Source organism: Kribbella sp. WER1, from assembly GCF_054189145.1.
Genome location: NZ_CM135186.1, coordinates 7,852,616 through 8,306,688 on the forward strand (window position 1 = coordinate 7,852,616; position 454,073 = coordinate 8,306,688).

At 69.9% G+C, this 454,073-nt stretch carries 415 protein-coding genes (2 of these 415 running past the window's edge); 252 read left to right on the forward strand and 163 right to left on the reverse strand.

Features of this window, described 5'->3' with window-relative positions; translation table 11 throughout:
• From shc to ACXJJ3_RS38365, 5 genes are all read left to right on the forward strand, one after another.
• Positions 1-1,637, forward strand: partial view of a squalene--hopene cyclase gene (gene shc, locus ACXJJ3_RS38345; protein ID WP_458166863.1) — the 3' portion only. It extends 262 nt beyond the left edge of the window; 1,637 of the gene's 1,899 nt are visible here — the last part of the coding sequence; the start codon falls outside the window, past its left edge; it ends in the stop codon at positions 1,635-1,637.
• On the forward strand, positions 1,634-3,079 hold the full coding sequence (gene ispH / locus ACXJJ3_RS38350) for a 4-hydroxy-3-methylbut-2-enyl diphosphate reductase (protein ID WP_458166864.1): 1,446 nt from the start codon (positions 1,634-1,636) through the stop codon (positions 3,077-3,079). The genes shc and ispH overlap by 4 nt, the downstream gene beginning before the upstream one ends.
• Positions 3,080-3,081: 2 nt before the next feature.
• Positions 3,082-4,077 (forward strand): adenosyl-hopene transferase HpnH, encoded by a 996-nt coding sequence (hpnH, locus tag ACXJJ3_RS38355; protein WP_458171993.1) that lies wholly within the window; start codon positions 3,082-3,084, stop codon positions 4,075-4,077.
• 97 nt (positions 4,078-4,174) lie between these two features.
• Positions 4,175-5,581, forward strand: a complete 1,407-nt coding sequence (locus tag ACXJJ3_RS38360; protein ID WP_458166865.1) for a protein kinase domain-containing protein — start codon at positions 4,175-4,177, stop codon at positions 5,579-5,581.
• A gap of 791 nt (positions 5,582-6,372) precedes the next feature.
• Positions 6,373-7,818, forward strand: a complete 1,446-nt coding sequence (locus ACXJJ3_RS38365) for an LCP family protein (RefSeq protein ID WP_458166866.1) — start codon at positions 6,373-6,375, stop codon at positions 7,816-7,818.
• Positions 7,819-7,922: 104 nt separating this feature from the next.
• On the opposite strand, the gene ACXJJ3_RS38370 is transcribed toward ACXJJ3_RS38365, so the two are convergent.
• The 3 genes from ACXJJ3_RS38370 to ACXJJ3_RS38380 are packed head-to-tail and all read right to left on the reverse strand — an operon-like array spanning position 7,923 to position 10,735.
• Entirely contained in the window at positions 7,923-8,969 is a 1,047-nt protein-coding gene (locus ACXJJ3_RS38370; protein ID WP_458166867.1) for an ABC transporter substrate-binding protein, read from the reverse strand.
• Between the two features lie 19 nt (positions 8,970-8,988).
• Positions 8,989-9,870: an ABC transporter permease gene (locus ACXJJ3_RS38375; RefSeq protein WP_458166868.1), complete on the reverse strand. Its 882-nt coding sequence runs from the start codon at positions 9,868-9,870 to the stop codon at positions 8,989-8,991.
• The gene (locus ACXJJ3_RS38380; RefSeq protein ID WP_458166869.1) at positions 9,860-10,735 is read right to left on the reverse strand and encodes an ABC transporter ATP-binding protein; all 876 of its coding nucleotides are present in this window, start codon (positions 10,733-10,735) and stop codon (positions 9,860-9,862) included. Before ACXJJ3_RS38380 ends, ACXJJ3_RS38375 begins: the two co-directional genes overlap by 11 nt.
• A gap of 113 nt (positions 10,736-10,848) precedes the next feature.
• On the opposite strand from ACXJJ3_RS38380, the gene ACXJJ3_RS38385 reads away from it, so the two are divergent.
• On the forward strand, positions 10,849-12,477 hold the full coding sequence (locus ACXJJ3_RS38385) for a sensor histidine kinase (protein ID WP_458166870.1): 1,629 nt from the start codon (positions 10,849-10,851) through the stop codon (positions 12,475-12,477).
• On the forward strand, positions 12,474-13,145 hold the full coding sequence (locus ACXJJ3_RS38390) for a response regulator (protein ID WP_458166871.1): 672 nt from the start codon (positions 12,474-12,476) through the stop codon (positions 13,143-13,145). Before ACXJJ3_RS38385 ends, ACXJJ3_RS38390 begins: the two co-directional genes overlap by 4 nt.
• Here the strand turns inward: ACXJJ3_RS38390 and ACXJJ3_RS38395 are convergent.
• The 8 genes from ACXJJ3_RS38395 to ACXJJ3_RS38430 form a co-directional block, all read right to left on the reverse strand.
• Entirely contained in the window at positions 13,142-15,358 is a 2,217-nt protein-coding gene (locus ACXJJ3_RS38395) for a hypothetical protein (protein ID WP_458166872.1), read from the reverse strand. The two genes, ACXJJ3_RS38390 and ACXJJ3_RS38395, sit on opposite strands and share 4 nt — an antisense overlap.
• A 69-nt stretch (positions 15,359-15,427) precedes the next feature.
• Positions 15,428-15,640 (reverse strand): hypothetical protein, encoded by a 213-nt coding sequence (locus ACXJJ3_RS38400; RefSeq protein ID WP_458166873.1) that lies wholly within the window; start codon positions 15,638-15,640, stop codon positions 15,428-15,430.
• A complete protein-coding gene (locus ACXJJ3_RS38405; protein ID WP_458166875.1) occupies positions 15,637-16,425 on the reverse strand; it encodes a COG4280 domain-containing protein in 789 nt (262 codons plus the stop codon). The genes ACXJJ3_RS38400 and ACXJJ3_RS38405 overlap by 4 nt, the downstream gene beginning before the upstream one ends.
• Positions 16,426-17,018: 593 nt before the next feature.
• Entirely contained in the window at positions 17,019-17,588 is a 570-nt protein-coding gene (locus ACXJJ3_RS38410) for a Chromate resistance protein ChrB (protein WP_458166876.1), read from the reverse strand.
• A gap of 22 nt (positions 17,589-17,610) precedes the next feature.
• Positions 17,611-18,330 carry a VIT1/CCC1 transporter family protein gene (locus tag ACXJJ3_RS38415; protein ID WP_458166877.1) on the reverse strand — a complete coding sequence of 240 codons (720 nt, stop codon included), beginning with the start codon at positions 18,328-18,330 and terminating at the stop codon, positions 17,611-17,613.
• 85 nt (positions 18,331-18,415) lie between these two features.
• Positions 18,416-19,897, reverse strand: a complete 1,482-nt coding sequence (locus ACXJJ3_RS38420; RefSeq protein ID WP_458166878.1) for an amidohydrolase — start codon at positions 19,895-19,897, stop codon at positions 18,416-18,418.
• The gene (locus ACXJJ3_RS38425) at positions 19,894-20,511 is read right to left on the reverse strand and encodes an FMN-binding negative transcriptional regulator (protein WP_458166879.1); all 618 of its coding nucleotides are present in this window, start codon (positions 20,509-20,511) and stop codon (positions 19,894-19,896) included. Before ACXJJ3_RS38425 ends, ACXJJ3_RS38420 begins: the two co-directional genes overlap by 4 nt.
• 83 nt (positions 20,512-20,594) lie before the next feature.
• Positions 20,595-22,268, reverse strand: a complete 1,674-nt coding sequence (locus tag ACXJJ3_RS38430) for a PucR family transcriptional regulator (protein WP_458166880.1) — start codon at positions 22,266-22,268, stop codon at positions 20,595-20,597.
• Between the two features lie 106 nt (positions 22,269-22,374).
• Here ACXJJ3_RS38430 and ACXJJ3_RS38435 point away from each other — a divergent pair, with 106 nt between their 5' ends.
• Together ACXJJ3_RS38435 and fes are read left to right on the forward strand one after the other, a co-directional pair.
• Positions 22,375-23,775: a M14 family zinc carboxypeptidase gene (locus ACXJJ3_RS38435; protein WP_458166881.1), complete on the forward strand. Its 1,401-nt coding sequence runs from the start codon at positions 22,375-22,377 to the stop codon at positions 23,773-23,775.
• Positions 23,765-24,973, forward strand: a complete 1,209-nt coding sequence (gene fes, locus ACXJJ3_RS38440) for an enterochelin esterase (protein WP_458166883.1) — start codon at positions 23,765-23,767, stop codon at positions 24,971-24,973. Before ACXJJ3_RS38435 ends, fes begins: the two co-directional genes overlap by 11 nt.
• Here fes and ACXJJ3_RS38445 read toward each other — a convergent pair.
• On the reverse strand, positions 24,970-26,145 hold the full coding sequence (locus tag ACXJJ3_RS38445; RefSeq protein WP_458166884.1) for an amidohydrolase: 1,176 nt from the start codon (positions 26,143-26,145) through the stop codon (positions 24,970-24,972). The two genes, fes and ACXJJ3_RS38445, sit on opposite strands and share 4 nt — an antisense overlap.
• Before the next feature lie 142 nt (positions 26,146-26,287).
• Between ACXJJ3_RS38445 and ACXJJ3_RS38450 the strand changes: the two genes are divergently transcribed.
• The 7 genes from ACXJJ3_RS38450 to ACXJJ3_RS38480 are packed head-to-tail and all read left to right on the forward strand — an operon-like array spanning position 26,288 to position 35,034.
• A complete protein-coding gene (locus ACXJJ3_RS38450; RefSeq protein ID WP_458166885.1) occupies positions 26,288-27,901 on the forward strand; it encodes a peptide ABC transporter substrate-binding protein in 1,614 nt (537 codons plus the stop codon).
• Positions 27,901-28,839 (forward strand): ABC transporter permease, encoded by a 939-nt coding sequence (locus ACXJJ3_RS38455; RefSeq protein ID WP_458166886.1) that lies wholly within the window; start codon positions 27,901-27,903, stop codon positions 28,837-28,839. The genes ACXJJ3_RS38450 and ACXJJ3_RS38455 overlap by 1 nt, the downstream gene beginning before the upstream one ends.
• Positions 28,823-29,680, forward strand: coding sequence for an ABC transporter permease (locus ACXJJ3_RS38460; RefSeq protein ID WP_458166887.1), 858 nt, complete (start codon positions 28,823-28,825; stop codon positions 29,678-29,680). Before ACXJJ3_RS38455 ends, ACXJJ3_RS38460 begins: the two co-directional genes overlap by 17 nt.
• On the forward strand, positions 29,677-30,648 hold the full coding sequence (locus ACXJJ3_RS38465; protein WP_458166888.1) for an ABC transporter ATP-binding protein: 972 nt from the start codon (positions 29,677-29,679) through the stop codon (positions 30,646-30,648). Before ACXJJ3_RS38460 ends, ACXJJ3_RS38465 begins: the two co-directional genes overlap by 4 nt.
• Positions 30,645-31,646 (forward strand): ABC transporter ATP-binding protein, encoded by a 1,002-nt coding sequence (locus tag ACXJJ3_RS38470; protein WP_458166890.1) that lies wholly within the window; start codon positions 30,645-30,647, stop codon positions 31,644-31,646. The genes ACXJJ3_RS38465 and ACXJJ3_RS38470 overlap by 4 nt, the downstream gene beginning before the upstream one ends.
• Positions 31,636-34,002: a M1 family aminopeptidase gene (locus tag ACXJJ3_RS38475; RefSeq protein ID WP_458166892.1), complete on the forward strand. Its 2,367-nt coding sequence runs from the start codon at positions 31,636-31,638 to the stop codon at positions 34,000-34,002. Before ACXJJ3_RS38470 ends, ACXJJ3_RS38475 begins: the two co-directional genes overlap by 11 nt.
• Positions 34,003-34,011: 9 nt before the next feature.
• The gene (locus ACXJJ3_RS38480) at positions 34,012-35,034 is read left to right on the forward strand and encodes a DUF2332 domain-containing protein (RefSeq protein WP_458166893.1); all 1,023 of its coding nucleotides are present in this window, start codon (positions 34,012-34,014) and stop codon (positions 35,032-35,034) included.
• Position 35,035: 1 nt separating this feature from the next.
• Here ACXJJ3_RS38480 and ACXJJ3_RS38485 read toward each other — a convergent pair whose 3' ends face one another.
• From ACXJJ3_RS38485 to ACXJJ3_RS38505, 5 genes are read right to left on the reverse strand one after another with little or no spacing between them, the layout of a single operon-like run.
• Positions 35,036-35,950 carry a tetratricopeptide repeat protein gene (locus tag ACXJJ3_RS38485; protein WP_458166894.1) on the reverse strand — a complete coding sequence of 305 codons (915 nt, stop codon included), beginning with the start codon at positions 35,948-35,950 and terminating at the stop codon, positions 35,036-35,038.
• On the reverse strand, positions 35,947-36,489 hold the full coding sequence (locus ACXJJ3_RS38490) for a hypothetical protein (protein WP_458166896.1): 543 nt from the start codon (positions 36,487-36,489) through the stop codon (positions 35,947-35,949). Before ACXJJ3_RS38490 ends, ACXJJ3_RS38485 begins: the two co-directional genes overlap by 4 nt.
• Before the next feature lie 37 nt (positions 36,490-36,526).
• Positions 36,527-36,865 carry a hypothetical protein gene (locus ACXJJ3_RS38495; RefSeq protein ID WP_458166897.1) on the reverse strand — a complete coding sequence of 113 codons (339 nt, stop codon included), beginning with the start codon at positions 36,863-36,865 and terminating at the stop codon, positions 36,527-36,529.
• On the reverse strand, positions 36,865-37,341 hold the full coding sequence (locus tag ACXJJ3_RS38500) for a MarR family winged helix-turn-helix transcriptional regulator (RefSeq protein WP_458166898.1): 477 nt from the start codon (positions 37,339-37,341) through the stop codon (positions 36,865-36,867). Before ACXJJ3_RS38500 ends, ACXJJ3_RS38495 begins: the two co-directional genes overlap by 1 nt.
• A gap of 42 nt (positions 37,342-37,383) precedes the next feature.
• Complete coding sequence (locus tag ACXJJ3_RS38505; protein ID WP_458166899.1) at positions 37,384-38,070, reverse strand: fasciclin domain-containing protein; 687 nt, start codon at positions 38,068-38,070, stop codon at positions 37,384-37,386.
• A 334-nt stretch (positions 38,071-38,404) separates the two neighbouring features.
• Between ACXJJ3_RS38505 and ACXJJ3_RS38510 the strand changes: the two genes are divergently transcribed.
• The gene (locus ACXJJ3_RS38510; protein ID WP_458166900.1) at positions 38,405-38,590 is read left to right on the forward strand and encodes a hypothetical protein; all 186 of its coding nucleotides are present in this window, start codon (positions 38,405-38,407) and stop codon (positions 38,588-38,590) included.
• Here ACXJJ3_RS38510 and ACXJJ3_RS38515 read toward each other — a convergent pair.
• Together ACXJJ3_RS38515 and ACXJJ3_RS38520 are read right to left on the reverse strand one after the other, a co-directional pair.
• Positions 38,577-39,353: a MerR family transcriptional regulator gene (locus ACXJJ3_RS38515; protein ID WP_458166901.1), complete on the reverse strand. Its 777-nt coding sequence runs from the start codon at positions 39,351-39,353 to the stop codon at positions 38,577-38,579. The two genes, ACXJJ3_RS38510 and ACXJJ3_RS38515, sit on opposite strands and share 14 nt — an antisense overlap.
• A 14-nt stretch (positions 39,354-39,367) precedes the next feature.
• A complete protein-coding gene (locus tag ACXJJ3_RS38520; RefSeq protein ID WP_458166902.1) occupies positions 39,368-40,126 on the reverse strand; it encodes an ABC transporter permease in 759 nt (252 codons plus the stop codon).
• 101 nt (positions 40,127-40,227) lie between these two features.
• Between ACXJJ3_RS38520 and ACXJJ3_RS38525 the strand changes: the two genes are divergently transcribed.
• On the forward strand, positions 40,228-41,424 hold the full coding sequence (locus ACXJJ3_RS38525; protein ID WP_458166903.1) for an RNA-guided endonuclease InsQ/TnpB family protein: 1,197 nt from the start codon (positions 40,228-40,230) through the stop codon (positions 41,422-41,424).
• A gap of 33 nt (positions 41,425-41,457) precedes the next feature.
• On the opposite strand, the gene ACXJJ3_RS38530 is transcribed toward ACXJJ3_RS38525, so the two are convergent.
• On the reverse strand, positions 41,458-42,216 hold the full coding sequence (locus tag ACXJJ3_RS38530) for an ABC transporter ATP-binding protein (protein ID WP_458166904.1): 759 nt from the start codon (positions 42,214-42,216) through the stop codon (positions 41,458-41,460).
• Positions 42,217-42,326: 110 nt separating this feature from the next.
• Here ACXJJ3_RS38530 and ACXJJ3_RS38535 point away from each other — a divergent pair, with 110 nt between their 5' ends.
• Positions 42,327-43,481, forward strand: a complete 1,155-nt coding sequence (locus ACXJJ3_RS38535; RefSeq protein ID WP_458166905.1) for an MFS transporter — start codon at positions 42,327-42,329, stop codon at positions 43,479-43,481.
• Here ACXJJ3_RS38535 and ACXJJ3_RS38540 read toward each other — a convergent pair.
• A complete protein-coding gene (locus ACXJJ3_RS38540) occupies positions 43,397-44,245 on the reverse strand; it encodes a helix-turn-helix transcriptional regulator (protein ID WP_458166906.1) in 849 nt (282 codons plus the stop codon). The genes ACXJJ3_RS38535 and ACXJJ3_RS38540 overlap by 85 nt on opposite strands.
• A gap of 128 nt (positions 44,246-44,373) precedes the next feature.
• On the opposite strand from ACXJJ3_RS38540, the gene ACXJJ3_RS38545 reads away from it, so the two are divergent.
• Both ACXJJ3_RS38545 and ACXJJ3_RS38550 read left to right on the forward strand, forming a co-directional pair.
• Positions 44,374-45,402, forward strand: coding sequence for a M23 family peptidase (locus tag ACXJJ3_RS38545; protein WP_458166907.1), 1,029 nt, complete (start codon positions 44,374-44,376; stop codon positions 45,400-45,402).
• A gap of 34 nt (positions 45,403-45,436) precedes the next feature.
• Positions 45,437-46,384 carry an ArsR/SmtB family transcription factor gene (locus ACXJJ3_RS38550; protein WP_458166908.1) on the forward strand — a complete coding sequence of 316 codons (948 nt, stop codon included), beginning with the start codon at positions 45,437-45,439 and terminating at the stop codon, positions 46,382-46,384.
• Here ACXJJ3_RS38550 and ACXJJ3_RS38555 read toward each other — a convergent pair.
• Genes ACXJJ3_RS38555 through ACXJJ3_RS38565 form a run of 3 tightly spaced genes read right to left on the reverse strand, consistent with a single transcriptional unit; the run spans position 46,376 to position 47,746 of the window.
• Entirely contained in the window at positions 46,376-46,549 is a 174-nt protein-coding gene (locus tag ACXJJ3_RS38555; RefSeq protein ID WP_458166909.1) for a hypothetical protein, read from the reverse strand. The two genes, ACXJJ3_RS38550 and ACXJJ3_RS38555, sit on opposite strands and share 9 nt — an antisense overlap.
• Positions 46,527-47,099: a rhodanese-like domain-containing protein gene (locus ACXJJ3_RS38560; RefSeq protein WP_458171995.1), complete on the reverse strand. Its 573-nt coding sequence runs from the start codon at positions 47,097-47,099 to the stop codon at positions 46,527-46,529. Before ACXJJ3_RS38560 ends, ACXJJ3_RS38555 begins: the two co-directional genes overlap by 23 nt.
• The gene (locus tag ACXJJ3_RS38565) at positions 47,006-47,746 is read right to left on the reverse strand and encodes an MBL fold metallo-hydrolase (RefSeq protein WP_458166910.1); all 741 of its coding nucleotides are present in this window, start codon (positions 47,744-47,746) and stop codon (positions 47,006-47,008) included. Before ACXJJ3_RS38565 ends, ACXJJ3_RS38560 begins: the two co-directional genes overlap by 94 nt.
• 59 nt (positions 47,747-47,805) lie before the next feature.
• Here ACXJJ3_RS38565 and ACXJJ3_RS38570 point away from each other — a divergent pair, with 59 nt between their 5' ends.
• Positions 47,806-47,982, forward strand: coding sequence for a metal-sensing transcriptional repressor (locus ACXJJ3_RS38570; protein ID WP_458166911.1), 177 nt, complete (start codon positions 47,806-47,808; stop codon positions 47,980-47,982).
• Here ACXJJ3_RS38570 and ACXJJ3_RS38575 read toward each other — a convergent pair.
• Positions 47,918-48,952 (reverse strand): SDR family oxidoreductase, encoded by a 1,035-nt coding sequence (locus tag ACXJJ3_RS38575; protein ID WP_458166912.1) that lies wholly within the window; start codon positions 48,950-48,952, stop codon positions 47,918-47,920. The genes ACXJJ3_RS38570 and ACXJJ3_RS38575 overlap by 65 nt on opposite strands.
• A gap of 135 nt (positions 48,953-49,087) precedes the next feature.
• Between ACXJJ3_RS38575 and ACXJJ3_RS38580 the strand changes: the two genes are divergently transcribed.
• From ACXJJ3_RS38580 to ACXJJ3_RS38595, 4 genes are all read left to right on the forward strand, one after another.
• On the forward strand, positions 49,088-51,919 hold the full coding sequence (locus ACXJJ3_RS38580) for an FAD-binding and (Fe-S)-binding domain-containing protein (RefSeq protein ID WP_458166914.1): 2,832 nt from the start codon (positions 49,088-49,090) through the stop codon (positions 51,917-51,919).
• Entirely contained in the window at positions 51,916-53,703 is a 1,788-nt protein-coding gene (locus tag ACXJJ3_RS38585) for a thiamine pyrophosphate-requiring protein (RefSeq protein WP_458166915.1), read from the forward strand. Before ACXJJ3_RS38580 ends, ACXJJ3_RS38585 begins: the two co-directional genes overlap by 4 nt.
• 10 nt (positions 53,704-53,713) lie before the next feature.
• Complete coding sequence (locus tag ACXJJ3_RS38590) at positions 53,714-54,793, forward strand: enolase C-terminal domain-like protein (protein WP_458166916.1); 1,080 nt, start codon at positions 53,714-53,716, stop codon at positions 54,791-54,793.
• A gap of 126 nt (positions 54,794-54,919) precedes the next feature.
• Positions 54,920-55,501 (forward strand): hypothetical protein, encoded by a 582-nt coding sequence (locus ACXJJ3_RS38595; RefSeq protein WP_458166917.1) that lies wholly within the window; start codon positions 54,920-54,922, stop codon positions 55,499-55,501.
• Positions 55,502-55,838: 337 nt separating this feature from the next.
• Here the strand turns inward: ACXJJ3_RS38595 and ACXJJ3_RS38600 are convergent, their stop codons facing one another.
• The 4 genes from ACXJJ3_RS38600 to ACXJJ3_RS38615 all read right to left on the reverse strand — a co-directional run bounded on the left by ACXJJ3_RS38600 (position 55,839) and on the right by ACXJJ3_RS38615 (position 58,235).
• Positions 55,839-56,618 carry a sigma-70 family RNA polymerase sigma factor gene (locus ACXJJ3_RS38600; protein WP_458166918.1) on the reverse strand — a complete coding sequence of 260 codons (780 nt, stop codon included), beginning with the start codon at positions 56,616-56,618 and terminating at the stop codon, positions 55,839-55,841.
• Between the two features lie 100 nt (positions 56,619-56,718).
• On the reverse strand, positions 56,719-57,195 hold the full coding sequence (locus ACXJJ3_RS38605; RefSeq protein WP_458166919.1) for a DUF6328 family protein: 477 nt from the start codon (positions 57,193-57,195) through the stop codon (positions 56,719-56,721).
• Between the two features lie 39 nt (positions 57,196-57,234).
• Positions 57,235-57,702: an SRPBCC domain-containing protein gene (locus tag ACXJJ3_RS38610; protein ID WP_458166920.1), complete on the reverse strand. Its 468-nt coding sequence runs from the start codon at positions 57,700-57,702 to the stop codon at positions 57,235-57,237.
• A 38-nt stretch (positions 57,703-57,740) separates the two neighbouring features.
• Positions 57,741-58,235, reverse strand: coding sequence for a hypothetical protein (locus ACXJJ3_RS38615; protein WP_458166921.1), 495 nt, complete (start codon positions 58,233-58,235; stop codon positions 57,741-57,743).
• A gap of 152 nt (positions 58,236-58,387) precedes the next feature.
• On the opposite strand from ACXJJ3_RS38615, the gene ACXJJ3_RS38620 reads away from it, so the two are divergent.
• On the forward strand, positions 58,388-61,939 hold the full coding sequence (locus tag ACXJJ3_RS38620; protein ID WP_458166922.1) for a beta-N-acetylglucosaminidase domain-containing protein: 3,552 nt from the start codon (positions 58,388-58,390) through the stop codon (positions 61,937-61,939).
• On the opposite strand, the gene ACXJJ3_RS38625 is transcribed toward ACXJJ3_RS38620, so the two are convergent.
• Positions 61,936-63,903, reverse strand: a complete 1,968-nt coding sequence (locus ACXJJ3_RS38625; protein ID WP_458166923.1) for an NPCBM/NEW2 domain-containing protein — start codon at positions 63,901-63,903, stop codon at positions 61,936-61,938. The two genes, ACXJJ3_RS38620 and ACXJJ3_RS38625, sit on opposite strands and share 4 nt — an antisense overlap.
• A gap of 142 nt (positions 63,904-64,045) precedes the next feature.
• Here ACXJJ3_RS38625 and ACXJJ3_RS38630 point away from each other — a divergent pair, with 142 nt between their 5' ends.
• Complete coding sequence (locus ACXJJ3_RS38630) at positions 64,046-66,100, forward strand: transglycosylase domain-containing protein (protein ID WP_458166924.1); 2,055 nt, start codon at positions 64,046-64,048, stop codon at positions 66,098-66,100.
• Here ACXJJ3_RS38630 and ACXJJ3_RS38635 read toward each other — a convergent pair whose 3' ends face one another.
• The gene (locus tag ACXJJ3_RS38635) at positions 66,101-66,523 is read right to left on the reverse strand and encodes a MarR family winged helix-turn-helix transcriptional regulator (RefSeq protein ID WP_458166925.1); all 423 of its coding nucleotides are present in this window, start codon (positions 66,521-66,523) and stop codon (positions 66,101-66,103) included.
• An 80-nt stretch (positions 66,524-66,603) separates the two neighbouring features.
• On the opposite strand from ACXJJ3_RS38635, the gene ACXJJ3_RS38640 reads away from it, so the two are divergent.
• The 3 genes from ACXJJ3_RS38640 (at position 66,604) to ACXJJ3_RS38650 (ending at position 69,565) form a co-directional block, all read left to right on the forward strand.
• Positions 66,604-67,383, forward strand: a complete 780-nt coding sequence (locus tag ACXJJ3_RS38640; protein ID WP_458166926.1) for an alpha/beta fold hydrolase — start codon at positions 66,604-66,606, stop codon at positions 67,381-67,383.
• The gene (locus ACXJJ3_RS38645) at positions 67,383-68,135 is read left to right on the forward strand and encodes an MBL fold metallo-hydrolase (protein WP_458166927.1); all 753 of its coding nucleotides are present in this window, start codon (positions 67,383-67,385) and stop codon (positions 68,133-68,135) included. Before ACXJJ3_RS38640 ends, ACXJJ3_RS38645 begins: the two co-directional genes overlap by 1 nt.
• Positions 68,136-68,224: 89 nt before the next feature.
• Positions 68,225-69,565, forward strand: coding sequence for an FAD-dependent oxidoreductase (locus ACXJJ3_RS38650; protein ID WP_458166929.1), 1,341 nt, complete (start codon positions 68,225-68,227; stop codon positions 69,563-69,565).
• Here the strand turns inward: ACXJJ3_RS38650 and ACXJJ3_RS38655 are convergent.
• On the reverse strand, positions 69,548-70,204 hold the full coding sequence (locus ACXJJ3_RS38655) for a FadR/GntR family transcriptional regulator (protein WP_458166930.1): 657 nt from the start codon (positions 70,202-70,204) through the stop codon (positions 69,548-69,550). The genes ACXJJ3_RS38650 and ACXJJ3_RS38655 overlap by 18 nt on opposite strands.
• Before the next feature lie 104 nt (positions 70,205-70,308).
• On the opposite strand from ACXJJ3_RS38655, the gene ACXJJ3_RS38660 reads away from it, so the two are divergent.
• The 9 genes from ACXJJ3_RS38660 (at position 70,309) to ACXJJ3_RS38700 (ending at position 81,186) form a co-directional block, all read left to right on the forward strand.
• Positions 70,309-71,769, forward strand: a complete 1,461-nt coding sequence (locus ACXJJ3_RS38660; protein ID WP_458166931.1) for an MFS transporter — start codon at positions 70,309-70,311, stop codon at positions 71,767-71,769.
• 3 nt (positions 71,770-71,772) lie between these two features.
• Positions 71,773-72,657, forward strand: coding sequence for an ABC transporter substrate-binding protein (locus ACXJJ3_RS38665; RefSeq protein ID WP_458166932.1), 885 nt, complete (start codon positions 71,773-71,775; stop codon positions 72,655-72,657).
• Positions 72,654-73,649, forward strand: coding sequence for an ornithine cyclodeaminase family protein (locus ACXJJ3_RS38670; protein WP_458166935.1), 996 nt, complete (start codon positions 72,654-72,656; stop codon positions 73,647-73,649). The genes ACXJJ3_RS38665 and ACXJJ3_RS38670 overlap by 4 nt, the downstream gene beginning before the upstream one ends.
• 68 nt (positions 73,650-73,717) lie before the next feature.
• The gene (locus ACXJJ3_RS38675; protein ID WP_458166936.1) at positions 73,718-75,103 is read left to right on the forward strand and encodes a malic enzyme-like NAD(P)-binding protein; all 1,386 of its coding nucleotides are present in this window, start codon (positions 73,718-73,720) and stop codon (positions 75,101-75,103) included.
• A complete protein-coding gene (gene aceB / locus ACXJJ3_RS38680) occupies positions 75,096-76,670 on the forward strand; it encodes a malate synthase A (RefSeq protein WP_458166937.1) in 1,575 nt (524 codons plus the stop codon). Before ACXJJ3_RS38675 ends, aceB begins: the two co-directional genes overlap by 8 nt.
• Positions 76,658-77,380 carry an aspartate/glutamate racemase family protein gene (locus ACXJJ3_RS38685; RefSeq protein ID WP_458166938.1) on the forward strand — a complete coding sequence of 241 codons (723 nt, stop codon included), beginning with the start codon at positions 76,658-76,660 and terminating at the stop codon, positions 77,378-77,380. The genes aceB and ACXJJ3_RS38685 overlap by 13 nt, the downstream gene beginning before the upstream one ends.
• Before the next feature lie 126 nt (positions 77,381-77,506).
• The gene (locus tag ACXJJ3_RS38690) at positions 77,507-78,865 is read left to right on the forward strand and encodes an MFS transporter (RefSeq protein WP_458166939.1); all 1,359 of its coding nucleotides are present in this window, start codon (positions 77,507-77,509) and stop codon (positions 78,863-78,865) included.
• Positions 78,866-78,880: 15 nt separating this feature from the next.
• Positions 78,881-80,302 carry a M24 family metallopeptidase gene (locus ACXJJ3_RS38695; RefSeq protein ID WP_458166941.1) on the forward strand — a complete coding sequence of 474 codons (1,422 nt, stop codon included), beginning with the start codon at positions 78,881-78,883 and terminating at the stop codon, positions 80,300-80,302.
• Complete coding sequence (locus tag ACXJJ3_RS38700; protein WP_458166942.1) at positions 80,299-81,186, forward strand: ABC transporter substrate-binding protein; 888 nt, start codon at positions 80,299-80,301, stop codon at positions 81,184-81,186. The genes ACXJJ3_RS38695 and ACXJJ3_RS38700 overlap by 4 nt, the downstream gene beginning before the upstream one ends.
• Before the next feature lie 55 nt (positions 81,187-81,241).
• On the opposite strand, the gene ACXJJ3_RS38705 is transcribed toward ACXJJ3_RS38700, so the two are convergent.
• Both ACXJJ3_RS38705 and ACXJJ3_RS38710 read right to left on the reverse strand, forming a co-directional pair.
• On the reverse strand, positions 81,242-82,513 hold the full coding sequence (locus ACXJJ3_RS38705; protein WP_458166943.1) for an ABC transporter ATP-binding protein: 1,272 nt from the start codon (positions 82,511-82,513) through the stop codon (positions 81,242-81,244).
• A 93-nt stretch (positions 82,514-82,606) separates the two neighbouring features.
• Complete coding sequence (locus tag ACXJJ3_RS38710) at positions 82,607-83,743, reverse strand: N-acetylglucosamine-6-phosphate deacetylase (RefSeq protein WP_458166944.1); 1,137 nt, start codon at positions 83,741-83,743, stop codon at positions 82,607-82,609.
• Between the two features lie 119 nt (positions 83,744-83,862).
• Here ACXJJ3_RS38710 and ACXJJ3_RS38715 point away from each other — a divergent pair, with 119 nt between their 5' ends.
• A complete protein-coding gene (locus ACXJJ3_RS38715; RefSeq protein ID WP_458166945.1) occupies positions 83,863-84,642 on the forward strand; it encodes a glucosamine-6-phosphate deaminase in 780 nt (259 codons plus the stop codon).
• Positions 84,643-84,777: 135 nt separating this feature from the next.
• Here the strand turns inward: ACXJJ3_RS38715 and ACXJJ3_RS38720 are convergent, their stop codons facing one another.
• Both ACXJJ3_RS38720 and ACXJJ3_RS38725 read right to left on the reverse strand, forming a co-directional pair.
• Entirely contained in the window at positions 84,778-86,079 is a 1,302-nt protein-coding gene (locus ACXJJ3_RS38720) for a Gfo/Idh/MocA family protein (protein ID WP_458166946.1), read from the reverse strand.
• Positions 86,080-86,089: 10 nt separating this feature from the next.
• Positions 86,090-86,743 (reverse strand): SGNH/GDSL hydrolase family protein, encoded by a 654-nt coding sequence (locus ACXJJ3_RS38725; protein ID WP_458166947.1) that lies wholly within the window; start codon positions 86,741-86,743, stop codon positions 86,090-86,092.
• A 93-nt stretch (positions 86,744-86,836) separates the two neighbouring features.
• On the opposite strand from ACXJJ3_RS38725, the gene ACXJJ3_RS38730 reads away from it, so the two are divergent.
• Positions 86,837-88,060, forward strand: coding sequence for a hypothetical protein (locus tag ACXJJ3_RS38730; protein ID WP_458166948.1), 1,224 nt, complete (start codon positions 86,837-86,839; stop codon positions 88,058-88,060).
• Between the two features lie 11 nt (positions 88,061-88,071).
• Entirely contained in the window at positions 88,072-89,352 is a 1,281-nt protein-coding gene (locus tag ACXJJ3_RS38735; protein ID WP_458166949.1) for a putative glycoside hydrolase, read from the forward strand.
• Between the two features lie 264 nt (positions 89,353-89,616).
• On the opposite strand, the gene ACXJJ3_RS38740 is transcribed toward ACXJJ3_RS38735, so the two are convergent.
• Positions 89,617-90,609: a LacI family DNA-binding transcriptional regulator gene (locus tag ACXJJ3_RS38740; protein ID WP_458166950.1), complete on the reverse strand. Its 993-nt coding sequence runs from the start codon at positions 90,607-90,609 to the stop codon at positions 89,617-89,619.
• A gap of 183 nt (positions 90,610-90,792) precedes the next feature.
• Between ACXJJ3_RS38740 and ACXJJ3_RS38745 the strand changes: the two genes are divergently transcribed.
• From ACXJJ3_RS38745 to ACXJJ3_RS38770, 6 genes are all read left to right on the forward strand, one after another.
• Entirely contained in the window at positions 90,793-92,406 is a 1,614-nt protein-coding gene (locus tag ACXJJ3_RS38745; RefSeq protein WP_458166952.1) for an ABC transporter substrate-binding protein, read from the forward strand.
• Positions 92,403-93,407, forward strand: coding sequence for an ABC transporter permease (locus tag ACXJJ3_RS38750; protein WP_458166953.1), 1,005 nt, complete (start codon positions 92,403-92,405; stop codon positions 93,405-93,407). Before ACXJJ3_RS38745 ends, ACXJJ3_RS38750 begins: the two co-directional genes overlap by 4 nt.
• Positions 93,407-94,288: an ABC transporter permease gene (locus tag ACXJJ3_RS38755; RefSeq protein WP_458166954.1), complete on the forward strand. Its 882-nt coding sequence runs from the start codon at positions 93,407-93,409 to the stop codon at positions 94,286-94,288. Before ACXJJ3_RS38750 ends, ACXJJ3_RS38755 begins: the two co-directional genes overlap by 1 nt.
• A complete protein-coding gene (locus ACXJJ3_RS38760) occupies positions 94,285-95,271 on the forward strand; it encodes an ABC transporter ATP-binding protein (RefSeq protein WP_458166955.1) in 987 nt (328 codons plus the stop codon). The genes ACXJJ3_RS38755 and ACXJJ3_RS38760 overlap by 4 nt, the downstream gene beginning before the upstream one ends.
• Positions 95,255-96,214, forward strand: coding sequence for an ABC transporter ATP-binding protein (locus tag ACXJJ3_RS38765; protein WP_458166956.1), 960 nt, complete (start codon positions 95,255-95,257; stop codon positions 96,212-96,214). Before ACXJJ3_RS38760 ends, ACXJJ3_RS38765 begins: the two co-directional genes overlap by 17 nt.
• A 104-nt stretch (positions 96,215-96,318) precedes the next feature.
• A complete protein-coding gene (locus tag ACXJJ3_RS38770) occupies positions 96,319-96,654 on the forward strand; it encodes a PASTA domain-containing protein (RefSeq protein ID WP_458166957.1) in 336 nt (111 codons plus the stop codon).
• Positions 96,655-96,658: 4 nt separating this feature from the next.
• Here ACXJJ3_RS38770 and ACXJJ3_RS38775 read toward each other — a convergent pair whose 3' ends face one another.
• Positions 96,659-98,128 carry an aminotransferase-like domain-containing protein gene (locus tag ACXJJ3_RS38775; RefSeq protein ID WP_458166958.1) on the reverse strand — a complete coding sequence of 490 codons (1,470 nt, stop codon included), beginning with the start codon at positions 98,126-98,128 and terminating at the stop codon, positions 96,659-96,661.
• Between the two features lie 100 nt (positions 98,129-98,228).
• Between ACXJJ3_RS38775 and ACXJJ3_RS38780 the strand changes: the two genes are divergently transcribed.
• From ACXJJ3_RS38780 to ACXJJ3_RS38860, 17 genes are all read left to right on the forward strand, one after another.
• Positions 98,229-99,497: an ABC transporter substrate-binding protein gene (locus ACXJJ3_RS38780; protein WP_458166959.1), complete on the forward strand. Its 1,269-nt coding sequence runs from the start codon at positions 98,229-98,231 to the stop codon at positions 99,495-99,497.
• Complete coding sequence (locus ACXJJ3_RS38785; protein WP_458166960.1) at positions 99,494-100,381, forward strand: carbohydrate ABC transporter permease; 888 nt, start codon at positions 99,494-99,496, stop codon at positions 100,379-100,381. The genes ACXJJ3_RS38780 and ACXJJ3_RS38785 overlap by 4 nt, the downstream gene beginning before the upstream one ends.
• A 4-nt stretch (positions 100,382-100,385) precedes the next feature.
• On the forward strand, positions 100,386-101,210 hold the full coding sequence (locus ACXJJ3_RS38790; protein WP_458166962.1) for a carbohydrate ABC transporter permease: 825 nt from the start codon (positions 100,386-100,388) through the stop codon (positions 101,208-101,210).
• Entirely contained in the window at positions 101,207-102,286 is a 1,080-nt protein-coding gene (locus ACXJJ3_RS38795) for a Gfo/Idh/MocA family protein (RefSeq protein ID WP_458166963.1), read from the forward strand. Before ACXJJ3_RS38790 ends, ACXJJ3_RS38795 begins: the two co-directional genes overlap by 4 nt.
• A gap of 2 nt (positions 102,287-102,288) precedes the next feature.
• Positions 102,289-102,651, forward strand: coding sequence for a cupin domain-containing protein (locus ACXJJ3_RS38800; protein WP_458166965.1), 363 nt, complete (start codon positions 102,289-102,291; stop codon positions 102,649-102,651).
• A gap of 1 nt (position 102,652) precedes the next feature.
• Positions 102,653-103,867, forward strand: coding sequence for a Tm-1-like ATP-binding domain-containing protein (locus ACXJJ3_RS38805; protein ID WP_458166966.1), 1,215 nt, complete (start codon positions 102,653-102,655; stop codon positions 103,865-103,867).
• Positions 103,864-104,694: a phosphoenolpyruvate hydrolase family protein gene (locus ACXJJ3_RS38810; RefSeq protein ID WP_458166967.1), complete on the forward strand. Its 831-nt coding sequence runs from the start codon at positions 103,864-103,866 to the stop codon at positions 104,692-104,694. The genes ACXJJ3_RS38805 and ACXJJ3_RS38810 overlap by 4 nt, the downstream gene beginning before the upstream one ends.
• 107 nt (positions 104,695-104,801) lie before the next feature.
• Entirely contained in the window at positions 104,802-106,292 is a 1,491-nt protein-coding gene (locus ACXJJ3_RS38815) for a sulfatase-like hydrolase/transferase (protein ID WP_458166968.1), read from the forward strand.
• A 2-nt stretch (positions 106,293-106,294) separates the two neighbouring features.
• Positions 106,295-107,608, forward strand: coding sequence for an ABC transporter substrate-binding protein (locus ACXJJ3_RS38820; RefSeq protein ID WP_458166970.1), 1,314 nt, complete (start codon positions 106,295-106,297; stop codon positions 107,606-107,608).
• 35 nt (positions 107,609-107,643) lie between these two features.
• Entirely contained in the window at positions 107,644-108,825 is a 1,182-nt protein-coding gene (locus ACXJJ3_RS38825; protein WP_458166971.1) for an ROK family protein, read from the forward strand.
• Entirely contained in the window at positions 108,822-109,853 is a 1,032-nt protein-coding gene (locus tag ACXJJ3_RS38830) for an enolase C-terminal domain-like protein (RefSeq protein ID WP_458166972.1), read from the forward strand. Before ACXJJ3_RS38825 ends, ACXJJ3_RS38830 begins: the two co-directional genes overlap by 4 nt.
• 3 nt (positions 109,854-109,856) lie before the next feature.
• Entirely contained in the window at positions 109,857-110,771 is a 915-nt protein-coding gene (locus ACXJJ3_RS38835; protein WP_458166973.1) for a carbohydrate ABC transporter permease, read from the forward strand.
• Complete coding sequence (locus ACXJJ3_RS38840; RefSeq protein ID WP_458166974.1) at positions 110,761-111,606, forward strand: carbohydrate ABC transporter permease; 846 nt, start codon at positions 110,761-110,763, stop codon at positions 111,604-111,606. The genes ACXJJ3_RS38835 and ACXJJ3_RS38840 overlap by 11 nt, the downstream gene beginning before the upstream one ends.
• The gene (locus ACXJJ3_RS38845) at positions 111,603-112,310 is read left to right on the forward strand and encodes an SDR family NAD(P)-dependent oxidoreductase (RefSeq protein ID WP_458166975.1); all 708 of its coding nucleotides are present in this window, start codon (positions 111,603-111,605) and stop codon (positions 112,308-112,310) included. Before ACXJJ3_RS38840 ends, ACXJJ3_RS38845 begins: the two co-directional genes overlap by 4 nt.
• Positions 112,311-112,335: 25 nt before the next feature.
• Complete coding sequence (locus tag ACXJJ3_RS38850) at positions 112,336-113,916, forward strand: arylsulfatase (RefSeq protein ID WP_458166977.1); 1,581 nt, start codon at positions 112,336-112,338, stop codon at positions 113,914-113,916.
• Between the two features lie 13 nt (positions 113,917-113,929).
• On the forward strand, positions 113,930-114,790 hold the full coding sequence (locus ACXJJ3_RS38855; protein ID WP_458166978.1) for a hypothetical protein: 861 nt from the start codon (positions 113,930-113,932) through the stop codon (positions 114,788-114,790).
• A complete protein-coding gene (locus ACXJJ3_RS38860) occupies positions 114,706-115,719 on the forward strand; it encodes a hypothetical protein (RefSeq protein ID WP_458166979.1) in 1,014 nt (337 codons plus the stop codon). The genes ACXJJ3_RS38855 and ACXJJ3_RS38860 overlap by 85 nt, the downstream gene beginning before the upstream one ends.
• On the opposite strand, the gene ACXJJ3_RS38865 is transcribed toward ACXJJ3_RS38860, so the two are convergent.
• Positions 115,716-116,912, reverse strand: coding sequence for an ROK family protein (locus ACXJJ3_RS38865; protein WP_458166981.1), 1,197 nt, complete (start codon positions 116,910-116,912; stop codon positions 115,716-115,718). The two genes, ACXJJ3_RS38860 and ACXJJ3_RS38865, sit on opposite strands and share 4 nt — an antisense overlap.
• A 102-nt stretch (positions 116,913-117,014) precedes the next feature.
• On the opposite strand from ACXJJ3_RS38865, the gene ACXJJ3_RS38870 reads away from it, so the two are divergent.
• Positions 117,015-118,502 carry an alpha-L-arabinofuranosidase C-terminal domain-containing protein gene (locus ACXJJ3_RS38870; RefSeq protein ID WP_458166982.1) on the forward strand — a complete coding sequence of 496 codons (1,488 nt, stop codon included), beginning with the start codon at positions 117,015-117,017 and terminating at the stop codon, positions 118,500-118,502.
• Between the two features lie 34 nt (positions 118,503-118,536).
• Here ACXJJ3_RS38870 and ACXJJ3_RS38875 read toward each other — a convergent pair whose 3' ends face one another.
• The 3 genes from ACXJJ3_RS38875 to ACXJJ3_RS38885 form a co-directional block, all read right to left on the reverse strand.
• Complete coding sequence (locus ACXJJ3_RS38875; protein ID WP_458166983.1) at positions 118,537-121,254, reverse strand: ATP-binding protein; 2,718 nt, start codon at positions 121,252-121,254, stop codon at positions 118,537-118,539.
• Entirely contained in the window at positions 121,200-121,580 is a 381-nt protein-coding gene (locus ACXJJ3_RS38880) for a hypothetical protein (protein WP_458166984.1), read from the reverse strand. Before ACXJJ3_RS38880 ends, ACXJJ3_RS38875 begins: the two co-directional genes overlap by 55 nt.
• 66 nt (positions 121,581-121,646) lie before the next feature.
• Positions 121,647-122,291, reverse strand: a complete 645-nt coding sequence (locus ACXJJ3_RS38885; RefSeq protein WP_458166985.1) for an HAD family hydrolase — start codon at positions 122,289-122,291, stop codon at positions 121,647-121,649.
• A gap of 36 nt (positions 122,292-122,327) precedes the next feature.
• On the opposite strand from ACXJJ3_RS38885, the gene ACXJJ3_RS38890 reads away from it, so the two are divergent.
• Both ACXJJ3_RS38890 and ACXJJ3_RS38895 read left to right on the forward strand, forming a co-directional pair.
• On the forward strand, positions 122,328-123,347 hold the full coding sequence (locus tag ACXJJ3_RS38890) for a DUF4037 domain-containing protein (protein ID WP_458166986.1): 1,020 nt from the start codon (positions 122,328-122,330) through the stop codon (positions 123,345-123,347).
• Positions 123,344-124,372: an enolase C-terminal domain-like protein gene (locus ACXJJ3_RS38895; protein ID WP_458166987.1), complete on the forward strand. Its 1,029-nt coding sequence runs from the start codon at positions 123,344-123,346 to the stop codon at positions 124,370-124,372. Before ACXJJ3_RS38890 ends, ACXJJ3_RS38895 begins: the two co-directional genes overlap by 4 nt.
• Before the next feature lie 150 nt (positions 124,373-124,522).
• Here ACXJJ3_RS38895 and ACXJJ3_RS38900 read toward each other — a convergent pair whose 3' ends face one another.
• Both ACXJJ3_RS38900 and ACXJJ3_RS38905 read right to left on the reverse strand, forming a co-directional pair.
• Positions 124,523-125,479, reverse strand: a complete 957-nt coding sequence (locus ACXJJ3_RS38900; RefSeq protein ID WP_458166988.1) for an aminoglycoside phosphotransferase family protein — start codon at positions 125,477-125,479, stop codon at positions 124,523-124,525.
• Complete coding sequence (locus ACXJJ3_RS38905) at positions 125,476-127,002, reverse strand: sulfatase family protein (RefSeq protein ID WP_458166989.1); 1,527 nt, start codon at positions 127,000-127,002, stop codon at positions 125,476-125,478. The genes ACXJJ3_RS38900 and ACXJJ3_RS38905 overlap by 4 nt, the downstream gene beginning before the upstream one ends.
• A gap of 84 nt (positions 127,003-127,086) precedes the next feature.
• Between ACXJJ3_RS38905 and ACXJJ3_RS38910 the strand changes: the two genes are divergently transcribed.
• From ACXJJ3_RS38910 to ACXJJ3_RS38920, 3 genes are all read left to right on the forward strand, one after another.
• A complete protein-coding gene (locus ACXJJ3_RS38910; protein WP_458166990.1) occupies positions 127,087-128,070 on the forward strand; it encodes an acetylxylan esterase in 984 nt (327 codons plus the stop codon).
• A 212-nt stretch (positions 128,071-128,282) separates the two neighbouring features.
• Positions 128,283-129,026: a beta-phosphoglucomutase family hydrolase gene (locus ACXJJ3_RS38915; protein WP_458166991.1), complete on the forward strand. Its 744-nt coding sequence runs from the start codon at positions 128,283-128,285 to the stop codon at positions 129,024-129,026.
• Complete coding sequence (locus tag ACXJJ3_RS38920) at positions 129,023-131,392, forward strand: glycoside hydrolase family 65 protein (protein WP_458166992.1); 2,370 nt, start codon at positions 129,023-129,025, stop codon at positions 131,390-131,392. Before ACXJJ3_RS38915 ends, ACXJJ3_RS38920 begins: the two co-directional genes overlap by 4 nt.
• Positions 131,393-131,411: 19 nt before the next feature.
• On the opposite strand, the gene ACXJJ3_RS38925 is transcribed toward ACXJJ3_RS38920, so the two are convergent.
• Both ACXJJ3_RS38925 and ACXJJ3_RS38930 read right to left on the reverse strand, forming a co-directional pair.
• On the reverse strand, positions 131,412-131,666 hold the full coding sequence (locus tag ACXJJ3_RS38925; RefSeq protein ID WP_458166993.1) for a GlsB/YeaQ/YmgE family stress response membrane protein: 255 nt from the start codon (positions 131,664-131,666) through the stop codon (positions 131,412-131,414).
• A gap of 124 nt (positions 131,667-131,790) precedes the next feature.
• Positions 131,791-132,624 (reverse strand): hypothetical protein, encoded by an 834-nt coding sequence (locus ACXJJ3_RS38930; protein ID WP_458166994.1) that lies wholly within the window; start codon positions 132,622-132,624, stop codon positions 131,791-131,793.
• Between the two features lie 89 nt (positions 132,625-132,713).
• On the opposite strand from ACXJJ3_RS38930, the gene ACXJJ3_RS38935 reads away from it, so the two are divergent.
• Positions 132,714-133,814: a DNA glycosylase AlkZ-like family protein gene (locus ACXJJ3_RS38935; RefSeq protein WP_458166995.1), complete on the forward strand. Its 1,101-nt coding sequence runs from the start codon at positions 132,714-132,716 to the stop codon at positions 133,812-133,814.
• Between the two features lies 1 nt (position 133,815).
• Here ACXJJ3_RS38935 and ACXJJ3_RS38940 read toward each other — a convergent pair whose 3' ends face one another.
• The 4 genes from ACXJJ3_RS38940 to ACXJJ3_RS38955 all read right to left on the reverse strand — a co-directional run bounded on the left by ACXJJ3_RS38940 (position 133,816) and on the right by ACXJJ3_RS38955 (position 137,008).
• The gene (locus ACXJJ3_RS38940; RefSeq protein WP_458166996.1) at positions 133,816-134,571 is read right to left on the reverse strand and encodes an SDR family oxidoreductase; all 756 of its coding nucleotides are present in this window, start codon (positions 134,569-134,571) and stop codon (positions 133,816-133,818) included.
• 52 nt (positions 134,572-134,623) lie between these two features.
• The gene (locus ACXJJ3_RS38945) at positions 134,624-134,824 is read right to left on the reverse strand and encodes a DUF1918 domain-containing protein (protein WP_458166997.1); all 201 of its coding nucleotides are present in this window, start codon (positions 134,822-134,824) and stop codon (positions 134,624-134,626) included.
• 58 nt (positions 134,825-134,882) lie between these two features.
• Positions 134,883-135,890 (reverse strand): sensor histidine kinase, encoded by a 1,008-nt coding sequence (locus ACXJJ3_RS38950; protein ID WP_458171996.1) that lies wholly within the window; start codon positions 135,888-135,890, stop codon positions 134,883-134,885.
• A 440-nt stretch (positions 135,891-136,330) separates the two neighbouring features.
• Positions 136,331-137,008, reverse strand: a complete 678-nt coding sequence (locus tag ACXJJ3_RS38955; RefSeq protein WP_344187609.1) for a response regulator transcription factor — start codon at positions 137,006-137,008, stop codon at positions 136,331-136,333.
• A gap of 121 nt (positions 137,009-137,129) precedes the next feature.
• Between ACXJJ3_RS38955 and yicI the strand changes: the two genes are divergently transcribed.
• A complete protein-coding gene (gene yicI, locus ACXJJ3_RS38960; protein WP_458166998.1) occupies positions 137,130-139,172 on the forward strand; it encodes an alpha-xylosidase in 2,043 nt (680 codons plus the stop codon).
• Here the strand turns inward: yicI and ACXJJ3_RS38965 are convergent.
• Together ACXJJ3_RS38965 and ACXJJ3_RS38970 are read right to left on the reverse strand one after the other, a co-directional pair.
• Positions 139,124-141,892, reverse strand: coding sequence for a glycoside hydrolase family 3 C-terminal domain-containing protein (locus ACXJJ3_RS38965; RefSeq protein ID WP_458166999.1), 2,769 nt, complete (start codon positions 141,890-141,892; stop codon positions 139,124-139,126). The two genes, yicI and ACXJJ3_RS38965, sit on opposite strands and share 49 nt — an antisense overlap.
• A gap of 140 nt (positions 141,893-142,032) precedes the next feature.
• Positions 142,033-143,223 (reverse strand): ROK family protein, encoded by a 1,191-nt coding sequence (locus ACXJJ3_RS38970; RefSeq protein WP_458167000.1) that lies wholly within the window; start codon positions 143,221-143,223, stop codon positions 142,033-142,035.
• A 110-nt stretch (positions 143,224-143,333) separates the two neighbouring features.
• Here ACXJJ3_RS38970 and ACXJJ3_RS38975 point away from each other — a divergent pair, with 110 nt between their 5' ends.
• The 4 genes from ACXJJ3_RS38975 (at position 143,334) to ACXJJ3_RS38990 (ending at position 147,465) form a co-directional block, all read left to right on the forward strand.
• The gene (locus ACXJJ3_RS38975) at positions 143,334-144,998 is read left to right on the forward strand and encodes an extracellular solute-binding protein (protein WP_458167002.1); all 1,665 of its coding nucleotides are present in this window, start codon (positions 143,334-143,336) and stop codon (positions 144,996-144,998) included.
• A 64-nt stretch (positions 144,999-145,062) separates the two neighbouring features.
• A complete protein-coding gene (locus ACXJJ3_RS38980; RefSeq protein WP_458167003.1) occupies positions 145,063-145,953 on the forward strand; it encodes an ABC transporter permease in 891 nt (296 codons plus the stop codon).
• A complete protein-coding gene (locus ACXJJ3_RS38985; RefSeq protein WP_458167004.1) occupies positions 145,950-146,855 on the forward strand; it encodes a carbohydrate ABC transporter permease in 906 nt (301 codons plus the stop codon). The genes ACXJJ3_RS38980 and ACXJJ3_RS38985 overlap by 4 nt, the downstream gene beginning before the upstream one ends.
• 4 nt (positions 146,856-146,859) lie before the next feature.
• Positions 146,860-147,465 carry a beta-galactosidase gene (locus ACXJJ3_RS38990; protein ID WP_458167005.1) on the forward strand — a complete coding sequence of 202 codons (606 nt, stop codon included), beginning with the start codon at positions 146,860-146,862 and terminating at the stop codon, positions 147,463-147,465.
• Here the strand turns inward: ACXJJ3_RS38990 and ACXJJ3_RS38995 are convergent.
• Together ACXJJ3_RS38995 and ACXJJ3_RS39000 are read right to left on the reverse strand one after the other, a co-directional pair.
• A complete protein-coding gene (locus ACXJJ3_RS38995; RefSeq protein WP_458167006.1) occupies positions 147,443-148,435 on the reverse strand; it encodes a LacI family DNA-binding transcriptional regulator in 993 nt (330 codons plus the stop codon). The two genes, ACXJJ3_RS38990 and ACXJJ3_RS38995, sit on opposite strands and share 23 nt — an antisense overlap.
• A complete protein-coding gene (locus ACXJJ3_RS39000) occupies positions 148,344-149,279 on the reverse strand; it encodes an EamA family transporter (RefSeq protein WP_458167007.1) in 936 nt (311 codons plus the stop codon). Before ACXJJ3_RS39000 ends, ACXJJ3_RS38995 begins: the two co-directional genes overlap by 92 nt.
• Before the next feature lie 40 nt (positions 149,280-149,319).
• Here ACXJJ3_RS39000 and ACXJJ3_RS39005 point away from each other — a divergent pair, with 40 nt between their 5' ends.
• From ACXJJ3_RS39005 to ACXJJ3_RS39020, 4 genes are all read left to right on the forward strand, one after another.
• Positions 149,320-149,811, forward strand: coding sequence for a MarR family winged helix-turn-helix transcriptional regulator (locus ACXJJ3_RS39005; RefSeq protein WP_458167008.1), 492 nt, complete (start codon positions 149,320-149,322; stop codon positions 149,809-149,811).
• A 109-nt stretch (positions 149,812-149,920) separates the two neighbouring features.
• Positions 149,921-151,828, forward strand: coding sequence for a glycosyltransferase family 4 protein (locus ACXJJ3_RS39010; protein ID WP_458167009.1), 1,908 nt, complete (start codon positions 149,921-149,923; stop codon positions 151,826-151,828).
• A gap of 44 nt (positions 151,829-151,872) precedes the next feature.
• Complete coding sequence (locus ACXJJ3_RS39015) at positions 151,873-153,309, forward strand: glycosyltransferase family 87 protein (RefSeq protein ID WP_458171997.1); 1,437 nt, start codon at positions 151,873-151,875, stop codon at positions 153,307-153,309.
• Positions 153,310-153,382: 73 nt separating this feature from the next.
• Complete coding sequence (locus ACXJJ3_RS39020) at positions 153,383-153,643, forward strand: WhiB family transcriptional regulator (RefSeq protein WP_458167010.1); 261 nt, start codon at positions 153,383-153,385, stop codon at positions 153,641-153,643.
• Here the strand turns inward: ACXJJ3_RS39020 and ACXJJ3_RS39025 are convergent.
• From ACXJJ3_RS39025 to ACXJJ3_RS39040, 4 genes are all read right to left on the reverse strand, one after another.
• Complete coding sequence (locus tag ACXJJ3_RS39025) at positions 153,640-154,488, reverse strand: ATP-grasp domain-containing protein (protein WP_458167011.1); 849 nt, start codon at positions 154,486-154,488, stop codon at positions 153,640-153,642. The genes ACXJJ3_RS39020 and ACXJJ3_RS39025 overlap by 4 nt on opposite strands.
• Positions 154,433-155,917 carry a hypothetical protein gene (locus ACXJJ3_RS39030; protein WP_458167012.1) on the reverse strand — a complete coding sequence of 495 codons (1,485 nt, stop codon included), beginning with the start codon at positions 155,915-155,917 and terminating at the stop codon, positions 154,433-154,435. The genes ACXJJ3_RS39025 and ACXJJ3_RS39030 overlap by 56 nt, the downstream gene beginning before the upstream one ends.
• Positions 155,918-156,129: 212 nt before the next feature.
• Complete coding sequence (locus ACXJJ3_RS39035) at positions 156,130-157,380, reverse strand: DUF2064 domain-containing protein (RefSeq protein WP_458167013.1); 1,251 nt, start codon at positions 157,378-157,380, stop codon at positions 156,130-156,132.
• Positions 157,377-158,027, reverse strand: coding sequence for a glycosyltransferase family 2 protein (locus ACXJJ3_RS39040; RefSeq protein ID WP_458167015.1), 651 nt, complete (start codon positions 158,025-158,027; stop codon positions 157,377-157,379). Before ACXJJ3_RS39040 ends, ACXJJ3_RS39035 begins: the two co-directional genes overlap by 4 nt.
• A 122-nt stretch (positions 158,028-158,149) precedes the next feature.
• Between ACXJJ3_RS39040 and ACXJJ3_RS39045 the strand changes: the two genes are divergently transcribed.
• Both ACXJJ3_RS39045 and ACXJJ3_RS39050 read left to right on the forward strand, forming a co-directional pair.
• Positions 158,150-158,848, forward strand: coding sequence for a response regulator transcription factor (locus tag ACXJJ3_RS39045; protein WP_458167016.1), 699 nt, complete (start codon positions 158,150-158,152; stop codon positions 158,846-158,848).
• A complete protein-coding gene (locus tag ACXJJ3_RS39050; protein WP_458167018.1) occupies positions 158,845-159,987 on the forward strand; it encodes a sensor histidine kinase in 1,143 nt (380 codons plus the stop codon). Before ACXJJ3_RS39045 ends, ACXJJ3_RS39050 begins: the two co-directional genes overlap by 4 nt.
• Here the strand turns inward: ACXJJ3_RS39050 and ACXJJ3_RS39055 are convergent.
• Positions 159,984-160,994: an NAD-dependent epimerase/dehydratase family protein gene (locus tag ACXJJ3_RS39055; protein ID WP_458167019.1), complete on the reverse strand. Its 1,011-nt coding sequence runs from the start codon at positions 160,992-160,994 to the stop codon at positions 159,984-159,986. The two genes, ACXJJ3_RS39050 and ACXJJ3_RS39055, sit on opposite strands and share 4 nt — an antisense overlap.
• Positions 160,991-161,761, reverse strand: a complete 771-nt coding sequence (locus tag ACXJJ3_RS39060; protein WP_458167020.1) for an S-methyl-5'-thioadenosine phosphorylase — start codon at positions 161,759-161,761, stop codon at positions 160,991-160,993. Before ACXJJ3_RS39060 ends, ACXJJ3_RS39055 begins: the two co-directional genes overlap by 4 nt.
• 86 nt (positions 161,762-161,847) lie before the next feature.
• Here ACXJJ3_RS39060 and ACXJJ3_RS39065 point away from each other — a divergent pair, with 86 nt between their 5' ends.
• Positions 161,848-162,336 carry a hypothetical protein gene (locus ACXJJ3_RS39065; protein ID WP_458167021.1) on the forward strand — a complete coding sequence of 163 codons (489 nt, stop codon included), beginning with the start codon at positions 161,848-161,850 and terminating at the stop codon, positions 162,334-162,336.
• 82 nt (positions 162,337-162,418) lie between these two features.
• Here ACXJJ3_RS39065 and ACXJJ3_RS39070 read toward each other — a convergent pair whose 3' ends face one another.
• Entirely contained in the window at positions 162,419-164,761 is a 2,343-nt protein-coding gene (locus ACXJJ3_RS39070; protein WP_458167023.1) for an HAD-IC family P-type ATPase, read from the reverse strand.
• 85 nt (positions 164,762-164,846) lie between these two features.
• Between ACXJJ3_RS39070 and ACXJJ3_RS39075 the strand changes: the two genes are divergently transcribed.
• A complete protein-coding gene (locus tag ACXJJ3_RS39075; protein ID WP_458167025.1) occupies positions 164,847-165,797 on the forward strand; it encodes an RNA polymerase subunit sigma-70 in 951 nt (316 codons plus the stop codon).
• An 11-nt stretch (positions 165,798-165,808) separates the two neighbouring features.
• Here ACXJJ3_RS39075 and ACXJJ3_RS39080 read toward each other — a convergent pair whose 3' ends face one another.
• Together ACXJJ3_RS39080 and ACXJJ3_RS39085 are read right to left on the reverse strand one after the other, a co-directional pair.
• Complete coding sequence (locus ACXJJ3_RS39080) at positions 165,809-165,949, reverse strand: hypothetical protein (RefSeq protein WP_458167027.1); 141 nt, start codon at positions 165,947-165,949, stop codon at positions 165,809-165,811.
• Between the two features lie 118 nt (positions 165,950-166,067).
• The gene (locus ACXJJ3_RS39085; protein WP_458167029.1) at positions 166,068-167,723 is read right to left on the reverse strand and encodes a bifunctional 3'-5' exonuclease/DNA polymerase; all 1,656 of its coding nucleotides are present in this window, start codon (positions 167,721-167,723) and stop codon (positions 166,068-166,070) included.
• 134 nt (positions 167,724-167,857) lie between these two features.
• Between ACXJJ3_RS39085 and ACXJJ3_RS39090 the strand changes: the two genes are divergently transcribed.
• From ACXJJ3_RS39090 to ACXJJ3_RS39125, 8 genes are all read left to right on the forward strand, one after another.
• Entirely contained in the window at positions 167,858-169,210 is a 1,353-nt protein-coding gene (locus ACXJJ3_RS39090; RefSeq protein ID WP_458167031.1) for an aminotransferase-like domain-containing protein, read from the forward strand.
• A 73-nt stretch (positions 169,211-169,283) separates the two neighbouring features.
• The gene (pdxS, locus tag ACXJJ3_RS39095; RefSeq protein ID WP_458167033.1) at positions 169,284-170,177 is read left to right on the forward strand and encodes a pyridoxal 5'-phosphate synthase lyase subunit PdxS; all 894 of its coding nucleotides are present in this window, start codon (positions 169,284-169,286) and stop codon (positions 170,175-170,177) included.
• 409 nt (positions 170,178-170,586) lie between these two features.
• Positions 170,587-172,002: an N-acetylglucosamine/diacetylchitobiose ABC transporter substrate-binding protein gene (ngcE, locus tag ACXJJ3_RS39100; protein ID WP_458167035.1), complete on the forward strand. Its 1,416-nt coding sequence runs from the start codon at positions 170,587-170,589 to the stop codon at positions 172,000-172,002.
• Positions 171,999-172,994, forward strand: coding sequence for a carbohydrate ABC transporter permease (locus ACXJJ3_RS39105; protein ID WP_458167036.1), 996 nt, complete (start codon positions 171,999-172,001; stop codon positions 172,992-172,994). The genes ngcE and ACXJJ3_RS39105 overlap by 4 nt, the downstream gene beginning before the upstream one ends.
• Entirely contained in the window at positions 172,991-173,872 is an 882-nt protein-coding gene (locus tag ACXJJ3_RS39110; RefSeq protein ID WP_458167038.1) for a carbohydrate ABC transporter permease, read from the forward strand. Before ACXJJ3_RS39105 ends, ACXJJ3_RS39110 begins: the two co-directional genes overlap by 4 nt.
• Positions 173,873-174,059: 187 nt before the next feature.
• Entirely contained in the window at positions 174,060-174,611 is a 552-nt protein-coding gene (locus tag ACXJJ3_RS39115) for a DUF6891 domain-containing protein (protein WP_458167039.1), read from the forward strand.
• 97 nt (positions 174,612-174,708) lie between these two features.
• Positions 174,709-175,302 (forward strand): pyridoxal 5'-phosphate synthase glutaminase subunit PdxT, encoded by a 594-nt coding sequence (gene pdxT / locus ACXJJ3_RS39120; RefSeq protein ID WP_458167041.1) that lies wholly within the window; start codon positions 174,709-174,711, stop codon positions 175,300-175,302.
• Positions 175,303-175,334: 32 nt separating this feature from the next.
• Complete coding sequence (locus tag ACXJJ3_RS39125; protein WP_458167042.1) at positions 175,335-176,096, forward strand: YebC/PmpR family DNA-binding transcriptional regulator; 762 nt, start codon at positions 175,335-175,337, stop codon at positions 176,094-176,096.
• Between the two features lie 78 nt (positions 176,097-176,174).
• On the opposite strand, the gene ACXJJ3_RS39130 is transcribed toward ACXJJ3_RS39125, so the two are convergent.
• The 8 genes from ACXJJ3_RS39130 to ACXJJ3_RS39165 all read right to left on the reverse strand — a co-directional run bounded on the left by ACXJJ3_RS39130 (position 176,175) and on the right by ACXJJ3_RS39165 (position 187,045).
• Positions 176,175-178,835, reverse strand: coding sequence for an exo-rhamnogalacturonan lyase family protein (locus ACXJJ3_RS39130; RefSeq protein ID WP_458167043.1), 2,661 nt, complete (start codon positions 178,833-178,835; stop codon positions 176,175-176,177).
• A 5-nt stretch (positions 178,836-178,840) separates the two neighbouring features.
• On the reverse strand, positions 178,841-181,357 hold the full coding sequence (locus ACXJJ3_RS39135; RefSeq protein WP_458167044.1) for an exo-rhamnogalacturonan lyase family protein: 2,517 nt from the start codon (positions 181,355-181,357) through the stop codon (positions 178,841-178,843).
• The gene (locus ACXJJ3_RS39140; RefSeq protein ID WP_458167045.1) at positions 181,354-182,241 is read right to left on the reverse strand and encodes a carbohydrate ABC transporter permease; all 888 of its coding nucleotides are present in this window, start codon (positions 182,239-182,241) and stop codon (positions 181,354-181,356) included. The genes ACXJJ3_RS39135 and ACXJJ3_RS39140 overlap by 4 nt, the downstream gene beginning before the upstream one ends.
• A 9-nt stretch (positions 182,242-182,250) precedes the next feature.
• Positions 182,251-183,147: an ABC transporter permease gene (locus tag ACXJJ3_RS39145; RefSeq protein ID WP_458167046.1), complete on the reverse strand. Its 897-nt coding sequence runs from the start codon at positions 183,145-183,147 to the stop codon at positions 182,251-182,253.
• Between the two features lie 3 nt (positions 183,148-183,150).
• Positions 183,151-184,695, reverse strand: coding sequence for an extracellular solute-binding protein (locus ACXJJ3_RS39150; RefSeq protein WP_458167047.1), 1,545 nt, complete (start codon positions 184,693-184,695; stop codon positions 183,151-183,153).
• 10 nt (positions 184,696-184,705) lie between these two features.
• Entirely contained in the window at positions 184,706-185,323 is a 618-nt protein-coding gene (locus ACXJJ3_RS39155) for a YesL family protein (protein WP_458167048.1), read from the reverse strand.
• Between the two features lie 85 nt (positions 185,324-185,408).
• Positions 185,409-186,029, reverse strand: coding sequence for a DUF1961 family protein (locus ACXJJ3_RS39160; RefSeq protein WP_458167049.1), 621 nt, complete (start codon positions 186,027-186,029; stop codon positions 185,409-185,411).
• Positions 186,026-187,045: a LacI family DNA-binding transcriptional regulator gene (locus tag ACXJJ3_RS39165; protein ID WP_458167051.1), complete on the reverse strand. Its 1,020-nt coding sequence runs from the start codon at positions 187,043-187,045 to the stop codon at positions 186,026-186,028. The genes ACXJJ3_RS39160 and ACXJJ3_RS39165 overlap by 4 nt, the downstream gene beginning before the upstream one ends.
• 87 nt (positions 187,046-187,132) lie before the next feature.
• Between ACXJJ3_RS39165 and ACXJJ3_RS39170 the strand changes: the two genes are divergently transcribed.
• Complete coding sequence (locus ACXJJ3_RS39170; RefSeq protein WP_458167052.1) at positions 187,133-188,911, forward strand: hypothetical protein; 1,779 nt, start codon at positions 187,133-187,135, stop codon at positions 188,909-188,911.
• 49 nt (positions 188,912-188,960) lie between these two features.
• Here ACXJJ3_RS39170 and ACXJJ3_RS39175 read toward each other — a convergent pair whose 3' ends face one another.
• Complete coding sequence (locus ACXJJ3_RS39175) at positions 188,961-192,722, reverse strand: S8 family serine peptidase (protein ID WP_458167053.1); 3,762 nt, start codon at positions 192,720-192,722, stop codon at positions 188,961-188,963.
• Between the two features lie 128 nt (positions 192,723-192,850).
• On the opposite strand from ACXJJ3_RS39175, the gene ACXJJ3_RS39180 reads away from it, so the two are divergent.
• From ACXJJ3_RS39180 to ACXJJ3_RS39240, 13 genes are all read left to right on the forward strand, one after another.
• Complete coding sequence (locus ACXJJ3_RS39180; RefSeq protein ID WP_458167054.1) at positions 192,851-193,852, forward strand: helix-turn-helix domain-containing protein; 1,002 nt, start codon at positions 192,851-192,853, stop codon at positions 193,850-193,852.
• Between the two features lie 87 nt (positions 193,853-193,939).
• Complete coding sequence (locus tag ACXJJ3_RS39185) at positions 193,940-194,515, forward strand: dihydrofolate reductase family protein (protein ID WP_458167055.1); 576 nt, start codon at positions 193,940-193,942, stop codon at positions 194,513-194,515.
• A gap of 13 nt (positions 194,516-194,528) precedes the next feature.
• Positions 194,529-194,990, forward strand: a complete 462-nt coding sequence (locus ACXJJ3_RS39190; protein ID WP_458167056.1) for a hotdog fold domain-containing protein — start codon at positions 194,529-194,531, stop codon at positions 194,988-194,990.
• A gap of 10 nt (positions 194,991-195,000) precedes the next feature.
• Positions 195,001-196,158, forward strand: coding sequence for a GNAT family N-acetyltransferase (locus ACXJJ3_RS39195; RefSeq protein WP_458167057.1), 1,158 nt, complete (start codon positions 195,001-195,003; stop codon positions 196,156-196,158).
• A gap of 72 nt (positions 196,159-196,230) precedes the next feature.
• Positions 196,231-196,827, forward strand: coding sequence for a crossover junction endodeoxyribonuclease RuvC (gene ruvC / locus ACXJJ3_RS39200; protein WP_458167058.1), 597 nt, complete (start codon positions 196,231-196,233; stop codon positions 196,825-196,827).
• A 22-nt stretch (positions 196,828-196,849) separates the two neighbouring features.
• Positions 196,850-197,452 carry a Holliday junction branch migration protein RuvA gene (gene ruvA / locus ACXJJ3_RS39205; protein ID WP_458167059.1) on the forward strand — a complete coding sequence of 201 codons (603 nt, stop codon included), beginning with the start codon at positions 196,850-196,852 and terminating at the stop codon, positions 197,450-197,452.
• Between the two features lie 3 nt (positions 197,453-197,455).
• Positions 197,456-198,517, forward strand: a complete 1,062-nt coding sequence (ruvB, locus tag ACXJJ3_RS39210) for a Holliday junction branch migration DNA helicase RuvB (protein ID WP_458167060.1) — start codon at positions 197,456-197,458, stop codon at positions 198,515-198,517.
• Between the two features lie 227 nt (positions 198,518-198,744).
• The gene (gene yajC / locus ACXJJ3_RS39215) at positions 198,745-199,200 is read left to right on the forward strand and encodes a preprotein translocase subunit YajC (protein WP_458167061.1); all 456 of its coding nucleotides are present in this window, start codon (positions 198,745-198,747) and stop codon (positions 199,198-199,200) included.
• Positions 199,201-199,294: 94 nt separating this feature from the next.
• On the forward strand, positions 199,295-201,046 hold the full coding sequence (gene secD / locus ACXJJ3_RS39220; protein ID WP_458167063.1) for a protein translocase subunit SecD: 1,752 nt from the start codon (positions 199,295-199,297) through the stop codon (positions 201,044-201,046).
• Positions 201,046-202,269: a protein translocase subunit SecF gene (gene secF, locus ACXJJ3_RS39225; protein WP_458167064.1), complete on the forward strand. Its 1,224-nt coding sequence runs from the start codon at positions 201,046-201,048 to the stop codon at positions 202,267-202,269. The genes secD and secF overlap by 1 nt, the downstream gene beginning before the upstream one ends.
• Entirely contained in the window at positions 202,269-202,808 is a 540-nt protein-coding gene (locus tag ACXJJ3_RS39230; protein WP_458171998.1) for an adenine phosphoribosyltransferase, read from the forward strand. The genes secF and ACXJJ3_RS39230 overlap by 1 nt, the downstream gene beginning before the upstream one ends.
• 132 nt (positions 202,809-202,940) lie before the next feature.
• The gene (locus ACXJJ3_RS39235; RefSeq protein ID WP_458167065.1) at positions 202,941-205,304 is read left to right on the forward strand and encodes a RelA/SpoT family protein; all 2,364 of its coding nucleotides are present in this window, start codon (positions 202,941-202,943) and stop codon (positions 205,302-205,304) included.
• Between the two features lie 254 nt (positions 205,305-205,558).
• Positions 205,559-206,275: a hypothetical protein gene (locus tag ACXJJ3_RS39240; RefSeq protein WP_458167066.1), complete on the forward strand. Its 717-nt coding sequence runs from the start codon at positions 205,559-205,561 to the stop codon at positions 206,273-206,275.
• A 271-nt stretch (positions 206,276-206,546) separates the two neighbouring features.
• Here ACXJJ3_RS39240 and ACXJJ3_RS39245 read toward each other — a convergent pair whose 3' ends face one another.
• Positions 206,547-207,449 (reverse strand): hypothetical protein, encoded by a 903-nt coding sequence (locus tag ACXJJ3_RS39245; protein WP_458167067.1) that lies wholly within the window; start codon positions 207,447-207,449, stop codon positions 206,547-206,549.
• A gap of 188 nt (positions 207,450-207,637) precedes the next feature.
• Between ACXJJ3_RS39245 and ACXJJ3_RS39250 the strand changes: the two genes are divergently transcribed.
• The 3 genes from ACXJJ3_RS39250 (at position 207,638) to ACXJJ3_RS39260 (ending at position 209,665) form a co-directional block, all read left to right on the forward strand.
• Positions 207,638-208,222, forward strand: coding sequence for a papain-like cysteine protease family protein (locus ACXJJ3_RS39250; protein ID WP_458167069.1), 585 nt, complete (start codon positions 207,638-207,640; stop codon positions 208,220-208,222).
• Between the two features lies 1 nt (position 208,223).
• Positions 208,224-208,985 (forward strand): hypothetical protein, encoded by a 762-nt coding sequence (locus tag ACXJJ3_RS39255; RefSeq protein WP_458167071.1) that lies wholly within the window; start codon positions 208,224-208,226, stop codon positions 208,983-208,985.
• A 65-nt stretch (positions 208,986-209,050) separates the two neighbouring features.
• The gene (locus ACXJJ3_RS39260) at positions 209,051-209,665 is read left to right on the forward strand and encodes a GrpB family protein (RefSeq protein WP_458167072.1); all 615 of its coding nucleotides are present in this window, start codon (positions 209,051-209,053) and stop codon (positions 209,663-209,665) included.
• Here ACXJJ3_RS39260 and ACXJJ3_RS39265 read toward each other — a convergent pair.
• Both ACXJJ3_RS39265 and ACXJJ3_RS39270 read right to left on the reverse strand, forming a co-directional pair.
• Positions 209,612-210,469 (reverse strand): hypothetical protein, encoded by an 858-nt coding sequence (locus ACXJJ3_RS39265; protein WP_458167073.1) that lies wholly within the window; start codon positions 210,467-210,469, stop codon positions 209,612-209,614. The two genes, ACXJJ3_RS39260 and ACXJJ3_RS39265, sit on opposite strands and share 54 nt — an antisense overlap.
• 52 nt (positions 210,470-210,521) lie before the next feature.
• Positions 210,522-211,748 carry a DUF349 domain-containing protein gene (locus ACXJJ3_RS39270; RefSeq protein WP_458167074.1) on the reverse strand — a complete coding sequence of 409 codons (1,227 nt, stop codon included), beginning with the start codon at positions 211,746-211,748 and terminating at the stop codon, positions 210,522-210,524.
• 237 nt (positions 211,749-211,985) lie between these two features.
• On the opposite strand from ACXJJ3_RS39270, the gene ACXJJ3_RS39275 reads away from it, so the two are divergent.
• The 4 genes from ACXJJ3_RS39275 (at position 211,986) to ACXJJ3_RS39290 (ending at position 216,804) form a co-directional block, all read left to right on the forward strand.
• The gene (locus ACXJJ3_RS39275; protein WP_458167075.1) at positions 211,986-212,675 is read left to right on the forward strand and encodes an MBL fold metallo-hydrolase; all 690 of its coding nucleotides are present in this window, start codon (positions 211,986-211,988) and stop codon (positions 212,673-212,675) included.
• Positions 212,672-214,003 (forward strand): histidine--tRNA ligase, encoded by a 1,332-nt coding sequence (gene hisS, locus ACXJJ3_RS39280; protein WP_458167076.1) that lies wholly within the window; start codon positions 212,672-212,674, stop codon positions 214,001-214,003. The genes ACXJJ3_RS39275 and hisS overlap by 4 nt, the downstream gene beginning before the upstream one ends.
• Positions 214,000-215,769 (forward strand): aspartate--tRNA ligase, encoded by a 1,770-nt coding sequence (gene aspS, locus ACXJJ3_RS39285; protein WP_458167077.1) that lies wholly within the window; start codon positions 214,000-214,002, stop codon positions 215,767-215,769. Before hisS ends, aspS begins: the two co-directional genes overlap by 4 nt.
• A gap of 93 nt (positions 215,770-215,862) precedes the next feature.
• Positions 215,863-216,804, forward strand: a complete 942-nt coding sequence (locus tag ACXJJ3_RS39290; protein WP_458167078.1) for a glycoside hydrolase family 19 protein — start codon at positions 215,863-215,865, stop codon at positions 216,802-216,804.
• A 36-nt stretch (positions 216,805-216,840) separates the two neighbouring features.
• Here ACXJJ3_RS39290 and ACXJJ3_RS39295 read toward each other — a convergent pair whose 3' ends face one another.
• Positions 216,841-217,227, reverse strand: coding sequence for a nuclear transport factor 2 family protein (locus tag ACXJJ3_RS39295; protein ID WP_458167079.1), 387 nt, complete (start codon positions 217,225-217,227; stop codon positions 216,841-216,843).
• Between the two features lie 38 nt (positions 217,228-217,265).
• Between ACXJJ3_RS39295 and ACXJJ3_RS39300 the strand changes: the two genes are divergently transcribed.
• On the forward strand, positions 217,266-217,832 hold the full coding sequence (locus tag ACXJJ3_RS39300; RefSeq protein WP_458167080.1) for a TetR/AcrR family transcriptional regulator: 567 nt from the start codon (positions 217,266-217,268) through the stop codon (positions 217,830-217,832).
• Here ACXJJ3_RS39300 and ACXJJ3_RS39305 read toward each other — a convergent pair.
• On the reverse strand, positions 217,825-218,490 hold the full coding sequence (locus ACXJJ3_RS39305) for a class I SAM-dependent methyltransferase (protein WP_458167081.1): 666 nt from the start codon (positions 218,488-218,490) through the stop codon (positions 217,825-217,827). The two genes, ACXJJ3_RS39300 and ACXJJ3_RS39305, sit on opposite strands and share 8 nt — an antisense overlap.
• A 74-nt stretch (positions 218,491-218,564) precedes the next feature.
• Between ACXJJ3_RS39305 and ACXJJ3_RS39310 the strand changes: the two genes are divergently transcribed.
• Genes ACXJJ3_RS39310 through ACXJJ3_RS39320 form a run of 3 tightly spaced genes read left to right on the forward strand, consistent with a single transcriptional unit; the run spans position 218,565 to position 219,815 of the window.
• On the forward strand, positions 218,565-218,993 hold the full coding sequence (locus ACXJJ3_RS39310; protein WP_458167082.1) for a helix-turn-helix transcriptional regulator: 429 nt from the start codon (positions 218,565-218,567) through the stop codon (positions 218,991-218,993).
• Positions 218,994-219,023: 30 nt separating this feature from the next.
• A complete protein-coding gene (locus ACXJJ3_RS39315; RefSeq protein ID WP_458167083.1) occupies positions 219,024-219,449 on the forward strand; it encodes a VOC family protein in 426 nt (141 codons plus the stop codon).
• Positions 219,450-219,461: 12 nt separating this feature from the next.
• On the forward strand, positions 219,462-219,815 hold the full coding sequence (locus tag ACXJJ3_RS39320; RefSeq protein ID WP_458167085.1) for a GntR family transcriptional regulator: 354 nt from the start codon (positions 219,462-219,464) through the stop codon (positions 219,813-219,815).
• On the opposite strand, the gene ACXJJ3_RS39325 is transcribed toward ACXJJ3_RS39320, so the two are convergent.
• Positions 219,800-220,795 (reverse strand): sensor histidine kinase, encoded by a 996-nt coding sequence (locus ACXJJ3_RS39325; RefSeq protein ID WP_458167086.1) that lies wholly within the window; start codon positions 220,793-220,795, stop codon positions 219,800-219,802. The genes ACXJJ3_RS39320 and ACXJJ3_RS39325 overlap by 16 nt on opposite strands.
• The gene (locus tag ACXJJ3_RS39330) at positions 220,792-221,454 is read right to left on the reverse strand and encodes a response regulator transcription factor (protein WP_458167087.1); all 663 of its coding nucleotides are present in this window, start codon (positions 221,452-221,454) and stop codon (positions 220,792-220,794) included. The genes ACXJJ3_RS39325 and ACXJJ3_RS39330 overlap by 4 nt, the downstream gene beginning before the upstream one ends.
• 106 nt (positions 221,455-221,560) lie before the next feature.
• Here ACXJJ3_RS39330 and ACXJJ3_RS39335 point away from each other — a divergent pair, with 106 nt between their 5' ends.
• Positions 221,561-222,460: an ATP-binding cassette domain-containing protein gene (locus ACXJJ3_RS39335; protein ID WP_458167088.1), complete on the forward strand. Its 900-nt coding sequence runs from the start codon at positions 221,561-221,563 to the stop codon at positions 222,458-222,460.
• On the forward strand, positions 222,457-223,791 hold the full coding sequence (locus ACXJJ3_RS39340) for an ABC transporter permease subunit (RefSeq protein ID WP_458167089.1): 1,335 nt from the start codon (positions 222,457-222,459) through the stop codon (positions 223,789-223,791). Before ACXJJ3_RS39335 ends, ACXJJ3_RS39340 begins: the two co-directional genes overlap by 4 nt.
• A gap of 337 nt (positions 223,792-224,128) precedes the next feature.
• Here the strand turns inward: ACXJJ3_RS39340 and ACXJJ3_RS39345 are convergent, their stop codons facing one another.
• Positions 224,129-224,881 (reverse strand): class I SAM-dependent methyltransferase, encoded by a 753-nt coding sequence (locus ACXJJ3_RS39345; RefSeq protein WP_458167090.1) that lies wholly within the window; start codon positions 224,879-224,881, stop codon positions 224,129-224,131.
• Positions 224,882-224,966: 85 nt separating this feature from the next.
• Here ACXJJ3_RS39345 and ACXJJ3_RS39350 point away from each other — a divergent pair, with 85 nt between their 5' ends.
• The 9 genes from ACXJJ3_RS39350 (at position 224,967) to ACXJJ3_RS39390 (ending at position 236,624) form a co-directional block, all read left to right on the forward strand.
• Positions 224,967-227,039, forward strand: a complete 2,073-nt coding sequence (locus ACXJJ3_RS39350; protein ID WP_458167091.1) for a M64 family metallopeptidase — start codon at positions 224,967-224,969, stop codon at positions 227,037-227,039.
• Between the two features lie 11 nt (positions 227,040-227,050).
• Positions 227,051-227,812 (forward strand): hypothetical protein, encoded by a 762-nt coding sequence (locus tag ACXJJ3_RS39355; RefSeq protein ID WP_458167092.1) that lies wholly within the window; start codon positions 227,051-227,053, stop codon positions 227,810-227,812.
• 165 nt (positions 227,813-227,977) lie between these two features.
• On the forward strand, positions 227,978-229,990 hold the full coding sequence (locus ACXJJ3_RS39360) for a GxGYxYP domain-containing protein (protein ID WP_458167093.1): 2,013 nt from the start codon (positions 227,978-227,980) through the stop codon (positions 229,988-229,990).
• A gap of 31 nt (positions 229,991-230,021) precedes the next feature.
• The gene (locus ACXJJ3_RS39365; protein WP_458167094.1) at positions 230,022-230,813 is read left to right on the forward strand and encodes a GNAT family N-acetyltransferase; all 792 of its coding nucleotides are present in this window, start codon (positions 230,022-230,024) and stop codon (positions 230,811-230,813) included.
• Between the two features lie 40 nt (positions 230,814-230,853).
• A complete protein-coding gene (locus tag ACXJJ3_RS39370; RefSeq protein WP_458167095.1) occupies positions 230,854-233,370 on the forward strand; it encodes a preprotein translocase subunit SecA in 2,517 nt (838 codons plus the stop codon).
• Positions 233,342-234,172 (forward strand): class I SAM-dependent methyltransferase, encoded by an 831-nt coding sequence (locus ACXJJ3_RS39375; RefSeq protein ID WP_458167096.1) that lies wholly within the window; start codon positions 233,342-233,344, stop codon positions 234,170-234,172. The genes ACXJJ3_RS39370 and ACXJJ3_RS39375 overlap by 29 nt, the downstream gene beginning before the upstream one ends.
• 74 nt (positions 234,173-234,246) lie before the next feature.
• The gene (locus ACXJJ3_RS39380) at positions 234,247-234,888 is read left to right on the forward strand and encodes a VC0807 family protein (RefSeq protein WP_458167097.1); all 642 of its coding nucleotides are present in this window, start codon (positions 234,247-234,249) and stop codon (positions 234,886-234,888) included.
• Between the two features lie 9 nt (positions 234,889-234,897).
• The gene (locus ACXJJ3_RS39385) at positions 234,898-236,319 is read left to right on the forward strand and encodes a replication-associated recombination protein A (protein WP_458167098.1); all 1,422 of its coding nucleotides are present in this window, start codon (positions 234,898-234,900) and stop codon (positions 236,317-236,319) included.
• Positions 236,316-236,624, forward strand: a complete 309-nt coding sequence (locus ACXJJ3_RS39390; protein ID WP_458167099.1) for a nuclear transport factor 2 family protein — start codon at positions 236,316-236,318, stop codon at positions 236,622-236,624. Before ACXJJ3_RS39385 ends, ACXJJ3_RS39390 begins: the two co-directional genes overlap by 4 nt.
• Here ACXJJ3_RS39390 and ACXJJ3_RS39395 read toward each other — a convergent pair.
• Positions 236,605-237,300: a hypothetical protein gene (locus tag ACXJJ3_RS39395; RefSeq protein ID WP_458167101.1), complete on the reverse strand. Its 696-nt coding sequence runs from the start codon at positions 237,298-237,300 to the stop codon at positions 236,605-236,607. The two genes, ACXJJ3_RS39390 and ACXJJ3_RS39395, sit on opposite strands and share 20 nt — an antisense overlap.
• Positions 237,301-237,486: 186 nt before the next feature.
• Here ACXJJ3_RS39395 and ACXJJ3_RS39400 point away from each other — a divergent pair, with 186 nt between their 5' ends.
• From ACXJJ3_RS39400 to ACXJJ3_RS39445, 10 genes are all read left to right on the forward strand, one after another.
• On the forward strand, positions 237,487-237,897 hold the full coding sequence (locus tag ACXJJ3_RS39400) for a DUF948 domain-containing protein (protein WP_184831693.1): 411 nt from the start codon (positions 237,487-237,489) through the stop codon (positions 237,895-237,897).
• The gene (locus ACXJJ3_RS39405) at positions 237,894-238,130 is read left to right on the forward strand and encodes a DUF6167 family protein (protein ID WP_209695005.1); all 237 of its coding nucleotides are present in this window, start codon (positions 237,894-237,896) and stop codon (positions 238,128-238,130) included. Before ACXJJ3_RS39400 ends, ACXJJ3_RS39405 begins: the two co-directional genes overlap by 4 nt.
• Positions 238,131-238,135: 5 nt before the next feature.
• Entirely contained in the window at positions 238,136-240,805 is a 2,670-nt protein-coding gene (gene alaS, locus ACXJJ3_RS39410) for an alanine--tRNA ligase (RefSeq protein WP_458167103.1), read from the forward strand.
• Between the two features lie 32 nt (positions 240,806-240,837).
• Positions 240,838-241,296 (forward strand): Holliday junction resolvase RuvX, encoded by a 459-nt coding sequence (ruvX, locus tag ACXJJ3_RS39415; protein WP_458167104.1) that lies wholly within the window; start codon positions 240,838-240,840, stop codon positions 241,294-241,296.
• The gene (mltG, locus tag ACXJJ3_RS39420; RefSeq protein WP_458167105.1) at positions 241,293-242,501 is read left to right on the forward strand and encodes an endolytic transglycosylase MltG; all 1,209 of its coding nucleotides are present in this window, start codon (positions 241,293-241,295) and stop codon (positions 242,499-242,501) included. Before ruvX ends, mltG begins: the two co-directional genes overlap by 4 nt.
• A gap of 1 nt (position 242,502) precedes the next feature.
• Positions 242,503-243,327, forward strand: coding sequence for a shikimate dehydrogenase (locus ACXJJ3_RS39425; RefSeq protein WP_458167106.1), 825 nt, complete (start codon positions 242,503-242,505; stop codon positions 243,325-243,327).
• Positions 243,314-244,882, forward strand: a complete 1,569-nt coding sequence (locus ACXJJ3_RS39430) for an FAD-binding oxidoreductase (RefSeq protein WP_458167107.1) — start codon at positions 243,314-243,316, stop codon at positions 244,880-244,882. The genes ACXJJ3_RS39425 and ACXJJ3_RS39430 overlap by 14 nt, the downstream gene beginning before the upstream one ends.
• A 14-nt stretch (positions 244,883-244,896) precedes the next feature.
• Positions 244,897-245,940, forward strand: a complete 1,044-nt coding sequence (locus tag ACXJJ3_RS39435; protein ID WP_458167108.1) for a DUF2330 domain-containing protein — start codon at positions 244,897-244,899, stop codon at positions 245,938-245,940.
• 11 nt (positions 245,941-245,951) lie between these two features.
• Entirely contained in the window at positions 245,952-246,659 is a 708-nt protein-coding gene (locus ACXJJ3_RS39440; RefSeq protein ID WP_458167109.1) for a prepilin peptidase, read from the forward strand.
• 87 nt (positions 246,660-246,746) lie between these two features.
• On the forward strand, positions 246,747-248,330 hold the full coding sequence (locus ACXJJ3_RS39445; RefSeq protein ID WP_458167110.1) for a BBE domain-containing protein: 1,584 nt from the start codon (positions 246,747-246,749) through the stop codon (positions 248,328-248,330).
• On the opposite strand, the gene ACXJJ3_RS39450 is transcribed toward ACXJJ3_RS39445, so the two are convergent.
• Positions 248,331-249,446, reverse strand: coding sequence for an ADP-ribosylglycohydrolase family protein (locus tag ACXJJ3_RS39450; RefSeq protein ID WP_458167111.1), 1,116 nt, complete (start codon positions 249,444-249,446; stop codon positions 248,331-248,333).
• Positions 249,447-249,569: 123 nt separating this feature from the next.
• On the opposite strand from ACXJJ3_RS39450, the gene ACXJJ3_RS39455 reads away from it, so the two are divergent.
• Genes ACXJJ3_RS39455 through ACXJJ3_RS39485 form a run of 7 tightly spaced genes read left to right on the forward strand, consistent with a single transcriptional unit; the run spans position 249,570 to position 254,434 of the window.
• Positions 249,570-249,770 (forward strand): hypothetical protein, encoded by a 201-nt coding sequence (locus tag ACXJJ3_RS39455; protein WP_458167112.1) that lies wholly within the window; start codon positions 249,570-249,572, stop codon positions 249,768-249,770.
• A gap of 37 nt (positions 249,771-249,807) precedes the next feature.
• Positions 249,808-250,080 carry a type II toxin-antitoxin system Phd/YefM family antitoxin gene (locus ACXJJ3_RS39460; protein WP_458167113.1) on the forward strand — a complete coding sequence of 91 codons (273 nt, stop codon included), beginning with the start codon at positions 249,808-249,810 and terminating at the stop codon, positions 250,078-250,080.
• Positions 250,077-250,484 carry a PIN domain-containing protein gene (locus ACXJJ3_RS39465; RefSeq protein WP_458167114.1) on the forward strand — a complete coding sequence of 136 codons (408 nt, stop codon included), beginning with the start codon at positions 250,077-250,079 and terminating at the stop codon, positions 250,482-250,484. The genes ACXJJ3_RS39460 and ACXJJ3_RS39465 overlap by 4 nt, the downstream gene beginning before the upstream one ends.
• A gap of 43 nt (positions 250,485-250,527) precedes the next feature.
• On the forward strand, positions 250,528-251,727 hold the full coding sequence (aroC, locus tag ACXJJ3_RS39470) for a chorismate synthase (protein ID WP_458167115.1): 1,200 nt from the start codon (positions 250,528-250,530) through the stop codon (positions 251,725-251,727).
• Positions 251,724-252,224, forward strand: coding sequence for a shikimate kinase (locus ACXJJ3_RS39475; protein WP_458167116.1), 501 nt, complete (start codon positions 251,724-251,726; stop codon positions 252,222-252,224). Before aroC ends, ACXJJ3_RS39475 begins: the two co-directional genes overlap by 4 nt.
• On the forward strand, positions 252,221-253,306 hold the full coding sequence (gene aroB, locus ACXJJ3_RS39480; protein ID WP_458167117.1) for a 3-dehydroquinate synthase: 1,086 nt from the start codon (positions 252,221-252,223) through the stop codon (positions 253,304-253,306). Before ACXJJ3_RS39475 ends, aroB begins: the two co-directional genes overlap by 4 nt.
• A 33-nt stretch (positions 253,307-253,339) precedes the next feature.
• The gene (locus ACXJJ3_RS39485) at positions 253,340-254,434 is read left to right on the forward strand and encodes a Gfo/Idh/MocA family protein (protein WP_458167118.1); all 1,095 of its coding nucleotides are present in this window, start codon (positions 253,340-253,342) and stop codon (positions 254,432-254,434) included.
• Between the two features lie 111 nt (positions 254,435-254,545).
• Here the strand turns inward: ACXJJ3_RS39485 and ACXJJ3_RS39490 are convergent, their stop codons facing one another.
• Positions 254,546-256,534, reverse strand: a complete 1,989-nt coding sequence (locus ACXJJ3_RS39490; protein ID WP_458167119.1) for a HelD family protein — start codon at positions 256,532-256,534, stop codon at positions 254,546-254,548.
• A 52-nt stretch (positions 256,535-256,586) separates the two neighbouring features.
• Here ACXJJ3_RS39490 and ACXJJ3_RS39495 point away from each other — a divergent pair, with 52 nt between their 5' ends.
• The 3 genes from ACXJJ3_RS39495 (at position 256,587) to ACXJJ3_RS39505 (ending at position 258,268) form a co-directional block, all read left to right on the forward strand.
• On the forward strand, positions 256,587-257,168 hold the full coding sequence (locus ACXJJ3_RS39495) for a TetR/AcrR family transcriptional regulator (RefSeq protein ID WP_458167120.1): 582 nt from the start codon (positions 256,587-256,589) through the stop codon (positions 257,166-257,168).
• A gap of 5 nt (positions 257,169-257,173) precedes the next feature.
• The gene (gene aroQ / locus ACXJJ3_RS39500) at positions 257,174-257,611 is read left to right on the forward strand and encodes a type II 3-dehydroquinate dehydratase (protein WP_458167122.1); all 438 of its coding nucleotides are present in this window, start codon (positions 257,174-257,176) and stop codon (positions 257,609-257,611) included.
• Positions 257,612-257,674: 63 nt separating this feature from the next.
• Positions 257,675-258,268: a helix-turn-helix domain-containing protein gene (locus ACXJJ3_RS39505; protein ID WP_458167123.1), complete on the forward strand. Its 594-nt coding sequence runs from the start codon at positions 257,675-257,677 to the stop codon at positions 258,266-258,268.
• Here ACXJJ3_RS39505 and ACXJJ3_RS39510 read toward each other — a convergent pair.
• Entirely contained in the window at positions 258,265-258,858 is a 594-nt protein-coding gene (locus tag ACXJJ3_RS39510; RefSeq protein WP_458167124.1) for an NAD(P)-dependent oxidoreductase, read from the reverse strand. The genes ACXJJ3_RS39505 and ACXJJ3_RS39510 overlap by 4 nt on opposite strands.
• Positions 258,855-259,745 carry an EamA family transporter gene (locus tag ACXJJ3_RS39515; protein ID WP_458167125.1) on the reverse strand — a complete coding sequence of 297 codons (891 nt, stop codon included), beginning with the start codon at positions 259,743-259,745 and terminating at the stop codon, positions 258,855-258,857. The genes ACXJJ3_RS39510 and ACXJJ3_RS39515 overlap by 4 nt, the downstream gene beginning before the upstream one ends.
• Positions 259,746-259,819: 74 nt before the next feature.
• On the opposite strand from ACXJJ3_RS39515, the gene ACXJJ3_RS39520 reads away from it, so the two are divergent.
• Positions 259,820-260,317 (forward strand): MarR family winged helix-turn-helix transcriptional regulator, encoded by a 498-nt coding sequence (locus tag ACXJJ3_RS39520; protein ID WP_458167126.1) that lies wholly within the window; start codon positions 259,820-259,822, stop codon positions 260,315-260,317.
• A 2-nt stretch (positions 260,318-260,319) separates the two neighbouring features.
• Entirely contained in the window at positions 260,320-261,435 is a 1,116-nt protein-coding gene (gene fxlM, locus ACXJJ3_RS39525; RefSeq protein WP_458167127.1) for a methyltransferase, FxLD system, read from the forward strand.
• Here the strand turns inward: fxlM and ACXJJ3_RS39530 are convergent.
• Positions 261,413-262,252: a hypothetical protein gene (locus ACXJJ3_RS39530; protein WP_458167128.1), complete on the reverse strand. Its 840-nt coding sequence runs from the start codon at positions 262,250-262,252 to the stop codon at positions 261,413-261,415. The genes fxlM and ACXJJ3_RS39530 overlap by 23 nt on opposite strands.
• Positions 262,253-262,553: 301 nt before the next feature.
• Here ACXJJ3_RS39530 and efp point away from each other — a divergent pair, with 301 nt between their 5' ends.
• Entirely contained in the window at positions 262,554-263,117 is a 564-nt protein-coding gene (gene efp, locus ACXJJ3_RS39535) for an elongation factor P (RefSeq protein ID WP_458167129.1), read from the forward strand.
• A gap of 23 nt (positions 263,118-263,140) precedes the next feature.
• Positions 263,141-263,551, forward strand: a complete 411-nt coding sequence (gene nusB, locus ACXJJ3_RS39540) for a transcription antitermination factor NusB (protein ID WP_458167130.1) — start codon at positions 263,141-263,143, stop codon at positions 263,549-263,551.
• A gap of 182 nt (positions 263,552-263,733) precedes the next feature.
• Here the strand turns inward: nusB and bldD are convergent, their stop codons facing one another.
• Positions 263,734-264,249 carry a transcriptional regulator BldD gene (gene bldD, locus ACXJJ3_RS39545; protein WP_141851350.1) on the reverse strand — a complete coding sequence of 172 codons (516 nt, stop codon included), beginning with the start codon at positions 264,247-264,249 and terminating at the stop codon, positions 263,734-263,736.
• 205 nt (positions 264,250-264,454) lie between these two features.
• On the opposite strand from bldD, the gene pyrR reads away from it, so the two are divergent.
• From pyrR to ACXJJ3_RS39590, 9 genes are all read left to right on the forward strand, one after another.
• On the forward strand, positions 264,455-265,048 hold the full coding sequence (gene pyrR / locus ACXJJ3_RS39550) for a bifunctional pyr operon transcriptional regulator/uracil phosphoribosyltransferase PyrR (RefSeq protein ID WP_380199166.1): 594 nt from the start codon (positions 264,455-264,457) through the stop codon (positions 265,046-265,048).
• Positions 265,045-265,980, forward strand: a complete 936-nt coding sequence (locus ACXJJ3_RS39555) for an aspartate carbamoyltransferase catalytic subunit (protein WP_458167131.1) — start codon at positions 265,045-265,047, stop codon at positions 265,978-265,980. Before pyrR ends, ACXJJ3_RS39555 begins: the two co-directional genes overlap by 4 nt.
• Complete coding sequence (locus ACXJJ3_RS39560; RefSeq protein ID WP_458167133.1) at positions 265,977-267,269, forward strand: dihydroorotase; 1,293 nt, start codon at positions 265,977-265,979, stop codon at positions 267,267-267,269. The genes ACXJJ3_RS39555 and ACXJJ3_RS39560 overlap by 4 nt, the downstream gene beginning before the upstream one ends.
• Positions 267,266-267,751, forward strand: coding sequence for a PH-like domain-containing protein (locus ACXJJ3_RS39565; protein WP_458167134.1), 486 nt, complete (start codon positions 267,266-267,268; stop codon positions 267,749-267,751). Before ACXJJ3_RS39560 ends, ACXJJ3_RS39565 begins: the two co-directional genes overlap by 4 nt.
• A complete protein-coding gene (gene carA, locus ACXJJ3_RS39570; RefSeq protein ID WP_458167135.1) occupies positions 267,748-268,869 on the forward strand; it encodes a glutamine-hydrolyzing carbamoyl-phosphate synthase small subunit in 1,122 nt (373 codons plus the stop codon). The genes ACXJJ3_RS39565 and carA overlap by 4 nt, the downstream gene beginning before the upstream one ends.
• The gene (gene carB / locus ACXJJ3_RS39575; protein ID WP_458167136.1) at positions 268,869-272,171 is read left to right on the forward strand and encodes a carbamoyl-phosphate synthase large subunit; all 3,303 of its coding nucleotides are present in this window, start codon (positions 268,869-268,871) and stop codon (positions 272,169-272,171) included. Before carA ends, carB begins: the two co-directional genes overlap by 1 nt.
• Positions 272,164-273,210, forward strand: coding sequence for a quinone-dependent dihydroorotate dehydrogenase (locus ACXJJ3_RS39580; RefSeq protein WP_458167137.1), 1,047 nt, complete (start codon positions 272,164-272,166; stop codon positions 273,208-273,210). Before carB ends, ACXJJ3_RS39580 begins: the two co-directional genes overlap by 8 nt.
• Complete coding sequence (pyrF, locus tag ACXJJ3_RS39585) at positions 273,207-274,046, forward strand: orotidine-5'-phosphate decarboxylase (protein WP_458167138.1); 840 nt, start codon at positions 273,207-273,209, stop codon at positions 274,044-274,046. Before ACXJJ3_RS39580 ends, pyrF begins: the two co-directional genes overlap by 4 nt.
• 83 nt (positions 274,047-274,129) lie before the next feature.
• Positions 274,130-275,083 (forward strand): DUF4037 domain-containing protein, encoded by a 954-nt coding sequence (locus ACXJJ3_RS39590; RefSeq protein WP_458167139.1) that lies wholly within the window; start codon positions 274,130-274,132, stop codon positions 275,081-275,083.
• Here the strand turns inward: ACXJJ3_RS39590 and ACXJJ3_RS39595 are convergent.
• Complete coding sequence (locus tag ACXJJ3_RS39595) at positions 275,062-275,916, reverse strand: LysR family transcriptional regulator (RefSeq protein WP_458167140.1); 855 nt, start codon at positions 275,914-275,916, stop codon at positions 275,062-275,064. The genes ACXJJ3_RS39590 and ACXJJ3_RS39595 overlap by 22 nt on opposite strands.
• Before the next feature lie 69 nt (positions 275,917-275,985).
• Between ACXJJ3_RS39595 and ACXJJ3_RS39600 the strand changes: the two genes are divergently transcribed.
• The 11 genes from ACXJJ3_RS39600 to ACXJJ3_RS39650 all read left to right on the forward strand — a co-directional run bounded on the left by ACXJJ3_RS39600 (position 275,986) and on the right by ACXJJ3_RS39650 (position 286,588).
• On the forward strand, positions 275,986-276,951 hold the full coding sequence (locus ACXJJ3_RS39600; protein ID WP_458167141.1) for an EamA family transporter: 966 nt from the start codon (positions 275,986-275,988) through the stop codon (positions 276,949-276,951).
• 9 nt (positions 276,952-276,960) lie between these two features.
• Entirely contained in the window at positions 276,961-277,341 is a 381-nt protein-coding gene (locus tag ACXJJ3_RS39605) for a hypothetical protein (protein WP_458167142.1), read from the forward strand.
• A 77-nt stretch (positions 277,342-277,418) separates the two neighbouring features.
• The gene (locus tag ACXJJ3_RS39610; RefSeq protein WP_458167143.1) at positions 277,419-277,790 is read left to right on the forward strand and encodes a hypothetical protein; all 372 of its coding nucleotides are present in this window, start codon (positions 277,419-277,421) and stop codon (positions 277,788-277,790) included.
• Positions 277,791-277,875: 85 nt separating this feature from the next.
• On the forward strand, positions 277,876-278,190 hold the full coding sequence (gene mihF / locus ACXJJ3_RS39615; RefSeq protein WP_141851332.1) for an integration host factor, actinobacterial type: 315 nt from the start codon (positions 277,876-277,878) through the stop codon (positions 278,188-278,190).
• A gap of 53 nt (positions 278,191-278,243) precedes the next feature.
• Positions 278,244-278,864, forward strand: coding sequence for a guanylate kinase (gene gmk / locus ACXJJ3_RS39620; RefSeq protein WP_458167144.1), 621 nt, complete (start codon positions 278,244-278,246; stop codon positions 278,862-278,864).
• Between the two features lie 2 nt (positions 278,865-278,866).
• Complete coding sequence (rpoZ, locus tag ACXJJ3_RS39625) at positions 278,867-279,172, forward strand: DNA-directed RNA polymerase subunit omega (RefSeq protein WP_209695034.1); 306 nt, start codon at positions 278,867-278,869, stop codon at positions 279,170-279,172.
• 38 nt (positions 279,173-279,210) lie between these two features.
• Positions 279,211-280,506, forward strand: coding sequence for a bifunctional phosphopantothenoylcysteine decarboxylase/phosphopantothenate--cysteine ligase CoaBC (gene coaBC / locus ACXJJ3_RS39630; RefSeq protein ID WP_458167146.1), 1,296 nt, complete (start codon positions 279,211-279,213; stop codon positions 280,504-280,506).
• A 232-nt stretch (positions 280,507-280,738) separates the two neighbouring features.
• Positions 280,739-281,686, forward strand: coding sequence for a type IV toxin-antitoxin system AbiEi family antitoxin domain-containing protein (locus ACXJJ3_RS39635; RefSeq protein WP_458167147.1), 948 nt, complete (start codon positions 280,739-280,741; stop codon positions 281,684-281,686).
• Positions 281,687-281,990: 304 nt separating this feature from the next.
• The gene (locus tag ACXJJ3_RS39640) at positions 281,991-283,121 is read left to right on the forward strand and encodes a winged helix DNA-binding domain-containing protein (RefSeq protein WP_458167148.1); all 1,131 of its coding nucleotides are present in this window, start codon (positions 281,991-281,993) and stop codon (positions 283,119-283,121) included.
• 189 nt (positions 283,122-283,310) lie between these two features.
• Positions 283,311-284,504, forward strand: a complete 1,194-nt coding sequence (gene metK / locus ACXJJ3_RS39645) for a methionine adenosyltransferase (RefSeq protein ID WP_458167149.1) — start codon at positions 283,311-283,313, stop codon at positions 284,502-284,504.
• A 65-nt stretch (positions 284,505-284,569) separates the two neighbouring features.
• The gene (locus ACXJJ3_RS39650; protein ID WP_458167150.1) at positions 284,570-286,588 is read left to right on the forward strand and encodes a primosomal protein N'; all 2,019 of its coding nucleotides are present in this window, start codon (positions 284,570-284,572) and stop codon (positions 286,586-286,588) included.
• 201 nt (positions 286,589-286,789) lie between these two features.
• On the opposite strand, the gene ACXJJ3_RS39655 is transcribed toward ACXJJ3_RS39650, so the two are convergent.
• Positions 286,790-287,779: a DUF5937 family protein gene (locus tag ACXJJ3_RS39655; RefSeq protein ID WP_458167151.1), complete on the reverse strand. Its 990-nt coding sequence runs from the start codon at positions 287,777-287,779 to the stop codon at positions 286,790-286,792.
• 64 nt (positions 287,780-287,843) lie between these two features.
• Here ACXJJ3_RS39655 and ACXJJ3_RS39660 point away from each other — a divergent pair, with 64 nt between their 5' ends.
• Positions 287,844-289,070 carry an MDR family MFS transporter gene (locus tag ACXJJ3_RS39660; protein ID WP_458167153.1) on the forward strand — a complete coding sequence of 409 codons (1,227 nt, stop codon included), beginning with the start codon at positions 287,844-287,846 and terminating at the stop codon, positions 289,068-289,070.
• Here ACXJJ3_RS39660 and ACXJJ3_RS39665 read toward each other — a convergent pair.
• Complete coding sequence (locus ACXJJ3_RS39665; RefSeq protein WP_458167155.1) at positions 289,003-290,331, reverse strand: MFS transporter; 1,329 nt, start codon at positions 290,329-290,331, stop codon at positions 289,003-289,005. The genes ACXJJ3_RS39660 and ACXJJ3_RS39665 overlap by 68 nt on opposite strands.
• An 85-nt stretch (positions 290,332-290,416) precedes the next feature.
• On the opposite strand from ACXJJ3_RS39665, the gene ACXJJ3_RS39670 reads away from it, so the two are divergent.
• From ACXJJ3_RS39670 to ACXJJ3_RS39680, 3 genes are read left to right on the forward strand one after another with little or no spacing between them, the layout of a single operon-like run.
• Positions 290,417-291,397, forward strand: a complete 981-nt coding sequence (locus ACXJJ3_RS39670) for an Lrp/AsnC family transcriptional regulator (RefSeq protein ID WP_458167156.1) — start codon at positions 290,417-290,419, stop codon at positions 291,395-291,397.
• Entirely contained in the window at positions 291,394-292,014 is a 621-nt protein-coding gene (locus ACXJJ3_RS39675) for an HAD family hydrolase (protein ID WP_458167157.1), read from the forward strand. The genes ACXJJ3_RS39670 and ACXJJ3_RS39675 overlap by 4 nt, the downstream gene beginning before the upstream one ends.
• Positions 292,015-292,018: 4 nt before the next feature.
• Positions 292,019-292,561 (forward strand): DUF1707 SHOCT-like domain-containing protein, encoded by a 543-nt coding sequence (locus tag ACXJJ3_RS39680; protein WP_458167158.1) that lies wholly within the window; start codon positions 292,019-292,021, stop codon positions 292,559-292,561.
• A gap of 24 nt (positions 292,562-292,585) precedes the next feature.
• Here the strand turns inward: ACXJJ3_RS39680 and ACXJJ3_RS39685 are convergent, their stop codons facing one another.
• Both ACXJJ3_RS39685 and ACXJJ3_RS39690 read right to left on the reverse strand, forming a co-directional pair.
• Entirely contained in the window at positions 292,586-293,707 is a 1,122-nt protein-coding gene (locus ACXJJ3_RS39685; protein WP_458167160.1) for a hypothetical protein, read from the reverse strand.
• Positions 293,708-294,790: a C39 family peptidase gene (locus ACXJJ3_RS39690; RefSeq protein ID WP_458167161.1), complete on the reverse strand. Its 1,083-nt coding sequence runs from the start codon at positions 294,788-294,790 to the stop codon at positions 293,708-293,710.
• 333 nt (positions 294,791-295,123) lie between these two features.
• Between ACXJJ3_RS39690 and def the strand changes: the two genes are divergently transcribed.
• The 4 genes from def to ACXJJ3_RS39710 are packed head-to-tail and all read left to right on the forward strand — an operon-like array spanning position 295,124 to position 299,036.
• A complete protein-coding gene (def, locus tag ACXJJ3_RS39695; protein ID WP_458167162.1) occupies positions 295,124-295,672 on the forward strand; it encodes a peptide deformylase in 549 nt (182 codons plus the stop codon).
• Positions 295,669-296,592, forward strand: coding sequence for a methionyl-tRNA formyltransferase (fmt, locus tag ACXJJ3_RS39700; protein WP_458167163.1), 924 nt, complete (start codon positions 295,669-295,671; stop codon positions 296,590-296,592). Before def ends, fmt begins: the two co-directional genes overlap by 4 nt.
• Complete coding sequence (locus ACXJJ3_RS39705) at positions 296,589-297,995, forward strand: RsmB/NOP family class I SAM-dependent RNA methyltransferase (RefSeq protein ID WP_458167164.1); 1,407 nt, start codon at positions 296,589-296,591, stop codon at positions 297,993-297,995. The genes fmt and ACXJJ3_RS39705 overlap by 4 nt, the downstream gene beginning before the upstream one ends.
• Positions 297,996-298,043: 48 nt before the next feature.
• The gene (locus ACXJJ3_RS39710; protein ID WP_458167165.1) at positions 298,044-299,036 is read left to right on the forward strand and encodes a DMT family transporter; all 993 of its coding nucleotides are present in this window, start codon (positions 298,044-298,046) and stop codon (positions 299,034-299,036) included.
• Positions 299,037-299,145: 109 nt separating this feature from the next.
• On the opposite strand, the gene ACXJJ3_RS39715 is transcribed toward ACXJJ3_RS39710, so the two are convergent.
• Positions 299,146-300,108 (reverse strand): DMT family transporter, encoded by a 963-nt coding sequence (locus tag ACXJJ3_RS39715; RefSeq protein ID WP_458167167.1) that lies wholly within the window; start codon positions 300,106-300,108, stop codon positions 299,146-299,148.
• A gap of 100 nt (positions 300,109-300,208) precedes the next feature.
• On the opposite strand from ACXJJ3_RS39715, the gene ACXJJ3_RS39720 reads away from it, so the two are divergent.
• From ACXJJ3_RS39720 to ACXJJ3_RS39735, 4 genes are all read left to right on the forward strand, one after another.
• Entirely contained in the window at positions 300,209-301,399 is a 1,191-nt protein-coding gene (locus ACXJJ3_RS39720; RefSeq protein WP_458167168.1) for a cysteine desulfurase-like protein, read from the forward strand.
• Positions 301,400-301,521: 122 nt separating this feature from the next.
• Entirely contained in the window at positions 301,522-303,075 is a 1,554-nt protein-coding gene (locus tag ACXJJ3_RS39725; protein ID WP_458167170.1) for a hypothetical protein, read from the forward strand.
• Positions 303,068-304,282 carry an ROK family transcriptional regulator gene (locus ACXJJ3_RS39730; protein WP_458167171.1) on the forward strand — a complete coding sequence of 405 codons (1,215 nt, stop codon included), beginning with the start codon at positions 303,068-303,070 and terminating at the stop codon, positions 304,280-304,282. The genes ACXJJ3_RS39725 and ACXJJ3_RS39730 overlap by 8 nt, the downstream gene beginning before the upstream one ends.
• A 93-nt stretch (positions 304,283-304,375) precedes the next feature.
• Positions 304,376-305,644: a glycoside hydrolase family 125 protein gene (locus ACXJJ3_RS39735; protein ID WP_458167172.1), complete on the forward strand. Its 1,269-nt coding sequence runs from the start codon at positions 304,376-304,378 to the stop codon at positions 305,642-305,644.
• Here ACXJJ3_RS39735 and ACXJJ3_RS39740 read toward each other — a convergent pair.
• The 6 genes from ACXJJ3_RS39740 to ACXJJ3_RS39765 all read right to left on the reverse strand — a co-directional run bounded on the left by ACXJJ3_RS39740 (position 305,637) and on the right by ACXJJ3_RS39765 (position 310,360).
• On the reverse strand, positions 305,637-306,482 hold the full coding sequence (locus ACXJJ3_RS39740; RefSeq protein WP_458167173.1) for an ABC transporter permease: 846 nt from the start codon (positions 306,480-306,482) through the stop codon (positions 305,637-305,639). The two genes, ACXJJ3_RS39735 and ACXJJ3_RS39740, sit on opposite strands and share 8 nt — an antisense overlap.
• Positions 306,472-307,368 carry an ABC transporter ATP-binding protein gene (locus ACXJJ3_RS39745; RefSeq protein WP_458167175.1) on the reverse strand — a complete coding sequence of 299 codons (897 nt, stop codon included), beginning with the start codon at positions 307,366-307,368 and terminating at the stop codon, positions 306,472-306,474. Before ACXJJ3_RS39745 ends, ACXJJ3_RS39740 begins: the two co-directional genes overlap by 11 nt.
• A 76-nt stretch (positions 307,369-307,444) precedes the next feature.
• Positions 307,445-307,867 (reverse strand): hypothetical protein, encoded by a 423-nt coding sequence (locus ACXJJ3_RS39750; RefSeq protein WP_458167176.1) that lies wholly within the window; start codon positions 307,865-307,867, stop codon positions 307,445-307,447.
• Between the two features lie 33 nt (positions 307,868-307,900).
• On the reverse strand, positions 307,901-308,566 hold the full coding sequence (locus tag ACXJJ3_RS39755; RefSeq protein WP_458167177.1) for a response regulator: 666 nt from the start codon (positions 308,564-308,566) through the stop codon (positions 307,901-307,903).
• A gap of 10 nt (positions 308,567-308,576) precedes the next feature.
• Positions 308,577-309,221, reverse strand: a complete 645-nt coding sequence (locus ACXJJ3_RS39760; protein ID WP_458167178.1) for a response regulator — start codon at positions 309,219-309,221, stop codon at positions 308,577-308,579.
• Complete coding sequence (locus ACXJJ3_RS39765; RefSeq protein WP_458167180.1) at positions 309,218-310,360, reverse strand: sensor histidine kinase; 1,143 nt, start codon at positions 310,358-310,360, stop codon at positions 309,218-309,220. The genes ACXJJ3_RS39760 and ACXJJ3_RS39765 overlap by 4 nt, the downstream gene beginning before the upstream one ends.
• Before the next feature lie 133 nt (positions 310,361-310,493).
• Between ACXJJ3_RS39765 and ACXJJ3_RS39770 the strand changes: the two genes are divergently transcribed.
• Complete coding sequence (locus tag ACXJJ3_RS39770) at positions 310,494-310,892, forward strand: DUF6069 family protein (protein WP_458167181.1); 399 nt, start codon at positions 310,494-310,496, stop codon at positions 310,890-310,892.
• Here ACXJJ3_RS39770 and ACXJJ3_RS39775 read toward each other — a convergent pair.
• Complete coding sequence (locus ACXJJ3_RS39775) at positions 310,824-311,576, reverse strand: FadR/GntR family transcriptional regulator (protein ID WP_458167182.1); 753 nt, start codon at positions 311,574-311,576, stop codon at positions 310,824-310,826. The genes ACXJJ3_RS39770 and ACXJJ3_RS39775 overlap by 69 nt on opposite strands.
• A 74-nt stretch (positions 311,577-311,650) precedes the next feature.
• On the opposite strand from ACXJJ3_RS39775, the gene ACXJJ3_RS39780 reads away from it, so the two are divergent.
• Positions 311,651-312,862 (forward strand): alpha-hydroxy acid oxidase, encoded by a 1,212-nt coding sequence (locus ACXJJ3_RS39780; RefSeq protein WP_458167183.1) that lies wholly within the window; start codon positions 311,651-311,653, stop codon positions 312,860-312,862.
• On the opposite strand, the gene ACXJJ3_RS39785 is transcribed toward ACXJJ3_RS39780, so the two are convergent.
• The 7 genes from ACXJJ3_RS39785 to ACXJJ3_RS39815 all read right to left on the reverse strand — a co-directional run bounded on the left by ACXJJ3_RS39785 (position 312,806) and on the right by ACXJJ3_RS39815 (position 320,212).
• Positions 312,806-314,284: a sensor histidine kinase gene (locus ACXJJ3_RS39785; protein WP_458167184.1), complete on the reverse strand. Its 1,479-nt coding sequence runs from the start codon at positions 314,282-314,284 to the stop codon at positions 312,806-312,808. The two genes, ACXJJ3_RS39780 and ACXJJ3_RS39785, sit on opposite strands and share 57 nt — an antisense overlap.
• On the reverse strand, positions 314,281-314,946 hold the full coding sequence (locus ACXJJ3_RS39790; RefSeq protein ID WP_458167185.1) for a response regulator transcription factor: 666 nt from the start codon (positions 314,944-314,946) through the stop codon (positions 314,281-314,283). Before ACXJJ3_RS39790 ends, ACXJJ3_RS39785 begins: the two co-directional genes overlap by 4 nt.
• A gap of 23 nt (positions 314,947-314,969) precedes the next feature.
• Positions 314,970-315,734: an ABC transporter permease gene (locus ACXJJ3_RS39795; RefSeq protein ID WP_458167186.1), complete on the reverse strand. Its 765-nt coding sequence runs from the start codon at positions 315,732-315,734 to the stop codon at positions 314,970-314,972.
• On the reverse strand, positions 315,731-316,645 hold the full coding sequence (locus ACXJJ3_RS39800) for an ABC transporter ATP-binding protein (RefSeq protein WP_458167188.1): 915 nt from the start codon (positions 316,643-316,645) through the stop codon (positions 315,731-315,733). Before ACXJJ3_RS39800 ends, ACXJJ3_RS39795 begins: the two co-directional genes overlap by 4 nt.
• A gap of 468 nt (positions 316,646-317,113) precedes the next feature.
• Positions 317,114-318,247: a sensor histidine kinase gene (locus ACXJJ3_RS39805; RefSeq protein WP_458167189.1), complete on the reverse strand. Its 1,134-nt coding sequence runs from the start codon at positions 318,245-318,247 to the stop codon at positions 317,114-317,116.
• A gap of 79 nt (positions 318,248-318,326) precedes the next feature.
• On the reverse strand, positions 318,327-318,965 hold the full coding sequence (locus ACXJJ3_RS39810; protein ID WP_458167190.1) for an MSMEG_1061 family FMN-dependent PPOX-type flavoprotein: 639 nt from the start codon (positions 318,963-318,965) through the stop codon (positions 318,327-318,329).
• On the reverse strand, positions 318,965-320,212 hold the full coding sequence (locus ACXJJ3_RS39815; protein ID WP_458167191.1) for an MFS transporter: 1,248 nt from the start codon (positions 320,210-320,212) through the stop codon (positions 318,965-318,967). The genes ACXJJ3_RS39810 and ACXJJ3_RS39815 overlap by 1 nt, the downstream gene beginning before the upstream one ends.
• 121 nt (positions 320,213-320,333) lie before the next feature.
• On the opposite strand from ACXJJ3_RS39815, the gene ACXJJ3_RS39820 reads away from it, so the two are divergent.
• Positions 320,334-320,762, forward strand: coding sequence for a hypothetical protein (locus ACXJJ3_RS39820; protein WP_458167192.1), 429 nt, complete (start codon positions 320,334-320,336; stop codon positions 320,760-320,762).
• Positions 320,763-320,798: 36 nt separating this feature from the next.
• Here the strand turns inward: ACXJJ3_RS39820 and ACXJJ3_RS39825 are convergent, their stop codons facing one another.
• The 4 genes from ACXJJ3_RS39825 to ACXJJ3_RS39840 form a co-directional block, all read right to left on the reverse strand.
• Positions 320,799-321,440 (reverse strand): alpha-ketoglutarate-dependent dioxygenase AlkB, encoded by a 642-nt coding sequence (locus ACXJJ3_RS39825; protein ID WP_458167193.1) that lies wholly within the window; start codon positions 321,438-321,440, stop codon positions 320,799-320,801.
• A gap of 297 nt (positions 321,441-321,737) precedes the next feature.
• Positions 321,738-322,409, reverse strand: coding sequence for a GNAT family N-acetyltransferase (locus ACXJJ3_RS39830; protein ID WP_458167195.1), 672 nt, complete (start codon positions 322,407-322,409; stop codon positions 321,738-321,740).
• A gap of 32 nt (positions 322,410-322,441) precedes the next feature.
• Positions 322,442-323,656 (reverse strand): MFS transporter, encoded by a 1,215-nt coding sequence (locus ACXJJ3_RS39835; protein ID WP_458167196.1) that lies wholly within the window; start codon positions 323,654-323,656, stop codon positions 322,442-322,444.
• Positions 323,646-324,221, reverse strand: coding sequence for a helix-turn-helix domain-containing protein (locus ACXJJ3_RS39840; RefSeq protein WP_458167197.1), 576 nt, complete (start codon positions 324,219-324,221; stop codon positions 323,646-323,648). Before ACXJJ3_RS39840 ends, ACXJJ3_RS39835 begins: the two co-directional genes overlap by 11 nt.
• A 135-nt stretch (positions 324,222-324,356) precedes the next feature.
• Between ACXJJ3_RS39840 and ACXJJ3_RS39845 the strand changes: the two genes are divergently transcribed.
• Together ACXJJ3_RS39845 and ACXJJ3_RS39850 are read left to right on the forward strand one after the other, a co-directional pair.
• Complete coding sequence (locus ACXJJ3_RS39845) at positions 324,357-325,178, forward strand: alpha/beta fold hydrolase (RefSeq protein WP_458167198.1); 822 nt, start codon at positions 324,357-324,359, stop codon at positions 325,176-325,178.
• 159 nt (positions 325,179-325,337) lie between these two features.
• A complete protein-coding gene (locus tag ACXJJ3_RS39850; RefSeq protein ID WP_458167200.1) occupies positions 325,338-326,135 on the forward strand; it encodes a MarR family winged helix-turn-helix transcriptional regulator in 798 nt (265 codons plus the stop codon).
• On the opposite strand, the gene ACXJJ3_RS39855 is transcribed toward ACXJJ3_RS39850, so the two are convergent.
• The gene (locus ACXJJ3_RS39855) at positions 326,129-326,680 is read right to left on the reverse strand and encodes a DinB family protein (protein WP_458167201.1); all 552 of its coding nucleotides are present in this window, start codon (positions 326,678-326,680) and stop codon (positions 326,129-326,131) included. The two genes, ACXJJ3_RS39850 and ACXJJ3_RS39855, sit on opposite strands and share 7 nt — an antisense overlap.
• Positions 326,681-326,775: 95 nt before the next feature.
• On the opposite strand from ACXJJ3_RS39855, the gene ACXJJ3_RS39860 reads away from it, so the two are divergent.
• The 6 genes from ACXJJ3_RS39860 to xylA all read left to right on the forward strand — a co-directional run bounded on the left by ACXJJ3_RS39860 (position 326,776) and on the right by xylA (position 333,567).
• Positions 326,776-328,092, forward strand: coding sequence for an amidohydrolase (locus tag ACXJJ3_RS39860; RefSeq protein ID WP_458167202.1), 1,317 nt, complete (start codon positions 326,776-326,778; stop codon positions 328,090-328,092).
• A 30-nt stretch (positions 328,093-328,122) separates the two neighbouring features.
• Complete coding sequence (locus tag ACXJJ3_RS39865; protein WP_458167203.1) at positions 328,123-328,920, forward strand: dienelactone hydrolase family protein; 798 nt, start codon at positions 328,123-328,125, stop codon at positions 328,918-328,920.
• A 262-nt stretch (positions 328,921-329,182) separates the two neighbouring features.
• Positions 329,183-329,863: a hypothetical protein gene (locus ACXJJ3_RS39870; protein WP_458167204.1), complete on the forward strand. Its 681-nt coding sequence runs from the start codon at positions 329,183-329,185 to the stop codon at positions 329,861-329,863.
• Positions 329,864-329,952: 89 nt separating this feature from the next.
• Positions 329,953-331,182 carry an ROK family protein gene (locus tag ACXJJ3_RS39875; protein WP_458167205.1) on the forward strand — a complete coding sequence of 410 codons (1,230 nt, stop codon included), beginning with the start codon at positions 329,953-329,955 and terminating at the stop codon, positions 331,180-331,182.
• 76 nt (positions 331,183-331,258) lie between these two features.
• Complete coding sequence (locus tag ACXJJ3_RS39880; protein WP_458167206.1) at positions 331,259-332,422, forward strand: Gfo/Idh/MocA family protein; 1,164 nt, start codon at positions 331,259-331,261, stop codon at positions 332,420-332,422.
• Positions 332,419-333,567, forward strand: coding sequence for a xylose isomerase (xylA, locus tag ACXJJ3_RS39885; protein ID WP_458167207.1), 1,149 nt, complete (start codon positions 332,419-332,421; stop codon positions 333,565-333,567). Before ACXJJ3_RS39880 ends, xylA begins: the two co-directional genes overlap by 4 nt.
• On the opposite strand, the gene ACXJJ3_RS39890 is transcribed toward xylA, so the two are convergent.
• The gene (locus tag ACXJJ3_RS39890; protein ID WP_458167208.1) at positions 333,568-334,623 is read right to left on the reverse strand and encodes an epoxide hydrolase family protein; all 1,056 of its coding nucleotides are present in this window, start codon (positions 334,621-334,623) and stop codon (positions 333,568-333,570) included.
• A 54-nt stretch (positions 334,624-334,677) separates the two neighbouring features.
• On the opposite strand from ACXJJ3_RS39890, the gene ACXJJ3_RS39895 reads away from it, so the two are divergent.
• Both ACXJJ3_RS39895 and ACXJJ3_RS39900 read left to right on the forward strand, forming a co-directional pair.
• The gene (locus tag ACXJJ3_RS39895) at positions 334,678-334,980 is read left to right on the forward strand and encodes a hypothetical protein (RefSeq protein WP_458167209.1); all 303 of its coding nucleotides are present in this window, start codon (positions 334,678-334,680) and stop codon (positions 334,978-334,980) included.
• Positions 334,977-335,702: a YqjF family protein gene (locus tag ACXJJ3_RS39900; protein WP_458167210.1), complete on the forward strand. Its 726-nt coding sequence runs from the start codon at positions 334,977-334,979 to the stop codon at positions 335,700-335,702. The genes ACXJJ3_RS39895 and ACXJJ3_RS39900 overlap by 4 nt, the downstream gene beginning before the upstream one ends.
• Here the strand turns inward: ACXJJ3_RS39900 and ACXJJ3_RS39905 are convergent.
• Positions 335,641-336,372: a hypothetical protein gene (locus tag ACXJJ3_RS39905; RefSeq protein ID WP_458167211.1), complete on the reverse strand. Its 732-nt coding sequence runs from the start codon at positions 336,370-336,372 to the stop codon at positions 335,641-335,643. The genes ACXJJ3_RS39900 and ACXJJ3_RS39905 overlap by 62 nt on opposite strands.
• Before the next feature lie 66 nt (positions 336,373-336,438).
• Here ACXJJ3_RS39905 and ACXJJ3_RS39910 point away from each other — a divergent pair, with 66 nt between their 5' ends.
• Together ACXJJ3_RS39910 and ACXJJ3_RS39915 are read left to right on the forward strand one after the other, a co-directional pair.
• Positions 336,439-336,933 (forward strand): MarR family winged helix-turn-helix transcriptional regulator, encoded by a 495-nt coding sequence (locus tag ACXJJ3_RS39910; RefSeq protein WP_458167212.1) that lies wholly within the window; start codon positions 336,439-336,441, stop codon positions 336,931-336,933.
• A gap of 117 nt (positions 336,934-337,050) precedes the next feature.
• Positions 337,051-337,221 carry a hypothetical protein gene (locus ACXJJ3_RS39915; protein ID WP_458167213.1) on the forward strand — a complete coding sequence of 57 codons (171 nt, stop codon included), beginning with the start codon at positions 337,051-337,053 and terminating at the stop codon, positions 337,219-337,221.
• Here the strand turns inward: ACXJJ3_RS39915 and ACXJJ3_RS39920 are convergent.
• The 3 genes from ACXJJ3_RS39920 to ACXJJ3_RS39930 are packed head-to-tail and all read right to left on the reverse strand — an operon-like array spanning position 337,211 to position 339,311.
• Entirely contained in the window at positions 337,211-337,915 is a 705-nt protein-coding gene (locus tag ACXJJ3_RS39920) for a GNAT family N-acetyltransferase (protein WP_458167214.1), read from the reverse strand. The genes ACXJJ3_RS39915 and ACXJJ3_RS39920 overlap by 11 nt on opposite strands.
• A 23-nt stretch (positions 337,916-337,938) precedes the next feature.
• Positions 337,939-338,520, reverse strand: coding sequence for a GNAT family N-acetyltransferase (locus tag ACXJJ3_RS39925; protein ID WP_458167215.1), 582 nt, complete (start codon positions 338,518-338,520; stop codon positions 337,939-337,941).
• Positions 338,517-339,311 (reverse strand): SGNH/GDSL hydrolase family protein, encoded by a 795-nt coding sequence (locus tag ACXJJ3_RS39930; RefSeq protein ID WP_458167216.1) that lies wholly within the window; start codon positions 339,309-339,311, stop codon positions 338,517-338,519. The genes ACXJJ3_RS39925 and ACXJJ3_RS39930 overlap by 4 nt, the downstream gene beginning before the upstream one ends.
• Before the next feature lie 43 nt (positions 339,312-339,354).
• Here ACXJJ3_RS39930 and ACXJJ3_RS39935 point away from each other — a divergent pair, with 43 nt between their 5' ends.
• From ACXJJ3_RS39935 to ACXJJ3_RS39960, 6 genes are all read left to right on the forward strand, one after another.
• A complete protein-coding gene (locus tag ACXJJ3_RS39935; RefSeq protein WP_458167217.1) occupies positions 339,355-342,300 on the forward strand; it encodes a sacsin N-terminal ATP-binding-like domain-containing protein in 2,946 nt (981 codons plus the stop codon).
• A gap of 240 nt (positions 342,301-342,540) precedes the next feature.
• Positions 342,541-344,385: an ABC transporter substrate-binding protein gene (locus tag ACXJJ3_RS39940; RefSeq protein ID WP_458167218.1), complete on the forward strand. Its 1,845-nt coding sequence runs from the start codon at positions 342,541-342,543 to the stop codon at positions 344,383-344,385.
• Positions 344,382-345,476 (forward strand): ABC transporter permease, encoded by a 1,095-nt coding sequence (locus tag ACXJJ3_RS39945; protein ID WP_458167219.1) that lies wholly within the window; start codon positions 344,382-344,384, stop codon positions 345,474-345,476. Before ACXJJ3_RS39940 ends, ACXJJ3_RS39945 begins: the two co-directional genes overlap by 4 nt.
• A gap of 5 nt (positions 345,477-345,481) precedes the next feature.
• Positions 345,482-346,357: an ABC transporter permease gene (locus ACXJJ3_RS39950; protein WP_458167220.1), complete on the forward strand. Its 876-nt coding sequence runs from the start codon at positions 345,482-345,484 to the stop codon at positions 346,355-346,357.
• Positions 346,350-347,159 (forward strand): ABC transporter ATP-binding protein, encoded by an 810-nt coding sequence (locus ACXJJ3_RS39955; protein WP_458167222.1) that lies wholly within the window; start codon positions 346,350-346,352, stop codon positions 347,157-347,159. The genes ACXJJ3_RS39950 and ACXJJ3_RS39955 overlap by 8 nt, the downstream gene beginning before the upstream one ends.
• Positions 347,156-348,040, forward strand: a complete 885-nt coding sequence (locus ACXJJ3_RS39960; protein WP_458167223.1) for an ABC transporter ATP-binding protein — start codon at positions 347,156-347,158, stop codon at positions 348,038-348,040. The genes ACXJJ3_RS39955 and ACXJJ3_RS39960 overlap by 4 nt, the downstream gene beginning before the upstream one ends.
• Here the strand turns inward: ACXJJ3_RS39960 and ACXJJ3_RS39965 are convergent.
• Positions 348,033-348,797: a class I SAM-dependent methyltransferase gene (locus ACXJJ3_RS39965; RefSeq protein ID WP_458167224.1), complete on the reverse strand. Its 765-nt coding sequence runs from the start codon at positions 348,795-348,797 to the stop codon at positions 348,033-348,035. The two genes, ACXJJ3_RS39960 and ACXJJ3_RS39965, sit on opposite strands and share 8 nt — an antisense overlap.
• A gap of 43 nt (positions 348,798-348,840) precedes the next feature.
• The gene (locus tag ACXJJ3_RS39970; protein ID WP_458167225.1) at positions 348,841-351,591 is read right to left on the reverse strand and encodes a BTAD domain-containing putative transcriptional regulator; all 2,751 of its coding nucleotides are present in this window, start codon (positions 351,589-351,591) and stop codon (positions 348,841-348,843) included.
• 126 nt (positions 351,592-351,717) lie between these two features.
• On the opposite strand from ACXJJ3_RS39970, the gene ACXJJ3_RS39975 reads away from it, so the two are divergent.
• Entirely contained in the window at positions 351,718-352,329 is a 612-nt protein-coding gene (locus tag ACXJJ3_RS39975; protein WP_458167226.1) for a LysE family translocator, read from the forward strand.
• Here ACXJJ3_RS39975 and ACXJJ3_RS39980 read toward each other — a convergent pair.
• Positions 352,326-354,359 carry a phosphocholine-specific phospholipase C gene (locus tag ACXJJ3_RS39980; RefSeq protein WP_458167228.1) on the reverse strand — a complete coding sequence of 678 codons (2,034 nt, stop codon included), beginning with the start codon at positions 354,357-354,359 and terminating at the stop codon, positions 352,326-352,328. The two genes, ACXJJ3_RS39975 and ACXJJ3_RS39980, sit on opposite strands and share 4 nt — an antisense overlap.
• A 79-nt stretch (positions 354,360-354,438) precedes the next feature.
• On the opposite strand from ACXJJ3_RS39980, the gene ACXJJ3_RS39985 reads away from it, so the two are divergent.
• Complete coding sequence (locus ACXJJ3_RS39985) at positions 354,439-355,074, forward strand: histone deacetylase (RefSeq protein ID WP_458167229.1); 636 nt, start codon at positions 354,439-354,441, stop codon at positions 355,072-355,074.
• Here ACXJJ3_RS39985 and ACXJJ3_RS39990 read toward each other — a convergent pair.
• Positions 355,039-357,069: a M6 family metalloprotease domain-containing protein gene (locus ACXJJ3_RS39990; RefSeq protein ID WP_458167230.1), complete on the reverse strand. Its 2,031-nt coding sequence runs from the start codon at positions 357,067-357,069 to the stop codon at positions 355,039-355,041. The genes ACXJJ3_RS39985 and ACXJJ3_RS39990 overlap by 36 nt on opposite strands.
• Before the next feature lie 129 nt (positions 357,070-357,198).
• Positions 357,199-358,239: a beta family protein gene (locus tag ACXJJ3_RS39995; RefSeq protein ID WP_458167231.1), complete on the reverse strand. Its 1,041-nt coding sequence runs from the start codon at positions 358,237-358,239 to the stop codon at positions 357,199-357,201.
• Between the two features lie 120 nt (positions 358,240-358,359).
• On the opposite strand from ACXJJ3_RS39995, the gene ACXJJ3_RS40000 reads away from it, so the two are divergent.
• The 3 genes from ACXJJ3_RS40000 to ACXJJ3_RS40010 all read left to right on the forward strand — a co-directional run bounded on the left by ACXJJ3_RS40000 (position 358,360) and on the right by ACXJJ3_RS40010 (position 362,346).
• The gene (locus tag ACXJJ3_RS40000; protein ID WP_458167233.1) at positions 358,360-359,724 is read left to right on the forward strand and encodes an NAD-dependent succinate-semialdehyde dehydrogenase; all 1,365 of its coding nucleotides are present in this window, start codon (positions 358,360-358,362) and stop codon (positions 359,722-359,724) included.
• A gap of 284 nt (positions 359,725-360,008) precedes the next feature.
• Positions 360,009-361,463: a hypothetical protein gene (locus tag ACXJJ3_RS40005; protein ID WP_458167235.1), complete on the forward strand. Its 1,455-nt coding sequence runs from the start codon at positions 360,009-360,011 to the stop codon at positions 361,461-361,463.
• 10 nt (positions 361,464-361,473) lie between these two features.
• Complete coding sequence (locus ACXJJ3_RS40010; protein ID WP_458167236.1) at positions 361,474-362,346, forward strand: hypothetical protein; 873 nt, start codon at positions 361,474-361,476, stop codon at positions 362,344-362,346.
• Here the strand turns inward: ACXJJ3_RS40010 and ACXJJ3_RS40015 are convergent.
• On the reverse strand, positions 362,301-362,951 hold the full coding sequence (locus ACXJJ3_RS40015) for an excalibur calcium-binding domain-containing protein (protein WP_458167237.1): 651 nt from the start codon (positions 362,949-362,951) through the stop codon (positions 362,301-362,303). The two genes, ACXJJ3_RS40010 and ACXJJ3_RS40015, sit on opposite strands and share 46 nt — an antisense overlap.
• Positions 362,952-363,069: 118 nt before the next feature.
• Here ACXJJ3_RS40015 and ACXJJ3_RS40020 point away from each other — a divergent pair, with 118 nt between their 5' ends.
• Positions 363,070-363,582 carry a PaaI family thioesterase gene (locus tag ACXJJ3_RS40020; protein WP_458167238.1) on the forward strand — a complete coding sequence of 171 codons (513 nt, stop codon included), beginning with the start codon at positions 363,070-363,072 and terminating at the stop codon, positions 363,580-363,582.
• On the opposite strand, the gene ACXJJ3_RS40025 is transcribed toward ACXJJ3_RS40020, so the two are convergent.
• The 4 genes from ACXJJ3_RS40025 to ACXJJ3_RS40040 form a co-directional block, all read right to left on the reverse strand.
• Positions 363,573-364,835 carry an aminotransferase class I/II-fold pyridoxal phosphate-dependent enzyme gene (locus ACXJJ3_RS40025; RefSeq protein WP_458167239.1) on the reverse strand — a complete coding sequence of 421 codons (1,263 nt, stop codon included), beginning with the start codon at positions 364,833-364,835 and terminating at the stop codon, positions 363,573-363,575. The genes ACXJJ3_RS40020 and ACXJJ3_RS40025 overlap by 10 nt on opposite strands.
• Positions 364,836-364,914: 79 nt before the next feature.
• Positions 364,915-367,341: a penicillin-binding protein gene (locus ACXJJ3_RS40030; RefSeq protein WP_458167240.1), complete on the reverse strand. Its 2,427-nt coding sequence runs from the start codon at positions 367,339-367,341 to the stop codon at positions 364,915-364,917.
• 124 nt (positions 367,342-367,465) lie between these two features.
• Positions 367,466-368,194 (reverse strand): hypothetical protein, encoded by a 729-nt coding sequence (locus ACXJJ3_RS40035; RefSeq protein ID WP_458167241.1) that lies wholly within the window; start codon positions 368,192-368,194, stop codon positions 367,466-367,468.
• A gap of 94 nt (positions 368,195-368,288) precedes the next feature.
• A complete protein-coding gene (locus ACXJJ3_RS40040; RefSeq protein ID WP_458167242.1) occupies positions 368,289-369,323 on the reverse strand; it encodes a zinc-binding dehydrogenase in 1,035 nt (344 codons plus the stop codon).
• A 100-nt stretch (positions 369,324-369,423) separates the two neighbouring features.
• On the opposite strand from ACXJJ3_RS40040, the gene ACXJJ3_RS40045 reads away from it, so the two are divergent.
• The gene (locus ACXJJ3_RS40045; protein WP_458167243.1) at positions 369,424-370,299 is read left to right on the forward strand and encodes a helix-turn-helix transcriptional regulator; all 876 of its coding nucleotides are present in this window, start codon (positions 369,424-369,426) and stop codon (positions 370,297-370,299) included.
• On the opposite strand, the gene ACXJJ3_RS40050 is transcribed toward ACXJJ3_RS40045, so the two are convergent.
• From ACXJJ3_RS40050 to ACXJJ3_RS40060, 3 genes are read right to left on the reverse strand one after another with little or no spacing between them, the layout of a single operon-like run.
• Positions 370,290-372,062, reverse strand: a complete 1,773-nt coding sequence (locus ACXJJ3_RS40050) for an ABC transporter ATP-binding protein (protein ID WP_458167245.1) — start codon at positions 372,060-372,062, stop codon at positions 370,290-370,292. The genes ACXJJ3_RS40045 and ACXJJ3_RS40050 overlap by 10 nt on opposite strands.
• Positions 372,059-373,846 (reverse strand): ATP-binding cassette domain-containing protein, encoded by a 1,788-nt coding sequence (locus ACXJJ3_RS40055; RefSeq protein WP_458167246.1) that lies wholly within the window; start codon positions 373,844-373,846, stop codon positions 372,059-372,061. Before ACXJJ3_RS40055 ends, ACXJJ3_RS40050 begins: the two co-directional genes overlap by 4 nt.
• Complete coding sequence (locus ACXJJ3_RS40060; protein ID WP_458167247.1) at positions 373,843-376,125, reverse strand: HelD family protein; 2,283 nt, start codon at positions 376,123-376,125, stop codon at positions 373,843-373,845. The genes ACXJJ3_RS40055 and ACXJJ3_RS40060 overlap by 4 nt, the downstream gene beginning before the upstream one ends.
• A gap of 158 nt (positions 376,126-376,283) precedes the next feature.
• On the opposite strand from ACXJJ3_RS40060, the gene ACXJJ3_RS40065 reads away from it, so the two are divergent.
• From ACXJJ3_RS40065 to ACXJJ3_RS40075, 3 genes are read left to right on the forward strand one after another with little or no spacing between them, the layout of a single operon-like run.
• Positions 376,284-377,651: a ferredoxin reductase family protein gene (locus ACXJJ3_RS40065; RefSeq protein ID WP_458167248.1), complete on the forward strand. Its 1,368-nt coding sequence runs from the start codon at positions 376,284-376,286 to the stop codon at positions 377,649-377,651.
• Positions 377,652-377,656: 5 nt separating this feature from the next.
• Complete coding sequence (locus tag ACXJJ3_RS40070; RefSeq protein ID WP_458167249.1) at positions 377,657-378,079, forward strand: FMN-binding protein; 423 nt, start codon at positions 377,657-377,659, stop codon at positions 378,077-378,079.
• A complete protein-coding gene (locus ACXJJ3_RS40075; RefSeq protein ID WP_458167250.1) occupies positions 378,076-378,870 on the forward strand; it encodes an FAD:protein FMN transferase in 795 nt (264 codons plus the stop codon). Before ACXJJ3_RS40070 ends, ACXJJ3_RS40075 begins: the two co-directional genes overlap by 4 nt.
• Here ACXJJ3_RS40075 and ACXJJ3_RS40080 read toward each other — a convergent pair.
• Positions 378,792-379,346: a TetR/AcrR family transcriptional regulator gene (locus tag ACXJJ3_RS40080; protein ID WP_458167251.1), complete on the reverse strand. Its 555-nt coding sequence runs from the start codon at positions 379,344-379,346 to the stop codon at positions 378,792-378,794. The two genes, ACXJJ3_RS40075 and ACXJJ3_RS40080, sit on opposite strands and share 79 nt — an antisense overlap.
• A 75-nt stretch (positions 379,347-379,421) precedes the next feature.
• On the opposite strand from ACXJJ3_RS40080, the gene ACXJJ3_RS40085 reads away from it, so the two are divergent.
• On the forward strand, positions 379,422-379,847 hold the full coding sequence (locus ACXJJ3_RS40085) for a DoxX family protein (RefSeq protein WP_458167252.1): 426 nt from the start codon (positions 379,422-379,424) through the stop codon (positions 379,845-379,847).
• Here the strand turns inward: ACXJJ3_RS40085 and ACXJJ3_RS40090 are convergent.
• The 3 genes from ACXJJ3_RS40090 to ACXJJ3_RS40100 form a co-directional block, all read right to left on the reverse strand.
• Positions 379,773-380,606 carry a carbohydrate ABC transporter permease gene (locus tag ACXJJ3_RS40090; RefSeq protein WP_458167253.1) on the reverse strand — a complete coding sequence of 278 codons (834 nt, stop codon included), beginning with the start codon at positions 380,604-380,606 and terminating at the stop codon, positions 379,773-379,775. The two genes, ACXJJ3_RS40085 and ACXJJ3_RS40090, sit on opposite strands and share 75 nt — an antisense overlap.
• Positions 380,607-380,609: 3 nt before the next feature.
• Complete coding sequence (locus tag ACXJJ3_RS40095) at positions 380,610-381,452, reverse strand: carbohydrate ABC transporter permease (protein WP_458171999.1); 843 nt, start codon at positions 381,450-381,452, stop codon at positions 380,610-380,612.
• Positions 381,453-381,535: 83 nt separating this feature from the next.
• On the reverse strand, positions 381,536-382,897 hold the full coding sequence (locus ACXJJ3_RS40100) for an extracellular solute-binding protein (protein ID WP_458167254.1): 1,362 nt from the start codon (positions 382,895-382,897) through the stop codon (positions 381,536-381,538).
• A 248-nt stretch (positions 382,898-383,145) separates the two neighbouring features.
• Between ACXJJ3_RS40100 and ACXJJ3_RS40105 the strand changes: the two genes are divergently transcribed.
• Positions 383,146-385,512 (forward strand): glycoside hydrolase family 3 N-terminal domain-containing protein, encoded by a 2,367-nt coding sequence (locus ACXJJ3_RS40105; RefSeq protein WP_458167255.1) that lies wholly within the window; start codon positions 383,146-383,148, stop codon positions 385,510-385,512.
• Positions 385,513-385,518: 6 nt separating this feature from the next.
• Positions 385,519-386,571 (forward strand): LacI family DNA-binding transcriptional regulator, encoded by a 1,053-nt coding sequence (locus ACXJJ3_RS40110; protein ID WP_458167256.1) that lies wholly within the window; start codon positions 385,519-385,521, stop codon positions 386,569-386,571.
• On the opposite strand, the gene ACXJJ3_RS40115 is transcribed toward ACXJJ3_RS40110, so the two are convergent.
• Genes ACXJJ3_RS40115 through ACXJJ3_RS40125 form a run of 3 tightly spaced genes read right to left on the reverse strand, consistent with a single transcriptional unit; the run spans position 386,572 to position 389,196 of the window.
• A complete protein-coding gene (locus ACXJJ3_RS40115; protein WP_458167257.1) occupies positions 386,572-387,225 on the reverse strand; it encodes a hypothetical protein in 654 nt (217 codons plus the stop codon). It abuts the gene before it with no gap.
• A complete protein-coding gene (locus tag ACXJJ3_RS40120; RefSeq protein WP_458167258.1) occupies positions 387,222-388,031 on the reverse strand; it encodes an ATP-binding cassette domain-containing protein in 810 nt (269 codons plus the stop codon). Before ACXJJ3_RS40120 ends, ACXJJ3_RS40115 begins: the two co-directional genes overlap by 4 nt.
• Entirely contained in the window at positions 387,943-389,196 is a 1,254-nt protein-coding gene (locus ACXJJ3_RS40125) for an MFS transporter (RefSeq protein WP_458167259.1), read from the reverse strand. Before ACXJJ3_RS40125 ends, ACXJJ3_RS40120 begins: the two co-directional genes overlap by 89 nt.
• A 59-nt stretch (positions 389,197-389,255) precedes the next feature.
• Between ACXJJ3_RS40125 and ACXJJ3_RS40130 the strand changes: the two genes are divergently transcribed.
• Positions 389,256-390,227 (forward strand): ArsR/SmtB family transcription factor, encoded by a 972-nt coding sequence (locus ACXJJ3_RS40130; protein ID WP_458167260.1) that lies wholly within the window; start codon positions 389,256-389,258, stop codon positions 390,225-390,227.
• An 18-nt stretch (positions 390,228-390,245) separates the two neighbouring features.
• Here ACXJJ3_RS40130 and ACXJJ3_RS40135 read toward each other — a convergent pair whose 3' ends face one another.
• Entirely contained in the window at positions 390,246-392,645 is a 2,400-nt protein-coding gene (locus tag ACXJJ3_RS40135) for a beta-glucosidase H (RefSeq protein WP_458167261.1), read from the reverse strand.
• A gap of 46 nt (positions 392,646-392,691) precedes the next feature.
• On the opposite strand from ACXJJ3_RS40135, the gene ACXJJ3_RS40140 reads away from it, so the two are divergent.
• The 4 genes from ACXJJ3_RS40140 (at position 392,692) to ACXJJ3_RS40155 (ending at position 395,180) form a co-directional block, all read left to right on the forward strand.
• On the forward strand, positions 392,692-393,273 hold the full coding sequence (locus ACXJJ3_RS40140) for a TetR/AcrR family transcriptional regulator (RefSeq protein ID WP_458167262.1): 582 nt from the start codon (positions 392,692-392,694) through the stop codon (positions 393,271-393,273).
• A 379-nt stretch (positions 393,274-393,652) separates the two neighbouring features.
• Entirely contained in the window at positions 393,653-394,207 is a 555-nt protein-coding gene (locus tag ACXJJ3_RS40145; protein ID WP_458167263.1) for a CPBP family intramembrane glutamic endopeptidase, read from the forward strand.
• A gap of 63 nt (positions 394,208-394,270) precedes the next feature.
• On the forward strand, positions 394,271-394,591 hold the full coding sequence (locus ACXJJ3_RS40150; protein WP_458167264.1) for a hypothetical protein: 321 nt from the start codon (positions 394,271-394,273) through the stop codon (positions 394,589-394,591).
• A 40-nt stretch (positions 394,592-394,631) separates the two neighbouring features.
• On the forward strand, positions 394,632-395,180 hold the full coding sequence (locus ACXJJ3_RS40155) for a GNAT family N-acetyltransferase (RefSeq protein ID WP_458167265.1): 549 nt from the start codon (positions 394,632-394,634) through the stop codon (positions 395,178-395,180).
• 18 nt (positions 395,181-395,198) lie between these two features.
• On the opposite strand, the gene ACXJJ3_RS40160 is transcribed toward ACXJJ3_RS40155, so the two are convergent.
• The 6 genes from ACXJJ3_RS40160 to ACXJJ3_RS40185 form a co-directional block, all read right to left on the reverse strand.
• Entirely contained in the window at positions 395,199-395,930 is a 732-nt protein-coding gene (locus ACXJJ3_RS40160; RefSeq protein ID WP_458167266.1) for an amidohydrolase family protein, read from the reverse strand.
• Positions 395,924-396,652: a hypothetical protein gene (locus ACXJJ3_RS40165; RefSeq protein ID WP_458167267.1), complete on the reverse strand. Its 729-nt coding sequence runs from the start codon at positions 396,650-396,652 to the stop codon at positions 395,924-395,926. Before ACXJJ3_RS40165 ends, ACXJJ3_RS40160 begins: the two co-directional genes overlap by 7 nt.
• Positions 396,649-397,869, reverse strand: a complete 1,221-nt coding sequence (locus tag ACXJJ3_RS40170) for a DegT/DnrJ/EryC1/StrS family aminotransferase (protein WP_458167268.1) — start codon at positions 397,867-397,869, stop codon at positions 396,649-396,651. The genes ACXJJ3_RS40165 and ACXJJ3_RS40170 overlap by 4 nt, the downstream gene beginning before the upstream one ends.
• 24 nt (positions 397,870-397,893) lie before the next feature.
• Positions 397,894-399,825 carry a hypothetical protein gene (locus ACXJJ3_RS40175; RefSeq protein WP_458167269.1) on the reverse strand — a complete coding sequence of 644 codons (1,932 nt, stop codon included), beginning with the start codon at positions 399,823-399,825 and terminating at the stop codon, positions 397,894-397,896.
• Positions 399,822-401,675 carry an outer membrane protein assembly factor BamB family protein gene (locus tag ACXJJ3_RS40180; protein WP_458167270.1) on the reverse strand — a complete coding sequence of 618 codons (1,854 nt, stop codon included), beginning with the start codon at positions 401,673-401,675 and terminating at the stop codon, positions 399,822-399,824. Before ACXJJ3_RS40180 ends, ACXJJ3_RS40175 begins: the two co-directional genes overlap by 4 nt.
• Before the next feature lie 160 nt (positions 401,676-401,835).
• Positions 401,836-403,050, reverse strand: a complete 1,215-nt coding sequence (locus tag ACXJJ3_RS40185) for a helix-turn-helix domain-containing protein (RefSeq protein WP_458167271.1) — start codon at positions 403,048-403,050, stop codon at positions 401,836-401,838.
• Positions 403,051-403,132: 82 nt separating this feature from the next.
• Between ACXJJ3_RS40185 and ACXJJ3_RS40190 the strand changes: the two genes are divergently transcribed.
• Positions 403,133-403,747 carry a maleylpyruvate isomerase family mycothiol-dependent enzyme gene (locus ACXJJ3_RS40190; RefSeq protein ID WP_458167272.1) on the forward strand — a complete coding sequence of 205 codons (615 nt, stop codon included), beginning with the start codon at positions 403,133-403,135 and terminating at the stop codon, positions 403,745-403,747.
• On the opposite strand, the gene ACXJJ3_RS40195 is transcribed toward ACXJJ3_RS40190, so the two are convergent.
• Genes ACXJJ3_RS40195 through ACXJJ3_RS40215 form a run of 5 tightly spaced genes read right to left on the reverse strand, consistent with a single transcriptional unit; the run spans position 403,744 to position 408,901 of the window.
• Positions 403,744-404,388 (reverse strand): DinB family protein, encoded by a 645-nt coding sequence (locus ACXJJ3_RS40195; RefSeq protein WP_458167273.1) that lies wholly within the window; start codon positions 404,386-404,388, stop codon positions 403,744-403,746. The genes ACXJJ3_RS40190 and ACXJJ3_RS40195 overlap by 4 nt on opposite strands.
• The gene (locus ACXJJ3_RS40200) at positions 404,348-404,938 is read right to left on the reverse strand and encodes a dihydrofolate reductase family protein (RefSeq protein ID WP_458167274.1); all 591 of its coding nucleotides are present in this window, start codon (positions 404,936-404,938) and stop codon (positions 404,348-404,350) included. The genes ACXJJ3_RS40195 and ACXJJ3_RS40200 overlap by 41 nt, the downstream gene beginning before the upstream one ends.
• Positions 404,935-406,119 (reverse strand): FAD-binding oxidoreductase, encoded by a 1,185-nt coding sequence (locus ACXJJ3_RS40205; protein WP_458167275.1) that lies wholly within the window; start codon positions 406,117-406,119, stop codon positions 404,935-404,937. Before ACXJJ3_RS40205 ends, ACXJJ3_RS40200 begins: the two co-directional genes overlap by 4 nt.
• A complete protein-coding gene (locus tag ACXJJ3_RS40210; protein WP_458167276.1) occupies positions 406,110-406,940 on the reverse strand; it encodes a DUF6597 domain-containing transcriptional factor in 831 nt (276 codons plus the stop codon). The genes ACXJJ3_RS40205 and ACXJJ3_RS40210 overlap by 10 nt, the downstream gene beginning before the upstream one ends.
• The gene (locus tag ACXJJ3_RS40215; RefSeq protein WP_458167277.1) at positions 406,940-408,901 is read right to left on the reverse strand and encodes a potassium transporter Kup; all 1,962 of its coding nucleotides are present in this window, start codon (positions 408,899-408,901) and stop codon (positions 406,940-406,942) included. The genes ACXJJ3_RS40210 and ACXJJ3_RS40215 overlap by 1 nt, the downstream gene beginning before the upstream one ends.
• 76 nt (positions 408,902-408,977) lie before the next feature.
• On the opposite strand from ACXJJ3_RS40215, the gene ACXJJ3_RS40220 reads away from it, so the two are divergent.
• From ACXJJ3_RS40220 to ACXJJ3_RS40230, 3 genes are all read left to right on the forward strand, one after another.
• Entirely contained in the window at positions 408,978-410,372 is a 1,395-nt protein-coding gene (locus tag ACXJJ3_RS40220) for an MFS transporter (RefSeq protein ID WP_458167278.1), read from the forward strand.
• Positions 410,369-410,896: a chloramphenicol phosphotransferase CPT gene (gene cpt, locus ACXJJ3_RS40225; protein WP_458167279.1), complete on the forward strand. Its 528-nt coding sequence runs from the start codon at positions 410,369-410,371 to the stop codon at positions 410,894-410,896. Before ACXJJ3_RS40220 ends, cpt begins: the two co-directional genes overlap by 4 nt.
• Positions 410,897-411,665: 769 nt before the next feature.
• Entirely contained in the window at positions 411,666-411,896 is a 231-nt protein-coding gene (locus tag ACXJJ3_RS40230) for a hypothetical protein (RefSeq protein ID WP_458167280.1), read from the forward strand.
• Positions 411,897-411,985: 89 nt separating this feature from the next.
• On the opposite strand, the gene ACXJJ3_RS40235 is transcribed toward ACXJJ3_RS40230, so the two are convergent.
• A complete protein-coding gene (locus ACXJJ3_RS40235; protein ID WP_458167281.1) occupies positions 411,986-412,609 on the reverse strand; it encodes a TetR/AcrR family transcriptional regulator in 624 nt (207 codons plus the stop codon).
• A 62-nt stretch (positions 412,610-412,671) separates the two neighbouring features.
• Between ACXJJ3_RS40235 and ACXJJ3_RS40240 the strand changes: the two genes are divergently transcribed.
• The 3 genes from ACXJJ3_RS40240 to ACXJJ3_RS40250 are packed head-to-tail and all read left to right on the forward strand — an operon-like array spanning position 412,672 to position 415,245.
• A complete protein-coding gene (locus tag ACXJJ3_RS40240) occupies positions 412,672-413,700 on the forward strand; it encodes a hypothetical protein (protein ID WP_458167282.1) in 1,029 nt (342 codons plus the stop codon).
• A complete protein-coding gene (locus ACXJJ3_RS40245) occupies positions 413,700-414,644 on the forward strand; it encodes an aldo/keto reductase (protein ID WP_458167284.1) in 945 nt (314 codons plus the stop codon). Before ACXJJ3_RS40240 ends, ACXJJ3_RS40245 begins: the two co-directional genes overlap by 1 nt.
• A gap of 16 nt (positions 414,645-414,660) precedes the next feature.
• Positions 414,661-415,245 (forward strand): TetR/AcrR family transcriptional regulator, encoded by a 585-nt coding sequence (locus tag ACXJJ3_RS40250; RefSeq protein ID WP_458167285.1) that lies wholly within the window; start codon positions 414,661-414,663, stop codon positions 415,243-415,245.
• On the opposite strand, the gene ACXJJ3_RS40255 is transcribed toward ACXJJ3_RS40250, so the two are convergent.
• Together ACXJJ3_RS40255 and ACXJJ3_RS40260 are read right to left on the reverse strand one after the other, a co-directional pair.
• Positions 415,232-416,329, reverse strand: a complete 1,098-nt coding sequence (locus ACXJJ3_RS40255) for an aldo/keto reductase (protein WP_458167286.1) — start codon at positions 416,327-416,329, stop codon at positions 415,232-415,234. The genes ACXJJ3_RS40250 and ACXJJ3_RS40255 overlap by 14 nt on opposite strands.
• Positions 416,330-416,374: 45 nt before the next feature.
• Positions 416,375-417,145, reverse strand: coding sequence for an SDR family NAD(P)-dependent oxidoreductase (locus tag ACXJJ3_RS40260; protein WP_458167288.1), 771 nt, complete (start codon positions 417,143-417,145; stop codon positions 416,375-416,377).
• A 33-nt stretch (positions 417,146-417,178) separates the two neighbouring features.
• On the opposite strand from ACXJJ3_RS40260, the gene ACXJJ3_RS40265 reads away from it, so the two are divergent.
• A complete protein-coding gene (locus ACXJJ3_RS40265; protein WP_458167289.1) occupies positions 417,179-419,104 on the forward strand; it encodes a GMC family oxidoreductase in 1,926 nt (641 codons plus the stop codon).
• Here ACXJJ3_RS40265 and ACXJJ3_RS40270 read toward each other — a convergent pair whose 3' ends face one another.
• Both ACXJJ3_RS40270 and ACXJJ3_RS40275 read right to left on the reverse strand, forming a co-directional pair.
• A complete protein-coding gene (locus tag ACXJJ3_RS40270) occupies positions 419,105-419,620 on the reverse strand; it encodes a VOC family protein (RefSeq protein ID WP_458167290.1) in 516 nt (171 codons plus the stop codon).
• A gap of 33 nt (positions 419,621-419,653) precedes the next feature.
• Entirely contained in the window at positions 419,654-420,316 is a 663-nt protein-coding gene (locus tag ACXJJ3_RS40275; protein ID WP_458167291.1) for a LysR substrate-binding domain-containing protein, read from the reverse strand.
• 66 nt (positions 420,317-420,382) lie between these two features.
• On the opposite strand from ACXJJ3_RS40275, the gene ACXJJ3_RS40280 reads away from it, so the two are divergent.
• Entirely contained in the window at positions 420,383-420,751 is a 369-nt protein-coding gene (locus tag ACXJJ3_RS40280; protein WP_458167292.1) for a DUF5997 family protein, read from the forward strand.
• On the opposite strand, the gene ACXJJ3_RS40285 is transcribed toward ACXJJ3_RS40280, so the two are convergent.
• Positions 420,748-421,050, reverse strand: coding sequence for a hypothetical protein (locus tag ACXJJ3_RS40285; RefSeq protein WP_458167293.1), 303 nt, complete (start codon positions 421,048-421,050; stop codon positions 420,748-420,750). The genes ACXJJ3_RS40280 and ACXJJ3_RS40285 overlap by 4 nt on opposite strands.
• Before the next feature lie 76 nt (positions 421,051-421,126).
• Here ACXJJ3_RS40285 and ACXJJ3_RS40290 point away from each other — a divergent pair, with 76 nt between their 5' ends.
• Positions 421,127-421,828: a hypothetical protein gene (locus ACXJJ3_RS40290; RefSeq protein WP_458167294.1), complete on the forward strand. Its 702-nt coding sequence runs from the start codon at positions 421,127-421,129 to the stop codon at positions 421,826-421,828.
• Here the strand turns inward: ACXJJ3_RS40290 and ACXJJ3_RS40295 are convergent.
• Positions 421,812-423,179: an FAD-binding oxidoreductase gene (locus tag ACXJJ3_RS40295; protein ID WP_458167295.1), complete on the reverse strand. Its 1,368-nt coding sequence runs from the start codon at positions 423,177-423,179 to the stop codon at positions 421,812-421,814. The genes ACXJJ3_RS40290 and ACXJJ3_RS40295 overlap by 17 nt on opposite strands.
• Before the next feature lie 169 nt (positions 423,180-423,348).
• Between ACXJJ3_RS40295 and ACXJJ3_RS40300 the strand changes: the two genes are divergently transcribed.
• Together ACXJJ3_RS40300 and ACXJJ3_RS40305 are read left to right on the forward strand one after the other, a co-directional pair.
• Complete coding sequence (locus ACXJJ3_RS40300) at positions 423,349-428,856, forward strand: ATP-binding protein (protein WP_458167296.1); 5,508 nt, start codon at positions 423,349-423,351, stop codon at positions 428,854-428,856.
• A 21-nt stretch (positions 428,857-428,877) separates the two neighbouring features.
• Positions 428,878-430,995, forward strand: a complete 2,118-nt coding sequence (locus tag ACXJJ3_RS40305; RefSeq protein WP_458167297.1) for a transglycosylase domain-containing protein — start codon at positions 428,878-428,880, stop codon at positions 430,993-430,995.
• A gap of 15 nt (positions 430,996-431,010) precedes the next feature.
• On the opposite strand, the gene ACXJJ3_RS40310 is transcribed toward ACXJJ3_RS40305, so the two are convergent.
• The 3 genes from ACXJJ3_RS40310 to ACXJJ3_RS40320 all read right to left on the reverse strand — a co-directional run bounded on the left by ACXJJ3_RS40310 (position 431,011) and on the right by ACXJJ3_RS40320 (position 432,404).
• Positions 431,011-431,346, reverse strand: coding sequence for a hypothetical protein (locus tag ACXJJ3_RS40310; RefSeq protein ID WP_458167298.1), 336 nt, complete (start codon positions 431,344-431,346; stop codon positions 431,011-431,013).
• A gap of 78 nt (positions 431,347-431,424) precedes the next feature.
• Positions 431,425-431,649, reverse strand: coding sequence for a translation initiation factor IF-1 (gene infA, locus ACXJJ3_RS40315; protein ID WP_458167299.1), 225 nt, complete (start codon positions 431,647-431,649; stop codon positions 431,425-431,427).
• Positions 431,650-431,651: 2 nt separating this feature from the next.
• A complete protein-coding gene (locus ACXJJ3_RS40320) occupies positions 431,652-432,404 on the reverse strand; it encodes a GNAT family N-acetyltransferase (protein WP_458167300.1) in 753 nt (250 codons plus the stop codon).
• Between the two features lie 231 nt (positions 432,405-432,635).
• Here ACXJJ3_RS40320 and ACXJJ3_RS40325 point away from each other — a divergent pair, with 231 nt between their 5' ends.
• The gene (locus tag ACXJJ3_RS40325) at positions 432,636-436,061 is read left to right on the forward strand and encodes an error-prone DNA polymerase (RefSeq protein ID WP_458167301.1); all 3,426 of its coding nucleotides are present in this window, start codon (positions 432,636-432,638) and stop codon (positions 436,059-436,061) included.
• Between the two features lie 4 nt (positions 436,062-436,065).
• On the opposite strand, the gene ACXJJ3_RS40330 is transcribed toward ACXJJ3_RS40325, so the two are convergent.
• Complete coding sequence (locus tag ACXJJ3_RS40330; protein WP_458167302.1) at positions 436,066-437,145, reverse strand: hypothetical protein; 1,080 nt, start codon at positions 437,143-437,145, stop codon at positions 436,066-436,068.
• A 138-nt stretch (positions 437,146-437,283) separates the two neighbouring features.
• Between ACXJJ3_RS40330 and ACXJJ3_RS40335 the strand changes: the two genes are divergently transcribed.
• The gene (locus ACXJJ3_RS40335; protein ID WP_458167303.1) at positions 437,284-438,315 is read left to right on the forward strand and encodes an L-idonate 5-dehydrogenase; all 1,032 of its coding nucleotides are present in this window, start codon (positions 437,284-437,286) and stop codon (positions 438,313-438,315) included.
• A 14-nt stretch (positions 438,316-438,329) separates the two neighbouring features.
• Here the strand turns inward: ACXJJ3_RS40335 and ACXJJ3_RS40340 are convergent, their stop codons facing one another.
• Positions 438,330-438,794 (reverse strand): MarR family winged helix-turn-helix transcriptional regulator, encoded by a 465-nt coding sequence (locus ACXJJ3_RS40340; protein WP_458167304.1) that lies wholly within the window; start codon positions 438,792-438,794, stop codon positions 438,330-438,332.
• Positions 438,795-438,873: 79 nt separating this feature from the next.
• Between ACXJJ3_RS40340 and ACXJJ3_RS40345 the strand changes: the two genes are divergently transcribed.
• Together ACXJJ3_RS40345 and ACXJJ3_RS40350 are read left to right on the forward strand one after the other, a co-directional pair.
• Complete coding sequence (locus tag ACXJJ3_RS40345; protein WP_458167305.1) at positions 438,874-439,458, forward strand: NADPH-dependent F420 reductase; 585 nt, start codon at positions 438,874-438,876, stop codon at positions 439,456-439,458.
• A gap of 90 nt (positions 439,459-439,548) precedes the next feature.
• Positions 439,549-440,823: a BNR-4 repeat-containing protein gene (locus ACXJJ3_RS40350; RefSeq protein WP_458167306.1), complete on the forward strand. Its 1,275-nt coding sequence runs from the start codon at positions 439,549-439,551 to the stop codon at positions 440,821-440,823.
• Here ACXJJ3_RS40350 and ACXJJ3_RS40355 read toward each other — a convergent pair.
• Positions 440,816-442,498 carry a sigma-54-dependent Fis family transcriptional regulator gene (locus ACXJJ3_RS40355; RefSeq protein ID WP_458167308.1) on the reverse strand — a complete coding sequence of 561 codons (1,683 nt, stop codon included), beginning with the start codon at positions 442,496-442,498 and terminating at the stop codon, positions 440,816-440,818. The two genes, ACXJJ3_RS40350 and ACXJJ3_RS40355, sit on opposite strands and share 8 nt — an antisense overlap.
• Positions 442,499-442,646: 148 nt before the next feature.
• Here ACXJJ3_RS40355 and ACXJJ3_RS40360 point away from each other — a divergent pair, with 148 nt between their 5' ends.
• From ACXJJ3_RS40360 to ACXJJ3_RS40405, 10 genes are read left to right on the forward strand one after another with little or no spacing between them, the layout of a single operon-like run.
• Entirely contained in the window at positions 442,647-444,263 is a 1,617-nt protein-coding gene (locus ACXJJ3_RS40360) for a hypothetical protein (RefSeq protein ID WP_458167309.1), read from the forward strand.
• Positions 444,264-444,273: 10 nt separating this feature from the next.
• Positions 444,274-445,290 (forward strand): FAD-binding oxidoreductase, encoded by a 1,017-nt coding sequence (locus ACXJJ3_RS40365; protein ID WP_458167310.1) that lies wholly within the window; start codon positions 444,274-444,276, stop codon positions 445,288-445,290.
• Between the two features lies 1 nt (position 445,291).
• The gene (locus ACXJJ3_RS40370; protein WP_458167311.1) at positions 445,292-446,389 is read left to right on the forward strand and encodes an aromatic/alkene monooxygenase hydroxylase subunit beta; all 1,098 of its coding nucleotides are present in this window, start codon (positions 445,292-445,294) and stop codon (positions 446,387-446,389) included.
• A 5-nt stretch (positions 446,390-446,394) separates the two neighbouring features.
• A complete protein-coding gene (gene mimD, locus ACXJJ3_RS40375; RefSeq protein WP_458172000.1) occupies positions 446,395-446,730 on the forward strand; it encodes a propane 2-monooxygenase effector subunit MimD in 336 nt (111 codons plus the stop codon).
• Between the two features lie 9 nt (positions 446,731-446,739).
• Complete coding sequence (locus tag ACXJJ3_RS40380; RefSeq protein WP_458167312.1) at positions 446,740-447,735, forward strand: amidohydrolase family protein; 996 nt, start codon at positions 446,740-446,742, stop codon at positions 447,733-447,735.
• The gene (locus tag ACXJJ3_RS40385) at positions 447,732-448,424 is read left to right on the forward strand and encodes an iron-sulfur cluster assembly protein (protein ID WP_458167313.1); all 693 of its coding nucleotides are present in this window, start codon (positions 447,732-447,734) and stop codon (positions 448,422-448,424) included. Before ACXJJ3_RS40380 ends, ACXJJ3_RS40385 begins: the two co-directional genes overlap by 4 nt.
• Entirely contained in the window at positions 448,421-449,440 is a 1,020-nt protein-coding gene (locus ACXJJ3_RS40390; protein ID WP_458167314.1) for an NAD(P)-dependent alcohol dehydrogenase, read from the forward strand. The genes ACXJJ3_RS40385 and ACXJJ3_RS40390 overlap by 4 nt, the downstream gene beginning before the upstream one ends.
• A gap of 13 nt (positions 449,441-449,453) precedes the next feature.
• On the forward strand, positions 449,454-451,103 hold the full coding sequence (groL, locus tag ACXJJ3_RS40395; protein ID WP_458167315.1) for a chaperonin GroEL: 1,650 nt from the start codon (positions 449,454-449,456) through the stop codon (positions 451,101-451,103).
• 1 nt (position 451,104) lies between these two features.
• On the forward strand, positions 451,105-451,434 hold the full coding sequence (locus ACXJJ3_RS40400; protein ID WP_458167317.1) for an ArsR/SmtB family transcription factor: 330 nt from the start codon (positions 451,105-451,107) through the stop codon (positions 451,432-451,434).
• 27 nt (positions 451,435-451,461) lie between these two features.
• Positions 451,462-452,574 (forward strand): MFS transporter, encoded by a 1,113-nt coding sequence (locus tag ACXJJ3_RS40405; protein WP_458167318.1) that lies wholly within the window; start codon positions 451,462-451,464, stop codon positions 452,572-452,574.
• On the opposite strand, the gene ACXJJ3_RS40410 is transcribed toward ACXJJ3_RS40405, so the two are convergent.
• On the reverse strand, positions 452,540-453,118 hold the full coding sequence (locus ACXJJ3_RS40410; RefSeq protein ID WP_458167319.1) for a TetR/AcrR family transcriptional regulator: 579 nt from the start codon (positions 453,116-453,118) through the stop codon (positions 452,540-452,542). The two genes, ACXJJ3_RS40405 and ACXJJ3_RS40410, sit on opposite strands and share 35 nt — an antisense overlap.
• A 71-nt stretch (positions 453,119-453,189) precedes the next feature.
• On the opposite strand from ACXJJ3_RS40410, the gene ACXJJ3_RS40415 reads away from it, so the two are divergent.
• A protein-coding gene (locus ACXJJ3_RS40415) for a serine hydrolase domain-containing protein (RefSeq protein WP_458167320.1) crosses the window boundary here: on the forward strand, positions 453,190-454,073 show its 5' portion. Its footprint extends 130 nt past the window's final position; the window shows 884 of its 1,014 coding nt (coding positions 1-884); the start codon lies at positions 453,190-453,192; its stop codon lies off the right edge, out of view.

Sequence of the window (454,073 nt, forward strand, 5' to 3'; positions counted from 1 at the left end):
CTGGTGATCTGTCGACGACAGTGGAGTCGTGGGTGGCGTTGCGGATGGCCGGCGACGATCCGGAGGCGGCTCATCTGGTGAAAGCGGCCTCGTTCATCCGGTCGCGCGGAGGCGTCGAGAAAGCGCGGGTGTTCACGCACATCTGGCTTGCGTTGTTCGGGTTGTGGTCGTGGGACGACTGCCCGGACCTGCCGCCGGAGCTGATCTTCCTGCCGAGCTGGGCGCCGTTGAACGTCTACAACTGGGCGTGCTGGGCGCGGCAGACGATCGTGCCGCTGACCATCGTGAGTGCGCACCGGCCGGTGCATCCGGTCGAGTTGACGGTTGACGAGTTGCGGGCCGGTACGCCGCCCGTCGTGCACGCGCCGGTGTGGCGGTTGGAGGGAGCCTTCCAGCGGCTGGACGTCGTACTGAATACGTATACACGCTGCGGACCGCGCGGACCGCTGAGCTGGCTCCGGCGGCTGGCGATGCGGCGTGCGACCGAGTGGATCGTGGCGCGGCAGGAAGCGGACGGCGGGTGGGGCGGGATCCAGCCGCCGTGGGTGTACTCGCTGATCGCGCTGCGGTTGATGGGGTACGCCAACGATCATCCGGTGATGGCGGCCGGGTTGCGCGGGCTGGACGGGTTCACGGTGCACGCGGAGACCGCCGACGGGCCGGTGCGGTGGCTCGAGGCGTGCCAGTCGCCGGTGTGGGACACCGGGCTGGCGGTCGGCGCGCTGCTCGACGCCGGCGTACCGGCCGACGACGAAACGGTGCTGAAGGCAACGGATTGGTTGCTCGCGGAGCAGATCGACGCGCCGGGGGACTGGCAGGTCCGGCGGCCCGGGCTGGTCGGCGGGGGCTGGGCGTTCGAGTTCGCGAACGACGGTTATCCGGACACCGACGACACCGCGGAAATCGTGCTCGCGCTGCGACGGGTGGTCCATCCGGAGCCCGGGCGGTTGCGGGCGGCGGTGGACGACGCGGTGGCCTGGACGACCGGGATGCAGTCCGCCGACGGGGGCTGGGGCGCGTTCGACGCGGACAACACCGACACGACCGCGCTGAAGTTGCCGTTCTGCGACTTCGGCGCGGTGATCGATCCGCCGTCGGCCGATGTCACCGCGCATGTGGTCGAGATGCTGGCCGCGGAAGGGAAGAGCGAGACCGACGAGTGCCGGCGCGGTGTCCGGTGGTTGCTCGCCGCGCAGGAGGACGACGGGTCGTGGTTCGGTCGTTGGGGGACGAACCACGTGTACGGCACGGGGGCCGTCGTCCCTGCGCTGATCGCGGTCGGCGTACGGCCGGAGGATCCCGTCGTACGGCGGGCCACGCGGTGGCTGGAGGAACACCAGAACGCCGACGGCGGGTGGGGCGAGGACCTGCGCTCGTACGTCGATCCGTCGTGGATCGGGCGTGGTGACTCGACGCCGTCGCAGACCGCGTGGGCGTTGCTCGCGCTGCTTGCCGTCGATCGAGGGACGGACGCTGTGCGGCGAGGGCTTGCGTACCTGGTCGACACGCAGCGCGCCGACGGTGGGTGGGACGAGCATCGCTACACCGGGACGGGGTTCCCCGGAGACTTCTCCATCGGTTATCACCTGTACCGCGTGATCTTCCCGATCTGGGCGCTCGGCCGGAGCCTCCGATGACGGGCGTGGTGTGTACCCCGCTGTACGCCGAGTGGCTCGCGCTCCGCTCCACCCGCCCTACCCACACGGGTCGATCCCGCGGTACGCCCCACGACGGTCCCGTCCTCGTCGCCGGAGTCGCCGGCGCCCTGGTCGACGGGATCGCCCCGGGTGATGTCGTCGTGGCAACCGAGCTCCAGAACCCACACGTCGAGTGTGCCGCGGCTCCGCTCGTCGTGGGGGAGTTGCGGCGGCGAGGGTTCACGGTTCACGCGGGACCGATCGTGACGGTTGATCGGGTGGTGGACTCGGCCGGGGAGCGGGCCGCGTTGGCGGCGCGCGGGGCCTTGGCCGTGGACACCGAGTCGGCGTTGCTGGCGAGTCCTGACGGACAGACCGTCGTCCTGCGGGTGATCGTGGATACGCCGAGCCAACCGTTGTGGCGGGTGGGGATGCCCCGGCGCGGAGTGCAGGCGTTGCGGGAGTTGCGGCGTACGGCGGACGTCGTCAACGCGTGGAGCGCCGCCGTCGGCGAGCGGGAAGTGCTGCTCGCGGCGCCGCGGTCGTTCTGTGCGGGAGTGGAGCGCGCGATCGAGACGGTCGAGCGCGCCCTCGAACGCTTCGGCGCGCCGGTGTACGTCCGCCGCCAGATCGTCCACAACCGCCACGTCGTCGCCGGCCTCGAACGCCGCGGTGCGATCTTCGTCGAGGAGGTCGACGAGGTGCCGGACGGCAGCCTGCTCGTCCTCGCCGCGCACGGCGTCGCACCCGCCGTCCGCGCCCAGGCCGCCGAACGCCACCTCCGCGTCATCGATGCCACCTGCCCGCTCGTCGCCAAGGTCCACCAGGAGGTCCGCCGGCACGCCGGGAACGGCAACACCGTCGTACTCATCGGGCACGCCGACCACGAGGAGATCGTCGGCACCACCGGCGAGGCCCCGGACCGCGTCCTCGTCGTCTCCACCCCCGCCGAGGCCGAGGCGATCGACGTACCCGACCCGGCCCGGGTCGCCTACGCGATGCAGACCACGCTCGCCGTCGAGGAGGCCGCCGAGACCGCCGCGGTCCTGCGCCGCCGGTTCCCCGCGCTGCACGGTCCCCGGACGGACGACATCTGCTACGCAACCAGCAACCGCCAGGCCGGCGTCCGCGCGATCGCCCGGCGGTCGGACCTGGTCGTCGTCCTCGGATCCCAGAACTCGTCCAACTCGCACCGGCTCGTCGAGGTCGCCGAGGCCGCGGGGACTCCCGCCGTACTCGTCGACGACGCCGGCGAGCTGCCCCTCGACCGCCTGGCCGGTGCCAGAACGATCGGAATCACCGCCGGTGCCTCCGCCCCGCCGGCGCTCGTCGACGACCTCGTCCGCTGCCTGTCCGGCCTCGGCCCGATCACGGTGACCGAGACCGGCGGGCAGGCCGAGGACGTCCGGTTCGTGCTACCGAAAGAGGTGACCCACCCGTGAGCATGCCGTTGCGGCAGTCCGTCCGCCTGGGCGGATATCTGATGAAGCAGAAGCTCCGGCACCGGGAGAAGTTCCCGATCCTGCTCGAGCTCGAGCCGCTGTACGCCTGCAACCTGAAGTGCGCGGGCTGCGGCAAGATCCAGCAGACCCACGACTGGCTGAAGAAGCGGATGTCCGTGGAACAGGCGGTCGCGGCGGTCGAGGAGTGCGGCGCGCCGATGGTGTCGATCGCGGGCGGCGAACCGCTGATGCACAAGGAGATCGACGAGATCGTCCGGCAGCTGCTGGCGCGGAAGAAGATCGTGTTCCTGTGCACGAACGCCGTACTGCTGCCGAAACATCTGCACAAGTTCACGCCGCACAAGAACTTCGCGTGGATGGTGCACATCGACGGGCTGCGCGAGCGGCACGACCAGTCGGTGTGCAAGGACGGCGTGTTCGACGAGGCCGTGGCCGCGATCAAGCAGGCGCAGGCGGCCGGCTTCCGGGTGATGACCAACACGACGTTCTTCGACACCGACAGCCCGCAGGACGTGATCGACGTACTCGATTACCTGAACGACGACCTGCAGGTGGACAACATGCAGATCTCGCCGGGATTCGCGTACGAGAAGGCGCCGGACCAGGAGCACTGGCTCGGGCCGGAGGAGACCCGGCAGCTGTTCCGGAAGGCGTTCGGCGACGGTCGGCGGAAGAAGTGGCGGCTGAACCACTCGCCGCTGTTCCTGGACTTCCTGGAGGGCAAGGTCGACTTCGACTGCACGGCGTGGGCGATCCCGCTGTACTCGCTGAAGGGCTGGCAACGCCCTTGCTATCTCATGGACGACGGCTACGTCGCGACGTACCAGCAGCTGCTCGACGAGACCGACTGGTCGAGCTACGGCCGCGGACGGGACCCACGGTGCGCGAACTGCATGGCCCACTGCGGCTACGAACCGACCGCGGTGGTCGCGACACTGGGCTCGCTCCGGGAGTCGCTCCGCGCGGCCGTCAGCTAGGGCGTGGTCGGTAACTGGGGGCGCCGGTCACGTCACGCCTTGTAGAGCGAGTAGCCTTGACCGTTGGACTGGCGGACGGCTGGGGTACAGGGGACGGATGTTGATCGGGGAGCGGTACCGGCTGGGCGCTTCGCTGGGGCGCGGCGGCATGGGCGAGGTGTTCCGGGCGACCGACGAGTTGCTCGGGCGTGAGGTCGCGGTGAAGCTGATGCTGCGGACCGACGACGACACGTCGGCCGCGGAGCGGTTCCAGCGCGAGGCTCGCGCCGCGGCGCGGCTGAGTGACGCGCACATCGTGGCCGTCTACGACTTCGGGCAGTACGACGACAACTTCTATCTGGTGATGGAACTCGTCGAAGGCCGCTCGGTGGCAGGCGAGATCGCCGAGGACGGCCCGGTGCCGTGGGACCGCGCGATCGCAATCGTCGAACAGGCCGCGGCCGGCCTGGCCGCGGCGCACGCGGAGAACGTCGTGCACCGCGACATCAAGCCGAGCAACCTGATGATCTCCGCGGACGGCATCGTGAAGGTCGCCGACTTCGGCATCGCCGCGCTGCCCGGCGCGGAGACCAACGAGCTGACGATGACCGGGCAGATCATCGGCAGCCCGCACTACCTCTCGCCCGAGCGCGCCCGCGGCGGGAAGGGCGGTCCGGAGTCGGACGTGTACGCGCTGGGCTGCGTGCTGTACCAGCTGCTCATCGGCCGGCCGCCGTTCACCGGCGATCACCCGACCGCGGTCCTCTACCAGCACGTCGACGCCGAGCCGGTACCGCCGAGTCAGATCCGCCCGGAGCTGGCCGGTCCGTACGAGGGCCTGCTGCTGCGGATGCTCGCCAAGGACCCGGCGGACCGCCCGACCGCCGCCGAACTCACCTCGATCCGCACGGCCGCCGACCGCTATCCCACCGTCGCCCAACCGACCCGGTCGACACCGCGGCTAGGCGTACCGGCCGTAGCCGCCTCCGCGACCACACCGACCTCGCCGGCCGCTGCGTCGACCTCGCCGACTGGCTCGACCTCTCCGGCCGCGTCTGCTCGCGAGCCCCGCAAACCCCTGCTGATCGCCGCCATCGCCGTACTGGCAATCTGCGGGGCCGTCGCCGCAGGCATCATCCTGCACAACACAGGCGGCAAGAACCCACCCACCGTCGACGTCGGCCCCCAGCCAAGCACCAGCACCGGCACGCCGACCATCACGCCGACCACCGACCCAACCCGGACGGACGGCGCAACCAACGCAACCCGCCGCACGACAAACACCCCGTCGTCCACCCCGTCAACACCCACCACCACCCCGTCGTCAACCCCGTCGACGCCGACCACCACCCCGACGACGACCCCTTCGTCAACCCCGACGAAGTCGACGCCGACCCCCACCCCCACGCCGACGCGGACCAGCACCTCCACCACCCCGTCCTCCACCCCAACCTCAACCCCACCCCCCTCGTCGACCCCACCCCCGTCCTCAACCCCACCCCCGTCGAACACCCCCACCCCGTAAGACCCTCACGCATGTAGCTGCCACGCGTCCGCCCCGTCCAACGGGCACGGCGTACGCCGCGCAACCCGCCCGATGTACGCCCCGCAACTCGTTCCCGGGGACGGCGTAGGTCGTGTGACCCGTTCGAGGGGAAGTCATACGCCGGGGGACTCGTCCACGGGGGACGCCGTACGCCGTGAGGTTCAGCCGACAGCCCGACGTACATCGCGCGACCCGTCCGACGGACACGACGTACGCCACGCCATCTGTCGGAGGGGAACGGCGTACGCCGTGCGGTTCCCCCGACGGGGACGGCGTACGTCGCGTGACCCAGCCGAGGGGAAGTCGCAGGCCGGGGGATCGGTCCGAGGGGGACGAGGCACGCCGTGAGGTTCACCCGATAGCACGACGTACGCCGTGCGATCCGTCCCACGTGCACGTCGTGCCATCGTCCGAGGGACTGGCGTACGCCGCAGCTCGTTCTGCGGGGACGGCGTGCGTCGTGTGAATCGTCCGACGGGCACCGACTTCGGGGTGCGATCCGGCCGGGGCGGGGCGGATCGCCGTGGGATCGGTTCGGTGGGAGGGCCTGCGCCGTGGGGTTCGTCCGGTGGGGGCGACCTGCGCCGCGGGACCTCCGGGGAAGTTGCGTGGTGAGGACAACCGGGGGTGGGGGGTGCGCGTCATCTCCCCGAGGTTTGGGTACTGGACAGGATCGGGAGTCGATGTCGCACAGCATGGCTACGGGGCACCGTCGGGGTCGATTCAGATCGCGGGGGAGGCGGGCGCGGACGGCGGCGCAGGCGGTCGGGTTGACGGTTGCGAGTGCGGTGGTTCCGGGGCTCGGGTTTGTGATCGGTGGGCGCCGGCGGTTGGGGGCGTTTGTGCTGGCGGTGAGCGCCGGGCTGCTGGCGCTCGGCGTGTACGTCGGTCTCGCGCAACGGGATTCGGTGATCGCGCTCGCGTTGTCGCCGAGTGGGTTGCTGGTGACGACGGCCGCGGTGGTCGTCCTCGGGGCGGGCTGGATCTGGGTCGTGGTCAGCTCGCACAAGCTGCTCCGGCCGATCAGCATGACGTACACCGGCCGGCTGACCGGGGCGCTGGTCGTCGGCCTGCTGTGCTTCGGGATCGCCGTACCGACGACCGTCACCGCGCAGACGGTGATGGCGCAGCGCGACCTGATCGGCAGCGTGTTCAAGTCGCAGGGCAGCTCCCGGAGCGCGACCCGGCCGACCGTGAACGCGAAGGACCCGTGGGCGCACATCCCGCGGCTGAACATCCTGCTGCTCGGCGGTGACGACGGCAACGGCCGCACCGGGACCCGCACCGATACGGTGATGGTGGCAAGCATCGACACCAAGACCGGCAACACCGCGCTCATCTCGCTCAGCCGGAACTGGATGCGGATGCCGTTCCCGCCGAGTTCCCCGCTGCACAAGGTGTACCCGGACGGGTTCTGGGATCCGAGCCAGGGCAACGTCGAGCAACCCGCGTACTACCTGGACGCGATGTACGACACGATCCCGAAGAAGTACCCGGGGATCCTCGGGCAGACCGACAACGAGGGCGCGGACGTGGTGAAGCTCGCCGCCAGCGCCGCGCTCGGGCTGGACGTCGAGTACTACATGCAGGTCAGCCTGCAGGGGTTTCAGCAGATCATCGACGCGCTCGGCGGGCTGACCGTGAACATCAACTACCGGGTCCCGATCGGCGGCGAGTACGGTCTCGGCCCGGGCGCGAACAAGGCGAAGAAGCCGTCCGGCTACCTCCAGCCGGGGCCGAACCAGAAGCTGAACGGGCACGACGCGCTGTGGTTCGCGCGCGGCCGGTACGGGCTGAGCGACCCGTCGCGGCAGGAACGGCAGCGCTGCACGATCCACGCGCTGGTGAACAGTGCGGATCCCGCGACGCTGGTGACGAAGTACCAGCAGATCGCTGCCGCAGGCAAGGAAATGCTCCGGACGGACATCCCGCAGGAGCTGCTGCCGGCGTTCGTGCAGCTCGGGCTCAAGGTGAAGAAGGCCGACGTCACCAACATCGACCTCAACAAGGACAAGAACTTCCCGACCGGCAAGAACCCGGACTACACGGCCATGCGCGCGATCATCACCAACGCGCTGAACCCGCACCCGGGGACCACCCCGACCACCCGCAAACCAACCACCCGGAAGCCGACGACGAAACCGACCACCACGAAACCGACCACGACGCAGAACCTCAACGACGCCTGCGCCTACCACCCCACGACCGGCAGCTGACAATGACCACGTCCACAACCCCCTAAACCTCACCGGTCTGAGACACGAGTCCGAACAGCAGTAGGCGCCCGCCGGGGGAAGCGGGCGCCTACTCGGGGGAGGGGTTACTTGGCGTCGGTGACGAAGTCCGTGGTGTAGGTCTTGCTCAGGTCGATCTTGTCCTTCTGGGACTTCACCGTGTCGCTGAACGTGCCGAGCACGTCGAGCACGGTCTCGGGCCCGCCCTTCGGCATCACGCCGTCGCTGGTGAACATCGGCGACGAGTCCTTGATCGACTTCACGTACAGGGCCTTGTCGGCGCCGGCGTAATCGGCCGGCATCTTGTCGGCGATCTCCGCGGGGGAGTGCGTCGAGATCCACTTCATGGTCTTCACGAACGCGTTCACGACCTTCTGTACGGCGTCCTTGTTCGCATCGACGTACGAGCAGTCCATGTAGAGCGACGCGGCCGGGTACAGCCCGCCGAGCGCGGCCTTCGTCCCCTCCTCGGTGCGCATGTCGATCACGACCTTGCCGAGGTTCTTCGAGGTGATGGTGGCGATCGTCGGGTCGGTCGTCATACCGGCGTCGATGCCGCCGTTGGTGAGCGCGGCGACGAACGTCGAGCCGGCGCCGGCCTTGACCGTCGTGTAGTCCTTCGTGGACACGCCGTTCTTGGTCGCCAGGTACTGTGTCAGGTAGTCGGTCGACGAGCCGGGCGAGGTCACGCCGAGCTTCTTGCCCTTGAAGTCCTTGGCCCCGGCCAGCGCCGCAGCCTGCTTGTTGGACACCACCTCGGCCTCACCAGGAACCTTGGCGAGCTGGACGACGCTCTTGATGCACTTGCCCTGCGCCTGCAGGGTGATCGTGTGGTCGTAGAACCCGACGACACCCTGCACCTGGCCGGCGACCAGGGTGTTCTCGGCGCTTGCGCCGGACGGCTCGTCGGACAGCTGGACGTCGACACCGGCGTCCTTGAAGTACCCGAGCTGCTGGGTCAGCATCGCGGGCAGGTAGATCACCTTGTTGATGCCGCCGACCATGATCTTGACCTGCGGGGTGCCGTCGGCGGACGTGCTGGCGGCGCTGCGGGAGTCGCGGCAGCCGGCCAGGGCGAGCGCGGCGACGGGCAGGAACGCGACCGCGGCGACGGTCAGACGATTGAGACGCATGCGAGTTTTCCTTTGCAAATCAGGCGGTTGCGGTCTGCGAGACGCTGGACGGACGCCACGCGGTCAGCCGGGCCTCGGCCTTGGAGATCAGCCATTCGGCGCCCAGCGCGATCACCGTGGTGACGATCATCCCGGCGTAGATGCCGGCCGCGTCGAAGTTGCCCTGGGCATGGTTGATCAGGATCCCGAGGCCCTTGTCGGCACCGGTGAACTCGCCGACGATCGCGCCGATCAGCGCGAACCCGAAGGCGACGTGCATCGAGGCGAGGATCCAGGACGTGGCACTCGGCAGGATGATCGAGCGCATCAGGTCCCAGCGCGAGGCGCCGAGGATGCGGGCGTTGTCCACCAGCACCTTGTCCACCTCGCGGGCGCCCTGGAAGGCGTTGAAGAACACCGCGAAGAACACCAGTACGAACGCGGTGGCGACCTTCGAGGACAGCCCGAGGCCGAACCAGATCACGAACAGCGACGCGAGCACGATCCGCGGGATCGCGTTCGCCGCCTTGATGAACGGCGCCAGTACGTCGGCCAGGAACCGGCTGCGGCCGAGCACCACGCCGAGCACGATGCCCGCGACGGTACCGAGGACGAACCCGGCGACTGCCTCCTCGATCGTGACCGCGATGTTCGACCAGATCGAGCCCTGCGCCGTACCGACGGTGAACCAGTCGACCAGCTTGGCCCAGATCTTGCTCGGCATCGAGTAGTAGAACGGGTCGATCACGGTGCGCGCGGCGAGTTCCCAGGAGCCGAGCCAGGCCGCCACCAGTGCGACCCGGACGACGTGCACCAGCCACTTGGGCTGTCCGGTCCGCCCGCGCAGGAACGCCCACGCGCCGGTCTTCTGCGGTACGGCGTCCTGCGTTGCCGCAGGCGTCGTACGGGTGTCAAGCGACATGCGAGGCTCCTCGGGCTCGGGTGATCTCGACCTCTTCGCGCAGGCTGTCCCAGACGCGCTTGTAGAGCTCGATGAACTCCGGCGTCAGCCGGATGTCCTCGACCTTCCGCGGGCGGGGCAGGTCGATCGCGACCTCGTCCTTCACGGTCGCCGGGCCGGCGGTCATCACGACCACCCGGTCGGCGAGCGCGATCGCCTCGGTCAGGTCGTGGGTCACGAACACCACGGCGGCACCGGATCCGGACCACAGCCGCAGCAGTTCGTCCTGCATCAGCTCCCGGGTCTGGACGTCGAGCGCGCCGAACGGCTCGTCCATCAGCAGCAGCGACGGCTCGGTGATCAGCGTCTGCGCCATCGCGACGCGTTTGCGCATGCCGCCGGACAGTTGGTGCGGGTACCGGTCCTCGAAACCGGTCAGGCCGACGCGGCCGATCCAGTCCTGGGCGCGGCGTTCGGCATCGGCCTTCGCAACCCCGCGGTACCGCAGGCCGAGCGCGACGTTGTCGAGGACGTTCTTCCAGGGCAGCGTCGCGTCGGTCTGGAACATGTAGCCGACGCCGTCCGGGATCCCGGAGACCGGCTTCCCGTGGACCAGGACCTCGCCGGCCGAGGCGGCTTCGAGGCCGGAAACAAGCGACAGCGTGGTGGACTTGCCGCAGCCGGTCGGGCCGACGACGGTGACGAACTCGCCGGCGCCGACCTCGAGGTCGACGTCGGTGATCGCCGTGAACGCGCCCCGGTCGCGGGTCGCGAAGCGCTTCGTGGCCTGCCGGAGCGCAATCGCCGGGGCAGTTGCCGAGGCAGTTGCCCGAGCGCTGGCCGGGGCGGCGGTGCCCGTGCTGGGCTTCGGTGTGACAGGGGTCATGGCGGAAGACCGTAGAAGCGCGCCGCCGACGCCGGAACCCTTGCGCTCGTTGTGGTGGCTAGCCGCACAACTCGCGTTCTGCGCATTGTGCTCACGGGCCGTATGGTGGACCGATGGCCACCGTAACCGCCGGCGCAACGCGGCTCGGTCCGCGTTCCTGGCGACTGCGGACCCAGGCGATCGTGTTCCAGGCAGCACTCCTGACGATCATCCTTCTGCTCTGTCTGGTCGTGTCCGGTTTGCTGCTGCGCAGTGACCTGGAGCGGCAGTACGAGCAGCGGGCGCTCGCCGTCGCCCGGTCCGTCGCGCAGCAGGCCGACCTGCCCGGGCTCGTCACCACGACGAAGCCGAGCCGGACCGGCCCGATCCAGGTCGCGGCCGAGCGGGTCCGGGTCGCCACCGGCGCGCTGTACGTCGTGGTCACCGACGACGCCGGCATCCGGTACAGCCACCCGACGCTGAGCGAGATCGGGCAGACGGTCAGCACCGATCCGACGGACGCGCTGTCCGGCCGCGAGGTGGTCGCCGTACAGGAGGGGACACTCGGCGACTCGGCCCGCGGGAAGGTGCCGCTGCGGACCGCGGACGGGCGTGTGGTGGGGGAGGTCAGCGTCGGGATCTCGATGGACGACCTGAACCTCCGGCTCCGGCAGTTGGTGCTGCTGCTCGCGTTGATCATGGTCCCGGTGCTAGCGATCGGCATGGTCGGCGTCGTCACGCTGGCCCGGCGACTTCGGCGTACGACGCTCGGCCTCGAGCCGGAGGAGATGGCCGACCTGTTGCGTGAACACGCGGCGGTCCTCGGCGGTGTCCGGGACGGGGTGCTCGCGATCGACGACCGGGACCGGGTCACGGTCGCGAACGACGAGGCGATCCGGTTGACCGGCGGCGACCCGATCGTGCGCGGCCGGCCGCTGGACGCGTCGGGTGCGCCGGAGGAGATCGTGGAGCTGTTCCGGCTCGAGCAGGCGCCGACCGGTGCGTTGCGGGTGATCGGCGACCGGGTCGTACTGGTCACCCGGCTTCCGGTCCGGCGCGACGGTAGGGATCTGGGGCAGGTGCTGATCCTCCGCGACCGGTCCGACCTCGACGAGCTGGGCCGTGAACTCGAGGCGACCCGCGCGTTGACGGACGCGTTGCGCGCGCAGGCCCACGAGTACACGAACCGGCTGCATTCGCTGGCCGGGATGCTGCACGTCGGGCATGTCGACCAGGCGCTCGACTACCTCGACGACCTCCGGGTGTCGGCGACCCGGCCCGACGGCGTCACCGATCCGTACCTCGTCGGCCTGCTGACCGCGAAGACCGCCGCCGCCTCGGAGGCCGGCGTCGACCTCCGCACCGGCGACTCCACCTGGGTCGACGGCCGGCTGCGACGCCCCCTCGACACCGTGACCGTGGTCGCGAACCTGGTCGACAACGCGATCCGCGCCGCCTCCGAAACCACGCCCGCGGACCGCCGGCCCGCGTGGGTCGAAGTCACGCTGGCGTCGTCCGGCGAGGAGCTGATCGTCCACGTCGTCGACAGCGGCGCCGGAGTCCAGTCCGACGCCGACATCTTCGGGTACGGCGTGACCTCGCGCGCGTCGGCCGACGGGCACGGGATCGGTCTGGTGCTGGCCCGGCAGACGGCCCGCTCGCACGGCGGCGACGTCGTACTGCTCGATGCCGGAAGCAACAAACACGGCGCCGTGTTCACCGCCCACCTACCCGGCGTAATCAGCGGCCGGGAGGCCTCATGACCGAGCTCGGTGTGTTGGTGGTTGACGACGACTTTCGGGTGGCTGGGGTGCATGCGTCGTACGTCGAGCGGGTGCCGGGGTTCAAGGTCGTAGGTACTGCCCACACCGCGGCGGACGCGATGCGGGTGGCCGAGGAGACTGAGCCGGATCTGGTGCTGCTCGACGAGTACCTGCCGGATGCGCCGGGGTCGGCGATCATTCGGACGCTCGGCGCGGCGGTGATCGTCATCAGTGCGGCCGACGACGCGGAGACTGTCCGCCGGGCAGTCGCGCTGGGTGCGATCAACTACCTGGTGAAGCCGTTCCCGCCGCAGGTGCTGGCCGATCGGCTGGCGGCGTTCGCGCGATTCCGGCAGCAGGTGGACGGCGACCGGCGGCTCGACCAGAGCGCGATCGACCGTGCGTTCGGCACGCTGCGCGAGGGCGACTCGTCGGCGGGTGCACTGCCGAAGGGACGCTCGACGGTCACCGCGGACGCGATCCGGGACGCCCTCCGCGGCGCCGCCGAACCACTCACCGCCGCCTCGATCGCGGATCTGACCGGCGTCTCCCGTGCCACCGCCCAGCGCTACCTGTCCGACCTGGTCCGCGCCGACCGCGTCGAACTAACCCTCCGCTACGGCACCACCGGCCGCCCCGAACACCGCTTCGCCTGGCGAGGCCGCTAAACGACCACCACACGCTGGATCCCCGGCGGATGGTGGATGACGATGCGGCTTGGGGGCTCGATCCACGTTGTGCTGTGCTGGACCTCGAGCGTGTCGCCGTAGCGCCGGAAGCGCAGCGTCATCGGGCCGAAGAGTGTCGGCATCCCCTCGAAGACGGTCTCCTCGTCCGCCGAGATCCACGCCTGCGGGCACAGGCGCAGCAGGTGTAGCTCGCCCGGTGCGATCGTGTCGTCGATGACCGCCTGCCTCGCCGCCCACACGATCAACGGCTGTACGCCGACCATCCCGTACATCCCGTGCCGGTGCTCGCCGGCGATGTACGTCTGGGGCGAGATCGCCCCGGTCATCAGGCCGTACATCCCCTCCAGGAAGTGCTCGCGGTCGCCGAGTTCCCAGCTGTGGAAGAGGTTCCAGCTGTAGCACGGCTCGCCGCTGCTCTGTTCGTGGTCGAGGACGACCCGGTCGAGCGCGGTGTGGTGCGCCGGGTCGAAGTTCGCGGTGTTCGGCCCGACCCGGAAGAACTCCACGAACGACCGCATCAACGGATCCTCGGCCGGCACCAACCCGGCCCACACCGACATCAGCGCCCCGCCGTCGAACAGCTCCAGCTCCGGCCACGCGCTCTCCGGCCCGTAGAACTTGCTCGGCAGCACCGGCCACGTCGTACCGTCCGGCGCTGTCCAGGTCGGCGCGTCCGCGGTCCGCAGCGCCTGCACGTACGCCTCCCGGAACCGCTCGCCGACCTCCGCGAACTCGCCCGTTCGCGGATGCCCGATCCGCCGCAGCAGCTGGACCGCGCTGATCAGGCCCCGGTACGTCCACGCCTGGATCGACACCGACTGTTGCTCGACGCCGGTGTCGTTCGCCTTGGCCGGCGGCATCAACCCGGGCACCGCCGGATGGTCGACGTACGCACACGACCGCGCGATGAAGTCGCACGCCTGCACGATCGGCTCCGTCCACCGCTCGACGAACACCTCGTCGCGACTGAGCAGCGCATGCCGCGCGAGCGCCTCGAGGATCGCCCCGTGATCGCTCAGCCAGTCGAACGACTGCAGGCTCAACGGCGTCGCGAAGAACCCCGCGTTCGAGATCCCGTCGTACGCCGTCCCCGGCGGCCGCCGCACGCCCTGCGACACGCGGTACAGCTCGAGGTGGGACGCGACCAGGTCGTGGTACCCGAGCAGGTCGAGGAACAGGTGGCTGACCATCGACGTCGGCGTACTCCACAGCACGTCGTACCCGAACGACCCGGTCAGGAACGTGTGCAGCCCGGTGTCGGGGCTCTTCTCCGCGATGATCTCGGCGAGCTGGACACTGCGCCGGAAGAAGGCGTCGACGTACTTCTCGGGCGTCCGGATCACCGCAGCGGTCCGGGGTTTCCAGTACGCCTCGGCCTCGGCCAGCGCGCCGTCGTACCCGAGCGCCAGCTCCTCGTCGACGGCGCCCGGCAGCATCGGCAGCAGTACGTCGACGGACGCCCCGACCCGCGCGTCGAGCACGATCTCCAGGTCGTAGACGCCGGGCGCCGTCAACTTCAAGGTGCCCGGAGCAACCAGCCGAACGTTGCCGTCAGCATCGACCACCCGGTCGCCGCGCTGCTCCAGGGGACCGTCGAGCGACGCGGCCGACGGCGTGACCTGCATCGTGATCCAGGCCTCCTGTTGCTCCGGCGGATCGACCACGTGCGTCAGGAACACCTTGCTCAACCGCAGCACGAACCGGAACTCGTCCGGTGGCCGGACGTCGTTCACCTGCTCGATCTCGAACCGCGTCCACGCGAAGATCGGCTCCAGCGCGGTCTCCACGTCCCGCCCGCCGGCCAGGTGCGCGAACGTCGACTGCCGCAGTACGACGCCCTCCTGCCGCCGGTGCTCGGTCCACAGCACCGGTGTCGCGGTGTCCTCCCGCCAGCCCTGGATTCCCACGCCGAAATCGGTGCGATGCAGGTACTGCGGGGTCGTGGGCATCGGCGGGATGCGACCGCGATCCGGCATCACGACGGTGACCTGGAAGTCCCGGCCGCGGTACGGGGCGAGGTACGGCTTGAGTGTGGGGGAGTCGCTGGGCGGGAGCGCGACGGCGGGCTGGCAGACCGTCGTGCCGTTGTAGAACACGTCGAAGCGGAACAGGTGCGACGGCCAGCCGACGGGTGTCCAGACCTGCCGCTGCGGCGCCCACCAGCTGAGTGCCTGTTCGGCATCGGGCTCCATGACACCATCTCCTTCCGGTATCCAGGAAAAGTCTTCGGGATACCGGAAGGAGATGCAAGGGGTGGCCGGCTACTTCTTCCGGACGTCGATCGCCAGGCTGATGCTGAACGCGGCGATCACCAGCACACCGCCGAGCAGCGTGAGTGCGGTGTCGCTCAGTGCGCCGGTGAGCATCACGACGACCAGGACGGCGAGCGTGCTGACGACCGCGACCGCGATCTTCCAGTCGTCGCCGATGATGAAGTCGTACCAGAACTGGCCGAAGGCCTTCAGATACTTCACTTCTGCACCTCCGCAGGTACGACGGGGGTCGCGACAACCGGCTTGCGCAGGATCGCGACGAAGACCCGGCTGAGGATCAGCCAGGCGGCGATCAGGACCAGGATCATCAGGTCGTGCCCGGGCCAGCCGAGGCTCTCCCGGCCGCTCCGGAAGATGCCGATGCCCTCGACCGCCCAGTACGTCCCGAAGGACGCGAGCAGCAGGCCGACGCCGTACTTGAGCAGGTTCTCGTTGATCATCGACAGCGGCCGCCGGAGTGCGACGGCGATCGCGAGTACGACGACCACGGCGGCCGCGGCGCCCGCGCTGGCGACCGGGATGTTGTTCGCGTTCAGGCCGAAGGTGAGGACGATGAAGACGACCTCCATGCCTTCGAGGAACACGCCCTTGAACGAGACCATGAAGCCGAACAGGTCGATCCCGCCCTTGGAGTCACCGGCCGCCTTGGCCGCCTCGACCTCTTCGCGGTAGATCGCGTCCTCGTCGTGAACCGCCTTGCGTCCGGACGATCTGAGGATCGCCTTGCGGAGCCATTGCAGGCCGAAGATCAGCAGCAGGCCGCCGATCGCGAGCTGCAGTGCCGACTCCGGCAGCCAGGTCGCCAGCGCGTAGCCGGCCGCCAGCGTGACCACGGCGAGTGCGGCCAGGGCCGCGAACGTTCCGGCCATCGCCGACCGCCAGCCGCGGGTGTATCCCATCGCCATGACGATCGTGGTGGCCTCCACCATTTCCACGAAACACGCGACGAACGTCGCGATGATCAATCCCCACGTTGCCGCGTCCATCTCTCACTTCCCTCGGTGCAGATGAAACATATGCTGCACGAAACGATAGTTACAGTGACATGGGGTGTCAATCAGAACACTGAGACCTGATCGAACATGTCGGCCGGGGTTTGGCGCGGGAGAGGTGGTCGGTGAGTCGAGCGAAGCCGAGGTAGCGGTGAGGGGGTGGTGGGGGTGTTTCTGCCTTGGGCGGAGGTCTGCGCCGCGCGCGGGAGGCGGTTCCCCGCCCACCCACCCCAGTGGGGTGTGGACGTAGTTGTGGGGCGGATAGCGACGTGGTGTTTTTCGGAAGGAAGTTTGCGCCTGGTGACGGAAAGGTTCCGCAATGCCTGCCGGGCGCGGAGCATGCGTGCGGGACGAGGGTTTAAGACCGCAACGGTTCCGACGCGACAGCAGGAACCACTGCGGCTCCTAACGACCACATCCGCTTCCCGCAGCGTCTGGGTGGGCGGGCAAACCACCTTCCGTACGCGCGTCTACCTTTCCCGCTCGTCATCTCGCCGGAGTGGGTGGGCGGGGAGACCACCTCCCGCACGCGCGCCCACCTTCCCCCTCGCCACCTCACCGGGGAGGGGAGAAGTGGTAGTGAGGGGTCAGGCTTCGCCTTGGGTGCGGTCGTAGACGTCGGCCTCGAACTCCTCGAGCAGGCGCTCGCAGTCGGCGACCTTGCTGCGGGCGAGGTCCCGGCCGTCGGCGCCCATCCAGTCGCGGCCCTCGACCTTGGCCAGCCAGCGGCGGAGCTTCTCGAGGTCCTGACGGATCTCCTCGGCCTCCTCGAACGTGTAGTTCTCCCGGAACCGCTCGAACTCGATCTCCTTGACGAACTTGGTGTCGCACTCCTCGACGATCTCGGCGTACTCCTTGGCCGACTGGTCGCGGAAGCCGTCGGCGAACTGCTCGCGGACGTCGTCCTCGACGTCGTTCAGCGTGAGGAACACGCTCGACCCGCCGAGCTCGGTCACTCGCGCGCGCACCTTCTCCATCCCGGCCCGCAGCTCCTCGCGGTCGGGGAGCACGCAGACCGCCTGCTGGACGTAGAACCCGCCGAGCCGCTTCAGCTCCCGCCAGACCGCGACCCGGGCCCGCGACGAGTCGCTGGGCACCTTGTAGATCAGCAGCAGCCAGCTCTCCGGCTTCTTCGGGTTCGTACGTCGGGTTGCCATAAGGACAGGCTATCCAACGGTGTCAGGACAGGCCGGTTCCAACTGCGAGGCCGATCGCGAACGTGACCGCCGCCGACAGCCCGCCGAGCAGCAGCTGGCGGCCGCCGCCGTACCAGAACGGGCGGGCGGTGATCTTGCCGACGATGCCGCCGGTGACCACCAGGCCGAGCGCGCTCAGCAGCAGCGCGGGCAGGATGCTGCCGGCACCGAACACGAACGGGATCAGCGGGATCACCGCGCCGATCGCGAACGCCGCGAACGACGATCCGGCCGCGACCCACGGCGACGGCAGGTCGTTGGGGTCGACGCCGAGCTCCTCGCGGACGTGGACGTCCAGCGCGACCTCCGGGTTCGAGGTCAGCTCGCGGGCGACCTCGGCGGCCAGCTCCGGCCGCAGGCCCTTGGCCTCGTACATCAGCGCGAGCTCGCGCTCCTCCTCGGCCGGGTGGATCTCGAGCTCGCGTTTCTCGACCGCGATCTCGGCCTGCATCAGCTCGGCCTGGGACGACACCGAGGTGAACTCGCCGGACGCCATCGAACAGGCGCCGGCCACCAGCCCGGCGAGGCCGGTCATCAGTACGACCTTGCCGGTCGCGCCGCCGCCGACGACACCGGCGACCAGTGCGAAGTTCGACACCAGGCCGTCCATCACGCCGAATGTCGCGGGCCGCAGCCAGCCGCCGGTGACGTCGCGGTGCGAGTGGTGGATCTCAGGGGACTGCTCCGCGAGTTCCGCGGTCATAAGAACATCCTTCCGCACTGAGGTGAGCCTTGCCGAACTGAGGTTTGCGTAACCTCAGTTAATCTGCATCACCTGTTACATCAGTCTATTCGTTACCGAAATCATCGGCAAGAAAGGTTGCCTGACCGGCCACGATCGTCGCCAGTACAGGCATTGCGCGCAGATCGGCGTTCGGCAACGTCGCCGGATCCTCGGGCACCAGGACCAGATCGGCGGGGTCGCCAACGCTGAGTTGCCGACGGCCACCAGCTGCCGCGTGCAGGGCCGCGGACAGTGGGATCGCCTGCTCGACGTGCCAGGGCGGCCGGTCGTCGTCGGTGCGGTGTACGGCGTCGGCGATCGCGTGCCACGGATCGGGTTCGGCCACCGGGGCGTCGGACCCGAGCTCGAGGGTGGCCCCGGCGCGGAGCAGCGAGCCGTACGGGAACGCCGTCCGGTCCGGCCAGTGCCGGTCGGCGACGTCGCGGTCGCTCATCGCGTGCTGCGGCTGGATCGACGTGACGAGTCCGGGCCGGGCGAACCGGGTCGCGTCGGCGGGCCGGATCAGCTGTGCGTGCTCGATCCGGCCGCGGCAGCCGACCCGCTCGAACGCGTTCAGCGCGATCGTGTTCGCGTGGTCGCCGATCGCGTGCACGGCCGGGTCCAGTCCGTTGCTGGAGGCAAGCGTCATCAGCGCGACGAGTTCGTCCTCGTCGATCAGCAACAGCCCGTGCCGCTCGCCGGCGCCCGCTTCTGGGTACGGGTCGTGGCAGTACGCCGTCCTGGTGTTCAGCGAGCCGTCCGCGACCAGCTTGAACGGGCCGACCTCGATCCGGCCGTGACCGCCCGGGAGGACGTGACCGGTCCGCAGGCCGAGTTCGATCGCCTCGTCCAGCCAGGGCCGCCAGATCGACGTCTTCACCCGGACCGGCACCGGGCCCTGCTGCGAACGGCGGACCCAGTCGGTGCGGTTGTCGGCGTACTCGAAGTCGATGATCGAGGTGATGCCGCGGCTCGCGGCGGCGCGGGTTGCCTCGAGCACCCATCGGTCGACCAGTTCGGGCGGGACGTCCCGGGACAGCTCGTAGTTCACCTGGATGCAGTCCTGCTCCCGCAGGACGCCGGTGTCGTCTTCGCGGCCGAGGTGCCGGAGCAGCGCGGGGCTGAGCCAGATCGCGTGCAGGTCCTGGCTGATCACCGCGACGCGGACGCCGGGGAACGCCGCCTCGAGCAGGTCCTTGTGCGGCGGCGCCGTCCACAGCCCGTCGCGGAACCCGTGCGCCATCACCACATCGCCGGCCGACAAGGGCGGACGGTCCCGCAGCGCCGCGGCGATGAGTTCGACGGCCTCGGTCGCCGAGCGGGCCGGTTGGACGTCGATCCGGCGGCGGCGCTCGGCCCACTGGGCGGTGTGTACGTGGCCGTCGATCAGCCCGGGCAGGAGCGTCGCGCCGCGGTGGGACAGCACCTCGTCACGGGTCTCCGGGACGACCTCGCCGATCGCCGCCAGTCGATTGTCAACAATCCGGACGTCGACAATCGGGCCGCCGCTGCCGAGCCGGACCTGCCGCAGCACGACCGGCTTCATCGGCCGACCCCGTAGGAGCGCATGGTCGCGGCGAGCTCCGGATTCCCGTGCACCCGATCCGCGTCGAGTCCGGCCAGTACGCCGGCCTGGTCGGCGGCGGGTTTGTCCTGGCTGAGCTTGGCCTTGGCCACCACGCGGGACGGCACCAGCCGGAAGCCGGTGGTGTGCGGTGCCAGCTTCTCGGCGTACTCCGTGACCTGGTCGAGGCGGAACGGCTTCGGGCGCGCCTGCTCGTAGTGGTCGACGGTCCGGCTCAGTACGTCGTACGTCTGGTCGGCGGTGAGCAGTTCGGGCCGGCCGTGCAGGTGGCAGACGACGAAGTTCCAGGTCGGGACGTACGGGCCGCCGGCGTACCAGTCCGGGGTGATGTAGCCGTCGGGTCCCTGGACGATGACGACGACGTCGTGCTGCCCGAGTTCGTGGCTGTCGGCGTCGGTGCGGGCGAGATGGCCCGTGATCGACACCGTCGAGTGGTCCGGTTCGGCGAGGATCGGGGCGTGCGAGACCACGAGCCCGGCCGGCAGGTGGCTGACCAGGGTCACCCAGGAGTGACGGGTGATGAGGTCCTGGATGCGGGCGGGGTCGGTCAGGGCGTAAGCGGGGTTCTCCAGCATGCGAGAACCGTAGGATTCCGGCCCCGGCCGCGGCTTTGTCGCGCGGCAACGATTGTCGGCAGGTGGTTGTCGGCGCCGACAGATCAGTCGATCAGGCGAAGCAGACGCAGTTGCAGCCAGGTGGCGAGGATCTGGTCGCCGTCCTCCAGCGACAGGTCGAACATCGTCTCGATCCGCCGGATCCGGTACCGCATCGTGTTCTCGTGGATGTTCAGCGCCTCGGCCGCCCGGACCGCGTCCCCGAACGAGCTCAGGTAGGTCAGCAGGCTCTCGGCGTACTCCGTCCCGTGCAGCTGGTCGTGTTCGCGGATCGCCCGCACCGGTCCGAGCAGTTGCCCCTCGACGGCGGCGCCCTGGTTCGCGACCATCCGCAGGACCACCTCGGTCCGCACCTGCTCGACGCTCGCCACCCGCGGCGTCGCTTCCCCACGGGACGCCCGCCCGGTCAGCACCGCCAGCACCCGGTCCGCCATCGCCCGCGACTCCGGTACGTCGGACAGCCCGGCCGCGCAGGACCCGATCCCGACCAGTACGTCGAGGTGCCCGGAGCGCTGGATCGTCGCCGCGAGATCGTCGGCCAGCTTGAGCAGTCGCGGCGACGGCTCGTCGGTCGTCCGGGTCGGGAGCAGCGCGTAGACGACGCCGGAATCCGTGACACACAAGGCGCTCGAGTGCCACGCCTCGCAGTACAGCGTGACCAGGTCGACGATCCGGGACGAGGCGAGGATCGGCTCGACGTCGTCGCCGACCGGCGCGATCACCAGGACGACGCTCGGGGTGTCCGGTTTGATGCCCAGCTGGGCGGCCGCGCTGCGCGGGGCGACCGCGCCGTCGAGCAGCAGCCGGAGGGCTTCGGTCCGCCGGGCCCGCTCGGGATCGCGTTGCCCGCGGGCGCGGAGCAGGTGCAGCGTGGTCGCCCGGGCGGCGTCGGCGAGGACGAGTTCGGCGCGCGCGACGACCGGCGGCCGGTCGGTCAGCACCCAGATCAGCCCGAGCGCCTCGGTACCGGCGCGGACCGCGATCGCCATCCGGCTGGCGTACTCGGGCGCCGGGCTCTCGAAGTACACCGGGCTCTCCGAGCGCAGCACCGCCTGGTACTCCTCGTAGTTCGTCGGGCGGTCCGGCGTCTGGCGGCCGAGGATGCCGAGCCGGCGGATCTCGTCGATCTCCTGGTGCGGAAGGTTCGAGTAGGCGATCACCCGGCCGGTCGGGTCCTCGATCGTGATCGCGCCGCCGACCGAGGTGGCGATCGCGTTCGCGAGCGCGAACAGGTCGCCGAGCCCGATCGCGGCGAACCGGTCGGTGGCGTCCGAGAACGCCGGAGCCTTGCTGGAGCTGATCAGCGCGTCGAGGTGCCGCCATGCCATCTCGTCCGGGGTGCTGAGCAGCGCGATCCCGGCCTCGTCGGCGGCCTGCGCGAGCCGGGCCAGGTCGTCGCCGAACGCCTTCACGACAACGGCTCGGTAGCCCGACGCCTCCGCGTCGTGGACGGTACGGACGGCCTGTGTCGACGGGCTTCCGGTGAGCAGCAGGATGCCCGCGTCGGCGGGCGGCAGCGGCTCGCCCGGTCCGTGCACGACGACCTCGCGGACCTGGTCCGCCAGCCGGCCGCCGGCGGTGATCACGTGCAGCGCGTGCGGGCCGAGGTTCTCCACGATCCGGTCCAGGGTCCGGTCCGGTGCGTCGGCGGGCGGTTCGACGGGCACGACAAAGGTCGCCGACGGGATCGACGACTCGGGGCTGGACCGACCGTGCATACAGCGAGAATAGACGTCCTGACGGAGATCGCTTTGTCGGATCCGACAAAGCGACCGATCATTCTGGTCGGCTCCGCCAAGGCCCCGAGCCGGTCGTCGCCGCACCATGAGAGGCCCCGTCCGGACGATCGAGGAGGCGACCCGGGTGCTGCCCGTGTGGCTGGAGACCGAGCTGCAATCCGTCCCGGAGATCGCGGTGTTCAGTACCGCCGACGAACTCGTCGCCGAGCTGACCGGCCTGCACGATCTCCACCCCGACCTGACCTCGCTGCGCCGGATCGGGACGTCCCGGCTCGGCGACCCGCTGTTCTGCCTGACGATCGGGTCCACCGGTCCGGACGCGCTGGTGTTCGGGCTGCCGCACCCGAACGAGCCGATCGGCGGCCTGACCGCGCTGCACCTGGCCCGCCGGCTCTGCGCGGACGACGTACTGCGGGAACGCCTCGGGCACCGCTGGCACATCGTCGCGTGCATCGACCCCGACGGGCTGCGGCTGAACGAGGGCTGGCTGAAGGGCCCGTTCACCCGCGAGCACTACGCGCGGAACTTCTACCGTCCGGCCGGCGACGAGCAGATCGAGTGGACGTTCCCGCTCGACTACAAGACGGCGTACTTCGACGCGGTGCTGCCGGAGACGGCCGCGTTGATGCGGCTGATCGACCAGCTCCGGCCGCGGCTGATGTGTTCGCTGCACAACACCGAGGTCGGCGGCGCGTACTACTACCTGTCGCGGCCGGAGCCGGAGTTGCACGGCGTACCGCAGGAGATCCCGGAGCGGCTCGGGCTGAGCCTGGACCGTGGTGAGCCGGAGTCGCCGTCGATCGAGCGGTTCGCCGACGGGATCTTCCGGATGCCGGACATCGAGTCGATGTACGAGTACTACGTCGAGCACGAGGATCCGTTGCCGGAGTCGTTCGGCGGCAACAGCAGCCACTCCTACGCCCGCCCGTACGGGACGTTGACGTTGCTGAGCGAGCTGCCGCACTGGGACGACGCGCGGGTGAGCGACGCGTCGCCGACCACGACGACGTACGCCGAGCTGCTGCGCGAGCAGGCGGCCGGGTTCCGCGAGCTGGTGGGATGCATGGAGGAGATCCTGGCCGCGACCGGGGACGAGCTGACCGCGGGATCGGCGTACGTCCGGGCCAGCCGGTACTACGCGCGGGTGCTGGGGCCGTCGCCGGACGGGATCGAGAAGCGCGCGGCGGAGCCCGAGGCGCAGCGTGCCGCGACGGTCGCCGAGGTCGCGTCGGTGCGGGACTCCGTGCACATGTTCCGCCTGCGGTACGCCGGGATGCTGCTCCGGGCCCTCGACGGAGAGGTTGCCATCGGCAACGCGACGCCGGCGATCCGGGCCGCGCAACGGCGGCTGGCCGCGCAGTACGACGGCTGGCTCGCGGAGGCGGCCGCCGCCGCGTCGATGGTCCAGATCCCGATCGGCTCGCTGGTCGCCTCGCAGTACGCCGCGCTGGCCGCGACCGCCGAACACCTGAGCCGTGCCCGTTAGCCCGCGGATCGAGCAGCTCCGCCGGGAGCTCGCCGACGGCCCGGTCGCCGGCGTACTCGCGCGGTTCTGGGCCGAGGTGGCGCTGACCGGGACGCCGCTGATCGAGCCGTACGACGACGAGCAGCGGCTGGTCACGTTCCTCTGGAAGGAGGACCGGCCGGTTGCGAACGTCACGGTGATCGGCGGACCCGCGTTGTGGTGGGAGATCCCGGACAACCAGCTGGAGCGCTTGGACGGGACGAACGTGTGGTTCCGGACGTACCTGGTCCGGGCCGATCACCGGGCGCGGTACGTCCTGTCGCCCGACGACTCGCTGGAGCCGCTGGCCGCCGCCGGTACGCCGGAAGCGGTCGCGCGGGCGGCGACGTTCGTACCGGACCCGTTGAACAGGTCGCCGTTCACGTTGCCCGGTGTCGTGGGCGATCCGGTGAGTCCGCCGCAGCACTTCTCCACCTTCGCGCTGGATCAGGCGACGCCGCGCGAGTGGTGTGCGCCGCGCGCCGGGGTACGGCGTGGAACGATCCGCGAGGAGACCGTCGCGTCGGACGTGCTGGGGAACGAGCGGACCGTGTGGCTGTGGGAGTCGGCCGTACGGGGTCCGGACCCGGCGCTGCTCGTGCTGCTGGACGGGCGGGACTGGAACGAGGCGTTGCCGATCTTCCCGACGCTGGACAACCTAGTCGACGCGGGGGAGCTGCCGCCGCTGGTCGCCGTACTGCCGGACAGTATCGACTTCACTACCAGAGCCCTCGAATTGCCTTGTAATGAACAGCATCTAGGCTTTCTGGCCGACGAGTTGTTGCCGTGGGCGCGTAAGTTGACCGGGGCGACGACCGATCCGCGACGGACCGTGATCGCCGGCAAGAGCTACGGCGGGCTGGCATCTGTGTACGCCGGTCTGCGGCGGCCGGACGTGTTCGGGACGGTGATCGCGCAGTCCGGGTCGTTCTGGTGGAGCCCGCCGGACGAGGAGCCCGAGTACCTGCTCCGGCAGGTCGACCACGCGCTGCCGGTCCGCTTCTGCCTGGACGTCGGCCTGCAGGAGGGCGACTGGATGATCCCGCAGACCCAACGCCTCGCCGGCGCCCTCGACCGGTACGCCGACGAGGTCCTCTACCGCGAGTACAACGGCGGCCACGACCTGAACTGCTGGCTGGCCGAACTACCAGCGGAACTCCGCTGGGCGTTCAAACCCTAGGCCCACCAGTCCCGACCGTCGATCGTGCCGACCCGGCGGTCGTGGTCCCAGCGGAAGATCTCGCGGCCCTGCTGGTACGCGAGTTCGACGCGCTGCATCGGGTCGAGCGGATCGCCGGACCAGACGCACAGGTCGGCGTCCTTGCCCGGGGCAAGCGATCCGACCCGGTCGGCGATCCCGAGTGCGCGGGCCGGGTTGAGCGTGACGGCGCGCAGCGCGACGTCCCGGTCCAGCCCCTCGCGGACGGCGTACGCGGCCTGCACGATCAGCAGGTTCGCCGGGATCACCGGGTGGTCGGTGACCAGCGACAGCTCGATCCCTGCCTCCGCGAGCAGCCGCGCGTTCCGGAACGCCCGGTTGCGGAGCTCCACCTTGCCGCGGCCGACGATCAGCGGACCGAGCAGTACCGGGATGTTGCGCTCGGCAAGGAAGTCCGCCACCAGGTGTGCCTCGGTCCCGTGGTCGATCACCAGGTCGTACCCGAACTCGTCGGCCAGCCGGACCGCCGTCCGGATGTCGTCCGCGCGATGGCAGTGCTGCCGCCACGGGATCTCCCGGCGCAGCACCCGGCCGAGCGCCTCCTTCCCCAGGTCCACCGGCGTACCGTCGTACTGGCGTGCTTCGGCGAGCGCCTGGCGGATCACCGCGGCGATGCCCATCCGGGTGGCCGGCAGCCGGCCGGCGTCGCCGTGGTACCGCTTCGGGTTCTCGCCGAGCGCGGACTTCATCCCGGCGGGGGAGCGGAGCACCATCGCGTCCACGGTCCGGCCGGTACAGCGGACCGCGACGGTCTCGCCGGCGATCGGGTTGCACGAGCCGGGGTTGATCCCGACCGCGAGTACGCCGCCACCGACCGCGTCCCGGAACCCCTCGTCGGCCGAGTTGATCGCGTCCAGCGCGCGCAGTTGTGCGGTCACCGGGGTGGTCGCCTCGTCGTGGTCGTCACCCGCCCAGCCCTCGCCCTCCTCGAGCGTGCCCATGTGGGTGTGCGCGTCGACCAGCCCGGGCAGCACCCACCGGCCGCGGGCGTCCACGACGGTGGCGCCGTCGGGTACGGCGACCGTCGCGCCGACGGCGACGATCCGCCCGTCGTCGATCAGCACCGTCCCGCCGGGGATCGGAGGTCCGTCGATCGGGACCACGGTGCCACCGTGGATTGCCAGCATCGTCATGGCCTGCATCCTGTCCGGATCGACCCGGCTTTGAGGCTGTCGATCTCGACAACATCGACGCGCCGAATCTGATCTGCCCGATAAGGCTGGCCCTTCACCGAGCGGCCCAGGATGGGGCGGACCGATCCCCTGGAGGCCCCTGATGACCGGAATTCCCGCCCGTTCCGCGGCCGGCGTACGACGGCGTGTGCGAGGCACCCTGGCCGTGCTCGCGGCTGTCTCGATGACGGTGCTCGCCGCCTGCGCCGGGAAGAGCTCGGCGAGCGACGGGGACCAGAGCTTCGCCGTCGGCGTACCGGCGTTCTTCGTGCAGAACCTGACGCCCGGCAGCTCTGGCAGCAGCTACGTCGACTACGCGATCTGGTCGCCGCTGACCCGGGTCGACGGGCAGAGCGGCAAGCTCGAGATGCTGGTCGCGGATTCGATCGAGTCGACGGACAACGTCAACTGGACGATCAAGCTCAAGCCGGGCTGGACCTTCCAGGACGGCAGCCCGGTCACCGCGCAGTCGTTCGCGGACTCCTGGAACGCGACCGCGCTCGGCGCGAACGCCCTGACCAACAACGCGTCGACAGCGATCTTCGCCGGGTACGCCGCGATGAACCCGCCGAAGGGCAAGCCGGCCGCGAAGACGTTGTCCGGCGTCCACGTCGTCGACAAGTCCACGCTCAAGGTCACGCTGGTCAAGCCGAACGCGCTGCTGCCGTACATCCTGTCCTCGACCGCGTTCGCACCGCTGCCGGCGAACGCGACCAAGGACCTGAAGGACTTCGGCACGCACCCGATCGGCAACGGCCCGTTCAAGACCAGCGGCTGGGACACCGGTGCCCAGGACATCAAGCTCGAACGGTACGACGGGTACGGCGGCGCCAAGGCCCTTGCCAGCGGCATCGACCTGCACGTGTACCAGCAGACCGGCGCGATCTACACCGACTTCCAGGCCGGCACCATCGACCTCGCGCTGCTCGACGGCGCCGACCTGTCCAAGGCCAAGAAGGACACCCCAAGCCAGGTCGTCGACGTCCAGTACCCGGCGGTCGTGTACCTGAGTTTCCCCTTGTACGACAGCCGGTTCGCGAACCCGCAGCTGCGCAAGGCGATCTCGATGGCGATCGACCGGGACGCGATCGTCAAGTCGCTGCTGGCCGGCAACGCGAAGGCCGCCACCGGGCTCGCTCCGCCGACGCTCACCGGCGGTGGTGACGCGAAGTGCGACGCCTGCAAGTACGACCCGGCCGGAGCCAAGGCTGCGCTGCAGGCGGCCGGCGGCTGGAACGGCCCGATGACGCTCTACACCTACCAGGACCCGACCAACGAGAAGGTCCTGCAGGCGATCGCGAACCAGCTCCGGACGAACCTCGGTCTCCAGAAGGTCAGCTTCGAGTCGCAGCCGATCGCGCAGCTGTACCAGGGCCTCGGCGGCAAGTCGATCAAGGGCCCGAGCCTGCTGTACTCCGGTTCGCCGTACCCGCACATCTACGCGCTCGCGGACCAGATGTTCTCGGCCGGCGCGCCGCTGAACGTGACCGGGTACGACTCGAAGGCGTTCGCCGGGCTGATCGCCCAGGCGGCGTCGAGCAAGGACGCGGACGCGACCACGAACTACGCCAAGCAGGCCGCCGAGCAGGCGCTCGCGGACCTTCCGGTGGCGCCGCTGTACTGGCCGGTCGGCGGGCTGGTGCATTCGGACCGGTTGAGTGGCATCGTCCCGGAGGTGCTCGGCGGCGCCCGGCTGTCGGTCGTCAAGGTCGGCTGATGGCCGGCTACGTGATCCGCCGGCTGGCCGGGATGGTCCCGGTCGTGCTCGGCACCACGCTGCTGATCTTCGCCGCGGTGTACGCGCTGCCGGGCGACCCGATCAAGGCGCTGGCCGGTCCGGGGCGGGTGCTGTCGCCTTCGGTCGAGGAGGCGCTGCGGTCGCGGTTCCACCTGGATCAGCCGTTGTGGGCGCAGTACGGGCACTATCTCGGCGGGCTGCTGCGGGGCGATCTCGGGATCGATCTGCAGGGGCACGAGGTGTCGGACCTGGTCGTCCGGGCGTGGCCGTACACGTTGGAGCTCGGGCTCACGGCGTGGGCGATCATGGCGGTGGCCGGGATCGCGCTCGGGACGTTCGCCGGGATGCGCCAGGGCGGGACGGTCGACTGGATCGTGTTGACCGCGACGACGGTGGTGGTCGGCGTCCCGTACTTCGTGGTCGCGTACGTCGCGCAGATCCTGCTCGGGGTGAACCTCGGCTGGTTCCCGACCTCCGGCGTACGGGAGGGCTGGCCGGCCAGCTACCTGCTGCCGGCCGCCGTCCTCGCGCTGTTCGGGATCCCCGAACTCGTCCGGCTGACCCGGGCCAGCATCATCGAGAACCGGTACGCCGACTACGTGGACACCGCGATCGCGAAGGGCCTGCCGCAACGGATGATCGTGGTCCGGCACATCCTGCGGAACTCGCTCGTCCCGGTGGTGTCGGTGCTCGGCCTCAGCCTCGGGTACATGGTCAGCGGCACGGTGCTGATCGAGGGCATCTTCAACATCCCCGGCCTCGGGTACGTCGTGTTCAACGGCATCTCGCAGCAGAACGGCCCCGTCGTGGTCGGGGTCTGCAGCCTGCTGGTCCTGGTGTACTTGGTCATCAATCTGATGGTCGACATCGTCTACGGCCTGCTCGACCCGAGGATCAGCCTTGCCGGCCGCAAGTGAGGTGCTGGCGGCACCCCGGTCCCGCCGGCGGGTGTTGCGGAAGCCGCGGATCGCGATCCCGCTCGGCGTGGTCGTACTGATCCTGATCGTGGCCGCCGTACCGGGACTGTTCGCGCCGACCGATCCGCGGGCGTGCGACCTCGGCAACAGCGGCAACGGTCCGGTCGCGGGGCATCCGTTCGGCTTCGACATCCAGGGCTGCGACCTGTACAGCAACGTGGTGTACGGGACGCGGTCGTCGGTGACGATCGGGTTCACGGTCACGGCCGGGTGCGTGCTGATCGCGTTGGTGCTCGGCTGTCTGGCGGCGTACTACCGCGGCGCCGTCGACGCCGTGATCAGCCGCACGATGGACATCTTCTTCGGCTTCCCGGCGCTGGTCGGGCAGGTCGTCATCCTGAACACGTTGCACCAGCGCAACGTCGTCGTGGTGTCGGCCGTCCTGATCCTGTTCGCGTGGCCGGCGATGACCCGGCTGATGCGGTCGGCCGCGCTCGCGACCGTCGACCTGGACTTCGTGAAGGCGGCCCGCGGGCTCGGCGCCGGACCGCTGCGGGTGATCGCGCGGCACGTGCTGCCGAACTCGTTCGCGCCGATCCTCGCGGTCGCCAGCCTCGGCGTCGGCGGGATGATCACCGCGGAGTCGGCGCTGACGTTCCTCGGTGTCGGGCTGCGGGCGCCGTCGATCTCGTGGGGCGTCCAGCTGAACCAGGCGCAGGACTCGTTCCGCGACCACCCGCATCTGCTGCTGTTCCCGTCCCTGTTCCTGTCCGTGACCGTGCTGTCGTTCGTGATGCTCGGCGACGCGTTGCGGGACGCCTTCGATCCGAGGTCGCGATGACAACACTTCTGGAGGTCTCGGACCTGACGGTGGAGTTCCGTACGGCGCGCGGCTGGAACGTGGCCGTCGACGGCGTCGACCTCTCGCTGACGCCGGGGCGGACGCTCGCGGTGCTGGGGGAGTCCGGGTCGGGCAAGAGCGCGACGGCGCGGGCGATCATGGGCGTGCTGCCGGCCGGGGTTGGCCGGGTCGGGCGTGGACGCGTGGTGCTGGACGGTCAGGATTTGTTGCAGTTGCCGGCGGAGCAGCGGCGTACCGTCCGGGGTGCTCGGGTGGGGATGGTGTTCCAGGACGCGCTGTCCGCGTTGAACCCGGTGCTGCCGGTCGGGTACCAGATCGGCGAGGGGTGTCGCGTGCATCTGGGGATGTCGCGGCGCGCGGCCCGGCGGCGGGCGCTGGAGCTGCTGGAACTGGTCGGGATCCCGGACGCGGGGCGGCGGATCGACGACTACCCGCACCAGTTCTCCGGCGGGATGCGGCAGCGGGTGATGATCGCGACCGCGCTGGCCGCCGACCCGGAGATCCTGATCGCGGACGAGCCGACGACCGCGCTGGACGTGACCGTGCAGGCGCAGATCCTGCAGCTGCTCGCGACCCTGCAGGCGGATCGGCAGATGAGCCTGATGCTGATCACCCACGACATGGGCGTGGTCGCCGGGATGGCGGACGACATCCTGGTGATGTACGCCGGACGCGTCGTCGAGCAAGGCCCCGCCGACGACGTCTTCGAGCAACCCGCCCATCCGTACACGCGCGCGCTGCTCGACTCGATCTGCACGGCGGACCGGAAGGGGCTGCCGCTGCGGGTGATCAGCGGGCAGCCGCCGGATCTCGGCAACCTGCCGTCCGGGTGCGCGTTCCGGACCCGGTGCGGGCAGGCCGCCGACGTTTGCCGAACAACCCCGCCCGTGGCGGCGGTGTCGCCGGTCCACCAGGCCGCATGCCATTTCGCCGGAGGTGCAGGATGACCGTGGTACTGCGGGCCGCCGGCGTACGGCGTTCCTTCCGGATCGGCGGGCTGCTCGCCGGGCGGCGGGGGACCGTGCACGCGGTGGACGGCGTCGACCTCGAACTACGGAGCGGGGAGACGCTCGGGATCGTCGGCGAATCGGGGTCCGGGAAGTCGACGCTCGCGCAGCTGCTGGTCGGGATGGAGCGGCCGAGCGCGGGCGAGATCGAGCTGCTCGGCGAACCGTTGCACACGATGCGCGGCCGGCGGCTCCGGCGGGCGCGGCGCGACATCCAGTTGGTGCACCAGGACCCGTACACGTCACTGGATCCGCGGATGACCGTCGGCGCGATCGTCCGCGAACCGCTGGAGATCCATCCGGACGTCGTACCGCGGGGTGATCGGGTCAAGGCGGTCGCCGAACTGCTGGAGATGGTCGGGCTGAACCCGGACCAGTCCGAGCGGCTGCCGCACCAGTTCTCCGGGGGCCAACGGCAACGGGTCGGGATCGCCCGGGCGCTGGCGCTGCGGCCGAAGGTGCTGGTCTGCGACGAGCCGGTGTCCGCGTTGGACGTGTCGGTGCAGGCGCAGATCGTCAACCTGCTCGAGCAGTTGCAGCGGGAACTGGGGATTGCGTACGTATTCATCGCGCACGACCTGGCGGTGGTGCAGCACATCGCGGACCGGGTCGCGGTGATGTACCTCGGGCGGTTCGTCGAGGAGGGCGACTCGGTGCAGGTGTACGACCGGCCACGGCACCCGTACACGAAGGCGCTGCTCGCGGCGGCGCCGGTACCGGACCGGTCGGCGCGGCACCGCCCGCCCGAGATCGTGCTCCGGGGCGAGCCGCCGAGCCCGTTGGATCCGCCGTCCGGGTGCCACTTCCGGACCCGATGCTGGCTGGCCGAGGATCGTTGTATTGTCGACAATCCGACGCTTCTGCGGATCGGGTCGAGCGCGGTCGCGTGTCACTTCCCGCTGGCGGATCCGTTGCCGGAGGCAACCCATGCCGGCTGACGGAGGCCTGACCGCGGCGGAGGCGGCGGCGCGCTCGGCGGTGGTGTCGGTGACGTCGTACGCCGTGACGCTCGACCTGACCGGGCTGGTGGACGGCGAGTCCTTCGTGTCGCGGAGCGTCGTCGAGTTCACGTACGACGGGACCGGCGGGCCGGGGATGACGTGGATCGACCTGGTCGCCGCCCGCGTGGAGCAGGTGGTGCTGGACGACGTCGTACTGGATCCGGACGAGGTGGTCCGGGGCGATCGGCTGCGCCTCGGTCCGCTCGGCGGCGGTCATCGGCTCGAAGTTCACGCACACCATCAGGCAGGCTCCGGCCGCGGCCTCTCCAAGACGGTCGATGACGGTGTGTATGCGTGGACGCAGTTCCAGCCGTTCGACGCGCGGCGGGCGTTCGCCTGTTTCGACCAGCCGGATCTCAAGGCCACGTTCGCGTTCGAGGTACGGGTGCCGCTCGACTGGCATTGCGTCAGCAACCGGCGGGAGTCGGAGGTCGTCGAGGACGGGGACGTCGCGGTGTGGCGGTTCCCGCCGACGCCGCGGCTGCCGACATACTCCACGGCTGTGTGCGCCGGACCGTTCCACGTCGTCAGGTCGGGCCGTCTCGCGCTCTACGCGCGGGGAACGCTGGCCGGTCCGTTGGAGCGGAACGCGGGCGAGATCTTCGATCTGAGCCGACGTGCTCTGGCCGTCTTCGAGGACGCGTTCGGGGTGGGGTTCGACGGCGACTCGTACGACCACGTGTTCCTCCCGGACCAACCCGGCGCGATGGAGAACCACGGCTGCGTGACCTGGAACGACCAGGTCCTGTACCGCTCCGAGCCGACCGCCGAACAACGCCGCCGGCGGGCGCTCGTCCTGCTGCACGAGATGTCGCACATGTGGTTCGGCAACCTGGTGACGCCGCAGTGGTGGGACGGCCTGTGGCTCAGCGAGTCGTTCGCCGACTGGGCCGCGCTCTGGGCCGCCGCCGAACTCGGCGTCCTGGACCGCCGCTGGTCGGTCGCGACCGCCCTCGAGAAGGAACGCGCCGCCGACGCCGACCTGCTCTCCTCGACCCACCCGGTCAGCCGCCCGATCCCTGACATCGCCACCGCCGAGGCGAACTTCGACGCGATCACCTACGCCAAAGGTGCCGCCGTACTGCGCCAACTCGTGGCGGTCGTCGGCGAGACCGCGTTCTTCGAAGGCCTCCGCAAGTACTTCGGCCAACACGCCGGCGCGAACGCCAACCTGCCCGCGCTGCTCGCCGCCGTCCAGCCGTTCACCCCGACGGACCTGACTGCCTGGTCGAGACTCTGGCTCGAATCGAGCGGCATCAACACCCTCGCACTCGCCGACGGCGTCCTCACCCAGCACGGCCCCCTCCGCCCCCACACGATCTCGATCGGCGCGTACGCCGGTACGCCGCTCACCGAGATCGCCCGCGTCGACCTGTCACTGACCGAGACCCACACCGACGTCCCGCTCCCTGCCGCCCCGCTCCTCCTCCTCGACGACCGCGACACGACGTACGCGCTCCTGCATCCCGACGACCGCTCGATCCGTTCCCTGGTCAGCTCCGGCGCCGAGCTGACCGATCCCGTGGCCCGCTACACGGTCCGCCGTACCCTCCGATCCCTGATGCACGACGGTCGCGTCTCGGCCCGCGACGTGGTCCAGTACGTCGCCGCATCCCTCCGCACCGAACAAGACCCGATCCACCGCGAAGCCCTCGCCGCCCTGGCCACCGAGGCCACTGGCCCCTACGCCGACCCTGCCGACCGCGAGTCCCTCGAACAAATCCTCGCCGCCATCATCACCCCCGCCCTGATCGATGCCATCGGCCACTTCTCCTGCAGCCCCGAACAGCTCCGGTCCTTCCTCGCCGACTCCGACCTGGCCCAACCGACCCGCTGGCGCCTCCTCACCCGCCTGGTCGCCCTCGGTGCCGCCGGCAACGACCAGATCACCATGGAGCAAACCCGCGAGCCGGACTCCCGGTGGCAAGCAGCCGCGGCTCGGGCAGCCACCCCAACCTCAACCGCGAAGACCGCCGCGCTCGACCTCCTACTGACAGCCCCCGGCGTTCCGCCCGCCGTACTCCGCACCTTCGGCGCAGCGCTCTGGCACCCCCGTCACCCCGCCGACCACGCCACGCAGTTCGTCGACCGCCTCGTCCCCTTCGCCCACGCCACCGACTGGCCGGCCGCCGCCCGCGTAGCCCGCTACGCCTTTCCGACCACCGCCGACCTCCCGGTCCTCGACCAGGTCCGCGAGTTGGCGACCCGCGTCCCACCCGTCCTGGCCCAAGCCCTCCAGGACCAAGAACAAACTGCCCGCCGCGCCGCAACCGCGAGAAACGCCTGGAGATAGCGTGCCGTTGTGGATCAACTACGCGCGCTCTTCGAGTTGTTCGGTACGACGCAGGCCGCCGGGCGGTCGCGGGTGTACGAGGTGCTGAGCGCGGAGATCGTCGGCGACGAGGAGATCCTCGGGCTGATGCTCGGTACTGCTCCGGTCCAGCGGAAGCCGAGCTTGTTGTTCGCGTGTGTGAACGCGTTGCTGGCCGAGCACCCGGATGAGTCGTTGGCGGCGTACTACCCGACGCACGGTGGGCGACGGGAGGTAGACGACGGGTTGATGCCGGCGTTTCGCGAGTTCTGCCGGACGTACCGGGATCCGCTGGCGGCGTTGCTGCAGTCCCGTTCGACGCAGACGAACGAGCCGCGGCGGGCGATTGCGTTGAAGTTGGCGGTGAGTCATCTCGTCCGTGAATGGGACTGTCCGGTGGCGGTCGCGGAGGTCGGCGCCAGCGCGGGGCTGAACTTGTCGTTCGATCGGTATTCGTTCAGCACCCGCTTCCTCGGCGGCGAGCCGGAAGCCCCGCCGAACCTCCGAGTCACCAACAGACTGGGGATCGACGCGCAGCCTGTCGATCTGCGGGATCCGGTGGCTCGGGCGTGGCTGGCGGCGTTCGTCTGGCCCGAGCAGGTGGACGACCTGGAAATGTTGCGCCAGGCAACGGAGGTGACGCTGGCCGGAGACGTCAGCGTGGTCGCGGGCGACGCCGCGCGGGACGTCGAGCGGTTGTTGTCGGCCGTGCCCGGCGACGAGCCGTTGGTCGTGTTCACCGCCTCGCTGCTCAGCTACCTGACCCCGGGCGACCGCGCTGCCTACCTCGAGCAGTTGGACGCCGTTGGTCAGCACCGGACGGTCGCCTGGGTGTTCGCCGAGGCGCCCGGACTGCTGGCGCGGGCCGGCCTCGACGTCCCGCCCGACCTGGCCCGGCGCAACTCCACCTACCTCGTCGGGACCGGCGGCGACCTGCTCGCGCTCGCGGATCCGTACGTCCGCTGGCTGGCGCCGCGCCGTACGCCGGACGACGACTTCGCCTGGGTGCCCTGACCTACTGGCCGGAGAGGGACCGGGCCTCGGCGAGCAAGCGGTCGGCCATCTCGCTGAGGTGGGGGACAGGGGAGGCAGCGGCGAGGGCGAGCCAGCGGATGGCGTCCGGCCATTCGTGGCGTTCGCGGTGCAGGGCGGCGACGTTGATGGCGGCCATCGCGGCGGTTTCCGGGTCGTCCTCGGCGGCCAGGTCCGTCAGCAGGATGCGGGCGCGGTCGTGGTCCCCGAGCGAGATCAGCAGTACGCCGAGGCGCATCCGGGCCTCGCGGTACTCCGACGGCGCGGTCGAGTCGGCGGCGGACTCGTAGTACGTGCGGGCGTCGTACGGCAGGCCGGCGCGTTCCTTGAGTTTGCCGAGGTCGAGGGCGGCCGACCGGACGGACGGCGCGTGGCCCGAGTCGTACGCGAGCAGCAGGTACAGCTCCGCCTCGGTGTCGTTGCCGTGGTCGGCGGTCATCCGGCCGAGAGCGATCGCCGCCTTGGCCATCCGGCGGGTGCTCGGGTTGTCGATCGCCCGGTGCAGTTGCTCGACGGCCTCGGGCTCGCGATCGAGGTGCAGGAGCAGTTGAGCGCGGCGCAGCGCGATGTCCGGTTCGGCGTCCGGACCGGCCAGTTCGAGGGCGCGATCGAGCGACGCGGCGGCGTCCTGGAGACGGTTCTGGGTCACCTCGAGCAGCGACATCATGATCTCGCCGGCACCACGGGTCCCGGCGTCCAGGCTGTGCCGGGCCTGCTCCGCGAAGTCGAACGCGTCACCGACCCGGTCCGCCTCGACCAGGTCGTCGAACCTGTTCAGCGCCCGGTCGTAGTCGAGGCCGAGCGTCGACACCTCTGCCTGCCGTACCGCGAGATTGTCCGCGACCCGCGCGTCCCGCCGTCGCCGGAACCACCCGCGCCGCTGACCCGCGTCGTTCATCGCCGCCCCACTTCCGCCTCGTCCACCCGGAACCCGATGCCCCGTACCGCCTCGATCCGCAGCGCGACCCGCTCCCGGAGCCGCGCGACGACCTCGTCGACGTCAGCGCCGCACGCACGTTCGAGCCGCGCCCGGGTCACCACGGCACCGGGCGTCCGCAGCAGCAACTCGAGTACGGCGTACTCCGAACCGTCGACGCCGTGGTCCGCCATCGCGGGAACGGCCACCGGTTCCCGGCAGATGCTGCGCACCCGATCGACTATCTCCGCCGAAGCCGCCGGCCAAACCAGGGAGTCGTCCACGCCGTACTGCACGAGCGCCGCCCCGTCCTCGCCCGCGGTCAGCATCAGCACCGGAACGCCCGGTCGCAGTGAGATCACGAGCGCAAGGTCGTCCGTCACCAGCCCGTGGTACGACGCTCCGTGCAGCGCCCGCTCCGCCGCCGCCCGATCGTCCACGACGTCGGCCGTGAACCCGCCGTCCCGCAGAGCCGCTCCGATCCCGGCCCCACCTTCACGATGCAGTACCAGAATGCGCACAACAGCGCATTCTATTCGAACGATCGAACCGTGCCGGCTACCGGAAGATGTAGAAGCCCGTCACCGCGGTGGGGAGGATGCCGAGGACCAGCCAGAGGGAGAGCAGGCTGCGGCGGTGCAGGGCGAGGATGCCGGCCGCGGTGAGGACGCCGATGACCGCGGACATGATCCACAGGCCGACGCCCTTGCCGAAGTCGTCGTGGGAGACGCCGATGCTGTAGACCGCGAGCGTGACCGCGGGGACGCTGCCGACGTGGAACAGGATGGCCGAGACGACCCAGCGCTGGACGGTCTCGATGTCCATCGGCCGCGGGGTGCGGCGCCGGATCGTGCGCCGGGGCCTCGGTTGCGGGTCGGCGTACGGTGCCTCGTCCATCAGTCCTCACTCACCGGTGCCGGGCCGGCGTTGCGCGCGGCGGCGATCACGCGGGTCAGCCGCTCGTGGAGCTCCATCAACTCGTCGACGTCCAGGCCGAGCCGGGCGACGACGGCCGGTGGCACCTTCAGCGCGTCGTCGCGCAGCGCCCGCCCCTTGTCGGTCAGCGCGACCGCGAGCGAGCGCTCGTCCCGGGTGTTCCGGTCGCGACGCAGCAGCCCGGCGCTCTCGAGCCGCTTGAGCAGCGGGGACAGTGTCGCGGGCTCGAGCTGCAGCATCCCGGCCAGGTCCTTGACCGAGACCGGCTCGAACTCCCAGAGCGCCAGCATCACCAGGTACTGCGGATGGGTGAGACCCATCGGCTCGAGCACCGGTCGATACAGCCCGATCACACTGCGGGCCGCGATCGCCAACGCGAAACACACCTGGTGCTCGAGCGCGAGCGGGTTGTCCGGCAAGGTCTGTCGTGCAGGCATACAGTTAGTGTAGCAATAATTAGTACACTAACAATTCACGGTCTACTTGGTCGGCGGCATCAGGACGCTGTCGATCAGGTAGACGGTCGCGTTCGCCGTCTTCACCCCGCCGCAGATCACGTTCGCGCCGTTCACCTTGAGCGCGGCGCCCGAGCCGGTGACCGTGACGTCCTGCTTCTCGACGGTCGGGTGCTTGCCGACCACCGCGGTCGGGTCCAGCTGCCCGGCGACCACGTGGTACGTGAGGATCTTGGTGAGCAGCGCGCTGTTGGTCTTCAGGGTGTTGACGGTCGCGGCCGGGATCTTCGCGAACGCGGTGTCGACCGGGGCGAAGACGGTGAACTCGCCGCCGTTCAGCGTCGAGACCAGGTTCACCTTCGGGTTCAGCTTGCCGGAGACCGCGGCGACCAGGGTCTTCAGCAGCGGGTTGCCGGAGGCTGCGGTGGCCAGCGGTGCGGCGGCCATGCCGTCGATGGAGCCGGCGCCGCTCGGGTTGGCCTTCGCGTACGCCGCGCAGCCCGGGCCGACCGGTCCGGAGGCCGCGTTGCTCGCCGACGGGGACTCGCTCATGCTCGGGCTGTCGCTGGGGGTCGTCGCGGGCGCGGAGGACGACGTACTCGTCGAGGGCGAGCTGCTGGAGTTGTTGTCGTTGCTGCCACAGGCCGCGGCCGTGAGGACCAGAGCCAGGGAAGTCGCGGTGAGGCCGGCGCGGACGAGGATGCGGGACATGGTGTTCTCACTCTCGATGGAGGGCCGCGTGCGGGCTGCCCGCGGCTGTCATCGAGGGTTCGGGGCCGTCGCCGTCCCGGATGGGCCGATTCGGCAACGAGTTCACGGACACATCCGTGGCGGGTGTTGTGGCGAAGGGCCGGCGTCTCGCCGTGCGTCCTGCCGATCATCTTCTTCGCCGGTACGACGGGATCCGCCGGGCCGGTCGCGCGGGACCGTCGGCCGCTCAAGATCATCGCCGGGGTCGTCGTCAGCTTCAGCCTGTTCACGCTGACCGGGTCGCTGATCCTCGACGGCCGGATCGCTGGCGCGGCTGAACTGCAACGTCGCGAAGGTGTACCACGGGCTCTCCGGCCACGGCACCGTCACGGTGTCGAACCCCGGCCGGCCGGATCGGGCCATCACCGTGAACGGTACGCCGAACGCCTATCGGATTGTTGACAATCCTACGGTGGAACGCGCGACGATGACGCTGACGTACTCACCGGGGGTTTCGGCGTACACGTTCAGTTTCGGGTGATCCGGTCCGGCACCTGCTCGATCCGGGTCCAGCCCTTCCAGCCGCGTTCTTCCATGATCCTGAGCAGCCGCACGGACTCGGGCGCGGACTCGATCATGACGGCGTCCAGGAGTTCGACGAGCTTGTCGTCGAACGGCTCGTCGCCGAGCTCGCCGGCCTCGGCCGCGCGGAGGTAGATGCGCTCCAGGAGGTCGGCGATCTCGTACAGCAGGGTCTCGTCGCCCTGGTTCTCGACCGCCTCGCTCACCAGGCTGTACAGCTTCTGCGCGTCCGGGTCCGCGAGCTGCTCGTGCTTCGCCGCGATGACGGCGTCGATCAGCTCCGGTACCTGGGCCGCGATCATGATCCAGGCGCCGCGTTCCATCTCGATGTAGCGCTCGCTGACGCCGTGCTCGCGCAGCCGGTCCAGGTAGCCGACCACGCTGTCCGGCAGCGCGAGGTGGTCGCCGGCCGCCAGCTTCGCGAGCCGCCGGCGGCTGTCCTGCAACCGCCGGATCTCCGCCCGCAGATCCTTGTCGATCCGGTGTACGCCGTCCTCGAACTCTTCCGGCGCCGCGTCGAGCAGCTCCTGGACCCGCGCCAGCGGTACGCCGGCCTCGGCCAGCGTGTGGATCCGGATCAGCCGGACGACGGCCGCCGAGCCGTACGTCCGGTACCCGGAGCTGTCCCGGCCGGGCTCCGGCAGCAGCCCGATCTTGTGGTAATGCCGTACGGCCCGCACCGTCACACCGGCGTACGCCGCCAGCTGGCTGATGGTCAGCATGGATCCAGCCTGCCTCAGGCGACCTTCCGCCGATAGGCCAGCATCGCCAGGACGTACGCGACGACGAGCACGCCGACGCACCACGCCAGCGCCGTCCAGATGGCATTGCCGACCGGTTGCTGGGCGAACAGCGCCCGGATCGTGTCGACGATCGACGTCACCGGCTGGTTCTCGGCGAACCACCGCACCGGCCCGGGCATGGTCTGCGTGGGCACGAACGCCGAGCTGACGAACGGCAGGAAGATCAACGGGTACGCGAACGCGCCCGCGCTCTCCACCGATCCCGCCGTCAGACCGGGGATCACGGCCAGCCAGGTCAGCGCCAGCGTCGACAGCAGCAGGATGCCGGTCACCGCGAGCCAGGCCGCCACCCCCGCACCCGTCCGGAAGCCCATCAGCAGCGCGACGCCGACAACGATCACCAGCGCGATCACGTTGGCGACCATCGACGTGACGACATGCGCCCAAAGCAGCCCGGACCGGGCGATCGGCATCGACTGGAACCGCTCGAGGATCCCGCTCTTCAGGTCCATGAACAGCCGGAACGCGGTGTACGAGATCCCGGACGCGATCGTGATCAGCAGGATGCCCGGCAGCATGAAGTTGATGTACTTCGACCCGGTCGAGATCGCGCCGCCGAACACGTACACGAACATCAGCATCAGCGCGACCGGCGTGAGGACGGTCGTGATGATCGTGTCCAGGCTGCGGGTGATGTGCCGCAGCGTCCGCGCGGTGAGGGCGACCGTATCGCTGACAAAGTATGTGCTCATTGGGCTTGTTGCGGGTAAGGCCCGTCCGTCTGGGCGGGGAGGAACCGCAACTGCCTCCCTTCAGATGAAGACTGTCGGTGCCGTCTGATTGGTTCGGTGTCATGGCGCGCTACCGTCTCGCACCAGCTCCGGCTCAGCTGTCTGGGTTGCTGGAGCACTGCAGGCATGCGCGGTACGTGTGGAACTTGGGGTTGGAGCAACGGTTGATGTGGCGTCCGGGCCGCCCCGCCACCCCTCGGTATGTGGCGCAGTCCGCGCAGTTGACCGAGGCACGCGCGGCGGAGCTGTGGCTGAAGGCTGGATCGCAAACCGTGCAGCAACAGGCGTTGCGTGACCTCGACCAGGCGTGGAAGAACTTCTACGCAGGGACCCGTGGCCGCCCGACATGGCGGCGCGAAGGTGTGCACGAGGGGTTCAGGATCGTCGGTCCTCAAGCGCAGCGGGTGGAGAAGCTGAACCGGAAGTGGGGCCGGGTACTGGTCCCGAAGATCGGCTGGATCAAGTTCCGGCTGTCCCGGAAGCTGCCGGACGCGAAGTCGTACCGCGTCATGCGGGACCGTGCCGGACGTTGGCACATTGCGTTCGCGGCCATCCCCGAACCCATCCGGTCGCCCGGAACCGGTGCCGTTGTGGGTGTGGATCGTGGAGTCACCGTCTCGGCGGCCCTGTCGACCGGGGAGCTCCTGTGCTGTCCCGGTCTGTCGGCGCGAGAGCAGCGGCGAATCAAGCGGCTGCAACGCAAGCTCGCCAGAGCCACGCCGGCCAGCAAGCGGCGTGCGGAGCCGCGGGCCGCGATCGCGCGGTTCAAGGCCCGGGAGAGCGACCGGCGGAAGGACTGGGTCGAGCAGACGACCACCGACCTCGCCCGCCGGTTCGACGTGATCGGTGTCGAAGACCTTGGGATCCGCAACATGACCAAGTCGGCGCGAGGCACCCGCGAAGCGCCGGGCCGCAATGTCCGGCAGAAGGCTGGGCTCAACCGGGCAGTCCTCGCCCAAGGCTGGGGTCGGCTCGTTCGGCGGCTGGAGCACAAAGCGCCGGGCCGGGTCGAGAAGGTCAATCCCGCGTACACGTCGCAGACCTGCAGTTCCTGTGGGCATTGTGCAGCGGAGAACCGTGAGAGCCAAGCGGCGTTCCGATGCGTCGCCTGCCGGTACGAGGCCAACGCCGACGTGAACGCGGCAGTCAACATCGCTTGCAGCACCGCGGCCGGACGGGCCGTGAACGCACGCGGAGAGACTGCGGTACTGGTCTCTGAGAAGCGCGAACCTCAACACGCACCTCCAACGGTCGCGTAGTTGGAATCTCTCGCCGCCCGGCGAGAGAGGACGTCAACGCTGGTCTCCAATGATTGCCAGGAAGATCTCCTCGAGCGTCGGCTGCTTCTCGACGTACTCGACCTTTGCGGGCGGCAGCAGCTGCTTGAGTTCGGCGAGGGTGCCGTTCGCGATGATCCGGCCCTGGTGCAGGATCGCGATCCGGTCGGCCAACTGCTCGGCCTCGTCGAGGTACTGCGTGGTGAGCAGCACCGTTGTACCGGAACCGGCCAGCTCCTTGACCAGCTGCCAGACCTCGATCCGCGCCTCCGGGTCGAGGCCGGCCGTCGGCTCGTCGAGGAAGATCACCGGCGAGTCCCCGATCAGGCTCATCGCGATGTCCAGCCGGCGCCGCATGCCACCCGAGTACGTCGCCACCCGGCGGCCGCCCGCCTCGGTCAGTGCGAACCGCGTGAGCAGCTCGTCGGCCACCGCGCCCGGGTTCGGGAGGTGCCGCAGTTTCGCGACCAGCACCAGGTTCTCCCGGCCGCTGAGGATCTCGTCGACGGCCGCGAACTGCCCGGTCAGGCTGATCGACTGCCGGACGTCGGCGGCCTGCCCGGCGACGTCGAAACCGTTGATCGTCGCGGTCCCGTCGTCGGCCCGCAGCAGCGTCGCGAGGATCTTGATCGTGGTCGTCTTCCCCGCGCCGTTGGAGCCGAGCAGCGCGAAGATGCTGCCGCGCGCCACCTCGAAGTCCACCCCGCGGAGGACGGACTGTTTCCCGTAGGACTTCCGCAATCCCTGTACCTGGATCGCCGTATCGGTACTCATGGCGTCAGCATGAAGGGTTGACCCTGCGTCAAGGTCAAGGCAGCGATTCCGATCAAGTGCTCGCGACAGCCGATCAAGCGCGGGACGAGCGCGGTCGGCAGGCTTGGAGCGTGTCTTCTACTACTACGTCCCGGACGGCCGCCCGCCGTTCCGGACTGTTGTCCTTGGTTGCTCTTGATCTCGGGATCTGCCTGCTGGTGGCGAGCGAGTTCCTGCCGGCGAGCGTGCTGCCGCGAATGGCCGCCGACCTCGGCGTGACCGAAGGTACGGCGGGACTCGCGGTCGCCGCGACCGCGATCGCCGGGGCGGTGACGGCGCCGTCCATCGCGGTCGTGCTGCCGCGGGTGGACCGGCGCCGCGTCCTGATCGCGCTGCTGGCGGCGGCGGCCGTCTCGGACCTGGCGGTGGCGCTCGCGCCCGCGTTCGCGGTGGTGTTGCTGAGCCGGCTGGTGCTCGGGGTCGCGATCGCCGGGTACTGGTCCTTCGCTTTCGGCGCCGGCGTCCAGGCGCTGCCCGGTCGCGAGCGAGTGGTGTCGACGAGTCTGTCGGTGGGGGTCAGCGTGGCGACGATCGTCGCGATCCCGCTGGCGTCGATCGGCGCCGACACCGCCGGGTGGCGGGTGGTGTTCGGGGTGGCGGCCGCGTTCACCGTGCTGAGTCTCGTGTTCTTGCTCGCGGTGTTCCCGGCGGTGCCGGCGCATCCGTCGGCGGGGCTGGTGATGATGCGGAGCGCGCTGCGCAATCCGTTGCTGATCGCGGGACTGGTGATGATCGTGCTCGCCGCGCTGGGGAACTTCGTCGCCTACCCGTACATCCGGTTGGCGATCATGCGGGTGACGCCGGGGGACTCGGCCTGGTTGCTGCTCGCGTGGGGGTTCGGCGGGCTGCTGGGCAACCTCGCGGCCGGTGCGTTGTCGACCCGGCTGCGGGTGGCGTCGGCGGTCGCCCCGTTGCTGCTGTCGGTGAGCCTCGCCGTCACCGGGTACGCCGTCGGCGTGCCGATGCTGGTCGTCGGCGTGGTGACCTGGGGGATCGCGTTCAGCATGATCCCGGTCGCGACACAGCTATGGGTGGCGCAGGCGGAGCGGGAGCACACCGAGTCCGCGATGAGCCTGCAGGTGACGGCGTTCCAGGTCGCGATCACGGCCGGGTCGGCGGTCGGCGGCACGGTCGTCGACGGTCACGGGGTGGCGGCGGCGCTCACGGTCGGCGCGGTCTGCGCAGTACTCAGCGGGATCGGTTTCGCCGTACTGCGGCCGTCGTGAAGGACGTCGGATCGCCAGGACTGCGGTGAGTAGCCGTGGTCGGCGGCGAAGGCGCGGCTGAACGCGGCGATCGAGCCGTAGCCGCAGCGGGCCGCGACCGCCTCGACCGGGAGCCGGGGATCGGACAGCAGCCGCCGCGCCTCACCCATCCGCACCTCGCGGAGCATCCGGACCGGGCTCCGGCCGAGCGCCTTCTGGAACCGCGCGCTGAGCGCGGACCGGGACAGGTGGACCAGACTCGCGAGCGACTCGACGCTCCACTTGTTCCCCGGGTCCGCGACCACGGCATCCAGCACGCGGGCGACGAGCGGATCCCCGGCCTCGTCCCCTCGGTCGTGCAGCCAGGAGTCCGTCATCGCCGCGCCGATCAGCGTGCCGTATCCGTCCGCGAAGACCGACGCGCGGCACACCCCGTCCAACGGGCAACCGCGAACGAGATCGGCGACCCCGGCATGTTGCGCGGCGAACCCGCGAACCAGCAGCGGGCTCGGCACCGGCTGCGTCGCGACGATCACCCGCAGATCGCCGACCGCGAGCTTAGCCCCGCCGTCCGACGCGACCGCGAACGCCGTCCGGGCGTCCACCCAGACCGCGTCGCCGACCACGAGCGCCGTACGACCGCTTGCCGTCTCGAGGTACGCCGCACCGTCGAGCAGCAGGAACCACGCCGGTCCCGGCACACTCAACGACCCGCCCGCTCCGATCACCTCGTGGGTGAGCCGGCCGAGGTCGAACCGGGCCGCCGTACGCCGAGAATCCACCATGAACGGGACAACAGCCCGGACCGGCCGGGCTATTCCACGGTTAAGGGTTCGGCTACAACTTCTCGTGGCGGGGGTGGCGCTCTGTCACACTCGCGGCACCCGTCAGCTCGATCAGAAGGGTCCCGCCCATGCCCTCGAAACTGTCCCTCAAAACAGCCGCCGCCCTCGCCCTCGGCGGCCTGCTCCTCGCCACGCCATCCATCTCCTCCGCGCAGGCATCCGCCCCGGCCGCCTCCGGTGTGACCGTGAAGTTGTCGGCGGGGGTTGCCGGCACGCTTGGTGCCGACAGCAAGTCCCTCGTCGACACCGTTGCCGCCGACATCCTTTCCCGCTCCCACGACGCCCAGGGCCTCGCGCCGGCGGTTGCCGTCAGCAAGCTCTCCGCCGAGGGCCGCAAGATCGTCGTCGACGTCCGAACCGCGACCAGCACCTGGGCCCGCGGCGTCGCGTACGTCGAAGCACCCCGCACCGCCGAGGGCAGCCCGGAAGGCTGGCTGTACATCGCCCGCAACGTCGACGGCCGCTGGGTCGCCGGTGTCGAAGGCGACCGGACGTTCGCCGGGTACGTCGCCACCTCACCCCTCGTCGGCCAGGCGGAACGGCAGACGATGACGGCGTACGCCGCGCACCAGGCCGCCGCCAACACCGGGGGCCTGCTGCTGCCGTGGATGCCCGACTACTACATGAACCTGACCGGCGGCCCGCACTCCAACGACGGGGCGACCGGCTACTGGAGCAGCCTCGACTTCTCCGGCGGCAACGCGAGCGGCCGGGTCCGCTCGTCCGGCAGCGGGACCGCGACGTCGATGTGCGGCGCCGGCGGCGGCTGGACGCGGGTGATCCACCCGAACGGCTTCTCGACGGACTACTACCACATGTGGAATGCAACGTACTACAACGCGACGGCGGTCGGCAGCAGCGCACTGCTCGGCAACATCGGCATGGACACCTGCGCGGGCGGCTCCGCGACCGGCGCCCACGTGCACTGGAGCCTCCGGACGTACGACGCCAACTACAACGGCACGTACACCTGGCTGAACGGCCGGACCATCGGCGGCTGGACCTGGTGGAACGGCTCCGGCCAGTACACCGGCTGCGCGACCCGCCTGGGCGTCACGGCCTGCCCGGGCAACGACATGTACAACCGCGTGAGTTGATGCCCACGGGGTCGGCGCGTGCCTAGAATCCACTGTGGCGCGCTATCAGCTGGAGCCGGGGGACTACGGACTGGTGCGGTTCGTGGTCTCCCCGCTCACTGAACTCGGCAACTCGCTGCGCGCCTTGCGTGCGCCGTCCTCCTACCCGCTGCAGGCACCCTGGTACGACGCCGTCTGCGGTGTCCGCGGCCAGCTCCCGCTCGACGTACTGCGCGGGTTGATCGGGCCGACGTTCAACACGCCGGACCTGTTCAACCCGCGGGTCGGCGTACCGCTGACGATCACCGCGCAGCTCGCGTACCTGCGCGACCAGGATCTGCGGACGCTCGGCGCCGACATCGAGTCCGCGGTCGGCGGCGTACCGCGGGGGCTCGGGGCGAGCGGGCGGTCGTTCGGCCACCGGCTCGCGGACGCGCTGGCGGCGTACTGGCGGCTGGCGTTCCAGCCGCACTGGTCGCGGATGCAGGCCGTCCTCGACGCGGATGTCGCGTTCCGGGCCCGGTCGCTCGCCGCCGAGGGCGTGATCGCCACGTTGAACGGCTGCGGTCCGGGCGTCCGCGCGGACCGGACGTCGATCACCGCGCACATCCTGGGCCGGGGCGACGACGACCCGGTGCTGTCCACCCGCGGCCGGCCGTTGTTCGCCGTACCGTCGCTGTTCACGCTGAGCAGCTCGACGCCGCTGACCGACTCCGACCCGATGGTGATGTACGGCGCGAGCAACCAGCGGTCGATGTGGTCCCACCGCGGCGACCGCGGCGGTACGGCGCTGCTGAGCCCGCACCGGCTGCGCTATTTACGGGCCCTGGGCACCGGTCGGACGACGACCGCATTGGCCGAGCAGTTCGGCGTCTCGCCGTCGGCGGCGAACCAGTCGCTGCGCGCGATGACCGCTCAAGGGCTCGTCCGGGCCCGTCGTGACGGCCGCACGGTCGTGTACGAGCGGACGTCGCTGGGGGACCAGCTCGCCGACCTACCCTGAGCGGCCGAGCAGCTTGCCGAGCCAGCTGCCGCCCGCGCGCTCGGCCTTCGGGTGGCCGGGGCACCACAGGTCCGCGGGGACGGACGCCTTGACCTGCGCGACGTGCTGGCCGCAGCCGGCCCAGGTGGTCTTCGAGCAGGTCTTACAGGTGACGGGTCGGCACATGTGCGCTCTCTTTCGTGGTCAGGCCGATCTGTACGGCATTCTCGAACTGGTCGTCAACGGCAACGATCTGGCGGCCGGCCGCATGCAGGAAGGACGCGGCGATCGACGCGCGGTACCCGGCGGCGCAGTGCACCCAGAGCTCCCCGGGCGGTACATCGGCGATCCGCCGTGGCAGGTCGTGCACCGGAACGTTGACCGCACCCACGATCGCCGACGCCTGGTGCTCCTCGGCCCGACGGACGTCCAGGACGACCACGTCCCGATGGTGCCGGACCTGCGCCAGATCGGCGAACGTCGCGGTCGGGAACGACACCGGCCGCTGCCCGCTCCACTGCTCCGGGCCGCCGGTGGCGTGCGCCGCGGGACGGTCGATGCCGATCCGGACCAGCTCGCGCTGGGCCTGCGCGACGTCCGCCACGGACTCGCCGAGCAGCGTGACCGGTGTACCCCAGGGGATCAGCCAGCCGAGGTACGTCGCGAACGCGCCGTCGAGGCCGAAGTTGACGGTGCCGGGCGCATGTCCCGCGGCGAAGGCGGTCCTCGTCCGCAGATCGACGACCCATTCGCCGGCGTGGATGCGCCGTGCGAGCTCGGCGCCGATCGTCGACGCGGTCGCCGAGGACTGAGTCGCGGAGCGCAGAACGAGCCGAATCCGTGGGTCGGGAAGACCTCGGTCTCGTCCGGAAGGGCATGCGCGAGTGCGTGCGCGGACCGGTGCTGGTGGTGCACGAGCGCCTCGGTGTGCTCCGGGCCGAGCAGGTCGGGCCGGCCGGTCGCGCCGTACAGCAGTGATCCACCGGTGAAGACCGCGACCGGCTGCTCGCCGTCGGTGAGCGCGTACGACAGGTGGGTGAACGTGTGGCCCGGCGTATGGATCGCGCGCACCCGCATCCGGTCGCCGATCCGCAGCACGTCGCCGTCGCGCACCGGCGTCCGCTCGAACGAGACCTCGTCGTCGGCGTTCACCAGGTAGGCGGCGCCGGTCCCGCGGGCCAGCGCCAGGCCGCCGGTGACGTAGTCGTTGTGGAGGTGCGTCTCGAACACGTGCGTGAGCCGGACGCCCTCGGCGCGGAGCAGTTCCAGGATCGGGTCGATGTCGCGCTGCGGATCGACCACGAACGCCACGTCGCCGTCGTGCACGAGGTAGCTGCGATCGCCGAGCGACGGCGTCTCGACGATCCGGATCGTCAGGCTCATCGAATGATCCTCACTGGACGGGATCCCGAGCCTACTGCCATCTGGCCAGCGTGATCCGGATGCTGGAGGAGGGCTGGGATTGCGAAGCCGCCCTCACTCAGCTGGCCGCCGTCAACAAGGCGCTGTCCCGGGCCGGCTTCGCGATCGTCAGTACCGGGCTCCAGCAGTGCCTCACCGACGAGACCAGCGACCTCGACCCGGCCAAGCTGGAGAAGCTCTTCCTGTCACTCGCCTGATCGCGCCGGCCACCAGGCAAGCGGCCGCGGCCGCCGTGAGCACGGTGCGGTGGCGCGCGGCCAGCACCTGGTAGCTGCGCGAGGTCGACCGGTCGTCGAAGACACCGTGCGCTCCGTAGTCGCGGCTGCGGCCATCGGCCGGTGACCAGAGGTTCGCGGCCTGCTCGTTCGGCAGGTCGGTCTGCTGTGAGTCGTACCCGGTCCGTGCCAGGTAGTGGTCGAGGAGACCGGCGACGAACTTGTTCGCCACGATCGTCAGCGCCGTCGAGCCACCGACCCAGTACTCGCGGCGGCGCGGATGCCCGGCCGCGTAGACGACCGCGTCGGCGGCCACCTCCGGCTGGAAGATCGGTGGCACCGGCTGGGGATGCTTCGGGAGCCGGGACAGCACCCACGAGAACTGCGGCGTGTTGACCGCGGGCAGCTGCACCATCGTCGTCCGGACGTGCGACTTGTCGTGCAGCAGCTCGCAGCGCAGCGAGTCGTGGAAGCCCTGGATCGCGTGCTTCGCCCCGCAGTACGCCGACTGCAGCGGGATCCCGCGGTACGCCAGCGCCGACCCGACCTGCACGATCGTGCCGTGGTCGCGCGGCTTCATCCGGGCCAGCGCGACCCGGGTCCCGTACACGTACCCGAGGTACGTCACCTCGGTGACCCGTTTGAACTCGCTCGGATCGATCTCGTCGAACGGCGCGAACACCGAACTGAAGGCCACGTTCACCCAGACGTCGATCGGCCCGAGCTCGTCCTCCACCTGATCCGCGGCCGCCTGCAGCTGTCCGTGGTCCGCCACGTCGACCGGGATCGCCAGCGCCCGCCCACCCGCGTCCGCGACCTCACGCGCCGCACCGTCCAGCCCTTCCCGTCCGCGGGCCAGCAGCGCGACCCGATCCCCGCGCCGGGCGAACGCGACCGCGGTCGCCCGCCCGACACCGCCACTGGCTCCCGTCACCACAACTACCCGTCCCACAAGCGCCTCCTCGGTGCGCGGCCCGGCGTTCACAGTCTCCGTCTGTTCCCCGGTGACCACTGGAGCCTTCACGAAACGCGTTTGCTGCGATCTGCCTCGGGTACCGAACGGCGCGATCGAGGTCCGGAGGTGCCTATGCAGCGCACGCACGAAGACCTGGCCGGTGCCTTGGCGGCGGCGGTCGACGGCGAGGTGCGGTTCGACGCTGGGTCGCTCGCGGCGTACTCGTGTGACTCGTCCAACTACCGTCAGATACCGCTCGGGGTGGTCGTCCCGCGGACGGTGGACGCAGCGGTGGCTGCGGTAGAGGTCTGCCGGCAGGCTGACGTCCCGGTGCTGTCGCGCGGCGGTGGCACCAGCCTGGCCGGGCAGTCCACGAACGCGGCCGTCGTGATCGACTGGACGAAGTACTGCAACCGGCTGCTGAGCGTCGACGCGGACGCTCGGACGTGTGTGGTCGAGCCGGGGATCGCGCTGGACGACCTGAACAGATCGCTGGACGGCCTGATGTTCGGGCCGAAACCGTCGACGCACCAGAGCTGCACGATCGGCGGGATGATCGGCAACAACTCCTGTGGTGCGAGCGCGCAGGCGTACGGCAAGACCGTCGACAACGTGCGCCGGCTCGAGGTGCTGACCTACGACGGTGTTCGGATGTGGGTCGGGCCAACGGAGGAGTTTGTCGGGGGCAACGATCGGCGCGCGGAGATCCACCGGGAGCTGCTCGCGTTGCGGGACCGGTACCTCGGCGAGCTGCGGACCGGCTATCCGCACATCCCGCGCCGGGTGTCCGGGTACAACCTCGACTCGTTGCTACCGGAGAACGGCTTCGACGTCGCGAAGGCACTGGTCGGCAGCGAGGGCACGCTGGTCACGGTGCTGCACGCGGAGCTCGACCTGGTCCCGGTGCCGAAGTACCAGGTGATGGTCGTGCTCGGGTACCCGAGCCTGGAGGACGCCGGGCGCGCGGTACGGCGGATCCTGCCGCATGAGCCGTGGCAGCTCGAAGGGCTCGACCAGGTGCTGGTCGACCTGGAGCACGAGGAACACACCGTCGACACCGCGATCGAACGGCTGCCGGAGGGCCGTGGCTGGCTGACCGTGCAGTTCGCCGGCGACACGTTCGACGAGGCGGACGGCGCCGCGCGCAGGCTGATGGACGACCTGAAGGACAGCGAGGCAAACGTCAGCTACCTCGACGATCCGGGCCGTGAGCAACAGTTGATCGAACTCCGGGAGGCCGGTCTCGGCGCGACCGCCCACCCAGCCGCGAAGCACGAGAACTGGGAGGGCTGGGAGGACTCCGCCGTCCATCCGGACGACCTCGGCGACTACCTGCGCGACCTGCGCGGGCTGCTGAACGACTTCGGGTACGACGAGACCGAGACGTCGCTGTACGGGCACTTCGGGCAGGGCTGCGTGCACACCCGGATCCCGTTCGAGCTGCGGACTGCGGCCGGTATCGCGCGGTACCGCGACTTCGTCGAACAGGCGGCGCGGATGGTGAAGCGGTACGACGGGTCGCTGTCCGGGGAGCACGGCGACGGGCAGTCCCGGGGCGAGCTGCTGACCACGATGTTCGGGCCGGACCTGGTCCGGGCGTTCGGCGAGTTCAAGGCGATCTTCGACCCGCGGAACCGGATGAACCCGGGCAAGGTCGTGGACCCGAACCCGCTGGACTCGCACCTGCGGCTCGGCACCGGGTACGCGCATCGGCCGTGGCCGAGCGAGTTCGCGTATCCGCGCGACGACGGGAAGTTCAGCAAGGCGACGCTGCGCTGCGTCGGGATCGGTAACTGCCGGCATTCGTCGTCGGCCGGGGGCGAGGTGATGTGTCCCTCGTACGAGGTCACCCGCGAGGAGGAGCACTCGCCGCGTGGGCGGTCCCGGTTGCTGTTCGAGATGGTGCGCGGCGAGGTGATCCCGGACGGCTGGCGGTCGACCGAGGTCCGGGATGCGCTGGATCTGTGTCTGGCCTGCAAGGGCTGCAAGGTGGACTGCCCGGTCGGCGTGGACGTGGCGACGTACAAGGCCGAGTTCTTGTCGCACCATTACCGGCACCGGCTGCGGCCGATGGCGCACTACTCGATGGGCTGGCTGCCGCTGGCGGCGCAGTTGGCGAGTCGCGTACCGAGGCTGGTGAACGGCGCGACCCAGACGCCTCGCGTTGCGAGGCTGCTGAAGCGCGCCGGCGGTATCGCCGACGAGCGAGACCTGCCGGCGTTCGCCGGGCAGTCGTTCACCAGTTGGTTCTCGGAGCGTCCGCCGGGGCGGGGCCGCCGGATCGTGCTCTGGCCGGACACCTTCACGAACTTCTTCCATCCGTCGGTCGGGCGCGCCGCGGTCCAGGTGCTCGAGGCGGCGGGGTACCAGGTGACCGTCCCGGAACGGCCGGTGTGCTGTGGTCTCACCTGGATTTCGACCGGTCAGCTCGGTACGGCGAAGCGGGTGCTGCGGCGGACGATCGACGTACTGCGCGACGAGATCCGCGACGGCGTACCGATCGTCGGGCTGGAACCGTCGTGCAGTGCGGTGTTCCGGTCGGACGGGCCGGAGCTGCTCGCCGACGACGAGGACATGCGACGGCTGTCGACGCAGTTCGTCACGTTCGCGGAGCTGCTGAAGGACTGGGATCCGCCGCGGCTCGACGTGCAGGCGATCGTGCAGACGCACTGTCATCAGCACGCGGTGCTGTCCCCGGACACCGAACTGATGCAGCGCGCGGGCATCGACCGCGAACAGCTGGACTCCGGGTGCTGCGGGCTGGCCGGGAACTTCGGGTTCGAGCGTGGGCACTACGACGTCTCGATGGCGGCGGCCGAACGGGTGCTGCTGCCGAAGGTCCGGGCCGCGGGCAACGACACCGTGATCGTTGCCGACGGCTTCAGTTGCCGGACGCAAATAGAGCAAGCTACCGACCGGCGAGCCGTACATCTCGCCGAACTCCTGGCAGGAGGGTTGTCATGAGCACGACAGTTGCCGATTTCGTACTCCAGCGCCTGCGCGAGTGGGACGTGGACCATGTCTTCGGGTACGCCGGGGACGGGATCAACGGGCTGTTGTCCGCCTGGCAGAAGGCGGGGAACGAGCCGCGGTTCGTCCAGGCCCGGCACGAGGAGATGGCCGCCTTCGAGGCGGTCGGGTACGCGAAGTTCACCGGCCGGGTCGGCGTCTGTACGGCGACCAGCGGGCCGGGCGCGATCCACTTGCTGAACGGGTTGTACGACGCGAAGCTCGACCACGTCCCGGTGGTGGCGATCGTCGGGCAGACGGCACGGAGCGCGATGGGTGGCAGCTACCAGCAGGAGGTCGACCTGCAGACACTCTACAAGGACGTCGCGTCGGACTACTGCGAGACCGTGATGGTCCCCGAGCAGCTGCCGAACGTGCTCGACCGGGCGATCCGGATCGCGGCGGCCCGGCGGACCGTGACCGCGTTGATCGTCCCGTCGGACCTGCAGGAGCTGGACTACACGGCGCCGTCGCACGCGTTCAAGATGGTGCCCTCGAGCACGGACCTGAGCTGGTCGGCGCCGGTGCCGGCGGCGGATCAGCTGTCCCGGGCGGCGGAGATCCTGAACGACGGGTCGCGGGTCGCGATCCTCGTCGGACAGGGTGCGCGCGGCGCGGTCGACGAGGTGACGGAGCTGGCCGAGCTGACCGGTGCCGGGGTCGCGAAGGCCCTGCTGGGCAAGGACGTTCTGCCCGATGCACTGCCCTGGGTGACCGGATCGATCGGGCTGCTCGGTACGCGGCCGTCGTACGAGCTGATGATGGACTGCGACACGTTGCTGATGGTCGGGTCGAACTTCCCGTACACGCAGTTCCTGCCGGAGTTCGGCAAGGCGCGGGCGATCCAGATCGACCTGGATCCGACGATGATCGGGATGCGGTACCCGTTCGAGGTGAACCTGGTCGGCGACGCCGCGCGGACCCTGCAGGCGCTGATCCCGCTGGTGCAGCGCAAACAGGACCGGTCGTGGCGCGGCGGGATCGAGAGCAACGTCCGGCGCTGGTGGGAGGTCATGGAGCGGCGGGCGCACACGTCCGCGGACCCGATCAACCCGGAGCTGGTCTTCCACGAGCTGTCGGACCGGCTGCCGGCGGACGCGATCCTCGCGTCGGACTCGGGTTCGGCGGCGAACTGGTACGCGCGGCACGTCAAGTTCCGCGGCGACATGCGCGGCTCGCTGTCCGGGACGCTCGCGACGATGGGGCCGGGCGTGCCGTACGTGATCGGCGCGAAGTTCGGGCTGCCCGACCGGCCGGCCTACGCGCTCGTCGGGGACGGCGCGATGCAGATGAACGGGATCAACGAGCTGATCACGATCGCGAAGTACTGGCAGGACTGGGCGGACCCGCGGCTGGTGGTCGCCGTCCTGCACAACAACGACCTGAACCAGGTGACGTGGGAGCTGCGCGCGATGGGCGGGTCGCCGCAGTTCCTGCCGTCCCAGGAACTACCGGACTTCCCGTACGCCGGGTACGCGAAGCTGCTCGGGTTGCACGGGGTGACCGCGGAGAAGCCGGAGGAGGTCGTGCCTGCCTGGGAGGAGGCGCTGGCGGCGGACCGGCCGTGCGTCGTGGAGTTCCGCACCGATCCCGCCGTACCGCCGATTCCGCCGCACGCGACCTGGGACCAGATCGAGAAGGCGCTGGAGTCGATCGTCCGCGGCGACAGCGACCGGGGCGCGATGATCAAGGAGGGCGTGAAGTCCAAGATGCAAGAGTTCCTGCCCGGCAAGTCGTGATTGGCATGTTGTGATCGGCACTGTCCGGGCGTCCGCGTACACGATCCCGACGGACGCGCCGGAGGGCGACGGGACGTTCACCTGGGAGAGCACGACGCTGGTCCTGGTGGAGGTCTCGGCCGACGGCGTCACCGGGACCGGGTGGACGTACGGTTCGCCGGCCTGCGCCACGGTCGTCACGCACGAGCTGGCACCGGTGGTGCAGGGCCGCGACCCGATGGACGTCGGCGGGTCCTGGAACGCGATGCGCGGCGCGCTGCGCAACATCGGGCGGCCCGGCGTGGCCGGGATGGCGTTGTCGGCGGTGGACTGCGCGCTGTGGGACCTGAAGGCTCGGCTGCTCGGGCTGCCGTTGCACCGGTTGCTCGGGGCGGTCCGCGAGAGCGTGCCGGTGTACGGCAGCGGCGGGTTCACGACGTACGACGACCGGCAACTCGCGGACCAGCTGACGGGGTGGGTCGAGCAGGGGATACCGCGGGTCAAGATCAAGATCGGGGAGAGCTGGGGGAGGTCCGAGGACCGGGACCTGGAGCGGGTCGCGCGGGCGCGGGACGTGATCGGCTCCGGTGCTGAGCTGTACGTGGACGCGAACGGCGGCTACACCGTCGGCCAGGCGTGCCGGGTGGCCTCCCGGCTGGCGTCGTACGGCGTGACGTGGTTCGAGGAGCCGGTGCCGTCGGACGACCTCGCCGGGCTCGGCCTCGTCCGTGACCACACCGGGATCGACGTGACGGCGGGGGAGTACGGGTACGACCTGGCGTACTTCGCGCGGATGTGTCCGATTGTCGATTGTCTGCAATCCGACGTCACGCGCTGCGGGGGCATCACCGAACTGCTCCGCATCGCCGCCGTCGCCGAGGCTCACGGGCTGCAGCTCTCCGGACACTGCGCTCCGGGGCTGCACCTCGCGCCGCTGTCCGCGATCCCCAACCTGCGCCACCTCGAGTGGTTCCACGACCACACCCGCATCGAGTCGACGCTCTTCGACGGCCTCCCGTCTGCGGTCGGTGGTGCGGCGACTCCGTCCGACGGACCAGGGCACGGCATGACGTGGCTTCCGCTCGCGGCAGCGACGCACCGGGTCGGCTGAGGTGGTGCATACGAGAGGAGGCCGTGGGCACCGGCGCAGTCCGATCTCGTGCTGGGAGGTAGCGATGGCGGCGTGGAACGTGTGGGGGAAGTGCGCGGCACAGGCGGACGCGGTTGAGGGTCTTGCGTGACGCGGATGCTCACGTATCGGTGGATCTGGCGCAGCGTCGCCGGCATGTTGCTGCTGTTGGGGCTTGCGCTCGCGGTACTCGTGCTCCCGGCCGCGGTCTGGCTGATCCTGGCGTCCCTCGCGGTGCCGTTCGGGCTGATGTTCGCGATCGGGACCAGGACACCGGCCGTCAAAGCTCGGGGAGCGTGTCGGCGCCAGGTCGTCATGCTGACCGTCGCGGGGTATCTCGTCGCGGTCGCGGCAGCGGTGCTGATCAAGGTTCTCGGCACGGGTGCCGTACTCCTGCTCGGCGTCGTCCTGGTGACGTCGCCGGCAGCGGTCGTCCGGTTGTTGCCGACCCGTCCGCGGAAGGTGCCGGAGGCAACTGCCAGTACGGATCAGCTGTGTCGGCAATGGAAGGACAGCTATGCGGCGCTGAGCCGGGCGCGGACGAGCGAGGCGCGCCTGCGGGTGGTGGTCGCTCGCCAGCACTGCCTCGACGAGCTCGAACGTCGCGACCCGGACGGCCTGCAGGCCTGGCTCGCGTCGTCCGCCGGCGCCGGCAGCGACCCGCAACCCTTCCTGACCGACCGCAGCTGATTCTGCGGGCGCGCTCCCTCAGGATCCCCATTGCCTGCCCGACCAGCTTCCGCGCGCCGACCGCGACCATCAGCTGTTCCTCGCGGCGGCACTCGCCAGGGCGACCGCGATGTCGTCCGCCCCGAACGCCTCCGGATACCGGCTGTACAGCCCCAGCACCCCGACCGGACGTCCTGCTCGACATCCGGTACGGCGACCGTCGCCCGCTCGGCCATGCACTGCACGAGCGGGCGGTGGCCGCCGGCCGCCTGGAACTCGCAGATCTCGACGACTGCCTGGACCGTCTCCTCCACCTGCCCGTCAGGCACCGCGACAGCGGCCGATCCCAGGCCACGGATCACGCGGTCAGCGCCAGCTGGAGGTCGTCGATGATGTGCCGGAGCCGCCGCGACACCTGCATCTGGCTGAGGCCGATTTCGGCGCCGATCTCCGCTTGGGTCCGGTGGTCGACGAATCGCAGGCGGAGGATCAGGCGGTCCCGGTCCGGGAGGTTGTCGACGACCGGGCGGAGTGAGTGGACCTGGTCGACGAGTTCGTAGGTGTTGCCCGGTTGGCGGACTTCGTACGGGGGTGCCGGGGCGCCGGAGGCGGTGGTCAGTTCGGCGTCGAGCGAGGTCGGCTGGAAGCAGCCGCGGGCCTGTTCGGCCTCGACGATCTCGGCGACGTCGACGCCGATCGCGGTCGCGAGCTCGGCCTGGTCCGGCCAGTGGCCGAGGGTGAGCGCGAGCGAGGTCTGGACCGCGTTCACCCGGGACTGGATCTCCTGCAGCCGGCGCGGCAGCCGGATCGCCCAGGCGTTGTCGCGGAAGTGGTGCCGGATGCCGCCGCGGATCGTCGGTACGGCGTACGACCGGAAGTCCGAGCCCGGGGTCGGCCGGTAGTTGCGGACGGCGCGGATCAGGTGTTCGACGGCGATCTGCTCCAGGTCCTCGGTGTCGACGCCGCGGCCGCGGTACCGGCGGGCGATCGTGCGGGCCAGCGGCATACCGCTGACGATCGCCTCGTCGCGGAGTTGCCCGCGGCGGGGGTCGCGACTGCGGTGTGCGGCCCGGAGGAGGTGCTCGGTCCGGGCGGACTCTTCGGCGTGCGTCGCCTGGACTGGACTACTCGGTGCCATGTGCGGGTTGTCCTGCCTGTGTCCGTCCCGGCCGTACGCGGCGCACGGTTTGGACCGCAACCGGGACCACACCCGGGTACCCGACGCCACACCTTGCGAATCATCGAGCCCTGCGCCGGACGTACGCCGGGAGCACCAGCCAGAACACGAGGACCCACAGCAGTACGCCGCCGACCACCGCGACGGCCGCGCCACGGGGGAGTACGACGTTCAGCGCGATCAGCAGGCCGCCGCAGATCGAGACGACGAGGAACGCCATCCCGCCGCGCGCCAGCCGGTCCGCGCTCGTGACGAGGCGGTCCCGCAGGCCCTGCTGGTAGAGGAACCGGTGGAACGCGACCGGCGCCAGGAACAGCACCACAGCGAGCGCCGCCGCGGTCAACGTGCAGGCGTAGACCGCGTGGGTGAAGCCGTCCGTGGTGTGGAACTGGTTCTGGAACGCGATCCCGAGCAGGAAGGCGAACAGGATCTGCGTACCGGTCTGCACCAGCCGCAGTTCCTGCAACAGCTCGTTCCAATGCCGATCGAGCCGCTCGCCCGACGTCTCGCCGTCACGGTCGTACCTCTGCGAGTCCATGCTGACCGTCCTCCACCTGTCAGCGTAGGCCGGTACGCATCAGGCTCCTCCGGCCGAGGTCGGGAGGTGGGTGACGGTTGCGAGGGGGCCGTGGCCGGCGGCTGCGTGGGACAGGCGTTCGAGGGCGTCCGACCAGAAGGTGTCGTAGTGGTGCAGGCGTCCGGCCGCGATGCCACCGTGGGTGAGGATCAGGTGGGACCCGGTGCGCGCCGGGACGACGTCCGCGAGGACCGTGCCGGGGGCGTGGGGCGGGTCGTTGAAGTCGGCCTGCAGGTAGTGCGGGGGTTCGCAGGTCGTGATGATGCCGGTCTGCTGCGTCTGTGGCCCGGTCGCGATCAGGAATCCGCCGTACTGCGTGTCGCTGAGCAGCGTCGCTCCGAGCCAGCTGCTGAGGAGATCCGGCCTGGTGATGAGGTTCCACAGGCGGTCCGCGTCACAGATCAGCGTCCTGACATACCTGAGCTGCGGCGCCCGGGCCGTCCGTTCTGCATGTGTAGTACGCGACATGTACACCCGGTGCCCAGGGTTCGCCGGGAGTAGTCGCGTTACAGGGCGTCGCGGGCGTAGATCACATACGCGACCGGCGTACCGATCAGCAGTGTGGCGGCCAGCACCAGGATCAGGATGTTGCGGAAGCGTTCGACGCCGAGGGACGTGGTGTAGAACGAGTCCGGGTTGCGCTGGTCGTACACGACGTCGACCTTGTCGCCGATGTTGCGGGCGCGGGTCCACAGTTGCAGGGTCTGCGTGCTGGTGTGGAAACTGCCGTCCGCGGAACGGAAGCCGATCGTCACCTCGGTGCCGCCGCCGGTGCCCTGCGGCTCGTGCGGGAGCTTGCGGGTGGCAACGATCTCGCCGCGGGCGCGGGCCTGGTGGACCGCGAGATCGCCGAGGTCGTCGACCCGGTGGATGCCCCAGATCAGCGTGAGCACGCCGACCGCGAACATGCCGACGGCCATCGCGGTGAACACGATCCAGGTGACGACGACGCCGAGTCGCTTCCGGCGGGTCAGCCGCCGCGCCGAATGCTGGGTGCTCACATCTCTCAAGAGAACCCCGCAGCCGTCTCCTGTCCACTCGAACCGGCGCGCCGCGCGCCGGGCTCGGATGCCTGAACCTGCCTGCGGCCAGCCCTTGACGAGCACTTCTGCGCAGTGGCTAACTATCGGCACCCGCCTGCCCGAGGAGACTCATGCGCCTGCTCCGGTCAACCCTCTGCATCCTCGCCCTGGCCGCCCCCTTCACCCTCACCCCACCGGCCAACGCCTCCACGCTCCCAGCCACCGGAGCCGCTGACCCCACCCAGCCCTCCGCCAACGCCACCGGCGCCGCGCAGCCCACAGCTCGCACCGCCGGCGCGACGCTGACGTCTGCTGGAGCTGCTGCGGCTCCTGTGGGGGTTTCGCCGGTGCCGCAGGAGGTTGTGCGGCGGGCGGACGGGTTTCCGATCACGCCGGTGGTTGGGCTTGTGCGGACCGGGCGTACCGACGCCGACGCCGAGCGCGTCGTACGGCAGGCGCTCGACCGGGCCGGCGTGAAGACGGTTCGCACCACGACGGGCACCGACCCCGGTACGCCGACCACGATCTGGCTCGGGCGTGACGCGAAGACGCTCGGCGCGTTGCGCGTGAAGGACAGCACCGGTCTCCCCGCCGAGGGGTACGTCCTCGCCGCCGGCCGTGACCGCGACGACCGCGCCCAGGTGGTCCTCGACGGCGTCGACGGCGACGGCACGTACTACGCGGCCCAATCCCTCGCCCAGCTCATCCAGGACCGCACCGGCCGCGACTGGCTACCGGGGATCGCGATCCGCGACTGGCCGACGATGCGGTACCGCGGCGCGATCGAGGGCTTCTACGGTACGCCGTGGTCGCAGGCCGACCGCCTCGACGAGTTGACGTACCTCGGCGAGCACCGCATGAACACCTACGAGTACGCACCGAAGGACGACCCGTACCACCGCGAGCAGTGGCGCGACCCGTACCCGGCCGACAAGCTCGCGCAGCTCGCCGAGCTGGTGACCCGCGCCCGGCAGAACAAGGTCGACTTCACGTTCGCGCTGTCGCCCGGGCTGTCGATCTGCTACACGTCCGAGGCCGACTTCCAGGCGCTGGTCGCGAAGTTCGAGGCGCTGTACGACGTCGGCGCCCGGTCGTTCAACGTGCCGCTCGACGACATCGACTACAACACCTGGCACTGCGAAGCGGACAAGGCGAAGTACGGCACCGGCGGAGGAGCGGCCGGCCGCGCGCAGAGCGATCTGCTGAACCGGGTGCAGCGCGAATGGGTCGCGTCCAAGCCGGACGTCGCCCCGCTGCAGATGGTGCCGACCGAGTACTACAACGTCAGCGAGACGCCGTACAAGAAGGCTCTGCGGGAGCAGCTCGACAGCCACGTGGTCGTGCACTGGACCGGGATCGGGGTGGTGCCGCGCACGATCACCGCCGCGCAGGCAGCCCAGGCGAAGGCGGTGTTCGGCCACGACATCCTGATCTGGGACAACTACCCGGTCAACGACTACGCGGCCGGCCGGTTGCTGCTCGCGCCGTACACGGGCCGCGAGCCGGCCATCGCGGACAGCGTCGCCGGCGTGATCTCGAACCCGATGAACCAGGCCGCGGTCAGCAAGGTCGCGCTGTACTCGTTCGCCGAGCTCGGCTGGAACCCGGCGACGTACGACCCGCAGGCCTCCTGGCGCCGGGCCCTCGCCGAGCGGGCGGGCGGCGACCCGGCGGCGACCGCCGCGCTGCAGGTGTTCGGCGACCTCAACACGTACGACGGCACGCTGCACCCGGAGAGTGCGCCGGTGTTCGCGGCCGCGGTCGACCGGTTCTGGCAGCTGTGGCGGTCCGGCCGGCGCGCCGAGGCGATCGGCGTACTGCGGCCCGCGGTGAACGCGATCGCCGCCGCCCCGGCGACGATCCGCGCGAAGGTGGTCGACCCGGCGTTCGCCGACCAGGCGGAGTCGTGGCTGAAGGCCACCGAACTGTGGGGCCGGGCGATGAACCGAGCCCTCGACCTGCTGGCCGCCCTGGACGCCGGTGACGGCGCGAGCGCCTGGGCCGCACGGCAGCAGGTGAACCAGCTGGTGACCGAGGCGAAGGCGATCCGCGACAGCCGGCTCCCGCACAGCGGTACGTATCCGCGGATCGGCGAGGGCGTTGTCGACGCACTGATCGCCGAGGCCGGCCGGGTCCACGACCGCTGGCTCGGCGTCCAGCCCGGACGGACGGCGACGACCAGCCTCGGCACGTACCAGGACAACGTGCCGGCGCGCATGATCGACGGCGACCCGAACACGTTCTACTGGAGCAACGGCTCGCCGAGCACCGGCTCCGAGGTCCGCGTCGATCTTGGTCAACTGTCGACAATCGGATTGATCACCCTGTTGATGGGGAAGACGTCCAGCCCGAACGACTACATCCACTCGGGCGTGCTCGAGTACTCCGCCGACGGCACCCGTTGGACCGAACTCAGCCGCGCGACCACCGCCGAGGTCCGCGCCACGGCCCCGGCGGGGACGACCGCCCGGTATGTCCGGTACCGCTCGTTGAGCGCGAGCGACTACTGGCTGGTCGTCCGCGAGTTCACGGTCGAGACGATCGGCGGACGGACCACCACGCTGACCGCGACCGGAACGCCGGCGCCTGCCGCGGGTTCGTCGTTCCAGCAGTCCGTGGACGGGAACCTCGACACCGCCTACATCCCGTCGACCGCGCCGGTCGCCGGCGATCTGTTGACAATCGGATTGTCGACACCCCGCGAACTGGCCGGCCTCACGATCCTCCAGCGAAGCCCCGGGTCGCCGACCCCCGACGGCGCCGGTGCGGGCGGTGCGGGCGGTGCGGGCGGTGGTGTGGGTGTTGGGTTGGCGGATGTGGAGGTGCAGGTTGGGGGAGTTTGGCAGCGGGTTGGGGCGGTGTCGTCGGCGTACGCCGAGTTGCCGGTGGCGGATCTGAAGGTGGAGGCGATCCGGCTGGTGTGGACGGGTGGTACGCCGGCTGTGGCGGAGGTTGTGCCGTTGTGGTCGGACACGCCGGTCGCCGCGCTGCGCGTCGACGAGAACCGGGCCGACGTGATCCGCGGTGAGGCCTCGACGTTCAGCGTGGATGTTGCGGCCGAACGCGGGACAGACGTGAGGGGGACCCTCGCGATCGGCGCGCCGGCGGGCTGGGGGGTTGAGGCTGCCAGCTCCGTCGCGGTCAAGCGCGGCTTCACCCAGTCGGTCCCGGTCAAGCTGACGCCACCCGCCGACGCGGCCCTCGGGGACGTCGACGTCCCCGTCAAGCTCACCGTCGGCCAGACCTCGTACGACGCCGTACTGAAGGTCGCCGTCCGCCCGCGGACCGGGACCACGAACGTCGCCCTGCACCGCCCGGTCGTCGCGTCGAGCGTCGAGCCCGGTACGTCGTTCACCGCCGACCTCGCCGTCGACGGCAACACCGGCACCCGCTGGGCCTCCGGGTACGACGACGCCTCGTGGCTACAGGTCGACCTCGGTACGTCGACCCGCCTGGGCAAGGTTGTCCTGCGCTGGGAGACGGCGTACGGCTCGGCGTACCGGATCCAGGTGTCGGACGACGGGACGACCTGGACGACCGCGACCGAGGTCACGAACGGTGACGGTGGTGCCGACACGCTCTGGCTCGACACCACCGCCCGCTACGTCCGCATGCAGGGCGTCCACCGCGCCACCCAGTACGGCTACTCCCTCTACGAACTGGAGGTCTACTCGGAGAGCTAACAGGCCACGACGGGGGCCGCCCAGTCGGTGTGGTCGGAGTTGGTGCCGTCGAGGTCGGTGGTGCGGAGGTCGAGCACGTTCACGCCGGCGACCGAGACGGACAGTGGGACCGCAGGGCCGCTGCCGCTGGCCTCGCTCGTGGCAAGGGTGGCGCCGTCGCCGTGGATCTCGAAGCCGGCGTGGCCCTTGTCGCCGACTTCGTCGTCGATGCCGGTGGTGACGGTGAGCGTCGAGCAGCGCCCGCCGAGGTAGTACTGCACGCTGCTCGGCGCGTGCGTCCCGAGGCCCTTCGGGTAGACCGTGCCCGCGATCGTCAACGGACGCCCGTCGCCGGCCGCGGTCTCGCCGTTGCTCTGATCCTTCTCGACCGGCCCCCAGCCGTTCTCCGTCGCCAACCACGGCAGATCCGACAACGCGGTCGTACCGGCCGGCGGCGCCGAGACCATGGTGAAGCGTGCCGTACTGCGACCGTCGTACACCTGGTTGCGCCACAGCCAGCTCGCCGCCGCGGACAGGTCGACCGGCCCGAGGTCCGGCCGGTCCGCGGTCAGCCGCCAGGTCGCGCTCCCGGAGCCGCCCGGCTTGATCACGCTCGTCTGGGCGCTCCCGACCAGCTTGGCGGTCCACCCGTCCGGAGCGGTCAAGCCGTACCGCGCCTTCGTGATCGGGGTGAGCCCATCGTTGTGCACGGCAACCTTCACGTCCACCGAATCGCCTTGCACATAAGGCGATGTCGGCGTCGCATCCACGAGGACGCTCGGCGGAAAGTCGTTCGCCGCACCCGCCGTCACGCGGTACATGACCGCGTCGTGCGCACCGACCTGGGCCCGGACGGCCCCGCCCGAGACGGTCGTTGCCTTCGACCACAGATCCTTGACGGTCAACTCGGTGCCGCTCGGCCCGGTCCCGCTCAGCCCGAGCTCGGCCGCGGTCGTGCCGATGGTGCGCGGTGTCGTACCGCGGTTCAGCAGGACGACGGCCTTCGACCCGTCGGACATCGGTTTCGCCCAGACCTCGGTGTCGCCGTCGTCGCGAATCCGGCTGCCCTGGCGGCCGCCCCAGTCCTGGTCGACCGCGATCACATCCGGATTGGTGAGGGCGCTCCGCGTCCAGGCGTTCATCGAGCGGATGTCGTTGCCGGCGATCAGCGGGGCGTTGAGCAGCGCCCACAGGCTCATGTGCGCCCGGCTCTCGCCCTGTGTGAGCCCGCCGTTGCCGACTTCGAGCATGTCGGGGTCGTTCCAGGCGTTCGGTCCGGAGTACTGCTCGAGGCCGACCTGCTGGTCGAGGATCGACATCACGCTCGGCCAGGAGGCGTTGATGTCGTCGGTGGTCCGCCACAGGTGTCCGCCGACCGAGGCGCCCCACAGCCACGGCTGGTTGGAGCCCCATTCGCACAGACTGTAGACAATCGGACGACCTGCCTTGGCCAGCGCGTCACCCATCGCCTTGTACCGCTGCTGGGCCGGGACGCCCTGGTTGTTGCAGTTGTCGTACTTCAGGTAGTCGACGCCCCACTCGGCGAACGTCTGCGCGTCGGTCTCCTCGTGCCCGAGGCTGCCCGGCATCGTCTGCGCGCAGGTCAGCGTGCCGGCGCTGGTGTAGATCCCGAGCTTCAGGCCCTTGCCGTGGACGTAGTCCGCGAGCGCCTTGATACCGCTCGGGAACCGGTCGTGGCTCGGGACGTACCGGCCGGTCGCCGGGTCGCGGTCCTTCTCGGCCCAGCAGTCGTCGATGTTCACGTACTGGTACCCGGCCGCGGCCATGCCCGACGCCACCAGGCTGTCGGCGGCATCGCGGATCAGCTGTTCGTTGATGTTGCAGTTGAACGTGTTCCACGAGTTCCAGCCCATCGGCGGGGTCGGCGCGAGGTTGCCAAGTGGGGGCGGATCCGAGGCGGCGGCCGGACTGAGACCGGTGCTGAGGAGGGCGAGCGCGGCGACGGCGGTCAGAAATGGTCGCATGAGAAGTCAGCTCCATCCGGGGGGCGGTTCCGAAGGGCGTTGCGCGTTCAATCCTCGCGTGCAGCGGGCGGTCCGGCCACTCGACATGAGAGGACGCTGAGAGGCGCGTGTGTGCGGCGGCCGGTCGGCCTACCGTGGAACGGTGGGCACGGGGCAGGGGGTCCGGCAGCTGACGCGTTTCCTGGGCGTCAGCGCACTCGCGGGTGCACTCGCCGCGGGGCTGGCGGTGCCGATCGCCGGGTTCGTCGGTGTCGGCAGCGAGGCGGTGGTGGACTCGCTGGCGACGCTGCCCAAACCACTCAGCAGCCGCCCGGCCGACGTCGGGTCGCGGATCCTGGCCGCGGACGGCAGCCTGATCGCGAACCTGTACGAGGAGAACCGGGTCCCGGTCGGGCTGGACAAGGTCGCGCCGGTGATGCGGCAGGCGATCATCGCGACCGAGGACTCGCGGTTCTACCAGCACGGCGCGATCGATCTGCAGGGCACGTTGCGGGCCTTGATCCGCAACCACGCCGAGGGCACCGAGCAGGGCGGTTCCAGCATCACCCAGCAGTACGTGAAGCTGACACTGCTCGAGAACGCCCGGACGCCGGCGGAGCAGCGCGCCGCGACGGCTCCGACGTACGAGCGGAAACTCGTCGAGCTGCGGTACGCGATCTCGGTCGAGCAGCAGCAGTCCAAGGACCAGATCCTCGACGGGTACCTCAACCTGGCGAACTTCGGCGACGGCGCGTACGGCGTCCAGTCGGCCGCCCAGCACTACTTCGGGGTGAACGCTACGGACCTGAACCTGCCGGAGGCGGCCATGCTGGCCGGGCTGGTGAAGAACCCGAGCGGGTACGACCCGGTCACCCACCCGGCGCAGGCGACCGACCGGCGGGCGACGGTGCTCCAGCGGATGCTCCAGCTCGGCATCATCTCGGTCGCGGACGCGAACTCGGCGCTCCGCTCGCCGGTGATCGACCTGTCCCAGATGCACCTGGTGCCGAACGGCTGCGGTAACTCGGCGTACCCGTTCTACTGCGAGTACGTCGTCTCGAAGCTGCTCGCCAACCCGGCGCTCGGCGCCACCGCCGCGGAGCGCGACCAGTACCTGAAGACCGGCGGGCTGACGATCCGGACGTCGCTCGACCCGCGGATCCAGCAGGCCGCACAGCAGTCGATCGACGACCACAGCAAGCCGAACGACGACACGGTCGCCGCGATCTCCGTGGTCCAGCCGGGCACCGGCCTGGTCAAGGCGATGGTGCAGAGCCGGCCGTACGGCGAGGGCCGCGACGAGACGGCGTACAACTACAACGTCGAGAAGTCCTACGCCGGCGGGTACGGCGGGTTCCAGAACGGCTCGACGATGAAGGCGTTCACGATCGCGGCGGCGATCCAGCAGGGCATCCCGATCGACTACAAGATCGACTCACCCCAGCAGATCGACCTGAGCATGGTCCCGTACCGGACCTGCAAGGGCTGGACCCGGGACCAGAACTACCAGCCGAAGAACTCGACCAAGAGCGGCAACTTCACGATGGTCGACGCCGCCCGCTACTCGGTGAACACGTACTTCCTGCAGCTGTCCCGCAAGACCGGGCTGTGCCCGATCGCGACGATCGCGGCCAAGCTCGGCATGTACAACGCGCAGACGCTCGGCCCGCTCGACCAGGTCGTCTCGATGACGCTCGGCGTCGGGTACGTGACCCCGCTGATGCTCTCGAACGCGTACGCGACGTTCGCGGCCCGCGGCGTCTACTGCGAGCCGCTGCTGATCACCTCGGTCAAGGACGGCACCGGCAAGTACCTGTCGACGCCGCCCGAGTCCTGCAAGCAGGTCCTCGAGCCGTGGGTGGCCGACGGCGTGAACCGGGTGCTGAGCGCGGTCATGCAGCCCGGCGGTACCGGTGGGAACCTGAAGTTCGGCAGCTGGGACCTGGCCGGCAAGACCGGCACCATCAACCAGAACCTGGCCGTCTGGTTCTCCGGCTACGCCCCGAACCTGGCCGCCGCCGCGGTCGTCGCGGACGCGACCCCGCCGTACACGAACCTGATGGGGCAGACCCTCGACGGGCAGACCATCGCCGACCCCACCGGCTCCGGAACCGCCGGGCCGCTCTGGGAGACCGCGATGCGCGGCGCTCTCCAAGGCCTGCCGCGCGACCACTTCATCACGCCGCCGTCCCGCGTCCTCGGCAGCCTAGGCCCGTAGCTAGGCGGTCGGATCCGCGCCGAGGGCGGTGTCGAGGAGCGTGCCCAGTTGGTCGAGCTGGGCCGGGGTGAGGGTGTCGAAGGACGTCGTGAAGACAGCGTCGACGGCGTCCTGGCCGTCAGCGCGGAGCTCTTCGCCCTTCGCCGTCAGGCGGTGTTTGACGGCGCGGCCGGGGCCGGGGATGCGCTCGATCAGGCCGCGGTCGGCCATCCGGGTGGCGAGTGAGCCGAACGACTGGTCGGTCTGGAACGTGAGGACGGCCAGGTCGTGCAGGGAGGCGTCCGGGGTGCGGTGCAGGTGCCGGAGCGTGTCCCACTGGACAAGGGACAGCCCGAGCGGGGCGAGCGCGCGGCTGAGGGCGCGGTGATGCCGGTACTGCAGGCGTTTGACGGCCAGGGCGACGTCCTCGGGCTGGTGTTTCATGCCGAGCACTGTATCAGGTTGCTTATATCAGGAAGCTGATCTAAGGTTCCTGATATAAGCAACCTTGTGAGGGAGTCACCATGAGCACACCGATCCCGGCCGGAAGCCTCCGGCCCACCCGCACCCTGACGACCGCTGCCGGCCTCACGGTCCAGGACCGCGACCGCACCCGGCCGTTCCTGCTGCTGCACGGTGGTGGTGGCGTCCTGACGATGGCCGGCTTCGCCGACCTGCTCGCCGAGCGCACGCACTCGCGGGTGCTGCTCCCGACCCACCCGGGCTTCGGCGGTACGCCGCGGAACCCCGAGCTCACGACCGTCCGGGACCTGGCGACGGCGTACGTCGCGATGCTCGACGAGCTCGACCTCGCCGACGTGACCGTGATCGGGAACTCGTTCGGCGGCTGGCTCGCGGCCGAGATCGCGCTGCGGCACAGCCCGCGGGTCAGCGGCGCGGTGATCGTCGACGGGATCGGCATCGAGGTCGAGGGGCAGCCGTTGACCGACGTCAGCGGGTTCTCCGCGACCGAGATCCAGAAGTTCTCCTGGCATGACCCGAGCAAGGCGCCGGTGCCGGCGAGCGCGGGCGGGACCGGGCCGAGCCCGGACGTCCAGGCGCTGATCGGGTACACCGGGCCGACGATGTCCGACCCGACGCTGGCCGAGCGGCTCGGCGGGATCGACATCCCGGTGCACGTGGTCTGGGGCGAGAGCGACCGGATCGCGGGGCCGGCGTACGGCAAGGCATTCGCCGACGCGATCCCGCCGGCGACGTACACGCTGCTGCCGCGGACGGGTCACCTGCCGCAGCTGGAGACGCCCGAGGAACTGCTCGGCGCGCTGCTCGGGCTGGGGGCGTGATGGAACCGCTGACCGTGAGCCGGATCGGGCATGCCTGCCAGCTGATCGAGATCGGCGACCGCCGGATCCTCACCGACCCGTGGTTCACGCAGACCGCGACGTACTACCAGGGGGAGCGGGTCGCGTCGACCGTCGCGGACCTCGGCTGGATCGACGCGGTCGTGGTCAGTCACGAGCACTACGACCACTGCGACCTCGACGCGCTCGTCGACGGTGGGTTCGACCTCGACGTGGCGCTGGTGGGGCCGGGGACGGTTGCCGCGATCGCGCGGGCCAAGGGGTTCCGGGACGTGCGCGCGATCGAGGCGTGGGAGGCGACCGACGTCGGCGACGTCCGGGTGACCGCGGCGCCCGGGAAGCACGGCGTCCACGAGATCACGTTCGTGATCCAGGGCGGCGGCCGCACGGTGTACTTCGGCGGCGACTCGCTCCGGGTGCCCGAACTCGACACGATCCCCGAGCGGTTCGGCCCGATCGACCTCGCGATCCTGCCGACGAACGGCCTGTGCATCCGGCCGGCGAACCTGCGGCAGGTCGTGATGGACGCCGCGGAGGCGGCCGAACTGACCGCGGTGCTCGCGCCGACGGTCGCGGTCGCGCAGCACTACGCGTTCCACAGCGGCCGCCTCGGCGACCAGCTGATCACCAAGGGGGACCAGGATCCCCGCCACTACGCCGACGCGGTCGCCCGGCTCGCGCCCCAGGTCGACGTACGCCTGGTGCTCCCTGGGGTGCCGGTGGCGGTCCGGTAGCTCCACGGGTGTTGTGAGGTCGGTCTCAGCGCCACGGATCGAGGCGCGTCATCGACTAAGTTAGGCTTGCCTAACCTATTGGAGTGATGATGAGGGATCTCCGCCTCGCCGTCGTCGGCGCGGGGCCGGCCGGTATCTACGCGGCCGACATACTGACCCAGGAACACCCCGGCGCGCACGTGGACCTGATCGAACGGCTGCCCGCGCCGTTCGGCCTGGTCCGGTACGGCGTGGCGCCGGACCATCCGCGGATCAAGGAGATCGTGAAGGCGCTCCGCCGGGTGCTAGGCAACGACCGGATCCGGTTCGTCGGCAACGTTGCGTACGGCATCGACCTGAAGCTCGACGACCTCCGCCGGTACTACGACGCGGTGCTGTTCGCGACCGGTGCGACGGCGGACCGCGAGCTGGACATTCCCGGCATCGACCTGCCCGGCAGCTACGGCGCGGCCGACTTCGTCAGCTGGTATGCCGGGCATCCCGACGTGCCGCGGGAGTGGCCGCTGGAGGCCCGCGAGGTGGCGGTGATCGGCGCCGGGAACGTTGCCCTCGACATCGCCCGGATGCTGGCGAAACCGGCCGACGAGCAGCTGACCACCGAGATCGCGGACAACGTGTACCAGGGCCTGAAGCTCAACCAGGCAACGGATATCCACGTCTTCGCGCGCCGTGGTCCGGCGCAGATCAAGTTCACCCCGATGGAGCTGCGCGAGCTGTCGCACTCGCCGTCGGTGGACGTGATCGTGCACCCCGAGGGCTTCGAGATCGACGCCGCCAGCCAGGCCGCGATCAACGGCAGCAAGAGCACCCGGCTGGTCGTCGACACGCTCCTCAAGTACGTCGAGGCCGAGCCGACCGGAGCGCCGCACCGGATCCACATCCACCTGTGCCACGCGCCCGTCGAGATTCTCGGCGACACCCGCGTCGAGGGTCTGCGTACCGAGATCACCGAGCTGCGGGGCGACGGCACCGCGAAGGGCACGGGGGAGTACGTCGACACTCCGGTGCAGGCGGTCTACCGCGCGGTCGGGTACCTGTCGTCACACCTGCCCGAGGTCCCGTTCGACCATCACGCGGGCGTGATCACCAACGATCGCGGCCGGGTCCTGGACCTGGACGGCGTACCGCTGCCCGGTCTGTATGTCACCGGCTGGATCAAGCGTGGCCCGGTCGGGCTGATCGGCCACACGAAGTCGGATGCGGCCGAGACCGTCGCGAGCCTGCTGGCGGATCTTGACAACCTCCCGCAGCCGGAAAACCGTGACCCGCAAGCGATCCTGGACCACTTGACCGCCCGCGGCGCGACGGTCGTCGACGTCGAGGGCTGGTCCCGCCTGGACGCGCACGAGATCGCCCTCGGCGCGGCGGTGAACCGGGAGCGGATCAAGGTCGTCCCGCGCGAGGACATGCTGTCAGCTGCTCTCGAGTAGGGACAGGGAGGCGGCCGCGGCCGTGGTCGCATCGCCGGCCTCGATCGCGGCCGCCAACGCCTCGTGCCAGGTGTCCTCGCCGGACGCGAACACCTGCAGGCACTGGTCGTCGCGGACGCTCTCGGTGAGCGCCCGCGCGAAGCTCGTGTAGAGCTCGATCAGCACCGGATTGTGCGACGCTCGCGCCACGCACAGGTGGAACTCCACGTCGTTGGTGACGAACGCGGCCTCGTCACCCGCCTCGCCGGCCGCGGCGCGACTCGCCAGCGCCTTGTTCAGCGCGCGGACATCGGCCCGGGTACGGCGGGACGCGGCGAGTCCCGCGGCGACGATGTCGAGACCGCGGCGGACCTCGACCACGTCGCCGTGGTCGGCCGCGCCGAGCCGGCGCCGGATCGCGACGTCGGTGGCGTCCCGGGCGGTGACGTAGGTGCCGTCGCCCTGCCGGGTGGCGAGCAGTCCGGCGTGCACCAGACCGCGCACCGCCTCGCGGACCGAGGCCCGGCTGACGCCGAGCTGACCGACCAGTTCGGTCTCGGACGGGATGCGTGCGCCGACCGCCCAGCGGCCCGCGGTGATCTCCTCGCGGAGCTGGGTTCCGACGGACTCGACCAGAGAGACCCGCTCGACTTTTTTCATCGCAGCCTCTTCCTCAAACATCAGATGACTGGTAATCCTATCACCAAGCAACTCCGAGATCCCGGCTCGGTTCCGACGAACATCCTCACGCGGAGGTCGGTCCGATGCACTCGACTGAATCACCGAACCACCTTGCCGCCGGGCAAGTCACCCCGGCCGCGGACGCCGTGTCCGTGGTCGGGCGGGTCCTGGACGCGATCCCGTTCAACCGTGCCCACCGGCTGATCCTGGTCATGGTCCTGCTCGGCGCGTTCTTCGACGTCATGGAGGAGAACTCGCTGGGCGCCGTCGGCCCGGCACTGAAGTCGGTGTGGAACATCTCCACGCCCGAGCTCGCCTTCCTGCAGACCGTCACGATCGGCGCGATGATCATCGGCAAGATCGTCACCGGCGCGCTCGGCGACCACAAGGGCCGCCGGTTCGCGCTTGCCTTCAACCTCGCGATCTACTGCCTCGGCGCGCTGGTCTGCGCGCTCGCCCCCGGGTACGCCGTACTCGCGATCGGCCGGTTCATCGTCGGCGTCGGCCTCGGCGGCGAGATCGCGGCCGGGATGACGATGCTCAGCGAACTCGTGTCGACGAAGTACCGCGGCGCGGTCGTCGCGTCGCTGAACGTCGGCGCCGGCGGCTTCGGCAACGTGGTGTCGTTCGGCTTCGCGGCCGTCGTACTGGGGCCGCTCGGCAACTTTTTCGGTGGTCCGGCCAACAGTTGGCGGTGGATGTTCGGCCTGCTGGTGCTGCCCGCGCTGCTGGTGCTCGTGTACCGGCGGTACCTCCCGGAGACGCCGCGCTACCTGGCGTCCCGCGGCCGGCTCGACGAGGCGAACGGGGTACTCACCCGGCTCGCCAACGGGCGGCTGAAGGACCGGAGCGGGCCGGTCACGCCGTACATCCAGCACACCGGGACCGCGCCGGTGGTGGAGAAGGTCCGGCTGTCCGAGGTGTTCCGCGGTGTGCTGCTGCGGCGGACGGCGGCGCTCGCGGTGATCTCGTGGATGACCTTCGGCGCGCAGGTGACCGTGCTGGTACTGATGCCGACGATCCTCGTCGAGCAGGGGTACACGATCACCAAGAGTCTCGCGTTCACGATGGTGATGAACCTGGGCAGCCTGTTCGGTGCCGCCGCGGCGACCTGGGCGGCGCTCCGGCTGCCGCGCCGCGTGGTGATCACCGGCGGTGCCGTCGCGGCCTGCGCGGCCGCGCTCGCCTTCGGCTTCCTGGCGAAGTCGCCGGCGCTGGTGCTGATCCTCGGCGCGCTCTTCCAGTTCTTCGTGCTGCTGCTGAACAGCACGATCTTCGCGTGGGCTCCGGAGCTGTACCCGACCCGGGTCCGCGCGTTCGGCACCGCGATGGTGGCGGTCCAGGGCAATGTCGCCGGGGCGTTCGTCCCGATCGGCGCCGGACTGCTGCTCGACCACGCCGGAGTGGTCGCGGTGTTCGTCCTGATCGCCGCCATGTACTGCGTGATGGCGGTCGCGAGCCGGTTCGCGCCGGAGACGCACGGCCGCTCGCTCGAGGACATCAACTCGAACACAACCTCTGATTCGACCTCCCAAGGAGTCTGACCGATGACCCGCTTGCACGTGTCCGCCACCTCGCACTGGCCGAACTACCTCCCGGAGTACGTCGCCCGCGACCTCGGGTACTACGAGGCCGAGGGCCTGCAGTTCTCCCGGTCCGCGCCCGACGACTGGACGCAGGTACTGCGTGACCTCGAGGGCGGCAGCGCGGACGTCGTCCTCGGCGGCCTCTGGGTGCCGGCGATGTACCACGGCCGCGGCCGTGAGTACCGCGCCTTCGCGCAGCTGAACGCCCGTAACCCGAAGGCGCTGGTGACCCGTGAGCCGGTCACGGACTTCGAATGGAAGGACCTCGAGGGCAAGGTCGTACTCGCCCCGGGCGCCGGCGGCACCGCGCCGTTCGTGCACACCGCCGGACTGATGCGCGCGGCCGGTGTCGACATGGCGAAGGTGCGCTGGGTCCGCGACCTGTCAGGGTCGATGCTGACCGAGCTGTTCCTCGGCGGCATGGGCGACGCGTTGGTCACGGACCTGGTGAACGCGTCGTTCATGGAGCACCGCAAGGAGGCGTTCGTTGCCGTCCGCCACGATCGGGCCGGCGGGCTGATGCCGAACAGCGTGTACTACACCACCGACGACGTCCTCGCCCGGGACGACGAGCTGATCCCGCGGTTCTACCGCGCGCTGCAGAACGCGTACGACTGGCTGAAGGCGCACGAGGCCGCCGAGCTCACCGACCTGCTCGCCCGCGAGTGGCCGTCGCTGGACACCGGCGTCCTGGTGTCGATTGTCGACGATCTGCGCGCGAGCGGGATCTGGGACGACCTGCGGGTCAGTGCGGACGGGTACGCCGAGTGGATGCGGATCCTGGTCGAGGACGGCCTGCTCGACACGGCCCCGGCGTACGACGACCTGATCGCGGTGCTGCCATGAGCGTCGGCCGGCCGATCCTCGCGCTCAGCCGGGAGGAGATCGCCAAGACCCTCGAGATGCCGGACGTCATCGACGCGGTCGAGAAGGCGCACGCCGCGCTGTCGACCGGCGAGGCCGTGCAGGCGGAGCGGTCGACGGTCGAGGTTCCCGGCTGTACGACGTTGCTCGTGCCGATGACCGCGGCGATCGCGGCGCAGTCCGCGGGGATCAAGCTGCTCACCGACACCCCGGCCAACCGGGCGCGGCAGCTGCCGGTGCAGCAGTCGACGATCCTGCTGGTGGACCCGGAGACCGGGACCTGCGAGGCGATCCTCGACGGGCCGGCGCTGACCCTCTTCCGGACGGCGGCGGCGTCGGCGGTCGCGACCAAGCAGCTGGCGCGGTCGGCCGCGCGGGCGGTCGGCTTCGTGGGTGCGGGGGCGCAGGCTCGGGCGCATCTGGAGGCGCTGGCCTGTGTGATGACGGTCGAGCGGGTCGTGGTGTGGAGCAGGACAAAGGAGCGGGTCGACGGGTTCGCTGAGTATGCCCAGGACCGTGGTTATGACGTGGTCGTTGCCGAAGGCCCCGAAGGTGTGGTGCGGGCTGTCGATGTGTTGTGTACGTTGACGCCTTCGCGGGAGCCGATCGTGCGCGGGGAGTGGTTCGCGCCGGGGCTGCACGTGAACGCGGTCGGCGCGCCGCCGCGGCCGGACCACCGGGAGATCGACAGCGCCGGTGTTGCCCGGAGCAAGGTCGTCGTGGACAGCTACGACGTCGTCCGGCGGGAGTCCGGTGACGTGCTGATACCGCTCGCCGAGGGGCTGATCACCGCGGAGCACTTCGCCACCGAACTCGGCGACGTGGTCGCCGGCGTCCGGCCGGGACGGCGCACCGACGACGAGATCACGCTGTTCGACTCGGTCGGCCTCGGCCTGCAGGACATGGCCGCCGCCCGCCTGGCCGTCGACGCCGCCCGCCGCACCGGCCTCGGCGTCGAGCTACGCCTCAACTAGACGTGTGACCCGCCGCTCGCCGGGATCGAGACGGCGGGTCACACCCCACATCAGCGACAAGGAGCGACATGCCCACACCGAGCCCCGGATACTCGATCACCGCGCGGGTCGAGGCGCCGGCCGCACCGCACATCACCACCGCGCTGACCACCGCGATCGGCGCTGCCGGTGGTGCGTTGACCGCCCTCGACGTGGTGGAGTCGCGGGCCGACCGGATCGTCGTCGACGTCACCTGCGACGCGGTCGACGCGAACCACGCGGCCGCGCTGGAGAAGGCGCTCGGCGCGGTCGACGGTGTCGTCGTACGGAAGGTCAGCGACCGGACGTTCCTGCTGCACCTCGGCGGCAAGCTGACCGTCGTACCGAAGGTGCCGCTGAAGCACCGCGACGACCTGTCCCGCGCGTACACGCCCGGCGTCGCCCGGGTCTGCCAGGCGATCGCGGAGAACCCGGCCGACGCGCGCCGGCTGACGATCAAGCGGAACACGGTCGCGGTCGTCACCGACGGCTCGGCGGTCCTCGGCCTCGGCAACATCGGCCCGGCCGCGGCGCTGCCGGTGATGGAGGGCAAGGCCGCGCTGTTCCAGCAGTTCGCCGGCGTGGACGCCTGGCCGGTCTGCCTGGACACCCAGGACACCGACGCGATCGTCGAGATCGTCCGCGCGATCGCCCCGGTGTACGGCGGCGTGAACCTGGAGGACATCGCGGCGCCGCGCTGCTTCGAGATCGAGAAGCGGCTGCGGGAGCTGCTCGACATCCCGGTGTTCCACGACGACCAGCACGGTACGGCGATCGTCGTCCTGGCCGCGCTGCAGAACGCGCTGCGGGTGGTCGGCAAGCGGATCGAGGACGTCCGGATCGTGGTGTCCGGGGTCGGCGCGGCCGGTCACGCGATCATCCGGCTGCTCGCCGCGCAGGGCGCCCGGGAGATCGTCGGCTGCGGGCGGACCGGCGCGGTGCACTCGGGGCAGACGGGGCTGGACGAGTACCGCGGCTGGATCGCGGCGAACACGAATCCGCGCGGCGAGACCGGCACGCTGACCGACGTACTGCCCGGGGCGGACATCTTCATCGGCGTCTCCGGACCCGGCCTGCTGACCGGCGACGACATCGCCACGATGGCCGCCGGCGCGATCGTGTTCGCGCTCGCGAATCCGGATCCGGAGGTCGACCCGGCCGCGGCCGGTGAGCACGCCGCCGTGGTCGCGACCGGGCGGTCCGACTACCCGAACCAGATCAACAACGTGCTCGCGTTCCCCGGGTTCTTCCGCGGCATGCTGGACGCCGGCGCGCACGAGATCACCGACGCGGTGATGCTGGCCGCCGCGGACGCGATCGCGCATTCGGTGGCACCCGAGGAGCTGAACGCGACGTACATCGTCCCGAGCGTGTTCGACGCGGCCGTGGCACCCGCGGTCGCCGCGGCGGTTCGCCAGGCGGTGTCCCATGACTGACATCCGTACGCCGGAGGCCGTCGGGTTCGTGACCGCCCTGCACCGCGAATTCGGTGCCCGGCGCAACGAACTGCTGCGGGCCCGGCAGCTCCGGCGGGCCGAGGTGGCGCGCACCGGGCGGCTCGACTTCCTCCCGGAGACCGCCGCGGTCCGAGCCGGTGACTGGACGGTCGCCCCGGCGCCGGAGGACCTCCGCGACCGCCGCGTCGAGATGACCGGCCCGACCGACCGGAAGATGACGATCAACGCGCTGAACTCCGGCGCCCGGGTCTGGCTCGCCGACCAGGAGGACGCGAGTACGCCGCACTGGCACAACGTGATCGACGGCCAGGCCAACCTGTACGACGCGATCCGCCGGACGATCACGTACACCTCCGAGGCCGGCAAGGAGTACACGCTGGCCGCCGACCGGCGGCTGGCCACGATCGTGATGCGCCCGCGCGGCTGGCACCTGGACGAGCGCCATCTGCTCGTCGACGGCGAACCGGTCGCCGGAGCGCTCGTCGACTTCGGGCTGTACTTCTTCCACAACGCCGCCGAGCTGATCGCGCGGGGGAGCGGACCGTACTTCTACCTGCCGAAGCTCGAGAGTCATCTCGAGGCGCGGCTCTGGAACGACATCTTCGTCTTCGCCCAGGACCGCCTCGGCATCCCGCAGGGCTCGGTGCGGGCGACCGTCCTGATCGAGACCATCCCGGCGGCCTTCGAGATGGACGAGATCCTGTACGAACTGCGCGAGCACGCCTCCGGGCTGAACGCCGGCCGCTGGGACTACCTGTTCAGCGTGATCAAGTACTTCCGCGACTCCGGCCCCGACTTCGTGCTCCCGGACCGGAACGCGGTGACGATGACCGCTCCGTTCCTGCGCGCGTACACCCGGTTGCTGGTCCAGACCTGTCACCGCCGCGGCGCGTTCGCGATGGGCGGGATGGCCGCATTCATCCCGAGCCGCAAGGACCCGGAGGTGAACGAGATCGCGTTCGCCAAGGTCCGCGCGGACAAGCAGCGCGAGGCCGGCGACGGGTTCGACGGCTCCTGGGTCGCGCACCCGGACCTGGTGCCGATCTGCCGCGAGGTGTTCGACGGCGTCCTCGGCGACCGCCCGAATCAGCTGGACAAGCCGGTCGAGGACGTCGTGATCGCCGCGGCCGACCTGATCGACCTGCGGTCGACACCCGGGCAGCCGACCGAGGCCGGGCTGCGCAACAACGTCCGCGTCGGCCTGCTGTACCTCGAATCCTGGCTGCGCGGAAACGGTGCCGTCGGCATCGACAACCTGATGGAGGACGCCGCCACCGCCGAGATCGCGCGCTCGCAGATCTGGCAATGGCTGCACAACCAGGTGAAGCTGGACACGGGCGAGCAGGTCACGGCCGAGCTCGTCGAGCAGATCGTCGGCGACGAACTGGAGGCGATCCTGGAGTCCGTCGGCTCGGACACGTTCCGGGCCGGCCGGTTCGGCACCGCGCGGCGGATCTTCACCGACGTCGCGCTCGCCGACAGCTACCCCGACTTCCTCACGCTCCCGGCGTACGACGCCGTCCTGGAGGCAGAATGCGCATCCTGATCGCGAACGTGAACACGACCCGGGCGATGACCGAGACGATCCGGGCGTCCGCGGCGGCGTACGCGTCCGAGGGCACCGAGATCGTCGGCCTCACCCCGGACGTCGGCCCCGAATCCGTCGAGGGCAACTTCGAGAGCTACCTGGCCGCGGTCGCGGTGATGGACGCGGTCGTGCGGTACGACGAGAAGTACGACGCCGTGATCCAGGCCGGGTACGGCGAGCACGGGCGGGAGGGGCTGCAGGAGCTCCTCGACGTACCGGTCGTCGACATCACCGAGGCCGCCGCGCAGGTCGCGATGCTGGTCGGGCGGAGCTACTCGGTGGTGACCACGCTGGACCGGGCCGTACCGCAGATCGAGGACCGGCTGCTGCTCGCGGGCCTGTCCGCGCGCTGCGCCTCGGTCCGCGCGAGCGGTCTCGCCGTACTGGAACTCGAGGCCGACCCCGACCGGGCGGTCGACGCGATCGTCGAGCAGTCGGTCGCGGCGGTCACCCAGGACCGTGCCGAGGTGATCTGCCTGGGTTGCGGAGGAATGGCCGGTCTGGACCGCAAGGTCGCCGCGGCCACCGGAGTGCCGGTGGTGGACGGGGTGGCCGCGGCGGTCCAACTGGCGGAGTCGCTGGTCCGCCTCGGCCTCTCGACCAGCAAGGTCCGCACGTACGCCACGCCCCGCCCCAAAGCCATCAGCGGATGGCCGTTGTACCAGTAGGCACCACCCCGAGATCCCGGCTCGGTCGACGACAAGTCCCCTGCCAGTAGGAGGTCGGCCATGCACCCCTCGGATTTCCAAAGCACTGAAACACCTCGAACAGCCAACGGACGCCTGTCGGAGGTGATGGACCGGATCGGCTGGACCCGCGCGCACTGGGTCGTGGCCGGCCTGGTGCTGGCCGGGATGTTCTTCGACGCGCTCGAACAGGACACCACCGGCGCCATCACCGAGGGGCTCAAGGCCTCCTTCGGGATGGGCACCGCGGACCTCGCCTTCCTGAACACCGTGATGATCATCGGTGGTCTCGTCGGCCGGCTCGGCACCGGCTACCTCGCGGACCGCAAGGGCCGCCGGTACGCGCTCTCGTTCAACCTGCTGCTCTACACGCTCGGCGGCATCCTCAGCGCGGTCGCGCCGAACCAGACGTTCCTCGAGGTGTCCCGGTTCATCGTCGGGATCGGCCTCGGCGGCGAGTTCACCGTCGGCCTCGCGCTGGTCACCGAGATGGTCGCCACCAGGTACCGCGGCACCGTTGCCGCGTCGCTGAACATCGGCTCCGGCGGCGTCGGGAACTTCGTTGCCTTCGGCCTCTTCCTGATCGTGCTCGGCCCGCTGAACGACGTGCTCGGCGGAACCTCCGCGAGCTGGCGGTGGTTGTACGTGCTGCTCGCCGTCCCCGCCCTGCTGATCGTGTTCATCCGCCGGTACATGCCCGAGTCGCCGCGGTTCCTGCTCTCCAAGGGCAGACTGCAGGAGGCGAACGAGACGCTCACCGCGCTCGCGTCCGGCAAGCTCACCCGCAAGGGCCGCGGCCAGGTCACCGAGTACCTGACCTCGGCGGACATCCCGGACGTGGTCGGGCAGTCGGTCCCGCTGAAGGCGCTGGTGTCGGCCGGGTCGCTGCGCCGTACGGCGGCCATCGGGGTCGCATCGTGGATGTCGTTCGGTGCGCAGATCACCTTGCTGGTGCTGATGCCGAGCATTCTCGTTGCCCAGGGCTACAGCATCAGCTCCAGCCTCGGGTTCACGATGGTGATGAACCTCGGCAGCCTGCTCGGCGCGTGCGCCGCGGCGCTGGTCGCGCGCCACGTCGGCCGCCGGATCACTGTCGTGAGCGCGGCGGTGCTCGGCTGCGGGGCGGCGGTCGCGTTCGCCACCTTCGCCCACGGTACGACGCTGATCCTGCTGCTCGGCGGTACGTTCCAGTTCTTCGCGCTGCTGCTCAACACCACGCTCGCCGCCTGGTCGCCGGAGGTCTATCCGACCGAGGTCCGGGCGCTCGGCTGCTCGATCGTCAACGGGATCGGCAACGTGTCCGGTGCCGTGATGCCGCTGATCGCGGTCCCGGTCTTCGCCGCCTGGGGGATGAGCGGCGTGTTCCTGATGCTCGCGCTGATGTACGTCGTGCTCGCGATCGCCGCCCGGTTCGCACCGGAGACGTATCGGCTGTCGCTCGAGCAGATCAACCAGGCCCAGGTCTGAGAGAGGAAGTTTCCTGTGAGGAAGTACAGCACCCCGATCGACTACCGGCGGATGGAGTCCCTGCTCCGCGACTTCGAGCCGAGCTTCGACTTCGAGCCGGCCGCCCAGATCACCGAGGCGGAGTACGCCGACCGGATCGAGCGGCTCCGCCGGGAGGCGACCGTCGCCGGACTCGACGCGCTGCTCGTGCACGCCAGCCTGGTCGGCTGGTACCACACGTCGAACCCGTTCCTGCGGTACCTGTGCGACTGGATGCGGGAAGGGGTGCTGATCCTTCCGACCGACGCCGATCTCGAGCCCGAACTGCTGTCGTTCTGGACCGAGTCCGCGGTCGTGCCCCCGGGCGGCGAGCCGGTGCTGGTCGGCGACATCTGGCAGATCTCGCCGTTCGGCCGGGAGAGCGTGAACCGCCCGGGATCCCCGCTGCGGAAGACGATCGACGGCTGCGTCGGCGTCCTGCGGCGGCTCGGGCTCGCGGGCGGATCGCTCGGGCTGATCGGCGACGAGACCGCCGCGACGTTCTTCGCCGGACTGCGCGAGGAGCTGCCGCGGACGGCGTACACGAATGCCACCGACATGATCCTGCGGATGCAGCGGGTGCGGTCGGCGGCGGAGATCGACATCATCCGGTCGGCGGGCGAGCTGATCGGTATCGGATGGGAGGCGTTGTGCCACGTCGTACGGCCCGGCGTCACGGACTACGAGGCGTATGCGGCGTTCTCGTACGCGCAGCTGGCGCGCGGCGGGGAGACGGGTGACGGGTACCAGATCGGCGCGAACCGGTACGGCACGCTGTGCGGGAAGCCGTACGGGCATGTGCTCACCGAGGGCGACCTGCTCAACCTGTACATCTCGAACGTCACGTACCTCGGGTACTGCGCGCAGGCCGCGCGGATGCTGGTGGTCGGTACCGCGACGGCGCAGCAGGACGAGGTCCTGGAGATGACGGTCGACGCCGTACGGCGGGCCGAGGCGCTGATCCGGCCGGGCGTGAAGTTCAGCGAACTGCACGACGCGGCGTTCGAGGCGTACGTAGAGCGCGGGTACCTCAAGTCGAAGGAGACCCGGACGATGCCGTTCAACTGGGAGGCGATGCCGGACGGGTCGCCGCGGCAGGTGAAACGGCAGTACGTCGAGGACGCGGACTGGGAGGCCCAGGGCCGGCGGCTGATGCACGTCTGGCCGGCCGCACCCGGGCCGCACAACCCGAACCTCGGGCATGCGATCGGGATGCCGAAACTCCCGCAGTACAACGTCGCCTCGCACAACACCGACCGGATGGAACCGGGCATGGTGTTCGTCCTGCACGCGCAGTGGGTCGACCCGCTCGTCGCCGGATCGAACCTCGGCGACCTGTACGTCGTGACCGAGGACGGCTACGAGAACCTCACCCGCCGGACATCCGTCGAGGCCTACCGAACGGAGATCACCGCATGACCACGCTCCGACTCAGCTCGATGGCGCACGGGCTCAACTACCTCCCGGAGTACGTCGCGCGCGGCAACGGGATCTTCGCCGCGCACGGGATCGAGGTGCCGTACACGCTGCACGACCCGTGGGACGGGATCATGCACTCGCTCGCCGACGGGACCGCCGACGTGGCGCTCGGCGGGGTGTGGGTGCCGGCGATGTACTCCGGGCGCGGGAAGGACTTCGTCGCGATCGCACAGCTGAACGACCGGTTCCCGATGTGCATCGTGACCCGGGAGCGGGTCGACGGGTTCGAGCTGTCCTGGCTGCGCGACCGCACGATCCTGGTCCCCGGCCAGGGCGGCACGGCACCGGCCGAGTTCACCCGCGGACTGATGCGCGAGGCGGGCCTCGACCCGTGGCAGACCCGCTTCGCCCACGACCTGTCGATGCCGATGCTGTACGACCTGTTCGTCGGCGGCCTCGGCGACGCCTTCCTCACCGACCTCGTCACCGCCCTGGAACTGCAGCGCGCCGGGCTTGCGTACATCGCGTACCTGCACGCCGAGCGCGGCGGCCGGATGCCGAACAGCGTGTACTACGTACTCCGCGAACGGCTCGACGAGCTCACGCCCGCGCTCGTCCCGTTCGTGCAGTCGATCGACCAGGCCATGCAGCAACTCCGCGACGGCACGGTCACCGACCTCACCGGGCTGTTCGCCGCCGAATGGCCGACCGCGGACCCGTCCACCCTCCTGGCCGCGACCGAGCTGCTGATCAAGCACGGAGTGTGGAACACCGCCCGGGTGGACCGAGCCGCCCTCGAACGCTGGACCGGCATCCTGCACACCGCCGGCCTCACCGTCGAGCACGTGAAGTACGACGACATCATCGACAGCCGGGCGATGTAGTACCCGGTGGGGTCGCGCGACAAGCAATAGCTTGTTCCGCGACCCCGCCACGTGTTCAGCGGGTGATGCGGTCGACGCGGTGGCCCGTGTGGTCGAAGAGGTGGATCTGGGTGGTGTCCAGGGCCAGGTGGACCCGGGCGCCGCGTTGGAGTTCGGTGTCGACCGGGAGTTCGACGACGAGGTCGGCGCGGCGGTGGGTCGGGCCGTGGTGCTCGGGCTCGGGGACGGGCGGGGCGCCGAGGCCGAGTCGGGCGCGGACGCGGGCGAGGAGCGACAGGCCCGGGTCCGCGGCCGGGACGGCGTGCGCTGGGGTGGGGCGGCCGATGCGGTCCGGGTCGGCGACCTCGATGCCGCACTGGACGAACGCGATCGACTGCTGCCCGTGGAACTCGAACGCCCGGATCGTCCCGGTCAGCTGGTTCGGGGCGTCCTCGGTGGTGATCAGGCTGAACGCGTTCGACCGGGCGCCGACGATCACCGGCGCGCCGTGGTGGTGCCGCAGGATCAGCGAACGGCGGTCGGTCGGGTCGAGGCCGATCGACTGGCCGCCGAGCTCGAGCCGGACCCGGTGGTGGGCGGTCACGTTCACGGTCGCGGCGAGCAGGTTGATCCGCGGCGTCCCGAGGAAGCCTGCCACGAACGCGGTCGCCGGGTCGTTGTAGACCTGGGTCGGCGTCCCGACGTCCTCGATCCGGCCGTCGCGCATCACCGCGATCCGGTCCGCGAGCGTCAGCGCCTCGACCTGGTCGTGGGTGACGTACAGCGTGGTGACGTTCAGGTCGCGGGTCATCGCGCCGATCTCCTGCCGGAGCTCGGTCCGCATGGTGGCGTCCAGGTTCGACAGCGGCTCGTCGAGCAGGAACACCTCCGGCCGCCGGACCAGCGCCCGCCCGATCGCGACCCGCTGCCGCTGGCCGCCGGACAGCGTCCGCGGCATCCGGTCCAGCACCGACTCGATGCTGAGGATCTGCGCCAGCCCGGCCGCGGTCGTGCCCGCCTCGGCGTCGCCCTGCCCGGCGATCTGCAGCGGGAACATGATGTTCTCCTGGACCGTCCGGTTCGGGTACAGCGCGCCGGTCTGGAACACCATCGCCACGCCGCGCTCCCGCGGCGCCAGCTGGGTACCGTTGGTCCGCCCGAACCAGACCTCACCCTCGGTCACCCGCTCCAGGCCCGCGATCATCCGCAGCAGCGTGGTCTTCCCGCACCCGGACGGCCCGAGCAGCACCATGAACTCGCCGTCGCCGATCTCCAACGAGAGCTCGTCGACGGCCACGTGTTCGTCCTCGAACACCTTGGACACCGCGTCGAGCCGGATCGCCGTCATGTACGCCTTATACGGGACGTACGGGGCCACCGGCAAGAACTACTGCATGTAGATGCAGCTTGTTGCTGAATGCTTGACTGTTGCTGCAGGCAATTAACTGGTGATGGTTGAGCCGTTGACGACCACCGTGCTCAGGGTGCCCAGCGGGCTCCCCGGGCTCGGCGCGAACACCAGGAGATCGGCGCGGGCCTCCGGCTCGAGGCGCCCCCGATCGTGCAGGCCCAGCAGCTCGGCAGGGGTACGGGTGGCCATCGTCACGGCGACCTCCAGCGGCAGGTGGTTCGTCGCCCACCGGAGGCAGTCGAGCAGCGAGGCGCCGCTGCCGGCCAGGTACGGCGTACCGGTCAGCCGGAGGCCGCCGTCGGGCGTGACGGTGACGGCGCCGCCGACCGCGGTCTGGTAGTCACCGGGAGCGCACCCGGCCAGCGCGGCCGCGTCGCTGGTGAGGACGCAGCGGCCGGCGCCCTTCGCGCGGACCAGGGCGGCGAACGTGTCCGCCGGCAGATGGTGGCCGTCGGCAATCAATCCGGCGGTCAGCCTGTCCTCGGTGAGCTGGGCCCAGATCGGGTTGTGATGCCGGTCGATCTGCGCCGGCAACCCGTTGCCGAGATGCGTCGACAACCGCCCGCCGGCGGCCGCGAACGCGTGCACCTCGGCGGCACTCGCCAGCGAATGACCGACCGACGGCACGATGTCCTGAGCGGCGAGGTGCCGGGTGAACTCGATCGCTCCGGTGCGTTCGGGTGCCACCGTCATGATCGCGATCGCCCCGTCGGCGGCCGCCTGCCAGCGGTCGAACTCGGCCGCGTCCGGGTCCCGGATGACGGCCGGGTCGTGGGCACCGCGCGCGCCTTCCACGGACGAGATGTACGGACCTTCCAGATGCAGTCCCGGTACGCCGTACCGCACGACCGGGTCGTTCGCCCGGGCGGCGGCGGCCGTCCGGACGAGGGTGGTCGTGGTGGCGTCGTCGGCGGAGATGATCGTCGGGTAGACCGTGGTCACGCCCTGCGCCCAGAGTGCCCGGACCAGCGCGGGCAGTGCGTCGGCCGCCGGGTCGTTGACGTCCAGTCCGGCGTACCCGTTGAGCTGGATGTCGACCAGGCCGGGGATCAGCAGCAGGTCCGGGGCCGCCGGGTGGTCGGCGACCTCCTCGATGCCGGCCGCGGAGTACCGCACCCGCACGCCGCGGCCCGCCGCCGTACGGCCTTCCAGCACCTCACTCGTCACAGTGCGCCTCCACAGGCTCGGGGTTCCGGACCAGATAACTACATCTTGGGACTGACGGCAAAACCTGCTAGTTTGCTGCAAACGTTTGTAGCCTACCCGCCCGTCCCGAGGAGCGCATAGTGCCTGTCACCCAGATCGAGGACCTCCGCCTCGAAGTCTTCGCCGCCACCGCGGACATGGCCGCCGCGGCCGCCGCCGGTACCGCCGAACTGCTCACCCGCGCGGTCGCCGAGCGCGGCGCCGCCCGGGTCGTGATCGCCACCGGCAACTCGCAGCTCGCCTTCGTCACCGCCCTGACCGGGTACGACGTGCCGTGGTCGAAGATCACCGTCTTCCACATGGACGAGTACGTCGGGATCGACGCGAACCACCCGGCCTCGTTCCGGCGCTGGATCCGGGAGCGGATCGCGGGGCCGTTCGGCCCGGCCCGGGTCGAGTACATCGACGGCGAGGCGGCCGACGTCGAGGCCGAGTGCGCGCGGTACGAGGCGCTGCTCCGAGCCGCGCCGATCGACCTGACCTGTATGGGGATCGGCGAGAACGGGCACCTCGCGTTCAACGAGCCCGGGCAGGCCGACTTCGCCGACCCGCGGTGGGTCAAGCAGATCACGCTGACCCCGGAGTCGCTCCAGCAGCAGGTCGGCGAGGGGCACTTCCCGGACGTCGACGCCGTACCGCCGACGGCGATCTCGCTGACGGTTCCGGCGTTGCTCAGCGCCCGGTCGGTGCAGGTCGTCGCGCCCGAGCAGCGCAAGGCGGCCGCCGTCCGCAACACGCTCACGCTGCCGATCGACGCCACCTGCCCGTCCACGATCCTGCGCCGTACCCCGCACGCCAAGCTCTACCTGGACGGCGCCTCCGCCGGCGACTCCCGCGACCTCCTCCCCGCCACCGCCTGACCCCACCATCCCCCGAACCCCCAGCTCAGCGGTCATCCCCTGAGCTGGGGGGTTGCCCCCTGAGAATGCGGAGGGGCAACCCTCCAGTTGGGTGGTTATCCACTGAGCTGGAGGGTTGTCCCTTGGGGTGGGGGGTTAAGTGAGGAGGGTGGGGAGGTTTATGGGGCGGTGGGTGGTGGCGGACTGGGTCAGGGCGTCGCCCATGGCGACGGCGTACGCCGCTTCCGTGCTGGTGGCGAGCAGGCCCAGTTCGACGGACTCCGGGCTCGGGCCGGCGAACAGGTCGTGGCGCATCAGCGGGTCCGCGCCGCCGTGGCCGCCCTGCTCGGCGACCACCTCGACGACGCGGGACGGGCCGAACAGCTCGGCGACCGTGATCCGGTCCGACTCGGGGAGCGCGGCGCCGTCGACCGTCCGGCCGTGCAGCAGGTCGATCGACCCGTGCGTCCCGGCGACGCTCAGCCGGAAGCCCTCCCAGGTGCTGGAGAAGTCGATCCCGTACGTCAGCATCGCCCCGCCGGGGTAGCGGGCGACGGCGCTGTACGTGTCCTCGATGTCGATCTCGTCGTCGTAGATGTACAGCGGCCGGTCCGCCGGGTACTGGCCCGGGTAGTGCAGGCCGAACAGCCCGGTCCGTACTTCGGAGTCGTCGGACGGGAAGACCCCGGATCCCTGCTGGGCAAGGAAGTACGGGTCCTCGGCGCGGGGTGCGCGATGCGGGCTCGACGGGCCGTAGTAGTTCTGTGCGCCGTACCCGAAGATCTCCGTCGGAGCCTCGCCGATCCACCAGTTCAGCAGGTCGAAGTGGTGCGACGACTTGTGCACCTGCAGGCCGCCGGACAGCGCGCGCCGGCGGTTCCAGCGCAGGAAGTAGCTGGCGCCGTGCCGCAGGTCGACGTGGTAGTCCATGACGACGCGGGTGACGCGTCCGATCGTGCCGGCCTGGATCAGCCGCTTCACCTCGCGGTGCGCGGCGGCGTACCGGAGGTTGTGGGTGACCTGCACGCTGCCGCCGGACGCGCGCTCGGCGGCGAGCACCTCGCGGGCGGCCGCGGCGGTGGTGACCATCGGCTTCTCGGTGATCACGTCGATGTCGTACGCGAGCGCGCCGCGGATGTACTGCTCGTGCGTGTGGTCCGGCGACGTCACGATCACGGCGTCCGGTACGACGTTCTTCAGCATCTCCTCGTACTGCGCGAAGTACGGGATCGCCGGGCGGTCGAGGCGTTCGAGCGACGCGTTGAACTCGGCGACCCGGTCCGCGTCGGTGTCGACGATCGCCACCACCTCGGCGTACCGCGACAGGTCGTCCTCGTCGACGCCGTACCCGAAACCGCCCTCGGCGGTGCGGTCGGTGAGGCCGAGGATCGGGAGGACGAAGCTGGCGAGGCCGCGGGCGGACAGACCGCACACGGCGTACCGGCGGATGGCGGGCATCGGGGCTCCTTCAGTCGAGCAGCCGACAGCAGGCGCTGTCGGCGGCGAACAGGCCAAGACTCTCGAACAGGGTGCGGGCGATCACCCGGTGGCCGCGGCCGCCCGGGTGCGTCGGGTCGGCCATCCACTCGGCCGGGGCCCAGCCGTCGCCGGCCGCGGTCCAGTGCGCGAAGTGGTCGACCAGCAGGACGTCGTGGTCGGCGGCGACGGTGCGGATGGCGTCGGCGTACGCCGGGAGGTGGTCGCCGAGGTTGTACCGGCAGGTGCGCAGGACGGCCGTGGGGGTCTGGGCGACGACGAGCGCGCCGGTGTCCAGGATCGTGGTCAGCAAGGTGCTGTAGCGCGCGGCGAACTCCGCGACGCCGTCGGCGCCGGCCTTCGCGTCGTTGGTACCGACACCGATCACGACCAGGTCGGGTGCGAGGTCGAGCGCGGCCGGGAGGCGGCCGAGGGTGTCCGCGGTGTTCGCGCCGGAGACCGCCCAGCGGACGAACGAGTCGCCGGACCGCGTGAGCTCGTAGCGGACGCGTTCCTCGAGCAGTTGGACGTAGTCGCGCTCGGCGCCGGTCCAGTGCGCGCCCTGGGCGATGCTGTCGCCGATCGTCGACCAGCGGATCGGTGCGTCCGACCGCAGCGCGGCCTCGAATTCGGTGCGGTTCGCCATGGCGACCACGATAGCAACATTCTCTGCTATTGCGACAAACGTTTGCAGTCCGTATCGTCCAGCGCACCCCCTCCGCCGTAGAGGAGTCCGCCCATGAACCACGTCCCCGCAATCACCCGTCGCAGTCTGCTGGCCGGTACGGCAGCGACCGCCTTCCTCGCCGCAGGTACGACGACGCGGGCCCGCGCCACGTCGTCCGCGCTCACCCTTCCGAACCCACCCGCCGACGGGATCGGCCGCGGGCAGGTCTTCGACAACTCGATCCCGGACCGCTCGGTGTACGCCGGGCTCGTGCAGTTCGTCTGGGGCGCCTCCAGCCTCACCCAACCGGCCGGCGCGGTGCCGTCGGCGTACATGCCGGCGTTCCGCGACTTCGACAAGACGCACACGATCGCGTGGTACCAGGCGAACCACCCGGACTGGGTCGCGTACACCGCCGACACCGCGGACCGGTCGGCCGTCGCCTGGGAGTTCGGCAACACGACGTACGTCCCGCTCGACTTCCAGAACCCGGACGTGCGGACCTTCTACTGGAACTCCTTCGTCCAGCCGAAGATCGACGCCGGGTACCCGATCATTGCCTTCGACAACATCGGCACCTTCAACGGCTACGGCAACGCCGGCCACTACCACGGGTCGCAATGGGTCCAGCAGTACGTCGGGCCCGGCCCCGAAGGGCGGGTCGATCCGGCCTGGTCGGCCGCGGTCCTCGACTGGATGTCGTACCTGTCCGGCCGGTTGCACGGGCTCGGGATCGGGATGGCCGCGAACATCACCTGGAACGGTTCCGTCCAGCTCCCCGACATGCTCGAGGCGGTGAGCCTGGTCGACGTGTACGTCGACGAGCAGGGCTTCACCGTGCACCGGCCCGGCAACTACAACGACGGGGCCTGGAAGAGCAAGTTCGACTTCACCCGGCAGATCGCGGCGCAGACGCAGCATTTCGCGATCAACCAGACCACCGAGGACACGCTCGCCACCGCCACCCAGGAGCAGATCGACTGGGCGGTCGCGAACTACCTGCTGTACCGCGAGCAGAAGAGCATGATGACGCTCTGCGGACTCGGCGAGTACCACGTGTGGGTGGACTGCCCGCAGCTGCACACGAACATCGGGCGGCCGTCGGGGTCGCCTGTCACGGACGCTTCGGGTGCCTACACCCGCGCGTACCAGCGTGGTCTGACGTTGGTGAACCCGTCGTCGACGGCCACCGCCGTGGTCACGCTTCCGTCCGGGACCTTCACCGATCTGCACGGTCACGCGGTCTCCGGTCAACTGTCGCTCCCGCCCAACTCGGGCAGCGTGTTAGCTCAGTGAAAGGAAAGTGCATGAGACTCCGCCGACTGTCCTCGGCCGCGGTGATCGTCGCCGTCGGCCTGGGAATGCTCACGACGACTGCCCAGGCGGCTCAGCCCGCCGGCGGTGGGTCGGCCACGCCGGATCAGGCGGGTGGTACCTGTCCGCCCGCGCCCTCCGGCGTACCGCTGCCGGTGACGCGGGACCACGGCGTACTGCAGGCGCAGGTGTTCGACCGGCAGGTGCCGGATCCTTCCGTGTACGCGGGGCGGGTCGGGTTCGTCTGGGGCGCGTTGAAGGCGGCGCAGCCCGAGGGCGTGCTGGCCAGCTCGTACGTGACGGCGTTCCGGAACGCGCCGGCGCGGCAGTACACGCCGGAGTGGTTCAAGGCGAACCACCCGGACTGGATCGAGTACACCGCGGACCGGACCACGCCGGCGTGGGAGTTCAACAACCAGGTCTACACGCCGATCGACATCAGCAACCCGGAGGTGCGCCAATGGTTCACCACGAACCTGATCGATCCCGCACTCGCCGCCGGGTTCAAGACGATTGCCGTTGACAACATCGGCGTACGGAACGACTTCAAGGTCAGCGGGCACTACGACAAGGACGGGAACTGGGTGCAGCAGTTCGGCACCGACCCGAAGGACCCGGCATGGGTCGCGGACGTGCTCGACTGGCTGCGGTACCTGCGGGACTACGCGCACGCGCACGGGGCGTCGGTGGCGTTCAATCTGACGTTCAACGGCAGCCTGCACGACGAGTTCCAGGACAAGTCGCCGGCGTACATGGCCGCGCTGGACGAGATGATCGACATCTCCGACATCTGGCTGAACGAACAGGGCTTCACCGTCCACCGCGTCGAGAACGTCGTCGACGACGAGTGGACCCTGATGTTCGACCTCCTCCGCCGGCACCGCTGCAAGCCGTCGGTCATCATGAACAAACTCCCCACCGACTACTGGTCCGAGGCCACCCCCGAACAGCGCCAGTGGGTCGTCGCCAACTACCTCCTGTACCGCGAGGCCCCCGCAATGCTGGAAAGCACCGGCCGCAAGGACTACGCCGGCTTCAACGAAATCCCCGAAATGTCAGCAGACCTGGGCCGCGCCATCACCCCACCGGTCCACCACGGCCCAACCCTGTGGACCCGCCTCTACCAAGACGGCCTGACGGTGGTCAACCCCACCTCCGCCACCCCCGCCAACCTAACCCTCCCCGCCGGCACCTGGACCGACCTCCACAACACCCAATACACCGGCACCATCACAGTCCCCCCCAACACCGGCCTCGTCCTCAAACGAAGCTGACCCGCTCGCCACGCACCGCCCCGCCCAGGGGCGGTGCGTGGCTGCAGACATGCGCCAGATCAATAGGGGTTGGGTTCAGCGTCATGTGCTCCAGGTCTCGGACGGCCGCCAGTCCTCCGTCGAGTCGTGGCAAACGGCCCGCACCCCCTGCGGCGAGTCGTGAGAAAAGGCGCCAGAAACCAGCGATAATCCACGACTCGACGAACAGGTGCCGCGCCGTTCGCCACGACTCGGCGAAGAGCGGGGTACTTCTTTTGCCTGTTCTTATCTGAGGTTTTCCGGGGGGATGCCGGTGGAGCCTCGGATTACTAGGCGGGTTTCTAGTTTTACTGTGGTGGTGGGGGTTTCTGCCTCGTGGAGTTGGTTCAGGAGGAGGTCTACGGCGGCGGAGCCGAGTTCGGCTGCGGGGACGTGGATGGATGTCAGCATGGGGTGGGTGACGGTGGAGAGGGGGCTGTCGTCGATGCCTATGACGCTGATTTCGCGGCCTACTTGCATTCCGCGTTCGGTGAGGCGGGACATGACGCCCAGGGCGATCAGGTCGTCGTAGGCGATTGCGGCCGCGACCTCGGAGGATTGCAGGAGGTCGGCGGCGCGCATGCCTGCTTGGATCTGCGGCTCGAACGGGCCCAGTTCGCGGAGTTCTACGTCGTTGGCGGCGCAGGCCTTGGCCAGGGCGTCGCGGCGTTGCTGGTTGGACCAGGAGCGGCGGGGGCCGGCCAGGTAGGTGATCCGGCGGTGGCCGAGGGAGACCAGGTGTTCGACCGCTTCCTGCATTCCTTCGTTCTCGTCGATGACGACGCTGCCGGCCCCTTCGACCTCGCGGTTCACGAAGACCACGGGGAGTTGCTGGGCGAGCCGGGTGAGCTCCGCGGGCGCGGTACGCGGTGACGCGAGGATCAGCCCGTCGACCTGCCGGCTGAGGCCGCGGGCGAGCTCGAGCTCGTCGGCGACGTGTTCGTCGGTGTCGGCGATCAGTACGGCGTACCGCTTGTCCCGGGCGCGTGCCTGGACCGACTTGATGATCGGCGGGAAGAACGGGTTCGCGATGTCCGGGACGACCAGCCCGACGGTGTCGGTGCGTCCGGACACCAGTGATCGGCCGGCCCGGCTCGGGGCGTAGCCCAGCTGCCGGGCGACCCGTTCGATCCGGGCCCGGGTCTCGGCGTTGACCTTCTCCGGGTCGGTCAGCGCCCGGGACACGGTCGACGTCGACACGTTGCAGGCTGCGGCCACCTCCGCCAGCGTGACAGCCAAGGCATGCTCCCCACGTCGCGTACGGATAGATCTTGGCATCGTAGCGCAAACGATTGCCGCTGCTCTGCACCCTGATTGTAACCACTTGGGCGAGTTTCCACTGCAAACCGTTGACTCTTGCTGCAAACGTTGGCAGTCTCATCACACCCCGGCCGATCCGGCCGTGGATCGAAGGGAGATCCCGTGCGCTCCAGAGTGAAACTGACAGCGGTCGTGGCCGGTCTGGCCCTGCTGTCCTCCGTGACGGCCTGTTCGGGAGGCGCCGGTGCTGCCGGCGGGGCCACGAAGACCCCGCCGCTGACGGTCGCCGCGTACTCGCAGCCGACCCTGCAGCCGAACTTCAACCCGTTCTCGGTGAACGCGTTGCGCGGCACCATCGGCCTGATCTACGAGCAGTTGTTCGACTTCAACACCGCGCACGAGAGCGAGTTCATGCCCAGCCTGGTGACGAAGTACACCTGGGCTCCGGGCGGCAAGGCGATCGACCTGGCCCTCGACAACCGGGCGAAGTGGTCCGACGGCAGCGCGCTGACCGCCGACGACGTGATCTTCACGTTCGACTACCTGAAGCAGCACGAGCTGCTGGCGCTGCCGGTCGACAAGGTGACCAAGACCGCCGACGGCGTGCACATCACGTTCACGAAGCCGGCGTACGCCGCGATCCAGGACCTCGGCCGGACCGTGATCGTGCCGAAGAAGGTGTGGACCGGCAAGGACCCGGACACCGACACCAACCTGAAGCCGATGGGCAGCGGCCCGTACGAACTCGGCCAGGTCACCGGCCAGCAGGCCACGTTCAAGGCGCGCGCCGACTACTGGAAGCAGAAGGTCCCGGTCCCGCAGATCACCTACGTGACCACGAGCAGCACCAACCTGCTCGCCCAGCAGCTGGTCCGCCACGAGGTCGACCTGGCGTACGCCGGGATCCCGGACGTGAAGAACCAGTTCGTCCAGAAGAACGCGGCGCAGAACCATCTCTGGCCGGTGTACGCGAGCATGAAGCCGCTGATGCTGAACCTGAAGCGCAAGCCGTTCGACAACGTGCACGTCCGCAAGGGCATCGCGCTGTCGATCGACCGGCAGGCGGTCACCGACGCGTACAACCCGGGCGTCTACCAGCCGGTCGGCCCGACCGGGCTGTACCAGGGCACGTTGTCGAAGTGGATCGACGCCAAGGACCGCGACCCGGTGAAGCCGGACAGGACGGCCGCGCTGGCCGAGTTCGCGCAGGCCGGGTACAAGGACCAGGGCGGCAAGCTGATCGGTGCCGACGGCAAGCAGCTCAAGCTCAGCATCCTCACCGTCAGCGCGTTCGCGGACGGCATGGCCTACACGCAGGAACTCGCGTCGCAGCTGTCCGCGGTCGGCATCGACGCGGCGGTGAACGGCGTACCGTCGGCGGCTTACACCGGTGACGAGGACAAGCGCGACTTCGACGCGATCTACGGCGACGCGTTCACCTTCGGGACGAACCCGTACACGTTCTACAACAAGATGCTGTCGAAGAAGTCGAAGACGAACGTGGTCGGCTGGGACGACCCGGCGACCGAGGCCGCGCTCGGCGCTCTCGCCCAGGCCGCGCCGGACGCGCAGCTCGCCGCGTCGAAGCCGCTGCAGCAGATCATGCTCACCCAGCTCCCGGTCGTCCCGGTGTCGGTGAAGGGTACGCCGTACATGTACAACACCGAGCACTGGACCGGCTGGCCGAGTGCGGACGACCCGTACACGACGCCGGATCCGGGCGCGATCAGCGGCGTGTTCGCGGCCACGATGTTCCTCGCGCTGAAGCCGGCATGACCCGGTTCCTCGGGACGCCGTTCGTACAGCGGATCGGGTTCTACCTGATCGCGGCCTGGTCCGCTGTCACGATCAACTTCGTCCTGCCGCGGTTGATGCCCGGCGATCCGGCGTCGGCGATCCTGTTCAAGATGTCCGAGCTCGGGCCGGTGTCCGAGCAGCAGGAGGAGCTGGTGCACCGGCTGTTCGGCGGCGCCCGCGGGCAGTCCTGGTGGCACGAGTACGTCAGCTACCTGAACGGGATCCTGCACCTGGACTTCGGCCGCTCGATCTCGTTCTACCCGGCGACCGTGTCGTCGGTGGTACGGTCCGGGTTCCTCTGGACGTTGCTGCTGGTCGGCAGCGCAACCGTGATCGCGTTCGTGCTCGGCACCGGCCTCGGCATCGCCGCGGGCTGGCGGCCGGGACGGGCGCTGGACTCGGTCGGCAGCCTGGTGTCGATCTTCCTGCACTCGATGCCGTACTTCTGGGTGGCACTGATCCTCGCGTACGTGTTCGCGTTCACGCTCGGCTGGTTCCCGCTGTCCGGCGGCGCCGACCTCGGCCTGGTGCCGGGGTTCGGTCCGGACTTCCTGGGCAGCGCGATCCGGCACGCGATGTTGCCGGCCGCAACGATCGTGCTGACCTCGGTGAGCGGCTGGATGATCCACATGCGCAACATGATGGCGTCGGTGGTGAACGAGGACTACGTGTTGCTCGCGCAGGCGAAGGGCCTGCCCGGGCATCGAGTGGTGTTCTCGTACGCCGCGCGGAACGCCGTACTGCCCAGCATCAGCGGGTTCGCGGTGTCGATCGGGATGGTGGTCGGCGGGTCGCTGCTGACCGAGATGGTGTTCAACTATCCCGGGCTCGGCAGCCTGCTCAACCAGGCGATCGTGAACGTGGACTACCCGCTGATGCAAGGCCTGTTCCTGATCATCTCGCTGACCGTGCTGGCGGCGAACTTCGTGGTCGACTCGCTCTACGTGCTGATCGACCCGCGGACCCGGGAGGCGTCGTGATGGGGCGATTGGTGGGTGGCGATCGCAAGGTGACGGTCGGACTGACGATCCTCGGCGTGATGCTGCTGGTCGCGATCTTCGGCCCGTTGGTCGTCAGCGGAGTACTCGGCCAGTCGGCCACCAAGCTGCACGCCGGCCCGCCGATGGCGCCGCCGTCGGGCGAGCACTGGCTCGGTACGACGACGTCCGGCGTGGACGTGTTCGCGCAGTTCATCACCGGCACGCGCGTCTCCGTGTTCGTCGGCCTGGTCGGCGGGACGATCTCGACGTTCCTCGCCGTACTGTTCGGCCTGGTCAGCGGGTACCACAAGGGCAAGACCGGCGCCGCGCTGACCGGGTTCGTGAACATCTTCCTGGTCATCCCGGGGCTGCCGCTGCTGCTCCTGATCGCCAGCTACACCAGGGGTCGCGGCGGGTGGCCGGCGGTCGCGCTGATCATCGGCCTGACCAGCTGGGCCGGCGGTGCGCGGGTGAAGCGGGCGCAGACGTTGTCGCTGCGGAACCGCGACTTCGTGGCGGCCGCGCGGTACTCCGGTGACAAGCAGTCGCGGGTGCTGTTCATGGAGGTGGTCCCGCATCTGGCGCCGGTGATCGCGTCGACGTTCCTGTTCGCGGTGGTCGGTTCGATCGCGGCCGAGGCCGGGCTGGACTTCATCGGCGCCGGCAACACGAACACGGTCAGCTGGGGCACGATGCTCTACTGGGCGCAGTCGCAGGGCGCGTTGCAGACCGGTGCCTGGTGGTGGTTCCTCCCGCCGGGTCTCGGCATCGCGCTGGTCGGTACGGCGGCAGGCCTGGTCAACTTCGGGATCGACGAGCTGTCCGACCCACGGCGCCGTACCCTCCGAGCCCGCCCGAAGCGGAAGGTCGTGACCGCATGACGTTGCTCGAAGTACGAGACCTCGTGGTGGAGTACAGCGAAGAGGTGCGGGCGGTCGACACGGTGTCGTTCGACGTCGGCCGCGGCGAGATCTTCGGCGTGCTGGGGGAGAGCGGCAGCGGGAAGACGACGCTGATGACCGCGATCACCCGGCTGCAGCGCCCGCCCGCGCGGATCGCCGGCGGCACGGTCACCTACCACCCGGCCGAGGGCAAGCCGGTCGAGTTGGTCGGCTGTACGCCGCGTGAGCTCCGGGAGCTGCGCTGGGAACGGCTGGCCGTCGTGTTCCAGAGCGCGATGAGTTCGCTGAACCCGGTGATGCGGATCGGTACGCAGTTCGCCGACGCGATCCGCGCGCACCGGTCGGTGAAGCGTGCCGAGGCGTGGGACCGGGCCGCGGAGCTGCTCGAACTGGTCGGCATCCCGCGCGACCGGGTCCGGAGCTACCCGCACGAGCTGTCCGGCGGGATGCGGCAGCGGGCCGCGATCGCGCTGTCGCTGGCGTGTCAGCCGGACCTGGTCGTGATGGACGAGCCGACGACCGCGGTCGACGTGGTGATGCAGCGGCAGATCCTCGACAACCTGAAGGAGCTGCAGGCAACCTTCGGGTTCTCGGTCCTGTTCGTTACGCACGACCTGTCGCTGCTGGTCGAGCTCGCCGACCGGATCATGGTGATGTACGCCGGTCGCGCCGTCGAGATCGCTTCCGCCGGGGACATCTACAAGGACCCGAAACACCCGTACACGCAGGGATTGCGGGACTCGTTCCCGTCGTTGCACGGCCCGCGCCGCGAGCTGCGCGGGATCGGCGGCGCGCCGCCGGACCTGCGCCGGCTGCCGGTCGGGTGCGCGTTCGAACCGCGCTGCCCGCACCGCGTCGACGACTGCTTGGAGACGCAGCCGCTGCTGATCGAACGCGACCGTACCCAGGCAGCCTGTCTGCTCCTCGACCGCCAGGAGGTGGGCCATGCTGGAGGCCATTGACGTCACCAAGCGGATGGCGTTGCACGGCAGGCGGCACGGCCAGTGGTTCACGGCCGTGGATTCGGCGTCGCTGAAGCTGGAGCCGGGCAAGGTGGTCGCGCTGGTCGGCGAGAGCGGCTCGGGCAAGAGCACGCTGGCGCGGATCCTGACGCTCGGGGACGAACCGTCGGAGGGCACGATCCGGCTGGCCGGCAAGGAGGTCAGCGGCCGGCGCCGTGCGGACCGGCAGGCGCACTTCGGCCAGGTGCAGCTGATCATGCAGGACCCGTTCGCCTCGCTGAACCAGCTGCACAAGGTCCGCTACATCCTCGGCCGCCCGCTGCGGAACTTCGGCAAGTCCGGCGATCTGACGCAGCGGATCGTCGAGCTGCTCGAGCGGGTGAACCTGACGCCGGGGGAGCAGTACATCGACAAGTACCCGCACGAGCTGTCCGGCGGGCAACGGCAGCGCGTCGCGATCGCCCGCGCGCTGGCCGCGGACCCGACGGTACTGATCGGCGACGAGCCGGTGTCGATGCTCGACGTGTCGATCCGGCTCGACGTACTGCGGCTGTTCGCGGACCTGTGTGCGCGCGACGGGCTCGCGATGCTGTACATCACGCACGACATCGCCAGCGCCAGGTACTTCGCGGACGAGATCAACGTGATCTACGCGGCCCGGATGGTCGAGGGCGGTCCGGCGGAGGAGGTGACGCAGCAGCCGCGGCACCCGTACACGCAGCTGTTGCTCGAGTCGTCGCCGGACCCGGACCGCGACGGGGAGCGCGGTAGATTGCCGATTGTTGACAATCCTACGGAGCCGGTGGATCGCGAGCAGGAGCTGGCCGGCTGTCCGTTCGCGGCGCGGTGTCCGCACGCGATGCCGGTCTGCACCGAGACGCCGCCGCCGGTCACCACGTTCACGAACGGTCACTGGTCACGGTGCTGGTTACACGAGGAGTAATGGGGTATCTCTAGAGAGTGATCCGGGGAGTGGTCGTTGTCGGTGTCGCGGTGGTCTCGCTGACCGCGTGCGGGGGCGCTAGCACGCCGGGAGGCGCGCCCGCCGTGACTGCCACCACCACCGCAACCACGACCGCAACCACGACCGCAACCACGACGGTCACCGCGACCGTGACAGTCACCGCCTCGCCGCCGAGCGGGAGCTCGGTGCCAGTGCAGGCCGGCGTGGTACCGAATGTGGTGGGGATGAACCACCAGTTGGCCCAGGACACGATGCAAGCGGCTGGGTTCTACTACCTGACCGAGGTGGACGCGACCGGCAAGGGACGGCTGCTGATCATCGACCGCAACTGGGTGGTCGTGTCGCAGGAGCCCGCCGGCGGTACGAAGGCGGGACCCGAGACCAAGATCGTGCTGCACTCCAAGAAGATCGGCGAGTAGCAGCTCAGGTGACGGCCGACGTGAGTGTCACGTCGACCGTGGTCCGGTTGATGTAGTCGGTCCACGCCTGGGCCAGCCGGTTGACGCCCTGTGTCAACGTTGCCGGGGGCAACGCATACGGCAGCCGGGTGTGGTGGTCCGTGCTCCCGTCCGCGGAGAAGACCGCGCCCGGCAGCAGCGCGACGCCGTACCGGAGGGCGATCTGGGCGAAGTGGGTCGCGTCGCCGTGCGGCAGGCGGACCCATAGCGACGCCCCGGCCCGCGGCTCCTGCCAGCTCCAGTCGGGCAGGTGCCGCCCGAGCAGGTCGGTCAACGTCCGCAGGCCGACGGGCAGCGCGGTGCGGCGTTCTGCCTCGGCGGCGGCGCGGTGGTCCAGCAGCCGCAGCGCGACCTCCTGCGCGACCAGCGAACTGCCGAGGTCGGTGATCCCGCGGACCTGCGCGAACCGCGAGACCACCTGCGGCACGGCGCGGATCCAGCCGAGCCGCAGCCCGCCCCAGAACAGCTTGCTCATCGACCCGATCGTGACCAGCCGCTCGTGCGTCCCCAACGCGGCCGGTGTCGCCCGGTCGTCGAACGCCGTACCGGCCAGCGACGTGTCGTCGACGAGCACCACCTCGTGCTGGTCGAGGAGCTTGGCGAGCCGCTGCCGCCGTTCGTCGGACAGGACGACCCCTGTCGGGTTGTGTGCGGCCGCCTGCACGTAGACGAGCCGCGGCGACTCGTTCGTCAGCAGGCGTTCCAGCGCCGTCACATCGAGCCCCTCGGAGTCCATCCGGACGGTCCGCAGCCGGCTCCCGGTCCGCGCGAACGCCTCCAGCGCCCCGCGGTACGTCGGCTGCTCGACGACCACGCCGTCACCCGGGTGGAGGCACCCGCGCGCGACCAGTTCGAGCGCCTGCTGGGCCCCGGACGTGATCAGGATGTCCTCGGGCGCGGTCGGCGTACCGGCGTCGCTGTACCAGCGGGCGATCCGCTCCCGCAGCGCCGGCAGACCGCGTAGGTGGTACCCATGGTGGGTGCTGGTCAGCCGCAGGTAGTCGTCCCGGGTCAGCCCCGCGGCCACGTCGGCGACCAGGTCGAGGCTCGGCAGCGCGGCGGTGGCGAAGTCGATCGTTGCCAACGGCCCGTTCAGGAACTGGCTCGCCGCGTGGTCGCCGGCCAGCCCCGACACGGTCTCCCGGCTCCGATCGAGCGCAACCCGCGTCCCGCTGCCCTGCCGCCGCTCGAGCTGCCCCTTCTCGCGGAGCGCCTGGTACGCCGCGACCACCGTCGTACGGCTCACCGTCAGCGCCGTCGACAGCGCCCGCTCGGGCGGCAGCGCGGCGCCCGGCGGCAGCTCGCCGCGCTCGATCAGCTCCGCGAGACTGTCGCTCAGCTGCCGGTACAGCGGCCCGGACCGGGCGCCGGTCCCGACCAGCATCCGCGCGAGCTCGTCCGCCGAGAATCGAAGGCCATTACCGTCCTGAATCACAAACAGAGTCCAATTTCGTCGCTGTGGCTATAGATGGCATTGGGTTTCGAGCGCCAATCTAGGGCGCCATCGAGCCTATTGGTCTGTGAGGTGGGGCGCAATGAGAGGGATCTGGATTGCCCTGCTGCTCGTCCTGTCCGGGTGTGCCACGGTCGCCGCGCCCGGCACCGGGGCGTTGAGCGCCGACGGTCCGCAGGACACGTCGCGGACGATCCGCATCATGGGAGCGGACTTCCCGTACACCGATGCGACCGTCGCGGCGTTCGAGCAGCAGCATCCCGACATCAAGGTCGAGTACGTGAAGGGAGCGATCTCGTTCGAGCAGGGCAGCGTGCAGACCCTGCTGCGGTCCGGCAGCGGACCGGACCTGTTGCTGGTGAACTCGGGTCCGGGCCGGGTCGGCATGCTCGCCAAGGCCGGGCTGATCTGGCCGCTGGACGAGGTGTTCGCGACCAACGGGCTGGCCGGCCGGTTCCAGCCCGAGGTGGTCAAGCAGACGAAGGCGAGCACCGGCAAGATCTACGAGATCGTCGAGGGCCTGGACGTGTTCCAGGTCTACTACAACAAGAAGATCTTCGCGGCGCACGGGATCGAGGTCCCGCGGGACTGGCAGGGCTTCCTCGAGACCTGCCAGCAGCTCAAGGCTGCCGGGGTGAAGCCGCTGCTGGCCGGTGCCCGGGACAACTTCGCCGGCGGATGGTTGCTCGGGGCACTCGTCCAGGCGTCGGCCGGGCGGCAGAAGATGAGCCAGATCGTCAACGGGTCCGGGTCGTTCGCGGATCCGGACGTCGTCCGCGGCGGGCAGATGCTGTCCGACCTGATCGCAAAGGGCTGCCTCGACGGCGGCCAGGCGGCCGCGCTGGACGGCGGCCAGGCGCAGGCCGCGTTCTGGAAGGGCGGCGGCGCGATGACCGTCGTACCGCAGGGGTCGATGGCGGATGCGCGGCACGACGGGGTCGACGTCTCGCAGTACGGCGCGTTCCCGATGCCGCCGGTGGACCCGAGCGCGGAGGCGTTGCCGACGGCGGGGCTGGCGTTGAGCTGGGTTGTCAACAAGAGTACGAAGTCGCGGTCGGCGGTGGTCGAGTGGCTGCGGTGGCTGGCGAGTCCGGAGTACCTGAAGCTGACCGCGGCGAAGGGTCGCACGCTGGTCCCGGCGCAGATCGTCCCGCCGGGGACGGCGCTCGACCCGGCTGTCCAGGACGGGTTGGAGAAGGTTGCCAAGGGCACCGGGTTCAACCCGAGCGTGTACCTGCCGGACGCGGCCAAGGAGGCGTGGTACCAGGCGGTGCAGGGCCTGCTGACCAGCCGTACGACACCCGAGCACGCGATGCAGGGCGTACAGGACAAGATGGGAGCCGGCCGATGAAGGGGACGCGTCGTACGGCGCTGATCGCGCTGATGCTGCTGCCGTCGCTGGCGCTGCTCGCGGTCTTCCTGTTCCTGCCGCTGCTGCGCGGGATCGAGCTGAGCTTCTACCGCTGGGACGGCGTCGCGCCGGTGATGCACCGGGCCTGGCTGGACAACTACATCCACGTCTGGTCGGACCCGTACTTCCTCCGGGCGCTCGGCCGGACGGTGATCTGGTGGGCGATGCACCTGTGTCTCGCGGTCGGTGGCGGGCTGGTGCTCGCGGCCCTGATCAGCGAGATCCGGTGGCGCCGCGCGCAGACGCTGTTCCGGAGCCTGGTGTTCGTCCCGCACATCATGTCGCTCGCGGTCGTCGGCGTGATCTGGAGCCAGCTCTACCACCCGACGATCGGGCTGCTGAACGGGTTCCTGAAGGCGATCGGGCTGGAGCGGCTGACCGAGCCGTGGCTGGGCAGTACGGCGTTCGCGCTGCCCGCGGTCGGGCTCGCGAGCGCGTGGCAGGCATACGGTTTCTACCTGGTGATCTTCCTCGCCGCGATCCAGGCGGTCGATCCCGCGCTGCACGAGGCGTCCGCGATCGACGGCGCCGGCGCGTGGCAGCGGTTCCTGAACATCACGGTGCCGTCGCTGCACAACGCGATCAGCCTGGTCGTCGTACTGGCGTTCATCAACGCGCTCAAGGGGTTCGGCACGGTCTGGTCGATGACCGAGGGCGGGCCGGACCGGTCCACCGAGCTGGTCGCGGTGTACGCGTACCGGCAGGCGTTCGGGCTCGGCGACATCGGCGCGGCCAGCGCGGCCGGGCTGAGCATCGCGGTGATCGCGGTCGTGATCACCGTCTCCTTCAACCGCTGGCGCGACCGCGCCGCCCTGGGGAGGTGACCGCATGCGTACCGTCACCCGCTGGCACCACGGTCTCGTGGTCATGGTCGCGCTGATCGCCGGCGCGACCATGGTCCCGGTGCTGTGGGCACTGCTCAGCGCCTTCAAGAACAACACCGAGATCTACGGCGACGCGCTCGGGCTGCCCGTGCACTGGCGGTGGGAGAACTTCCGCACGGTCTGGACCAGCGGCGCCTTCAGCACGTACTTCGTGAACAGCGCCGTGATCGCGGTCGCCGTCACCGCGCTGACCGTCCTCGTCACGTGCCCGGCCGGGTACGCGTTCGGCAAGCTGACGACCGGCCGGAGCAACGGCATCTTCTACGCGTACCTGCTGGTGATGACGCTGCCCGGCGAGGCGATCATGGTGCCGACGTTCTACCAGCTGCGGGAGATGTCGCTGGTCGACAGCCGGGTCGGGCTCGGGTTGATCCTGGTCGCCGGCGGGGTACCGCTCGGCGTGTTCATCGCCCGGAACTTCTTCCGCGACCTGCCGAACGAGCTGATCGAGTCGGCGCGTGTCGACGGCGCGGGCGACTGGCGGATCTTCCGGAGCGTGATGCTGCCGTTGGCGAAGCCCGCCGTACTCGCCGTCGGGGTGTTCAGTTTCCTCGGCGCATGGAACGAGTACCAGCTCGCGTTGTTGCTGCTGTTCAGCCAGGAGAAGCGGACGATCCCGCTCGCGCTGGTGCAGTTCCAGGGGCAGTACAGCTCCGATTCAGGTGCCTTGTTCGCCGGCATCGTGCTGGCGATGATTCCGTCCGCCCTGGTGTACGTCGTGTTGCAGCGGTCGTTCACCCGGGGCCTCGTGGCAGGAGCCTTGCGATGAGTGTGACCTATCAGTTCGAGTACTCGGAGCGGCTGCGCGTCGCGTTCATCGGCGCGGGCGGGCACTCGTACCGGAACGTGTATCCGGCGTTCCAGTACGCGCCGGTGGAGCTCGTGGCGGTGTGCGACGTACAGCTCGATCGGGCGCGGACGTATGCGCGGCAGTTCGGGGCGGGGGCGGCGTACGACGATCATCGGCAGATGCTGGCGGTGGAGCGGCCGGATGCCGTGTTCATCGTGACGTCGTACACCGACGACGGCGACGTACAGGCGACCGCGCTGGCCGAGGACTGTGTGCGGGCCGGGGCGCATGTGTGGATGGAGAAGCCGACCGCTGCCGGGCTGGCACAGCTGGATCGGCTGCAGGCGGCCGCGGACGAGACCGGCAGGACCGTGATGACCGGGTTGAAGAAGATCTTCACGCCCGCGATGGAGAAGGTGAAGGCGATCCTCGGGACGCCGGAGTTCGGGGCGGTGTCGTCGATCTCGGTCCGGTACCCGCAGGCGCTGCCGGCGCCGGAGGACCGGGCGGACGACGTGAAGATGATCGGGTTCCTGGACCACATCTTCCATCCGGCGGCGGTGCTCACGTACCTGATGGGGCCGGTGCGGCGGGTGAGCTACGAGTGGGAGCCGCGGACCGGGTCGAGTGTGTCCAGCCTGCTGTTCGAGAGCGGTGCGATCGGTGCGTTGCACCTCGCGTCCGGCGCGGCGAACGGGGCACCGCTGGAGCGGGTCGAGGTGGTCGGGGCCGGCGCGAACGTGGTGGTGGAGAACGGCGTACGGATCACGTACTACCGGGCCGGGGCGGAGCTCGGGTACGGGCGGTCGTCGTCGTTCGTGACCGACGACGCGGTGGCGCCGCTGCGGTGGGAGCCGGAGTTCTCGCTCGGGCAGCTCTACAACAAGAACCTGTTCTACCTCGGGTACGTGCCCGAGATCGTTCACTTCTGCGACAGCGTGCTGGCCGGGAAGCCGGTCGGGAAGGGGACGCTCGGCGACGTCCGGGAGATCCTCAAGCTGTACGAGTTGTACCGCCGGCTGCCTGCCGGTACGTCCGCGACGATGGGGAGTTGACCATGGGAGAGAAGAGCCGGGTGACGGCCGCCGACGCCGTCACGGTGGAGGAACAACCGTGGGGCCGGTTGGAGTGGATGGTGTCCGCGGCGCTCGGCAACTCCGGCAAGCTGACGGTCGGCCGGTGCTACATCCGCCCGGGCGAACAGAACCCACGGCACTACCACCCGAACTGCGACGAGGTGCTGCATGTGTTGCAGGGGACGATCGAGCACACGGTCGAGGACGACAAGGTGCGGATGGGGCCGGGCGACACGATCAGCATCCCGACAGGCGCACTCCACAACGCACGCAACGTAGGAGAAGACGAGGCAATCTTCGTCATCTGCTTCTCCACCCCGCACCGCGAAACGGTAGGTGAGTGAGATGCCGGCCGTGGTGTTGGTGGGGACTTTGGATACGAAGGGTGGGGAGTATGGGTTTGTGCGCGAGAGGTTGCTGGCGGCTGGGGTGAGTGTGGTGGTGGTTGATGTGGGGGTGTTGGGGGAGGCGGGGATCGGTGTCGATGTAGGGCGGGAGGTGGTGGCTGCTGCGGCGGGGGTTGATGTGGGGGAGTTGCGGGCGGCGGGGGATCGGGGGTCTGCGGTGGCGGCGATGGCGCGTGGGGCGGCGGTTGTGGTGCGGCGGTTGTACGACGAGGGGCGGTTGGACGGGGCGTTGGCGCTGGGTGGGACCGGGGGTACGTCGATTGCGTCCGCCGCCTTCCGGGAGTTGCCGTTGGGGGTTCCCAAGGTGATCGTGTCGACGGCGGCGTCGGGGGATACGTCGGCGTACGTGCGGGAGAGCGACCTCGTGTTGATGCCGAGTGTGGTGGATGTTGCCGGGGTCAACCGCTTGTCGGCGAAGATCCTGGCGAATGCGGCCGCCGCGGTGGCGGGAATGGTGTCGGCGGAGCCGGTGACGACGGTAACCGACGTACCGTTGCTGGCGGCAAGTATGTTCGGCGTGACGACGCCGGCTGTGGATGCGGCGCGCGAGCGGCTGACCGGGCTCGGGTACGAGGTGCTGGTCTTTCATATGACGGGAGTCGGCGGCCGGACGCTGGAGTCGCTCGCGGGGCAGCTGGCCGGGGTGCTCGACCTGACCACGACCGAGCTGGCGGACGAGCTGGTCGGCGGGGTGTTCTCGGCAGGACCGACCCGGCTGACCGCCGCCGGCCGGGCCGGGATCCCGCAGGTAGTGTCGGTCGGCGCCCTGGACATGGTGAACTTCGGGCCGCTGGAGACGGTGCCGGAGAAGTTCCGGGACCGCAAGTTGTTCGTCCACAACCCGTCGGTCACGCTGATGCGGACGACCCCCGAGGAGTGCGCGGAGCTCGGCCGCCGGCTCGCCGGCCGCCTCAACACCGCACAAGGACCGGTCGCCCTGCTCCTGCCCCTGCGCGGCGCGTCCGCGATCGCGGTCGAGGGTGGCGTCTTCCACGACCCGGCCGCCGACGCCGCGCTCTTCGACGCCGTCCGCGAAACCGTCGACCGATCGGTCGTCGAGCTGATCGAGATCGATGCCGCGATCAACGACCAGCAGTTCGCCGACGCGGCGGCGGACAAACTGAACGCCTACCTCACGAAGGAGAACCGATGAAGCGCGACGCGATCCTGGAGCGGCTGCGGGCCAAGCGGGCGGCCGGTGAGCTGATCGTCGGCGGCGGCGCCGGCACCGGCCTGTCCGCGAAGTGCGAGGAGGCCGGCGGCATCGACCTGATCGTGATCTACAACTCCGGCCGGTACCGGATGGCCGGCCGCGGCTCGCTCGCCGGGCTGCTTGCCTACGGCAACGCGAACGACATCGTCGTCGACATGGGCCGCGAAGTACTCCCGGTCGTCGAGCACACCCCGGTCCTGGCCGGCGTGAACGGCACCGACCCGTTCTACCAGCCCACGCAGTACCTCAAGCGCCTGATCGAGCTCGGCTTCTCCGGCGTCCAGAACTTCCCGACGGTCGGCCTGATCGACGGCACCTTCCGGGCGAACCTGGAGGAGACCGGCATGGGGTACGCCGAGGAGGTGGCGATGATCGCGGCCGCCCACGACCTCGACCTGCTGACCACGCCGTACGTGTTCTCCGCCGCGGACGCGGTCGCGATGACCGAGGCGGGCGCGGACGTGATCGTCTGCCACCTCGGGCTCACTACCGGGGGCTCGATCGGTGCCGGTACGGCGCGGTCGCTGGACGACTGCGCACCGCTGATCAACGAGTGGACGGCGGCCGCCCGCGCGCTCCGCCCGGACATCTTCGTGCTGTGCCACGGCGGCCCGATCGCGGAGCCGCCGGACGTCGAGCGGATCCTCGAGCTCTGCCCGGACATCGACGGCTTCTACGGTGCCTCGTCGATGGAACGGCTGCCCACCGAGCAGGCGATCACCGCGACCACCACCACGTTCGTGAACCTCCGCCGCAGCCCTCGGTAACGGTTTCCTTCTGGCTGAAGTTAATGCCCCGCGAGCGGTTGACACACTCGTCCCGCCCAATTAACTTCAGCTGGAAGTAAACCCGTCGAACCGACAAGGTAGGACGTGTGGAGAACCGTCTCAACGTGCTGGTCGTGATGGCCGACGAGCAGAGCTGGAACACCCTGGGCTGTACCGGAAACCCCGCCGCGCAGACGCCGAACCTGGACGCGCTCGCGGCTGAGTCGACCGTCTTCGACGCCTGCTACACGCCGTTCCCGTTGTGCTGCCCGTCGCGGACGAGCCTGTGGACCGGGCTGATGCCGCGGCATCACGGCGTACTCGGCAACTGGCGTCCGATCGAGCCGCAGCTCCGCGAGGCGGGCGTCGCGCGGGCCTTCGCCGCAGCCGGGTATCACACGCACTACAACGGCAAATGGCACGTCCCCGGCACGACGCCGGACCGGATGGGCTGGGCCGACAGCAGCGCGATCCCCGCCGTACTGCGAGGTCAGGATCGTGGCCGCTACATCGAGGACTACCGGGCGTGGGCGGGGGAGCGCGGGTACGCGTTCGACCCGAACCACATCGAGAACCTGACGACGGCCGACCTCGGGCACCTGCGGGAGAAGCCGTACGCGACGTCGAGCGTCCCGCTGGACTCGTTCCTCGAGACCTGGCAGTGCGACACGTTCCTCGACGGCCTCGACCGGCGCCCGGCCGACCAGCCGTGGCTCGCGGTCTGCTCGATGAACGCCCCGCACTTCCCGATGCTCGTCCCGAGCCCGTACGACACGCTGATCGACCGCGACAAGGTCCAGCTGCCGGAGAGCTGGAAGACGGGTACGGCGACCAAGCCCCGCGAGGTCCGGGAGTCGCACTTCGCCCGCGACTTCGAGAACCTCGACGAGCAGGACTGGATCGAGGTGACCAGCCACTACCTCGGGCTGTGCGCGCTCGTCGACGCGCAGTTCGGGCGGATCCGCCAGTACCTCGAGGACACCGGCGAGTGGGACCGGACGGTGGTCGTGTTCACCTCCGACCACGGCGACCTGATGGGCGCGCATCGCTTGATGGAGAAGGGCCACTGGCTGCACTACGAGGAGGACCTGCGGGTCCCGATGATCGTGCGGCACCCGGACGGCCGGCAGAGCCGGAACGCGAACTTCGTGTCGCTGGTCGATGTCGCGCCGACGCTCGCGGAGCTGGCCGGCGTACCGTGGCACGACCCGCACGACGGGCGGTCGTTCGCCACGATGGTCGGCGACAGCACGGCGGCGCCGATCCGCGAGTACGTGACCGCCGAGACGATGCTGCACGACGGCAGACCCGGCGGGAACGGCGATCCGTTCCACGCCGCGGACTGGCAGTACCCGCGGGACAGCCTGAACCTGTCCGTCCGGACCGCCGGTCACCGGTACGTCTTCCGCTCCCACGACGAGGCGGAGCTGTACGACCTCACGGCTGATCCCTGGGAGCAGCACAACCTGGCGGCCGGCGACCCGTCGACCGCCGCACACCTGGCGGAACTGCTCGCCGCCGAGGTCTCCGACGTCCTGCCGGAGGCCGCCGCCCTGGTCCGTCAGGGCATCCCCGCCACACAGGCACCGAAAGGCTGATCATGACCACTCAGTTCTCCCGGCGGCGGCTCCTGCAGTTCGGGGCCGCGGCGGCCGGAGTCACCGCGCTCTCCTCCTGCACCCGCGGACTCGGCGGGAGCAGCAACACCTCCGGCGGCGGCTCGAAAGGCACGCTGGACGTGATGTTCTGGGGCGAGGGCGATCAGAACAAGAAGCTGATCGCGGCGCTCGACCTCTACCAGAAGACGTCCGGCGCGGCGAAGGTGAACCCGCAGTACTCAGGCTTCTCCGGGTACTACGACAAGCTCGCCACCCGCGTTGCCGGAGGCAACCCGCCGGACGTGTTCCAGATCCACCTGCCGTACCTGATGGAGTACATCAAGCGCGGGGCGGTGGCGCCGCTGGACCAGTACAAGGACGACCTCGGCCTGGACAAGATGCCGGACTACGTCGCCACGACCACGAAGGCGGACGGCAAGTACTACTTCGCGCTACTCGGCGCCGCGACCCAGCCGGCGATCATCGTCGACACCACCAAGCTCAAGAGCCTCGGCCTGACCCCGCCGAGCCCGGACTGGACGATCGACCAGTACAAGTCCGCGATGGCCGACGTGTGGAACAAGAGCGGCCACAAGCTCGCCGGTACGGCGGACCTCGGCGGCAACGCGATCGCCCTGGAGTCGTTCATGCGCGGGCGGGGCAAGGCGCTGTTCGGTGACGGCAGTTCGCTCGGATTCGGCGAGGACGACATGGCTGCGTGGCTACAGCTCTGGCAGGACCTGCGCGGCAACGGGTCCGCCGTACCGATGCCGGTCACCGCGGCCGCGACCGGGTTCCAGAACGACCCGGTGACGGTCGGCAAGGCGGCGTACACGGGGACTGCGACGTCGCGGGGGTTGCCGTCGATGCAGAGCCTGACCAAGGACACGCTGAGCCTCGGGACGTTCCCGTCCGGTGGGGCCGGGTCCTCGCCGGGGACGAACATCATCCCGGCCGGGTGGTTCGCGATCTCGCCGAAGTCGAAGAACATCGAGGGTGCGGTCGCGATGCTGAAGTACCTGACCAGCGAGCCGGACGCCGCGAACGCGATGGGCCTGGCGCGCGGCGTACCGATCCCGGAGAACATCCGGACCGACGTGGCGAAGACGGCGACCGGGCTGAACAAGCTGGTGCTGGACAACTACGCGCTGATTGCCTCGAAGGGACCGGCGGCGCTGCAGATGTACCCGCCCGGCGCGAGCAAGCTGCTGCAGACCTCGCTGCCGAACGCCAACCAGGTGGTCGGTTTCGGCAAGAGCTCGGTGTCGCAGGCGGTGACCAAGTTCTTCGCCGACGCCAAGGCCGCGCTGCAGTGACGTTCCGAGAGCGAGGCCCGAAGCGGGCAGAGGGCGTGCGGGAGCAGAACTGCTCGGCGATCTTCCGCGCGGTCATGCGGCACGGCCCGATCGCGCGGTCGGAGCTGTCCGAGCTGACCGGCATGGCGACCGGGACGATGACCAGGTTGACCAGCCTGCTGTGCTCGGCGGGTCTGCTGCGCGAGCTGCCCGCGGAGCTGGTGCACGGGACGCTCGGCCGGCCGCGGACCCCGCTGGCGATCGATGAGCGCACGTTCCGCGTGGTCGGCGTGCACTTCGGGCTTCGCCGTACGACGCTGTGCCTGCTCGATCTGCACGGGACGCTGCTGGCCGAGGTACGGCTGCCGCACCGCGGGCGGCGGGCCTTCGGACCGTTGGTGGAGCAGGCGGTACAGGGCGTCCGGGAGTTGGTTGTCCAGCATCCCGGGACCGTCCTGGGCGTCGGTGCGAGTACCGGCGGCTGGGTCGATCGGGACGCCGGGGTGGTCCGCGACCATCGGATGCTCGGGTGGCACGACGTACCGCTGCGCGACGTGCTCGCGGGCGGGCTGGGGATGCCGGTCGAGGTGGATTCGAGCTTCCGGGCGCTGGCGATGGCGGAGCGGTGGTTCGGCGGGGCGCAGGGCGTCGACAACCTGGTCGGGCTGTTCGTCGGGAACGTCGTCGGTGCCGGGTTCGTGCTCGACGGCCGGGTGTTCCCGGGGTTCCGGGCGGCGGCCGGAGCGGTCGATCACCTGTCGGTCGGCGTACCGGTGGACGCGCTGTGTTCTTGCGGACGGCGGGACTGCCTGCATGTGGCGGCGAGCGACCTGGCCGTGCTCGCCGAGGCGAAGCGGGAAGGCTTGATCGGCGCGCGGGGGACCTTGGAGCAGTTGGTGCAGGCTGCGCGGATGGGTGATGCGCGGGCAGACCGGTTGCTGGTCGGGCGGGCCGAGCTCGTCGGTGTTGCCGCAGGGACGTTGATCGACATGCTCGATCCGGAGGTCGTGATCGTCAGCGGGGGCGTGGTGGATGCGCCGGAGTACCTGACGGCCGTCCGGCGCGGGGCGTGTTCCTACTTGGGGGACAAACGTCCGGTGGACGTGGAGTCGGTGGTACGGCTGAGCGCGTTCGGGACCGACGGGGTGGCGGTCTCGGCCGGAAGCGTGATCCTGGACCGGATCTACGCGGCGCCGACGGCCTTCGTCCCCGGCCTGCTCGAAGTGCGGTACGGATGATCGAGTCGGCGGTCGTGTGGTCGCACCGGGCGTCGGCCCGGAGCACCTGGGTGGTCGTCGAGCTGGTTGCCGACGGCATCCGCGGCGTCGGCGAGCTGTCCGACGGCGGGCCCCTCGCCACGCTGCTCGCGGCGGCGGAATCCGTCCGTCCGGCGGTGGTCGGACGGTCGTTGGCGCAGGCGCGGGCCGAGCTGGACCGGCCGGCGGAGAGCTTCCTGGCGTCGACGGTACGTGGCGGGTTCGCGGCGGCGCTGGCGGATCTGACGGCGCGCCGCGAGGGGCGATCGCTGGCGGAGTCGCTCGGACTGGGTACGCCGCGGCCGGTACGGATGTACGCGAACCTGAACCGGCGGTTCGGGGCGGACGGCGTGCAGACGATCGTCGCCGAAGCGGTACGGGCCGTGGGCAACGGGTTCACCGCGGTCAAGGTCGCGCCGTTCCTGGATCACCACGCGCGCGGGCTGACCGGGACCCGGCTGATCGACGCGGGCCTGGAGCTGGTGGAGAAGGTCCGCGCGGCGACTCCGGACGACGTGCGGCTGATGGTCGACTGCCATCACCAGGTGCCCGCGGCGGACGTCGTACGGGAGCTGGCCGCGCTGGATCTGTACTGGGTGGAGGATCTCGTGCCGCTCGGCGATCGCGCGGCCGTGGAGGCGGCGGCTGAGGCCGGGCTGGCATTGGCGGCGGGGGAACACGTGTGGAAGCCGGCGGTCGCGGCGGCGGCGTGCGCGGGGCTGACGTACTGGCTGGTGGATCCGAAGCACGCGGGCGGTGCGGCCGGTGTCGCGCGGATCGCGGAGGCGGTCGGCGACGTCCAGCTGACGTTCCACAACCCGAGCGGCCCGGTCGGTACGGCGTACGCCGCGCAGCTCGCGGGGTTGATGGGAGCGGACGGGTGGCTGGAGTACGCGTGGGGCGAGGTAGATCGGCGGACGGTCGTCGACCCCGCCGAGGTGGTTGCCGACGGCACCTTGCGGCCGTCGGGTCCGGGGATCGGTGTTGCACGGCGAGTCGGAGAGGAGTGAGTGGTGGCTGTTGCGTTTCCGGCACTGCGCGGCGGACGGCGGACCCGGTACCAGAACGGGTGGGCGTTGCTGTTCCTGGCGCCCTGGCTGATCGGGTTCCTGGCGTTCACCGCGGGGCCGATGCTGATGTCGCTGTACCTGGCGTTCACGAAGTACGACCTGCTGACCGCGCCGAAGTGGATCGGATGGGGCAACTTCGGCCGGATGTTCGGGTCGGACCCGTTGTTCCTGCAGTCGTTGAAGGTGACCGCGATCTACGTGTTCGTCGGTACGCCGTTGAGCCTGTGCTTCGCGCTCGCGGTGGCCGTCGTACTGAACCGCGGGCTGCGCGGGCTGGACTTCTACCGGTCGGCGATCTACCTGCCGTCGCTGTTCGGCGGCAGCGTCGCGATCGCGGTGCTGTGGCGGAAGGTGTTCAACGGCGACGGTCTGGTCAACCAGATCCTCGCGCTGGTCGGCATCCACGGGCCGTCGTGGATCTCCGAGCCGCACACTGCGCTCGGCACGCTGATCGTGCTCGAGGTGTGGCAGTTCGGGGCGCCGATGGTGATCTTCCTGGCCGGGTTGCGGCAGATCCCGCGCGAGTTCTACGAGGCCGCGCAGGTGGACGGGGCGAGTAAGTCACGGCAGTTCTGGAGCATCACGATGCCGTTGCTGAGCCCGATCCTGTTCTTCAACCTCACGCTGCAGCTGATCCGGTCGTTCCAGGCGTTCGCGCCGGCGTTCATCATCAGCGACGGCTCCGGCGGACCGGCCGACTCGACGCTGTTCTACTCGCTGTACCTCTACCAGGAGGGATTCGTGAACTTCGACATGGGCTACGCCGCCGCGATGGCGTGGATGCTGGTGCTGCTCGCCGGTGCCGTGGTCGCCGTCAACTTCATCTTCAGCAGGTACTGGGTGCACTATGAAAACTGAGTCGAGGGCTGGACGGAAGCGGTTGCTGGCGCACTTTGCGTTGATCGTGGTCACGCTGGTGATGTTGTATCCGCTCGTGTGGATGGTGGCCAGCTCGTTCAAGCCGACGTCGGAGATCTTCTCGCAGCCCGGCCTGATCCCGCGGCACTTCGAACCGTCGAACTATTCCGAGGGCTGGAAGGGCGTCTCGAACGCGTTCAGCATCTTCCTGGAGAACTCGCTGTTCATCTCGGTGCTGGCGATCATCGGCAACGTGTTCTCGTGCAGCCTGGCCGCGTTCGCGTTCGCCCGGCTGAACTTCTTCGGGCGGCGGATCGCGTACGTGACGATGCTCGTGACGTTGATGTTGCCGACGCACGTGACGCTGGTGCCGCAGTACATCCTGTTCAACAAGCTCGGGTGGGTGAACACGTTCTACCCGCTGTTCGTCCCGCACTTCTTCGCCGTCGACGCGTTCTTCGTGCTGCTGATGGTGCAGTTCATCCGCTCGCTGCCGCGCGAGCTGGACGAGGCGGCGCGGCTCGACGGGTGCTCACCGTGGAAGATCTACCGGCACATCGTGTTCCCGCTGCTGCGGCCGGCGCTGGTCACGACGGTGATCTTCACGTTCATCTGGACGTACAACGACTTCTTCAAGCAGCTCATCTACCTGAACGACAACCAGCTCTTCACGGTGCCGCTCGGCCTCCGGCAGTTCCTCGACTCGACCGGTGACTCGTCGTGGGGTCCGATGCTCGCGATGAGTACGGTCGCTCTGCTGCCGCCGCTGGTCCTGTTCGTCACCTTCCAGCGAAGGATCGTGGACGGTGTCGCGACCTCCGGGTTGAAGGGATGACGGCTGTCGCGCTGGTGACCGGGGCGGCCGGTGGGATCGGCTCGGCCGTGGTTGCGGCTCTGGTGCGGCGTGGGTGGCTGGTGGTCGGGGTTGATGTGGCGCCACCACCTGAAGGGGTTGTGGAGTGGGTCGAGGGGGATGTGCGGGACGAGGCGGTCAGACGGCGGGCTGTGGACGTCGCCGGTCGCGTGGGGGAGTTGCGGGGGTTCGTGACTGCGGTGCTGGCCGAGGGGAGAGGGCTGCTCGGCGAGCTGGATCGGCGGGCGCTGGGCGAGGTTCTGGAGGTGCAGGTTGCGGCGGCGTTGGAGTGGGGTTCGGCGGTTGCGAGTGCTGCGGACGGGGAGCTGTCGATCGTGCATGTGTCGAGCGTGCATGCGCAGCGGGCGAAACCCGGGATGGCGGCGTACGCGATGGGGAAGGCTGCGCTGGACGCGCTCGTGCGGGCGACCGCTGTCGAGTGGGGGCCGCGTGGGGTGCGGTGCAACGCGGTACTGCCCGGCTTCGTGCCGGTCGAGCGGAACCGCGAGCGCTGGTCCGCCGGCGCCGACGAACTTCTGGCCAACCATCCGCTGCGCCGCTTCGTCAGCGCCGACGACGTGGCGCAGGTCGTCTCCTTCCTGCTCGGTCCGGAGTCCCGTGCCGTGACCGGCGTGTCGCTGCCGGTCGACGGCGGCATGCTCGCACAACTCCCGCACTGGGCCTGATCACACTACGAAGAACGAGGTAGCTATGCGTCCGAACGTCCTGATCATCCTGGTCGACGACATGGGGTACTCCGACATCGGCTGCTACGGCGGCGAGATCGGGACCCCGAACATCGACCGGCTGGCCGCCCGCGGCGCCCGGCTGACGAACTTCTACAACACCGCCCGCTGCAGCCCGTCCCGCGCGTCGCTGCTGACCGGCCTGCACCCGCACCAGACCGGCGTCGCCGAACTGGTCAACAACGACGGCCCCGGCGGCTACCCGGGAAGCCTCAACAACCGCTGCGCGACCCTCGCCGAAACCTTCCGCGCCGCCGGCTACCACACCCACATGACCGGCAAGTGGCACCTGGCGAACGAGCGCGAGCAGCCGTCGGACACGTGGCCGACCCGCCGCGGCTTCGACCGCTTCTGGGGCACGATCAGTGGCGCCGGCAGCTACTTCCAGACCACCACGCTGCACGACGGCGAGAAGCCCGTACCGCTGTCCGAGCTCGGCGACGACTTCTACTACACCGACGAGATCGGCGCCCACGCGGCTGCCGCGATCCGCGAGGCCGACCAGCCGTTCTTCGGGTACGTCGCGTTCACCGCGCCGCACTGGCCGCTGCACGCGAAGGAGTCGGACCTGGCCGAGACCCACGGTGTGTTCGACGAGGGCTGGGACGTCCTGCGGACCCGTCGCCGGCAGCGTCAGCTCGACGCGGGCATCTGCGCCGCGGACGCCACCCTCGACCGGCGGGACCCCGACGTACCGGCGTGGGAGGACGAGCCCGAGCAGGCGTGGCAGCTGGAGCGGATGGAGGCGTACGCCGCGCAGGTCCGGGCGATGGACCGCGCCGTCGGCACGATCCTGACCGCGCTGGACGAGACCGGCCGGCGGGACAACACGATCGTCGTGTTCCTGTCCGACAACGGCGGCTGCGCCGAGGAGCTGCGCAGCGATCCCGAGGGCGCCGACCAGTTCCGGCAGCACCACCTGATCATCCCGCCGAGCGCCCCCGACGGTACGCCGATGAAGGTCGGCAACACCCCTGAGATCCGGCCGGGTACGGCGGACACGTACACGAGCTACGGGCTCGCGTGGGCGAACCTGTCCAACACGCCGTTCCGCCTGTACAAGCGCTGGGTCCACGAGGGCGGGATCGCGACGCCGCTGATCGTGTCCTGGCCGGCCGGAGGCCTGAGCGAGACCGTCCTGGATGCGCCGAACCAGTTGACCGACATCGCCCCGACGTTGCTCGAGGCAACCGGCGTACCGGCGCTGACCGAGCGCGACGGGGAAGACCTGCCGGCGCTTCCGGGGCGGAGCATGCTCGACCTGCTGAAGGGTGGCGCCGCGACCGAGCACGACCTGTTCTGGGAGCACATCGGCAATACGGCGATCCGCTCCGGCCGATGGAAGCTGGTCCGCGAGTACGAAGGCCCGTGGGAGCTGTACGACCTCGCGAACGACCGCAGCGAGAGCACCGACCTCGCCGCCGCGCAGCCCGACCGCGTCCAGGACCTCGCCGCACGCTGGCAGACCTGGGCGGACTCGGTGGGCGTGATCCCGTACGCCGACGTCCTCGCGGCCCGCGCCGCGATGCCGAACCAGCCCGCCTGAAGGAGGTGCGCCGATGAGGACGGCTGCAGGCGCGGTCGCGTTGGTGATGGTCGCGACCACGATGACTCAGACCGATGACCGGGTGCAGATCCGGATCGAGAACGCGCCGTTGGTGATGGCGGACGGGGTGCCCGCGCCGCCGATCACCGCGGAGATCTTCGGCGCGAACGCGCGCTACCCGGGTGGCACCGTGGCGAACTTCTTCGACTTCACGAAGGCGATCGGGCCGGTCGGGCAGCGCGGCTGTCAGACGTCCGGCGGGTTCGCGACGGTCCGGTTCGGCAACCTGGCCGGATCCCGGAACGGCTTCGGGCCGGACGAGGAGGAGGCGCTGGCGTCCACGATCGGCGCGCAGACGATGGTGATGGTCCCTTCGATCAACCGGACCGCGCAGGACGCCGCGGACTACGTCGAGTACATGAACTCGCCGAGCGACGGTACGGCGACCAACCCGAACGGCGGCGTCGACTGGGCCGAGGTCCGGGCGGCGAACGGGCATCCGGCGCCGTACGGGATCAGGACGTGGGAGTACGGGAACGAGCCGTTCCTCGACGGGCAGCGGTACTGGCGGGACGAGGACCAGCAGACCCGGGTCCACCAGTTCATCGAGGGCGGGTGGAGCCGGCAGAAGGCCGCGGATCCGACGTACCAGAACGACGACGGGTTGTTCAGCGGCTGCGACCTGGTGAACCGGAAGACGGGGACCGGGCTCGCGGGGCAGACGTACCGGACGCGGTACAACCCGATCGCGCTGCCCTCCGACGCGACGGCTGCCTCGGGGCCGATCAGGTGTACGCGATCGGGAAGGCCGACGGCACGGTCAGCTTCGGGGACGGCACGCATGGCGCGATCCCGGCGAAGGGGGCCGCCTTGAGCATCGAGTACACGACCGGCCGCCAGGACGGGTTCCTGGACTACGTCAAGGCGATGAAGGCGGTCGACCCGACGATCACGGTCTGCTCGGGCTGGGGCAAACCGGAGTTCGTCGATGCCATGGGCAACCGTCCGTACGACTGCATCGGCGTGCACTCCTACACCGACCAGTACGGCGGGGACGCGAACGGCGCCTTCAGCCCGACGCAGCTCTACCAGCAGCTGATGAACGCCGCCGACGGACCCGCGCAGGAGCTCGCCGAACTACGGCAGCACCTCGCCCGGAACTTCCCCGACCCACGCAAGCGCCCCGCGCTCACGGTGACGGAGTACGGCACGATCAGCCAGGACGGGCCGACCGGGGTCAGTACGCCGCCGAACTTCGCCGCCATGCAGATGCACAACGTGTACGAGACCACGATGCTGATCGGGCAGATCGACAACGGGGTCCGGCTGGCGATCAACTCGAACCTGAACGGCCCGCCGGTCGACGATCCGGCGAAACGGGACTGGGGCAACATTCTCGGATCCCTGCCGGGCTTCGGGATCACCGGTCGCTCGCTGTCGTTGACGTTGGCGGCACCAATGATCGGTGCGGCGCCGCGGAAGGTGACCATGACCGGTAACCCGACGGTGCCCGGGCAGCACTACGCCGCGGTGGTGGCGGCCGCGACCCGGACCCGCACCGGCGTCCAGCTGCTGGTCGTGAACCGGAGCCTCGATCAGGCGATGCCGATCACGGTCGACCCGGCCGGTGGGCCGGCGGTGAAGTCGGCGCGGCAGACCACGGTGACGAACGACGACATCACGGCGTACAACACCGACCAGGCGCAGCCGGTGCAGCGGACCACGAAGATGCTCGCGAAGGGTCAGAAGGTCCAGGCCGAGCTGCCACCGCACTCGGCGAACCTGATCGAGCTCACGTACTAGCTGAGGGCCGGGACGAGTGCCTCGGGGGAGCGGTAGACCGCGTCGAGCATGACCGCGGCCGCCGCGATGCCGAGGGCGTGCGGGCCGAAGGCGCTGGGGCGGATCCGTGCCCCGGCGTCGCCGCCGCGGTCGGTCGTGAGCTTGGCGACCGCGGCGTCGCGCAGTACCGACACGTGGTCGACCGGGGCGCTGATGCCGCCGCCGATCACGACCAGTTCGGGGTCGAGGAACTCGATCAGGATCGCGGTGGCGCTGCCGACCAGTGCGGCCCGGTCCTGCAGGAGGCGTCGCGCGCGGGCGTCGCCGCCGAGCGCCAGCGCGAACACGTCGTACACCTCCTGCTCGGCGGTGATCAGTCCGGCCGCGCGCGCCCGGCGGGCGACCTCCAGGTCCCCGGCGACGACCGCGAAGCAGGTCCGGCTGCCGCAGGTGCAGGGCTCGCCGGACCGTCCGGCGACCGGGAAGTGGTCGAGACCGCCGGCCGCCGAATGCTCCCCGCGGTACGGCGAACCGTTGAACACGAAGCCCGCCCCGGCGACGTTGCCGACGAACAGGTGGATGAAGTTGTCCACGCCGACGGCCGCGCCGAACCAGTGCTCGGCGAGCGCCAGCGCGCGGACCTGGGAATCGACGATCACCGGCAGTTCGACCAGCTCCTGCAACGCCGCGGCCAGCGGCGCGTCCTGCCAGCCGAGGACCGGCTGGCTGTGCACCAGCCCGGCGGCGCTGTCGACCCAGCCGCCGGTGCTCGCGCCGATCCCGAGAACTGTCACCGGATTGCTGTCGATCATCTTTCGCACCGAGCGCGCCGCGCTCCGGACCAGCCGGTCGAAGTTCGTCGTCCGCTCCGACGTGTGCGCCTCGGCGATCAGCTGTCCGCGGAGGTTGCTCAGGCAGATGTTGACCCGGTGCAGCCCGAAGTGCACGCCGATCACGCCGTACGTCGACTCGTCGATCGCGACCGGTACCTTCGGCCGGCCGGTGCCGCGCTGGGCGGGCTCGGGGGACTCGCGGACCAGCCCGGAGCGGACCAGCGCCCCGGTCAGCCGGGTGACCGAGCCGGTGGACATCCCGATCGCCGCCGCCAGGTCGGTGCGGGCGGTCGGGCCGGAGCGCATCAGCTCACGCATGATCGTCGAGTAGTTCTGCTGCCGGATGTCGCCGATCTGGGCAGAACGCGTGAACTCCTTCATGGGAACGGTTGTAGCACGCCGGGACCGGTGCGAGCCGTTGACACCCTCGACGTGCCGTCATTATCTTCAACTCAAAGAAAACTAGGGAAGGGATGCCGGCCAGTGCGCACAGAGGCGACGTTCACACTGCGGGGGACGGTCGACGGGACGATCCGGCCGGAGATCTACGGGCAGTTCCTGTCCCGCCGCCGCTGGGTCGCCGACGAGGCGCTGCACCATCCCGGCCACCCGGACGCGGGACCCGACGGGCTGCGCCGGAGCGTCGTCGACGCGATCGCCGAGCTCGGCGCGCCGGTCGTGCGCTGGCCGGGCGGCTGCACGGGGACGTCGTACGAATGGGAACGCGGCGTCGGCCCCGACCGTGAGCGGACCGTCGACTGGCACTTCGGGTACGACGTCGGCAACGGCTTCGGTACGGCGGAGTTCGTGGCGTACTGCCGGCGGATCGGGGCCGAGCCGCAGATCAACCTGACCACCGGCACCGGCTCGCTCCGGGAGGCGCTCGCCTGGGTCGAGTACTGCAACGGCACCGGCGACTCGGTCTACGCGAACCTGCGCCGCGCGCACGGGTACGACGAGCCCTTCGACGTCCGGTACTGGCAGATCGGCAACGAGGAGTGGGGCGACTGGGAGCTCGGCCAGGTGACGCCGCGGGAGAACGCGGTCCGGTGCCGCGAATGGGCGAAGGCGATCAAGCGGATCGACCCGACGCTGAAGGTGCTCGCGATCGGCTGCTTCGAACCCGGGCAGTCGATCGACTGGAACCTCGCGCTGCTGCGGGAGACGTGGGAGCACATCGACTACCTCACTCTGCACACGTACTGGCCGTTCGACCCGACCACCGAGGACGGCGACTACACCCGCGTCCTCACCGGGCCGTACCGCAGCGAGTCCGCCATCGTCGCGATCCAGGGGCTGATCGACCTGGTCGCGCGCGAGAAGCCCGGTACGGCGAAGCCCGAGCTGGCCTTCACCGAGTGGAACTGCGCGGACGCCACCCGGTTCGAGATGAGCCCGAAGTGGCGGCCGGGGGAGACCCGCTACCGGACGGTCGACGCGCTGGCGGTGGCGTCGTTCCTCAACGTCCTGCAACGGCAGTCGGCCAGCGTGACGCTGGCGAACTTCGCGCAGACGATCAACGTGGTCGGGGCGCTGGTCGTGACCGATTCTGACGTGGTCCGGGAGACCGTCTATTGGCCGCTGCGGCTTCAGCGGCACCACAGCGGGGAGCTTTCACTGCTGGGCGACACCCATTACGCGACGGAGCAGGGGGAGCTGCCCGCGCTCGACATCAGCGCGTCCACCAGCCCGGGCAGCTCCACCGTCTGGCTGTCGGTTGTCAACCGGGACCGGTCGCAAGCCGCGCGGCTGACGATTGAGCTCGGGCAGCCGTTGCAGAGCACTGTGGTCACGGTGCACCAGCTGCACACCGAGGATCCGCTCGACCGGAACACGGTCGCCGAGCCGGATCGCGTTCGGCCGCGAACCGACGAGGTCAAGCTGGACGACGAGCTGGCGTTGGTGCTGCCACCGAGTTCCTACTCGATCGTCGAGCTGACCACGGCCACACCGCTCGTTCGACGCCAGTAGTTCGGGTGCAGGGCGGACCGGCCGGCGCAGCTGTTCAGCGTGCGATCGCCGTACGGAGCTGGCGGCGGGACGTGATACCGAGCTTGGCGAAGGTCTTGCGGAGGTGCCATTCGACCGTACGTGGGCTGATGAACAGCTGGGCGGCGATCTCCGGGTTGGTCAGCCCGTCGCGGGCCAGGCCGGCGATCTGGGCCTCCTGGGCGGTCAGGTCGTTGGTGGTCTCCGGGGTGCGTTTGCGGACTGTTTCGCCGGTCGCGAGGAGCTCGTGGCGGGCGCGGTCGGCGAACGCTTCGGTGCCCATCGCGGACAGTTGCTCGTGGGCGGTGCGGAGGTGCTCGCGGGCGTCCTGACGGCGGCCTTCGCGGCGCAGCCATTCGCCGTACAGGAGCTCGGCGCGGGCCGTTTCGAGGCGTAGCGCCGTACGGCCGAGGTGGTCGATGGAGGCGCGGTACGCTGTCTCGTCGCCGGTGAGGAGGGCCTGGGCGCGGGCCTGCAGACCGCGGGACCAGTCGGTCGGTACGGCGGCGACGCGGTCGGTGAGCCAGGTGAGGGTGGTCTCGACGAGCTTGCGGTCCGCGGTACGGGACGCGGCCTCGGCGAGTTCGCCGACGACGAGGGCGCCGTACGCGACCGGGTCCTGCTCGAAGACCTGGAGGGCGGCGTCGCGGGCGGTCTCGTAGCGGCCGAGACCGTTGTTGAGGAGGGCGCTGGTGTACGTCGCGATCGCGGTCATCCGGCCCTGCTTCTGGGCGCGCGCCTCGCGGATCATCGCGTCGATCAGCGGCTGGGCGGCGGACTCGTCGCCACGAAGCGCTGCCAGCTGCATCGCGCCGATGCCGAGCACCCGATTCCCTGAAGCGGCGGCGAGCTGCCGTTCTTCCTCGACGTACGCCGTCGCCGCTGCCAGGTCGCCGGTCATCGAGACGACGTTCGCGCGGAAGTTGAGCGCCCACTGCAGCTGCACGAGCGCGCCGCTGTCGCGAGCCACCCGCTCATGCTGCGCGGCGAGCTCGAGCGCGGCGTCAAGATCCCAGAGGTCGATCGCGACGATGCCACTGGCCCGATTGCCCGCCAGCCACAACCAGCCGCGCTCATCACCCGCCTCACCAACCCGAGCCTGCTGAAGAGCCTCCACCAGGTACGGCGCAGCCACCCCAAACCCGCGCGTGAACCGCAATCCCAACCCCCGCAAAAGCAACCCACCCGCCGCACCGTCGTCTGCAGTCGTGTCGGGGCTTGCTGCGGCGGTTTCGGTGAGGATGCCGGGTGTTTCTGGGCCGCTGGCCCAGATGGCGGCTGACATTGCTTCGAGGTAGGTGACTCGGGCCTGGGTGTGGTCGTGGGGTTCCAGCTGTTCGGCTGCGGCGACCAGCGTGCGAGCGGCCTCGGCGGCGTGGCCGCGGTCGAAGGACAGTTGGCCGCGGAGGCGGGTGATCTCCGCCTCGCGGACAGGGTCCGGTGGGCCGGCGGCTGCTCCGGTGAGGAGGTCGAGGGCGGAGTCGAGCGCCCCGGCGCCGCGCTTCGCGGTCGCGGCGGCGAGTACACGATCCGCCCGCCGCGCCGGGTCGATCGTCAACGCCGCCGAACGCTCCAGGAAGACGCCGGCCGCGAAGAACCCACCCCGGGCACGAGCCCGCTGCGCCGACAGCTCCAACTCCGCCGCGACATCCTCGTCCGGCGTCACCGCCGCCTGCGCCCGGTGCCACGCCCGCCGATCCGGATCCGTCGCGGGATCCGTCACCGCCGCGAGGGCGCGATGCACCGCGAGCCGCTGCTGCGGAGTCGCCGTACGGTAAACCGCCGACCGCACCAACGGATGCCGAAACCGGACCTGCTGATCAAACGCGATCAGCCCTGACTCAACCGCCCCCTCCGCCCCGGCCGGGCTGAGCCCAAGGTGGTGGGCGGCCTGCCAGAGGAGGGTTGGGTCGCCCAGGGGTTCGGCGGCGGCGGTGAGGAGGAGCAGGCGGGTGTCGGTGGGGAGAGCTTCGAGGCGGTGGGCGAAGCTGTCCTCGATTCGGGTCGCGAGCGGGCCGGCGATCAAACCGTCGGCGAGTTCGGCGGCGGTCCAGGCGCGCGGGAGTTCGAGGAGCGCGAGCGGGTTGCCGCGGGTCTCGGCGACGATGCGGTCGCGGACTCGCGGGTCGACCGGACCGGGCAGTACCGAGTCGAGCAGCGCCCGCGCGTCGGCGTCGTCCAGCCCGCGGATCGGCAGCTCCGGCAACCCGTCGAACTCATGCGGGAGCCCGTCCCGCACCGCGAGCACCAGCACCACCGACTCCGCCGCCAGCCGTCGCGCGACGAACGCCAGGATCCGCGCCGACATCAGATCCAGCCACTGCGCGTCGTCCACCACGCACACCACCGGCTGCTCACCGGCCGCGAGCAGATTCAGTACCGCGAGCCCGATCAGAAACCGATCCGGCGTAGCCCCACTCCGCAGCCCGAACGCCGTACCGAGCGCGTCCCGCTGCGGCTCCGGCAGTCGCTCGAGGTTGTCCAGGAACGGCAGACACAGCTGCTGCAGACCGGCGTACGCGAGCTCCATCTCGGACTCGATCCCCGCCGTCCGGCCCACCCGGCAACCGTCGGCCCGGGCAACGAGCAGCTCCAGCAGCGCCGACTTGCCGACCCCGGCCTCGCCGGTGAGCAGTAGCACCTGACTGCGTCCGGCCTTCGCCTCGCCGATCAGACCGGTCAGTACTTCGGTCTCCCGCCGCCGGCCACGGAGCTCTCGATCGTCCTTCCCCACGGCGCCCAGCGTAAACGGTCACCCGACGTACCGGCCGACCCGTCCCGCGGTGCCCCGACGACCGCGAGGGCAGCCGTCGTACGGCGCTCCAACCGCCGGGCCAGGCTCCGCTCGAACCGGTGCCCCCGCCCAACGACCACCAACGCGCTCTCCCGCGCCTCGTGGACCAGGGCCGCAACAGCCCCGCCGGGAAACACCGTAGGCGTCACCCGCAGCCCCGGATACAGCCCCTGCACATACTCGACGGCCCTGGCCACGGCCGCCTCTGCAACCTCCAGGTCGCGCTTCTCGACCGACAGCTCACCCAGCAGATGCCCCCAACGCACCGTCTGGACAACCCGCAGCTCGGCCCCACGCGCCGCTGCCTCAGCCAGGGAGAACCACGGGCCGACTCACGTGTCCAGCAGCGCCAGGGCCTCCGTGATGGACCCGGTTACCGGCGCACCGGTCGTCAGCAACGCCTCCCGAGTCATTGCCCCCGTAGTCACCAGAACACACTGCGTACCGGCTGCCTGCGCCGCATTGGCGTCGTCCACGACATCACCGATCAGTACGACGGCTGCCGGGTCCAACTGCTGCTCCTGGAGGTGCCGGGCGAGGCTGTCCGCCTTGGAGCCACCACCGATCTCACCGGGCAGCCCGTCGACCCGGGTGAAGTACTGCGTGAGCCCGTACTGCTCCACGGTCGGTGTGAGCCGTGAGTGGAACCACATCGACAGCAACGACTGAGTCCGCCCGCTGGTCGTGCACGCTCGCAGTACGTCGTGTGCGCCGGTCGCGAGTTCACACGTGTGCAGGAGCGCGTCGTACCGGTCGTGGTAGAGCTTGTCGACCTGCGCCCACTCTTCCTCGTCGAGGGCGCGCTGCAGGACCTGCTCGTACGAGAGCCGCATTGGGCGCGCGTACGCGGCCTGCCACTCGCCCCAGCTCAGCTCGGACCGCCCGAACCCGGTACACACCTCGTTGACCGCCGCGAGTACCGCGTGGTTGTCGTTGAGGAGCGTGCCGTTCCAGTCCCACACCACATGCGAAATCACGAGCGCCAGCTTAAGCCGGATGACAGGATGTCCCCCATGCCCTTCGTCACTGCGCAAGAGCTGTCGGCCGGCTTCTACACCGACGTGATCGCGCCGGCGCTCGGGACGACGCGCCATGCGGCCGGGCTGCTGGGCTGGGGCTCCGATGTGCTCGGCTACGACACCACACGCTCCACTGACCACGACTGGGGACCGCGTGCCATCGTCCTGGTCGACCAGGGCGATGTAGACCCCGTACGGGAACGCATCGAAGCAGCATTGCCCGATGAGTACGGCGGCTACCCGGTGTGCTTCGGGTCGTCGGTGCACGCGGTCGAGCATCGGGTGACCGTGGCGACGCTGGGGGACTGGCTGACGGGACATCTCGGCTTCGACGCGTCGCAAGGCATCGGACTGGAGGACTGGCTGGTCACACCGCAGCAGATGTTCCTCGGAGTCGTGAAAGGACGTGTGTACGCCGACGACGGCCGGCTCGCGCCGGTTCGTGCAGCGTTGGGGTGGTATCCGGATGAGGTCTGGCGCTGGCAGCTCGCGTGTCAGTGGACCCGGATCTCCCAGGAGGAGACGTTCGTCCAGCGGACCCACGAGGTCGGCGACGAACTCGGGTCGCGGGTCGTCGCGGCCAGGCTCGTCCGCGACGTGATGCGGCTGGCGCTGCTGCAGACGCGGGAGTACGCGCCGTACACCAAGTGGCTCGGTACGGCGTTCGCCCGGCTCGGGCATCCGGACGGGCTGGACGCCGCGCTCGCGGAAGCGGTTGCCGCGGGCAACTTCCCGGATCGGGAGAAGGCCCTGGTCACGGCGTACGGGCTGGTCGCGCGGCGGCACAACGACCTCGGCATCACCGATGCGCTCGACCCGACGCCGCGGGGGTTCTTCGACCGGCCGGCGCAGATCCTCGACGCGGGCCGGTTCGCCGACGCGTGCCTGGCGACGGTGACGGATCCGCGGCTGACGGCGCTCGGGCGGATCGGGTCGGTTGACCAGTTCGTGGACAACACGGACGTCCTGAGCCGGCGGACCGCATACCGTCGACTCGTGGAGGTTTACCGATGACCTTGTCGAAGCACACGATCAGCTCGGTGACGACCGTGCAGCTCGGGTACGAGTACCTGCGCACCATCGGCCGGAACTCGTTCCTCGGCAGCCACGGCAGCGGCGGAAGCGTCACGGCGTACGTCGTGGAGACGGACCGCGGCGCGACCGGCTGGGGGCTGCCCTTGTCGGACGGCGATCCCGTGTCGTTGATCGGACGGCCGCTCGCGGACCTGATCGACCCGGAGCGCGGCGTGATCGACCCGGCGGCGGAGTTCCTCGACTACCCGCTGCACGACCTGGCGGCGCGGATCCTCGACGTCCCGGTGTACGCGATGCTCGGCGGCGCCGGCTCGCCGCGGGTGCGCTGCTACAGCGGCGGCATCTACTTCGACGACCTGGACGGCGGGCTGGACGCGATCCGCGCGAACCTGGTCCAGGACCACGCGTTCGGGTTCCGCGACTTCAAGCTGAAGATCGGCCGCGGCCACCGCTGGATGGACCCGCACGCCGGCCTGCAGCGCGACATCGAGGTCACCCGGCTGACCCGCGAGCTGTACCCGGACGCCGCGATCCTGGTCGACGGCAACGACGGCTTCACGCTCAACGGCCTCTTCGAGTACGTCGATGCCGTCGCCGACTGCAACCTGTACTGGATCGAGGAGCCGTTCCCCGAACGCCGCCCCGACCTGCAGGCCCTGCACGAACGCCTCCAGGCAGGCTCGACCCGCGTGGCCGACGGCGAGTACGACCCCAACGTCCCGCACATCCTCGACCTGGCCGCCGAAGGACTCGTCGACGTGGCGCTCATGGACGTCATCGGCCACGGCCTGACCGCCTGGCGCCACACCATGCCGCTCCTGAAGTCCGAAGCGTCCCCGCACGCCTGGGGCCTCCCGTTGAAGACCCTGTACGCGGCACACCTCTCGGCCGGCCTCGGCAACACCCCGATCATCGAAGGCGTCCCCGGCCACAACGCCTACACGCTCGACGAGGGGTACGTCCTGCTGTCCGAGGAGCCCGGCTTCGGCCTCAGATTAGGTTAGTGTCCCGTAAGCGATGTGGCTTGACGCTATCGGCGCCCAGGCACGCACCTCGCGGCACTTGCCCAGCGCCCACGATGCTCCGCATCGAGGCCACTGACCAAGCACCCCGATGCACGCACCTGGACACCGCTATCGTTCAAGCCACATCGCTTACGGGACACTAGAACGACTGTCCAGCGCGTCCAGCGCCGTCAGCGAAGCCCGGTACCACTTCACGCTCTGCTGGAACACGGACTGGAACAGGTTGCTGAACACCGAGAACCGGAAGTCCCAGCTGCACAGCTCCCAGCTGTAGTCCGGCACGTCCAGGGCCTTCCAGTAGTGCCGCAGCAGGTCTGTCGCGTCACGCTGCCGGGACGGGAGGGCACTGAGCGAGTAGGCGAGGTCGTGCGCCGCCAGGCCGGGCTTCAGCTCGGACCAGTCGATGACCTTGGGCCGTGGGTTCCCGGCGCCGAAGAAGACGTTGCCGAGGAAGTGGAAGTCGCCGTGGATCAGCGTGAGGTGCTGACGCCCGGCCACGCGGTCCTGGAACCGGGGTCCCCAGGCGGCGAGTACATCGTCGAGAACCGCGCGCTCCGACCGCGTCAGCTCGGTCGTCCCGGCGAAGAACTCGTCGGCCGCTCTGCGCACGGCCGCGGCGTGGCGCGTAATCGCTTCCGGCGGCCAGGCCTGCGCGGAGCTAGTCACCGAGGGCTCGAACGCAGGCGTCTCCGACCAGTTCCAGAAGTGCGCATGCACACCGGCGAGTACGTCGATCGCTCCGTAGAGCTGCTCGTTTGATACCGCCGTACCCACCACGCGGTACCCGGTCTGCTCCAGGTCCTCGGTGAGCAGCAGCACCGCGTCCCCGGTGTCGTAGCAACCCAGGTACTGCGGAGCAGGATGCGGCCAGCCCGGCGCGAGTTGCTCGAAGAAGTGCACCTCCCGGCGCGCTGCGGCCAGCCCGTCTCCGGTAGCGAGCTTGGCGATCACCGTGCGGTCAGAGCTGCCCGTACGCACCAGGACGCGGGCGACCTCAGCAGCCGAGGCTGCGAAGGTCTGCACCACGTCCACACCACGTACCGGCGTACCCAACGCGGCGCTGACGCTCGCGGCGGTGAGGCTCACGCTTGCCCGCGCTCGGGCAGGTTCTCGAGGTACTTCGCTACCTGGCTCAGCGCCTTCTGGTCGGCGTAGGACCACGAGGGCTCCGGCGTTGACGGGCCCTCGTACGGGAGGTCTGCGTAGTGGTCCTGTAGCTCGGCCAGCCGGGTGGTGAGCGCCTTACGCGCCTCGGCGTACGCAGGGTCGTCCGCTACGTTCACCAGCTCGGCCGGGTCCTTCTGGAGGTCGTACAGCTCCCACTCGGACTCGAACAGGCGGTCCGACGACCCCGGTACGCCGAGACCGGCGCCGTAGTAGTGGATGAGCTTGTAGTCCTTCGTCCGTACGCCGTAGTGCGCCGGGGCGTGGTGGATGGGGTCGTCGTGCTCCCAGTACCGGTAATAGACCGCGTCCGGCCAATCCGGGACCTCCTCGCCGCGCAATTGCGGCAGGAAGCTCCGGCCCTGCGACGTTGGGAGTGCGGAAGCTGCGTCAAGCCCGACCATGTCCAAGAAGGTCGCCGCGAAGTCCACGTTGGTCACCATGTCGTCGCAGGTGCTGCCCGCGGGAATCACCGACGGCCAGCGGATCATCATCGGCATCTGCAGCGACTCGTCGAACATCAGCCGCTTGTCGAACCACCCGTGGTCCCCGAGGAAGAATCCCTGGTCGGACGTGTAGACCACGACCGTGTTCTCCGCCAGACCCTCCTCGTCCAGTACGTCGAGCAGCCGGCCGACGTTGTCGTCGATCGACTGCACGCACTGCAGGTAGTCCCGCAGGTAGCGCTGGTACTTCCACCGCATCCGCGCCTCCCGGTTCTCCGGGCCGCGCAGCTCCTCCGGGAGCGTCTCGTTGAGCTCCTCCGCTGCCAGGTCGTCGGCCACGGACATATGGACGCCGCGGACCGCCTGGCTGCGAGTGCTGTGGTCGTCGAACAGCGTGCTCGGCTCCGGGATCGAGCCGACCGGGTAGAGGTGCTTGTGCTTCTCGTCCGGCACCCACGGCCGGTGCGGTGCCTTGTGGTGCACCAGCAGCAGGAACGGGCGCTCCGCGTCCCGCTGCCGGATCCAGTCGATGCTCTGGTCCGTGACGATGTCGGTCGCGTACCCGGGTACGGTCTCGGCGCCGTCCGGCCCGATCATCAGCGGGTCGACGTAGTCGCCCTGCCCGGGGAAGACCCGCCAGGCGTCGAAGTTCCGCGGCGCGGACTCCGGCTGCTCGCCCAGGTGCCACTTGCCGAACAGCGCGGTCTGGTACCCGGCGTCCTGCAGCACCTCCGCGATCGTCGGCACCCGGTAGTCGATCTCGGTCCAGATCGACGCGACCCCGTTCACGTGGCTGTACGTGCCGGTCAGGATCGAGGCCCGCGACGGCGAGCAGATCGAGTTCGTGCAGTACGTGGCGTCCATCCGCACGCCTTCCTGGGCCAGCCGGTCCAGGTACGGCGTGCTGTTGACCTTGCTCCTCGTGCTGCCACAGTACGCCGAGATGGCGTGCGCCGCGTGGTCGTCGGACATCACGAAGACGATGTTCGGAGTCGGCATCTCTGCACGATAGTTCACCCGGTACCGAATCTGGACACCGCTTTCCTGCGGATCCCTGCTGGCGTAGGTTTACCGCTCATGGCCATGTTCGATCTTTCCCTCGACAAGCTCCGCGAGTACCGGCCCGAGGTGGCCGCTCCCGCCGACCTGGTCGACTTCTGGCGCCGCTCGATCGAGAAGGCGCGCACCGACGACCTGTCCGCCACGTTCACCGCGATCGACAACAAGCTCGCGGTCGTCGACACCTACGACGTCACGTACGCCGGTTTCGGCGGTACTCCGGTGAAGGGTTGGCTGCACGTGCCGGCCGGCGCCGAGGGTCCGCTGCCGACGGTCGTGCAGTACCACGGCTACAGCGGCGGCCGCGGGCTGCCGCACTCGACCACCCTGTGGGCGCAGGCCGGGTACGCGCACTTCGTGATGGACACCCGCGGCCAGGGCTACAGCCAGGGCGGCTTCGACAGCACCCCGGACGACACGCCGTACGCCGGCATCAACCACACGCCGGGCTTCATGACGCTGGGCATCACCGACCCGGAGACCTACTACTACCGCCGGGTGTACATCGACGCGGTCCGGGCGCTCGAGGCCGCGCTGACGTCGCCGTTCGTCGACCCGGCCAAGGTGATCGTCAGCGGCGGCAGCCAGGGCGGCGGCATCTCGATCGCGGCGGCCGGCCTGGCTCCGCTGGCCGGGATCGACCTGGTCGGCTGCGCCCCCGACGTACCGTTCCTGTGTCACTTCCAGCGCGCGCTGAAGATCACCGACAAGGACCCGTACGGCGAGATCACCCGGTACCTGAAGGGTTTCCGGCAGGACGTCGACGCGGTGCACAACACGCTGAGCTACTTCGACGGCGTGAACCTCGGCCGGCTCGCGACGGCGCCCGCGCTGTTCTCGGTCGCGCTGATGGACGCGACCTGCCCGCCGTCGACGGTGTTCGCCGCGTTCAACCACTACGGGAACGAGCAGAAGCAGATCGAGGTGTACCAGTACAACGAGCACGAGGGCGGCCAGACGTACCAGCAGCTCGCGCAACTCGACTGGTTCGCACAGATCTTCGGCTGACCGCCTGCCGTTCACCGACCCGACCGCCCGACCCCAGGTGGGTCGGAGGTGCTGCAGATTGACGCTAGCGGCGCCCAGGCACGCACCTCGCGGCACTTGCCCAGCGCCCACGATGCTCCGCATCGAGGCCACTGACCAAGCACCCCGATGCACGCACCTGGACACCGCTATCGTTCAATCCGCAGCACCTCCGACCCACTAGTGTGGTCGGCATGCTCGGACTACCCACGGGAATCCAGGCCTGCTTGTTCGACCTGGACGGCGTCCTCACCGACACGGCTGCCGTCCACGCTGCGGCGTGGAAAGAGATGTTCGACGAGTTCCTCCGCGACTATTCGGCGCAGCACGGCATCGCGTTCGTGCCGTTCGACGCCCGCGCGGAGTACGACGCGTACGTGGACGGCAAGCCGCGGGCCAGCGGCGTCCGGGACTTCCTGGCCGCGCGGCGGATCACGCTGCCGGACGGGACCCCGGACGACCCGCCGTCGGCGATGACCGTGAACGGCCTCGGGAACCGGAAGAACGAGGCCGTCCAGCGGCGGATCCGGACCGAGGGCGTGCACGTCTTCGAAGGCTCCCGGCGGTACCTCCAGGCCGCCGTCGACGCGGGGCTGCGGCGGGCGGTGGTGTCGTCCAGCGCGAACACCCGTGAGGTTCTCGACGTCACCGGTCTGGCGCAGTACGTCGAGGAGATCGTCGACGGCATCACGATCCGCACCGAAGGTCTCAAGGGCAAGCCGGCGCCGGACACGTTCCTCGCGGCGGCCGAGCGGTTCGGCGTCGCGCCGTCCGCGGCCGCCGTCTTCGAGGACGCGCTCGCGGGTGTGGCGGCCGGCCGCGCCGGCAACTTCGGCCAGGTGGTCGGCGTCGACCGGGTCGGGCAGGCCGCGGACCTGACGTCGCACGGCGCGGACGTCGTCGTCCAGGACCTCGCCGAGTTGCTGGAGGAGAAATGATCGATCGCGGTCACCACCCGGTCGAGCCCTGGCGGCTCCGGGAGACCCGGCTGGCGATGGACAAGCTGGCCCAGTCCGAATCGCTGTTCGCGCTCTCGAACGGGCACATCGGCCTGCGCGGCAACCTCGACGAGGGCGAGCCGTACGCGATCCCCGGCACCTACCTGAACTCGTTCTACGAACAGCGCCCGCTGCCGTACGCCGAGGCCGGCTACGGGTACCCGGAGTCCGGGCAGACGCTCGTCGACGTCACCAACGGCAAGCTGATCCGGCTGCTCGTCGACGACTCGCCGTTCGACATCCGGTACGGGTACCTGACCAAGCACGAGCGGTCGCTCGACTTCCGCACCGGTCTCCTGGAGCGCGACGTCGACTGGACCTCGCCCGGCGGCAAGCGGATCAAGGTCCGCACCCGGCGGATGGTGTCGCTGACGCAACGCGCGGTCGCCGCGATCGAGTACGTCGTGGAGCCCGTCGACCAGCCCGCGCGGTTCGTGATCCAGTCCGAACTGGTCGCGAACGAGACGCAGCCGAAGCTGTCCGACGACCCGCGGGTGGCCGCCGTACTGGACAATCCGCTGCACCCGGTCAGCCACGACGGCGGCGAGCACGGGACCGTACTGATCCACCGCACGTCCCGCAGCCAGCAGCTGATGGCGGCCGCGATGGCGCACGAGGTCGACACCACGGTCCGGTACGCGATGGACCAGGACGTCCGGGAGGACTGGGCGCGGACCACCGTCATCTGCCAGCTGCAGCCGGGCGAGAGCCTGCGCGTGGTCAAGTACCTGGCGTACGGCTGGTCGAGCCTGCGGTCCGAGACCGCGATCCGGGACCAGGTCGCGGCCGCGCTCGCCAGCGCCCGGTTCTCCGGCTGGGACGGGCTGACCAAGCAGCAGGTCGAGTTCCTGGACGACTTCTGGGACGGCGCCGACGTCGAGGTCCAAGGGCATCCCGAGCTCCAGCAGGCGGCGCGGTTCGCGCTGTTCCACGTCCTGCAGGCAGGTGCGCGGGCCGAGCGCCGGGCGATCCCGTCGAAGGGGCTGACCGGTGCCGGGTACGACGGGCACACGTTCTGGGACACCGAGGGCTTCGTGCTGCCGGTGCTCACCTACACGATGCCGGACGCGGCCGGCGACGCCCTGCGCTGGCGGCATTCCACGCTCCGGATGGCCCGGCAGCGCGCCGAGGAGCTGGGCTTCAAGGGTGCGGCGTTCCCGTGGCGGACGATCCGCGGCCAGGAGTGCTCCGGGTACTGGCCGGCCGGGACGGCGGCGTTCCACATCAACGCCGACATCGCCGAGGCGGTGATGCGGTACCAGCGGGCCACCGGCGACGAGGACTTCCTCACCGAGGTCGGGCTCGAGCTGCTCGTCGAGACCGCCCGGCTGTGGATGTCGCTCGGGCACCACGACCGCGACGGCCGCTGGCACCTGCCCGGCGTGACCGGCCCGGACGAGTACAGCGCCGTTGCCGACGACAACGTTTTCACGAACCTGATGGCGGCCCGCAACCTGAAGTCCGCGGCCGAGATCGCCGCGCGGCTGCCGGCCCGGGCGCGGGAGCTCGGCGTCGACGCCGAGGAGGAGGCGTCCTGGCGGGACGCGTCGGCGGCCGTCTACGTGCCGTACGACAAGGAGCTCGGCGTCCACCCGCAGTCCGAGGGCTTCACCGGGTACGCCGTGTGGGACTTCGAGGGTTACAAGGACAAGTACCCGCTGCTGCTGCACGCGCCGTACTTCCAGCTGTACCGCACGCAGGTGGTGAAGCAGGCCGACCTGATGCTGGCGACGTACTGGTGCGGCGACGCCTTCACCGCCGAGGAGAAGGCGCGGAACTTCGACTACTACGAGCGGCTCACGGTCCGGGACTCGTCGCTGTCGGCGTGCGTGCAGGCCGTGATGGCGGCCGAGGTCGGGCACCTCGACCTCGCCTACGACTACGCGTACGAGGCCGCGCTGATCGACATGCGGAACCTGCACCACAACACCAAGGACGGCCTGCACATGGCGTCGCTCGGTGGTGCCTGGAGCGCGCTGGTGGCCGGGTTCGGCGGATTGCGCGACCAGGACGGGATGCTGTCGTTCGACCCGGCGTTGCCGATCGGGCTGGGCGGGCTGAGCTTCACGGTCCGCTGGCGCGGCGTACGGCTGAAGGTGGAGATCGATCCGGTCGCGGTCAAGTACACCGTGCACGACGGCGCGGACGCCTCGATGACCTTCAGGCACGCGGGCGAGGAGATCACCGTGACCGCGACACAGCCGGTCGTCCGGACACTGCGGAAGCGCCGCCCGCTGCTGCCCCGGCCGCCGCAGCCGCCGGGCCGTGAGCCACGGCCGGCGATGGCGGTCAACGAGGACGTCTGACGGACGGCGCTTCGGGCGATCAGTTCTTGTTCTTGGCGGCCAGCGACTCGGCGGTTCCGACCAGCAACACCGACGAGATCACCGCGACGACGAAGCCGAGCACGTTCAGCTCGAAGATGCCGCCGGTGCCGAGGATGCTCGCGATCGTGCCGCCGATCACCGAGCCGGCCAGGCCGAGCAGCAGCGTGGCGAGCAGTCCGAGCTTCTGCTTGCCGGGGGTGAACAGCCGGGCGAGTGCACCGATGATGAGACCGGCGATGATGAAGCCGAACATGGCTGGGATCCTCCGAGGTGTCGAACGGCCAGAAGACAATGTGCCCCAAGTCTCCCGGCCGGACCTCGCCCGCGGCAGGGGAGTTTGCCCTGACCGGACCCGGACCCGACCCTGGGCGGCACCGTCAGGGGCCGGCGGTGACGGTGTAGAGCGGGCTGTTCGGGATCAGCCGCGGCACGCTGCCCAGCCGGCTCAGTACGGCGGCGCCGAGCTGGCCGGCCGCCCGGTCGTCGCCGTGGAGCAGCGCCTGGTACCCGCCGCGGCAGGGCGATCCCGCGCCGAGGATCTCGGCGTACAGCTCGATGTCCGGCACGTCGGGGGACGCTTTGACCGTTGTCTGGGTACTGCGCGCGCAGCGGATCAGCGTCTGCCGGCTGCGCTGCGCGCTGACCTTGAGCAGCAGCTGGTCCGCGAGCGCCTTCGAGACGAAGTACTCCGCACTCGACGTCCGGTCCTGGAGGTAGCGGACGCTCGCGGTCTCTTGCAGGTTGTCGGTGAGCGCGCAGATCGCCCACTGCGGCGGCACCGTCACCACCTGGGACTTCGGCGCGTACGTCGGTACAGCGGGCAGCTCGCCGGCGCCGCTGGTGTTCACCGCGAGCAGCGCGTACCGGGACGCGGCGTCCTTCGGGTTCATGGCCGTCGGCGCTGCGATCAGACGGCTGCTGAAGTCCGCGTCGGGCAGGACGACGACCGTCATGCTGCCGGTGTTCTTGAGCAGCAGCGACGTACGGCTCGGGTCGGTGCTCGCGGTCAGCTGGACGCCGTCCGCCTCGGACGCGGCCGGCAACGGCTCGGTGGCCTCGGCGCAGTCGGTCGCGGGTTTCCGGACTGCCGAGGTCACCGGTACGACGATCGACGGCGACGCGGGCGCGGGCACGTCGGAGCCCTGCGCCGCCGAGCATCCGGCGACGACCAGTACCACCCAGGGCAGGATCGCCCGACCACGCACCACCACGAAGTACCCCCTGAATCCCGAGCCCAGGTCCCCACCCGCTCGGCTGTCTCTCCGAGAATACTGTCCTGACCAGGCTTTAGGCTCGGCCCGTGACCGTTCAGCAACTGTCGAAGCGTGACGCGCGGCGGCTGGCCGTCCGTGCGCAGCTGCTTACCCGCGAGCGCCCGGCGGACCTGTTCGAGGTGATCCGCGGCCTCAACGCGGTCCAGCTCGACCAGACGGCGTACGTCGCTCCGAACGCGGACCTGGTGGCGTGGAGCCGGCTCGGATCGTCGTACGACCCGGCCGAGCTGGCCGACGCGCTCGCCTCGCTGGAGCTGCTCGAGCTGCGCGGGTTCGTCCGGCTGCCGGAGACGCTGGCGCTGTACCGCGCGGAGATGGCCGCGTGGCCGGCGGACGGCGAGCCGCTCGACTGGCAGGAGTACCGCAGCGACTGGGTCCGGGCGAACGAGGGCTGCCGCGTCGACATCCTCGAACGACTCCGTCAGGACGGCCCGCTGCTGATGCGCGAGCTGCCCGACACCTGCGTGCGGCCGTGGAAGTCGTCCGGCTGGACCAACAACCGGAACGTGTCCCAGATGCTCGAGTTCATGATGCAGCGCGGCGAGGTGGCGATCACCGGCCGCAACGGCCGCGACCGACTGTGGGACCTGGCCTCCCGCGTGTACCCGGACGACCCACCGGTCCCGATCCCCGAGGCCGTCCGGACCCGCGACCGGCAACGCCTGACATCGATGGGCCTACTGCGCGCGAAAGGCCCCGCTTGCCCCGGCGAGCCACTGGACGCCGGCGAAGCAGGCGTGCCCGCGACCGTCGAAGGCGTCCGCGGCCAGTGGCGCATCGACCCCGAACTGCTCGACCAGCCGTTCACCGGCCGGACCGCGATCCTCTCGCCACTCGACCGCCTGGTGTACGACCGCAAACGACTGACCGAGATCTTCGACTTCGACTACCAGCTCGAGATGTACAAACCGGCCGCGAAACGGCGCTGGGGCTACTTCGCCCTCCCGATCCTCCACAACGACCGCCTGGTAGGAAAACTCGACGCAACGTCCGACCGCAAATCCGGCATCTTCCGCGTCGACGCCATCCACGAAGACGCCCCCTTCTCGAAGACCCTGACAGCGTCCGTCCACCGCGAACTCCGCGACCTCGCGACCTGGCTCCGCCTCGAGCTGGTCTACACCTGACCTATGCCGAGCCGCCGTTGCTCTTCAGGAGTTGGCCGTTGATCCATTGGCCGCGCGCGGAGAGCAGGAAGTCGACCAGGTCGGCGGTGTCCGCGGGGGTGCCGAGGCGACCGAGGGGAGTGGCTTCGGCGCAGGCGGTGCGGAGAGCGGGGGACATCCAGCCGGTGTCGATCGGGCCGGGGTTGATCACGTTCGCGGTCAGGCCGAGGTCGGACAGTTCGTGCGCGGCGGCGAGCGTGATGCGGTCCAGGGCGCCTTTGCTTGCGCCGTACGGAAGGTTGTGGACGGTGTGGTCACTCGTCAGCGCGACGATCCGGCCGCTGCCGTGCGGTACGGCGTACCGCCGGGCGTACTCGCGGATCAGCAGCCAGGTCGCCCGCGCGTTCACCGCGAGGTGCCGGTCGAAGCTCTCGACGGTGGTGTCGCGGATGCTGGAGTCGACGCTCTCGCAGTGACACATCACCAGCGCGGTCACCGGGCCGAGCCTGCCCTCGGCGGCGGCGAAGACCCGCTCCGGCGCGGCCGGGTCCACGAGATCCGCCTCGATCGGTACTGCGGTCGCGCCGAGCCCGGTCAGCTCGGCCGCGATCTCGGCCGTGGCGCCGTCCTGCACGCCCCACGTCATCCGCTCGTCGTACGCCGTCCAGTACGTGAACGCGAGGTCCCACCCGGACTCGGCGAGGCGACGGGCGATGCCTGCGCCGATCCCGATCGTTCGGCCGACTCCGGTGATCAGCGCGACAGGTCGTTCGAGCATGCCGGCGATCATCGTCGCTCGCGGGACGGACGGCAATTGAATTGACGGCCTGCTACTGCCGCTCGCCGTGGTGCACGATGTGTGCGTCCGGGCCGGGGAAGAACAGCGTGTCCGTGTCGGTGTCCGCCCAGTGCACGCGGTACGGCGGTGCGCCGTTCGGATCGGGCACCTCGACGATCTGTCCCTCCCGCCGGTGTGCTGCCAAGTGACTGCTCTCCACGACAACCTGGTCACCAGCTACGGCTTTCACCACACCCACCTCCTTCACCTCCAGCTTGATCCCGTGCGGCGCCCGGCACCAGCCCCGGTGGTCAGTTCGGGAGGGTGACGGTGGCGGTGGTGCCGCCGGTGGGGGCGGGGGTGAGGGTGATGGTGCCGTGGTGGGCGCGGGTGATCTCGCGGGCGATGGACAGGCCGAGACCGGAGCCGCCGCTGGCGCGGGAGCGGCTGGTGTCGAGGCGGACGAAGCGTTCGAAGACGCGCTGCCGGTCCTCCTCGGGGATGCCGTCGCCGTCGTCCTCGACGGTGATGATCGCGGCGCCGTCCTTCTCGGCGGTGGTCAGCCGGACCGTACTGTGCGCGGCGCGGGCGGCGTTGTCGACGAGGTTCCGCAGTACCTGGCTCAGCCGGGCCGGATCGCCGGTCACCCGGACCGGGTGGACGTCGCCCTTCACGGTCAGCTCGGGCTTGGAGCTGCGCAGCCGTTTGATCTCCGCCTCGACCAGGTCGTCGAGGTCGACGTCGGTCTGCCGCATCCGGATGCCGCGGTCGTCGGCCTTCGCGAGCAGCAGCAGGTCCTCGACGAGCTGCCGCATCCGGTCGGTCTCGGTCTCCATCACCTGCCGCAGTTCACGCCACGCCTTGCCGGTGGTGTCCGCCTCGATCACCTCGAGGGCGGCGGTGAGGGTGGCGAGCGGGGACCGCAGTTCGTGGCTGGCGTCCGCGACGAACGCCCGCTGGGTGGCCTGCCCGGTCTCGAGCCGGTCGAGCATCTCGTTCATCGTGACCGCCAGCCGGGCGATCTCGTCGCGCGTCTCCGGCACCGGAACCCGCTCGGTGAGGTCCCGGCTGCCGATGCCCTGCACCCGGGAGCGGATCCGCTCCACCGGCCGCAGCGCCTGCCCGATCATCAGCCACCCGGCCACCCCGACCACGAGCAGCAACACCGGGAACCCGATCAGCAGGTACTGCGACACCGTCGACACGGTCTGCCGCTGCGTCTCCACCGACGACGCGACCACCACCGTGTACGTCGTCCCGTGGTACGCCGCGCCCTGGGCGACGATCAGGAACGAGTGGTCGTCGTCGATCAGCGGCATCTCGCCGACCTCGGCCCGCAGCAGCGCACCGGCCGGCGGGCGCAGATCGGTGAGCGGCGAGTTGTCCACCCGTGACGACGAGGCAGCGACGATCTTCCCGCTCGGATCCAGCACCTGGATCAGCTGGCTGGCGCGGGTGGTGTTGGCCAGGTCCTCGCTGAGCCCCTTGGTGCCTTCGGTACTGACCTGCCGGGCGACGTCCGCGACCCGGCCCTCGGCGGCGTCGGAGACCTCGGTGATCAGCGCCCGCTGCAGGAGCAGCAGCAACGCGGCGGCGCCGATCAGCAGCGCGACCGCGACCACGATCACGGCAGCAGCGGTCGACCGGCTCCGTACGCTGGCCTGCCGCAGGCCGCCGGCGGTCCGGTACCACCCGTCAACGCGACGTCGCACTACCGTGCTCACCCCACCAGTTTCGCAGGTCGGTCCTCAGGTGGCTCTCAGCCGCCCTCGGGGTTCATCCGGTAGCCCATCCCGCGAATGGTCTCGATGGCGTGCCGTGCGAACGGCGTGTCGATCTTCTTGCGCAGGTACCGGACGTACACCTCGACCACGTTCGGGTCGCCGTCGAACGCCGGGTCCCAGACGTTCTGCAGGATCTCGGTCTTGCTGACGGTGTCGCCGCGGTGCCGCATCAGGAACTCCAGCAGCCCGTACTCGCGCGGCGTGAGGGTGATCTCGCGCCCGTTCCGCTCCACCCGCCGGCGGGCGACGTCCAGCGACAGGTCGCCGGCGGTGAGGACGACGGGACGCTCGGGGCCGCCGCGCCGGATCAGCGCGCGCAGCCGGGCGACCAGGACCAGGAAACTGAACGGCTTGGTCAGGTAGTCGTCGGCACCCAGGTCGAACGCGTCGGTCTGGTCGTACTCGCCGTCCTTCGCGGTCAGCATCAGCACCGGCGTCCAGATCCCGCGGGCCCGGAGCAGCTCCAGTACGCGGTACCCGTTCAGCTTCGGCAGCATGATGTCCAGCACGATCACGTCGTAGCTGTGCTCGGTGGCCGCCCAGACCGCGTTCTCGCCGTCGTGCACCAACTCGACCACGAACCCGGCGTCGGTCAGCCCGCGGTGGACCGTGTCGGCCAGCCGCAGTTCGTCCTCGACCATCAGCACTCGCATTCAGACAGTGTCACCGCCGGGCACTGAGAGTCCGCTGAGAGGGGTTCCCGATTGACGCCGGTGGTGCCCCCGCCTAGCGTTGTCGAAGCGCTTCGACAACCCTTTCTGGAGGCCGGTCACCATGAAGTTCAGCGACGGGTACTGGCAGCTACGGCCGGGGTTCAGCCGGCTCCGCCCGGCGGCGGTCGAGAGCGTCGAGGCGGGGGACCGCTCGTTGACCGTGTACGCCCCCGCGAAAAAGATCGAGCGGCGCGGCGACACGCTCAACCAGCCGCTGTTCACGATTACGTTCAGCTCCCCGGCCCGCGGCGTGATCGGGGTCCGGATCGCGCACCACCTCGGTGGGGTGCCCGCGCGACCGGCGTACCGGCTGAACACCGACGACGGGCATCCGGTGAAGGTCGAGGTCGGTGCCGCCGAGGCGCGGCTCACCGCCGGCGAGCTGAGCGTCGTCGTCGGGCTCGACGGGGCATGGGACGTCCGCTTCGAGCAGGACGGCCGGGCGCTGACGAACTCGGGGGAGCGGAGCGTCGGCCTGGTCACCGGCCCGGACGGCCGGCGGTACGTGCACGAGCAGCTCGCACTCGGCGTCGGCGAGACGGTCTACGGCCTCGGCGAGCGGTTCGGGCCGCTCGTGAAGAACGGCCAGGTCGTCGACAGCTGGAACGCGGACGGCGGGACGTCGAGCGAGCAGGCGTACAAGAACGTGCCGTTCTACCTGAGCAGCAAGGGGTACGGCGTGCTTGTCGACAATCCTACGATGGTGTCGTTCGAGGTCGGCTCGGAGGTCACGTCCCGCAACCAGTTCAGCGTCGAGGGCGAAGAACTGCAGTACTACGTGTTCGCGGGCCCGGCGCCGAAGGACGTCCTGCGCCGCTACACCGCCCTCACCGGCCGCCCGGCCCGCGTCCCGGAATGGTCGATGGGACTGTGGCTGTCGACCTCGTTCACCACGGACTACACCGAGGAGACGATCACGTCGTTCGTCGACGGGATGGCCGAGCGTGACCTGCCGCTGAGCGTCTTCCACTTCGACTGCTTCTGGATGCGCCAGTTCCACTGGTGCGACTTCCTCTGGGACCCGGTGGCGTTCCCGGACCCCGCGGGCATGCTGCGCCGGCTGAAGGACCGCGGGTTGCGGATCAGCGTCTGGATCAACCCGTACATCGCGCAGCGCTCGGTGCTGTTCGAAGAGGGCCGCCGGCTCGGGTACCTGCTGAAGCGCCCCGACGGCTCCGTCTGGCAGTGGGACCTGTGGCAGGCCGGGATGGCGATCGTCGACTTCACCAACCCGGACGCGACCGAGTGGTACCGGTCGAAGCTGCAGGCGCTGCTCGACATCGGCGTCGACTGCTTCAAGACCGACTTCGGCGAACGCATCCCGACCGAGGACGTCGCCTGGTACGACGGCTCGGACCCGCAGCGGATGCACAACTACTATGCGCACCTCTACAACGCGGCCGTCTTCGATCTCCTCGAACAGAACCGCGGCGCCGGCGAGGCCGTCCTGTTCGCGCGCTCCGCGACCGTCGGCGGCCAGCAGTACCCGGTGCACTGGGGCGGCGACTGCGAGTCGACGTTCGAGGCGATGGCCGAATCCCTCCGCGGCGGCCTGTCCCTCGCGGCGTCCGGCTTCGGCTACTGGAGTCACGACATCGGCGGCTTCGAAGGCACCCCCGACCCGGCGGTCTTCAAGCGCTGGGTCGCCTTCGGCCTGCTCTCGTCGCACTCCCGCCTGCACGGCTCCTCGTCGTACCGCGTCCCGTGGGCCTTCGACGACGAGGCGGTCGACGTCCTCCGCACGTTCACCAAGCTCAAGCTGTCGCTGATGCCGTACCTGACGGCAGCCGCCGAAGAGGCCCACACCGACGGCATCCCGATGATGCGCCCGATGATCCTGGAATTCCCCGACGACCCGGCCGCCGCGTACCTGGACCGCCAGTACATGCTCGGCCCCGACCTCCTCGTAGCCCCCGTGATGAGTGCCGACGGCAACGTCTCGTTCTACCTACCGGCCGGCCGCTGGACCTCCCTCCTCACCGGCGAATCCCACACCGGCCCCACCTGGCTGCACCAAACCCACCCCTTCGACACCCTCCCGCTCTTCGCCCGTGGTCAGCTGAAGCTTTCCAGGACGACGTCCGGGGTGGAGAACACCGCATAGAGGGTGTGGGTCCCGGGGCGTTCGGTGACGGAGACGGGGATTGGGACCAGCGTGTCAGTGGGTGGGATCTCCAGGGTGCCGAGGAGCTCGCCGTGGCGCGGGTCGTCGAGGCGGAGTTCGATGACGGCGGGGCGGCCGGTGGAGTTGGCTGCTCGGGCGTGGAAGGTAGTGGTAGGCACGAGTACGTCGTCGAACGCCAGCCAGGCCTGAGGTTCCAGGGAAATGACGGCGTCGCCGGACTCGTCCGGTGCCGCGGTCAGGGTGATCGCGCAGCAGTCGTCGAAGGCTGCGGCGGGCAACTTGGCGAGGGTGCGCGGTGGGATGCCTTCGCCGCGCACATCCAGTGTCGTGGTGAGGCGGAGGTCGGTGCTGGAGCGGCCGACCATGATCGTGTGGCGGGCGCTCTCGACGCAGGGGCGGTTGCGGGTGACGTCCCAGAAAGCGAGGTCGGCGAGGGTGAGGGGCAGGGTGACCTCGGCGGTTTCGCCGGGCTGTAGCCAGACTCGGTGGAAGCCGCGGAGTTGGCGGAGCGGTTGCTTGACCCGGGAGCGTTGCTGGTGGGTGTAGAGCTGGGCGAGCTCGGTGCCCGGACGGTCGCCGGTGTTGGTGACCGTGAACGTGACCTGGACCTCGGCGTCCGACGGTTCGCTCAGCCGCAGATCGCCGTACTCGAAGGTGGTGTAGCTGAGGCCGTGGCCGAACGGGTAGAGAGGGGTGCCGCGGAAGTACAGGTACGTCGCGTCGGTGGAGACGATGTCGTAGTCGAAGAGGCCGGGGAGGTCCGAGGCCGAGTGGTACCAGGTCTGCGTGAGGCGGCCGGACGGGTCGTGGTCGCCGAGCAGGACGTCGGCCAGTGCGTGACCGTACTCCTGCCCGCCGTGCGCGGACCACAGGATCGCGGGCAGGTGCTCCTGCGCCCAGCCGATCGCGAACGGGTAGCTGCTGCTCAGTACCAGCACGGTCCGCGGGTTCGCCGCGTGCACCGTCCGGATCAGCCGGTCCTGGGCGGCCGGGAGGTCCAGGCTGTCGCGGTCCTCGGTCTCCCGGCCGTTCACCAGCGGGTGGTTGCCCACGACAACGATTGCGACCTCGGCCCGGGCCGCGAGCCCGGCGGCCGCCGCGGCGCCGTCGACGACCACGTCCAGCCCGAAGGCGGTCCCGTCGGCGCCGAGCCCGACGGTGCCGTCGGGTCCGACCTCGAGGTACCGGCCGGTGTGCAGGTGGCGGATCAGCAGGCCGGCGGCCGTGCGGACCAGGCCGAAGGTCTGCTTCACCTCCCAGCCGTTGGGGCCGGGCTGATCGGCGACGAGCTCGCCGTCGTCGGTGACGCTCAGGTGCCGTCCGTTCCGCACAGACCGCAGCGCCGTCGCATCCCCGCCCCAGTCGAACAGGTCGAACTCACCCGCGGTCGTACTGGTCCGCAGTACGGCGTCCGCGTCGACCTCCAGGTACGTCGACGTGCCCGTGACTCGCAGCGTGATGCGGTCGACGCCTTCGCAGTACTCGAGGTGCTCCAGGCGTTCGGCGATGCCGTCCCTGGCGGTGACCTGGTACGGCAGCGTGCCGGCGTACCAGTCCTCGGAGAGGGTGCCCGCGAGCGGACCGACGACGGCGACGCGGGTGAACGGGGTGAGGGGGAGGAGTTGACCGTCGTGCTTCAGCAGGACCGTCGACTGACGGGCCGCGTCCTGGGCAAGGCGCCGGTGGGCGGGGCAGTTCACGAGGTCGGGGCCGAGGTCTCGGTACGGGTCGGAGTCGTCGAACTCGCCGAGGCGGAAGCGGATCGCGAGAGCTCGCCGTACGGCGGTGTCGACGTCGGCCATCGTGATCAGCCCGCGGTCCAGGGCGGCGGTCAGCCGGTCGACGGTGGGGCCGGTGTCGGCGCCGTCCTGGGTGAAGCTGTCCACCCCGGCCTTGAGCGCGGCGGCGTACGCGGCTGGTCCGTCGGGGAGGTACTGCTGGAGGCCGAAGAGGTTGCCTGGCGCGTAGGCGTCGCTGACGACCAGTACCGCGTCGGGTGTCCACGTCCGCAGGACGTCGTTGATCAGCGGGGTCACGTGGGCGGGGCGGCCGTTCACCAGGTTGTACGACGGCATCACCGCGACCGCGGCGCCCGCCTCGAGCGGGGCGCGGAAGGCGGGCAGCTCGTAGTCGTGCAGGACCCGGGGCGGCAGGTTGCTCGACGTCGTACAGCGGTCGGTCTCGTTGTTGTAGGCAAGGAAGTGCTTCAGGGTCGGCGCGGTCTTCAGGTACGCCGGGTCGTCGCCGGCCAGGCCCCGTCCGTACGCGGTCGCGATCACGCCGGTCAGCCAGGGATCCTCGGCGTACCCCTCTTCGTTGCGGCCCCACCGCGGGTCGCGCAGCGGGTTCACGACCGGCGCCCAAACGTTCAGGCCGACGCAGGCCGGGTCCTTGCGGTGGAAGACCCGGACCTCGTCGCCGACGGCGGAGCCGACCGCCCGGACGAGCTCCGGGCTCCAGCTGGTGGCCAGGCCGATCGCCTGCGGGAACACCGTCGCGGGACCGTGCCAGGCGACGCCGTGCAGCGCCTCGGTGCCGGTACGGAAGGCGTCCACTCCGAGCCGGGCGACGGGTGGCTGGTACTGGTGCAGCATCGCGATCTTCTCGTCCGGGGTGAGCCGGGCGAGCAGGTCGCCGATCCGGTCGTCGAGCGACCGCGACGGGTCGCGGAACGGGTGCTGCGGGGCTGGAGCGCTCATCGGCGATCGACTCCACGGGCTGTGCGCCGAAGCTCTCCACCCCGGTCGGACCGGACAATCGAAGCGCTTCGACAGATGGGCGTGCACAGAGGGTCGCATCCCACACTCACCCGGTCAAGACCTCACCCGGGTCCCAGCGCTCAGGGGGTGGGGAGGTGGCCGGTGGTCAGGGGGGTCATGGCCTGGGCGGCGGCGCCCAGGGGAGTGGCGGTGGTGGGGAAGGTGGAGGGGACGACGGCGCAGCCGCCGGCGTCGGGGGCGACGGTGGCCTCGTGAAGGGCCTTGTCGATCGCCGGGGTGAGGTGGGCGGCGAGCAACGCGTAGGCGCCGCCCAGGACGACTGCCTCGGGATTGAGCAGGTTCACGATCGCGGCGATGCCGTGGCCCAGGTGGGTGCCGGCGTCGGCCAGGGCGGTGGCGACGGCCGGGTCGGCGGCGTCGGCGCGGCGGACCAGCGTGTCGAGCTGGTGCTGCGGGTCGTCGTCGATCGTGCCGTCGACCCGGGTGAGGATCGCCGGCAGGCTCGCGAGCGCCTCGAGGCAGCCGCGTCGCCCGCACCCGCACAGCGGCCCGTCCGGTAGGACCCGCAGGTGGCCGATCTCCCCGACGTACCCGAGATGCCCGCGGAGCGGACGACCGTCGATGATGATGCCCGCGCCGACGCCGGTGTCACCGGTCAGCTGGACGAGGTTCGCGGCCCCCGCCAGCGGCCCGTACAGATGCTCGGCGAGCACCCCCAGCGACGCGTCGTTGTCGACCGTCACCGGAATGTCCGGCCGCCCGAGCGCCCCGGCCAGCTCCGCGCGCAGCGGTACGTCCCGCCACCCGAGCCCGGCCGCCAGGACGACGCTGCCCTCGCGATTCACCAGCCCCGGTACGCCGACCGTGATGCCGAGGATCCGCCGCCCCGAGGACTGCACCGCGGTGACCGCCCGCCGAGCCAGCGCCGCCAGCGCCGCGATCGTCTTCGCCGGTCCGGCGTCGACACCCGGCCCGGCCCGGTGCCAGCGCAGGACCTGCTCGCCCGCGGTGTCGCAGCCGAGCGCGGTCAGCCCACGCGCGCTCACCTCGAGCCCGATCGTCGCGTACGCCGACCCGTCGAGGACCAGGAGCGTCGCCGGGCGGCCGACGTGGTTCTGGGTCTGCTGGGTCTCGCGGACCAGCCGGCGCTCCAGCAGCTCACCCACGATGCTCGTCACCGTCGCCTTGTTCAGCCCGGTCCCGGCGGCGATCGCGGCCCGCGAGCAGGGCGCCGCACGGCGCAGGTGCCCGAGCACCGCGGCCAGGTTGGTGGCGCGAATGTCGGTGTGGTCCGCGGTCTGTGTGCTCAAGGTCCGTTCCCGTCGGGCGGCAGTTCTGGATCAGTTCTACACCTTGTCGCGCTCTCGGCTCTGCGTTAATTTGTTTGGCTACTAGCCAAACTAAGCCTAGGGGATGCGACGTGACCGGACCAGTGATCGGCGGAGCCAGCCGCCGGACCTTCATCTCCCTGCTCGGTGCCGGCGCGGCGGCGGCCGCGGGCGGGGTGACACTGACCAGCTGTTCCAAGGGCGGCAGCGGCTCGAGTACGTCGGGACGCGCCGAGACCGAGGACAAGCTGGCGGGGCTGCTGCCGAAGTACGTCCCGTACGAGCCGGTCAAGCCGGACCTGCCGGGCGCGAACGGCGCGTCGCCGGCCTTCGCGCACTACCCGAGCGAGCTGAAGCGCGGAGTTCCGGACACGATGGTGCCGAGCGGCAAGGAAGTGTCCGCGATGACGCCGCTGTGGAGCCCGATCCCGCCGCTGACCGGCAACTCGTACTTCGCGGCGAACAACGAACGGATCGGTGCGCCGGTCAAGTTCAACATCCTGAACGGCAACGACTACGGCGACAAGCTCGGCCCGATTCTTGCCGCCGGCAACGTCCCGGAGCTGCTCTGCGTCCCGGGCTGGAACATCTCCGGGCTGACCCGGTTCGGTCAGGCGGTGGACAAGCTGTTCGAGGACCTGACGCCGTTCCTGGCCGGCGACAAGGCGGCGGCGTACCCGATGCTGGCGAACCTGCCGACCCGCGCCTGGGCGTACGGCGTCTGGAACTCGCAGCTCAAGGCGGTCCCGTTCCCGTCCGACGGCTTCCCGTGGATGCTGATGTACCGCAAGGACCTGTTCGACCAGCTCGGCGCGCAGCCGCCGAAGAACTCGGACGACCTGCTGGCGCTGGGCAAGCAGCTGACCGACGCGAAGGCGGGCCGGTGGGCGTTCGGCAGCGTCGCGGACGAGGTGATCCGGTCGTTCGGGGCGCCCGGGAGTTGGCGCAAGGACTCCAGCGGCAAGCTCGTGAACAAGATCGAGACGCCGGAGTACGCGGAGGCGGTCGCGTTCCTGCGCAAGCTGTTCCAGTCGGGATATGTGCATCCGGAGGTGGTGGCGAACGCCGGTGCCGACGAGAACGCGCTGTTCGAGGGCGGGAAGCTGCTGATCCGGCAGAACGGGCTCGGCGGCTGGCACGAGTCGTTGCAGCGGCAGGCACCGATCAACCCGAAGTTCGACCCGCAGCCGGTGCTGCCGTTCGCGGCGGACGGCAGCACGCCGATCGTGTGGAGCGGTGAGCCGGCCGGGATCTTCACGTTCGTGAAGAAGGGGGTCGGGCCGGACCGGGTGAAGGAGTTGCTCGGGGTGCTGAACTACACGTCGGCGCCGTTCGGGACACAGGAGTACCAGCTCGCGACGTACGGGGTGGAGGGCAAGCACTACGTGAAGCAGGCGTCCGGTGCGCCGAAGCTGACCGCGCTCGGGCAGAAGGAGGTATCGCAGACGTACGTGTTCCTCGGCGGGCGGCCGACGGCCATCACCGAGAGCGAGTATCCGGGGTACGTCCAGTCGATGAGCGCCTGGCAGAACGCGGCGGCGAAGGTGCGGGAGAAGAACCTGTTCGACGGGATCCGGGTCGAACAGCCGGCCAAGATGGCGGCGCTGGCGCAGCCGTTCGACGATGCGTTGCAGGACATCCTGCGCGGGCGGCGGCCGGTCGGCGAGCTGAAGACCGCGGTGAAGCAGTGGCAGGACAACGGCGGCAACGAAGGCCGGGACTTCTACGCCAAGGTCCTCAGTGACAACGGTCGGTAGGGTCCGCCTGCGGACGGCGAGGGCACGAACCGCTCGCGCCGGCGGGATGGGGTTCAGGCATCGGGTGCGGCGCGACTGGCCGTTGCTGGTGATGGTGGCGCCGGTGGTGGTGCTGCTCGGGGTGTTCCACTACTTCCCGACGTTGGGGAACGTGATCGCCTTCCAGGACTACTCGCCGTACGCCGGGATCCGGGGCAGCGACTTCATCGGGTTCGGGAACTTCCAGCGGATGTTCGCCGAGCCGGCGTTCTGGCGAGCCGTGCTGAACACGCTCTCGATCACCGCCGTCCAGCTGATCTTCTTCTTCCCTGTCCCGATCGCGCTGGCCCTGCTGCTGAACAGCGTCTTGTCCGCGAAGATCCGGAACATCGTCCAGGGCGTCGTCTACCTGCCGCACTTTTTCTCCTGGGTCCTCGTCGTCTCACTGTTCCAGCAGATGATCGGCGGCGCCGGGCTGCTCGCCCAGACCTTGCGCGACCACGGGCACCAGGCCGTCGACCTGATGACGAAGCCGGACACGTTCATCCTGCTCGTCACCGCGCAGGCGGTCTGGAAGGACGCCGGCTGGGGCATGATCGTCTTCCTCGCCGCGCTGTCCACCATCAACCCCGCGCTCTACGAGGCCGCCGCGGCCGACGGTGCGAACCGCCGGCGCCGGCTCTGGCACATCACCCTGCCGGGCCTGCGCCCGGTGATCGTGCTACTGCTGATCCTGCGGCTGGGCGACGCGCTGACCGTCGGCTTCGAGCAGTTCATCCTGCAACGCAGCGCGGTCGGCGGCGGGGCCGCGGAAGTCCTCGACACGTACGTCTACTACCAGGGACTGCTCGTCGGCGACTTCGGCTACGGCGCCGCCGCCGGTCTGTTCAAGGGCGTCGTCGGTCTCGTCCTGGTCCTGGTGGCCAACCGTTTCGCCCACCTGGTGGGCGAGCAGGGGGTGTATTCGCGCTCATGAGCGAAAGAGCTGTCTGGGAAGAGGAACCGACCCTCGTCGACCGGCTCGGCCGGCCGTTGGTGCTGGTGCTGATCACGCTCGCCGTCGCGTTCCCGCTGTACGTCGTCGTGGTGACGAGCCTGTCGACGACCGAGGCGGTGACCCGCGCGGGCGGGCTGGTCGTCGTACCGCGTGAGCTCACGGTCGCGGCGTACGTGCAACTGCTCTCCGGGGGAGTGGTGACGAAGGCGCTGGTGATCAGCGTGGCGATCACCGCGATCGGTACGGCGTTCAGCCTCGGTATCACCGTGCTGGCGGCGTACGGGCTGTCCCGGCCGGGCTCGTTGTTCCACCGGCCGCTGCTGTTCGTGGTGCTGCTGACGTTCCTGTTCGGACCGGGCATCATCCCGAGCTACCTGGTGGTGAACTCGCTCGGCCTGATCGACCACTACGCGTCGCTGATCCTGCCGGCGGCGATCTCGGCGTTCAACCTGATCGTGATGCGGTCGTTCTTCATGGGCATCCCCGCGGAGCTGATCGACAGCGCCCGGATCGACGGCGCCGGGGAGTTGTCGATCCTGCGCCGGATCGTGCTGCCGCTGTCGAAGGCGGTGGTCGCGGTCGTCGGGCTGTTCTACGCGGTCGGGTACTGGAACGCCTTCTTCAACGCGCTGTTGTACATCAACGACAACACCAAGTGGCCGTTGCAGATGGTGCTGCGGACGTACATCGTGCAGCAGCAACCGCTGCCGACCGGTGCCGGCGGGGTGGCGTCCGGCGTCGGGATCGGACTGCAACCGGCGCCCGGGCTGGCGATCAAGATGGCGATCGTGGTGATCGCGATCGTGCCGGTGCTGCTGGTCTACCCGTTCATCCAGCGGCACTTCCAGAAGGGCGTCATCATCGGCGCCGTGAAAGGCTGAGTTCGTGAACCTTTGGTACGGCGGGGACTACAACCCCGAGCAGTGGGATCCGGCGGTCTGGAAAGAGGACGTCGACCTGATGCGTCGGGCCGGGGTGAATCTGGTGACGGTGGGGGTGTTCTCGTGGTCGAGCCTCGAGCCGCGGCCGGGGGAGTACACGTTCGGGTGGCTGGACGAGGTGCAGGAGTTCCATCCGCTTGGCGAGGGGGTCGCGCTGGCGTCCGGTGGGCGGGGGCGGCTGTGGGCCGAGGACGTGCAGGCGTTCGCGGCCGAGGTTGTCGATCGGTACGCCGGGGGAGTGCTCGACGGCAGGCCCGCGATCACTCGGCGGCAGGCCGGAGCTGGTACGGCGTGGTACGTGTCGACCGAGCTGGACGACGAGACAGCAGGCGCGCTCGTCGAGCAGCTGACGGGAGCTGACGGTGTTGCCGAGGTGGAGACGATCCAACGGCGGTCGGGTGACACGTCGTGGACGTTCCTGATCAACCACGGCGAGGACGTCGTCGTACCTGCGACGGGCGTCGAGCTGGTGAGTGGGACGACCGTCGACGGCGAGCTGCAGCTACCGGCCGGAGGCTACGCGGTCGTCAGGTGCTCGCGCGCGCAGTGAGCGCGGGCGGCACCAGCGTCAGCTCCGGCACCGTACCGCCGTCGAGCTTGGCGATCAGCGACTCGACCGCCTGAGCGCCGATCTGTTCCGCGGGGATCGTCACCGACGACAGCTGCGGGACCTGGCGCTCGGCGACGTCGTCCGCGCAGATCGCCACCAGTGCCATGTCCTCCGGTACCCGGCGGCCGAGCCGGCGCAGGACGTCGAGCAGCGGGCCGATGATCGGCTCGTTCTGGACGACGAGCCCGGTGAGGTCGGGATGTTCGTCCAGCAACTGCCCGACGGTCTGCAGGATCGCGTCGAACGTGTGCTCACACGGCGTCTCCACCCCGAGGACCCCACGCCGTACGGCGGCCTCCGCGAACCCGGCGAGCGTCCGCGCCGCGAAACCGGTCTGCCGTTCGTACACGGCCGACGGCGTACCGAGCAGGGCCAACGAGCGATGACCGAGGTCGGCCAGGTGGTCCACGCACCGCGCGCCCGCGGCGGTGAAGTCGAGGTCGACGCAGGTCAGCCCGTCGGCCTGCTCGGGGTACCCGATCAGCACCGACGGCATCGGCAGCTCGCGGAGCACCGGAACCCGCTCGTCGTGCAGCTCGACGTCCATCACGACCAGCGCGTCGACCAGCGAGCTCTGCGCGACCCGCTCCAGCCCGTCGGGCCCTTCGTCGGCGGTCAGCAGCAGTACGTCGTGGTCGTACCGGCGGGCTGTGGTCACGACGGCGGCCGCGAACTGCATCATCACCGGGACGTGCATCCCGGTCCGCAGCGGCATCACCAGCGCCAGCACGTTCGACCGCTGGCTGGCCAGGGCGCGGGCGCTCGCGTTCGGCCGGTACCCGAGGGCGCGGACGCTGCGCTGCACGCGCTCGCGGGTGTCAGGCGAGATCGTCCGTTTGCCGCTGAGTACATAGGACACCGTGCTGGTCGCCACCCCGGCGTGCCGCGCGACGTCCCCGATCGTGACCATGCCGCCATGATGGCACCTGACTCACCGCGATGCCGAGGAACACCAGCGCGAGTCCGCATGTCTGGCGCCCGGTCAGTACGTCGCCGGACCACAAGACGCCGAGCAGTACGCCGGTGACCGGGTTCAGCAGACCGATCAACCCGACGGTCGCGGCCGGCAGCCGGCGGAGGCCCGCGAACCACGCGGTGAACGCGAGCGCGGTGGCGATCAGGCCGACGTACGTGAAGCCGGCGACGGCGGGGAGGTCGAGGTGTGGCGGCGCGCCTTCGATCAGCAGCGCGAACGGGATCAGGACCAGACCGCCCGCGATCAACTGCCACGCGGTGGACGCGATCGACGCGCGGCCCCACTTCTTCGCCAGCACGTACCCGAACGACGACATCGTCAACGCCGCAGCCGAAGCGGCGACTCCGCGCAGGTCGACGGCGGCAGCGCCGGTGCCGAGCAGCAGGACGACGCCTGCGATACCGGAGGTGGCTCCGGTCAGCACGAGGACGGTCGGGCGCTCCGCGAGCAGTCCCCACGCGAACAGCGCCATCGTGAACGGCGCCGCGGACATGATCGTCGACGCGAGGCTGACCGGGAGCAGCTGTGACGCGAGGTAGATCAGCGCGAAGAACGCGCCCATGTTGCAGATCCCGAGGACGAGCGAACGCCACCACCAGACGCCGCGGGGGAGCTGCCGGGCGAGCGCGAGCAGCAGCAGTCCCGCGGGCAGTGCACGGAAGACCGCGCCGTACAAGGGATGTCCGGCCGGCAGGTACTCGTGGGTGACGAAGTAGTTGGTGCCCCACGCGATCGGTGCGATCGCGGTGACCAGTGTCCAGCGGAAGGTATCTTCCATGGAAAACACTATATCTTCCCGGGAAGATATAGTGGAAGGCGTGGATCATGTGGCACGTATCCAGGCGGAATGGCGGGCCGAGCGGCCGGACGTCGACACCGCGCCGCAGGGCGTGATCGGCCGGCTGCACCGGATCGCCAACCAGTTGACCGGCGAGCTCACATTGCTTTATGCGCAGTTCGGCCTGACGGAGGGCGAGTTCGACGTACTCGCGGCGCTGCGCCGGGCGGGAGCGCCGTACGAACGGGCGCCGGGGGAGATCGCGCTGCACACGATGGTGACCACCGGAGCAGTGACCAAGCGGGTCGACCGGTTGGAGACCGCCGGTCTGGTCCGGCGGCGGCGCAGCGACGCGGACGGCCGCGGCCGCGTGGTCCGGCTGACTCCCGCGGGACGGCGGCTGATCGACAAGGCGTTCACCGCGCACATGGCCAACGAGCAGCGGTTGCTCGGCAGTCTCGACGCCGCTGAGCGGGCGCAGTTGGAGACCTTGCTCACGACCTGGCTCGCCCAGCTCGAGCCGCCCGGCTGAAACAGCGGCAAGACACGGGCGGCGGAAGTGCGCGGGCTTGCGAACTAGTCGTATATTGCCTGCTCAGGGCCCCGTACAGCCGGTGTCCATTGAAGTTTCAGGAGTGTGAGTGGGCGGACCACATGTCGTCATGCTCGTTGCGAACGACATCACCAACGACACCCGGGTACTGAAGGAAGCCGTCGCTCTGGGGAAGGCGGGCTACCGGGTGACCCTGCTCGGCGTGACGACCGCCGGGCGTACGTTGGTGGACACCATCGACGGCGGGGTCGTGATGATCCGGCTGCCGGGGCGTTTCGTGCTGCGCGACGAACGGAACCGGCGGCGGTACGAGCGCCGCAGCCGGCGACTGCTCGGCGTACAGGCGGATCCGGCGCGCTCGGCGCGGATCGCGGCCCGGGTCGCGGACCTGCGGGCCGAGTCCGGACGGGCCCTGGCCGGTCGCCGGGACGGCTCGCTCGGGCGGGTCGGGTTCCAGGCCGGCCGGGTCGCGCGCGCCGTACGTCGTCGTCGCTGGCAGCTCGCGCAGACCGCGTTGTCCTCCGGGGCGTGGCTGACCGACTACGAGAGCCGCAAGGCCTCGGACCTGTGGCAGTGGTGGGACGGCTGGCTGCCGGCCCGGCGCGGGATGGTGAACTGGCGGTCGATCATCCCCGAGGCGGACGACTACGAGGCGATCTTCGCCGACATCCTCGACGACCTGGCGCCGGATGTCCTGCATGCGCACGACATGCACGTGATCGGTGTCGCGTCCCGCGCCGCCGGACGCGCCGCGCTGCGCCGTCGTACCGTCAAGGTCGTTTACGACGCCCACGAATACGTCGCGGGTTTGTCGGAGTACGGCGGCCGCACGCCGCGGACGATCGCGGCGTGGGCGCAGCACGAACGTGAGTACATCAAGACCGTCGACCGAGTGGTCACGGTCAGCCCGGAGATCGCCCGGACGCTGCAGACGCGCTACAAGCTGGACCGCGAGCCGACCGTGGTGATCAACAGCCCGCAGTTGTCCACGGACGCCACGTCCGGCACCGACATCCGGACGGCCGCCGGGCTGCCGGACGACGTACCGCTGCTGGTGTACAGCGGTGGAATCACCCGGGCACGTGGCGTCGAGACCGCGGTTGCGTCGCTGTCGTCGCTGCCCGGCGTACATCTGGCCGTGGTCTGCGTACCGCACGCGGGGACGCGGCCGGTGGCCGAGTTGCGGGACCAGGCCGTCGCGTTGGGTGTCGCCGACCGGGTGCACTTCCTGGATCCGGTGCCGACCAGCGAGGTCGTGCCGTTCCTGCGGACCGCCGACATCGGGCTGATCCCGATCCTGCGGTACCCGAGCCACGAGATGGCGCTGCCGAACAAGGTCTTCGAGTACACGTTCGCCGGGCTGCCGGTCGTCACCAGCGACATGCCGACGCTGGTCGAGTTCGTCGGCAAGACCGGGATCGGCGAGGTGTTCGCGGTCGAGGACCCGGACTCGCTCGCGGCCGCGGTGCAGCGGATCCAGCGCGACCCGGCGGCGTACCGCGAGCGGACGACGGATCCGGGACTGCGCAAGGAGATGTCCTGGGAGGCCCAGGCCGGACACCTGCGCGACCTGTACGCCGACCTCGTCGGCCCGCCGGTGCTCGACCAGGAGCCCACCAAGCTGGTGATCGGGCCGATGGGCGCCACCGCGGCCGAGCAGTGGGTCCGCGAGCTCGGCCCGGTCGCGAGCATCCGGGAGAAGCTCACGCTCCGCGACCTGGACGGCATCACGCACCTGCTGATCGAGGACTGGCAGTCGCTGCTGGAGAGCGAGCAACTGGGGACCGATCTGCCGATGCTCGCGGCGTCCCGGGTCAAACACGCGGTGGTGGTGTACGGGCGCGTCGATCGGGAACAGGTGCGCCGCAAGGCCAGGGCGTACGGCGGAACTGTCTTCGTCACCGATCGCGTCATCGCGGACGCCGTCGCCGGCACTCGGTGGTTGCCGGCGGGGCCCGAGGGGACCGAAGTGCTCCGGGCGTTCCTGGCCGAGTGACACGCCGGGACCCGGCCTGTCGCCAGGTGAGCCGATAGGGGATGATGCCGACCGTGACCGGACCACGACGCGAGCTCGCGCTGACGCCGGCGGAGGCCGATCCGGCCATCGCCGGCCTGACTGTCGGGCTCGGCGGTCCGTCCGGCCGGTTCGCCCGGCTGAGTTCGTCGTGGTGGACGCCGCTGCGGATCGCGCTCGCGGTCTGCACGATCACGTTCGGTCTCGGCGTACTGCAGAAGGCGCCCTGTATGGAGGCGGGCTGGGACCGGCAGAGCTGGCGGCCGTTCAAGGCGCTGTGCTACTCCGACATCGGGTTCCTCTACCAGGAACGCGGTTTCGCGGAGGGGAACCGGCCGTTCCTGGACACCGGCAACTACCCGGTCCTGGAGTACCCGGTGCTGACCGGCGGCTTCATGGAGGTCGCGGCGCAGATCACCTGGCTGATGACCGGCGACCCGAAGAAGGACATCACCGTCGAGCAGAAGCGCGACACGGCGGGCGTGTTCTTCCTGGTCAACACCGTGATGCTGTTCCTCTGCGCGTTGCTGATCGTCGGTCTCACGGTCGCCACCGCGCGCGGCGTCGCGACCCGTCCGGGCGCGGCCCGCGGACAGCCGCTGAACGCGCTGTACGTCGCCGCCGCGCCGGTGCTGGCGCTGACGTCGACGATCAACTGGGACCTGTTCGCGGTCGCGCTGACGGCCGGGGCGATGTATGCCTGGTCGCGCGGGAAACCCATCTGGTTCGGCATCCTGCTCGGGCTCGGGACGGCGGCGAAGTTCTACCCGTTCCTGCTGCTCGGCCCGTTGCTGATCGTGTGCCTGCGCGGCAAGAAGCTCGGGTCGTGGTTCCAGGCGGCGATCGCGGCGGCGGTCGCGTGGGGTCTGGTGAACGCGCCGATCTACCTGCTCGCGAAGAACGAGTGGCTGTCGTTCTGGCAATTCAACGACCAGCGGGAGAGCGACTACGGCTCGATCTGGTACGTGCTGAAGCTCGCGAAACACGAGGTCACCGACGTCAACCAGCTGAACATCGTGATCTTCGCCGGGCTCTGCCTGTCGATCGCGATCCTCGGGCTGATGGCCCCGAGGCCGCCTCGTTTCGCGCAGCTCGCGTTCCTGGTGGTGGCGGCGTTCCTGCTGATCAACAAGGTCTACTCACCGCAGTACGTGCTGTGGCTGCTGCCGCTGGTGGCGCTCGCGCGGCCGCGGCTGCGGGACTGGCTGATCTGGCAGGCCTGCGAATGCTTCTACTGGATGCTCGTCTGGATGCATCTGGCGCAGTTCCTGCAACCGGGTGATCCGAACGTTCCGGACCGGATCTACTGGTTGTCGGTGATCCTGCGAATGGCCGGCACGCTCTGGCTGATGGTGGTGGTCGCGCGCGACATCCTGCTGCCGGAGAAGGACCCGGTCCGGCAGGGCGATCTGATCGACGACCCGTCGGACGGCGTCCGGTCCCGCGCGCTCGCGACCGCCTGACGAATGTCTACTAACTAGATCATATTTCGAGACAAAGGCTGCGCGGGGTCCGCGGCGATCTACCGTCGGTGTCATGAGGCCGACGCTGACCGTGATCGTGGATCCCGCCGACCGCTGGATGAGCCGCGCCGCGTGTATCGGCCAGGCGCCGGCGTACGACGAGACCGCGTCGCGCTGGGAACAGGCCAAGGCGCGGGAGCTGTGCCTGCGGGCGTGCCCGGTGCTGGAGGAGTGCCGGGAGTGGGCACGGCGGACGAAGTACACCGGAACGGCCGCCGGCGAGACCCTGCTCTACGGACGCCGCCGCGGCCACCCGGAATCCGCCGCGAGCTAGAGCCTTCCGGCGACAGCCGCCGCGAGCGTGTCGACGGCGGCGGGGGACTGTGGGAAGAACAGGTACGGCTCGATGAGCTCGATCTCCATCAGCTGGAACCTGTCGTTGACCACGACGCCGTCGACCCGGGCGTAGACCGGTGTCGGGCCGGATGCGGTCAGCGCGGCCTGGGCGCTCTCCAGGACGGCCGCGGGCGGTTCCGCGAGGGTGGTCTGGCCGCCGTAGAACTCCTGCACGCGGTAGTCGCCGTCCGCGGGCCGCTTCACGACCGCGTGGCTGAACTCGCCGTCGAAGAACAGCAGCGACCACTCGCCCTCGGTCTGGATCTCCGGGACGAACGGCTGCACCAGGTACACCAGGTCCGGCAGTTCGGCGAGGGCCTGCTCGAGCTCGGGGGAGCCGGCCACGCCGCGGACCGTGTGCAGCGCGTTGCCACTCACGGTCGGCTTGATCACGATCTGCGTGCCGTTCAGCCCGGCGACCACCTCGCGCAGGCACGCGCCCGCGGCGACCTGTGACGGGACGATCGACACGCCGCGCTCGCGGAGCTCGAGCAGGTACTTCTTGTCGCTGTTCCAGCGGACCAGACCGGTGTCGTTGAGCACCGGTACGCCGGCCTTGTCGAGCTGGGCGAGCCACTCGGTGAATTCGGCGTACAGCAGGAAGTAATCCCAGACCGTACGCAGCAGGACCGCGTCGTACACGGACCAGTCGATCGACGGGTCGGTCCAGACCTCGACCACCGGCTCGAGACCGTGCGCACGGAGCGCGTCGAGGAGCGGGCGGTCGTCAGGGTGCAGCTCGGCGAGTTCGGCCGAGGTTGCCAGGGCGATGCGTTTTGTCACGCCCGCCAGTGTTCGTGGGCAGGGGCGGTGCGGTCAAACCTGATACGGCAACGAATCGGTGACGGATCGTGACGGCTGCTCCGACGACGACGGCCGCGGCGAGGTAGACGAGACCCTGGCGGGTGTCGTGGCCGTAGCTCGCGTAGGCCAGGTACGCGGCGAGCGGTACGGCGATCCACTCCGGGCGCCGGGCGAGTGCGGCGAGGGCGATCAGCGGCAGGCCGTACCAGGGGTACGTCGGCGTCGCGATCAGGAGCGCGGCGCCGTACAGCCAGCAGCAGGTGAGCGCGATCGGGTCGGTCTTCGTCCGGTGGAACGCGAGGGCGGCAAGCCCGAGCGCGAGAGCCGCCGCGACGAGCTGCCGGGCCTCAGGAGGCAGCAGGAGCGCGAGAATCGCCGATCGCGAGCTGCCGTCGTCGAAGCCTTCCTGGTTGAGATAGCCGGGGAGAAAGCCGAGCACGAGCGTGCCGACCGCGAGCAGGTGCGGGACGTAGCCGGCTGCGAAGGTGCCTAAGGCAACTATTGGTTTGCGGCGGCGGAAGGCGGGAAGCAGGAGCAGGGGGAGGAGCTTCACGCTGCCGGCCGCGCCGAGGAGGATCGCGGCGAGGCGGGGGCGGCGTGCGGTGGTGATCACGGCGGCGGTGATGAACAGGGCGGCGAGGACGTCGACGTGGGCCGCACTCCCGGCCTCGAGGGCGACGATCGGTGACCAACCCCACAGGGCGGCCCAGCGCGGGTTCTGTACGGCGAGTAGCCAGGTGAGCGCGATCGCGATCAACGCCGCCGCGATCTGCAGGCCCAGCGTGCCGGCGGACCACGGCGTCACCAGCGCGACCACCGCGAAGTACGCCTCCGCGACCGGCGGGTAGATCGTCGGCACCCCCGGCCGGTTGATCCGCGTCCGCGCATCGTCCACCGGCAACCGCGCCGGATCGTCAGGGATCCCGCTCACCCCCGACCGCTGCGCCGGCGACAACCCCGGGAACAGCACCGGATCCCTCAGCTTCGCGAGCGCGTCGTCCAACGGCACATACCGGTACGGCGAATGCCCCGCCAGCTGCACCCGCCCGTCCCACACGTACCGATAAGCGTCCGTACTGGTGATCGGCGCCTGCAAAACCCCCGGCACCTGACAGGCAGCCGCCACAACCACCACCGCTGCGATACTCAACCCTCGCCCGAACCGCCACACCACCCCGGCGACGATCACAGTCCCCACCACCAGCACGACATCCCCCCACCACCCGCGCGCGACGGCCCCCATCACCACAACCCCCACCCCAACCGCCACCAGGGCACCCGCCACCGCACCCACCGCCGCACCCGCACCCGCCGCACCCGCCACCACCGCACGCGCCGCCGCCAGGGCACCCGCCGCCGCGCGCGCCACCGCACCCGCCGCCACCGCCGCCGCGCGCGCCGCCACCACCCCGGCCGCCGCGCGCCGACCATCGCCCGGCGGCCGGGGCGTTTGAGGGGTTAACCCTTGACCTTGCCGGTTGCCACTCCGCATGCCGGGGGTAGAACCCTCCATTTCAGAGGTTGACCTCTGAAATGGACGGCGGCGGCGCTCGGCGGGGCGGCGGCGCTCGGCGGGGCGGGGGAGCTTGGCGGGGCGGGGGTGGTTGGGGGTGGGCGGCGTCATGCGGTGCGGCGGAGGGTTAGGAAGGCTCGGTGGGGGGTGCGCCAGTCTTCGGTGGGGTGTAGGGGGGTGGTGCGGGCGTGGCGGAGCAGGGTGTGGGCGCCTACTCTTGCCCAGGGCAACGGGGTGGAGCGGCGGCCGGTGGAGGTGTGCAGGACGATCGGGGTGCTGTCGTCGAGGTCGTCGTCGGGGTCGACCTCGACCAGGACGAGGCCGTCGGGGCGGACGAGTTCGGCGCAGCGGCGGAGCAGGTCGGCGGGGTCGCCGCCGATGCCGATGTTGCCGTCCATCAGGACGACGCTGCCCCAGCGCCCCTCGCCGGGCAGTGGTTCCTGGACCGGCCGGTGCAGCGCGGCCGCCCCGCGGGACGTGGTCAGCGACACCGCCCGCGGCGACACGTCCACCCCGAGCGCGGGAATCCCACGCTCGGCCAGCGCCGTCACGATCCGCCCCGGACCGCATCCGATGTCCAGCACCGGCCCCTCGCACCGGCTCAGCGCGAGCCGGTCCACCTCGTCCGCGGGCGCCGCCCACCGCTCCAGCTCGGACAGCGCCGGTACCGTCCGCCCGTCGATGCCCGTGGCAACGACCCGCGCCGTCCCGCCGAGCGCCTGCTCGAAGAGCAGCCCGGGATGGGCCGAGTGCAGCAGCCGCGCGTACAACCGCGACACCCGCAACTCCGGGAACTCGGCCGCGAGGTACGCCGCGTCCTTCGGCGTGTCCATGTCCCGCAGCGTCGGCAGCATCCCGACCCGCATCCCGAGCGCCCGCAGCCGCCGCAGCTGATCGCGTCCGGTGTGCTCGGTCGACATCGGTACGCCGGCCAGCGCCCGGCGGTCCGGCGTCCGCAACCCGAGGCACCAGTACCCGCCGTCCTCGGTCAGCCCGAGTACCGCGTCGTACCCGCCCCACTCGAACCCGAGCAGCTCCGGCGTCACCTGTGGCGTGTCCATCCCGACGAGCAGCATCGGCGACCCGTCGTCCGCGTCCTCGAACGCCGCCGCGATCCGCTCGCCGAGCCCGTGCCCGCGCTGCGCGACCACCTCGAACCCGCGCGGCAACCACGTCCCGGGCGTACCCTCCAACGAGATCACGCCCCGCGCCCCGGTCGCCCGTACGGCGCTCAACGTGTCGACGAGCGACGCCCGCGCCAACGCCGCCGCCTCCCGCGGCGTGAACTCGGTCTGCAGGCGCGTCTTCACCCGCCCGGGCACGGGCTCCTTCGCGATCACGATCACGGTGCCGTTCACCCGGCCAGCACCTTCGACATGTCCAGGACGGCGCGCGCCGCGCCCAACGGCGTACCGGTCACCTTGGACCGTCCGGAGCGCGGCAGGTAGTCGACGTCGACCTCGGCGATCCGCCAGCCCGCGTCGGCGGCCCGGACAACCGTCTCCAACGGATACCCAGAGCGTCGGTCCGTCAGCCCGAGCCCGAGCAGCGCCGTACGCCGCGCCGCCCGCATCGGCCCGAGATCGTGCAACGCGACGCCGGTACGCCGCCGGATCCGCCGCGACAGCTCGGCGTTCGCGAGCCGCAGGTGCCACGGCCAGGCCCCGCGCGACACCGGCCGACGCCGCCCGAGGATCAGGTCTGCCCGTCCGCTCTCGACCGGTGCCGTCACCCGGACCAGCTGCCGCGGATCGAGCGACGCGTCCGCGTCCATCACCGCGACCACGTCGGCCGTCGCCGCCTCCAGCCCGGCGTGGCACGCGGCGCCGTACCCCTTGAGTTCGCAGGCCACCACGCTCGCGCCGAGCCGTGCGGCGACGGCGGCCGAGTCGTCGGTGGAGCCGTTGTCGACGACGATCGCGCGGACGCCGTCCGGGAGCCGTTCGAGGATCCAGGGCAGGGCGGCCGCCTCGTTCAGGCACGGCAGGACGAGATCGACGGGCATTCTTCGACGGTAAGGACGACGGCCCGCGGACGGTGCCGGATTCCGGCTACGGGTCGCTTACGGCGTACTGCGTTCCGGTGCCGGTGCGGCTGCGGGCCGTGCGAAGGATCTACGCTCGGGGCGTGGCTACTCGTGTGCTCGTCGTCGACGACGACCCGACCGTGTCCAACGTCGTCTCGGCGTACCTGACCAAGGCCGGGTACGACGCCCGCGTGGTCGCGGACGGGCTGTCCGCGGTCGAGGTCTGGCAGCAGTGGAAGCCGTCCGTCGTGGTCCTCGACGTGATGCTCCCCGGCCTGTCCGGCCTCGAAGTACTGCGCCGCATGCGCGCGGCGGACGACGGCGCCGCGGTGATCATGCTGTCGGCGCGCGGCGAGGAGGAGGACCGGCTGGTCGGCCTCGAGGTCGGCGCGGACGACTACGTGGTCAAGCCGTTCAGCCCGCGCGAACTGACGCTGCGTGTGCAGGCGATGGTCCGCCGGGAGGAGCGGCTGGCCGGGCTCGACCTGACGCCGACGAAACTCAGCGCCGGACCGGTCACGGTCGACACCGCGGCCCGGCGCGCGTACCTCGGCGAGGAGGAGCTGTCGCTGACGCATCGGGAGTTCGACCTGCTCGCGTACCTGGTGTCGCACGCCGGCAAGGCGTACACGAAGGCCGAGTTGCTGCGCCGCGTCTGGGGCTGGGACTTCGGCGACTCGTCGACGGTCACGGTGCACGTACGGCGATTGCGGGAGAAGATCGAGGCGGATCCGTCGGACCCGAAGCTGGTGCTGACCGTGCCGCGGACCGGGTACCTGTTCGCGGGTGACGCCGGATGAAGGACATGGCCACGATCCTTGCCCTGACCACCTTGTGGACGTTGGTGGTCGCGGGGGTCGGAGCCGCGGTGTTGTGGCGGTTCCGCCGCCGGTCGTTGCGGATCACGATGATCGTCGCGGCGGTCGCGCCGATGGCGGCGGCGCTGGCGGCCGTACTGCAGAGTGTGCGGGCGATGTTCATCTCGCAGCACGACTCGTGGGTGGTGCTGTGGACGCTGGCGTTCGCGGCGCTGCTCGGGCTGGCGATGTCGGTCCTGCTCGGGCACTGGATCAGCACCGGTTCCCGGGACGTCGGGCGGCGGCTGCGGCATCTGGGGACGTCGTACGAGGCGCCCGAGATCGCCGGCGGCGCGGTGCCGGCGGAGCTGGCCGAGCTGACCGACGAGCTGGAGATGACCCGGAAGAAGCTCGCCGCGTCGCATGAGCGGGAGCTGGCGCTGGAGACGAGCCGGCGGGAGCTGGTCGCGTTCATGTCGCACGACCTGCGGACGCCGCTGGCCGGGCTGCGAGCGGTGTCGGAAGGGCTCGAGGACGGCGTGATCGACGACGTACCGGGGGCGCTGCGGCAGATGCGGACGACGGTGGACCGGATGACCGGGCTGGTCGACGACCTGTTCGAGCTGTCCCGGTTGTCGGCCGCGCCGCTGCCGCGCCGGCGGGCCGCGGTCAGTCTGCGGGAGCTGGCCGAGGACGTCGCGGGGGAGAACAACGAGCACGCCCGGGCCGAAGGCGTCCAGCTCGCGGTGTCGACGCCGGACGGGGACGATCGGCTCGCTGTCCAAGGCGATCCGGACGAACTGACCCGCGCCGTCACGAACCTGGTCGGCAACGCGATCCGGCATACGGCGCCGGGCGGAACGGTGACGCTCGCGGTGGACCGGGAGACCGACGGGCGGGTGCGGCTCGCCGTGACGGATGGGTGCGGCGGGATCCCGGCGGCCGACCTGGAGCGGGTGTTCGACGTCGGCTGGCGAGGCGACGAGCAGCGCACACCGGAGACCGCGTCGGCGAGCTCCGGGGGTGGGCTGGGGCTGGCGATCGCCCGCGGGGTGGTCGAGTCCCACGACGGAAAGATTGCCGTCAGCAACGTCGACGGCGGCTGCGCCTTCGAGATCGATCTCCCGCCGGTCCACAGCTAGGGGCGGATCACCAGCTCCGTCAGGCCTGTGGTCAGGTCGTATGCCGGTTTCCAGCTCAGGTCGGACTTGATGCGGTCGGACGACGCGGTGATGTGCCGGACGTCGCCGAGGCGGTACTCGCCGGTGACGATCGGCGGCGGGCCGGCGTACGCCGTGGAGAGCTCGGTGGCGACCTCGCCGATCGTGGTGACCGTCCCGCTGCCGACGTTGTACGCCGTGAACGCCGGCTGCTGGGGGAGTGCGTCAGCGGCCAGGACGACCGCGGCGGCGACGTCGCGGACGTGGACGAAGTCGCGGCGCTGGCGGCCGTCCTCGAACACGCGGGGTGCCTCACCACGTTCGAGCGCGGACCGGAAGATCGCGGCGACTCCGGCGTACGGGGTGTTGCGTGGCATGCCGGGCCCGTACACGTTGTGGAAGCGCAGCGCGGTGACCCGGCCGCCGGTCTCGCGGGCCCAGGTCGCGGCGAGGTGTTCGCCGTTGAGCTTGCTGGCCGCGTAGGCGTTCCGCGGGTCCGGTACGGCGTCCTCGGTGACGAGACCGGAGGCGAGAGACTTGCCGCAGTACGGGCACGGCGGTTCGAAGTTGCCGGCGTCGAGGTCCGCCGTACGGCGGGGTCCCGGGGCGACGGGTCCGTGGTCGGGGCAGTCGTAGCGGCCTTCGCCGTAGACGACCATCGAGCTGGCGTAGACGAGGTTGCGCACGTTCCCGAGCGACTTCAGCAGCACGGCGGTGCCGAGGCTGTTGGACGACACATAGTCGTCGATGTCGTCCAGCCGGACCCCGAGCCCGACCTTCGCCGCGAGGTGCACCACGGTGTCGAACCCGTCGTACACCCGCGGGTCGCGCACGTCTCCCACGATCACCCCGTCTCCCACCGCCCCCAGCTCCCCATGCACGTCCTCCCGAAATGAGTCGAGCACCACAACCTCGTGCCCGTCCTCCACCAACCCCCGCACCACATGCCGCCCGATAAACCCGGCCCCACCAGTCACGAGCACCCTCATCGCGCAACACCTGTGCCGTCGAGGGTGTGGTGGCAGGGGCAGTCGGTGGTGGTGTCGGGGAGCTGGGTGATGACTGTTCTGAGGAGCTCCTGCAGGCGTTGGATGCTGTGCTGAAACGCCTCGAACACCTCCGCTTGAGTGACTCCGGAGCCGGACGCGACACCAGCGTCGTGGTCCGTGACGACCGCGATCGACGTGTAGCAGAGCGCCAGCTCCCGAGCGATCGCAGCCTCCGGCGCCCCGGTCATCCCCACCACCGACCACCCCTGCGCGGCATGCCACCGCGACTCGGCCCGGGTGGAGAACCGCGGCCCGTTGATCACCACCATCGTCCCCTCCGGTACGACGTTGCCGGCAGCAATCACCGTCGCGCGGCCAGCGGGACAGTACGGATCGGCCGCGTCGACGTGCACGACCTCGTCGTACACGGTCTGCTCCCGCCCCCACGTCCGGTCGACGTACTGGTCCGGCACCACGAACGTCCCGGGCGTCAGCTCCGGCCGCAGCGAACCCACCGCACACGGCCCGAGCACCTGCCGTACGCCGAGTTCGCGCAGCGCCCACAGGTTCGCGCGGTAGTTGACGCGGTGCGGCGGGAACCGGTGGTCCGCGCCGTGCCGCGGGACGAACGCCACCGACCGGCCGCCGAGGTCCCCGACGACCGGGGGCTCGCTGGGTGCGCCGAACGGTGTGTCGATCTCGATCCGCTCCGCGCCGGACAGGAACGAGTAGAACCCGGATCCGCCGAGTACGCCGATATCAGCCATGCAGGCGACGCTAGTGCCGCCGGACGCGCCGGCTACCGGATCCGGCCGGACCGTCAGCGCTCCGTAAGGAGTGGTCGAATGGTCCTGTGGAGATCTCCTGGGTGCTGCTCGCGGTGGGTGCCGTGCTGCTGCTGTTCGGCGCCTACGCGAGCTGGACCGCGGGGCGCCTCGACCGGCTGCACCACCGCGTCGAGCTGGCGCGGGCCGCGCTGGAGACCGAGCTGGCCCGCCGGTCGGCGCTGGTCGCGGAGCTGGCCGGGAGCAACATCCTCGACCCGGCGTCCGCGTTGCTGCTGCTGGATGCCGCGCACCGGGCCCGGGCCGCCTCGCTCGCCCCGGTCGAGGTACACGAGCAGGCCGAGTCCGCGCTGACCCGGGCGATCCATGCCACCGGCACCGACGTGGAGCCGTGGGCGGGGGAGCTGAGCCTGGCGATGCGCCGCGTGCAGCTGGCCCGCCGGTTCCACAACGACGTCGTGGGGTCGGCCCGCGACCTGCGGCACCGACGGCTGGTGGTGTGGTTCCGGCTCGCGGGCCGCGCGTCGATGCCGACCACGATCGAGCTCGAGGACTAGGTGGTGTCTGGCAATTCCCCGCCTACTGCGGGGCACCCGGCACGGCACCTCCTCGCTACGGCGCGGAATTGCCAGACACCACCTATGCCGTCCTGGTGCGCCGGACCCGTGCCTCGACCGCGCGGACGATCTCGATCAGGACGATGCCCACGGCCCCCATCGCCAGCCCGCCGAGCACCCGCCGCGGGCTGACCTCGAGCAGGAAGATCCCGTGCCCGATCGCCGGTACCAGCACGGCGACCGCGGCCAGCAGCGCCATCGCGGCCAGCAGCCCGGCCTTCCAGAGCCGGAACGGCCGCGCCTGGATCGACAACGTCCACAACGAGACGACGAGGACGACGATCGTGGTGACGGTCCGGGCCTCCGCGACGGTCGCCGCGGAGTCGAACACCCGCACCAGCCGGTAGCCCGTGAACGCGCAGAGCGCCGTGATCACGCCGACGGGGACGGCGAAGCGCAGTACCCGCCCGAGGAATCCGGGGATGTAGCGCTGCTTGTTCGGCCCGATCGCGAGGAAGAACGCCGGGATGCCGATCGTCAGGTTCGAGATCAGCGTCAGCTGGATCGGGGCCAGCGGATAGGCGACCAGGAAGACCGCGGTGGTCATTGTCAGCAGCAACGAGTACACGTTCTTCACCAGGAACAGCGTCGCCGCCCGCTCGATGTTCGCGATCACCCGGCGGCCCTCGGCGACCACGTCCGGCAGGTGCCGGAACTGCCCGTCGAGCAGCACCAGCTGCGCGACCGCCCGGGTCGCCGCCGAACCGTTGCCCATCGCAACACCGATGTCGGCGTCCTTCAGCGCGAGCGCGTCGTTCACGCCGTCGCCGGTCATCGCGACGACGTGCCCGCGCCGCTGCAGTGCCGCGACCATCGCGCGCTTCTGCTGCGGGCTGACCCGCCCGAACGCGGACGACTCGTCCAGTACCGCGGCCAGCTCGTCGAGGTCGTCCGGCAACGTCCGCGCGTCGACGGCGTCGTCCGCACCGTTCACCCCCGGTACGCCGACCGCGGCGGCGACCGCGCCGACCGTCCGCGGGTTGTCGCCGGAGATCACCTTCAGCGCGACGCCCTGCTCGGTGAAGTACTGCATCGTCGGTGCGGCATCCTCGCGGATCCGCTCGGCGAGGACGACGAGTGTCACCGGGACGAGCTGTCCGGGCAGCTGGTCGTCGTCCTGCGCCGTACCGCGGGCGAGGACGAGGACGCGGCGGCCCTGCGCGGCGATCTCGTCGGCCTGCGCGCGGGCGTCCGCGGTCGCCGGATCGGTGGTGTCGAGCAGCACCATCTCCGGCGCGCCGAGCACCCAGGTATCGGTTGCCGTCGTCACCGATTGCCACTTCCGCGCGGACGAGAACGGCACCCGCGCGAGCGCGGTCAGCGACGAGTCGGCGTACGACGCGGTGATCGCGCGGCCGGTGGCGTTCGGGGTGTCGGAGACGGCGGCGAGCGCGAGCGCTTCCTCGGTGCGGTGGTCGGCGCTCAGCGCTACGAGGTGGTCGAGGACGATCTCGCCGCTCGTCAGCGTGCCGGTCTTGTCCAGGCAGACCACGTCGACCCGCGCCAGACCCTCGACCGCGGGCAGCTCCTGGACGAGCGTGCGGCGCCGGGCCAGCGTGATGATCGCGAGCATGAACGCCAGCGACGTCAGCAGCACCAGCCCTTCCGGGATCATCCCGACGAGGCCGGCGACCGTACCGGTGACGGCGTCCTGCCAGCTGTGGTTGTCCTTGCTGCGGAACTGCGCCCAGAGCAGCAGCGGGCCGACGACCAGCAGGATCAGCGAGATCCGGCGGAGCAACAGGTTCGTCCCGGCGACCAGCTCGGACTTCGTGACCTGGTAGCGGCGGGCCTCGGCCGCGAGCTTCGCGGCGTACGTCGCCGAGCCGACCGAGGTCGCGGTGAAGTCGCCCTCGCCGGCGACCACGATCGCCCCGGAGCGGACCTCGTCGCCCGGCCGCTTGTGCACCGGGTCGGACTCGCCGGTCAGCATCGACTCGTCCAGCTCGAGGCCCTCGGAGCGCAGCACCGGGCCGTCGGCCGGCACCTGGTCACCGCTGCCGATCCGGACCAGGTCGTCCTGGACGACGTCCTCGATCCCGACCTCGTGGACCTGGCCGTCGCGGACTACCCGGACGTGCGTGACGTTCAGCAGCGCGAGCCGGTCAAGGGTCCGCTTGGCGCGGAGCTCCTGGAAGATGCCGATCCCGGAGTTCGTCAGGATCACGAAGCCGAACAGGGCGTTCTGCCAGCTGCCGGTGGCGATCACCGCGACCAGCAGGGTACCGAGCAGGCCGTTGAAGAACGTGAACACGTTCGCGCGGACGATCTGCCAGAACGTCCGGCTGGTCCGGACCTGGACGGCGTTCGTCCGGCCGTCGGCGACGCGTTTGGCGACCTCTGCTGCGGTCAGCCCACTGCCCATCAGACGTCCTCCTCGGTAGTGGGGGCGGGCAACCTGGCGGCGCCGACCAGCGTACCGGGGTGGACGTCGGTTTGAATGGACCTCTATGACATCGGCGGACGGGTTCGCGGAAGCGGCGGAACGGTACCGGCACGAGCTGCGCGTGCACTGCTACCGGATGCTCGGGTCGTTCGACGACGCGGAGGACGTCGTCCAGGAGACGCTGCTCCGGGCGTGGCGTGGCCGGCAGAGCTTCGAGGGCCGTTCGTCGCTGCGCGCGTGGCTGTACCGGATCGCGACCAACGTGTGCATCGACGACGTACGCCGTCCGCAGCGGGTGCTGCCGTACCAGCTGGAGCCGGCCTCGTTCCCCGCGACGGCGCTCCCGGCGCGGGAGGACGTGCCGTGGCTGCAGCCGTTCCCCGACGTACTGCTGGATCGCGCCGAGGAGCCGGACGCCGCGGCGATCCGGCGGGAGACGATCGAGCTGGCGTTCCTGCTCGCGATCCAGCACCTACCGCCGCGGCAGCGCGCCGTACTGATCTTCCGCGACGTCCTCGGCTGGTCCGCCAGGGAAACGGCCGCGGCTGTCGGGTTGTCCGTGGCGGCGGTCAACTCGGCCCTCCAACGCGCCCGCCCGGTACTCCGCGACCACCTGCCGGCACACCGCTCCGACTGGTCGGCCAACGCGCCGTCCGACGACGAACGCAAACTCCTCCAGCGCTACGTGACCGCCTGGGACAACGCCGATCCGGCCGCCTTGGCGGCCCTGATGCACGAGGACGTCCGCATCACGATGCCGCCGTACCCGTTCTGGTTCGAGGGCCGCGTCGACGCGCTCCGCTCCCTGACCCCGAACTTCGACGGCCGCTGGCGCTTCCACCCAACCACCGTGAACCGCCAGCCGGCACTGGCCGCGTATCTGCGATCGCCGGGCGGAAATACCTACCGATTGTTCGCGCTGGACGTCTTCCGGCTGGAATCCGGCCGCATCGCCGAGATCACTGCCTTCGAAACCACCGATCACCAAATGTACGGACTGCCCGCAGTGGTGTGAAGGAATCGTTGCTATCGGCCAAGTCGCTTCTGCGACTGCGCGTACCGCTTGGCTTCCTTCCAGGAGACCTTGACCGCCTCGCCGGACTCGACCTTGTCCTTCGTCTTGGATTCCTTCTTGGTGACTTCGCCTCGTCCGAACTTGCGGGCCATGACAGCACTTCCTTTCACCAGGCCTGGATATTCGCCTTCCCGAACTCCAGGCGACACCGAACATACAAGTGTGAGAGGCCAGGACCAGCTATTCGGTTCCCATCGAAATCCGGGCCGCCTATTTGGCGTCGGCGTACACCTGGACGGTTGCCGTCGTGAAGGCGAAGTTGGTCGGGGTCGGGCCGAACGTGAGGGTGCCGGCGAGGTCTCCGGCCTGCTGGATCGCGGCGGCGACCTGGTCGGCCTCGTCCGCGGGGCAGTGCACGATCACCTCGTCGTGCTGGAAGAAGACCAGCTCTGCCTTGAGCGGGGTGAGGGCCTGGCGGAGGGCGGCCAGGAGCAGCAGCGCCCAGTCGGCGGCCGAGCCCTGGACGACGAAGTTGCGGGTGAAGCGGCCGCGGGCGCGGGCGTGCCGGGGATCGGTGGTGGGTACGTCGGCGGGCGGTCCTTCGAGCAGCGCGGCGTCGAGGGCGTGACCGGCGGGCGGGCAGGTGCGGCCCAGGTACGTGCGGACCAGGCGGCCTTCCTCGCCGAGCCGGGCGGCGTCGTCGACGTACGCGACCGCCTGCGGGAACCGTTTGCGCAGCATCGCCAGGTTCTTCAGGCCGTCGCCCGACGTCTGCCCGTAGATCGCGCCCAGTACGGCGATCTTCGCCTGCGCGCGGTCACCCGCGAACGCCTGGTCGGACACGGCCTTGTACAGGTCGCCGGGATCGCTCGCGACCGCCATCAGCGCGGGATCGCGGGAGATCGCGGCCAGGATCCGCGGCTCCAGCTGCGACGCGTCCGCGACCACCAGTCGCCACCCGGGATCCGCGACCACCGCCCGCCGGATCACCTTCGGGATCTGCAGCCCGCCGCCGCCGTTGGTCACCCACCGGCCCGACACCGTCCCGCCCGGCAGGAACCCGGGCCGGAACCGCCCGTCGTGGACCCAGTCGTTCAACCAGCTCCACCCGTTCGCCGTGTAGATCCGGTAGAGCTTCTTGTACTCCAGCAGCGGCGCCACCGCCGGATGGTCCAGGTGCTCGAGCTCCCACTTCCGCGTCGACTTCACCTGATACCCGGCCTGCTTGAACGCCTTCAGTACGTCGGCCGGCAGCTCCGGCCGCACCCGATGCCCGAACGCGGCCGAGATCTCGTCCGCGAGCTCGGTCAGCCGGCGCGGTTCACCGGACCCGGCGAAGCGCTCGCCGAGCAGCTCGCTCAGCACCGCCCGGTGCGCGTCGGCGCTCCACGGCAGCCCGGCCAGGTCCATCTCGGCGGCGATCAGCATCGCGGACGATTCCGATGCCGTGAGCAACCGCATCCGGTCCGGGTACTCGGTCAGGCCGTGCCGCCGGAGCTGGTCGGCGTACACCTTCAGCAGCGCGCCGAACGGGACCGGCTCGACCGCGATCTCGAACAGCGACGACTGCTCACCCGGCACGACGGCGCGCAGCGGCGGATCGGCCGGCACCGGGCCGCCGCTCAACCGGCCCCACGCGGCCGCCGCGGACCGGGGCTCGCCGAGCCGGCCCTCGTGTCCGAGCAGCAGGCCCTCGGTGTTCTCGAGGTCGTAGCACCGCTCCACCCGGACACCGGCCGCGAGCAGCCGCGGGTAGATCTCCGCCGACGACCGCCACACCCAACGCGCCACCTGCGGCCGCGACGCCACCGCCGCGACCAGGTCGGGCTCGTGCCGAATCTCCCCGGCAGGCTGCCCGTCCGGGTGCAACGCGACCAGCGTCGCGCCCCCACCCTCGGCCGGGGCGATCGCCCACCTCTCGTCCACCCCCAAATCCTCACACCTCCCGCCGACACTCTCGCACCCCGCACTTTGGGCACGTACCAACCATCTCCGGAGCGGAAAACTGGTTGATCGGTGCTCAAGGACGGGCGTAAGGCCAGTTGTGGGAAGCTGGACTTATGTGGCGGGTGGGGGACCTGGATACCGCGGACGGGACCAAGACCGAGCAGGTCGAGGGGCTGGTACTGCGGCGGATCGAACGCGGCGACCTGTCGATCGGGTCGCGGCTGCCGTCGGAGCGGGTACTGGCGGAGCGCCTCGGTGTCAGCCGGGTGACCGTCGTCCGGGCGCTGGAGAACCTGCGGCGGGACGGCGTACTGGAGACGAAGCGCGGGTCGGGGACCGTCGTACGACCACTCGACCGGCTGCTGGACCCGGTCGCGCCGGCGTCGACGGTGACCGCGGGGGACCGGCCGGTGCTGGACCTGCGCTTCGCGACCACGGCCGCGCCGCACGACGTAGCGGAGGCGGCGGCGCAGATCGTGCAGGACGGGCTACCGCAGGCGATGGGCGGGGACGGTCCGCCGCCGGGTGGTTCGCCGGAGCTGCGGGCCGCGCTGGCCGAACGCCTCACCAAGGAAGGCGTTCCGACCGAGCCGGAGCAGCTCACGCTGACCGTCGGGGCAGCGGCCGGGCTGAATGCGGCCCTGGCCGGATTGGACCTCGGCCCGGGCGTCGCGATCACCGAGACCCCGACGTACCCGGCGGCCTTCGATCTGTTGCGTAAGCATCGGCTGGATGTGGCGGGCTGGCCGGCGGGTGTGTGGGACACCGATCAGCTGGCGCACCTGTGCCGGCGGCATCGGCCGAAGGTGATCTACCTGCAGGCGGACAACCACAACCCGACCGGGTTGAGCCTGCCTGCCGATCGGCGGCAGACCGTGGTGGAGATCGCACGGCGTTATGGGGCGGCGCTGATCAGTGACGAGACCATGCGGCCGTTGTGGCTGGCGAGTGGTAAGCAGGCCGATCCGCTGAGTCGCTATCCCCGGACTGTCAGTGTGGGCTCGCTGTCCAAGACGGTGTGGGGTGGGTTGCGGGTCGGGTGGGTGCGCACCGGGAAGCAGTTGAGACGACGGATCAACACGGCTGCGCAGCTGAGTGTCGCATCGCCGAGCGCGTTGGACGATCTGCTGGCGCAGGCGATCGTTCCCAAGCTGGACAAGGTGATCGGACGACGACGAACGCGGCTGCGCGCCAACCTGAACGCGCTGGAGACCGGTCTGCGGTCGCTCGACGGTGTGGCGTGGGCCACCCCGACCGGCGGTATGACGCTCTGGCTGGAGTTGACCGAGACCCGCTCGCGGCGGGTCCTGGACGCGGCCCGCGAGCGGTCCCTCCTGCTCGGCGCCGGCGACCTGTTCACGCCGGACGCGACCGACCGCCGGCACATCCGGATCCCGTTCACCGCGCCGCCGGCGACGCTGCGGCTGGTGGTCGCCCGGCTCGCTGAGGCGCTTCAGTCCACTTGATCCGGAGTGGACTGAAGTTGGGTGCCTGTCACCTCCTAACCTGGGAAACGAGCCCCACGACCAGGAGGATGCAGTGAGCCAGCAGAACGAGACCGGTACCGCGAAGGTGAAGCGCGGCATGGCGGAGATGCTCAAGGGCGGCGTGATCATGGACGTCGTCACCGCCGAGCAGGCCAAGATCGCCGAGGACGCGGGCGCGGTCGCGGTGATGGCGCTCGAGCGGGTCCCGGCCGACATCCGCGCGCAGGGCGGCGTCTCCCGGATGAGCGACCCGGACATGATCGACAGCATCATCGGCGCGGTCTCGATCCCCGTGATGGCCAAGGCCCGGATCGGACACTTCGTCGAGGCCCAGGTGCTGCAGAGCCTCGGTGTGGACTACATCGACGAGTCCGAGGTGCTCACCCCGGCCGACTACGCGAACCACATCGACAAGTGGCAGTTCACGGTGCCGTTCGTCTGCGGCGCGACCAACCTCGGCGAGGCGCTGCGCCGGATCACCGAAGGTGCGGCGATGATCCGCTCCAAGGGCGAGGCCGGTACCGGTGACGTGTCCAACGCGACCACGCACATGCGCCAGATCCGCCAGGAGGTCCGCAAGCTGCAGAGCCTTCCCGAGGATGAGCTGTACGTCGCCGCGAAGGAGCTGCAGGCGCCGTACGAGCTGGTCAAGGAGGTCGCCGCGCTCGGCAAGCTGCCGGTCGTACTGTTCACCGCCGGCGGCATCGCGACCCCGGCCGACGCCGCGATGATGATGCAGCTCGGTGCCGAGGGCGTGTTCGTCGGCTCCGGCATCTTCAAGTCCGGCAACCCCGCGCAGCGCGCCGAGGCGATCGTGAAGGCAACGACCTTCCACGACGACCCCGACGTGATCGCGAAGGTGTCCCGCGGCCTCGGCGAGGCGATGGTCGGCATCAACGTCGACGAGATCCCGCAGCCGCACCGGCTCGCCGAGCGCGGCTGGTAAACGAACCTGAACCGACCGAACCCGGTCGCCGGATTCACACCGGCGGCCGGGTTTGCTTTGCTCTGAGGTCACGAAATGGGATCGGATTCGGCGCGTCGGTCGCGGTGGTGCGGTAGGACGGTAAGCGTGGGTTCGTGCGCTGCAGAAGTCGTTCGAGGCTGGTTGCCCGCCGGTCGCCGGGTCCGGGACTCGCCGTCGCAAGGCTTGACGGCGAACGACTTTGGTCAAGATACTGCGAAAATACCCGGGCGTGCAGTGGGTCCGAACGCGCACTGCTGTCAATCGTGGGGCTGGACCGTGAGCATCCAGCCGCACCGAGCGCTGGCCGCCAACGGAACGGGGGACGCTCACCACAAGGGGCAGGTGCCAACAGCACCGTCGGGAATCTAGCGAGAAGAGGCAGGACCACATGAGCGAGACCAGCAAGATCGGACGTCGAGGTTTCCTGCGGGGGAGCCTGGCGGCGGCCGCGGTGCTTCCCCTCAGCGGCGCGCTGGCCAGCTGCGCGAGCAGCGGCAACACCGGTAGCAACAGCTCCGGCTCGACCGGGACCAAGAGCGCCGACAACCCGTTCGGGATGGCGGCCAAGTCGACGGTCGACGCGGTGATCTTCAACGGCGGTTACGGCTACGACTACGTGCAGTTCGCGGCCGACGTGGCGCAGAAGAAGCAGTCGGGCTCGACGTTCAAGGTGTCGCCGTCCACGCAGATCGCCCAGCAGTTGCAGCCGCGCTTCGTCGGCGGCAACCCGCCGGACCTGATCGACAACTCCGGCGCCGGCCAGATCGGCTTCAACACGATCCTGGACCAGCTGGAGACGCTGGACGACCTCTTCGAGGCCAACAACTACGAGGGCACGAAGATCGCCGACACCCTGTACCCGGGTGCGAAGAACCCGGGTACGTTCGACGGCAAGTTCGTCGCGATGAACTACGTCCTCACCCTGTACGGCATCTGGTACTCCGACAGCCTGTTCAAGGAGAACGGCTGGACCCCGCCGAAGACGTACCCCGAGCTTCTCGACCTCGGCGCCAAGGCCAAGGCGAAGGGCAAGTACCTGTTCGTCTGGGGCAAGGAAGCCGCGACCTACTACCACACGATGGCCGTCGACGGCGCGATCAAGGAGGGTGGCGACGAGGTCCGGCTGGCGCTGGAGAACCTGAAGCCGAACGCCTGGTCGATGCCGCAGTTCCAGGGCATCTTCAAGGCCCTGGAGACCATGGTCAAGAACGGGTACTTCGTCCCCGGTGGCGCCGGTACCCAGTTCACCGCCGCGCAGGCGAAGTGGAGCAACGACCAGCAGGCGATCCTCTACCCCTCGGGCTCGTGGATCGAGAACGAGATGAAGAAGGCCACCAAGGCGGGCTTCGACATGAAGGGCGTCCCGGAGCCGACGCTCACCGACAGCCCGAAGCTGCCGTACGCGTCGCTGCGCAGCGCGGCGGGTGAGCCGTACATCGTCCCGTCGAAGGGCAAGAACGTCGCCGGCGGCAAGGAACTGCTGCGGGCGATGCTGTCCAAGGACGCGGCGACCAACTTCGCCAAGACGCGGCTGGCACCGACCATCGTCAAGGGCCTCGTCCCCGCCGACGGCTTCGGTTCGACCGCGTTGCAGTCGCAGACCCAGATGCTGGACGCCGCCGGCACGAACGTCTTCGACTACCAGGTGTTCGGCCTGTACGGCATGAACACCGACCAGCTGGTGGTCTGGAACTCGTTCCTGTCCGGCCAGCTGGACGCGGCCGGCCTGACGAAGGGCCTGCAGCAGATCATGGACAAGGTCCGCAACGACCCCTCCGTCAAGAAGATTCCGGTCACGAAGTGACCGTGACGCAAGATGTGGTGCCGGGTGCCGGATCCAAGCGATCCGGCACCCGGCGGCGCCGGCCGCTGACCTTCGACCGGGTCAGCTTCATGGTCGTGTTCCTCGGCCTGCCGCTGGCGATCTTCATCGTCTTCGTGGTCTCCCCGTTCGTGCAGGCGCTGTACTACTCGCTGACCGACTGGTCCGGGTTCAGCTCGGGGATGAACTTCGTCGGCTTCGACAACTACGTGAAGCTGTTCCACGACGACATCTTCCTGAAGGCCGTCCGGAACAACGTCGAACTCGCGATCGTGGTGCCGATCGTCACGATCGTGCTGGCGCTGACACTGGCCACGCTGGTGACGACCGGCGGCTCGGGCACCGGGACGGTCCGTGGGCTGAAGAACTCCAGCTTCTACCGGATCGTCTCGTTCTTCCCGTACGTCATCCCGGCGATCGTGATCGGCCTGATCTGGGCGCAGGTGTTCACGCCGGGCTCCGGCATCCTGGACGCCGTGCTGTCGAAGATCGGCCTGCACCAGATGGCGAACTTCGCTTGGCTCGGCGACGCGCGGACCGCGATGCCGGTCTCGATGTTCGTGATGATCTGGGGCGGCGTCGGCTTCTACATGGTGCTGTTCATCGCGGCCATCCGCGGTATCGACCCGGAGGTCTTCGAGGCCGCCCGGATCGACGGCGCCGGCCGGTTCCGGACCGCGGTGGGCATCACGCTGCCGCTGATCCGGGACAACGTGCAGACGGCGTACATCTATCTGGGGATCGCCGCGCTGGACGCGTTCGTCTACATGCAGGCGCTGAACCCCGGCGGCGGCCCGCAGAACTCGACCCTGGTCATGCCCCAGCAACTGTTCACCACCGCCTTCACCAAGGGGCAGTTCGGCTACTCGACGGCGATGGGCGTGGTCCTCGCCGCCGTGACGCTGCTGTTCGCGTTCATCGTCTTCCTGGTGAACGCCCTGACCGGCGGACGTGAGCGAAAGGTACGCCGATGACTACGACCGCCGAACCGGTCACCGCCTCCCGCCCCCAGGTGCACGGGGCCCGCGAGGGCCGGGGCGTCGCCGCCACCGCCCACGTCGCGCTGATCATCTGGTCGCTGCTGGTGGTCCTGCCGCTGGTGTGGACGCTGATCTCCTCGTTCAAGTCGACCCAGGAGGTGCTCGGCAACCCGCTGGCGCTGCCGAGCAAGCTGCGGTTCAGCAACTACGCGAACGCCTGGACGACGGCCGGTATCGGCCGGTACTTCCTCAACACGGTGGTCGTCGTCGGGTGCGCGCTGGTGCTGGTGATGGTCCTCGGCGCCATGTGCGCGTACGTGCTGGCCAGGTTCACGTTCCCGGGCAACCGGCTGATCTACTACGCGATGCTGGCCGGCCTGACCTTCCCGGTCTTCCTGGCGATCGTGCCGCTGTTCTTCGTCCTCAAGAACCTCTCGCTGCTGAACACCCTGCCAGGGTTGATCATCACCTACGTCGCGTTCGCGCTGCCGTTCACCGTGTTCTTCCTGCACTCGTTCTTCAAGCAGCTGCCGGGCGAGGTGTACGAGGCGGCGCAGATCGACGGCGCGGGGGAGTGGCGCTCGTTCTTCTCGGTGATGCTGCCGATGGCGCGGCCGGGCATGGCCTCGGTTGCCATCTTCAACTTCCTCGGGTTGTGGAACCAGTTCCTGCTGCCGGTCGCGCTGAACACCGACTCGAACAACTACGTGCTCTCCCAGGGCATGGCGTCGTTCGCGTCGCAGGCCGGGTACGCGGTGGACTTCGGCGCGTTGTTCGCCGCCGTGGTGATCACCGTGGCGCCGGTGCTGGTCGTCTACATCATCTTCCAGCGGCAACTGCAGGCCTCCGCCACCGCCGGCGGTGTCAAGTAGGCGGTAGGGCAGGTCGCCCGCTCCCACGCCTACTGCGGGGCACTCGGCACGGCATCTCGCCGCACGGGTGCAAAGGCCACGATGCTCCGCATCGAGACCTTCGCCCCCGCGCGCCGAGCTACCGCACCGAGCACCTCCTCGCTACGGCGCGGGAGCGGGCGACCTGCCCTGGACTACGCTTGGGAGCATGCACGTCGACGAGCGGACCGCCCGGGAACTGCGCGGCCTGGCCCGCGTCCTGGTGCGGTCCGGGTATGCGGACCACGCGGCGATCACGGCGGCGCTGACCGAGGCGGTCCAGGAGGACGCGCCGTCGATGGACGCGTCCTCGCTGGTGCCGCTGCTGCTCGGCGAGGCCGTGATGGACCTCGAGCAGGAGACGGCCGGCTGGCCCGCGATCACCGATTCGGACCGGCTGGACGACGTACTGAGTGAGCTGGAGTCCCTGGGCGTCGTGGTGGTCCGGTACACGACCGACCACCACGTCGCCCGGCGGGTGCTGGAGGCCGCGGACGACCCGCAGGGGCTGGTGTTTTTCACCGACACCGACGTCTGGCACGCGGTCGACTTCGGGATGCTCGAGCTGAAGGTCTGGCACCCCGACACCGCCAATGTCGCCCCCGGCGAGCCGCTCCTCGAGGACGTGCTCGCGCTCCTGCACCAGCACGACCTCCCCGCGGTCTTCGACGAGGGCCGCATCGAAGTCACGCTGAACTGGCAACGGAGAGTGACGCTGTGACTGCACTGATGTCGCGACTCCGTCGCGACGGGTCACGGGGCTTTTGCTCCCGGTCTTCCCTCGTCGCTCCGCTCCTCAGTCCAGACCGGGAGGCCCCGTGACCGTGATCGGTGTCTTCGCACTGCAGGGCAACGTGCGCGAACACCTCGCGATGCTGACCGCGGTCGGCGTGGAGGCTCGTCCGGTACGGCGCCCCGCGGAGCTCGAGCAGGTCGACGCGATGGTGCTCCCGGGCGGCGAGTCGACCACGATGTACAAGCTGGCCCGGTCGTTCGAGCTGTTCGAGCCGCTGCAGAAGCGGATCGCGGACGGGATGCCGGTGTTCGGGACCTGCGCCGGGATGATCATGCTCGCCGACGACATCGCCGGCGGGATCAGCGGCCAGGAGACGCTCGGCGGGCTGGACGTCACGGTCCGGCGGAACGCGTTCGGCCGCCAGGTCGACTCGTTCGAGGCCGATCTCGAGTTCCCCGGCTTCGACACGCCGTACCATGCTGTGTTCATCCGCGCACCGTGGGTGGAGCGCGTCGGTCCGGGTGTCCAGGTACTCTCGACGGTGAGGTCGGGCCCTGCCGCAGGTAGGATCGTCGCGGTTCGCCACGATCGGCTGCTGGCCACGTCGTTCCATCCGGAGATGACCGGGGACGCCAGGCTGCACGGGTACTTCGCCGAGCTGGTCCGCGGCCTTTAGACGTTCGTTGCAGTGAGAAGGGTTGGTTCGCCATGTCAGGCCACTCCAAGTGGGCCACCACGAAGCACAAGAAGGCCGTCATCGACGCGAAGCGCGGCAAGCTCTTCGCGAAGCTGATCAAGAACATCGAGGTGGCCGCCCGGATGGGCGGTGGCGACCCTGGCGGGAACCCGACCCTGTACGACGCCATCCAGAAGGCGAAGAAGTCGTCGGTCCCGAACGACAACATCGACCGCGCCGTCAAGCGCGGCTCCGGTGCCGAGGCGGGCGGCGCGGAGTACCAGACGATCATGTACGAGGGCTACGGCCCGAACGGCGTGGCGATGCTGGTCGAGTGCCTCACCGACAACCGGAACCGGGCCGCCGCCGACGTCCGGACGGCGATGTCCCGCAACGGCGGCTCGCTCGCCGACCCGAACTCGGTCGCGTACCTGTTCAACCGCAAGGGCGTCATCGTCCTCAACAAGGACCAGGACGGTAAGTCGCTGTCCGAGGACGACGTGATGGAGGCCGTCCTGGAGGCCGGCGCCGACGAGGTGAACGACCTCGGCGAGTCCTGGGAGGTCGTCACCGAGGCCACCGACATGGTCGCGGCCCGCACCGCCCTGCAGGACGCCGGCATCGACTACGAGTCCGCCGACGTCCAGTTCGTCCCGTCCATGACGGTGGAACTGGACGCCGACGGCGCCGGCAAGATCTTCCGCCTGATCGACGCTCTCGAAGACAGCGACGACGTCCAGAACGTCTACGCCAACTTCGACGTGTCGGACGAAATCATGGCCGAGGTCGGCTGACCTCCGCCCCCTCCGGTTCCAGGGACCCGGGGAGGATCTCTTCCTGATCTGGACAGAGATCCTCCCCGGGTTCGTGTGTCACGGGTTGACGATCTGGTCGCCTACCAGAGCGAGGGTTTGGATGGCGGCGAGGCCGTAGAGGGCTGTGGTGTTGGTGGACACCCACTTGGCGGCCTTGGTCGGGTTCAGGGTGGACGTGACGTCGTCGGCCGACCAAGGGAGGGCCGGGGCGTAGCCGTCGCCGGTGTAGAACTCCTTCCAGGCGCGCGCGGCCAGGTCGTTGCGGTTCAGGCGGACGGCGGCGTACGCCGTGAGCCGGGCGTGGCCCTGGCGGAGGATGAGGTTGCCGAAGTACGCGCCACACTCGGCCGTCTGTTCCGCGCGGGTCGCGTTGAACAGGCGGCAGTACTGCAGCCAGGCGGCCTCGAACGCCGGTAGGTCGACCAGGTCGATCAGTTCGGCACAGATCTCCACCTCGCCGAACATCGCGCTCAGGTGCGACACGCTGACAGTCTTCGCGGTCACCGGCGCGAACCGGCCGGTGTCCAGGTCGTACAGCCCGCTCCCGGTGACGAACCCGTTCGGCATCGCGCCGATCGTCTCCATCGTCCCGAGCAGCTTCGCCTTCGCCACGGCCGCCTTCGGGCCCTGCCGTTCCCATTCGGTCAGCCAGGCGGCCGCGAGCCCGCTCCAGTCCGTCCCGAGGCCGATCGACAGCGCGTGCGGGTCGGGCGTGTACGGCTCGGTCCGGATCTTCCGCAGCGGGTCCAGCACCAGGAACGTCTGGTCCGAGTCGACCAGCTCCGACAGCAGGTCGCCCGTCCGCTCGTCGGCGGTCAGGTAGTAGTAGAACCGCCGGTACGCCGCCGTACTGATGCGCTGCTGTTTCGCGCTGTCCGCCCAGTGCTGTACGCCGTGCCGCGTCCCGAGGCCGGCCCATTTGCCGAGGTGGTACACGTCGACCTCGCCGGTGTGCCGGGTCATCGCCTCCGCGAACCGGAAGATGTCGGCGCGCCCGGACCGCAGGAACGCGTACCAGAGCCACAGGTCCGGGGAGAGCTCGGAGTTGTCCCACGCGTACCCGCCGACGTCGTACCGCCACACCAGCCGGTCCTCGTCGAACGTGTGCATGATGTCGCCGTAGTCCCAGAACCCGTACCAGTGCCGTGACTCGACCTGCCCGCGGTAGTAGTCGAACAGGAAGTCGAGGTGGTCCTCGATCGCCTTCTTGGCCGGCACCGACCGGTCCACCGGCGTGAACAGCCCGCCGAACACCCGTGTACTCACCAGCTGGTCCACGGGATTCACCAGCTGCGGCGGAGTCCGTACCTGGTCCGCCATGTCGCCCAGCCGCGCAGCGTTGGGTGTCGCCCCGAGCGCCCAGAACGTCAGCTCCGACGTCCGCGCGATGCCGTACGGCGTACCGAAACCGGGCTCGTAGTCCTCGTAGGTGATCTCGAGCGCGTCCAGCTGCTTCGGGTACGTGTCCTCGCCCATACCGTCGTGGTAGAACCGCGTGTCCATCGCACCGGCCGCGGGCGACCACAGCCAGACGGTGACCTCGGCGTCGTCGCTCGCGGCGTTCCGGACGTCCAGCTGGGTGGGGTGCCGCTGCCAGAAGTCCCTGAGCCCAAAGGCGAATCCGCCGCTCACCCCGCCGACGTACCCGAGCCCGGACGCCCGCTTACCCTGGTCGACGGACACCCAGCCCCGGCCTGTCGCGGTCCGTTTGCGGACGGTGAACCCGTCCGCGGTCAGCTGGCTGAGCGAGTAGTCGCCCCACTGCGGGATCCACTGCAGCCGCGTCGTCACCCGCTGGTCCCAGGTCGCCGGATCCGGCAGCTTGGTCCCCGCGATCTGTGCGGACCGTACGCCGGCGCCCGGGTCGCGCCGCAGCCCGGTGATGCCCTGCACCGCCTCGGACACCATGCCGTGCCCTTCGCCGACGAACCGGACGTGCCGGTCGTACGCCGCGTCCCGCATCGGCACCGAGAACCGCACACCGAGCCCGGCGACGTAGTCCTTCTGCCCGTCGCGGTCGTACACGAACGTGTGCACCATCCGCACGTTCTCCGCACCGGCCACGAAGTACAGCCGCACCGAGAACGGCAGCCAGGTCACGCCCTTGCGCGACTTGTGCCGCCCTTCGATCCGGACCACGGCCCGCACCGGCCCGGACTGCTCGACGGTGACCTTCGTGATGTCGCTGTCGAACCGTTCCCGGACAGCACCGCCTTCCTCGTCGTCGGCGATCTTGTCCTGCTTGAGGTTGATCAGCCGGCCCTTGTGCGCGATCAGCACGCTGCCGCGCCAGATGTGGCTGATCAGGTCGGTGCCGCTCTTGCGGATCCGGACCTTGATCACGCCGGTGTTCACGTCGACGTACATCTTCTCGTCGGCGACCGTGACGGGCTGCGCGGGCGCGGTCGCCGTACCGGGGCCGAGCGTGTAGGACTCGGCCGGGGCGTCCACGGCGATCGCGTGCGCGCTCCACTTGAGCGTTCCGTCTGGCCAGTACGCGGTCGGCCAGCTCTGCAGCGGAACGGCGGTGCCGTCCGCGGACGTGAGCGCGAACGACTGGTTCGCCGGTACGGCGCCCTTCGGCCACGGCGTACCCCAAGTCGTGACAGCGGCCGTGGTGGGCTTGCCTTCGAGCCAGCTGAGCTTCACGTCCGGAGCGGCTGCTGCCGCGGCCGGTTGGGTGGTGTCGAGCAGGGACACCGCAGGTACTGCGGCCATTCCTGCTAGGACTGTGCGTCGGGAGACCTCCATGCCGTTCCACCTCTGTCGTGTCGGTGTTCGGGGATCAGGGACAGGTTCTGGATCGCTGCCAGCGCGTACTGCGCTGCGCCGTTGGTGCTGATGAAGGCGGCCTCGTCGACGGGCATCAGGCAGCCGTCAACGCGTGTGGTTTTCCATTCGGCCTTGTCCACAAGGAATGTGCGCCAGGCCAGCCGTGCGAGCTCGGGGTCGCCTGTGCGCGCGGCGGCGTACGCGGCCAAGCGGCTGTGGGCCAGTTCTTGCGAGATGCCCTGCAGCGGCTGGCCGAGCTCAGCCGCCTGCTCTTCGGGCGAGAGCAGGTACAGCCGGCAGTAGTCGAGCCAGGCCTTCTCGAACCCGGGTACGTCGAGGTCCAGGTCGATCAGCTCGGAACAGAGCTCAGGGAGCCCGAAGAGGCTGGAGAGATGCGAGATGGCGATGCCCTGGCGGCTGGTGTCGAAACGGCCGGTGGACAGGTCCAGCCGGGCGTTACCGGTCAGGAAGCCGTAGTGTAGGGACGCTATGTCGGCCATGGTCCCCAAGAGCCGCGCCCGTGCTCGCTCGTCGCCGTGTCGCTCCCAACGGGTGAGCCATGCGGCGGCCAGCGCGCCCCAGTCGACACCTAGCTCGATGGAGAGCGCGTGTGGGTCGGGGGAGTAGACGTCCGGCCGTACCTTGCGCTGTGGGTCGGTGCTGAGGAACGTGTCCTCGATGGAGGCGAGCTCGTCCAGCAGGTCGCCCGTGCGCTCGTCAGCGGTCAGGTAGTAGTAGAAGCGCCGGTAGATCGCGCTGGAGATCCGTACTTGCTTGCAGCTGCACCCCCAATGCTGCACGTTGTGCCGCGACCCCAGGCCCTTGAAACGGCCCAGATGATGTACGTCGACCTCGCCCGTGTGCCGGGTCATCGCCTCTGCGAACCGGAACACGTCCGCGCGGCCGGTCCGCAGATATTGGTACCAGAGCCACAGGTCTGGCGACAGTTCGGAGTTGTCCCACGCGAACCCGCCCACGTCGTACCGCCACGTGTGCCGGTCGGCGTCGTACGTGTGCATGACGTCGCCGTAGTCCCAGAACCCGTACCAGCGGCGCTCCTCGCGTTGTGCGACGTAGTACTGGAACAGGAAGTTCAGCCGGGCCTCGATGTCCTGGTGGTCCGCGGTCGGCAGGCTCCAGGTGCCGAACACGCCCGCCTCCAGCAGCCGCGCCGGGGCGACGGTCAGGAGGCCGGGGGAGTTCAGCAGTGAGACGTGCTCGGACAGCTCGGCTGCGGACGGTGTGGAGTCGTGGACGCGCAGCCGGAGCTCGTGCGTGCGGGCGATGCCGTGCGCGTTGCCGAAGCCGGGCTCGTAGTCCTCGTACGTGATCTCGAGACCTTCGAGCTGCTCCTCGTACGTGTCCTGGCCCATGCCGTCGTGCCAGTAGCGCATGTCCATGGGTGGCGCGCTGGGTGACCACATCCACACCGTGGCGGTGGCTACGTCGGTTGCCGCGTTCCGGATGTCCAGGCGGGTCGGGTGCAGCTTCCAGAAGTCCCGGAGTCCGAAGCCGAGTCCGCCGCTCACGCCGCCGACGTACCCGTAGCCGGGTGCCCTGGTGCCGGACGGGATCGTCACCCACCCGCGTCCCGGGGCGGTGCGTTTGCGGAGGGTGAAGCCGTCGGCACTGTTCTGGTCGAGCGTGTAGTCGTTCCACTGCGGGACGAGGTGCAGACGGTCGGCTACGTCGGGGTTGGGGATGTCGGCAACAGCCTCACCGGCCACCTGCTGACGGCGTACCTCCTCGCCGGGGTCGCGCCGCAGGCCGGTCAGACCGCGGACCGCCTCCGTGAGGAAGCCGGACGGACCGGCGAGCCGGACGTGGCGATTGTGCGGCTCGTCGCGCATGACGACGTCGGAGCTGATCCCGAGCCCGGCCAGGAAGTCCTGCTCCGGGTCCCCGTCCCACACGAAGCTGTGCACCACGCGGACGTCTGCGGCGCCCGCATAGAAGTACAACCGCACCGAGAACGGCAGCCAGTCGCCGTGCCGCCCTTCGAGCCGGACGGCGGCCCGCACCGGCCCGTGCTGTTCGACAATAAGATTGTCGACAATCCCCGTCGTCTGCCGGCCGTCGCGGATGCTGACCGGCCGCACCTCGCGGACGATCTCCCGCCCACCGGAAGCGATCGACGCGATCAGGTACGGCGTACGCAACGTCCAGGTGATCGCCCCCGACGTCACCCGCAGCTCGGCACCGGACCGCTCCACCTGCACCGGCTGCGTCGGCTCGGCCGGCTCCCCGGGCACCAGCTCGTACGACGGCTCCGGCCGCTCCGCCGGACCGATCGCGTGCGCCGACCACTTGACGGACCCGTCCGGCCAGGTCGCGGTCGTCCAGCTCTGCACCGGCGTACCGTCGGCCAACGCGAGCCGGGTGCCCTCGGCAACTGTCCCGCACGGCCACGGGACGCCCCAGGAAACGCCCTGTCTGCAAGGGGTTTCGAGCCAATGAAGTGTGGTCATTCTTTCACCGATCCGATCAGTACGCCCTTCGCGAAGTGTTTCTGCAGGAACGGGTAGAAGAACAGGATCGGCAGCGTCGCGACCACCACGACCGCGAACTTCAGGCCCTGCTCGGGGAACGTCACGGTCTCCAGCTGTTGCAGCACGTTCGCCGAGTCCGCGTTCGCCGCGGTCAGCTGGCGGACTATCATCTGCAGCGTCCACTTCTTGCTGTCGTCGATGTAGAGCAACGGCGACATGTAGTCGTTCCAGATCCCGACCGCGTAGAACAGCGAGAACGTCGCGATGATCGGCTTCGACAACGGCAGCACGATCCGCAGGAACACGTTCAGCTCGTTGCACCCGTCGATCCGTGCCGCTTCTTCGAGCGCCTCCGGCAGCTCCTGGAAGAAGCTCTTCACGACGATCAGGTAGAACGGGTTGATCGCCAGCGGCAGGATCAGCGCCCAGTAGCTGTCGAGCAATCCGAGATCGCGCACCACCAGGTATGTCGGGATCATGCCGCCGCTGAACACCAGCGTGAAGATCACCAGGTTCAGCACCAGTGCCCGCCCCGGCAGGAACCGCTTCGCCAGCGGGTACGCCATCGTCAGCGTCAGCACCAGCTGGATCACCGTGCCGACCGCGGTCACCAGGACCGTGGTCAGCAACGCCCGCACGAACGTGTCGGTGGAGAAGATGTAGTGGTACGTGTCGGTGACGAACTTGTGCGGCCAGAGGAAGAACGGCCGCGAGCTGATCTCCGACTCGGTCGCGAACGACCCGGCCAGCACGTACAGCAGCGGGAGCACCGTCACGAGCGCCAGAGCCGTCAGGAACACGACGTTGACGACGTCGAAGACCCGGCTCCCGACCGAGTCGTAGTACCGCACTCGTTGCTTCATCGAATCCCCTCAGAACAGGCCGCGCTGGCCCATGCGTTTGGCCAGCAGGTTGGAGCCGAAGATCAGCACCACGCCGATGACGCCCTTGAACAGGCCGACCGCGGTCGCGTAGCTGAACGAGCCCTGGGTGATGCCGATGTAGTAGACGAACGTGTCGAACACATCCGCGACGTCGCGGTTCAGCGAGGTCGTCATCAGCCAGATCTGCTCGAACCCGGAGTCCATCAGGTGCCCGGACGTCAGGATCGCCATCACCACGATCGTCGGCCGGATCGCCGGCAGCGTGATGTGCCAGAACTGCCGCCAGCGGCCGGCGCCGTCCACCCGGGCCGCCTCGTACAGCTGCGAGTCCACACCGGCCAGTGCGGCCAGGTAGATGATCGTGCCCCAGCCGGTCTGCTTCCAGAGCAGCTGCAGCACGATCAGCGGCCGGAACCACGCCGCCTGCGCGACGTAGTCGGTCTTCTGCCCGCCGACGAGGCCGTGGATCCAGTTCGCGATCACGCCGAAGTCGACCGAGAACAACAGGTACGTCAGCGACGCGACGATCGTCCACGACAGGAAGTGCGGGATGTAGACCAGCGACTGCACTGATCGCTTGAGCACGTTGACGCGCAGCTCGTTCAGCAGCAGCGCGACGACGATCGGCGCCGGGAAGACGAAGAGGATTGTCAACAATGCGAGGAGCAGCGTGTTGAAGAGCAGCCGGCCGAAGTCGGGTCCGCTGAACAGCTCCTGGAAGTGTTTCAGCCCTACCCACTCGCTGCCTGAGTAGCCCAGGAACGGTACGTAGTCCTTGAACGCGATCGTCAGGCCGTACATCGGCAGGTACTTGAACACCACGAAGTACACGAGGCCCGGCAGCAGCAACAGGTACAGCCATCGGTAGCGGAGGACGTTGGCCATCGGTCAGCCGCCTGCCTTCGCGGACAGGTCGTTGACCTCCTTGACGATGTCCGTGCCGCCGCTGTCGTACCAGCGCTTGATCTGCGCCTTCAGCTGGTCCTCGGTGATCGCGCCGGACAGGTACTTGATCCGGGCGTCCGGAATGATCGTGTCCAGCGTCTGGCCCTTGGCGATAGCGGTCGGCGCGATGATGCTCAGCGCCGGGTTGAACACGGCGGTCTTCAGGTCCTCGTTCATCAGCACGTCGAACTTCTCCCGCATCGCCCGGCTGGCCTCGTCGTTCGGCCGCAGCGCGTACGCGCCGAGCCCGACCGACGCCCGGGTGCCGAGCTGGATGAAGCCCTTGTCGACGTCGTTCTGGATCGCCTTGACCTTCGGGTCGTCCTGGTTGACCGGCACCGCATAGTTGCCGTCGACCTTGAAGTTGCGGCCCTCGATCCCGTTCGTCAGCAGGATCGAGCCCTCCTTGGACTCGAGCTTGTCGAGCGTCTTCAGTACGTCGTCGAGCTGCTGCTCGGTGCGCACGTGCTGCTTGGAGATCGCGATCACCATGTTGTAGCCGGTGAACGGGTACGAGTGCTTCTGGCCGTCCTGGCCCTTCAGGTTGCCGACCAGCGTGACCTTGTCGAAGTCCTTCGGGTTCTTCTCCTTGAACAGGTCGAGCAACTGCGTGGCCCGCACGTTCACGTCGATGATCATGCCGCCCTTGCCCTGCACGAACGGGTCGTTCCAGTTCGCGCTGTCGAGGGTCGCGAAGTCCGGGTTCACCAGGCCTTCCTTGACCCAGCCCCGCAGCCACTCGTTCGCCTTCAGGAACTCCGGGGTGTCGAAGCCCGGCACCAGCTTTCCGTCGCGTTCACCCCAGCCGTTCGGCGCGCCGAACCAGGTCTCGATCACGTCGTACGGGCTGGCGCTCGCGTAGCCGCCAGGCCACTTCGGGATGATCAGGCCGTAGGTGTCCTTCTTGCCGTCGCCGTCTGGGTCCTTCTCGGTGAAGGCCTTCGCGATGGTGTAGAGGTCGTCGACGGTTTCCGGCTCCTTGAGGCCGAGCTTGGCCAGCCAGTCCTTGCGGATCACGATGCCGGAGCGGAGCAGCGGCCGGACCCGGTAGATGCCGTACATCTTGCCGTTGGTCTGCGAGTTCTTCGCGGTCTGCGCGTCGGCGGGCTTGAGGTTCGGGTACTTGTCGAGCTTGCCGGTCAGGTCCCAGAACGCGCCGGCCTCGGCCGCCTTCACGAACGACGGGCTCTTCTCGTTCGCGACCATGATGTCGGGGATCTTGTCCGAGGCCAGCGTGACGTTCGACTTGTCGCCGTACTCCGCGTTCGGCACCCAGGTGATCTGCAGCTTCTTGCCGATCAGCTTCTCGACCGCCTGTTGCAGCTCGCCGTTCGGCGCCGGCGCGGTGCCGAACAGCGGTGCCATCACGGTCAGCTCGTTACTGGCCTCCTGGCCTTTGGAGTCGCCACCGCCGGAGCAGGCTGATGCGGCGAGCAGTGCCGTCGTGACTGCGGCGACGGCGAGCCGCCGGGGGGAGAAGATGGTCATGAGTTCCCTTTCAGTGACTACTGGGGTGCAGGCGCGCGTCGTTCTCGGCGAAGAAGCGCAGGCAGAGCCAGGTGTCGAGGCGGATCCAGGCGCCGCCGGCGAGCAGGATCCCGAACACCGGGAACCGCACCGACAGGTAGCCGACGGACACCGCCACGAACAGCAGGACCAGGGACGACGCCGGCCGCGCGAGCGCGATCAGCGATGCCTTGGGCAACAACATGCGGGTCCCGAGGTCGTAGTGCACGGCCATCGGGAACGCGTAGCCGGCGATCAGCCCGAGCGCGACGAGCGCGAACAGGCTGGCCAGGCGGGGGAGTGCGACCCCGAGCGCCGCGAAGTACAGATAGTTGCCGACAAGGACGACGGCGGCCGCGACCAGGGGGAGCACCAGCACCGTGCCACGCCGGAACTCCCGGCGGAACGCGGTACGGAAAGCGGGGAAGGCATGAAACGATTCATCGGATGACCTGCGTCTGGCGAGCGAATATGCCGCGAGCGTGGCCGGGCCGATACCCAGCGCGATTCCGCCGGCCAGTGTGAACAGGATCCACAGCGCGTTCAGCTTGATCGTCCAGACGACCTCGTCCGCAACGCCGTAGAGCTTGATCGCCCACCCTGTGCCCATACCGGTTCCCGCCCTCTTCAACGGTGAAAAGTGGTGTGACCGTATGGTTGAATCGTCTCAATGTCAAGGCTTGGGAAAGCGTTTGTCAGAGACTGGTCACGCGCAGGTTGGCGTACTCGCCGATCAGCGGTGCCATCTGCCGGAAGCCGAGTTTGCCGCCGGCCAGCGGCTGTTGGTCCTGCCAACCGAAGCTGACCAGGTCGTTGATCGCGAACGTGATCCCGCCGTCCCGGACGGTCAGCCGCAGCCGGTACGGTCCGTCGGCGTCGGTGACGTCCGGGATCGGGTCGGCGCCCTGCGCGACCAGATGGAACCCGTAGCTCTTGCGCAGGTTGCAGGTGTGGAACGCCCGCTCCTCCGACCAGCGCCGCCGGAAGTACGAGACGTGGTACGTGTCGAGGTCGCCGTGGTGGTACTGGTCGTACGGGCCGGTGCGTGGCTGGAGGTCGAAGAGGTCCTCGTCGGCGCGGCCGCGGGCGTGGAAGAACAGGATGCACAGACCCGGCTCGCGAATCGGCCAGAAGTCCCACTCCACGGCGATGTCGGGCGGGAAGTCCTCGGGGCACCAGAGCACCACGTTCGCGTCCGGCTGCAGGCTTTCCAGGCGCAGCCGCCCGAGCGGGAAGGACGTCGTGCCGTCGCCTTCCAGCCGGAAGCCGCCGAGATCGGCCGCCGCGGCGAGCGGGTTCTCGTACAGCAGCGTCATCGGCGGCGTCGGTAGTCGCTCGACTCGCGGACGATCAGGTCGGGCTGGAAGATCACCTGGCGGTGCCGGTGCCGGTCGGTGTCCTCGACCTCTTCCTGGAGCAGCTCCATCGCGGACCGGCCGAGCAGCTCGGCCGGTTGCCGGACCGACGACAGCGGTACGGCGGCGGCGCGGGCGAAGTCGATGTCGTCGTACCCGACGATCGCCATGTCGCGCGGCACCCGGAGCCCGGCGACCGCCATGCCCTGCAGGAAGCCGATCGCCAGCAGGTCGTTCGCGAGGAACGCCGCGGTCGGCCGGGAGCGCGGTGGCAGGGCGGCGATCCGTTCGCCGATCGCGCGGCCCTCGACGACGCCCATCACGTCGACCTCGTGGCACTGCAGTTCGACGCCGTCGGCCGCCGCGACCACCTGGGCGATGCCGTCCTTGCGGTCGGCAACCTGTTGCATGCTGAACGGCCCGCCGATGAAGGCGATCCGGCGATGCCCGGACTCGATCAGGTGGCTGCCGGCCAGCCGGCCGCCGAGCTGGTCGTCGACCGAGACCGAGCACAACCCGCGGTCGGCCGTCCGGTCGACGAGCACCACCGGAGTACCGCGCTCGACCAGCGCGCCGAGCTGCGGGTCGTTGCTGTCGAACGGCGTGATCAGGACGCCCATCACGCGTTGCTGCTCGAGCTGGTCGAGGTGGTGCATCTCCCGCACCGGGTCGGTCTTGCTGTTGCAGAGCATCACCACGCTGTCGTGCTCGTACGCGAGCGACTCCGCACCTTCGGCGAGCGAGGTGAAGAACGGGTTCGTGACGTCGAGCACCACCAGTCCGACCGTCCGGCTGCGCCCGGCCCGCAGGTGCCGCGCCGCCTCGTTGCGCACGAAGCCGAGCGCCTCGATGCTGTCCTGCACCCGCTTCCGGGTCGCCGGCGCCACGATCGCCGGCCGGTTCAGGAAGTTGCTGACGGTCCCTACCGAGACCCCGGCCTGCCGGGCGACCTCCTTGATGCTGGGCGTCGCCATCATCCCCCGTCCAGCAGCCGACTCGGTCCGTTGCAGTCTAGTCGGACCGTGATTGAATCGTCTAAACCCGGCCGCCGGTAGGTTGTCCGGGTGCCTCAGACACTGCGGGACCTGTTGCCGACGGAGTTGCTGGTTCGGGCGTTGGGGAAGGTGGGACGGGTGCTGCCCGGGATTGACCGGCGGGACGCCTGGGCCGGCGTACCGGCGGGGGATCGGGCGGCGTTGCTCGCGGAGGCCTCGAAGGTGGCGGCCGGGGAGTGGCCGGTGCTGCTGGCGCGGGACTTCGCGCAGTACCAGCGGGAGGGCGACCGCGAGACGTACGAGACGCCGTACTTCGCGCGGCGGCGGCGGGTGGTGACGAGTGCGCTGGCGGCGTTGCTGACCGGGGACGACGCGTGGGTGGCGGATGTCGTCGACGGGGTGTGGTTGCTGTGTGACGAGGTGACCTGGACGGTGCCGGCGCACGCGACGTCGGCGCTCGAGCGGAGCGAGCCGTTGCCGCGGCCGGGGGATCGGGACCTGGACCTGTTCTGCGCGGAGACCGGCGGGTTGCTCGCGTGGATCGATCACCTGCTCGGGCCGGTGCTGGACGGGCCGACGCGGGAGCGGATAGCGGTCGAGGTGGACCGGCGGGTGCTGGCGCCGTTCGTGGAGGTCCGGGACTGGCGGTGGCTGGTTGGGTTCACCAACAACTGGAACCCGTGGATCCACTCCAACGTCACCGCCTGCGTGCTGCTCCTCGAGAAGGATCCGGTACGGCGGGCGCAGATCGTCGACCTGGTCGTGCAGGGGCTCGACGTGTTCCTGGACTCGTATCCGGACGACGGCGGCTGCGACGAGGGCGCCTCGTACTGGACCCGCGCGGGTGGGTCGGTCGCGGACAATCTGGTGCTGCTGTACGACGCGACGGCCGGTGTGCTCGACGGGTTCGGGCATCCCAAGCTGCGGCCGATCACGGCGTACCTGCCGGCTATGCACATCGACGACCGGTGGTACGTGAACTTCGCGGACTGTCCGGCGCAGCTGGCCGACCCGTCGGCGGCGTACCCGCTGTACCGGCTCGGCGTCCACACGGACGAGCCGTCCGCGCGCGGGCATGCGCGGGTGATCCGGCACCGCGACGACCCGCTGGTCCCGCGGATTCCGTCGATGCTCCGGGTGGCCGGCGCGCTGCTCGAACGGGGCCTGCGTGTCGACGATCGGATTGTCGACAAGCAGAACGTCTACCTTCCGGACACCGAGGTGGTGGTCGCGCGGACCGAGGACGTGCTGCTCGCGTGGAAGGGCGGGCACAACGCGGAGTCGCACAACCACAACGACGTCGGCACGTTCGTCGTCGCGGTGGACGGTGTCCCGCGGGTGATCGATCTCGGCGTCGGCACGTACACGCGGCAGACGTTCTCCGAGGACCGCTACCAGATCTTCACGATGCAGAGCGACTACCACAACCTGCCACGGATCAACGGGTTCTCCCAGCAGGCCGGCCGTGAGTTCCACGCGACCGGCATGACCGCCGAGGCCGTCGACCTGTCGTCGGCCTACCCCGCGGCCGCCGGGATCCGCTCCTGGCGGCGGAGCTTCGCGCTCGACCAGGTGACGGACACCTGGGAGCTGGCCGACGACCCGGCCGAGCTCGTCTGGCACCTGATCCTGCACGGCGAGCCGACGCACGAGCCGGGCACGATCATTGTCAACAATCTGACGATCCGGTACGACGACGCGCACCTGACCGCCGAGCTCGAGCCGCTCCCGCTCACCGACCCCAAACTCTCGGACATCTGGGGCGACCAGGTCACCCGAGTCGTGCTGACCGCCCGTCCCCAGCTCCTGACGAGGACGGGCAGTACGACGCTGCGCCTGACGCGGTAGGCGGACGGGCCTACCGCGCCAGGCAACTACTCCAGCTTGTTCAGCTGCCTCAGTGGACGTCGTACGCGCGGGTGACGGTCTGGGTGACCTTCGCCCCGTGCGAGTCGGTGAGCTCGACGCGCAGGGAGACCTGCTTGCCGGTGTCACCGGAGTGGTTCACGACCAGGTCGGCACCGATCGCGGTGAGCCTGGTGCTGCCCTCGGTCCAGGTGGTGCCGCCGTCGACGGACGTCCAGACCTTCGCAGCGGTCAGCGCGCCGGCGTCGTACCCCGGGTTGGCGTCGACGCGCGCCGGGATCGTCACCTTGCCGGCGGCAACCGTCTTGAGCCCGTCGGCCGGCAGGTCGAGCCGCGGCAGCAGCAGCGGCAACGCCCGGCTGAACACGGTCGGCTCCTCGTGCGAGCGGAACGCCCAGGTCGTGGTCGTGGACACCGACCGGCTCCAGACCTTCGCCGGAGCGCCGAACTTTGCCGTGTTCATGGTCAGCTCGTACGACGCGTCCTCGGCCGGCACCGTGAACACCCCGGACGGCCAGCCGGTCGTGCCGAGCGAGACGCCGTCCTTCTTCAGCTCCAGGTTGCCCAGGTCGCCGAAGCTGCCCGGATCCGCCCAGTGGCCGGCGCTGTCGGCCCACATGGACGTCGCGACGCCCATCAGGTCACCCTGCCGTTCGGCGACGAGCTGCGGAGCGCCCGTGCTGTCGGCGCGGACGCCCGGCGCGACGACGCCGCCGTACCAGCTGTCGGTCCTTGCCTGTCCGGGCTTGAAGCTGCGGTAGCGGTCGGTCATCACCTCGCCCCACGGCATGCTCGAGATGACCGACTTGAGCCAGGACGTGCCGTCCGCCGAGAAGTACTCGGTCTGGCTGCTCGGCACCGCGAGCGCATCGAGGCTGCCGACGGCGAACGCGACTCCGGACGGCCGCTGCGCGGTTGTGAAGCCGCCGAAGTTCGTCTTCATGCCCATGCTGTTGTACGTCGCGGTGACCCGGCCGAGTGACGCGTCCGAGACGTTGTGCCGCTGCGGCGTGACCAGCTGCTTGTCGTTGAAGAAGCCGAGCGTGTACGCGTACGGCGTACTCGCCGAGGCCGTCCAGTTCAGCGTGACCGCACCAGCCGCGAGCTTGGCCGCCAGGGCCGCGCCTTGGGTGTTGGGCAGGCTGTAGACCGGCAGCGGGTTCGGACCGAAGCCGGACGACGGCAGCCAGCTCGTCGCGTCGTCGCGGTAGAACAGCAGCGCCTTGACGCCGATCTTGGCCGCCGCCGACTGCGCTGCGGAGTCACTGGCACCGGCCGCAATGTGAACGAGTGCGACCTTGCCGGCCGCGGTGGCCAGCTCGGCCGCGGTGCCCGCGCCGCCGTTGACCAGTTCAGCGCTGCCCTTGCCATCCAGGTTGCTGACACCGGGCTGCGGCGCGGCGGGCGTCAGGGTGAGGCCGTCGGTGGTCCGCAGCGAGGACACGACCGGAGCGATCCGGTGCGTCCAGTGCCCGAACTCGAACGACCCGTCGCCCTTGGCGACCGTGCCGTTCACCTCGGCGTAGAAGTCCTTCGTCAGCGAGCCTGCGGTCATCGAGCCGCTGTGCAACCAGGACGTCGGCCACTGCCGCTCGAAGGTCAGTGTGGTCGACTGCAGCTGCGTCGGCCGCTGGGTGGTGACCGTCAGGGGCTGCGCCCGGCGGGCGTCCAGGACGATCGAGGTGTCCCGGGTGACCGTCAGCTCCGGACGGGCCAGGTAGCTGACCGACGCGGGCGCCGCACTGCCGGTGGCACCGGTCTGCGGCGTCAGCGCGTAGGCGCCGAGGTAGTAGCGGCCCGGCCGGACCTGGAACACCTGCTCGGCCGCGCCCGAGTTGTACCGCCGCTCACCGCTCGCGATGTCGGTGTTGATCAGGTCGAGCGACGACGAACCGGTCGCGGGGTTGCCGCTGCGGTCGATCACGGACACCTTGACCGCCACTGTCTCCGGCTGCAGGTACAGGTTGAACGCCGTCGACACCCGCTGCCCGTTGCTGGTGGCAACGATCCGCGCGGTGACGTCGCCGAGCGCCGAGCCGGCCAGCTTCTGCCCGGGCCGGACAGTCACCGGCACGGTCGTGGTCGACTTCGCCGGTACCACGACGTGCTGCGGGACCCGGACGACCGGCGCGTTCAACGGACGCCCGTCGTTGCCGGTCAGGTGCTCGACGGACAGCCGCAGGTCGACCGGAGTCGAGCCGCTGTTCGTGTACGTGAGGCCGACGGTCTTGTCGGCGGTGCCCGCCTGCGGCCACGCGTACGTACCGCCGTACACCGACGACGGGCCGGTGACCTTGGCGGTCAGCAGCTTGGCGATGTCGAGGCGTCCGGCGCCGACCTCCTGGACGTCGCCCGGGACGGTCGGGTCGGCCGACGACACCAGCAGGTCCTTCAGTTGCGCGCCGGTCAGCGACGGATTCGCCTGCTTGGCGATCGCGGCGGCACCGGACACGTGCGGCGTCGCCATCGACGTACCGGACATCGTCTGGTAGGCGTACACGCCGCGGCCGCCGGCGTTGGCGGCGAGGATCGCGACACCGGGGGCGGCGATCTCGGGCTTCTCGACGTGCGTACCGGCGACCGGTCCGCGGCTGGAGAAGTACGCCGTCGCGTCCTTCGAGTCGACCGCGCCGACGGTCAGCGCCTCGGGCGCACAGCCCGGGCTGGAGACCGTCCCCGGCCCCGCCCCCATGTTGCCGGCGGCAATCACGAACAGGCTGCTGCTGGACTGCGAGAGCTGCGTGACGGCCTGCGCGATCGGGTCGTCGCAGGTGGTCGCCGGCAGCGGCGAGCCGAGGCTCATCGAGATCGCGTCGGCCTTGTTGTCGACCGCCCACTGCATGCCGGCGATGATCTCGGACTCGGATCCGGTGCCGTCGTCGCCGAGCACCTTGCCGATCAGCAGCTTGGTCCCGGGCGCGACCCCGCGCTCCTTGCCGTGGCTCTCCGCGCCGCTGCCGGCGATCGTCGAGGCGACGTGCGTCCCGTGGCCCATCGTGTCGTCGGTGCCGTACGCCGAACCCGTGAAGTCCTTCGACTGCGTGATCCGGGCGGCCAGGTCCGGGTGCCCGGCGTCCACGCCGGTGTCCAGGACCGCGACCGTCGAACCGGTGCCGTCGAGCCCGGCCTTCCAGGCGACCGGAGCGCCGACCTGCGCGGTCGAGTCCGCGAGCGTCGCCTTCAGCGCCCGGTCCAGCCAGAGCTTGGTGATCCCGTTCCCGGACCGCGACCGGGTGTCGGTCAGCTCGGCGAACGCGGTGTGCGCCTGCTCCTTGCTGACCGGGTACGCGACCGAGCCGACCGCGGGCAGCGCCTTCGGGGTCTCGGTGGCGCCGGTCGGCGCGGGTGTCGCGGCGAGCGCGGACCGGACGGTGGCGCCGTACTGCGCGATCACCGGGATGGTCTGCTGGTGCGCGTCGTCGTACCCCTGCGCGACCAGACCGGTGACGTCGAAGAACTCGGGGTCGATCAGGCCGGCCGACAAGGCGCCGGCGGCCGACGACGGGTAGACGAAGACCCGGTCGCCGTCGCGGTACGTCTCGTAGTCCGGCGTACTGCCGTCGGCTCCGGGCAACAGCTGGACGACGGGCTGCCCGTCGCTGGTCCGGGTCAGCCGCGCGCGGTCGCCGGTGATCAGCGTGACGGTCGCCGACGGTCCGGCCGCGGCGGCCTTGGTGGAGCCCACGATCGGGCGGTCGTCGGCGTTGCTCGCCGACGCGGGTGCGGGGAGGACGGCTGCGGCGCACAGGAGTACGCCGGCCGCGGCCACCGGATGACGCCATCTACGGCGCATGGGGGACCTCCAGGTAGCTGGGGACGGGTAGGTGACACAGAGCGTGTCAGTGCGGCTCGTCTGGAGGAACGGAAGCCGACGGCGGAGAATCGACGTGACGTGTTTTCGACAGAAGGGCCGTGTCGCGGATGGATGGCATCGAGTTGACCGCACTCGGCCTGAACCAGGCGGAGGAAGTGCACTATCGCTCGCTGGTGATCGAGGGTGGTGCGGCCGCGGAGGTACTCAGCTCACGGGTCGGCTCGACGGCCGCCGAGGCACAGCAGGTACTGGACGCGCTCGCGAAGCTCGGGCTGGCCGAGACCGTGCCGTCGGACGACAGCGAGCCGCGGTGGTTCGCGGCGCCGCCGGACGTGGCGTTGCGCGGGCTGCTCAACTCACGACGGCACGAGCTGTCGGTCGCGGAGACCTCGGTCGCCCGGCTGGCCGCGATCTTCCGCAGCGACCTCGGCCAGGCCGCGATCGGTGACCTCGTGGAGGTGGTGCTCGGGTCGGCCGCCGTACGGTCGCGGTTCCTGCAGATCCAGCGGGCCGCGCGGCACGAGGTGTGCGCGTTCGTGGATGCGCGGCCGGTGGCGCTGTCCGGGCAGGAGAACGAGGCCGAGGGGGAGGCGCTCGGGCGCGGGGTCCGGTTCCGGGTGGTGATCGAGCGGTCCGCGTTCGAGGCGCCCGGGACGGTGAACGACGCGGTCGACGCGATCGAGGCGGACGCGCAGGTGCGGACCGTCGACCGGGTGCCGACCAAGCTGATCGTCGCGGACGGGACGGTCGCGCTGGTCCCGCTCGCGGTCCGCGGGTACCAGACCGCCGCGCTCGTGATCCGGGCCGCGGGGCTGGTGCAGTCGCTGATCGCGCTGTTCGAGTCGATCTGGTCGTCCGCCGTACCGATCGGTCTCGGGTCCAGTGGTCCGATCGAGGAGGCGGCTGCGGGGCCGGACGACGCGGACCTCGCCGTACTCGCGCTGATGCTGACGGGTCTCACGGACGACGCCGTCGGCAAGCAGTTGGGGATGAGCGGGCGGACCGTCCAGCGGCGGCTGCGCGTTCTGATGGATCTGACCGGCTCGACGTCGCGCATGCAGCTCGGCTGGGAAGCCTCCGAACGCGGGTGGGTCACGCGTCGCTCGTGACGGCCTGTCGAATCGCGGGGGAGTCGTTCGACGCAGGGGTGAGCGGCTGCCCGCCAGGGCTGCCCATGTCTGCGTCAGGAGCGCTTCATGACCGTCACCTACACGTTCGACGTCTACTCCAGCCTCGACGGGTTCGCGTCGTACGACAACGCCGACTGGGGGCCGTACTGGGGTAAGCAGGGGCCGGAGTTCCTGGAGCGGCGGGTGGCGATGTACCGCGAGCCGCAGCGGATGGTGTTCGGCGCGAGCACGTTCCGGCAGTTCGTGGAGATGATCGGGCCGAGCAAGGTGCCGTCGCTCGACCCGGAGCTCGAGCTGATGCGGAACATGCCGACCACGGTGCTGTCGTCGACCCTCGACGGTCCGTTCGACTGGCCGGACGCCACCGTCGCGACCGGCGATGCGGTCGAGCGGATCGCCCGGCTGAAGGAGGAGTCCGACGTACCGCTGCGCTCGCACGGGAGCCTGTCGCTGAACCGTGCCCTGATGGCGGCCGGGCTGGTCGACCGCGTCCAGGTGACGATCTTCCCGGTGATCGCCGGGCAGACCGGGGTGGAGCCGGTGTTCGAGAACGCCGCCGACTTCGACCTGGAGCTGCTCGAGGCGCACACCTTTGACGGCCGGACCCAGGAGCTGGTCTATCGCCCCGTACTTCACTCATGAGTAACATAGCCGGATGAGCCAGGTGCTGGGGTTGTGGGAGCGGTTGCGTGGCATGCCCGGAGGCGACCGGGTGTTCTCCTGGGGGTTCACCTGGAAGGCGCCGTACTTCCGGTCGGTGCGGCCGCGGTTCGTGCAGGTCAGCCCCAACTACGCGGCGCTCACGCTGCCGAAGCGGCGGGCCGTGCTGAACCACATCGGGACCGTGCATGCGATTGCCGTGTGCAACGGTCTGGAGGCGGCGATGGGCGCGCTTGCGGAGGCGACCGTGCCGGCCGGGAAGCGGTGGCTGCCGAAGGGCATGGAGGTCTCGTACCTCGCCAAGTCGACGTCGGACCTGACCTGTTCGGCCGAGACCGACCCCGGGACCTGGACGGCCGGTCCGGACGTACCGGTGCGGGTGAAGGCGACGCGCGCCGACGGCACGGTGGTCGTCGAGGGAACAATTCACCTGTGGGTGACGGACAAGAAGACGTAGGGTCTCCCGGGTGACTGAGCTGCGGGTGGTGGACGTCGCCGAGGAACATCTCGACTCGGTGTGGCAGGTGCGGATCCGGTCGTTCGGCCCGGGCGGTGACCGGGAGAAGTGGAAGGCGACCGCCCGGGCCTTCATCGAGGACCGGCGCATCATCGGCGTCGTCGACGGTGACGAGCTGGTCGCGGCCGCCCGGATCTGGCCGTTCGAGCAGTGGTGGGGCGGTCGGCGGGTGCCGATGGGCGGGGTGGCCGGCGTGGTCGTCGCACCGGAGTACCGCGGGCGCGGGGTCGGCAGTCTGCTGATGCGCGGGGTGCTGCAGCGGTGCGTCGAGAAGGGGTATCCGCTGACCGGGCTGTATCCGGCGACGACCGTCCTCTACCGGCACCTCGGGTACGAGTTCGCGGGCGCCCGGCACAAGTTCTCCTTCCAGGCAAGCGATCTGCGGACACTCGGCGGTCGCGGTACGACGGTCCGCCGGGCCGGGGTCGCCGACGCCGACCGGATCCAGGAGCTGGCCTCGACGGCGCATGCCGACCGGCGGTCGAACGGTCCGCTGATCTGGCCGCGGAGCGAGATCGAGTCCTGGCTCGAGGACGAGGACACGTTCGCGTACGTCGCCGACGACGGGTTCGTCGTCTACAACTGGTCCGACGGGGCGCTGTCCGTCGACGAGCTGATCGCGGGTTCGGAGGAGACCGCCCGGGCGTTGTGGGCCACGGTCGGCTCCGGCTCCTCGATCGCGAAGACGGTGCACGCGTACTGCCCGCCGTACGACCCGATCCACCTGCTGGCCGAACACGAGGCGGAGGCGGACAACCGGGTGAACCGGTGGATGCTCCGGCTGGTCGACGCCCCGGCGGCGCTGGCCGGGCGCGGCTACGCGGAAGGCGCCGTACTCGAGGCCGACCTGCGGATCGACGACCCCGAGCTGCCCGCGAACACCGGCGACTGGCACCTGTCGGTCACCGACGGCGTCGCCGAACTGAAGCCGTCCGACCCGTCACCGTCCGCTCTCCGCGTCGGCCCCCGAGGACTCGCCGCGCTGTACGCCGGCACACTGGTCGCCACCCTCCGCGCCGCCGGCCTGCTCACCGGGGGAGAAGGGCTCGATCCCGCGCTGGACCTGACCTTCGGCGGCGCAGCGCCGTACATGCTCGACTACTTCTAAGACCGGCGCGTCGATTTCGGGAGTCCGGACGCGGCCGACTAGGGTTGTCGAACAAACGTTCGGAGGTGGTCCATGCGGGTGCTCGGCGTCGACCCGGGACTGACCCGGTGCGGCCTCGGTGTCGTCGAGGGGACGCCGGGGAAGCCGCCGGCGATGGTCGCCGTCGGGGTGATCCGGACGCCGGCCGAGCTGGACGTGGCCAAGCGGCTGGTCCGCATCGAGGCCGAGCTCGACGAGTGGATCGGGCGGTACCGGCCGGACGCGGTCGCGGTCGAGCGGGTGTTCGCGCAGCACAACGTGCGGACCGTGATGGGCACCGCGCAGGCGTCCGGGATCGCGATGGTGGTGGCCGCCCGGCGCGGGCTGCCGGTCGCGCTGCACACGCCGAGCGAGGTGAAGGCCGCGGTCACCGGATCCGGGCGCGCGGACAAGGAACAGGTCACCACGATGGTGACCCGGATCCTCAAGCTGGCCGAGCGTCCGACCCCGGCCGACGCCGCCGACGCGCTGGCGCTGGCGATCTGCCAGGTCTGGCGCGGCGGGGTGGCGAGCAAGCTCCAGCAGGCCGCGACCAGCCGGTCCCACCTGGAAGCGGCCGCGCAGGCGCAGTCCCGGCTGCAGATGGCCAGACTCCGGGCCGCGGTGGCGGCCCAGCAGGGCAAGCGGTGAGCACGGAAACGGGAGGTTGGCGATGATCGCCTTTGTACGTGGGCCGGTCGCGGCCATCGGGATCGACTGCGCCGTGGTCGAGGTCGGCGGCGTCGGCCTGCAGGTGTACTGCGATCCCGGCACGCTGGCGGGGCTACGCCCGGGGCAGGAGGCCCGGATCGCCACCTCGATGGTGGTCCGTGAGGACTCGCTGACGCTGTACGGGTTCGCCGACGACGACGCGAAGAACACGTTCGAGCTGCTCCAGACCGCGTCCGGCGTCGGCCCGAAGCTGGCCCAGGCGGCGCTCGCGGTGCTCAGCCCGGACCAGCTGCGGCAGGCGGTCGCGACCGAGGATCTCGCCGTACTCGTGAAGGTCCCGGGGATCGGCAAGAAGGGCGCGCAGCGGATCGTGCTGGAGCTGAAGGACAAGATCGGCGCGCCGTCCAAGACCGTGACGGGCCGGCCGCTGCAGGCGCAGGAGGCCTGGCGTGACCAGGTGCAGGCGGGTCTGGTCGGCCTCGGCTGGTCCGCCCGGGACGCCGAGGACGCCGTCACCGCGGTGTCGCCGCTCGCCGCCGACAACCCGAACCCGTCGGTTCCCGACCTGCTGCGTGCCGCGCTGCGCGTGCTGTCGAAGGCGTAGCCGATGGCCGACAACGTGGACAACGTGCGCCCGCTGGTCTCCGCGGACCTGGCCGACCTCGAGGAACGCAAGATCGAGTCGGCGCTGCGGCCGCGGTCGCTGGCCGAGTTCGGCGGTCAGCGACGGGTCAGCGAGCAGCTCGAGCTGGTGCTGCACGCGGCCCGCGGCCGAAACCGCGCGCCCGACCACGTGCTGCTCTCCGGTCCGCCGGGGCTCGGGAAGACCACGCTGGCGATGATCATCGCGAGCGAGATGTCCGCGCCGCTGCGCGTCACCAGCGGTCCGGCGATCCAGCACGCCGGCGACCTGGCCGCGATCCTGTCCGGGCTGAGCGAGGGCGAGGTCCTGTTCCTGGACGAGATCCACCGGATGTCGCGGCCGGCCGAAGAGCTGCTGTACATGGCGATGGAGGACTTCCGGGTCGACGTGATCGTCGGCAAGGGCCCGGGCGCCACCGCGATCCCGCTGGAGATCCCGCCGTTCACACTGGTCGGCGCCACCACCCGGGCCGGCCTGCTGCCGGGCCCGCTGCGGGACCGGTTCGGCTTCACCGGGCACCTGGAGTTCTACGAGGCCGCCGAGCTGGAGAAGATCGTGAACCGGTCGGCCGCGCTGCTTGAGGTCGACATCACCCCCGAGGGCGCCACCGAGATCGCCTCCCGGTCCCGTGGTACGCCGCGGATCGCGAACCGGCTGCTCCGCCGGGTCCGCGACTACGCCGAGGTCCGCGCCGACGGAATCATCACGCTGGCCTTGTCGAAGGCGGCCCTCGATCTGTACGAGGTCGACAAGATGGGACTGGACCGGCTCGACCGGTCCGTGCTGGACGCGCTCTGCCGCCGGTTCGGGGGCGGACCGGTCGGACTTTCGACGCTGGCGGTTGCGGTCGGCGAAGAACGTGAGACCGTGGAGGAAGTAGCGGAACCTTTCCTGGTCCGATCGGGCTACCTGGCCCGGACGCCGCGCGGCCGCGTCGCGACGCCCGCCGCCTGGCGGCACATCGGCCTGAAGGTTCCGAAGGGCGCGACCTTCGCGGACACGCTCTTCGACGCCGAGGACGACTGAGGAGCACAACCCGAAACTCAAGAGCCGGGAACCACTGCCGGCGCCGGAACGTAGACACTCCGTAGTGAGTAACTCAAACGTGACCCGGCGTCATGCAGTAGTTGTTGACGCTCAGGGTTAGACTCCCCGGTGGCCTGACCTCCAGGTCGTTCCGCTGCGACCTGCGCGCTCCTGCAGAGCGTGCCGGACGCCCGTACACCCGACCCGACGAAGGATTCTGAGACCCGATGCAACTCCTCGCCGTACCGATGGCCTCCTCCGGGGGCGGTGGCATCACGCTGCTGCTGCCGCTGATCCTGATCGTCGGAATGATCTGGTTCATGAGCCGCACGCAGAAGAAGCAGCGTCAGCGTCAGGCCGACACCGTCGCCCAGCTGTCGCCCGGCACCAAGGTGATCACCACCAGCGGCCTGGTCGGCATCGTCGAGGAGACGGACGACGACTACGTCACGCTGGAGATCTCCGAGGGCGTGCTGGTGCAGGTCGTGAAGGCTGCGATCGGCCGGGTGATCCCGGAGGAGGACGCCGCCGACGAGCCGGCGTCCGCCGACGACCCGGACGCGACGGACGCGACGGAGACGGTGACGCCGGAGAAGGTCGACGTACCGGACGCCGGCGGTGCGAAGGCCGACGGCAAGGTGCAGGACGCTCCGAAGCTGCCGCCGACGCACACCGAGAACTGATTTCCGTCCCAACGGCCTGCGGCGCGTCGTGCGGCGTCCTGAGATGATCCAGTGACGGTACGGCGCGCCCGGAAGCACAAAGGTTGAATCTGACGTGGCAACTTCGACTTCCCGCCCCGGGCGGAGCCTGATCACCTTGCTGGTGGTCGTGGTTCTGTTGTTCGGGATCATGGCGCTGACCAAGACCTGGAAGCCCAAACTCGGTCTGGACCTGCGCGGCGGCACCACGATCACGCTGACCGCCAGCACCCTGGACGGCAGCGGCAAGGTCGCCGCCGACCAGCTGAACGAGGCGAAGAACATCATCAGCCAGCGGGTCAACGGCGCCGGTGTCGCCGAGGCCGACATCACCACCTCGGGCCAGAACCACATCAACGTTGCCGTCCCGGGTGCCACGCAGGAGTCCCTGGTGTCGCAGGTCGGCCAGACCGCCCTGCTGTACTTCCGGATCGTGTACGACGCCCAGTCGCTGGCGCCCGCGCCGACCCCGACGCCGACGACCACGCCGAAGCCCGGGACGACTCCGAAGCCGAGCACCACGCCGAAGCCGAGCACGAAGGTGACGCCGAGCGCCACGGTCAAGCCGACCAGTACGCCGAAGGGCCGCGCCTGGACGAGCGCGTTGGGTCAGGCCACGCCGACCCCGACGCCGACGACCAAGGCCAGCACGACGCCGACGCCGTCCACCCCGTCCGCGACGCCGACCACCCCGGCCGCCGGCACCGACCCGCTGAAGTTCCAGCCGGACGCCGCCACCCAGGCGAAGTTCGCAACGTTCAAGTGCGGCGACAAGCAGGTCGACGACCCGAACAAGCCGATCTTCTCGTGCAGCAAGGACAACCAGTACAAGTACCTGCTAGGCCCGGCGATCATGAAGGGCACCGACCTGTCGGACGCGTCGGCCGGCATCCCGCAGAACGGCCTGCAGTGGCAGGTCAACTTGAAGTTCACCGGTGAGGGTGGCAGCAAGTTCCTGAAGGCCACCACGGCGATCTCGCAGCGTGGCCAGGGCAACAACCTGTTCGCGATCGTGCTGGACGGCGTGACGATCTCCACCCCGAGCGTCGACAACCCGATCCCGGGCGGCCAGGCGCAGATCACCGGTACCTTCACCGAGTCCGACGCCCGCGACCTGGCGAACGTGCTGAAGTACGGTTCGCTGCCGGTCAAGTTCGACATCTCCTCGGTGGAGACGGTGTCGCCGCAGCTCGGTGGCGACCAGCTGTCCGCCGGGATCTGGGCGGGCGTCATCGGCCTCGCGCTGGTGGTCATCTTCTGCTTCCTGTACTACCGCGGCCTCGGCCTGGTCGTGGTGTTCTCGCTGGTCGCGGCCGGCATCCTCACCGGGACACTGGTGATCCTGCTGGGCAAGGCGATCGGGTTCACGCTGAGCCTGGCCGGTATCGCGGGTCTGATCGTCGCGGTCGGTATCACCGCGGACTCGTTCATCATCTACTTCGAACGACTCCGCGACGAGGTGCGTGAAGGCCGCAGTCTGCGCTCGTCGGTGGAGACCGGCTGGGCGCGCGCCAAGCACACGATCATCGCCGCGGACTCGATCTCGCTGCTGGCCGCGATCGTGCTGTACATCCTGGCGATCGGCAGCGTCCGCGGCTTCGCGTTCACGCTCGGCCTGACCACGCTGATCGACCTGGTGGTGGTCTTCATGTTCACCAAGCCGCTCGTCACGTTGCTCGCCCGGACCGACTTCTTCGGCCACGGCCACAAGCTGTCCGGCCTGGATCCCGAGCATCTCGGCGTCGAACGCCTGCCCGGACAGGGGAAACCGACGGCCCGGCCGCGCCGGACGCCGTCGACGCGCAAGCCGGTCGGAGGCGAGGTCTGATGTCGAAGCTCGGACAGATCGGTGCCAAGCTGCACCGCGGTGAGGTCTCCTACGACTTCATCGGTCACCGCAAGTTCTGGTTCAGCCTCTCGGCGGTGCTGGTCATCATCTCGCTGGCCGGCCTGTTCACCCGCGGCCTGGCGCTCGGTATCGAGTTCCGCGGCGGCGTCGAGTACGAGGCCAAGGTCCAGGTCACCAGCAACACCGTGCAGGACTTCGGCGACGCCGTGAAGGCGACCAACGCCAAGGGCCTCGGTGACCCGGTGGTCACCACGATCAACAACGACAAGGTCCGGGTCCAGACCAAGCCGCTGGAGCAGGCCGACATCGGCCGGGTCCGGGACGCGATCGCCGCGAAGGCGGGCGTGCCGGCCGACCAGGTGACGTCCCAGCAGATCGGTGCGTCCTGGGGTCAGCAGATCGCCGACAAGGCGATCATGGCGCTGATCGTGTTCCTGGTGCTGGTGTTCGCGGTGATCTGGTTGTACTTCCGCGAGGCGAAGGCGTCGATGGCGGCGATCATCGCGCTGGTGCACGACGTCACGATCACGGTCGGGTTGTACGCCCTGATCGGCTTCGACGTCACGCCGGCGACGGTCATCGGCGTACTGACGATCCTCGGTTACTCGCTGTACGACACGGTCGTCGTGTACGACAAGATCCGGGAGAACACCCGCGGTATCACCGGGTCGAACCGGCTCACGTACTCGGACGCGACCAACCTGGCCGTCAACCAGACCGTGGTCCGGTCGATCAACACCACGGTCACCGCACTGCTGCCGGTCGGTGCGATCCTGGTCGTCGGCACCGTGGTGCTCGGTACCGGCCCGCTGAAGGACCTGTCGCTGGCGCTGTTCGTCGGTATCGCGATCGGTGCGTACTCGTCGATCTTCATCGCGCCGTCGCTGCTCGCGGTCTTCAAGGAGCGCGAGCCCGCGATGCAGGCGCTGAGCAAGCGGGTCGCGGCGAAGAAGGCGCAGGCGGCCAAGACGGCAGCCGCCGCGACCTCGGGGGCCTCAGGGACCTCGGCGGCCGGTCCGGCGGAGCCCGCGGCCGCGGGTGCGCCGGCGGACGCGGCAGCGCGTTCGGTCGTCCAGGACACGCCGCGGAAGGCGGACCGGGCGACCGGTTCGGCGCCGACCGCGTCCACCCGGCCGATGAAGGCGGCGGCCGCCGGCCGTCCGCAGCCGACCCGCAAGCCGCGCTCGAAGCGCGGTAAGTGATGCGGACGCTGGAGCAGGTTCTCGCGGACGGGATCCGCGACATCCCGGACTACCCGCAGGCGGGGGTGGTGTTCAAGGACATCACCCCGCTGCTGGCCGACCACACCGGGTTCGGTCAGGTGGTGGAGGCGCTGGCCGCGGCCGGCACCGACGACGACGGCAGGCCCGTGGTCGACAAGGTGGTCGGGATCGAGGCGCGCGGGTTCATCCTCGCCGCCCCGGTCGCGCTCGCGCTCGGCGCCGGGTTCGTCCCGGTCCGGAAGAAGGGCAAGCTGCCGGCGGCGACGTACGAGGAGTCGTACGCGCTGGAGTACGGCGAGGCGACCATCGAGGTGCACCAGGACGCGTTCGCGCCGGGGGACCGGGTGCTGGTCATCGACGACGTGCTGGCGACCGGCGGGACGGTCGAGGCGTGCCTGCGGCTGATCCGCCGCTGCGGCGCGGAGGTCGTCGGTACGGCGGTGCTGCTGGAGCTGTCGTTCCTGCCAGGCCGCAAGCGCCTCGAAGACGAGCAGGTCAGCGCACTCCTGACGGTGTAGGAACCGGTACACTCTCCGCAGCCGTCGGGTGACCCGGCGTGTTGTCCACAGGCCGGTCTGCCTGGTTGGACGAAGGCCTCTAGACTGGTGGCCTGTCGGCGGAGGGACACAAACGTGGGCGAAGACCCGGCGATGACATCTGCGGTACCGAATGCCGTACCGCAGGAGCCTCCGCGCGCGCCGTCACCGGTGCGGCCGGCTCCGGCGTCGCCGCCGCCTGCCACCCAGCCGCCGCGGATCGCGCCGGCCCGGGTCCGTGCCCGGCTCGCCCGCCTCGGCGGCACCCGGCATCCGAACCGGGCGCCGATGCTCGAGCCGCTGTTCCGGGTGGTCCGCGCGACCCACCCGAAGGCCGACCTCGGGATGATCGAGCGCGCCTACCGGACCGCGGAGAAGTACCACACCGGCCAGATGCGCAAGTCCGGCGACGCGTACATCACGCATCCGCTGGCCGTCGCGACCATCCTCGCCGAGCTCGGTATGACCGCGACCACGCTGTGCGCCGCGCTGCTGCACGACACCGTCGAGGACACGCCGTACACGGTGGAGGACCTGACCCGCGACTTCGGCGAAGAGATCGCCATGCTGGTCGACGGCGTCACCAAACTCGACAAGGTGCGGTACGGCGAGTCCGCGCAGGCCGAGACGATCCGCAAGATGGTCGTCGCGATGTCCAAGGACATCCGGGTGCTGGTGATCAAGCTGTCCGACCGGCTGCACAACATGCGCACGCTCGGCTCGCTGCGCCAGGAGAAGCAGGAGCGGATCGCCCGCGAGACGCTGGAGATCTACGCCCCGCTGGCCCACCGGCTCGGTATGAACACGATCAAGTGGGAGCTCGAGGACCTGGCGTTCTCGACCCTGCACCCGAAGGTGTACGACGAGATCGTCCGGCTGGTCGCCGAGCGCGCCCCGTCCCGCGACGAGTACCTGGCGACCGTGATCGACCAGGTCCACGAGGACCTGCGCTCGGCCAAGGTGAAGGCGACCGTCACGGGGCGGCCGAAGCACTATTACTCGATCTACCAGAAGATGATCGTCCGCGGCCGCGAGTTCGGCGACATCTACGACCTGGTCGGCATCCGGGTCCTGGTCGACTCGGTCCGGGACTGCTACGCCGCCCTCGGCATCATGCACGCGCGCTGGAATCCGGTCCCCGGCCGGTTCAAGGACTACATCGCGATGCCGAAGTTCAACATGTACCAGTCGCTGCACACCACCGTGATCGGCCCACAGGGCAAGCCGGTGGAGCTGCAGATCCGGTCGTTCTCGATGCACCGCCGCGCGGAGTACGGCATCGCCGCGCACTGGAAGTACAAGGAGGACCCGACCTCCGCGGTCCCGGCCACGCCGAGCACCGACATCGGCGGGCCGAACGACATGCCCTGGGTGCGGCAGCTCGTCGACTGGCAGCGCGAGACGTCGGACCCGTCGGAGTTCCTGGACTCGCTGCGCTTCGAGATCAACAACGCCGAGGTCTACGTCTTCACCCCGCGCGGTGACGTGATGTCGCTGCCGGTCGGCTCGTCCCCGGTCGACTTCGCGTACGCCGTGCACACCGAGGTCGGCCACCGCTGTATCGGTGCCCGGGTCAACGGTCGGCTGGTGCCGCTGGAGAGCACGCTGGAGAACGGCGACGTCGTCGAGGTCTTCACGTCGAAGGCGCAAGGCGCCGGGCCGTCGCGCGACTGGCTGACGTTCGTCAAGAGCCCCCGGGCGCGGAACAAGATCAAGCACTGGTTCTCCAAGGAGCGCCGCGACGAGGCGATCGAGCAAGGCAAGGACGCGATCGCCAAGCAGCTCCGCAAGGAGGGCCTGCCGCTGCAGCGGCTGCTGTCCCACGAGACCCTGACCGCGGTCGCCAACTCCCTGCGGTATCCGGACGTCACCGGGCTGTACGCCGCCGTCGGCGAGCAGCACGTCAGCGCCCAGGCGGTCGTCCGCCGGCTGATCGAGACGTACGGCGGCGAGGAGGGCGCGGCCGAGGACCTGTCCGAGGGCGTCCGGCTGCCCGCGAGCCGCGAGCGGCGCAAGCGGACGGCCCGCGGCGACGCCGGCGTGATCGTCAAGGGCGCCACCGACGTCCTGTCGAAGCTCGCCCGCTGCTGCACCCCGGTGCCGGGCGACGAGATCATCGGCTGGATCACCCGCGGCGCCGGAGTCTCGGTGCACCGCGCCGACTGCGCGAACGTGGAGAACCTCAAGACCCAGCCGGAGCGGATCGTCGAGGTCGAGTGGGCGCCGACCGCCCAGTCGGTGTTCCTGGTCGCGATCCAGGTCGAGGCGCTGGACCGGGCGCGGCTGCTGTCGGACATCACCCGGGTGCTGTCCGACTACCACGTGAACATCCTGTCGGCGGCATTGACGACGACGCGGGACCGGATCGCGAAGTCGCGGTTCACGTTCGAGATGGGCGATCCGACGCATCTCGGTCACGTGTTGAAGGCCGTGCGGTCGGTGGAGGGTGTGTTCGACGTGTATCGGGTGACGCAGTAGGTCTGCGTTCGTTTGGTGCGGGTGAGGACACTGCGGTTATGAGGCGTCGGGTGTTCTTGGTCGCGGGTGTTGGGCTGCTGGCGGGGTGTAGCGGGTCGTCGCCGGGCTCCGCGTCGAGTGGCGGCACCTCCAGCGCGCCCACGTCCAGCGCGCCCACGTCCAGCGCGCCCACGTCCAGTACGCCATCACCGTCCGCCCCACCGTCGTCCGTTCGGCCGTCCTCGTCGGTTGCGCCGGCGGTCAGCTTGCCGGCCGTGGAGTCCTGGACGCCGGGGCCGGGTGAGATCGACCCCGAGGTGAAGCGGCTTGCGGTGGCGGAGGTGGTGAAGATGCTCCGGCCGACCGCGACGCAGGCGGTGGTGGACGTGATCGACGCGCAGTACGGCGGGATCCTGAGCGACTCCGCGAGCGTGCTGGTGCCGTGCCGGGTGTACTCGATCCGCGCGAACCGGCTGATCACCGGCGGCACGACCGTCGACGTACGGCTGAGCAAGTCGGCGCAGGGGACGTGGCGGGTGACTGCGACCCATCCCGCCCAGCCTGGAGCGCCTGTGAGCAATCTGTCGGCGGCCGCGCGGCAGGTGCTGGCCAATCGGCAGATCACGTTGCCGCCGGCATCGGCGGCGGACATCCGGTCCGGGCAGGTGCACGACAGCGTGCTGACGACGATGCTCGAGCTCGCGAAGACGTACCGGATCGGCATCAGCGTGATCCGCTCCGGGCATCCGCTCGACGTGTTCGGCACCAACCGCCCGAGCGACCACCCGCGCGGCCGGGCGTTCGACACCTGGCAGATCAACGGCCGCGCGGTCGTCTCCCCGTCCACGCCCCGCTCACTGGTCACGTCGTACATGCGGGCCGCCGAGTCGCTCGGCTCGTACAACGTTGGCGGCCCCTACCAACTCTCCGGCGCCGCGTTCTTCTCCGACAACACCCACCACGACCACGTCCACGCCGGCTTCACCAGCTGATCCAGCGCCGGCACCGTCGCGCGCCGGCCGTCGTTTGGCTGGTTAACCTCGGAGCCGGCCCGTTTACCGTCGGCATGCAGAGGGCGAACGGGCCTGATGCGAGGTTCACCACTCAAACGGGTGCTGCGGGACGTCCCGTCCTGGGCGGGCGGTGGCTGTGAGCTGGGCCGGTCTTGGCTGTGAGCTGGGCCGGTCTTGGCTGTGAGCTGGGCCGGTCTTGGCTGTGAGCTGGGTCGGTCTTGGCTGTGGCTGAGTCGTTCTTGGTGGGGCGCTAGTCCCACTCCCAGATGATGCCGACGGTGCCGGGGGTGGCGGAGGGCTCGATGGTGTGGACGCGGCCGTCGGGGGTGAGCATCAGTTCGCGGTGGACGAGGTTCGGGCCGAGGGTGTGCCGGCGGCGGATCTCGTGGACCCGGACCGGGAGTGCGGCGCGGTCGAACTGGACCTCCAGCACGTAGTGCATCCCGCCCCACTCACTGAACCGCTGGTAGTCCGTCGACGGCAGCCCGTTGCGGTCCTCGATCTCGTACCGGACGACGGCCGTCTCGCCGACCGCGAGCACCCGGTCGAGCAACAGCTCTCCGAGCAACGCGCCGGCCTCGGGGGAGCGCGCGATCCGCCCGGTACGGCAACCGCTCACGGCCCGCAGGGCCAGCCGCTCGGCGTCACACCCGGACTCGCCCTGGTGCGCGATGATCAGCCGATCCACCGGCTGTACGGCGACCACGCTCTGGCACACCCGCCGCGTCCGCGCGCTCCGCTCCGCGTCGAGCTGCACCTCCTCGAGCACCGTGACGTTGCGCAACCGCCCGTGGGCGTCGCGGCGGAGCCGGTCGAGCAGCCCGGTCAGCGTCTCGGCGTAGTCGACCACGGCGTACGGCTGCGTGTCCGGCTCGGTGCGCGGCGGCGGGATGCGGACGGTCAGCCAGCCGGGCGGGACCTCCAGCAGCTCCTCCAGCGCGGTCACCGTCGCCAGCGAGTCGTCCCGCGGGACGCGTCGGCCGCTCTGCCAGGTGCTCAGCGTCGCGACGCCGACGTGCAGGCCGCGGTCGGCGAGGTGCGTACGGATCCTGTTCAGCGCCAGGCCGCGGCGGGCGATCGCCTGCCGGAGCGCGTCCGCGAACGACGCCTCCGGGGTTACCGCAGGGACCGATGCTTGGACGGATTTCACCATGGGCCCTCCCTGCGGTGGATTGTAAACGTTCACACCACAGCGCGGCACTGGCTGATCACACACTGTTCACGCGGTCGTGCTCGTTCACACCGCCGGACGTGTATCCGCCGAGTGCTTGCCGCGCACGGACGGCCTCCCGACGATGGTTTCCGCCCATGACACATGCAGTACCTCGCGAAGGAGGACCCATGCGCAGGCTCCGCCCCAGCCGCTCCTGGTCGTTGCTTCTGGCCACGATCCTCGGCCTCGTCATGCTGGCGCCGCTCGCCCCGCCGGCGACCGCCGCCGCCCCGTCCAGCTACTACCTGAACGTCACCGGCCAGTCCCAGCAGAAGTCGAACTGGTGCTGGGCGGCGAGCGGCAACAGCATCGCCGCGTTCTACGGCTACACCTACAGCCAGAACCAGTTCTGCAACCTCGCCTTCGGTTACTCGACCAACGGCACCTGCCCGAACAACCAGGCCACCCTCGGCAACGACCAGACCGCGTTCCGCTCGATCGGGATCAGCACCGGCAGCTACGTCTCCGGGACGCTCGGCTTCAGCACGCTCGTCACCGAGATCGCCGCCGGCCGCCCGGTGATGACGCGGATCGGCTGGACCTCGGGCGGCGGCCACATGATGGACATCATCGGCTACGACTCCTCGAACTCGACGATCGAGTACTACGACCCGTGGCCGGACGACCAGCGGTACAACTACTCGACGTACAGCTGGTACAAGTCCAACTCGCAGTTCACCTGGACCCACTCCCTGTACCGGATCGGAGCCTGACATGCGCCGCTCGAAGAACGCCCTGTTCCGCTGCGCCGCCGTGCTCGCCGCCGGTCTCGGATTCGCCGTCGCCGGTGCCGGCCTGGCAGCTGCCGCCGGCCCGCAGCCGGTCGCGCCGAACGAGTTGTCCAAGGCAACCACCGCGGCGCGGTCGGCGACCGCGATCAGCCTGCTCGGGAAGGCCGGCGGTACGGCGAAGGCCGGCGCGACCGTTGCCCAGGACACGCATCCGATCTACGCGCTGAACCCGGCGTTCGTCCGGGACGCGGCAGCGCCGGTCGCCACGTTCTGGTACGCGGCGACGAGCGCGACCGCGGGCGGGAAGCCGTTGACGGTCTACACGACGCCGGACGACCACGGCGCATGGCAGGCCGTGAACGTTGCGTCCGGCAACACCGAGTCGCGGATGGTGGCCGCCGCGGCCGGCGCGACGGTGTTCACCGAGCCGCAGCTGGGTGCGTGGTACGCGTTGACGGCGACCGAGGTACGGCCGTTGAACCCGTCCGCGGTGAAGTCGATCGGGCCGAAGCCGATCGGCATCGCGGGGTACCAGGACCTGGTCTCGCACCGGTACTCCGACAAGCTGCCCGGGTCGAAGTACAACGACCAGGGGGTTGCGGGTGGGTACGACGCTGCCGGGTACCAGGACGCGGCCGCGGCGGTCGGGCCCAGCCCCGTGCTCCCGATCGCGCTGGCGGGTGGGGTGCTCGCGGGCGGGGTGCTGCTCGTCGTACGCCGTCGTTCGCTGACGGTCCGTCCCTGACCTCCGCCCGGTTCGCCGTACCCGCCCCTCGGCGCGGTGAACCGGGCGGCTGGAACGATGGCAGGATGCCTTTCCCGGACGAGCTGGGTGCCCCCGTCGCGGTCGTCGAGTACGACCCCCGGTGGCCGTCGGAGTTCACCGCCCTCGCCGAGCGCCTTGAGGCTGCGCTCGGCGACCGGGCGCTCGCGGTCGACCACGTCGGCTCGACGTCGGTCCCCGGCCTCCCCGCGAAGAACTGCATCGACGCCCAGGTCCGCGTCGCCGACCTGGCACCGGACCTGATCACGCTGATGGAGTCGGAGGGCTTCCGCTGCCGCCCCGAGCCGTGGAACCGCACCGAACTCTCCTTCGGCCGAACCTGCGCCAAACTCGTCTTCGCCCCACCCGTAGGAGGCCGCCCCGTCAACATCCACTTCCGCCTCCCCACCACCCCCAACACCCGCTTCGCCCTCCTCTTCCGCGACTACCTCCGCGCCGACCAGACGGCCCGCGACTCCTGGGGCGCCTTCAAACAACGCCTCGCCCAATCAGTCCCCGCCCTCTCCGACTACGGCCAGATCAAAGCCCCCGCCACCACCCTCCTCCTCCACGCCGCCACCCACTGGGCCGCTCAGACCGGCTGGTCGTTACCAGCGGCGGGGGAGGCGGGGGTGTTGGCAGAGGAAGCTGCCGACGGCTAGTTCGAGGGCGGGGTAGGAGCCCCAGAGGTCGGGGCGGCGGACGGAGATGATGTGCCAGCCGAGGCCGTCGAGTTCGGCGCGGCGGGTTTCGTCTCTGAGTTGTTGCTTGGTGGAGGAGTGCCAGGCGTCGCTGTCGTACTCCAGCCCGAGCCGCCGCCCGTCGACCGGGTTGTGCGGATAGCCGAGGTCGAGCCGGTACATGCGCCCGTTGCCTTCCACCCGCACCTGCAGCTCGGGCCGGGGGAAGCCGGCGTCGAAGAGGCGGAGGCGGAGCCAGGATTCGCCGGGAGAGGCTGCGCGGGCGTCGGCGAGGCGGAGGATCTGGGCGGCTTGGGAGTTGCTGTCCGCCGCGAAGTACGTGACGGCCGCGTTCCGGAGGCTGTCCATCGACATGCCGGCGTGCAGCAGCCCGTCGATCGCCGACAGCGCGAACGGGCGGGGCAGCTGCCGGACCAGCTCGACCGCGGAGGCCTCGCGGGTGACGACCCTGACGCCGAGCACCTCCGTGGACGGTCGTTCGGCGAAGGTCCACTGGGGGCGGAAGAGGTCTTGCCCGAGCGCGGTGGTCTCGATGCCGTGCAGCCAGGCGGCGGACTGCCCGCACACGGTCGCGTCGGGCGGTACGACGAGCCGCAGGGCGTCGGCGCGCAACTCAGGCGTGTCCGGCACCCGGGTGTCGACGTACACGCCGCAGATCAGCGGCCGGATCTCGCCGCGCGCGAGCAGCCACTTGAGCTTGCGGCCTACCTGATGCGCGCGGAACGGCAGGCCGCTCCAGTAATAGGGGAGGTCAGCGGGGAGCATCCCGACAGGATCGCGGAAAGTGCGGGATCCTGTCGGGAGTTGTCCACAGGGGCTAGCTGAAGTCGGTCAGGGCGTTCTGGGCCTGGGTGAGCCATTCGCGGCGGGCGGCGATCGCCTCGCGGGCTTCGGTGGCCTTGCGGGTGTTGCCCTGGGACTCGAACTTGGCGGCCTGCTTCTCCAGGTCGGCGATCAGGGACTGGAGCTGCTTGACGGTGGCCTCGGCGCGGGCGCGGGCCTCGGGGTTGCTGCGGTTCCAGACCTCGTCCTCGGCGGACTTGACGGCCTGCTCGACGGCGCGTAGCCGGCTGTCGATGGCACGCATCGAGTCGCGGGGGACCTTGCCGATCTGGTCCCAGCGGTCCAGGTGGTCGCGGAGCTGCTCGCGGGCTGTCCGGGCGTCCTCGACGGGGAGAATGGCCTCGATCTCGACCAGCAGGGCTTCCTTGGCCTTGAGGTTCTCGACCTGTTCGGCGTTCTCCTCGGCCTGGACGGCGTCCCGGGCGCCGAAGAACAGGTCCTGGGCGGCCCGGAAGCGGGCCCAGAGCTTGTCGTCGACCTCGCGCGGCGCGGGGCCGGCGGCCTTCCACTGCCGCATCAGGTCGCGGAACCGGCCGGACGTCGGGCCCCACTCGCTGGACGACGCGAGCGACTCGGCCTCGGCGGCCAGCCGCTCCTTCACCAGAGCGGCCTCCTCGCGCTTGGAGGACAGCTCCGCGAAGTGCTGCTTGCGGTGCCGGGTGTACGTCGTACGCGCCGAGGAGAAGCGGTGCCACAGCTCGTCGTCGGAGGACTTGTCGAGCCGGGGGAGGGCCTTCCACTCGTCCAGCAGCTCGCGCAGCCGGGTGACGCCGTGCCGCCAGTCGGTGCCGGCCGCGATCGTCTCGGCCTCGGTGGCGATCTTGGTCTTCGCGGACCGCGCCTCCTCGACCTTCGCCGCGCGCTCGGCCTTGCGGCGTTCGCGCTGCTGGGCGACGAGCGGCGTGAGCGCGTCCAGCCGGGCCCGGAGCCCGTCCAGGTCGCCGACCGCCTGGGCGTCCTCGAGCGAGCTGCCCACCTTCTTGACGGCGGCGCGCGCGTCGTCCGGCGACACCGTGCCGGCCTGGACCCGCTGCTCCAGCAGTTCGACCTCGAAGGCCAGCGCGTCGTACCGTCGGGTGTAGAAGGCGAGCGCCTCCTCGGGGTTCGCGTCCGGCCACTGGCCGACCGCCCGTTCACCGTCCTTCGTCCGTACGAAGACCGTTCCGTCCTCGGCTACCCGGCCCCAGTTCTCTCCGGCCACAACTCGCCCCTTCCGGCGGTATGCACTGCGCTCGTGCCCATTCTGGCCAGTCCCCGGTCCAACCGTGCGACCAGGGCCTGTCCGGGCGCGTCGAGGCGCTTTCTCGACGCTTATCCCTGAACAATCACAAACTCCCAGCTCAGGCGCAACGGGGTTGGATCACAATCCGGTTCGATATCGGTGGATCCCGACCGGTAGCCTTGGTGGGTCCCGAACCCTGTTCCAGGAAGGTCTGTCGTGCTCATCGCCGGGTTCCCCGCGGGTGCGTGGGGTACGAACTGCTACGTCGTCGCCACCGGCCAGGGCGCGGAGTGCATCGTCGTCGACCCCGGAATGGACGCGTCCGCGGGCGTCGAGCAGGTGGTCCGGGAGAACAAGCTGAAGCCGGTCGCCGTGCTGCTCACGCACGGCCACATCGACCACATGGCCTCCGTCCTGCCGGTCTGCGGGACGTACGACGCGACCGCCTGGATCCACCCGGACGACCGGCACCTGCTGGCCGACCCGATGGCCGGCGTCAGCCCGGAGACGGCCCGGATGCTGCTCGGCGGTTCGCACGAGTTCGCCGAGCCCGACGACGTGGCCGAGCTGAAGGACGGGCAGTCCCTGGAGCTCGCGGGCCTGCGGTTCACCGTCGACCACACGCCGGGGCACACCCGCGGGTCGGTCACGTTCACGACGCCGTACGACGGGCCCGAAGAGGTGCCCGCGGTGCTGTTCTCCGGTGACGTGTTGTTCGCCGGGTCGATCGGCCGGACGGATCTGCCAGGCGGCGACCATCCGGCGATGCTGCATACGTTGGCCACCAAGATCCTGCCGATGCGCGACGAGATCGTCGTCCTGCCGGGTCATGGTGGCCAGACAACGATCGGCCGGGAGAAGGCGACCAACCCCTACTTGCAGGACCTGGAGATTCCACAGATATGAGCAAGGTGACCCCACTCAGCGGGTTCCCGGAGTTTTTGCCCAGCGACCGGATCGTCGAGCTGCAGTTCCTCGACACCATCCGGGAGACGTTCGAGCTGCACGGTTTCGCGTCGATCGAGACGCGCGCGGTGGAGCCGGTCGAGCGCTTGTCGAATCAGGGCGAGGACGCCGACAAGGAGATCTACGGCGTACGCCGGCTGGCCGCGAACGCCGACGAGGACGCGGCGCTCGGGCTGCACTTCGACCTGACCGTGCCGTTCGCGCGGTACGTGCTGGAGCACAGCGGCAAGCTGGTGTTCCCGTTCCGGCGCTACCAGATCCAGAAGGTGTGGCGTGGTGAGCGCCCGCAGGAGGGCCGGTACCGCGAGTTCACCCAGGCCGACATCGACATCATCGACAGCGGCGAGCTGCCGTTCCACTACGAGGTCGAGCTGCCGCTGGTGATCGCGGACGCGTTCCGCAAGCTGCCGATCCCGCCGTTCCGGATCCAGGTGAACACCCGGCAGATCCCGGAGGGCTTCTACCGCGGCCTCGGCATCGAGGACATCGTCGGCACGCTCCGGATCGTCGACAAGCTGGACAAGATCGGCCCGGACAAGGTGACCGAGCTGCTGACGACGGCGGGGCTGTCCGCGGAGACCGCCAAGCAGGTGCTGCGGCTGGCCGAGATCTCGTCGACCGACGCGTCGTTCGCCGATCAGGTGCGGGCGCTCGGCGTGCAGCACGAGGTGCTGGACGAGGGCCTCGAGCGGCTGTCGCAGATCATGACGGCGGCGAACGAGCACGCTCCGGGGCTGCTGGTCGCGGACCTGAAGATCGCCCGCGGGCTCGACTACTACACGGGCACCGTGTACGAGACGCAGCTGATCGGGGACGAGGGGTACGGGTCGATCTGCTCGGGCGGGCGGTACGACTCGCTCGCGTCCGACGGGAAGACGACGTACCCGGGTGTCGGGATCTCGATCGGGGTGTCGCGGCTGGTGCACCGGTTGGTCACGAAGGGGCTGCTGAGCGCGAATCGGCGGACGCCGACGGCCGTGCTGATCGCGCTGAACTCCGAGGAGGACCGGGCGGAGGCGATGCGGACCGCGATCCAGCTGCGGGCCAGGGGGATCGCCGTCGAGGTGGCACCGGCCGCCGCGAAGTTCGGGAAGCAGATCAAGTTCGCCGACCGGCGGGGGATTCCGTTCGTCTGGTTCAGCACCGAGAACGGGCCCGAAGTGAAGGACATCCGGAGCGGTGAGCAGGTACCGGCGGACGCCGCGACCTGGGCGCCGCCGGTGGCAGACCTACGACCAAGCATCGTCACGCAAGAGGAGAACTCGTGATCCGTAACCGTTCCGCTGGTTCGCTGCGCGCCAAGGACGCCGGCGAGACCGTGATTCTCGCGGGCTGGGTGGCGCGGCGGCGCGATCACGGCGGCGTGGCGTTCATCGACCTGCGCGACTCGTCCGGCACGGTCCAGGTGGTGATCCGGGACGAGGAGGCCGCGCACGGCCTGCGTTCGGAGTACTGCCTGAAGATCGTCGGCGAGGTGTCGCCGCGCCCGGAGGGCAACGCGAACCCGAACCTGCCGACCGGCGAGATCGAGGTGATCGCGTCCGAGGTCGAGGTGCTGAACGAGGCCGCCCCGCTGCCGTTCCCGGTCGAGGAGCACCACGCGACGCCGGTGAACGAGGAGATCCGGCTCAAGTACCGCTACCTCGACCTGCGCCGCCAGGGCCCCCGTACGGCGATCCGCCTGCGCAGCAAGGTCAACCAGGCCGCCCGCGCGGTGCTCGCCGACCACGACTTCGTCGAGATCGAGACGCCGACGCTGACCAAGTCGACGCCCGAGGGCGCGCGCGACTTCCTGGTGCCGGCCCGCCTGCAGCCGGGCAGCTGGTACGCGCTGCCGCAGTCGCCGCAGCTGTTCAAGCAGTTGCTGATGGTGGCCGGTATGGAGCGGTACTACCAGATCGCCCGCTGCTACCGCGACGAGGACTTCCGCGCCGACCGGCAGCCGGAGTTCACCCAGCTCGACATCGAGATGAGCTTCGTCGACCAGGACGACGTGATCGCGCTCGCCGAGGAGATCCTGGCCGCGCTCTGGAAGCTCGTCGGGTACGACGTGCAGACGCCGATCCCGCGGATGACGTACGGCGAGGCGATGGCGCGGTTCGGCTCCGACAAGCCGGATCTGCGGATGGGCCTGGAGCTCGTCGAGTGCACGGAGTACTTCAAGAACACCCCGTTCCGGGTCTTCCAGGCGCCGTACGTCGGTGCCGTGGTGATGCCGGGCGGCGCGGACCAGCCGCGCAAGCAGCTGGACGCGTGGCAGGAGTGGGCCAAGCAGCGCGGCGCCAAGGGCCTCGCGTATGTCCTGGTCGGCCAGGACGGCGAGCTCGGCGGTCCGGTCGCGAAGAACCTGTCCGAGGAGGAGCGCGCGGGGATCGCCGACCACGTCGGCGCGAAGCCGGGCGACTGCATCTTCTTCGCCGCCGGTCCGGTCAAGACGTCGCGGGCGCTGCTCGGCGCGGCCCGGCTGGAGATCGGCCGTCGCGGTGGGCTGATCGACGAGTCGGCCTGGTCGTTCGTGTGGGTCGTGGACGCGCCGCTGTTCGAGCCGGCCGACGAGGCGACCGCCGCGGGTGACGTCGCGGTCGGTTCCGGTGCGTGGACCGCCGTACACCACGCCTTCACGTCGCCGAAGCCGGACTCGCTGGAGACGTTCGACACCGACCCGGGCTCGGCGCTGGCGTACGCGTACGACATCGTCTGCAACGGCAACGAGATCGGTGGTGGGTCGATCCGTATCCACCGCGAGGACGTGCAGAAGCGGGTCTTCAAGGTGATGGGCCTGACCGACGAGGAGGCGACCGAGAAGTTCGGGTTCCTGCTCGACGCGTTCAAGTTCGGCGCGCCGCCGCACGGCGGGATCGCGTTCGGCTGGGACCGGATCACCGCGCTGCTGGCCGGTACCGAGTCGATCCGGGACGTGATCGCGTTCCCGAAGTCCGGCGGCGGTTTCGACCCGCTGACCGCGGCCCCGGCGCCGATCACGGCCGCCCAGCGCAAGGAGGCGGGGGTGGACGCGAAACCCGAGAAGGGTTGAGCAATCCGGGGTTTGGGAGCAGACTGGCGACGTCGTGAAGATGCTTAGTTAGATTTTCACGACGTCCGCCCCCTCCTCGCCCCAGGAGTGCTCATGCGTCGTCTTTTCCTAGCTCTTCTCGTCGGCCTCGGGCTGACCTTCGCCGCGGTGGTCCCGGCCTCCGCGACCGGTTTCAGGACGTACGGCAGCGGCGTCAACGTCCGCGCCGACGCCTACGTGTCGTCCGCGGTCGTGCGGACCTTGAGCGGCCCGACCGCGATCGACGTCGACTGCCAGAAGCACGGCGACCGGGTCTCCAACTCGGACGGCACCAGCGAGTGGTGGGCGCACGTGCCCGCGCTCGGCGGGTACGTGACCGTCGTGTACATCGCCGTCCCCGAGGACAAGCTGCCCGGCGTCCCCGAGTGCGGCAGCGACAACCCGCCGCCGACCGGCGGCGACATCACGCTCGCCGACGTGCAGGCGATGTTCGGCTCCCGGATCGCGAACCCGTCGATCGTCGAGACCGGGCTCCCGTCGCTCAACCAGGCGATGAAGGACGCGCAGATCAACACGCCGTACCGGAAGGCCGCGTTCCTCGCGACGCTGGTGCACGAGTCGCGGCTGGAGTACAACATCCGCGAGATCGGCGACACCCGCCCGTACGGCGGCCGCGGATACATTCAGCTGACCGGCGACTTCAACTACGGCCCGGCCGGGCAGTACCTCGGCATCGACCTGCTCGGCAACCCGGACCTGGCGCTGTCGCTGCAGTGGAGCGCGCCGATCGCCCGCTGGTACTGGACCGTTGCCCGCAACATCAACCCGTACGCCGACAACCTCGACATGGGCCGGGTGAACGCCGCGATCGGGTACCCGGCCGGCGCCGAGGACCAGCGGCGCTGCGACTCGTTCAAGAACGCGCTGCAGTACCTGACCGGCTCGGTCCCCGCCGGCGTCATCTGCACCCGCCCGGCCGCGCTGAAGGGCGACACCAGCAAGCTCAGCCGCACCCAGTTCGACTCCCTCGCCAAGCAGGGCGGCGGGCTCGGCTAGCACCTGCCGACCTGACCTCCGCCGACCGGGTGGAGGTCAGGTCGCGATGTCGGTGAACTGCTCGGTGCGCAGTAGCCGGCCGTCCTCGGCGAGCGTGCTGAATGCGCGGATCTCCGTCACGATCGGGCTGCCCTTGCGCATGGTCGCGGTCAGCGTGTAGCGCGCTGCCGCGAAGCCTTCGCCGACGACCGCGTCGTGTACCTCGACCTCGACGGACGTCGCGCGTTTGCGCGCCGGCCGCACATGGGCGATCAGCCGCTGCCGGTCGAGTGAGACCCCGTCGTTCACCATCAGGAAGTCCTCGCGATGGTAACGATCGAACACGTCCTCGGGTGGTTCGGGACCGAAGGCCACGTCGACGGGATACCTGGTCAGGTAGCCGACGAGATCGGTCTCGGTGCGAATCGACATTATCTTTGACATGTCTGTCAAGGTAATCCGATCCGCTAACCTTGACAAGCATGTCCAGGAAAAAGCGCGAGGATGCCCGGGCGAATGCGGCCGGCATCGTCCGTGCCGCGGAGGAGTTGCTGGCGGCCGGGGCCGATCCGTCGATGGCGGACATCGCGGCGCGGGCCGGGGTCAGCCGGCAGACGCTGTACGCGCATTTCGATCGGCGGAACGAGCTGTTCGACGTACTCGTCGAGCGGTTGACCGTCGAGGTGGCGGAGCGGATCGGTGGTACGCCGCTGCCGGACGAGCCGCGGGCGGGAATCGCCGAATGGGCGGCCAGGTCGTGGCGGGTGATCGAGGCGAACCCCGCGCTGCTGAATCCGGCGTTGTTCGCGCACCAGGACAGTGGCGCGGATGGCGAGGCGCATCAACCGATCACCGGTGGACTGCGGAGCGTCCTGCTGGCCGCGGCCGAGGTGGGCCTGCTTGTGCCCGGGGTGACCGTCGACTGGCTCGTCACGGCGGTGCTGGCGGTCGGCCACGCGGCGGCCGGTGAGCTGGCCGCCGGCCGGATGACCGCAGCTGCGGCCGGCGCCGCGTTCCAGGATGCCGCCGTACGACTGTGTCTCAGCTGAGGTGTGCTCGGACCCACATCCGATCGGGCGTGAGGTAGCCGCCGAGTCGCAGGCCGGCCTCGGCCAGCTGGGCGGTCAGCTCGTCCTCGGACAGGTACTTGGTGACGATCCGCTGCGACCAGGAGCGGCCGTTGACGATGTGCGTCAACGTCGCGGCCTGCGCTCCGCCGGGCAGCTCCTCGACGTCGGCGATCACCAGCTTGCGGCGTTCGTTCTCGAGTACGGCGGGGGCGTGCCGGGCGATCTCCTGCTGGAGGAGGACCGACCCGCCGCTGCGGACGTGATGCGCGCACGTCCGCAGCAGGCGGAGCCGTTCGGCGTCGTCGGCGACGTTGATCAGGAACGACATCATCAGCACCACGTCGAACCGGCGGTCCAGCCGGAGTTCGTCGATCGTGGAGCGGATAGTCTCGGTCCCGGTGATCCGTGCGATCATCTCCGGCGACTCGTCCACGGCGACCACCTGGTGACCGCGGGCGAGCAGTGGGCGGGTGATCCGCCCGGTGCCGCAGCCGAGCTCGAGGATGCTGCTCCGCGGCGGGATCGCGGCGTCGATCAGCTCGTCCTCGCCGTGCGCCGGCGTGACCTCGTACAGTTCGACCGCGCTGCCGTCCCGCGTGTGCGCTCCCGGCCCGGTACCGCCCTGTCCGACTCTCATACACCCGAGTGTCGGACCGCCGCCACCGCCCCGCCAGTCTTTCGGTACGGGCCGAAAGTCCCTAGGGTTTCACCGTGAGCGTCGTCGTACCGACCGAGTTGTTGCCGCATCTGCGGCGGGCGCGGGATGTTGCCGATCGCAACTACGCCGAGCCGCTCGACCTGGCGGCGCTGGCGGCCGCGGCGGGGGTGTCGAAGTACCACTTCCTGCGTTGTTTCGCGGCGACGTACGGCGAGACGCCGATGCAGTACCTGACCCGGCGGCGGATCGAGCGGGCGACCGACCTGCTGCGGGCGACGAACCTGACCGTCACCGAGGTGTGCGGGCTGGTCGGGTACGCGAGCCTCGGGTCGTTCTCGCAGCGGTTCACCGAGCTGGTCGGGATGCCGCCGACGCAGTACCAGCGGACCCAGACCGGGCCGCGGATCCCGGGCTGCTTCGTGTTCATGCTGGGACTGAACTCCGCAATTCCGGAGAAGCCGCCGGTGGAACCGGAGGACTAGCGTCGTACCACCGACGTTTTGGAGGAACCTGTGATCACCAACATCAGCCTGGTGAGCGTCTTCGTGAACGATGTCGACGAGGCGAAGGCGTTCTACACCGAGAAGCTCGGGTTCACGCTGAAGGACGACATCAAGCTGCCCGAGTTCCGCTGGTGCACCGTGTACCACCCGAACCACCCGGAGCTGGAGCTGCAGCTCGCGGTGCCCGGGCCGCCGCTCGACGAGGAGGGCACGGCCGCGGTCAAGCGGATGATGGCGAAGGGCACGATGCACGGCTTCGGGATCGGCACCGACGACTGCCGCAAGACGTTCACCGAGCTGACCGTGAAGGGCGTCGAGTTCATCCAGGAGCCGTCCGACCGCCCGTACGGCGTGGAGGCGATCCTGCGGGACAACTCCGGCAACTGGCTGGTGCTGGTCGAGCAGAAGCCGTTCTCGGCGGCCGACTTCACCTGAGATGCTGACCGGATGGACATCACGGTCGACCCGGTCGGACTGACGCCGCCGTACGAGCAGGTGCGCTCACAGATCGAGGCGCTGATCCGCGCCGGGGAGCTGGCCCAGGGCACCCGCCTACCCACGGTCCGGCAGCTGTCGCTGGACCTCGGGCTGGCCGTCAACACGGTGGCCCGCGCCTACAAGGAGCTGGAGGCGGACCAGCTGGTCGAGACCCGCGGGCGGAACGGGACGTTCGTCCTGGCATCCCGCAGCCAGATCAACGACGCCGCCACCCACGCGGCCGCCGCCAAGCTGGCGGCCGCCGCCCGCGAGGCCGGCCTGTCCTTTGCGGAGGCGACCGCGATCCTTCAGCGCGCCTGGTAGCTGATCTGCAGCCCGCCGGCTGGGTTGGGCCGGACGGTCAGGTCGGCGCGGTGTGCGCGGGCTACGGCGGTGGCGATCGCCAGGCCGAGGCCGTGGCCGTCGGACTGGGCGCGCTGGAACGGTTCGGTCAGTCTCCGGAGCTCGTCGGGCGGGATCCGGCGGCCGGTGTTGCTGATCGTGAGCCGGCCGTCGGCGGTCGCGACGTCGACGGCCCCGCCGGGGACGTTGTGCCGGATCGCGTTCACCAGCAGGTTCGCGATCAGGCTTGTGGTCAGCGGTACGTCGCCCGTGACGGCGGTCGGCGCCAGCGCGGTACGGAGGTCGACGGCGCGAGCCTCGGCGTCGGGCTGATGCTCCTCGACGATCCGCGCGGTGAGGTCCGCGAGGTCGAAGGCTTCCCACCGGTCGACGCCGTCGTACCCGGTCGCGAGCGTGAGGAGGGCGTCGATCAGCTGCTCCTGCTGCCGGTTGAGGTCGAGCAGCTCCGCACACGCGGATCGGAGCGCGTCCGGCGACGGATCGTCCAGCGCGAGCTGGAGGAGCGTCCGCTGCACGGTCAGCGGCGTCCGCAGCTCGTGGGACGCGTTGGCGACGAACTGGCGCTGCGCCGTGAACGACTCGTGCAGCCGCCGCAGCAGGTCGTCCAGCGTGCCGGCGAGCTCGGTGAACTCGCGGTACCCGGGCGGCGCGGTGAGCCGGGTCTCCAGGTCCCGAGCGGACAGGTTCCGCGCGGATCGGGTGATCGCGTCGAGCGGACGCAGTGCCCGGCCCGCGATCAGCCACCCGACGGCGCTCGAGACAACCGCCAGCAGTACGAGCGCGACTCCGGCGTACAGCAGGACGTCGGGCAGGTTGCTGGACGTGTTACTGCCCTGGAACATGCCCAGTGCAACGATCGCGGTGACCACCACGCAGCAGGCGAACGAGAGCGTCGTGTGCAGCACCGCGAGTCGCACCCGAAGGCGCGGGAGCGTCGTCATGATGCCTCGATCCGGTAGCCGCCCTCCCGGACGGTGTGGATCGCCGGTGGTGCCCCGAGCTTGCCGCGCAGGCGGCCGATCGTGGTCTTCACAGTCGTCGTGAACGGGTCAGCCGCTTCGTCCCAGACACGTTCGAGGAGCTCTTCGGCCGGTACGACGCGACCGTCGGCGGCGAGCAGGTATTCGAGGACCGCGAACTCCTTCGGGCTGAGGTCCAGCCGCAGCCCGGCGCGGAACGCGACCCGCCGGTTCGGGTCCAGGCTCAGGTCGCCGTTGTCGAGGACGGGCGGCAGCGCCGGCGCGGACCGGCGGCCGAGCGCCCGGACCCGGGCCACCAGTTCCGCGAGGTCGAACGGTTTCGGCAGGTAGTCGTCGGCGCCCAGTCCGAGGCCTTCGACCCGGTCGCGGACGGTGCCGGCCGCGGTCAGCATCATGATCCGCGACTCCGAACCCTCGGCCACGATCCGGCGGCAGACCTCGTCGCCGTGTACCTCGGGCAGATCCCGGTCCAGGACGACGACGTCGTACCGCGTGCTGATCATCCGGTCCAGCGCGTCGCGGCCGTCGTGCGCGGTGTCGACCGCCATCGCCTCCCGCCGCAGACCGGTCGCGATCAGCCGGTTCAGCATCCGGTGATCCTCCACCACCAGCACCCTCATCCGCACAGCTCCTATCGATGCACCAACGGTGCCGGGTACGCGGTGACAGCCAGGTGACGGCGGCGCGCACCAGGACGTCACCGCGGTCCGCGTACAAAACCAGGCCATGACATCGATCGAGGTGGCCGGACTGCGGAAGCGGTACGGCGGAACGCCTGCACTGGACGGTATGACGTTCACGGCGCGTGCTGGCCGGGTTACCGGGTTTGTGGGGCCCAACGGTGCCGGGAAGTCCACGACCATGCGCATCATCCTGGGATTGCAGACGGCGGACGCGGGCGAGGCACTGGTCGGTGGCAAGCCCTACCGGTCGTTAGAGCATCCCCTGCGCTCGCTGGGTTCGTTGCTGGACGCGTCTGCCCTGCACCCGGCCAGGAGCGGCCGGAACCACCTGCTGTGGCTCGCGCAGACGCAAGGGCTCGGGCAGGGACGGGTTGACCAGGTGCTCGAGTTGGTGGGGCTGACGGGAGCAGGGCGTCGTCCTGCCGGTGGCTACTCGTTGGGAATGCGGCAGCGGCTCGGGATCGCGGCCGCGCTGCTGGGTGATCCACCGGCGATCATGCTGGACGAACCGTTCAACGGGATGGACCCAGAGGGCATTGTGTGGCTGCGCGGCTTCCTGCGTGCCATGGCTGAGCAAGGGCGCGCTGTGCTGGTCTCCAGCCACCTGATGAGCGAACTGCAGGACATGGCCGACCACGTGGTGGTTGTGGGCCGCGGACGGGTGTTGGCGGACAGCACTGTGGCTGAGCTGATCGCGGCCGTCTCAGGGGATCGCGTACGGCTGCGGACGAGCGCACCGGCCCACGCCGCAGCAGTGCTCGCGGCTGCGGGTGGTGAGGTGGCGGACGGCGTCGTCCGCGGGCTCGGGGCCGAGGAGATCGTGGCCGTGCTCACGGCGCACAGAGTGCCGTTCTCGGAGGTCACGGCGCATCGAGCGACGCTGGAAGACGCGTACCTGGAACTGACGGCCGGAGCGGTCGAGTACCGGGGAGCGGCGACGTGAACCTGCTGCGAGCAGAGTGGACCAAGTTCCGGTCGGTACCGGGCTGGATGCGGGGGATCCTGGCGGCCGGCCTGCTGATCCTGTTGATTCCGTTGGCCGGCCTGGGCGGCGGCCCGGGGGACGAGACACCACGGCCGAGTGGGCCGCCGGTCAACAACGCGTACTACTTCGTGGGCCGCCCGTTGACGGGCGACGGGCAGCTCACCGTTGCCGTGAACAAGCTGACGTCCGAGCGGGACACCCCGTGGTCGAAGGCGGGCCTGATCCTCAGGTCAGGTTCGCGGTACGTCGCGATCATGGTGACCGGGCAGCACGGGGTGCGGATGCAGCACGACTACTTCTCCGACACGGCCGGGCCGGGCGGTCGGTGGTTGCGGTTGACGCGGACGGGCGACGCGGTGACCGGTGAGGTGTCGGCGGACGGCATCCGTTGGAGCGTGGTCGACCGGGTGCAGGGGGTTGGTGGCGCCGCGCAGGCAGGGCTGTTCGTCGCTTGCCCGTCGCGGATCAGTGGTGTGAGCATCGCGGATGACACGGCGACGGCTGCCTTCGGCACGCCTCAGGTGTCGGGCGCTTGGCCGGACGCGAGTTGGTCCGGTTCGGGTCAGGGGAGCGCGGTCGGTTTCACCTTGCGCGGTAGCGGTGACATCGGCCCGGCGACGCGGAGCGACGTACCGACGGCGGCTGCCGCGGGGGACGTGCTGTTCGGGACGTTCCCGGCGTTGATCGTGATTGTCGTCGTGGGCACGTTGATGATCACCACGGAGTACCGGTACGGGTTGATTCGCAGCACGCTGACCACTGGCGGTGGCCGGGTGCGGGTGCTGCTGGTGAAGGGCATTGTGCTCGCCGGTGCGACCTTCGGGTGGACGCTCGTCGCTAGTGTGATCGCAGTACCTGTGTGGTTGCGAGTGTTGCGGGGCCTTGGTGCGTATGTGTTCCCGGTGGGGCAGTTGACGTTGCTGCGGATCGAGATCGGTACGGCGGCTGTGCTGGCGATCACGGCTGTATTGGCGTTGAGCGTAGGTGTCATCTTGCGGCGCAGTGCGACGGCGGTGACGACGGTGGTGGTTGTGACGGTGTTGCCGTATTTGTTGGCACTCACGCCATTTCTGCCGCCGTCGTTGGCGTTGTGGATCACGCGGTTCACCCCGGCGGCCGCGTTCGCCGTACAGCAGACATTGGTGCGTTATCCGCAGGTCGACAGCGTTTACACGCCGGCGAACGGGTATTACCCGCTGTCGCCGTTGGCTGGTGTTGGCGTTCTGTGTGCGTACGCCGTTATCGCTCTGGGCGTTGCTGCCGTTCTACTGCGCCGGAGGGACGTGTGAGAGCCGAGTGGACCAAGCTGCGCACGACACCCGGCGCGGCGTGGCTGTTGGTGGCCACGGCGATCGTCAGCGTAGGGCTGAGCGTGGCCGTGAAGGCACCGTTGATCGGCGTGTACGCGGGCCAGGCACCCGTTGCGGTCCTTGGCGTTCTGGTGGTGAGTGGCGAGTACAGCAACGGTCTCATCAACACCACGCTCGCAGCCGTACCAAGCCGTGCCGCGGTGCTGGCGGCCAAGGCAACAGTCGTAGCCGCTGCAGTCGCGGTGGTCGCCGTTGCGCTCGCTGCGGCGGCGCTTGTCACCGGTGCGCCGCAACACGCGACAGCAAGGGCAGTCGCTTACCTCACCCTCATCGCAGTCTTCAGCGTCGGCACAGCCGCTGTCGTCCACGACTCTGCTGTTGCGATGACGTTGCCGCCGTCCTGCACGACGACGGACAGGCCGGCGTTCTCCAGTTCCGCCCGGAGCGCGGCGGTGCGGAGGTGGCGGCGGTGTGGGAGGTACCAGGTGCCGTCGAGTTGTACGGCGTCGCGCGACGGCTCGGGCGTTTCCTGGTAGCAGATGCCGGTAGTGGCGTCGTACCGGAACTCGCCGTCGTAGACGCGGTCCGGGTCGTACATGGCCGTCGACAACACGTAGTACCCGGTGGGTTTGAGGCGTTCGCGGACCGCGCGCAGGACGTTCGCCCGGTCCGCGTCGGTGACGATCGACTGGAGGCAGTAGCTGTCCAGGACCACGTCGTACTGCTTGCTCCCGGCCGGCAGCGCGCACATGTCCTGTACGTCGAAGGTCACCTCGACGCCCCGCTCCCGCGCCAGCCGCCGGGCGACCGTGATCGCCTCCGGGATCAGGTCGACTGCGTCCACCCGGAACCCGCGCGCCGCGAGGAAACACGCCGCCGGCCCGGTGCCGCACCCGTACTCCAGCACGTCACCACCCGGGACGAGCCGATCGAGCACGCTCTCCAGGAACGCCCGGTTGGGGAAGTCGTCGAACGTCCAGCTCTCCCCGAACAGGTCGTTCCACTGCGTCAGCCCTTCCCGCTCAAGCCGGCGGTAGGCCTCCTGGTGTTCCGCGACGTAGTACCGCATCGCACGGTTGTATCACCGGACGCGGCCCGCGTCTCCGCGAATTTAGGGGGTGTTCGTTGGGGGCGCCGCTGCGTAAGGGGGAGTGATGGCTGACAGCATGACTGTGCTGCGGAAGGCAGGTCCGCCTGGGGTGAAGCGGAACATCGCGGTGCTGGGGGACGGGTTCACCGCGGTCGATCAGGTCGCGTACAACAACTGGGTGCAGACGACGCTGATCGACGGCGTCTTCGGGCACGACTACTACAGTGAGGACGCGTCGGCGTACAACATCTACCGGGTGAACCTGGAGTCCGTGGACTCCGGCGTCAGCACCCGGACGTACGACGAGCACGGCACGCCGACCGACCCGTCGGACGACACGATCGCCTCGCAGACGATCCGCGACACCGCGCTCGGGATGATCTTCAGCGGCTCGTGGGCGCACTGCTGGCTCGAGTACGGGACGGACACCGAGGCCCGGATCCAGGCCGCGCTGAACAAGTGGGTGCCGGACTGGAACGAGCTGCTCGTCGTACTCAACAACCCGAACTACGGCGGCTGCGGAGGCGGCGGCCGCGCGCACGTCCCGATGGGCGTGAACTGGACGGTGATCGCGCACGAGTTCGGCCACGGGATCGGGGGATTCGCGGACGAGTACTCGGCGGCCGGCGCCTACACCGGCGGCGAGCAGGGCTGGATCAACCTGACCACGATCACCGACCGCGCCACCACGAAGTGGGCGCACCTGATCGCGCCGAGCACCCCGCTGCCGACCGGGACCGGGGCCGCCGCGAACTACAACAACGGCCCGCGCCCGGCCGACTGGAACAGCAACACCGACGTCGGCCTGTTCGAGGGCGGCGGCACGAACAACACCGGCATCTACCGGCCGGTCGAGAACTGCCGGATGAACACGAACACGCCGCCGTACTGCCCGGTCTGCTACACGTCGATCAAGACCGCCCGCGACCACGAGACCGAGCACACGTTCCGCAACGCCTACGCCGGCCGCTTCTACGGCACCGGCCGCAGCGACCTGCTGCTGCACCACGGCACGTCGATCCAGCTGTTCCGCGCCGACGGTACCGCGCTCGAGCACAGCTTCAGCGCCGTCGAACGGGTCCCTGGCTCCTGGCAGTTCATGCCGCACGACCAGGTGTACGTCGGCGACTTCGACGGCGACGGCACCGACGAGGTCGCGATCTTCAACGGCGTCGACTGGGTGATGCCGTACCTCGGCCTGCTGAAGTCCGACGGCGCCGGCGGCCTGCGGCTGGTCGCGCGGTACGACGGCGACATTCCCGGCTGGGGCGGGTTCGCCGCGCACGACCGGTTCCTGGTCGCCGACCTGAACGGCGACGGCCGCGACGACCTCGTCGTGGTGAACACCGACGACTGGTCGATGCCGTACGTCGGCCTGCTGCGCTCGACCGGCAACGGGTTCTGGGTCAGCCGGCGCTACGACGGCGACATCCCGGGCTGGGGCGGGCTGGCCCGGCACGACGAGTTCTTCGTCGGCGACCTGACCGGCAACGGCAGCGACGACCTGGTGATCTTCAACGGCGACGACTGGTCGATGGCGTACGTCGGGCTGTTCTCCGCGAGCGCCTCCGGGTACTCGATGATCCACCGGTACGACGGCGACATCCCGGGCTGGGGCGGACTCGCGCAGCACGACCAGCTGATCCTCGGCGACTTCGACGGGGACGGGAAGTGCGACGTGTTCGTGTTCAACGGGCTCGACTGGTCGATGGCGTACCTCGGGCTGTTCCGGTCCACCGGGTCCGGGCTCGCGTACGTGCACCGCCACGACGGCGACGTACCGGGCTGGGACGGGCTGGCGCGGCACGACCAGTTCTTCGCCGCCGACATCGACGGGACCGGGCGCTGCGACCTGTGGGCGTGGAACTACCAGGACTGGTCGACGGAGTACCTGGGGCGGATGCTGAGCTCGGGGACCGAGCTGAAAGCGGACTACGTCGGCGACTGGGTGGGGGAGTGGAACCTCGGCGCGGTCGACCGGTTCGAGCCGGCCCGGATGACCGGGCGCAGCGGACGGCCGCAGCTGTACGTCCACAACACCGACTGGTTCGGCGTCGTCAACGGGCGCCGCGGGATCACGCTCGACCGCATCTACTACCGCTGGATCCACAACTACCGCTACGGCCGGAACTGGTAAGGAGGCCGACGATGAAACACACGAAAGGCACGCAGACGGAACGGCCGGCCGCGCGCGACCGCCGGCCGACCAAGACGCCGGCCGGGGAGGCCCGTCGCCGGCACGCCGCCGTACCACCGAAGGCAGGACCGACCAAGCCGGATCCGAAGCAGCCGGGAGCGGCCGTGGGTGGCCCGGACGTGAGCCGGGCGGTGAAGCCCGCGTTCAACCGGGAGGCGGCCAGTCGCGAGTCGGCGGAGCAGCTGGCCGGTGGATACCCGGACCAGCAGGCCGCGGGTGCACGTCGTACCGGCGGTGCGGGCGAGCAGTACGTCCGGCTCCGGATCCGCGTCCGCGGCGACCGCCTGACGGTCGTCGACAGCCACCTGGTGGACGGTCCGCTGGCGCAGTCGACCACGTTCCACGGAGCCGACGCGTACGAGGTCACGTACCAGGACCGCCTGCTGCACGCGGGCACCGTCGCGGACCCGAACACGCAGCGCTCGTTCCCGATGCCCGAAGGCCCCGAGGGCCACCACGTCACCCCGCGGGAGATCTACGAGTTCACCGCCCGCATCCCGGCCTCCGACATCACCCCGGAGACCCGCACCGGCATCCACGTCCGCCTGCACCACATCGACGAACCGACCACCACCACCCACGTCGGAGCCGCCCCACTGGCCGCCCAGTTCGAAGGCCGCCTGACCCCCGTCGCCGAACTCGTCGGACTCCCCGAGTCCGCCCTCCCCGAGTCCATCGAGGCCCGCGGCGCCCGCACCGGCCAGGGCGACTAGGAACACCCGGTGGTGTCGCGCGACAGGCAATAGCTTGTCGCGCGACACCACCGCTTGTCGCGCGATCGGCGGAAACGATTCCAAGCGAGCTATGTACACGCTCTCCTGGGGTTGCTACATTCCCGGCAGATTTGACATCGATGTCAACCTCAGGGAGTGGTCGCGATGGTTTCGAGACGTGCGTTCCTGGCGGGTAGCGGTGCGGTCACCGCGGGGCTGGTCCAGCCCTTCGCATTGACCGCAAATGCTGCAGATTCATCGACGTCCGGCAGCCCCGCTCGGCTGCTGCCGGTGTTCAACCGCCCACGACACCTGGACTACGGCGACGTCAGCAAGCTCAGTGGGGAAGATCAGACCCTGCTGACAACGTTGCAAGGCGTGGTCAACCGTTCCGAGCCGGAGTTGTACTTCATCTACGACACCGGGACCGCGAGCGTGCCGGACGCCAAGTGGCTGTCCGACATGCGCTTGCCGAAGAAGCTGTACAAGAACCCGCTGGACCTGGTCGCGAAGTACCGGAGCCGGATCCGGGGCGCGATCGTGTACGACGACGCCGTACCGGACTCGCTGAACGTCGCGACGACGCTCGCCGGGCTGGAGAACGCCGTGGTGGCGAACGCGGACCAGGCGAAGGCGTACGGGCTGAAGATCGTCAAGGACCTACGCGGGATGTTCGACGACGACCGGGTGAAGACGTACCGGTGGCAGCTCGACAACCTGTTCCCACGGGTCAGCAAGCAGCTGCTCGCCGGCCTCCCGCCGACCCGCGTGGTCGACGTCGAGGGCGTGCAGTGGCTGGAGATCGCCCGCGAGACCAAGCAGATCCGGGACTCGTCGAACCGCGGGACGTACGACCTGGACGTCTCGGCCAAGCTCGGGAAGGAGGCCGTGTACGTCAAGTTCGCGGACTCGTTCACCGACGACGGCTGGGGTGCCTCGGTGCGGCACGTGTCGATCAAGGCGAACGGCACCGTGATCGCGACGTTCGAGCCGAACAGCCCGGAGGAGGCGCCGTACCTGTTCGACGGCTCGCACTCCTCGATCGGTGGTGAGGCCAACAGATTCGCCGACGGCGGGAACTACTGGATCTACCGCATCGCACCACCCGCCGGTACGACGTCCCTGGTCGTCACCGTGGAGATGTGGAACCAGTACCTGGTCAGCGCCACCGACACGTCGCCGACCCGCGTCGAGCCGTTCCCGTACTTCCGGGACTACGTGGTTGCCACCAAGGCCCTGGTGAGCTGGCTGCCACCGGGCGGCGCGACCGGCGACCTGCTGATCGAGCACTACGCGAAGTGGCCGACGCTGGCGCCGTACATGGGCTGGTTCGCGAACGACGTCTCCGGTGAGTGGGACGGCGTCGACCTGGCCTCGAAGGGCGGCTCGCCGGTCGTCGCGGCCGACTTCTACATGAACGGCACCGTGCACGCCGGTCTCGCCTCGCCGATCTCCGAGAAGCCGCGCGCGACCCGGCGGATCGACAAGCCGAAGAACAAGGTCTACCTGACGCTGACCTTCGGCGAGGGCGACAACATCCAGTACTGCCAACGCCGGCTGCGGGAGATCTGGGACGACCCGAAGCGCGGCCAGGTGCCCACCAACTGGACGATCGACCCGCTGCTGGTCGAGACCGGGCCGAACATCTACAGCTACTTCCAGCGCACCGCGACCGCGAACGACCTGCTCGTGTGCGGCCCGTCCGGCGCGGGCTACACCTACCCGGCGTCGTGGAAGCCCGACGAGCTCACGCAGTACCTGAAGATGTCGGGCCGCTTCATGCGCCAGACCGGACTGGAGGAGGTGTACGCGTACAGCGGCCGGCAGAACAACACGTGGGTGCTGCTGTCGGAGGAGATCGCCAAGGGATACGCCGACTACACGCCGACCAAGGGGATCATGCAGACCTGGGACGGTGACACGCTGACCGCCCGGCAAGGCGGGATCCCGATCACCGGCGGCTGGGGTGCACCGGGGAAGGCGGCCGAGTTCAAGGCCGCGCTCGACCAGCGGATCGCGAGCTGGGACGGCGCGAGCCCGCTGTTCATCTCCGGGCTGATCGGCGCCTGGTCGTGGTCCGCGTCCGACATGGCCGAACTCGGCCCGCTGCTGACGGATCCGTACGAGCTGGTGCTGGCGAACACGTTCTACGACCTGCTCAACCGCGTGCTGCCGTAAAGCGGTTGCGGTGGTGGAGCACGATGGGCGGATGACCCCTGACGAACTGCTCGACGTGTTCCACCGCCGGATCCGGCTGCCCGACGCCGACGCGATTCCCGGCTGGAAGCAGGAGCACGTCGGGCTCGTCCATCGCTCGTACGTCGAGGGCCCGGACGGCGCCGGGTTCGTCGAGGCGCCGCGCGGGCTCGGGGACGACCCGGACGCGGTGATCGCCGGCGAGGTCGCGTTCTTCACCGAACGCGCCCTGCCGTTCGAGTGGAAGACGTACGCGTACGACGAGCCGGCCGACGTCGCGCAGCGGCTCGAACGGCAGGGGTTCGTCGCGGACGGTCCGGAGACGCTGATCCTCGGCGAGGTGGACCGGGTGCTCGCGCGGCCGTCGGCGCTGCCGTCGAAGGTGCGGCTGCGGGAGGCGGACGGGCCGGCGGACTACGAGCGGATCGCCGTACTCACGGACTCGTTGTGGCACAACGGGAACGAGCGGATCGTCGAGCACCTGGCCGGCGAGGCGCGGATGTTCCCGGACCGGCTGTCGGTGTTCCTGGTGGAGGACGTGCTGACCGGCGGGCCGGTGCTGTCGGCGGCGTGGATCCGGTTCCATCCCGGGACCGGGTTCGCGAGTCTGTGGGGCGGCGGGACGCATCCGGAGTGGCGGCGGCAGGGGCTGTACTCCGCTTTGCTGGCGCATCGGGCCCGGCTGGCGAAGGAGCGCGGGTACGAGTTCCTCCGGGTCGACGCGTCCGCGGACTCCCGCCCGATCCTGCAGAATCTCGGGCTGCACGCCGTCACCGTTACAACGCCGTACCACTGGCGACCCTGACGCGCGGAACGACCGGTCAACGCTGTACGTTGCCTGCATCATGGCCCTGAAAATCGCTTCCCGCTTCCGCCGGCTGCTGCAGCGCCCCGGCTCGATCGATCTCGGCCCGTACGAACGGCTCACCCAGCTGGTCGGCGAGGCGGAGGAATCGGTCCTCTCGCTGACCGACGAAGAGCTCACCGAGGCGGTCGCGGAACTGCGCACCACCGGCGGGCTGCACGAGGACGAGCAGATCGAGTTCCTGGCGCTGGCCCGGGACGCGGGCAGGCGGGCGATCGGCGAGCGGGCGTTCGACGGCCAGGTCGTCGGCGCGCTGGCGATGCTGCAGGGCCGGATCGTCGAGATGGCGACCGGTGAGGGCAAGACGCTGGCCGGCGCGATCGCCGCCGCCGGGTATGCGCTCGGCGGCCGCAAGGTTCACGTGCTCGCGGTCAACGACTACCTCGCCAAGCGGGACGCCGAGTGGATGGGCCCGGTGTACGAGCTGCTCGGCGTGACGGTGTCGCACGTCGGTCAGGCGTCGACGCCGGAGGAGCGGCGGGCGGCGTACCAGGCCGAGGTCTGCTACGTGCCGGTCAACGAGATCGGCTTCGACGTACTGCGGGACCGGCTGGTCACCGACGTCGCCGACCGCGTCACCGCCGAGGCGGACGTGGCGCTGGTCGACGAGGCCGACTCGGTGCTGATCGACGAGGCCCGGGTGCCGATGGTGCTGGCCGGCGCAACCCGCAACGAGGCCCTCGACGACGATGTCGTCCAGCTGGTCCGCACCCTCCGCGCCGGCGTCGACTACGAAATCGACGGCGACGGCCGCACCGTAGCCCTCACCGACGCAGGCACCGACAAGGTAGAAGAAGCCCTCGGCCAACGCACCGCGGAAGCCGAAGAGGCTGACTCCGAAGAAGGTGCTGAGGAAGGCGAGGTTGAGCGGGCGAGGTTCAATCTGTATGACGACGAGAACCTGGATCGGCTTACTCAGGTGAACGTTGCGCTGCATGCCGAGGTGTTGCTGCGTAAAGACGTCGACTACCTCGTCCGGGACGGCAAGGTCAGTCTGATCAACAACAGCCGGGGCCGGGTCGCGAAGCTGCAGCGTTGGCCTGATGGGCTGCAGGCTGCGGTCGAGGCGAAGGAGGCCGTGCCGGTCAGCGACTCCGGTGAGGTGCTGGACAGCATCACCGTGCAGGCGCTGATCAAGCGCTACAACTCTCTCTGTGGCATGACCGGTACGGCGGTCGTGGTCGGCGAGTCGCTCCAGGAGTTCTACGACGTAGAGGTCGCCGTCGTACCGCCGAACACGCCGAACGTCCGCAAGGACGTCCAGGACCGCCTCTACCTGACCGTCGACCAGAAGAACGACGCCCTGGTCAAGCACATCGAAGAGGTGCACGAGACCGGCCGACCGATCCTGATCGGCACGCACAGCGTCGAGGAGTCCGAGCAGCTCAGCGACAAGCTCGAAGCCGCCGGCATCCCGCACGTGGTCCTGAACGCGAAGAACGACGCCGAAGAGGCCGGCATCATCGCCGAGGCCGGCGTCCCCGGGACCGTGACCGTGTCCACCCAGATGGCCGGCCGCGGTACCGACATCCGGCTCGGCGGCAAGGACGAGTCGCACGACAAGGAGAAGGCCGTCGAGCTCGGCGGCCTGTACGTGATCGGCACCGGCCTGCACGCCTCCCGCCGCCTCGACGACCAGCTCCGTGGTCGCGCCGGCCGCCAGGGCGACCCGGGCGGCACGCTGTTCTTCGCGTCGCTCGCCGACGAACTCGTCACTCGGTACTCCGTCTCCTCGGGCCTGCGCCCGCACCCGGACGCGACCGGCCGGCTCACCGACCGCAAGTCGATCGGCATGCTCGAGCACGCCCAGCGGGTCGCGGACGGCGCGAACGCCGAGCTGCACCGCACCACCTGGCAGTACAACCGCCTCACCGGTCAGCAGCGCGCGATCCTGCTGGAGACCCGCGAGCAGGTGCTGACCGAGGACCTCGCCGCGACCGAGCTCGCCGAGCGCGCCAAGGAGCGGTACGACGAACTCGTCGACGAGGTCGGGGAGGACGTCGTGAAGAGCGCGGCGCGGCGGATCGCGCTGGGGCATCTGGACCGGCGCTGGACCGACCACCTGGCGTACCTGGCCGACCTGCGCGAGGGCATCCACCTGCGGTCGCTGGCCGGCGGCATCGTGCACCTGAAGCCGATCGACGAGTTCAACAAGTCCGCGATCGCGTCGTTCGAGACGCTGATCGAGGACTCCTGGAAGGACGCGGCGGAGACCTTCACCGAGGCCGAGATCGGCGCCGACGGCCTGAACGAGGAGGCCAGCGGGATCCCGCGGCCGACCGCGACCTGGACGTACCTGGTGAACGACAACCCGTTCGGTACCGAGGCGGACCGGATCCTCGGCCGGCTCCGGAACGCGATCAAGCCGGAGTCGGGCGCGGAGCCGGAGGAGATCCTGGCGGAGGAGTTCGACGAGGACGACCTCCCCGAGGAGCTGCGGGACGCCGACGACGAGGAGGAGTCGGACGATGAACCGAAGCAGGGGAAGGCCGAGTGACCTCACCGGCGTCCAGCAGACCCTGACGCCGGTCCTGAAGGCGAAGGCCCTCGACAACCGGCTGCCGGATCCGGTCCTCGGCGACGAGTACGCCGAGCGGGCGATGCGGCGGCTGGACCCGGAGTACGACCGCGGCCGGTTCGCGGCGAGCCAGCTCGGTCTGGCCGCGGTGGTGCGGGCGAAGGCCCTTGACGACTGGGCCCGCGGCTTCCTCGCCGAGCACCCGGACGCGGTCGTGCTGAACCTCGGCTGCGGACTCGATGCCCGGGTGTTCCGGGTCGACCCGCCGGCCACTGTCGACTGGTACGACCTCGACTATCCGGAGGTCGTCCAGCTGCGCCGGGAGATCCTTCCGGAGCGCGAGCACTACACGCTGATCGGTTCCAGCGTCACGAATCCGGCCTGGCTCGAGGACATCCCGCGCGGCCGGCCGGCGCTGATGATCGCCGAGGGCCTCCTGCCGTACCTGACCGAGACCCAGGTCTGGGAGCTGGTGACGGGCATCGTCGACGCCTTCCCGTCCGGCGGGCTCGAGTTCGACACGGTGTCGGTGTCGGCCTGGCGGACCTCGAAGTACGACCCGATCGGGCGCCGGTACAACGCGCGGTTCGCGTCCGGCTTCGACGATCCGGCCGTGCTGGCCGCCTGGCATCCGCGGCTGCTGTACGTCGACGAGGCGCCGATGAACGACGCGCCCGAGCTGCTGCGGAAGGCGCCCCCGAACGTCCGCCGGCTGTACACGGTGCTGAACCTGCTGCCCGGCTTCCGGCGGTCGTCGCGGATCGTGCGCTTCCGGTTCTGACTTCGACTTTGGTCTAGGGGTGCACAGCCGTCGGCTCGATGCGGGTGGACGGGGCGATGCGCGAACCTCAGGCCATGCCCACGCACCGCGGCCCCTGGCTCCTCGTCGTCGACATCGCGATCCCGCTCGCCCTGTACTACGGCCTCAAGGCGCTCGGCGTGAGCGACCTGACCGCGCTGCTCGCGGGCGTGATCCCCGGACTGATCAGCTCGGCGGTCTCGCTGGTCCGGACCCGGCGGACCGACCTCGTGGGGATGGCCGTCGTCGTGAGCATGGTCGCCGGTACGGTCGTCGCCGTGATCGGCGGCGACGCCCGGCTGCTGCTGGTCCGGAACGCGTGGATCAGCCTGCCGTTCGCCGGCATCACCCTGTGGTCGCTGCGGCACCCGCAGCCGCTCACGTACGTCGTCACCCGCGCGATGTTCGCGCCCCGCGCCGCGCTGATGGACGAGTTGTGGGAGACGGACGAGCGGTTCCGGCACGCGTGGAAGTGGATCACGATCTGGTGGGGTATCGCGACGATCGTCGACGGCGTCGTCCGGATCGTGGTGTCGTACACGTTGCCGATCTCCGTCGTACCCGCGACCGACCCGGTGATCACCGTCGCCACGATCGTCGCGCTGCAGGTCCCGACCATCGTCCTGCTGCACCGCAGCGGCTCCTGGCAGCGGGTCTTCGGCCCCCGACGCCGTGCCGGTGTCGGTGGGGCTGGATAGGCTTCTCGGGTGAGTGATGGGTTGTTCGATCTTCCTGGTGCGCCGGCGCCTGCCCGTGGGGGCGGGAGTCTCGCGGACACGGACCACACGGCGGCTCCGCTGGCCGTGCGGATGCGGCCGCGGAGTCTCGACGAGCTGGTCGGGCAGCAGCATCTGCTCGCGCCCGGTTCGCCGCTGCGGCGGCTGGTGGAAGGCGACCAGCCGATGTCGCTGCTGCTGTGGGGGCCGCCCGGTACCGGGAAGACCACGATCGCGGCGGTCGTGTCGCATCAGACCAACCGGAAATTCGTCGAGCTGTCGGCGGTGACGGCCGGGGTGAAGGACGTCCGGCAGGTGATCGACGGGGCGCGGCGGGATCTCGCCCGGCCGGGTGGCGCGGTCGAGACGGTGCTGTTCATCGACGAGGTGCACCGGTTCACCAAGGCGCAGCAGGACGCGCTGCTGCCCGGGGTGGAGAACCGCTGGGTGACGCTGGTCGCGGCGACCACGGAGAACCCGTTCTTCTCGGTCATCTCCCCGCTGCTGTCCCGCAGCCTGCTGCTGACTCTCGAGTCGCTCACCGACGACGACATCTCGAGCCTCCTCGACCGCGCCCTCACCGACGAACGCGGCCTGAACGGCGAGGTCGAGCTCGCCGCCGACGCCCGCGACCACCTCCTCCGGATGGCCGGCGGCGACGCCCGCCGGGCCCTCACCTACCTGGAAGCCGCCGCCGGCGGCGCCCGCGCCAAGCACGACCAGGCCGTCAAATACCAGGAAGCGGGCGCGGAACCAGCTGAGGTTCCGGAGCGGGCGTACATCGACCTCGTGACGTTGGAGACGGCTGTCGATCGGGCGGCGGTGCGGTACGACCGGGCCGGCGATCAGCACTACGACGTGGCGTCGGCGCTGATCAAGTCGATCCGCGGGTCGGACGTGGACGCGGCGATGCACTACCTGGCGCGGATGATCGAGGCGGGGGAGGACCCGCGGTTCATCGCCCGCCGGCTGGTGATCTCCGCGAGCGAGGACATCGGCATGGGCGACCCGACCGCGCTCGGGGTCGCGGTCGCGGCGGCCGAGGCGGTGCAGCTGATCGGGATGCCGGAGGCGCGGATCAACCTCGCCCAGGCGGTGGTCGCGCTCGCGCTCGCCCCGAAGTCGAACGCGGTGATCACAGCGGTCGACGCCGCGATCGCGGACGTGAACGCCGGCAAGGTCGGCCCGGTCCCGCCGCACCTGCGGGACGCGCACTACGCCGGCGCGAAGAAGCTCGGCCACGGCTCGTCGTACCAGTACTCGCACGACGACCCACGCGGCGTACTCCCGCAGCAGTACGCCCCGGACGTGATCGACGGCACCGACTACTACAACCCCACCCGCCGCGGCGGCGAAGCGGCGTACGCCGACCGGGTGGCCGCCATCCGGAAGATCCTCCGAGACCGGAAATGAGCCGTACGGCGGACCACGTGGCCGCGTTCAACCGGGCCGTGACGAGCGGCGACTGGGAGACGTTCGCGGAACGGTTCGCGGTGGACGCGACGATGACGTTCGTCGGCGTACCGGCCGGACCGTTCGAAGGTCGGACGGCGATCGCGGCGGCGTACCGGGAGAATCCGCCGGACGAGACGATGGAGCTGGTCACGGACGGCGACGAGCGGGCGCGTTTCCGCTGGTCGGGCGGTGGTACGGGGACGATGGAGCTGCGCTGGACGCCGGACGGAGCCGTTCAGGCACTCACCGTGAGCTTCGATTGAGGCCTCGATCTCGGTAGGCTGCTGGGCGGCCTGGGGTGAAAGGTTTGTTTGTGAGGCAGTCCAGTCCGCGGCATGTCCGTCGCCGTCCGCCGGTGCTGAAGTTGGGCGCCGGCGCAGCAGGTGTCGCCCTGCTCGCCGGTTTCCTGTACTTCGGTCCGCTCGGCCCGAACGATCCGCCACAGTCGCCGTCCGCGCAGTCCACGCCGACCGTCGAACGCACCGACGGTACGTCGAGATCCACCAGCCGTCCGTCGCTCCCGGTCGGCCGGCCGCTGAGCCCGGCCCCGACCCCGTCGGCCACCCGCACCGACCTGGCACCCCCATGGTCCACCACGGATCCAGGTCCCGCCCACCCCACACCGGCGCCCACCGGCCAGCCGTCGGCGACCACCCGGCCGACCTCGAAACCGGTCGGCCCGACAACCTCGGCACCCACGACCACCCCGTCCAGCACCACGCCGTCAACCACCACGCCGTCAACCACCACGCCGAAGCCGACCACGAAACCGACTACACGCCCCACCACCCAACCGACCTCCCCGTCGAGCCCCCACCCGACCACCCCGAGCCCCACCGCACCGACGACAACACCGACCAGCACCCCCTCACCGACCACCGCCACCCCCACGCCCTCGACGACCCCGGCCACCACGCCCTCTCCGGCAACGCCGTCCACCCCCGGTCTCCCCGGAACGCACAGCATTCAAGGGATCACCGAGTGGTTGGTCCGGTTTGGTGAGCGACTGTGATGTGCGGGATGGTGTCCTGAAGCCGAGTGCGCTATGGCCGCGCGATAAGGTCGGGCGGTCCATAAGGTGGGCACTAGGTCGCACGAGGTCGCTACGGAAGGTGGATCGTCTCCATGAGCGTCGGTGAAGTCGCGGGGCTGATAGCCGCCTGCGCGCTGCTCATCCTGGTGGGCCTGCTGGCCTATCCGATCCTGAAGCTCGGCAAGGTGTTCGACGAGACCCGGATCATGGTGAAGGGCGTCTCCGACTCCAGTGTCCCGCTGCTCGGTGAGGTGACCACGACGGTCGCCACCACCAACGCCCAGCTGGCGAAGGTGGACACGATCACCGACAACGCGACCACGGTGACCACCAACGCGGCCGCGTTGATGTCGCTGTTCTCGGCCACCGCCGGCGGTCCGCTGGTGAAGGCGGCCGCGTTCACGTACGGCGTCCGCCGGGCGCTCGGTGAGCAGCAGCGCAAGGACGTGTCGCGGCGCGTCAAGGACGAGATGAAGGCCGAGCGGAAGGCGCGGAAGCGGTGAAGCGGATCTTCTGGCTGATCATCGGGATCGCCGTCGGCGTGTACGCCGTCACCAGACTGAAGAAGAAGGCGCAGATCCTCGCACCCGAGAGTGTCCAGGAGTCCGCGGCCAAGCTGGCCGCCGCGGTCCGGCACTTCGGCGACCAGGTCCGGGAGGGCATGGCCGAGCGGGAGACCGAGCTGCGGGACGCGCTCGGCATCGAGAACACCAACGATCGTGAGGACTACCGGTAACACCCATGGAAACCAGTGAGATCAGGCGGCGGTTCCTGCAGTACTTCGAGGACCGGGGCCACACCGTGGTGCCGAGCGCGCCGCTGCCGTCGCCGGACCCGAACCTGCTGTTCAACGTCGCCGGCATGGCCCAGTTCGTGCCGTACTTCGTCGGCCAGCAGACCCCGCCGTACCCGCGCGCGACCAGTGTCCAGAAGTGCGTCCGGACGCTCGACATCGACGAGGTCGGCAAGACCACCCGGCACGGCACGTTCTTCCAGATGAACGGCAACTTCTCCTTCGGCGACTACTTCAAGGAGAAGGCCATCGAGTACGCCTGGGAGCTGGTCACCAAGCCCCAGAACGAGGGCGGCTACGGGTTCGACGAGTCCGTGCTGTACGCCTCGGTGTACTACGAGGACGACGAGGCGATCGACATCTGGAAGCGGGTCGCGGGGCTGCCCGACGACCGGATCGTCCGGCTCGGCATGAAGGACAACTTCTGGTCGATGGGGATCCCGGGTCCGTGCGGCCCGTGTTCGGAGATCCTGATCGACCGCGGCCCGGAGTTCGGCGCGGACCGGGACTGGGAGGCGGGCGACCGCTACCTGGAGTTCTGGAACCTGGTCTTCATGCAGAACGTCCGCGGTGAGGGCGGTGGCAAGGAGGGCTACCCGATCCTCGGCGAGCTGCCGAAGAAGAACATCGACACCGGTCTCGGTCTGGAGCGGGTGGCGTACCTGCTGCAGGGCGTCGACAACATGTACGAGATCGACGAGATCTACCCGGTGATCGAGAAGGCGTCCGAGCTGAGCGGCCGCAAGTACGGCGCCGAGCAGGTCGACGACGTCCGGTTCCGGGTGATCGCGGACCACGTCCGCAGCGCGCTGATGCTGATCGGCGACGGCGTCACCCCGGGCAACGAGCAGGGCGGGTACGTGCTGCGCCGGCTGCTCCGCCGGGCGATCCGTTCGATGCGGCTGCTCGGGTACGAGGACCCCAGCCTGGTCGAGCTGCTCCCGGTGAGCCTGGAGCAGATGAAGAAGTCGTACCCGGAGCTGGTCACCGACTTCGGCCGGATCAGCCAGATCGCGTACGCCGAGGAGGAGGCGTTCCGGCGTACCCTCACGGCCGGTACGACGATCTTCGACGTCGCGGTCAAGGAGACCAAGGCCGGCGGCGCGCACCAGCTCGAGGGCTCGAAGGCGTTCCAGCTGCACGACACGTACGGCTTCCCGATCGACCTGACCGTCGAGATGGCCGCCGAGCAGGGCCTGCAGGTCGACACCGAGGGCTTCAAGTCCTTGATGAAGGAGCAGCGCGAGCGGGCGAAGGCCGACGCGCGCGCCAAGAAGGCCGGTCACGCGGACACCTCGGGCTACCGGGAGCTGCGGGAGAAGGGCGTCACCGAGTTCACCGGTTACCAGGAGCTGGCGACGGACTCGCAGGTCCGCGGTCTGCTCCGCGACGGTGCGGTGGCGGCGTTCGCCGAGCAGGGTGAGACCGTCGAGGTCGTGCTCGAGAAGACCCCGTTCTATGCGGAGTCCGGCGGCCAGATCGCGGACGAGGGGCTGATCGTCGGCGACGGCCTGAAGCTCAACGTGCTCGACGTCCAGCGCCCGGTGAAGGGCCTGGTCGTGCACCGCGTCGAGATCCTCGAAGGCGTCCTGCGTCCCGGCACGGACGTGCACGCCGAGGTCGATCACGACTGGCGGATCTCGGCCTGCCAGGCGCACTCGGGTACGCACGTCGTGCACGCCGCGCTCCGTCAGGTGCTCGGCCCGAACGCGCTGCAGAGCGGCTCGTACAACAAGCCCGGCTACCTGCGGCTCGACTTCGCCTGGTCGTCGGCGCTCGACCCGGCCACCCGGTCGGAGATCGAGGAGGTCGCGAACCTCGCGGTCCGCAAGGACCTGCCGGTGTCCGCGCAGTACATGACGTTGCCGGAGGCCCGCGACTGGGGCGCGCTGGCGCTGTTCGGCGAGACGTACGACGAGCAGGTGCGGGTGGTGGAGATCGGCGGCCCGTGGTCGCGCGAGCTCTGTGGTGGTACGCACGTGAAGCACTCGTCGCAGGTCGGCGCGCTGACCGTCACCGGTGAGTCCTCGGTCGGCGCCGGGGTCCGGCGGATCGAGGCCTTCGTCGGCATGGAGGCGCTGCACTACCTGGGCAAGGAGCGGGCGCTGGTCCGGCTGCTCAGCGAGAACCTGAAGACCCGCCCGGAGGAGCTGCCGGCCAAGGTCGCCGACCTGTCGGAGCGGCTGCGGGCCGCCGAGAAGGAGCTCGAAAAGGTTCGCGCCGCGCAGGTGCTGCAGGCCGCGGCCGAGCTGGCGAGCGCCCCGAAGGACGTCTTCGGCGTCCAGTACGTCGGCCACCGGGCGCCCGACGGCGTGAACGGCGGGGACCTGCGCAAGCTGGCCCTCGACGTCCGCGGCCGGATGGGGAACGACAAGCCGGTCGTGGTCGCGATGCTGAGCGTCAACGACGGCAAGCCCGGCGTGGTCGTCGCACTGAACGACACCGCCCGCGAGTGGCGGCTGAAGGCCGGTGACCTGGTCCGGGTCGCGGCCGAGAAGCTCGGTGGCAAGGGCGGTGGCAAGGACGACGTCGCGCAGGGTGGCGGTACGGACGCCACCGGTGCCGACGACGCGCTGAGCGCCGTCGAGCACGCCATCGGTCACCAGGTCACGGGCTGACTCCGTGGAGTACCGCTGATGAGACTGTGCAGATGAGAACGGGAGTGCGGATCGCACTGGACATCGGAGACGCCCGGATCGGCGTTGCCAGCAGCGATCCGCACGGCATCCTGGCCACCCCTGTGGAGACTGTCCGGCGTGGACCGGGCGATCTGGGTAGGATCGCGGAACTCGCCGCCGAACTGGAGGCGTTCGAGATCGTGGTCGGGCTGCCGCGTTCCCTGTCCGGGGGCGAGGGGCCGGCCGCGGTGAAGATCCGGGAGACGGCGGAGCAGGTGCTGGACAAGGTGCGCGAGACGAGCACGGGGACGACGGTGCGGCTGGTGGACGAGCGGTTCACCACGGTCACCGCCGAACGGCAGTTGCGGGAACGGGGAAAGAAGGGTTCCAAACGGCGCGCGGTGGTCGACCAGGCCGCGGCGGTCGTTATTCTCCAGCACGCGCTCGACTTCGAGCGCGAGACCGGCAACCCACCCGGGAGGCCCCTGTGAACGGACCATCGGTGCACGAAGAGCTGAACGAGGGCGAGGAGCAGCGGGCCGACGACCTCGGCAGCGGTCTCGGGCTCCGGGCGGAGACCCGGGTCGAGCGTCGCGCGAACCGCCGCCGCGCCCGTGGCCGGCGGGCGTTCGGCTGCTTCGCCGGGCTGGTCTCGCTGCTGGTCGTCGGGGCGATCGTGGCCGGCGCTGTGGTCGGTTTCGGCAAGGGCAAGGACGCGCTGGCCGGCGTGTTCTCCGCACCGGACTACCAGGGGCAGGGCACCGGCACGGTGGTCGTCGAGATCACCAACGGCCAGAGCGTCTCGTCGATCGCGGACACCCTGGAGAAGAAGGAGGTCGTGAAGAGCGCCCGTGCCTTCGAGCGGGTGGCCCGCGACGATCCGCGCTCGCTGCAGCTCCAGGCCGCGACGTACACGCTGCACAAGCACATGTCGGCGAAGGCCGCACTGGATCTGATGCTGAACACGCAGCTCTCGGTGCTGGTCACCCGGATCAGCGTCCCGGCCGGGAAGACCATGGCCGAGGTCGCGATGATCCTGCAGGGCTCGAAGATGAAGCTGCCCGCCGGGGCGGCTGCGGCCGCGCTCGCCAAACCGGCCACGCTCGGGCTGCCGGCGTACGCGCAGGGCAGGCCCGAGGGCTTCCTGTTCCCGGGGACGTACGACATCCCGAAGAACGCGACCGCGACCACGATGCTCAAGCTGATGACCGCGAACTACGCGAAGACGGCCGCCTCGCTGAACCTGCAGCAGTCCGCCACCCGCAAGGGCCTGGACCCGTACCAGGCGGTGATCGTGGCCAGCATCATCGGCGCCGAGACCAACCGTGAGCAGGACTACCCCAAGGTCGCCCGGGTGATCTACAACCGGATGGCGGCCGGGATGAAGCTGCAGATGGACTCGACCATCCACTACGTGGTCGGCCGGAACGGCGGCGTCTTCACGACGCCCGAGCAGCGCAAGAACCCGTCGAAGTACAACACCTACCTGTACAAGGGCCTGCCGCCGACGCCGATCAACTCGCCGACCCGCGCGGAGCTGAGCGCGGCGATCAACCCGGCCCAGGGCTCCTGGCTGTACTTCACGCTGGTCAACCTGGACACCGGCGAGACCGCGTTCGCCAGCACCGCCGCCGAGCACCAGGCGAACGTGAAGAAGCTGCAGGCGTGGTGCCAGGCCCACAAGAACCGGTGCTGAGATGACCCGTTGCGCCGTGCTCGGTTCGCCGATCGCGCATTCGTTGTCGCCGGCCATGCACCGGGCCGCGTACGCCGCGCTCGGGCTGGACTGGACGTACGACGCGTTCGAGGTCGCGGAGGACGAGCTGCCGGCGTTCGTGGCGTCGCTCGGCGCGGACGTCCGCGGGCTGTCGCTGACGATGCCGTTGAAGCGGGTCGCGATCGACATCGCGGACACGGTCGACCCGGTCGCGGAGCTGATCGGCGCGGCGAACACGATGGTCTTCGAGCCGGACGGATCGCGCGCGGTGTACAACACCGACGTACCGGGGCTGGTGAACGCGTTCGCCGAGCAGGGCATCACCGCGGCCGAGACCGCGGTCGTCCTGGGCGGCGGGGCGACCGCCGCGTCGACGCTGGCGGCGCTGCGTGGAATGCAGGTCGGCGAGGTCACCGTCGTGGTGCGGGACGTGTCGAAGGCCGAGCGGCTGCGGGACCTGGCGGCGGAGCTGGGACTCCGGACGTCGGTCGCGGACTTCTCCCAGGTGGACCAGATCGGCGGCTTCGACCTGTGCGTGTCGACGCTGCCCGGCGGTGCGGTGGACCCGTGGGCGGAGCACTTCGCCGGGGTCGCGCCGGTGGTGTTCGACGTCGCGTACCACCCGTGGCCGACCAAGCTCGCGATCGCGGCGCACCGGATCGGTACAGAGCTGTTGAACGGACTTGACCTACTCGTGCATCAGGCGACCCTCCAGGTGGAGATGATGACGGGTAGGTCGCCGGCTCCTCTGGCGGCCATGAGGACTGCTGCCCGTGAGGAGCTGGGGGATCGTGAGCCTGCTTGACCGTCGTACCGTTCTGATCGCCGGCGCCGCCGTCACCCTGGCGGGGTGCGGCAACGCCAAGAAGGACGCCGGCGGTACGACGCCGTCGCAGACGCCCACCTCGGCGACGACGACAGCCCCCTCGAGCAGTACTCCGACAACCAGTACGCGGACGAGCACCACGCCGCCCAGCACCACCGTCCCGACCGCGACGCCGACCAGCACCCCGACCACGTCGGCCCCGACGCTGACCGCGGCGCCGAACTGGAACACCTTCGCGCGCTCCCTCAAGGGCCGCCTGTACCTACCCGCCTCGTCCGGGTACGCGGCCGCCCACCAGCTGTTCAACCCGCGCTGGGACAGCGTCCGCCCGACCGCGGTCGTGAAGGCCGCCGTACCGTCGGACGTCCAGAAGGCGATCCAGTTCGCCCGCGCCAACAAGCTCGTCCTGGTCCCGAAGAGCGGCGGCCACTCGTACGTCGGCGCCTCCACGATCGCGAACGGCATGCAGCTCGACGTCGGCGGCCTGAAGAGCATGAGCTACTCGAACGGCGTGCTCACCGTCGGCGCGGGCGCCCGGCTGTACGACGTCCACGCGTTCCTCGACCGGTACGGGCGTTCGCTGCCGACCGGTACCTGCCCGACCGTCGGCGTCGCCGGGCTGACCCTCGGCGGCGGGATGGGCATCCACACCCGGACGTACGGGCTGACCTGCGACCGGGTCGTGTCGATGGGCGTGATCACCGCGGACGGCAAGGCACAGACCATCAAGGCGGGGTCCGACCTCTTCGCGGCGCTCCGCGGTAGCGGTGGCGGCAACCTCGCCGTCGTCACGTCGTTCCAGTTCGCGACGATCCCGGCGACCAAGCTCGGCTTCTTCCGGCTGACCTGGCCGGAGTCGCAGGCGGCGGCGGTGATCCGCGGCTGGCAGAAGTTCGCCCAGACCGCGCCGACCACGTCCTGGGGCAACCTGCACATCGATGCCAAGAGCAACGGGACGCTGTCCGTGCACGTGCTCGGCGTCTCCACCACCGGCAACGCGAACGCGGCGGCCGCGCAGCTCGAGTCGTTCGTCGGCGCGAAGGCGTCGGCGCGGACGATCTCGGTGAAGTCGCACCTGGAGGCGGTGAAGTACCTCGGCGGCGGGACGACGAGCCCGCGGCAGGGCTTCCTGGCCGGTTCCGACGTACTCAAGGGGCCGATGGACGCGACCGCGATCAGCGCGCTGCTCGGTGCGGTGAAGGCCGCGGCGCGGGCCGGGACGCCGGCGTCGGCGATCCTCGACCCGCTCGGCGGGCAGGCGGCCAAGCAGCCGGCGGGCGGTTCGTCCTGGCCGTGGCGGAGTGCGCTGTGCACGGTGCAGTGGTACTCGTCGTCGCAGAACAGCGGCGCGAAGACCTTCATCGCGAACGGCCACCGCGCGGTCCGCTCCTACTCGGCCGGTGCCTACGTCAACTACCTCGAGGCCGGGCGGCCGGTCAGTGCGTACTACGGCGCGAGCGCGGGGAAGCTCGCGGCCGCCAAGAAGAAGTACGACCCGACGAACTTCTTCCACACGCCGTACACCCTCAGCTAGCTAGTGTTCCGCCCGTGAAGCTTTGGCGGGTGGTTGCGGGTGTGCTGGCGGTCGGGTTCGTGGCAGCCGGGGTAACGCCTGCGTGGGCGTGCGCGTGCGGCGGGTACCTCCCGGACGCGCAGTCGCAGGCCCGGGCGTACGGCGAGACCGCGCTGGTGCAGCACACCGGCGGCACCGAGCAGATCACGTTGTCGATGGCGGTTCGGGGCGCGTCGAAGAAGGCCGCGTGGATCATGCCGGTGCCGTCCGCGGCGAAGGTCGAACTGGGCGACAGCGACCTGTTCTGGCGGCTCGACCGGATGATCCAGCCGAAGCGGATGGTGAAGAAGACCTACTGGCCGTTCCGCGACCTCGGCATCATGGGCGGCCGGCGTGACAGTGCCGGCGCCGCCGCGCCCGGCGCGGGCGTCAACGTCCAGCAGCAGATGACGCTCGGCCCGTTCGCGGTCACCCGGCTCACCGGGACCAGCGGTACGGCGGTCACGGACTGGCTGCGCACCAACGGGTACGTCGTACCCGCGACGCTGGCCGCGAACCTGACGCCGTATCTGACCGAGAAGTGGGAGATCGTCGCGGTCAAGCTCGCCCCGAAGCAGGACGGCGAGACCATGTACGGCGCGACGCCGCCGCTCCGGCTGACGTTCGCGTCCGAGCGGATCGTGTACCCGATGCGGCTGAGCAAGGGCGCGACCACCGCCCAGACCGTGACCGTGTACGTCGCGGCGGAGCACCGCGTGGACGCGACGAAGACGCCGTACGACGGGGTGAAACCGGAGCTGCTGTTCGCGGGGCGGATCGAGGACAGCGACGCGTTGCCGAAGCCGGCCGACTACCTGACCGCGTACACGGCGTCGTACGGCGACCCGAGCCGGATCACCGACGACTTCACGTTCGAGCCGGCCGCGAACGACGATCCGTACCAGCGGATCACCTACGTCACGGTGAACGACGGGCTGCTCAGCACGATCCTGGTGCTGCTCGGCGGCGTGCTGCTGTTGGGCGGCGGCGCGGCTGTTCTCGCGCGGGTGCTGGTCAAACGCTCAGCAGCCGGACGCTAGGCTGCACGATCGTGCCGGCTGAGAACGCGTTGCTCGCTGCCGGGATCGGTGCTGTCGTCTGCGGACCGACGGCTTACGTACTCGGTCCCTGGCTGATGCGGCGCATCCCGGAGCCGGTGCTGGACGAGGGGGAGACCAAGACGCCCTACGCGTCCTTGGCGGGCCGGAGAGCTGCTTGCTGGTGTGGCGGCCTGGCTGCGGTGGCCGGGGCGTTGCTGGGCTGGCTGCTCGGGCTGAACGCGGTATTACCCGCCTGGCTGGTGCTGGCTGTTGCGGGTGCGGTGCTTGGGTACATCGACGCGCGGACGCGGTACCTGCCGTCGGTCATCATCTGGCCGACGTACCTGGTGGTCGGTGTGGGGCTGTTGGGCGCGGCAATCGGCACGGGGGAGTGGGGCTCGTTGCGGCGCGCGGCGATTGCCGGAGCCATCGGGTTCGGGGTGTTCTACGTGCTGTGGTTCGCGTTCCCGCGCGGTGTCGGGTTCGGCGACGTACGGCTGTCGGGGCTGCTCGGGCTGGCGCTCGGGTGGCTGGGCTGGGGACAGTTCGTGTCCGGCTTGTACGGCGGGTTCTTCCTCGGCGCGGTGGTCGGGATCGTGTTGATCGGCCTACGGGTGATGACGCGGAAGCAGATGGTCCCGTTCGGGCCTTTCATGCTGGTCGGCGCGCTCGGCGGTGTCGTGCTCGGGATGCCGTTGGAGCGGTTGTACGCCGGATAGTGGAGTCCCGCACTCCACCAGATGGTTGATGTGCGGACAGGCTCGCTCTTCCTAGGGTCGAGGCATTCGATCTCGGGAGGGAACTTCATGCCAGTCAGTCGTCGTGGTCTCTTGGCCGGAACGGCCGTCGCCGGTGCCGCCTTCGCCATCCCCGGTACGGCGTCCGCCGCGCCCGTGAGGGGGAGCGTCGGGAGCAACATCGGGCCGGCGGACGCCCGCTACCAGGACCTCGTCACCCGCGGGCAGAACCGGCGCTTCGTCGGCAAACCCGACTATGTGCGGGTGATCCAGTCACCGCAGGACGCCGTCGCCGCGGTGCAGGAGGCGGTCCGCGGCGGCAAGCGGATCGCCGTCCGTGGGGGAGGGCACTGCTTCGAGGACTTCGTGGACAGTGGCGACATCCAGGTCGTGCTGGACATGTCGACGAACACCACGATCGACTGGGACCCGCAGTACCGGGCGTTCTCGATCGGGTCCGGCGCGATCCTCGAGAACGTGTACAAGGAGCTGTTCTTCGGCTGGGGCGTGACGATCCCGGCCGGCGGCTGCCTGGGCGTCGGCGTCGGCGGCCACTTCGCCGGCGGCGGGTACGGGCCGCTGTCCCGCAAGCACGGCTCGGTCGTCGACCACCTATACGGCGTGGAGATCGTGGTCGTCGACGCCCGCGGCCGGGCCCGGACGGTGGTCGCGACCCGCGACAACGAGCACCGCGACCTGTGGTGGGCGCACACCGGAGGCGGCGGCGGGAACTTCGGCGTCGTCGTGCGGTACCTGCTGCGGACCAACGGCACCACCGGCCGGACGCCGGAAGAGTCGTTGCCCAAGGCACCGGCCGCGCTGCGGTCCAGCGTGCTGTTCTACGACTGGTCGAAGACCACCCAGGCGGACTTCCACCGGACGGTGCGGAACTGGTTCGGCTTCTTCGAGCAGCACAACACGCCGGACTCGCCGTACGCGACGCTGTACGCGCCGTTCATCCTCACGCACCACAAGGCCGGCCAGTTCCTGCTCTCCACCCAGCTCGACGCCGCCGCGCCGAACTCCGAGCAGCTGATGAAGGCGTTCAACGCCGCGATCACGGCCGGCGTCCAGGTCAAGCCGCAGCTGATCGACGTCGGTGTCGGGCCGTTCCTGCACACCACGATGGGCCGCTCGATCGGCGAGACCGCATCGCCGACCCGCGCGAAGTACAAGGCCGGGTACCTGAAGAAGGGGTACTCCGACGCGCAGATCGACGCGATGTACCGCGGGCTGACGGACACGTCGTACAACGGACCCGACTCCTCGATCCTGCTCGTGCCGTACGGCGGCAAGGTGAACACCGTGCCGTCGAACGCCACCGCCGCGGCGCAGCGGGACGTGGTCGCGAAGATGGTGCTGGCCGCGTCCTGGGACACTGCGACCGACGACGCGATGCACCTCGGGTGGGCGCGCAAGGTGTACGCCGACATCTACCGCGACACGGGCGGCGCGCCGGTGCCGAACGCGGTCAGCGCCGGGTCGTACATCAACTACCCGGACAGCGACCTGGCGGATCCGGCGTACAACAAGTCAGGGGTGCCGTGGCACGACCTGTACTACCTCGGCAACTACCCGCGGCTGCAGCAGGTCAAGGCGAAGTGGGACCCGCGGAACGTGTTCCACCACAAGCTGTCGATCGAGCCTGCCTGATCAGCCTCCGGGGTAGCGGGTCGTCCAGGCGGTGAACGGCCCGTAGTCGCCGTGCAGGCGGCGGGCCTGGGTGAACTCGAGCGCGAAGTCGTCGGCGAGCTGCAGGATCGCCGGGCGGCCCTCGACGGTGAAGACGAGCTCTGCGGGGAGCGCCGTCTCACCGTGCAGGGCGCCGAGGATGTTGCCGCAGATCGCGCCGGTGGAGTCGCTGTCGCCGGAGTGCGTGACGGCGAGCGCCAGCGCGTCCAGGAACTGCTCAGGCGCAGGGTAGGCGAGGGCGGCGTACACGGCGATCGCCAGGGCCTCCTCGGCGATCCATCCGCCGCCGAGGTGCTCCACGGTGATCGGGTCGGCGGGCGCGGTCGCGGCCAGGTGCTCGGCGAGGGTGAGCGCCGCACTTGTCTCCTCGTGGCCCTCGTGCCGGACCAGCACGCTCGTCGCGCGGGCGATCGCCTCTTGCAGGCCGGCGCCGTCGCAGAGCCCGCGGATGATCGCGGCCAGCGCGCCGGAGGCAAGCTTGCCGGTCGGATGACCGTGCGTGTACCCAGCGGCTTCCGCGGCCTTGTCGAACACCCAGTCGATCGGGAACGCCGCAGGCAGCAGCCCGAACGGCGCCACGCGCATCACGCCGCCGCAGCCCTTGGAGTCGTTGACGGCCTGCCCGCCGTACTGCGGGATCTGCGGCCCACCCTTGCGCGCGTTGGCGAGTGCGGTCAGGCAGGTATTACCCGGCGCGCGGCGCGCGTACAGCCACTGCTCGCCCTGCAGCCAGCCTGTCTGCGCACCACTCGGCCCTGGCAGCGTCTGGGTGTCCAGCCAGCGGTCGTACGCGCCGTGCACGACACCCACCGTGAAGCCGAGCCCGCGGTCCGTGCGTACGCCGGCCCGGATCAGCCCCTCGACCGTGAACAGCGTCATCTGCGTGTCGTCGGTCACGGTCCCCGGCGGCCACCCCGGCCCGCCGTCCACGAACGCGCGCACCCCGTCCGGGTGCTTCGCGAGGATCGTCTGCCTGTCCTCGAACTCCACCGGCCCACCGAGCGCATCCCCGATCGCCCCACCCAGCAGGCACCCCCGCACCCGTGCCCGCCACGTCTCCTCCGCCTGCCGCGTCATGCCAGGACCCTATCCATGGTGGTGCCAGCGCTACCCCCAAGACGGGATCTGGGGCCAGTTCGCGCGGCGCCTTCCGCTTCTAGGGTCGTTGTTATAAGCAACCGATCTTCCGAGGAGCACACGATGACCCCCGCAATCCGTCGTACCGCCGGGCGCCTGGCCGTGGCGGCCCTCGCCACGACAGCCCTCACCGGCGCCGCGATCGCCGGCGGTCAGGCAGCCAACGCCACCACCACCTGCAAAGCCTCCCCGATCGTCAAGACCTTCAACGCCGTCCTCGCCGTCCGCACCGGCTCCACCGAAGACACGAACACCTGCCACTGAATTTGCCCCTTCTGTCTAGTCTGTCTAGACTTCCCCCATGACGATGGCAGCCCCGCCCGGGCAGTGGCAACTGCAGGAAGCCAAACAGCGCTTCAGCGAGCTGATCCGTGCGGTGCACACCGACGGGCCGCAGTTCGTGACGAAGCACGGGCAGCAGGTCGCGGTCGTGCTGGACATCGTGGACTACCGGCGAATGGTGGGAGTGGAAGTGATGGAGAGCTTCAAGAGTTTCCTGGCGTCGGCGCCGGATCTGAGTGATCTGGAGATCGAGCGGTCGACGGAGCCGGTGCGGCAGGTCGACTTCGAATGAGCTTTCTGCTCGACACGAACGTCGTGTCGGAACTGCGCAAGAAGTCGCCGGATCCAGGTGTGGTCGACTGGCTCGCTTCGGTGAAGTCGGCGCAGCTGTACCTCAGCGTTCTGGTGGTGGGAGAGATCAAACAGGGCGCCGAGCGGCTCGCGACCCGGGATCCCCGGCGCGCGGCGGCGATCGACGACTGGCGGCAGCGCCTCGTGCGTGGCTACTCCGACCGGATCGTCCCGGTGTCCATCGAGGTTGCCGAGACCTGGGGGCGGCTGAATGCGAACAGCCGGTTCCCTGCGGTCGACGGGCTGATGGCCGCGACCGCGCTGGTCCACGATCTGACGTTCGTCACTCGCAACACCGCCGACGTCGAGCAGACCGGTGCCCGGCTGCTGAATCCCTTCGGCTGAGACCGGCGTCCAGGTGGTGAATGCGGCGTGAAAGAATCAGCGCATGCTGCGCTGGCTCACCGCCGGCGAGTCGCACGGACAAGCGCTCGTCGCCGTACTCGAAGGTCTTCCCGCAGGCGTTGAGGTCACCACGGACGACGTGGCCGACGCCCTGGCTCGTCGTCGGCTCGGCTACGGCCGAGGCGCCCGGATGAAGTTCGAGCGGGACGAGGTGACGTTCCTCGGCGGGTTCCGGCACGGGCTGACCCTCGGTAGCCCGGTCGCCATCCAGGTCGGCAACACCGAGTGGCCGAAGTGGGAGCAGGTGATGAGCGCCGACCCGGTGGACAGCGAGACGCTGGCCGGGCTCGCGCGGAACGCCCCGCTGACCCGCCCGCGGCCCGGTCACGCCGACCTGGCCGGCATGCAGAAGTACGGCTTCGACGAGGCCCGCCCGGTGCTCGAGCGGGCCAGCGCCCGCGAGACCGCGGCCCGGGTCGCGCTCGGCGAGGTCGCGGCCCGGTTCCTCCGGCAGGCGTACGGCGTGACGATCGTCAGCCACGTCGTCGAGCTCGGCGCGGTCAAGGCGCCGTACGGCGTGATCCCGGCGTACGGCGATGTCGCCCGTCTCGACGCGGACCCGGTGCGCTGCCTGGACCCGGACGCGAGCAAGCAGATGATCGCCGAGATCGACACCGCGCAGAAGGCCGGCGACACCCTCGGCGGTGTCGTCGAGGTGGTCGTCGACGGTCTGCCGCCGGGCCTCGGCAGCTACGTGCACTGGGACCGCCGGCTCGATTCGAAGCTGGCCGGTGCGCTGATGGGCATCCAGGCGATCAAGGGCGTCGAGCTCGGCGACGGCTTCGAGCTGGCCCGGACGCCGGGTTCGCAGGCGCACGACGAGATCGTCGCCTCCGATGGTGTGGTCCGTCGTGCCAGTGGCCGCTCGGGTGGCACCGAGGGCGGGATGAGCACCGGCGAGACGCTCCGGGTGCGGGCCGCGATGAAGCCGATCGCGACCGTGCCGCGGGCGCTCCGCACGATCGACACGTCCACGGGCGAGGCCGCGGCCGCGCACCACCAGCGCTCGGACGTCTGCGCCGTACCTGCCGCCGGGATCGTCGCGGAGGCGATGGTCGCGCTGGTGCTGGCCGAGGTGTCGCTGGAGAAGTTCGGTGGCGACTCGGTCGGGGAGACCGCGCGCAACCACCAGTCGTACCTGGCCCATTTGCCGAAGACCATCACCCCGCGGGAGTGGGAGTGAGCCCGGTCGTCGTCCTGGTCGGCCCGCCCGGTTCCGGGAAGTCGACGATTGCCGCGCTGCTGTCGGAGCGGCTCGGCGTACCGCACCGGGACACCGACGTCGACATCGAGGCGACCGCCGGCAAGCCGATCTCGGACATCTTCGTCGACGAGGGCGAGCCGCACTTCCGCGCGCTCGAGCGGGCCGCGATCGTGGCCGCGCTCCGGGACGGCGGCGAGGTGCTGTCGCTCGGCGGCGGCGCGATTCTGGACCCGGACACCCGCGCCGACCTGGCCGGGCACACGGTGGTCTACCTCGACGTCAGCCTCGGCGAGGCGAGCAAGCGCGTCGGCCTCAGCGTCGCCCGCCCGCTGCTGCTCGGCAACGTCCGTACCCAGCTCCGCAACCTGATGGAAGCCCGCCGGCCGCTGTACACCGAGGTCGCCAAGCTCACCGTCCTCACCGACGACAGGACTCCCGCCCAGATCGCCGACGAAATCCAGGAGCACCTCGGATGAGGATCACAGTCGCGGCCGCGGCGCCGTACGACGTCGTGATCGGGGACAACCTGCTGGGTGAGGTGCCCGGGTTGCTGGGCGACGGCGTGCAGCGGGTCGCGGTGATCCACCCGCGGGCGCTGCGGGAGACCGGGGACGCGATCCGGGACGACCTGACCGCGTCCGGGTTCACCGCGCACGCGATCGAGATCCCGGACGCCGAGGAGGCGAAGACCGCCGAGGTACTGGCGTACTGCTGGTCGGTGCTCGGGCAGGCCGGGTTCACCCGCTCGGACGCCATCGTCAGCGTCGGCGGCGGAACGACCACCGACCTGGCCGGGTTCGTCGCGGCCACCTGGCTGCGCGGCGTGAAGGTCGTGCACATCCCGACCACCCTGCTCGGCATGGTCGACGCCGCGGTCGGCGGCAAGACCGGCATCAATACCGCCGAGGGCAAGAATCTGGTCGGCGCGTTCTGGGAGCCGGCCGGCGTGCTGTGCGACCTGGCGGCGCTCGAGTCGCTGCCGAAGAACGACTACGTCAGCGGCCTCGCCGAGGTCGTGAAGTGCGGCTTCATCGCCGACCCGGTGATCCTCGACCTGATCGAGAAGGACCCGGCCGCGGCCACCAGCCCGTCGTACGGCGCGACCGAGGAACTGATCGCCCGCTCGATCCAGGTGAAGGCCGACACCGTCGGCGCGGACCTGCGCGAGCGGACCACGACCGCCGGCGGCCGGATCGGCCGCGAGGCGCTGAACTACGGCCACACCCTCGGCCACGCGATCGAGCGCGTCGAACGCTACAAGTGGCGGCACGGCGCCGCGATCAGCATCGGCATGGTCTTCGTCGCCGAACTCGCCCGCGCCGCCGGCCGCCTCGACGACGCAACCGCCGACCGCCACCGCGCCGTCCTCGAGTCCCTCGGCCTCCCGGTCAGCTACCGCGCCGACGCCTGGCCACACCTCCAGGACGCGATGAAGCTCGACAAGAAAACCCGCGCCGACCGCCTCCGCTTCGTCATCCTCGACGCCCTCGCCAAACCCACCATCCTCGAGGCCCCCGACCCCAGCCTCCTCCTCGCGGCCTATGGCGAGATCGGTTAGGGTGCTGGAAACGCCTCGGAAAGGGCTTTCCGTATGACTGACATGCACAGGGTCGCGATCGTCGGCACGGGTGGGATCGCCGGTGCGCACGCCGGTGCCGTGGCGGCGCTGGCGGACCGCGCCGAACTCGTCGCGGCCGTCGACGTCGACCTGGACCGGGCGAAGGAGTTCGCCGCCCGCTGGAATATCCCGGCGACGTACTCGAGCCTCACCGACCTGCTGGCCACCGGCCAGGTCGACCTGGTCCACCTGTGCACACCGCCCAGCTCGCACGTCCCGCTTGCCACCGAGTGCCTGGCCGCGGACGTCGACGTGTACCTGGAGAAGCCGCCGACGCTGTCGCTGGACGAGTTCGACGCGCTGATGGCGGCCGAGGAGAGGTCCGCGGCGCGGATCGCCTGCGTGTTCCAGCACCGCTTCGGGTCGGGCGCGGTCCGGCTGCGTGAACTGCTCGCCGACGGCGTCCTCGGACGGCCACTCGTTGCCTTGTGCAACACCGTCTGGTATCGCGACGACGAGTACTTCGCGGCACCGTGGCGCGGGACGTTCGACGTCGAGGGTGGCGGCCCGACGATGGGGCACGGCATCCACCAGTACGACCTGATGCTGTCGATCCTCGGGCCCTGGCAGAAGGTGACCGCGCTGGCGGCGCGGCAGGCCCGCCCGACGCAGACCGAGGATGTGTCGATGGCGCTCGTGACGTTCGAGAACGGGGCGGTCGCGTCGATCGTCAACTCGCTGGTCTCCGCCCGGCAGACCTCCCAGCTCCGCTTCGACTGCGAGAACGCGACGATCGAGCTCGAGCACCTGTACGGCTATCAGAACGCCGACTGGACGATCACGCCCGCCCCTGGCCACGACGAGGTCGCCGCCGCCTGGTCGACCGACCTCCCGGACGTCGCCAGCGGCCACACCGCGCAGCTCACCGCGATCCTCGACGCGAAGGCCGCCGGCGAACCGACCCCGGTCTCGCTCGCCGAGGCCCGCAACACCCTCGAGCTGGCGGCCGCGATCTACGCCTCCGCCTTCACCGACACGCCGATCCACCGCGGCGACCTCGCGCCCGGTACGCCGTACGCCGAACGCATGGGCGGCCCCGGCGCGCCGTGGGGGAGCGGCAAGTCCTAGCGGAGGATCTCGTCCGACCGGGCGCGCTGGCATACAACGTCGAGCGGGTGCGGTGCCCGCGTCGGCGTCGCGTGTGGTCGGGTGTGGCGATGTGCGCGGCAGGGGTGGTTGTCAGCGGGGTGGGTGTTGGGGGTTTAGTTCGGGGGGTAGGGGTTGGTGGTGGAGGACTTGTAGGCGGGAGACAGCTCGGGTTAGGACTACGTAGAGGCGGTTGGGGCCGCGGGGTTCGGCTGTGATGATTTCGGCGGGCTCTACGGCTATTACGTGGTCGTATTCGAGGCCTTTGGCGAGGGTTGCTGGGACTGCTGCCAGGCGGCCGTTGCCGGTGGGGGTGGTTGGTTCCAGACCGGCGGATTTCAGGGCTTCGGTGAGGGTGGGGAGCTGGTGGTCGGCGGCGATCAGGCCGATGGAGCCTTCGGTTTTCAGGGCGTGCTGGGCGGCGGTTACGCAGGCGGTGGGGAGGTCGTCGACCTGGGTGATGGTCAGCTCGCCGTCGGAGCGGTACGAGCGGGTCGGTGGGACGTCGACGGCCAGCGTTGCCAGGAGGCGGTTGGCCAGGTCGACAACGGTTGCGGGGACGCGGTAGCCGGTGCTTAGGGCAACTATTTCGGCGGTTGGTTTGCCTAGGTGGGTGAGTTGTTCGTGCCAGTCGGTCGCGGCCCAGGAGGTCGTGCCTTGGGCCAGGTCGCCCAGAACGGTGATCGAGTTGTGGTCGCTGCGGCGGGCGATCGCGCGGCATTGCATGGGGGAGAGGTCCTGGGCTTCGTCGACGATGACGTGGCCGTAGGCCGGGCCGCGTTCGAGTAGGGCGTCGAGTTCGTCGAGTAGTACGGCGTCGGCGGCGGTCCAGCGGGCGGTCTTCGCCTTTCGGGGTCTTGGCCAGGTGATTGCTTGTTGTTCCTCGGCAGTGAGAGCCGTCGCTTCGCTGGGATCGCTCAGCAGGGAGGCGAGCACGTCGTCGGCTTTGAGGAGTGGCCATACCGACTCGACGTACGGCGTGACGGCGCGGGTCATTCGTCGTAGCCAGGCGGCGTTGCAGTTCTGGCCGCGGGACTCGGCCTGGCGTTGGAGGGCGGCGACGAGGCGCGCGATCAGGCGCTCGCGTCCGGTGAGGTACGTCGTCGCGTCGGCTCGGGTCTCGACCAGCATCTCGGCGAACTCGTGCTGGTTGACCCGCCATTTGTACGACTCGTCGACAACCACGACGGCCTGGTCCGGCGTTCCGATCCGGCGGTAGACGGTGTCGCGGAGGACCTCGGCCATCCGGGCGTCGTGTTTGATCGCGGCGGCGGCTGGTTCGTCGGCGGCGTGGACCTCGCGGTCGAGGAGTTGCTCGATCGTGGTTTGTTCGACGTCGACCTCGCCGAGGGTCGGGAGGACGGCGGAGATGTAGTGCAGGAAGGCTTGGTTCGGGCCGAGGACGAGGACGCCGTTGCGTTGGAGGCGGGAGCGGTGCGCGTACAAGAGGTACGCCGCGCGGTGCAGGCCGACCGCGGTCTTGCCAGTGCCGGGGGCGCCTTGGATGCAGACCGAGATGTCGAGGTCGGTGCGGACGAGGGTGTCCTGCTCGGGCTGGATGGTCGCGACGATGTCGCGCATCGGGCCGACGCGGGCGCGTTCGATCTCCTGGCGGACCAGGTCGCTCGCGCCGGACGGGGCGCCGGAGCTCAGGTGTTCGTCCTCGAAGCTGGTCAGGGTGTTCGCGGACCAGCCGAAGCGGCGGCGGGTGTCGATACCGCGCGGCTCGACCGCGGACGCCTGGTAGAAGGCGGCCGAGACCGGCGCGCGCCAGTCGATCACCAGCGGCGGCCGCCCGATCGCGTCGGAGATGTGCCGACGGCCGAGGTAGTACGTCTGCCTGGTGTGATCGCCGGCGTCCGGGCCGTACGCGGTCACGCCGAAGAACGGCGGGTTGTCGCCCTCCTCGCCCATGTCCCTGGCCAGCGTCTTCAGGTAGTAGCCGAGGCGCTCGGCCGTGTATCGGTCGCCCCAGGTGTGTTCGCCGACGGCGACGTTCTCGCGGGCGCCCGCGACCATCCGGCGCAGCGCCGCGCGGCAGTCGTCGGCGTACGCCCGCTCCGCGGTCAGGTCTCGCATCATCGCCTCAAAACATTAACTCGGTTAATCTTTTGTCTAGGTTAACATAGGTCGTATGGCCGGACTTCGTGAGCGCAAGAAGCAGCAGACGCACGACGCCCTGTCGCAGGCGGCGATCGATCTGTTCGTCAAGCACGGCTTCGACGCGGTCCCGGTGGCCGACATCGCGGCCGTCGTCGAGGTGTCCAAGCCGACCTTGTTCAAGTACTTCCCGAGCAAGGAAGACCTGGTGATGCACCGGATCGAGGACCACCAGGGGGAGGTGGCCCGGGTGGTCGAGGCGTCGTCCGAGCCGCCGGCCGAGGCGTTCCGGACGTTCTTCCTGGCCGGTCTCGCCAACCGCGAGCCGACCACCGGGCTGAACGACCTTCCTCAGGTCGTGACCTACTACAGCCTCGTGTTCAGTACGCCGGCGCTCGCGACCAGGCTGCGCGAGTTCATGGACGACGACGAGCGCGCCCTCGCCACAGCACTCGGCGGCGACCTGGACGCGGAGCTCCTGGCCGCGCAACTGCTGTCGACCCGGCGCATCCTGGCGTACCGCAACTGGGACGCGGTCTCGCGCGGCCAGTCCGCCGACGCCAGGTACCCGACCGCAGTGGCCGAGGCCGAGCAGGCGTTCGAGCGACTAGGGTGATCGCTGTGAGCAAGCGAGTGCTGGTACTGAACGGGCCGAACCTCGGGCGGCTGGGGTCGCGGGAGCCGGAGAAGTACGGGACGACGACGTTCGCCGAGCTGACCGACGTCTGCGAGAAGACCGGCGCGGAGCTCGGTCTCGAGGTCGACGTCCGGCAGACCGACGACGAGGCGGAGCTGGTCGGCTGGCTGCACGAGGCCGCCGACGACCGGACCCCCGTCGTACTGAACCCGGCCGCCTTCACCCATTACTCATACGCGTTGCGGGACGCGATCGCGCAGCGGACCGCGCCGCTGATCGAGATCCACCTGACGAACCCGGCCACCCGCGAGGACTTCCGGCACACCAGCGTCGTTGCCGGGGTGGCGACCGGGACCATCGCCGGCTTCGGCCTCGACTCGTACCGGCTGGCGCTGCGCGCACTCACCACCCTGGATTCGTAACCAACGTGCCTCATCGGGCATCAGGGTGAGTGTGGACATCACTCGGCGCGATGGGGGACAACGATGACGATTCCGGTCTGGGTGCAGGCACTCGACCCGCTGTCGCAGTTCGGCCTGGTGCACGCGCTGGAGCGCCGTCCGGAAGTCTCGCTGACGGACGAGCCGGGTCCGGGCGTGGTCGCGCTGATCGCCGTGGATGCGGTCGACGCGGTGGCGGTGCAGGTACTGCGGTGTGCGACCGAGCGCGGGTGCGACCGGCTCGTGCTGATCGGCAGCTCGATCGACGACGACGCGCTGATGACGGCGGTCGAGCTGGGCGTCTCCGGCGTACTGCGTCGTACCGAGGCGACCGCGGACCGGATCCTGCACCTGGTGCAGGCTGCCGCGGCAGGAGACGGCGGGCTGCCGACACACCTGTTGGGCCGCCTGCTCGGGCAGGTGCCGCGCGTCCGGAGGTTGCCGCACGCGGGGCTCTCCGACCGCGAGACGCAGGTACTGCAACTTGTTGCTGACGGCAAGGACACGCAGGAGATCGCCCGCGAGCTGTCGTACTCCGAGCGCACGGTCAAGAACGTCCTGCACGCCATCACGAGCCGCCTGCAACTCCGGAACCGCTCGCACGCCGTCGCGTACGCCCTCCGCCAGGGGCTGATCTAGTACCCGACGGTGAAGCGCTGCCGGATGTGCTGGGCCTGCTCCGCCTCGTCGACGAGTGCGACGGCGAAGTCCTCCAGCGAGATGCCCGCGCCGACGAGGTGGTCGTAGCCCGTCCGGTAGCGCCCGGTCCGGACGCCCGGCTCGAGCGAGGCCGGCGGGCTCACATAGGTCCAGTCCAGCCCGTCGACTGCGCGCACCAGCTCGTACTGCGCCGCACATGCGCGCGCGATCGGCAGCAGTGCGGCCGGGAACTCGGGCGAATCCATCAGCAGCACCTCCTGTCCCGGCACGAGCAGACTCGCAGCACCACCGACGACGATCAGCCGCACGCCCGTCACCCGAAGCCCGGCCAGGAGCCCCTTGGCGGCGTCCACCAGCTCGCCTTCAAAGCCGTCGCGCGGACGCGTCGCACTGATCACCACGTCGTACCCGGCGCTCAATCGCGCCACGTCGTCCGCGTTGGACGCGTCGCCGCGCAGGAGCGTCGGCCCGGATCTGCCGACGCCGTCGACGTGATGACCGCGGGCTGTTGCTTCCTGGACGACACGGCTGCCGACGGCGCCGGATGCGCCCCACACGAGCATCCTCATCCGACGAGCACCCGCGGCTTCTCGACAACGACAGGCGTACGGCGGATCTGTGCGCCGATCAGTGCTGCCAGCACGATGAGACCGCCAAGGGCCTGGAGTGCCGTCAAGTGCTGGTTGAGAACCAGCCAGCCCAGTGTGGTCGCAACGACCGGGCTGAGCAGCCCCAGGAACGTGACTTCGGTAGGAGCGAGCTCCCGCAGCCCCCGGAACCACAGGGCATAGGCAACAGCCGAACCGAACACGGTCAGGTACGCGTAGCCCGCAAGATTCCGCAGGGTGAAGTCAGGGAGCGATCCTTCGACCAGGAACGTGACCGGCAGCAGTACCAGCCCGCCAGCGACCAGCTGCCACCCCGTAGTGGCCAGCAGGGGAGCAGGCGACGTCCAGCGCTTGCTGAGTACGACGCCGAACGCCATCACGACTGCCCCGCCGACGGCAGCCAGCACGCCCCACGCGTCCAGCCGGGCGCTGGCACGCAGTACCAGTAGGCCAACGCCGAAGATTCCGGCGATAGCAGTGAGCACGGTGTGCAGGGAGAGACGCTGACGGAGCAGGGCTGCGGACAGGAGTGCGACTAGCAACGGCTGAATGGCCCCAACGGTTGCAGCGACGCCGCCAGGCAGCCGGTAGGCGCCGACGAACAGCAGGGCGTTGAAGGCGCCGATGTTGAGCGTGCCCAGCACCAGCGAACGCCACCACCAGCTGCCGCGCGGCAGGACCCGGGTGATCGCCACCAGCACCAGGCCGGCCGGCAACGCGCGGAGGAGCGCGGCCAGCAACGGACGGTGCGGCGGGAGTAGCTCGGTGGTGACCAGGTACGTCGTACCCCAGAACATCGGCGCGATGGCCGTGATCAGCAGGATGAGAGTTCGTCGATTGCTTAGCACTAAGACAAAATATCTCAGCACTAAGGTAGTTTCAAGTCTCTCACCGCTAAGCGATCCGGCGCTAGGCTGGGGGGATGGCAGATCACGTCGACCTGGTGCTCGAGCAGTGGCGCGCGCGGCGGCCGGACCTGGACGCCTCGCCGATGGGCATCATCGGGCGGATGAGCCGGCTCGGCGCGCTCTTCGACGCCGAGCTCCGGCGGAACTTCGCCAAGCACGACCTGGACCGCGCGTCCTTCGACGTGCTCGCGACACTGCGCCGCAGCAACCCCGAGCACAGCCTGACCCCGGCCGGGCTGATGCACTCGTCGATGGTCACGTCCGGCGCCATCAGCCAGCGGCTCGACCGGCTGGAGGCCCGCGGACTGGTCACCCGCGCGCCCAGTGAGACCGACCGGCGCGGTGTCCAGGTGACGCTGACACCGAAGGGGCTCGAGCTGATCGACAAAGTGCTGCCGACCCATGTCGACACCGAGGCGCAGTTGCTCGCCGGGCTGTCGACGGCCGAGCGGGATCAGCTGGCCGGACTGCTGCGGGCGTTGCTGGAATCGCTCGGGGACAAGCGGGACTGACCATGACCGGCGCCGGCGCGGACTCGTTGCGGACGGCCCTCGTCCGGCACCTGACCGCGGCCGGCACGATCAACGACCGGCGGGTTGCCGCCGCGTTCCAGGCGGTACCGCGGCACCTGTTCGTGCCGCATGTCCCGTTGGAGGTCGCGTACGCCGACGACGTGGTGCCGATGAAGCAGGACCGGGCCGGGGTGCTGACGAGCTCGGTGTCGCAGCCGAGCATCATCGCGTTGATGCTGCAGCAGGCCGCGATCCGGCCGGGCGACCGGGTGCTGGAGATCGGTTCCGGCGGCTACAACGCCGCGCTGCTGCGGGAGCTGGCCGGACCGGACGGCGCGGTGACGACGGTCGACATCGACGCGGACGTGACGCTGCGGGCGCGGGCGTCGCTGGACCGGGCCGGGTACGGCGACGTGGCCGTCGTCCAGGCCGACGGCGAGTTCGGGGATCCCGGGCGGGCGCCGTACGACCGGATCGTGGTGACGGTGACCGCGTGGGAGGTCGCGCCCGCGTGGCTGCGGCAGCTCCGGCCGGACGGGCGCATCGTCGTACCGCTGCGGATCCGGGGGCAGACGCGGTCGGTGGCGTTCGACCTGGTGGGGGAGCACCTGGAGAGCAGGTCGGCGACGCTGTGCGGATTCGTCAGCATGCAGGGGGCCGGTGCGCACTACGAGCGGTCCGAGGACGGGCTGACGTACGACGAGGACCAGGTCGACGAGCCGCACCCGGAGGGCGACGTACTGGATCAGCGACGCGAGCGGGAGTGGTCCGGGCTGTCCGTGGATCGTGAGGAGCCGTTGCTGGATCTGTATCTGTGGCTGGCGTGCAACCTGGCCGGGTACTGCGTCCTGGACGGGGACGGCGTGGCTGCTGTCGCGACGGCGGACAGCCTGGCCTACCTGACCAGACGGACCGGCCGGCACCGGTCACACGTCGAGCTCGGCTGCAGCGGCCACGGGCCGGATGCGCGGGTTTTGATCGACCGGATGCTGTCCGAGGTGCGTCGGTGGGACGGGCAGCATCCGACGTTCCAGATCCACCCGCTAGGTGCTGAGCTGCCGCCCGGGTTCCACATCGCCCGGCGGCACAGCTACATCACTGTGCAGTGGGAGGCGTAGGCCGCGGCGGGTTGCCGACGGTCCGCCAGAGCTCGTCGATGTCGGAGCGGTCGTCGGGCTCGGGGGTGTCCACCCAGCCGCTGGCCCAGACGTTCTCCTCGCGGTCGTCGAGGTTGAAGATCGACTCCGCGAAGGCCGCCGAGCCGACGTACCGGCCGTCGTCCTCGTCGGGCTCGTCCGCCTTCTCCGGGGTGGCGGAAGGCTTCGGGGCGACCAGGGAGCGCGCGTACTGCTGGGCCTCGAGCAGGCCGAGCTCGCGTTCCTCGCTGAGCAGGCGGACGGCGCCGACCTCGTTGTTCGCGTTCATCAACTCGCGCACCCGGGCGTCCAGGTCCTGGTTGCTGGACGGCAGGTGGTTCTGCGGCGGACGGTGGGCCGGTGGCTGGTACGGCGCCGGGTTGTACTGGACCGGGTACTGCTGGGCGGGCTGGAACTGGCCGGGGGCCTGGTAGGCGCCCGCCTGCTGGTACGGCTGCTGGGCTGGGGGAGCCCACTCGCCGGGGCGGGCCGGCTGCCGACCGTTCTGCAGGAGCTGCTGGAGGACGGCCGCGGCCTGCTGGCTGCCCTGCGGGGTGCCGGGTTGCGCCGGGAACGAGGGCTGACCAGGAGCCGGCGGCGGGCCGCCCTGTCCGGCGGCCTGGGTGTACTGCCCCTGGAACTGGACCGGCTGGCTGCCGCCTTGCTGTGCCTGGATCTTCTGCACCAGCGCCTGCATCCGGGCGTTCTGCTTGGCGTTGCCGCCACCGCTCTGCTGCTTCGCCTTGTTGATCAGCCCGAGCACGATCATCACCACGACGAAGATCACGAACCCCGTCATCAGCCGGCCTCCTGGCACTCCGTCGTCGATCGAGCATCCAGCCTAAGCCCACCCAGGTCCGCCGAATCGGAGGAAGCCCGGTGTGACCGCTACAATCTCGTGTAAGAGTGCGTCCGAGGCCCCACCGCCTACTGCTCGGCGCTCGGCACGGCACCTCGCCGCACGGGTGCAAAGGGCACGATGCTCCGCGTCGAACCCTTCGCCCTCGCACGCCGATGCACCGCACCGAGCACCTGCTCGCTACGGCGCTGGGACCTCGGACGCACTCTGACCGCTGATCGAATTCGAAGGGCATACCCGCGTGGCATCGACGAACGACCTCAAGAACGGCATGGTGCTCGACCTGGACGGCCAGCTCTGGTCCGTCGTGTGGTTCCAGCATCACAAGCCGGGCAAGGGCGGCGCCATCGTCCGGACCAAGCTGAAGAACGTGCTGTCCGGCAAGGTGGTGGACAAGACCTTCAACGCCGACGTGAAGGTCGACGTGGCCACGGTCGACAAGCGTGACATGACGTACCTGTACAACGACGGCACGGCCTACGTCTTCATGGACAAGTCGACGTACGAGCAGCTCCAGCTGCAGCCGGAGGTGGTCGGCGACGCCGTGCACTTCCTGCTGGAGAACCAGGACGCGATCGTCGCCGTGCACGACGACCTGCCGCTGTACGTCGAGCTGCCGGCCTCGGTCGAGCTCCTCGTCGAGTACACCGAGCCCGGTCTGCAGGGCGACCGCTCCAGCGGCGGCACCAAGCCGGCCCGTCTGGAGACCGGCTACGACATCCAGGTGCCGCTGTTCCTGACCACCGGCGAGAAGGTCAAGGTGGACACCCGGACCGGGGACTACCTCGGCCGCGTCAACTCCTGACGACCGAAAGCTGACAACAGCACATGTCTGCCCGTAGCAAGGCCCGCAAGCGCGCACTGGACGTGCTGTTCGAGTCCGAGGTCAGGGGGCTGCCGGTTGGCGGCACCCTGGCCGACCGGGTGGCGGACAACGACCCGCCGGTGAACGAGTTCACCGTGGCGCTGGTCGAGGGAGTGGCGAAGCACGTCGAGCAGATCGACGAACTGCTCGAGACCCACTCGGTGGGCTGGTCGCTGGACCGGATGCCGGCCGTGGACCGGAACATCCTCCGGATCGGTGCCTACGAGCTGCTGTACGACGACCAGGTCCCGGACGTGGTCGCGGTGAGCGAGGCGGTGGCGTTGGCGCGGGACCTGTCGACCGACGAGTCCCCGACGTTCGTGAACGGGCTGCTGGCGAGACTGCTGCAGCTCAAGCCGACGCTGGGTCTGTAGACCCGAGGGGGCGAGACCCTCTTCGTTCTGCTGTTTCTGCGTTGCTGCCGAGTTCCTGCTACCAGGCCCGGTGACCGTCTCGGTACGGTCCCGGGCCTCCGTTTCGTCCCCGTGTGAGTGAAGGCGGGCGGCCGCGGGCCAGCTGCTACAAGCCCCGACCGTCAAGTGCCTTCGGTGGCCGATCAGGCGCCGGCAGCCTCGGACGACTCCTCGACGTCACCCTTCGCCTCGGGGTTCAGGACTCCCCAGGAGATGAAGCGCTCGGTCAGCGTCGTCGGCGACTCGTCGTAGATCACCGCGAGCGTGCGCATGTCGTCCTGACGGATCGACAGCACCTTTCCGTTGTAGTCCCCGCGCTGAGCCTGGATCGTGGCCGCGTACCGCGTCAGCGGACCGGCCTCGCTCGCGTCGAGGTGTTGCAGAGCCTCCAGGTCGAGGATCAACCGGGGCGGAGCGGCAGCCGCAGCGGCCGCGCTGGCGTTTCCAGGGAGCAGTTCACGGATCGGAACGCCGTAGAAATCGGCGAGTTCCGCGAGCTTCTGGACCGTGACGGCCCGATCGCCGCGCTCGTACGAGCCGACGACGACCGCCTTCCAGCGACCCTTGGACTTCTCTTCCACACCATGCAGCGACAGCCCTTGCTGCTGGCGGATGGCGCGTAACTTGCCACCCAGTGTCTTCGCGTATTCGCTAGGCACGCTGGTTCTTCCCTCCAACTAGTTTCGTTCGGTCCGGCCTGCCGGAACGGGCCGGGTCTTGAAACCCCCCTCGATTACACAGAGTAACAATATTCCGGAGCGTAGGCCAGCGTCAAGACGGCGTGTCACATCCGATACCATGTCAAGCGGTCCGAACGTCCTTTAAAGACCTGTCCAGAGAGGCAGGAAAGGAGGAACGGTAGCGATGAGCCCTGCCCAGAGCGCAGAGCACCCCGAGATCACGCAGCCGCCGAATCGCAGTAGCCGCGAGGTCCTCGACGCTTCCGACATTTCCCGGGCACTGACCCGGATCGCCCACGAGATCCTCGAGCGGAACCGCGGCGCCGACCCGGTCGTCCTGCTCGGCATCCCCACCCGCGGAGTCCCGCTGGCCGAGCGCGTCTCCGCCCGGATCCAGGCGGTAGAGGGGCAGAGCGTACCCACAGGGTCACTCGACGTGACGATGTACCGCGACGACATCGGCCTCAAACCACCCCGTGGCCTGGAGCACACCGACATCCCGGCGGACGGGATCGACGGCAAGGTCGTGGTGCTCGTCGACGACGTGCTGTTCTCCGGCCGGACGATCCGGGCGGCGCTGGACGCGCTCGGCGACATCGGCCGCCCGCGCGCGGTCCAGCTCGCCGTACTGGTCGACCGCGGCCACCGCGAGCTGCCGATCCGCGCCGACTACGTGGGCAAGAACCTGCCGACCTCCCTTGTGGAACGCGTCACAGTGCACCTCACCGAGTTCGACGGCGAGGACGCCGTACTGATTGCCGACAAGGGGGCGAAGTGAAGCATCTACTGAGTGCCGCGGACCTGAGCCGCGACGAGGCGCAGCTGATCCTCGACACCGCCGAGGAGATGCGGTCGCTGGCCGACCGCCCGATCAAGAAGCTGCCGGCGCTGCGCGGCCGGACCGTGGTGAACCTGTTCTTCGAGGACTCCACCCGGACCCGGATCTCGTTCGAGGCGGCTGCCAAGCGGCTGTCCGCGGACGTCATCAACTTCTCGGCCAAGGGCTCCAGCGTGAGCAAGGGGGAGAGCCTCAAGGACACCGCGCTGACGCTGCAGGCGATGGGCGCCGACGCGGTCGTCTGCCGGCACGGTTCGTCCGGTGCGCCGCACCTGCTGGCGACGTCGGGCTGGATGACCGGCTCGGTGGTGAACGCCGGCGACGGTACCCACGAGCACCCGACGCAGGCGCTGCTGGACGCGTTCACGATGCGCCGGCACCTCGGTTCGCTGGAGGGCCGCCGGATCACGATCGTCGGCGACGTCCTGCACTCCCGGGTCGCCCGGTCGAACGTGCTGCTGCTCGGCACGCTCGGCGCCGAGGTCACGGTGGTCGCCCCGCCGACGCTGCTGCCGGTCGACATGAGCAACTGGCCGTGCGTGACGTCGTACGACTTCGACTCGGTGCTGCCGAAGAGCGACGCGGTGATGATGCTGCGGGTGCAGCGCGAGCGGATGAACGACGCGTACTTCCCGAGCGCCCGCGAGTACAGCCGCCGGTACGGCCTCGACCGGTACCGGATGGCGCAGCTGCCGGACGAGGCGATCGTGCTGCACCCCGGCCCGATGAACCGCGGCATGGAGATCAGCGCCGAGGTCGCCGACTCCACCCGCTCGGTGATCGTCGAACAGGTCACGAACGGCGTGGCCTGCCGGATGGCCGTCCTTTACCTGATGTTGTCGGGCAGTACCGAAGAGGAGCAGAAGGCATGACCGCATACCTGATCACCGGCGCGCGCGTTCTGGGCGGTGAGGTGGCGGACCTGCTGATCGACAACGGCGAGATCGTTGCTGCCGGCACCGGCCTGGAAGCACCCGAGGGTACGACGCGGATCGACGCCGACGGACTGGTCGCGCTGCCGGGTCTGGTCGACCTGCACACGCACCTGCGGGAGCCGGGCCGCGAGGACGCCGAGACCGTGTTCACCGGGACCCGCGCCGCCGCGAAGGGCGGGTTCACCGCGGTGTTCGCGATGGCCAACACCGACCCGGTCGCCGACACCGCCGGCGTCGTCGAGCAGGTCTGGCGCCTCGGCCGCGACGCCGGGTACGCCGACGTGTACCCGATCGGCGCGGTCACCGTGGGCCGGAAGGGCACGCAGCTCGCGGAGCTCGGCGCGATGGCGGACTCCGCCGCGCGGGTCCGGGTGTTCTCCGACGACGGCGACTGCGTCTGGGACGCCGCGCTGATGCGCCGGGCGCTCGAGTACGTGAAGGCGTTCGACGGGGTCATCGCCCAGCACGCCCAGGAGCCGCGGCTCACCCAGGGCGCGCAGATGAACGAGGGCGCGCTGTCCGGCGTCCTCGGGCTGACCGGCTGGCCGAGTGTCGCCGAGGAGGCGATCATCGCCCGCGACATCCTGCTGAACGCCCACGTCGGCTCGAAGCTGCATGTCTGCCACCTGTCCACCAAGGGCTCGGTGGAGATCGTCCGCGCCGCCAAGCGCCGCGGGCTCGAGGTGACAGCCGAGGTGACGCCGCATCACCTGCTGCTCACCGAGGACCTGGCCGCCTCGTACAACCCGGTCTACAAGGTGAACCCGCCGTTGCGCACCAAGGAGGACGTGGAGGCGGTCCGCGAGGGCCTGGCCGACGGCACGATCGACATCGTCGCCACCGACCACGCGCCGCACCCGGTCGAGGACAAGGACTGCGAGTGGAGCGCGGCGGCGTTCGGGATGACCGGGCTGGAGACGGCGTTGAGCGTTGTCCAGCACGCCATGGTCGACACCAAGCTGCTCAGCTGGGCCGACGTCGCGGACCGGATGAGCTTCCGGCCGGCGGCGATCGGGCAGGCCGCGGACCACGGTCGCGCGCTCGAGGCGGGTGCGCCCGCGAACGTGGTGCTGTACGACCCGCGCGTCGAGCAGACCGTCGTACCGGACGCTTCGGTGTCGCTGTCGCGGAACACGCCGTTCGAGGGGATGACGCTGCCGGGCAAAGTGGTCGCGACCTTCCTGCGGGGCGTGCCCACCGTGCTGGACGGTGAGCTGACCCGGTGAAGGCCTTTCTGGGCATTCTCGGCACGCTGCTGGTGCTGGCGGCGGGCTACTTCGGGATGTACCGGGGCTGGCGGAACCGCCAGGCCCGGCAGGCCGACCTGGCGCCGCTGCCCGAGGCGCCGCACGACGATCGGCGCGGGGTCGAGGGCGTGTACGTCGCCACGACCAGCGCCGGCGACTGGATGGACCGGATCGCGGTCCAGGAACTGGGCGTCCGCAGCATCGCGGACCTGGCCGTCAGTGCGGACGGCCTGATCTTCCACCGGCAGGGCGCGGCGGATGTCTTCATCCCGGTGGACCACCTGACCGGGGTCCGGACCGACCGCGGGATCGCCGGCAAGGTGACCGCGGAGAAGTCCGGCCTGGTGGTGGTCACCTGGACCCACGACGGCCGCTCGCTGGACACCGGGTTCCGGCCCCGCCGCAAGGCCGACACCGCCGCCCTGACCGAATCCATCTCGACTCTGATCGGAGCACAATGAGTCAGCCCGCTTTGCTTGTCCTCGAGGACGGCCGCGCGTTCGCCGGCACGTCGTACGGGGCGACCGGCGAAACGTTCGGCGAGGCGGTGTTCACCACCGGGATGACCGGGTACCAGGAGACACTGACCGACCCGTCGTACCACCGGCAGATCGTCACCCAGACCGCGCCGCACATCGGCAACACCGGGATCAACGACGAGGACGACGAGTCGCAGAGGATCTGGGTCGCCGGGTACGTCGTCCGCGACCCCGCCCGGGTGCCGTCGAACTGGCGCGCGACCCGGTCGCTCGACGACCAGCTGAAGGCGCAGAACATCGTCGGCATCTCCGGGATCGACACCCGCGCGCTGACCCGGCACCTGCGCGAACGCGGCGCGATGCGGGCCGGCATCTCCACCGAGATCCTGGACCCGGACGAGCTGCTGGTGAAGGTCCTCGAGCAGCCGCCGATGATCGGCGCGGACCTCGCGACCGAGGTGACGACGTTCGAGCCGTACGTCGTCCCCGCCGAGGGCGAGAAGCGCTTCACCGTGGTCGCGCTCGACCTCGGGATCAAGTCGATGACGCCGAAGCGGATGGCCGAGCGCGGCATCGAGGTGCACGTGCTGCCGGCGACCGCGACGCTCGACGAGGTGCTTGCGGTGAACCCGGACGGCATCTTCATGAGCAACGGCCCGGGTGACCCGGAGACCACCGAGCACCCGACCACGCTGCTCAAGCAGCTGCTCGAGCAGAACAAGCCGTACTTCGGGATCTGCTTCGGCAACCAGGTGTTCGGGCGGGCGCTCGGGCTCGGGACGTTCAAGCTGAAGTACGGGCACCGCGGGATCAACCAGCCGGTGCTGGACCGGGCGACCGGCAAGGTCGAGATCACCGCGCAGAACCACGGGTTCGCGGTCGACGCGCCGATCGACTCGGCGGTCGAGACGCCGTACGGGACGGCTGAAGTCAGCCATGTCTCGCTCAACGACAACGTGGTCGAAGGGCTCAAGCTCACCGGCAAGGACGGGCGTGTGCTCGCCTTCTCGGTGCAGTACCACCCGGAGGCGGCGGCCGGGCCGCACGACTCCGCGTACCTCTTCGACCGTTTTGTGGAGCTCATGGAAGGACGGAACTGATGCCGCGCCGTACAGACATCGAGTCGGTCCTGGTGATCGGCTCCGGCCCGATCGTGATCGGCCAGGCCTGCGAGTTCGACTACTCCGGCACCCAGGCCTGCCGGGTGCTCCGGGAGGAGGGGTTCCGGGTCGTCCTGGTGAACTCCAACCCGGCCACGATCATGACCGACCCGGAGTTCGCGGACGCGACGTACGTCGAGCCGATCACGCCGGAGTACGTCGAGAAGGTGATCGAGAAGGAGCGCCCGAACGCGCTGCTGGCCACCCTCGGCGGCCAGACCGCGCTGAACGCGGCGATCGCGCTGCACGACAACGGCGTACTGGAGAAGTACGGCGTCGAGCTGATCGGCGCGTCGGTGGACGCGATCCAGCGCGGCGAGAACCGGCAGTCGTTCAAGCAGATCGTCGAGAAGCTCGGCGCCGAGGTCGCCCGGTCGCGGATCTGTCACACGATCGAGGACGTGCTCGGAGCCGCAGAGCAGCTCGGGTACCCGCTGGTCGTCCGGCCGTCGTTCACGATGGGCGGCGTCGGCTCCGGGATGGCGTACGACGAGGCGGACCTGCGCCGGATCGCCGGAGCCGGGCTGCACGCGTCGCCGACCACCGAGGTACTGATCGAGGAGTCGATCCTCGGGTGGAAGGAGTACGAGCTGGAGGTGATGCGCGACAAGGCCGACAACGTCGTGATCATCTGCTCGATCGAGAACGTCGACCCGATGGGCGTGCACACCGGCGACTCGGTGACCGTCGCGCCGGCGATGACGCTCACCGACCGCGAGTACCAGGTCATGCGGGACCTTGCCATCGGCATCATCCGCGAGGTCGGCGTCGACACCGGCGGCTGCAACATCCAGTTCGCGGTGAACCCGGCCGACGGCCGGCTGATCGTGATCGAGATGAACCCGCGGGTGTCGCGGTCCTCGGCGCTGGCGTCGAAGGCGACCGGCTTCCCGATCGCGAAGATCGCGGCCAAGGTCGCCATCGGCTACACGCTGGACGAGATCCCGAACGACATCACCCAGCAGACGCCGGCCAGCTTCGAGCCGACGCTGGACTACGTGGTGGTGAAGGTGCCGCGGTTCGCGTTCGAGAAGTTCCCGGCCGCGGACGCCACGCTGACCACGCACATGAAGAGCGTCGGCGAGGCGATGGCGATCGGCCGGAACTACACCGAGGCGCTGCAGAAGGCACTGCGCTCGCTGGAGAAGCCGGAGGCCCGGTTCTCCTGGAAGGGCCGGCCGTCGACCGAGCTCGAGCCGTTGCTTGAGGCAATCAAGACGCCGCAGGACGGGCGGCTGCGGATCATCATGGACGCGATCCGCGCGGGCGCGACGCCGGAGCAGATCTTCGACGCGACCAAGATCGACCCGTGGTTCGTCGACCAGCTCTACCTGCTGCACGAGACCGCGCTGCAGGTCGCGGCGGCGCCGCGGCTGACGCCCGAGGTGATCAAGCTCGCCAAGCGGCACGGGTTCTCGGACCTGCAGCTGGCCGAGATCCGCGGGCTCACCGAGGACGTCGTCCGCGGGGTTCGGCAGGCGCTCGGGATCCGGCCGGTGTACAAGACCGTCGACACCTGCGCGGCCGAGTTCAAGGCCGAGACGCCGTACCACTACTCGTCGTACGACGAGGAGACCGAGGTCGCGCCGCGCACCGAGCCGGCCGTCCTGATCCTCGGCTCCGGGCCGAACCGGATCGGCCAGGGCATCGAGTTCGACTACTCGTGTGTGCACGCGTCGATGGCGCTCCGCGAGGCCGGCTACTGCACGATCATGGTGAACTGCAACCCGGAGACGGTGTCGACCGACTACGACACCTCGGACCGGCTGTACTTCGAGCCGCTCACCTGCGAGGACGTGCTCGAGATCGTGTACGCCGAGCTGCAGGCCGGACCGGTCGCGGGCGTGATCGTCCAGCTCGGCGGGCAGACGCCGCTCGGGCTGGCGCAGCGGCTCGCGGACGCCGGCGTACCGATCGTCGGGACGTCGCCGGAGGCGATCCACCTGGCCGAGGAGCGCGGAGCGTTCGGTAAGGTGCTCGCGGACGCGCAGCTGCCGGCGCCGAAGCACGGGACCGCGCTGTCGGCGGAGGAGGCGCACGGGATCGCCGAGGAGATCGGGTTCCCGGTACTGGTCCGGCCGTCGTACGTGCTCGGCGGGCGCGGGATGGAGATCGTCTACAGCTCGGCGGAGCTGACCGCGGCGCTGGAGCGGCTCGGCGGCGGCGAGGCGTTCGAGCACCCGGTGCTGATCGACCGGTTCCTGGACGACGCGGTCGAGATCGACGTCGACGGGCTGTACGACGGGAACGAGCTGTTCCTCGGCGGCGTGATGGAGCACATCGAGGAGGCCGGCGTGCATTCCGGCGACTCGTCGTGTGCGCTGCCGCCGATCACGCTCGGGAACGCCGACATCGAGAACATCCGGCGCTCCACCGAGGCGATCGCGCGCGGGGTCGGCGTCCGCGGGCTGCTGAACGTGCAGTACGCGCTGGCCGGCGACGTGCTGTACGTGCTCGAGGCGAACCCGCGGGCGTCCCGGACGGTGCCGTTCGTGTCGAAGGCGACCGCGACGCCGCTGGCGAAGGCGGCCGCGCGGGTGATGCTCGGCGCGTCGATCGCGGAGCTGCGGGCCGAGGGCCTGCTGCCCGCGTCGGGTGACGGCGGCACGCTGCCGGCGTCGACGCCGATCGCGGTCAAGGAGGCCGTGATGCCGTTCAACCGGTTCCGGACCATCGACGGCTCGTCGGTGGACACGGTCCTCGGGCCGGAGATGAAGTCGACCGGTGAGGTGATGGGCATCGACGACACGTTCGGTACGGCGTTCGCGAAGTCGCAGGCGGGGGCCTCGCAGCCGCTGCCGGCCGACGGGAAGGTGTTCGTGTCGGTCGCGAACCGGGACAAGCGGCACATGATCTTCCCGGTGAAGCGGCTCGCGGACCTCGGGTTCCAGATCTACGCGACCGAGGGCACGGCCGACGTACTGCGGCGCAACGGGGTCGAGGCCGTCGCGGTCCGGAAGAGCAGCCAGGGTCCGGGGCCGAACGGGGAGCCGACGATCGTCCAGATGGTGCAGGACGGCGAGCTGAACCTGATCGTCAATACCCCGATCGGGATCACCCAGGGCGGCTCACCGCGGCTCGACGGGTACGAGATCCGGAGCGCGGCGGTGGCCCGCAACATCCCCTGCATCACCACGGTGCAGGGCCTGGCGGCCGCCGTCCAGGGCATCGAGGCCCAACGCGCCGGCGACATCGCGGTCCGCTCCCTCCAGGACTGGGTCCCGAGGATCCACGGTGCCTGAGCGTTCGCCGTACGAACGGGTTGTCCGGCCGGTCTTGTACAAGCTGGGCAGGGGAGATGCGGAGGTCGCGCACGAGCAGACGCTGGCCGGCCTCCGCCTCCTCGGCCGGATCCCCGGCGCACCGCGCGCCGGGGCCCGGCGGTACGGCTCGACCACACCGCGCACCGTGTTCGGCGTGCGGTTCCCCTCACCGGTCGGGCTCGCCGCGGGCATGGACAAGAACGGGATCGCGCTGCGGGCCTGGCCCGCGATCGGGTTCGGGTTCGTGGAAGTGGGGACCGTCACCGCGCATCCCCAGCCGGGGAACGAGAAGCCGCGCCTCTTCCGCCTCGTCGAGCATGAAGCGGTCATCAACCGGATGGGCTTCAACAATCTCGGCAGCGCCGCCCTGGCCGAACGGCTCGCGGCGTACGGCGACCTCGGCTACCCGCTCGGTATCTCGATCGGCAAGTCGAAGATCACCCCGCTCGACCAGGCCGTCGACGACTACGTGACCTCGCTCCGCCGCCTCTACCGGTACGGCGACTACTTCGCCGTCAACGTCAGCTCCCCGAACACCCCCGGGCTCCGCGAACTCCAGGACGCGGCCCACCTCCGCGACCTGCTCACCGCGCTGCACCACGAGGCCACCACCCTCACAGCCGGCGGCCTCACCCCGAAGCCGATCCTGGTGAAGATCGCGCCCGACCTGACCACGACCGCGATCGACGAACTCCTCCAGGTCTGCACCGACACCGGCGTCGCCGGCATCATCGCGACCAACACCACGATCGGCCGCCCGGGCGTCGAGTCGCACCCGCTGGCCGGACAGGCAGGCGGCCTCTCCGGCCGTCCGCTCACCGAGATCTCCGCGAAGGTCGTCTCGCACATCCACCACCAGACCGCGGGCGCGCTGCCGATCATCGGCGTCGGCGGGATCGTCGACCCGTCGGACGCGACCCGCCTCTTCGACGCCGGAGCCAGCCTCGTCCAGGTCTACTCGGGCCTGATCTACAAGGGACCGGGACTGATCCGCCAGATCAACAGGAGCTTGCCATGAGCAACAACAAACCCTTCGGCGCGCGGCTGCGCGCGGCCATGGACACCCGCGGCCCGCTGTGTGTCGGCATCGACCCGCACGCCCACCTGCTGGACGCCTGGGGCCTCCCGGACACCGCGGAGGGCCTGGCCTCGTTCACGGACGGCGTGGTCGACGCGCTCGCCGACCGGGTCGCGGTGTTCAAGCCGCAGTCCGCGTTCTTCGAGCGGTTCGGCTCGGCCGGGATCGCGGTCCTCGAGCAGGCGACGATCCGCCTTCGCGACGCCGGCGCGCTGGTGATCATCGACGCGAAGCGCGGCGACATCGGTACCACGATGGCCGGTTACGCGTCGGCGTACCTGTCCGAGAAGGGGCCGTTGGCGTGTGACGCGCTGACGGTCAGCCCGTACCTCGGGTTCGGGTCGCTGCAGCCGGCGATCGACGAGGCCCGCGAGGCGGGGGCCGGCCTGTTCGTGCTCGCGCTCACGTCGAACCCGGAGGGCCCGCAGTTCCAGTCCGCCCGGACCGCCGACGGCGCGACCGTCGCCGGCGCCGTACTGGACGGTTTGCGGGAGCTGAACGCGGACGCCGACGGCCTCGGCTCGTTCGGCGCGGTCGTTGGAGCGACCATCAGCTCGACCGACGAGAACCTGGACATCAACGGCCCGCTGCTGGCCCCCGGACTCGGCGCGCAGGGCGGCACCGCCGAGGGCCTGACGAAGGTGTTCGGTCCGGCGGTCCGCAACGTCGTACCGTCCAGCTCCCGCGAGATCCTCGGCGCCGGCCCGGACGCCAAGGCTCTCCAGCAGGCGGCCGACCGCGCGAACGACGCGTACCGCACGGTCCTCGGCTACTGACGATCTGCGGCTCGACAGGAGCCGCCCGGCGACGAAACGCCGGCACATCCTGTCGAGCCGCGGATCGTGCGATCCTCGACGGCATGAGTTCGGGGCTGGAGACGTGCGCGCGGTTCTACCGGAACGTCGTGGGGCCGCAGGTCGAGGTGCCACACAGTGCGGCGCTGCTGGGGCGTGGTTCGGAGGTGCTCGGGTTCGACGACGAGATGTCGACGGACCACAACTGCGAGGCACGGGTCCTGCTGTTCGTGGCGGACGGGGTGGAGCCGCACCTGACGGTGCCGGAGACGTTCGAGGGCCGCGCCGCGCTGGTCGAGGTGCACATGTTGCGCGACTATTTCCGCAAGCAGCTGGCGTTCGACGTGGACGTCGAGCTGACGCCGATGGACTGGCTGACCTTTCCGGAGTCGATCCTCCGGCAGCACACCGCGGGCGGGGTGTTCCACGACGAGCTCGGGTTGCAGGCGGTCCGGGACCGGCTCGCGTACTACCCGGACGATCTCTGGCGGTACCTGATGATCACCGCCTGGTGGCGCGTACACCCGGAGATGAACCTGGTCGGTCGCGTCGGGTACGTCGGCGACGAGCTCGGGTCGTCGCTGATCGGCGCCCGGCTGGTCCACGACCTGATGCAGTTGTGCTTCCTGCTGGAGCGCACCTACGCGCCGTACTCCAAGTGGTTCGGTACGGCGTTCCGTCAGCTGTCCTGTGGCCCGACGCTCGAGCCGCTGCTGCGTGAGGTGCTGCGTGCCGACTCGTGGCAGCGGCGTGAGGAGGCGCTGATGGCGGCGTACACCGTTGTCGCCGAGTTGCACAACCGGCTGGGCATCACCGAACCGGTGGAGCTCGGGGTGGAGCAGATGTGCGGCCGGCCGTTCAAGGTCGTCTGGGGCGACTTCATCGGCCGGCTCACCGCCCAGATCAGCGATCCCGCCGTCCTGCGGATCTTCGAGCGCTGGCGCGTCGGCGGTATCGAGCAGGTCCGCGACGCGTTCTGGCGCCCCGCGGACCGCCGTCAGCTGGTGGAGCTGTTGTAGAGCTGTCCGAGCAGCTGCACGGCAGCTTGCGTCGCCGGGTGCGGATCCTCGCGCTGCCAGATCAGGTGGACGTCGACCGGCGGTGCATCCCGCACGGGCCGGTACGTGACGCCGTCGCGCCGGTACTGCGTCGTCGTCGCCTGCGGTGTCATCCCGACGCATCGCCCGGACGCGACGGCCGCCAGCCAGTCGTCGACGTCCTGCGTGTACTCGATCGCCGGACGGGCGTCCTCCGGCCACAGATCGGCCGTGGTGCTCCCGGTACGCCGGTCGATGACCAGCGTCCTGTCCCGGAGCTGGTCGAGCGTGACGGCCCGTTTGCGGGTGAGCGGATCGTCGGCGGGCAGAGCGCAGTACCGCTGCTCCTGGGTGATGAGGACGTGCGCGAAGCGGCGGAGGTCCACGTGGCTGCGGATGACGGCGAGGTCGCACAGTCCCTCGGCGAGGCCGCCGGTCGGGGTGTTGGTGCGGATCAGCTGCAGCTCGACGCCGGGGTACTGAGCCGCCCAGCGGCGCTGGAACTCGCGCGTGTGGCTGCCGAACGCCGACCATGCATGCCCCACGCGGAGCCGGCTGTGGCCGCTGGTCGCGTCGGCGACGAGGTCGTCGAGCTCTGCCAGGACGTGCCGTGCGCGGGCCAGGACGCGCAGGCCGACCGCGGTCGGGGTCAGCGAGCGGCTGGTGCGGTGCAGCAGGCGGACGCCGAGTTCGCGTTCCAGCGCGAGCAGGTTGCGGGAGACGGCGGCCTGCGAGATGCCGAGCTCGATCGCGGCGTCGGTGAACGTGCCGGAGTCCACGATCTCCACCAGGCACCGCAGCTGCCGGATGTCCATGACTCCAGCGTATAGATCGGCCGGCCGCCGCATTTTGCAGCGGGCCACCGGGAGCGGATCCTCGGGAGCGTGAGGCGAGATCGGTTGGTCGGTGTGGTGATGATGCTCGGCAGCGGGCTGTCGACGCAGGTCGGTGCGTCGGTGGCGGCGCTGGCGTTCCCGGTGCTCGGCCCGGCGGGCGTGGTCGCGATCCGGCAGTGGGTCGCGGCGATCGTGCTGCTCGCCCTGGGCCGCCCGCGACTCCGGACGATCACCGCCCGGCAGTGGCGCACGGTGATCGCGCTCGCGGTGGTCTTCGCCGTCATGAACCTGTCGCTCTACACGGCGATCGACCGCGTCGGGCTAGGTCTGGCGGTCACCCTCGAGTTCCTCGGCCCGCTCTCCGTGGCACTACTAGGCTCTCGGCGGCTGCTCGACCTGGTGTGCGCACTGGTCGCCGCGCCTGCCGTCATCCTCCTCACCCGCCCGCAGGCAACCACGGACTACATCGGCGTCGGCTTCGGCCTGCTCGCCGCGATGTGCTGGGCGTTCTACATCCTGCTGAACCGCAAGGTCGGCAGAGAGTTGCCGGGCGCAACAGGTGCCGCCACGGCCGCGGCCTTGTCGGCGCTCGCGTACGTCCCGGTCGGCATCGTCGTACTGCTGCATCATCCGGCGACGTTCGCCGCGGTGAAGTACGCGCTGGTGGCCGGGCTGTTGTCGTCAGCCGTCCCGTACTTCGTCGACGTGCTGACACTGCGCCGCGTTTCGGCCCAGTTCTTCGGGGTGTTCATGAGCGTGAACCCCGTCCTCGCGGCGCTTGTCGGGCTCGTCGTACTGCATCAGCGGCCGGCTGTGCTCGACTGGATCGCGATCCTCGTGATCGTGGGAGCGAACGCCGTGGCAGTCACTTTCGGCGCTGACGCAGTACGTCACAAACGGGTTCCAGTCGCGGAGTGCGACGTTGTTCACGGCGCGCCGGACCTTCCGGTGACCCCGGTGTTCGGAAAGGTGTCGGCGGACGGGGAGCCACGGACTTCCCGCGTGACACAGTGAAGGAACACGATGCGGAAGCTGGCAGCCCTCGCGGCGGTTGTGACGATGAGTGTTGGCGCCCTGACGGCCTGCTCGGGCGGCAACTACTGCGACGACCTGAAGAGCTACGTCGACTCGGCCAAGGGCCTCGACATGAAGGACCCGAAGGCGATCGACAAGATTCTGTCCGAGTCCAAGAAGGTGAAGGGCTCGGCGCCCAAGGACCTGAAGGACGACTGGCAGTCGGTCATCGACTACGCGCAGAAGGTCAAGGACGCCAACGGCGACACGACCAAGCTCGCGGAGCTGGCCAAGGGCGACATGTCCAAGATCCAGTCGGCGCAGGAAGCGATCACCAAGCAGGCGAAGGACTCCTGCAAGATCGACATGAACAACACCGGCAGCAACTGACCGACGCGGTGCGATCTGGTGGGACGGCTCTGCCCGTTCCGTCCCGCCAGCCCGCCCGGGGAGTAGCGTGACCCTCCGTGAAGACACTCGCCGTTATCGCGACCGTCGCTGTCGGTGCCGGTCTGCTGACCTCCTGTTCTGATCAGCAGGCGTACTGCGTCGATCTGGCCAAGTACGCCGCCAAGGCCGTCGACGTCGACCCGCAGAAGCCGGTCGACTACGTGAAGATCCTGGACCAGGCGAAGAAGCTCCAGGGCTCCGCCCCGAAGGACGTCAAGGACGACTGGGGCGTCGTCGTGGCGTTCGCGGAGAAGGCGAAGAAGGCCGGTTCGGACAAGGTCGAGCTGGCCAAGCTGAGCAAGCAGACCGGGGCCGTGATGACGGCGTACAAGAACATCTCGGGGCAGGCGAAGGACAGCTGCAAGGTCGACCTGCCGAACCTGAACTGACGACTCGACCCGACGTCGGCCGAACGTCGCGCTGATCCCGTGTTAGGTTCCCTTGCGAAGCCATACAACGGGACAAGGTGAAACGGTGCCACTTCCTACTTTGACTCCGGAGCAGCGTGCGGCAGCTCTGGACAAGGCCGCGGCGGCGCGGCGTGAACGAGCCGAGATCAAGAACCGGATCCGGCACTCGGGAGCGTCTCCGACGGAGGTGCTGCACGAGGGGCAGACCAACGACGTGATCGGCAAGATGCGGGTCAGCCAGCTGCTGCAGTGCATTCCGGGCGTCGGCAAGGTCCGGGCGCAGCAGATCATGGAGCGCGCGGGAATCTCCGAGACCCGGCGGGTCCGCGGCCTCGGGTCGAACCAGATCGCCGCGCTCGAGCGCGAATTCGCCGAGTGATCCAGGTGAGCCAGACCAAAACACTGACTGGCTCGTTGGACACTGGTGTGACGATGACCACGCACCCGAACGACCCCGCTCCGACCGACTCCGGTGCGCGGCCGCCGGCCCGGCTGACCGTGCTGGCCGGCCCGACCGCGGTCGGCAAGGGCACGGTCGCGGCCGACATCCGCGACCGCTTCCCGGACATCTGGATCTCGGTCTCGGCGACCACCCGCAAGCCCCGGCCGAACGAGGTGCACGGCGTGCACTACCTGTTCGTGTCCGACGCGGAGTTCGACCGGATGATCGAGGCCGGCGAGTTGCTCGAGTGGGCGGTCGTGCACAAGGCGGCCCGGTACGGTACGCCGCGGCAGCCGGTGCTCGACAAGCTCGCCACCGGCCGGCCCGCGCTGCTGGAGATCGACCTGCAGGGCGCCCGGCAGGTCCGGGACACGATGCCCGAGGCGCAGTTCGTGTTCCTGGCTCCGCCGAGCTGGGACGAGCTGGTCCGGCGGCTGGTCGGCCGCGGCACCGAGACGCCCGAAGAGCGCGAACGCCGGCTCGAGACCGCGGTGCTGGAGCTCGCGGCCGAGAAGGAGTTCGACGTGACGATCGTGAACGCCTCGGTTCGGGAGGCCGCCGATCAGTTGGTAAAGTTGATTCGATCACCCTCCATCTCTGGAAAGAGCTGAACTTGTCTGGCAACCAGCCCGTCGCCATCGGCATCACGTCCCCGCCGATCGACGACCTGCTCACCCACACCGACTCCAAGTACAAGCTGGTGCTGTACTCGGCCAAGCGGGCGCGGCAGATCAACGCCTACTACTCGCAGCTCGGCGAGGGCCTGCTGGAGTACGTCGGACCGCTGGTCGAGACGCACGTCCAGGAGAAGCCGCTGTCGATCGCGATGCGCGAGATCAACGACGGCGTGCTGACCTGCACCGACATCGACCCCGAGGCCGAGGCGGAAGCCGCCGCGGCCGCGGAGAAGTCCGAGTAACAACCCCCGACGACTGACCGGGAACGGAGTCCACGCTGATGTCCGCAACCGGTGACCAGACCCCCGGTACGCCGAGCGCCCCGGGGGCCGATGTCGTCCCCAAGCACCGGCCGAACGTGGTGCTCGGCGTCGGCGGCGGGATCGCGGCGTACAAGGTCTGCGACCTGCTGCGGCGGCTGACCGAGTCCGGGCACAGCGTGCGGGTGGTGCCGACGGCCGCCGCGCTGGAGTTCGTCGGCGCGGCGACGTGGGCGGCGCTGTCCGGGAAGCCGGTGACGGCGGACCCGTTCGACGACGTCCAGGAAGTGCCGCACGTCCGGATCGGCAAGGCCGCGGAGCTGGTCGTGGTCGCACCCGCCACCGCGAACCTGATCGCCAAGGCCGCGCACGGGCTGGCCGACGACCTGCTGACGAACACGCTGCTCACCGCGCGCTGCCCGATCCTGTTCGCGGCCGCGATGCACACCGAGATGTGGGAGCACCCGGCCACCCAGGCGAACGTCGCCACGCTGCGGTCCCGCGGGATCACCGTGCTTGACCCCGCGGTCGGGCGGCTGACCGGCGCCGACACCGGCCGCGGGCGGCTGCCGGAGCCGTCGGAGATCTTCGCTATCAGCCAGTTGATGCTCGCCGACGAGGCGGCCCGCGCCGCCGGCCAGTCGGTGGCCGACCTGACCGGGAAGCACGTCCTGATCAGCGCGGGCGGGACCCGTGAGCACCTCGACCCGGTGCGGTACCTGGGCAACTCGTCGTCCGGGAAGCAGGGGTACGCGCTGGCCCGGATCGCGGCCGCCCGCGGCGCGAAGGTGACGCTGGTCGCCGCCAACTCCGAGCTGCCCGACCCGGCCGGCGTGCAGGTGGTGCCGGTGGTGTCGGCCCAGGACCTGTACGACGAGATCACCGGCCGGGCCGCCGACGCGGACGCGATCGTGATGGCCGCGGCGGTCGCGGACTTCCGTCCCGCCGACGTCGTCGAACACAAGATCAAGAAGACCGCCGACGGCGCCGTCCCCGCGGTCAACCTGGTGCAGAACCCGGACATCCTGCACACGATCTCGCACGACCGCGCCCGCCCCGACCAGATCATCGTCGGCTTCGCCGCGGAGACCGGCGACGCAGACCACACGGTCCTCGAACTCGGCCGCGCCAAGCTCGCCCGCAAGGGCTGCGACCTCCTGGTCGTCAACGACGTCTCCGGCGGCAAGGTCTTCGGCAGCGACCTCAACGAGGCAGCAATCCTCGACCGCTCCGGCACGGCCTTGCCGGTCCCCTCCGGCTCGAAGGACGCCCTCTCCGGCGTCATCTGGAACCTGGTCGCCACCCACTGGGCCTAACCAACCCGCCCACACCCCCGGGCACCCGCGCCCGGCGCCGGCGTCCAGCACTCCGCCGCCTTCCACCGGCCGAGCCCGTCGCCATTTGAGAGGTGAACGTTCCGGCGTGCCCGTTCACACGCCGCATACGGGTGGTCAACGAGCACTCTCGGGGGTGAACCCCTGAAACGGATATCCACAGCCGGGTGATTCGGAGGCTCGCGCGTTGGTGATCAGTGCACATTCTGTTGACGTGAACTCGAAGCTCGCGGTCGTGGCCGCGCTCCAGGGCGGTGTGTTCAGTCGTCGACAGGCAGTCTTCAGCGGCTACTCACCGGCGCAGATCCGCCAGCGGCTCGGCGACGGGCGGTGGGTCCGCATCCGGCACGGTCAGTACGCCGAAAAGCGGGACCTGACCGCGCTGGAACCGTGGACCCGCGCCCGGCACGAGCACCTGCAGAGGGTGCACGCGGTGGTGAATTCGAGGCGGAGCAGCGCAGTCGCGGTCAGTCACCACTCAGCGGTCTCTCTGCACGGTCTACCGCTGTGGGGGCTCGACCTGACGCGGGTCCACATCACTCGGCGCGACGGCACCATCAGCGGGAGGATCGCGGGGGTGCATCACCATGCCGGTGAACTGTCGGACGCCGATCTGACCCTGGCCGGCGGTCTGGTGACGACCACAGTCGCTCGGGCGGTGTTCGAGACGGCCTGTACGACGCCGTTCCAGCCCGCGGTCGTCGTCTTCGATGCCGCCTTGCGCAGCGGGTCGGTGGCTGAGGCCGACGTACGCCGGCTGCTTGAGGCAACGGAGTACTGGCCGGGTGGCCCGACGGCCCGCGCGGCGCTGAAGTTCAGCGATCCGCGGTCGGAGTCGGTCGGCGAATCCCGGCTGCGAGTGCTGTTCGCCGACCACGGTCTGCCGCCGCCCGCACTGCAGGTCGAGTTCGGGGACTCCCGCGGCTTCATCGCTCGGGTCGACTTCTTCTTCGAGGAGTTCGACACCGTGGTCGAGTTCGACGGGAGGCTGAAATACAGGAACGCGTCTGGTGAGGTGCTGGTGCTGGAGAAAATCCGTGAGGACCGGCTCCGCGCGAAGGGCCTGCAAGTCGTCCGCGCCGACTGGTCCGACCTTGACCACCCGGATCGCTTGCTGACCGACATCCAGGGGGCGTTCGCCCGCTCCCGCCACGCTGCCTGACCGCGCCTGCTCGGTCCGCCGCCGGGAGGTGAACCCCTGACTTTGTCCGTTCATCGGGCGCATGACGACAGCGAACAGGCATGCCGAAGGGTTCACCTCTCAAATGGGCCTGAGCGGGTGGGGGCTGTCGGTGCACGGGTGGTGCGGGGCGGTGCGGGGCGGTGCGGGGCGGTGCGGGGCGGTGCGGGGCGGTGCGGGGCGGTGCGGGGCGGTGCGGGGCGGTGCGGGGCGGTGCGGGGCGGTGCGGGGTGGGTTGGGGGGAGGCGGTCAGAAGCTGTCCGCTTCTGGTTCTAGGGTCGCGGGTATGGAGATCAGCTGGGGTGCGGTCGTTGCGCGGCGGGTGCGGCGGCATGGGTTGGTGGGGTTGGTGGGGTCGGTGGGGTCGGTGGGTACGGCGGTGGATGCCGTGCGGGCGATGTGTGGGGCGCATGCGCAGATTGCGTCGGCGGGGGAGATGTCCGTCGCGTTGCGGGTGGAGGGGGCGGACCGGGCGTCCGTCCAGCGGGACGAGGGGCTTGTGAAGACGTTCGGGCCGCGGGGGACCGTGCATCTGTTGCCGCTGGACGATCTGCCGATGTGGACCGGTGCGCTGTCGGCGTTGCCGGGGAACGGGCAGCAGCCGGAGCCGATCCGGATGACGCCGGACGAGATCGACCAGGTGGTGGTCGCGATCGGGGAGGCGCTCGCGGACGACGACCTGACCGTCGACGAGTTGACCGAGGAGGTCGTCCGGCGGACCGGTGAATGGGCGCGGACGCCGACGATCCCGGCGTTCCAGGGGGCGTGGGCGCGGTGGCGGCAGGCGGTTCACGTCGCGGCGCACGCCGGCGTGCTGTGCCACGGGCCGTTGCGCGGGCGGCTCGTGACGTACTCCAACCCGCACCGGCTCCGCCCGTTCGACCCGATGTCCGGGGAGAAGGCGCTTACCGAGCTCCTCCACCGGTACCTGTACTCCTACGGCCCGGCGACCCCGCAGCAGTTCGCCCGCTGGCTCAAGACCACCCCGACCGTCGTCCGGCCGTACTTCGACGACCTCCCGCAGGTGACGCTCGACGGCGAGGCGGCCTGGGTGGCGCCGGCTGACGACGACTTCCCGGACGACCGCGTCGACGGCGTCCGGCTGCTCCCGTACTTCGACGCGTATGGCGTCGGCAGCTACCCGCGGGAGCTGCTCTTCCCGGGCAAGGCGTTCGAGCGCGCGACCGCCCGCGGCCAGGCCGGGAACTACCCGCTGCTGCTCGTCGACGGCATCGTCGCGGGTGTCTGGCACCAGAAGAAGGCCGGCCGGACACTGCATGTCACCGTCGAGGCGCTCGGCCCGCTGAACCGTCGCCGCCGCGCCCTGCTGGACGTGGAGGTGGACCGGTTGGCTGCGATCCTCGGTGCTGCGCCGTCGCTCACACTGGGCGACGTCGCGGTCGGCCCGCACGCGTGAAACCTGGCCGATTGTCCAGAATATGGTCGCCGGTCTCGTATCCCGGGCGAATTCGGAGCGTCTCCGGGATCCCGGGGGAAACTGCTGGCATACTTCCCAGATGCATCGCCAACCGCCGGTGCATGGGGGGATCGCGCGGCCGTGCCACTCGCGCAGCCGGGCGGCACACGAGGAATTCGAGGGAGAACTGTGGCGAGGCGCCTTTTCACGTCCGAGTCCGTGACCGAGGGTCACCCGGACAAGATCGCTGACCAGATCAGCGACTCCATCCTCGACGCGTTGCTGGCCGAGGACCCGAAGAGCCGGGTCGCGGTCGAGACCCTGATCACCACGGGTCTGGTCGTCGTCGCGGGTGAGGTGACCACGACGGCGTACGTCGACATCCCGGGGATCGTGCGGTCGCGCATCCTCGAGATCGGCTACGACTCGTCCCTGAAGGGCTTCGACGGCGCGTCCTGTGGGGTGCAGGTCGCGATCGGGAGCCAGTCGCCGGACATCGCCCAGGGCGTGGACACGGCGTACGAGACGCGCTCGAGCGCCTCCCAGGATGCGCTGGACCTGCAGGGGGCAGGCGACCAGGGCCTGATGTTCGGCTACGCGTCGAACGAGACGCCGGAGTTGATGCCGCTGCCGATCACGATCGCGCACCGGCTGTCCGAGCAGCTCGCCGAGGTCCGCAAGAACGGCACGCTGGCCTACCTGCGCCCGGACGGCAAGACCCAGGTCACCATCGAGTACGACGGCGACCGCGCGGTCCGCATCGACACCGTGGTGGTGTCCAGCCAGCACGCGGCCGACATCAACCTGGACACGATGCTGACGCCGGACATCAAGAAGCACGTCGTGGACCCGGTGCTCGAGCAGTTCGACATCGACGCGACCGGCTACAAGTTGCTGGTGAACCCGACCGGCCGGTTCGAGATCGGCGGCCCGATGGGCGACGCCGGGCTGACCGGGCGGAAGATCATCATCGACACGTACGGCGGGATGGCCCGGCACGGCGGCGGCGCGTTCTCCGGCAAGGACCCGTCGAAGGTGGACCGGTCGGCGGCGTACGCGATGCGCTGGGTGGCGAAGAACATCGTCGCGGCCGGCCTCGCGGACCGGGTCGAGTGCCAGGTCGCGTACGCGATCGGCAAGGCCGCGCCGGTCGGCTTCTACGTCGACACGTTCGGCACCGAGAAGGTCGAGGTCGCGAAGATCGCCGAGGCGGTCCGCGAGGTCTTCGACCTGCGCCCGGCGGCGATCATCCGGGACCTGGACCTGCTCCGCCCGATCTACGCCCAGACCGCCCGCAACGGCCACTTCGGCCGCACCGGCGAGGACTTCACCTGGGAGCGCACCGACCGGGTCGAGGCACTCAAGGCCGCGATCAACAAGTAGTGGTTGTCCACAGGCGGACGGCAGTGCGGGTACGTACTGCCGTCCGGCCGGACTAGCATTCCCGGGTGACGTCGGATCCGCCGGAGCAGCTGACGCTGTTGCGGGACACAGTGCGCAGGTCGCGCACGAAGGAGCCCGCGCCGATCACCGAATCGTTGCCGGTGGCCCGGATCGCGGTGGACGTCTCGCTGCCGCATCTGGACCGGCCGTTCGACTACCTCGTGCCGGACGACATGGCCGCGGCCGCGCAGCCCGGTGCGCGGGTGAAGGTGCGGTTCGCCGGCAAGGACCTGGACGGGTTCGTGCTGGAGCGGCGGGAGACGTCCGACCACGACGGCAAGCTGGTCCGGCTCCGCAAGGTCGTGTCCGGCGAGCAGGTGCTGACGCCGGAGATCGCGGACCTGTGCCGCGCGGTCGCCGATCGGTACGCCGGGGTGTTCGCGGACGTCACCCGGCTCGCGGTGCCGCCCCGGCATGCGAAGGTCGAGGGCGAGCCGCTGTGCTGCGACCAGCCGCCGCGCCCGCCGGCGTCGACGTCCCGCGCGGAGTGGGCGCCGTACCCTGCGGGTTTCCTCGACGCGATCGCGCGGTCGGAGGCGCCGCGGGCGGTGTGGACTGCCGTACCGGGGGCCGATTGGCCGCTCGCGTTCGCGCAGGCGGCGGCTGTGTGTGCTGCTTCGGGCAAGGGTGCGTTGCTGCTGGCGCCGGACGCGCGCGACCTGGAGCGGTTGGCGGCGGCGTGCAAGGCGGTGCTGGGGGAGACCGGGTTCGTGACGCTGTCGGCGGATCTCGGACCGACGGCGCGGTACCGCGCGTTCCTGTCCGCGTTGCACGGACGCGCGCGGGTGGTGATCGGGACGCGGGCGGCGGCGTTCGCCCCGGTGGCGGATCTCGGGCTGGTGGCGATGTGGGACGACGGCGACGAGTCGTACGCCGAGCCGCGCGCGCCGTACCCGCATGCCCGGGAAGTCCTGCTGCTGCGGGCGTTCCGGCAGCAGTGTGCGGCGTTGCTCGGCGGGTTCGCGCGGTCCGCGGAGGCGGCGGCGCTGATCGAGTCCGGGTTCGCGCACGAGCTGATCGCGGACCGGAAGGCGATCCGCGCGGCGGCGCCGTCGGTGCACATCGCGGGGGAGTCGGACATCGAGCTGGCGCGGGATCCGTCGGCGCGGGCGGCGCGGTTGCCGCACCGGGCGTTCGAGATCGCGCGCGAAGGGCTGCGGTCCGGGCCGGTGCTGGTCCAGGTGCCGCGGGCCGGGTACCTGCCGAGCCTGGTGTGCCAGACGTGCCGGGCGCCGTCGCGGTGCGCCACCTGCGGCGGCACGTTGCGGCGTACCGGGGGATCGGGGCCGGCGAGTTGCAGCGTGTGCGGACGGCCGGCGGCGGATCACCGGTGCCCGGAGTGCGGCGACACCCGGATGCGCGCGGCGATCATCGGGGCTCGGCGTACGGCCGAGGAGTTGGGGCGGGCGTTCCCCGGCGTCGTCGTGCGTACGTCGGGTGGCGACAACGTGCTGGACGACGTGTCGGACGCGCCGGCGTTGATCGTGAGTACGCCGGGAGCCGAGCCGGTCGCGGAGGGCGGGTACGCCGCGGCGCTGCTGCTCGACACCTGGCTGCTGCTGTCCCGCCCGGACCTCCGGGCCGCCGAGGAAGCCGTACGCCGCTGGTTCAACGCGGCCGCCCTGGTCCGCGCGGGCGCTCCGGTGATCCTGGTCGGCGACCCGTCCACCCTTCCGCTGCAGGCGATCGTCCGGTGGAGTCCGGAGGGCTACGCGCTGCGCGAGATCGAGGAACGTCGTACCGCCAGGCTCGCGCCCGCTGCGAAACTCGCGGAGCTGACCGGTCCGCAGGAGTCCGTGAACGACCTGATCACCCGCCTCCGCGACCTGATCCCACCGTCGGCCGGACTCGAAGTCCTGGGCCCGGTGGACGTCGACGACGAGACGGCCCGCGCGGTGGTTCGGGTCCCGCGCGCGCACGGCGCGACCCTCGTCCGCTCCCTCAAGGAAGCGCAGTCGGCCCGCACCACCAAGAAGAATCCCGGCAGCGTCCGCCTCCAGGTCGACCCACCGAACTTCGGCTGACCTACCGGCGGAAGGCTTCCCCTGGCCGCCGGTGCCCCACAGCAGGTACGCGAGATCGGACAGCCGCGCGCCGCACCCGGACGCCCGTGCGCAGGCGTCGGCCTCATCGGAAACTTTTGGTCAGATAGCGGCAACTTTGTTCCGCAGTGCGCGATGTGGGTCTGGTGGGCTCTGCGGACGGGGATGGTTGGTGCGGTTGTATCAGGCAGTCGACGCCAGCGAGGTCGAGGCCGAGAGCAGCTGGTTGCCGAGGGACGTGCGGTGGTAGAGGACCGTACGGCCGTCGCGCCGGGAGGCGACCACCCCGGCGTTGCGCAGGATGCCGAGGTGGACGCTGAGAGTGGGGGCGGAGACGCCGAGCTGGTTGGCCAGGTGGGTGGTGGACATCGGGAGATCCAGGTGGCCGACGATCGCGGCCCGGGTCCGGCCGACCAGGTCGGCGAGCGGCGACTCCGTGGTGTCCTCGCGGTCCTCCCAGAGACGGCCGAGGCCTCGCGGCGGGTACGTGATCGTGGGGACGTGAGGTGCGGCGGTGACGGCCAGGCCGGCGGGCCAGGTGAACACGCACGGGACCAGCAGGACGCCTTGGCCGGCCATCGGTTCGCCGTCGCAGCAGTACGGGCGGTCGATCTCGATGCGGTCGCTGCGGTAGTGGATCGACGGGTGCAGGTTGCGAAACAGGCGTTCCAGCCCGCCGCTCGCCAGCTCGTCGAGGCGGAACGCCAGGTCTTCCTGGAGCAGCGCGCGCATCCGGCGCCAGTCGGGTTCGAGGGCGCGCCGCCAGTACGAGTCGAGGGCGGACGTGATCCGGTCGAGCGCCCGGGCGGGGTCGCCGATGAGCTCGGGGAGCAGCGGATGCGGAGTGGCCGCGTGCAGGGTTTCGAGTTCGCTGAGGACCAGTTCGTGCGGGGTGGCGGCGATCGCGGCCAGGCCCGACTCGAAGCTCGTCGACCGTCGCGGCGGCGCGGGCGTGAGGAAGTCGGGGACGTAGCCGTACGGCGGGATGAGGGCCTTGAGCAACGTCAGGTCGTCGCCCTCGACCGTCGGCCGGATCTTCTGCAGCCACGGGCCGTGCACGCTGCGCGCGGTGTTGTTGCTCAACGCCCGGACACTCGTCATCGCCTCCCACAGCGGCGACAGCGCGAACCGGATCCGCCCGACGTCGGCGGCGTTCAGCCTGATCGTGATCACCGGACAAGATTAGCCCTGAGACTAATCGTCGACAACGCCGCGGCGACCCCGGACAGTTGATCCCATGAGCGCAACCGCTGTCGGCACGCCCCGGTCCACCGCCCTGCCGCGGGCGTTCTGGGCGCTGTGGGTGTGCCAGCTGGTCAACCGGCTCGGCAGCTTCGTCCAACCCTTCCTCGTCCTTTACCTCACCCACGGCCATGTCACAAACAACGGGCACCTCTCGGCCGGTACGGCGGGAGCCGTCGCGGCCGCCGTCGGCGCCGGCACCGTGACCGCGCAGCTGGCCGGCGGATTCCTCGCCGACCGGGTCGGCCGCCGGCTGACGATGCTGATCTGCTTCTTCGGCACCGCCGCGGCGCTGATCCTGCTCGGCTCGGCCCGCGAGATGGCGCTGATCTGGGTGAGCGCGTTCCTCGTCGGCCTGCTCGGCGACCTGTTCCGCCCGGCCGTCCAGGCGACGGTGGCGGATCTGCTCGACCCGACCGAGCGGGTCCGCGCGTACGGCCTGCTGTTCTGGGCGATCAACCTCGGCTTCTCGGTCTCGACCGTGAGCGCGGGCGTCCTCGCCTCGGTCGGGTACGGCCTGCTGTTCTGGCTGAACGCCGGTACGTCGGTGATCGCCGGCGCGGTGATCTGGGCGCTGGTCCCGGAGAGCCGCCCGGTCCTCGACGCGAGCACGCCGCGCCGCCCGGTGCTCGGCGTCGTACTGCGGGACCACGTGTTCCTGGCGATGATCCTGATCCAGATCGGCTACGCGACGATCTACATGCAGGGGTACTCGACGCTGCCGCTGGCGATGTCGGACGACGGCCTCAGCTCCCGGACGTACGGTCTGGTGATCGCGCTGAACGGCGTGGTGATCGTGCTGGTGCAGCCGTTCCTCGCCCGCTGGATGGTGAAACTCGACCGCCCGAAGCTGCTCGCGGCCTCGATGCTCGTCGTCGGGCTCGGCTTCGGTGTCGGCGCCCTCGTGCACAGCTGGTGGGGGTACGCGCTGTCGGTCGTGGTCTGGACGCTCGGCGAGATCGGATTCGCCGCGGTGATCGGCGCGGTGTTCGCCGACCTCGCGCCGATCGACCTGCGCGGACGCTATATGGGCCTGTCCGGCATGGCCTTCGGTGTCGGCACCGTCGTCGGCCCCCTCGCCGGCACCAACGCCCTCGAACACCTCGGCCCCACCATCACCTGGCTCGGCTGCGCCGTCCTCGGCATCGCCATCTTCATCGGCCAGTACTCGCTGGCACCCGCTCTCCACGCCCGCGCTGCAGCAAACGCGGCGACTGCATGAGGTGTGCGGATGCGAGCGTCAGTACGACGACCGCGACCGCCGCCCACAGCGACCTGTCCACCGCGGCCGGGTGCCGCAGGAAGATCGTCCCGAACGCCGCGACGCCGATCGTCCCGCCGAACTGCTGCACGGCGTTCAGCAATCCCGCGGCCGACCCGGTCTCCTGGGGCTCGACCCGATGCAGCGCCTCGGTGAAGAACGCCGTGGTGAACAGCCCGACCCCGACGCCGCCGACGGCCAACGCGGGCAGCAACACGTACGGTGCCGCCACCAGCGCGACCAGCAGTATGCCGAGACCGACGTACATCAGGCGGGAACGGAACCGCGCGACCAGCCATTGACCAGCGACGAGCGACGCGATTCCGGACGCCGCCGACCACGGCAGCAGCACGAGGCTCGAACGCAGCACGCTGTGGTGCAACGTGAGCTGCTGATGCAGTACGACGACCAACGTCACGCCGCTGAGCACCGCGAAGAACAGCGTCGAAGTGACCAGTGCGGGTGCGAAACCACGATGCACGAACAGGCTCGTCTCGATCAGCCGGCCGTCAGGCCGCCGACGTTGCTGGAGAACGCAGACGCCGAGCACCACGACGCCGGCCGCGAGCAGGAACCAGTCGCGCGATTGGAGCACCGGATAGACGAGGAACGCCGTACCGACGGCCAGCAAGACGGTCCCGAGCAGGTCGATCGCCGGTGGCCGGGGCGAGGTGGATTCCGGAAGCAGGTGCGACAGGCCGAGCACTGCCAGGCCGAGCGGGACGTTGACCACGAAGACCGCGCGCCAGGTGGTCGCCTCGGTGATCACGCCGCCGAGCAGCGGCCCGGAGATGCCGGCCAGTCCCATGACCGGGCCGATCGTCCCGAGCGCCTTCGCCAGCGAGCCACCCGTGAAGGCGCTCTTGATCAGCCCGATCGTCTGCGGAATCACCAAGGCGGCAGCCGCGCCCTGGACCGCGCGGCATCCGATCAGCAGCCAGGCCGTCGGCGCCAGCGCACACGCGGTCGACGCCACGACGAACCCGGCCACCCCGATCCGGAAGCACCGCCGTCGCCCGTACCGGTCACCGAGCCGGCCGCCGGTGATCAGCAACGCCGCGAATGGCAGCGTGTATGCCGCGCTGAACCACTGGATGTCCGCGGTTCGGCCGCCGAGCTCCGCGTGGATCACCGGGGCGGCGACCTGGACGATCGTCGCGTCGAGCAGGTTCATCGCCTCGGCGACCAGCAGGGCAATTAGCCCGATCCATCGATTCCTCATACCGCCACGATCGGCGCCCGCTCCTGAACCTTCCATATATCGCTGACTATCTGCAGGAATCTTCCATTCTGGTGGCGGTGGAGCGATGATTGTCACTGTGGTGGATGCAATCGACCGGGCCCTGATCCACGCCCTGCAGCTCGACGGCAGAGCGCCGTACAGCCGGATCGGAGAGGTGCTCGGCGTCTCGACGCAGACCGTCGCGCGCCGCTTCAACCGGCTCCGCGCCGAGGCCGGGCTCCGCGTCGTCGGCCTCGCCGACCCGCAGGCCGCCGGCCAGTCGCTGTGGCTGCTCCGACTCACCGCCACCCCGCAGGTGGCCCAGGACCTGGCCGGCGCGCTGTCGCGCCGGCCGGACACGAGTTGGGTCAAGCTCGCGTCCGGCGGCACCGAGATCGTCGCGACCGTGCACAGTACGCCGACCGCCGGGAACGCCCTGCTGCTGAACGACATCCCGCGCACCAGCGGCATCACCTCGGTGTCGGCGCACTACCTGCTGCACCGGTACGTCGGCGGCCCGGTCGCCTGGCGCGGCCGGGCCAACAGCCTGACCGCCGAACAGGAGGCGGCGCTGGTGCGACCGTCCGCGGGCACGTCGGCCGGATTGAACGCCGACGACGGGCAGTTGCTCGCAGCGCTCGGCGAGGACGGACGCGCGACCCACGCGGACCTCGCCGTACGGACCGGTTGGTCGACGGCGACCGTCGCGCGGCGGCTCGACGAGTTGCTGCGCAGCGGCGCGATCTTCCTCGACACCGACGTGGACCCGGTCGCGCTCGGCTTCACCACCAGCGCGATGCTCTGGCTGTCCGTCCCGCCCGCGCACCTCGACGCCGTCGGACGCGCGCTCGCCGAACACGAAGAACTGGCGTTCGTCGCGGCCACCACCGGCCGGACGAACCTTGTCACGCAGGCCATCTGCACCGGCCCGGACGCGCTGCACGAGTACCTCACCGGACGGCTCGGCGCGATCGAGCACATCACCGCGATCGAGACCGCGCCGGTCCTCCGTACCGTGAAAGCCGCCGCCCCGTTCGCGCCCGGTCTCGTAGGGTGGCGGGTATGAGTGAGCGTGCGGTCGACGTGGTGGTGTTCGACATCGGTGGGGTGCTGCTGGACTGGAGTCCGACGTACCTGTACGCCGACCTGATCCCGGACGAGGAGGCGCGGACGCACTTCCTGACCAACGTTGCGACGCCGGCCTGGAACCACAAGCAGGACGAGGGGCGCCCGTGGGCCGAGGCGGTTGCCGAGCTGACGAGTCTGCACCCGGAGCATGCGGAGTGGATCGAGGCGTACGACACCGGCTGGCTGCGGATGGTGAAGGGCGTGTTCGAGGACACGGCCGCGGTACTCGCGGAGCTCCAGGGCGCGGGGGTGCCGACGTACGCGCTGACCAACTTCTCCGGGGAGAAGTGGGAGGTGGCGAAGGACGCGTTCCCGGTGCTCACGCACTTCGACGGTGAGGTGGTCTCCGGGGTCGAGCAGACCGTGAAGCCGGACGAGAAGATCTACCGGATCCTGATCGAGCGGTTCGGGCTGGAGCCGGCGCGGACGTTCTACACCGACGACATGGCGTACAACGTCGACGGGGCTCGCGCGGCCGGGCTGGACGCCGAGGTCTTCACCGGTGCCGCGGCGCTGCGTACTCAGCTTCGTGACCGTGGTCTCCCCGTACAGTGAGTAGGTGACCTCCGTCCCGGAAGACCGCTCGCCGGCGATCGGCGACACGGACCGCAACGCGGCTGTGCAGCAGGTACAGGACGCCTACACCGGCGGGTACCTGACGCATGAGGAGATGGACGAGCGGCTCGACAAGGTGCTGTCGGCGCGCACCCGGCAGGAGATCGAGGTCGCGGTGGCCGCGCTGCCCGTCCCCGATCCTGGCCGGTCGGCCACGATCTCGGCGGCGTCCGGGCGGATCCGGCGGACCGGGGTCTGGCAGGTGCCGCGGAAGCTGGTCGTCGAGTCCGCGTTCGGGCGCGTGAAGCTGGACCTGTCGCGGGCGGTGTTCGAGCAGCCGGAGGTCGACATCGAGCTGAAGCTCGGCACGGGCAGCGCGAAGATCCGGGTACCGCGTGACGCGGTCGTCGAGCTCGACGGACTGCAGACCGGGTGGAAGGACTCGCAGTACAAGCCATCGCGCAACGCGACCGGCACCGGCCCCCGCATCCGCATCACCGGCGGCGTCGGCTTCGGCCGAGTCCGCATCCGCCACGCCCGCCACTGAACCCCACACCCACCGCGGGCTGTCTTACACCGGTGCGGAGATTGTTTCCGTGTAGGTGGGGGTGGTCGCGAGGTGGGCTGCTTCCACGTAGATGGTGTGGTCCTGGCAGGTCATCGGGGTCAGGGCGACGCCTGGTTTGCCGGCGTACATGGTCTGGGGTTTGGGGAGACCGGGGCGCCAGCGGTTGATCTGGTACGTGTCCTCGCCGGTGCCGGTCACCGTCCGCGTCTCCCAGAGGATCCAGTTGCCACAGGCAAGGATCGTGTCGGTGACGACCGTGCCGAGCGACCGGGCGGGGGAGTCGCCGGACTCCCGGACGTACGCTCTGCTCTGGTACTGGTCCGGGTCGGACGCGCCCACCTCCGACCAGACCGTCGCGCCGGCGAGTGTGGCCCCGCTCCACTGGATGCAGTTGGTTGCCGCGGGCACCGGCTTCACCGGGCCGCCGGCGATCCCGGCGGTCAGGACGCGCTTGCAGCGGCGGGCCGTCTCCGGCGCGACGATCTCGCTGAACGTGACGGTGTCGGCCGACACCACCGGATCCGCGACGTACCCGGGCGCCGGCACACACGTCACACTGCGGGACTTCAGCGTCGCGAGGTCCGCGACGATCAGGCACGAGCGGTTCTTCGCGTCGGTCGAGCTGTACGCGAACGTCCCGTCGTACGCGCCGATCTCCGGCTCGGACACCGGCGGGATCGCGGGCGTCGTCGCCTTGCCGGTCGTGAGGTCGTACCGCAGCACCTTGATCTGTGGGTCCGGCCCGTCGGAGCGGATGTCCTCGATCAGCGCCCAGTGGTCGTCGATCACCACCGGGGACTGGGCGACGAACCCCGCGGCCGGGACGTGCCGGGCGACGGCCTTCTTCGTGGTGCGGTCGGCGATGGTCGTCGTACCGGCCTCGTCGCTGCCGCGGGTGACGACGTACCGGCGTTGCTGGGTGACGAGGTGCTGGCCGTCGACCGGTTGCCGCAGGACGTTCGCCCAGGTGGGGATCGCCGTACTCACGTCGGTCGGTTTCGAAGGAGTAGGAGTAGGAGTCGGCGTCGGCGTCGGGCTAGGTGTCGGGGTGCTCTCCGGTTTGGTGCTCGAGCAACCGGCGAGCAGCAACACGATGGTGCCTACGGCAACGGTACGACGGCGCATCTACAGCCCGATGTTCTGGAAGGAATTGGCCAGGGTCGCGTTGAACAGTGCGCTCGCCGGGATGTTCTTCGGGCCGTCGGTGACGTTCCCGCGGCTGTTGAAGCGGCGCTCGTTGAACACCTCGAAGATCGCGATCGTGCCGTTCTTCTGGTCGTACCCGCGGCCGACCTGGTAGTGCCCGCTGTGGTTGAAGGCGAGGTACGGGAAGTACCGCTTCAGCAGCTGCACGTGTTCGATCACCGGGGCCTTGTAGACGCCGAGGTGCTTCTGGTGCACCTGGAAGAAGGTCTGCGTGTTCCAGTTCGACACGTTCTGCACGATGTACGTGCCCGCGGCCTTGGACCAGCCGGTCTTCAGGTTCGTCTGCTGCACCATCGCGGAGATCGCCGTACCGCCGGTGGTCGAGCCGAGGTCCTTCGCCCAGGACGCCTGGGTGTCCTTCTGGTTGTCGTCCGCCCAGTCGATCGACTGGAAGGTGGCCGGACCGCACCAGTACCCCTTCTCCTGCGAGGTCTGATACCCCTTCATGATGTACGCCGAAGCCGGCACCGCGACCGGCGCAGCCGGAGTAGTCGGAGTAGTCGGGGTGGTCGGCGTTCCCACCGTGCTCGGCAGAGTCGTCGGGGTGTCCGTGGGGGTACTGGCGGGTGTGATCGTGGGCGTGGCGGTGCTGGTGGGTGTGGGCTCCGGGGCCGGGTTGGGGTGCGGCGTGTTGGCCTCCGCGAGCTCCCGCAGCTCGCGGGCCTTCTCTCGACCGTTCCACGCGGCCTGCATCTCGTCGAGCTCGGCAGTCACGCGCTGGCTCTTCGGCAGCGCGGCCCGCTGCGCGACGAACGCGGTCGGCGTCAGATCACCCGTGGGGATGTCCTGCTCGGCACCCGCGTCGCCCGAGGCCCGCAGCTCCGGCTGCGCCATCAACGCATGCCGCTGCGCGCCTGTCGGCACCTGGTTCACGAACCCGAGCCCAAGGCAGTAGTTCTCGGTCTCCAGCTTGAAGCACCGCAGCATCGACGCCGACTGCGCCGACGCATCCGCCGACCGCAGCTGCACGTCGCCAGGTGACGTCTCGGTCACCTCCTTCACCACCTCGCTCCACGACCGAGCTGTGGGTTCCTGATCGGGACCGGAGGGTGACGCGCTGGGTGGTGTGGACCGGTATAGCGGTTCGTCTGGCTGGTAGGCCTGGGCGGTGAGGGGTGCCTGGCTGAGCAGAGCACCCAGGAGGACCAGAGTTGCCCCCCGTGCTGCTGTGAGCATTGGGTCTCCCGAGCGGCGTGTGACGGCAGTGACTGTAGGTACGCCTGGGACCACAGTACGTGCTTGTGGCAACAAACGGGAGGGGCCTCCCGCCGGGAATCTCCGGCGCGGGCCAACTAAACTGTCCCGGTCCCGGTCCGTGAAGCGTGTGGAGAGTCTGTGTCGGTCCAACCCATCCGCCTGTTCGGCGACCCTGTGCTGACCACCAAGGCCGAGCCGGTCGTCGACTTCGACGCCGAGCTGCGCCGTCTGGTGGCGGACCTCACCGACACCATGCAGGACGCCCCCGGCTCGGGCCTCGCCGCGCCACAGATCGGCGTCGGTCTGCGGGTCTTCACGTACCACGTCGAAGGCGAGCTGGGTCACCTGATCAATCCCGAACTCTCGCTGTCCCTCGAGGAGCAGTTCGGCCCCGAGGGATGCCTCTCGATCCCCGGCCTGACTTTCGACTGCCGCCGCGCCCAGTCGGTGATCGCGAAGGGCTTCAACATGTACGGCGACCCCGTCGTGATCGAGGGCTCCGACCTACTGTCCCGCTGCATCCAGCACGAAACCGACCACCTCGACGGCGTCCTGTTCGTCGACCGCCTCGACCGCGAAACCCGCAAGGCCGCGATGAAGGCGATCCGCGAGTCCGAATGGTCCGGCCTGTCCGGCCCACCCCAGATCAAGGTCTCTCCCCACCCCACGAACGGACTCGGCCTGTGAGAGTCGTCTTCGCCGGTACGCCGGAGCCTGCTGTCACCGCGCTCGAGGCGATTGTTGCCAGTCGCCACGAACTGGTCGGGGTCGTCACCCGGCCGGATGCGCCCGCCGGGCGTGGGCGGAAGCTGGTCGCGTCGCCGGTTGCGCAGTACGCGGAGGAGATCGGCGGGATCGAGATCCTGAAGCCGGTGAAGCCGAGTGATCCGGAGTTCCTGGCGCGGATGCGGGAGATCGCGCCGGACTGCTGCCCGGTGGTCGCGTACGGCGGGCTGCTGCCGCAGGCGGCGCTGGACATCCCGGAGCACGGGTGGGTCAACCTGCACTTCTCGGTGCTGCCCGCGTGGCGGGGGGCGGCGCCGGTGCAGCACTCGATCATCTCGGGTGACGACGTGACCGGGGCGAGCACGTTCCGGATCGTGAAGGCGCTCGACGCTGGGCCGGTGTTCGGCGTACTGACCGAGCCGATCGGGCCCGAGGACACGTCCGGTGATCTGCTGCACCGGCTCGCGGTGTCGGGGGCGAAGCTGCTGGTCGACACGCTCGACGGGATCGAGGCCGGCGTCCTCGAGGCGCGCGAGCAGCCCGCCGACGGGGTGACGCTGGCGCCGAAGATCTCCGTCGAGGACGCCGAGCTGGACCTGAAGGCGCCGGCGCAGCGGGTGGATCGGCTGGTGCGCGGGTGCAATCCGGCGCCGGGCGCGTGGACGACGTTCCGCGGTGAGCGGCTGAAGGTGCTCGCGGTGCGGCTGACCGACGAGGAGCTGAAGCCGGGCGAGCTGCAGGCGACCAAGTCGAGCGTGAAGGCCGGCACCGGGAGCAAGGCGGTCGAGCTGGTGACGGTGCAGCCGCAGGGCAAGAAGCCGATGGCGGCCGCCGACTGGGCGCGTGGTGTGCGGCTGACCGATGAGGACATCCTGGGGTGAGTGATCGTTCGCCGCGGAACCGCGGGCCGCAGCGCGGGCCGGATCGGGTACGGCGGGTCGCCTACCAGGTGATCCGCCAGGTGACCGCCGAGGGCGGGTACGCGAATCTCGCCCTCAACAAGGCCCTCCGCGAGGCGCGGCTTTCCGGTCGTGACGCCGCGTTCTGCACGGAGCTGGTCCACGGCACGCTGAGGTGGCAGGGCACGTACGACGTGTTCCTCGCGCGGAGCGTGTCGCGCCCGCTCGACGAGCTGGACCCGGAGCTGCTGGACCTGCTCCGACTCGGCAGCCACCAACTCCTGAACATGCGGGTGGACTCGTACGCCGCCGTGTCGGAGATGGTCACGCTGACCCGCGCGGAGCTCGGTCAGAAGCGCACCGGTCTCGTCAACGCCGTGCTCCGCAAGATCAGCCAGCGGACGCTGGGTCAGTGGATCACCACGGTCGCCCCGTCCTGGGACGACGATCCGCTGGGCCACCTGGCGATCGCCGAAGCGCATCCGCTGTGGGTGATCGAGGCCTTCGATCGTGCCCTCACCGACGGCCCGGGCGCCGCGCCGCCGGGGGACGCGACGCGCGAGCTGGAGCGGTTGCTGGTCGCGGACAACGAGCCGCCTCGAGTGACGCTGGTGGCGCGGCCGGGGCTCTCGGACGTGGACGAGTTGGTGGCCGCCGGAGCGGAGCCCGCGCGATGGTCGCCGTACGGCGCGGTGCTCGGTGGCGGCGGGGACCCGGGGCGGATCGAGGCGGTCGCGACCGGGCGCGCGGGCGTCCAGGACGAAGGGTCGCAGCTGGTCGCGATCGCGCTGGCGTCGGCGAAGGTCGACGGGGACGACGCGAACTGGCTGGACCTGTGCGCCGGTCCGGGCGGGAAGTCCGCGTTGCTGGCGGCGCTGGTCAAGGACGGCCGGCTGACCGCGGTCGAGCCGCTCAAGCACCGGGCGGAGCTCGTCCGGCAGAACCTGCGCGCGATCCCCGGCGACCACACGGTCCTCGTCGGCGACGGCACCAAGCCGACCTGGCCCGCCGGATCCTTCGACCGGGTGCTGGCCGACGTACCGTGCAGTGGCCTCGGTGCGCTGCGTCGTCGCCCGGAGGCACGCTGGCGGCGTACGCCGGAAGACGTCGAGGCGTTGCGCCCGCTTCAGGAGGCGCTGCTGGAGTCGGCGATCACCTCGGTCCGGCCGGGCGGGGTCGTCGCGTACGTGACATGCTCGCCGCATCCGGACGAGACGCGCGCGGTGGTGGACGCCGTTCTGGCCCGCCGTACGGACGCGACGCTTGAGGACGCGCGCCCGTTGTTCCCCGGCGTACCGGACATCGGCGACGGGCCCGACGTACAGCTGTGGCCGCATCTGCACGGCACCGACGCGATGTACCTGGCGCTCGTCCGGCGCTCATAGTCCGGACCTCCTGTCAGGCGCTACGGCGCGAACGGTCATGATGGTGCCGTGACAACGACGGCAACCCGGCCCGCGGGCTCGACCCGGCAGCACCACCTCGTCGGGCTGACGTCCGCCTTCGGGATCGGGATGCTGGTGGCGGTCCAGTCCCGGATCAACGGCGAACTCGGCGGCAAGCTGGGCGACGGGATCCCGGCGGCGCTGATCTCGTTCGGCACCGGCCTGCTGGTGCTGCTGCTCGCGACGGCCGTCGTTCCTCCGGTACGCCGTGGACTCGGCACCGTGTGGCGCACGATCCGGACCCCGATGCGCGGGCACGGCGGTCTGCGCTGGTGGCAGTGCACCGGCGGTGTCGCGGGTGCGTTCCTGGTCGCGACGCAGTCGATCACCGTGTCCGTGATCGGCGTCGCGGTGTTCCTGGTCGCGGGCGTCGCCGGGCAGGCGATCAGCAGCCTCGTCGTCGACCGGCTCGGGTTCGGCCCGGCCGGCCCGCAGCCGCTCACGCCGCTGCGGATCGTCGGCGCCGCGATCGCGCTGGTCGCGGTCGCGCTCGCGGTGTCGGAGCAGCTCAGTCACCCGGACGGGTTGCTGCTCGCGATCCTGCCCGCGCTCGCCGGCGTCGGCACCGCCGTACAGCAGGCCATCAACGGCCGGGTCGCCCGGACCGCCTCGTCCGACGCGTACGGCGCGGTCGCGGCCGGCGTGGTGAACTTCCTGGTCGGGTTCCTCGCGCTGCTGCTGGTCTTCGTCGTCGACCTGGCGTTCCGCGGCGCGCCGAACCACCTGCCGGGGGAGCCCTGGCTGTACTTCGGCGGCATGTGCGGCGTGATCTTCATCAGCGCGGCCGCCGCCGTGGTGCGGGTGGTCGGCGTGTTCGTCCTCGGCCTCGGCACGATCGCGGGACAGCTGATCGCGAGCCTGTTCATCGACATTTTCGTCCCGGTCGCCGACAAGCCGGTCACGGCCCCGGTCGTCGCCGGCACCCTGCTCGCCCTGGTAGCAGTCCTGACCGCCGCCGTACCGAACCTCCGCCGCCACTGACCCCACCCCGCCCCGCGGCCAAACCCTCCATCTCGGGGGGCGCCCACTCAACCGCAGGGTTGCCCACTGAGAATTTGAGGGGGGCAACCCTCCAGATGTGAGGGCAGGCTCAGGTCACGGGAGCGTCAGCGGTCGGGACGAGGGGCTTGCGGCGGAGGCCGGTGAGGAGGCCTTGGGAGACGGCTACGCCGGACAGGACGATCAGGCCGCCGACCGGCTGGTACCAGGTGATGTGCTCGTGCAGCACGATCACGCCGACCAGGATCGAGAACACCGGCATCAGGTACGTGACCATCGACGAGCGGCTGGCGCCGATCAGCCGGATGTTGCGCATGTTCAGCACGAACGCGAGCCCGCTGCCCAGCGCCCCGAGTGCGATCACGCTCAGCACCACCTTCGCCGACAGCGACCACGGCGCGGGCGGTGCCTGCCCGGTCACAAGCGGCGCGACCACGGCCAGCTGGACCGTTGCGCAGAGCAACAACGTGGTGGAGAGCGCGGTCCCGGACAACGACGTACCGGCCAGGAACCGTTTCTGGTAAGGGATTGCGAGCCCGTAGAAGAACGCGGCCAGCATGCACAGCCCCTGCCCGGCCAGATCCGCGCCGCCCGTGACCCGCCACGCGCCGAGCACCACGAGCATCCCGAGGAACCCGATCAGCAGCCCGACCCCGCGCTGCGCCGAGAACTTCTCGGTCCGGAAGATCAGCACCGCGATCGGCAGCACGATCAGCGGTGTGATGCCGTTCCAGATGCCGGCGAGCAGCGACGGGATCCGCTGCTCGCCGTACCCGAACAGGGTCCACGGGATCGCCGACCCGATCGCCCCGACCACGAACGAGTGCGCCCAGATCCGCGGGTCCCGGGGCAGCGGCTCGCGCTTCACGACCAGGATCGCGAGCAGTACGACGGAACCGGCCAGCACCCGCCCGAGCGCCAGGTAGAGCGGCGGCAGTTCGCGGACGCCGACCGAGATGAAGAGGAAGCTGCAGCCCCAGATGGCGGCCAGCGCCAGCATGGTGGGGAGCCAGGCCCGCACCGGAGTGCTGTCAGGAGTCGTTACCGTGCTCACTCCTGACATCCTGCACTACTCTGCCAGCAGTTCGCGCATTTTTATCCGTATTCGGGCAGCCCCTGGCGGGCGGTGTCAGGAGCGAGAGAGGATGACGCGCATGAGTGCCTTCGACGTGGTCGCCGTCCGCAAGCAGTTCCCCGCGCTCGACGAGGGTGCCGCGCACTTCGACGGGCCGGGCGGTTCGCAGACCCCGCAGCCGGTCGCCGACGCGGTCGCGAAGACACTCACCTCGGCGCTCGCGAACCGCGGCCGGCTGACCGCCGCCGAGCGCCGCGCGGACGGCGTCGTGGTCGACGCCCGCGAGGCGATGGCCGACCTGCTCGGGACCACCGCGCAGGGGATCGTCTTCGGCCGCAGCATGACCCAGCTGACGTACGACTTCTCGCGGACGCTCTCGAAGACCTGGGCTCCCGGCGACGAGGTGATCGTCAGCCGCCTCGACCACGACGCGAACGTGCGCCCGTGGGTGCAGGCGGCCGCGGCCGTGGGGGCGACCATCAAGTGGCTCGGGTTCGACCCGGCGACGTCCGAGCTCGACGACATCGCGCCGCTGCTCACCGACCGCACTCGGCTGGTCGCGGTCACGGCCGCGTCCAACCTTCTCGGGACCCGCCCGGACACGCAGCGGATCGCCGACCAGGTGCACGCGGCCGGCGCGATGATCTACGTCGACGGCGTACACCTGACCGCGCACGCGCCGATCGACGCGCGGTACGCCGACTTCTACGTCTGCTCGCCGTACAAGTTCTTCGGGCCGCACCTCGGTGTGCTGACGGCGGCGCCCGAGCTGCTCGAGTCGTTGCAGCCGGACAAGCTGCTGCCGTCGACGGACGTAGTACCGGAGCGGTTCGAGTTCGGGACGCTGCCGTACGAGTTGCTCGCCGGTACGACGGCCGCGGTCGACTTCATCGCCGGGCTCGGCGGCTCCGGCAGCACCCGGCGCGAGCGTCTCGTCGACTCGCTCCGGCTGGTCGAGGAGCACGAGGACGCCCTCCGCGACGACCTGGAGGCGCGGCTGGCGGCGGTCCCCGGCGTCACGCTGCACGGCCGCGCCGCCCACCGGACGCCCACGCTGCTGTTCACGGTCGACGGCCACGACTCGACGGAGGTCGCCGAACACCTGGCGACGGCGGGCGTGAACGCCCCGGCCGGCACGTTCTACGCCTACGAACCGGCGAAGGTCCTCGGCCTCGAGAGCGCGGTCCGCGCGGGTCTCGCGCCGTACAACGACCAGTCAGACGTAGACCGGCTCGTCGCCACCTTGACCACTCTGCTGAGCACTAACTAAAGTCTCTGGGGAAACTGGGTGGTGGCTGGTGACTCCCCGCCTGCTGTGGGGCACCCGGCACGGCACCTCCTCGCTACGGCGCGGAGTCACCAGCCACCACTAAACCCGCCCGAGGGAGTCAGGTGAACGAGCCGAGTGCTGTTTTCGTCCAGGCAGATCCCTCGGACGGCTTGGTTGCGCCGTCGCGCGCGGGGGCGACGGTCGACTGGAACGACGGGGCCGTCGAGGTCACCGCGGAGCGGGTGTCCCGGGTGGCGTTGCGTTGGTCGGAGAAACTGCCGGCCGACGCGCTGATTCTCGGTGACGCCTGGGAGCGGTCGTACGGCGACCTGCAGTGGCGGCACCAGCAGCCCGAGCGGCTGCTGCCGTGGTACTTCCTCGTGCACTCGAGCGCCGGCACCTTCGGCCTGGGCGTCGACGTGCAGCCGAACGCGTTCTGCGGTTGGACGGTCGACGCCGACGGGTTCACGTTGTGGCTCGACCTCCGCAACGGCGACGGGCCCGTTCAACTGGGCGGTCGTACGCTGACAGCAGCGGTGGTGCGACGATTCGAGGACGCAGGCACTCCCTGGCAGACCCTGAACGCAGCGGTCGCCTCCCTGAGCACCCGGCTACCGGCGCGACCTGAGCCCGCGCCGGTGGCCGGGCCTGTAGTTGGTGCCAACAACTGGTACTACGCGTACGGCGAGAACTTCGACGAGAAGGCGGTCCTCCAGGACGCGTCGACGATCGTCGAGCTCGCCGACGGCCACCCGGTGAAACCGTTCAGCGTGGTCGACGACGGCTGGTACCCAGGTGACGTCTGCTCCGGCGGCCCCTGGGACCGCGGTACGCCGGGCGTGTTCGACGACATGGCCGGTACGGCGGCCGCGGTCAAGGCGATCGGCGCCCGCCCGGGGCTGTGGTTCCGCCCGCTCCTGGTCCGCGAGCCGAGCCCGTGGGCGAAGCCCGGTCCGCACGACAAGCCGGGCCGCGCGCTGGACCCGACGTACCCTGAGGTCGTCGACGGCATCAAGGCGGACCTGCACCGGTTCAAGGACTGGGGCTTCGAGCTCGTCAAGCATGACTTCAGCACGTACGACGTCTTCGGCGACTTCGGTCCGGCGATGGGCTCGCGGCTGACGTACGGCGGCTGGCAGTTCCACGACCCCACCCGGACCACCGCCGAGATCGTCCTCGACTTCTACCGCGAGATCCGCGACGCCGCGCAGGACATGGTCGTGATCGGCTGCAACACGGTCGGCCACCTCGCCGCGGGTCTCGTCGACGTGCAGCGGACCGGCGACGACACCTCCGGCCGGGACTGGGAGCGGACCCGGAAGATGGGCGTGAACACGCTCGCGTTCCGGCTGCCGCAGCACAACCGCTTCTTCACCGTCGACGCCGACTGCGTCCCGTGTACGCCGCAGACGCCGTGGGAGCTGAACGCCCGCTACCTCGACCTGATCGCCCGCTCGGGTACGGCGCTGTTCCTGTCGATCGACCCGGCCGCCCGGACCGCCGAGACCGATCGCGCGCTGCGGGCCGGGATCCGGCTCGCCCTCGACGGTGGCGCGGAGACCGGGATCGAGCCGATCGACTGGCTGGGCAGCACCACGCCGGCGTCCTGGCGGGCGGGTGACGCGACCCTCGAGTACGACTGGCTGCAGCCGTGGGGCGCGGACCCGAATGGCTAGACGCGGGACGAACCTGGATCGCGTCGGGGGCTTCAACGACGCCGTCGTACTGGACGCGATCCGCCGCAGCGAGCAACTCAGCCGGGTCGAGCTGGCCGAGGCCACCGGCCTGTCCGGGCAGGCCATCTCGAACATCGCGCGCCGGCTGCTCGACGCCGGCCTGGTCCGCGAGGCCGGCGTCCTGCGCGGCGCCGGGCTCGGCAAGCCGCGCACGCTGCTCGAACTCGAACCCGCCGGCCGGTACGCCGTCGGCGTGCACCTCGACCCGGCCGTCGTCACCGTCGTACTGCTCGACCTGACCGGCGAGGTGGTCGCGCGCCGCCCGGTCGACCAGTACGCCGACGACCCGGACCTGCTGATCGACGGGATCGCGAAGACGATCGAGGAAGTGATCGCCGCCTCGGGCGCCCCTCGCGATCGCGTGACCGGCGTGGGAATCGCCGCGCCCGGGCCGATCGACGTCGAACGCGGCGTGGTCGTCGACCCGCCGAACCTGTCCGCCTGGCACCTCGTCCCGCTCTGCGACCAGTTGCAGGAGCGCACCGGCCTGCCGGTTGTCCTGGACAAGGACGTGACCGCCGCCGCGGCCGCGGAGAAGTGGGCCGGGCAGGGCGGCAGTTTCGTGTTCTTCTACCTCGGGACCGGCGTCGGTGCCGGGCTGGTGATCGGCGACGAAGTGGTCCGCGGTTCGTCCAGCAACGTCGGCGAGATCGGCCACGTGATCGTCGACCCCGACGGTCCGCTCTGCTACTGCGGCCGCCGCGGCTGCGTCGGCGAGGCGAGCCAGCCGCGGTACCTGGTGCAGCAGGCGGTGCGCGCCGGCGTACTCCCCGACGGCATCAATCTCGACGACCGCCCGTCCGTGGACGAGGCGTTCGCCCAGCTGTGCGTCCTCGCCGCCGACGGAAGTACTGCCGCCCGGCAGATCCTGGTGGAGCTGGCCGGGCGGATCGCGAAGGTGGTCGAGGACGTCGCGAACCTGCTCGACCTGGACCGCGTCGTGTTCGGCGGTCCGCACTGGGAACACCTCGCCCCGGTCCTGAACGACGCCGTCCGCGCGGCGCTGGACGGCCGGTTCCTGCTGCAGGCGGTACACCCGTTCGAGGTCACCGGAACCGCCCTCGGCACCGACGTCGGCGCCATCGGCGCCGCCAGCCTCGTCCTGGACACGACGTTCTCACCCAACCCCGCTGTGGGGGGTGCCTGATGGTTCCCCGCCTACTGCGGGGCACCCGGCACCTCCTCGCTACGGCGCGGAACCATCAGACACCCCCTCGTTGGTGAAAGGTAAGTTATCTTGATGATCGACTCCGAGGTCCTCGCCCGCGCCGTGCAGGCCGTTCAGCAGGCCTCCGGTGACGAGGTGATCGCGGAGATGTTCCGGCGCTCGATGGCCGAGAACCTCCCCGCGGTCGCCGAGCGGTTGCCGGACGGGACCACGTTCGTGCTGACCGGCGACATCCCGGCGATGTGGCTGCGGGACTCCGCCGCGCAGCTGCGCCCGTACCTGCTGCTGTGCAAGGACGATCCGGGGCTGCAGGAGGTCCTGATCGGTGTCCTGCACCGGCAGCTGGAGTACGTCGTCCTCGACCCGTACGCGAACGCCTTCAACCAGGCGGCCAACGGCGCGGGACACGTCACGGACGAGACCGAGATGTCGGCGTGGGTGTGGGAGCGCAAGTACGAGATCGACTCGCTGTGCTTCCCGCTGGAGCTGGCCTACCGGCTGTGGCGGATCACCGGCCGCGCGGACGTGATCGACAACCGGTTCCGGGCCGCGGCGGAGGCGATCGTCGACCTGTGGACCGTGGAGCAGGACCACGAGGCGCGGTCGTCGTACCACTTCCAGCGGCACGACGAGCGGCCCGAGGACACGCTGGTCCGGGACGGACGTGGCCGGCTGACGAAGCCGACCGGGATGTCCTGGAGCGCGTTCCGGCCGAGCGACGACGCGACCGAGCTGGGCTTCAACGTGCCCGGCAACATGTTCGCGTCGGTGGTGCTCGGGTACCTGCAGGAGATCGCCACCGAGGTACTGCGGGACGAGCCGCTGGCCGATCGCGCGAAGGCGCTGAAGGCCGAGATCGACGAGGGCATCACGCAGTACGGGACGGTCGAGCACCCGGTACACGGCCGGGTGTTCGCGTACGAGGTGGACGGGCTGGGGGAGGCGTTGCTGATGGACGACGCCAACATGCCGAGCCTGCTGTCGATCCCGCTGACCGGGTACGCCGCCGCGGACGACCCGACGTACCTCGCGACCCGGTCGCTGCTGCTCAGCCCGGACAACCCGTACTACTACAGCGGTACGGTTGCCGCCGGCATCGGCAGCCCGCACACGCCGCCGCGGTACATCTGGCACATCGCGCTCGCCGTCCAGGGCATCTCGAGTACGTCGGCCGACGAACGGCAGCGGCTGCTCGAACTGCTCCGCGACACCACCGGCGGCACCGGGCAGATGCACGAGGGCTTCGACGTCGACGACCCGCGGAAGTTCACCCGCGAGTGGTTCTCCTGGGCGAACGCGATGTTCTGCGAGCTCGCCCTGGTGCACGCCGGGATCAGGTGACGTCGCGGCGCCGGGTGGTCCAGGCGGCCAGCGCCGCGAACACCGCGCAGTAGCCGATCAGGGTCAGCAGGGCCCGTCCGCCGCCGACCGCATCCCGTACTCCGGGCGGCGCGTCGGCGGCGGCCATCCCGGTGACGCTGAACACGAGCGATCCGGCGTTCGTCCCGGGCAGCAGGTTCGCGAGCCACTTCAGGCTCGGCAGCAGGCTGCTCACGACGCCGGCCAGCAGTGTCTCGATCCCGAGGATCCAGACCACCCCGAGCCCGATCGGCAGCGCAACGTTGCGGAAGGCAACGGCCAGGACGGCACCGGCCAGGCACCACGTCATCAGCACCAGCCAGCCGCCGGCCAGCCCTTGCAGGAGCGCGCCGATGCCCGGCCAGCTCGTCGATCCGTTCTCGGCGGCCGCGATGCCGACGCTGCAGAGTGCGCAGGCGGCGAAGATGCCGAGCACCCAGAGCGCGATCATGGTGCCGAGGGCAAGGAACTGCGCGGCCAGGATCGTGAGCCGGCGGGGGCGTTGGGTGAGGACGGTCTTGAGGGTTCCCCAGGTGTACTCGCCGCCGATCACGATCGCGCCGAGGACCAGCGCGAGCGCGCCGGCGAAGATCGGGTAGCCGCCGATCGTATTGTCGATGACCCTGGCCGGCAGCATCCCGCGGAGCACCTCCGCGCGCGGGACGCCCGTCGTACTCGGAGTGTTGTCGCCGGTCGTGTAGGACAGGTACGGCAGCAGGTAGCCGAAGATCAGGCTCAGTACCAGTCCGGCGCCGAACAGCACCCAGACGGCGGATCGCTTGCGGAGCTTGAGGAGTTCCGCGCGGTAGCTACCCAACATCGGCCTTCTCCTCGGTCGTCAGTTCGAAGAACACATCTTCGAGGGCGCGTTCGGTGGTGTGCAGTTCGGAGACCTCGACGCCGGCCTCGACAAGGGTCCGGTTCACCTCGGCGGCGCGCCGCGGATCGACCTGGACCCGCAGCGTGTCGTCGTACAGATGGACCGTTCCGAAGGAGCTGAGCAGCGTTTTCGCCCGGTCCTCGGGGGTGGCGCGGACGACGAGTTCCTGTTCGCCGCGGAGTTCGTCGACGTTGTGCTCGGCAACCATCCGGCCGGCGTTGATGATGCCGACCCGGTCGCAGATCTGCTGTACCTCGCCGAGCAGGTGGCTGGACAGCAGGACGGTCCGCTCGCCGCTGCCGAGGTCCCGGATCAGCCGCCGCATGTCGCGCATCCCGGCCGGGTCGAGCCCGTTCGTCGGCTCGTCGAGGATGACCAGCTCCGGGTCCTTGAGCAGCGCGGCCGCGACACCGAGGCGCTGCTTCATCCCGAGCGAGTACGTCGAGAACCGGTCCTTGGCGCGATCGGCCAGGTCGACGAGTTCCAGTACCTCGTCGATCCGCTCCCGCTTGGTGCCGGCGTACTCCGCGAGCAGCCGCAGGTTGTCGAGGCCGGACAGGTACGGGTAGAACGCGGGCGACTCGATCATCGACCCGGTCCGTTCCAGTACGCCGGCCTCACCGGGACGTCCGCCCAGCACCCGGACGTTGCCGCTCGTCGGCGCGATCAGCCCGGTGAGGATCCGCAACGTGGTGGTCTTGCCCGCACCGTTCGGCCCCAGGAACCCGTACACCTCACCGGGCAGCACTGTCAGATCGACACCGTCAACCGCGAGGGTGTCGCCGTATCGCTTCGTCAGCCCACTGACCTCAACCAACGCATCCATACGACGAGAGTGCCGTTGCCAGGTCCTACTCCGCGTCGCCTCGGGGGAGTGAGCGTGCGTACCCCGCCGGGAGTACTCAGCTGCTGGGATTGGACGCCAGCGGTTGCACGCTGCCCGCCTTGAGCGCGTCGGCCACATGCCCAACTCCCGCGCGGATCACGTCCCCGTACGCACCTTCGGGCAGGTCCGGGAGTCCGGAGCGTGCTGCCGCGAGGTGCTCGTTCGCCAGTTCGGGTTGAGCGAGTCGCCGGTAGTCGTCCGCCAGGTTGAGATGCAGCGACGGCAGCCAGCCGTCGTCCTGCACACACTCGAGCGCCCGCAGGTCCCACTTGAGCTCAGCGTCGACGTCGTCCTGCAGATCAGCGAGATAGTGCGCGATGGCGCAGCGTTCCTGGGGATCGGTGGAGGTGTCCCACAGGGTCGTCAGCTGGTGGCGGGCGGTTGGTGGGTCGCTGCGGCCGAGCTCGACGGCTGCGGTGATCTGTTCGAGGTGTTCCATGCCGGCAGCCTCAGGTGTGGAGTGGGTTGAAGGTCAACCCAGCCAGCCGGGGCGGACCAGCCCGGTCTGGTACGCGACGACGACCAACTGCGCCCGGTCACGGACGCCGAGCTTGATCATCGCACGGCTGACGTGCGTCTTCGCGGTCGCCGGGCTGAGCACGAGCCGCGTGGCGATCTCGTCGTTCGAGAGGCCCTCGCCGACCAGCGCGACGATCTCCTTCTCGCGTTCCGTGAGTACGTCGAGTTCCTTGCTCGCGTGCGGCTGCCTGCTGCGGGACGCGAACTCCGCGACCAGCCGCCGCGTGACACCGGGGGAGAGGAGCGCGTCGCCGCGCGCGACCACCCGGACCGCCTGCAGCAGCTCGACCGGCTCGGTGTCCTTCACCAGGAACCCGCTGGCCCCGACCCGCAGCGCCTCGAACACGTACTCGTCGAGGTCGAACGTCGTCAGGATCACCACATGGACGTCGGCAAGCTCCGGGTCCGCCCCGATCCGCCGGGTCGCCTCCAGCCCGTCGGTGCCCGGCATCCGGATGTCCATCAGTACGACGTCCGGCTTCTCGCGCCGCGCCACCACAACCGCCTCGGCTCCGTCGGCGACCTCACCCACCACGGTGATGTCGTCCTCGGCGTTCAGCAACGACCGGAACCCGGCCCGCACCAACGCCTGATCGTCCGCCAGCAACACCCTGATCATGCGCTGGAGCTTATGCCAGGCCGGCGTCGTGAGCGAGCAGTGCGACCTGGGTGCGGTTGCCGAGTTCGAGCTTGGTGAGGATGTGCGAGATGTGCGCCTTCACCGTCGCGAGGCTCATGAACAGCTCGGTCGCGATCTGCGCGTTCGCCTTGCCCTGCGCGACCGCGAGCATCACGTCGTACTCCCGCGGCGACAGCCGCTCCAGCTTCTGCTGCGCGATCGTGTGCGCGTCGGCCTGCGTCGCGGCGCGGTCCATCAGCCTCCGGGTGATCGCCGGCGACAGGATCGGGTCCCCGGCCGCGACCCGGCGTACCGCCTCGACGATCTGCGCCGGGGGAGTGTCCTTGAGCAGGAACCCGCTCGCCCCGGCCCGCAGCGCGTGCAGCACGTTCTCGTCGGTGTCGAACGTGGTGAGTACGACGACCTCCGGCGGATTCGGCCGCGCCCGCAGCCGCCGGGTCGCGACGATCCCGTCCACCCGCGGCATCCGTAGGTCCATCAGCACGATGTCCGGGAAATGCGCGTCGACCGCGCCCGGTACCTCGTCGCCGTCCGCGGCCTGCCCGACCACCGAGATCCCGTTCGCGCCGTCGAGCATCATCTCCAGGCTGGCCCTGACCAACGCGTCGTCGTCCACCACGAGTACCCGGATCATGAAGGCCACGGTAGCGAGGCCTCGAGGCGGAACGCGCCACCGGGCTCCCGTCCGTGGTCGAGCGTGCCGCCCGCGAGCTGCACGCGTTCGGTCAGCCCGACCAGACCGGTCCCGCTGCCCGGCACCAGCGGCGTACCGTTCGACGCCGGGTTGGTCAGCTCGATCCGCAACCCGTCGCCCGGGTGGCCGGTGACCAGCACCGTCACCGGATACCCGGCGGCGTGCTTGCGCGCGTTCGTCAGCCCCTCCTGGACGATCCGGTACGCCGTCCGCCCGGTTGCCGGCGGCAACGACGCCGAGTCCGCGACCCGGTCGTCGTACGTGATCGTGCTGCCGGCCTCGCGCGACTCGTCGACCAGCGCCCGCAGGTCGCCGAAGGTCGGCTGCGGGCGGCCCTCGTACACGTCCTCGTCCCGCAGCACGTTGATCACCTCGCGTAGCTCGTCGAGCGCCTGGTGTACGCCGGTCCGGATCACCCCGGCCGCCTTCGCCAGCTTCTCCGGCGAGGAGTCAGGCCGGTACTCGAGCGCCCCGGCGTACGTCGCCAGCAACGACAGCCGATGCGCCAGTACGTCGTGCATCTCACGCGCCATCTTCGTCCGCTCCAACGATCGCGCTTCGGCGACCCGGCGACCCTGTTCGGCTTCAGCGCGGACGGCGCGCTCTCTGAGTGAGGCAAGGAGTTGCTGGCGTGCCTGCGTGCCCTGGCCCCAGCCGAGCAGGCCCGCGTGGACGACGAAGACGAGCACGGCGTACCAGAAGTACGGCAGGCCGTCGATCGGTTGCCAGAGGCCCTGAACGAGATGGCTCGCGGTACCGACCGCCGCGACCAGGACGGACGTCCGCCACGGCTTGCGGAGCGCGGTGTTCAACGTGCCGACGGTCGACGGCGGAGTCGCGGCCGGCGAGAACGCGGCGAGTACGGCGACCGCGATCGCCCCCGGCACCGGGCGCCGGAACACCAACGGGGTCAGGCCGACCGACAGGATCCCGACCACGATGTCCAACGGCAGGAACTTCCGGTGCCCCGCGTCCGGCAGCCGCCCGACGATCGTCAGCCCGACCAACACCGCGATCGCCGCGACCGCCACGACTTCGACGTACCTCGGCGGTTTCCGCGGCGCGCACAACTCGTCCATGCCCCTGAGCGTAAGCGTCGCCACCCGTCCCCACCACCGACCAAAGTCGAAGCCCCGCAGCCACGCGGCCGATGCCGCACCGCCGCCCCCGACACCACTCTTGTCCCATCACCCCGCCACCGAAGGAGCCCACATGTCAACCCGCACCACCCCCACCCGCGGAAGACTCGCGGTGGTTGGTCTTGCCGTGGTCGCCGCGCTGATCGACTGGATGCTGCTCGCACCGGTCGCCGGCCTCACCCTGACCGCCCGCCAGGCCGGCGTTCAGCACATCGGCTTCCCCGCGGTCGTCATCTCCACCGCCGTGGTCGGCCTGCTCGGCTGGGGTCTGCTCGCGATCCTCGAACGCCGGACCCCACGCGCCCGCCGCACCTGGACCGTCATCGCGGCGATCGTCTGCGTCACGTCCCTCGGCAGCCCGCTGATGAACGGCATCGGCGTCGGCGCGAAGCTCGGTCTCGCCTCACTGCACCTGGTCGTCGGCGCGATCGTGATCCTCGGCCTCCGCCGTACCGCCGTCGAACCCTGCTAGTTGCGCCGCCCGGTAGAACCCCCGGATATGCGCGGCCACCAGCCCGGCCGCGCGCTCCGCCTCGCCGCCGCGCACCGCCGCCAGGATCGCCCGGTGCTCGGCCCGCAAGCCGACCACCGTCGCTTCCCAGTCCGGCAGATTCGGCACCGCGGCCAGCACGTACCTGTGAATCGCCGACCGCAGCGACGCCATCACCGCCCCGATCAGCACATTCCCGGCGAGCCCGGACAACGCCACATGGAACTCGGCGTCGAGCAGATGGAACTCCTCCGGCGTCAACGCGCCGTCGTCCATCCGGTCCAGCAGTTCCTCCGCGACCTTCAGCTCACCCGCCCCGAGCTCCCGCCCGGCGGCCTCCCGTGCCGCCCACGACTCGAGCAGCAGCCGGGTCTCGACGACGTCCCCCATCGGCAGATGATTGGTTGCCAGGTGCAACCGCAGTACGGCGGTCAGCGGCGACACCGGCTCCGCCACGATCACCGTTCCGGCTTCGGGCCCCGACCCGGTCGCGGTCCGGACGACCCCCATCGCCTCCAGCACCCGCACCGCCTCGCGCACCGACGGCCGGCTGATCCCGAGCTGCTCGGCGAGCGCCCGCTCACCCGGCAGCCGGCCACCGACCCGCAACCGCCCCGCGGCCAAGTCGGCCTCCACCCGGTGCAGGACCAGCTCGTAGTTCTTCACCCGGACAACTGTATCGGTGTGGTCGGACCACAGGGTAGGGTGTGGTCCGACCACAGATTCAGCCGGGAGTTGTGATGACCGATCGCCAGATGCCCAAATGGTCCGAGTTGAAGCCGCTGCTGCGGCCGAAGCCGGTCACGGTGAACGCCACCGACCGGCGGCTGGAGAAGGCGCTGACGATCGCGGACCTGCGGGCGATCGCGAAGCGCCGTACCCCGCGGTCGGTGTTCGACTACACCGACGGCGCCGCCGAGGCGGAGATCAGTCTGCGCCGGGCGCGCCGGCTGTTCGCGGAGATGGAGCTGCAGCCGTCGATCCTGCGCGACGTCTCGGACATCGACCTCGGCACGTCGATCCTCGGCAAGCGGTCCGAGCTGCCGTTCGCGTTCGCGCCGACCGGCTTCACCCGGATGATGAACCACGAGGGTGAGAGCGCGGTCGTCAAGGTCGCCCAGGACGTCGGCATCCCGTACGCACTCTCCACGATGGGTACGACGTCGATCGAGGACGTCGCGGCCGCGGCGCCGGATGCCCGCAAGTGGTTCCAGCTGTACGTGTGGAAGGACCGCGACGCCGGTGAGGACCTGGTGAAGCGGTCGGCCGCGGCCGGGTTCGAGGCGCTGATGCTGACCGTCGACGTACCGGTCGCGGGCGCCCGGCTCCGGGACGTCCGCAACGGTTTCACGATCCCGCCGTCGCTGACCGCGAAGACCGTGCTGGACGCGTCGCTGCACCCGGCCTGGTGGGCGAACCTGCTCACCACCCGGCCGCTCACCTTCGCCTCGCTGTCGTCCTGGGACGGCACCGTCGCCGAGCTGCTGGACAAGCTGTTCGACCCGACGATGACGATCGACGACTTCAACTGGCTGCGCTCGATCTGGGACGGCCCGCTGATCGTGAAGGGCATCCAGACCGTCGAGGACGCCCGCCGGGTCGTCGACGCGGGCGCGGACGCGGTCGTCCTGTCCAACCACGGCGGCCGCCAGCTGGACCGCGCCCCGACCCCGCTGCGGATCCTCCCGGACGTCCGGAAGGCGATCGGCAGCGACGCCGAGATCTATCTGGACACCGGCATCATGTCCGGCGCGGACGTCGTCGCGGCGATCGCCCTCGGCGCCGACGCCTGCCTGGTCGGCCGGGCCTACCTGTACGGCCTGATGGCCGGCGGCCGGCGCGGCGTCGCCCGCGCCGCGGAGATCCTCACCAAGGAGGTCCGCCGCACGATGGCGCTACTGGGAGTCTCGAGCGTCGCCGACCTCAACCCCTCCCACGTCAAACTGCCCTGAGGTCAGCAGCGGCAGCATCAGGACGAACAACGTGCCGTGTCCGAGCGCGGTGAAGACCTGGAGGTCGCCGCCGTGCGCCCGGGCGATCGACCGCGCGATCGAGAGACCGAGACCGGAGCCCGCACCCGCCGAGTGCTTGCGGGCCCGGTCGGCGCGGTAGAACCGGTCGAACACCCGCTCGGCCTGCTCGTCCGTCATCCCCGGGCCGCTGTCACTGACCATCAGTACGGCGTTGTCTCGCTCCCGGCCGACCCGAACCTCGACCGCGGTACCGGGCGGGGTGTGGGTGATCGCGTTGCCGACCAGGTTGGTGACGACCTGACGGAGGCGGTCCTCGTCACCGTTCACCGGCGCCGGACCGGGCGGGAAGCGGCTCTGCGGTCCGGTGAGCGTGATCTTCCGGGTCGGGTCGAGTGCCCGCAGGTCGTGCCGGGCATCGTTCGCGATCGTCCGGAGGTCCATCGGGGCACACTCGAGCTGGGAAGCGGGCTCCTCGTCCAGTTGGGCGAGCAGCAGCAGGTTCTCGGTCAGGCCGGTGAGCCTCGTGGCCTCCCGGTCGATCCGGCTCATCGCCTCCTCGGCGTCGGACCCGCCCATTCGGTACAGCTCGGTGGATCCCTTGATGCCGACCAGCGGCGTACGCAACTCGTGGCTGACGTCGGCGAGGAACGTGCGCATCCGGGTCTCGGCCCGCTCGCGGTCCGCGAACGCCTTCTCCAGCTGGCGGAGCATCGTGTTCAGCGACCTGGCCAAGTGACCGATCTCGGTCTTCGGCCCGGCGCGTTCCCGCACCCGTCGGGTCAGGTCGCCGGCGGCGATGGCGGCCGCGGTGTACTCGATCCGGCGCAACGGCCGCAGCCCGCGGTCGAGCGCCCACCATCCGATCGCGGTGAGCAGGACGAGCAGCACGATCCCGGCGATCCGGCTGCTCGTGCGGAGTTGAGCGACCGTGGCGTCGGCCTCGGTGAGCGGTGCGGTCGCGATCACCGTCCCGTTCCAGCCCGACGCAGGCCGGGCCACCGCGCGCCATCGGCCCGAGCCGTCGGCGGCCCGCAGTACGACGGCCGTCCCACTGGTCGGCACCGACCGCAGCGCGTCGTCGGACGGGAACGACCCGGCCGCCACCCGGGACGAGCGCACCGTACCGATCACGCCCCCGGCGCCGTCGAGGTACGCGAGGTACGGCGCGCCGATCAGGTCCAGTGCCGGGTCGAGCAGCTGCGGCCGGGATGCTTGCCCTGGCGGCGGGGAGTTCGGGGCGACCTCGGCGATGATCTGCGTGAACGACCGCAGCTGGCTGTCCAGCCGGTCGAGCTGGTACCGCTCCATCTGCTGCGACACGAAAGCGCTGATCAGGAACAACCCGGTGAGCAGCAGGCCGACGGTGAGCAGCAGCAGCCTGGACCGCAGCGACAGCCTCATGACCGGGGCTCTCGCATCACGTACCCCATGCCGTGCACGGTATGGATGAGCTTGGGCTCCTGGTCGTCGACCTTGCGGCGCAGATACGAGATGTAGGTGTCCACGATGCTCGTGTCTCCGTTGAAGTCGTACCGCCAGACCTGCTCCAGGATCTGCGCCTTCGACACCACCCGGCCCGCGTTCTCCATCAGGTAGGTCAGCAACCGGAACTCGGTGGGGGAGACCCGCACCGGCGTACCGTCCCGCGTCACCTGGTGGCCTTCGGCATCGAGCGCGAGCGATCCGACGGTGAGCACGTCGTTCGGCCGGCCGGTCGTACGGCGCAGGACGGCGCGGATCCGGGCGATCAGCTCCTCCAGGTCGAACGGCTTCGTCACGTAGTCGTCGGCGCCGAGCGACAGGCCCTGGATCTTGTCGGCCTTCCCGTCGCGCGCGGTCAGGAACAGCACCGGGGTCGGGCGCAGGCGGCGTACCACCTCGAAGCCGTCCATGTCGGGCAGCATCACATCGAGCAGCACCAGGTCCGGCAGCTCCTCGGCCGCGGCGGCCACCGCCTCCGACGCGGTCGCCGCCGAGGTCACCTCGAAGCCGGCGAAGCGCAACGTCGCGGACAGCAGCTCACGCACGGTCGCTTCGTCGTCCACCACGAGTAGCCGATTCATGATCGCCAGGATACGGAGCGTCGTCAGACGTCTCGCCGACGGAAGACCATGAACGCGGCCGCGAGGACGGCAGCCACCCCGATCCACAGGCCGCCGAGGTTGAGCCACGGATGCGGGAAGTCCGGGTCCGGCACCGTACCGAAGACCGCCGCCGCGCCGAGCGACGGCCAGAAGTCGAAGATCCCCTGCATCCAGGACGGGAACAGCCCGCCCAGCGCCGGCACCAGGAACACGATCCCGACCAGTACGGCGAGGGCGCCCGCGGTCGCCCGCAGGATCGTGCCGAGACCGACCGCGAGCAGCGCGATCGCCGAGAGGTACAGCCCGCCGCCAACGATCGCTTTCAGGACACCGGGATCGCCGAGATGCGCGTACGGTACGTGCTGCCCGACGAGCAACGACTGGCCGATGAAGAACGACACGAACATCAGCACCTGGCCTGCCACGGCCGCGACCGCGGTCGCGATGACTGCCTTCGCGGCCAGCAGCCGCGCCCGGCACGGAGCCGCCGCCAGCGTGGTCTGCATCAACCCGGTCGCGAACTCGGACGTCACCACAAGGATGCCGAGCACCCCGACGATCAGCTGGGCGACGATGAACGTCTTCAGGCTGTGCGCGGTCGGGTCCCAGGCGGCCCGATCCGCGGCGGTCCCGGTCCAGTAGTCCTCGCCCGCCTTGCTGGTCGACAGCACCGTGATGCCGACGCCGAGCACCATTAGGCAGCCGATCGTGTACCAGGTGGAGCGCAGGCTGCGCAGCTTGATCCACTCGGCCTGCAACGCGTTCATACGGTCGCCCCCTGGTACTCGATGCTGTCCCTGGTCAGCTCCATGAACGCCTCCTCCAGCGACGCCCGCTGCGGCGTCAGCTCGGACAACGCGACCCCGTGGTACGCCGCGAGCTTGCCGATCTCGTTGCTGGACAGGCCGGACACGACCAGCGCTCCCTCCAGCCCGTCGCGGACCGTGCCGCCCGCCGCTGTCAGGTGGTGCGCGAATCCGCCGGGGTCCGCCGTACGGACCAGCACCGTGCCATCACCGCTCGCATGCATCAGCTCGGCCATGCCCATGTCCGCGATCAGCCGGCCACGCCCGATCACCACCAGGTGGTCGGCGGTCTGCGCCATCTCGCCCATCAGGTGGCTCGACACCAGCACCGCCCGCCCCTCGGCCGCCAGTGATCGCATGAAGTCGCGGATCCAGCGGATGCCCTCGGGATCGAGCCCGTTCACCGGTTCGTCGAAGATCAGCACCCGCGGATCACCGAGCAGCGTCGCGGCGATCCCGAGCCGCTGCCGCATCCCGAGCGAGAACCCGCCGGCCCGCTTCCGCGCGACGCCCTCCAGACCGGTCCGGGCCAGCACTTCGTCGACCCGCCGCCGCGGCAGACCGTTGCTCACGGCAAGCGCCAGCAGATGGTCGTACGCCGTTCGCGCCCCGTGCACCGCGCCCGCGTCGAGCAGCGCGCCCACCTCGGTCAGCGGCACCGGAAGGTCGACGTACCGCCGTCCACCGATCGTCACCGCGCCCGCGGTCGGCGCCGCCAGCCCGATGATCATCTTCATGGTCGTGGACTTCCCGGCCCCGTTCGGCCCGAGGAAGCCGGTCACCTGTCCCGGCTCGACGGAGAACGACAGATCGTCCACTACGACATCGGAGCTGTACCGCTTGGTCAGCCCCCGCACCTCGATCGTTGTCATGCTCCGCAGCCTGACGACCGGATCTGGGCAAGAACCGGGAGGTTCTGGGAGAACTCTGTGAATCCGCGGCGGCCGGGGGTCTGAACCTCGGCCGCATTCACAGAAAGCTTTGCTACTCCGTGCGGGTGACGACGAAGGCGACGCCCCGCTGAGGCCGGCGCATCAGCCGAGCGGCGTGCAGCAGCCGACGCCCAGCGGCCCCGTCGAGCTCCTCGCCGGACTCGCCAGCCGGACCACGTCCCGTCCGCTGCCGCAGCCGACATCGACGGCGACACCGCCGCGGCGACCAGTCGAGAAGGGACTCGGGCCGCGCGGCGCCAGGCTCTCGTCGAGGTACTGACCGAACTCCTCCTCGATCCGGTCGAAGTCGGCACCGGCCGGCGGACTCGGCCGGTCTGCCTGATCAGGCGAGAAGATGCCTGCAATGTCCTCGTAGCGAGCAAGTTGACACCAGAGTCTCCTGAGCGTTTACAGCGGCAGGTTCGCGATGATGCGGAGGCCGCCGGCCGGGGTGCGGTTGGCGGTCAGGGTGCCGCCGAGCGCGGTGGCGCGTTCGCGCATGCCGGAGATGCCGTTGCCCTCCTTCGGCTGTGTCGTGAGGGATTCGCCGTTGTCGTCGACCTGCACCACGAGCGCCTGCTCGCCGTACTGGATCCGTACTGTCGCGGACGTCGCGCGGGCGTGCCGTACGACGTTCGTCAGCGACTCCTGAATGATCCGGAACGCGGCGCGGTCGAGGCCGCTCGGCAGCGGGCGGGGATCGCCGTGAATGATCTTGTGCACCTCGAGCCCGGCGCGGGCCGTCCGGCTGACGAGGTGGTCCAGGTGGTCGAGGCCCGCGACCGGTTGGCGCGGCGCGGACTCGCCGGACTGCCGCAGTACGCCGACGATCGAGCGGAGCTCCACCAGGGCTTCCTTGCTGGCGTCCTTGATCGCGGACAGCGCGGGAGCGGCCTGCTCGGGCTGCCGGTCGACCAGGTGCAGCGCGGTGGACGCCTGGACGTTGATCAGCGAGATGTGGTGCGCGACGACGTCGTGGAGTTCCTGCGCGATCCGGAGCCGCTCCTCGCCGGCTCGGCGCAGCTCCTCCTCCTTGCGGGTCTTCGCGGCGGCGCTCACCCGGTCGCGGTGCGCGCGGAAGAGCTCGGCGAGGAAGCCCAGGACGCAGAAGCAGGCGCCGACGAGCAGGACCTGGTAGATGCCGTCCTGGTTGAGGCCGAGGATGATCCGGCCGCCGACGTGGCCGACGTACAACGAGATCAGCCCGGCCCACCCGGCCAGTCGATGGCCGAGGCGGATCGTGGTGAAGACCGCGATCACGAACGGGATCACGACCGGGCCCCACGGATACTCGCGGAGCATGTAGACGAGCGTCGCGGCGACGATCACCCACAGCACCGGCACCGGGCGCGTGTTCCGCCAGAACAGGGCGAGCGCCGCGATCAGCAGCAGGACGACCATGAACGCGTCCGGGTGATGCCGGTCGGTCTGCCCGCGGGCCGCGCCGAACGTCCCGATCACCGTGAACACGGCCAGCCCGATCGGCAGCGTGAAGCGCCGGATCCGGGCCACGAGGTCCGGGGTCTCGAGAAGTTCGGTCACACTACGGAACCGTAGACGGCCGCCGGGGCGGGTGTCATCGTCGCCACGGAGTAGTCGGGGCTGCGCCCACCGAAGTAGTTCAGTACTTGACCTTGTAGATCGACTCCTCGTACTTGCGGCCGTAGTACTCGTCGAGGTTCGTCAGGTCGTCGTCGGGGCGCTCGAACGTCTTCGACAGCACCGCCCGGCGCGGGATCGCCTCCGGGTTCCAGGTCTCCGGCTTCCACAGCTGCGAGCGCAGGAACGACTTCGAGCAGTGGTGGAAGATCTGCTCGATCTCGACCAGCAGCGCGAGCTGCGGGCGGTTGCCCTTGACCACCATGTCGTCGAAGAACGGCGCCTCCCTGACGATCCGGGCGCGGCCGTTGATCCGGAGCGTGTCGGTGCGGCCGGGAACGAAGTAGATCAGCCCGACGTGCGGGTTGCTGAGCAGGTTCGTGAAGCCGTCGATGCGGCGGTTGCCGGCCCGGTCCGGGATCGCGATCGTGTTCCGGTCCAGGACCTTGGTGAAGCCGGCCGGGTCGCCCTTGGGGGAGACGTCGCAGTTGCCGTCCGCGTCCGACGTCGCGATCAGGCAGAACGGGGAGTTGTCGAGCCACTGCAGGTCGAGGTCGTGGAGCTGGGTGCGCTCCTTGGCGACCGCGGCGCCGATCGGCGGCGGAACGACCTCGCGCAGTTCGTCGTAGGTGGTGATCTCGACCAGTCCGGGAATCTCCATCAGGCGGCGCTCTCCTCTACCAGCGACGGCGTGGCGTCCTCGTTGACGGCCCTCGTCCGCGCAGCCCATCGTACGGCGGGACCAGTGGCGCAACTGGTCCCCAGGAACAGGGCACCGACCGCGATCCACCCGATCGGACCCCAGCCGAGCACCACCGTGGTGAGCAGTGCCGGGCCGAGCATTCGGGCGATCGCGGGGCCGGTGCCGAAGAACCCCTGGTACTGCCCTTGCTTGTCCGCCGGCGCGAGGCCGAAGCTGATCTCCCAGGCGCCGGAGGCCAGCTTCATCTCGCCGACGGTGAGGAGTGCGGCGGCCGCTACGAGGACGGCTGCGGTCGTCACCGGGCTGAGGTGCGCCGCGGTCGATGCGAACACCGCGCAGGCGGCGAGCATCGCGACTCCGGCGTACCTGACCGAGCGGGCTGCTGTGCGCAGATCCCTTACTGCCTTGGCGATTCGCACCTGGAAGAATGCGACGCCGAGCGTGTTCACGATCATCAGGGAGGCGACGGCCCAGCTCGGTGCGCTGGTGCGGGTGACGATCCAGAGCGGTCCGACGAGGCTGATCAGCGGCATGAAGAGCAGCATCACCGCATTGAGCAGCGCGAGGACGGCGTACGGACGGTCCCGCAGTACCGCGAGCCTCGGTTCGCCCTTGGTCCTGACGGAGGTCGCGATGGGTGGCACCCGACGGATCAGCGCGGCTGCGACTAGGAAGCTCACCGCGTCGATCCCGAACACGATCAGGTACGCCGCTGTGCTGTCGAAGCGGAGCGCTACGCCGCCGAGAAGCGCGCCGACCGCGAGCCCGGCGTTCACCGTCGACTGGAGGAACGCGCGGATCCTCGTCCGTTCCTCGGGCTGCACCAGCCCGGCCAGCAAGGCCTGTCGCGCCGCGGTGAGGCCGGTCTGGCTGCAGGCGTAGACGATCGCCGCGACGAGGAAGCCGGCGAAGCTCCTGACCACCAGGAACGAGGCGACCGCGGCCGCGGTGCTGAGCGCGAGCAGGACCGCAGTACCGCGGGCTCCACGCCGGTCGGCAAGGCTGCCCAGCGGTACGCCGGCCAGGAATCCTGCCAGCCACGCGATCGTCAGACCGAGCCCGACCTCGGCCGTCGAGAGCCCGACCACGCGGGTGAAGAACAACGCCGAGGTGACGACGAACGCGCCGTCGCCGACCGAGTTGGCCAACTGCGCCATCGCGAGATCGCGCGGCGCTCCCGCCGGGGGAAGAAGTCTGCTGCTCATGGATCTGAGCCTAGGCGGGGTGCGGCCCAATCCTTCGGTCCATTGCGGGGTCTGCCTGATGGGCCACTTTGGTCTGTGGACAACTCCGATCGGGGGTGCGAATCGCGGCATCTTTACAGGCATGAGCTTCGAACAGCTGCCTCCCACCTGGACCGACCACCCCCTCACCGACCCCGAGTTCGCCGCCGACGTCGTCGACCTGATGGTCAGCTTCGGCGACCGCGCCCGCGGCACCCTCACCGTTCTGCTCTGCGACGCCGACGGCCGCTACCGCTCCACCGTGATCGTCGAACTCCCGTCACCCGGGCCGACCCCGGCCGAACTCTGCGAGAACGCCCTCGCCCCGATCACGGAAGCCGTCCGCACGGCTCCCGGCACCGCGGTCGTGCTGGCGCTGGGCCGTTCCGGCTCCGGCAGCCCAACCGAGGCCGACGACCAATGGATGACCGCCGTCACCGGCAACTGCGCAACGGCCGGCATCCGCCTGCTCGGCTTCTACATAGCCACCAGAGACGGCATCTACCAACCACCCATCGCAGCCCTCACCTGACGCCCGCGCCGCACTTGTCTGACGCCCGCGCAGCCGCTACCTGACGCCTCGGGGCCGGAACTGGATACTGATCCGCGGCCCGACATGCCCAGCCGCCTTCGGAATCGCATGCTCCCACGTCCGCTGGCAGGAGCCACCCATCACAATCAGATCCCCATGCCCCAGCGGATACCGCACGGTCGACCCCACGTCCTGCCCACTACCCGGCCGCGGCCGCAGCGCCAACACCCGCGGCTCCCCGACAGACACGATCGCCACCATCGTGTCCTCACGATCCCCCCGCCCGATCCGATCCCCGTGCCACGCGACGCTGTCCTTCCCGTCCCGGTAAAAACACAGCCCCGCCGTCCGAAACGGCTCACCCAACTCATCCGCGTAGTAAGCACTCAGAGCATCCCGAGCATCATCCAGCACAGGCAACGGAAGCGCCGCGTCCTCCCCGTAGAAACACAACAACCGCGGCACATCAACCACCCGGTCGTACATCTGCCGCCGCTCAGCCTGCCAAGGCACCTCACCCGCCAACCGCCCATAAACCTCATCGGCCCCAGCAAGCCACCCCGGCAACACATCAATCCAGGCTCCGAGTCCCAGCACGGTCCGCCGCATCCCACCCAACGACCCGACCGCAGGCTCCTCGAACCCACCGAACAACGACCCCTGAAGGTCAGCACTCATGCCCCCACCATACCGGAGATTCGAACATATGTACCCTTAAGCTCGAATGCATGGGCTGGTGGACACCGCCCTAGAGGTAGCCAGCCGGCTGTCGCCGTGGCAGCTAGGGGTTCCAGGATCCAGCCGGCTTCGCTCGCGACGTCGCGCCAGACCTAGCCCCCGTCGGTGCCTGCGCGAGAGTCTGTGGTGCGCGCCGAGGATCGGGATTGACCGAACGTCTGCCCCCACGTACAGCAGTCTGTGGTGGAGTTGTTCAGCTTGCTCGTTGGGAACGGTCCTGATCCGATCGGGTCCGCATCACGCTGGTTCGACCGGCTCGCGCAGTGCCCATTCGCGCGGCAGCGCCGCGAACCACATCACATCTACGCGCTCGCCCTGCCACACGCTGTGTGCGCGCATCGTTCCCTCGTGCACGAACCCTGCCCGCCGGGCCACGGCAGCCGACGCTGCATTGTCCGCCTCGACGGTCAGAAAGGCGCGAGCCGCGCCAAGCTCGAACAACCAACGCGTCAGCAGAACCACCGCGCGAGTCGCGTACCCGCGCCCTCGCGCGCCAGGCCCGATCCAGTAGCCGAACTGCGCTACATCTTCCTTCGACCAATCATCGACGCCGCAGCAGCCGATCAGTCCACCAGAGGCAGCATCGGTGATCGCGAATGCAACACCAGCGGGTGCCTCGCCCGCCCCGAACGCCCGCCACCTCGACACGAACTCGTCAATGGTCGCCTCGGCCCCCACAACCGAAAGCAGCGGAGCCGGCCGACCGAGCCGATCGTGAGCACCGTTGTAACGCCGAATCGCTGGATCGGCGAACGCTTCCACCATGAACCCGGCGTCATCTCCCGACCACGGCCGCAGCGTCACGACCCCATCCGACAGCAACACGACCGGAACGTCGTCATCCGCTGCGCGCACGCGTATCGACTCCGTTCGTCCCGGATTGAACCCCTGTACACCGAATCCGGACATTACCCGACCCTTCTTGGCCGCCGACGGTGGTACTAGAGCTCGGCCCGGCGCACTGACTTGCTCGCGGCGATCAGCGCCGCGAGCAAGCAGACCAGCGCGCAGCCGGCGAAGAACACCCCAGTTCCCCAGACAGCGGCGACCACGCCGGTGATCGGGTACAGAAGTGGGCTGAGGCCGACGGTGGCGAGAGAGGTCAGCGAGCTCACCCTGCCGAGGTAACGAGGATCGGTCTTACGTTGGAGTAAGGCGTTCCCGAGCGCCGAGGTGGCACCACTGATCGCTCCGAGCACGGCAGAACCGGCGATCAGCACGCCGGCTGTGGTCAGCTGCCCCAAGATGCAGAGCAACGCGGCCGTTGCCAGCAAGGAACCTACGAGCGCGATACCTGCGCGCCAGACGCGGGGCAGAGCAGTGAATAGAATCCCGGCGACGACGCCACCAATGCTGAACGCGCCGAGCGTCAACCCCAGAACGGCTGCGGCCCAATGGCGTTCGGCGGTCAGTAGCACCAGACCGACGCCAACTGGACCGCTGAAGCACAGCTCGCCCAGTCCGACCACTGCAACCACGCGGCTCAGTTGCCGGTTTCGTCGGAGGTACAGCAGTCCGTCCTTGAGATCGGCGAATGGCGAGCCTGTCGCTCGCTCTCCGGCTTGGATCGGGTTCAGGCGCACCGCAAGCAGAAGACCGACAGACAGGCTGAACAGCACGCCGACCAGCCCGAACCCTGCAGCGACTCCGGCGGCGGTCAACACCGTCGCTGCGATCATGGGACAAGCCGCGTTGCTGAGCCGAACCGCCAGCATTCGCAGTCCTTGAACCCGGCCGGCTTGATTCTGGTCGGTGAGTCGTCCGGCCAGTGCCCCCACTGCAGGCATGAACAGGGCGTCGATCAAGCCGAAAACCAGTGCAACCGCGACCAGTACTGGTAGTCCGGCCGCCGTGAAGTGCAGCAGCGCGGCAGCGCCGAAGACGATCAGACAGCGAGCCAGATCGCTGCCGATCACTACTCGTCGCGGGCCGTAGCGGTCGGCGATCACACCGCCGAACAGCATCAGCACCGCCCGGGGGATGGCTCCGACGGCCAGCACCGCGCCAACCTGGGCGGGGCCCGCCATCTGGGTTACCGCCCAGGTCAGGGTGAGAAAGAAGACGACGTCGCCGCCGACCGACGCGGTGTAGGCCGTCGCCCAGCGCAGGACGTTGCTGTCCCGGTAGGCGACACCGGGATTCGTGCTAAGCGTCATCGTCGGGCTCAAGCAGTGGAAATGCGTGCAACTGAAGGGCTACAGGCACGCCTGCACCGTCATCGCGGTCGCGGTACTTCAGGATCACCGCAGCCAGCTCGGCCTTCGCCTCGTTGAGCTCCGCCGGAGTCAATCGCAGCGTGTAGTTGCTGAAGATCGATGCCCCGTACCACTCGTCAGGCAGTAGCGGCGCGGTGTAGGAGAGTCGTCGCAGCTGCTCGCTGTACGCGAGCAACACCGCATGCAGGTACGCCCGGCTGTCTGCGCGCTCATCGGGATCGCTGTCCGCGGGCAAGTGGACCGACGACCGATGCCGAGCCCGCCACCAGCGGTCGCGCCGGGTGCCACGCTCGAGGTCCTCTTCGATCAGACCTCCGTCCGCCAACCGCCGCAGGTGATAGCTCGCTGCACCCGAGTCGATCTCGTACTGCGCCGCAAGCTGCCGCGCCGTCGCAGGACCACGTTGCCGCAGATGCTCCAGCAAGGTCAGCCGCATGGGATGGGCCAGCACCCGCAGGGCCGCCGCATCCAAGACGATGTCGCCGGACGGCGTCTGATCGCTCATTGGCCCACTCTAACCCAGAAGAAGTCTTCGCGAATATTTCTTCTGCATTGAGCGAAGTGTGCATACCGCCATCCACCGACAGGTCGCCAACCTCTGCGTCGCCCTCGGAGCCGCGGGGTCGGGCACACTCCCGGAATGCGAGTGGCTGTCGGCGACGTGTCTCTGTACTTCGATGTTGACGGGTGTGGCTTGGCTGCTCTCGAGGACGCGATGGTGGCGCGACCGACGCTTGTGCTTCTGCACGGGGGACCAGGTGCGGATCACAGCTTGTTCAAGCCGGAGTTTTCGGCGCTCGCCGATGTTGCCCAGGTGGTGTACCTCGATCAGCGTGGTTCCGGCCGGTCGGACCGCAGCGAGCCGGGGCAATGGACGTGGACGCGTTGGGCGGACGACGTCGCAGCGTTCTGCGACGCGCTCGATGTGCGTGCTCCGGTGCTGGTGGGTTCGTCGAGTGGAGGCAGGGTCGCGATCGAGTGTGCTGCTCGGCATCCGGACTTGGTCGCGGGCCTGGTCTTGGAGAGCACACTCGGCGTGCCGACCTCGCTCGAGGAGAGCCTGGAGGTGTTCGAGCGGCGCGGAGGGCGGGTGGCGCGGGATGCTGCCGCGAGGTACTTAGGCGGTGACACCAGCCCTTCAGCGGCCAAGGCATGGGCAGAGTTCGGCTTGCCGTCGTACGCCGGTGCTTCGGACGGTGGTATGGCCTCGCGCAGGGCGCGGGCGCTGATCAACGACGAGGTACAGGCGCTTTTCCGGGCGGGCGGCTGTGGGCCGACTGACGTGCCCGCGGCTCTCGGGAGTGCTGTGGTCTGTCCGACGTTGGTTCTGGCGGGGGTGGGGCATGGTGTGTTTCGTCAGGCGCCGGAGGAGTCCTTCGATGTGGTGCGTGGGTTTCTTCGCGACGTTGTGGGTGCGCGGCTCGGCGGCGGTGGGCTCGGGTCAGGCAGCACCGTGACGTAGGTGCAGAGCACTCGTCGAGCGGCCAAGCCTTTTTCGGGCGGTGGGTGTCGAATCTGGGGTGAGGTGTTCGTCGCATGGGGGAGAGGGTGTCCGGGAAAACGCCGAGAGCGACTGAAGGAGATGGTGATGATGGCGCACCCGCTGACGAAGGTTCATCGGATGTCGGAGTTCACCGAGCCGATCGGGACTGTCACGTTCTCCGATGTGCCGAACGACGAGTTCTTGGCCGTGGGGATGCGTAACTACTGGGACGGGTATTTCGCGGGGCGGGCCGCGCCGCTGGGGTTGGCGCCGGCTGGGGTGGTGCATTCGGTGTTCTACAACTTCGCGGATGGCGAGGTGGCGCGGCATATTCCGTGGGTCTGGGGGAAGATCACGCCGGAAGATGCGCTCGCGGTGCGGGAGCGGGGGAGTGCGAAGGCGCTGCGGCTGCTGATCGGGGACGAGCTGGCCGGGGCGGCCGGGTTGGTGCGGGCCGGTGAGCTTGCGACGCGGGCGGCGTACAGTGCGCCGACCGAGGGGCGCGTGCTGTACGCGGGCCTGCGGGCGCTCGACGTACCGGAGGAGCCGGTCGCCAAGCTGTGGCATGCGGCGACGCTGCTTCGGGAGCATCGGGGTGACGGGCACAACATCGCGCTGGTCGCGCACGGGATCGGCGGGACCGAGGCGCATGTGCTGGCGGCGCTCTCGGTGGGGATGCGGGCGGAGGAGTTCGGCCGGGTTCACCATCTGCCGAAGGCGCAGCTGGCCGGTGTCGTCGACGGGCTCCGCGACCGTGGGCTGGTGGACGCTGCCGGCGGATTCACCGACGCCGGAAGCAAGCTGAAGGCCCGGATCGAAGCGCTCACCGACGAGCTCGCGGCGCCGGCGTACGACGTTCTCACGGCGGCCGAGCTGGATGAACTGATCGCGCTGCTGGAGCCGATCGCCGCTGCGCTGGAGGCCGCCGACTACTGACGATGGAGGTAGAGGTCGCGGAGAAGGCAGATCTCGGCGCCGTGGTGGATGAGTTCGACGTTCGAGTAGAGGATCTTCTTCGCCATCGGTGCGTCGGCGAAGGCGGGCGGCCAGCCTTGGGGTCGGGCGAGTCCTTCGGTGCCGAGGCTGCGGACCCCGTCGAGCCAGGTCGCGTACTCGGCGTCGAGTTGCCGTAGGGCTTCGTCGGCGGTGCCGGCGTAGTGGTAGGTCTCGATGCCGATGGCTTCGCTGCTGAAGCGTTTGCCGTTCGTCGACGCGAGTCCACCGGTCAGGTGCGCCATCCGCCAGGCGATCGTCGTGACCGGTTCGGGGTCGTGGGGCGGGTCGGCGTAGTCCATGGTGAACTCGCCGCCTCCGAAGGAGATCGGCGCTGTGCTTTCACCGCGCCGGCTGAGTGTCCAGCAGCCGGCGACCGGTTGCCAGAAGTACTCGTCGTCGCTCAGTCCGTCCAGCCGGGGACGAAGCCGCTCCTGCCAGTGCGTGCCGATCTGGTCGACTACTTCGGCATTCCAGTCAACGTCCATTCGCAGACGGTAGCTGTCGGACGGTCCTCGGGCGATGAGTGAGGGAGACTGGGGAACTCTGCCTCGGTCGACGGGAGGACGGTATGGCGCGGTTGGTGATTCGGAATGTGGCGGTGCTCGTGGTGCCGGAGGTAGGTGAGTGCCGGGTCGACGAGGGGCAGGACATCCACATCCAGGACGACCGCATCGTCGCCATCATGCCGACCGGCGGTCAGGTGCCCGACGCGGAGGTGGTGGACGGGGCGGGGCTGCTGGCGGTGCCGGGGCTCGTCAACTCACATACCCACAGTCCGATGGTGATGATGCGCGGGGCCGCGGAGGATCTGGCGATCGAGGACTGGTTCAATCGGCGGATTTGGCCGATGGAGGTGAATCTGACGCCGGAGCGGGTCCGGGTGGGCGCGAGGCTGGCATGTGCGGAGATGTTGCTGGGCGGGGTGACGACGTTTGTCGATCACTACTTCCATGCGGATCAGATCGCGGCGGCCGCGGTCGAGGCGGGGATTCGGGCGGATCTGGCGCCGACGTACTTCTCGTCGACCGAGCAGGACATGGACGCCGCGTTCGAGGTGAGCCGGGAGCTGCGGAGCCTCCATCCGCGGATCACCGCGAGCCTCGGCCCGCATGCGACGTACACCGTGAACGACGACGACCTTCGGCGTACGGCGGAAGTCGCGAAGGCGGAGGGGTTCCGGATCCACCTGCACGCGGCGGAGACCGACGACCAGACGCAGGCGTCCGTCGACAGGTACGGCGTGACGCCGGTGCAGGTGCTGGAGCGGACGGGAGTCCTCGACGCGGGCGCGTTGATCGCGCACGGCTGCGGCATCCGGGACACGGACCTGCCGATCCTGGCGCAGTACGCGGACCGTACGACGGTGACGTCCTGCCCGAAGGTCTACCTCAAGCTCGCGATGGGCGAGGTCACCCCGATCAAGGGACTCCAGCAGGCGGGCGTCAGCGTAGGCGTCGGCACCGACGGAGCCGCCGTCCACAACACGCTCGACGTCTGGGAGGCGATCCGGATGGTCGCCCTCACCCAGAAGCAACGCGAGCACGACGCCGAATGGATGACCCTGTCCGACACCCTCCGGCTCGCGACGCGGGGGAGTGCCACAGCGTCCGGTCTCGAAGGACAGGTCGGCGTACTCGAGCCGGGCTACCAGGCCGACATCGCCCTCGTCGACCTCAGCGCCCCGCACAACCAACCGGTCCACGACCCACGCGCCGCTCTCGTGTACTCCGTCCGCGCCGCCGACGTCGTCACGGTCCTCGTCGCCGGCCAGGTCGTCGTCCGCGGCCGCGAACTCACCACGATGGACCTCCAGGAAGTCCTGGCCGACGCGCAAGCCGTAGCGCACACTCTCGTCGATCTGTCCGCAGGCGGTGCGATCCAGCACTACAACCCCTAGTGTCCTGAGTCGGGACACTAGGAGCCCGGCATGACCGCAGACCTGTCGACCTGGCAGCAGGCGCCGTTCAGCGGCGGCGGCCTGACCTACGACTGCTTCGAGAAGGGCGAAGGCCCGGGTGTCGTCCTGATCCCCGAGATCCCGGGTCTCACGCCCGAGGTCGCCGCCTTCGGTGAACACCTGGTCGCGGCAGGTTTCACGGTCGTGATCCCGTCCCCGTTCGGTACGCCGGGACGCCCGGAGACCGCGGCCTACACGCTGGGCGTGATCGCGCGCTTGTGCGTGTCCAAGGAGTTCCGGTGCTTCGCCGCGAATGCCGAGCGGCCGATCACGAAGTACCTGCGTGCGGTCGCGACCGACCTGGCCGCGCGGACGCCGGGGCGTGGGGTCGGCGTGATCGGGATGTGTTTCACCGGCGGGTTCGCACTGGCGACCGCGGTGGAGGACGTGGTGACGGCGCCGGTGCTGAGCCAGCCGTCGACGCCGTTCGCGGTGCGTCCGGTACTGCGCCGCGATCCGGGGCTGTCGCGGCAGGAGCTGGACAAGGTCAAGGAGCGCACGCGCACCGACGGGCTGTGCGTACTGGGGCTGCGGTTCAGCCGCGATCGGATGGCGCCGGCCGAACGGTTCGCGACGCTGCGTGAGCAACTGGGTGATGCGCTCGAGGTGATCGAGCTCGACTCGGGCCTGGGAAACCCGGACGGATACGCCCGCGGCGCGCATTCGGTGCTCACCCGGGACCTGCGCGAGGACCCACCGAACTCGGCGTACCACGCCCGCGCGCGTGCAGTGGAATTCCTCCGCGAACACCTGACAGCAACACCCTGACAACCGTCCGTTCGGAAATGCAAAGATCGCGTTGGGTAACCCCACGATCCTGATCCGGTGGCCCTTCTGTGCGGAAGGCTGTGGATAAACCGGGGGTCGTTCGTTGCTGTCCGCAAAGACGAGGAAGCGATGCGTGACGCCCTCGTTTTCCTCTGGTCCTGAGTGCCGGAACCATGGCACGATCGGCCACCGAGGTACCACAGGGGACTGGGACGAGTGAGGCTGTATGAACGGGCGGACAGCGGAGGACAGTCGGATCCCGATGAACGGGTCCGCGCCGGCGAACGGAACCGGTAACGGTCACACTCCGCAATCAAGCACTCACCTCGAAGCGCCCGGTGAATGGCAGTCCGGGCAGCGTGTCGGGGAGGTTCACCTCGACCCGCCGGAAGACGTCGTTCGCCGGTCCGAGTGGCTGTCGGAGGTCCGTGACCGGCCGCGGGACTCGAACGGTGCGACGCTGCGCCAGTTCAACACCCCGGTCCGGGTCGACGAGATCGCGGTCGCCGCGATGACGCTCGCGGAGGACCTGCAGGCCGCGACCCAGACGATGCCGGAGTCCGTCGAACTGCGGCGGTTCCGGCGCGACCTGGACCACGCCGTGACCACGTTCCGGGACCTGGCCGGCCGCCTGGAGGCGACCGCCGGCAAGCTCGTCCGGCTGGCCGCGAACGAAGGCCAGGCGTGCGGTGTCGGCTGGGGCGTCTGCCCCGAGCACGGCCTGACGCTGATGAACCTCGGCGACACCATCACCTGCCACGTCCTCGGCTGCCACCGCGAGAACGCCGGCGACGTCGAGCGCTGCAGCCACCCGGTCGCGTACCGGGTCGTCGACGCGGCCGGACCGGCGCTGCTCACCTGCGCCGGTCACGCCGTCGCCTGCCGGCTGTACTTCGACAACCCGGTGATCACCGCCACTGCCGACAGCATGGAGCTGTTCTAACGCGTCCCATCACCGCGACCTCTTGACGGTCGTGCGGCCTCGACTTAGTTTGTTGGATCAACAGACTAAGTACCGGGAGGCGGCGCGCGATGGTGATCCGGGGTGTTGCCGCTGACCACGTCGCGCTCCGCCGGAACAACCTCTCGGTGGTACTGCGGCACGTCCACGACCTCGGCCCGCGCTCCCGCGCCCGGATCGCCGAGGAGACCGGGCTGAACAAGGCGACCGTGAGCAGCCTGGTCGCCGAACTCGTCGAACGCGGCCTGCTCCGCGAGGGTTCCGCCGACTCCAGCCGCGCACTCGGCCGCCCAGGCCAGCTGGTGGAACTCGACGGCACCGGCGTCTGCGGTATCGGCGCCGAGATCAACGTCGAGTACCTCGCCGTCGTCGCGCTCGACCTGGCCGGCGACGTCGTCCACGAGCAGCGCGTCCCGGTGGACGTCGCGCACCTCGGCCCCGAGACGACGCTCGACCGGCTCGCCGAACTCGTGCAGGAAGCCGTCGCCGCAGTGGACGCACGGCAAGGCCGACTGGCAGGCGTCACGCTCGCCGTACCCGGTCTGGTCGAAGGCGAGACCGGTGAGCTCAAGCTCGCCCCGAACCTCGGGTGGAACGACCTGTCCGTCGGCAAGGAGATGCGCACCCGCCTCGGCGAACCGACGTACCCGCTGCACGTGGACAACGAGGCGAACCTGGCGACGCTGGCGGCGTACGCCGAACTGCGCGAGACCGGCGAGCTGCACGACCTCGTCCTGCTGACGGGCGCCGTCGGCGTCGGCGGCGGCGTCGTTTCGGGCGGGCACCTGCTCCGCGGCGCGCACGGGTACAGCGGCGAGGTCGGCCACATGCCGGTCGCCCCGGCGGGGCAGGCGTGCGGCTGCGGGCGGACGGGCTGCTGGGAGACCGTCGTCGGGCTGACCGCACTGTTGCGTCAGGCAACGGATCACGACGACCCGGTCCGGGATCCGGCGCTCGACGTCGAACGCCGGCTGGCCGCGGTCGTCCAGCGTGCCGAGGCCGGCGACGTCCGGACCCTCGACGCGTTGCGGGACGTCGGGACCTGGCTCGGTATCGGCGGCGCGATCCTGGTGAACATCCTGAATCCGGCCGTCCTGGTGCTCGGCGGGTACTTCGCTGTCCTCGGCCCGTGGCTGGAGGAGCCGCTGGAGCAGGCGTTGCGTGCCCGCGTGCTGGCACCGGAGGGCGGCGGCTGCCGGGTCGTCCGGTCGGACCTCGGCTTCGGCGCGGCGGTTCGCGGCGGCGCGCAGATCTGTCTCGACCAAGTATTCGCCGACCCGACACAGCTAGGAGAGTCATGACCGAACGAAGTGAGGTCATCAATTCGATACAGTCGACTCGTGCCTCATCGGCGCCCGGAGCGAAGCGAGGACGCCGATGAGTGACCTGGGCATCGGCCTGATCGGTTACGCGTTCATGGGCGCGGCCCACTCGCAGGCCTGGCGGAGCGCGCCGCGCTTCTTCGACCTGCCGCTGGAACCCGAGATGAACGTGTTGTGCGGCCGCAACGCCGAGGCCGTCCAGGCGGCCGCGGCCAAGCTCGGCTGGAAGACCACCGAGACCGACTGGCGCAAGGCGATCGAGCGCGACGACGTCCAGCTGGTCGACGTCTGTACGCCGGGCGACAGCCACGCCGAGATCGCGATCGCCGCGCTCGAAGCCGGCAAGCACGTGCTGTGCGAGAAGCCGCTGGCGAACACCGTCGAGGAGGCCGAGGCGATGACGGCCGCGGCGGAAGCGGCCAAGGCCAAGGGAATCCGCTCGATGGTTGGGTTCACCTACAGAAGGGTCCCGGCCATCGCGCTGGCGCGGCAGCTCGTTGCCGAGGGCAAGCTCGGGACGATCCGGCACGTCCGCGCGCAGTACCTGCAGGACTGGATCGCGGACCCGGAGGCGCCGCTGTCGTGGCGGCTGGACAAGACCAAGGCCGGCTCCGGCGCGCTCGGCGACATCGGCGCGCACATCGTCGACATGACGCAGTACATCACCGGGGACACGATCGGCGAGGTCAGCGCGCGGCTGGAGACCTTCGTCAAGGAGCGTCCGGTCGCGGCCGAGCACTCGGGTCTGGCCGGTACCGCCGGCACCGAGCGGGGTCCGGTCACGGTCGACGACGCGGCGGTGTTCCTGGCGACGTTCCGCTCCGGCGCGCTCGGCGTCTTCGAGGCGACCCGGTTCGCGACCGGGCGGAAGAACGCGATCCGGATCGAGATCAACGGCAGCCTCGGCAGTCTGGCCTTCGACTTCGAGGACATGAACCTGCTGCACTACTACGACGCAGGAGACGACTCGAGGACCGCGGGCTTCCGCCGGATCCTCGCCACCGAACCCGACCACCCGTACGTCGCCGCGTGGTGGCCGCCGGGCCACCTGCTCGGGTACGAGCACGGGTTCACCCACCAGGCAGTCGACCTGGTCACCGCGATCGCCGACGGCACCGATCCGGCGCCGTCGTTCGCGGACGGGCTGCAGGTCCAGCGCGTGCTGGCCGCGGTCGAGGCCAGTTCGAACTCACGTCAATGGCAGGAGATTGCGCAATGAGTGACTACACGCCGTCCAAGGACGACAAGTTCTCCTTCGGGCTGTGGACCGTCGGCTGGCAGGGCGTCGACGTCTTCGGTACGGCGGTCCGACCGGCGATGGACCCGGTGCACGCGGTCGAGAAGCTCGCCGAGCTCGGCGCCGCCGCGGTGACGTTCCACGACGACGACGTCGTACCGGACGACAGCACCCGCGACCAGGTGCTCGAGCGGTTCAAGAAGTCGCTCGCCGACACCGGCATGGGCGTCGAGATGATGACCACGAACCTGTTCGCGCACCCGGTCTTCAAGGACGGCGGCCTGACCGCCAACGACCGTCAGGTACGCCGGTACGCGCTGGCCAAGGTACTGCGGAACGTCGACCTGGCGGCCGAGCTCGGCGCGACGACGTACGTGCTGTGGGGCGGTCGTGAGGGCGCGGAGTCCGGTGGGTCGAAGGACGTGCGCGCGGCGCTGGACCGCTACAAGGAGTCGATGGACATCCTGTGCGCGTACGTCCGCGAGCAGGGGTACGACATCCGCTTCGCGATCGAGCCGAAGCCGAACGAGCCGCGCGGCGACATCCTGCTGCCGTCGATCGGGCATGCGATCGCGTTCATCCAGGACCTCGCGGACCCGGAGCTGGTCGGCATCAACCCCGAGGTCGGGCACGAGCAGATGGCCTCGCTGAACTACGCGCACGGGATCGCGCAGGCGTTGTGGCACGGGAAGCTGTACCACATCGACCTCAACGGGCAGCACGGTCCGCGCTTCGACCAGGACCTGCGGTTCGGCGCCGGCAACCTGCGGGAGGCGTTCTGGACCGTGGACGTGCTGGACCAGGGCGGGTACGACGGCTACGTGCACTTCGACTACAAGCCGCCGCGTACCGAGGACGAGGAAGGTGTGTGGGAGACCGCGCGCGCCTGCATGCGGAACTACCTCATCCTGCGGGCGAAGGCGCGGGCGTTCCGCGCCGACCCCGAGGTGGTGCAGGCGCTCGCCGACGCCCGGGTCGCGGAGCTGTCCGAGCCGACCCTGGGTGCGGGCGAGTCGCTGGACGAGCTCCGCAACGCGACCTACGACCGGGACGCGCTCGCCGACCGCGGTCTCGGCTTCGAGAAGCTGGACCAGCTGGCGATGGAGCACCTGCTGGGCGTGCGGTAACTACAGCTTGGCGAAGAAGGCGCGGAGGTCCTCGGTGACGAGTTCGGGGACCTCCAGCGCCGCGAAGTGCCCGCCGCGGTCGAACTCGGTGTAGTGCACGACGTCGAACTCGCGCTCGACGAGCGTGCGGACCGTGCTGTCGTTCGGGAAGACCGCGAGGCCGGTCGGCACCGGGCAGTACGCGACCTGAGCACTCCACGCGGACTGCGCCTCGCGGTAGAGCCGCGCCTGCGAGCCGGCGGTCCGCGTCACCCAGGTCAGCGTCACCGTGTCGAGGATCTGATCGTTGCCGATGGCCCCTTCCCGGTGGCCGTAGTCGTCGAACCACTCGAGGTTCCAGGCGAGCTGTCCGATGGGGGAGTCGAGCAACGAGTACGCGATGGTCTGCGGGCGGGTGCCCTGGATGGCGGCGTACCCGGATCGCTCGTTCTGCCAGCGGTCCAGGCCGCCGAGTCGTTGCTGCTCCGCCTCGGTCAGCTCCTCGCCCCGCGGAAACACGAAGTACCCGTCGAGATGCAGGCCGATCACCCGCTCCGGGACGAGTCGCGCGAGCGCGGGGCCGATCCGGGCGCCCCAGTCGTACCCGTGGACGCCGTACCGGTCGAAGCCGAGTTGCTCCATCAGCGTGATCCAGGCGCGCGCGATCCGGTCGACGCCCCAGCCTTCCGAGGGCGTCACGCCGCTGAACCCGAAGCCGGGCATCGTCGGGATCACCACGGTGAAGTCCTGCGACAGCGCATCGACGACGCCCAGGTAGTCGGAGGCCGCGCCCGGCCAACCGTGCAACAGGAGCAACGGCGTACCGGTACCGGCCTGGACGTAGTGCACCCGCTGACCGTCGATCTCGGTCACGTGCTGTGGATACGTATTCATCCGCTTCTCGAAGCGCCGCCAGTCGTACGACGTGCGCCAGTACTCCGCCACCTCCCGCAGCCGGCCGAGCTCCACGCCGTACGACGAACCGACGCCCGGCAACTGGTCCGGCCAGCGCGCCGCGTCCAGCCGGCGCTGCAACTCGTCCAACTCCGCCTGCGGTACCTCTGCTCGAAACTCCATACCTCCGACGCTAGAAGCAGTACCGGACACCTACTGGCCGCTACGCTCGAAGGCATGAAGTACGTCGCACGCATCGTCGAGGTGCCGGACCACGGCATCAAACTGGAGCCGGTCGACGGGACCACGGTTCCGGAGCAGCCGACCGAGGTGAACCTGCTCGGCATGGCGATCGCACTGGCCCTGGGCGCGGCCGGCTACCGGCACCACACGGAGCAGCGGGACCCGGAGCTGCAGACCTTGGACGCATTGATCGCGGGCGACGCGATCATGCCGTGGAAGCCGGGCGCCGCCGGGTTCCTGGTGTGCGAGCTGAACGACGGCCGGCCGCACTGTGAGGTCCGGCCGAGCGCAGAGTGAGCTGGCCCGACGCACCGCCGTTGCCGCGACCCCGGATCCTCCGGCAGCGGTGGCTCGACCTGACCTTTGTCCATTGGGCTTTCGAGCCCGCGGACGTCGCGCACTTCTTTCCGCCGGGGACGCGACCGGACACCTTCGAGGGGCGGACGTACGTCGGGCTGGTCCCGTTCCGGATGGTCGGCACCGGCTTGCCGCGCGGCCCGGGCGTCCCGTACTTCGGGTCGTTCCTGGAGACGAACATCCGGCTGTACTCCGTCGACGAGACCGGTCGGCGTGGTGTCGTGTTCCTGAGCCTGGACGCGGACCGGCTCGCGGTCGTGGCGGCGGCGCGGTCCGCCTTCGGGCTGCCGTACCGCTGGGCGCGGATGACGCACGAACGCGACGGCAACCACCACAGCTACCACTCGACGGTCCGCGGCTCCGGCGCCCACGCGACCGTCGGCGTCGACCTGGGCGAACGGAGGCCGATCGGCCCGCTCGAGGACTTTCTGACCGCGCGTTGGGGGCTGCACGTCCAGCGCGCGGGGCGGACCTGGTACCTGCCGAACGAGCACCCGCCGTGGATGCTGCACGACGCTTCGCTCACCTCGTTGGACGTGGACAGTTTGCTGCGGTCGGTCGGGCTGGCGCCGCCGGATCGCGCGCCGGATCATGTGGCGTTCAGCGCGGGCGTTCCTGCGGAGTTCGCCGTACCATCAGGTCCTTTGTCTGGTCGGCGATGAAGCCGATGCCGAGCTGACGGGCCCAGCGGTTCACCTCGGTCGCGAGGGCTGCCGATCCGGCCTCGTCGCCCTCGTCGCGGAGCAGGATCGCCATGTGCGCCTGCTGGGCGAGCGCCGGGCGCAGGTGGCCGTTCTGCTGGAAGAGTTCGGTGGACTGCTCCCACTGCTCTCGGGCGAGCTTGAGGTGTCCGGCGGCGTGGGAGTGGTGTCCGAGGTGACGGAGCGCCTGCGCCTTCGTCAGCTCGTCGCCCAGGTGTAGCGCGAGGGTGTAGTGCTCGATGGCTTCCGCCGGTTGCTCGTACACGTTGTCGGCGATCGCGCCCGCCCAGAAGCTCGCCGTACCGCGCCGGGCGTCGTCCGGAGCGTCCTTGATCAGCGTCAGCATCCGGTCGCGGAGGTCGCCGTCGCCCGCGCGGAAGAGTGCGTCGGCGTAGTCCTTGCGGAGCTTGAGCAGCGCGAGATCCCACGAGTCCTCGGGTACGGCGGCGAGCGCGGCCGTGGCGTGGTCGGAATCCTGCCCGAAGTCGCGGTCGACGGCGACCGCGGCCCGGGTCAGCGCGATCGCGGGGTCGTCGGACGGGGTGGCGGCGAGGAGATCGCTCGCGGCGGCCCAATGACCGGCGAGCATCAGCTTGTGGGCGGCGGTGACGACTGCTTCGGCGTGGTTCATGCCGGGAGAGTATTTCGATGTCGAAACATTTGACAACTAACCTTCAGGCGCTGAAAAGTTATCCCGGTGAAAGACTTTGTTGATACCCACGTCGACCTCTGGGCAGGCGAGCTGGCCGACCTCGACCGCGACGTCGAGGGGATCACGGTCCGCCTGCAGGTGGTGTCGCGATACCTCGAGAACCGGCGCGAGGAGGTGCTCGCGGCGTACGGGCTGCAGCTGTGGGAGTTCAAGACGCTGCACATGCTGCGCCGCGGCGGAGCGCCGTACCGCGCGACGCCCGGTCAGCTTGCACGGCAGCTGCGGATGTCCCCGGCGGCGCTGACGAACCGGCTGGACGCGCTCGAGCGGCGCGGATACCTCGAGCGGAGCCACGACCGCGACGACCGCCGCAAGGTGATGGCGACGCTGACCCGCCCCGGCCGCGAGCTGTGGGAACGCGCCATCGGCGACATCCTCCGCGTCGAGAACGAACTGATCCACCAACTGCCCCCGACCCAACGCACACAACTGAACGACCTCCTCCGGCTCCTCGTGCTCGCCGGCGAACAGGACTCCTGACACCCCGCCCCGTCCGCCAAGCCTCGCCCGTCCGCGCAGCCCCCGTCCGCCGGGCGATGTCAAGATCCGCCGGTGGGGTCCGACGTACCTGCGTAAGCGTCGAGAAAGGACGGACCGATGGAACCCCTCAACCTGATGGTGTCGCTCAGCCACTTCGCGAAGGACGGCCGCGAACACCCCCACGGCCTCAGCCAACCCGCCGGGCGCCGGGCCGATCGCCCGGCACCGGTCCCTGGGCGACGGGCCTGGCGCTTCCGGATCCTTGGCTGGCGGACGATCAGCTCGTAATCACCGCGCTGCGCTCCCGGCCGACCTCGGCGAACCCGAACCGGCCGTACCAGGCAGTCAGCTCGTCCGACGTACCGAGCGCGGCATGCGTGCAGCCCGTCGCGGCCGCCTGATCCAGCGCCGCGGCAACAACCGCGGACGCCGCACCGCGACCCCGGTCCTCCTCGGCCGTGGCGACCGACCAGATGTTCGCGGTGTCGCCGGCCGGTACGACGGTCGCCGACGACACGAGCCGCTCGCCGTCGAACACGCCGACGATCTCGCCGGCCCCGTGGAAGAACGCGGTGAGGCCGTCCGGGTCGTCGTACACCCCACCCACCAGGCGCAACAACCGCGCCCGCTCGTCCGCATCCCGGATGATCGCCGACCGGAACTCCGAGCGCTCGGCCGCCGGCCGGTCGGCGAGGTCGCAGAGCATCAGCGGAGCGGTGTTCGAGGACTTCGGGTGGAACGCGTCGACTGCAGTGGCGAGGTCCGCGCGGTCGAGGATCCGCAGGCAGACCTCCCCGCCGTCCCGATGGGCCTGCAACGCCGCGTCCACAGAGCGGGTCAGGGCCTCCGCCGACGGTGCGCTCAGGAACAGCTGGTGGGCGATCTTGCCGCCCGTGCCGGTCCACCAGAAGCAGTCGGCGTCGGCATGCCGTTCCCACCGGAACACCCCTGGCTGCTCGGCCAGGCGACGCCAGCCGGCCACCGCCGCATCCCAGGCCTGGGCGTTCATGGTGGTGGCGGGCGGTAGAGGGCGTAGTGCATGGGGCCGTTGTGAGGGAGTTCGAGTTCGGCAATGACGGTGAAGCCGAAGGACTCGTAGAAGCCCACGTTGGCCGGGTCTTGGGTTTCGACGAAGGTGGGGGAGTGGGCGGCGTCGGCGTGCGCGATGCCGGGTTTGATGACTGCGTGGCCGAGGCCCTGGTGCTGGGAGTCGGGGTGGACGGCGGCGAGTGCCAGGAGCCAGGACGGGCGGCGGGGGTGGAAGAGGGAGATTGCTTGGCCGTACTCCGCGCTGAGCTCGGCGCGGGAGCCGGCTAGCTCCTTGAAAGCGGCGGCATGGGGTGTGAAGGCGTCGGCGGGGAGGTCCGGTGGGAGCCAGATCGCGACGGCGCGGACGTCGTCGGTGACCCAGACGCGGCCGTGCGGGATGCCGATCGCGTTGATGAACAGCCGGTGGTACTGCGTGAGCCGGTCGACGTACCCGTCGGGGTCGAAGCACGCGCGGCTCATCGGGTAGTCGAGCAAGGCCTGCGTCAGCGTGCCGACCGCCGCGTCGACGTCCGCGTTCGTTGCCTCGCGCACCTTCATGACCTGAGCGTCTCCAGGATCAGGTCGGCGACCGCGCGCATACCGGCCGCGTTCGGGTGATACGGGACGAAGCCGCCGAGGTTCGGTGGCAGCATCGTGAACCCGGTGGTCCACGGCGCGGCGGAGCCGATCGCGTGGTCCCGGCTCGCCGCGGACGCCGCGACCAGGTCGGCGCCGGTCGCCGCCGCGGCCTTCGCGAACGCGCCGGCCAGACCGTCGGCCATCATCGCGACGCTCGGCAGCTGCTCCTCGTTCAGCGGTACGTCGAGCCGCGGGCGGGTCGCTGGACCAACCAGGCTGAGGTAGTCGACGAGCAGGACCCGCGCCTCGGGGGACCGTTCGCGGGCGCGCTCGACGACCGTGGTCAGCGCGTCCGTGACGGCCTGGTACGACGCGTCGTCCTTGAGGTAGCTGACCCGCGCGCGGATCCGGTTCGCGACCCGGCGGCCGAGGATCGCGGCGGGCCGGGCCATCGTGTTCAGGAAGCTGCCGCGCAGGAACGTGCCGACGTACTCGAGGTCGTTCCCGCCGCAGGTGATCGTGATCAGCGCGGTGTCCGGGGTGAGCGCGTCGAGCTGCGGCGGCGCGTCGTCCTGGTGGGTGTCGAGCAGGTGCGCGGTGGTGGCGCCGGAGTACGTCACGTCGACGAGTTCGAGGCCGAGCTCGGCGGCCACCAGATGCGCGTAGTTGTTCCCGGACCGGCCCGCCGGCGGATCGACGATCGGACTGATGCCCGGCCCGGCCGCGAACGAGCTGCCGAGCGCGACGTACCGACTGCCGGATGCGATCACCGCACCACGATAGACGACGGACCCGGTCCAGTAACCTGCCGCCGTGAGCGACGACGTGTTCGGTACGGCGGGTATCCGTGAGCGTGTGCTGGCGGCGTGGGCGGCCGCGCCCGTGCGGTTCCGGGAGGATGCGAACGCCGAGGAGGAGCTGGCCCTCGGCGGGTACGCGGACCGGGTGATCATCGAGCTGGCGCAGAACGCGGCCGACGCGGCGTTGCGGGCCGGCGTCCGCGGGCGCGTGCTGTACGAACTGCGGGACAACACGCTCGTCGTCGCCAACACCGGCGAGCCGTTGGATGCCGATGGCGTGCAGTCGCTCGCGACCCTCCGCGCGTCGGCCAAACGCGACGGTGGTGAGGCTGTCGGGCGGTTCGGCGTGGGGTTCTCGGCCGTGCTCGCGGTGTCCGACGAACCGGTGGTGTTGTCGCGCGCGGGTGGGGTGCGGTTCTCGAAGGCGGACACTGCCGCGGCGGTGGGGGAGTTGGCGTCGCTGGAGACCGAGGTACGGCGGCGGGACGGGCAGGTGCCGGTACTGCGGCTCCCGTTCGAGGCCGAGGGGGAGCCGCCGGTGGGGTACGACACAGCGGTGATCCTCCCGCTCCGCGACGAGGCCGCGGTGGTGCTCGTACGCCGTCTGCTCGCGGAAGCCGACGACGCGCTGCTGCTTGCTCTTCCCGGTCTGGAACGCATCGAGATCGAGACCGAGGACCTCCACCGCACGCTGGAGAACGTGGAGTCCCGCTGGCACATCCATCGGTCGACCGGCCTCTTCACGCCCGCCGAACGCGCGGCTCTTCTCGCCGATCGTCCCACCGAAGAACGCTCGCGCCCGGCCTGGTCGATCGTCTGGGCCCTCCCGACCACGGCAGCTGTGCCTGGAGTTGTCCACGCGCCGACCCCCACGGACGAACCGCTCTCACTGCCGGCGTTGCTCTTGGCAACATTCCCGCTGGATTCGACCCGCCGGCACGTGGCGCAAGGCCCGTTGACGGAGCGGCTCGTGCAGGAGGCGGCGACGGCGTACGGCGAGTTGCTGCGGCGGCGGTTCGACGACGGGGACGACGTACTGCGGCTGGTGCCGACCGGTCTCGCGGCCGGCACGGTGGATCGGATGCTGCGGGACGCGATCCGGACGGTGCTGCCCGGCGTACCGCTGCTGCGTGGTGTCGACGGGTCGGTCGTCCGTCCGCGTGACGCGGTCGTCGTGGAGGGCGCCGACGAGCTGTTCGCCGAGGTGCTCGCGCCGCTCGTACCGGGGCTGATCCACGCCCGGCGGGAGGACCGTCAGGCGCTGGATGCCCTGCAGGTACGGCGACTCGAGCTCTCCGAGGTGGTCGACCAGCTCGGGGGAGAGGAGCCGCCGAGCTGGTGGCGCAACCTCTCCACGTCCCTCGCGAACATGGTCGCCGACCCGCTCATCCGCGAGCCCCTCGGCACCCTCCCCGTCCCGCTCGCCGACGGGCGCCTGGTCCGCGGTGCCCGCGGCCTGCTCCTGCCCGGCCCGGAGCTCCCGCTCAGCACCCTCGAAACCTTCACCGGGTACGGCGTCCGCGTCGTCCACCCCGACGCCGTAAGCCCCACCCTCGAACGCCTCGGCGCCGTCCCCGCCACCGCCCGCTCCCTCCTCGAAGACCCCGCCGTCCGCACCGCAATCGAGCACGCCGCCGACGCCGAAGAGCCGGATGTGATCGCGCACGCTGTGCTCGGGTTGGTTGCGGCCGATCCTGGGCAAGCGGAGGGGCTCTGGTGGTTGTCGGATCTGGTACTGCGGGATGCCGACGGCGATCTGGTGCCGGCAAACGCCTTGGTGGTAAAGGATTCCGAAGCGCAGCTCATCCTCGACCCGGACGAGGTCGCGCCGGTCGCGGACGACCTGCTGGGGCGGTACGGGCAGCCCACCCTCGAAGCCGTCGGCGTGCTCGCGACCCTCGGCACGGTCGCCGCCTCCGACGTCGCGCTCGACCAGCTGCCGGAAGCGCTCCAGGACCTCGACGGCATCGACGACTGGGCGTACGACGTGGCCCCGGGCGGATCGCCGTACGGCGCGACTGCCGGCGAGCTGACGGCGATCCGCGACCTCGACTGGATCACCGACGCGAACTGGCCGAAAGCCCTGCAACTACTGGGATCCGACCCCGGCCTGCGGCGCGCCCTCATTACCCAGGTCCGTGTCGTCGGACCCGACGACCGACCACTCGGCGTACCGTCGTACGCCGCCTGGTGGATCCGCGAGCACGTCCTCCTCGACGACGGCGAACCGCTCGCCGGCCGCGCCGACCCGGACGCCGAACCCGTCCTCGCGAGCTTCCTCGACGACGCACCCGACTGGACCACGACGCTCGACCCCGAGGTGCGTACGGCGGCCGGCCTGGTCCGCGACGTCGGTGATCTCGACGCCGACGGCCTCACGTTGCTCCTCGACCGGCTGGCCGACCCGGACCGCGCCGTGGACGCCGCCGCGATGCTGCGCCTGTGGAACCGGCTCGGCACCCTCGCCCTCTTCCCGGGAGACGCGTCCGACCAGGTCCGCGTCCTCGACGACGCCGGCACCCGGGTGATCGACGCGGACGGCGCGGTCGTCGTCGACGGGCCGATGTGGCTGCAGCGCACGGACCTCGGCGGTTTCGTGGTCGGCTCCGGCGCGGCCGCGGACGGGCTCAGCGACCTGTTCGACGTACCGCTCGCCCACGAAGTTGCCGAAGGCAAGATCAACGGCTCCGGTACGGCGGCCGACGTACCGGAGCTGGTCCGCGAACTCGTTCCCGAGGTACCGGCGATCTGGTGGGAGCACGAGGAGCTGACCGTCGACGGCGTCGAGGTCTCCTGGTGGGTCGACGCCGACGGCGCCCCGCACGCGGCCACCTTCGACGGCCTCGCGAAGGCGCTCGCGTGGGCGTCCGGCCGCTGGGACCGGCGGCACGTGATCCGCGCGGTTCTCAACGAACCGGACCGGTCCACCGAGCTTCTGGTCGACGCCGTCTTCGACTGACCGGAACCGGCCGCTCGACACGCCGCGTGACGGCGGTTGGAAGCGTTTCCGCCTAGAGGTGTCACCCAGAGCGAGCAACGTTGTCAAAGGTTGGTATATCGACTGATCTGCGGATATGACGAGGCAGTTGCAACGTGGGAACGAACTCTTGTCAACGTTGTCAACGCTACCTATAGTCCGTGGCACCTCTCGGTCGGTCATCCGCCAGTCCACGCAACGTAAACGGAGGTGACATTCATCATGAATGACGCGCCGCGCCCGCAGTTCGAAGACGTCGAAGATGTCGTCCGCTACCAGCTGTCCCGCCGCAACATGATCGGCGCCGGAGGCGCGGCCGCGATGACCGCCTTCCTGGCCGCCTGTTCCGGCGGCGGCGGCTCGTACTCCGACAAACCGGCCAACGCCAACAACAAGCCCAGCGCCGGCAAGTCCATCCAGATCGGCAAGGCGAACATCCCGGTCCCACGGGACCAGACGGTGATCGTCGGCCAGGTCGAGTACACCGTCTTCGACAGCTTCAACGGCATGATCCCGAACGGTTCACCGTCGGGCGCCGGCGTCGAGCTGAGCACCGAGCCACTGTTCTTCCTCAGCTTCGCCACCGGCAAGCTGACGCCGTGGCTGGCGACGGAGTACAAGTACAACGACGCCTTCACCGAGCTGACCCTGAAGTTCGACCCGAAGGCGCACTGGAACGACGGCCAGCCGCTGGGCGCGAACGACTTCAAGTTCACCGTGATGCTGCTGAAGGACCGCCCCGACCTGTTCGGCGGCGGCGGTGACCTCAAGGAGTTCGTCAAGTCGGTCGCCGTGCCCGACCCGCACACCGCGGTGGTCACGTTCCTGAAGCCTGCGCCGCGCTTCCACTACAACTTCATCGCCGCGATCTCCGGTGCTCCGAACAACATCATGCCGGAGCACATCTGGAAGTCGCAGGACCCGACGAAGTACAAGGACAACCCGCCGGTCCGCAGCGGCCCGTACAAGCTGAAGACCGCGATCCGGAACCAGAAGATGTTCGTCTGGGAGAAGGACCCGAACTACTGGAACAAGGACAAGCTCGACGTCAAGCCGCAGTACGTCGTGTTCCAGAGCACGTCGAAGCAGCTCGACCAGGCGTCGCTGGCGTTCGAGCGGGCCGAGTTCGACGTCGGCTCGGTGGACGAGCCGCACGCCAAGCTGCTGCGCAACAACGGCTACCCGAACCTGGTGACGACCCAGTTCCACGACCCGAACCCACGGGTTTTCTGGCTGAACTGCGACCCGGCGCGCGGCGTGATGGCGGAGCCGAAGATGCGCTGGGCGATCAACTACTGCATCGACCGGGAGAAGATCGGCAACTCGATCTGGCCGGTGAAGGTGCCGCCCGCGCAGTACCCGTGGGCGGACTACCCGACCAACGACAAGTGGAAGAACGACGACCTCGCGAACAAGTACAAGTTCGACTTCAGCCCGGACAAGGCGACCCAGCTGCTGGACGAGATCGCGCCGAAGAACGCAGCCGGCAACCGGGCGTACAAGGGCAAGGAGATCAACCTCGAGATCATCACGGTCTCGCCGGTCGACGGCCCGGAGTACGCGATCGCGAACCTGCTGAAGACCCAGCTCGGGAAGGTCGGCGTACCGGCCACCCTGCGCAGCCTGGCCGGCAGCGTCCACGACGACAAGTTCCAGCGCGGCCAGTACGACATCGACTCGAACTGGGCCGGCTTCGCGATCGACCCGGTGCAGCTGTACACCGACTGGACCAGCGACAAGTACCAGCCGATCGGGAAGAACTCGGCGGGCAAGAACAAGATGCGGTTCCGCAACCCGGAGTTCGACAAGCTCATCGAGCAGCTCGGTGTGATGAACCCGGACTCGCCCGAGGCCAAGCCGCTGCTCGACAAGGCGATGGAGATCTACTTCCAGCAGCTGCCGTTGCTCGCCTCGATCCAGACCGGCTACCCGTCGTACTTCAACACGGCGTTCTGGAAGGACTGGCCGACCGACGACAACCTGTACGAGGTGCCGCTGAACTGGTGGCCGCACTTCATCTTCGTGCTCGGCAAGATCAGCGCCACCGGGCAGAAGGGACCGGCGTGACGGCGGAGGCGCCGCCGGTCGTAGCTGTCGACAAGAGCCGAGACACCGCACCCCAGTCCGGGGTGCGGGCCTGGCTGTCGCGGCATCCGCTGGCGGCGTACGCCATCCGGAGGTTCGGGCTGTACCTGGTCGAGCTGTGGGGCGCGCTGACGATCGCGTTCTTCTTCTTCCGGATGATGCCCGGAGACCCCGTCCAGACGCTGATCCAGACGCTGCAGCAGAACTACGTCTACAACGCGCAGGCCAGTGCCGAGCTGATCGCCCGGTACCGGCACGAGTTCGGCCTCGACGGGAACCTGCTGACCCAGTACTTCAAGTACATGGAGAAGCTGGTCCTGCACGGCGACCTCGGGCCGTCGCTGATCAACTACCCGACGCCCGCGCAGACCGTGATCCTGCGCTCGCTGCCCTGGACCATCGGTCTGCTCGGCATCTCCGCGGTGCTGGCCTGGGTGCTCGGCATGGTCATCGGCGCGATCGCCGGCTGGCGGCGCGGCAAGCTCGGCTCCGCGATCGCCACCAACCTGTCGATCGCGCTCTCGCACGTGCCGTACTTCTTCGTCGCGCTGATCCTGGTGTACGTCTTCGCGTACTCGATGGGACTGTTGCCTGCGAGATCGGCGTACGACTCCAACATCAATCCAGGGATCAGCTTCGCGTTCATCGGCAGTGTGCTGAAGTACGGGCTGTTGCCGGGGTTGTCGATCGTGATCATCGGGACGTTCAGCTGGATCCTGTCCACCCGGATGCTGATGATCCCCATTCTCGGCGAGGACTACCTGGTGTACGCCGAGGCCAAGGGACTCAAGGGCCGCCGGATCCTGACCCGGTACGCGCTGCGGAACTGCTACCTGCCGCAGATCACCGCGTTCGGCATCTCGCTGGGCTTCATCTTCAACGGGAACGTGCTGGTCGAGCAGCTGTTCAACTACCCGGGTCTCGGAACCACGCTGGTGACCGCGATCCAGCAGCTCGACTTCAACACGATCCTCGGGGTCACCGACATCGCGATCTTCTCGGTGCTGACCGCCGTCCTGCTCCTCGACCTCCTGCTCCCGCTGCTTGACCCGCGGGTCAAGTACTGGAAGTGATGACGATGAGAATCCTGACTGCGGTACTGCGAACGATCCGCAACAGCCGGCGGCTCGCGACCGGTCTGATCATCTTGGCGGTGCTCGTGCTGATCGCGCTGTTCAGCCCGTTGATCGTGAAGGCGATCGGCGGCGGACAGGACCCGGTCGAGCTGGCGGCGTACGACAAGTGGCTGGTGCCGGGACCGAAGCACCTGTTCGGCACCGACCAGTTCGGGCGGGACGTGTTCGCGATGGTGGTGAAGGCGCTCGCGGTGTCGCTGCAGATCGGCGCGATCGCCGGCGTGATCTCGACCGTCGCGGGTGTGATCGTGGCGTTCGTCGCCGGGTACAAGGGCGGCTGGATCGACAACGTGCTCTCCACGTTCACCGGCATCCTGTTGGTCATCCCCACATTCCCGCTGCTGATCGCGCTGTCGGCGTACGCGAAGAACGTCAGTCTGTTCCAGGTCGGCGTGATGATCTCGATCTTCTCCTGGCCGTTCGCGGCCAAGACGATCCGGTCGCAGGTGCTGTCGCTGAGAACGCGGCCGTACGTCGACCTGGCGCGGGTCAGCAAGGCGCGCGACGTCGAGATCATCGTCACCGAACTGCTGCCGAACCTGCTGCCGTTCATCGGCGTCGGGTTTGCGTCGTCGGCGCTCGGCGCGATCTTCGGCCTGGTCGGCCTGGAGATCATCGGCCTCGGGCCGGGCGGGGTCATCGACCTCGGCCAGATCATCTTCAACGCGATCGGCACCGGCGCGCTGACGCTCGGTGCGTGGCCGATGTTCGTGGTCCCGATCGCGTTGCTGACACTGCTGTTCGCGGCGCTGAACATGGTGAACATCGGCCTCGAAGAGGTCTACAACCCGCGGCTGAGGGGAGTGGCCGGTGAATAACGTACTCGAGGTTAAAGGGCTGGAAGTCGTCTATTCGACGAACCGGGGCGACGTGAAGGCGGTCCGCGGGATCGACCTGGACGTGCACCGCGGCGAGATCCTCGGCATCGCCGGGGAGTCGGGCAGCGGGAAGAGCACGCTCGCGGTCGCACTGCTGCGGTTGCTGAAGGCACCGGGCAAGGTGACCGGCGGCTCGGTCATGTTCAACCCCGCCGGCCGCTCGCCGGTGGACCTGCTGAAGGTGCACGGCGAGCAGTTGCGCGTACTGCGCTGGAGCGCGCTCTCGTACCTCCCGCAAGGCTCGATGAGCTCACTGAACCCGGTGATGCGGGTCCAGGACCAGTTCAAGGACGTGATCCTGGAACACGCGCCGAACCGCAAGGACTCGCTCGGCGAGATGATCCCGCGGCTGCTCGAACAGGTCGGTCTGGAGGCCCGCGTCGGCCGGATGTACCCGCACGAGCTGTCCGGCGGGATGAAGCAGCGGGTGCTGATGGCGATCGCGGTCGCGCTCGAACCGGACCTGGTGATCGCGGACGAGCCGACCACCGCGCTGGACGTGACGATCCAGCGGGTGATCCTGCAGTCGCTGGCGGATCTGCGCACCGACTTCGGCGTCACGCTGATGGTGATCTCGCACGACATGGGCGTCCACGCGCAGCTGGCCGACCGGGTGGCGGTGATGTACGAAGGGCAGCTGGTCGAGGTCGGCGACGTACGGCAGGTGTTCAAGGACCCGCAGGATCCGTACACCCGCCGGCTGATCGACTCGATCCCGCAGGTCGGAAGGAGGGCGTCATGAAGTCGGAACTGGAACTTCGGGGCGTCGAGCAACGATTCCACGCCCGTGACGTGCCCGGTGGTTACCTGACCGCGGTCGACGACGTCAGCTTCACGCTGGCCGCGTCGCCGCCGCAGATCGTCAGCCTGGTCGGGCAGAGCGGCAGCGGGAAGAGCACGATCGCCCGGAACGTGCTCGGCCTGCAGAAGCCCACCGCCGGGCAGGTGCTCTACGGCGGCAAGGACATCTTCAAGCTGTCCAGGGCCGAGTACGACGAGTACCGGCGCGACGTGCAGCCCGTCTTCCAGGACCCGTACGCGATCTTCAACCCGTTCTACCGGGTCGACCGCGTGCTCTGGAAGGCCGTGAAGAAGTTCAAGCTGGCCGACACCCAGGCCAAGGGACTGGAGCTGATCGAGGAGTCGCTGCGCGCGGTCCGGCTGGAGCCCGAGAACGTCCTCGGCCGGTACCCGCACCAGCTGTCCGGCGGCCAGCGGCAGCGCATCATGCTGGCCCGCGTACACATGCTCAAGCCGTCGTTCATCATCGCCGACGAACCGGTGTCGATGCTGGACGCCCAGGTCCGCAAGCACTTCCTGGACATCCTGCTGGACTTCCAGCGCGACCACGGCATGACGACGCTGTTCATCACCCACGACCTGTCCACGGTGTACTACCTCGGCGGCGAGGTGATGGTCATCACCAAGGGCAAGATCGTCGAGAGCGGCCCGGTGTCGACGGTGATGCACGAGCCGTCGCACGCGTACACGAAGCTGCTGCTCGACTCGATCCCGCAGCCGGACCCGGACCAGCGCTGGACCAGCCGGATCGCCGTCGACGAACTGGATCATCTCGACGACACACCCGCCGACGCCACCGCACCGGAGGCGCCGATCATCTAGTCCCCGACGTACACAGGAACTGGTAGAACCACGCGCTGAACGACGGATCGGTCATCAGCTCGCGATAGCGGGCGATCTCGTCCGGGGTGGCGCCGACGGACAACAGCAGCGGCTCGGCCTGACGGTTGAGGTTCCGGTGCAGCAGGCAACCGTCGGTGCCGCCGGCCGTGGTCTCGGAGTACTCCATCGTGTGGACGTCACGGAGCCCGGCCGCCCGCATCCGGGCCGCCGTACCGCCCGCCCAGGCGAAGCTGATGCCGCGCGCGGGGCTGCCGACCTCGTGCGAGAGGTACTGCATCCGCGCCCAGAGCGCCTCGTCCTCGGGGCTCGGCGTACTGATCGGATGCAGGCGGCGGGTGGTGAAGTCGCCGATGACGATCCGGCCACCGGGCGCGAGCGCGTGCACCAGGTCGGCGAACACCTCGTCGCGTTCGGGAAGGTGCATCAGCACCAGCCGGGCGTGGATCACGTCGTACGGGCCGTCGACGCCTTCGCGGACGTCCTGCTGCCGGACTTCGACGTTCGGTGCAGGGTCCTGAAAACCGGCGGTGTCGATGTCCAGGGCAACGACCTCGCCGGTCCGGGCGGCCAGCCAGTTCGCGATCCGGCCGGAGCCGGCCCCGACGTCCAGGCAGCGCGCGGTGGGGGACAGGCCGACGCGTGCGAGACACCACTGGGTGGGGGTGTCCAGCATGCTCCCGAGGTAGTCCAGTTGCTCGCGGGCCAGTTCGCTGGTGGTGCCGAAGAGGTAGTTCATACCCGGCAGCGTCTCGCGGTCGGTGTGCCGGGTACATCCGGGATCATCCGGATCGGGTGAGCGCCCAGGTGACGACCTCGTACCGGCTGGTCAGGGCGAGTTTCTGCCGGACGTGGTCGAGGTGCGTCTCGACTGTCCGGCGCGAGATCCGCAGCCGGCGGGCGATCTCGTCGTTGCCGAGGCCTTCGCCGGCGAGGGTCGCGACCTCGAGTTCGCGGCGGCTGAGCGGGCGGTCGTCCACGGTCGGCGGTGCGAGCGCCTCGGCGATCAGGTCGGACTGGGCGAGTTCGCGGCCATCGGCCATCAGCCGGGCGGCCCGCCGTACGCCGGTCTGGCGCCGCAGGCGTTCGACGGTGGCGTCGCAGAACGTCGTCATGGTGCCGGACATCCGGCCGCCCTGTCGGCTGAGGGCCGTCGCGGCACCGGCGAGGCGGAGCGCAGCGCGGGTACGGCCCTCGTTGGCGGCGAGGCTCATGCTCGCCCACAGCCACTCCGGGTCCTCGATCAGGCCGTCCGCGGCGCTGATCTGGTCGGCGACCGCGGCCAGCTGCTGCCGATGCGCGTCGACGTCACCGGCGACGGCGGCGGAGAACGCAATGCCGAGGCGTGCGGTCACGTTCATTGCGGCACCGCCGCCCGCCTGGCTGATGTCGAGCGCCGTGCGATAGTGCGCTTCGCCCTCCGCCCAGCGGTCGTTCTCGAAGAGGGTGAGGCCCAGCACGGTGAGGGCCCAGCCGCGGCCGCGTTCGTCGCCTGCCTGCGTGAACATCGCGATGCTCTGCTCGCACAGCTCGGCGGCGCGCTGCGTGTTCCCGCTGGACGCGGTGACCAGCGCGAGATCCCGGAGACTGCGCGCCGTACCGCCCTCGTCGCCGATCTCCCGACGGAGCTTGAGGCTGCGGTGGTAGGCGTCGCGGGCGGCGGCGTAGTCGCGTTGCCGCCAGGCGAGGCGGCCGAGTCGGGCTTCAGCGGCGGCGAGCACCTTCGGCTCGGTGGGGGCGTGGTGGAGGACCTGCTCGATGCGGTGCCGGGCCTCGTTGACCTGGCCGCGATGCTCGGAGTAGTAGCCGAGCGCGGTGGACAGCCGCAGGGCCAGGTCCGTCGGTTGCGTGCGGGCCCAGGCCAGGGCAGCGAGGACGTTCGCCTCCTCGCGTTGCAGGTCGACGACCGCGGCGGCGCGGTCCGGTCCACGGAGCCGGATGTCGTCGCGGAGTACGACGGTGAGGTAGTGGCGGGCGTGGCGCTCGCGGACCGCGGCGTCGTCGTCGAACACGGTGCCGGCGTACTGGCGGACCGGTTCGAGGAGGCGGAACCGCATCCGGCCGTCCGGGAGCGGCTCGGTGAGGACGAGCGAGTGGTCCACCAGGGCGGTGAGCGCGGCGAGTACGTCGTCGACCCCGGCGACCGCCTCCAGCGCGTCGAGGTCGAAGCCGCCGGCGAACACCGCGAGGCGACCGAGGAGTAGCTGCTGCGACGGTTGCAGCAGGCGGTAGCTGGAGTCGAGCGCGGCGCGCATCGTGGTCTGGCGGCCGTGCGGTTCGTGGAGCAGCGGGATCAGCCGGTCGAGGACCTGGCGCGCGGACAGGACCCGGCTCCACGCGGCGGCGAGCTCGATCGCGAGCGGCAGGCCGTCGAGCTGACGGCAGATCTGGTGGACCGTGCCGTCGAAAACGAAGTCGGCGTTGACCTGCCGGGCGCGATCGGCGAACAGCTCGACGGCGGTCCGGTGCGCGAGCGGCGGCAAGCGGTACACCTGCTCGCCCGTCGCCCTGAGTGGGACCCGGCTGGTCGCGAGGACCCGCAGTTGCGGGCAGTCCTTCAGGAGTTGCGCGACGTACGCCGAGACCTCGCCGGCGACATGTTCGCAGTTGTCGAGCACGAGCAGCAGGTCCCGATCGAGCCGCTCGTCCGCCAACGCCTCGGCGACGCCCTGCGCCGCCGCGAGCTCGACCAGCACCACCGGCGAGTCGTGCCGCGCGACGAACTCCCGCACCAACCGCGTCTTCCCCGCCCCGGGCGGCCCCGCCACCGTGACCAACCGAGCGTCTGCCAGCAGCCGTCCGACCCGCTCGATCTCCGTACGCCGCCCGAAGAACCGCGTCAGTGGCTGGTTCGTCCGGGTTGACGTCGGCGGGCGGGTGGAGAGCAGCGCCTGGTGGAGCGACTGGAGTGCGGGGGAGGGGTCGGTGCCGAGCTGCTCCGCGAGATGCCGGCGGAGAGACTCGTACTGGGCGAGCGCTTCCGCCTGACGGCCCGCGTCACGAAGCGCGGTGAGCAGCGTCAGCCACAGCGTCTCCCGGAGCGGGTGCTGTGCCGTAAGCCGTTGTAATACAGGGATCTCCGGGATCTGCTCGCACGCGGTGAGATAGCGCTCGACCAACGCAGGCGTCTCGTGCCGGTCGAACCAGGACGACAGCCCGCTCCCGAACGGCTCCCCGCGCCACAACGCCACCGCCCGCCGCGATTCGCCCGCGTCGAGCAGCCCGTGGAACCGCAGTACGTCGACGCTCTCCGCCGGAACGTCCAACCGGTACCCCGTCGGCTCGGTCGTGATCGCGTCGTCGCCGAGCACCCGGCGCAGCCGCCCGACGTACGTCTGCAGACTGCCCCGCAGGCGTTGCGGCGGATCGTCCGGCCACAGCGCCTCGCCCAGCGCGGCGAACGACACGGTCCGCCCGCAGCGCAGCGCGAGCACCGCCAGCAGCGCCCGCACCTTGCGCCCCGGAACGTGCAGCACCCGCCCGCCCCGACGGATCTCGAACGGGCCGAGCAGCCGAATGTCGAGATGTCCCATCTCACCCCCGAGAGATATAGCCATCCACTTTACCGATCCATCGGGTCGTCCGGACTGACAGCGAACTGACAGCGGCAGTCCGTACGGTCGAGCGGACAACGGGCGCACGCCCGGATCGGGGGGATCATGCCAAGCGGGACCACAGTCCTGGCCTTCTGCCTGGCGGCTCTGGTGGTGCTCGTCATCCCGGGGCCGTCGGTCGCGTACGTCGTCACCTGCAGCCTGCGGCACGGCCGAACCGCGGGCCTCGCGTCCGTCCTCGGCCTGGAACTCGGCGCCCTCGTCCACGTCGCCTGCGCCGCCGCCGGTCTGGGCGCGGTACTGGCGTCCTCGCCGGACGTCTTCCGCCTGATCCGCTACGCCGGCGCCGCGTACCTGCTCGCGATGGGCCTGCGCGAACTCCGCCCACCGAAGACCGACGCCCCGAAACACCGCGCCCTCCCCGCCGGCCGGCTCCGGATGATCCGCGACGGCATCCTCGTCGACCTGCTGAACCCGAAGACGATCCTGTTCTTCCTCGCCTTCCTGCCCCAGTTCGTCCGCCCCACCGAAGGCCCCGCCCAGGTCCTGCTCCTCGGCACCTGCTTCGTCCTCCTGGCCGCCGCCTGCGACGCGACGTACGCCGTCGTCGCCGGCACCTTCTCCACCCGCCTCCGCTCACCCCGAGCCCACAGACGCCTCCAGCAAACAACCGGAGGCGTCTACCTGGGACTCGCAGGCCTTGCTGTCCTGACCTAGACGGTCTTGATCGCCGGGTCGCTGATGCCTGGGGTGCCGGTTTCGACGTGGCCGGCGAAGCGGCGGAGGTAGGTCGGGTCGTCGGGGGTGGTGATCGAGACGTCGTACCAGTGGGTTGTGGTGGGGATCGTGTGCCTGGTCGTGCCCTTGAGGAGGTCGAGGGTCTTGGGGGAGCCGCCATAGGAGTTGGTGACGGTGACGCGGCGGGCCGTGCCGGACGTCAGCGTGAGGTCGACGTTGCCGGTGCGGGGGTTCTCGCGGGCGGTGATCTCCAGGGCGGTGGCGGGTTTGCCCTGGAAGGTGCGGAGGAAGCCGTTCGGGCCGTGGACGGTGAGGTCGGTGACGCCGCCGGAGTAGATCGGGTTCCAGCTGTCGGCGATCGACTTGCCGGCCTCGGTGGTGTACGTCCACGGGCCGTCGGTGCGGTTCGCGGACGTGATCAAGAACTGCGCGCCCGCGTGCGGGCCTGAGCTGAAGGTCAGCTTGTACTTGCTGTCGGCAACGGCTCCGTCGACGACCGGTGCGTAGGGCAACGGCCGGGTCAGGCGCCGGCCGCGCTCCTGCGCCGGGAGCTTGCCGACCGCGGGCGGCTTCGGGACGTAGTCCGGGTGCCGCTTGTTGTCCGGCGGCTGGTACGCGCTGGTGTCCGGGAGCTTCGCCGGCCGGGTGGCCGACGTACCGAAGTCGAACGCGGACGTCAGGTCGCCGCAGATCGCCCGCCGCCACGGCGCGATGTTCGGCTCGTGGACGCCGAACCGGGTCTCCATGAAGCGGATGATCGACGTGTGGTCGAACACCTCCGAGCATGTGTAACCGCCGGTGCTCCACGGCGACACCACGAGCATCGGCACCCGCTGGCCGAGACCGTACGGCCCGTGCGCGGCCTTCGCGCCGGTGTACAGGTCGGCGGCCGGGTCGATCGTCGACAGGCCCTGGTTCGCGTCCATCGGCGGGTACGGCGGGACGACGTGGTCGAAGAAGCCGTCGTTCTCGTCGTACGTGATGAACAGCGCGGTCTTGCTCCACACCGCCGGGTTCGCGGTCAGCGCGTCGAGGACCTGGGAGATGTACCAGGCGCCGTAGTTCGCCGGCCAGTTCGGGTGCTCGGTGAACGCCTCGGGCGCGGCGATCCAGGAGATCTTCGGCAGCCGGTCAGCCTTCACGTCGGCGGCGAGCTGCGCGAACAGGTTCTCGCCGGCCTTCGCGTTCGTACCGGTGCGGGCCTTGTCGTACAAGGGGTTCCCAGGCTGCGCGTTGCGGTAGTTGTTGAAGTAGAGCAACGAGTTGTCGCCGTAGTTCCCGCGGTACGCGTCGTCGATCCAGCCCCACCCGTGGTCGCCGTCCAGGCCGTCGCCGACGTCCTGGTAGATCTTCCACGACACGCCCGCCTTCTCGAGCCGCTCGGGGTACGTCGTCCACCCGTAGCCGGCCTCGTCGTTCCCGAGCACCGGGCCGCCGCCCGTCCCGTCGTTGCCGGTGTAGCCGGTCCACATGTAGTACCGGTTCGGGTCGGTCGAACCCATGAACGAGCAGTGGTACGCGTCGCAGAGCGTGAACTTGTCCGCGAGCGCGTAGTGGAACGGGATGTCCTCGCGGGTCAGGTACGCCATCGTGGTGGAGGTCTTCGCCGGGATCCACTGGTCGTACCGGCCGTTGTTGTGCGCCTGATGCGCGTCCGGCCAGCTGTGCGCGAGGTCCTGGATGAACTGCAGCCCGAGGTTGTCCGCCTGCGGCCGGAACGGCAGGATCTCCTGCCCGAGGGCGTTGCGCTGGTAGAACGTCGGCTTGCCGCTGGGCATCGTCACCGGCCGCGGATCGCCGTACCCGCGAACGCCGTTCAGCGTGCCGAAGTAGTGGTCGAACGACCGGTTCTCCTGCATCAGGACGACGATGTGCTCGACGTCCTGGACGGTGCCGAACCGGCGGTGCGCGGGGATCGCGGCGGCCTGCTCGATGCTGTTCGCCATCGCGGCGAACCCTGCCGACGCACCGGCCAGCTGCAGGAACCTCCGACGGTTGATGTCTGCCATGTGGGTCTCCTTGTCGGGGCGGATGGAGCCTCTGGGCACCCTAGTCTGGTCGCTTCGACCCACGAAAGGTTCGGGCGTCATGGATCAGGTCTGGTACGTCGCCTACGGCTCCAACCTCGCCTTCGCACGATTCACCTGCTACTTGTCCGGCGGTCGACCACGAGGTGGCGCCCGGGTGTATCCCGGCTGCCGCAATCCGGCCCCGCCGGTGCGCTCGTCAGGCGTCCTGCTCCCCGGGCGGCTGGTCTTCGCCGGCGCGTCGAAGGTGTGGGGCGGCGGGTCCGCGTTCTACCACCCGTTGCTGCCCGGCGAGGTCGCGGCGCGGGCGTACCTGCTCACGGCCGACCAGTTGGCCGACGTGGCCGCCCAGGAGATGTGGCGCGAACCGGGCGGCGAGTACGCGCTCGAACTCGCCGCGGTCCTCCCGTCCGTCACCCACCTGCACTCGCTCGGCGACGGGCGCTACGAGACCGTGGTCCGGCTGGGGGAGTTGGACGGCGCGCCGATGTACACGATCACCCACGGCGCGATCGGAGAGCCGGTCGCGCCGAGTGCGTCGTACCTGCAGTGGATCGCGACCGGTCTCGTCGAGGCGCACGGGTGGCCGGTGGAACGGGTCGTCGACTACTTGCACGGCGCGCCGGGCGTCGACCTCGGGTGGACGCCCGGCGCGTTGCTGTCAGTGCTTGACGGCGGTGCAGGTGGCGGTGGCTGACTTGGTCGGGTCACTCTCGGAGGTCGCGGTCAGGGTGATCTTGGAGATCGGGCCGCTGCCTGCCTTCGTGTAGACGGGGACCGTGACCTGCTGGCCCGCGTTCGCGGTGGCGAGCGCGTTCGGGAGCGCGATCTGCCAGCCGCTCGACCTCGCGGTCAGGCGGTAGACGTCGCCCTTCGTGTACTGCGTCGTACCCGCCTTGCCGGTGTTGGTCAGGCGGAAGTTGCAGGTGCCGTTCTGCGCGACGGTCGGGAGCAGGCGGACGCCGCGCTTCTGCGGGCCGGAGCCGTCGAGCGAGCGGATCGCGACCGTGTACGACAGCTCGCCGTTCGCGTTGCGGTGCAGGTTGGTGATGTAGAAATGCAGACGGTTCGCGGGGTCGGTGTATTCGTATTCACTGCCCGAGTTCGTCCCGGCGTGGAAGAGCGCGTCGGACAGTTGCCGGTAGTCGCCGATCGTGATCGGGACCTTCGTACCGTCCGGCAGTACGTAGTCGGTCATGGTGATGTCCTGCGGGTTCGCGTCGATCACCCACTCGAACGGCGCCCGGTCCTGGTCCTTCGTCTTCGCCAGCAGTACGCCGGAGTCGGGCGTGAACGAGTCCGTACCCATCCGGTCCACCACCTCGACCGTGTAGTTCTGGTACCCGCGGCCGTCGCAGAGCGGGTCCTTCGTCGCGTCGCACGGCGCGTCGAGATCGCCCGCGCCGCCGAGCTGGATGTTGATCCCGGACAGCTCGTCCGGCCCCGGCTGCACGCTGCGCGCCTTGACGTTCGCGATCACCACGCCGGAGGTGGCGAGCGCCTCGCGGGACAGCCGCAGCACGTTCTTGTCGTCGACCATCTGCAGCTTGATCTTGTTGCGCAGCATGTGTTGAGCGCCCATCGACGCACCGCCGGTCGCCGGGATCATCCACCGGCTGTGCGGTCCGCCCGGGCCGTTGAAGCTGCCCCGGCTGAGCATCTCCCAGATGCCGGTGTACGCGCGCCGCGGCGGGTCGCCGTACGGGTTGTTGTAGTTGTCGCCGATCCCGAGGATGTGGCTGAACTCGTGCGCGAACACGGCCATCCCGGAGCTCTCCGCCTGCGTCGACGACCCGCCGCCGGCGTTCGGCCAGATCGACGCACCGGCCGCCCACGACGTCCAGTCGACGTACCGGGTGTCCGACCACTTCCGCTGGTTCGGGTCCGGCGGGCCGAACGCGGCGGAGACGTCCTCCTTGGTCGGGAACTTCATCATCCCGAACTCCTGCCACGTCGACGACTCGTCCTGCCCGGCGCTCAGGTAGAACACGAAGTCGTACCCCGCCGGTACTTCGGCGCCCTGGTCGGCGACCCACGCGGCGTGCCCGTCGGTGCGGATGTTCCGCGAACAGTTGTCCCCGGCCGGGCAGTCCGCGGCGCTCTGGAACTCCATCCCGTACTCGTGCGACTTGCCCGGCATCCGGTACGGCCCGAACGCGGTCAGGTCGACGCCGTACCGGCCGCCGGAGTCCTCCATCCAGTACTCGTGCAGCGTGTGCCCGTGGTTCAGCGGCTCCGGGGTGTTGAGGAAGTTCTTGTAGAACTGCGCCACCTGATCCCGCGGTACGCCGTTCGCCGCCGCACTCGGGTTGCCGAACGCCGTCGACCCCTTCGGCTTGGTGATCACGAAGTCCTGATTCGGGTAGTCGAGCAACACGAGCGCACCCTTGAACGTCCGCTTCGACCCCTTCACGGCAGGATCGGCCCAGTTCGTCCCCGGCGGCTTGACGTAGTCGTCCCACGTCATGTGGTCCGGGTTCTCCCAGTTCTGCGGATCGATCGGCCCCGGCAACCCGGCCACCGCCGTCTTCGCGACCCGCGCATCCACCCCCGACTCCTGCCAAGGCTGCTTCTGCGGCCACTGCGGATACTGCCAAGCATTCACCGGATCCGGCGGCGCCCCACCACCCCCCGACGCCAACGCCACCGAAGGCGTCGCCAGCAACCCGACGACAACCACCAACCGCAACACACCACGAAACTTTCGCTGCTCAGACACGGGCGGGCATCCGATCGACGAAGGAACGAAACGGAACCACGAGCATCCCGTGCCTACCCGGAAGCCACAACACCACCCGGCGCGTACGCGGGAACCGTCGGCTCAGGCGGCTGCGAATCCACCCAGATACGCGAGATGGTGTGAGGTGGCGAAAGCAACCGGGACGCTGGTGCCGCCGAGCCCGCGGCCGCCGCCGTCAGCGGCCTCGGCGAGGCGATCGTCGCCCCAGGAGTAGCCCGCTCCGGAAAAACTTCCGGAGCTCACCAATTCACTCGACACCAGCCGGAGCGTGCTGGCACGAGCGTTGTCGCCGTCCGTTTCGCGCAGGCGCTCCCGTAGGTAGAGCCAATGATCCGGGCAGGTGTACTTGAGATTGATGTGGTTGCTCCGCCAAGGCTCGGCCGGTGCCGGATGCACGGCGCCGTAGTCTCCGAACCTGAGACTGTCCGACGTCGCTGCCCTGACCGTCTCCCAGAGGACTTCTTCGAACCGAGGCTGTTCCCAGTGATGAATCTGCTCCAGTTCCTTGGGGACAGATCCGCTGAGGACCGTGATCGATCGGTACTCGCGCCAGATCGGCAGGCCATCGAGCAACGCGAGCATCACATCCACCAGCCGCTGGTCGGGCCCGGCGACGTAGCCCGCATCCAGCACGATGTCGAGACGCACCGGATCGATCGCCAGTCGCTCGAGGAAACGCTCCAATGCTGCGGGGGTGATCCGGCGCACGTCGACACGTACCGCGCAGCCTTGACCAATCTCCCCGGATAGTTGGCCTACCCGGCTGAGTAGTGCCGGATCGGCACCGGTGTGGACAACCGGGATGAACGGCACAGTCTCGTCTTCCATGAACAACGCCGGGGTTGGCTGGAGCCGGTGGTTCAGGCGTTCGAGGACAGTTCCGGTGCTCGGGTCTGAGGTCAGCCTCGTGGTGTCGATCATCGCGATCCGCCCGAGTGCCCACAGTCCATGGACAGCCTTCTCCACCCCATTGAGCAGGCGGTCGACCTTGTCTTCCGGCACCGGGTCGAGCATCAGCAGTGGCTGCACCGCACTGTCGGCACGCAAAGCCGCGAGCGCGGTGAACTCACCGCTCTTGGCGCGCAGAGCCACGAGCGTCCGGAAGCCCGCCAGGGATTGCATCCCGCCACCTCCATCACCCTGTGTGATCACCTGTTCTTCGAGGGTAAGCGTTGGGTTTGATTCCCGCGCGCGACACGGATCGTCTACTGTATGCAGTATGAATTTGCTCTGAATGGAGGGATGTCGATGTACTCGGTCACCGATCCGGTGCGGGGGTTGCTGGTGGAGGAAGTGGAGAACTGGACGGACGCGGAGGTGGGGGCCGCGGTGGGGCGGGTGCAGGGGGCGTATGCGGGGTGGCGGGCGCGGGGTGTGGGGGAGCGGGCGGGGGTTGTGGCTCGGGCTGCGGAGTTGTTTGCGGAGCGGGTGGATGAGCTGGCGGGGATCATGACGCTGGAGATGGGGAAGCGGGTCAACGAGGGGCGTGGGGAGATCGGTGTCGTTGTCGACATCTTTCGGTACTACGCGGAGAACGGGCCGGCGTTGCTTGCGGACGAGGAGATCGGCATCAAGGGGGGTGCGGCGGTGATCCGGAAGGAGCCGATCGGGGCCTTGCTCGGGATCATGCCGTGGAACTTTCCGTGCTATCAGGTGGCCCGGTTCGTGGCGCCGAATCTGGTGCTGGGGAACACGATTCTGCTCAAGCACGCGTCGATCTGCCCGCGGTCGGCGCGTGCGATCGAGGAGATTCTGCACGCGGCCGGCGTACCGGAAGACGTGTATGTGAACACGTTCGCGTCCAGTCGGCAGATCCCTGCAATACTTGCCGATTCGCGGATCGCAGGGGTGTCGCTGACCGGGAGCGAGCAGGCCGGGATCGCGGTCGCCGCCGAGGCCGGGCGGAATCTGAAGAAGACCGTGCTCGAGCTCGGCGGATCCGATCCGCTGATCGTGCTGGACACCGACGACCTCGACGAGACCGTGAACGCCACGGCGACCGCGCGGATGCGGAACTGCGGCCAGTCCTGCAACGCGCCGAAGCGGATGATCGTGCTCGCGGACGTGTACGACGAGTACGTCGACCGGCTGACCAAACGCGTCGCCGAGTACTACGTCCCCGGCGACCCGTCCGACCCGGCGACCACGCTCCCGCCGCTGGCGTCGGCGGCGGCCGCGGACGAGGTCGCCGCCCAGATCACGAAGGCCGTCGAGCAAGGGGCGACGTTGCGCGCGGGCGGTCGCCGCATCACGCCCGGCGCGTACCTCGAGGCCACGGTGCTGACCGACGTAACCCCGGCCATGGACGCGTACTACGAGGAGATCTTCGGCCCGGTCGTCACGGTCTTCAAGGCGGACGACGAGGACGACGCGATCCGCCTCGCGAACGACACGCCGTTCGGCCTCGGCGCCTCGGTCTGGGGCACCGACCCGGCCCGCAACCGCCGGGTCGCCGACCGCATCGAAGCCGGCATGGTGTACCTGAACCGGGCCGGCGGCTCGCAGGCCGACCTGCCGTTCGGCGGCATCAAACGCTCCGGCCTCGGCCGCGAACTCGGCCCGGCCGGCCTCGAGGAATTCATGAACAAGAAGTCGATCCGGCTGTGAATCAGCCTCTGTTCCGGCCGTTGTCAATGGACCTCACCGGCTCGGCGCGACCCGGCCGAGCTCGTCGTACAGCTGAGCCGCGGGGGCGGCGGACCCGCACCCGGTGTGGGGAGTATTTCTTGCCGATCCAGGCGGAAATCCTCCCCAACCCGCCCCTGGCCGCGACCGGTCTGCGTCGCCTGAGGAGTGCTTGGGCTCGGGTGACAGGAAGCGGTCGTTCGGGCTGCGGATGCACCTCGGGGCGGTCACAATTGGGCTACCAGATCTGACCGAGAGCGATGCCGATGAGCTACCAGCAGTACCCGCCGCCCCCGCAGGGAACGCCGTACCCGGGACCCGCTCCGAAACTGCCCGACCGGCGCCCCCGTGATCCACTGGCCGTTGCCCTGGGCAACGCTTCGCTGCTCGGTCTCGGGTACTTCCTGATCCGCCGCTGGGTGTTCGCTGTGGCCGGTCTGCTCGGTACGGCGCTGCTGGTCGTGCTGCTGTGCACGCAACGCAAGACCGGCTACGAGTTCGCCCTGATCGCCTGGGGCGTACTGCAGGTCGTGCACGGCTGGTTCCTCGCGCAGCGGCACCCGGTCCGCGCGGCGAACCTCACCAAGCGGCTGGTCGCGCTCGGCGTCACGCTGGCGGTGTTCGCCGGCGTGGCCTTCGCGCGGTACGACGCGCACCGGATCGACAAGGACGCCGTCGCCGCCCGGGACGCCGGCGACTGTCCCGGAGTCCAGGCGGCCCAGGCGAAGTACAACGTCGCGCACCGGATCGGGGACGCGCCGCGGACGGTGCGCGTCGAGACCGATACGAAGGCGTGCGACAAGATCGACGCGGCCGCCGCCGTACTGCGGAGCGCCCGGCCGGAGGCCGACACCGCGCGGCTGCAGATCGGGTTCGAGATGCTCGCCGCGGTCGTCGCGCAGCCCCACCAGCAGGCGACCACCCGCACCGCGCTGAACGAGTTCCTGCACGGCCTGCCGTTGAAGGACGCCTGCCAGACGGTCACGATCACCGAGTGGCTGCGCGGCCGCGCCAAGGCCGGCAACCTGCTCGACGAGGCGAAGCAGATCGTCCCGAAGATCGAGCCGAACGCGTTGGTCGGCTGCGGCGACGCGAAGCTCGCGAAGTCCGACTGGACAGGCGCGCGGAGCACCTACGCGCTGCTGGTGCAGCGGTATCCGCACGCCAAGCAGGCGGACCGTGCCCGCGCCGGTCTGAAGAAGGCCGACTACGAGATCCTGCAGGCGCAGATCCAGGCCGAGCTCGCGCGCGTCCGCGGGCTCGTCAGCTCCGGCGGCTACTGCGCGACGCCCGCGAAGTACAGCCCCGCCCCGAAGCTGCGGTCCGGGGTGAACCGCGCGGTGTTCGAGGGTGGGACCAACTACACGAGCAAGCTGCCCTCACAGTGGAAGGGCACGACGGCCGACAACGCCGCGATGGTGATCTGCGCGGGGAAGGACACCCAGGGGAGTGCCGTCCGTACCTGCGACTACACAGCGCCGAGCGCCGTCGGCGGCCGCATCGCGGTGACGTTCCACAAGATCAGCGTGCCGGTCCAGGTCTACGAGTTGCGGACGGGACGTCTGATCACCCGCACCGCGGTCCAGATCGACGGTTCGGCGTGCCCGGCGACGATCTATTACACGACCTTCCACGGTTTCGGGATCCCCGATCAGGACCAGTACGTGCGAGCCACCAACGCCACCGTTCAGGCAGCGTTCCGGCCGTTGGTCGTGCGATAGTAGCTGCACTATGAGCGAGCCTGCCGGGTACTCGATCAAGACCTACCGCTACCTGCGGATGGCCATGGTGGCGATGATCGTGATGCTGGCGGCGGCGGTGCTGATCGAGTGGTCGAAGACCGCCCCGCACTGTCTGCAGACCTCGATCAGCGCGTACTACTACACGCCGGTCCGGGCGATCTTCGTCGGCGGGCTGATCACGATCGGCGTCTGCATGGTGGTGCTGAAGGGCAACACCGAGACCGAGGACATCCTGCTGAACGTGGCCGGCATTCTCGCGCCCGGTGTCGCGCTGGTCCCGACGCCCGGGCACGGGAGTTGTCACTCGGTGCCGGTGGTGCTCGGCGACGCGGGCGCGAACGTCGCGAACAACATGCTCGCGCTGTTCGTGGTCGGCGTACCGTGCCTGCTGCTGACCGCGTTCTTCATCGTCCGGGACCGGATCCTGGAGCCCGGCGCGTGGACGCCGGCGTACGTGTTCGGGCTCGGCGTCGCGGTGCTGGTGTTCGGGGGCGGGCTCGGCTGGTTCCTCGTCGACCGCTCCGGGTTCATCGGGCACGCGCACTACGCGGCCGCGATCGTGATGTTCGTGTGCATCATCGCGGTCGTGGTGGTGAACGCCCAGCAGCTCCGCCGCAAGCACGGTGTCCCGCGATCACGGGCCGACCGGTACTCCGTGATCGCGGTCGCGATGATCGTCGTGCCGCTGCTGATGGTCGCCTGGGCAAAGCTGTTCGGCTGGGCGCACGCGGTCCTCGGGATCGAGGCCGCGCTGATCGTGCTGTTCGCGGCGTTCTGGATCATCCAGACGCAGGAGCTGTGGAGCGAGGGCGTCCGTCAGGAGTTCCCGCGGTCACCGCAGGCCACGCCGTCGCCGTTGTGATCGAGCTGCTCCGAGTAGCCGGGGTCGCCGCGGTGCAGCGGAGCCTTGCCGGCGGCACGCACCTCGGCGCAGTTCTTGTAGACGACCTCGGTGGGCGTCGGCGACGGCAGGAAGGTCGGCGTCAGCGACGGTGTGGGCGTCGGTGCCGGTGTTGACAGCGTTGCTAGCCGGCGGGTGGTGGCCCGCGATGGAGTCGGCGTACTGGCGACCAGCCGAACAGGCTGCTCGGTACGTCGCGTCGGTGTCGGGAGCGGTGTCGGCGCCGGTCGCGGAGGTGGTGCCGTCGTCCGGGTGATCGGGGTCGGGTGCGCCGGCACGCTCGCCTGGTACAACGGCGCCGTCCCGGTCGGCCCGTCCCCGAACGGGTTCACCAGGACCAGCGTCATCAGCACGACGGGTACGACGACGATCGCGAGCGCGGTCGTCCGGCGCGGTCCGCCGTACCGGCCGATGGGTCCGCGGACCGGGCGGCCCTGCTCGTCGACCCAGAAGGCCCAGCGTCTGGGCGGTGGCGGCCAGTTCTGCGGCGGTTGCCAGCGGCGTGGCGGTTGCCAGTCCGGTCGCGGTGCTGCGGGCCACTCCGGCGGTGTGTTGAACTGCCTCACTTCGATCCTCCCCGCGAGAGCCTAGCGATCCCGGCCGCGGTCGAACAGATTCATACGTTTGCTCCCGGAGAGCTAAGTCTCGTTGACAGACTTAGCAAGCGGGTGTGAGGCTCGATCCATGACGGAGACTCAGCAGGCGGAGCGGAGCCGGACCTTCGAATGGGCCGATCCGGCGGCGACGGCGGCCCGGCTCGGACGATCGTCCGGCCTGGAGATGCTGCAGGCGATGCGCGACGGCGACCTCCCGGCGCCGCCGATCCTGCACCTGATCGGCGGCAGCGGGATCGAGGTGGAGGAGGGCAAGGTGACCGTGCTGATGCCGGCCGCCGAGTTCCACTACAACCCGCTCGGCACCGTGCACGGGGGTGTCATCGCGACACTCCTCGACACCGCCGCCGGCTGCACCGTGCACTCGACGCTGCCGGCCGGCGTCGGCTACACGTCGCTCGACCTGATGACCCGGTTCATCAAGCCGGTCACGATCCAGTCCGGCCTGCTGCGCTGCGAGGGCGGGATCATCAGCCGCGGTCGCCGTACGGCGGTCGCCGAAGCGCACCTGTACGACGAACGCGGCAAACTCCTCGCCCACGCAACCTCGAGCTGCCTGATCTTCGAACTGCCTCAGGCCTGATCGGCGAGCAACTTCTCCGAGGCGACCAGCCGGACACAGGTGGCCAGGCCGGTGATCGCGGCCTCCACCTCCGGGAGCTCCGGGTACGTCGGCGCGATCCGGATCACCTGGTCCGTCGGGTCGTCGCCGTACGGGTGCGTCGCCCCGGCGGGCGTGATCGCGATCCCGGCCGCCTTCGCCTTCGCGACCACCTCCCGGGCGCAGCCCTCCGGCACCTCCAGGCTGACGAAGTACCCACCGGCGGGCGCCGTCCAGGACGCCAGTCCGGTGCCGCCGAGCTCCGCGGTGAGGATCTTGTCGACCGCGTCGAACTTCGGCCGGATCAGCGCGGCCAGGGTCCGCATGTGCTCGCGCAGACCGTCGGCGTCGCGGAGGAACTGCACGTGCCGCAGCTGGTTGATCTTGTCCGGGCCGATGCTGCGCTTGACCGTGTGGCTCAGCCACCACTTGAGGTTGTCCGGCGAGGACCCGAAGAACGCGACCCCGGCCCCGGCGAAGGTGATCTTCGAGCTCGACCCGAACACGAACGCCCGGTCGGCGTGCCCGTTCTCGGCGCACAGCGCGAGGACGTCGGCCAGCTGCGCGGGGGAGTCCGTCAGGTGGTGCACGGCGTACGCGTTGTCCCAGAAGATCCGGAAGTCCGGCGCCGCGGTCTCCATCGCGGCGAGCCGGCGCACGGTCTCGTCGGAGTACACCGTGCCGTCCGGGTTGCTGTACTTCGGCACGCACCAGATGCCCTTGATCGCGGCGTCCTCGGCGACCAGCCGCTCGACCACGTCCATGTCCGGGCCTTCGGCGGTCATCGGCACCGGGATCATCGTGATGCCGTACCGCTCGCAGATCCCGAAGTGCCGGTCGTATCCCGGCACCGGGCAGAGGAACGACAGCCCCTCGACGTCGGCCCACCGGGTCTCCGCGCCCGGCACCTTGCCGAGCAGCGCGAACACGACCGCGTCGTGCATCAGCTCGAGGCTCGAGTTGCCCGCCGCGAGCAGCTGGTCGACCGGCACCTGCAGGTCGCCGGCGAAGATCGCCCGCACCTCGGGCAGCCCGTTCAGCCCGCCGTAGTTCCGCAGGTCGGTCCCGTCCGCCGCGACCGGCTCCCCAGCCAGCCCGAGCACGCCGTTCGCCGCGTCGAGCTGCTTGGGCGACGGCTTCCCGCGCGTCAGATCCAGCTTGAGCCCCTTCGCGACCAGCGTTTCGTAGTCCTGGCGCGCACGCTCGACCTGGGCAGTCAGCTCATCGACACTCACGGGGAGTCCTTTCACAAGTACTTGGTGTTGGCCCAAGCCTAGTGACTACCTGCGGACGCCTGATCTGAAGGGTGCGGAGTCAGCCGTGTTTGCACTTCGGCCACTGCGGGCTCCCCGGGAAACAGGTCGGCACGTTCGGCGGCGGCTTGATCGTCGGCGGGGGGACGGGTGGGGTCACCGGGGGAGTGACCGGCGTGGACGGGGGTGTGGTCGGCTGGGCCTTGCTGCCGTTCGAGATGAACAACGTGACCGTCGCGCCGGCCGGAGCGCCGTCCTCCTGGCGGGGGTTGGTCCAGGCGACCGTGCCGTTCGGGGCGTCGGAGTCGACGCGGGCGCCGTGGTCCATCTGCGCCTTGAAGCCCATCGACAGCAGCTTGGCGGCGGCGTCGGCGGGCGTCATGCCCTTCAGGTACGGCAGGTCCTTGACGTTGCCGCGGATGATCTTGTCGTCGGCCTTGACGAACTTCGTCGACGGCAGGCCCTGCAGCGCGAGCTGCATGGCGGTCTCCCAGATCGGACCCGCGGTGCCGGAACCGGACGCGTCGTCGAGCCGCTTGCCGTTCAGGGTCTGGCCGATCATGTTCTCGATCTTCGGATCGGCGTCGGCGACCACGGACGCGGCCGCGAGCCGGGTCGAGTACCCGGCGAACCAGACCGCCACATTGTTCTGGATGGTACCGGTCTTGCCGGCCAGGTCGCTGTTGCCGAACTTCAGCTTCGCGCCGGTGCCGCCCTTGGCCATCACCTGCTGCAGCACGTAGTTCACGCCGTCCGCGACGCCCGGCGAGAGCACCCGGTGGCAGTTCGGTCCCGGGGTCGGGATCGGCTTGTTGGTCTTCAGCGACATGACCGAGGTGATCACCTGCGGGCTGCAGTACATGCCGCGGGCCGCGAACGTCGCGTACGCGTTGGACAGCATCATCGGCGTCACCAGACCGGCCGAACCCAGCGTGTACGAGACGACCTGCTTGAGCGGCTTGAGCTCCTGGGCGTCGTACATGCCGAGCTGGTTCGCGATGGTGGCGATCGGGCACAGGCCGATCTGCTGCGAGAGCTGCAGGAAGTACGTGTTGGTCGAGGCGCGGGCCGCGTCCACCATCGACGGGTCGAGGACCGTCTTCGTCGAGTTCTTCGGGGTGTAGTTGTCGGCCGAGGTCGGGCCGTTGCAGGTCTCGAAGTTCTTGCCGCTCAGGTCGATCGTCTGCGGTGACCGGATCCGGTACGTCGTCGGCACCCCGCGGGCGATCGCGGCGGCGATCGTGAACGCCTTCATCGTCGACCCGTTCTGGAACCCGCCGAAACCACCGGGGTACGACTTCTCGACGTTGTAGTTGTACGCCGTCTGCCCCTTCTTCGAGCCGTACGGGCGGCTCTGCGCCATCGCCTTCACCAGGCCGGTACCGGGCTCGACCATAGTGACCGCGCCGATCACGTCGTCGGTGGCCTTGGCGTGCTGCGCGATCGAGGTCTCGGCGGCCTTCTGCGCCTTCTGGTCGAGCGAGGTCTTGATCACCAGGCCGGAGGTCTCGATGTAGTTCTCGCGCTCCTCCTTGGTCTTGCCGAAGGCGTTGTTCTCCTTCAGCTTCGCCACCACGTACTCGCAGAAGAACGGGTACTTCGAGTTCGCGCAGCCGCTCGGGACGACCCGGACCTTCGCCGGGTCGAGGACCGGCGTCTTCAACGCGTCCTGGGCCTGCTTGGCGGTGATGACGTTCAGTTCCTGCATCCGCCGCAGCACCACGTCGCGACGGGCCTTGGCGCGCTTCGGGTTGTCGATCGGGTCGTAGCCGGTCGGGTTCTTCACGATCCCGGCGAGCATCGCGGCCTGCGGCAGGGTGAGCTTGGCGGCGTGTACCCCGAAGTAGTGCATGGCCGCGGCCTCGACGCCGTACGAGCGGTCGCCGAAGAAGGCCAGGTTCAGGTAGCCGTTCAGAATCTGGCCCTTGGTCATCTGCTTCTCGACCGCGATCGCGTAGCGCAGCTCGGCGACCTTCCGCTCGTACGTCTCGGCGGTGGCCTGCTTGACCTCTTCCGGGGTGCGGGCCTTGTTGATCAGGGTCTGCTTCACGTACTGCTGGGTAATGCTCGAGCCGCCCTGCTGGACACCGCCGGACGACTGGTTCCGCAGCAGCGCCCGGAGGGTGCCCTTGAAGTCCAGCGCGCCGTGCTCGTAGAACCGGTCGTCCTCGATCGCGACGATCGCCTTCAGCATGATCGGGCTGATCTGCTTGAGCGTGACCGGCGTCCGGTTCTGCTGGTACAGGGTCGCGATCACCCGGCCCTCGGCGTCCTGGATGATCGACTTCTGGGCCAGCGGTGCCGTCTCCAGGTCCTGGGGCAGGTACTGGACCGAGTCGTGCGCCTTCGCCGTGGTGACGCCGATCAGGCCGGCGAACGGTAGGGCCAGGCCGGCGGTCAGCGCTCCGGCCACCGCGCTGGCCACCAGGAACACGAACACCGACCACACGACGTTGGGCCGCTTGGCCCGCCGCTCGCCTCTGTGCATGGTTGGGCAGGTTACGTGAGGTGAGGGCTTTCCGGGAGTCTCCTCGTTACGGAATTTACACATTAAGCCAACGATTTCACCTTTGGTGACCGCCGGTTCACTGCGCGCCGACGTTCCGGGGCGCTCAGTCGGCACTCCAGACGACCACGTCGAACGTGGCCCGGTACGGGATGCCGGAGCCGTTCTGGGGCAGTGCGGTGACGCGGAGGCGGGCGACGTTCCCGGAGGTGGTCTGGAGGCAGAGCACCTCCGACTTCGCCAGCGGCTGCTGGTCCTGGATGTCGCCCGCGGCGATCGTGGCGGCGCAGTCGCGGTACCCCGGCAGGCTGGGGGACTGCTTCTTCCAGCGGGCGAGCAGGGTCCGGTTCATCGCCGACAGTTGCTGGCCGAGCAGCATGTAGACGTCGCCGTCGGAGCTGTAGTCGCTCGCGGGGCCGGGCGGGGCGACGTCCAGGTCCTTGGCGTAGGTGTCGAGCAGCATCGAGCCCTGCCAGAGCACCGTGCCCACCATGGAGGTCGTTTCCACCGGTTGTGAGGCCGTCGGCTTCGTAGCGGACCGGGTAGGCGGTGGGGCGGGCGTGATGGGCCTTGGCGACGGCGGCACGGTGGTTTGGACGGTCGTGCGCACGGTGACGGGGACTGTGATCGGTACTGTGACCGGACCCGACGTGGCGGTCGTCGGGCCGGCCACCTTGTTGTCGTCGCCGGACGAGCCGAGGATCGGGACCAGGGTCGTGATCAGCGCCACCACGATGCTCGTACCGGCGGCGATCCAGGCGGCCTGCTGATGCCGCCCGAACCAGCTCTTCTCCGTCTTGCCGCTCTCGTCGTCCGCGGGGTCTGTCTCAGCCACCGTGCAGTCGCCCCCACTGCCTCGAGCCGTCAACGTCCGTTGCGCCGAGGCTAGCAGCCGGTGACGGTCCAACTGCCGTCCGTGCCGTGTCGCGTCAGGGCTCGATCAGCACCTTGAGCGCGCTCCGGGCGTCCATCGCGGCGTACCCGTCCGGGATCGCGTCGAAGCCGATCGTCCGGTCGAACACCTTGCCCGGCTCGACCGTGCCGTCGAGGACGTGGGGGAGCAGCCGCTCGATGTAGGCCCGCGCCGGGGCCGGTCCGCCGGTGAGCGTGACGTTCGGCAGGAACAGCGTGCCGAACCCGATCGGCGCCTCGTCGTACTGCGGAACGCCGACCCGGCTGATCACCCCGCCGGCGCGGACGACGCCGAGCGCCTGCTCGTACGCCGGCAGGTGCCCGACCGCCTCGAGGACGACGTGCGTACCGTCGCCGCCGGTCAGCTCGCGCACCTTCTCGATCCCCTCCGTACCGCGCTCCGCCACCACGTCGGTCGCGCCGAAGTCGACGCCCAGGTCGGTCCGGTCCTTGTGCCGGCCCATCAGCACGATGCGCTCGGCCCCGAACTGCCGCGCCGCGAGGACGGCGAGCAGCCCGACCGCGCCGTCGCCGATCACGGTGACCGAGGTCCGCGCGGACACGCCGCCCTTGAGCGCCGCGTGGTACCCGGTGCCGTAGACGTCGGACAGCGTCAGCAGCGACGGCAGCAGCGCCGGGTCCGCGTCCGGCACCTTGACGAGCGTGCCGTCGGCCTGCGGTACCCGGACCGCCTCCGCCTGGCAGCCGTCCACGCCGTTCGCGTTCCAGAACCCGCCGTGCCGGCACGACGTCTGCAGGTCCTCCCGGCAGAAGTCACACGTCCCGTCGGACCATGCGAACGGCGCGATCACGAAGTCGCCCTTCCGCAGCGTGCCGACGTCCCGCCCGACGTCCTCGACGACGCCGACGAACTCGTGTCCCATGGTCTTCCCGCCGGGCGTGTCCGGCAGGTTGTGGTACGGGTGCAGGTCGCTCCCGCAGATGCAGGACCGCACCACCCGCACCACGGCATCTGTTGGTTGCCGGATCGCCGGATCCGGTACGTCGACCACCCGCACATCTCCGGCGCCGTACATGTAAGTCGCTCGCATGGCTCCAGTGAAGGCGGTGCCCGCGGGCCGCGGCAGTGCCTGTCGTTCCAGGTAATGCCAGTGCCCCCCTCCGCGTGAGCGCGGTCCGTAGGCTGGAGACATGGACCACCGGGCGGAGATCAAGGAGTTCCTGAGCTCCCGGCGTGCACGGCTCACGCCCGAGCAGGCCGGCCTCCCGGTGTACGGCGGCAACCGCCGGGTGAAGGGCCTGCGCCGCGAGGAGGTCGCGCTGCTGGCAGGCGTGTCCGTCGACTACTACGTCCGCCTGGAGCGCGGGAACCTCGCCGGCGCCTCCGAGAGCGTCCTGGAGTCCCTGGCCCGCGCCCTGCAGCTGGACGACGCCGAACGCGACCACCTGTTCGCCCTGGCCCGTGAGTCCGACGCCACACCGGTACGCCGCCGTACCGCCACCAAAGGCGTCCGCCCCGCTCTCCAACAGGTGCTCGAGGCAATCACCGACGCCCCCGCCTGGATCCGCAACGCCCAGTTCGACATCCTCGCCGCGAACCACCTGTCCCGTGCCCTCTACACCTCCCTCTTCACCGACCCGCACCCGAACACCGCCCGCTTCACGTTCCTCGACCCCGCCGCCCGGACCTTCTTCGTCGACTGGGACCGCGCCGCCGACGACATCGCCGCCGTCCTCCGCCTGCAAGCCGGCAAGAACCCCCACGACAAGGCCCTCAGCGACCTGATCGGCGAACTCTCCACCCGCAGCGAAACCTTCCGCACCCGCTGGGCCGACCACAACGTCCGCTTCCACCGCTCCGGCCGCAAGAAACTCCACCACCCCGTCGTCGGCAACCTGGAGATCGACTTCGAAGCCATGGAATTCCCCTCCGACCCCGGCCTCACCATGGTCGTCTACACCGCCCCCGCCAACACCCCCACCGCCGACGCCCTCAAACTCCTCGCCAGCTGGTCCGCCACCCACCAAACCGTTGCCCAGGACAAGGAAGAGCGCGGTCAGCGGTAGCCGCGTGCCTGCAGCTCGTACAGCTCCGCGTACGGCCCGCCACGAGCGAGCAGCTCGGTGTGTGATCCGCTTTCGACCACACGGCCTTCATCGAGTACGACGATCAGGTCGGCCGCCGCAACCGTCGAGAACCGGTGTGTGACCAGCACGGTCACGCCGCCACGCTGCCTCGTCTGCCGGCTCGCGGCGGCGTACCGCTCGAAGAGCGTGTGTTCGGTGATCGCGTCGAGCGCGGACGTCGGCTCGTCGAGGATCAGCAGCAGCGGTGCGGGCCGCAGCATCCCGCGGGCGATCGCGATTCGTTGCCATTGGCCACCGGACAGCTCGACGCCGTCCGGCCAGGTCGTCCCGAGCTGGGTATCGAGGCCGGCCGGAAGGCTCGCGACGACCTCCTCGGCGGCACCGTCGACGACGGCCCGCCGTACGCGCCGACGATCATCGAGTACGGCGACGTCGCCCGCGCCGACCGCATGCTGTGCGGTGAACTCGAACCGGACGTGGTCCTGGAAGGCGCCGGACATCCGCGATCGCCACGCCTCCGGATCCAGCCTGGACAGGTCGTTGCCGTCGACAAGAATGCGGCCGGTGTCCGGACGGTGGAGACCGGCCAGAAGCTTCACCAGGGTGGACTTCCCGGCGCCGTTCTCGCCGACGATCGCGACAACAGACCCGGGCTGCAGGTGCAGCGTCACGTCGGTCAGCGAGGCCCGCTGCGTGCCGCCGTACCGGTAGCTCACCTTTTCCAAGCGGATGCCGGCGTCCAGCTGATGCGGCGGCAACTCGTTGCCCGCCACAACGGAGGCCGCGTAGTCGCGGAGCCAGATGAAGCGACCGCAGTTGCGCGCGACCTTTCCGATACCGCCGACCGCGCCCGCGAAAGACGAACTCACGCTCTGCAGGCCTTGCAGTACGCCGACCGCGACGACCAGGGACTGTACGGACACGGTGCCCGCGAGCACGTCTCGAGTCATCCACGCCAGCACCAGGATCGCCGTACTGAAGAACACGCCGGAGTGGACCGCCGCGAGGGCCGCCTTGCGACCGTCAGCCCGGGCGATCGGACGCCGCCAACCGGCGACAGCCTCACGGACCCGGCGCCGCAACTCCTGCTGGTGGCCGAATACGCGGGCCTCGGCGCCGGCTGTCGGCGAGGCGGTCAGCTCGAGCAACTGGTGGGTCAGGCGACCCGGCGCGGCGCTCGCCTCCTCGGCGGCGGTGTCCCAGCGCAACGACCAGCCGGCCGTGAGGAGACGGGCGGCGCCGATCGCGACCAGGACCGACAGCCGCCAGTCCGCGGTGATCGCCACCAGCAGGACGCTGACGGCGTACGCCAAGGTGTTCAGGGTGTTGATGATCGTGTTCAGCGCACCGCCGAGCACATTCTCGTTGTCGCGCAGGATCTGCAGCTTGTCGGCGTACTGCGCGGTCTCCAGGTGGTCGAGCGTCGGGATACGGGCGGTGAGATCCGCGATCTGCGCGTCGAAGACATGCCCGAGCAGCTCCATCTGCCGGACTCGTGCGTTCACCCCGATGGCTTGCAGCGCGGTGTTCGCTGCGGTCGAGCCGACCAGTGCGAGGGCGGCGAAGACCATCCGGCTCAGATCGCGATCGACCGCCGCGCCGGCGAAGATCCCGACGAACAGCGGGGTCAACGCGGCCAGTACCTTGCCGATCGTCTCGAGCAAACAGAGCAAGGACTGGGCCGGACTGGTCTTGATGGTGGTCCCCACGACCAGGGCCACGCCCCGCCACGCGGGGCTCATCGCGACTCCGTGAAGGGACGCGCTTGCAGCGTGAACAGCTCGGCATAGCGGCCGTCGAGGGCGAGGAGCTCCTCGTGGCTGCCGTCCTCGACGATGCCGGAGTCCGCTAGTACGACGATCCGATCGGCGTGCCGGACGCTGGACAGCCGATGACTGACGAGCACGGTCGTCACCCCGCGTGTGACGTCTAGGAACCGCTCGAACAAGGCCGCTTCCGTCCGTACGTCGAGCGCCGCCGTGGGCTCGTCCAGCACGAGTACTCCTGCTCCGTCCGCGACCGCGGCGAGCGCCCGCGCCAGGGCGACCCGCTGCCACTGCCCGCCGGACAGATCCGTACCGCCGTCGTACTCCGTGGACAGCACGGTGTCCCAAGCACGGTCCAGCTGACCGAGCAAGGCTGCGCCACCGGCGTCGATGAGTGCACGTTCGGTCGAGACCTGATCCGCAGGCCCGAGTACCACGTTGTCGCGCAACGACAGCGGATAGTGCGCGAAGTCCTGAAAGATCGCCGCGACTCGGCGCCGGATGCTCTCGTCGAGCGCGGGATCGCCGCCGTCGACCCGCACGGTTCCTTCGTCAGGTGCGTAAAGTCCGCAGAGCAGTTTCACGACCGTCGACTTGCCGGCGCCGTTGATGCCGACCAGCGCGACGGACTGACCGGCGGGGATCTCGAGCGTCATCTGGTTGACTGCTCGTCCGGTCTGCCCCGGGTACGTGAAGCTGACATCCTGCAGACGAACGTCCGCGGCGCTCCCCGGCTGCCGCCGCGCGGTTGTCGACGGGAGTGCCGGCGAGATCGCCGGTAGGCCGAGCTCTTCCCGCAGCTCCACCAGTGCTCCCAACGTCGAGGTGTTCCGCGCGAGCGCAGTACTGACATCCCCGAGTACGCCGAAGCTCTGGAGCCGGAGGACCGCTTGGACCATCGTCACCGCACCGGCCAAGGAGACCACCCCGGCCGTCACGTCGGACCCGATCAGTACCAGGGCGCCGCCGACCGTCACCGCCATCACCAGGCAGGCGAGGAGCACCGGTCCGAGGCCGCGGCGGCGCGCCTTCCACAGCGGCGTCATCGCGTCGTACCAGGTCATCCGGTACACGTCGGCGAGCCAGTCGGTCAGGCCGAACAGCCGGACCTCCTTCGCGGAGTCGGATCGGGTGAGCAGCCCGCGCAGGTACCCGGCCCGGCGCCGACCGTCTCCGGCAGTCGCGAGCAGTTCGTCGAACGCCAGGCTGATCCAGTCGGTGAAGATCTTCGAGACCAGGAAGAACGCCGCCGCGACCACGAGCGGTACCCACCACCGCCACGGAACCAGGACGGCGATCGCGCCGACGCCGGCCAGCCGCGGACCGATCATCGACCAGGTGACGTTGACACCGGTCACGAATGACCAGTCCCGCAGGGCGGTCACGACCGTGCGGAGCCGCCCGGCGAAGTCGGGGCTCTCCAGATGCCCGATCCCGCGCGGGTGCAGGCCGACCTCGGCCGCGAGGTCGACGACGTACCGCAGATACGCGACCGAGCAGCGTGCCGTGACGACCGTGAGCGACGCCTGGATGATCGGCCCGATGAGGAGCAGTTCGGCGACCAGCCAGAAACGCGGCCACACGGTCTGCGGCTTCGGCTCGACGAGAGAGCCGGCGAAGAGGCCGATCGCGATCATCAGGCCGGTTCGAACGGCTGCCTCGATGAGCGTCAGCGTCAGCGCGAGCGTCGACCAGACCGGTGCTGCCGTCCAGAGCACCCGAGCGTGCTGGAGGTAGCGGTGTGGCCCGCGGCTGCTCATCCCTGCCTCAGGACCGGTGGGAGGTCGCCGAGGATTGTCAGGCGTTTGGTGGCTCGGGTGATGGCTACGTAGAGGTCGGAGAGGCCTTGGTCGGATTCGGTCAGGATGGTGGTGGGGTCGGCGATCAGGACGGTGTCGAATTCGAGGCCTTTGGATTGGGGGACGTCGAGGAGGGCTGCGGTGCCGTCGAGGACGGAGGGGTCGTGGGTGTGGGCTACGTCGGGGAGGGCGGCGGCGAATTCGGTGTAGCGGGAGGTGGGGACAATGACGGCCAGGCGGCCGTCGGTGAGGGCGGCGCGTTCGGTTTTGACGGCGGTGCGGACGGCGTCCAGGAGGGCACGAGGGGGGACCGGGTCCAGGTAGGGGTGGGTGCCGGTGTCGCGGACGGACGTGGGTGGTCGGAGGGTGGGGTCGATCGCGGCCAGGACCGAGGCGGCGACGGTCATGATCTCGGACGGGGTGCGGTAGTTGACGGTAAGTTCGGCGGTGCGCCAGCGGCGTGGGGCGTAGTGGTCGAGGAGTTCGGCCCAGGAGCGGACGCCGGCGGGGGAGCCGGTCTGGGCGATGTCGCCGACCAGCGTCATCGAGCGGCGTGGGGCCCGGCGCATCAGCATCCGCCAGTCCATCGCGGACAGTTCCTGGGCCTCGTCGACGATCACGTGGCCGAACACCGCCGTACGGTCGACGCCGCGGTCGAAGGCGTGGTCGTCGGACGGTGCCGGGTTCGCGAGTTGCTGGGTCCGCTGGGCGATCAGGTCGCGGAACTGCTCGATCTCCCAGGGCATCACGTCGATCCGCTCGGCGGTCAGCTCGATGTCGACGACGCCGCTCGCGTACTCCCGGTTCGCGTCCTCCGCGGCGGCCGCCTCCGAGGCCTGACGTTTGCGTCCGGCAACGATCTCCGCGGTGTCGCCGAGCAGCTCGGCGGCCTCGTCGAGCAGGGCGGCGTCCGACGGTGACCAGTCCGGGGAGAGTGGCCGCAGTACGGCGGAACGCTCGGCCCCGGTGAGGTACGGCGCGGCGGTCGCGAGGCGGTCGTCCGACGAGAACAGGACCGAGACGAGCAGCTGCGGTGTGAGCTCGGGCCACAACCGGTCGAGCAGTTCGAGGACCTGGTCGTCGTCGAACAGTTCCTGCTGGATGTCCTCGATGTCCGTGTCGCCGACGTACTGCTTGCCGATCCGCTGCACGACCTGGTTGGTGAGCGTCTGCAGGATCCGGCGGACGAACAGCGGCCGCGCCCGGTTGTGCAGGGGTTGTGCGGCGAGTGCGCCGCGTTGCGCCTTCCGGATCGCGTCCGGGCGCAGGACCAGCTCCTCCGAGTTCAGCTTCAGCCGGACCGGCTGGGTCGGCACGATCCGGAACCCGGCGATCGCCTGCGCGATCACGTCGGCCATCGCGAGCTCGCCCTTGATCCGCGCGGCCTCGGCGGACTCCGGCGCGGTCGCCGTCACGCCCGGGAACAGCTCGCTCACGGTCGCGAGTACGACGTCGTTCTCACCGAGCGAGGGGAGGACCTCGTCGATGTACCGCAGGAACGTCGTGTTCGGCCCGACGACGAGTACGCCGGACCGCCCGAGCTGCTCGCGATGCGTGTAGAGCAGGTACGCCGCCCGATGCAGTGCGACCACGGTCTTGCCGGTCCCGGGGCCGCCCTGGACGACGAGTACTCCGGGCAGCCCGGAGCGGATGATCTCGTCCTGCTCGGACTGGATCGTGGCGACGATCTCGTTCATCCGCCCGGTGCGGCCGGCGGCGAGCGACGAGAGCAGCGCGGCCTCGCCGATCAGCGTGCCGCGTTCGTTGTCGCCGAGCGCGGCCGCGTCGAGCAGGTCGTCGTCGACGCCCACGACGGTCCGGCCGTGCAGCCGGATGTGCCGGCGGCGCTTGACGCCGAGCGGCTCCGCGGAGGTCGCCCGGTAGAACACCTGCGCGACCGGCGTCCGCCAGTCGATCAGCAACGGGTTGTAGTCGTCGTCGAACAGTCCGATGCGGCCGATGTGGAACCGTTCGCCGGCCGTCTCGTCGATCCGGCCGAAGCACAGTCCGCGTTCCACCGACGACAATTGCGTGAACCGCCCGGAATACAGCCGCGTGAAGGATTCCCGTTCCGAGGCGGCCTGGTCGGTGCCCACGGTTTCCTCCACCTGGACCCGGCCGAGTTCGCCCCGGGCCTTTTCCCGCAGTACGTCGAGCCGCGCGTACATCGCCGTCACATCCCCTTGCTCTGCGGCGATCTCGTTCTCCAGCACCCCTGCCCCCGATCTGTTGTATTGCATTGTCCGAAAAGCTTTGATATTCTGATGTTGGAAGCCCCGAGAGGGCTTCTTTTCATTTCCCGGCACAAATACCCCACGATACTTCACAGCGGACTGCCAGCCAAGCCGAAGCTTCTGCTCAGCACGCGAGCCGACACTGAGGTGTGTTCGCAACCGCTGTGCACGAGCCGCTCGGGCAGCGGGCTCGCACCGACGAGGCCGTCCGGCTCGGCGCGCTCGCTGTGTTGTGGCTGAGCCTGCTGCTCGTCACGTACTGGTGGGTGGCCGGCGGCGGCATCCAGGAGCTCCGCGGCTGGGCGACCGGCCTGACCTCGATCGGCCGGCTGACCGGCCTCGGTGCCGCCGTACTGCTGCTCGCTCAGGTCGTTCTGATGGCCCGGGTGCCGCTGCTGGAGGCCGCGTTCGGGCAGGACCGGCTGGCACGCATCCACCGCATCACCGGGTTCACGTCGTTCAACCTGATGCTCGCGCACGTGGTCGCGATCACGTGGGGCTACGCGGAGGGCGAGCTGGCCAAGACACCGGGGATGCTGTGGGACCTGACCGTCAACTACCCGGGCATGCTGCTGGCTGTCGGCGGGACCATCGCGCTGTCCCTGAGCGTCCTGACGAGCATCCGCGCGGCCCGTCGGCGGCTGCGGTACGAGTCCTGGCACCTCCTGCATCTGTACGCGTACCTCGGGGTCGGCCTCGCGCTGCCGCACCAGCTGTGGACCGGCCAGGAGTTCCTCGCGTCGCCCGTCCGCACCGTGTTCTGGTGGACGGCCTGGGCCCTCTCCGCGGGAACCGTCCTCACGTACCGGATCGGCGTACCGGTCTGGCGCAACGTCCTGCACCGGCTGCGGGTGACCGCCGTCGTCCCGGAGTCCGACGGGGTGTTCTCGGTGTACGTCGGCGGGCACCACCTCGACCGGCTCCGCGCCGAACCCGGCCAGTTCTTCTCGTGGCGCTTCCTCGACCGCCCCGGCTGGACGCGCGCGAACCCGTACTCGCTCTCGGCCGCCCCCGACGGCCGCGGCCTCCGGATCACCGTCCAGGACGCCGGCGACGGCAGCGCCGCCCTCCGAGCGATCAAGCCCGGTACGCGCGTCCTCGTCGAGGGACCGTACGGCCGGATGAGCCCCCGCGCCCGGACCCGCCGGAAGATCGCGCTGATCGGTGCGGGCGTCGGTGTCACGCCGCTGCGGGCACTCGCGGAGGGACTCGACTACGCGCCAGGTGACGCCGTACTCGTCCAGCGGTACACGGACCAGCCGCTGTTCCACGACGAGTTCCAGGCCCTGTGGAGCGACCGCGGCCTGTCCTTGCTGACGCTGCCCGGTCCACGACGCGCGCCGGATTCGTGGTTCGGCGCCGGAGTCCCGGAGTACGACGACTTGCACGTGTTGCTGCACTGGATCCCGGACATCGCCGAGCGGGACGTGTACCTGTGCGGGCCCGAGCCCTGGACCGAACTTGTCCGGGCCACCTTGCTCGCCGCCGGCCTGCCGGTCGAGCGGCTCCATCTCGAGACCTTCAAGTGGTGACCGCCGTGAAACGCATCGTGCTCTGGCTTCTCGGGACCGTCTCGGCGGTCGTCCTGATGTTCGCCTATCACACCTCGACATCCGGCCCGCAGGCATCCGTGGGTCCGGCCATCGGTGGCGGCGCCAACGAAACGCCTGCGACAACGACGCCTGGTGCATCCACTGTCACCGGTAGCGTCGCCCAGACCCAATGGGGACCGGTCCAGGTGCAGCTGACCGAGAAGGCCGGCAAGATCACCGCGGTGAACGTCGTCCAGTACCCGAACGGGAATCGCCGCGACGCCGAGATCAACAGCTACGCGCTGCCGATCCTGATCAACGAGACCGTGCGGGCGCAGAGCGCGCAGATCGACATGGTCAGCGGTGCGACCGTGACCAGCGGCGGCTACATCCAGTCCCTGCAGAGCGCGTTGGATCAAGGTAAATGAAGCGTTACGTCGAGCACGTGATGGGCATGCCGATCAGCCTCGCCCTGCGCGGCCGGCACACCGACGACGACCTCGCGGCCCGGGCGTGGTCCGAGGTCCTCGACGTACTGCGGTCCGCCGACGAGGTCTTCAGCACGTACCGCGGCGACTCGTACGTGTCCCGACTGAACCGCGGGGCGCTGGCGATCGCGGACTGCCCGCCCGAGGTCGCGGAGGTGCTCGCACTCGGCGAGCAGGCCCGGATCGAGTCCGGCGGCGCGTTCGACGTACGGCGGAACCGCCGGCTCGACCCGAGCGGGGTGGTGAAGGGCTGGGCGGTGGAACGTGCCGCGCGGAAGCTCGCGCTGCTCCCGGCGACGGACTACTGCCTCGGCGCCGGCGGCGACCTGACCTGCCGGGTCTCCCGACCGGACGCGGAACCGTGGCGGGTCGGGATCGAGGATCCGCAAGCGACGGACAAGCTGGCCGCGGTGGTGCCGATCCGCAACGGCGCGATCGCCACCTCCGGCCTCAGCCACCGCGGCCGGCACATCACCGACGCCCGGACCGGTGTGACGCCGATCGTGCTGGCGTCGGTCACGGTCGTGCACCGATCGCTCACCCAGGCCGACATCGACGCGACCGCGGCGTTCGCGCTCGGCGCGGACGGGCTCGCGTGGTTGCAGTCCCGACCGGGCCGGGCCGGGTTGGTGATCCTGGCCGACGGGACGCGTCAGGTCTTCGGGGACAGTACGCGGGCGATGACGTCGGCAACCATGCGCCGCGGAATGGGGCGGTGGGCAACGAAGTGACGGTAGAAGAACGGACTGGTCAGCAGGTCGGTGGTCAGTTCGGGGTCGGTGTCGGGCGGTAGCTCTCCACGCTCGCGGCCGCGTTCCAGTACGGCGAGCATCGGCTCGCGGCGGCGGTTGGTGAGGTCCTGGTGGATCGCCGAGAGCGCGGGGTCGCGTTCGGCGGCGTCGATGAAGGCGGCGAGCAGTCGCGGGAACGGCGTCCGTTCGAGGAGTGTCACGAACGCGGTCAGGATCTCGGCGACGTCCTTGGCGACCGAGCCGGTGTCCGGCGCCGGGAACGGGCGGTACGTCGCGTCCATCGCGTCGACGAGCAGCGCGCCCGTGGTCGGCCAGCGGCGGTAGAGCGTCGCCTTGCTGGCACCGGCCCGCCGCGCGACCGCCTCCATCGTGAAGCCGGCCAGGCCGGACTCGTCGAGCACCGCGAGCGCGGCCTCGAGCATCCGCTGCCGCGCACCGTCGCCGCGAGAGACCATTGATCCACCTCCATCGAAACGCTATCGTACCGTTAGATGAAGAGTACGGACCCGTTTCGATAGCCGGTGAGTCGGATGCGAAGAACCTATTGGGCCACGACCGCGATCGTCGTGGGGGAGTGTGCCGTCGGCGGCGTGATGGACCTGTTCAGGATGGCGCCGTTCTACCCGATGCTGATCGACCTCGGGTATCCGAGCTACCTGTCGACGATCCTCGGCGGCGCCAAGCTCGCCGCGGCGGTGGTGATCGCCGTACCGGGGCTGCCGCGGCTGAAGGAGTGGGCGTACGCCGGGGTGCTGATCAACATGACCGGTGCGGCGGCGTCGAACTTCGCGGCGCAGCAGTACTCCGGGATGGTCGCCCCCGCCGCGTTCGCCGTACTGGCGCTCGCGTCGTGGGCGACCAGGCCCCGGAGCCGGAAGCTGCTAGCGGCTGAAGCCCGCGGTGAGGCCGCTGAGCAGTTGCCGGCGGCTCACGGCGTACAGCAGCACGATCGGTAGCGTGGTCAGCACGACGGAGGCGAGCACCGCCGGTACGTTCACGCTGTACTGCCCCTGGAACGTCCACAGCGCCAGCGGCAGCGTGCGCTTGTCGGGGCTCTGGGTGAGAATCAGCGGCAGTAGGAACCCGTTCCAGACGCCGAGGCCGTTGTAGATGCTGACGGTCACCAGCGCGGGCCGGGTGAGCGGCAGCGCGAGCTTGCGCATCATGCCCCACTCGGACGCGCCGTCGACCCGCATCGACTCGAACAGCTCCTTCGGTACGTCGCGGATGAAGTTCGCGAGCACCAGGACCGACAGCGGGATCGCGAACGCGATCGACGGCAGGATCAGCGCCAGCAGGCTGTCGTACAGGTGCATCTTGATGATCAGCAGGTAGACCGGGATGATCGTCGCCTGCAACGGGATCGCCAGTCCCATCAGGAACAGGCCGTTGACCCCGGCAAGGAACTTGCTGCCCGCGCCGCGGATGATGGCGTACGCCGCCATGAACGAGATCGCGACCGCCGGGATGATCGTGCCCGCGGTAACGATCACGCTGTTCAGGAAGTACCGCGGGAAGTCCGACTGGATGACCAGCTGGTAGTTGTTCGTGGTCGGCGCGGACGGCAGTGCGAACGGGTTCTGGGTGAAGTACGCGCTCTGGTCCTTGAAGCTGGTGACCACGATCCAGTACAGCGGGATCAGCACGATCAACAGCCAGATCCAGCCGGCCAGGCCGCCGAACCAGTTCAGCTGCAGGAGTTTACGGACCCGCATCGTTCACGCACCTTCCTGCTGGCTGGCCGTCGTACTGCCGCCCAGCCTGCGCAGCAGCAGCGCGAGGGCGAGGCCGAGGAGCACGATCAGCGCGGCGATCACGCTGGCCGGGCCCATCTGGTTGGACATGAAGCCGCGCTTGTACATGTCGAGCGCGAGCACCCGGGTGGCGTCACCGGGACCGCCCGCGGTGAGGACGAAGATCAGGTCGAAGAAGGTCAGTGAGCCGACCACCATCAGCGTCGAGGACGTGATGATCGTGTACTTCAGCTGCGGCACCGTGATGCTGAAGAACTGCCGGACCCGGCCGGCGCCGTCGATCGAGGCCGCCTCGTACATCGTGGTCGGGATCTGCCGGACGCCGCCTTGGTAGATCAGCGAGTGGAACGGGATGAACTGCCAGGACACGATGAAGATCACCACGCCGATCGCGAGGTTGCTGCGGCCGAGCCAGTCCTGGGTGAGGAAGCCGATCTTCAGGCCGGCGCCGAGCCCGAAGTTCGGGTCCAGCAGTGCCTTGTAGGTGATCGCGATCGCGGCCGAGCTGAGCAGCAGCGGGATGAAGTACAGCACCGCGAGGAACGCGCGGTACCGCTGCCGCCCGGCCAGGAACGTGCCGAGCAGCAGGCTCATCGGCGTCTGTACGGCCCACGAGAGGATCATGATCTCGAAGGTCACCAGGATGCTGTGCGGCAGCTGCGGGTCGGTGAGCACCGTCTTCCAGCTGGCGAACCCGGCCGGATGGATCGCGCCGAGCCCGTCCCACTGGGTGAAGCTCAGGACCAGTACGCCGACCAGTGGGACGACGCCGAACACGACGAACAGCAGGAGTGCGGGCAGCACCATCCAGGCCACCGAACCGCTCCGCCCGGCACCGGACGACGGTTGTTGCTGGGTAGCCGCCGGTGCGACGGGCGGAGCGGTAACGGTCACTGGCCAATCACCGCGTTCATGTTGCTGGCGAACTGCTGCGGCGAGATCGACAGCTGGAACAGCTTCGCGATGTTGTCGAGCAGGGTCTCGGCCTGGGTCGGGCTGAGCGCCTGGTCCCAGGACTGCGCGAAGTTCTTCGCGTTCGCCGAGGTGTCGTAGACGAAGTTCAGCCACTCGGAGTCGTTCTTGTCCGTGATCGCGGAGAGCTTGTCCTTCGAGCTCTTCGCGACCGCGATGTTGCCCGACTTCACCCAGTCCGCGACGGACGCGTCGTCCAGCGTGTAGTTCGCGAGGAATTTCTTCGCGGTCGCCTTGTCGGCGTCGCTGGCCTTCGATGAGATCGACAGGTACTGGCCTGGGTTGCCGACGGTGTCGCTCGGGTCACCCTTGCCGCCGTCGACCGGCGGGAAGTTCATGTAGCCGAGGTGCCCGCCGGTGACGAAGTCGCCGCCGGAGGACTTCATGTTGCCGTACGTCCAGGCGCCGTGCAGCATCATCGCGGCCTTGCCGGTGAACAGCAGCGCCTGGTCGGCGTTCGAGTCGGCGGTGATCGAGGAGAAGCCCTTGATGAAGCCGTTCGCCTTGATCAGCTTCTGCATCTCCTCGAGTGCCTTGATCGCGGACGGGTCGGACCAGCCGTCCTTCTTGCCGTCGTAGATGTTCTGGAAGACCTCGCTGCCGCCGATCCGGTCGAACAGGAACTCCAGCCACATCATGTTGGTCCACCGCGACTGGCCGCCGAGTGAGAACGGCGCGATGCCCTTGGCGTTGAACTTCGGCACCAGGTCCATGATGTCGCCCCAGGACTTCGGGGGCTCGGCGCCGATCTTCTCGAAGGAGCGCTTGTCGTAGAACAGCACGATCGGGGTCACGGTCTCGACCGGCATCGCGTACGCCTTGCCGTTCACCGTCGCGGCACCGAACGCGGACGGGAAGATCGACTCCTTGAGCTTCGCGTTCTGGCTGAAGAAGTCGGTCAGGTCCTCGACCTGGTTGGCCTGCACGTAGCTCTTCAGGCCGCCGCCGCCCCAGCCCCAGATCAGCGTCGGGCCCTGGCCGGCCCCGATCGCGGTCTTGATCTTCTGCTTGAACGCGTCGTTCTGGAACTCGGTGGTCTTGAGCTTGGTGCTCGAGTTCGCGTCGTTGAACCGCTTGACCTGCGCCTCGCGGATCGCCTGCTGCGGCTGTCCGGTGAGGAACCAGTACGAGGCGCCGCTGCCGGTGCCGCCACCGGCACCGGTGGTGGAACCGGGAGTGCTGCTCGGGCCGGAGCTACCGCAGGCCGCGAGGCCGGCGGCCAGCGCGCCGCCGCCGACCAGCCCTAGGAAAGTACGCCGGGATGTCGTGTTGGGATCCACAGTGATCTCCGTACTCCGTGCTGCCCCCACAGGTTGCGGAAGCACCTGCCGATATGACTTGTTTTCGAAACATAGATTTCGGGGAAAGGGCTGTCAAGACTTGAACTAAGGACTTTTCGGGGTCACAGTGAGGTCACGCAATCGCCTGGTCAGACAGGAGATTCACAGATCGGTGCGAGTGTCGTGGGGGCGCTCGGCGGGAATCGAAAAGTTTCGATAATTGCTCACCGAAACGAATGGAGATTTTCTTGTCCAGCTCGACCGATCGCCCCTGGTCCGACCCGTCGCTGCCTGCCGCCGAGCGGGCCGGACTGCTGCTGGCGGCGATGACGCTGGAGGAGAAGGTCGCGCAGCTCGGCAGCCGCTGGGCCGGGAACGACATGGCCGACCAGGAGCTGGCTGAGCGGTCACCGGACGAGACGATCAACGTCGCGCCGATGGAGGACGTGTTCTCGACCGGCGGTTCGCTCTCGCTGGAGGACGCGAGCCGGCACGGTCTCGGCCACCTCACCCGGGTCTGGGGCAGCTACCCGCAGTCGGTCGAGCAGGGCGTCGCCGAGGTGATCCGGCAGCACGAGGTGGTGCTGAAGGGATCCCGGCTCGGCGTACCGGCGCTGGTGCACGAGGAGTGCCTGACCGGCTTCACGACGTACGGCGCGACCGTGTACCCGGCGTCGATCGCGTGGGGCGCGACGTTCGACCCGGGGCTGGTGGAGCGGATGGCGGCCGCGATCGGGCGGGACATGGCCGCGGTCGGCGTCCACCAGGGGCTGTCGCCGGTGCTCGACGTGGTGCGCGACTACCGGTGGGGACGGGTCGAGGAGACGATCGGCGAAGACCCTTACCTGGTAGGGATTCTGGGCTCGGCGTACGTCCGCGGGCTGCAGAGCGCGGGTGTGCTCGCGACGCTGAAACATTTCGCCGGGTACTCCGCGTCCCGCGCCGGCCGGAACCACGGGCCGGTGTCGATGGGCCGCCGCGAACTGCTGGACATCATCCTGCCGACGTTCGAGACCGCGATCGCGACCGCCGGCGCCGGGTCGGTGATGAGCTCGTACGCCGACCTCGACGGCCTGCCCGCGAGCGCCGACCCGTGGCTGTTCACCGACGTACTGCGTGACGACTGGGGCTTCGAGGGCACCGTCGTGTCGGACTACTGGGCGGTGCCGTTCCTGGCGTCCATGCACCGGGTCGCCGCCGACGACGCGGACGCCGGCGTACTCGCGCTGATGACCGGGACGGACGTGGAACTCCCGGACACCGTCGGGTATGCCGGGCTGGTCGACAAGGTCCGCTCCGGCGAACTCTCCGAGGACCTGATCGACCGGGCCGCCCGCAGAATCCTGCAGCAGAAGGCCGAACTCGGCCTCCTGGACGCCGACTGGACTCCCGAAAGCTCGGTGAGCAACGAGTCCATCGACCTCGATTCGGAACAGAACAGGGGCATCGCGACCGAGCTGGCCGAGAAGTCGATCGTCCTCCTCGACGCGGGCACGGCCCTCCCACTCACCAACCTCACGAAGGTGGCCGTAGTAGGGCCGTGCGCGAACGACCCCCGCACGCTGATGGGCTGCTACGCCTTCCCGAACCACGTCCTGCCGCGCTACCCGGAGCGCGGGCTGGGGATCACCGTCCAGTCACCTTTAGATGCCTTGCGCAACGAGTTGTCCGGCGTCGAGTACGCCGAGGGGTGTGCGGTGACGGGCGACGACCGCTCCGGGTTCGAGCAGGCCGTTGCCTTGGCCAAGGACTCCGACGTGACGGTGGCCTTCGTGGGTGATCTGTCGGGGTTGTTCGGTCACGGGACCTCGGGGGAAGGGGGTGACGCCGAGGACCTGCGGCTGCCCGGCGTACAGGGCGAGCTTGTCGATGCGTTGCTCGACACCGGGAAGCCGGTCGTGCTCGTGGTGGTGTCGGGGCGGCCGTACTCGCTCGGGGAGTATGCGGATCGGCTCGCCGGGTTGGTGCAGGCGTTCATCCCCGGGCAGGAAGGCGCGGCCGCGATCGCCGGGGTGCTGAGCGGGCGGATCGTGCCGAGCGGGAAGCTGCCGGTGCAGATCCCGCGGCACGTCGGCGGGCAGCCGGGGACGTACCTGCAGCCGGCGTTGGGCAGCGTCGAGAGTGCGGGGATCAGCGGTCTCGAGACACGGCCGTTGTACCCGTTCGGCTACGGCGCGTCGTACACGACCTTCTCCGTCGAGGACCTGCGGCTGAGTGCGACCGAGATCGGCAGCGACGGCGAGTTCACCGCGACCGTGCGGGTCCAGAACACCGGCGGCCGGGCCGGTGACGAGGTTGTGCAGTTGTACCTGCGGGACGTGGTCGCCCGGGTGGCGCGGCCGTTGAAGCTGCTGACCGGGTTCGCGCGGGTGTCGTTGGAGCCGGGACAGGCGGCCGATGTCACGTTCCGCGTGCATGCCGATCGCACGGCGTACACGGGTCCGGACCTGCGCCGGATCGTCGAGCCGGGGGAGTTCGACGTGATGGTGGGCACGTCTGCGCTGGACCTGCCGTGTCGTGCGATGCTGCGGATGACCGGGGATGTGAGGGTGGTGGGGCACGACCGGGTCCTGACGACGCCGGTGTCGATCAGCACGGACCCCGGAGGAGGGTGACGAGAGATGTCGCGGTTGAAGGGGCGCGTCACCCTGGCCACCGTCGCCGGATCGGCCGGAGTCTCGATCGCCACGGTCTCCAAGGTGCTGAACGGGCGCAGTGACGTCTCGCCGGCCACCCGGGCCCGGGTCCAGGAGGTGCTGGAGAAGCACGGGTACGTCGGGCGCCGCCCGGAGCCGGTGCAGCGCGAGACGGTCGAGCTGTTCTACCAGGGCGTCGTCAACGCGTATTCGGTCGAGGTGATCCAGGGCGTCGTCGAGGCGGGCCAGGCGGCTGGTGTCGACGTGGTCCTGAACTCCCGGCCGAAGCACCCGCCGTCCGCGGGCGCCGCCCCGGGCCGGGCCGCGACCTGGATCCGGCACCTGATCGCGAACGGCCGCCGGGCCGCGATCGGGCTCACCAGTTCGCTGGCCGAGGCCGACCTGGCGGCGTTGTCGCGGGCCCGGTTGCCGATCGTGGTGATCGACCCGGCGAACACCCCGGAGCCGGACGTGACCAGCGTCGGCTCGACGAACTTCGCCGGCGGGATGGCCGCGACCCAGCACCTGCTGTCGCTCGGCCACCGGCGGATCGCGTACATCGGCGGCCCGCCGACGTCGCGCTGCAACCAGGCCCGGATGAGCGGCTACCGAAACGCGATGGAGTCGGTCGGTGCGGGCATCCCGACGGAGTACGTCTGGCTGAGCGACTTCCTGTACGACGACGGCGTGGCCGCCGGGGCCGCGATGCTCGACCTGCGGGACCGGCCGACCGCGATCTTCGCCGGCAGCGACGAGGTGGCGCTCGGGGTCCTGGAGGCGGCCCGGGCGCGCGGGCTCCGGGTCCCGGAAGACCTGAGCCTGGTCGGCTTCGACGACACCGAGGTCGCGCGGCTCGCGTCACCGCCGCTCACCACGGTCCGGCAGCCGCTCCGCGAGATGGGCGCGGTCGCGCTCCGGACGGCGCTGCAGCTCGCGGCGGGGGAGTCCGTGGCGTCGCACCACGTCGAGCTCGCCACCTCGCTGATCGTCCGCGGCTCTGCGGCCCAGCACGGCCTGTCGTCGATCGCGGCGTCCTGATCAGTCGCGGCGGTCGGCGATCGTCCGGGTCGCCAGGACCGCGGCGACCAGGACCGCCAGGCAGAGCACCGCGAGCAACGTCGTCGGTACGGCGTTGACGGCCGCCGTCTTCTCGTCCGACAGCACCTTCATCAGCGCGCGGATCGGCGAGATCCGGCGGATCATCATCAGCAGGATCAGCGTCACCGCGGACAGCATCGCGATCCCGATCCGCCGGATCACCAGCCGCGAGCACAGCACCCCGATCGAGGCCCCGAGCAACGCCGCCGCGAGCTGCGACCCCACGCCGATCAGGACGTCGCCCGCCGTCACCTGATGGCTGCCGGTCACGATCGGGCAGATCAGCCCGAACACGAGCAGCGGCGCACACCAGCTCAGCACCACCGCGATCGTCATCGCGAGCACCCGCAACGAACTCCCGACCGTGACCAGCGTGATCTGCCGCTGCGTCGGGTCCTCGTGGTTCACGATCGCGACCGTCATCCACGTCGAGCAGACGAACATCACCAGCACACAGAACCCGTACGACGACTGCAGCGGCCCGTTGTCGGACGTCGTACCGACCGCGATCACGCCGAAGAAGATCAGCATCGGCGGGAGGTACCGCTGGGAGAGCAGCACGCTGTGCATCAGGTACCGGTACAGCGCGCTCATCGGACCCGCCGTACCGTCGTGACCGACCAGCCGTGGTTCAGCGCGGTGAGCAGTGCCGCGTCGTGGCGGCCCGTCGGCAGCGTCAGCGTGACGCGTCCGTCCTGCCGTCGTACGTCGAGGACGTCGGGATGGCGCAGCCAGTCGATCTCGGCACCCGGGACCAGCGAGACCTCGGTGAGGCTCAGCTGCTCCTCGGTCGTGGTGAGCCGGCCACGGGTGATCTCGCAGACCCGGGTCGCGGTCATGCGGACGGTCTCGGCCGAGTGCTCGGTGAACACGACGGCGGCGCCCTGCCCGGCGGTCTCGGTGAGCAGCTCGCGCAGGGTGCTGTGGGTGGCGGCGTCGAGACCGGACCACGGTTCGTCGAGGACGAGCAGCTCGGGCGGGTCGAGGAGCGCCTGGGCGACCGCGACCTTATGCGCGTTGCCCTTGGACAGCTTGCGCATCGGGGTATCCGAGCCGCCCGAGAGCGCGAGCCGCTCCAGCAGCTCGTGCGAACGGTCGCGGGCCGCCTGGGTGCTGAGCCCGCGGATCCGTCCGAGGTGTCGCAGGTACGCCGCCGCGGACAGCCGGTCGTGCGATGCGAACACGTCCGGGACGTAGCCGACGACCCGGGCGGCCCGTTCCACGGAGCCTGCGGACGGGTGCGACAGGCCGACGAGCAACCGCAGTACGGTCGACTTGCCCGAGCCGTTGGCGCCGATCAGCGCGACCAGTTCACCCGCGTTCAGGTGCAGGTCGACGTCGGTCAGGATCTCCCGCCGCCCGTACCGTTTGGAGACCCTCCGCAGCCGCACCGCTTCCATGCGGCGAGCCTATCCGGCGGAGCGGTCTCGTCAGCCCGACGGAGACCAGCAGCGACGCCGCGGCGCACAACGTCATGGTCTGCGCGGGCGAGGTCAGGTCGGCCAGCGCACCGGCCAGGATCGCGACCACGCCGAACGTCGTCATCCGCAGTGCGGACTCCAGCCCGAGCACCTGCCCGCGGAGTTCGAGCGGAGTGAGATCGACGAGCAACTCCTGCTGCGCGAGCGACGCCGAGTACCCGCTGCTGCCGATCGCGACCAGGACGCACAGCACCGCGATCGGCAGGTCGAACGCGAACCCAAGGAACGGTACGGCGAGCACCAACCGCAGCACCTGCCCCGCGATCCGGCGGCCGTTGCGGCTCAGGAACCGCCCGACCACGAGATCACCGGTCATCATCCCGGCCGCCCCGGCGGCGAGCAGCCAGCCCGCGCGCGAGCCGGCGTACGGGACGAACAACGCCTCGCAGCCGACGATCAGCCCGTTCGGGATCGCGAGCGCGACGAACAACGGCCGGGTACGTCGCTGCGCGAGCAGCGTGCGGTTGCCGCGCCAGGTCTCCGCGAGGCCGGTCCGCGCGACCCGCCGCGGCGGCCGGTCCCGGAGCCCGAACCGGTTGACCGGTACGGCGACCGCGGAGAAGCCGACGGCCAGCCAGAGCACGGTCGACGGGCTGAGCGCCTGCAACAGGACGCCGGCGATCCCGAAGCCCGCGATCTGCATCGCGCCGACCGACAGGTTGATCGCGGATCGGCCGAGCACGAACTGCCGCTCGTCGACCACCTCGCCGAGCAGTCCCCAGCGCGCGCCGGACCCGATCGACAAGCCGTACGCCAGCGCGAGCGCCAGCACCAGCCGCGCGCCGGGCGGCAGGTCGAATGCGGCCTGCGCCGCGACCTCGACGGTCGCGAGCAGGCTGAGCAGCGTGAGGATCTGCCGCGGCCGGGCCGTGTCGGCCGCCGACATCAACGTCGAGAGTCCGAGGATCTGCGCCAGCGATGGCCCGAACATGATCATCGCGGACAGCAGCGCAGACCCGGTCGCGGTGTCGACCATCAACGCGAGCGTCAGGCTGGTCATCGTCGCCGACGCGTTGCTCAGCGAGCTCCCGATCCACAGGTTCCGGAACTCGGCGTTGGCGAAGATCGCCCGGTAGGTGCCCATGATGTGCAGGATCGACGGCAGGCTCGTCGCCGCCTACAGTTTCGGGTGGAGGCGAAACGTTGTCCGAATTCCTGGTCGATGCCGACACGCTCGTGAACGCGCGGTTCGGGACCTCGCAGCTCACCGAGACGGTGGCCGCGCTGAAGCTGCTGCGGACGCCCGTCGAGCCGTGGTTCCGGCCGTGGAAGGACGCGCACGTGGCGGCGTACCGGGCGGTGCTCGACGCTCATCCGTTGTGGACGGCGCTGCTGGAGAGCGCGTTCGGGGTGAGCTGGGCGGCGGACTTCCTGACCGTGCCGCCGCTCGAGCCGGACCTGACGTTGGAGGCGGAGCTCGCGTACCTGACGTCGCTGGACGACGACCACATCCGCGCCGACCTCAGCGTCGTACGGACGCCGCTGCCGGCCATCGTCCGCGAGACGTCCGGGCTGTCCGCGGCCGCGGCGGAGCTGCTGCGCTGGGTGTGGACGGAGACGGTCGAGCCCGACTGGCCGCGGCGGCTGCGGGTGCTGCAGGCCGACGTCGTGTCGCGGACGGCGCGGCTCAGCGAGCAGGGGTGGTCCGGCGTACTGCGGGGACTCGGCCCGGACGTGCGGTGGCTCGGCGACGGGCGGATCCAGGTGAACCGGTGGGACTACCCGCCGACCGACGTCCGCGGGCGGGACCTGATGTTCATCGCGGCGCACACGCAGCGGGTCAACGTCAGCTGGCGGCTACCGGACCGGTTCGCGCTCACGTACCCGGTGACCGGGATCTTCGCGCCGACGGAGACGCCGGACGAGCCGTTGGTGCAGCTGCTCGGCCGGAACCGCGCGCTGATCCTCGCCGAGGCGGCCACGCCGGTCAGTACGACGTTGCTCGCGGCAACGACCGGGTTGTCGCTGGCAACGATCTCCGACCACCTGCGGGTGCTGACCGACGCGGGTCTGCTGGAGCGCCGGCGGTCCGGGCGCTCCGTCCTGTACTGGCAGTCCGACACCGGCCGCCGCGTCGTACGGCGGCCGGCATCGAACCCTCCCGAGCCCCGATGAGCTCGCACAGCCGGGCAGCTAACGGACCTCGAGCTCCGTGGAGAGCGGGAGGTCCGAAACCGACGAGCCGGCTCGGATCGTGAAAGCACCGGGCTCCGTCGTCCAGCCGTCGGCCCAGTGCTCGAAGGTGTGGTGGTGCAACTGGACCGTGATCTCGCGGGCCTGGCCGGCGTCCAGCCGTACGACGGCGAATCCCGCCAGCCAGCGCACCGGGCGGTCGACCGCGCTGTCCGGGCGTTCGACGTACACCTGGACGACGTGCTTGCCGGATCGGTCGCCGGTGTTGCGGACCGTCAGCGCGACCGACGACGGGTCGTTCGCGCGCAGGTCGGACAGCTCCCACGTCGTGTAGCCGAGGCCGTGGCCGAACTCGTACGCCGGCTCCGTGCCCGCCTTCAGCCAGGCGCGGTACCCGATGTGGATGCCCTCGTCGTACCGCACGACGCCGTTGTCCGGCGTGACGTCGATGACCGGTACGTCGGCCTGCTCGCGCGGCCAGGTGGTGGGCAGACGACCACCCGGCTCGGTCCGGCCGAGCAGTACGTCGGCGAGCGCATCGCCGTACTCCTGGCCGCCGAAGTACGTCGCCAGGACCGCCGCGACGTCGTCCCGCCAGGGGAGGAGGACGGGGGAGCCGGCGTTGACGACCACGACCGTACGCGGGTTCGCCGCGGCGACGGCGCGGACCAGGTCGTCCTGGCGGCCGGGGAGGTCGAGCGTCGTCCGGTCGTAGCCCTCGGACTCGACCTTCGAATTGGTGCCGACGACAACGAGCGCGACATCCGCGTCCCGGGCGGCGGCGACGGCCGCGTCGATCAGCGCCTGCGGGTCGTCGTTCGCCGGCTCGACGCCGACGGTGATGCTGAGGGCGTTGCCGAGGCCACCTTCCACCTTGGGCAGATCGAGCTCGACGCGGACGTCGACCGGCGTACCGGCGGTGACGTCGAGCGGGGTCGAGATCGACGGCGGGGACAGTAGCGCGGCGCCGAGGTCGGTGCCGACCGGTACGGCGGTGTCCTCGCGGAGCAGCTTGCCGTCGGCAAAGATCCGGCCCTTGCCGACCGACGCGAAGCCCAGGTTGACGGTGCCGGACTCGGTCGGGGTCCAGGTGGTGTGGAACTCGAAGACGGCGGACTCGCCGATCGGGGCGTTGCCGCCGAGATAGACCAGCGCGCTCGAGAACCGGTCCTCGGCGAACAGCTCCGCGCCGTCAGCCCCCAGGAACCGCACCCGCGCACCGGGCTCGCCACTCTCCGGGTGACTCATCGTCCCCAGCGGCAGCTCGGCGACACCTTCCTGAACGACCGCGCCGATCGAGTAGGTGACCTCGGCATCCGGCAGCGCCGCCCGAATCCCGTCGAGCGGCGAGACGACCTGCTTCGGGATCACGGTCGCGCTACCACCGCCCTGCGTGCGCGCATCCCGCGCGTTGTGCCCGATCACCGCGACTTTCTGGAGGTTCTTCCACGGGAGGATGCCGTCATTGCGGAGCAGGACGGTGCCTTCGGCTGCTGCGGTGCGGGCGAAGGCGACGCCGTCGACCTGCGGCGGGTCGGCGGGCTTCTCGGTGCCTTCCAGCGCGCCGACGCGGGCGGCGAGTGCGAGGATTCGGCGTACCTTGCGGTCGATCGCGTCCTCCTTCACCTCGCCGGAGCGGACCGCCGCGACCAGCGCGTCGCCCCAGGCGCCGATCGGGCCGGGCATCGCGAGGTCCTGGGAGTGCTTCGCGCTCTCGACGCTGCGGACCGCGGTCCAGTCGCTCACCACCACGCCGTCGAAACCCCAGTCGGTGTTGAGCGGCGTCTCGAGCAGGTCGTTCTCGGACGCGGTCGCGCCGTTGATCGAGTTGTACGCGCTCATCACCAGCCACGCCTTCGACTCGGTGACCGCCTTCTCGAACGCGAGCAGGTACACCTCGCGCAGCGTCCGCTCGTCGACCTCGACATTCGCGGTGAAGCGGTCGGTCTCGAAGTCGTTCGCGACGTAGTGTTTCGGGGTGGCGCCGACGCCGAGCTCCTGGACGCCGGCGACGTACGCGGCGGCGAGGTCCGCGGTCAGCACCGGGTCCTCGCTGAACGCCTCGAAGTGCCGCCCGCCCAGCGGTGAACGGTGCAGGTTGATCGTCGGGCCGAGTACGACGTCGACGTTCTTGCGGCGCGCCTCGAGCGCCGACACCACGCCGTACCGGTGGGCGATCGAGACGTCCCAGGAGGAGGACAGCGCGGTCGCGGACGGGAGGTTCAGCGACGGGTCGCGCTCGTCCCAGACCGGGCCGCGGACGCCGCTCGGACCGTCGGACAGCACCATCGAGCGGAGGCCGATCGCGGGCAGCGCGTGGGTGGACCAGAAGTCCTGGCCGGTGAGGATCCGGACCTTCTCCTCCAGGGAGAGCCGGCCGAGCAGGTCGTCGAAGTTCATGCCGACGATGCTACGACCCAAAACCGAGTGATGCTAGGTTTTGGGTATGGCTACTTCCCGGGGTCCGTACGCGAAGGGAGTCGCGAAGCGCGCCGAGATCCTGCGCGCGGCGCTCGAGGTGATCGCGCGGCACGGCTACCGCAAGACGTCGACGCGCGAGCTGGCGGCCGCCGCCGGGCTCAGCGAGGCCGGCATGCTGCACTACTTCGGCTCGAAGGAGAAACTCTTCGAGGGGGTACTCCGGGCCCGCGACGAGGCCGACGCCGCCCGGTTCGCCGACGAGGACCCGATCGACGGCCTGGAGGCAGTCATCCGGCACAACGGCACCGTGCCCGGACTGGTCGAGCTCTACTCCACGTTCTCCGCCGAGGCCGGCGATCCCGAGCACACGTCCCACCAGTTCTTCGTCGACCGCTACGCGGCCCTCCGCACCCGCCTCGCCGACACCATCCGCACCCGCCAGTCCGAAGGCAGCATCACCCCGGAAGCCGACCCCGACACCATCGCCACCCTCCTGATAGCCCTGTCCGACGGCCTCCAGATCCAGTCCCAGTACCAACTGACCACGGACCCGTCCGACGCCTACCACCACCTCCTCACCCTCCTCGCCACCCCGGGCGCGCAATAGTTGACCCATGACACCCACCCCACCCGAAGGCGAGGTCACCCCAACAACCGCCGAGGGGCACGCACCCACCACCTCCACACCTCCGGCGCAGGCAGCTGCAGGAGGTGCTGCCGCACCTGAAGGTAAAGGCGGGGAAGGGCCTGCGGAAGAACCCGCCGCAGGCGGCTCCGGTGCGCCAGCTGGTGTGGGGAGGCGGGTGTTGGGGTGGGAGGTTTGGCTGGTTTTGGGGTTGTCGTTGGGGGCTTCGGGGGTTGCGGCGGTTATTTCGTTTGCGGGGGTGTTGACGTCGGGGAAGCCGTTGGGTGGGCAGACGGCGGTGATTGTGGGGTCGCGGGCGCCGGGGCGGCCTTGGCTGGATTTGGCGTGGCAGGTGTTTGCGGTGGTGACGGCCTTGGTGCCGGTCGCGCTGGTGGGGCATCTGCTGGCGCGGGGCAAGGAATCGCTCGGCACGATCGGGTTCGACCTGCGGGACCGCCGCCGCGACCTCGGCCGGGGTACGGCGATCGCGGCGGTGATCGGCGGCGCGGGACTGCTGTTCTACATCGGTGCACACGCGGCCGGCGTGAACCTGACGGTCGACCCGTCGCAGCTCCCGGACTACTGGTGGCGGATCCCGATCCTGATCGCCGTCTCCGCGCAGAACGCCGTACTCGAGGAAGTCATCGTGCTCGGCTACCTCAACCACCGGCTCGACCAGCTCGGCTGGTCGGTGCGCCGCGCCACCGCGACCAGCGCGCTGGTCCGCGGCTCGTACCACCTCTACCAGGGCCTCGGCGGCTTCGCCGGCAACGTGATCATGGGTGTGATCTTCACGTACCTGTACCGCCGCTGGGGCCGCGTGATGCCGCTGGTCGTGGCCCACACCCTGATCGACACCACCGCACTGATCGGTGCGACGTACCTGCTCGGCAAGGTCTCCTGGCTCCCCAGCTGAGACTTTGGGCAGCTGTAAAGACTGACGCGTAACCGATCGGCCTCCCGGCGGGTTGTTGGAGACGTGACAGTCAACGGGGAAATCACGAATCCGCCAGAAATCGATGCCGGACTGGCCGCCGCCGCGCTCGCGGTGTTCGCGCACCGGCACGAGGTCGTCCATCTGCTGTACGCCGCCACCGACGAGCCGGACGCGCTCACCCGGATCGGCGGCCTGCTGAAGGTCGACGAGGCGACCATCGCGCGCGTCCTGGACCAGCCGCTGCGCTGGATGCTTCCGCAGTTCCGCGCCGAGCTGGAGACGATCGCGGCGACGCCCGACGCCACTCCCGCGGCCGCTCCGGACAGTACGCCGGCCATGGAGAAGGCGGCCGCCGCCAAGTAATCGCAGTACAACGCACCGCTCCATCGCCTAGGTTGGAGCGGTGTACACGCATGGGCGGGACATCCTGGAAATCGCGGACGAGCTGACGACGGCGTACGTCGAGGTGTTCACGGCGCCGCCGTTCGAACACCGCGACGCCGACGAGACCCGGGCCGCGTTCCGGAAACGGCTCGAGGGCGACGCCGAGCGGGACGGGTTCCAGGCGTGGGTGGAGCGGTCGGAGGACGGGCGGATCGCCGGGTTCCTGACCGGCTGGACGACGCCGGCGCCGTTCCGGACCGATCGGTCGTACGGCAGCGTGCTGGACCGGATCGGCGCGGAGCAGGTCGACGAGCTGCTGGTCGGCGCGTTCGAGGTCGACGAGCTCGGCGTCCTCGCCCATGCCCGCGGTACCGGCCTGGCCCGCCGCCTGCTGGAGTCGGCGACCCGCGTCAACACCCGCGCCTGGCTGCTCGCCTGGAACCAGAACCACGCCGCGATCGCCTTCTACCGCCACCTCGGCTGGCAGGAACCCGAGGTCCGCGGCCCCGAAACCGACATCCTGGTCTTCGTGAACGGCGCTTTCCGGAAAGAAAACGGCACCATCTGACGAATTCTTTCCGGAAAGTCAGAGGTTGAAGAGGGCCTGGGCGGTGGTGTGGGTGATGGCGGCTTGTTCGGCTGGGGTTAGGGCGGCTGCCTCCAGGGCGCCCAGGGCTACGGACGGGTCGATGAGGGTGGCGTCGGTGCCGAACATCATCCGGTCGTGGCCGATGCGGTCGAGGATCCAGCGGATCCGGTTCGCCTCCGGCGCGGACCAGCACGGCTCGAACCAGATCCGGTCGGTCCGGTCGGCGGCTTCGGGGACGCGGGGCCAGCCGTTCGCGCCCATGTGGCCGGCGAGGACCCGCGCGCCGGGGACCCGGGCCGCGACGTCGGCCAGGTCGACCACGGTGTCGCCCCAGGTGTGGACGAGGGTCGGCAGGCCGTACTCCGTGGTCAGCTCGATCGCGGCCTGCATCGGCGGCGTGCTGATCGGCGTCCGGCTGTACTCGCTGTGGATCTTCGCGCCGACCCACCGCGTCCGGCCGTCGCCGGCGAGGAGTTCGTCGAGGTCCTTGCGGGCCTCGTCCAGCCGTCGCGGGTCGACGACGATCATGCCGCGCAGCCGCGGGTCGGCCGGGAGCTGGGCGGCGAGCGAGCGGTTGCCGAGCGGGGCGTCGTACACGATCGCCTCGATCGCGGAGACCAGCTGCAGGTCGATGCCGAACCGGTCCAGCCCGTCGATGTTCACGCCGATGCTCGCGACGTCCATCGAGAAGAACCACGGACCCCAGTGCGCGTGGACGTCGATCAGCATGTCGCCTCCAGCAGGGTCTCGAGGCTGCGGCTGCCGGCCTGCGCGATCTCGTCGGGGCTCAGCTTCGAGGTCAGCAACCGGCGTACGACGGACCGGGTCTCGTGGAACGGGGTCCGGCAACCGAGGACGAGCCGTTCCGCGCCGACCTCGGCGGCGACGATCTCCAGCGAGTCCGGCCCGGTCAGCATCCGCGTCGAGGTGTGGAACCCGGGCTCCGAACGCGCGAGCAGCACGAAGTCGCCGAGGTAGTAGAAGTGCGTGTCGAGGAACACCACCCGGGCGCCGAGCCCGCGCAGCGCCGGTCCGACCTTGCGGACGTCGCCCTCGGTGAAGATCGTCAGCCCGGCGTCGGCGAGCAGCCGGGCGACGTGCTCGAACGACGGGTACCCGGGCTCGACCGCCTGTGCCGTCGGCGCCAGCCGGACCGCCCGCGGCGGCGCGTCGCCGCCGAGCAGCCGCTCCAGCTCCTTCTCGGCGCCGAGCGGGTCGCGCAGGTCCAGTACCGGGCAGGCCGTCCATCCGTTGCCAGCGGCAACCTCCGTGGCCTCGGCGTTCCCGGACGGTACGTCGAAGTGCACGGCCCGTAGCGCGGACACCATGCCGCCGGAGATCCCGCTGTCCGCGAGGACCTTGGCGATGTTCTCGGGCCGTCCCCAGCGGCCCGTCGTCACGTCGTGCCCGACCAGGATGTCGCAGTCGAGCAGCCGGGGTGTCTCACTCATCGGGGCTCCAGGGCGCTGTGGACCTTGCGGACGGCGGCGGCGATGTCGTCGACGTCGGCGTCGGTGTAGTTCTCGTTCCAGGGCAGGACGAGCAGGGTACGGCCGATCAGTTCCTCGGCGTTCGGGCACAGGCCGACCGGGTACTCGACGTCCTGCAGCGGGTACCCGGAGTTCCCGTACGTCACACGCTCGCGGACGGCGGGCGCGGCGTACAGCGGGCTGGTCAGGTAGCCGCCGTTCGCCGGTACGCCTTCGGCCGTCAGCGCTGCGGCCCATTCGCGCATGTCGCCGGCGGCTGCGGAGATGATGAGCGGGTACTGCCAGTAGACGTGGTCGCCGCCGTCGGGTGGTGCCGTGACGCCGGCCAGGTCACCGATCGCGGCGGTCAGCCGGGCGGCCGCCGTACGCCGATCCTTGACGACGCCGCGGAGCTTCGTGAGCTGGGCGCGGGTCACCGAGGCGACCAGTTCGGTCATCCGGTAGTTCAGCGCCAGGAACAGGTACGTGCGTTCGTCGGTGTCGCGCGGCCAGCCCTTGTCCGCGAACAGCCGCATCCGGCGCGCGTGCTGCGCGTTGTCGGTGACGGTCAGCCCGCCGTCGCCGGCGCTGATGTGCTTGGTCTGCTGGAGGCTGAAGCAGCCGATGTGCCCGATGCGGCCGACGTACGTGTCGCCGACCGGCGCGAGGTACGCCTGCGCGCAGTCTTCGATCAGCAGGATCCCGTGCCGGTCGCACAGCTCACGGAGCTCCCGGACAGCGGCCGGCTTGCCGAACAGGTGCACGACGATCACCGCCCTGGTCCGCGGCGTGATCGCGGCCTCGACCGTCTCCGGCGTCAGGTTCCCGGTGATCGGGTCGACGTCGGCGAACACCGGTACGGCGTTCTGCATCATGATCGGGAACACCGTGCCCATGTCGCTGATCGGCGTGGTGATGATCTCGTCGCCCGGATCCGGGTTCACCGCCGCGACGGCCAGGTGCAGCGCCGCGGTCCCCGAACTGCACGCGACCGCGTACCCGGCGCCGAGCAGCGAGGCGAACTCCATTTCCAGCGCCGGCACCTCGGCACCCCAGGTGGCCGACAGCATGCCGCTGCGCAGCACCCGCTCCACGGCTTTCACCTCGTCGTCGCCGAACCGCCTCCCGCTGGCGTCCATCGTCGACGGCAGCGGCTCGGTGCGGACCGGCGTACCGCCGTCCCGTGCGAGCTTCTCCATGACAGCAATCCCTCCGTTGGTTGCTCAGGGCAATGGCAGTTGGACGAGGTCGCGGTCGGACAGGCCCCACACGCTGTGCCGGGTGCCGCGGACCGGCGCCAGTTGCGGGACGGTGTACCACCCGTCGCCGAGCTTGTTCACCAGCAGTTTCGCCGTCCCCGGGCCGAGCTGGTACAGGTTCCCGCCGAAGTTCGTCTCACAGTAGACCCCGGTCCGGTCAACGAAGAGCTGACCGTAGCCGGAGAGCTGGTTCGTGCCTTTCGAGACTGCTCGCGTCCGCAGGTCGTACGTGAACCACGAGCCGCTGGTCCGCTTCAGGACGCCGTACAGGACTCCGTTGTGGACGGCGACGCTCTGGATCGAGCGTTCTCCGGCCAGCGGCTCGGCGGTCCAGAGCAGCTCGCGCCGGGCGAGGTCGAACGCGGCGATCGCGGCGCTGGCCCGCGTTGGAGTGATGCCGCCACCGCCGACCACGTCGCCGCCGAGGTACGCGATGCCGTCGACGACGTGGACCGACATCACGCTCTGGTCGGGGAGTACGCCGTAGTGCACGTCCAGCTCGCCCGTGCGGACGTCGAGCAGCGTGAGGGCGCCGGTGAGCTTTCCGGTGCCGGGCGCGGACGCGATCGCGAGCAGCTTCGACCTCTCGTCGTACGCCGCCTGCCAGGGGCGGATCTGCTCGTGTCCGATTGTGCCGAAGCTGTGGACGTCCTTGGTGCGCGGGTTGACCCGGACGACCTCGGTGCTCGGGTACAGCGCCGTGTAGAGCTCGCCGCGGATCCAGGTGAGCGTCTTGGCCTCACCCGCGACGCGGAGCCGCCGGACCTGGTCGCCTGCGTGTTCGGAGACGACCCAGTGGCCGCCGACGTACAGGTGCGGGTCGCCGAGCGCGATCGACTGCGGCTTGTCCGGCGCGGGCGTGAACCCGGCGTCGACGAGATCCAGCAGCTCGAACGCACCGGTCCGTACGTCGAGCCACCAGAGGACGCCCGATCCGGTCGAGCCGAGCAACGTGTCCGGATCGAGCAGCACGATCCGCCGGTGCTCGTCCGCGGGCGCGGGCGTGCCGACCGCGGTGAGGACGGCGTCGGTGGGGCCGCACGACCACACCGTGCCGGACGTGCGGGTGGTGAGGTACGCCGTACCGTCGGCGGCGACCGTGAGCGCGTCGACGCCGGTCTCGCCGGTGGGCAGTGGGACGGTGCGTACGTCGGTGCCGTCGAGGGCCATCGTGAGGAGCGCTTGGCTGCTGCCTGCGTAGAGGCGGTCGGGGGCGGCGGCGAACGGGCCGAAGTTCTGGCCGCGGGCACTTGCTGGTGTGAGGTCGTGGAAGGTGCTGGTGGTGCGGTCGTAGGCGACGAGCTGCGACGGGGTGTAGATGCCGGCGTACACGTAGTTGCCTGCGGCACCGACGTACCGGCCGTACTGGGCGCCGGGAACGGGGGTGCCGAGCTGGGTCGGTTTGTTGGTCGCGGGGTCGATCTGCCAGACGGCGCCGTTCGGGTAGCTGACCGCGAAGACCTGGCCGTCGGGGGAGGTGGTGAGGTCCCAGACGAAGCCGCCGGCGCCGGCGAGGCTGCCGACCCGGGTGAGGGATGCGTCGGCCGGGTCGAAACAGTAGACGTCGGCGACCGGGTAGAGGCCGACGTACACCTTGCCGGCGGCAACGGTGATGCCCCAGCCGCCTTCGCCGACGGGGAGTTCGACGGTTCTTGTGACGCGGCGGGTGGTGAGGTCGACCTCGGTCAGGCGGGGTGGGACGATGCCGCGGCTGATCAGGTAGGCGTGCCCGCCGAGCACAGCCATCGCGACAACAGCCGCAGTCGTCACCGCAGGCCCGGTGGTCGGAAGTGTCGTGCCGTCGATCGGCCCACGCGCGCGTGCGGTGGTGGGGAGGGCGGTGAGCGCAGTGCTTGCGAGGGCTCCTGTGAGGGCGGTTCGACGGGTGAACTTCATCGGAGACCGCCGATCCGGACCAGGTTGCGGCCCTTGATCGTGTACAGCGCGTCCCCGTTGCGCGACGCCGTGATCAACGGATAGCTGTAGATCTGCGCCCCAAGCCCGTCGACCACGGTGCTAACCGTCGTACCGTCGACCTTGAAAACACGTGTGCTGTCGGTCCCGTACAACCCACCGCGAGCAATCGCCAGCCGACTCTGCCCGCTGCCGATCGTCGCGCTCCCGAGCAGCTTCCCGGTGCGCGGATCCAGTACGGCGAGCCGCCCGTCGTCGGTGGTCGCGTACAGCCGGCCCCGATACACCACCACGTCGCTGTAGCTCTGCGCCTTCGCCAGCGGCGCCGTCTCCCACAGCGTCCGGTTGCTCCGCAGGTCGAACGCCACAACAGTTGCCTCCGGCAAGATCGGGTCGGTGCCGAGGCTGTTGCGCGTCGCCCCACCGAGGTACGCGACCCCGCCGGCGGTGTCCACGGACCGCACCGACTGCTGCGGCACGACCCCGCGATGCACCTCCCGCTGCCCGCTGTCGAGATGCTGCTCGACCAGCGTCCCGTCGTACTTCCCGTAGTCGGGCTCGGTGGAGATGAGCCACGTCCGCGATCGTTCGTCGTACGCCGCATCCGTCGGGCGGGTCTGCTCGTTCCCGATCTGCCCGAGCTCGTGCAGCGCCGTACCGTCGGGCTGCATTTGCCAGAGCCGGGCGAGCGTGTAGACGCCGAGGTACACGCTCTGCCCGACCGGTGTCATCGTCTTCGCCTCACCGGGCAGGAACGTCCGCGTACTCGTACCGGTCGCCAGATCGTGCACCTGGATGCCGGCCTTCCCGCTGACCAGCACCGACGACCGCGTCGCGGTGATCGCCATCGCCTGTTCGGGCGCGGGCGGCAACCCGGCCTGTCCGAGGTCGGTCCCGGTGAACGCCCCGGTCGTCTCGTCGAAGTCGACGACCTGGCTGGTCAGCTCGGCGCGGACCGTGCCTCCGCCGGCGAAGATCCGGTTGAAGTACGCCCCGTCGTACGGCGACCCGAGCCGCGTCAGCGCGGCGTCGCGGTACCGGTAGAGCGTGCCGGACGGGCGGGTGCCGAGGTAGACGTCGGCGCCGCTCAGCGTGATCGCGGTGACGTACTGGTCGCCGCCCGGCGTCTGGACCTCCACCGGGTTGCTCAGGTCGTTCGTGTCGTAGACGAGCATCGTGCCGGTGGGGGAGAGGCCCGCGGCGAGCTTCGTCCCGTCGAGCGCGAGCGTGGCGACGAACGTCCGGTCCGCGTACTTCGCCGGCAGGATCTCGCGGCGCGCGCCGGTCGCCCGGTCGATCGCGATCAGGTGCGCCTTGGTGCCGACGCCCGCGTAGATCGTGGTCGCGTCGGCGGCGATGCTCCGGACGTACTGTTCGCCGGCGGCCGCGGCGCCGTACGACCGGGTCGCGCCGGTGGCCGGGTCGTACTCGTGGACCGCGCCGTCCGGGTAGGTGCCGGCGACGATTCTGCCGTCCGGGGTCGCGGCGATCGACCAGATGAACGAGCCGAACTGCGCGACCTTCGTCGCGGTGCCGGTCGTGGTGTCGACCTTGTAGACGTCGCCGGGCGTGTAGAGCCCGATGTAGAGGTCGGTGCCGAGGTGCGTCATCGCCCAGGCGCCGGCGCCGGTCGGCAGCGAGAGCTTGCGGTCGACGGTCCTGGTCGCGGGGTCGAAGGATCCGACCTGGACGGGGGAGACGCCGGAGGTGATGGTCCAGATCCGGTCGCCGACCTGCTCGGCGACGCTGGTCGAAGTGACGGCGGACGCCGGGCCGAGGTCGGTTACGGCCGGGGCCGGAAGTGTGGCGTGCGCTGGTGCGGAAACACTCACGAATCCTGTGCAGATGAGAAGAACACTGATCAATCCCCGTGCGAATCGCTTGTCCACAAGGCCTCCCGGGACAGTGCGCACCGAATTACGGTCATGGCTGAAATTAGCCGGACGTGCGTGAGTGCGTCAACCGTTCGGGAAACAATCAGCTCTGAACGATTTACAGATGGACGCGGTAGACCACCAGCGGACGGCCGCTGCCGGTGCCGAGTTGGGTGCCGGTGGCGTCCGCGAGGCCGGCGCGTTCGAGGCGGTTGAGGACTCGGCGGGCGGTGCGCGGCTGGATGCCGAGGTGGTCCGCGACCGAGCGCGTCGTCAGGCCGTCGTCCGGCGTGGCGCGGACGAGTTCCTGGAGGCGTTCGAGGGTCGCCTTCGAGAGGCCGGCGCGCTGGGCGAGCAGCTGGAGTTTCGAGCGCTGCTGCGCGCGGGGCGCGGCGCCGCCGACCAGGACCAGGTCGATGTCGTTGCGCAGCGACACCACGGCCGCCGTACGGCCGGCTGTCTTCGCGCGGCCGAGGGCGCGGCGGGCCAGTACCTCGGTCTCGGTCCCGGAGCCACCGATGCCGAACCCGATCCGGACCGGCCCGAACTGTTCCTTCAGCCGGGTCAGCATGCTCAGCTCGGTGAACGCGGCGGTCGCCTGCTCGAGCGGTCCGCGGGTCGCGATCACCAGCCAGCGCTTGTCGTCGTACCGCAGCACGCTGCCGCCGAGCGAGCCCGCCTCGCGGCGCAGCGCACTCTCCGCGTCCGGCGCGATCTCGACCAGCCCGAGCGCGATCTGCGCATCGTCGCTGCGCAATGCGTCATGAACGAGCAGCAGACTGTTCACCGCCGTGCGCACCGAGTGCACCGACGGCGCGAGCCGGACCGTTGTCTGCTCGGTGCGGAGCTTCTCGTACGCCGACCGCAGACAGGTGATCGCGACCTCGGCCTTCGCCTGCCGGTGGAACGCGACGATCTCGTCCAGGCTCAGCCCCGGCCGGTACGGCAGCACCTTGACGCCGCGCATCGGCAGCCCGACCTCGTCGAACGTCTCCCGGACATCGGCCTCGTCGAGCACGTCGATGCTCAGCGACCTCACGTCGTGGCCCTCACTGAGCAATTGCACGAGGGTCCGCATCAGCGTGGCGCCGGTGTACTCGACATGCGCGGCCGGCCGGTCGAGCAGGTCCTGCGCGGCGGCGATCTGGTACGGGACCACACCGGTGAACAGCCACGCGTCGACGCTGCCCGGCGCGTCCGCCATCACCTTCGGGGTGTCGGTCTCCCGGCGGTACCGCAGCGGCACGACCTCGACGCCGCGCAGACCCTTCACGATCCGGCTGCTGGAGGTGACCAGGTCCGACGGTCCCACTACTCCGATCGTCGTCACCATGCGCGGGTCCCCATGCGGGCCAGTCTCGCCAGAACACCCGACCGCTGCAAGAACCCGCGCCGTCGTGGGCTACGTTCCACCTATGGACCGGGTTCTGGACTGGATCGACGAGGGTACGGCGCTGTGCCGCGGCGCACTGGCCGACCTGGAGGCACCGTCACTGCTGCCGGGGTGGTCGCGACGCCACGTGGCCGCGCACCTCGCGCTGAACGCGGAGGCCCTGGGCAACCTCGTGTACTGGGCCCGCACCGGTGAGGAGCGCCGGATGTACCCGTCCGCGGACGCCCGCAACGCCGACATCGAGAAGGCGTCGTCGCGGCCCGCCGAGGAGCTGCGGACCTGGTTCGACGAGGCGTGCGCCGTACTGCGGGCCTCGATGGTGTCGCTCACCGACGACCAGTGGCAGACCCAGGTGCTCACGTCCCGGGGCGCCCCGATCCCGGCCAGTGAGGTGCCGTGGATGCGGTCGCGCGAGGTGATGATCCATGCGGTCGACCTCGGCGCCGGGGTCACGTTCGCGCACCTCCCGAGCGACTTCCTCACCCGCCTGTGCGACGACATCCGCACCTCACGCGGCGACGTGCCGGAGGTCGACGGGCCGCTGCCGGAGCTCGCCGCATATTTGTCCGGTCGCCCGTACGCCGACGTCACGACCCCGGCCGGCGCTCCCGCGGAACCGCTGCCGGCCTGGCTCTAGGAGTTCCGCGCTGTGAACTCTTCCCAGGCTTTCGGGTCGTAGTCGGGGAGGCCGCGGACGTACGTCATCCACGTGTCTCGGTCGATCTCGCCGGTGATGCGGGCGCGGTACATCCGCAGGTACTCCGCGTCGTCCGGCGACATCGGATCACCGGCCCGGGAGCCGACGCGGCCGTCGGTCAGCTCGCGGACGACGTCCGCGTGGCCGGTGTGCCGGGTGGTGTCGAGCAGGACGGTGAGAATCATCTCGCGCAGCGTCACGGTGCTCCCGCTGTGATGCGTCCCGGTCACCTCCAGGTCGAGCGCCCCGACCACCCGGGCGGCCGCCGTGCACGCCCGCTCGTACGCCCCGACAAGCTCGGCCACGGACTCGTCCGGCGTCGCCCACAGATCGAGCCCGAAGAACAGCTCCTCGTCGTCAGGCACCCCACCCAGCCGATCCGCGGCCTGCTGCTGGCCGAACGACTCCACCAGATAGCCGTAGGTGATCCCGGTCAGGTGCTTCACGATGCCGATCAGGTTCGTGCCGGTCGGCGTCATCGGCCGCCGCAGGGCGTCGTCGTCCAGCCCCTCGACCTTCCAGAGCAGCGAGCGTTGGACCTCAGCGAGGTGGTTCAGCAGCAGTGTCTTCTCGGGGGTCATTCAGGACACGGTAGCGAAGGTGGGTGACATCTCGGTCTGTCAGTTGACGTACGTTCTCCAGTTCGATGCACTCCGCTGGGAGGTTGTCGAACAGCCGGCGGCCCTGGCCGAGCAGCACGTTCACGACGTGTAGTTCGATCTCGTCCAGCAGGCCGGCGCGGAGCAGCGCCTGGGCGGCACCTGCGCCGTGGACCATCACGTCGCGGTCGCCCGCCGCGGCTTTCGCCAGCGCGGCGCATTCGGCGACGTCGGTGACATACCGCGCGGTCCCGGGAGGTACGTCGTCCGGGTGGTGGGTGAGGATGAACATCGGTACGCCGTCGTGGTGGTCGCCCTGCCAGCGGCCGGCGTGTTCGTACGTCCGGCGCCCGGCGATCAGCGCGCCGGTGGCGAGTGCTTCGGCATACACCCGGCCACTCGGGCCGTCGGAGTCGCGGTCATCGAGCCAGTTGAACAGCCGGAAGCCGCCACGGCCCATCGGCTGCTCGGCGCTGTCGTCCGGCCCGACCACGAAGCCGTCGACCGAGACGCTCATGTACAAACGGATCATCCGATGCCTCCGGAGCGGAAGGTGTTGGTGGGATCGTACTTGCGTTTGAGAGTCAGCAATCGCTCGTAGTTCACGCCGTGGTAGGCCCGCGTGGGGACCTCGGGATCGGGGAAGTTCGGATACGCATGCCCGGACGCGTGCGGATGCGCGACCGACCACGAGCGGCGTACGGCGTCCCGATCGGGTCCGGTGTGTTCGAGGAGGAAGCGTTCGTCGCGGTGCGCGAAGGCGGTCGCGTCGGCCGGGACGCGGTTGTAGGCGCCGCCCATCGGGGTGAAGTTCAGGTCGCAGCCGGTGCCGAGCAGGTCGGCGATCACGGCGCGGGGGAGTGCGGTGTGGACGAACTCCGACTTACTGTGCACGACGCGGCCGTCGCCGTCCTCCGACAGGCTCGCCTTGAGCGCGGGCCAGCTCAGATCATCCCGCACCTCCAGCTCCCCGTCCGCGAATGGCCCGCGATCGAACGCACCCAGACTGGCCCCGAACACCTCCACGCGATCACCCGCCACTGCCAGACTCGCGGTCACGTCATCGGCCGCATCCGGCGCCCAGTCCTGCCAGGCCGCGATCACGTCGGCGGCCCGCTCCCGCGCCCACCTGATCCGGAACCGCGTCGCGGCCGGCGACGGTACGGCGTCGAACACCAGCGACGTCACCACCCCGAACCCACCGCCCGCACCCCGCAACGCCCAGAGCAGCTCGTCGTCCCCTCGCACAACGTTGCCGTTAGCAAGCACCACCGTCGCGTCGGCCAGCCGGTCACACGTCAACCCGTACCGCCGCCCCAATAGCCCGAGCCCACCGCCGAGCGTCAGCCCCACAATCCCCACCGTCGCCCCACACCCAGCCGGAAGCGTCAGCCCATACTCGTACAACCCCCGATAAACCCCCACAAGCCGCGCCCCGGCTCCAACCGTCACTCGGCGGTCCTCCACGGACACGCCGTCCATTGGAGACAGATCGATCAGCAGGCCGGTGGTGGATGAGCGTCCGGCGAAGCAGTGCCCGCCGCCTCGCGGCGCGACCGGAAGACTTCGTGATCGGGCGTACGCGAGAGCTTCCGCCACATCATCGGGAGACGCGCAGCGCGCGATCGCCCGCGGGCGGATCTCGGCGTACCGCGGTTGCGCCGGCCTCCGCAAGCCGTCGTACAGCTCGTGGTCTGCCCCGATCAGCTCCATGACGCCGACGCTAGGGCAGCACCCGCCCGGCGCGCTTGAACGAAACGTGCGCCCAGGAACGGCGCCCACGACGCGGTGTGGTCATGCCCGCAATCGCACCGGTCCGCCTTGTCCCCGAGCAGATCGCGCGGCGTCACCCCGGCCAGCCGTACGCACTCCCGGGTGAGATGCGCATGATCGGCGTACCCGACCTCAGCCGCCAGATCCGCCAGCCCACTCCCGAAACCGGCCTGCGCCAGCGCGAGGTACCCCTGGAAGCGCAACGTCCGCTGCAGCGTCTTCGGCCCGACCCCGGTCGCGGTCAGGCAGCGCCGCCGCAACTGGCTCTCGGACAGCGCCAATTCGTCCGCCAGCGTCGCGATCGCGGCCGGCTCCCACGGCATCAACCGCCGTACCAGCTCCGCGACCACCGGATCCGGCCGCAACTCCCGCCCGGCGAGCCACCGCTGCACCCCTAGCAGCGCGAGCCGCGGACTCGCCGCCCCCGCCACCACCGACCCGATCGCGTCCGCCACCGGCCCCCACAGCTCGACCGCGCAATCCACCAGCTCATCGGCCGGTACGCCGAGCAGCCGTGTCCCCGCGCCCGGCATGAACCGGACGCCGACGATCGTCGTCCGCGGCGGGATCACCTGCAGGTGCGCCCGCGTCAACGGCCCGATCAGCCGCGGTACGCCGCCGACCGGGCAATGCAGCTCGACACCACCCGTCGGCAGATCCCGCTGCGGGTACGGCGCCGCCCCGGTGCGCTGGACCCAGACCGTACGGACGAGACCGGCCAGTGCGGGCTCCGGCGCGCTCTCGTCGTACGTCTGGGTCATCAGACCTCGATGTGCGAGCCGATGATGATCGTGCGGTCGCGGGGGAGGCTGAAGGCCTCGGCGGCGTCCGCGGTGATGTGGGACGTGGCGAGGAAGAGTTGCTTGCGCCAGCCCGCCATCGTCTTGGCCTTGCCACGGCGGAGCTCGATCTTCGACAGGAAGTACGACGCCTTGTCGAGGTCGAGCGGGCCCTCGGACTGGGCCGGATCCAGCAGCGCCAGCGCGGCCGGTACGTCGGGGCGCTCCATGTAGCCGAACTTGATCGTGACGTGCGTGATGCCGTCGTCGCCGTACCCGAGGTCGTTCACCGTGACCCGGTCCTCGTCGGCGACCCGCGGCACCGGCTCGGTGTCGATCGCGACGATGACCACGTGTTCGTGGCGGACCTCGTTGTGCTTGACGTTCGCGCGCAGCGCCAGCGGGGTGCTGACGCCACCGCGGTTCAGGAAGATCGCCGTACCCGGGACCGTCCGGACCGCGAGCTTGCCGGAACTCAGCTCGTCGATGAACTCCTGCAGCGAACCCTCGGCCCGCTCCCGCTCCTGAGTGACGACCTCACGGCCGCGCTGCCACGTCGTCATCACGGTGAACGCGGTCAGCGCGATCAGCAGCGGCAGCCACGCGCCGTGCAGCAGCTTGGTCAGGTTCGCCGCGATGAACAGCCCGTCGATCAGCAGCAGCGGCGTAGCGCCGGCGATGATCACCCACTTCGGGATCTTCCAGCGGTAGTGCGCGACGTAGAAGAACAGCAGGGTGGTGATGCTGATCGTCCCGGTCACGGTCATGCCGTACGCGTACGCCAGCGCGGCCGAACTGCGGAACGCGAAGATCAGCGTCAGCACCGACACGAACAGCAGCCAGTTGACGAACGGTACGTAGATCTGGCCGATCGTGGTCGCCGAGGTGTGCGTGACCCGCAGCCGCGGCAGGTACCCGAGCCGGGCGGCCTGCGCCATCACCGAATAGGCGCCGGTGATCACGGCCTGCGACGCGATCACGGTCGCCGCGGTCGCGAGCAGTACCAGCGGCAGCCGGCCCCAGCTCGGGACCAGCAGGAAGAACGGGCTGCTGATGTTCTCGTGGTTCTTCAGGATCAGCGCGCCCTGACCCATGTAGCTGAGCGTGAGGGCCGGCAGGACCAGGAACAGCCAGCCCCGGCTGATCGCCTTCCGCCCGAAGTGGCCCATGTCGGCGTACAGCGCCTCGGCGCCGGTGATCGACAGTACGACCGCCGCGAGCGCGAAGAACGCGATGTGGAAGTGCCCGGCCAGGAAGCTGACCGCGTACGTCGGGGAGAGCGCCTTGAGGATCTGCACGTGGGTGAAGATGCCGCCGATCCCGGCCGCGCCGATCACCGCGAACCAGACGATCATCACCGGCCCGAACGCCCGGCCGATCGACTCGGTGCCGCGGCGCTGGACCATGAACAGCCCGATGATGATCACCGCGGTGATCGGGATGACGTACTCGCCCAGCGACGGCTGCACCGTCTTGAGGCCCTCGACCGCGGACAGCACCGAGATCGCCGGGGTGATCATGCCGTCGCCGAAGAACAGCGACGCGCCGAACAGGCCCACGGTCGCCAGTACCGCGGCGGCCTTCCGGCCCGGGTGCGTCTGGCGCCACTTGCGGAGCAGCGTGATCAGCGCAACCACGCCGCCCTCGCCGTTGTTGTCCGCGCGCATCGTGAGCAGGATGTACGTGACGGTGACGATGATCATCACCGACCAGAAGATCAGTGAGACCACGCCGTACACGTTGTGGTCGCTGAGCGGCACCGGGTGCGGGTCGGCGGGGTTGAACACCGTCTGCAGGGTGTAGATGGGGCTGGTGCCGATGTCGCCGAACACCACACCGAGCGCGCCGACGACCACGGCGAGCTTGGCCGTGTCGTGGAAAGCGCTGGGTCCCGTCGGTTGCCCAGGGTCTTCGTCGGTGCTGGGCACTTGCTGATCCGTCACGGCACCGGACGATACCCGCCTTGGGAGCTATCGGAGCGCATGTCGAGCAGTTGGGTCCGGCTCCGACGTACCGGGTATGACTGCCGAGCGGGTACTGCGCACGTACGTGACGCTGGTCGCGGTGTCGACCGGGGCATCGTCGATGATCTGGGGCATCAACACGCTGTTCCTCCTGGACGCCGGCCTGAGCGTCGGGCAGGCGTTCGCCGCGAACGCGTTCTTCACCGCCGGGATGGTGCTGTTCGAGGTACCGACCGGGGTCGTCGCGGACACGATCGGCCGGCGTGCGTCGTACCTGCTCGGGACGGCGACGCTGATGGGTACGACGCTGCTCTACCTGTGCCTGTGGCGGGTGCACGCCGGGTTCGGGTGGTGGGCGCTGGTGTCCGGGCTGCTCGGGTTCGGGTTCACGTTCTTCAGCGGCGCGACCGAGGCGTGGCTGGTCGACGGGCTGCACGCGACCGGATACACCGGGTCGCTGGACGCGGCGTTCGCGAAGGGGCAGGTCGCGAACGGCGTCGCGATGATGGCCGGCTCGATCGGCGGCGGCGTACTCGCCCAGGTGACCAACCTCGGCATGCCGTACGTGGCCCGCGCACTGTTGCTGACGGCCACCTTCGCGGTCGCGTGGCGCGCGATGCGCGACATCGGCTTCACCCCCAAACCACGGGCATCCGTCCGCGCCGAGATGACCACCATCGCCCGCGCCTCCATCCACCACGGCCTCCGCAACCCCCGAGTCCGCTGGGTAATGCTCGCCGGTCCCTTCACCGCCGGAGTCAGCGCCTACGGCTTCTACGCCGCCCAGCCCTACCTCCTCCACCTCTACGGCCACACCACGTCGTACGCCGTAGCCGGCCTGGCCGCCGGCGTAGTAGCCGCCGCCCAAATAGCCGGCGGCCTCACAGCCCCCCTCTTCACCAAACCACCCCAATCCACAACCGCTAGGCCCACCACACAACCCGCCCCGCAGCGACGCGGAGAGGCCGGCACCTCAAGCAGGGTGGCTCCTCAGGAGCCTGCCCCGACCCCGGGACTGGCTCCTCTCCAACCCGCCCCGGAGCGGAGCGGAGGGGCGGACAAGCGGGTTGGGGTTTTGATGGGAGCGATTGTGGTGTCCGGGGTGGTGATTGCCGGGATTGGCTTGGTGGGTGCGTTCTGGGCTGCTCTCGTCCTGCTGATGGTGTGGGGCACGATGTTCGCCGCGATGGTCCCCATCCGCCAGGCCTACCTCAACACCCACATCCCGTCCGCACAGCGCGCCACCGTCCTCTCCTTCGACAACCTCATCGGCTCCGCGGGCGGCGTCGTCGTACAACCCGCCCTCGGGCGCGCCGCGGACGTATGGGGCTACGGCCCGGCGTACCTCGTCTGCGCCGTCGTCCAACTGCTCGCCGTACCCGTCCTCGCCCTCGCCCGCCGTAAACCGGTCGAGACCGCCGAGCCCCAACCTCTAGCCTTGCGAGCGTGACGGCGCGACTGATCATCATCAACGGCGGCTCGAGCTCCGGGAAGACCGGGATCGTCCGCTGCCTGCAAGCAGTACTCCCCGACCCGTGGCTCGCCCTCAGCGTGGACGACTTCGTCGACGCGCTCCCCGCGGTGATGGACGGCGGCATCGAATTCGGCCCCGACGGCGAGGTCACGGTCGGCCCGGCTTTCCGCACACTGGAAGCCGCCTGGACCGCCGGCATCGCCGCAATGTGCCGCGCCGGCGCCCGGGCGATCGTCGACGACGTGTTCCTCGGCGGCACCACCTCCCAACAACGCTGGCGCGACGCCGCCGGCGACCTGCAAACCGTCTTCGTAGGCGTCCACTGCACCCCGTCCATCGCCGCCGGCCGCGAACTGGCCCGCGGCAACCGCACCCGAGGAATGGCCGAGCAACAGGCGTACGCCGTCCACAAAGGCATCACGTACGACATCGAGGTAGACACCTCAAACACCGAGTCGCTCACCTGCGCCCACCAAATCGCCGAACACCTCAAAAGCTGACCCCCACCCAACCGCGCAGGCCACAAACAGTCCCGCGCCTCCCACCGAGCCCGTCCACCAGCCCGCCACCTACCTCAAGAGCTGACAACCCCCACAACCGGGCGATTCGCAGCCCGGCCCGCACCTCAAGAGTCGGCAACTCTCGCGCAACGGGTGGGTCGCGTGCAGGCCTACGCCTTCCCGCTGCGAGCATCTGCCAGGCTGCCGGTACCTCAGGAGCTGACGCCCCTCGCCCACCCGGGCGGGCCGCGGGCAGGCCCGAGCGCCCGTCGCGAGCGTCCGCCGGATGCTGGGTACCTCAAGTGCTGATAACCGTCGCGCAACTGCGTGGGTCGCGGGCAGGCAGGTGCTTCCTGCGGCGTGCGTCCGCCGGTTCGTCGTCGGCCTCAGGAGCTGACGCCCTCGCCCGAGCGGGCGGGCCGCAGGCAGGCCCGAGCATCCCGTCGTGTGCGGTCGCCGGGTGCCGGATACCTCGAGAGCTGACAGCCCTCGTCCAACTGGTCGGGTGCACGCACGTCCTCGCCGCGTGCACCCGCCAGGCGCCGGCCACCTCAGGAGCTGACCGCCCTCGTCCAGCCGGGTAGGCCGCAGGCGGGTAGGCACCTCCCGCGGTGCGCGGCGTGTGCCCGCCGGATCGTCGGCTATCTGACGAGCTGACCACGCTCACGCGACGGGCGGGTGTTGTGGGGGCGGCGACGCGGGTACGGACGCGTTCTAGTTCGGTGGTGATTGCGGAGGCGTGGGCGGTTTGGAGGGTGGTGAGGGCTGCTTGGACGGTTTTGTATTTGGGGAGGGTGCGGGCGAGGCGGACGTCGCGGGAGGCTTCGGGGCGGTTGCGGTGGTGGCGGAAGGTGAGGAGTTCGATGGTGTCTCGGGCGCCGAGGTCTTGGGCGAGGTTGGATTCTTCGGCGCGGGTGATGAGTTGGAGGCGGAGGGATTCGAGGCGGATGATCTCGGCGTTCAGGGCGTCGAGGGCGGGCAGGACCTCGTGGTTGCCTAGAGCAACTACTGAGCGTCCGCCGAGAACATCCATGCCTGCAACTCTAGACACTGCCTCCGACAGTTTTCAAAGCTGGGATCGCCTTGTTTTTAAGGGAAATAGTTATCCACAGATTTTAGGCTGTCGACGGCGGCGAGGGTGTGGATGATTCGGGTGCGGTGGTCGGCGGCGACGGTGGTCTCGTTGTCGCCGGCCAGGATTCGGCGGATTGCTTCCAGGTGGACGGTGCGGACGGCGGCGACGGTGAGGGCTGCGGTCAGTTGTGGGTCTGGTACGCCGGTGAGCTCCATCGCCTCCGCGACTGCCTCCTCGATGTGTTGGAGCAGTTCGCGCGCTCGCGCCTGTAGCGGTCGCGACTCGGCCACTACCTCCCAGAATCGCCGGTACCGCGCGCGGATCGTGGACAGTGGATGCCCCTGGTCGGACAGGCTGATCAGCAGTTCCGACAGTGCCGCGACGGCCGACGTACCGGCTGGGCGGTTGTTGATCGCGGCAACGACCAGTGCCTCGGCCTCCGGGTAGCGGTCGAAGAGCAGGTCTTCCTTGCGGGGGAAGTGCGCGAAGACCGTCGGCCGCGCCACGTCCGCGGCCTCGGCGACCTCGGACACCGACACCTCGTCGAATCCGCGCTCCAGGAACAGTCCGGTCGCCACGTCGGAGATCCGCGCCCGGACCTCGGCCTTCTTCCGCTCGCGGCGGCCCAGATGCTCCACGCACCAACCATACTGGATAAAAAGATGTACCGGGTATGGTTTCAAGAGGTAAGGTGCTCACCATGGTTTCCATCGGGGTGAACTACGACACGGGTTTCGTGTACGGCGCCCGCAACACCCGCCGGCGCTTCGACGCCGCCGCAGTACGCAACGACATGGCCGTGATCGCCGAGCAGCTGCATGCTCCGGCGGTCCGGATCTCCGGCGACAACCCGGACCGTCTGACGATCGCCGCCGAGGCCGCGCTGGCGGCGGGGCTCGACGTCTGGTTCTCGCCGATGCCGACCGATCTCGAACCGGCCGACCTGATCAGCTACCTGGCCGACTGCGCCGTCCGCGCCGAAGCCCTCCGCACCACCAACGCCGAAGCCACGCGCACCAAAGAACCCGAAGTAGTAATGGTCCTCGGCTGCGAGTTGACCCTGTTCTGCAAGGGATTCGTCCCGGGGGAGACCTCCCAGGACCGCATCGCGCTGATGTCGGACCCCGCGACCTGGACCGACCCCGCGAAGGTCGTCGAACTGCAGGCCGGCCTCGCCCGCTGGACCGGCATCCAGCAGGAGCTGACCGTCGCCGCCCGCAAGGCGTTCGGCGGCCGGATCACCTACGCGGCGGGAATGTGGGAAGACGTCAACTGGGACCTCTTCGACATCGTTGCCGTCGACGCGTACCGGGACGCCCACAACGCGGCGACGTTCGCCGACGAGCTGGCGTCGCGGGCGAAGTGGGGCAAGCCGGTGGTGGCGACCGAGTTCGGCTGCTGTGCGTACCGCGGTGCAGCCGGCCGCGGCGGGGCCGGCTGGATGATCGTCGACCCGGCGTCCGACCCGCCCGCGCTGAAGGGTACGTACGAGCGACGGGAGGAGGAACAAGTGGAGTATCTGATCGACCTGGTCGAGGAATTCGATCGGATCAACCTCGCGGCCGCGTTCTGGTTCAGCTTCGCCGGCTTCGAACTGCCGCATCGTCCGGACGATCCGGCCCACGACCTCGACCTGGCGGCGTACGGCCTGGTCGCCGTGGACGACGACGGGAACTGGACGCCGAAGCAGGTCTTCGGCAAGCTCGCCGAGCTGAACGCGGACAGCTGATGGACCAGGCGCGGCTGGGTGCGACCGGTCTGCGGGTGTCGCGGATCTGTCTGGGGATGATGAGTTTCGGTACCGGCGGCGCGCGCGAGTGGCATCTCGACGAGGAAGCGGCCGAGCCGATCGTACGACGTGCGGTGGACGCGGGCGTAACGTTCTTCGACACCGCGGACGCGTACTCGAAGGGCACCGGCGAGGAGCTGACCGGGCGGCTGCTGCGGAAGTTCTTCGCGCGCCGCGAGGACTACGTGCTGGCGACCAAGGTGTACTACCCGACCGGCCCCGGCCCGAACGACCGCGGCCTGTCCCGCAAGCACATCCTGGACGCGATCGACGCCTCGCTGCGCCGGCTCGGGACGGAGTACGTCGACCTCTACCAGATCCACCGCTGGGACGACGAGACGCCGATCGAGGAGACGATGGATGCGCTCGCCGACGTCGTCCGGGCCGGGAAGGCGCGATACCTCGGCGCGTCGAGCATGGCCGCTTGGCAGTTCGCCAAGGCACAAAGAGCGGCCCGGATCCCGTTCGTCGCGATGCAGAACCACTACAACCTCGTGTACCGCGAGGAGGAGCGCGAGATGATCCCGCTCTGCGTCGACCAGGGCGTCGGCGTGATCCCGTACAGCCCGCTCGCCCGCGGGCTGCTGGCGCGGACCGGCAGTACGGCGAGGGCAGGCAGCGACCCGGTAGCCGCCGATCTGTACGGCGCCAACGATCGCGAGGTCGTCGACGAGGTCCACGCGCTGGCGGCCGAACGCGACGTACCGCCGGCGCAGATCGCGCTTGCCTGGCTGCTCGGGTCGTCCGGGGTCACCGCGCCGATCCTCGGGGCGACGAAGACCCGGCACGTCGACGACGGGGTGGCTGCGGTGGGTCTGGAGCTGTCGCAGGCGGAGCGGGACCGGTTGGAGGCGCCGTACCGGCCGCACCCTGTCTTGGACTGACAGGTACATTCGAGCTGTGCTGACAGCGAAGGGTGCGGCGACGCGGGACCGGATTGTGGCGGCCGCCGCCGCGGAGATCCGGGAGCGCGGGATCAGTGCGGTCAAGCTGGACGACGTCGGCCGGCGCAGCCGGACCGGGAAGAGCCAGCTGTTCCACTACTTCCCGGACGGCAAGGAGCAACTGCTGCTCGCGGTCGCCGAGCGCGAGGCCAGCCAGGTGCTCGAGGACCAGGAGCCGCACCTCGGGCAGCTGACCAGCTGGGACGCGTGGCACGACTGGCGCGACGTCGTCGTGGAGAAGTACCGGCGGCAGGGCGTGAACTGTCCGCTCGGCGTGCTGATCACCGAGATCGGCCGCCATACCCCGGCCGCGCAGGCGGTCACCGGGCAGCTGCTCGCGCAGTGGGAGCGCCGGCTGCAGGACGGCATCGAGGAGATGCAGGCGGCGGGCGAGATCCGTGCCGACGTGGATCCCGCCCGCGCCTCGGCCGCGCTGATCGCGGCGATCCAGGGCGGCGTCGCGATCCTGATGGCGTCCGGTTCCGCGACACATCTGGAGTACGCGCTCGACCTGTGCCTGGACTACCTCAGCGCCAGTTGACCACCGGCGGCCGGTAGCCCGCCGGCTTGTCCGCGACCTTCGCGCCCGCGCTGACCATCCAGCTCTGGTACTCCGGCGTGAACATCCGGTACACCGACGCCGGCGGTACGGCGCTCGCCGCGTCGAGCCGGGCCCGCGCCGCGGCCGGGAGCTCGAACCCGAGCGCGTCGATGCTCGACCCGAGCTGCGCCGGGTTGCTCGCGCCGACGATCGCGGACGCGATACCGGGCTGCGTCGCGGCCCAGTTCACCGCGACCTGCGCCATCGTCACGCCGAGGTCGTCCGCGACCTCGCGCACCGCCGGCAATACGTCCCACTGCCGATCGGTCCAGCTCTGCCCGGCCGCGCCGTCCCCGGTCAGCCGCCCCTCGCCGGCCATCCGCTGCGCGTCGTCGCGCCGGTACTTCCCGGTCAGGAAGCCGGCGCCGAGCGGGCTCCATGCGGTGACGCCGAGCCCGAGTTGCTGCGCCATCGGCACGTGCTCGGTCTCGATCGCGCGCTCGATCAGCGAGTACGGCAGCTGCAGGCTGACCATCGGCGTCAACGAGTGCGTGTCGGCCAGCGTCTGCGCGCGGGCGGCGTACCAGGACGGTACGTCGGACAGCCCGGCGTACCGGATCTTGCCGGCCCGGGAGAGGTCGTCGAGGGTTCGCAGTACCTCGTCGACCGGGGTGATCCGGTCCCAGGTGTGCAGCAGGAACAGGTCGACGTAGTCGGTGCCGAGCCGGCGCAGCGAGTCGTCGAGCGCGCGGATCAGGTGCTTGCGGCTGTTGCCGCCGGCGTTCGGGTCGCCGGTGTCGACGCTGTTGGTCGCCTTGGTGGTGAGCACCATCCGCTCTCGGACGCCGGCCTCGGCGATCAGCCGGCCGACGATCCGTTCGCTCTCGCCCGCGGTGTAGAAGTCGGCGGTGTCGATGAAGTTGCCGCCGGCATCGATGTAGGCGCGGAAGATCGCCCGCGCCTCGTCCTCGGTCTTGCCGTACGGCGCGTGGAACCCGTCCTGGCCGAAGTTCATCGTGCCCAGGGCCAGCCGGCTGACGCGCAGTCCGGACCGGCCGAGCAGGTAGTAGTCGTCAAGTGCCATGACCACAGGGTTGCTCGGCAAAAATGGACCCGCAAGTACAAACTGCTACGTCGCCGTGTAGCCGCCGTCGACCGGCACCACGGCACCCGTCACGTACGCCGCCGCGGGGGAGGCGAGGAACGCGTACGGCGCCGTGATCTCGTCGACCGTGGCCCGCCGGCCGAGCGGCGTGAACGTCGCGATCCGCCGGTCCGACGCCGGGTCCTCGTGCGCGGTGACGCTGTCCATGATGTTCGCGACGTACCCCGGGGCGACCGCGTTCACCCGGATCCCGTGCTCGGCCCACTCGGCCGCGAGCGTCCGTACCAGTTGGTTGATCCCGCCCTTGCTCGCGGCGTACGGCGCCAGCGTCGGGATCCCGACCTGCCCGGCGATCGACGACGTCATCGTCACCGACCCGCCCCGCCGGTGCGCGATCCAGTACCGCGCCGCCGCCTGCGCCGGGAGGAACGCGCCGCGCAGGTTCACGGTCAGGATCCGGTCCCACTCGTCCGGCGTGTACTCGACCGCCGGCTTGATGATGTCGATCCCCGCGTTGCAGACCAGATGATCCAGCCGTCCGAACGCATCCACCGCCGCATCCACCAGCAACTGTGCAACGGCCTCGTCCCCGACGTCCCCGGCCAGCGCCACCACCCGCCCCGGAAAGTCCGCCCCCAACCCCTCCACGGCGCCCGCCGTCTCCTCGGCCGAGTAGCCGTTCACCACCACCGCGGCCCCTTGCCCGAGCAACACCCGCGCGATCCCGAGCCCGATCCCACGACTCGACCCGGTGACCACCGCCACCTGCCCCGCCAGCCCGAAAAGTTCACCCATGCGCCAAACGGTAGTGCGTGAAAGGATTTCGGCGTGCACCTGACTGAACAGCAGCGGAGTGAGCTCGAGCGGTTGGCGGAGTCGGTGGTGCCGGGGGTGGGGTGGCCGCGGCGGGTGGTGGGGTTTGTCGAGCGGGTGTTGACCGAGGACCGGCCGGACTGGCGTGGTCGGGTCGAGCAGGCGTTGGACGGTGGCGACCGGGGCTGGCTGACGAGACTGGTCGCGCAGGGGTACTACGCGGAGCCCGACGCTTGGGAGCGGGTCGGGTGGCGGACGGGGGAGTTCGCGGCGGTGCGGACCGCGTTGGCGGTGACGCCGTGGGAGGGGATCGCGGAGCGGTACGACTGTGTGGTGGTCGGGTCCGGCGCCGGGGGTGGTGCGGCGGCGCAGGTGCTGGCGGAATCGGGGCGTTCGGTGCTGGTGGTCGAGTTGGGGGGTTATCCGTCGACGGAGGCGCTCGCGCACGATCACCTGCGGAATCCGCGGGCGACGCTCGGATTGCCGGCGCCGACCGATCCGGATCCGGCCGGGCGGCCGCGGGTCGCGGTCGTGGACGGCGTACGGCAGCAGGTGTTGCCGCCGGACGGTGCGTGGGGGAACAACGCGTTCACGGTCGGCGGCGGTACCCGGGTGTACGGCGCGCAGGCCTGGCGGTTCGTCCCGCGGGACTTCAGGATGGCCACGACGTACGGCGTACCCGACGGCAGTTCGCTCGCGGACTGGCCGATCTCGTACGACGACCTGGAGCCGTACTACTCGTTGGCGGAACAGCGGTTCGGGGTCAGCGGCGGTGGTACGGACCCGTGGCACGCGCCGCGGTCGATCCCGCTACCGATGCCGCCGATGCCGCGGACCGTGGCGGCGGACCGGCTGGCCGGCGCCGCGGAGCGGTTGGGGTGGGGGACGCTCGACGTACCGCTGCTGATCAACTCGGTCGACCACCAAGGGCGCTCGGGTTGTGTGCGGTGCGGGCAGTGCGTCGGGTTCGCCTGCCCGGTCGAGGCGAAGGGCGGTACGCACAACACGGCGCTCCCGGCCGCGTTGGCGACCGGCAACTGCACGCTCGTCGCCGGGGTCACCGCGGAGCGGCTGGTCACCGATGGCCGCGGTCGTGTGGTCGGTGTCGCGCTGGTGTGTGCCGACGGCCGGCGGACGGTGGCCTGCGACGAGGTCGTGGTCGCGGCCGGTGCGTCGGAAACGCCGCGGCTGCTGCTGAACAGCGCCCACGACGGCGAGCCGCACGGGATCGGCAACAACCAGGACCAGGTCGGCCGCCATCTGCAGGCCCACGTGTACGCCGGTGCGGTCGGGCTGTTCGCCGACGAGGTGGCCGATCTCGTCGGGCCGGGGGTGTCGATCGCGACCTGCGACTTCCGGCACGGGAACGACGGGATCGTCGGCGGCGGGATGCTCGCGAACGAGTTCGTCCCGACACCCGCGGCGACGTACGACTATCTGACCGCGGCCGGGCTGATCCCGGCGGCCGGCGCGGACAGCCTGCGGGCGATGCAGCACGCGGTACGGCGGATGCTCCGGGTGGTCGGGCCGATCCAGGAGGTGACGTCGGCGGAGTCCCGGGTGCGCGTCGATCCGTCGGTCGTGGACCGGTACGGGAACCCGGTCGTGGTGACGAGCGGATCGATCCACCCCGAGGACGCCCGCGCGCACCGCTTCCTGAGCGCGAAGGCCCAGGCCTGGCTGGAGGAGGCGGGCGCGGCGCGGACGTCAGCAGGTGAACTCGGAAGCCTGGGCCGTCCGAGCACCGGCCAGCATCAGGCCGGGACGTGCCGGATGGGCGACGACCCGGCCCGCTCGGTCACCGACCCGCGGGGCCGGGTCTGGGGCCACGACAACGTGTGGATCGCCGACGCCTCGGTGCACGTGACCAACGGCGGCGTGAACCCGGTCCTCACGGTTCTGGCCACCTCGCTCCGGACGGCGGCCGGGATCGTCGGCTAGCTAGCCGACCCGGGAGATGCCGACGCCGCTGCGGGCCTCGCGGCCGTACTTCGTGATCTCGGCGGCGAGGTCCAGCCGGGCGATGCCGGTCTTGTTCCGGTCGTCGTCGGTGAGCAGGCCGGCCGGGATGATCCAGACGATCTCGAACTCGAGCCCGTCGGGGTCCTTGCCGTACAGCGACTTGGTGGTGCCGTGGTCGGACGCGCCGACCAGCGCACCGGCCGTGCTGAGCGCCCCGGCCAGGGACTCGAGGTCGCCGAGGGTGTCGACCTCCCAGGCCAGGTGGTACAGCCCGACGCTGGTCCGCCCGGCACCCGACGGCGCCGCCTGGGAGCCGATCTGGAACAGGCCGAGGTCGTGGTCGTTGGTGGACCCGGGAGCGCGCAGGAACGCCGCGCCGGGGATCGCGTCGCCGGTCTCGGTGTACCCGAAGCCGAGCACGTCTCGGTAGAACGCGACGCTCGCCTCGACGTCACGTACGTACAACACCGCGTGGTTCAACCGGAAGATCGCCATGTCCACCATGGTAGTTGAAGACTCAACTTATTTCTAGCGGCGGCGCCTGGCCTTCTTCTGGGGAGCCGGGCGGGGCTTGGCCTTGGCCTTTGTCTTGGGCAACGCGGGTCCACGGGAGCTGTTCACCGTGCGCCCGCGGACGATCCCGATCAGGTGCTCGACCAGGTCGCCGGTCTCACCCTCGGGCCAGCTGAGCGCGACCTGCGACTCCGGTACGCCGGTCAGCGGCCGGTAGGTCAGATCCTTGCGGTGGTGCAGCCGGGCCAGCGACTGCGGCACCACCAGCAGGCCGGTGCCCATGGCAACCAGCTCGACCGCGTCGGCGGTCCAGGCCGGGCGGTCCGCGATCAGCCGGCCGGGCGGGGTCGCCCAGTCGAGCGCGTCGTCCTGCGGATGCAGCATCAGCTCGTCGGCGAGGTCGTCGACGGTGACCTCGTCGGCCGCCGTGATCAGGTGGTCCTTCGGGACCACGACGACGGTCTGCTCGACGTACAGCGGGATCGCGTGCAGGCCGGTGCGGTCGATCGGGAGCCGGAGCAGTACGGCGTCCAGTTCGGCGCGGCGGACCAGGTCCGGTGCCTCGGCGGGCGCGACCTGGACGAGCTCCAGCGGGACCCGGGGGAGTCGCTCCGCCCAGATCCGGGACCACTTGGCGGGCGTCACGCCGGGGACGTAGCCCAGCCGGAATCCGGTCACGGACCTGAGGTTACCGGGCCGCACCCACTGCGTTGTGTGCGACGAGGCGGTCGTTACGCTGCTGCCATGACGGCGCGTAAGACCCAGACGATGAAGCCCGCCACTGCGGCGAAGAAACTGGACGTGTACCTGCCGGCCACGCCGGCCGAGTTCCAGGACGGCGTCGTGTCCCGGGACGAGCTGAACGCGCTGCAGACCGACCCGCCCGAGTGGCTGCGCGAACTGCGGAAGAACGGCCCGCACCCGCGGTCGGTGGTGGCTGCCCGGCTCGGCGTCTCGATCAGCGGCCTGGCCCGCGCCGGAATCACCGAGGCGCTGACCACCGAGCAGATCGAGGCGATCCGCGCCGAGAACCCGGACTGGCTCGAGCACGAGCGCACCACCCAGGCCGAGGTCCGCCGCCAAGAAGCCGAACAGAAGCGCAACCGCGCCTAGGGCGTGGCTCCTGATCCCACGCCTACTGCGGGGCACCCGGCGCCGGGCGCCGGGTCGCCCTCGTGCGGCACCAGGTAGAGGTCGTCGCCCCGAACAGTCCCGACGATCCGGGTCCGTACGCCGCCCCAGAGCAGCACGCCTTCGTCCGGCGGCTGCCCGCCGCCGCCCGGGTAGAACGCGGAGCGGTCGAGCACGATCCCACGTTCGGGATCCACGGCGACGACTGTCGCGTCCCACTCCCGAACCGAAGCGTCTCCGAGGTCCAGCCGATGCGTGTGGCCGTGCTGATCAGCAGTCATGATCACTTCACTGTGCCACAGCCGTGCCAGAGCTGATCCCGGGCGATCGGACACTGTCACCCAGGGGGTGGGGGCCATGCAGATCATCGAGAACAGCATTGTCGGGACACGGTCGGCCGTACTGCGGCTGACCCGGCGGGCCGGGGGACCGAAGATCGTCGTGTTCCCGATGCTGCACGTCGCGGAGCCGGAGTTCTTCCGCGAGGTCGAGACCCGGCTGCGGGCGTGCGACCTGCTGATCGTGGAAGGCATCCAGGGCGAGTCGACGGCCGTCGAGGGCCTGACGATGACGTACCGGGTGCTGCCGGTTGCCGAGGACTCGGGGCTGGTCGAGGACGACATCCCGTACGGCGATCTCGGCGTACCGTTCGTGGCGCCGGACCTGACCGGGGCCGAGTTCCAGGAAGGCTTCCAGGAGTTGTCCTGGCAGACCAAGGCACTGACCTGGGCGGCCGTTCCGGTGGTGTCGATCGGGCAGTTCCTGGCCGGCCGCCGGGCGTTGCTGTCGCCGAACATCGAGGTCAACGACCTGCCGACCCGCGAGGACGAACTGCGCGGCGACCAGTGGGACCGGTTCCTCGACCTGATCCTGGACCGCCGCGACGGCCGCGCCGTCGAGGCCCTCGCCGGCGTTCTGAAGGAACGTGGCGACGAGGACCTCGAGGTGGCCGTCGTGTACGGCGCCGCGCACGTGCCCGGCATCTTGCGCGGGCTCTACAAGCTCGGCTACCGGGTCGTCAGCGCGGAGTGGCTGATGGCCGTCAACGCTGCGCAGTAGGCCCGTACGGGAACAGCCCGTCCGGGTCGTATGCCTTTCGGACCGCGGCCAGCCGGGCGAACGTGTCCGCCGGCCACGACGCCTGGTACGAACCCGGCAGCGCGAACCCGCCGGCGAAGTTCACCGTGGTCTCCGCGCTCACCCACGGCGCCAGCTTGCCCAGCAGCCCGTCGACCGTTGCCGGAAGCACCTTTTCGAACAGGCTCGGGTCCGGTACGCCGATCAGCGTCATCGTGCACGCCCCGCCGCGCCCGCCGACCGCGCTGCCCTCGGGGACGTCGCGCTCGGTCGCGCCGCCGAGGTGCCGGACCTCGACGGCGATCAACGGCAGCTGCTGATCCGGGCCGGCCACCTCCAGGAACGCCTTGACGAAGTCGGCGTCCAGCTCGTCGAGCATCAGCCCACGGTCCCAGGACGGCGTCGGGTCCTTCGGGTCGTTGTGGATCAGCGCGATGTCCGCGGCGGGCATCTCGCCGACCGCGTCGATCAGCGTCGCGCCGGCGTCCCGGATCGGCTGGAACAGGCGCTTGCCCTCGGCGGCATCCCCGACGTACGCGAACCGGACGCTCAGGACGGTCTTGCCGCGCAGCGGTGCCGGGATGAACTCGAGCGGCGGCAGCCGCAGTACGACGACCGACGAGTTCGCCTCCTCGGGAAGCGTCTTGGTCCACTCGGCCCAGACGCCGAACACCGGCGCGATGTGGTCGGCGTCGAAGAACACCGAACCGCCGTACAGCGTGCTCAGCTCGACCAGCGCGAAGTCCATCGCGGTGACGATGCCGAATCCGCCCTTGCCGCCGCGCAATGCCCAGAACAGCTCTTCGTTCTCGGTCGTACTGGCGGTCACCGCGCCGGTGGCCGTCACGACCCGGAAGCTCCGCGCCCAGTCGGACGAGAAGCCGTACGTGCGGGCCAGCGGGCCGAGGCCGCCGCCGAGTGTGTACCCGATGCAGCCGACCGCGTCGGAACCGCCGGTGATCGGTGCGAGCCCGTGCGGTGCGGCGGCCGCGATCACCTCGGCCCAGCGGGTGCCCGCGTCGATGTGGGCGGTCTGCGTCTCGGCGTCGACGGTGACGCCGGTCATCCGGGTCGTGGTGACGACGATCCCGCCCTGCATCGGGTTCGGGATGCCGTGGCCGGTGGCGAGCACGCGGACCGGCGTACCGGTCTCGGCGGCGGCCCGGACGACGGCGGCCGCGTCGTCCTCGGACGTCAGCCCGACGACGACGTCGGGCGTGTGCGTCACGGACAGGTTGAAGCCGGACAGCTCCTCGGCGTACCCGTCGTCGGTCGGCGTCAGTACCGGTCCGGCGACTTCGGTGCGTAGCCGGTTGATCAGTTCTTCAGTCATGTTTCCCCTCCTGCGCGGCAGTTTTTCAGCAGCTGGGGTCATGCTCTAGCAGAGGGAAAAACACGCCTGAGAAGGGGGCCGACTCGACGGTAATAGGCCAAGCCTGAAAGCCTGTGCGCGCAACGGCGATCCTGTTGCGCGGACGCAGGGTGAGACACGGAGGCGGTCTATGTTCAAGCGTATCGCAATAGTGAACCGGGGTGAAGCCGCGATGCGGCTGATCAACGCGGTCCGGGAAGTCAACGCCGAGGGCGGTGACCCGATCGAGACCGTGGCCTTGTTCACCGACGGCGAGCGCACGGCGACGTTCGTGCGGTCCGCGGACATCGCGTACCCGCTCGGCCCGGCGGCGGCCCGGCCGTACCTGGACCTGGCGGTGCTGGAGCGGGCGCTGCGGGAGACCGGCGCGGACGCCGCCTGGGTCGGCTGGGGGTTCGTCGCCGAGGACCCGGCGTTCGCGGAGCTCTGCGAGCGGATCGGCGTCACGTTCATCGGCCCGTCCGCCGAGGCGATGCGCAAGCTCGGCGACAAGATCGGCTCGAAGCTGATCGCCGAGGAGGTCGGCGTCCCGGTGGCGCCGTGGAGCCGGGGCGCGGTCGAGTCGCTGGACGCGGCGCTCGAGGCCGCGGACCGGATCGGCTACCCGTTGATGCTCAAGGCAACGGCCGGCGGCGGTGGCCGCGGTATCCGGGTGGTCCGCTCCGCCGGCGAGCTGTCGGACGCGTACGCGCGGACCAGCGAGGAGGCGGCCCGCGCCTTCGGCAGCGGGATCGTGTTCCTGGAGCGCCTGGTCACCGGCGCCCGGCACGTCGAGGTCCAGGTGATCGCGGACGGCGAAGGTACCGCGTGGGCGCTCGGCGTCCGGGACTGCTCGGTGCAGCGCCGCAACCAGAAGGTGATCGAGGAGTCGGCGTCGCCGCTGCTGTCCGCGTCCCAGGTCGACGACCTGAAGGCGTCGGCCGAGCGGCTCGCGATCGCGGTCGGGTACCGCGGCGCGGCGACGGTCGAGTTCCTGTACCACCCGGGCGAGAAGTCGTTCGCGTTCCTCGAGGTGAACACCCGGCTGCAGGTCGAGCACCCGATCACCGAGCTGACCACCGGGTTCGACCTGGTGAAGGCCCAGCTGCACGTCGCCTCCGGCGGCCGGCTGGAGGGCCCGAAGCCGATCGAGAGCGGGCACGCGGTGGAGGCGCGGCTGAACGCCGAGGACCCGGACCGCGACTTCGCACCGTCGCCGGGCAAGATCGTCGTCCTCGACCTGCCGGCCGGACCGGGCATCCGCGTCGACACGGGCGTGAGTGCCGGCGACAGCATCCCGGCCGACTTCGACTCGATGATCGCGAAGATCATCGGGTACGGGCGCACCCGCGAGGAGGCACTGGCCCGGCTGCGGCGCGCGATGCAGGCGACCACCGTGCTGATCGAGGGCGGCGCCACCAACAAGAGCTTCATCCTCGAGCTGCTCGACCAGCCCGAGGTGATCGACGGCAGCGCCGACACCGGCTGGATCGACCGGGTCCGCGGCGAGGGCCGGCTGGTCTCGCACCGGCACTCGGGGATCGCGCTGGTCGCGGCCGCGATCGAGGGGTACGAGGACGCCGAGCAGGTCGAGCGCACCCGGCTGTACGAGACCGCGCACGGCGGCCGTCCGCAGGTGCAGCACGAGGTCGGCCGCGCGATCGACCTGAAGCTGCGCGGCGCGAGCTACCAGGTCACCGTGGCGCGGATCGGTCCGGAGCGGTTCCGGGTCGGCGTCGGGAACGGGACGCTGAAGATCGTCGACGCCGAGCTGGAGCGGCTGGACGAGTACACGAGCCGTCTGGTCGTCGGCGGGCAGCGGTTCCGGCTGGTGACCGCGACGCACGGCCCGGTGCACCTGGTCGAGGTCGACGGTGTCACCCACCGGGTCAGCCGCGACGAGGGCGGCGTACTGCGGTCGCCCGCGCCGGCGTTGGTGGTCGCGACGCCCGTCCAGGCCGGTGCCGAGGTCGAGGCCGGTGCGCCGGTGCTGGTGCTGGAGTCGATGAAGATGGAGACGGTGCTGTACGCGCCGTTCAAGGCCACCGTGAAGGAGCTGCAGGTCTCCACCGGTAGCCAGGTGGAGACGGGTGCGCCGCTGCTCCGGCTGGAGCCGGTCGCGGACGAGTCCGAGGTCGCGGACGCTGCTCCGGTGCAGAACGGCGTACAGCTGGATCTGCCGAACGGGACCGGGGAGAAGTCCGCGGCCGAGCGGGTGGAGCGCGGGCTGGACGACCTGCGGAGCATGCTGCTCGGGTTCGACATCGACCCGCAGGACGAGGGCGGCATGCTGGCCGACTACCTCGCCGCGCGGTCGGAGCTGGCGGCGCAGTCGGGGTCGCCGGTGGCGGCCGAGATCGAGCTGCTGGCGGTGTTCGCGGACTTCGCCGAGCTGAGCCGGAACCGTCCGGCCGGTGCGGACACCTCGATCGAGAACCGGGTGCACAGCCCGCGCGAGTACTTCCATACGTACCTGCAGAGCCTCGACCCGGACCGCGGCGGGCTGCCGGCCGAGTTCCAGGCACGGCTGAGCCGGGTCCTCGGGCACTACGGCGTGACCGGGCTGGAGCGCAGCCCGGAGCTCGAGGAAGCGGTCTTCCGGATCTTCCTCGCGCAGCTGCGGTCGAACCCCGACGTACTGCTGGTGACGTCCGTGCTGCAGCGGTGGATCGCCGAGCCGCTCCCGGCGGCGCCGCTGGACGAGTGCGTGCACGACCTGCTGGACCGGCTGGTGCTGGCCACGCAGCTGCGGTTCCCGGTGGTCGGCGACCTGGCCCGGAGCGTGCGGTTCCGGTGGTTCGACCAGCCGCAGGTCGACGCCGAGCGGGCGTCGATCATCGCGGGCGTCAGCGACGAGGTCGCCGACCTGGCCGCGCACCCGGACGCGCCGGAGCGGCAGCGGCGGATCGACGCGCTGGCCGCGATCCCGGAGCCGATCGTCCGGTTCCTCGCGCAGCGCCTCGAGCACGGGTGGGGCGAGCAGGAGCCGATGCTCGAGGTGCTGATCCGCCGGCACTACCGCGAGTACGAGCTGCAGGACCTGCGCGCGTTCGCGGTCGACGGGCGGCCGTTCGCGACCGCCGACTACACGGTCGACGACAAGCCGAGCCACCTGGTCACGACGGTCGGCACGGTCGCCGAGCTGGCCGACCCGGGCAGTGCGCTGTCGCGGGCGCTGACCGACCGGATCGACGCCCGGACCGCCGGCCACGAGGCCGTCGTCGAGCTGTACCTGTACGGCCCGGACCTGCCGGAGTCCCAGCAGGACGCCGCCGACCTGTACCGGCGGATGGTCGCCGACCTGCCGATCGCCCAGCGGGTACGGCGGATCTCGGTCGCGGTCGCGCCCGGACAGGGCCGCACGGTCTCGTACTTCACGTACCGCCCGGCCGGCGGCTCGATGGTCGAGGACGACAACGTCCGCGGCGTCCACCCGATGGTCGGCCGGCGGCTGAACCTGTGGCGGCTGCGCGACTTCCGGATCACCCGCCTGGAGGCGCCGGAGGACGTGCTGCTGTACTACTGCGTCGCGCGCGAGAACGAGGCCGACCGGCGGCTGGTCGCGCTCGCCCAGGTCCGCCAGTTCGCGGTCGCCCGCGACGAGGACGGCCAGGTCACCTCGCTGCCGCACGCCGAGCGCGCGATCGCGAACTGCCTGGAGGCGATCCGCCGGGCCCGGACCGCGCGCGGCGCGGCCGGCGCGAAGCTCGACATGAACCACGTCTGGGTGCAGATCTGGCCGGTCGTCGACGTCCAGGTCGACGAGGTGGCCGCGCTGCAGCGCAACATCGCCCCGATGACCGCGGGCGCCGGGATCGAGGAAGTCCTGGTCCAGGGCGACGTGGCGGCGGCGGACGGCTCGGTGAACCCGGTCGCGGCCCGGTTCTACTACCAGCACGGCGCCGGAGTCGTGACGTCGATCGAGCAGCCCCCGACCGGACGGCTGCTGCCGCTCGACGACTACGCGCAGAAGGTGCAGCGGTCCCGGCGGCGGAACACGATCTACCCGTACGAGGTCAGCGGCATGGTCGCCGGCCAGGGCGGCTCGTTCGTCGAGCACGACCTGGACGACACCGGCAACCTGGTCCCGGTCGAGCGGCCGAAGGGCCTGAACAAGGCCGGCATCATCGTCGGCATCGTCACCACACCGACCGAGCGGTACCCCGAGGGCGTCGCCCGGGTCGCGATGAGCGGCGACCCGACCAAGGCGCTCGGCGCGGTCGCCGAGGCGGAGTGCTCGCGGATCATCGCCGCCCTCGACCTGGCCGAGCGGCGGGGGATCCCGGTCGAGTGGTACTCGCTGTCGGCCGGCGCCCGGATCTCGATGGACTCCGGCACCGAGAACATGGACTGGGTCGCGAAGGCGCTGAAGCGGATCGTCGAGTTCACCCAGGCCGGCGGCGAGATCAACGTCGTGGTCGCGGGCATCAACGTCGGCGCGCAGCCGTACTGGAACGCCGAGGCGACGATGCTGATGCACACCAAGGGCATCCTGGTGATGACGCCGGACAGCGCGATGGTGCTGACCGGCAAGCAGACGCTGGACTTCTCCGGCAGCGTGTCCGCCGAGGACAACTTCGGCATCGGCGGCTACGACCGGGTGATGGGCCCGAACGGCCAGGCGCAGTACTGGGCGGCGGACCTGAAGGGTGCCCGGGACGTGCTGATGACGTACTACGACCACACGTACGTCGCGCCGGGAGAGCGCGGCCCGCGGCGCGCGATTTCGAACGACCCGGTGGATCGCGACGTCACGCCGTACCCGCACGACGTGGCCGGAAGCGACTTCAAGACGATCGGCGAGATCTTCTCCGCGGCCACCAACCCGGACCGGAAGAAGGCGTTCGACATCCGCACGCTGATGCGGGCCGTCACCGACCAGGACCACCCGGTGCTGGAGCGCTGGGCCGGGATGGCCGACGCCGACACCGCGGTCGTGGTGGACGCCCGGCTCGGCGGATTCCCGGTGTGCCTGGTCGGGATCGAGTCCCGGTCGGTGCCGCGGCGGGGCTTCCCGCCCACCGACGGGCCGGACACGTACACCGCGGGCACGCTGTTCCCGCGGTCGTCGAAGAAGGTCGCGCGGGCGATCAACTCGGCCAGCGGGAACCGGCCGCTCGTGGTGCTGGCGAACCTGTCCGGGTTCGACGGGTCGCCGGACTCGATGCGGAACCTGCAGCTCGAGTACGGCGCCGAGATCGGCCGGGCGATGGTGAACTTCCGCGGCCCGATCGTGTTCTGCGTCGTCTCCCGGTACCACGGCGGCGCGTTCGTGGTGTTCTCGAAGTCGCTGAACCCGTCGATGACCGTGCTCGCGGTCGAGGGCTCGTTCGCCTCGGTGCTCGGCGGCGCGCCGGCCGCGGCGGTGGTCTTCGCCGGCGAGGTGGACGCGCGGACCGCCGCGGACCCGCGGGTGGCGGCGCTGGCCGAACGGGTCGGCGAGGCCTCCGGCGCGGAACGGGCCGCGCTCGCGACGGAGCTCGCGGACGTGCGAACCGTCGTACGGGCAGAGAAACTGGGCGAGGTGGCGACCGAGTTCGACCGGGTGCACAGCATCGAGCGGGCCCGCGACGTCGGGTCGGTCGACGAGGTGATCAAGGCCGCCGAACTGCGACCAAAGTTGATCGAGGCAATCAATTCCGGGGTACCCGCAGAGTGATCGGTCGTCTACCCTGGGGAAATGCGTGCCGACAGGGGCGGTCGCAACTGGGCTCGGTCGTTGATCATGTTCATCGGCGTGAGCGCGCTGTCCGGCGCGCTCGCCGCCGGGTTGGCGATCCCGTTCGCGGGGTTCGTCGGGCAAGGATCGGCACAGGTCGCGGCCACGGTGCAGAGCCTGCCCAGAGAGTTCCAGAGTGACGCGCCCGCCGTCCGCAGCCGGATCCTGGCCGCGGACGGCACGCTGATCGCCACCCTCTACGAACAGAACCGGGTACCGGTCCGGCTGAGCGCGGTCGCGCCGATCATGCGCAAGGCGATGGTCGCGATCGAGGACTCCCGGTTCTACGACCACGGCGCGCTGGACCTGAAGGGCACGCTGCGCGCGATGGTGCGCAACGGGACCGGCGGCGAGGTCCAGCAGGGCGGGTCCAGCATCACCCAGCAGTTCGTGAAGATGAGCCTGGTCGAGAAGGCGCGGACCGCGGCGGACCGGGCCAAGGCGACCGAGGTCTCGTACGAGCGCAAGATCACCGAGCTGCGGTACGCGATCGCGGTCGAGAGCGAGTACTCCAAGGACGAGATCCTCGAGAAGTACCTGAACCTGGCGAACTTCGGGGCCGGCACGTACGGCGTCCAGACGGCGGCGCAGCACTACTTCCGGACCACGGCCGACAAGCTCACGCTGCCGCAGGCCGCGCTGCTGGCCGGCATCGTGAAGAACCCGACCGGCTACAACCCGACGAACAACCCGGCCCGGGCCCGCGCCCGCCGGGACGTGGTGATCAAACGGATGCTCGAACTCGGCGTGATCACCGTCCACCAGGCGAACGAGGCGCTGCGGACGCCGGTCGTCGACGAGTCCCGGGTCGAGCCGGTGCCGAACGGCTGCGCGAACTCGCGGTACCCGTTCTACTGCGACTACGTGGTCTCGAAGCTGCTCGCGAACCCGGCGCTCGGCGCCACCGTGAAGGACCGCGACCACTACCTGAAGACCGGCGGGCTGCTGATCCGGACCTCGATCGACCCGAAGATTCAGGCCGCCGCGCAGGCGTCCATCGACCGGCACAGCCGGGCCACCGACTCCTCGACCGCCGCGATCACGATCGTCCAGCCGGGCACCGGGCTGGTGAAGGCGATGGTGCAGAGCAAGCCGTACGGCAACGGGCGGCACCAGACGAACTACAACTACAACGTCGAGAAGTCGTACGCCGGCGGGTACGGCGGGTTCCAGAACGGCTCGACGATGAAGGCGTTCACGATCGCGGCCGCGCTCGCCAAGGGCATCCCGATGGACTACCGGATCAACTCGCCGCAGCAGATCGACCTGCGGAACAAGAAGTTCCGGACCTGTACGGGCTGGACCCGGGACCCGACGTACCAGCCGAAGAACTCGACGCACAGCGGTGACCTGACCATGGTCGAGGCCGCGCGGTACTCGACCAACACCTACTTCCTGCAGCTGTCCGAGCGGACCACGCTGTGCGCGATCGGCAAGGTCGCGGGCAAGCTCGGGATGTACAACGCGCAGACCGGCGAACCGCTCGAGCAGGTGGTGTCGATGACGCTGGGCGTCGGGTACGTGACCCCGCTGATGCTGTCGAACGCGTACGCGACCTTCGCGGCGCGCGGGAAGTACTGCAAGCCGCTGGTGGTCACGTCGGTGCGCGACAAGGGCGGACGGCCGGTGCCGGGGCCCGGGTTCGACTGCAAGCAGGTGCTGCAGCGGCAGGTCGCGGACGGCGTGAACCGGGTGCTCAGCCAGGTGATGATGCCGGGCGGTACCGGCGGCCACCTGCGGTTCGGGACCCGGGACATGGGCGGCAAGACCGGCACGATCCAGCAGAACCTGGCCGTGTGGTTCGCCGGGTACACGCCGAACCTCGCCGCGGCCGCGGTCGTCGCGGACGCGAGCCCGCCGTACAAGAACCTGATGAACCAGACCCTGAACGGCGAGCGCATCCACGACCCGACCGGCTCCGGCACCGCCGGACCGCTCTGGGAGTCCGCGATGCAGGGCGCCCTGCGCGGCCTCCCGGTCGAACGGTTCGTGAACCCGCCGAAGAAGATGATCGGCAACCCGAACCCGCCGAAGACTCCACCGGACAAGAAGGACCCGAAACCCAAACCGGGCGGCTAGGGCGGGCCTTCCCACCTAGAGCGGTCTGAGGTTTTTGCCGGGGACCCAGGTGAGCTCGCCGTTCTTGTCCCGGAACTTGCCGAGCCACTCGCCGTTGTGCCGGATCCACGCCTCCAGTTCGCCGGTGGACCAGACGGCCCGCTCCACCGGCTGACTGGGCTCGACCCGCCGGACGGCATCCGCCGCCCGGGGGCCGTGGGCGTCGTACTGGACGTCGAGGTCGAAGGCGACCTCACGCGCCTTCGCCTCGCCGTCGATCCCTGTCGCACGCCACCCGTTGACCGCACCGTCCCAGACGCCGAACCTGTTGGATCCGTCGTCGGACGGCCGAACCGTGAACCGACCAAGCATGTTTTCAGATTAACGCCTGATCGAACACATGTTCTAGTCTTGATCGGGACGGGAGGTTGTGTGATGGATGACAGTTCTTCAGTTCCGGTAGCGGAAGACGATCCGCCCCCGGTCCAGGTCGTAGGGGCTGAGTTCCACCAGGACGCGGTCCTCGAGGACGATCTTGATGTAGTTCTTCCGGATCTTGCCGCTGATGTGCGCGAGCACCTTGTGCCCGTTGCTCAGCTGGACCCGGAAGGTCGCGTTCCGGAGGCACTCGACGACCGTGCCCTCGACCTCGATACCGCCTGCTGCCCGGGGCATGGTCAGGCCCTCCCGCTGATCAGTTCGAGACTCCGGCCGGTGCGCCGGCCGATGTCGTCGAAGAGCGCCAGCGCGGCCGTGTTGGTCTCGTCGACCTCCGCGGTCGCTGCCGCCGTGTCGCGCAGGGCGTGGCTCAGGAGGGCGCGGCCGATGCCACGACGGCGTTCGGCGGCCAGGACCGCGACCAGCCCGATCCGGGGGCGGCGGATGTGTGTCGCCAGCCGGATCATCCCGACGTACCGGCCGTCACGGACGGCGACCGTGTACTTCGCCGGGTCGAGCGGGTGCGTCCCGCCCTGCCAGGGCAGTACTTCGGCCGGCATCGTGTGCCAGCCCGGCCCGGCCGCGACCTCGGCCCGGATTGCCCGATCCAGCTCACGCAGCGGCGCCTCGTCGGCGGTGGTGATGGTGATTCCCGCGGGCGTCGTGGCTGGGATCGGTCCGGGGACGACGTACTCGGACTCACGCCGGCCGACCACGAAGCCGGCCCGTTCCCAGTTGGCGGTGGTCTCATGATCGGTCTCGTCGACCACCGTGTACCGCGGCGCCGGCAGCTCGGCCAGCATCGCGACCGCCAGCCGGTCGAACACGACGTCCTGCCAGGTGTCGACACTGAGAAAGGTCCGCCCGTCGAGCCGCCGCGACGCATACCCGCGCCCGACGGTCACGTCGTCCCGCACCGCATGCCACTGATCCTCAGCAACCCGTGAGACCGTCACCGGCCGGGCGCCGACATCCGAACTGAAAGATTTCATAGGTGTTTTCCCTTCGGGAGCTTCTCGCGGCGCTCCCGACGACACCTACGTCAATCGCCCGCCCGTGACCACGAGAGGGGGAGCACCCACAGCACGAAAATGTTCATGCGGGCCTCACCTCCAACAGTCGAGTCACGGACCCCGAAACGGTAACAGCGCACCAACCCACCTGCCAGTCAATTACCGATCCATCGAACAAGTGTTCTATTCTTCTCGTGGGAGGTGTGGCCGATGGGGTACAACAATCCGCCTATTAAGTGGTCGGAGTTGGAGCGGCGGTTGTCGGATCGGTCTCGGCCGGGGAGTCATGGTGGGCGGCCGGTGACGGCTGATGGTGGGGACAGTCCGGCGTGGTCGCAGCATCGGGGGCCGTATGTGCCGGAGGCGGTGCGCCGGCCGGAGCATGTGGTGCCGTATGCGGAGTTGCATGTGCATTCGAACTTCTCCTTCCTGGACGGGGCCTCGCAGCCGGAGGATCTGGTCGAGGCGGGGGTTCGGCAGGGGCTGCATGCGCTGGCGTTGACCGATCACGACGGGTTCTACGGCGCGGCGCGGTTCGCCGAGGCCGCGGCGGCGTACTCGTTGCCGACGGTGTTCGGGGCGGAGTTGTCGCTCGGTCTGACCGGCCCGCAGAACGGGGTGGCCGACCCCGAGGGCAGTCACCTGCTGGTGCTGGCCGAGGGGCAGGAGGGGTATCACCGGCTGGCCGGCGCCATCACGGAGGCCCAGCTCGACGGTGGTGAGAAAGGGAAGCCGGTCTACGACCTGGACGAGCTGGCGGCGGTCGCCAAGGACAGCTGGGTGATCCTGACCGGCTGCCGCAAGGGGCTGGTCCGGCAGGCGCTCGAGCTCGGCGGGCATGCCGACGGTCCGGCCGCGGCCGGACGTGAGCTGGACCGGCTGACCGCGTTGTTCGGCAAGGACCGGGTGGTTGTCGAGCTGATCGACCACCACCTGCCCGCCGACACCACCCGGAACCGGGTCCTGGCCGGGCTGGCGGCCGGCCGCGGCCTCCCGGTAGTTGCCACGAACAACGTTCACTACGCGACCCCGGCGCAGTACCGGCTGGCCTCCGCGCTGGCCGCCGTCCGGGCCCGCCGCGACCTGGACGCGATGGACGGCTGGCTGCCGTCGAGCGGGATGGCGTTCGTCCGTTCCGGCGCCGAGCTGACCACACGCTTCCGGCGGTACGACGGGGCGGTCGCGCGATCGGTGACGCTGGCGGACCAGCTCGCGTTCGACCTGGCGCGGGCGAAGCCGAAGCTGCCGCTGCGCGACGTACCGGACGGGGAGACACCGATGTCGTGGCTGCGGGTGCTGACGTTCGAGGGCGCGGCCCGGCGGTACGGGACCCGCGAGCAGCGGCCGGACGCGTACCAGCGGCTCGAGCGGGAGCTGGCGGTGATCGAGGAGAAGGAGTTCCCGGGGTACTTCCTGATCGTCGAGGACATCGTCCGGTTCGCCCGCGAGCACGGGATCCTCTGCCAGGGCAGGGGATCGGCGGCCAACTCCGCGGTCTGTTATGCGCTCGGGATCACCGCGGTGGACAGCATCCTCTACGACCTGCCGTTCGAGCGGTTCCTGGCGACGACGCGCGCCGAGGAGCCGGACATCGACGTCGACTTCGACTCCGGGCGCCGCGAGGAGGTGATCCAGCACGTCTACACCAAGTACGGCCGGCGCAACGCGGCCCAGGTGGCGAACGTGATCTCGTACCGCCCGAAGTCCGCCGTCCGGGACATGGCGAAGGCCCTCGGGTACTCCGTCGGTCAGCAGGACGCCTGGTCCAAGCAGGTAGACGGCTGGAGCCCCGAGATCACCTCGACCGAGCACGACATCCCGCCGCAGGTGGTGGCGATGGCCAGCGAGCTGCTGAAGTTCCCGCGGCACCTGGGGATCCACTCCGGCGGGATGGTGCTGACCGAGCGGCCGGTCGGCGAGGTGGTGCCGATCGAGCACGCCCGGATGGAGAACCGCACGGTCCTGCAGTGGGACAAGGACGACTGCGCGTGGATGGGGCTGGTGAAGTTCGACCTGCTCGGGCTCGGCATGCTGGCCGCGCTGCAGTACTGCCTGGACATGGTCCGCGAGCAGATCGGCGAGGACTGGGAGCTGCACACGATCCCGCGCGAGGAAGCCGGGGTGTACGACCAGCTCTGCCGGGCGGATTCGGTGGGCGTGTTCCAGGTCGAGTCCCGGGCGCAGATGGCGACGCTGCCGCGGCTGAAACCGCGGAAGTTCTACGACCTGGTCACCGAGATCGCGTTGATCCGGCCGGGCCCGATCCAGGGCGGCGCCGTGCATCCGTACATCCGCCGCCGGACCGGGGAGGAGCCGGTCACCTACCTGCATCCGAAGCTGGAGCCGGTGCTGCAGCGGACCATGGGTGTGCCGCTGTTCCAGGAGCAGCTGATGCAGATGGCGATGGCGGTCGGCGAGATCGACGGCGACGAGGCCGACCTGCTGCGCCGCGCGATGGGGTCGAAACGCGGCATCGAGCGGATCTCGTCGCTGAAGGACAAGCTGTACGCCGGGATGGCGGGCAACGGGATCACCGGCGAGCTGGCCGACGACATCTACGCCAAGATCGAGGCGTTCGCGAACTTCGGGTTCGCCGAATCGCACTCGATCAGCTTCGCGCTGCTGGTGTATTCGAGTACCTGGCTGCGGCTGCACTACCCGGCCGCGTTCCTGGCCGCGCTGCTCCGGGCACAGCCGATGGGGTTCTACTCGCCGCAGTCGCTGGTCGCGGACGCCCGCCGGCACGGTGTCGAGGTACGGCGCCCGGAGTTGCAGCTGTCCGGCGTCGATGCCGGGCTCGAGCTGCTCGTCGACGGGCAGGAGCTGACCGGGCCGACCGGGCTCGACGAATGCTTGGCGGATCCGCAGCCGGTGGTCGGGCCGTTCGATCCGAAGGCGCCGTTCGACACCACCGTGCACCGGCGGGACGGGGCGTTCGCGGTCCGGCTCGGGCTCGCCGAGGTGCGGACGGTGGGGGAGAAGGGCGCGAAGCTGATCGTCGAGGAACGGGACCGCGGCGGGCCGTTCGCCGACATGGCCGACCTGGTCCGGCGGACCGGGATCACCGCGGCGCAAGTTGAAGCGCTGGCGACCGCGGGGGCGTTCGACTGCTTCGGGCTGGACCGGCGGCAGGCGCTCTGGGAGGCGGGCCGCGCCGCCGAGGAACGCCCGGGCCGGTTGGCCGGGATCAGCGCGGCCGGTCCGCCGCCGACGCTACCCGGGATGAGCGATATCGAGGCTGACATGGCGGACCTGTGGTCGACGTCGATCACCACCACCAGCCATCCGATGGAACGCGTCCGCGAGAAGCTTCGCGCCGAAGGCATCCTGTCCGCCGCCCAGCTCCGCGAGGCGCCGGACGGCGCGCGCGTCCGGGTGGCGGGGGTCGTCACCCATCGCCAACGCCCGGCGACCGCGTCCGGGGTCACGTTCATGAACCTCGAGGACGAGACCGGCATGGCGAACATCGTCATCACCGTAGGCTGCTGGCAGCACCACGCCGCCGTCGCCCGCAACGCCGCCGCCTTGATCATCCGCGGCCGGGTCGAACGCGCCGGCGAAGTCACCAACCTCTCCGCCGAACACCTCCAACGCCTCCCACTGGCAGCCCGCACCAAGTCCCGCGACTTCAGATAACTCTTCAGCTGGCGAGGGTGGTGAGGATGGTGGCGGCGAGGTCGGTGCGGCTGGTGTCGCCGGTCCATTGGGTGCGGACGTCGTCGGACTCGAGGGTCTGTTGGAGACGGGTCTTGTCGTTCGGGGTGAGTGTTGGCGCCATCAGGTTCGCGACGGTCAGTGCGTGGTACTGCTCGGAGGTCGAGCGGGGGTTCTGGATCGCGTCCAGGACCGATGGGAAGTCGGCCAGTTGGACGTCGGTTTCCATCAGGGCGAGGGCGGCCATTCGGCTGGCGGGAGTGCCTTCGTTGAACAGTTTGGCGACGTCGGGTGGACCGAATGCTTGGGCGTCCGCGAGACCTCGGACCTGGTGGGTGGTGGGATGAGGGTCGGTGGCCAGCGCGAGTTGGTTGTTCGCGCGTTCGCGGGCCGTTTGCGCGGTCTCGGTGTCGCCGGCGCGGTCCGCGCGGCGGGCGAGTTCGAGGAGGGCGTCGGTGTTGCTCATCAGCAGCCCGAGACGCAGTCGCGCGTACAGCCAGCCGCTCAGGAAGCCGACGACGAAGAAGTAGATCACCACGCTGCCCGCGAACGACTCCCGCCCGCTGCGATCCCCCAGCGCGGGGGCGAGCGCGTGGAACAGTTGCCCCGCCTGATGCTTGATCGCCACGAACTGGGTCAGGCCGACGCCGACGAGGATCTTCGTCAGCCAGTCGGAGATCTGTTCGAGGTTCGTGTTCGCGCCGACCGCGCCGACGGCACTCACCGAGCCGGCCGCGGCGCCGGTTGCCGGTACGGCGGCATCTCCCGCGGCCGGCCGGTCGTTGCCGGTCGTGGTCCGCGGTACGCCGAACAGGATGCCGACCAGGACGCCGCTGCCCAGCGAGGCGACCGCGATCATCACCGACGCGGACACGACGGGCAGGCTCGCCTTCGACCCGGCCGCGGCGTACGCGATCGTCGCGAGCAGTCCACCCGCGATCGCCGTCACCTCGACGGCGTACACGGCCGAGACCCGCGATCCCGGCGACGTACTGCCTGCTGCCGAGCGGCTCTGCCAGAAACGCCACCATGGACGCGCCGGCGGCGGCGTCTGTTCCTCGGACACAAGCCCACCCCCCACCGCAAACTTTCCCCTTCTTCGAGGATGGCGACTCGCTCACACTCTGTAAAGATCATGGTGGCCGGATCGCGAGCTCGGAGGAGATACGGGTCGTGGCAGGCTGAAGCAGTTGCTCGAATCGCGATGAAGGGGACAGAGGCGTACATGGACGCGTGTGTGGTGCATGGTGCGGGAGACCTGCGGGTCGAGGAGCGGGCGGCGGTCGAGCCTGCGGTGGGGCAGGTCGCGGTGCGGATCGCGTACGGCGGGATCTGCGGGACGGACCTGCACTACTATCGCGACGGCGGGGTCGGGAACTTCCGGGTGCGGGAGCCGCTGGTGCTCGGGCACGAGGTGGTCGGACGGGTGAGCGCGGGGGACCTGCCTGCCGGTACGCCGGTGGGGATCCACCCGGCGACGCCGTGCGGGGAGTGCTCCGAGTGTTTGCAGGACCGGCGGAATATCTGTGCCTTCAGCAACTACCTGGGTAGTGCGGCGCGGACGCCGCACATCCAGGGCGGGTTCGTCCGGGAGCTGATCCTGCCGGCCGACCAGGTGCGAGTGCTGCCGGCCGGGCTCGACCTGCGGCGCGCCGTACTCGCGGAGCCGTTGTCGGTGGCGATCCACGCCGTACGACGAGCCGGCGAGGGGGCGGTGGACGGGAGGAAGGTGCTGGTCACCGGGGCGGGGCCGATCGGCCTGCTGGTGGTTGCCGCGTTGCGGCGGGCGGGGGCGCGGGAGATCATCGCGACCGACCTGCACGAGACCCCGTTGGCGCTCGCGGCGGAGGTCGGCGCCACCACAACCGTCCGCGCGGACGCGACCGAGTGGCCGGAGGACATCGACGTCGCGATCGAGGCGTCCGGCACCGCTGGCGGGCTGCGGACCTGCGTGGAACGGGTACGCCGCGGCGGGACCGTCGTACAGGTGGGGTCGCTGCCGCCGGGTGACACCGGCTTTCCTGGGGCGCTCCTGATGACACGAGAGCTGACGCTGACCGGCGCGTTCCGCTTCGACCACGAGTTCGACACGGCGATCGAGTGGCTGGCCGACGGCCTGTACGTCGACCCGATCGTCACCCACACGTTCCCACTCGCGGACGCGGTCGCCGCCTTCAACCTGGCAACCGACCGCACAGTCGCCTCGAAGGTCCTCCTGCAAATAGCCCCAAGCTGAGTCCCGCCGCCCGGTCAGGCGAGGTCGTCGGAGTCCAGGGACTTGAGGATGCTGGTGGTGATTTCGGCCAGTTGGGTCAGCTGGTCGGGGGTCAGGGCGTCGATGACGTGTTGGCGGACTGTGGCGACGTGGCCTGGGGCGGTGGCCTTGATCTTTTTCCAGCCGGTGGGGGTCAGGCGGGCGTTGGTGGCGCGGGCGTCTTCGGGGCAGGGGAAGCGTTCGACCAGGCCGCGGTCTTCCAGGCGTTTCACGACGTGCGAGAGGCGGGGGAGGGTCGCGTTCGTGCGTTGGGCGAGGGCGGTCATCCGGAGGGTGCGCTTCGGGGCCTCGGACAGCATTGCCATCACGTAGTACTCGTAGTGGGTCAGGTCGGCGTCGCGGCGTAGTTGGGTGTCGAGGATGCCGGGGAGCAACTCGACCACGCCGACCAGGCCCAGCCAGGCGGTCATCTCCGCGTCGTCCAGCCATCGGGTGTTCACCGCTCTAGCCTAATGCTTGTAGCTACAACTAAAAAGCGCTATCGTGATAGTTGAAGCTACAACCAAAAGGAGCGAGAGCATGACGCACGTCAGCATCATCGGCAGCGGCAACATGGGGCAGGCGATCTCCGCGGTCGTCGCCAAGGGCGGCAACACGGTGGAGCTGTTCAACTCCGCCGACAAGGACCGCGCGGTCACCGGCGAGGTCGTGATCCTCGCGACGCCGTACCCGGCCTACGAGCAGGTGCTCGCGGAGCGAGCGGACCAGCTGACCGGCAAGGTGGTCGTGGACATCAGCAACCCGCTGAACTTCGAGACCTTCGACTCGCTGACCGTTCCGGCGGACGGCTCCGCGGCGGCCGAGCTGGCCGCGAAGCTTCCGGACTCGAAGGTGCTGAAGGCGTTCAACACCAACTTCGCGGCGACGGTCGCCACCGGCAAGGCCGGCGACGTCCCGACCACGGTGCTGATCGCCGGCGACGACGCGGACGCGAAGGCGCTGCTGGCCGGGATCGTCTCCGCCGGCGGTCTGCGGGCGGTCGACGCCGGCTCGCTGAAGCGTGCGCGCGAGCTGGAGTCGCTCGGCTTCCTGCAGCTCACCCTCGCGGTCGCCGAGAAGACCCCGTGGACCGGCGGCTTCGGCCTCGCCTGGACCGCAACCTGACCACGACTCTGACCGCAACTCTGACCACATGGTGGCAAACGCTTACCCCATGGTGCTGAAGTCCTGACAGACTGACCTGCCATGGGGCGCGTGATCAATGACAACGGTGCATGGTGCTGGTTCCAGGACGAGCGAGCGGTGGTCGACCCGGACGGCGGCGTCCTCGTCGTCGGGTCGATCGCGGCACCGGAAGGCCCCGGCGGTGACGCCCGGGCCGGCAACGTCGAGCTCACGGTCGTCGACCTGCGCGACGGTACGGCGGACGTCGTCGTACTGCACGAGCAGTTCGAGGCGGACGACCACAACGTCCCCGCACTGTGGCGGCGTACCGACGGCCGATGGCTGGCCGTCTACACGAAACACAAGACCGACGACCTGACCCGTTGGCGGGTGAGCGAGCCGGGCGACCCGCGGACGTGGGGCCCGGAGCAGACGTTCGACTGGAGCGAGCACACCGGCGGTCGCGGGGTCACGTACTCGAACCTGCACCAGCTCGACGGCCACCTGTACTGCTTCGCGCGGGCGGTGAACGACGACCCCTGCGCGCTGGTGTCCGACGACGAGGGCGACACCTGGACGTACGCCGGGAAGCTCTTCACCCGTCCGAAGGTCGGCTACGTCAACGGCTACACGCGCTACGCCTCGACGCCGACCCGGATCGACCTGATCACCACGGACCACCACCCGCGCGACTACAACAACTCGATCTACCACGGGTACCTCGAAGCCGGCGCGCTGCATCGTGCCGGTGGCACCGTCGTCGACGAGAAGGCGCTCGGCAACGACGCCCCGTCGCAGGTCGAGCTGACCACGATCCTGCAGGCGGACTCGGTCTGGAACGGCGAGCCGATGACGCACTGCTGGACGATCGACATCCGCCGCGCCGGCGACGAACTCGCCGCGGTCCTGCTGGCCCGCCACGACACGCCGGAGAACCCGGAGGATGCCTTCGCCCGCGACCATCCGGTGCCGGACCACCGCTTCTTCTACGCACGTCTCGTCCACGGCAAGTGGCAGGTCCGCCGGCTGGCGAAGGCCGGCCACGGCCTGCTGCCGCACGAGAACGACTACACCGGCCTGGTCGCGATCGACCCGTACGACGTCGACTCGCTGTACGTCTCCACACCGATCGACCCGCGCGACGGCAGCGCCTTGAAGCACCACGAGATCTTCCACGCCCGTACGGCGGACAACGGTGCGACGTGGACGTGGACACCGGTGACCGAGAACTCCGGCGTCGACAACCTCCGCCCGATCGTCGCGCCGGGCGACCCGAACCGGATCCCGCTGCTCTGGTTCCGCGGCGAGATGACGGCGTCCCAGCACTACAACTGCGAGATCGTCCTGGACGACCGGGTCAGGTGACGATCGCGTAGTCGCGGATCTTGCGGTAGATCGTCGCGCGCGACATCCCGAGCGCCTGCGCGGCGGCCGCCTTGTCGCCCTGGTGCGCGGCGAGCGCGTCGACGATCGCGTCCCGCTCGAGCGCCTCGATCCGGGTCAGGTGCCGGCGCGTCGTCGCCCGGCACTCGGCGGGCAGGCCGTCGAGTTCGACGACTCCGGACCGGCGCCGCCGCGCGACCTCGCCGAGCACGGTCCGTAGATGCGTCACGTTGCCGGGCCACGGCAGCCGCATCAGCTGACTGACCGCGGTCTGCGACAGCGTGACGCCCGCGACCCCGGTGCGCGCGAGCAGATGCGGTACGAGCGCCTGTACGTCGTCGAGGTGGTGCCGAAGCGGTGGTACGGCGACCGTCCGCGGGAAGAACCGCAGCAGCTGGGTGTCCAGCTCGTCCTGCGCGCCGGACTGGCCGGTGACGACGGTCAACGCGATCCACGGTTCGTCGGACAGGCTGTCGCGGACGGTCTGCAGTACGTCGACGAGGGCCTGGATGTTCTCGGTGGAGAGCAGGTGTGCGTGCCGCAGTACGAGGTCCGAACCTGCTTCGAGTTCGGTGGTCGCGGCGTTCACGAGGTCCGGGTCGTCGGCGTCGAGGATGACCAGCCGGGCGCCTGCCCGCGAGTAGTTGTGCACGGCCCGGAGCAGGGTGAGCTTGCCGGTACCGGTCTCGCCCTCGGCAACGATCCACTCGGCGCGGCCGGCGGACTCCAGCACTTCCTGGGTCGTGTGCCGCCACAGCGCGCTGGTGCCGATCACGCCGGGCAGGGTCGGGACACGTGCCGCGGAGCTTCGGAGCAGTCCGGAGCGCTGCTCGCGGACCTGGACGATCCCGCCCGCCAGCCGATTCCCGAGGAACGTCGGGTGGTACGCGAGCCGGGCGGTGAACCCGCTGGGCAGGTCCGCGATGAACGTGCACGGGCGGGTGCCGCCGCGGGCGTCCCGGGTCCGGTCGATCAGCGCCGCCTGGTCGACCGCGTCGAAGTGCGCTTGCGCGTGGGCGTTGATCATGAACACCTCCTCGCCGAGCGCGATCACCGAGCCGCCGGTGTGCCGGCAGGCCGCGTAGTAGTCGCTGAGCAGCGCCTGGTCGAGGGCGTTGGCCTCCTCGACGATCCGTTCCTGGATCCGCCGGGCGGCGAGTTTGGCGAACGACAGCAGCACAGCGTTGGAGTTCTGCGCCTGCGTGGTGATGTCCAGGACGCCGAGCTGGCCACCGGTGACCGGGTGCGTGATCGGTGCGCCGGCGCACGCGAACCGGCGCAGTACACCGGTGTAGTGCTCAGGTCCGAGCACGAGGATCGGGCCGCCGACCTCGAGCGACGTACCGATGCCGTTGGTGCCGACCTGGGACTCGGCGTAGGTGAAGCCGGGGGAGAGGTCGACCGCGTCGAGCTTGCGGATCAGCGCCGGGTCGCCGCCGCGCCGGTCCAGGACGACCCCCTTGGCGTCGGTCAGGATGATGCAGACCGGCTCGTTGGTGAGCTCGGAGGCCAGCGAGTCGATCACCGGGCGGGCCGCCCGGGTGAGCGTGGTGTCGACGTCGAGCCCGGTGATGTACGCCGGCGACGGCTGGTCGACGTTCACCAGCGACGCCTCCGACCGCTGCCAGGACAGCAGGATCGATTCGCGAAGCGACATCGCGCACCTCCTCGATCGACAGATCTCCCAGCGAACACCGACCAAGGTAGTTCGGCAACCGTGTGACCGGTATCTCACATTGAGACAGCGTCGCCGCGGCGGGACGGCTTTCATCTCTGCAATCAGCCCGACCCCTGGAGGCAGGCACATGAGCAGGCAGAGTCTCACCAAGGCCCACGCGAAGATCACCGAGCTCTCGTGGGAGCCGACGTTCGCGACCCCGGCGACCCGGTTCGGCACCGACTACACGTTCGAGAAGGCGCCGAAGAAGGACCCGCTGAAGCAGATCATGCGGTCGTACTTCCCGATGGAGGAGGAGAAGGACAACCGCGTGTACGGCGCCATGGACGGCGCGATCCGCGGCAACATGTTCCGCCAGGTCCAGCAGCGCTGGCTGGAGTGGCAGAAGCTGTTCCTGAGCATCATCCCGTTCCCGGAGATCTCGGCGGCCCGCGCGATGCCGATGGCGATCGACGCGGTCCCGAACCCGGAGATCCACAACGGGCTCGCGGTCCAGATGATCGACGAGGTCCGGCACTCGACGATCCAGATGAACCTCAAGCGGCTGTACATGAACAACTACATCGACCCGGCCGGGTTCGACATGACCGAGAAGGCGTTCGCGAACAACTACGCGGGCACCATCGGCCGGCAGTTCGGCGAGGGGTTCATCACCGGTGACGCGATCACCGCCGCGAACATCTACCTCACGGTGGTCGCGGAGACCGCGTTCACCAACACGCTGTTCGTCGCGATGCCGGACGAGGCGGCGGCCAACGGCGACTACCTGCTGCCGACGGTGTTCCACTCGGTGCAGTCCGACGAGTCGCGGCACATCAGCAACGGGTACTCGATCCTGCTGATGGCGCTGGCCGACGAGCGCAACCGGCCGCTGCTGGAACGCGACCTGCGGTACGCGTGGTGGAACAACCACTGCGTCGTGGACGCCGCGATCGGCACGTTCATCGAGTACGGCACGAAGGACCGCCGTAAGGATCGTGAGAGCTATGCGGAGATGTGGCGGCGCTGGATCTACGACGACTACTACCGCAGCTACCTGCTGCCGCTGGAGAAGTACGGGCTCACGATTCCGCACGACCTGGTCGAGGAGGCGTGGAACCGGATCACGAACAAGGGCTACGTGCACGAGGTCGCGCGGTTCTTCGCCACCGGGTGGCCGGTGAACTACTGGCGGATCGACGCGATGACCGACCAGGACTTCGCCTGGTTCGAGGACAAGTACCCCGGCTGGTACTCGAAGTACGGCAAGTGGTGGGAGAACTACAACCGGCTCGCGTACCCGGGCCGGAACAAGCCGATCGCGTTCGAGGACGTCGGCTACCAGTACCCGCACCGCTGCTGGACCTGCATGGTGCCGGCGCTGATCCACGAGGACATGGTGGTCGAGAAGGTCGACGACCAGTGGCGCACGTACTGCTCGGAGACCTGCTACTGGACCGACGCGGTCGCGTTCCGCGGCGAGTACGACGGCCGGCCGACGCCGAACATGGGCCGGCTGACCGGGTTCCGCGAGTGGGAGACCCTGCACCACGGCAAGGACCTGGCCGACATCGTCTCCGACCTCGGGTACGTCCGCGACGACGGCAAGACGCTGATCGGGCAGCCGCACCTCGACCTGGACCCGAAGAAGATGTGGACCCTGGACGACGTCCGCGGCAACACCTTCAACAGCCCGAACGTGCTGCTGAACGAGATGACCGACGCGGAGCGCCAGGCGCACGTCGCGGCGTACCGCGCGAGCTGAGGTGGTCCGGGTGGCCGACAAACACATCGTCCAGTTCGAACCGGTCGGGATCGAGCTGGAGGTCGGCGAGGACGAGAAGATCCTCGACGCGGCGTTCCGGCAGGGCATCCACCTGATGCACGGCTGCCGCGAAGGACAGTGCTCGGCGTGCAAGTCCTACCTGCTCGACGGCGACATCCAGATGGAGCGCTACTCGACGTTCGCGTGCAACGACGCGGAGGTTGCCGAGGGCTACGTGTTGCTCTGCAAGGCGCACGCGTTCAGCGACTGCACGATCGAGCTGCTGAACTTCGACGAGGACGAGCTGCTCGGCGGCATCCCGATCCGGACCGTGGGTACGACGGTGGCCGCGATCGAGCCGGTCACCCGGGACATCGTGTCGCTGCGGCTGAAACCGGCCGAGGAGTTCGACTTCAAGCCAGGGCAGTACGTCGACCTCACGATCCCGGGGACCGATGAGCACCGGTCGTTCTCGATGGCGACGACACCTTCGGGTGAGATCGAGTTCCTGATCAAGAAGTACCCGGGCGGCCGGTTCTCCGGGCTGCTGGACGACGGACTGGCGGTCGGCGACGAGCTCTCGATGACCGGTCCGTACGGATCGTCCACTCTGAAGGACGGGCACGTGCTGCCGGTGATCTGCGTCGCCGGCGGTGCCGGGATGGCGCCGATCCTGTCGATCCTGCGGCACCTCGCCGCGACCGGCAGCACCCGGCCGGTCCGGTTCTACTACGGCGCCCGGTCGGCGGCCGACCTGTTCTACCTGGACGCGATCCGCGAGCTCGGCGCGGGTCTCGCCGACTTCGAGTTCGTGGCGTGCCTGTCCGAGTCGGCGGACTCGCGGTACGAGGCCGGCAACGTCACCGAGGTGGTCGAACGCCGGGAACCGCTGCTGCACAAGTGCGAGGCGTACCTGTGCGGGCCGCCGCCGATGGTGGACGCGGCGCTCGCCCTGCTCGACAACCACGACGTACCGAAGGACCAGATCTTCTACGACAAGTTCACCAGCCCAGCGACTGGAGCCTGAGATGTCACAGACCAAGCAACGCAGTTTCCCGCGGATCGAGTTCACCGACTCGGAGGCCGGAGCGCTGGAGTTCCCCAGCTCGACCAGCCGCAGCTACAACTACTACAAGCCGGCCAAGCTGCGCGCGACGATGTACGAGGACGTCACGGTCGACGTCCAGCCGGACCCCGACCGGCACCTGAGCCAGGGCTGGATCTACGGCTTCGGCGACGGCCCGGGCGGCTACCCGAAGGAGTGGACGGCGGCGGAGTCGTCCAACTGGCACGCGTTCCTCGACCCGAACGAGGAGTGGAACCAGACGATCTACCGGAACAACTCCGCGGTCGTGCGGCAGGTCGACCTCGGGCTGCAGAACGCCAAACGGGCCAAGGCGTACGACGGCTGGAACGCGGCCTGGCTGAAGTTCATCGAGCGCAACCTGGGCGCCTGGATGCACGCCGAGAACGGCCTGGCGCTGCATGTCTTCACCAGCATCCAGCGGTCCGGCCCGACCAACATGATCAACACCGCGGTCGCGGTGAACGCGGCGCACAAGATGCGGTTCGCCCAGGACCTCGCACTGTTCAACCTGGATCTGAGCGAGGCCGGCGTACCATTCGACGGCTCGGCGCACCAGGAGGTGTGGAAGGCGGCGCCGGAGTGGCAGCCGACGCGTGAGGTGGTCGAGCGGCTGACCGCGGTCGGCGACTGGTGCGAGCTGCTGTTCGCGACCAACATCGTCTTCGAGCAGCTCGTCGGGTCGCTGTTCCGGAGCGAGCTGGTGATGCAGATCGCGGCCCGCAACGGCGACTACATCACGCCGACGCTGGTCGGCACCGGCGAGCACGACTACGACCGCGACCTCGGCTACTCGCGGAACCTGTTCCGGTTGCTGACCCGCGACGACGAGTACGGCGAGACCAACAAGGCGCTGTTCGGCGAATGGCTGGCGACCTGGGTACCGCGGTGTATCGACGCGGCGCATGCGCTGCAGCCGATCTGGTCGCAGCCGGCCGACAAGGCCGTCACGTTCGCGTCGAGCTTCGACGCGGCCAAGCAGAAGTTCCGCTCGTTGCTCTCCGAGCTCGGGCTCGACACCCCGAAGGAGCTGGACCAGTGACCGCGATGCAGTTCGGATCCCAGACCGAGTTCTCCAACAAGTGCGGCGTGACGCTGATGAACACGCCGGTCGGCCGGGTGGTCGCGGACGTGATGGGTGCCAAGGACGGCGTCGAGCTGACCGAGTACCCGTCGATGATCCGCGTCGACGGGACCGGCGTACTCGACTTCGACTACGACGAGCTGTCCGACGCGCTCGGGTCGGACTTCGACGGGTCGGTGTTCGAGGAGATCAGCTCGACGCACTACGGCCGGATGGTGCACCTGGACGAGCGGACGTTGCTGTTCGCCAGCCCGGAGGACGCCGCGGAGTACATCGGTTTCGACCTCACCGCCCACTAGGAGGCAGGCATGTACGAGAAGGACGGCGAGAAGTACTACGTGGTCGACGCGCACGTGCACCTCTGGGACGGCCGCGAGTCGAACCAGAAGAACGTGCACGGCAAGCAGTTCATCGACTGCTTCTACGACTACCACCGCAACCTCAGCCCCGAAGAGGAGGTGTGGGACTACGACACCTACACGTACTACGGCGCCCAGCGGCTGATGAAGGACGTGTTCGAGGAGGGGTACGCCGACCACGCGATCTTCCAGGCCACGCTGCTGAGCGACTTCTACAAGAACGGGTTCGGCCAGACCGAGGACGCGTTCGGGCTGACCCAGGCGCATCCGGGCAAGCTCACGTACAACCACGCGTACGACCCGCGCAACGGGGAAGCGGGCCTCGAGCAACTACGCCGGGACGCGGAGCGGATGCAGCTCAAGGGCGTCAAGCTCTACACGGCCGAGTGGCACGGGGAGTCGCGCGGGTACAAGCTCGACGATCCGTGGTCGCGGCGGTACCTGGAGGAGTGCCTGAAGCTCGGGATCAAGAACGTCCACGTGCACAAGGGCCCGACGATCCGGCCGCTGGACCGGGACGCGTTCGACGTCGCGGACATCGACAAGGTTGCCACCGACTACCTCGACCTGAACTTCGTCGTCGAGCATGTCGGGCTGCCGCGGCTCGAGGACTTCTGCTGGATCGCCACCCAGGAGTCCAACGTGTACGGCGGGCTCGCGGTCGCGATGCCGTTCGTGCACGCCCGGCCGAAGTACTTCGCGCAGATCATCGGCGAGCTGCTGTACTGGCTCGGCGAGGACAAGATCCTGTTCGCCAGCGACTACGCGTTGTGGACGCCGAAGTGGCTGGTGGAGAAGTTCGTCGACTTCCAGATCCCCGGCGACCTGCCCGAGTACGCGCCGATCACGACCGCGCAGAAGAAGAAGATCCTCGGTCTGAACGCGGCCAAGCTGTACGGTCTCGACGTACCGGCCGAGCTGCAAGTGGCCGAGGCCGTCGCATGATCGCGATCGCCGCCTCGCTGTCCGACCGGGTCCTCGCGGCCCTGTCGACGGTGGTCGATCCCGAGCTGGACGAGCCGATCACCGACCTCGGCTTCGTCCGCTCGGTCCGGATCGAGAACGCGAACGTGACCGTGCACCTGCGGCTGCCGACGTCGTTCTGCTCGCCGAACTTCGCGTACCTGATGGCCTCCGACGCGGTCGACGCGCTGCGCCGGGTGGAGGGACTGCGCGAGGTCGTGGTCCAGCTCGACGACCACCACGACTCGGACAAGATCAACGCCGGCCTCGCCGCGGACGCGGGGTACGTCGGAACCTTCGGCGTCGAGGCCGAGGAGAGCCTGGACGAACTGCGGAGCATCTTCCACCGCAAGGCCCACACGGCCGCGATGGAACGGTGCGCCGAGCAACTACTCAGGACCACCGACGTTTCCGTGGACGATCTCCACCTGGTCACGCTCGCCGACGTACCCGAGGGTCCGCACAAGGAGGCGCTGTTCCGGCGCCGGGCCGCGATCGGGCTCGGGGCCGGACCCGCCGAGCGGCTCGTGGTGGACGAGGAAGGGCAGGCGCTGCCGGCCGAGGAGGTCCCGCTGCGGTTGCGGTTCGCGAAGTCGGTGCGGATCTCGATCGAGGGCAACGCGCATTTCTGTCGCGGCCTGCTGGCCACGAGGTATGGGAGTACGGCATGAGAGCGGTCCAGGTGGTCGGCTACCACACCGACCTGACGTTGGCCGACGTACCGGAGCCGAAGGTCGAGGGTCCGCTCGACGTGGTCGTCCGGGTCGGCGGAGCGGGGGTGTGCCGGACCGACCTGCACATCCTCGAGGGGCAGTGGGCGGCGAAGTCCGGCGTCGCGCTGCCGTACACGATCGGCCACGAGAACGCCGGCTGGGTGCAGGCGGTCGGCGACGCGGTCACGAACGTGAAGCCGGGCGACAAGGTGATCTTGCACCCGTTGATCACCTGCGGGCTGTGCCGCGCGTGCCGGTTCGGCGACGACGTGCACTGCGAGAACAGCCAGTTCCCGGGGATCGACACCGACGGCGGGTACGCCGAGTACCTGCGGACGACGGCTCGCAGCGTGGTGAAGATCGACGACAACCTGGAACCGGCCGACGTCGCGGCGCTCGCGGACGCCGGGCTGACGGCGTACCACGCGGTCCGGAAGGCGGCCGCCACGCTCCGGCCCGGGGACGTCTGCGTGATGATCGGCGCCGGCGGCCTCGGGCACATCGGGATCCAGGTGCTGAAGGCGATCTCGGCCGCGACGCTGGTCGTGGTGGACCGCAACCCGGCCGCCGTCGAACTGGCGGTCGCGATCGGGGCCGACCACGGAATCGTTGCCGACGGCACCCAGGTGCACAAGGTCCTGGAGCTCACCGGCGGCGCGCGGGCGGTGATCGACTTCGTCGGCGAGGGCGGCGCGACCGCGGAGGGCGTCGCGATGCTGCGGCGGGCCGGCAACTATTACGTGGTCGGGTACGGCGAGAACATCGACGTACCGACGATCGACATCATCTCGACCGAGATCAACTTCGTCGGGAACCTGGTCGGCTCGTACACCGACCTGCAGGAGCTGATGGTGCTCGCCGCCCAGGGCAAGGTCACCCTGCACACCAGCAAGTACCCGCTCGCCGACTACCAGCAGGCGATCGACGATCTCGGCCGCGGGCTGGTCCGCGGCCGGGCGATCCTCATCCCGTGAGAGGGGTCTGACCATGGCCAAGGAACTGCGGTTCAACGAAGACGCGCGCCGGCTGCTCGAGTCCGGGGTGAACGCCCTGGCCGACGCGGTCAAGGTGACGTTGGGGCCGAAGGGCCGCAACGCCGTCCTGGAGAAACTGACCGGCCCGCCGACGATCACCAACGACGGCGTGACGATCGCCCGTGAGATCCAGCTGCGCGAGCCGTTCGCGAACATGGGCGCCCAGCTGGTCAAGGAAGTCGCGATGAAGACCAACGGGGTGGTCGGCGACGGTACGACGACCGCGACCGTGCTCGCCCAGGCGATGGTCCGCGAAGGGCTGCGGGCGGTCGACGAGGGCGCGAACCCGATGCGGGTACGGCGCGGCATCGAGCAGACCGTACCGGTGGTGGTCGCGACGCTGCGCGCGTGGGCGGCCGACGTCGGCGGCGGGCAGGACCTGCGGAACATCGCGACGATGGCGGCCGGTGACGACGAGTCGATCGGCGAGGTGATCGCCGAGGCGGTCGAGCGGGTCGGGCGGACCGGGATCGTCAGTACCGAGGAGTCCGACGGGCTCGGGCTGAGCGTCGAGGTGGTCGACGGGATCGAGTTCGACCACGGGTACACGTCGGCGTACATGGTCACCGACAAGGAGCGGATGGAGGCGGTGCACGAGCGTCCGCTGATCCTGCTCACCAACCGCAAGATCAACCAGGTGCAGGACATCATGCCGACGGTCGAGGTCGCCAAGCGTGCGGACCGGCCGCTGGTGGTGCTGGCCGAGGACGTCACCGGACCGGCGTTGCAGTTCCTGGTGGGCGGCAACATGCACGGCACGATGCAGACGGTCGTGGTTCGGGCGCCGGGGTTCGGGCACCGGCGGATCGCCGAGCTGGAGGATCTCGCGGTGGCGCTCGGCGGGCACGTGATCGCCCAGGACACCGGGCTCGAGCTGGCCGAGGTCTCGCTGGAGCACCTCGGCACGTGTGACCGGATCACGATCAGCGAGGGCAGTACGACGATCGTCGGCGGGCACGGTGATCCCGCACTGGTCGAGGCGCGGCTGGCGCAGCTGGAGACGCAGTTCGAGCGGGCGCGGATCGACGCGGACCGGGACAGCCTGCAGCTGCGGATGGCGCGGTTGTCCGGGCGGGTCGCGGTGATCCGGGTCGGCGGCGCGACCAGCGTGGAGCTGAAGGAGCGGATGCTGCGGGTGGAGGACTCGCTCGCGGCTACGCGTGCCGCGGTCGAGGAGGGCGTGGTGGCCGGCGGCGGTACGGCGCTCGTGCAGGCGCAGGACGCGGTGTCGCGCGTCGAGCTGACCGGCGACGACGCGATCGGCCGCGAGGTCGTCCGGCGCGCACTGCCCGAGCCGCTGCGGTGGATCGCGATCAACGCCGGGTACGACGGCGACGACGTGGTGAAGAAGGTCGCCGATCTGCCGCTGGGGCACGGGTTCGACGCGCTCAGCGGGCGGTACGGCGACATGTTCGACCAGGGGGTGATGGATCCGCTGAAGGTGACCCGGGCGGCGCTGGAGAGCGCGGCGTCGATCGCGGCACTGCTGATCACCACGGAGACGGCCGTCGTCGAGGAGGTCCTCGGGAATCCCGGGGCGATCCACGCGCCGGGATTCGGCGACCTGGCCGAGGGCATGGTCCGCCCGTCGAACATCTACTGAGATGACGGTGTCCGAGCCCGCTGGGCCGCAGTTGGTCGCGGTGGCTCGGACGTTCAGTCTGCTGTCCTCGCCGGTGCGGCTGCGGCTCGTCTGGCTCGCGACCCGGGGCGAGTACGACGTCGGCACGTTGGCTGAGCGTTCTGGGGTGAACGTGGCAACCGCCAGCCAGCACCTCTGCAAACTCCGCCTGGCCGGCCTGATCACCGTCCACCGGCGGGGCCGGCACCACATCTACACCGTCGACGACCCGCACGTCCGCGCGCTGGTCGAGCAGATCTTCGCCCACATCGCCCCGGACGGCACGCTCGCGCCGGACCTCGTCCTGGGTTAGATAATAACGACCGGTACCATCTATTGCATGACGGTTCCGGTGCGGCGGTTGTGGGTGGCGGTGTTGTGTGGGTACCTCGCGTTCGGCGCGGCGTTGCAGGTGCTGCCGTCGTACGTCCCGGCGAGGTTCGGCGGTGGTGCGCTGGCCAGTGGGACCGCGGTCGGGATCGCGTTCCTGGCGACGGCGTGCGGGCGGCCGTTCGCCGGGTGGCTGGCAGATGCCGGGTGGTCGCGCCCGGTGGTGACCGCCGGGGGAGTGCTGGCAGCGATCGGTGGCCTGGGGCAACTGCTCGCGCCACAGCTGGGCTGGTTGCTGGTCGCGCGGCTGGTGATGGGTGCGGGGGAGGCGGCGCTGTTCTCGGCCGCGCTGCCGTGGGTCCTGTCCGGCGCCCGAAGCTCCCAGCGAGGAAGGCTTGCGGGCTGGTTCGGTCTCTCCATGTGGGGAGGCCTGGCCGGCGGCCCTGTGCTGGCGACGCTGCTCGCGGACACCACGGTTGTCTGGTGGCTGGTTGTCGGGTTGTGTGCGGTATCGGTCCTGCTGGTGTCGAGTACTCGGCGAGATCCGGGGCGGATGCTTCCGTTGGGCCGGCTGCGGATCCCGATCTCGTTGCCGGGAGCAAGTATTGGGCTGACTGCCTACTGCTACGGGACGGTCGCCGCCTTGCTGGTGCTGCGGTTGCGGGCGGATCACCTCGGGGCTGACGGCTATGCGTTGAGCGTGTTCGCCGGCGCGTTCCTGCTGCTGCGGTTCGCCGGGAGTCCGCTGGTCGACCGGTACGGCGGGCGCGTCGTCGCGGTCTCGACCGTCGCCGTGGAGATCGTCGCGCTGATCGGCATCGCGCTCGCGACAGGTCCGGTGATGGCGACCGTCTGTACGGCGCTCGCGGGCTTCGGTCTGGCGTTGATCTATCCGGCGTGCGTGTCGATGACGCTCGACCGGGTTCGTGGGCTGCGGCCGGGTGTGTCGATGGGCGTGATGACCTCGTTCTGGGATCTCGGCGTGATGCTCGCGGGCCCGCTGGGTGGCCTGATCGCGGAGCGGGCCGGATTCCCGGCGGCGTTCCTGGTCGCGGCCGGGGCCGGTGTCGCGAGTGTCGGCGTACTGCTCAGAATGCCGCGTCGAGCAGTATCTCCACGATGACCCGCGCCTCCGCGCCGAGCCCGGGATCCTGGTCGACCGCGCTGATCAGCGTCGCCCCTTCGAGGACGACGACCAGCTGCCGCGCCGTCACCCGGGGATGGCGTGCGCCGGTCAGCAGCCGTTCGAACAGCTCGCGGTAGAAGCGGAGATGGTCCTGCGCGAGCCGTCGCGGTGCGCCGTCCCGGCCGCGGTCCTCGGTGGCGGCGTTCATCATCGCGCAGCCACGGAACCCGGCCTCGGCGTACCAGGTGGCGATCAGGTCGAAGACCGCGAGCACCTGCGCGCGACCGGGCGGCGCGGCCCCGACGGCCTCGTGGTGCCAGGCGCGGACCCGCTGCGTACGGTCGGTCAGCACCGCCTCGACCAGGCCTTCCTTGGAGCCGAAGTTCTTGTAGATCGTGAGCTTCGACGCCCCGGCCGCCTCGACGATCTCGTTGATCCCGGCCGCGTGGATCCCGCGCCGGCCGAACACCTCGGCCGCCGCCTTCAGGATCCGCGCCCGGGTCGCCTCCGGGTCGAGTCGTTCCCCAGCCTTGACCGGCATCGTGCCACCACCTCCACGACCCACCCTACCGAGCTGGACCAAGATAATAACGATCGGTACTATCAGTCTTCATGTGGGAACAAGTAGCCGAGGCGTTCGAGCGGAACTTCACCGAGCGGGGCGAGCAGGGCGCGGCGTTCGCGGCGTACCACCGCGGCGACCTCGTCGTCGACCTGTGGGGCGGTACGGCCGACCGCGACACGATCCACCTGATGTTCTCCGGCACGAAGGGGCTCACCGCCGCGTGCGTGCTGCTGCTCGTGCAGCGCGGGCAGCTCGGGCTGGACGACCCGCTCAGCCGGTACTGGCCCGCATTCGGTGCCCAGGGCAAAGAATCGGTCACCGTCGCGGACGTGCTGTCGCACCAGGCGCGGCTGCCGGGCGTCGAGGCCGGGTACGCCGATCTCCTCGACCATGACGCGATGGCGGCGCACCTGGCCGCGCAGGCCCCCGACATCGGCTCGGACTTCGGGTACCACCCGATCACCTGGGGCTGGTTGCTGGATGAGCTGGTGCGCCGGGTGGACGGGCGCACCGTCGGGCAGTTCTTCGCGGACGAGTTCGCGAAACCGCTCCGGTTGGAGGTGTGGATCGGGCTGCCGACGGAACTGCATCCTCGGGTGGCGACGATGGTCGCGCCGGACGGCGTACTGGTGAACGGCCCGAACCCCTTGTGGGTGCCGGGCGCGGAGACGATCTGGAACAGCGCGGAGTACAGAAGCGCCGGGCTGGCCGCCGTCGGCGGTTATGCGACGGCCCGGGGGATGGCCAAGTTCTATTCGTCCCTGCTGGATCCGGACGGAGTTCTCACGCCCAGGACCGTCGAGCTGGGACGACGCGAGCTCAGGCGCAGCGACGAGATGCGGTACGGCGCCGGCTTCGAGTTGCAGGCCGGGGACGGCCGGATGGGTGACGACGCCGACGCGTTCGGGCATGCCGGCGCCGGCGGCTCGCG

Bases quoted from the DNA above. Each gene is read 5' to 3' on its own strand.
- ispH (WP_458166864.1), top strand. From the start codon at position 1,634: ATGACGGGCGTGGTGTGTACCCCGCTGTACGCCGAGTGGCTCGCGCTC.
- hpnH (WP_458171993.1), top strand. From the start codon at position 3,082: ATGCCGTTGCGGCAGTCCGTCCGCCTGGGCGGATATCTGATGAAGCAG.
- ACXJJ3_RS38360 (WP_458166865.1), top strand. From the start codon at position 4,175: ATGTTGATCGGGGAGCGGTACCGGCTGGGCGCTTCGCTGGGGCGCGGC.
- ACXJJ3_RS38370 (WP_458166867.1), bottom strand. From the start codon at position 8,969: ATGCGTCTCAATCGTCTGACCGTCGCCGCGGTCGCGTTCCTGCCCGTC.
- ACXJJ3_RS38375 (WP_458166868.1), bottom strand. From the start codon at position 9,870: ATGTCGCTTGACACCCGTACGACGCCTGCGGCAACGCAGGACGCCGTA.
- ACXJJ3_RS38380 (WP_458166869.1), bottom strand. From the start codon at position 10,735: ATGACCCCTGTCACACCGAAGCCCAGCACGGGCACCGCCGCCCCGGCC.
- ACXJJ3_RS38385 (WP_458166870.1), top strand. From the start codon at position 10,849: ATGGCCACCGTAACCGCCGGCGCAACGCGGCTCGGTCCGCGTTCCTGG.
- ACXJJ3_RS38390 (WP_458166871.1), top strand. From the start codon at position 12,474: ATGACCGAGCTCGGTGTGTTGGTGGTTGACGACGACTTTCGGGTGGCT.
- ACXJJ3_RS38395 (WP_458166872.1), bottom strand. From the start codon at position 15,358: ATGGAGCCCGATGCCGAACAGGCACTCAGCTGGTGGGCGCCGCAGCGG.
- ACXJJ3_RS38405 (WP_458166875.1), bottom strand. From the start codon at position 16,425: ATGGACGCGGCAACGTGGGGATTGATCATCGCGACGTTCGTCGCGTGT.
- ACXJJ3_RS38410 (WP_458166876.1), bottom strand. From the start codon at position 17,588: ATGGCAACCCGACGTACGAACCCGAAGAAGCCGGAGAGCTGGCTGCTG.
- ACXJJ3_RS38415 (WP_458166877.1), bottom strand. From the start codon at position 18,330: ATGACCGCGGAACTCGCGGAGCAGTCCCCTGAGATCCACCACTCGCAC.
- ACXJJ3_RS38420 (WP_458166878.1), bottom strand. From the start codon at position 19,897: ATGAAGCCGGTCGTGCTGCGGCAGGTCCGGCTCGGCAGCGGCGGCCCG.
- ACXJJ3_RS38425 (WP_458166879.1), bottom strand. From the start codon at position 20,511: ATGCTGGAGAACCCCGCTTACGCCCTGACCGACCCCGCCCGCATCCAG.
- ACXJJ3_RS38430 (WP_458166880.1), bottom strand. From the start codon at position 22,268: ATGCACGGTCGGTCCAGCCCCGAGTCGTCGATCCCGTCGGCGACCTTT.
- ACXJJ3_RS38435 (WP_458166881.1), top strand. From the start codon at position 22,375: ATGAGAGGCCCCGTCCGGACGATCGAGGAGGCGACCCGGGTGCTGCCC.
- ACXJJ3_RS38445 (WP_458166884.1), bottom strand. From the start codon at position 26,145: ATGACGATGCTGGCAATCCACGGTGGCACCGTGGTCCCGATCGACGGA.
- ACXJJ3_RS38450 (WP_458166885.1), top strand. From the start codon at position 26,288: ATGACCGGAATTCCCGCCCGTTCCGCGGCCGGCGTACGACGGCGTGTG.
- ACXJJ3_RS38455 (WP_458166886.1), top strand. From the start codon at position 27,901: ATGGCCGGCTACGTGATCCGCCGGCTGGCCGGGATGGTCCCGGTCGTG.
- ACXJJ3_RS38465 (WP_458166888.1), top strand. From the start codon at position 29,677: ATGACAACACTTCTGGAGGTCTCGGACCTGACGGTGGAGTTCCGTACG.
- ACXJJ3_RS38470 (WP_458166890.1), top strand. From the start codon at position 30,645: ATGACCGTGGTACTGCGGGCCGCCGGCGTACGGCGTTCCTTCCGGATC.
- ACXJJ3_RS38475 (WP_458166892.1), top strand. From the start codon at position 31,636: ATGCCGGCTGACGGAGGCCTGACCGCGGCGGAGGCGGCGGCGCGCTCG.
- ACXJJ3_RS38485 (WP_458166894.1), bottom strand. From the start codon at position 35,950: ATGAACGACGCGGGTCAGCGGCGCGGGTGGTTCCGGCGACGGCGGGAC.
- ACXJJ3_RS38495 (WP_458166897.1), bottom strand. From the start codon at position 36,865: ATGGACGAGGCACCGTACGCCGACCCGCAACCGAGGCCCCGGCGCACG.
- ACXJJ3_RS38500 (WP_458166898.1), bottom strand. From the start codon at position 37,341: ATGCCTGCACGACAGACCTTGCCGGACAACCCGCTCGCGCTCGAGCAC.
- ACXJJ3_RS38505 (WP_458166899.1), bottom strand. From the start codon at position 38,070: ATGTCCCGCATCCTCGTCCGCGCCGGCCTCACCGCGACTTCCCTGGCT.
- ACXJJ3_RS38515 (WP_458166901.1), bottom strand. From the start codon at position 39,353: ATGCTGACCATCAGCCAGCTGGCGGCGTACGCCGGTGTGACGGTGCGG.
- ACXJJ3_RS38520 (WP_458166902.1), bottom strand. From the start codon at position 40,126: ATGAGCACATACTTTGTCAGCGATACGGTCGCCCTCACCGCGCGGACG.
- ACXJJ3_RS38525 (WP_458166903.1), top strand. From the start codon at position 40,228: ATGGCGCGCTACCGTCTCGCACCAGCTCCGGCTCAGCTGTCTGGGTTG.
- ACXJJ3_RS38530 (WP_458166904.1), bottom strand. From the start codon at position 42,216: ATGAGTACCGATACGGCGATCCAGGTACAGGGATTGCGGAAGTCCTAC.
- ACXJJ3_RS38540 (WP_458166906.1), bottom strand. From the start codon at position 44,245: ATGGTGGATTCTCGGCGTACGGCGGCCCGGTTCGACCTCGGCCGGCTC.
- ACXJJ3_RS38545 (WP_458166907.1), top strand. From the start codon at position 44,374: ATGCCCTCGAAACTGTCCCTCAAAACAGCCGCCGCCCTCGCCCTCGGC.
- ACXJJ3_RS38555 (WP_458166909.1), bottom strand. From the start codon at position 46,549: ATGTGCCGACCCGTCACCTGTAAGACCTGCTCGAAGACCACCTGGGCC.
- ACXJJ3_RS38565 (WP_458166910.1), bottom strand. From the start codon at position 47,746: ATGAGCCTGACGATCCGGATCGTCGAGACGCCGTCGCTCGGCGATCGC.
- ACXJJ3_RS38570 (WP_458166911.1), top strand. From the start codon at position 47,806: ATGCTGGAGGAGGGCTGGGATTGCGAAGCCGCCCTCACTCAGCTGGCC.
- ACXJJ3_RS38580 (WP_458166914.1), top strand. From the start codon at position 49,088: ATGCAGCGCACGCACGAAGACCTGGCCGGTGCCTTGGCGGCGGCGGTC.
- ACXJJ3_RS38585 (WP_458166915.1), top strand. From the start codon at position 51,916: ATGAGCACGACAGTTGCCGATTTCGTACTCCAGCGCCTGCGCGAGTGG.
- ACXJJ3_RS38600 (WP_458166918.1), bottom strand. From the start codon at position 56,618: ATGGCACCGAGTAGTCCAGTCCAGGCGACGCACGCCGAAGAGTCCGCC.
- ACXJJ3_RS38605 (WP_458166919.1), bottom strand. From the start codon at position 57,195: ATGGACTCGCAGAGGTACGACCGTGACGGCGAGACGTCGGGCGAGCGG.
- ACXJJ3_RS38610 (WP_458166920.1), bottom strand. From the start codon at position 57,702: ATGTCGCGTACTACACATGCAGAACGGACGGCCCGGGCGCCGCAGCTC.
- ACXJJ3_RS38620 (WP_458166922.1), top strand. From the start codon at position 58,388: ATGCGCCTGCTCCGGTCAACCCTCTGCATCCTCGCCCTGGCCGCCCCC.
- ACXJJ3_RS38625 (WP_458166923.1), bottom strand. From the start codon at position 63,903: ATGCGACCATTTCTGACCGCCGTCGCCGCGCTCGCCCTCCTCAGCACC.
- ACXJJ3_RS38635 (WP_458166925.1), bottom strand. From the start codon at position 66,523: ATGAAACACCAGCCCGAGGACGTCGCCCTGGCCGTCAAACGCCTGCAG.
- ACXJJ3_RS38640 (WP_458166926.1), top strand. From the start codon at position 66,604: ATGAGCACACCGATCCCGGCCGGAAGCCTCCGGCCCACCCGCACCCTG.
- ACXJJ3_RS38645 (WP_458166927.1), top strand. From the start codon at position 67,383: ATGGAACCGCTGACCGTGAGCCGGATCGGGCATGCCTGCCAGCTGATC.
- ACXJJ3_RS38650 (WP_458166929.1), top strand. From the start codon at position 68,225: ATGAGGGATCTCCGCCTCGCCGTCGTCGGCGCGGGGCCGGCCGGTATC.
- ACXJJ3_RS38655 (WP_458166930.1), bottom strand. From the start codon at position 70,204: ATGAAAAAAGTCGAGCGGGTCTCTCTGGTCGAGTCCGTCGGAACCCAG.
- ACXJJ3_RS38660 (WP_458166931.1), top strand. From the start codon at position 70,309: ATGCACTCGACTGAATCACCGAACCACCTTGCCGCCGGGCAAGTCACC.
- ACXJJ3_RS38665 (WP_458166932.1), top strand. From the start codon at position 71,773: ATGACCCGCTTGCACGTGTCCGCCACCTCGCACTGGCCGAACTACCTC.
- ACXJJ3_RS38670 (WP_458166935.1), top strand. From the start codon at position 72,654: ATGAGCGTCGGCCGGCCGATCCTCGCGCTCAGCCGGGAGGAGATCGCC.
- ACXJJ3_RS38675 (WP_458166936.1), top strand. From the start codon at position 73,718: ATGCCCACACCGAGCCCCGGATACTCGATCACCGCGCGGGTCGAGGCG.
- aceB (WP_458166937.1), top strand. From the start codon at position 75,096: ATGACTGACATCCGTACGCCGGAGGCCGTCGGGTTCGTGACCGCCCTG.
- ACXJJ3_RS38685 (WP_458166938.1), top strand. From the start codon at position 76,658: ATGCGCATCCTGATCGCGAACGTGAACACGACCCGGGCGATGACCGAG.
- ACXJJ3_RS38690 (WP_458166939.1), top strand. From the start codon at position 77,507: ATGGACCGGATCGGCTGGACCCGCGCGCACTGGGTCGTGGCCGGCCTG.
- ACXJJ3_RS38700 (WP_458166942.1), top strand. From the start codon at position 80,299: ATGACCACGCTCCGACTCAGCTCGATGGCGCACGGGCTCAACTACCTC.
- ACXJJ3_RS38705 (WP_458166943.1), bottom strand. From the start codon at position 82,513: ATGACGGCGATCCGGCTCGACGCGGTGTCCAAGGTGTTCGAGGACGAA.
- ACXJJ3_RS38720 (WP_458166946.1), bottom strand. From the start codon at position 86,079: ATGCCCGCCATCCGCCGGTACGCCGTGTGCGGTCTGTCCGCCCGCGGC.
- ACXJJ3_RS38725 (WP_458166947.1), bottom strand. From the start codon at position 86,743: ATGGCGAACCGCACCGAATTCGAGGCCGCGCTGCGGTCGGACGCACCG.
- ACXJJ3_RS38730 (WP_458166948.1), top strand. From the start codon at position 86,837: ATGAACCACGTCCCCGCAATCACCCGTCGCAGTCTGCTGGCCGGTACG.
- ACXJJ3_RS38735 (WP_458166949.1), top strand. From the start codon at position 88,072: ATGAGACTCCGCCGACTGTCCTCGGCCGCGGTGATCGTCGCCGTCGGC.
- ACXJJ3_RS38750 (WP_458166953.1), top strand. From the start codon at position 92,403: ATGACCCGGTTCCTCGGGACGCCGTTCGTACAGCGGATCGGGTTCTAC.
- ACXJJ3_RS38755 (WP_458166954.1), top strand. From the start codon at position 93,407: ATGGGGCGATTGGTGGGTGGCGATCGCAAGGTGACGGTCGGACTGACG.
- ACXJJ3_RS38760 (WP_458166955.1), top strand. From the start codon at position 94,285: ATGACGTTGCTCGAAGTACGAGACCTCGTGGTGGAGTACAGCGAAGAG.
- ACXJJ3_RS38765 (WP_458166956.1), top strand. From the start codon at position 95,255: ATGCTGGAGGCCATTGACGTCACCAAGCGGATGGCGTTGCACGGCAGG.
- ACXJJ3_RS38780 (WP_458166959.1), top strand. From the start codon at position 98,229: ATGAGAGGGATCTGGATTGCCCTGCTGCTCGTCCTGTCCGGGTGTGCC.
- ACXJJ3_RS38785 (WP_458166960.1), top strand. From the start codon at position 99,494: ATGAAGGGGACGCGTCGTACGGCGCTGATCGCGCTGATGCTGCTGCCG.
- ACXJJ3_RS38790 (WP_458166962.1), top strand. From the start codon at position 100,386: ATGCGTACCGTCACCCGCTGGCACCACGGTCTCGTGGTCATGGTCGCG.
- ACXJJ3_RS38795 (WP_458166963.1), top strand. From the start codon at position 101,207: ATGAGTGTGACCTATCAGTTCGAGTACTCGGAGCGGCTGCGCGTCGCG.
- ACXJJ3_RS38800 (WP_458166965.1), top strand. From the start codon at position 102,289: ATGGGAGAGAAGAGCCGGGTGACGGCCGCCGACGCCGTCACGGTGGAG.
- ACXJJ3_RS38805 (WP_458166966.1), top strand. From the start codon at position 102,653: ATGCCGGCCGTGGTGTTGGTGGGGACTTTGGATACGAAGGGTGGGGAG.
- ACXJJ3_RS38810 (WP_458166967.1), top strand. From the start codon at position 103,864: ATGAAGCGCGACGCGATCCTGGAGCGGCTGCGGGCCAAGCGGGCGGCC.
- ACXJJ3_RS38820 (WP_458166970.1), top strand. From the start codon at position 106,295: ATGACCACTCAGTTCTCCCGGCGGCGGCTCCTGCAGTTCGGGGCCGCG.
- ACXJJ3_RS38830 (WP_458166972.1), top strand. From the start codon at position 108,822: ATGATCGAGTCGGCGGTCGTGTGGTCGCACCGGGCGTCGGCCCGGAGC.
- ACXJJ3_RS38840 (WP_458166974.1), top strand. From the start codon at position 110,761: ATGAAAACTGAGTCGAGGGCTGGACGGAAGCGGTTGCTGGCGCACTTT.
- ACXJJ3_RS38845 (WP_458166975.1), top strand. From the start codon at position 111,603: ATGACGGCTGTCGCGCTGGTGACCGGGGCGGCCGGTGGGATCGGCTCG.
- ACXJJ3_RS38850 (WP_458166977.1), top strand. From the start codon at position 112,336: ATGCGTCCGAACGTCCTGATCATCCTGGTCGACGACATGGGGTACTCC.
- ACXJJ3_RS38855 (WP_458166978.1), top strand. From the start codon at position 113,930: ATGAGGACGGCTGCAGGCGCGGTCGCGTTGGTGATGGTCGCGACCACG.
- ACXJJ3_RS38865 (WP_458166981.1), bottom strand. From the start codon at position 116,912: ATGAAGGAGTTCACGCGTTCTGCCCAGATCGGCGACATCCGGCAGCAG.
- ACXJJ3_RS38890 (WP_458166986.1), top strand. From the start codon at position 122,328: ATGCCCTTCGTCACTGCGCAAGAGCTGTCGGCCGGCTTCTACACCGAC.
- ACXJJ3_RS38895 (WP_458166987.1), top strand. From the start codon at position 123,344: ATGACCTTGTCGAAGCACACGATCAGCTCGGTGACGACCGTGCAGCTC.
- ACXJJ3_RS38905 (WP_458166989.1), bottom strand. From the start codon at position 127,002: ATGCCGACTCCGAACATCGTCTTCGTGATGTCCGACGACCACGCGGCG.
- ACXJJ3_RS38910 (WP_458166990.1), top strand. From the start codon at position 127,087: ATGTTCGATCTTTCCCTCGACAAGCTCCGCGAGTACCGGCCCGAGGTG.
- ACXJJ3_RS38915 (WP_458166991.1), top strand. From the start codon at position 128,283: ATGCTCGGACTACCCACGGGAATCCAGGCCTGCTTGTTCGACCTGGAC.
- ACXJJ3_RS38920 (WP_458166992.1), top strand. From the start codon at position 129,023: ATGATCGATCGCGGTCACCACCCGGTCGAGCCCTGGCGGCTCCGGGAG.
- ACXJJ3_RS38925 (WP_458166993.1), bottom strand. From the start codon at position 131,666: ATGTTCGGCTTCATCATCGCCGGTCTCATCATCGGTGCACTCGCCCGG.
- ACXJJ3_RS38940 (WP_458166996.1), bottom strand. From the start codon at position 134,571: ATGCTCGAACGACCTGTCGCGCTGATCACCGGAGTCGGCCGAACGATC.
- ACXJJ3_RS38950 (WP_458171996.1), bottom strand. From the start codon at position 135,890: ATGCCGCTGATCGACGACGACCACTCGTTCCTGATCGTCGCCCAGGGC.
- ACXJJ3_RS38955 (WP_344187609.1), bottom strand. From the start codon at position 137,008: ATGCGAGTGCTGATGGTCGAGGACGAACTGCGGCTGGCCGACACGGTC.
- yicI (WP_458166998.1), top strand. From the start codon at position 137,130: ATGAAGTTCAGCGACGGGTACTGGCAGCTACGGCCGGGGTTCAGCCGG.
- ACXJJ3_RS38965 (WP_458166999.1), bottom strand. From the start codon at position 141,892: ATGAGCGCTCCAGCCCCGCAGCACCCGTTCCGCGACCCGTCGCGGTCG.
- ACXJJ3_RS38985 (WP_458167004.1), top strand. From the start codon at position 145,950: ATGAGCGAAAGAGCTGTCTGGGAAGAGGAACCGACCCTCGTCGACCGG.
- ACXJJ3_RS38995 (WP_458167006.1), bottom strand. From the start codon at position 148,435: ATGGTCACGATCGGGGACGTCGCGCGGCACGCCGGGGTGGCGACCAGC.
- ACXJJ3_RS39000 (WP_458167007.1), bottom strand. From the start codon at position 149,279: ATGGAAGATACCTTCCGCTGGACACTGGTCACCGCGATCGCACCGATC.
- ACXJJ3_RS39015 (WP_458171997.1), top strand. From the start codon at position 151,873: ATGCCGACCGTGACCGGACCACGACGCGAGCTCGCGCTGACGCCGGCG.
- ACXJJ3_RS39020 (WP_458167010.1), top strand. From the start codon at position 153,383: ATGAGGCCGACGCTGACCGTGATCGTGGATCCCGCCGACCGCTGGATG.
- ACXJJ3_RS39040 (WP_458167015.1), bottom strand. From the start codon at position 158,027: ATGCCCGTCGATCTCGTCCTGCCGTGCCTGAACGAGGCGGCCGCCCTG.
- ACXJJ3_RS39050 (WP_458167018.1), top strand. From the start codon at position 158,845: ATGAAGGACATGGCCACGATCCTTGCCCTGACCACCTTGTGGACGTTG.
- ACXJJ3_RS39055 (WP_458167019.1), bottom strand. From the start codon at position 160,994: ATGAGGGTGCTCGTGACTGGTGGGGCCGGGTTTATCGGGCGGCATGTG.
- ACXJJ3_RS39060 (WP_458167020.1), bottom strand. From the start codon at position 161,761: ATGGCTGATATCGGCGTACTCGGCGGATCCGGGTTCTACTCGTTCCTG.
- ACXJJ3_RS39070 (WP_458167023.1), bottom strand. From the start codon at position 164,761: ATGGGCAGTGGGCTGACCGCAGCAGAGGTCGCCAAACGCGTCGCCGAC.
- ACXJJ3_RS39075 (WP_458167025.1), top strand. From the start codon at position 164,847: ATGACATCGGCGGACGGGTTCGCGGAAGCGGCGGAACGGTACCGGCAC.
- ACXJJ3_RS39080 (WP_458167027.1), bottom strand. From the start codon at position 165,949: ATGGCCCGCAAGTTCGGACGAGGCGAAGTCACCAAGAAGGAATCCAAG.
- ACXJJ3_RS39090 (WP_458167031.1), top strand. From the start codon at position 167,858: ATGTGGCGGGTGGGGGACCTGGATACCGCGGACGGGACCAAGACCGAG.
- ngcE (WP_458167035.1), top strand. From the start codon at position 170,587: ATGAGCGAGACCAGCAAGATCGGACGTCGAGGTTTCCTGCGGGGGAGC.
- ACXJJ3_RS39110 (WP_458167038.1), top strand. From the start codon at position 172,991: ATGACTACGACCGCCGAACCGGTCACCGCCTCCCGCCCCCAGGTGCAC.
- ACXJJ3_RS39115 (WP_458167039.1), top strand. From the start codon at position 174,060: ATGCACGTCGACGAGCGGACCGCCCGGGAACTGCGCGGCCTGGCCCGC.
- ACXJJ3_RS39125 (WP_458167042.1), top strand. From the start codon at position 175,335: ATGTCAGGCCACTCCAAGTGGGCCACCACGAAGCACAAGAAGGCCGTC.
- ACXJJ3_RS39130 (WP_458167043.1), bottom strand. From the start codon at position 178,835: ATGGCCGCAGTACCTGCGGTGTCCCTGCTCGACACCACCCAACCGGCC.
- ACXJJ3_RS39135 (WP_458167044.1), bottom strand. From the start codon at position 181,357: ATGACCACACTTCATTGGCTCGAAACCCCTTGCAGACAGGGCGTTTCC.
- ACXJJ3_RS39140 (WP_458167045.1), bottom strand. From the start codon at position 182,241: ATGAAGCAACGAGTGCGGTACTACGACTCGGTCGGGAGCCGGGTCTTC.
- ACXJJ3_RS39145 (WP_458167046.1), bottom strand. From the start codon at position 183,147: ATGGCCAACGTCCTCCGCTACCGATGGCTGTACCTGTTGCTGCTGCCG.
- ACXJJ3_RS39150 (WP_458167047.1), bottom strand. From the start codon at position 184,695: ATGACCATCTTCTCCCCCCGGCGGCTCGCCGTCGCCGCAGTCACGACG.
- ACXJJ3_RS39155 (WP_458167048.1), bottom strand. From the start codon at position 185,323: ATGGGCACAGGGTGGGCGATCAAGCTCTACGGCGTTGCGGACGAGGTC.
- ACXJJ3_RS39160 (WP_458167049.1), bottom strand. From the start codon at position 186,029: ATGACGCTGCTGTACGAGAACCCGCTCGCCGCGGCGGCCGATCTCGGC.
- ACXJJ3_RS39165 (WP_458167051.1), bottom strand. From the start codon at position 187,045: ATGATGGCGACGCCCAGCATCAAGGAGGTCGCCCGGCAGGCCGGGGTC.
- ACXJJ3_RS39175 (WP_458167053.1), bottom strand. From the start codon at position 192,722: ATGCGCCGTAGATGGCGTCATCCGGTGGCCGCGGCCGGCGTACTCCTG.
- ACXJJ3_RS39180 (WP_458167054.1), top strand. From the start codon at position 192,851: ATGGATGGCATCGAGTTGACCGCACTCGGCCTGAACCAGGCGGAGGAA.
- ACXJJ3_RS39185 (WP_458167055.1), top strand. From the start codon at position 193,940: ATGACCGTCACCTACACGTTCGACGTCTACTCCAGCCTCGACGGGTTC.
- ACXJJ3_RS39190 (WP_458167056.1), top strand. From the start codon at position 194,529: ATGAGCCAGGTGCTGGGGTTGTGGGAGCGGTTGCGTGGCATGCCCGGA.
- ruvC (WP_458167058.1), top strand. From the start codon at position 196,231: ATGCGGGTGCTCGGCGTCGACCCGGGACTGACCCGGTGCGGCCTCGGT.
- ruvA (WP_458167059.1), top strand. From the start codon at position 196,850: ATGATCGCCTTTGTACGTGGGCCGGTCGCGGCCATCGGGATCGACTGC.
- ruvB (WP_458167060.1), top strand. From the start codon at position 197,456: ATGGCCGACAACGTGGACAACGTGCGCCCGCTGGTCTCCGCGGACCTG.
- yajC (WP_458167061.1), top strand. From the start codon at position 198,745: ATGCAACTCCTCGCCGTACCGATGGCCTCCTCCGGGGGCGGTGGCATC.
- secF (WP_458167064.1), top strand. From the start codon at position 201,046: ATGTCGAAGCTCGGACAGATCGGTGCCAAGCTGCACCGCGGTGAGGTC.
- ACXJJ3_RS39230 (WP_458171998.1), top strand. From the start codon at position 202,269: ATGCGGACGCTGGAGCAGGTTCTCGCGGACGGGATCCGCGACATCCCG.
- ACXJJ3_RS39235 (WP_458167065.1), top strand. From the start codon at position 202,941: ATGACATCTGCGGTACCGAATGCCGTACCGCAGGAGCCTCCGCGCGCG.
- ACXJJ3_RS39245 (WP_458167067.1), bottom strand. From the start codon at position 207,449: ATGGTGAAATCCGTCCAAGCATCGGTCCCTGCGGTAACCCCGGAGGCG.
- ACXJJ3_RS39250 (WP_458167069.1), top strand. From the start codon at position 207,638: ATGCGCAGGCTCCGCCCCAGCCGCTCCTGGTCGTTGCTTCTGGCCACG.
- ACXJJ3_RS39255 (WP_458167071.1), top strand. From the start codon at position 208,224: ATGCGCCGCTCGAAGAACGCCCTGTTCCGCTGCGCCGCCGTGCTCGCC.
- ACXJJ3_RS39260 (WP_458167072.1), top strand. From the start codon at position 209,051: ATGCCTTTCCCGGACGAGCTGGGTGCCCCCGTCGCGGTCGTCGAGTAC.
- ACXJJ3_RS39265 (WP_458167073.1), bottom strand. From the start codon at position 210,469: ATGCTCCCCGCTGACCTCCCCTATTACTGGAGCGGCCTGCCGTTCCGC.
- hisS (WP_458167076.1), top strand. From the start codon at position 212,672: ATGAGCAAGGTGACCCCACTCAGCGGGTTCCCGGAGTTTTTGCCCAGC.
- ACXJJ3_RS39290 (WP_458167078.1), top strand. From the start codon at position 215,863: ATGCGTCGTCTTTTCCTAGCTCTTCTCGTCGGCCTCGGGCTGACCTTC.
- ACXJJ3_RS39295 (WP_458167079.1), bottom strand. From the start codon at position 217,227: ATGTCAAAGATAATGTCGATTCGCACCGAGACCGATCTCGTCGGCTAC.
- ACXJJ3_RS39300 (WP_458167080.1), top strand. From the start codon at position 217,266: ATGTCCAGGAAAAAGCGCGAGGATGCCCGGGCGAATGCGGCCGGCATC.
- ACXJJ3_RS39305 (WP_458167081.1), bottom strand. From the start codon at position 218,490: ATGAGAGTCGGACAGGGCGGTACCGGGCCGGGAGCGCACACGCGGGAC.
- ACXJJ3_RS39320 (WP_458167085.1), top strand. From the start codon at position 219,462: ATGGACATCACGGTCGACCCGGTCGGACTGACGCCGCCGTACGAGCAG.
- ACXJJ3_RS39325 (WP_458167086.1), bottom strand. From the start codon at position 220,795: ATGACGACGCTCCCGCGCCTTCGGGTGCGACTCGCGGTGCTGCACACG.
- ACXJJ3_RS39330 (WP_458167087.1), bottom strand. From the start codon at position 221,454: ATGAGGGTGCTGGTGGTGGAGGATCACCGGATGCTGAACCGGCTGATC.
- ACXJJ3_RS39335 (WP_458167088.1), top strand. From the start codon at position 221,561: ATGACATCGATCGAGGTGGCCGGACTGCGGAAGCGGTACGGCGGAACG.
- ACXJJ3_RS39345 (WP_458167090.1), bottom strand. From the start codon at position 224,881: ATGCGGTACTACGTCGCGGAACACCAGGAGGCCTACCGCCGGCTTGAG.
- ACXJJ3_RS39350 (WP_458167091.1), top strand. From the start codon at position 224,967: ATGGCTGACAGCATGACTGTGCTGCGGAAGGCAGGTCCGCCTGGGGTG.
- ACXJJ3_RS39355 (WP_458167092.1), top strand. From the start codon at position 227,051: ATGAAACACACGAAAGGCACGCAGACGGAACGGCCGGCCGCGCGCGAC.
- ACXJJ3_RS39360 (WP_458167093.1), top strand. From the start codon at position 227,978: ATGGTTTCGAGACGTGCGTTCCTGGCGGGTAGCGGTGCGGTCACCGCG.
- ACXJJ3_RS39365 (WP_458167094.1), top strand. From the start codon at position 230,022: ATGACCCCTGACGAACTGCTCGACGTGTTCCACCGCCGGATCCGGCTG.
- ACXJJ3_RS39370 (WP_458167095.1), top strand. From the start codon at position 230,854: ATGGCCCTGAAAATCGCTTCCCGCTTCCGCCGGCTGCTGCAGCGCCCC.
- ACXJJ3_RS39375 (WP_458167096.1), top strand. From the start codon at position 233,342: ATGAACCGAAGCAGGGGAAGGCCGAGTGACCTCACCGGCGTCCAGCAG.
- ACXJJ3_RS39380 (WP_458167097.1), top strand. From the start codon at position 234,247: ATGCCCACGCACCGCGGCCCCTGGCTCCTCGTCGTCGACATCGCGATC.
- ACXJJ3_RS39390 (WP_458167099.1), top strand. From the start codon at position 236,316: ATGAGCCGTACGGCGGACCACGTGGCCGCGTTCAACCGGGCCGTGACG.
- ACXJJ3_RS39400 (WP_184831693.1), top strand. From the start codon at position 237,487: ATGAGCGTCGGTGAAGTCGCGGGGCTGATAGCCGCCTGCGCGCTGCTC.
- alaS (WP_458167103.1), top strand. From the start codon at position 238,136: ATGGAAACCAGTGAGATCAGGCGGCGGTTCCTGCAGTACTTCGAGGAC.
- ruvX (WP_458167104.1), top strand. From the start codon at position 240,838: ATGAGAACGGGAGTGCGGATCGCACTGGACATCGGAGACGCCCGGATC.
- ACXJJ3_RS39425 (WP_458167106.1), top strand. From the start codon at position 242,503: ATGACCCGTTGCGCCGTGCTCGGTTCGCCGATCGCGCATTCGTTGTCG.
- ACXJJ3_RS39445 (WP_458167110.1), top strand. From the start codon at position 246,747: ATGCCAGTCAGTCGTCGTGGTCTCTTGGCCGGAACGGCCGTCGCCGGT.
- ACXJJ3_RS39450 (WP_458167111.1), bottom strand. From the start codon at position 249,446: ATGACGCGGCAGGCGGAGGAGACGTGGCGGGCACGGGTGCGGGGGTGC.
- ACXJJ3_RS39455 (WP_458167112.1), top strand. From the start codon at position 249,570: ATGACCCCCGCAATCCGTCGTACCGCCGGGCGCCTGGCCGTGGCGGCC.
- ACXJJ3_RS39460 (WP_458167113.1), top strand. From the start codon at position 249,808: ATGACGATGGCAGCCCCGCCCGGGCAGTGGCAACTGCAGGAAGCCAAA.
- ACXJJ3_RS39465 (WP_458167114.1), top strand. From the start codon at position 250,077: ATGAGCTTTCTGCTCGACACGAACGTCGTGTCGGAACTGCGCAAGAAG.
- aroC (WP_458167115.1), top strand. From the start codon at position 250,528: ATGCTGCGCTGGCTCACCGCCGGCGAGTCGCACGGACAAGCGCTCGTC.
- aroB (WP_458167117.1), top strand. From the start codon at position 252,221: ATGAGGATCACAGTCGCGGCCGCGGCGCCGTACGACGTCGTGATCGGG.
- ACXJJ3_RS39485 (WP_458167118.1), top strand. From the start codon at position 253,340: ATGACTGACATGCACAGGGTCGCGATCGTCGGCACGGGTGGGATCGCC.
- ACXJJ3_RS39490 (WP_458167119.1), bottom strand. From the start codon at position 256,534: ATGATGCGAGACCTGACCGCGGAGCGGGCGTACGCCGACGACTGCCGC.
- ACXJJ3_RS39495 (WP_458167120.1), top strand. From the start codon at position 256,587: ATGGCCGGACTTCGTGAGCGCAAGAAGCAGCAGACGCACGACGCCCTG.
- ACXJJ3_RS39505 (WP_458167123.1), top strand. From the start codon at position 257,675: ATGACGATTCCGGTCTGGGTGCAGGCACTCGACCCGCTGTCGCAGTTC.
- ACXJJ3_RS39510 (WP_458167124.1), bottom strand. From the start codon at position 258,858: ATGAGGATGCTCGTGTGGGGCGCATCCGGCGCCGTCGGCAGCCGTGTC.
- ACXJJ3_RS39520 (WP_458167126.1), top strand. From the start codon at position 259,820: ATGGCAGATCACGTCGACCTGGTGCTCGAGCAGTGGCGCGCGCGGCGG.
- fxlM (WP_458167127.1), top strand. From the start codon at position 260,320: ATGACCGGCGCCGGCGCGGACTCGTTGCGGACGGCCCTCGTCCGGCAC.
- ACXJJ3_RS39530 (WP_458167128.1), bottom strand. From the start codon at position 262,252: ATGACGGGGTTCGTGATCTTCGTCGTGGTGATGATCGTGCTCGGGCTG.
- nusB (WP_458167130.1), top strand. From the start codon at position 263,141: ATGTCTGCCCGTAGCAAGGCCCGCAAGCGCGCACTGGACGTGCTGTTC.
- pyrR (WP_380199166.1), top strand. From the start codon at position 264,455: ATGAGCCCTGCCCAGAGCGCAGAGCACCCCGAGATCACGCAGCCGCCG.
- ACXJJ3_RS39560 (WP_458167133.1), top strand. From the start codon at position 265,977: ATGACCGCATACCTGATCACCGGCGCGCGCGTTCTGGGCGGTGAGGTG.
- carA (WP_458167135.1), top strand. From the start codon at position 267,748: ATGAGTCAGCCCGCTTTGCTTGTCCTCGAGGACGGCCGCGCGTTCGCC.
- carB (WP_458167136.1), top strand. From the start codon at position 268,869: ATGCCGCGCCGTACAGACATCGAGTCGGTCCTGGTGATCGGCTCCGGC.
- pyrF (WP_458167138.1), top strand. From the start codon at position 273,207: ATGAGCAACAACAAACCCTTCGGCGCGCGGCTGCGCGCGGCCATGGAC.
- ACXJJ3_RS39590 (WP_458167139.1), top strand. From the start codon at position 274,130: ATGAGTTCGGGGCTGGAGACGTGCGCGCGGTTCTACCGGAACGTCGTG.
- ACXJJ3_RS39595 (WP_458167140.1), bottom strand. From the start codon at position 275,916: ATGGACATCCGGCAGCTGCGGTGCCTGGTGGAGATCGTGGACTCCGGC.
- ACXJJ3_RS39605 (WP_458167142.1), top strand. From the start codon at position 276,961: ATGCGGAAGCTGGCAGCCCTCGCGGCGGTTGTGACGATGAGTGTTGGC.
- gmk (WP_458167144.1), top strand. From the start codon at position 278,244: ATGACCACGCACCCGAACGACCCCGCTCCGACCGACTCCGGTGCGCGG.
- coaBC (WP_458167146.1), top strand. From the start codon at position 279,211: ATGTCCGCAACCGGTGACCAGACCCCCGGTACGCCGAGCGCCCCGGGG.
- ACXJJ3_RS39640 (WP_458167148.1), top strand. From the start codon at position 281,991: ATGGAGATCAGCTGGGGTGCGGTCGTTGCGCGGCGGGTGCGGCGGCAT.
- ACXJJ3_RS39660 (WP_458167153.1), top strand. From the start codon at position 287,844: ATGAGCGCAACCGCTGTCGGCACGCCCCGGTCCACCGCCCTGCCGCGG.
- ACXJJ3_RS39665 (WP_458167155.1), bottom strand. From the start codon at position 290,331: ATGAGGAATCGATGGATCGGGCTAATTGCCCTGCTGGTCGCCGAGGCG.
- ACXJJ3_RS39670 (WP_458167156.1), top strand. From the start codon at position 290,417: ATGATTGTCACTGTGGTGGATGCAATCGACCGGGCCCTGATCCACGCC.
- ACXJJ3_RS39675 (WP_458167157.1), top strand. From the start codon at position 291,394: ATGAGTGAGCGTGCGGTCGACGTGGTGGTGTTCGACATCGGTGGGGTG.
- ACXJJ3_RS39685 (WP_458167160.1), bottom strand. From the start codon at position 293,707: ATGCGCCGTCGTACCGTTGCCGTAGGCACCATCGTGTTGCTGCTCGCC.
- ACXJJ3_RS39720 (WP_458167168.1), top strand. From the start codon at position 300,209: ATGAGTGCCTTCGACGTGGTCGCCGTCCGCAAGCAGTTCCCCGCGCTC.
- ACXJJ3_RS39730 (WP_458167171.1), top strand. From the start codon at position 303,068: ATGGCTAGACGCGGGACGAACCTGGATCGCGTCGGGGGCTTCAACGAC.
- ACXJJ3_RS39735 (WP_458167172.1), top strand. From the start codon at position 304,376: ATGATCGACTCCGAGGTCCTCGCCCGCGCCGTGCAGGCCGTTCAGCAG.
- ACXJJ3_RS39740 (WP_458167173.1), bottom strand. From the start codon at position 306,482: ATGTTGGGTAGCTACCGCGCGGAACTCCTCAAGCTCCGCAAGCGATCC.
- ACXJJ3_RS39745 (WP_458167175.1), bottom strand. From the start codon at position 307,368: ATGGATGCGTTGGTTGAGGTCAGTGGGCTGACGAAGCGATACGGCGAC.
- ACXJJ3_RS39750 (WP_458167176.1), bottom strand. From the start codon at position 307,867: ATGGAACACCTCGAACAGATCACCGCAGCCGTCGAGCTCGGCCGCAGC.
- ACXJJ3_RS39755 (WP_458167177.1), bottom strand. From the start codon at position 308,566: ATGATCAGGGTGTTGCTGGCGGACGATCAGGCGTTGGTGCGGGCCGGG.
- ACXJJ3_RS39760 (WP_458167178.1), bottom strand. From the start codon at position 309,221: ATGATCCGGGTACTCGTGGTGGACGACGACGCGTTGGTCAGGGCCAGC.
- ACXJJ3_RS39765 (WP_458167180.1), bottom strand. From the start codon at position 310,360: ATGGACGAGTTGTGCGCGCCGCGGAAACCGCCGAGGTACGTCGAAGTC.
- ACXJJ3_RS39770 (WP_458167181.1), top strand. From the start codon at position 310,494: ATGTCAACCCGCACCACCCCCACCCGCGGAAGACTCGCGGTGGTTGGT.
- ACXJJ3_RS39780 (WP_458167183.1), top strand. From the start codon at position 311,651: ATGACCGATCGCCAGATGCCCAAATGGTCCGAGTTGAAGCCGCTGCTG.
- ACXJJ3_RS39785 (WP_458167184.1), bottom strand. From the start codon at position 314,284: ATGAGGCTGTCGCTGCGGTCCAGGCTGCTGCTGCTCACCGTCGGCCTG.
- ACXJJ3_RS39790 (WP_458167185.1), bottom strand. From the start codon at position 314,946: ATGAATCGGCTACTCGTGGTGGACGACGAAGCGACCGTGCGTGAGCTG.
- ACXJJ3_RS39795 (WP_458167186.1), bottom strand. From the start codon at position 315,734: ATGAACGCGTTGCAGGCCGAGTGGATCAAGCTGCGCAGCCTGCGCTCC.
- ACXJJ3_RS39800 (WP_458167188.1), bottom strand. From the start codon at position 316,645: ATGACAACGATCGAGGTGCGGGGGCTGACCAAGCGGTACAGCTCCGAT.
- ACXJJ3_RS39810 (WP_458167190.1), bottom strand. From the start codon at position 318,965: ATGGAGATTCCCGGACTGGTCGAGATCACCACCTACGACGAACTGCGC.
- ACXJJ3_RS39815 (WP_458167191.1), bottom strand. From the start codon at position 320,212: ATGAGCAGCAGACTTCTTCCCCCGGCGGGAGCGCCGCGCGATCTCGCG.
- ACXJJ3_RS39820 (WP_458167192.1), top strand. From the start codon at position 320,334: ATGAGCTTCGAACAGCTGCCTCCCACCTGGACCGACCACCCCCTCACC.
- ACXJJ3_RS39825 (WP_458167193.1), bottom strand. From the start codon at position 321,440: ATGAGTGCTGACCTTCAGGGGTCGTTGTTCGGTGGGTTCGAGGAGCCT.
- ACXJJ3_RS39830 (WP_458167195.1), bottom strand. From the start codon at position 322,409: ATGTCCGGATTCGGTGTACAGGGGTTCAATCCGGGACGAACGGAGTCG.
- ACXJJ3_RS39835 (WP_458167196.1), bottom strand. From the start codon at position 323,656: ATGACGCTTAGCACGAATCCCGGTGTCGCCTACCGGGACAGCAACGTC.
- ACXJJ3_RS39840 (WP_458167197.1), bottom strand. From the start codon at position 324,221: ATGAGCGATCAGACGCCGTCCGGCGACATCGTCTTGGATGCGGCGGCC.
- ACXJJ3_RS39845 (WP_458167198.1), top strand. From the start codon at position 324,357: ATGCGAGTGGCTGTCGGCGACGTGTCTCTGTACTTCGATGTTGACGGG.
- ACXJJ3_RS39850 (WP_458167200.1), top strand. From the start codon at position 325,338: ATGTCGGAGTTCACCGAGCCGATCGGGACTGTCACGTTCTCCGATGTG.
- ACXJJ3_RS39855 (WP_458167201.1), bottom strand. From the start codon at position 326,680: ATGGACGTTGACTGGAATGCCGAAGTAGTCGACCAGATCGGCACGCAC.
- ACXJJ3_RS39865 (WP_458167203.1), top strand. From the start codon at position 328,123: ATGACCGCAGACCTGTCGACCTGGCAGCAGGCGCCGTTCAGCGGCGGC.
- ACXJJ3_RS39870 (WP_458167204.1), top strand. From the start codon at position 329,183: ATGAACGGGTCCGCGCCGGCGAACGGAACCGGTAACGGTCACACTCCG.
- ACXJJ3_RS39875 (WP_458167205.1), top strand. From the start codon at position 329,953: ATGGTGATCCGGGGTGTTGCCGCTGACCACGTCGCGCTCCGCCGGAAC.
- ACXJJ3_RS39880 (WP_458167206.1), top strand. From the start codon at position 331,259: ATGAGTGACCTGGGCATCGGCCTGATCGGTTACGCGTTCATGGGCGCG.
- xylA (WP_458167207.1), top strand. From the start codon at position 332,419: ATGAGTGACTACACGCCGTCCAAGGACGACAAGTTCTCCTTCGGGCTG.
- ACXJJ3_RS39890 (WP_458167208.1), bottom strand. From the start codon at position 334,623: ATGGAGTTTCGAGCAGAGGTACCGCAGGCGGAGTTGGACGAGTTGCAG.
- ACXJJ3_RS39895 (WP_458167209.1), top strand. From the start codon at position 334,678: ATGAAGTACGTCGCACGCATCGTCGAGGTGCCGGACCACGGCATCAAA.
- ACXJJ3_RS39905 (WP_458167211.1), bottom strand. From the start codon at position 336,372: ATGAACCACGCCGAAGCAGTCGTCACCGCCGCCCACAAGCTGATGCTC.
- ACXJJ3_RS39915 (WP_458167213.1), top strand. From the start codon at position 337,051: ATGGAACCCCTCAACCTGATGGTGTCGCTCAGCCACTTCGCGAAGGAC.
- ACXJJ3_RS39925 (WP_458167215.1), bottom strand. From the start codon at position 338,520: ATGAAGGTGCGCGAGGCAACGAACGCGGACGTCGACGCGGCGGTCGGC.
- ACXJJ3_RS39940 (WP_458167218.1), top strand. From the start codon at position 342,541: ATGAATGACGCGCCGCGCCCGCAGTTCGAAGACGTCGAAGATGTCGTC.
- ACXJJ3_RS39950 (WP_458167220.1), top strand. From the start codon at position 345,482: ATGAGAATCCTGACTGCGGTACTGCGAACGATCCGCAACAGCCGGCGG.
- ACXJJ3_RS39960 (WP_458167223.1), top strand. From the start codon at position 347,156: ATGAAGTCGGAACTGGAACTTCGGGGCGTCGAGCAACGATTCCACGCC.
- ACXJJ3_RS39965 (WP_458167224.1), bottom strand. From the start codon at position 348,797: ATGAACTACCTCTTCGGCACCACCAGCGAACTGGCCCGCGAGCAACTG.
- ACXJJ3_RS39970 (WP_458167225.1), bottom strand. From the start codon at position 351,591: ATGGGACATCTCGACATTCGGCTGCTCGGCCCGTTCGAGATCCGTCGG.
- ACXJJ3_RS39975 (WP_458167226.1), top strand. From the start codon at position 351,718: ATGCCAAGCGGGACCACAGTCCTGGCCTTCTGCCTGGCGGCTCTGGTG.
- ACXJJ3_RS39980 (WP_458167228.1), bottom strand. From the start codon at position 354,359: ATGGCAGACATCAACCGTCGGAGGTTCCTGCAGCTGGCCGGTGCGTCG.
- ACXJJ3_RS39985 (WP_458167229.1), top strand. From the start codon at position 354,439: ATGGATCAGGTCTGGTACGTCGCCTACGGCTCCAACCTCGCCTTCGCA.
- ACXJJ3_RS39995 (WP_458167231.1), bottom strand. From the start codon at position 358,239: ATGCAATCCCTGGCGGGCTTCCGGACGCTCGTGGCTCTGCGCGCCAAG.
- ACXJJ3_RS40000 (WP_458167233.1), top strand. From the start codon at position 358,360: ATGTCGATGTACTCGGTCACCGATCCGGTGCGGGGGTTGCTGGTGGAG.
- ACXJJ3_RS40005 (WP_458167235.1), top strand. From the start codon at position 360,009: ATGAGCTACCAGCAGTACCCGCCGCCCCCGCAGGGAACGCCGTACCCG.
- ACXJJ3_RS40010 (WP_458167236.1), top strand. From the start codon at position 361,474: ATGAGCGAGCCTGCCGGGTACTCGATCAAGACCTACCGCTACCTGCGG.
- ACXJJ3_RS40020 (WP_458167238.1), top strand. From the start codon at position 363,070: ATGACGGAGACTCAGCAGGCGGAGCGGAGCCGGACCTTCGAATGGGCC.
- ACXJJ3_RS40030 (WP_458167240.1), bottom strand. From the start codon at position 367,341: ATGCACAGAGGCGAGCGGCGGGCCAAGCGGCCCAACGTCGTGTGGTCG.
- ACXJJ3_RS40040 (WP_458167242.1), bottom strand. From the start codon at position 369,323: ATGCGAGCGACTTACATGTACGGCGCCGGAGATGTGCGGGTGGTCGAC.
- ACXJJ3_RS40045 (WP_458167243.1), top strand. From the start codon at position 369,424: ATGGACCACCGGGCGGAGATCAAGGAGTTCCTGAGCTCCCGGCGTGCA.
- ACXJJ3_RS40050 (WP_458167245.1), bottom strand. From the start codon at position 372,062: ATGAGCCCCGCGTGGCGGGGCGTGGCCCTGGTCGTGGGGACCACCATC.
- ACXJJ3_RS40055 (WP_458167246.1), bottom strand. From the start codon at position 373,846: ATGAGCAGCCGCGGGCCACACCGCTACCTCCAGCACGCTCGGGTGCTC.
- ACXJJ3_RS40060 (WP_458167247.1), bottom strand. From the start codon at position 376,125: ATGCAATACAACAGATCGGGGGCAGGGGTGCTGGAGAACGAGATCGCC.
- ACXJJ3_RS40075 (WP_458167250.1), top strand. From the start codon at position 378,076: ATGAAGCGTTACGTCGAGCACGTGATGGGCATGCCGATCAGCCTCGCC.
- ACXJJ3_RS40080 (WP_458167251.1), bottom strand. From the start codon at position 379,346: ATGGTCTCTCGCGGCGACGGTGCGCGGCAGCGGATGCTCGAGGCCGCG.
- ACXJJ3_RS40085 (WP_458167252.1), top strand. From the start codon at position 379,422: ATGCGAAGAACCTATTGGGCCACGACCGCGATCGTCGTGGGGGAGTGT.
- ACXJJ3_RS40090 (WP_458167253.1), bottom strand. From the start codon at position 380,606: ATGCGGGTCCGTAAACTCCTGCAGCTGAACTGGTTCGGCGGCCTGGCC.
- ACXJJ3_RS40095 (WP_458171999.1), bottom strand. From the start codon at position 381,452: ATGGTGCTGCCCGCACTCCTGCTGTTCGTCGTGTTCGGCGTCGTCCCA.
- ACXJJ3_RS40110 (WP_458167256.1), top strand. From the start codon at position 385,519: ATGTCGCGGTTGAAGGGGCGCGTCACCCTGGCCACCGTCGCCGGATCG.
- ACXJJ3_RS40115 (WP_458167257.1), bottom strand. From the start codon at position 387,225: ATGAGCGCGCTGTACCGGTACCTGATGCACAGCGTGCTGCTCTCCCAG.
- ACXJJ3_RS40120 (WP_458167258.1), bottom strand. From the start codon at position 388,031: ATGGAAGCGGTGCGGCTGCGGAGGGTCTCCAAACGGTACGGGCGGCGG.
- ACXJJ3_RS40125 (WP_458167259.1), bottom strand. From the start codon at position 389,196: ATGGGCACCTACCGGGCGATCTTCGCCAACGCCGAGTTCCGGAACCTG.
- ACXJJ3_RS40135 (WP_458167261.1), bottom strand. From the start codon at position 392,645: ATGAACTTCGACGACCTGCTCGGCCGGCTCTCCCTGGAGGAGAAGGTC.
- ACXJJ3_RS40140 (WP_458167262.1), top strand. From the start codon at position 392,692: ATGGCTACTTCCCGGGGTCCGTACGCGAAGGGAGTCGCGAAGCGCGCC.
- ACXJJ3_RS40160 (WP_458167266.1), bottom strand. From the start codon at position 395,930: ATGCTGATCGACGTCCACGCGCACTGGGGTCCGTGGTTCTTCTCGATG.
- ACXJJ3_RS40165 (WP_458167267.1), bottom strand. From the start codon at position 396,652: ATGAGTGAGACACCCCGGCTGCTCGACTGCGACATCCTGGTCGGGCAC.
- ACXJJ3_RS40170 (WP_458167268.1), bottom strand. From the start codon at position 397,869: ATGGAGAAGCTCGCACGGGACGGCGGTACGCCGGTCCGCACCGAGCCG.
- ACXJJ3_RS40175 (WP_458167269.1), bottom strand. From the start codon at position 399,825: ATGAAGTTCACCCGTCGAACCGCCCTCACAGGAGCCCTCGCAAGCACT.
- ACXJJ3_RS40185 (WP_458167271.1), bottom strand. From the start codon at position 403,050: ATGGTGACGACGATCGGAGTAGTGGGACCGTCGGACCTGGTCACCTCC.
- ACXJJ3_RS40190 (WP_458167272.1), top strand. From the start codon at position 403,133: ATGGACCGGGTTCTGGACTGGATCGACGAGGGTACGGCGCTGTGCCGC.
- ACXJJ3_RS40195 (WP_458167273.1), bottom strand. From the start codon at position 404,388: ATGACCCCCGAGAAGACACTGCTGCTGAACCACCTCGCTGAGGTCCAA.
- ACXJJ3_RS40200 (WP_458167274.1), bottom strand. From the start codon at position 404,938: ATGATCCGTTTGTACATGAGCGTCTCGGTCGACGGCTTCGTGGTCGGG.
- ACXJJ3_RS40205 (WP_458167275.1), bottom strand. From the start codon at position 406,119: ATGGAGCTGATCGGGGCAGACCACGAGCTGTACGACGGCTTGCGGAGG.
- ACXJJ3_RS40210 (WP_458167276.1), bottom strand. From the start codon at position 406,940: ATGACCCAGACGTACGACGAGAGCGCGCCGGAGCCCGCACTGGCCGGT.
- ACXJJ3_RS40220 (WP_458167278.1), top strand. From the start codon at position 408,978: ATGACTGCCGAGCGGGTACTGCGCACGTACGTGACGCTGGTCGCGGTG.
- ACXJJ3_RS40240 (WP_458167282.1), top strand. From the start codon at position 412,672: ATGGTTTCCATCGGGGTGAACTACGACACGGGTTTCGTGTACGGCGCC.
- ACXJJ3_RS40245 (WP_458167284.1), top strand. From the start codon at position 413,700: ATGGACCAGGCGCGGCTGGGTGCGACCGGTCTGCGGGTGTCGCGGATC.
- ACXJJ3_RS40255 (WP_458167286.1), bottom strand. From the start codon at position 416,329: ATGGCACTTGACGACTACTACCTGCTCGGCCGGTCCGGACTGCGCGTC.
- ACXJJ3_RS40260 (WP_458167288.1), bottom strand. From the start codon at position 417,145: ATGGGTGAACTTTTCGGGCTGGCGGGGCAGGTGGCGGTGGTCACCGGG.
- ACXJJ3_RS40270 (WP_458167290.1), bottom strand. From the start codon at position 419,620: ATGGCGATCTTCCGGTTGAACCACGCGGTGTTGTACGTACGTGACGTC.
- ACXJJ3_RS40280 (WP_458167292.1), top strand. From the start codon at position 420,383: ATGACGGCGCGTAAGACCCAGACGATGAAGCCCGCCACTGCGGCGAAG.
- ACXJJ3_RS40285 (WP_458167293.1), bottom strand. From the start codon at position 421,050: ATGACTGCTGATCAGCACGGCCACACGCATCGGCTGGACCTCGGAGAC.
- ACXJJ3_RS40290 (WP_458167294.1), top strand. From the start codon at position 421,127: ATGCAGATCATCGAGAACAGCATTGTCGGGACACGGTCGGCCGTACTG.
- ACXJJ3_RS40295 (WP_458167295.1), bottom strand. From the start codon at position 423,179: ATGACTGAAGAACTGATCAACCGGCTACGCACCGAAGTCGCCGGACCG.
- ACXJJ3_RS40300 (WP_458167296.1), top strand. From the start codon at position 423,349: ATGTTCAAGCGTATCGCAATAGTGAACCGGGGTGAAGCCGCGATGCGG.
- ACXJJ3_RS40305 (WP_458167297.1), top strand. From the start codon at position 428,878: ATGCGTGCCGACAGGGGCGGTCGCAACTGGGCTCGGTCGTTGATCATG.
- ACXJJ3_RS40310 (WP_458167298.1), bottom strand. From the start codon at position 431,346: ATGCTTGGTCGGTTCACGGTTCGGCCGTCCGACGACGGATCCAACAGG.
- infA (WP_458167299.1), bottom strand. From the start codon at position 431,649: ATGCCCCGGGCAGCAGGCGGTATCGAGGTCGAGGGCACGGTCGTCGAG.
- ACXJJ3_RS40320 (WP_458167300.1), bottom strand. From the start codon at position 432,404: ATGAAATCTTTCAGTTCGGATGTCGGCGCCCGGCCGGTGACGGTCTCA.
- ACXJJ3_RS40325 (WP_458167301.1), top strand. From the start codon at position 432,636: ATGGGGTACAACAATCCGCCTATTAAGTGGTCGGAGTTGGAGCGGCGG.
- ACXJJ3_RS40335 (WP_458167303.1), top strand. From the start codon at position 437,284: ATGAAGGGGACAGAGGCGTACATGGACGCGTGTGTGGTGCATGGTGCG.
- ACXJJ3_RS40345 (WP_458167305.1), top strand. From the start codon at position 438,874: ATGACGCACGTCAGCATCATCGGCAGCGGCAACATGGGGCAGGCGATC.
- ACXJJ3_RS40355 (WP_458167308.1), bottom strand. From the start codon at position 442,498: ATGTCGCTTCGCGAATCGATCCTGCTGTCCTGGCAGCGGTCGGAGGCG.
- ACXJJ3_RS40360 (WP_458167309.1), top strand. From the start codon at position 442,647: ATGAGCAGGCAGAGTCTCACCAAGGCCCACGCGAAGATCACCGAGCTC.
- ACXJJ3_RS40370 (WP_458167311.1), top strand. From the start codon at position 445,292: ATGTCACAGACCAAGCAACGCAGTTTCCCGCGGATCGAGTTCACCGAC.
- mimD (WP_458172000.1), top strand. From the start codon at position 446,395: ATGCAGTTCGGATCCCAGACCGAGTTCTCCAACAAGTGCGGCGTGACG.
- ACXJJ3_RS40380 (WP_458167312.1), top strand. From the start codon at position 446,740: ATGTACGAGAAGGACGGCGAGAAGTACTACGTGGTCGACGCGCACGTG.
- ACXJJ3_RS40385 (WP_458167313.1), top strand. From the start codon at position 447,732: ATGATCGCGATCGCCGCCTCGCTGTCCGACCGGGTCCTCGCGGCCCTG.
- ACXJJ3_RS40390 (WP_458167314.1), top strand. From the start codon at position 448,421: ATGAGAGCGGTCCAGGTGGTCGGCTACCACACCGACCTGACGTTGGCC.
- groL (WP_458167315.1), top strand. From the start codon at position 449,454: ATGGCCAAGGAACTGCGGTTCAACGAAGACGCGCGCCGGCTGCTCGAG.
- ACXJJ3_RS40400 (WP_458167317.1), top strand. From the start codon at position 451,105: ATGACGGTGTCCGAGCCCGCTGGGCCGCAGTTGGTCGCGGTGGCTCGG.
- ACXJJ3_RS40405 (WP_458167318.1), top strand. From the start codon at position 451,462: ATGACGGTTCCGGTGCGGCGGTTGTGGGTGGCGGTGTTGTGTGGGTAC.
- ACXJJ3_RS40410 (WP_458167319.1), bottom strand. From the start codon at position 453,118: ATGCCGGTCAAGGCTGGGGAACGACTCGACCCGGAGGCGACCCGGGCG.